This window comes from Roseomonas sp. CCTCC AB2023176, from assembly GCF_042259275.1.
Lineage (GTDB): Bacteria > Pseudomonadota > Alphaproteobacteria > Acetobacterales > Acetobacteraceae > Roseomonas.
This window is the reverse complement of record NZ_CP170086.1, coordinates 947887-1395253: the sequence shown is the minus strand read 5'-3', so window position 1 is coordinate 1395253 and position 447367 is coordinate 947887. Positions and strand designations below refer to the sequence as shown.

The 447367-nt window shown below is 72.1% G+C and carries 417 protein-coding genes, 2 tRNA genes, 20 pseudogenes and 1 riboswitch (2 of these 440 running past the window's edge); of the genes and pseudogenes, 251 read left to right on the top strand and 188 right to left on the bottom strand.

The annotated features are described in order from the left end of the window. On the bottom strand, positions 1 to 239 hold the 5' portion of the coding sequence (locus tag ACE7GA_RS06985; RefSeq protein ID WP_376097579.1) for a gamma-glutamyltransferase family protein. It extends 1546 nt beyond the left edge of the window; 239 of the gene's 1785 nt are visible here — the first part of the coding sequence; its start codon is at positions 237 to 239; its stop codon lies off the left edge, out of view. Positions 240 to 306: 67 nt separating this feature from the next. On the opposite strand from ACE7GA_RS06985, the gene ACE7GA_RS06980 reads away from it, so the two are divergent. Together ACE7GA_RS06980 and ACE7GA_RS06975 are read left to right on the top strand one after the other, a co-directional pair. Continuing rightward, a complete protein-coding gene (locus ACE7GA_RS06980; RefSeq protein ID WP_376097576.1) occupies positions 307 to 1311 on the top strand; it encodes a Bug family tripartite tricarboxylate transporter substrate binding protein in 1005 nt (334 codons plus the stop codon). A gap of 24 nt (positions 1312 to 1335) precedes the next feature. Further along, on the top strand, positions 1336 to 2022 hold the full coding sequence (locus ACE7GA_RS06975) for a DUF2161 family putative PD-(D/E)XK-type phosphodiesterase (RefSeq protein ID WP_376097573.1): 687 nt from the start codon (positions 1336 to 1338) through the stop codon (positions 2020 to 2022). On the opposite strand, the gene ACE7GA_RS06970 is transcribed toward ACE7GA_RS06975, so the two are convergent. Beyond that, positions 1952 to 2872: a LysR substrate-binding domain-containing protein gene (locus tag ACE7GA_RS06970; protein WP_376097570.1), complete on the bottom strand. Its 921-nt coding sequence runs from the start codon at positions 2870 to 2872 to the stop codon at positions 1952 to 1954. The genes ACE7GA_RS06975 and ACE7GA_RS06970 overlap by 71 nt on opposite strands. Before the next feature lie 97 nt (positions 2873 to 2969). Here ACE7GA_RS06970 and ACE7GA_RS06965 point away from each other — a divergent pair, with 97 nt between their 5' ends. Next, the gene (locus tag ACE7GA_RS06965; protein WP_376097567.1) at positions 2970 to 3710 is read left to right on the top strand and encodes a TSUP family transporter; all 741 of its coding nucleotides are present in this window, start codon (positions 2970 to 2972) and stop codon (positions 3708 to 3710) included. Between the two features lie 12 nt (positions 3711 to 3722). Then, positions 3723 to 3953: a hypothetical protein gene (locus ACE7GA_RS06960; protein WP_376097564.1), complete on the top strand. Its 231-nt coding sequence runs from the start codon at positions 3723 to 3725 to the stop codon at positions 3951 to 3953. A 6-nt stretch (positions 3954 to 3959) separates the two neighbouring features. Here ACE7GA_RS06960 and ACE7GA_RS06955 read toward each other — a convergent pair whose 3' ends face one another. Continuing rightward, complete coding sequence (locus ACE7GA_RS06955; RefSeq protein ID WP_376097561.1) at positions 3960 to 5093, bottom strand: OmpA family protein; 1134 nt, start codon at positions 5091 to 5093, stop codon at positions 3960 to 3962. A gap of 140 nt (positions 5094 to 5233) precedes the next feature. Continuing rightward, on the bottom strand, positions 5234 to 6862 hold the full coding sequence (locus tag ACE7GA_RS06950) for a glycoside hydrolase (RefSeq protein WP_376097558.1): 1629 nt from the start codon (positions 6860 to 6862) through the stop codon (positions 5234 to 5236). A 146-nt stretch (positions 6863 to 7008) separates the two neighbouring features. Here ACE7GA_RS06950 and ACE7GA_RS06945 point away from each other — a divergent pair, with 146 nt between their 5' ends. The 3 genes from ACE7GA_RS06945 (at position 7009) to ACE7GA_RS06935 (ending at position 9328) form a co-directional block, all read left to right on the top strand. Further along, complete coding sequence (locus ACE7GA_RS06945) at positions 7009 to 7446, top strand: CoA-binding protein (RefSeq protein ID WP_376097555.1); 438 nt, start codon at positions 7009 to 7011, stop codon at positions 7444 to 7446. A gap of 117 nt (positions 7447 to 7563) precedes the next feature. Then, positions 7564 to 8337 (top strand): DUF2076 domain-containing protein, encoded by a 774-nt coding sequence (locus ACE7GA_RS06940; protein WP_376097552.1) that lies wholly within the window; start codon positions 7564 to 7566, stop codon positions 8335 to 8337. A gap of 124 nt (positions 8338 to 8461) precedes the next feature. Beyond that, the gene (locus ACE7GA_RS06935) at positions 8462 to 9328 is read left to right on the top strand and encodes a LysR family transcriptional regulator (RefSeq protein ID WP_376097549.1); all 867 of its coding nucleotides are present in this window, start codon (positions 8462 to 8464) and stop codon (positions 9326 to 9328) included. A gap of 300 nt (positions 9329 to 9628) precedes the next feature. Here ACE7GA_RS06935 and ybaL read toward each other — a convergent pair whose 3' ends face one another. Continuing rightward, the gene (gene ybaL, locus ACE7GA_RS06930) at positions 9629 to 11323 is read right to left on the bottom strand and encodes a YbaL family putative K(+) efflux transporter (RefSeq protein WP_376097546.1); all 1695 of its coding nucleotides are present in this window, start codon (positions 11321 to 11323) and stop codon (positions 9629 to 9631) included. A gap of 80 nt (positions 11324 to 11403) precedes the next feature. Here ybaL and ACE7GA_RS06925 point away from each other — a divergent pair, with 80 nt between their 5' ends. The 7 genes and pseudogenes from ACE7GA_RS06925 to dnaQ all read left to right on the top strand — a co-directional run bounded on the left by ACE7GA_RS06925 (position 11404) and on the right by dnaQ (position 15780). Then, positions 11404 to 11715, top strand: coding sequence for a helix-turn-helix transcriptional regulator (locus ACE7GA_RS06925; protein WP_376097543.1), 312 nt, complete (start codon positions 11404 to 11406; stop codon positions 11713 to 11715). Positions 11716 to 11722: 7 nt separating this feature from the next. After that, positions 11723 to 12593 (top strand): annotated as a pseudogene (locus ACE7GA_RS06920) (shikimate dehydrogenase). An 85-nt stretch (positions 12594 to 12678) separates the two neighbouring features. After that, the gene (coaE, locus tag ACE7GA_RS06915) at positions 12679 to 13293 is read left to right on the top strand and encodes a dephospho-CoA kinase (RefSeq protein WP_376097540.1); all 615 of its coding nucleotides are present in this window, start codon (positions 12679 to 12681) and stop codon (positions 13291 to 13293) included. A gap of 141 nt (positions 13294 to 13434) precedes the next feature. After that, positions 13435 to 14037, top strand: coding sequence for a hypothetical protein (locus ACE7GA_RS06910; protein ID WP_376097538.1), 603 nt, complete (start codon positions 13435 to 13437; stop codon positions 14035 to 14037). An 83-nt stretch (positions 14038 to 14120) separates the two neighbouring features. After that, the gene (locus ACE7GA_RS06905) at positions 14121 to 14474 is read left to right on the top strand and encodes a DUF1428 domain-containing protein (RefSeq protein WP_376097535.1); all 354 of its coding nucleotides are present in this window, start codon (positions 14121 to 14123) and stop codon (positions 14472 to 14474) included. Between the two features lie 304 nt (positions 14475 to 14778). Further along, on the top strand, positions 14779 to 15054 hold the full coding sequence (locus ACE7GA_RS06900) for a hypothetical protein (protein WP_376097532.1): 276 nt from the start codon (positions 14779 to 14781) through the stop codon (positions 15052 to 15054). Positions 15055 to 15102: 48 nt separating this feature from the next. Next, positions 15103 to 15780: a DNA polymerase III subunit epsilon gene (gene dnaQ, locus ACE7GA_RS06895; RefSeq protein WP_376097529.1), complete on the top strand. Its 678-nt coding sequence runs from the start codon at positions 15103 to 15105 to the stop codon at positions 15778 to 15780. A gap of 90 nt (positions 15781 to 15870) precedes the next feature. On the opposite strand, the gene murJ is transcribed toward dnaQ, so the two are convergent. The 3 genes from murJ to ACE7GA_RS06880 all read right to left on the bottom strand — a co-directional run bounded on the left by murJ (position 15871) and on the right by ACE7GA_RS06880 (position 19465). Continuing rightward, positions 15871 to 17406, bottom strand: coding sequence for a murein biosynthesis integral membrane protein MurJ (murJ, locus tag ACE7GA_RS06890; protein WP_376097527.1), 1536 nt, complete (start codon positions 17404 to 17406; stop codon positions 15871 to 15873). A 280-nt stretch (positions 17407 to 17686) separates the two neighbouring features. Beyond that, positions 17687 to 18694, bottom strand: coding sequence for a tryptophan--tRNA ligase (gene trpS / locus ACE7GA_RS06885; protein WP_376097524.1), 1008 nt, complete (start codon positions 18692 to 18694; stop codon positions 17687 to 17689). Between the two features lie 69 nt (positions 18695 to 18763). Continuing rightward, a complete protein-coding gene (locus ACE7GA_RS06880; protein ID WP_376097521.1) occupies positions 18764 to 19465 on the bottom strand; it encodes a YggS family pyridoxal phosphate-dependent enzyme in 702 nt (233 codons plus the stop codon). 164 nt (positions 19466 to 19629) lie between these two features. Between ACE7GA_RS06880 and ACE7GA_RS06875 the strand changes: the two genes are divergently transcribed. The 3 genes from ACE7GA_RS06875 to ACE7GA_RS06865 all read left to right on the top strand — a co-directional run bounded on the left by ACE7GA_RS06875 (position 19630) and on the right by ACE7GA_RS06865 (position 22239). Next, positions 19630 to 20154, top strand: coding sequence for a thiamine phosphate synthase (locus ACE7GA_RS06875; protein ID WP_376097518.1), 525 nt, complete (start codon positions 19630 to 19632; stop codon positions 20152 to 20154). Positions 20155 to 20282: 128 nt separating this feature from the next. After that, complete coding sequence (locus ACE7GA_RS06870; RefSeq protein WP_376097515.1) at positions 20283 to 21578, top strand: porin; 1296 nt, start codon at positions 20283 to 20285, stop codon at positions 21576 to 21578. Positions 21579 to 21699: 121 nt separating this feature from the next. After that, on the top strand, positions 21700 to 22239 hold the full coding sequence (locus tag ACE7GA_RS06865; protein ID WP_376097512.1) for a DUF3576 domain-containing protein: 540 nt from the start codon (positions 21700 to 21702) through the stop codon (positions 22237 to 22239). Positions 22240 to 22316: 77 nt separating this feature from the next. Here ACE7GA_RS06865 and ACE7GA_RS06860 read toward each other — a convergent pair whose 3' ends face one another. The 7 genes from ACE7GA_RS06860 to ACE7GA_RS06830 all read right to left on the bottom strand — a co-directional run bounded on the left by ACE7GA_RS06860 (position 22317) and on the right by ACE7GA_RS06830 (position 28905). Continuing rightward, on the bottom strand, positions 22317 to 23258 hold the full coding sequence (locus ACE7GA_RS06860; protein ID WP_376097509.1) for a ketopantoate reductase family protein: 942 nt from the start codon (positions 23256 to 23258) through the stop codon (positions 22317 to 22319). A 185-nt stretch (positions 23259 to 23443) separates the two neighbouring features. Next, the gene (gene secB, locus ACE7GA_RS06855; RefSeq protein ID WP_376097506.1) at positions 23444 to 23956 is read right to left on the bottom strand and encodes a protein-export chaperone SecB; all 513 of its coding nucleotides are present in this window, start codon (positions 23954 to 23956) and stop codon (positions 23444 to 23446) included. 329 nt (positions 23957 to 24285) lie between these two features. Next, complete coding sequence (locus ACE7GA_RS06850; protein ID WP_376097503.1) at positions 24286 to 24735, bottom strand: GNAT family N-acetyltransferase; 450 nt, start codon at positions 24733 to 24735, stop codon at positions 24286 to 24288. Continuing rightward, positions 24732 to 26213, bottom strand: coding sequence for a carboxypeptidase M32 (locus tag ACE7GA_RS06845; RefSeq protein ID WP_376097500.1), 1482 nt, complete (start codon positions 26211 to 26213; stop codon positions 24732 to 24734). Before ACE7GA_RS06845 ends, ACE7GA_RS06850 begins: the two co-directional genes overlap by 4 nt. Beyond that, entirely contained in the window at positions 26210 to 26959 is a 750-nt protein-coding gene (locus ACE7GA_RS06840) for an SURF1 family protein (protein ID WP_376097497.1), read from the bottom strand. The genes ACE7GA_RS06845 and ACE7GA_RS06840 overlap by 4 nt, the downstream gene beginning before the upstream one ends. Further along, the gene (locus tag ACE7GA_RS06835; protein ID WP_376097494.1) at positions 26959 to 27816 is read right to left on the bottom strand and encodes a cytochrome c oxidase subunit 3; all 858 of its coding nucleotides are present in this window, start codon (positions 27814 to 27816) and stop codon (positions 26959 to 26961) included. Before ACE7GA_RS06835 ends, ACE7GA_RS06840 begins: the two co-directional genes overlap by 1 nt. Positions 27817 to 27918: 102 nt before the next feature. Then, entirely contained in the window at positions 27919 to 28905 is a 987-nt protein-coding gene (locus tag ACE7GA_RS06830; RefSeq protein ID WP_376097491.1) for an aldo/keto reductase, read from the bottom strand. Positions 28906 to 29020: 115 nt separating this feature from the next. Here ACE7GA_RS06830 and ACE7GA_RS06825 point away from each other — a divergent pair, with 115 nt between their 5' ends. Then, a complete protein-coding gene (locus tag ACE7GA_RS06825; protein WP_376097488.1) occupies positions 29021 to 29905 on the top strand; it encodes a LysR family transcriptional regulator in 885 nt (294 codons plus the stop codon). 21 nt (positions 29906 to 29926) lie between these two features. On the opposite strand, the gene ACE7GA_RS06820 is transcribed toward ACE7GA_RS06825, so the two are convergent. Beyond that, positions 29927 to 30811 (bottom strand): LysR family transcriptional regulator, encoded by an 885-nt coding sequence (locus ACE7GA_RS06820; RefSeq protein WP_376097485.1) that lies wholly within the window; start codon positions 30809 to 30811, stop codon positions 29927 to 29929. A gap of 125 nt (positions 30812 to 30936) precedes the next feature. On the opposite strand from ACE7GA_RS06820, the gene ACE7GA_RS06815 reads away from it, so the two are divergent. Together ACE7GA_RS06815 and ACE7GA_RS06810 are read left to right on the top strand one after the other, a co-directional pair. After that, complete coding sequence (locus ACE7GA_RS06815) at positions 30937 to 32442, top strand: NADH-quinone oxidoreductase subunit L (protein ID WP_376097482.1); 1506 nt, start codon at positions 30937 to 30939, stop codon at positions 32440 to 32442. A gap of 1 nt (position 32443) precedes the next feature. After that, on the top strand, positions 32444 to 34831 hold the full coding sequence (locus ACE7GA_RS06810) for a YbcC family protein (protein ID WP_376097479.1): 2388 nt from the start codon (positions 32444 to 32446) through the stop codon (positions 34829 to 34831). Between the two features lie 61 nt (positions 34832 to 34892). Here the strand turns inward: ACE7GA_RS06810 and ACE7GA_RS06805 are convergent, their stop codons facing one another. Both ACE7GA_RS06805 and ACE7GA_RS06800 read right to left on the bottom strand, forming a co-directional pair. Next, positions 34893 to 37142, bottom strand: coding sequence for an FAD-dependent oxidoreductase (locus ACE7GA_RS06805; protein WP_376097476.1), 2250 nt, complete (start codon positions 37140 to 37142; stop codon positions 34893 to 34895). Next, the gene (locus ACE7GA_RS06800) at positions 37060 to 37764 is read right to left on the bottom strand and encodes a (2Fe-2S)-binding protein (protein WP_376097473.1); all 705 of its coding nucleotides are present in this window, start codon (positions 37762 to 37764) and stop codon (positions 37060 to 37062) included. The genes ACE7GA_RS06805 and ACE7GA_RS06800 overlap by 83 nt, the downstream gene beginning before the upstream one ends. Positions 37765 to 37931: 167 nt before the next feature. On the opposite strand from ACE7GA_RS06800, the gene ACE7GA_RS06795 reads away from it, so the two are divergent. The 4 genes from ACE7GA_RS06795 to hydA are packed head-to-tail and all read left to right on the top strand — an operon-like array spanning position 37932 to position 41809. Further along, positions 37932 to 38843, top strand: a complete 912-nt coding sequence (locus ACE7GA_RS06795) for a dihydrodipicolinate synthase family protein (protein ID WP_376097470.1) — start codon at positions 37932 to 37934, stop codon at positions 38841 to 38843. Between the two features lie 30 nt (positions 38844 to 38873). Further along, positions 38874 to 39713: an ABC transporter substrate-binding protein gene (locus ACE7GA_RS06790; RefSeq protein WP_376097467.1), complete on the top strand. Its 840-nt coding sequence runs from the start codon at positions 38874 to 38876 to the stop codon at positions 39711 to 39713. A gap of 11 nt (positions 39714 to 39724) precedes the next feature. Then, the gene (locus ACE7GA_RS06785; RefSeq protein ID WP_376097464.1) at positions 39725 to 40417 is read left to right on the top strand and encodes an amino acid ABC transporter permease; all 693 of its coding nucleotides are present in this window, start codon (positions 39725 to 39727) and stop codon (positions 40415 to 40417) included. Between the two features lie 12 nt (positions 40418 to 40429). Next, the gene (gene hydA / locus ACE7GA_RS06780; protein WP_376097461.1) at positions 40430 to 41809 is read left to right on the top strand and encodes a dihydropyrimidinase; all 1380 of its coding nucleotides are present in this window, start codon (positions 40430 to 40432) and stop codon (positions 41807 to 41809) included. Between the two features lie 182 nt (positions 41810 to 41991). On the opposite strand, the gene ACE7GA_RS06775 is transcribed toward hydA, so the two are convergent. From ACE7GA_RS06775 to ACE7GA_RS06760, 4 genes and pseudogenes are all read right to left on the bottom strand, one after another. Next, entirely contained in the window at positions 41992 to 42966 is a 975-nt protein-coding gene (locus ACE7GA_RS06775) for a Bug family tripartite tricarboxylate transporter substrate binding protein (protein ID WP_376097458.1), read from the bottom strand. 20 nt (positions 42967 to 42986) lie between these two features. Next, positions 42987 to 44054, bottom strand: a complete 1068-nt coding sequence (locus ACE7GA_RS06770; protein ID WP_376100135.1) for a thiamine pyrophosphate-dependent enzyme — start codon at positions 44052 to 44054, stop codon at positions 42987 to 42989. 347 nt (positions 44055 to 44401) lie between these two features. After that, positions 44402 to 44605 (bottom strand): annotated as a pseudogene (locus tag ACE7GA_RS06765) (thiamine pyrophosphate-binding protein); the annotation flags it as partial. A 71-nt stretch (positions 44606 to 44676) separates the two neighbouring features. Further along, positions 44677 to 45291 (bottom strand): MarR family winged helix-turn-helix transcriptional regulator, encoded by a 615-nt coding sequence (locus ACE7GA_RS06760; RefSeq protein ID WP_376097455.1) that lies wholly within the window; start codon positions 45289 to 45291, stop codon positions 44677 to 44679. Positions 45292 to 45336: 45 nt separating this feature from the next. On the opposite strand from ACE7GA_RS06760, the gene ACE7GA_RS06755 reads away from it, so the two are divergent. The 6 genes from ACE7GA_RS06755 (at position 45337) to ACE7GA_RS06730 (ending at position 51265) form a co-directional block, all read left to right on the top strand. After that, positions 45337 to 46896 (top strand): ABC transporter substrate-binding protein, encoded by a 1560-nt coding sequence (locus ACE7GA_RS06755; RefSeq protein ID WP_376097452.1) that lies wholly within the window; start codon positions 45337 to 45339, stop codon positions 46894 to 46896. Position 46897: 1 nt separating this feature from the next. After that, positions 46898 to 47908, top strand: coding sequence for an ABC transporter permease (locus ACE7GA_RS06750; RefSeq protein ID WP_376097449.1), 1011 nt, complete (start codon positions 46898 to 46900; stop codon positions 47906 to 47908). Further along, positions 47905 to 48192 carry a hypothetical protein gene (locus tag ACE7GA_RS06745; RefSeq protein WP_376097446.1) on the top strand — a complete coding sequence of 96 codons (288 nt, stop codon included), beginning with the start codon at positions 47905 to 47907 and terminating at the stop codon, positions 48190 to 48192. The genes ACE7GA_RS06750 and ACE7GA_RS06745 overlap by 4 nt, the downstream gene beginning before the upstream one ends. Beyond that, on the top strand, positions 48189 to 48770 hold the full coding sequence (locus ACE7GA_RS06740; RefSeq protein WP_376097443.1) for an ABC transporter permease: 582 nt from the start codon (positions 48189 to 48191) through the stop codon (positions 48768 to 48770). Before ACE7GA_RS06745 ends, ACE7GA_RS06740 begins: the two co-directional genes overlap by 4 nt. Positions 48771 to 48884: 114 nt before the next feature. Further along, entirely contained in the window at positions 48885 to 49283 is a 399-nt protein-coding gene (locus ACE7GA_RS06735) for a VOC family protein (RefSeq protein WP_376097440.1), read from the top strand. 2 nt (positions 49284 to 49285) lie between these two features. After that, positions 49286 to 51265 carry an SUMF1/EgtB/PvdO family nonheme iron enzyme gene (locus ACE7GA_RS06730; protein ID WP_376097437.1) on the top strand — a complete coding sequence of 660 codons (1980 nt, stop codon included), beginning with the start codon at positions 49286 to 49288 and terminating at the stop codon, positions 51263 to 51265. A gap of 7 nt (positions 51266 to 51272) precedes the next feature. On the opposite strand, the gene ACE7GA_RS06725 is transcribed toward ACE7GA_RS06730, so the two are convergent. The 3 genes from ACE7GA_RS06725 to ACE7GA_RS06715 all read right to left on the bottom strand — a co-directional run bounded on the left by ACE7GA_RS06725 (position 51273) and on the right by ACE7GA_RS06715 (position 53609). Continuing rightward, entirely contained in the window at positions 51273 to 52223 is a 951-nt protein-coding gene (locus tag ACE7GA_RS06725) for an alpha/beta hydrolase (RefSeq protein ID WP_376097434.1), read from the bottom strand. 166 nt (positions 52224 to 52389) lie between these two features. Beyond that, positions 52390 to 52650 (bottom strand): hypothetical protein, encoded by a 261-nt coding sequence (locus ACE7GA_RS06720; protein ID WP_376097431.1) that lies wholly within the window; start codon positions 52648 to 52650, stop codon positions 52390 to 52392. Continuing rightward, positions 52647 to 53609: a tripartite tricarboxylate transporter substrate binding protein gene (locus tag ACE7GA_RS06715; protein ID WP_376097428.1), complete on the bottom strand. Its 963-nt coding sequence runs from the start codon at positions 53607 to 53609 to the stop codon at positions 52647 to 52649. Before ACE7GA_RS06715 ends, ACE7GA_RS06720 begins: the two co-directional genes overlap by 4 nt. A 195-nt stretch (positions 53610 to 53804) precedes the next feature. Here ACE7GA_RS06715 and ACE7GA_RS06710 point away from each other — a divergent pair, with 195 nt between their 5' ends. Together ACE7GA_RS06710 and ACE7GA_RS06705 are read left to right on the top strand one after the other, a co-directional pair. After that, positions 53805 to 55322 (top strand): acyl--CoA ligase, encoded by a 1518-nt coding sequence (locus ACE7GA_RS06710; RefSeq protein ID WP_376097425.1) that lies wholly within the window; start codon positions 53805 to 53807, stop codon positions 55320 to 55322. 16 nt (positions 55323 to 55338) lie between these two features. Continuing rightward, positions 55339 to 56322 (top strand): 2-dehydropantoate 2-reductase, encoded by a 984-nt coding sequence (locus tag ACE7GA_RS06705; RefSeq protein ID WP_376097422.1) that lies wholly within the window; start codon positions 55339 to 55341, stop codon positions 56320 to 56322. Between the two features lie 125 nt (positions 56323 to 56447). Here the strand turns inward: ACE7GA_RS06705 and ACE7GA_RS06700 are convergent, their stop codons facing one another. From ACE7GA_RS06700 to ACE7GA_RS06685, 4 genes are all read right to left on the bottom strand, one after another. Continuing rightward, positions 56448 to 57434 (bottom strand): tripartite tricarboxylate transporter substrate binding protein, encoded by a 987-nt coding sequence (locus tag ACE7GA_RS06700; protein ID WP_376097419.1) that lies wholly within the window; start codon positions 57432 to 57434, stop codon positions 56448 to 56450. A gap of 107 nt (positions 57435 to 57541) precedes the next feature. Next, positions 57542 to 58288 (bottom strand): sensor histidine kinase, encoded by a 747-nt coding sequence (locus tag ACE7GA_RS06695; RefSeq protein ID WP_376097416.1) that lies wholly within the window; start codon positions 58286 to 58288, stop codon positions 57542 to 57544. After that, entirely contained in the window at positions 58231 to 58914 is a 684-nt protein-coding gene (locus ACE7GA_RS06690; RefSeq protein ID WP_376097413.1) for a hypothetical protein, read from the bottom strand. The genes ACE7GA_RS06695 and ACE7GA_RS06690 overlap by 58 nt, the downstream gene beginning before the upstream one ends. 24 nt (positions 58915 to 58938) lie before the next feature. Continuing rightward, positions 58939 to 60117: a penicillin-binding protein activator gene (locus ACE7GA_RS06685; protein WP_376097410.1), complete on the bottom strand. Its 1179-nt coding sequence runs from the start codon at positions 60115 to 60117 to the stop codon at positions 58939 to 58941. Positions 60118 to 60185: 68 nt separating this feature from the next. On the opposite strand from ACE7GA_RS06685, the pseudogene rsmI reads away from it, so the two are divergent. The 3 genes and pseudogenes from rsmI to ACE7GA_RS06670 all read left to right on the top strand — a co-directional run bounded on the left by rsmI (position 60186) and on the right by ACE7GA_RS06670 (position 62759). Continuing rightward, a pseudogene (gene rsmI / locus ACE7GA_RS06680) lies at positions 60186 to 60990 on the top strand (16S rRNA (cytidine(1402)-2'-O)-methyltransferase). Positions 60991 to 61033: 43 nt separating this feature from the next. Continuing rightward, positions 61034 to 61579: a Uma2 family endonuclease gene (locus tag ACE7GA_RS06675; protein WP_376097407.1), complete on the top strand. Its 546-nt coding sequence runs from the start codon at positions 61034 to 61036 to the stop codon at positions 61577 to 61579. 43 nt (positions 61580 to 61622) lie between these two features. Continuing rightward, the gene (locus ACE7GA_RS06670) at positions 61623 to 62759 is read left to right on the top strand and encodes a hypothetical protein (protein WP_376097404.1); all 1137 of its coding nucleotides are present in this window, start codon (positions 61623 to 61625) and stop codon (positions 62757 to 62759) included. A 25-nt stretch (positions 62760 to 62784) separates the two neighbouring features. Here ACE7GA_RS06670 and ACE7GA_RS06665 read toward each other — a convergent pair whose 3' ends face one another. The 3 genes from ACE7GA_RS06665 to ACE7GA_RS06655 form a co-directional block, all read right to left on the bottom strand. Then, positions 62785 to 63567: a GGDEF domain-containing protein gene (locus ACE7GA_RS06665; protein WP_376097401.1), complete on the bottom strand. Its 783-nt coding sequence runs from the start codon at positions 63565 to 63567 to the stop codon at positions 62785 to 62787. Between the two features lie 17 nt (positions 63568 to 63584). Then, the gene (locus ACE7GA_RS06660; RefSeq protein ID WP_376097398.1) at positions 63585 to 63803 is read right to left on the bottom strand and encodes a hypothetical protein; all 219 of its coding nucleotides are present in this window, start codon (positions 63801 to 63803) and stop codon (positions 63585 to 63587) included. Between the two features lie 92 nt (positions 63804 to 63895). Beyond that, positions 63896 to 64876: a Bug family tripartite tricarboxylate transporter substrate binding protein gene (locus ACE7GA_RS06655; RefSeq protein WP_376097395.1), complete on the bottom strand. Its 981-nt coding sequence runs from the start codon at positions 64874 to 64876 to the stop codon at positions 63896 to 63898. Between the two features lie 97 nt (positions 64877 to 64973). On the opposite strand from ACE7GA_RS06655, the gene ACE7GA_RS06650 reads away from it, so the two are divergent. From ACE7GA_RS06650 to ACE7GA_RS06635, 4 genes and pseudogenes are all read left to right on the top strand, one after another. Next, positions 64974 to 65099, top strand: coding sequence for a hypothetical protein (locus ACE7GA_RS06650; RefSeq protein WP_376097392.1), 126 nt, complete (start codon positions 64974 to 64976; stop codon positions 65097 to 65099). Between the two features lie 250 nt (positions 65100 to 65349). Beyond that, positions 65350 to 66030: an NAD/NADP octopine/nopaline dehydrogenase family protein gene (locus tag ACE7GA_RS06645; protein WP_376097389.1), complete on the top strand. Its 681-nt coding sequence runs from the start codon at positions 65350 to 65352 to the stop codon at positions 66028 to 66030. A 58-nt stretch (positions 66031 to 66088) separates the two neighbouring features. Beyond that, a pseudogene (locus ACE7GA_RS06640) lies at positions 66089 to 66496 on the top strand (D-glycerate dehydrogenase); the annotation flags it as partial. 53 nt (positions 66497 to 66549) lie between these two features. Then, the gene (locus ACE7GA_RS06635) at positions 66550 to 67038 is read left to right on the top strand and encodes an NAD(P)-dependent oxidoreductase (protein WP_376097387.1); all 489 of its coding nucleotides are present in this window, start codon (positions 66550 to 66552) and stop codon (positions 67036 to 67038) included. A gap of 139 nt (positions 67039 to 67177) precedes the next feature. Here the strand turns inward: ACE7GA_RS06635 and ACE7GA_RS06630 are convergent, their stop codons facing one another. After that, complete coding sequence (locus tag ACE7GA_RS06630) at positions 67178 to 68131, bottom strand: Bug family tripartite tricarboxylate transporter substrate binding protein (protein WP_376097384.1); 954 nt, start codon at positions 68129 to 68131, stop codon at positions 67178 to 67180. A 101-nt stretch (positions 68132 to 68232) separates the two neighbouring features. Here ACE7GA_RS06630 and ACE7GA_RS06625 point away from each other — a divergent pair, with 101 nt between their 5' ends. The 4 genes from ACE7GA_RS06625 (at position 68233) to ACE7GA_RS06610 (ending at position 70811) form a co-directional block, all read left to right on the top strand. After that, positions 68233 to 69018 (top strand): enoyl-CoA hydratase, encoded by a 786-nt coding sequence (locus ACE7GA_RS06625; RefSeq protein WP_376097381.1) that lies wholly within the window; start codon positions 68233 to 68235, stop codon positions 69016 to 69018. A 97-nt stretch (positions 69019 to 69115) separates the two neighbouring features. Then, positions 69116 to 69619 (top strand): DUF3597 domain-containing protein, encoded by a 504-nt coding sequence (locus ACE7GA_RS06620; protein ID WP_376097378.1) that lies wholly within the window; start codon positions 69116 to 69118, stop codon positions 69617 to 69619. Between the two features lie 124 nt (positions 69620 to 69743). After that, positions 69744 to 70391 (top strand): TetR/AcrR family transcriptional regulator, encoded by a 648-nt coding sequence (locus ACE7GA_RS06615; RefSeq protein WP_376097375.1) that lies wholly within the window; start codon positions 69744 to 69746, stop codon positions 70389 to 70391. 105 nt (positions 70392 to 70496) lie between these two features. Beyond that, positions 70497 to 70811, top strand: coding sequence for a hypothetical protein (locus ACE7GA_RS06610; RefSeq protein WP_376097372.1), 315 nt, complete (start codon positions 70497 to 70499; stop codon positions 70809 to 70811). Positions 70812 to 70873: 62 nt separating this feature from the next. On the opposite strand, the pseudogene ACE7GA_RS06605 reads toward ACE7GA_RS06610, so the two are convergent. Further along, positions 70874 to 72219 (bottom strand): annotated as a pseudogene (locus tag ACE7GA_RS06605) (FAD-dependent monooxygenase). 165 nt (positions 72220 to 72384) lie between these two features. Here ACE7GA_RS06605 and ACE7GA_RS06600 point away from each other — a divergent pair. Next, a complete protein-coding gene (locus tag ACE7GA_RS06600) occupies positions 72385 to 72723 on the top strand; it encodes a P-II family nitrogen regulator (protein WP_376097369.1) in 339 nt (112 codons plus the stop codon). Positions 72724 to 72881: 158 nt separating this feature from the next. After that, on the top strand, positions 72882 to 74198 hold the full coding sequence (locus ACE7GA_RS06595) for an ammonium transporter (protein WP_376100133.1): 1317 nt from the start codon (positions 72882 to 72884) through the stop codon (positions 74196 to 74198). A gap of 73 nt (positions 74199 to 74271) precedes the next feature. Here ACE7GA_RS06595 and ACE7GA_RS06590 read toward each other — a convergent pair whose 3' ends face one another. Both ACE7GA_RS06590 and ACE7GA_RS06585 read right to left on the bottom strand, forming a co-directional pair. Next, the gene (locus ACE7GA_RS06590) at positions 74272 to 74880 is read right to left on the bottom strand and encodes a heme-binding protein (protein ID WP_376097366.1); all 609 of its coding nucleotides are present in this window, start codon (positions 74878 to 74880) and stop codon (positions 74272 to 74274) included. A 108-nt stretch (positions 74881 to 74988) separates the two neighbouring features. Continuing rightward, on the bottom strand, positions 74989 to 76155 hold the full coding sequence (locus ACE7GA_RS06585) for an acyl-CoA dehydrogenase family protein (RefSeq protein ID WP_376097363.1): 1167 nt from the start codon (positions 76153 to 76155) through the stop codon (positions 74989 to 74991). Positions 76156 to 76277: 122 nt separating this feature from the next. On the opposite strand from ACE7GA_RS06585, the gene ACE7GA_RS06580 reads away from it, so the two are divergent. Further along, the gene (locus ACE7GA_RS06580; RefSeq protein ID WP_376100131.1) at positions 76278 to 76508 is read left to right on the top strand and encodes a BrnT family toxin; all 231 of its coding nucleotides are present in this window, start codon (positions 76278 to 76280) and stop codon (positions 76506 to 76508) included. Positions 76509 to 76519: 11 nt separating this feature from the next. Further along, the gene (locus tag ACE7GA_RS06575) at positions 76520 to 76840 is read left to right on the top strand and encodes a BrnA antitoxin family protein (protein WP_376097360.1); all 321 of its coding nucleotides are present in this window, start codon (positions 76520 to 76522) and stop codon (positions 76838 to 76840) included. A gap of 2 nt (positions 76841 to 76842) precedes the next feature. Here ACE7GA_RS06575 and ACE7GA_RS06570 read toward each other — a convergent pair. The 4 genes and pseudogenes from ACE7GA_RS06570 to ACE7GA_RS06555 form a co-directional block, all read right to left on the bottom strand. Then, positions 76843 to 78100, bottom strand: a pseudogene (locus tag ACE7GA_RS06570) (RsmB/NOP family class I SAM-dependent RNA methyltransferase). Positions 78101 to 78659: 559 nt separating this feature from the next. Then, positions 78660 to 78881, bottom strand: a complete 222-nt coding sequence (locus ACE7GA_RS06565; protein ID WP_376097357.1) for a hypothetical protein — start codon at positions 78879 to 78881, stop codon at positions 78660 to 78662. A 211-nt stretch (positions 78882 to 79092) separates the two neighbouring features. After that, complete coding sequence (locus tag ACE7GA_RS06560; RefSeq protein ID WP_376097354.1) at positions 79093 to 79341, bottom strand: hypothetical protein; 249 nt, start codon at positions 79339 to 79341, stop codon at positions 79093 to 79095. Positions 79342 to 79432: 91 nt separating this feature from the next. Then, on the bottom strand, positions 79433 to 80764 hold the full coding sequence (locus tag ACE7GA_RS06555; RefSeq protein ID WP_376097351.1) for an NAD(P)/FAD-dependent oxidoreductase: 1332 nt from the start codon (positions 80762 to 80764) through the stop codon (positions 79433 to 79435). Positions 80765 to 80893: 129 nt separating this feature from the next. Between ACE7GA_RS06555 and ACE7GA_RS06550 the strand changes: the two genes are divergently transcribed. Next, positions 80894 to 81844 carry a hypothetical protein gene (locus ACE7GA_RS06550; RefSeq protein ID WP_376097348.1) on the top strand — a complete coding sequence of 317 codons (951 nt, stop codon included), beginning with the start codon at positions 80894 to 80896 and terminating at the stop codon, positions 81842 to 81844. Between the two features lie 47 nt (positions 81845 to 81891). On the opposite strand, the gene ACE7GA_RS06545 is transcribed toward ACE7GA_RS06550, so the two are convergent. The 8 genes from ACE7GA_RS06545 to ACE7GA_RS06510 form a co-directional block, all read right to left on the bottom strand. Then, on the bottom strand, positions 81892 to 83400 hold the full coding sequence (locus ACE7GA_RS06545; protein WP_376097345.1) for a L,D-transpeptidase family protein: 1509 nt from the start codon (positions 83398 to 83400) through the stop codon (positions 81892 to 81894). A gap of 826 nt (positions 83401 to 84226) precedes the next feature. Then, a complete protein-coding gene (locus ACE7GA_RS06540) occupies positions 84227 to 84739 on the bottom strand; it encodes a hypothetical protein (protein ID WP_376097342.1) in 513 nt (170 codons plus the stop codon). A 300-nt stretch (positions 84740 to 85039) separates the two neighbouring features. Then, positions 85040 to 85480, bottom strand: a complete 441-nt coding sequence (locus ACE7GA_RS06535; RefSeq protein WP_376097339.1) for a tellurite resistance TerB family protein — start codon at positions 85478 to 85480, stop codon at positions 85040 to 85042. A gap of 35 nt (positions 85481 to 85515) precedes the next feature. After that, the gene (locus ACE7GA_RS06530; RefSeq protein ID WP_376097336.1) at positions 85516 to 88374 is read right to left on the bottom strand and encodes an ATP-dependent DNA helicase; all 2859 of its coding nucleotides are present in this window, start codon (positions 88372 to 88374) and stop codon (positions 85516 to 85518) included. Between the two features lie 275 nt (positions 88375 to 88649). After that, on the bottom strand, positions 88650 to 88781 hold the full coding sequence (locus ACE7GA_RS06525; RefSeq protein ID WP_376097332.1) for a hypothetical protein: 132 nt from the start codon (positions 88779 to 88781) through the stop codon (positions 88650 to 88652). Next, the gene (locus ACE7GA_RS06520; RefSeq protein ID WP_376097329.1) at positions 88756 to 89529 is read right to left on the bottom strand and encodes an SDR family oxidoreductase; all 774 of its coding nucleotides are present in this window, start codon (positions 89527 to 89529) and stop codon (positions 88756 to 88758) included. Before ACE7GA_RS06520 ends, ACE7GA_RS06525 begins: the two co-directional genes overlap by 26 nt. Next, entirely contained in the window at positions 89463 to 89774 is a 312-nt protein-coding gene (locus tag ACE7GA_RS06515) for an SDR family NAD(P)-dependent oxidoreductase (protein WP_376097326.1), read from the bottom strand. Before ACE7GA_RS06515 ends, ACE7GA_RS06520 begins: the two co-directional genes overlap by 67 nt. A gap of 32 nt (positions 89775 to 89806) precedes the next feature. Then, positions 89807 to 90766, bottom strand: coding sequence for a Bug family tripartite tricarboxylate transporter substrate binding protein (locus ACE7GA_RS06510; RefSeq protein WP_376097323.1), 960 nt, complete (start codon positions 90764 to 90766; stop codon positions 89807 to 89809). A 107-nt stretch (positions 90767 to 90873) separates the two neighbouring features. Here ACE7GA_RS06510 and ACE7GA_RS06505 point away from each other — a divergent pair, with 107 nt between their 5' ends. The 4 genes from ACE7GA_RS06505 to ACE7GA_RS06490 are packed head-to-tail and all read left to right on the top strand — an operon-like array spanning position 90874 to position 96054. Then, positions 90874 to 92550: a tripartite tricarboxylate transporter substrate-binding protein gene (locus ACE7GA_RS06505; protein ID WP_376097320.1), complete on the top strand. Its 1677-nt coding sequence runs from the start codon at positions 90874 to 90876 to the stop codon at positions 92548 to 92550. Next, on the top strand, positions 92547 to 93746 hold the full coding sequence (locus ACE7GA_RS06500; RefSeq protein ID WP_376097317.1) for a CaiB/BaiF CoA transferase family protein: 1200 nt from the start codon (positions 92547 to 92549) through the stop codon (positions 93744 to 93746). Before ACE7GA_RS06505 ends, ACE7GA_RS06500 begins: the two co-directional genes overlap by 4 nt. Continuing rightward, positions 93743 to 94480: an enoyl-CoA hydratase/isomerase family protein gene (locus ACE7GA_RS06495; RefSeq protein WP_376097314.1), complete on the top strand. Its 738-nt coding sequence runs from the start codon at positions 93743 to 93745 to the stop codon at positions 94478 to 94480. The genes ACE7GA_RS06500 and ACE7GA_RS06495 overlap by 4 nt, the downstream gene beginning before the upstream one ends. Next, the gene (locus ACE7GA_RS06490; RefSeq protein ID WP_376097311.1) at positions 94477 to 96054 is read left to right on the top strand and encodes an AMP-binding protein; all 1578 of its coding nucleotides are present in this window, start codon (positions 94477 to 94479) and stop codon (positions 96052 to 96054) included. Before ACE7GA_RS06495 ends, ACE7GA_RS06490 begins: the two co-directional genes overlap by 4 nt. A gap of 10 nt (positions 96055 to 96064) precedes the next feature. Here the strand turns inward: ACE7GA_RS06490 and ACE7GA_RS06485 are convergent, their stop codons facing one another. Continuing rightward, a complete protein-coding gene (locus tag ACE7GA_RS06485; RefSeq protein WP_376097308.1) occupies positions 96065 to 96514 on the bottom strand; it encodes an SgcJ/EcaC family oxidoreductase in 450 nt (149 codons plus the stop codon). A 148-nt stretch (positions 96515 to 96662) separates the two neighbouring features. Here ACE7GA_RS06485 and ACE7GA_RS06480 point away from each other — a divergent pair, with 148 nt between their 5' ends. From ACE7GA_RS06480 to ACE7GA_RS06465, 4 genes are all read left to right on the top strand, one after another. Continuing rightward, positions 96663 to 98297, top strand: a complete 1635-nt coding sequence (locus tag ACE7GA_RS06480) for an FAD-dependent oxidoreductase (protein WP_376097305.1) — start codon at positions 96663 to 96665, stop codon at positions 98295 to 98297. Next, entirely contained in the window at positions 98294 to 98476 is a 183-nt protein-coding gene (locus ACE7GA_RS06475) for a DUF2783 domain-containing protein (RefSeq protein WP_376097302.1), read from the top strand. Before ACE7GA_RS06480 ends, ACE7GA_RS06475 begins: the two co-directional genes overlap by 4 nt. Positions 98477 to 98511: 35 nt before the next feature. Beyond that, positions 98512 to 99678, top strand: coding sequence for an acyl-CoA dehydrogenase family protein (locus ACE7GA_RS06470; protein ID WP_376097299.1), 1167 nt, complete (start codon positions 98512 to 98514; stop codon positions 99676 to 99678). Positions 99679 to 99744: 66 nt separating this feature from the next. Then, positions 99745 to 100212: a BLUF domain-containing protein gene (locus ACE7GA_RS06465; protein ID WP_376097296.1), complete on the top strand. Its 468-nt coding sequence runs from the start codon at positions 99745 to 99747 to the stop codon at positions 100210 to 100212. 112 nt (positions 100213 to 100324) lie between these two features. Here ACE7GA_RS06465 and ACE7GA_RS06460 read toward each other — a convergent pair whose 3' ends face one another. The 3 genes from ACE7GA_RS06460 to ACE7GA_RS06450 are packed head-to-tail and all read right to left on the bottom strand — an operon-like array spanning position 100325 to position 102049. Beyond that, positions 100325 to 100747 (bottom strand): GNAT family N-acetyltransferase, encoded by a 423-nt coding sequence (locus ACE7GA_RS06460; protein WP_376097293.1) that lies wholly within the window; start codon positions 100745 to 100747, stop codon positions 100325 to 100327. A 31-nt stretch (positions 100748 to 100778) separates the two neighbouring features. Then, a complete protein-coding gene (locus tag ACE7GA_RS06455) occupies positions 100779 to 101243 on the bottom strand; it encodes a DUF427 domain-containing protein (protein WP_376097290.1) in 465 nt (154 codons plus the stop codon). Continuing rightward, positions 101240 to 102049: an SDR family NAD(P)-dependent oxidoreductase gene (locus ACE7GA_RS06450; protein WP_376097287.1), complete on the bottom strand. Its 810-nt coding sequence runs from the start codon at positions 102047 to 102049 to the stop codon at positions 101240 to 101242. The genes ACE7GA_RS06455 and ACE7GA_RS06450 overlap by 4 nt, the downstream gene beginning before the upstream one ends. Positions 102050 to 102151: 102 nt before the next feature. Between ACE7GA_RS06450 and ACE7GA_RS06445 the strand changes: the two genes are divergently transcribed. From ACE7GA_RS06445 to ACE7GA_RS06435, 3 genes are all read left to right on the top strand, one after another. After that, positions 102152 to 103276, top strand: coding sequence for a CaiB/BaiF CoA transferase family protein (locus ACE7GA_RS06445; RefSeq protein ID WP_376097285.1), 1125 nt, complete (start codon positions 102152 to 102154; stop codon positions 103274 to 103276). Positions 103277 to 103350: 74 nt separating this feature from the next. Next, positions 103351 to 104328 (top strand): Bug family tripartite tricarboxylate transporter substrate binding protein, encoded by a 978-nt coding sequence (locus ACE7GA_RS06440; protein WP_376097282.1) that lies wholly within the window; start codon positions 103351 to 103353, stop codon positions 104326 to 104328. A 193-nt stretch (positions 104329 to 104521) separates the two neighbouring features. Next, a complete protein-coding gene (locus ACE7GA_RS06435) occupies positions 104522 to 105514 on the top strand; it encodes a tripartite tricarboxylate transporter substrate-binding protein (RefSeq protein ID WP_376097279.1) in 993 nt (330 codons plus the stop codon). A 237-nt stretch (positions 105515 to 105751) separates the two neighbouring features. On the opposite strand, the gene ACE7GA_RS06430 is transcribed toward ACE7GA_RS06435, so the two are convergent. The 9 genes and pseudogenes from ACE7GA_RS06430 to ACE7GA_RS06390 all read right to left on the bottom strand — a co-directional run bounded on the left by ACE7GA_RS06430 (position 105752) and on the right by ACE7GA_RS06390 (position 115173). Next, positions 105752 to 107047, bottom strand: a complete 1296-nt coding sequence (locus ACE7GA_RS06430) for a TRAP transporter large permease (protein WP_376097276.1) — start codon at positions 107045 to 107047, stop codon at positions 105752 to 105754. Continuing rightward, on the bottom strand, positions 107044 to 107565 hold the full coding sequence (locus ACE7GA_RS06425) for a TRAP transporter small permease (RefSeq protein ID WP_376097273.1): 522 nt from the start codon (positions 107563 to 107565) through the stop codon (positions 107044 to 107046). Before ACE7GA_RS06425 ends, ACE7GA_RS06430 begins: the two co-directional genes overlap by 4 nt. A 44-nt stretch (positions 107566 to 107609) precedes the next feature. Further along, on the bottom strand, positions 107610 to 108659 hold the full coding sequence (gene dctP / locus ACE7GA_RS06420; RefSeq protein ID WP_376097270.1) for a TRAP transporter substrate-binding protein DctP: 1050 nt from the start codon (positions 108657 to 108659) through the stop codon (positions 107610 to 107612). Positions 108660 to 108759: 100 nt separating this feature from the next. Continuing rightward, positions 108760 to 109501 (bottom strand): annotated as a pseudogene (locus ACE7GA_RS06415) (ABC transporter ATP-binding protein). 19 nt (positions 109502 to 109520) lie between these two features. After that, positions 109521 to 110411 carry an ABC transporter ATP-binding protein gene (locus tag ACE7GA_RS06410; RefSeq protein ID WP_376097267.1) on the bottom strand — a complete coding sequence of 297 codons (891 nt, stop codon included), beginning with the start codon at positions 110409 to 110411 and terminating at the stop codon, positions 109521 to 109523. Then, the gene (locus ACE7GA_RS06405; RefSeq protein WP_376100129.1) at positions 110408 to 111331 is read right to left on the bottom strand and encodes an ABC transporter permease; all 924 of its coding nucleotides are present in this window, start codon (positions 111329 to 111331) and stop codon (positions 110408 to 110410) included. The genes ACE7GA_RS06410 and ACE7GA_RS06405 overlap by 4 nt, the downstream gene beginning before the upstream one ends. Positions 111332 to 111435: 104 nt before the next feature. Beyond that, positions 111436 to 112449: an ABC transporter permease gene (locus ACE7GA_RS06400; RefSeq protein WP_376097264.1), complete on the bottom strand. Its 1014-nt coding sequence runs from the start codon at positions 112447 to 112449 to the stop codon at positions 111436 to 111438. 10 nt (positions 112450 to 112459) lie between these two features. After that, positions 112460 to 114061 carry an ABC transporter substrate-binding protein gene (locus ACE7GA_RS06395; RefSeq protein ID WP_376097261.1) on the bottom strand — a complete coding sequence of 534 codons (1602 nt, stop codon included), beginning with the start codon at positions 114059 to 114061 and terminating at the stop codon, positions 112460 to 112462. 80 nt (positions 114062 to 114141) lie between these two features. Then, positions 114142 to 115173, bottom strand: a complete 1032-nt coding sequence (locus tag ACE7GA_RS06390) for an amidohydrolase family protein (RefSeq protein ID WP_376097258.1) — start codon at positions 115171 to 115173, stop codon at positions 114142 to 114144. Positions 115174 to 115295: 122 nt separating this feature from the next. Between ACE7GA_RS06390 and ACE7GA_RS06385 the strand changes: the two genes are divergently transcribed. Both ACE7GA_RS06385 and ACE7GA_RS06380 read left to right on the top strand, forming a co-directional pair. Further along, positions 115296 to 115964, top strand: a complete 669-nt coding sequence (locus ACE7GA_RS06385) for a phosphoribosyltransferase (protein ID WP_376097255.1) — start codon at positions 115296 to 115298, stop codon at positions 115962 to 115964. 148 nt (positions 115965 to 116112) lie between these two features. Next, positions 116113 to 116844 (top strand): DUF1194 domain-containing protein, encoded by a 732-nt coding sequence (locus tag ACE7GA_RS06380; protein ID WP_376097252.1) that lies wholly within the window; start codon positions 116113 to 116115, stop codon positions 116842 to 116844. 126 nt (positions 116845 to 116970) lie between these two features. Here ACE7GA_RS06380 and ACE7GA_RS06375 read toward each other — a convergent pair whose 3' ends face one another. Next, on the bottom strand, positions 116971 to 117423 hold the full coding sequence (locus tag ACE7GA_RS06375; RefSeq protein ID WP_376097249.1) for a DUF3775 domain-containing protein: 453 nt from the start codon (positions 117421 to 117423) through the stop codon (positions 116971 to 116973). 144 nt (positions 117424 to 117567) lie between these two features. Here ACE7GA_RS06375 and ACE7GA_RS06370 point away from each other — a divergent pair, with 144 nt between their 5' ends. After that, positions 117568 to 117984, top strand: coding sequence for a hypothetical protein (locus ACE7GA_RS06370; RefSeq protein ID WP_376097246.1), 417 nt, complete (start codon positions 117568 to 117570; stop codon positions 117982 to 117984). 88 nt (positions 117985 to 118072) lie between these two features. Here the strand turns inward: ACE7GA_RS06370 and ACE7GA_RS06365 are convergent, their stop codons facing one another. The 5 genes from ACE7GA_RS06365 to ACE7GA_RS06345 form a co-directional block, all read right to left on the bottom strand. Continuing rightward, the gene (locus ACE7GA_RS06365; protein ID WP_376097243.1) at positions 118073 to 118900 is read right to left on the bottom strand and encodes an aldo/keto reductase; all 828 of its coding nucleotides are present in this window, start codon (positions 118898 to 118900) and stop codon (positions 118073 to 118075) included. A gap of 12 nt (positions 118901 to 118912) precedes the next feature. Beyond that, positions 118913 to 119953, bottom strand: a complete 1041-nt coding sequence (locus ACE7GA_RS06360; RefSeq protein ID WP_376097240.1) for a WD40 repeat domain-containing protein — start codon at positions 119951 to 119953, stop codon at positions 118913 to 118915. 4 nt (positions 119954 to 119957) lie between these two features. Next, entirely contained in the window at positions 119958 to 120962 is a 1005-nt protein-coding gene (locus tag ACE7GA_RS06355; RefSeq protein ID WP_376097237.1) for a CobW family GTP-binding protein, read from the bottom strand. 206 nt (positions 120963 to 121168) lie between these two features. Then, entirely contained in the window at positions 121169 to 121456 is a 288-nt protein-coding gene (locus tag ACE7GA_RS06350; RefSeq protein ID WP_376097234.1) for a hypothetical protein, read from the bottom strand. Positions 121457 to 121585: 129 nt separating this feature from the next. Then, positions 121586 to 122914 carry an aspartate aminotransferase family protein gene (locus tag ACE7GA_RS06345; protein ID WP_376097231.1) on the bottom strand — a complete coding sequence of 443 codons (1329 nt, stop codon included), beginning with the start codon at positions 122912 to 122914 and terminating at the stop codon, positions 121586 to 121588. Positions 122915 to 123083: 169 nt separating this feature from the next. Here ACE7GA_RS06345 and ACE7GA_RS06340 point away from each other — a divergent pair, with 169 nt between their 5' ends. The 5 genes from ACE7GA_RS06340 (at position 123084) to ACE7GA_RS06320 (ending at position 129960) form a co-directional block, all read left to right on the top strand. Further along, positions 123084 to 124283 carry a glycoside hydrolase family 108 protein gene (locus ACE7GA_RS06340; RefSeq protein ID WP_376097228.1) on the top strand — a complete coding sequence of 400 codons (1200 nt, stop codon included), beginning with the start codon at positions 123084 to 123086 and terminating at the stop codon, positions 124281 to 124283. 42 nt (positions 124284 to 124325) lie between these two features. After that, positions 124326 to 124402: transfer RNA gene (locus ACE7GA_RS06335), tRNA-Arg, on the top strand. A gap of 755 nt (positions 124403 to 125157) precedes the next feature. Continuing rightward, entirely contained in the window at positions 125158 to 125805 is a 648-nt protein-coding gene (locus ACE7GA_RS06330) for a hypothetical protein (RefSeq protein ID WP_376097225.1), read from the top strand. Further along, entirely contained in the window at positions 125805 to 126860 is a 1056-nt protein-coding gene (locus ACE7GA_RS06325) for an XRE family transcriptional regulator (RefSeq protein ID WP_376097222.1), read from the top strand. The genes ACE7GA_RS06330 and ACE7GA_RS06325 overlap by 1 nt, the downstream gene beginning before the upstream one ends. Before the next feature lie 121 nt (positions 126861 to 126981). Beyond that, positions 126982 to 129960: a class I SAM-dependent DNA methyltransferase gene (locus ACE7GA_RS06320; RefSeq protein WP_376097219.1), complete on the top strand. Its 2979-nt coding sequence runs from the start codon at positions 126982 to 126984 to the stop codon at positions 129958 to 129960. 26 nt (positions 129961 to 129986) lie between these two features. Here ACE7GA_RS06320 and ACE7GA_RS06315 read toward each other — a convergent pair whose 3' ends face one another. From ACE7GA_RS06315 to ACE7GA_RS06300, 4 genes are all read right to left on the bottom strand, one after another. Next, positions 129987 to 130940, bottom strand: coding sequence for a hypothetical protein (locus ACE7GA_RS06315; RefSeq protein ID WP_376097216.1), 954 nt, complete (start codon positions 130938 to 130940; stop codon positions 129987 to 129989). A 204-nt stretch (positions 130941 to 131144) separates the two neighbouring features. Next, complete coding sequence (locus ACE7GA_RS06310) at positions 131145 to 132620, bottom strand: RNA-directed DNA polymerase (RefSeq protein WP_376097213.1); 1476 nt, start codon at positions 132618 to 132620, stop codon at positions 131145 to 131147. A 40-nt stretch (positions 132621 to 132660) separates the two neighbouring features. Continuing rightward, a complete protein-coding gene (locus ACE7GA_RS06305; protein ID WP_376097210.1) occupies positions 132661 to 132870 on the bottom strand; it encodes a helix-turn-helix transcriptional regulator in 210 nt (69 codons plus the stop codon). Between the two features lie 239 nt (positions 132871 to 133109). Further along, entirely contained in the window at positions 133110 to 134366 is a 1257-nt protein-coding gene (locus ACE7GA_RS06300) for a tyrosine-type recombinase/integrase (RefSeq protein WP_376097207.1), read from the bottom strand. A 664-nt stretch (positions 134367 to 135030) separates the two neighbouring features. On the opposite strand from ACE7GA_RS06300, the gene ACE7GA_RS06295 reads away from it, so the two are divergent. From ACE7GA_RS06295 to ACE7GA_RS06265, 7 genes are all read left to right on the top strand, one after another. Further along, a complete protein-coding gene (locus ACE7GA_RS06295; protein WP_376100127.1) occupies positions 135031 to 136281 on the top strand; it encodes a glycosyl hydrolase family 8 in 1251 nt (416 codons plus the stop codon). 158 nt (positions 136282 to 136439) lie between these two features. Continuing rightward, a complete protein-coding gene (locus ACE7GA_RS06290) occupies positions 136440 to 137873 on the top strand; it encodes an ATP-binding protein (protein WP_376097204.1) in 1434 nt (477 codons plus the stop codon). Between the two features lie 187 nt (positions 137874 to 138060). Next, complete coding sequence (locus ACE7GA_RS06285) at positions 138061 to 138522, top strand: response regulator (RefSeq protein WP_376097201.1); 462 nt, start codon at positions 138061 to 138063, stop codon at positions 138520 to 138522. Positions 138523 to 138752: 230 nt separating this feature from the next. Continuing rightward, the gene (locus ACE7GA_RS06280) at positions 138753 to 139358 is read left to right on the top strand and encodes an HD-GYP domain-containing protein (RefSeq protein ID WP_376097198.1); all 606 of its coding nucleotides are present in this window, start codon (positions 138753 to 138755) and stop codon (positions 139356 to 139358) included. A 9-nt stretch (positions 139359 to 139367) separates the two neighbouring features. Beyond that, positions 139368 to 140324: a GGDEF domain-containing protein gene (locus tag ACE7GA_RS06275; RefSeq protein ID WP_376097195.1), complete on the top strand. Its 957-nt coding sequence runs from the start codon at positions 139368 to 139370 to the stop codon at positions 140322 to 140324. Positions 140325 to 140368: 44 nt separating this feature from the next. After that, positions 140369 to 141160, top strand: a complete 792-nt coding sequence (locus tag ACE7GA_RS06270) for a response regulator transcription factor (protein WP_376097192.1) — start codon at positions 140369 to 140371, stop codon at positions 141158 to 141160. A gap of 415 nt (positions 141161 to 141575) precedes the next feature. Then, positions 141576 to 144368: a PAS domain S-box protein gene (locus ACE7GA_RS06265; RefSeq protein WP_376097189.1), complete on the top strand. Its 2793-nt coding sequence runs from the start codon at positions 141576 to 141578 to the stop codon at positions 144366 to 144368. Between the two features lie 21 nt (positions 144369 to 144389). On the opposite strand, the gene ACE7GA_RS06260 is transcribed toward ACE7GA_RS06265, so the two are convergent. Both ACE7GA_RS06260 and ACE7GA_RS06255 read right to left on the bottom strand, forming a co-directional pair. Then, positions 144390 to 147251, bottom strand: coding sequence for a PAS domain S-box protein (locus ACE7GA_RS06260; protein WP_376097186.1), 2862 nt, complete (start codon positions 147249 to 147251; stop codon positions 144390 to 144392). A gap of 635 nt (positions 147252 to 147886) precedes the next feature. Next, entirely contained in the window at positions 147887 to 148045 is a 159-nt protein-coding gene (locus ACE7GA_RS06255) for a hypothetical protein (RefSeq protein ID WP_376097183.1), read from the bottom strand. A 313-nt stretch (positions 148046 to 148358) separates the two neighbouring features. Between ACE7GA_RS06255 and ACE7GA_RS06250 the strand changes: the two genes are divergently transcribed. Next, positions 148359 to 148787, top strand: coding sequence for an OsmC family protein (locus ACE7GA_RS06250; protein WP_376097180.1), 429 nt, complete (start codon positions 148359 to 148361; stop codon positions 148785 to 148787). Between the two features lie 152 nt (positions 148788 to 148939). Further along, on the top strand, positions 148940 to 150235 hold the full coding sequence (locus ACE7GA_RS06245) for an SGNH/GDSL hydrolase family protein (protein WP_376097177.1): 1296 nt from the start codon (positions 148940 to 148942) through the stop codon (positions 150233 to 150235). 176 nt (positions 150236 to 150411) lie between these two features. Here the strand turns inward: ACE7GA_RS06245 and ACE7GA_RS06240 are convergent, their stop codons facing one another. From ACE7GA_RS06240 to ACE7GA_RS06200, 9 genes are all read right to left on the bottom strand, one after another. Further along, on the bottom strand, positions 150412 to 150936 hold the full coding sequence (locus ACE7GA_RS06240; RefSeq protein ID WP_376097174.1) for a tetratricopeptide repeat protein: 525 nt from the start codon (positions 150934 to 150936) through the stop codon (positions 150412 to 150414). Next, entirely contained in the window at positions 150888 to 151214 is a 327-nt protein-coding gene (gene ccmI, locus ACE7GA_RS06235; RefSeq protein ID WP_376097171.1) for a c-type cytochrome biogenesis protein CcmI, read from the bottom strand. Before ccmI ends, ACE7GA_RS06240 begins: the two co-directional genes overlap by 49 nt. Further along, a complete protein-coding gene (locus ACE7GA_RS06230; protein ID WP_376097168.1) occupies positions 151211 to 151684 on the bottom strand; it encodes a cytochrome c-type biogenesis protein in 474 nt (157 codons plus the stop codon). Before ACE7GA_RS06230 ends, ccmI begins: the two co-directional genes overlap by 4 nt. Continuing rightward, a complete protein-coding gene (locus ACE7GA_RS06225; RefSeq protein WP_376097165.1) occupies positions 151681 to 152376 on the bottom strand; it encodes a DsbE family thiol:disulfide interchange protein in 696 nt (231 codons plus the stop codon). The genes ACE7GA_RS06230 and ACE7GA_RS06225 overlap by 4 nt, the downstream gene beginning before the upstream one ends. Beyond that, entirely contained in the window at positions 152373 to 154328 is a 1956-nt protein-coding gene (locus tag ACE7GA_RS06220) for a heme lyase CcmF/NrfE family subunit (RefSeq protein ID WP_376097162.1), read from the bottom strand. The genes ACE7GA_RS06225 and ACE7GA_RS06220 overlap by 4 nt, the downstream gene beginning before the upstream one ends. 13 nt (positions 154329 to 154341) lie before the next feature. Beyond that, the gene (ccmE, locus tag ACE7GA_RS06215; RefSeq protein WP_376100125.1) at positions 154342 to 154926 is read right to left on the bottom strand and encodes a cytochrome c maturation protein CcmE; all 585 of its coding nucleotides are present in this window, start codon (positions 154924 to 154926) and stop codon (positions 154342 to 154344) included. Positions 154927 to 154952: 26 nt separating this feature from the next. Then, positions 154953 to 155087 carry a heme exporter protein CcmD gene (ccmD, locus tag ACE7GA_RS06210; RefSeq protein ID WP_376097159.1) on the bottom strand — a complete coding sequence of 45 codons (135 nt, stop codon included), beginning with the start codon at positions 155085 to 155087 and terminating at the stop codon, positions 154953 to 154955. Further along, entirely contained in the window at positions 155084 to 155887 is an 804-nt protein-coding gene (locus ACE7GA_RS06205) for a heme ABC transporter permease (RefSeq protein WP_376100123.1), read from the bottom strand. Before ACE7GA_RS06205 ends, ccmD begins: the two co-directional genes overlap by 4 nt. Before the next feature lie 85 nt (positions 155888 to 155972). Then, entirely contained in the window at positions 155973 to 156356 is a 384-nt protein-coding gene (locus tag ACE7GA_RS06200) for a c-type cytochrome (RefSeq protein ID WP_376097156.1), read from the bottom strand. A gap of 181 nt (positions 156357 to 156537) precedes the next feature. Between ACE7GA_RS06200 and ACE7GA_RS06195 the strand changes: the two genes are divergently transcribed. Both ACE7GA_RS06195 and ACE7GA_RS06190 read left to right on the top strand, forming a co-directional pair. After that, entirely contained in the window at positions 156538 to 157062 is a 525-nt protein-coding gene (locus ACE7GA_RS06195) for a TspO/MBR family protein (RefSeq protein WP_376097153.1), read from the top strand. 2 nt (positions 157063 to 157064) lie between these two features. Then, on the top strand, positions 157065 to 157322 hold the full coding sequence (locus tag ACE7GA_RS06190; RefSeq protein ID WP_376097150.1) for a hypothetical protein: 258 nt from the start codon (positions 157065 to 157067) through the stop codon (positions 157320 to 157322). Between the two features lie 183 nt (positions 157323 to 157505). Here ACE7GA_RS06190 and hemC read toward each other — a convergent pair whose 3' ends face one another. Genes hemC through ACE7GA_RS06160 form a run of 6 tightly spaced genes read right to left on the bottom strand, consistent with a single transcriptional unit; the run spans position 157506 to position 164289 of the window. Beyond that, positions 157506 to 158555, bottom strand: a complete 1050-nt coding sequence (gene hemC / locus ACE7GA_RS06185; protein ID WP_376097147.1) for a hydroxymethylbilane synthase — start codon at positions 158553 to 158555, stop codon at positions 157506 to 157508. Beyond that, positions 158552 to 159739 (bottom strand): geranylgeranyl diphosphate reductase, encoded by a 1188-nt coding sequence (locus ACE7GA_RS06180; protein WP_376097144.1) that lies wholly within the window; start codon positions 159737 to 159739, stop codon positions 158552 to 158554. The genes hemC and ACE7GA_RS06180 overlap by 4 nt, the downstream gene beginning before the upstream one ends. Positions 159740 to 159752: 13 nt before the next feature. Next, complete coding sequence (locus tag ACE7GA_RS06175) at positions 159753 to 161057, bottom strand: BCD family MFS transporter (protein WP_376097141.1); 1305 nt, start codon at positions 161055 to 161057, stop codon at positions 159753 to 159755. After that, on the bottom strand, positions 161054 to 161965 hold the full coding sequence (gene chlG / locus ACE7GA_RS06170) for a chlorophyll synthase ChlG (RefSeq protein ID WP_376097138.1): 912 nt from the start codon (positions 161963 to 161965) through the stop codon (positions 161054 to 161056). The genes ACE7GA_RS06175 and chlG overlap by 4 nt, the downstream gene beginning before the upstream one ends. 5 nt (positions 161966 to 161970) lie before the next feature. After that, complete coding sequence (gene ppsR, locus ACE7GA_RS06165) at positions 161971 to 163362, bottom strand: transcriptional regulator PpsR (protein ID WP_376097135.1); 1392 nt, start codon at positions 163360 to 163362, stop codon at positions 161971 to 161973. Between the two features lie 57 nt (positions 163363 to 163419). Beyond that, positions 163420 to 164289: a B12-binding domain-containing protein gene (locus ACE7GA_RS06160; RefSeq protein WP_376097132.1), complete on the bottom strand. Its 870-nt coding sequence runs from the start codon at positions 164287 to 164289 to the stop codon at positions 163420 to 163422. A 259-nt stretch (positions 164290 to 164548) separates the two neighbouring features. On the opposite strand from ACE7GA_RS06160, the gene bchF reads away from it, so the two are divergent. The 23 genes and pseudogenes from bchF to ACE7GA_RS06045 all read left to right on the top strand — a co-directional run bounded on the left by bchF (position 164549) and on the right by ACE7GA_RS06045 (position 188419). Further along, positions 164549 to 165097, top strand: coding sequence for a 2-vinyl bacteriochlorophyllide hydratase (gene bchF / locus ACE7GA_RS06155; protein WP_376097129.1), 549 nt, complete (start codon positions 164549 to 164551; stop codon positions 165095 to 165097). Continuing rightward, on the top strand, positions 165094 to 166374 hold the full coding sequence (locus tag ACE7GA_RS06150; protein WP_376097126.1) for a ferredoxin:protochlorophyllide reductase (ATP-dependent) subunit N: 1281 nt from the start codon (positions 165094 to 165096) through the stop codon (positions 166372 to 166374). Before bchF ends, ACE7GA_RS06150 begins: the two co-directional genes overlap by 4 nt. A 1-nt stretch (position 166375) precedes the next feature. Next, positions 166376 to 167916 (top strand): annotated as a pseudogene (bchB, locus tag ACE7GA_RS06145) (ferredoxin:protochlorophyllide reductase (ATP-dependent) subunit B). After that, complete coding sequence (locus ACE7GA_RS06140) at positions 167906 to 171484, top strand: magnesium chelatase subunit H (RefSeq protein ID WP_376097123.1); 3579 nt, start codon at positions 167906 to 167908, stop codon at positions 171482 to 171484. Before bchB ends, ACE7GA_RS06140 begins: the two are co-directional and overlap by 11 nt. An 89-nt stretch (positions 171485 to 171573) precedes the next feature. Next, positions 171574 to 172410 carry a ferredoxin:protochlorophyllide reductase (ATP-dependent) iron-sulfur ATP-binding protein gene (bchL, locus tag ACE7GA_RS06135; protein ID WP_376100121.1) on the top strand — a complete coding sequence of 279 codons (837 nt, stop codon included), beginning with the start codon at positions 171574 to 171576 and terminating at the stop codon, positions 172408 to 172410. After that, on the top strand, positions 172410 to 173108 hold the full coding sequence (gene bchM / locus ACE7GA_RS06130) for a magnesium protoporphyrin IX methyltransferase (RefSeq protein ID WP_376097120.1): 699 nt from the start codon (positions 172410 to 172412) through the stop codon (positions 173106 to 173108). The genes bchL and bchM overlap by 1 nt, the downstream gene beginning before the upstream one ends. Continuing rightward, the gene (locus ACE7GA_RS06125) at positions 173105 to 174493 is read left to right on the top strand and encodes a BCD family MFS transporter (protein WP_376097117.1); all 1389 of its coding nucleotides are present in this window, start codon (positions 173105 to 173107) and stop codon (positions 174491 to 174493) included. The genes bchM and ACE7GA_RS06125 overlap by 4 nt, the downstream gene beginning before the upstream one ends. 15 nt (positions 174494 to 174508) lie before the next feature. Then, the gene (gene puhA, locus ACE7GA_RS06120) at positions 174509 to 175384 is read left to right on the top strand and encodes a photosynthetic reaction center subunit H (protein WP_376097114.1); all 876 of its coding nucleotides are present in this window, start codon (positions 174509 to 174511) and stop codon (positions 175382 to 175384) included. Then, positions 175381 to 176082: a photosynthetic complex putative assembly protein PuhB gene (gene puhB, locus ACE7GA_RS06115; protein ID WP_376097111.1), complete on the top strand. Its 702-nt coding sequence runs from the start codon at positions 175381 to 175383 to the stop codon at positions 176080 to 176082. The genes puhA and puhB overlap by 4 nt, the downstream gene beginning before the upstream one ends. An 8-nt stretch (positions 176083 to 176090) precedes the next feature. Continuing rightward, positions 176091 to 176528 (top strand): photosynthetic complex assembly protein PuhC, encoded by a 438-nt coding sequence (puhC, locus tag ACE7GA_RS06110; protein WP_376097108.1) that lies wholly within the window; start codon positions 176091 to 176093, stop codon positions 176526 to 176528. Position 176529: 1 nt separating this feature from the next. Next, the gene (locus ACE7GA_RS06105) at positions 176530 to 176868 is read left to right on the top strand and encodes a hypothetical protein (RefSeq protein ID WP_376097105.1); all 339 of its coding nucleotides are present in this window, start codon (positions 176530 to 176532) and stop codon (positions 176866 to 176868) included. Further along, positions 176865 to 177938, top strand: a complete 1074-nt coding sequence (gene acsF / locus ACE7GA_RS06100) for a magnesium-protoporphyrin IX monomethyl ester (oxidative) cyclase (protein ID WP_376097102.1) — start codon at positions 176865 to 176867, stop codon at positions 177936 to 177938. The genes ACE7GA_RS06105 and acsF overlap by 4 nt, the downstream gene beginning before the upstream one ends. 3 nt (positions 177939 to 177941) lie before the next feature. After that, on the top strand, positions 177942 to 178982 hold the full coding sequence (gene puhE, locus ACE7GA_RS06095) for a putative photosynthetic complex assembly protein PuhE (RefSeq protein ID WP_376097099.1): 1041 nt from the start codon (positions 177942 to 177944) through the stop codon (positions 178980 to 178982). A 29-nt stretch (positions 178983 to 179011) separates the two neighbouring features. Continuing rightward, complete coding sequence (gene hemA, locus ACE7GA_RS06090; protein WP_376097096.1) at positions 179012 to 180220, top strand: 5-aminolevulinate synthase; 1209 nt, start codon at positions 179012 to 179014, stop codon at positions 180218 to 180220. A 5-nt stretch (positions 180221 to 180225) separates the two neighbouring features. Next, positions 180226 to 181313, top strand: a pseudogene (gene bchI / locus ACE7GA_RS06085) (magnesium chelatase ATPase subunit I). Next, positions 181310 to 182056: pseudogene (gene bchD / locus ACE7GA_RS06080) on the top strand (magnesium chelatase ATPase subunit D); the annotation flags it as partial. The pseudogenes bchI and bchD, both read left to right, overlap by 4 nt. A 398-nt stretch (positions 182057 to 182454) precedes the next feature. Then, complete coding sequence (locus ACE7GA_RS06075) at positions 182455 to 183051, top strand: VWA domain-containing protein (RefSeq protein ID WP_376097093.1); 597 nt, start codon at positions 182455 to 182457, stop codon at positions 183049 to 183051. After that, positions 183048 to 183932, top strand: coding sequence for an alpha/beta fold hydrolase BchO (bchO, locus tag ACE7GA_RS06070; RefSeq protein ID WP_376097090.1), 885 nt, complete (start codon positions 183048 to 183050; stop codon positions 183930 to 183932). Before ACE7GA_RS06075 ends, bchO begins: the two co-directional genes overlap by 4 nt. Then, complete coding sequence (locus tag ACE7GA_RS06065; protein ID WP_376097087.1) at positions 183919 to 185232, top strand: DUF3422 family protein; 1314 nt, start codon at positions 183919 to 183921, stop codon at positions 185230 to 185232. Before bchO ends, ACE7GA_RS06065 begins: the two co-directional genes overlap by 14 nt. Continuing rightward, positions 185233 to 186762 carry a phytoene desaturase family protein gene (gene crtI, locus ACE7GA_RS06060; RefSeq protein ID WP_376097084.1) on the top strand — a complete coding sequence of 510 codons (1530 nt, stop codon included), beginning with the start codon at positions 185233 to 185235 and terminating at the stop codon, positions 186760 to 186762. Next, positions 186743 to 187822 (top strand): phytoene/squalene synthase family protein, encoded by a 1080-nt coding sequence (locus ACE7GA_RS06055; protein WP_376097081.1) that lies wholly within the window; start codon positions 186743 to 186745, stop codon positions 187820 to 187822. The genes crtI and ACE7GA_RS06055 overlap by 20 nt, the downstream gene beginning before the upstream one ends. A gap of 17 nt (positions 187823 to 187839) precedes the next feature. Continuing rightward, positions 187840 to 188169 (top strand): hypothetical protein, encoded by a 330-nt coding sequence (locus ACE7GA_RS06050; protein WP_376097078.1) that lies wholly within the window; start codon positions 187840 to 187842, stop codon positions 188167 to 188169. Between the two features lie 73 nt (positions 188170 to 188242). Beyond that, on the top strand, positions 188243 to 188419 hold the full coding sequence (locus ACE7GA_RS06045; RefSeq protein ID WP_376097075.1) for a hypothetical protein: 177 nt from the start codon (positions 188243 to 188245) through the stop codon (positions 188417 to 188419). Positions 188420 to 188515: 96 nt separating this feature from the next. On the opposite strand, the gene ACE7GA_RS06040 is transcribed toward ACE7GA_RS06045, so the two are convergent. Next, positions 188516 to 189301: a DUF2189 domain-containing protein gene (locus tag ACE7GA_RS06040; protein ID WP_376097072.1), complete on the bottom strand. Its 786-nt coding sequence runs from the start codon at positions 189299 to 189301 to the stop codon at positions 188516 to 188518. A 170-nt stretch (positions 189302 to 189471) separates the two neighbouring features. Here ACE7GA_RS06040 and ACE7GA_RS06035 point away from each other — a divergent pair, with 170 nt between their 5' ends. Then, positions 189472 to 189600, top strand: a complete 129-nt coding sequence (locus ACE7GA_RS06035) for a hypothetical protein (RefSeq protein WP_376097069.1) — start codon at positions 189472 to 189474, stop codon at positions 189598 to 189600. Positions 189601 to 189607: 7 nt separating this feature from the next. Here ACE7GA_RS06035 and ACE7GA_RS06030 read toward each other — a convergent pair whose 3' ends face one another. Further along, positions 189608 to 190585, bottom strand: coding sequence for a carotenoid 1,2-hydratase (locus ACE7GA_RS06030; protein WP_376097066.1), 978 nt, complete (start codon positions 190583 to 190585; stop codon positions 189608 to 189610). Further along, entirely contained in the window at positions 190585 to 192075 is a 1491-nt protein-coding gene (gene crtD / locus ACE7GA_RS06025; RefSeq protein ID WP_376097063.1) for a 1-hydroxycarotenoid 3,4-desaturase CrtD, read from the bottom strand. The genes ACE7GA_RS06030 and crtD overlap by 1 nt, the downstream gene beginning before the upstream one ends. 91 nt (positions 192076 to 192166) lie before the next feature. Here crtD and ACE7GA_RS06020 point away from each other — a divergent pair, with 91 nt between their 5' ends. The 13 genes and pseudogenes from ACE7GA_RS06020 (at position 192167) to ACE7GA_RS05960 (ending at position 204739) form a co-directional block, all read left to right on the top strand. Next, positions 192167 to 193036: a polyprenyl synthetase family protein gene (locus tag ACE7GA_RS06020; protein WP_376097060.1), complete on the top strand. Its 870-nt coding sequence runs from the start codon at positions 192167 to 192169 to the stop codon at positions 193034 to 193036. A gap of 2 nt (positions 193037 to 193038) precedes the next feature. Further along, positions 193039 to 194187 carry a methyltransferase gene (locus ACE7GA_RS06015; RefSeq protein ID WP_376097057.1) on the top strand — a complete coding sequence of 383 codons (1149 nt, stop codon included), beginning with the start codon at positions 193039 to 193041 and terminating at the stop codon, positions 194185 to 194187. Between the two features lie 81 nt (positions 194188 to 194268). Further along, the gene (gene bchC, locus ACE7GA_RS06010; RefSeq protein ID WP_376097054.1) at positions 194269 to 195195 is read left to right on the top strand and encodes a chlorophyll synthesis pathway protein BchC; all 927 of its coding nucleotides are present in this window, start codon (positions 194269 to 194271) and stop codon (positions 195193 to 195195) included. Continuing rightward, a complete protein-coding gene (locus tag ACE7GA_RS06005) occupies positions 195192 to 196205 on the top strand; it encodes a chlorophyllide a reductase iron protein subunit X (protein WP_376097052.1) in 1014 nt (337 codons plus the stop codon). Before bchC ends, ACE7GA_RS06005 begins: the two co-directional genes overlap by 4 nt. Positions 196206 to 196207: 2 nt before the next feature. Further along, a complete protein-coding gene (bchY, locus tag ACE7GA_RS06000; RefSeq protein ID WP_376097049.1) occupies positions 196208 to 197707 on the top strand; it encodes a chlorophyllide a reductase subunit Y in 1500 nt (499 codons plus the stop codon). Next, on the top strand, positions 197707 to 199155 hold the full coding sequence (bchZ, locus tag ACE7GA_RS05995; protein WP_376097046.1) for a chlorophyllide a reductase subunit Z: 1449 nt from the start codon (positions 197707 to 197709) through the stop codon (positions 199153 to 199155). Before bchY ends, bchZ begins: the two co-directional genes overlap by 1 nt. Positions 199156 to 199314: 159 nt before the next feature. Next, positions 199315 to 199512 (top strand): light-harvesting antenna LH1, beta subunit, encoded by a 198-nt coding sequence (gene pufB, locus ACE7GA_RS05990; RefSeq protein ID WP_376097043.1) that lies wholly within the window; start codon positions 199315 to 199317, stop codon positions 199510 to 199512. Positions 199513 to 199525: 13 nt separating this feature from the next. Beyond that, on the top strand, positions 199526 to 199723 hold the full coding sequence (gene pufA, locus ACE7GA_RS05985) for a light-harvesting antenna LH1, alpha subunit (protein WP_376097040.1): 198 nt from the start codon (positions 199526 to 199528) through the stop codon (positions 199721 to 199723). A 148-nt stretch (positions 199724 to 199871) separates the two neighbouring features. Then, positions 199872 to 200702, top strand: coding sequence for a photosynthetic reaction center subunit L (gene pufL, locus ACE7GA_RS05980; protein WP_376097037.1), 831 nt, complete (start codon positions 199872 to 199874; stop codon positions 200700 to 200702). A 16-nt stretch (positions 200703 to 200718) separates the two neighbouring features. Then, positions 200719 to 201696 carry a photosynthetic reaction center subunit M gene (pufM, locus tag ACE7GA_RS05975; protein ID WP_376097034.1) on the top strand — a complete coding sequence of 326 codons (978 nt, stop codon included), beginning with the start codon at positions 200719 to 200721 and terminating at the stop codon, positions 201694 to 201696. After that, positions 201696 to 202763, top strand: coding sequence for a photosynthetic reaction center cytochrome PufC (gene pufC, locus ACE7GA_RS05970; protein ID WP_376097031.1), 1068 nt, complete (start codon positions 201696 to 201698; stop codon positions 202761 to 202763). The genes pufM and pufC overlap by 1 nt, the downstream gene beginning before the upstream one ends. Before the next feature lie 100 nt (positions 202764 to 202863). Beyond that, a complete protein-coding gene (hemE, locus tag ACE7GA_RS05965; RefSeq protein ID WP_376100119.1) occupies positions 202864 to 203928 on the top strand; it encodes a uroporphyrinogen decarboxylase in 1065 nt (354 codons plus the stop codon). A 50-nt stretch (positions 203929 to 203978) separates the two neighbouring features. Beyond that, positions 203979 to 204739 (top strand): annotated as a pseudogene (locus tag ACE7GA_RS05960) (SDR family NAD(P)-dependent oxidoreductase). Positions 204740 to 204746: 7 nt separating this feature from the next. Here ACE7GA_RS05960 and ACE7GA_RS05955 read toward each other — a convergent pair. Then, positions 204747 to 206576, bottom strand: a complete 1830-nt coding sequence (locus ACE7GA_RS05955; RefSeq protein WP_376100117.1) for a glycoside hydrolase family 15 protein — start codon at positions 206574 to 206576, stop codon at positions 204747 to 204749. Positions 206577 to 206966: 390 nt separating this feature from the next. Between ACE7GA_RS05955 and ACE7GA_RS05950 the strand changes: the two genes are divergently transcribed. The 14 genes from ACE7GA_RS05950 (at position 206967) to ACE7GA_RS05885 (ending at position 220033) form a co-directional block, all read left to right on the top strand. Then, the gene (locus ACE7GA_RS05950) at positions 206967 to 207272 is read left to right on the top strand and encodes an RrF2 family transcriptional regulator (RefSeq protein WP_376097028.1); all 306 of its coding nucleotides are present in this window, start codon (positions 206967 to 206969) and stop codon (positions 207270 to 207272) included. 59 nt (positions 207273 to 207331) lie between these two features. Further along, entirely contained in the window at positions 207332 to 207466 is a 135-nt protein-coding gene (locus tag ACE7GA_RS05945) for a hypothetical protein (protein ID WP_376097026.1), read from the top strand. A gap of 58 nt (positions 207467 to 207524) precedes the next feature. Further along, positions 207525 to 208697: a sulfate ABC transporter substrate-binding protein gene (locus ACE7GA_RS05940; RefSeq protein WP_376097023.1), complete on the top strand. Its 1173-nt coding sequence runs from the start codon at positions 207525 to 207527 to the stop codon at positions 208695 to 208697. Continuing rightward, on the top strand, positions 208698 to 209555 hold the full coding sequence (gene cysT, locus ACE7GA_RS05935) for a sulfate ABC transporter permease subunit CysT (RefSeq protein WP_376097020.1): 858 nt from the start codon (positions 208698 to 208700) through the stop codon (positions 209553 to 209555). It abuts the gene before it with no gap. Next, positions 209552 to 210406 carry a sulfate ABC transporter permease subunit CysW gene (gene cysW, locus ACE7GA_RS05930; RefSeq protein ID WP_376097017.1) on the top strand — a complete coding sequence of 285 codons (855 nt, stop codon included), beginning with the start codon at positions 209552 to 209554 and terminating at the stop codon, positions 210404 to 210406. The genes cysT and cysW overlap by 4 nt, the downstream gene beginning before the upstream one ends. Continuing rightward, positions 210403 to 211512 carry a sulfate/molybdate ABC transporter ATP-binding protein gene (locus ACE7GA_RS05925; RefSeq protein ID WP_376097014.1) on the top strand — a complete coding sequence of 370 codons (1110 nt, stop codon included), beginning with the start codon at positions 210403 to 210405 and terminating at the stop codon, positions 211510 to 211512. The genes cysW and ACE7GA_RS05925 overlap by 4 nt, the downstream gene beginning before the upstream one ends. A 255-nt stretch (positions 211513 to 211767) precedes the next feature. Then, positions 211768 to 212682 (top strand): sulfate adenylyltransferase subunit CysD, encoded by a 915-nt coding sequence (cysD, locus tag ACE7GA_RS05920; RefSeq protein WP_376097011.1) that lies wholly within the window; start codon positions 211768 to 211770, stop codon positions 212680 to 212682. Further along, positions 212682 to 214586, top strand: a complete 1905-nt coding sequence (gene cysN, locus ACE7GA_RS05915; protein ID WP_376097008.1) for a sulfate adenylyltransferase subunit CysN — start codon at positions 212682 to 212684, stop codon at positions 214584 to 214586. Before cysD ends, cysN begins: the two co-directional genes overlap by 1 nt. 39 nt (positions 214587 to 214625) lie before the next feature. Further along, entirely contained in the window at positions 214626 to 215390 is a 765-nt protein-coding gene (locus ACE7GA_RS05910) for a GDSL-type esterase/lipase family protein (protein WP_376097005.1), read from the top strand. Between the two features lie 80 nt (positions 215391 to 215470). Further along, on the top strand, positions 215471 to 216124 hold the full coding sequence (locus tag ACE7GA_RS05905) for a class I SAM-dependent methyltransferase (protein ID WP_376097002.1): 654 nt from the start codon (positions 215471 to 215473) through the stop codon (positions 216122 to 216124). A 153-nt stretch (positions 216125 to 216277) separates the two neighbouring features. After that, complete coding sequence (locus tag ACE7GA_RS05900; protein WP_376096999.1) at positions 216278 to 216637, top strand: hypothetical protein; 360 nt, start codon at positions 216278 to 216280, stop codon at positions 216635 to 216637. 54 nt (positions 216638 to 216691) lie between these two features. Then, the gene (locus ACE7GA_RS05895) at positions 216692 to 218425 is read left to right on the top strand and encodes an HAD-IIIC family phosphatase (RefSeq protein ID WP_376096996.1); all 1734 of its coding nucleotides are present in this window, start codon (positions 216692 to 216694) and stop codon (positions 218423 to 218425) included. A 101-nt stretch (positions 218426 to 218526) separates the two neighbouring features. Beyond that, positions 218527 to 218796, top strand: a complete 270-nt coding sequence (locus ACE7GA_RS05890; RefSeq protein ID WP_376096993.1) for a hypothetical protein — start codon at positions 218527 to 218529, stop codon at positions 218794 to 218796. Positions 218797 to 218941: 145 nt separating this feature from the next. Then, positions 218942 to 220033, top strand: a complete 1092-nt coding sequence (locus tag ACE7GA_RS05885) for a class I SAM-dependent methyltransferase (RefSeq protein ID WP_376096990.1) — start codon at positions 218942 to 218944, stop codon at positions 220031 to 220033. A 32-nt stretch (positions 220034 to 220065) separates the two neighbouring features. Here the strand turns inward: ACE7GA_RS05885 and ACE7GA_RS05880 are convergent, their stop codons facing one another. Both ACE7GA_RS05880 and ACE7GA_RS05875 read right to left on the bottom strand, forming a co-directional pair. Then, the gene (locus ACE7GA_RS05880) at positions 220066 to 221403 is read right to left on the bottom strand and encodes a hypothetical protein (protein ID WP_376096987.1); all 1338 of its coding nucleotides are present in this window, start codon (positions 221401 to 221403) and stop codon (positions 220066 to 220068) included. Positions 221404 to 221464: 61 nt separating this feature from the next. Further along, complete coding sequence (locus ACE7GA_RS05875; protein WP_376096984.1) at positions 221465 to 222610, bottom strand: hypothetical protein; 1146 nt, start codon at positions 222608 to 222610, stop codon at positions 221465 to 221467. A gap of 118 nt (positions 222611 to 222728) precedes the next feature. Here ACE7GA_RS05875 and ACE7GA_RS05870 point away from each other — a divergent pair, with 118 nt between their 5' ends. The 5 genes and pseudogenes from ACE7GA_RS05870 to cysQ all read left to right on the top strand — a co-directional run bounded on the left by ACE7GA_RS05870 (position 222729) and on the right by cysQ (position 232318). Next, entirely contained in the window at positions 222729 to 223532 is an 804-nt protein-coding gene (locus ACE7GA_RS05870) for a hypothetical protein (RefSeq protein ID WP_376096981.1), read from the top strand. A gap of 484 nt (positions 223533 to 224016) precedes the next feature. Continuing rightward, positions 224017 to 227646, top strand: a complete 3630-nt coding sequence (locus ACE7GA_RS05865; protein WP_376096978.1) for a glycosyltransferase — start codon at positions 224017 to 224019, stop codon at positions 227644 to 227646. Between the two features lie 39 nt (positions 227647 to 227685). Continuing rightward, on the top strand, positions 227686 to 228618 hold the full coding sequence (locus ACE7GA_RS05860; protein WP_376096975.1) for a sulfotransferase domain-containing protein: 933 nt from the start codon (positions 227686 to 227688) through the stop codon (positions 228616 to 228618). A 778-nt stretch (positions 228619 to 229396) separates the two neighbouring features. Beyond that, positions 229397 to 231523 (top strand): glycosyltransferase, encoded by a 2127-nt coding sequence (locus tag ACE7GA_RS05855; protein ID WP_376096972.1) that lies wholly within the window; start codon positions 229397 to 229399, stop codon positions 231521 to 231523. A gap of 73 nt (positions 231524 to 231596) precedes the next feature. Beyond that, a pseudogene (gene cysQ / locus ACE7GA_RS05850) lies at positions 231597 to 232318 on the top strand (3'(2'),5'-bisphosphate nucleotidase CysQ). A gap of 46 nt (positions 232319 to 232364) precedes the next feature. Here the strand turns inward: cysQ and ACE7GA_RS05845 are convergent. Both ACE7GA_RS05845 and ACE7GA_RS05840 read right to left on the bottom strand, forming a co-directional pair. After that, positions 232365 to 233129 carry a class II aldolase/adducin family protein gene (locus ACE7GA_RS05845; RefSeq protein ID WP_376096969.1) on the bottom strand — a complete coding sequence of 255 codons (765 nt, stop codon included), beginning with the start codon at positions 233127 to 233129 and terminating at the stop codon, positions 232365 to 232367. Between the two features lie 52 nt (positions 233130 to 233181). Then, entirely contained in the window at positions 233182 to 234180 is a 999-nt protein-coding gene (locus ACE7GA_RS05840) for a succinylglutamate desuccinylase/aspartoacylase family protein (protein WP_376096966.1), read from the bottom strand. A gap of 86 nt (positions 234181 to 234266) precedes the next feature. Here ACE7GA_RS05840 and ACE7GA_RS05835 point away from each other — a divergent pair, with 86 nt between their 5' ends. From ACE7GA_RS05835 to ACE7GA_RS05800, 8 genes are all read left to right on the top strand, one after another. Then, the gene (locus tag ACE7GA_RS05835; RefSeq protein WP_376096963.1) at positions 234267 to 235823 is read left to right on the top strand and encodes an ABC transporter substrate-binding protein; all 1557 of its coding nucleotides are present in this window, start codon (positions 234267 to 234269) and stop codon (positions 235821 to 235823) included. A gap of 4 nt (positions 235824 to 235827) precedes the next feature. Next, positions 235828 to 236778: an ABC transporter permease gene (locus ACE7GA_RS05830; protein ID WP_376096960.1), complete on the top strand. Its 951-nt coding sequence runs from the start codon at positions 235828 to 235830 to the stop codon at positions 236776 to 236778. Next, positions 236765 to 237661 carry an ABC transporter permease gene (locus tag ACE7GA_RS05825; RefSeq protein ID WP_376096957.1) on the top strand — a complete coding sequence of 299 codons (897 nt, stop codon included), beginning with the start codon at positions 236765 to 236767 and terminating at the stop codon, positions 237659 to 237661. The genes ACE7GA_RS05830 and ACE7GA_RS05825 overlap by 14 nt, the downstream gene beginning before the upstream one ends. Positions 237662 to 237671: 10 nt before the next feature. Beyond that, positions 237672 to 238631: an ABC transporter ATP-binding protein gene (locus ACE7GA_RS05820; RefSeq protein ID WP_376096954.1), complete on the top strand. Its 960-nt coding sequence runs from the start codon at positions 237672 to 237674 to the stop codon at positions 238629 to 238631. Beyond that, on the top strand, positions 238628 to 239587 hold the full coding sequence (locus tag ACE7GA_RS05815) for an ABC transporter ATP-binding protein (protein WP_376096951.1): 960 nt from the start codon (positions 238628 to 238630) through the stop codon (positions 239585 to 239587). Before ACE7GA_RS05820 ends, ACE7GA_RS05815 begins: the two co-directional genes overlap by 4 nt. 230 nt (positions 239588 to 239817) lie before the next feature. Further along, the gene (locus ACE7GA_RS05810) at positions 239818 to 241419 is read left to right on the top strand and encodes an NAD(P)/FAD-dependent oxidoreductase (protein WP_376096948.1); all 1602 of its coding nucleotides are present in this window, start codon (positions 239818 to 239820) and stop codon (positions 241417 to 241419) included. Continuing rightward, entirely contained in the window at positions 241416 to 241877 is a 462-nt protein-coding gene (locus ACE7GA_RS05805; protein ID WP_376096945.1) for a c-type cytochrome, read from the top strand. Before ACE7GA_RS05810 ends, ACE7GA_RS05805 begins: the two co-directional genes overlap by 4 nt. Continuing rightward, on the top strand, positions 241874 to 242359 hold the full coding sequence (locus ACE7GA_RS05800) for a RidA family protein (RefSeq protein WP_376096942.1): 486 nt from the start codon (positions 241874 to 241876) through the stop codon (positions 242357 to 242359). Before ACE7GA_RS05805 ends, ACE7GA_RS05800 begins: the two co-directional genes overlap by 4 nt. Positions 242360 to 242371: 12 nt before the next feature. Here ACE7GA_RS05800 and iolG read toward each other — a convergent pair whose 3' ends face one another. Next, positions 242372 to 243367, bottom strand: a complete 996-nt coding sequence (iolG, locus tag ACE7GA_RS05795) for an inositol 2-dehydrogenase (protein ID WP_376096939.1) — start codon at positions 243365 to 243367, stop codon at positions 242372 to 242374. A 152-nt stretch (positions 243368 to 243519) separates the two neighbouring features. Here iolG and iolD point away from each other — a divergent pair, with 152 nt between their 5' ends. Both iolD and iolE read left to right on the top strand, forming a co-directional pair. Continuing rightward, positions 243520 to 245331: a 3D-(3,5/4)-trihydroxycyclohexane-1,2-dione acylhydrolase (decyclizing) gene (gene iolD / locus ACE7GA_RS05790; protein WP_376096936.1), complete on the top strand. Its 1812-nt coding sequence runs from the start codon at positions 243520 to 243522 to the stop codon at positions 245329 to 245331. Beyond that, positions 245328 to 246212 (top strand): myo-inosose-2 dehydratase, encoded by an 885-nt coding sequence (gene iolE / locus ACE7GA_RS05785; protein WP_376096933.1) that lies wholly within the window; start codon positions 245328 to 245330, stop codon positions 246210 to 246212. Before iolD ends, iolE begins: the two co-directional genes overlap by 4 nt. Positions 246213 to 246600: 388 nt before the next feature. On the opposite strand, the gene ACE7GA_RS05780 is transcribed toward iolE, so the two are convergent. The 4 genes from ACE7GA_RS05780 to ACE7GA_RS05765 are packed head-to-tail and all read right to left on the bottom strand — an operon-like array spanning position 246601 to position 252097. Further along, positions 246601 to 248142, bottom strand: coding sequence for an acyl CoA:acetate/3-ketoacid CoA transferase (locus ACE7GA_RS05780; RefSeq protein ID WP_376096930.1), 1542 nt, complete (start codon positions 248140 to 248142; stop codon positions 246601 to 246603). A gap of 12 nt (positions 248143 to 248154) precedes the next feature. Then, positions 248155 to 250203 carry a dipeptide ABC transporter ATP-binding protein gene (locus ACE7GA_RS05775; RefSeq protein WP_376096927.1) on the bottom strand — a complete coding sequence of 683 codons (2049 nt, stop codon included), beginning with the start codon at positions 250201 to 250203 and terminating at the stop codon, positions 248155 to 248157. Further along, a complete protein-coding gene (locus ACE7GA_RS05770; protein WP_376096924.1) occupies positions 250203 to 251090 on the bottom strand; it encodes an ABC transporter permease in 888 nt (295 codons plus the stop codon). The genes ACE7GA_RS05775 and ACE7GA_RS05770 overlap by 1 nt, the downstream gene beginning before the upstream one ends. Beyond that, positions 251087 to 252097, bottom strand: coding sequence for an ABC transporter permease (locus tag ACE7GA_RS05765; RefSeq protein WP_376096921.1), 1011 nt, complete (start codon positions 252095 to 252097; stop codon positions 251087 to 251089). Before ACE7GA_RS05765 ends, ACE7GA_RS05770 begins: the two co-directional genes overlap by 4 nt. Positions 252098 to 252204: 107 nt before the next feature. On the opposite strand from ACE7GA_RS05765, the gene ACE7GA_RS05760 reads away from it, so the two are divergent. Beyond that, entirely contained in the window at positions 252205 to 252972 is a 768-nt protein-coding gene (locus tag ACE7GA_RS05760; protein WP_376096918.1) for an enoyl-CoA hydratase/isomerase family protein, read from the top strand. Then, positions 252969 to 253961 carry an NAD(P)-dependent oxidoreductase gene (locus tag ACE7GA_RS05755; protein ID WP_376096915.1) on the top strand — a complete coding sequence of 331 codons (993 nt, stop codon included), beginning with the start codon at positions 252969 to 252971 and terminating at the stop codon, positions 253959 to 253961. Before ACE7GA_RS05760 ends, ACE7GA_RS05755 begins: the two co-directional genes overlap by 4 nt. Positions 253962 to 254013: 52 nt before the next feature. Here ACE7GA_RS05755 and ACE7GA_RS05750 read toward each other — a convergent pair whose 3' ends face one another. The 4 genes from ACE7GA_RS05750 to ACE7GA_RS05735 form a co-directional block, all read right to left on the bottom strand. Beyond that, positions 254014 to 255630: an ABC transporter substrate-binding protein gene (locus ACE7GA_RS05750; protein ID WP_376096912.1), complete on the bottom strand. Its 1617-nt coding sequence runs from the start codon at positions 255628 to 255630 to the stop codon at positions 254014 to 254016. Between the two features lie 98 nt (positions 255631 to 255728). Then, positions 255729 to 256190, bottom strand: coding sequence for a MaoC family dehydratase (locus ACE7GA_RS05745; protein WP_376096909.1), 462 nt, complete (start codon positions 256188 to 256190; stop codon positions 255729 to 255731). Continuing rightward, on the bottom strand, positions 256190 to 256960 hold the full coding sequence (locus tag ACE7GA_RS05740) for a 3-ketoacyl-ACP reductase (RefSeq protein ID WP_376096906.1): 771 nt from the start codon (positions 256958 to 256960) through the stop codon (positions 256190 to 256192). Before ACE7GA_RS05740 ends, ACE7GA_RS05745 begins: the two co-directional genes overlap by 1 nt. A gap of 11 nt (positions 256961 to 256971) precedes the next feature. Next, positions 256972 to 258111, bottom strand: coding sequence for an acyl-CoA dehydrogenase family protein (locus ACE7GA_RS05735; RefSeq protein ID WP_376096903.1), 1140 nt, complete (start codon positions 258109 to 258111; stop codon positions 256972 to 256974). Between the two features lie 373 nt (positions 258112 to 258484). On the opposite strand from ACE7GA_RS05735, the gene ACE7GA_RS05730 reads away from it, so the two are divergent. The 11 genes and pseudogenes from ACE7GA_RS05730 (at position 258485) to ACE7GA_RS05680 (ending at position 271592) form a co-directional block, all read left to right on the top strand. Next, positions 258485 to 260653 carry a thiamine pyrophosphate-dependent enzyme gene (locus ACE7GA_RS05730; RefSeq protein ID WP_376096900.1) on the top strand — a complete coding sequence of 723 codons (2169 nt, stop codon included), beginning with the start codon at positions 258485 to 258487 and terminating at the stop codon, positions 260651 to 260653. Then, a complete protein-coding gene (locus ACE7GA_RS05725) occupies positions 260650 to 262185 on the top strand; it encodes an indolepyruvate oxidoreductase subunit beta family protein (protein ID WP_376096897.1) in 1536 nt (511 codons plus the stop codon). Before ACE7GA_RS05730 ends, ACE7GA_RS05725 begins: the two co-directional genes overlap by 4 nt. Positions 262186 to 262223: 38 nt before the next feature. Then, a complete protein-coding gene (gene dctP / locus ACE7GA_RS05720; RefSeq protein WP_376096894.1) occupies positions 262224 to 263192 on the top strand; it encodes a TRAP transporter substrate-binding protein DctP in 969 nt (322 codons plus the stop codon). Continuing rightward, positions 263192 to 263701 carry a TRAP transporter small permease gene (locus ACE7GA_RS05715; RefSeq protein WP_376096891.1) on the top strand — a complete coding sequence of 170 codons (510 nt, stop codon included), beginning with the start codon at positions 263192 to 263194 and terminating at the stop codon, positions 263699 to 263701. The genes dctP (ACE7GA_RS05720) and ACE7GA_RS05715 overlap by 1 nt, the downstream gene beginning before the upstream one ends. A gap of 1 nt (position 263702) precedes the next feature. Beyond that, positions 263703 to 265010, top strand: a complete 1308-nt coding sequence (locus ACE7GA_RS05710) for a TRAP transporter large permease subunit (RefSeq protein WP_376096888.1) — start codon at positions 263703 to 263705, stop codon at positions 265008 to 265010. A gap of 6 nt (positions 265011 to 265016) precedes the next feature. Continuing rightward, entirely contained in the window at positions 265017 to 265469 is a 453-nt protein-coding gene (locus ACE7GA_RS05705; protein WP_376096885.1) for a MarR family winged helix-turn-helix transcriptional regulator, read from the top strand. Positions 265470 to 265599: 130 nt separating this feature from the next. Continuing rightward, positions 265600 to 266940 (top strand): aromatic ring-hydroxylating dioxygenase subunit alpha, encoded by a 1341-nt coding sequence (locus tag ACE7GA_RS05700; protein ID WP_376096882.1) that lies wholly within the window; start codon positions 265600 to 265602, stop codon positions 266938 to 266940. Then, positions 266937 to 267419, top strand: coding sequence for an aromatic-ring-hydroxylating dioxygenase subunit beta (locus ACE7GA_RS05695; RefSeq protein WP_376096879.1), 483 nt, complete (start codon positions 266937 to 266939; stop codon positions 267417 to 267419). Before ACE7GA_RS05700 ends, ACE7GA_RS05695 begins: the two co-directional genes overlap by 4 nt. After that, the gene (locus tag ACE7GA_RS05690) at positions 267416 to 269761 is read left to right on the top strand and encodes a xanthine dehydrogenase family protein molybdopterin-binding subunit (RefSeq protein ID WP_376096876.1); all 2346 of its coding nucleotides are present in this window, start codon (positions 267416 to 267418) and stop codon (positions 269759 to 269761) included. Before ACE7GA_RS05695 ends, ACE7GA_RS05690 begins: the two co-directional genes overlap by 4 nt. After that, positions 269758 to 270896, top strand: a pseudogene (locus tag ACE7GA_RS05685) (Bug family tripartite tricarboxylate transporter substrate binding protein). Before ACE7GA_RS05690 ends, ACE7GA_RS05685 begins: the two are co-directional and overlap by 4 nt. A gap of 288 nt (positions 270897 to 271184) precedes the next feature. Next, positions 271185 to 271592, top strand: a complete 408-nt coding sequence (locus ACE7GA_RS05680; RefSeq protein WP_376096873.1) for a hypothetical protein — start codon at positions 271185 to 271187, stop codon at positions 271590 to 271592. Between the two features lie 39 nt (positions 271593 to 271631). Here the strand turns inward: ACE7GA_RS05680 and ACE7GA_RS05675 are convergent, their stop codons facing one another. The 11 genes and pseudogenes from ACE7GA_RS05675 to ACE7GA_RS05625 all read right to left on the bottom strand — a co-directional run bounded on the left by ACE7GA_RS05675 (position 271632) and on the right by ACE7GA_RS05625 (position 279977). Then, on the bottom strand, positions 271632 to 272297 hold the full coding sequence (locus ACE7GA_RS05675) for a haloacid dehalogenase type II (RefSeq protein WP_376100115.1): 666 nt from the start codon (positions 272295 to 272297) through the stop codon (positions 271632 to 271634). Positions 272298 to 272361: 64 nt separating this feature from the next. After that, complete coding sequence (locus ACE7GA_RS05670) at positions 272362 to 273336, bottom strand: ABC transporter substrate-binding protein (protein WP_376096870.1); 975 nt, start codon at positions 273334 to 273336, stop codon at positions 272362 to 272364. 92 nt (positions 273337 to 273428) lie between these two features. Next, positions 273429 to 274418: a Bug family tripartite tricarboxylate transporter substrate binding protein gene (locus ACE7GA_RS05665; protein WP_376096867.1), complete on the bottom strand. Its 990-nt coding sequence runs from the start codon at positions 274416 to 274418 to the stop codon at positions 273429 to 273431. A gap of 92 nt (positions 274419 to 274510) precedes the next feature. Continuing rightward, positions 274511 to 276376 (bottom strand): thiamine pyrophosphate-binding protein, encoded by a 1866-nt coding sequence (locus tag ACE7GA_RS05660; RefSeq protein WP_376096864.1) that lies wholly within the window; start codon positions 276374 to 276376, stop codon positions 274511 to 274513. Positions 276377 to 276492: 116 nt separating this feature from the next. After that, a complete protein-coding gene (locus ACE7GA_RS05655; RefSeq protein ID WP_376096861.1) occupies positions 276493 to 276876 on the bottom strand; it encodes a DUF4123 domain-containing protein in 384 nt (127 codons plus the stop codon). 29 nt (positions 276877 to 276905) lie between these two features. Beyond that, positions 276906 to 276986: pseudogene (locus tag ACE7GA_RS05650) on the bottom strand (hypothetical protein); the annotation flags it as partial. Between the two features lie 29 nt (positions 276987 to 277015). Further along, complete coding sequence (locus tag ACE7GA_RS05645; protein ID WP_376100113.1) at positions 277016 to 277351, bottom strand: PAAR domain-containing protein; 336 nt, start codon at positions 277349 to 277351, stop codon at positions 277016 to 277018. Between the two features lie 142 nt (positions 277352 to 277493). Further along, entirely contained in the window at positions 277494 to 278210 is a 717-nt protein-coding gene (locus ACE7GA_RS05640) for a hypothetical protein (RefSeq protein WP_376096858.1), read from the bottom strand. Positions 278211 to 278226: 16 nt separating this feature from the next. After that, positions 278227 to 278628, bottom strand: a complete 402-nt coding sequence (locus ACE7GA_RS05635) for a hypothetical protein (RefSeq protein ID WP_376096855.1) — start codon at positions 278626 to 278628, stop codon at positions 278227 to 278229. A gap of 15 nt (positions 278629 to 278643) precedes the next feature. Next, entirely contained in the window at positions 278644 to 278784 is a 141-nt protein-coding gene (locus ACE7GA_RS05630) for a hypothetical protein (protein WP_376096852.1), read from the bottom strand. Between the two features lie 254 nt (positions 278785 to 279038). After that, positions 279039 to 279977 (bottom strand): IS1 family transposase, encoded by a 939-nt coding sequence (locus ACE7GA_RS05625; protein WP_376096849.1) that lies wholly within the window; start codon positions 279975 to 279977, stop codon positions 279039 to 279041. Positions 279978 to 280421: 444 nt separating this feature from the next. Here ACE7GA_RS05625 and ACE7GA_RS05620 point away from each other — a divergent pair, with 444 nt between their 5' ends. Then, the gene (locus ACE7GA_RS05620) at positions 280422 to 281252 is read left to right on the top strand and encodes a hypothetical protein (RefSeq protein ID WP_376096846.1); all 831 of its coding nucleotides are present in this window, start codon (positions 280422 to 280424) and stop codon (positions 281250 to 281252) included. On the opposite strand, the gene ACE7GA_RS05615 is transcribed toward ACE7GA_RS05620, so the two are convergent. The 5 genes and pseudogenes from ACE7GA_RS05615 to purM all read right to left on the bottom strand — a co-directional run bounded on the left by ACE7GA_RS05615 (position 281249) and on the right by purM (position 283879). Continuing rightward, the gene (locus ACE7GA_RS05615) at positions 281249 to 281485 is read right to left on the bottom strand and encodes a hypothetical protein (RefSeq protein ID WP_376096843.1); all 237 of its coding nucleotides are present in this window, start codon (positions 281483 to 281485) and stop codon (positions 281249 to 281251) included. The two genes, ACE7GA_RS05620 and ACE7GA_RS05615, sit on opposite strands and share 4 nt — an antisense overlap. Beyond that, the gene (locus ACE7GA_RS05610) at positions 281485 to 281703 is read right to left on the bottom strand and encodes a hypothetical protein (protein ID WP_376096840.1); all 219 of its coding nucleotides are present in this window, start codon (positions 281701 to 281703) and stop codon (positions 281485 to 281487) included. The genes ACE7GA_RS05615 and ACE7GA_RS05610 overlap by 1 nt, the downstream gene beginning before the upstream one ends. 114 nt (positions 281704 to 281817) lie before the next feature. Then, complete coding sequence (locus tag ACE7GA_RS05605) at positions 281818 to 281976, bottom strand: preprotein translocase subunit SecE (protein ID WP_376096837.1); 159 nt, start codon at positions 281974 to 281976, stop codon at positions 281818 to 281820. Positions 281977 to 282072: 96 nt separating this feature from the next. Beyond that, positions 282073 to 282720: a phosphoribosylglycinamide formyltransferase gene (gene purN / locus ACE7GA_RS05600; protein ID WP_376096834.1), complete on the bottom strand. Its 648-nt coding sequence runs from the start codon at positions 282718 to 282720 to the stop codon at positions 282073 to 282075. An 8-nt stretch (positions 282721 to 282728) separates the two neighbouring features. Continuing rightward, positions 282729 to 283879 (bottom strand): annotated as a pseudogene (gene purM, locus ACE7GA_RS05595) (phosphoribosylformylglycinamidine cyclo-ligase). A 101-nt stretch (positions 283880 to 283980) separates the two neighbouring features. On the opposite strand from purM, the gene ACE7GA_RS05590 reads away from it, so the two are divergent. The 9 genes and pseudogenes from ACE7GA_RS05590 to ACE7GA_RS05550 all read left to right on the top strand — a co-directional run bounded on the left by ACE7GA_RS05590 (position 283981) and on the right by ACE7GA_RS05550 (position 297242). Further along, on the top strand, positions 283981 to 285297 hold the full coding sequence (locus ACE7GA_RS05590; RefSeq protein WP_376096831.1) for a CDP-alcohol phosphatidyltransferase family protein: 1317 nt from the start codon (positions 283981 to 283983) through the stop codon (positions 285295 to 285297). Positions 285298 to 285302: 5 nt separating this feature from the next. Then, the gene (locus ACE7GA_RS05585) at positions 285303 to 286475 is read left to right on the top strand and encodes an AI-2E family transporter (RefSeq protein ID WP_376096828.1); all 1173 of its coding nucleotides are present in this window, start codon (positions 285303 to 285305) and stop codon (positions 286473 to 286475) included. Positions 286476 to 286540: 65 nt separating this feature from the next. Continuing rightward, positions 286541 to 287308: a chromosomal replication initiator DnaA gene (locus tag ACE7GA_RS05580; RefSeq protein WP_376096825.1), complete on the top strand. Its 768-nt coding sequence runs from the start codon at positions 286541 to 286543 to the stop codon at positions 287306 to 287308. A 19-nt stretch (positions 287309 to 287327) separates the two neighbouring features. Beyond that, positions 287328 to 289553 (top strand): RNA degradosome polyphosphate kinase, encoded by a 2226-nt coding sequence (locus ACE7GA_RS05575; protein ID WP_376096822.1) that lies wholly within the window; start codon positions 287328 to 287330, stop codon positions 289551 to 289553. A 77-nt stretch (positions 289554 to 289630) separates the two neighbouring features. Beyond that, a pseudogene (locus ACE7GA_RS05570) lies at positions 289631 to 291093 on the top strand (Ppx/GppA family phosphatase). Positions 291094 to 291265: 172 nt separating this feature from the next. Beyond that, positions 291266 to 293161 (top strand): ATP-binding protein, encoded by a 1896-nt coding sequence (locus tag ACE7GA_RS05565; protein ID WP_376096819.1) that lies wholly within the window; start codon positions 291266 to 291268, stop codon positions 293159 to 293161. After that, the gene (locus tag ACE7GA_RS05560; protein WP_376096815.1) at positions 293151 to 295412 is read left to right on the top strand and encodes a PAS domain-containing protein; all 2262 of its coding nucleotides are present in this window, start codon (positions 293151 to 293153) and stop codon (positions 295410 to 295412) included. The genes ACE7GA_RS05565 and ACE7GA_RS05560 overlap by 11 nt, the downstream gene beginning before the upstream one ends. Continuing rightward, positions 295325 to 296314, top strand: a complete 990-nt coding sequence (locus tag ACE7GA_RS05555) for an ATP-binding protein (RefSeq protein ID WP_376096812.1) — start codon at positions 295325 to 295327, stop codon at positions 296312 to 296314. The genes ACE7GA_RS05560 and ACE7GA_RS05555 overlap by 88 nt, the downstream gene beginning before the upstream one ends. A gap of 49 nt (positions 296315 to 296363) precedes the next feature. Further along, positions 296364 to 297242 (top strand): SMP-30/gluconolactonase/LRE family protein, encoded by an 879-nt coding sequence (locus ACE7GA_RS05550; RefSeq protein WP_376096809.1) that lies wholly within the window; start codon positions 296364 to 296366, stop codon positions 297240 to 297242. 119 nt (positions 297243 to 297361) lie between these two features. On the opposite strand, the gene ACE7GA_RS05545 is transcribed toward ACE7GA_RS05550, so the two are convergent. After that, the gene (locus ACE7GA_RS05545) at positions 297362 to 298993 is read right to left on the bottom strand and encodes a hypothetical protein (RefSeq protein ID WP_376096806.1); all 1632 of its coding nucleotides are present in this window, start codon (positions 298991 to 298993) and stop codon (positions 297362 to 297364) included. Positions 298994 to 299455: 462 nt separating this feature from the next. Here ACE7GA_RS05545 and ACE7GA_RS05540 point away from each other — a divergent pair, with 462 nt between their 5' ends. From ACE7GA_RS05540 to ACE7GA_RS05485, 12 genes and pseudogenes are all read left to right on the top strand, one after another. Beyond that, positions 299456 to 300667: a glycosyltransferase gene (locus ACE7GA_RS05540; protein ID WP_376096803.1), complete on the top strand. Its 1212-nt coding sequence runs from the start codon at positions 299456 to 299458 to the stop codon at positions 300665 to 300667. A 2-nt stretch (positions 300668 to 300669) separates the two neighbouring features. Further along, entirely contained in the window at positions 300670 to 301824 is a 1155-nt protein-coding gene (glf, locus tag ACE7GA_RS05535) for a UDP-galactopyranose mutase (RefSeq protein ID WP_376096800.1), read from the top strand. Between the two features lie 4 nt (positions 301825 to 301828). Next, positions 301829 to 303112, top strand: coding sequence for a beta-glucosidase (locus tag ACE7GA_RS05530; protein ID WP_376096797.1), 1284 nt, complete (start codon positions 301829 to 301831; stop codon positions 303110 to 303112). Between the two features lie 23 nt (positions 303113 to 303135). Beyond that, positions 303136 to 304260: a UDP-glucose 4-epimerase GalE gene (gene galE, locus ACE7GA_RS05525; protein WP_376096794.1), complete on the top strand. Its 1125-nt coding sequence runs from the start codon at positions 303136 to 303138 to the stop codon at positions 304258 to 304260. Between the two features lie 1170 nt (positions 304261 to 305430). Next, a complete protein-coding gene (locus ACE7GA_RS05520; RefSeq protein ID WP_376096791.1) occupies positions 305431 to 305646 on the top strand; it encodes a hypothetical protein in 216 nt (71 codons plus the stop codon). Further along, positions 305643 to 305942 (top strand): annotated as a pseudogene (locus ACE7GA_RS05515) (DpnI domain-containing protein); the annotation flags it as partial. The gene ACE7GA_RS05520 and the pseudogene ACE7GA_RS05515, both read left to right, overlap by 4 nt. A 47-nt stretch (positions 305943 to 305989) precedes the next feature. Further along, positions 305990 to 306310 (top strand): hypothetical protein, encoded by a 321-nt coding sequence (locus ACE7GA_RS05510; RefSeq protein ID WP_376096788.1) that lies wholly within the window; start codon positions 305990 to 305992, stop codon positions 306308 to 306310. Positions 306311 to 306360: 50 nt separating this feature from the next. Further along, positions 306361 to 306999, top strand: a complete 639-nt coding sequence (locus ACE7GA_RS05505) for a transposase (RefSeq protein WP_376096786.1) — start codon at positions 306361 to 306363, stop codon at positions 306997 to 306999. A gap of 389 nt (positions 307000 to 307388) precedes the next feature. Beyond that, positions 307389 to 308327, top strand: coding sequence for a tetratricopeptide repeat protein (locus ACE7GA_RS05500; protein WP_376096783.1), 939 nt, complete (start codon positions 307389 to 307391; stop codon positions 308325 to 308327). Positions 308328 to 308540: 213 nt separating this feature from the next. Further along, a complete protein-coding gene (locus tag ACE7GA_RS05495; RefSeq protein WP_376096780.1) occupies positions 308541 to 309200 on the top strand; it encodes an LON peptidase substrate-binding domain-containing protein in 660 nt (219 codons plus the stop codon). A gap of 10 nt (positions 309201 to 309210) precedes the next feature. Further along, positions 309211 to 309411, top strand: coding sequence for a Trm112 family protein (locus ACE7GA_RS05490; protein WP_376096777.1), 201 nt, complete (start codon positions 309211 to 309213; stop codon positions 309409 to 309411). Continuing rightward, a complete protein-coding gene (locus ACE7GA_RS05485) occupies positions 309404 to 309775 on the top strand; it encodes a gamma-butyrobetaine hydroxylase-like domain-containing protein (protein WP_376096774.1) in 372 nt (123 codons plus the stop codon). Before ACE7GA_RS05490 ends, ACE7GA_RS05485 begins: the two co-directional genes overlap by 8 nt. A gap of 168 nt (positions 309776 to 309943) precedes the next feature. Here the strand turns inward: ACE7GA_RS05485 and ACE7GA_RS05480 are convergent, their stop codons facing one another. The 4 genes from ACE7GA_RS05480 to ACE7GA_RS05465 form a co-directional block, all read right to left on the bottom strand. Then, complete coding sequence (locus ACE7GA_RS05480; protein WP_376096771.1) at positions 309944 to 310744, bottom strand: alpha/beta hydrolase; 801 nt, start codon at positions 310742 to 310744, stop codon at positions 309944 to 309946. Next, complete coding sequence (locus ACE7GA_RS05475; protein WP_376096768.1) at positions 310741 to 312468, bottom strand: cation:proton antiporter; 1728 nt, start codon at positions 312466 to 312468, stop codon at positions 310741 to 310743. The genes ACE7GA_RS05480 and ACE7GA_RS05475 overlap by 4 nt, the downstream gene beginning before the upstream one ends. A 234-nt stretch (positions 312469 to 312702) precedes the next feature. Next, positions 312703 to 314295 (bottom strand): ABC transporter substrate-binding protein, encoded by a 1593-nt coding sequence (locus ACE7GA_RS05470; protein WP_376096765.1) that lies wholly within the window; start codon positions 314293 to 314295, stop codon positions 312703 to 312705. Between the two features lie 17 nt (positions 314296 to 314312). Next, positions 314313 to 315791 (bottom strand): M81 family metallopeptidase, encoded by a 1479-nt coding sequence (locus ACE7GA_RS05465; protein WP_376096762.1) that lies wholly within the window; start codon positions 315789 to 315791, stop codon positions 314313 to 314315. Between the two features lie 125 nt (positions 315792 to 315916). Here ACE7GA_RS05465 and ACE7GA_RS05460 point away from each other — a divergent pair, with 125 nt between their 5' ends. Further along, the gene (locus tag ACE7GA_RS05460) at positions 315917 to 316894 is read left to right on the top strand and encodes a TRAP transporter substrate-binding protein (RefSeq protein WP_376096759.1); all 978 of its coding nucleotides are present in this window, start codon (positions 315917 to 315919) and stop codon (positions 316892 to 316894) included. Positions 316895 to 316982: 88 nt separating this feature from the next. On the opposite strand, the gene ACE7GA_RS05455 is transcribed toward ACE7GA_RS05460, so the two are convergent. The 4 genes from ACE7GA_RS05455 to ACE7GA_RS05440 all read right to left on the bottom strand — a co-directional run bounded on the left by ACE7GA_RS05455 (position 316983) and on the right by ACE7GA_RS05440 (position 322034). Next, entirely contained in the window at positions 316983 to 317888 is a 906-nt protein-coding gene (locus ACE7GA_RS05455; RefSeq protein WP_376096756.1) for an EamA family transporter, read from the bottom strand. 71 nt (positions 317889 to 317959) lie between these two features. Further along, positions 317960 to 319390: an amidohydrolase family protein gene (locus tag ACE7GA_RS05450; RefSeq protein ID WP_376096753.1), complete on the bottom strand. Its 1431-nt coding sequence runs from the start codon at positions 319388 to 319390 to the stop codon at positions 317960 to 317962. A gap of 2 nt (positions 319391 to 319392) precedes the next feature. Next, on the bottom strand, positions 319393 to 320970 hold the full coding sequence (locus tag ACE7GA_RS05445; protein ID WP_376096750.1) for an ABC transporter substrate-binding protein: 1578 nt from the start codon (positions 320968 to 320970) through the stop codon (positions 319393 to 319395). Between the two features lie 77 nt (positions 320971 to 321047). Then, positions 321048 to 322034, bottom strand: coding sequence for a Bug family tripartite tricarboxylate transporter substrate binding protein (locus tag ACE7GA_RS05440; protein WP_376096747.1), 987 nt, complete (start codon positions 322032 to 322034; stop codon positions 321048 to 321050). 123 nt (positions 322035 to 322157) lie between these two features. Here ACE7GA_RS05440 and ACE7GA_RS05435 point away from each other — a divergent pair, with 123 nt between their 5' ends. The 6 genes from ACE7GA_RS05435 to ACE7GA_RS05410 all read left to right on the top strand — a co-directional run bounded on the left by ACE7GA_RS05435 (position 322158) and on the right by ACE7GA_RS05410 (position 326180). Next, positions 322158 to 323135 (top strand): Bug family tripartite tricarboxylate transporter substrate binding protein, encoded by a 978-nt coding sequence (locus ACE7GA_RS05435; protein WP_376096744.1) that lies wholly within the window; start codon positions 322158 to 322160, stop codon positions 323133 to 323135. Beyond that, positions 323132 to 323872 (top strand): Bug family tripartite tricarboxylate transporter substrate binding protein, encoded by a 741-nt coding sequence (locus ACE7GA_RS05430; RefSeq protein ID WP_376096741.1) that lies wholly within the window; start codon positions 323132 to 323134, stop codon positions 323870 to 323872. Before ACE7GA_RS05435 ends, ACE7GA_RS05430 begins: the two co-directional genes overlap by 4 nt. Next, positions 323797 to 324081, top strand: a complete 285-nt coding sequence (locus tag ACE7GA_RS05425; RefSeq protein WP_376096738.1) for a tripartite tricarboxylate transporter substrate-binding protein — start codon at positions 323797 to 323799, stop codon at positions 324079 to 324081. Before ACE7GA_RS05430 ends, ACE7GA_RS05425 begins: the two co-directional genes overlap by 76 nt. A 53-nt stretch (positions 324082 to 324134) precedes the next feature. Next, positions 324135 to 325016: a DMT family transporter gene (locus tag ACE7GA_RS05420; RefSeq protein ID WP_376096735.1), complete on the top strand. Its 882-nt coding sequence runs from the start codon at positions 324135 to 324137 to the stop codon at positions 325014 to 325016. A gap of 242 nt (positions 325017 to 325258) precedes the next feature. After that, positions 325259 to 325624 (top strand): hypothetical protein, encoded by a 366-nt coding sequence (locus tag ACE7GA_RS05415; RefSeq protein ID WP_376096732.1) that lies wholly within the window; start codon positions 325259 to 325261, stop codon positions 325622 to 325624. Positions 325625 to 325952: 328 nt separating this feature from the next. After that, on the top strand, positions 325953 to 326180 hold the full coding sequence (locus ACE7GA_RS05410) for a hypothetical protein (RefSeq protein WP_376096729.1): 228 nt from the start codon (positions 325953 to 325955) through the stop codon (positions 326178 to 326180). 180 nt (positions 326181 to 326360) lie between these two features. On the opposite strand, the gene ACE7GA_RS05405 is transcribed toward ACE7GA_RS05410, so the two are convergent. Then, positions 326361 to 327443, bottom strand: coding sequence for an extracellular solute-binding protein (locus tag ACE7GA_RS05405; protein ID WP_376096726.1), 1083 nt, complete (start codon positions 327441 to 327443; stop codon positions 326361 to 326363). After that, positions 327440 to 328255, bottom strand: a complete 816-nt coding sequence (locus tag ACE7GA_RS05400) for a hypothetical protein (RefSeq protein WP_376096723.1) — start codon at positions 328253 to 328255, stop codon at positions 327440 to 327442. The genes ACE7GA_RS05405 and ACE7GA_RS05400 overlap by 4 nt, the downstream gene beginning before the upstream one ends. Here ACE7GA_RS05400 and ACE7GA_RS05395 point away from each other — a divergent pair. The 4 genes from ACE7GA_RS05395 to ACE7GA_RS05380 all read left to right on the top strand — a co-directional run bounded on the left by ACE7GA_RS05395 (position 328235) and on the right by ACE7GA_RS05380 (position 333356). Continuing rightward, complete coding sequence (locus ACE7GA_RS05395; protein ID WP_376096720.1) at positions 328235 to 329263, top strand: isopenicillin N synthase family dioxygenase; 1029 nt, start codon at positions 328235 to 328237, stop codon at positions 329261 to 329263. The two genes, ACE7GA_RS05400 and ACE7GA_RS05395, sit on opposite strands and share 21 nt — an antisense overlap. Positions 329264 to 329394: 131 nt before the next feature. Beyond that, positions 329395 to 330825 (top strand): c-type cytochrome, encoded by a 1431-nt coding sequence (locus tag ACE7GA_RS05390; RefSeq protein WP_376096717.1) that lies wholly within the window; start codon positions 329395 to 329397, stop codon positions 330823 to 330825. 13 nt (positions 330826 to 330838) lie between these two features. Further along, the gene (locus ACE7GA_RS05385; RefSeq protein WP_376096714.1) at positions 330839 to 331585 is read left to right on the top strand and encodes a gluconate 2-dehydrogenase subunit 3 family protein; all 747 of its coding nucleotides are present in this window, start codon (positions 330839 to 330841) and stop codon (positions 331583 to 331585) included. 10 nt (positions 331586 to 331595) lie between these two features. Next, entirely contained in the window at positions 331596 to 333356 is a 1761-nt protein-coding gene (locus ACE7GA_RS05380) for a GMC family oxidoreductase (RefSeq protein WP_376096711.1), read from the top strand. Here ACE7GA_RS05380 and ACE7GA_RS05375 read toward each other — a convergent pair whose 3' ends face one another. Next, positions 333357 to 333974: a TetR/AcrR family transcriptional regulator gene (locus ACE7GA_RS05375; protein WP_376096708.1), complete on the bottom strand. Its 618-nt coding sequence runs from the start codon at positions 333972 to 333974 to the stop codon at positions 333357 to 333359. It abuts the gene before it with no gap. Between the two features lie 229 nt (positions 333975 to 334203). Here ACE7GA_RS05375 and ACE7GA_RS05370 point away from each other — a divergent pair, with 229 nt between their 5' ends. Together ACE7GA_RS05370 and ACE7GA_RS05365 are read left to right on the top strand one after the other, a co-directional pair. Further along, on the top strand, positions 334204 to 335532 hold the full coding sequence (locus ACE7GA_RS05370; protein WP_376096705.1) for a tetratricopeptide repeat protein: 1329 nt from the start codon (positions 334204 to 334206) through the stop codon (positions 335530 to 335532). Positions 335533 to 335678: 146 nt separating this feature from the next. Next, positions 335679 to 335963, top strand: a complete 285-nt coding sequence (locus ACE7GA_RS05365) for a hypothetical protein (RefSeq protein WP_376096702.1) — start codon at positions 335679 to 335681, stop codon at positions 335961 to 335963. 54 nt (positions 335964 to 336017) lie between these two features. Here ACE7GA_RS05365 and ndk read toward each other — a convergent pair whose 3' ends face one another. Next, the gene (gene ndk, locus ACE7GA_RS05360) at positions 336018 to 336440 is read right to left on the bottom strand and encodes a nucleoside-diphosphate kinase (RefSeq protein WP_376096699.1); all 423 of its coding nucleotides are present in this window, start codon (positions 336438 to 336440) and stop codon (positions 336018 to 336020) included. Positions 336441 to 336545: 105 nt separating this feature from the next. Between ndk and ACE7GA_RS05355 the strand changes: the two genes are divergently transcribed. After that, the gene (locus ACE7GA_RS05355) at positions 336546 to 336887 is read left to right on the top strand and encodes a hypothetical protein (protein WP_376096696.1); all 342 of its coding nucleotides are present in this window, start codon (positions 336546 to 336548) and stop codon (positions 336885 to 336887) included. 144 nt (positions 336888 to 337031) lie between these two features. Here the strand turns inward: ACE7GA_RS05355 and nhaA are convergent, their stop codons facing one another. After that, entirely contained in the window at positions 337032 to 338231 is a 1200-nt protein-coding gene (gene nhaA / locus ACE7GA_RS05350) for a Na+/H+ antiporter NhaA (RefSeq protein ID WP_376096693.1), read from the bottom strand. Between the two features lie 99 nt (positions 338232 to 338330). Here nhaA and ACE7GA_RS05345 point away from each other — a divergent pair, with 99 nt between their 5' ends. After that, on the top strand, positions 338331 to 340205 hold the full coding sequence (locus ACE7GA_RS05345; RefSeq protein WP_376096690.1) for an ABC-F family ATP-binding cassette domain-containing protein: 1875 nt from the start codon (positions 338331 to 338333) through the stop codon (positions 340203 to 340205). A 3-nt stretch (positions 340206 to 340208) separates the two neighbouring features. Here ACE7GA_RS05345 and ACE7GA_RS05340 read toward each other — a convergent pair whose 3' ends face one another. Next, positions 340209 to 341438 carry a glycosyltransferase gene (locus ACE7GA_RS05340; RefSeq protein WP_376096687.1) on the bottom strand — a complete coding sequence of 410 codons (1230 nt, stop codon included), beginning with the start codon at positions 341436 to 341438 and terminating at the stop codon, positions 340209 to 340211. A 238-nt stretch (positions 341439 to 341676) separates the two neighbouring features. Between ACE7GA_RS05340 and ctaD the strand changes: the two genes are divergently transcribed. The 5 genes from ctaD to ACE7GA_RS05315 all read left to right on the top strand — a co-directional run bounded on the left by ctaD (position 341677) and on the right by ACE7GA_RS05315 (position 346795). Further along, a complete protein-coding gene (gene ctaD / locus ACE7GA_RS05335) occupies positions 341677 to 343275 on the top strand; it encodes a cytochrome c oxidase subunit I (RefSeq protein ID WP_376096684.1) in 1599 nt (532 codons plus the stop codon). 15 nt (positions 343276 to 343290) lie between these two features. Further along, positions 343291 to 343536: a DUF6894 family protein gene (locus ACE7GA_RS05330; RefSeq protein WP_376096681.1), complete on the top strand. Its 246-nt coding sequence runs from the start codon at positions 343291 to 343293 to the stop codon at positions 343534 to 343536. A 111-nt stretch (positions 343537 to 343647) separates the two neighbouring features. Further along, positions 343648 to 344091, top strand: a complete 444-nt coding sequence (locus ACE7GA_RS05325; protein WP_376096678.1) for a nuclear transport factor 2 family protein — start codon at positions 343648 to 343650, stop codon at positions 344089 to 344091. Between the two features lie 50 nt (positions 344092 to 344141). After that, complete coding sequence (locus ACE7GA_RS05320) at positions 344142 to 345839, top strand: IlvD/Edd family dehydratase (RefSeq protein WP_376096675.1); 1698 nt, start codon at positions 344142 to 344144, stop codon at positions 345837 to 345839. Between the two features lie 2 nt (positions 345840 to 345841). Then, complete coding sequence (locus tag ACE7GA_RS05315; protein ID WP_376096672.1) at positions 345842 to 346795, top strand: D-2-hydroxyacid dehydrogenase family protein; 954 nt, start codon at positions 345842 to 345844, stop codon at positions 346793 to 346795. On the opposite strand, the gene ACE7GA_RS05310 is transcribed toward ACE7GA_RS05315, so the two are convergent. Both ACE7GA_RS05310 and ACE7GA_RS05305 read right to left on the bottom strand, forming a co-directional pair. Beyond that, entirely contained in the window at positions 346792 to 347265 is a 474-nt protein-coding gene (locus tag ACE7GA_RS05310; RefSeq protein WP_376100111.1) for an RrF2 family transcriptional regulator, read from the bottom strand. The genes ACE7GA_RS05315 and ACE7GA_RS05310 overlap by 4 nt on opposite strands. Positions 347266 to 347507: 242 nt before the next feature. Next, positions 347508 to 347699 carry a hypothetical protein gene (locus ACE7GA_RS05305; RefSeq protein ID WP_376096669.1) on the bottom strand — a complete coding sequence of 64 codons (192 nt, stop codon included), beginning with the start codon at positions 347697 to 347699 and terminating at the stop codon, positions 347508 to 347510. 430 nt (positions 347700 to 348129) lie between these two features. Between ACE7GA_RS05305 and cysK the strand changes: the two genes are divergently transcribed. From cysK to ACE7GA_RS05290, 3 genes are all read left to right on the top strand, one after another. Continuing rightward, positions 348130 to 349143, top strand: coding sequence for a cysteine synthase A (gene cysK, locus ACE7GA_RS05300; RefSeq protein WP_376096666.1), 1014 nt, complete (start codon positions 348130 to 348132; stop codon positions 349141 to 349143). A 25-nt stretch (positions 349144 to 349168) separates the two neighbouring features. Then, positions 349169 to 349423 (top strand): hypothetical protein, encoded by a 255-nt coding sequence (locus ACE7GA_RS05295; RefSeq protein ID WP_376096663.1) that lies wholly within the window; start codon positions 349169 to 349171, stop codon positions 349421 to 349423. Positions 349424 to 349618: 195 nt separating this feature from the next. Beyond that, a complete protein-coding gene (locus ACE7GA_RS05290; protein ID WP_376096660.1) occupies positions 349619 to 350476 on the top strand; it encodes an urea carboxylase-associated family protein in 858 nt (285 codons plus the stop codon). 95 nt (positions 350477 to 350571) lie between these two features. Here the strand turns inward: ACE7GA_RS05290 and ACE7GA_RS05285 are convergent, their stop codons facing one another. The 5 genes from ACE7GA_RS05285 to ACE7GA_RS05265 all read right to left on the bottom strand — a co-directional run bounded on the left by ACE7GA_RS05285 (position 350572) and on the right by ACE7GA_RS05265 (position 355454). Beyond that, positions 350572 to 352290 (bottom strand): FAD-dependent oxidoreductase, encoded by a 1719-nt coding sequence (locus ACE7GA_RS05285; RefSeq protein WP_376096657.1) that lies wholly within the window; start codon positions 352288 to 352290, stop codon positions 350572 to 350574. Between the two features lie 210 nt (positions 352291 to 352500). After that, on the bottom strand, positions 352501 to 353505 hold the full coding sequence (locus ACE7GA_RS05280; RefSeq protein WP_376096654.1) for a RimK family alpha-L-glutamate ligase: 1005 nt from the start codon (positions 353503 to 353505) through the stop codon (positions 352501 to 352503). 119 nt (positions 353506 to 353624) lie between these two features. After that, positions 353625 to 353930 (bottom strand): AzlD family protein, encoded by a 306-nt coding sequence (locus ACE7GA_RS05275; RefSeq protein WP_376096651.1) that lies wholly within the window; start codon positions 353928 to 353930, stop codon positions 353625 to 353627. Continuing rightward, positions 353927 to 354652: an AzlC family ABC transporter permease gene (locus tag ACE7GA_RS05270; protein ID WP_376096648.1), complete on the bottom strand. Its 726-nt coding sequence runs from the start codon at positions 354650 to 354652 to the stop codon at positions 353927 to 353929. Before ACE7GA_RS05270 ends, ACE7GA_RS05275 begins: the two co-directional genes overlap by 4 nt. Positions 354653 to 354797: 145 nt before the next feature. Next, positions 354798 to 355454 (bottom strand): RecX family transcriptional regulator, encoded by a 657-nt coding sequence (locus ACE7GA_RS05265; protein ID WP_376096645.1) that lies wholly within the window; start codon positions 355452 to 355454, stop codon positions 354798 to 354800. A gap of 100 nt (positions 355455 to 355554) precedes the next feature. On the opposite strand from ACE7GA_RS05265, the gene ACE7GA_RS05260 reads away from it, so the two are divergent. The 10 genes from ACE7GA_RS05260 to ACE7GA_RS05215 all read left to right on the top strand — a co-directional run bounded on the left by ACE7GA_RS05260 (position 355555) and on the right by ACE7GA_RS05215 (position 364444). Then, the gene (locus ACE7GA_RS05260; RefSeq protein ID WP_376096642.1) at positions 355555 to 356871 is read left to right on the top strand and encodes a PRC-barrel domain-containing protein; all 1317 of its coding nucleotides are present in this window, start codon (positions 355555 to 355557) and stop codon (positions 356869 to 356871) included. A 148-nt stretch (positions 356872 to 357019) separates the two neighbouring features. Beyond that, positions 357020 to 357355, top strand: a complete 336-nt coding sequence (locus tag ACE7GA_RS05255; protein WP_376096639.1) for a hypothetical protein — start codon at positions 357020 to 357022, stop codon at positions 357353 to 357355. A gap of 242 nt (positions 357356 to 357597) precedes the next feature. Then, positions 357598 to 357876 (top strand): hypothetical protein, encoded by a 279-nt coding sequence (locus tag ACE7GA_RS05250; protein ID WP_376096636.1) that lies wholly within the window; start codon positions 357598 to 357600, stop codon positions 357874 to 357876. Between the two features lie 173 nt (positions 357877 to 358049). Continuing rightward, entirely contained in the window at positions 358050 to 359255 is a 1206-nt protein-coding gene (locus ACE7GA_RS05245) for an aspartate aminotransferase family protein (protein ID WP_376096633.1), read from the top strand. Then, positions 359252 to 360214, top strand: a complete 963-nt coding sequence (gene argF, locus ACE7GA_RS05240) for an ornithine carbamoyltransferase (protein WP_376096630.1) — start codon at positions 359252 to 359254, stop codon at positions 360212 to 360214. Before ACE7GA_RS05245 ends, argF begins: the two co-directional genes overlap by 4 nt. Before the next feature lie 71 nt (positions 360215 to 360285). Next, positions 360286 to 361536, top strand: coding sequence for an Hsp70 family protein (locus ACE7GA_RS05235; protein WP_376100109.1), 1251 nt, complete (start codon positions 360286 to 360288; stop codon positions 361534 to 361536). A 39-nt stretch (positions 361537 to 361575) separates the two neighbouring features. Then, entirely contained in the window at positions 361576 to 362532 is a 957-nt protein-coding gene (locus tag ACE7GA_RS05230) for an Hsp33 family molecular chaperone HslO (protein ID WP_376100107.1), read from the top strand. Positions 362533 to 362671: 139 nt separating this feature from the next. Then, entirely contained in the window at positions 362672 to 363232 is a 561-nt protein-coding gene (locus ACE7GA_RS05225) for a hypothetical protein (RefSeq protein ID WP_376096627.1), read from the top strand. Between the two features lie 47 nt (positions 363233 to 363279). Then, complete coding sequence (locus ACE7GA_RS05220) at positions 363280 to 363669, top strand: RidA family protein (protein WP_376096624.1); 390 nt, start codon at positions 363280 to 363282, stop codon at positions 363667 to 363669. Between the two features lie 397 nt (positions 363670 to 364066). Then, entirely contained in the window at positions 364067 to 364444 is a 378-nt protein-coding gene (locus ACE7GA_RS05215; protein WP_376096621.1) for a hypothetical protein, read from the top strand. Positions 364445 to 364490: 46 nt separating this feature from the next. On the opposite strand, the gene folE is transcribed toward ACE7GA_RS05215, so the two are convergent. The 5 genes from folE to ACE7GA_RS05190 form a co-directional block, all read right to left on the bottom strand. Further along, positions 364491 to 365105: a GTP cyclohydrolase I FolE gene (gene folE, locus ACE7GA_RS05210; protein WP_376100105.1), complete on the bottom strand. Its 615-nt coding sequence runs from the start codon at positions 365103 to 365105 to the stop codon at positions 364491 to 364493. Between the two features lie 289 nt (positions 365106 to 365394). After that, positions 365395 to 365817: a Co2+/Mg2+ efflux protein ApaG gene (gene apaG, locus ACE7GA_RS05205; protein WP_376096618.1), complete on the bottom strand. Its 423-nt coding sequence runs from the start codon at positions 365815 to 365817 to the stop codon at positions 365395 to 365397. After that, complete coding sequence (locus tag ACE7GA_RS05200) at positions 365814 to 366428, bottom strand: LysE family translocator (RefSeq protein WP_376096615.1); 615 nt, start codon at positions 366426 to 366428, stop codon at positions 365814 to 365816. Before ACE7GA_RS05200 ends, apaG begins: the two co-directional genes overlap by 4 nt. Positions 366429 to 366435: 7 nt before the next feature. Continuing rightward, entirely contained in the window at positions 366436 to 367656 is a 1221-nt protein-coding gene (metZ, locus tag ACE7GA_RS05195; protein ID WP_376096613.1) for an O-succinylhomoserine sulfhydrylase, read from the bottom strand. A gap of 50 nt (positions 367657 to 367706) precedes the next feature. Then, a riboswitch (SAM riboswitch) is annotated at positions 367707 to 367784 on the bottom strand. Positions 367785 to 367840: 56 nt separating this feature from the next. After that, the gene (locus ACE7GA_RS05190; protein ID WP_376096610.1) at positions 367841 to 368044 is read right to left on the bottom strand and encodes a hypothetical protein; all 204 of its coding nucleotides are present in this window, start codon (positions 368042 to 368044) and stop codon (positions 367841 to 367843) included. Between the two features lie 112 nt (positions 368045 to 368156). Between ACE7GA_RS05190 and ACE7GA_RS05185 the strand changes: the two genes are divergently transcribed. Further along, positions 368157 to 368231: transfer RNA gene (locus tag ACE7GA_RS05185), tRNA-Gly, on the top strand. A gap of 271 nt (positions 368232 to 368502) precedes the next feature. Next, complete coding sequence (locus ACE7GA_RS05180; RefSeq protein ID WP_376096607.1) at positions 368503 to 368757, top strand: hypothetical protein; 255 nt, start codon at positions 368503 to 368505, stop codon at positions 368755 to 368757. A 39-nt stretch (positions 368758 to 368796) separates the two neighbouring features. Here the strand turns inward: ACE7GA_RS05180 and ACE7GA_RS05175 are convergent, their stop codons facing one another. The 6 genes from ACE7GA_RS05175 to ACE7GA_RS05150 form a co-directional block, all read right to left on the bottom strand. Continuing rightward, positions 368797 to 369300, bottom strand: coding sequence for a hypothetical protein (locus ACE7GA_RS05175; protein ID WP_376096604.1), 504 nt, complete (start codon positions 369298 to 369300; stop codon positions 368797 to 368799). Between the two features lie 203 nt (positions 369301 to 369503). Beyond that, on the bottom strand, positions 369504 to 370598 hold the full coding sequence (locus ACE7GA_RS05170) for an HWE histidine kinase domain-containing protein (RefSeq protein ID WP_376096601.1): 1095 nt from the start codon (positions 370596 to 370598) through the stop codon (positions 369504 to 369506). Between the two features lie 1107 nt (positions 370599 to 371705). Beyond that, complete coding sequence (locus ACE7GA_RS05165; RefSeq protein ID WP_376096598.1) at positions 371706 to 372584, bottom strand: MBL fold metallo-hydrolase; 879 nt, start codon at positions 372582 to 372584, stop codon at positions 371706 to 371708. A 129-nt stretch (positions 372585 to 372713) separates the two neighbouring features. After that, the gene (locus ACE7GA_RS05160; protein WP_376096595.1) at positions 372714 to 373133 is read right to left on the bottom strand and encodes a hypothetical protein; all 420 of its coding nucleotides are present in this window, start codon (positions 373131 to 373133) and stop codon (positions 372714 to 372716) included. 124 nt (positions 373134 to 373257) lie between these two features. After that, positions 373258 to 373863 (bottom strand): flavin reductase family protein, encoded by a 606-nt coding sequence (locus tag ACE7GA_RS05155; protein WP_376096592.1) that lies wholly within the window; start codon positions 373861 to 373863, stop codon positions 373258 to 373260. A 33-nt stretch (positions 373864 to 373896) separates the two neighbouring features. After that, positions 373897 to 375915: an AsmA family protein gene (locus ACE7GA_RS05150; RefSeq protein ID WP_376096589.1), complete on the bottom strand. Its 2019-nt coding sequence runs from the start codon at positions 375913 to 375915 to the stop codon at positions 373897 to 373899. 95 nt (positions 375916 to 376010) lie between these two features. Between ACE7GA_RS05150 and ACE7GA_RS05145 the strand changes: the two genes are divergently transcribed. The 3 genes from ACE7GA_RS05145 (at position 376011) to ACE7GA_RS05135 (ending at position 378812) form a co-directional block, all read left to right on the top strand. Then, complete coding sequence (locus ACE7GA_RS05145; protein WP_376096586.1) at positions 376011 to 376910, top strand: YihY/virulence factor BrkB family protein; 900 nt, start codon at positions 376011 to 376013, stop codon at positions 376908 to 376910. A gap of 75 nt (positions 376911 to 376985) precedes the next feature. Beyond that, the gene (locus ACE7GA_RS05140) at positions 376986 to 377963 is read left to right on the top strand and encodes a DUF808 domain-containing protein (RefSeq protein ID WP_376096583.1); all 978 of its coding nucleotides are present in this window, start codon (positions 376986 to 376988) and stop codon (positions 377961 to 377963) included. A gap of 69 nt (positions 377964 to 378032) precedes the next feature. Beyond that, on the top strand, positions 378033 to 378812 hold the full coding sequence (locus ACE7GA_RS05135) for an SDR family oxidoreductase (RefSeq protein ID WP_376096580.1): 780 nt from the start codon (positions 378033 to 378035) through the stop codon (positions 378810 to 378812). 15 nt (positions 378813 to 378827) lie between these two features. Here ACE7GA_RS05135 and ACE7GA_RS05130 read toward each other — a convergent pair whose 3' ends face one another. From ACE7GA_RS05130 to ACE7GA_RS05110, 5 genes are all read right to left on the bottom strand, one after another. After that, positions 378828 to 380054: an ABC transporter substrate-binding protein gene (locus ACE7GA_RS05130; RefSeq protein WP_376096577.1), complete on the bottom strand. Its 1227-nt coding sequence runs from the start codon at positions 380052 to 380054 to the stop codon at positions 378828 to 378830. 91 nt (positions 380055 to 380145) lie between these two features. Continuing rightward, positions 380146 to 380436 (bottom strand): PaaI family thioesterase, encoded by a 291-nt coding sequence (locus tag ACE7GA_RS05125; RefSeq protein ID WP_376096574.1) that lies wholly within the window; start codon positions 380434 to 380436, stop codon positions 380146 to 380148. After that, positions 380433 to 380567: a hypothetical protein gene (locus ACE7GA_RS05120; RefSeq protein ID WP_376096571.1), complete on the bottom strand. Its 135-nt coding sequence runs from the start codon at positions 380565 to 380567 to the stop codon at positions 380433 to 380435. Before ACE7GA_RS05120 ends, ACE7GA_RS05125 begins: the two co-directional genes overlap by 4 nt. Positions 380568 to 380572: 5 nt before the next feature. Then, the gene (locus ACE7GA_RS05115; protein ID WP_376096568.1) at positions 380573 to 381499 is read right to left on the bottom strand and encodes an alpha/beta fold hydrolase; all 927 of its coding nucleotides are present in this window, start codon (positions 381497 to 381499) and stop codon (positions 380573 to 380575) included. A gap of 159 nt (positions 381500 to 381658) precedes the next feature. Further along, complete coding sequence (locus tag ACE7GA_RS05110; RefSeq protein WP_376096565.1) at positions 381659 to 383851, bottom strand: protein-disulfide reductase DsbD family protein; 2193 nt, start codon at positions 383849 to 383851, stop codon at positions 381659 to 381661. Between the two features lie 16 nt (positions 383852 to 383867). On the opposite strand from ACE7GA_RS05110, the gene ACE7GA_RS05105 reads away from it, so the two are divergent. Further along, positions 383868 to 384116: a hypothetical protein gene (locus ACE7GA_RS05105; protein WP_376096562.1), complete on the top strand. Its 249-nt coding sequence runs from the start codon at positions 383868 to 383870 to the stop codon at positions 384114 to 384116. A 6-nt stretch (positions 384117 to 384122) separates the two neighbouring features. On the opposite strand, the gene ACE7GA_RS05100 is transcribed toward ACE7GA_RS05105, so the two are convergent. Further along, on the bottom strand, positions 384123 to 385070 hold the full coding sequence (locus ACE7GA_RS05100; RefSeq protein WP_376096559.1) for an aldo/keto reductase: 948 nt from the start codon (positions 385068 to 385070) through the stop codon (positions 384123 to 384125). A gap of 321 nt (positions 385071 to 385391) precedes the next feature. On the opposite strand from ACE7GA_RS05100, the gene ACE7GA_RS05095 reads away from it, so the two are divergent. Then, positions 385392 to 386651, top strand: coding sequence for an MFS transporter (locus ACE7GA_RS05095; RefSeq protein WP_376096555.1), 1260 nt, complete (start codon positions 385392 to 385394; stop codon positions 386649 to 386651). Between the two features lie 30 nt (positions 386652 to 386681). Here the strand turns inward: ACE7GA_RS05095 and ACE7GA_RS05090 are convergent, their stop codons facing one another. The 3 genes from ACE7GA_RS05090 to ACE7GA_RS05080 all read right to left on the bottom strand — a co-directional run bounded on the left by ACE7GA_RS05090 (position 386682) and on the right by ACE7GA_RS05080 (position 389353). Beyond that, positions 386682 to 387185, bottom strand: coding sequence for a response regulator (locus ACE7GA_RS05090; RefSeq protein ID WP_376096552.1), 504 nt, complete (start codon positions 387183 to 387185; stop codon positions 386682 to 386684). 343 nt (positions 387186 to 387528) lie between these two features. Beyond that, positions 387529 to 388233 (bottom strand): PEP-CTERM sorting domain-containing protein, encoded by a 705-nt coding sequence (locus tag ACE7GA_RS05085; protein WP_376096549.1) that lies wholly within the window; start codon positions 388231 to 388233, stop codon positions 387529 to 387531. A 373-nt stretch (positions 388234 to 388606) separates the two neighbouring features. Further along, positions 388607 to 389353, bottom strand: coding sequence for a phosphoadenylyl-sulfate reductase (locus ACE7GA_RS05080; protein ID WP_376096546.1), 747 nt, complete (start codon positions 389351 to 389353; stop codon positions 388607 to 388609). A 140-nt stretch (positions 389354 to 389493) separates the two neighbouring features. On the opposite strand from ACE7GA_RS05080, the gene ACE7GA_RS05075 reads away from it, so the two are divergent. The 4 genes from ACE7GA_RS05075 (at position 389494) to ACE7GA_RS05060 (ending at position 393998) form a co-directional block, all read left to right on the top strand. Then, entirely contained in the window at positions 389494 to 390651 is a 1158-nt protein-coding gene (locus ACE7GA_RS05075; protein ID WP_376096543.1) for a helicase-related protein, read from the top strand. After that, positions 390549 to 391985: an ATP-dependent helicase C-terminal domain-containing protein gene (locus ACE7GA_RS05070; protein WP_376096541.1), complete on the top strand. Its 1437-nt coding sequence runs from the start codon at positions 390549 to 390551 to the stop codon at positions 391983 to 391985. The genes ACE7GA_RS05075 and ACE7GA_RS05070 overlap by 103 nt, the downstream gene beginning before the upstream one ends. Before the next feature lie 136 nt (positions 391986 to 392121). Then, a complete protein-coding gene (locus tag ACE7GA_RS05065; RefSeq protein WP_376096538.1) occupies positions 392122 to 393228 on the top strand; it encodes a S1C family serine protease in 1107 nt (368 codons plus the stop codon). Between the two features lie 98 nt (positions 393229 to 393326). Beyond that, on the top strand, positions 393327 to 393998 hold the full coding sequence (locus ACE7GA_RS05060) for a lysozyme inhibitor LprI family protein (protein ID WP_376096535.1): 672 nt from the start codon (positions 393327 to 393329) through the stop codon (positions 393996 to 393998). Between the two features lie 32 nt (positions 393999 to 394030). On the opposite strand, the gene ACE7GA_RS05055 is transcribed toward ACE7GA_RS05060, so the two are convergent. Further along, entirely contained in the window at positions 394031 to 394651 is a 621-nt protein-coding gene (locus ACE7GA_RS05055; RefSeq protein ID WP_376096532.1) for a M35 family metallo-endopeptidase, read from the bottom strand. Positions 394652 to 394797: 146 nt separating this feature from the next. Here ACE7GA_RS05055 and ACE7GA_RS05050 point away from each other — a divergent pair, with 146 nt between their 5' ends. Beyond that, on the top strand, positions 394798 to 395961 hold the full coding sequence (locus ACE7GA_RS05050) for a hypothetical protein (protein WP_376096529.1): 1164 nt from the start codon (positions 394798 to 394800) through the stop codon (positions 395959 to 395961). A gap of 143 nt (positions 395962 to 396104) precedes the next feature. Beyond that, on the top strand, positions 396105 to 396875 hold the full coding sequence (locus tag ACE7GA_RS05045) for an endonuclease/exonuclease/phosphatase family protein (RefSeq protein WP_376096526.1): 771 nt from the start codon (positions 396105 to 396107) through the stop codon (positions 396873 to 396875). 217 nt (positions 396876 to 397092) lie between these two features. On the opposite strand, the gene ACE7GA_RS05040 is transcribed toward ACE7GA_RS05045, so the two are convergent. Next, entirely contained in the window at positions 397093 to 398487 is a 1395-nt protein-coding gene (locus ACE7GA_RS05040) for a phospholipase D family protein (RefSeq protein WP_376096523.1), read from the bottom strand. Positions 398488 to 398590: 103 nt separating this feature from the next. Continuing rightward, positions 398591 to 400252 (bottom strand): tannase/feruloyl esterase family alpha/beta hydrolase, encoded by a 1662-nt coding sequence (locus ACE7GA_RS05035; protein WP_376096520.1) that lies wholly within the window; start codon positions 400250 to 400252, stop codon positions 398591 to 398593. A 120-nt stretch (positions 400253 to 400372) separates the two neighbouring features. Here ACE7GA_RS05035 and ACE7GA_RS05030 point away from each other — a divergent pair, with 120 nt between their 5' ends. From ACE7GA_RS05030 to ACE7GA_RS05020, 3 genes are all read left to right on the top strand, one after another. Beyond that, on the top strand, positions 400373 to 401059 hold the full coding sequence (locus ACE7GA_RS05030) for a winged helix-turn-helix domain-containing protein (RefSeq protein WP_376096517.1): 687 nt from the start codon (positions 400373 to 400375) through the stop codon (positions 401057 to 401059). Next, complete coding sequence (locus ACE7GA_RS05025) at positions 401040 to 402521, top strand: ATP-binding protein (RefSeq protein WP_376096514.1); 1482 nt, start codon at positions 401040 to 401042, stop codon at positions 402519 to 402521. Before ACE7GA_RS05030 ends, ACE7GA_RS05025 begins: the two co-directional genes overlap by 20 nt. Before the next feature lie 153 nt (positions 402522 to 402674). Then, positions 402675 to 403829 (top strand): YbfB/YjiJ family MFS transporter, encoded by a 1155-nt coding sequence (locus tag ACE7GA_RS05020; RefSeq protein ID WP_376096511.1) that lies wholly within the window; start codon positions 402675 to 402677, stop codon positions 403827 to 403829. Positions 403830 to 404153: 324 nt separating this feature from the next. On the opposite strand, the gene ACE7GA_RS05015 is transcribed toward ACE7GA_RS05020, so the two are convergent. Then, positions 404154 to 404774 (bottom strand): LysE family translocator, encoded by a 621-nt coding sequence (locus ACE7GA_RS05015; RefSeq protein ID WP_376096508.1) that lies wholly within the window; start codon positions 404772 to 404774, stop codon positions 404154 to 404156. A 133-nt stretch (positions 404775 to 404907) separates the two neighbouring features. Here ACE7GA_RS05015 and ACE7GA_RS05010 point away from each other — a divergent pair, with 133 nt between their 5' ends. Further along, positions 404908 to 405378 carry an Lrp/AsnC family transcriptional regulator gene (locus ACE7GA_RS05010; protein WP_376096505.1) on the top strand — a complete coding sequence of 157 codons (471 nt, stop codon included), beginning with the start codon at positions 404908 to 404910 and terminating at the stop codon, positions 405376 to 405378. Between the two features lie 16 nt (positions 405379 to 405394). Here the strand turns inward: ACE7GA_RS05010 and ACE7GA_RS05005 are convergent, their stop codons facing one another. The 7 genes and pseudogenes from ACE7GA_RS05005 to ACE7GA_RS04975 form a co-directional block, all read right to left on the bottom strand. Then, positions 405395 to 406054, bottom strand: coding sequence for an HAD hydrolase-like protein (locus ACE7GA_RS05005; protein ID WP_376096502.1), 660 nt, complete (start codon positions 406052 to 406054; stop codon positions 405395 to 405397). Next, positions 406051 to 407039 (bottom strand): annotated as a pseudogene (lpxK, locus tag ACE7GA_RS05000) (tetraacyldisaccharide 4'-kinase). Before lpxK ends, ACE7GA_RS05005 begins: the two are co-directional and overlap by 4 nt. Before the next feature lie 46 nt (positions 407040 to 407085). After that, complete coding sequence (locus tag ACE7GA_RS04995; protein ID WP_376100103.1) at positions 407086 to 408375, bottom strand: 3-deoxy-D-manno-octulosonic acid transferase; 1290 nt, start codon at positions 408373 to 408375, stop codon at positions 407086 to 407088. Between the two features lie 470 nt (positions 408376 to 408845). Beyond that, a pseudogene (locus tag ACE7GA_RS04990) lies at positions 408846 to 409004 on the bottom strand (DUF374 domain-containing protein); the annotation flags it as partial. A gap of 390 nt (positions 409005 to 409394) precedes the next feature. Then, entirely contained in the window at positions 409395 to 409787 is a 393-nt protein-coding gene (locus ACE7GA_RS04985) for a hypothetical protein (RefSeq protein ID WP_376096499.1), read from the bottom strand. Continuing rightward, on the bottom strand, positions 409676 to 410542 hold the full coding sequence (locus ACE7GA_RS04980) for a hypothetical protein (RefSeq protein ID WP_376096496.1): 867 nt from the start codon (positions 410540 to 410542) through the stop codon (positions 409676 to 409678). Before ACE7GA_RS04980 ends, ACE7GA_RS04985 begins: the two co-directional genes overlap by 112 nt. 465 nt (positions 410543 to 411007) lie before the next feature. Further along, positions 411008 to 412335: pseudogene (locus ACE7GA_RS04975) on the bottom strand (cytochrome P450). 144 nt (positions 412336 to 412479) lie between these two features. Here ACE7GA_RS04975 and ACE7GA_RS04970 point away from each other — a divergent pair. Beyond that, positions 412480 to 413490, top strand: coding sequence for an alpha/beta fold hydrolase (locus ACE7GA_RS04970; protein ID WP_376096493.1), 1011 nt, complete (start codon positions 412480 to 412482; stop codon positions 413488 to 413490). An 80-nt stretch (positions 413491 to 413570) separates the two neighbouring features. Next, positions 413571 to 415103 (top strand): UxaA family hydrolase, encoded by a 1533-nt coding sequence (locus ACE7GA_RS04965; RefSeq protein WP_376096490.1) that lies wholly within the window; start codon positions 413571 to 413573, stop codon positions 415101 to 415103. Positions 415104 to 415115: 12 nt separating this feature from the next. Here the strand turns inward: ACE7GA_RS04965 and ACE7GA_RS04960 are convergent, their stop codons facing one another. Together ACE7GA_RS04960 and ACE7GA_RS04955 are read right to left on the bottom strand one after the other, a co-directional pair. After that, entirely contained in the window at positions 415116 to 416864 is a 1749-nt protein-coding gene (locus tag ACE7GA_RS04960) for an ATP-dependent endonuclease (protein ID WP_376096487.1), read from the bottom strand. Between the two features lie 175 nt (positions 416865 to 417039). Next, on the bottom strand, positions 417040 to 417384 hold the full coding sequence (locus ACE7GA_RS04955) for a hypothetical protein (protein WP_376096485.1): 345 nt from the start codon (positions 417382 to 417384) through the stop codon (positions 417040 to 417042). A gap of 133 nt (positions 417385 to 417517) precedes the next feature. Between ACE7GA_RS04955 and ACE7GA_RS04950 the strand changes: the two genes are divergently transcribed. The 3 genes from ACE7GA_RS04950 (at position 417518) to ACE7GA_RS04940 (ending at position 420556) form a co-directional block, all read left to right on the top strand. Continuing rightward, positions 417518 to 418522, top strand: a complete 1005-nt coding sequence (locus ACE7GA_RS04950; protein WP_376096482.1) for a Bug family tripartite tricarboxylate transporter substrate binding protein — start codon at positions 417518 to 417520, stop codon at positions 418520 to 418522. 80 nt (positions 418523 to 418602) lie between these two features. Beyond that, entirely contained in the window at positions 418603 to 419223 is a 621-nt protein-coding gene (locus tag ACE7GA_RS04945) for a hypothetical protein (RefSeq protein WP_376096479.1), read from the top strand. 376 nt (positions 419224 to 419599) lie between these two features. Next, positions 419600 to 420556 carry an SDR family oxidoreductase gene (locus ACE7GA_RS04940; protein ID WP_376096476.1) on the top strand — a complete coding sequence of 319 codons (957 nt, stop codon included), beginning with the start codon at positions 419600 to 419602 and terminating at the stop codon, positions 420554 to 420556. A gap of 9 nt (positions 420557 to 420565) precedes the next feature. Here ACE7GA_RS04940 and ACE7GA_RS04935 read toward each other — a convergent pair whose 3' ends face one another. Continuing rightward, complete coding sequence (locus tag ACE7GA_RS04935; RefSeq protein WP_376096473.1) at positions 420566 to 421441, bottom strand: LysR family transcriptional regulator; 876 nt, start codon at positions 421439 to 421441, stop codon at positions 420566 to 420568. Positions 421442 to 421533: 92 nt separating this feature from the next. On the opposite strand from ACE7GA_RS04935, the gene ACE7GA_RS04930 reads away from it, so the two are divergent. The 3 genes from ACE7GA_RS04930 to ACE7GA_RS04920 all read left to right on the top strand — a co-directional run bounded on the left by ACE7GA_RS04930 (position 421534) and on the right by ACE7GA_RS04920 (position 423622). After that, positions 421534 to 422517, top strand: coding sequence for an NAD-dependent epimerase/dehydratase family protein (locus ACE7GA_RS04930; RefSeq protein ID WP_376096470.1), 984 nt, complete (start codon positions 421534 to 421536; stop codon positions 422515 to 422517). A 64-nt stretch (positions 422518 to 422581) separates the two neighbouring features. Then, positions 422582 to 422977, top strand: coding sequence for an oxalurate catabolism protein HpxZ (gene hpxZ, locus ACE7GA_RS04925; protein WP_376096467.1), 396 nt, complete (start codon positions 422582 to 422584; stop codon positions 422975 to 422977). A 144-nt stretch (positions 422978 to 423121) separates the two neighbouring features. Continuing rightward, the gene (locus ACE7GA_RS04920) at positions 423122 to 423622 is read left to right on the top strand and encodes a GreA/GreB family elongation factor (RefSeq protein ID WP_376096464.1); all 501 of its coding nucleotides are present in this window, start codon (positions 423122 to 423124) and stop codon (positions 423620 to 423622) included. 6 nt (positions 423623 to 423628) lie between these two features. Here ACE7GA_RS04920 and ACE7GA_RS04915 read toward each other — a convergent pair whose 3' ends face one another. Both ACE7GA_RS04915 and ACE7GA_RS04910 read right to left on the bottom strand, forming a co-directional pair. After that, a complete protein-coding gene (locus tag ACE7GA_RS04915) occupies positions 423629 to 424057 on the bottom strand; it encodes a hotdog fold thioesterase (RefSeq protein ID WP_376096461.1) in 429 nt (142 codons plus the stop codon). Positions 424058 to 424066: 9 nt separating this feature from the next. Further along, the gene (locus ACE7GA_RS04910) at positions 424067 to 425479 is read right to left on the bottom strand and encodes an MATE family efflux transporter (protein ID WP_376096458.1); all 1413 of its coding nucleotides are present in this window, start codon (positions 425477 to 425479) and stop codon (positions 424067 to 424069) included. A gap of 182 nt (positions 425480 to 425661) precedes the next feature. Here ACE7GA_RS04910 and ACE7GA_RS04905 point away from each other — a divergent pair, with 182 nt between their 5' ends. Continuing rightward, positions 425662 to 426693, top strand: a complete 1032-nt coding sequence (locus ACE7GA_RS04905; RefSeq protein ID WP_376096455.1) for an alpha/beta hydrolase — start codon at positions 425662 to 425664, stop codon at positions 426691 to 426693. 3 nt (positions 426694 to 426696) lie between these two features. Here the strand turns inward: ACE7GA_RS04905 and ACE7GA_RS04900 are convergent, their stop codons facing one another. Together ACE7GA_RS04900 and ACE7GA_RS04895 are read right to left on the bottom strand one after the other, a co-directional pair. Next, positions 426697 to 427026 carry an MmcQ/YjbR family DNA-binding protein gene (locus tag ACE7GA_RS04900; RefSeq protein ID WP_376096452.1) on the bottom strand — a complete coding sequence of 110 codons (330 nt, stop codon included), beginning with the start codon at positions 427024 to 427026 and terminating at the stop codon, positions 426697 to 426699. A gap of 313 nt (positions 427027 to 427339) precedes the next feature. Next, positions 427340 to 427795: a hypothetical protein gene (locus ACE7GA_RS04895; protein ID WP_376096449.1), complete on the bottom strand. Its 456-nt coding sequence runs from the start codon at positions 427793 to 427795 to the stop codon at positions 427340 to 427342. A gap of 487 nt (positions 427796 to 428282) precedes the next feature. On the opposite strand from ACE7GA_RS04895, the gene ACE7GA_RS04890 reads away from it, so the two are divergent. The 7 genes from ACE7GA_RS04890 (at position 428283) to ACE7GA_RS04860 (ending at position 434104) form a co-directional block, all read left to right on the top strand. Further along, on the top strand, positions 428283 to 428678 hold the full coding sequence (locus ACE7GA_RS04890; protein ID WP_376096446.1) for a hypothetical protein: 396 nt from the start codon (positions 428283 to 428285) through the stop codon (positions 428676 to 428678). A gap of 67 nt (positions 428679 to 428745) precedes the next feature. Further along, complete coding sequence (locus ACE7GA_RS04885) at positions 428746 to 429720, top strand: Bug family tripartite tricarboxylate transporter substrate binding protein (RefSeq protein ID WP_376096443.1); 975 nt, start codon at positions 428746 to 428748, stop codon at positions 429718 to 429720. Positions 429721 to 429788: 68 nt separating this feature from the next. Continuing rightward, positions 429789 to 431567, top strand: a complete 1779-nt coding sequence (locus tag ACE7GA_RS04880) for an IlvD/Edd family dehydratase (protein ID WP_376096440.1) — start codon at positions 429789 to 429791, stop codon at positions 431565 to 431567. Between the two features lie 9 nt (positions 431568 to 431576). After that, the gene (locus tag ACE7GA_RS04875; protein WP_376096437.1) at positions 431577 to 432323 is read left to right on the top strand and encodes an SDR family oxidoreductase; all 747 of its coding nucleotides are present in this window, start codon (positions 431577 to 431579) and stop codon (positions 432321 to 432323) included. 14 nt (positions 432324 to 432337) lie between these two features. After that, a complete protein-coding gene (locus ACE7GA_RS04870) occupies positions 432338 to 432733 on the top strand; it encodes a hypothetical protein (protein WP_376096434.1) in 396 nt (131 codons plus the stop codon). Beyond that, complete coding sequence (locus ACE7GA_RS04865; protein ID WP_376096431.1) at positions 432730 to 433584, top strand: fumarylacetoacetate hydrolase family protein; 855 nt, start codon at positions 432730 to 432732, stop codon at positions 433582 to 433584. The genes ACE7GA_RS04870 and ACE7GA_RS04865 overlap by 4 nt, the downstream gene beginning before the upstream one ends. A gap of 13 nt (positions 433585 to 433597) precedes the next feature. Then, positions 433598 to 434104 carry a hypothetical protein gene (locus ACE7GA_RS04860; protein WP_376096428.1) on the top strand — a complete coding sequence of 169 codons (507 nt, stop codon included), beginning with the start codon at positions 433598 to 433600 and terminating at the stop codon, positions 434102 to 434104. Positions 434105 to 434149: 45 nt separating this feature from the next. On the opposite strand, the gene ACE7GA_RS04855 is transcribed toward ACE7GA_RS04860, so the two are convergent. Continuing rightward, the gene (locus tag ACE7GA_RS04855) at positions 434150 to 434410 is read right to left on the bottom strand and encodes a hypothetical protein (RefSeq protein WP_376096425.1); all 261 of its coding nucleotides are present in this window, start codon (positions 434408 to 434410) and stop codon (positions 434150 to 434152) included. 114 nt (positions 434411 to 434524) lie between these two features. Between ACE7GA_RS04855 and moaB the strand changes: the two genes are divergently transcribed. Next, positions 434525 to 435064: a molybdenum cofactor biosynthesis protein B gene (gene moaB / locus ACE7GA_RS04850; protein WP_376096422.1), complete on the top strand. Its 540-nt coding sequence runs from the start codon at positions 434525 to 434527 to the stop codon at positions 435062 to 435064. A gap of 4 nt (positions 435065 to 435068) precedes the next feature. On the opposite strand, the gene ACE7GA_RS04845 is transcribed toward moaB, so the two are convergent. Continuing rightward, positions 435069 to 437216: an HWE histidine kinase domain-containing protein gene (locus tag ACE7GA_RS04845; RefSeq protein ID WP_376096419.1), complete on the bottom strand. Its 2148-nt coding sequence runs from the start codon at positions 437214 to 437216 to the stop codon at positions 435069 to 435071. A 319-nt stretch (positions 437217 to 437535) separates the two neighbouring features. Between ACE7GA_RS04845 and ACE7GA_RS04840 the strand changes: the two genes are divergently transcribed. Then, positions 437536 to 438075, top strand: a complete 540-nt coding sequence (locus ACE7GA_RS04840; protein WP_376096416.1) for a cupin domain-containing protein — start codon at positions 437536 to 437538, stop codon at positions 438073 to 438075. Here ACE7GA_RS04840 and ACE7GA_RS04835 read toward each other — a convergent pair. Both ACE7GA_RS04835 and ACE7GA_RS04830 read right to left on the bottom strand, forming a co-directional pair. Then, complete coding sequence (locus ACE7GA_RS04835) at positions 438066 to 438386, bottom strand: chorismate mutase (RefSeq protein ID WP_376096413.1); 321 nt, start codon at positions 438384 to 438386, stop codon at positions 438066 to 438068. The genes ACE7GA_RS04840 and ACE7GA_RS04835 overlap by 10 nt on opposite strands. Beyond that, positions 438379 to 439368 carry a Bug family tripartite tricarboxylate transporter substrate binding protein gene (locus ACE7GA_RS04830; protein WP_376096410.1) on the bottom strand — a complete coding sequence of 330 codons (990 nt, stop codon included), beginning with the start codon at positions 439366 to 439368 and terminating at the stop codon, positions 438379 to 438381. The genes ACE7GA_RS04835 and ACE7GA_RS04830 overlap by 8 nt, the downstream gene beginning before the upstream one ends. A gap of 199 nt (positions 439369 to 439567) precedes the next feature. Between ACE7GA_RS04830 and ACE7GA_RS04825 the strand changes: the two genes are divergently transcribed. Next, on the top strand, positions 439568 to 440995 hold the full coding sequence (locus ACE7GA_RS04825; protein ID WP_376096407.1) for a hypothetical protein: 1428 nt from the start codon (positions 439568 to 439570) through the stop codon (positions 440993 to 440995). Positions 440996 to 441243: 248 nt separating this feature from the next. Here ACE7GA_RS04825 and ACE7GA_RS04820 read toward each other — a convergent pair whose 3' ends face one another. Continuing rightward, entirely contained in the window at positions 441244 to 442479 is a 1236-nt protein-coding gene (locus tag ACE7GA_RS04820) for a glycosyltransferase (RefSeq protein ID WP_376096403.1), read from the bottom strand. 281 nt (positions 442480 to 442760) lie between these two features. Here ACE7GA_RS04820 and ACE7GA_RS04815 point away from each other — a divergent pair, with 281 nt between their 5' ends. Then, on the top strand, positions 442761 to 443174 hold the full coding sequence (locus ACE7GA_RS04815; protein ID WP_376096400.1) for a response regulator: 414 nt from the start codon (positions 442761 to 442763) through the stop codon (positions 443172 to 443174). A 48-nt stretch (positions 443175 to 443222) separates the two neighbouring features. On the opposite strand, the gene ACE7GA_RS04810 is transcribed toward ACE7GA_RS04815, so the two are convergent. After that, positions 443223 to 444455, bottom strand: coding sequence for an MFS transporter (locus ACE7GA_RS04810; RefSeq protein ID WP_376096397.1), 1233 nt, complete (start codon positions 444453 to 444455; stop codon positions 443223 to 443225). A gap of 46 nt (positions 444456 to 444501) precedes the next feature. Continuing rightward, entirely contained in the window at positions 444502 to 446022 is a 1521-nt protein-coding gene (gene rfaE1, locus ACE7GA_RS04805) for a D-glycero-beta-D-manno-heptose-7-phosphate kinase (RefSeq protein ID WP_376096394.1), read from the bottom strand. Between the two features lie 121 nt (positions 446023 to 446143). Between rfaE1 and ACE7GA_RS04800 the strand changes: the two genes are divergently transcribed. Continuing rightward, positions 446144 to 446977: a hypothetical protein gene (locus tag ACE7GA_RS04800; protein ID WP_376096391.1), complete on the top strand. Its 834-nt coding sequence runs from the start codon at positions 446144 to 446146 to the stop codon at positions 446975 to 446977. Next, a protein-coding gene (locus ACE7GA_RS04795) for a hypothetical protein (protein ID WP_376096388.1) crosses the window boundary here: on the top strand, positions 446974 to 447367 show its 5' portion. 764 nt of this gene lie beyond the right edge of the window; 394 of the gene's 1158 nt are visible here — the first part of the coding sequence; its start codon is at positions 446974 to 446976; the stop codon falls past the right edge of the window. The genes ACE7GA_RS04800 and ACE7GA_RS04795 overlap by 4 nt, the downstream gene beginning before the upstream one ends.

Below are 447367 nucleotides of genomic sequence, written 5' to 3'. Positions count from 1 at the left end.
TGGCCGCAGATCACCAGCGGGTCCTTGTTGTGCGGCTTCAGGATGATCGGCACCTCGCCGCCGGGGCCGTTCAGGTGCGGCTCCATGATCTGCAGCGTGAAGCCGGCGGCGCAGGCCGCGTCGAAGGCGTTGCCACCGCGCTCGAGCACGGACATGCCGACGGCGGTCGCGATCCAGTGGGTCGTCGCGATGGCCCCGAAGGTGCCGCGGATCTCGGGGCGGGTGGTGAAGGCTTGCATGGCACCTGTCGCGTTGGCGTGGCGGCCAGTAGAACCGGCGGCGACGCCACCGCAAGGGGACCCGCCTGTGTTAACCGATCCTGGGCCGATCCGGCGCCGAGCCGCCCTCGCGGCCCCGCTCCTCGCTGCGCCCCTGCTGCACGCACCGGCCGCGCCGGCACAGTCGGGCTATCCCGCCCGGCCCGTCACGATCATCGTTCCTTGGGCGGCCGGCGGCACCACCGATATCCTTGGACGCATCCTCGCCGAACCGCTCCGCGCCGCGCTCGGCCAGCCCGTGGTGGTCGAGAACCGCTCGGGCGCCTCAGGCAACATCGGCTCCCTCGCCGTCGCGCGCGCGGTGGCGGACGGGCACACACTGCTCTTCGGTTCCATGTCCACGCACGCGATGAACGAGGCGCTGATCCGGAACATGCCCTTCGGGTCGGGCGACGCGGACTTCACCCCGATCGCGCTGCTCGGTTACGCGCTAAACACCGTCGTCGTGCACCCCTCGGTACCCGCGAACACGGTCGCGCAGTTCGTGGCCTACGCCCGCGCCAACCCGGGACGCGTCTCCTACGCCTCGGCCGGCGCGGGCTCCACGAACCACATCTGCGCGGCGATGCTCGCGCGGATGGCGGGGCTGGACATGGTCCACGTGCCCTATCGCGGCGGCGCGCCCGCTGTGCTCGACACCGTCGGGGGCCAGACGCAACTCCTCGTCTCCGCGGGGACGCAGACGCTGGAACACGTGCGCGCGGGACGGCTGAAGCTGATCGCCGTGACGGAAGGCCAGCGCTCCGCCCTGCTGCCCGACGTCGCGACCGTCGCCGAGACCATCCCGGGCTACGAGATGACGGTGTGGTACGGCGCGCTCGGTCCGCGCGGCATGGACCCGACGCTCGTGGCGCGGCTCAACGCGGAGATCAACCGCGCCCTCACCACGCCTGCCATCAAGGACCGGCTGGCCGGCATCGGCGTCGAGGCCGCGGCGATGACGCCCGAGGCCTTCGCGACGATCCTGCGCGACGACGCGCGGAAATGGCCGGGCATCATCCGCGAGATCGGCATCACGCCTGGCGATGCCTGACGCCGCGCGGCGACGCTGCGGGCGATGAGCCGCCGCACGCCGGAGGTCGCGCTCTACGCTGCCGTGAAGGCGCACCTCCACGCGCTGGGCTACGAGGCGAAGGGCGAGGTCTGCGGCTGCGACATCGTCGCGGTCCGCGAGGGTGAAAAGCCCTTCCTCGTCATCACGGAACTCAAGGCCGCCTTCACCCTCGACCTCGTGCTCCAGGGCGTGGATAGGCTGCGCGCGGCGGACGAGGTGTGGCTCGCTGTCCGCATGACGCGCCGCGGCCGGGACCAGGATTCCCGCGCGCACCGGCTTTGCCGGCTGCTGGGCTTCGGCCTGCTCGCCGTGACGCCGTCCACCGGACATGTCGAGGTCCTGGCTGAGCCCGCGCCCTACAAGCCCCGTCCGGACCGGCGCCGGCGGGACCTGATCCTGCGCGAACACGCGCGACGCCGCGGTGATCCCACGCCGGGCGGCAGCACGCGGGTGCCGGTGATGACGGCCTATCGCCAGACCGCGCTCGACCTCGTCGCCGCGCTGCGCGACGGGCCGCGCCGGCCGCGCGACCTGACGCATCTTGCCCCGGACGCCCGCGCCATCCTGTACCGCAACGTCTACGGGTGGTTCGAGAGCGCCGGGCGTGGGGTGTACCGCCTCACCGCGCTCGGCGAGCGCGCGGCCGACGCGGCGGTGACGGCTCCGCTGCCGCCCGCGCCGCGGTCGTGATCCAGTCGCGGAAGGCGCGGAAGGCCGGTTCCGTGGCTCGCCGCTCGCGGAACACCAGGAACCACGCGCCCTTCGGCACGGTCAGCGTGAAGGGCGCAACGAGACGCCCGTCCCGCAGGTCGTCGTCCACGTAGGGCCGCAAGCCCAGCGCGACGCCCAGCCCATCCGCCGCGGCCTGCTGCGCCTGGCCGTAATAGGGGAGGACCGGCCCGCCTGCGCGGACCGGTGCTTCACCGGCCGCGTTCCACCATCGGGGCCAGTCGTCCTCCGCATGCGCGACGCGCAGGAGGGTCTCGCCCCGCAGGTCCGCGGGGCTGCGGAGCCGGGCGGCGAGCGACGGCGCGCAGACCGGCGTCAGGTCGGCCCTGAACAGCGCCTCGCCCGGCAGCCCGGGCGGGTGGTCCGTGCCGAGGCGGATGCCGCAGGTCCAGTCCTCGGCGAAGGGGACCGCTGCGCCGCCGGTCGCGATGCGGACCTCGACCTCCGGCGCCACGCGGCCGAACTCGGCAAGGCGGGGGATCAGCCAGCGCACCGCGAAGGTCGGACCGACGCCCACCGTCAGGACGCGGCTGGACGTGCCGGCGATCCCCTCCGTCAGCGCGGCGATGCCGTCCAGCAGGGGCGTCAGCCCCGCGCCGTATCGGGCGCCGGCATCGGTCAGCATCAGCCGGTTCGCGGTGCGTTCGAAGAGCGCGACTCCCAGACGCGCCTCCAGCAACTGCACGAGCCGCGACACCGCGGCGGGCGACACGTTCATCTCCTTCGCCGCCGCCGCAAAGCCGCCCGTGCGCGCCGCTGCCTCGAAGGCGCGGAGGCCGTTCAGCGGCGGCAGGCGTCGGCCCGGTCCCATCGTCGCCAGCATCAGGAATCCTGGCGCTGACCGCAAGGTAATCCCGTTTGCACACCGCTACGGCGACGCGCATCACAGGCGCAGAGGTACCCCGCCGATGTCGCCCGCCCTGATCGCAGCCCTGCTTCTGGTCATGGTGGCAACCGCGCTCCTCTCCGGCATCTTCGGCATGGCGGGCGGCCTGGTCCTCGTCGGCGTGCTGCTGACCCTTCTCCCGGTGCCGGACGCGATGCTGCTGCACGGGGTGACGCAGGCCGCGTCCAATGGCTGGCGCGCGCTGCTCTGGCGGGGGCATATCCGTCTCCGCCCCATCCTCGGCTTCGTCGCGGGCTGCGCGCTGGCGATGCTGGTGTGGAGCCTTTGGCGCTACGTCCCCGACAAGCCCGTCGCGCTCCTCATGCTGGGCATCACGCCCTTCCTCGTCCGTGCATTCCCGCCGAGATGGAAGCCCGACTCCGAAAGGCCTGCGCAGGGCGTCGCCTACGGCGGTGCCTGCATGAGCCTGATGCTGCTGACCGGCGTCTCAGGCCCGCTGATGGACACGTTCTTCCTGGGCGGAAAGCTCGATCGGCGGGAGATCGTGGCCACGAAGGCGGCCTGCCAGCTCTTCTGCCACGCCGCGAAGCTGCTCTACATCGGCGCGCTGGTGGAGGATGCGGGCACGCTCGATCCCCTGCTGGCGGTTCTCGCGGTCGTGGCTTCGATGCTCGGAACCACGCTGGCCCGGCCGATCCTGGAACGCCTGTCGGACGGGCAGTACCGCGCCTGGACCTGGCGCATCATCACGGTGATCGCGACCTACTACGTCGCGCACGGAACCTGGCTGCTGCTGACCTGACGGAGACGGACGATGCCCGAAGCACCCGAGCCGCTGCTGCTGGACCTGCTGGAGACGCTTCGCGCGGGGCCCCGTCCCTACGCGGAAACGCAGGAAGCCTGGCGAACCTCCTGCCCCCGGCTTCCGGTGTGGGAGGATGCGCTGGACTCCCGCCTGATCGCGCGGCGCGCGGTGGCGGGCGAACCCGCCACCGTCGCCCTCACCGCCGACGGCGAGCGCTTCCTCGGCGCCCGCCGCGGCTGACCCGCCTTACCGCAGCACGATCTCGACGCGGCGGTTCTGCGGCTCCCGCACGCCGTCGGCGGTCGGGACCAGCGGCTGGCTTTCGCCGAAGGCCTGGACCGAAATCGCGCCGCGCGGCACGCCGTTGCGGACGAGTTCGGACGCGACGACCTCCGCCCGGCGCTGCGAAAGGCGCTGGTTGTACTGCGGCGTGCCGGAACGGTCGGCGTGGCCCGCGACCTCGATCCGCGTCACCTGCGCCGTGCGCGCCGCGTTCGCTGCTTCCGCCACGATCTGCCGCGCGCGGTCCGACAGGTCCGCCCGGTCCCAGTCGAAGAAGACGAGGTAGGTGCGCGCGACGTTCTGCTGCACGGCCGGTGCGGCCGGGGGCGGCGCCGCGACGGCCGGGCGCGGCTGGTTGAAGGCGTAGCGCAGGCCGACGAGGACGGAGTTGTTGTAGTTCGACGACCGCGCGCCGCTGCGCCGGACGGTGAAGCCGCCCGCGAACGTTTCCGTATCCGCCCCGCGCTCCGCCGTGCCTAGGAAGCGGTACTCGGCCGTGAGCGTCAGGCCGGGGACGCCGGCGAAGGTCAGCGGCACGCCGATGCCTGCGATCGCCTGGTAGGCGAAGCGCACGTCGCTGTCGGTGCTGCGGATGCGCCCGCCCGTGAAGTTCGCGCCGACATCCTCGAAGTCCCGCCAGATCGCGCCGACGCCGGCGCCGATATAGGGCTGGATGTAGGACGGGACGGGAATGCCGAAGGTCGCGAAGTCGAAGTCGTAGAAGACGTTGGCCATCGCGCCGTAGGAGCGTGACCGGCCCGTCGCGTTCAGCCCGGCGGCACCGATGTTGCGGACCTTGTCCACGTCGTTCTGGCGGTAGTTGCCCTCGATCTCCGCGCGCAGGCCGTTGCCGAAGCCGTAGCCGATGCTCGCGAGGCCGACGAAGCCGAGCTCGTACTGGACCTTGGCGTTGCCGCCGTTCACGGGGAAGCCGGCGGCCCGCAATTCCTCCGTGAGCGGGCCGGCGTTGCCGAGGCGGTTGGGCTGCAGCCAGTTCGCGCCGAAGCCGCCGGCAATGTAGAGGCCGGTCACCGGCTGAGCCTGCGCGGCGGCCGGCAACAGGAGGGCAGAGGCGAGGAGAAGGGGTCGCAGGTTCATGGGCGCCGTTCCTTTCGGGGATGCCGCGAACGCGTCGCGTGACATCCCCGCAGGACTCCGTTCGCGGCCTCCCCGGCACCTTCACAGGTTAAGCGACGCGCGCGGGGCCCTGGCCCGTGTCGCCGGGGGCACACTTCACGTTAAGCGCGTCGCGGGCGCGGAGACAGGATGCGGAACAGCAACGGAAGCGCCAGCCCGATCGCGCAGGCGGTCCACCCCAGGGCCTGCGTGTTGTGCACGCCTTCGCGCCAGGCGCTGCCGAGCGCCGCAAGGACCAGCGTGATGCCGACGAGCCATTCCGCCCAACCCCCGCCGCCGCGCGGCTGATCCCGCAGCAGGGCGCGCGCGATCACCGCAACCAGCGGCACGGCAAACGTGGGGAAGGGGAAGTCGCGGTAGCGCGAGTCGAAGAGCAGCAGCAGTTGCAGCACCGCGGCGGTCCAGAGGAAGACGAACAGCAGGTCCTCGAAGGCGAAGGCGCGCCAGTCCCGCCACCGGAAGCGGCCGAGGAAGAGTCCCCGCAGGTTCGCCGTGGCCTCCGCGCCGTTGCGCGACGGCTCGACGGGACCACCGGAGAGCACCATCCCCGCGCGGCGCAGCAGCAGCGCGGCAAGCAGCGCCTGGCCGACGACGTTCACAGTGCCGGCCGCCGCTTGATGTTCGTCGAAGGCGTAGGGGAAGGTGCCGCACCAGGCGAAGGCCAGCGCGTTCCCCAGCGCGACGGAGAGCGCGGCGAGCGCGGCCCGCGACGCCGCGGGGAAGGCTAGCGACGTCGCGACGAAGAACGCGCCGGAGAGCAAGAACGCCGCACCTGCATAGGCCCACCAATGCGGGTTCTCCCGCACCGGGCCGGAGAGGGAAAACTTCGGCTCCCGCTCCGCGGTCCAGAGGCCCCAGGCCGCGCCGACCGTGCCCTCGTTCTTGTATTTCCAGACCTGGTCGAAGGCCTCGATCAGGTTATAGTCGAAGCCTTCTTCCCGCGCGAGGCGCGCGAAGTCGCGGAGGAACACCGCCTGCTCCACGCGCGAGGGCACGGCGGCTTCCCGCCAGCGGCCCATGGAGGGCCATCCGATCTCCCCGATCGCGATGGGCTTGTCCGGGAACATCGCGCGAATCTGCCGGAATACGTCGCGCACATGGGCCATGGCGCGGTCCACGCCGAGCGGCTCGTCCTCCCAGTACGGCAGGATATGAATGGTCACGACGTCCACGTGGCGGGCCAGTTCCGGGTACTGCGCCCAGAACTCCCAGACATCGGCATAGGTCACGGGCTGGCGCACCGCGGCCTTCACGCGGTCGATCTGCCGCGCCAGTTCCTCCACCGGCAGGTCGCGGCGCAGCAGGACCTCGTTGCCCACAACGACACGCTCCACGACATCCGGGAAGCGGTTCGCCGTCTCGATCAGGCGCGCGATCTCCCGGTCGTTCTGCCGCAGGTCGCGGCCCAGCCAAGCGCCCTTCCAGACGCGCAGGCCATGGCGGCCCGCGATCTCCGCGACCTCGTAATTGCCCTCGATGCTGGCGTAGGTCCGGATGGCGCGGACGCGGGGGGCGATGAGGCGAACGTCTTCCTCCACCTGCGCCGCGGTCGGGAAGATGTCGCGCAGCGGCGACTGGCCCGGGCGGAAGGGCGCGAAGGAGACGGAGTTGAAGCGCTCCGACATCATCGGCACGTCGCCCGCCTGCTCGCGGTTCGGGAACCACCAGATCAGGAGGGTCGCGAGGACGCCGAGGACAAGCGCGATCACGGCATTGCGAGGCAGGACCATGGTCCCGGGGTGTAGCCGCGCCGGGAACGGCGGCGAAGCCCCCGCCTCCCCGTGGCGTGCCCCCCGTGGCGTGCGCCCCGCGGCGTGGCGCTTGGGGCGGCGCCGGCGCGGCCCCACATCGAGCGGCGGACCCGGGGGATCTGCCCATGCCGACCGACGGCCTCACCGACGATCAGGTCCGCGAGGTGCTGCTGAAGGCCCGCCGCATCGCCGTCGTCGGCGCCTCCGACAAGCCGAACCGTCCGTCGCACGGGGTGTTCCGCTTCCTCCTCGACCGCGGTTACTCGGCGATCCCCGTCAACCCGGCCTTGGACGGCCGGACCGTCCACGGGATGGCCTCCGTCCCCAGCCTCGAGGAGGCCGGTCCCCTCGACCTCGTGGACGTCTTCCGTCGGTCGGAGGACGTAGGGCCCGTGGTGGACGAGGCGATCCGCCTGAAGGCGAAGGCCATCTGGCTCCAACTCGGCATCTGGAACCACGAGGCTGCAGGCCGGGCGCGCGCCGCCGGCATCCCGATCGTGATGGACCGCTGTCCCGTCATCGAGTGGCCGAGACTCGGCCTGCCGCCGCGGATTCCTGCCTGACGGCTAGATTACAGACTTGAAAGGTTTGCCCGCCTGCGCCACCTCTCCGCGCGCCGGCGGCCCCCTTCAACAGGCCGCCCGAGAGCCTTCGAACGGCCCCACAGGAGCCAGGACGAGATGACCGACGAGGAACGCCAGATCATCACCCGCTACGTCGAGCGGGTGTCAGGCGTGGGACAGGCCGCCCCGGCCTCCACGGGGCCCTGGGGCGCCCGCAGCGTCCCGAGCACCCAGCCCAACGCCAACCTGCCCCCGGTGGACCCGGAGGCGGACCGGCTGATCAGTGACCTGTTCAGCCGCTACCCCGAGGCGCGGTACCGCCTGACCCAGACCGCCTTCGTGCAGGAAGCGGCGCTGGTCCAGGCGCAGAACCGCATCCAGGAACTGGAGTGGCAGCTGGAGAACACGCAGCGCCAGGCCCAGGCCAACCAGGGGTCCCGCGGTGGGCTCTTCGGCGGCATGTTCGGCGGCGGACGCCCGCAGCAGGTGCCGATGACGCCGCCGCCGCAGCCGGTTCCCTACCCGCAGGGCATGAACCCCGGGATGATGCAGCAGGGCGGGGGCGGTGGCTTCCTCCGCACCGCCGCGATGACGGCGGCGGGCGTGGCCGGCGGCCTGGTGCTCGGCAACGTGCTGATGAACGCCTTCTCCGGCGGCGGCGCGGCGCATGCGGCCACGAACACGGCGGGCGGCTCCTTCGGCGAGGAGGCGGTGAACACCCCGGGCGCCTCGCCCTGGACCAATCCGGGCGGGCAGGATGCGGCGCCGGTTTCCGATCAGTCGGGCTGGGGCGGGCAGGATGCCTCCCCGGTGGCAGACAACTCGGGCGACTGGGGTGGCAACGACGCCGCGGCCTATGACGACGCCGGCGGCTTCGACGACGAGGTCTGATCCCTCACCGGGGCGTCCCGCGACCGCGGGGCGCCCCTTTCTGATGATGGTCTCTCATCGACGGGCGACCTGAACCCTGGCGCCGCTCATTGACCGTAGCGGGGGCGAGCGCCACCGTCCGGCTATGCGCGTGCCTGACCTGGACCTCGACCTCCTCCGCGCCTTCGTGGCGGTGGCCGAGCGCGGCGGCTTCACCGCGGCGACGGCGGCGCTCGGGCTGACGCAGTCCGCCATCTCCCTCAAGATCCGGCGGCTCGAGGACCTTCTGGGACAGCGTGTGCTCGACCGGACCTCCCGGAGCGTGGCCTTGACGCCGCAGGGCGAGACGCTGTTGGCCTATGCCCGCCGGATGCTCGCGTTGAACGAGGAGGCGGTGCGGCGAATGGTGGCGCCGCCGGTCACGGGCCGCCTTCGCCTGGGCGTCGCCGATCACTTCGTGCCGCGGTCGCTCACCCCGCTGCTCGCCCGCTTCGCCCGCGAGTATCCGGGCATCCGGCTGGAGGTGGAGGTCGGTCGTTCCCACGACCTCCGCCGCGCGCGGGACGAAGGCGCGCTCGACCTCGTCCTCGGCAAGCGCCGGGATGGAGAAACGGAAGGCACCGTCCTCTGGACCGAGCCGGTCGTCTGGGCCTCCGCGCCAGGCTGGTCCGTGCCGGAAGGGCGGCCGGTCCCGCTCGCCATGCTCCCGCAGGGCTGCATGTTCCGGGATCGCGCCCTGACGGCGCTCGCCCGTGCCGGGATCGCTTTCGAGGTGACCTACACCTCCCCCTCGCTGCTTGGCGTCGCCGCGGCGGCACAGGCGGGTCTGGGCGCGACGGTCATGGGGGCCTCCGGCCTGCCGGACGGCCTCGTGCCGCTCGCGGGCCTGCCACCGCTCGGCCACGCGGAGATGACCGTGTTCGGCGACTTGGCCCGCCAGGCGCACCTCGCGGGTCCGTTGGTCGCGGCGATCCGCGACACGGTCCGGGCCGCACCGCCGCTTGCGGCGTGATCGGGTGATGCCGGTTGGGTGCTGATCCTGCTGGCGCTGCGCAGGTGTCTTCCGGGAGGCTCTGCCTCCCAGATCCTCCACCCGGGGGTGACCGCACCCCCCGGACCCCGCGGACTGTTTAACGTCCCTGGCTGATGCACCCCATTTCGGGGGTCCATCAGCCAGGGACATCCAGAACCGATCGCGGGTCCAGGAAGCGCGTTCGCTCCCTGGTGGGTGGGGTCCGGGGAGGGCGAAGCCTTCCCCGTGGCCATCCGCGCAGCACCACCAGCGTCGGCGCCGAACCGACATCACACCGAATCAGGCCACCGGCTGGTCGGCCCGCCGGGCGCGCTCGATCATCCGCTCCGCGACCTCGCGCTCCGCCTGGATCGTCAGCGTCGCGCCGAGCGTCTCCAGGTGGCGTGCCGCCTCCTCGGAATGCGCGCGGGCGAGGATCTCCAGGCCAGAGTTGAGCGCGCGGGCCTGTTCGACGACCTGCCCGGCCTCGAAGGCCTCGGGCACCGTGACGAAGAGGCGCCGGGCCGCCGGCAGGTTCGCGAGCGCCAGGACGTCGGCGGCCGCGGCGTTGCCGACGACGGCTTCCGCTCCGTCCCGTCGTGCGGCGGTCGCCGTGTCCTCGGCGTCCTCGATGACGAAGACCGGCCGCCCCGCGCGCATCAGGCCCGCGCCGACGACGGAGCCGACCCTTCCGTAGCCCACGAGCACGTCGTGGCCGGTCAGGGTCGTCGGCTGGGCTTCCTCGACCTCCGGCTGCGCCGGTGGCGGGACGGGTGGAGGGGAGGGCGCGGGTGCCGGCGGGGGCGCGGGGACCGCGACGCGCCGCCGCTCCACGAAGTTGAAGAGGAAGGGGTTGATGAGGATCGAGAGGATCGCGCCGGCGAGGACGAGGTCGCGCCCGGCTTCCGGTAGCATCCCCAGCGTGATGCCGAGGCCAACGAGGATGAAGGAGAACTCGCCGATCTGCGCGAGGCTTGCCGAAACGGTCAGTGCGACCCCCGGCGGGTGGCCGAAGGCGCGCACGATTGCGTAGGCCACGACCGACTTGCCGACGATGATGATGAGGACGGTCGCCAGCACCGCCCCCGGCCGTTCCAGCAGCACGGCGGGGTTCAGCAGCATCCCGACGGAGACGAAGAAGAGCACGGCGAAGGCGTCGCGGAGCGGCATCGCCTCCTCCGTCGCGCGCTGCGACAGCTTCGTCTCGCCGAGGACCATGCCCGCGAAGAAGGCGCCGAGCGCGAAGGAGGCGTCGAAGAGCTTATAGGCCCCGAAGGCGATGCCGAGTGCGGTGGCATAGACGGAAAGGCGGAACAGTTCCCGCGACCCGGTATGGGCGGCGTAGTGCATGAGCCAGGGGATGACCCGCCGCCCGGCGACGAGCATGACCGCGACGAAGGCCGCGACCTTCAGCAGCGTCCAGCCGAGGGTGAGGAGCATCCCCGTGCCCGACGGCCCATCGGCGGCGCGGGCCGCGGCGAGCGCGGGCAGCAGGACGAGGGCGACGATCATCGCGAGGTCCTCGACGATGAGCCATCCCACGGCGATGCGCCCGCGCTCCGTGTCGATGATCCGGCGTTCCTGCAGCGCGCGCACCAGCACGACGGTGGAGGCGACCGAGAGCGCGAGGCCGAAGACGAGCGCCGCCGCGAGGTCCCAGCCCAGCGCGAGGGCGAGGCCGCCGCCCATCACCGTGGCCGCTGCGATCTGACCCAGTGCCCCGGGCACGGCGATCCGCGCGACGGAGACGAGGTCCTTCAGCGAGAAGTGGAGTCCCACCCCGAACATCAGGAGGATGATCCCGATCTCCGCGAGTTCGGTCGCCAGCGCCGCATCTGCCACGAAGCCCGGGGTGAAGGGCCCGACCGCGACGCCCGCCAGCAGGTAGCCGACGAGCGGCTGGATCCGCAGCCGATGGGCGACGAGGCCGAAGAGGAAGGCGAGGCCGAGCCCCGCGGCGATCATGGCGATGAGCGGGGTCGGGTGTCCGGGCAAGGGCTCCGTTCCTCGGGGATGCGGGACAGGTAGGCTCCCGACAGGGTAATTTTCAAGCAAAAAGACGAAGATTGCGCGAGATGCGTACCGACGTTATCTCGGTCGCCGTGCCCCTGACTCCCGGACAATGCAGAGCTGCGCGCGCCCTCCTCGACTGGACGCAGGACGAGCTGGCGCGCCGTGCCGAGGTCAGCCGCGGCACCATCCAAGGCTTCGAGGGGGGACAACACGCCCTGCACCGGTCGAGCGCTGCGGCGATGCGCCGGGCACTTGAGGTCGGGGGCGCCCTTCTCCTCGACGCCGACGCGGATGGCGGACCGGGGGTGCGCCTCGCGCCGGGGGTCGGGGGCCATGGGGCACCGCCGGGACAAGCGCCGCAGCCCCTGCCATGATGCGGCCATGCGCACGCTGAGCGGCCAAGCCGCCCTTGCCGGCATCCTCGGCTGGCCCGTCTCCCATTCCCGCTCCCCCGGCTGCACGGGTACTGGCTGGAGAGGCATGGGCTGGACGGCGCCTACGTCCCCCTGCCAGTGGCGCCGGAGCGCTTCGCGGGTGCGGTGCGGGCGCTCGCGGATCTCGGCTTCCGCGGCGCCAACGTCACGATCCCGCACAAGGAAGCCGCCTTCGCCGTCTGCGACGAGGTGGAGCCCGCGGCGCGGCGGATCGGTGCGGTGAACACGCTCATCTTCCGCGACGGGCGCATCGAGGGCTGGAATACCGACGCCTTCGGCTTCCTGGAAAGCCTGCGCGACGGCGCGCCCGGCTTCGACCCGGCTGCCGGCCCTGCGGTGCTGCTCGGCGCGGGCGGCGGGGCGCGGGCGGTTGCGGTGGCGCTGCTGGATGCGGGCTGCCCGCGCGTCATGCTGGTGAACCGCACGGCCGCGCGGGGGAAGCGCTGGCGCGCGACCTTTCGGCGCACGGCTTCGCGGGGCGGCTGGAGGTGGCGGACCACCCGCCGCTGCGCGACGCCGCGCTGCTCGTGAACACGACGAGCCTCGGCATGGCCGGGCACGGCGCGCTGGAGGTGGACCTGCGCCCGCTTCCGCCACACGCCGTGGTGGCGGACATCGTCTACGTCCCGCTCGAGACGCCGCTGCTGGCGGCCGCCCGGGCGCGCGGGCTGCGCGGCGTGGACGGGCTGGGGATGCTGCTGCACCAGGCCCGCCGCGGCTTCACCGCCTGGTTCGGCGTGGACCCCGCGGTGGACGCGGCGCTGCGCGACCACGTCGCGGCGGACATCCCGCGAAACGCGGCGAAGGCCGCGGCGTGACCCGCCCCACGGCGTCCGGAACGCCAGGGCAGGGCCGCGGCCACCCGCCATTCGCGGTGACGCGGACGGACGCGGCGCGCGGCGCGTGAAGGTGCTCGGCCTCACCGGCGGGATCGGGATGGGGAAGTCCACGGCCGCCGCGACCTTCCGCCGGCTGCGCGTCCCCGTCTTCGACGCCGACGCGGCCGTGCATCGCCTGCAAGGACCCGGCGGCGCCGCGGTCCGGCCCATCGCCGCTGCCTTCCCCGGAACCACGCGCGACACGCCCCGCGGCCCCGCGGTGGACCGGGAGGCGCTGCGCCGCGCAGTGCTCGGCGACGACGCTGCCGACCGGGCCGCGCTCCGGCAGTTGGAGGCGATCGTCCATCCCCTGGTCCGTCGGGAGGAGCGGCGGTTCCTCGCGGCGGCCCGGCGGCGCGGGGAACGGCTCGCCGTCCTCGACATCCCCCTGCTGTTCGAGACGGGCGGAGAGCGCCGCGTGGACGAGGTCGTGGTCGTCTCTGCCCCGGCTGCGGTGCAGCGGGCCCGCGTCCTGCGCCGTCGCGGGATGACGGAGGAACGCCTCGCCGCGATCCTGGCCCGGCAGGTGCCGGATGCGCTGCGCCGGCGCCGCGCCGACCACCTCGTTCTCAGCGGGCTGTCCCGGCATCAAGCCGTGCGCACCGTCCGCCGGATCGTGTCGCGCCTGCGCGCGGGCTGAGACGTCGGTCGGGCGACGTTCCGATGCACTGACGTAACTTCAGCGGCGCTTCATGCACGGCGGCGCGATTTCACCGGGATTTCGGGATTTGCGGCGACGGGAATCGGCAGGATCGCTCCGCCAACCCAGCGGAGGCCCCCCGTGGTGCATCCCGTCGCTGCTCGCCGATCCCTCCACCCTCCCCGGCGGATCGCGACCCCGGCCTTTGTCGCGGCGGGCCTGGCCGGCCTGGCGTTGCTGGCCCTCGACGCGGTGCCGCCCGTGCCGGCGCCGGCCCGGAACGTCGTCGTCCTCGTCGCGGACAGCCTGACCCCTCCGGCCCGGATCTCGCTCTTCGAGAGCGCGCTGCGGACCCGCGGCTTCACCGTCATCCCCGTGGTGGCCCCGTCCGAGCGGCTTGCCTCGGCAGGTGCGGCCGCCCTGTCCCGCTTCGGCGACCTCGCGCCCGCCGCGGTCGGCCTTGGCGAGGCGGGGGCCGGGACCGTCGGCGGCTTCGACGCCGGCGTCGTGCGCGCGAGGGCCGTCGTCACAGCTGGATGCCGCCGCGCCGTGAACGACGGCCCGTTCCTGGCTGTGGCGACAGGGCCGGCCGTGCGTTGCCCGGCGACGTCCGGGGTGGAGCAGGTCGGCCTTCCCCAGCCCGGCATCGCGGCAGCCGGGGCGCGGAGTGACGGAATGACGGCCCGCCGCGCGGCGGAGGCCGTCGCGGACTGGCTAGCCCTTCGGGTCGGCCCGAGCGGGTGAGCTGCCGGGTCTGAGAGCCGGTCCGCATCGGGCTTGCGGCCGCCTGTCGGGGCGGCGACGCTTCTTGGTGAAGGAGCGCCGCCATGGCCTACGTGGATGGGTTCGTCGTCGCCGTGCCGCGGGCGAACCTGGATGCCTACAGGGAACTCGCCCGGTCGGCCGGCGAGGTCTGGATGGAGCACGGAGCGCTGTCCTACGTCGAATGCGTCGGCGACGACGTCCCCTACGGCACCCTGACATCCTTCCCCCGCGCGGTGCAGGCGAAGGAGGACGAGGTCGTGGTGTTTTCCTGGATCACCTACGAGTCCCGCGCGCGCCGGGACCAGGTGAACGCGAAGGTCATGGCCGACCCGAGGCTCCGAGGGCAGATGGAGAACACGCCCTTCGACGGGAAGCGCATGATCTACGGCGGCTTCGAGGTGATGTTGCAACTGTAGCCGCGAGCGCTCGCGCCACCGCCCGCCGTGACCATGTGCCCCGGGCGAACGACGTTCGTCGTGTTGCCGCGGTTGGCGGTGAGCGTGGGCGATCTCCTGCGCCGCTCCCAGGCCGTCCTTCAGATCGGTTGACGGCGTGGTGCCTCGCGCAGGGCACCAAGTGCGTCCGGTCATCCGTCATCGGCGGTCTTTCCGAGTTCCTCCGGCGGATCGCGGGCAAGTCTCGGCCTGCCATCGCCGCGCCTTCGGGACGCCAAGCTTCGGCGCGCCCTAGCGTCGGGCCTCGACGAACGGAGATCGCGCCATGTCCGACGCCCTGCTTCGCCATGCGTTCGAATGTCCCCTTCCGAACGTTCCGGTGCGCCATCGCTTTGCCGGCGCCGACGGGGGACCGCCGCGCGGCCTGGCGCCGCGCGCCCCGCCGCCGCCGGAGCGGCCCGAGCGCGCGGGCTGGTGGCTCTGTGCCGCGCCGCCGCTGGCCGGCCTGCTGATGTTCGCCGCGGTCGCGCTGGTGCAGCCGGGGGAGGAAGCGCCGCCGACCTGGACCGTGATGCCGGCGGACATCGCCCTCATGGCCTGATCGGCGCGGGGTCGCGCGGGCCGGGCCGATCCGGTGTATCCTGCGGCGATGTCCCGCGCCCTCATCCTCGATACCGAGACGACCGGCCTCGACCCCGCCACCGGCGACCGCGTGCTGGAAGTGGCGGCGATCGAGGTCGTGAACTTCCTGCCGACCGGCCGGCACTTCCATCGGCTGATCAATCCCGAACGCGACGTGCCGCCGGAATCCAGCCGCGTGCACGGCTTCACCTGGGACATGCTGCGGGACAAGCCGGTCTTCGCGGAGATCCTGCCGGGTCTCGTCGAGTTCCTCGGCGATGACCCGATCGTCGCGCATAACGCGCCCTTCGACTTCGGCTTCCTTGACGCGGAGTTCGACCGCGCCGGCGCGCCGCGGCTGGACCGCGCGCGGATGGTGGATACGCTGGCGATCGCGAAGAAGCGCTTCCCCGGCCTGCCGAACTCGCTCGATGCGCTGTGCCGGCGCTTCGCAATCGACCTGTCGGAGCGGACGACGCACAACGCGCTGCTCGACGTGCGGCTGCTGGCGGGGGTCTATCTCGAACTCATGGGCGGGAAGCAGCCGGGGCTGCTGCTGGCCCGGGCCGGGTCTGGGCCGCGTGGGGCGGGCGAGGCGGCGCCGGTAGCCTGGACGCCACGTCCCATCGTGCCGACGCCGGAGGAGATGGAGCGGCACGCGGCTTTCGTGGCGAAGCTGAAGGACCCGGTCTGGGACACGCTGTAGCGGTAGCCGGGGGCCTGGCAGGTGATCCGCGCGACCGGCCGGTGCGCGTGCGCCGCGACACCGCCCCGCGACGGCCGGTGATCCGTCGGTTCAGCGTCGCCGGCGTAGGGCCCGCAACTCGCCGAGACGCAGGCCGCCGAGCAGGTGTGCCGCGCCGAAATAGGTGGTGAGGCCCACGCCGACATAGAGGGCGAGCGTCGCCAGCCGCACCGCGTGGTCCGCCGGCGCGCCGATCGCCAGGCGCAGGGCGAGCAGCGCCGCCGTCATGATCGCCGCCGCCAGCACGAGGCGCGGCACCCGCTGCCGGATCCGGCGATCCGGCAACCACAGCCCCCGCCGCCACAGCAGCCACGCCAGCAGCCCCGCATTCGCCCAGGCCGAGAGCGACGTGGAGAGCGCGATGCCGACGTGCTGCAGGAACGGGGTCAGCGACAGGTTCAGGGCGAGGTTCATCGCAACGGCCAGCAGCCCGATCTTCACGGGCGTCGCCGTGTCGCCGCGCGCGAAAAAGCCGGGCACGAAGCTCTTCACCAGCACGAAGGCCGGCAGGCCGATCGCGTAGGCGACGAGGGCCGCGGAACTGGCGACCGTTGCCTCGGGACCGAAGGCGCCGCGTTCGAACAGCGCGGCGATGATCGGCCAGGCCAGGGCGGCCTGCGCCGCTGCCGCCGGCAGGGACAGCGCCAGTGACAACTCCACCGCCCGGTTCATCGTCCGGTGCGCCGAGAGTGGCAGCCCGCCGCGCAACTGCTTCACAAGCAGCGGCAGCATCGCGGTCCCGATCGCCGCGCCGATGACGCCAAGCGGCAATTGCCCGATCCGGTCGGCGTAATAGAGGTAGGACACCGCCCCCGCCGGCAGCAGCGACGCGATGATCACGTCCACCGCCAAGTTCAACTGTGTCACTCCCGCGCCGATCAGGCCGGGCACCATCTTCCGCAGGACCTGCCGCACCTCCGGCGCCAGCGACGGCCGCGCCACGATCCGCAGCGGCATCCCGGCCCGCGCCGCCGCGAACCACACCAGTGCGAACTGCGCGACGCCCGAGGCCGTCACTCCCCAGGCGAGCGCATGCCCTGGCGTGCTGACGAAGGGCGACAGCGCGAAGAGCGCGCCCATGGACAGCAGGTTGAACAGCACCGGCGCCCCCGCCGCCGCCGCGAAGCGGTCCAGCCCGTTCAGCACGCCGGACACCAGCGCCGTCAGGCAGATGAACAGCAGGTAGGGAAAGGTGATCCGCGTCATCTCGATGGCCAGCGAGAACCGCAGCGCCTCGTCCACGAAGCCCGGCGCCAGCACCCGCATGACCTGCGGCATGAACAGGATCGCCAGCACCGTCAGCACCGACAGCCACAGGGTCATGAGCGTTGCCATCCGCTCCGCCAGCGCCCGCGCGGCCGCCTGGCCCTGCACCGTCAGCGTCGCCGCGAAGGCCGGCACGAAGGCCGCGTTGAACGCCCCCTCCCCGAACAACCGCCGGAACAGGTTCGGCAACTTCAGCGCGACGAAGAACGCATCGGCGACCGGCCCCGCCCCGAGATATGCCGCGATCAGCATGTCGCGCAGGAACCCCAACACCCGCGACGCGAGCGTCCAGACCCCGACCGTGAGCACACCGCGAATCATCGGCTTCTGTCGTCTTCGGCGAGGTTGCGCCGGATAGCCCTGGGAGAAGGCTCTGCCTTCTCCCAGACCCTCGTCCGCCAGGGGACTAGTCCCCTGGACCCCACTTTATTGAACGTCCTCGATCGGACGGTGGTCTCAACGCGCGCTTGCGCCGCGTGGAGACCACTGTCCGATCGAGGGCATCCCACAAATAGATCGAGGTCCAGGAGGCGAGCCTCCTGGTGGGTGGCGGGTCCGGGAGGAGGACAAAGCCCTTCTCCCGGGGCCACTGGTGCGACCCTCACCGAGGCGGCAGGAAGCCGACGATTTCGTGGGCGCGGTCCACGATGGGGTCGGCGATCGCGCGCGCGCGGTCGGCGCCGCGGCGGAGGAGGGCGTCCACCGCGCCGGGATCGGCGAGGAGGCGGCGCATGTCCGATGCGATGGGCGAGAGGTGGGCGACGAGGGCGTCGGCGAGGGCGGATTTGAACGTGCCGAAGCCCTGGCCGCCGTGGTCGCGGAGGATGGCGTCGGGCGTGGTGTCGGTGATGGCCGCGAGGATGCCGACGAGGTTGCGCGCCTCCGGTCGCCCCTCCAGCCCCGCGGCTTCGCTCGGCAGCGGTTCCGGGTCCGTCTTCGCGCGGCGGATCTTGAGGGAGATGGTATCGGCGTCGTCGGTCAGGTTGATGCGTGACTGGTCCGAGGGATCGGACTTCGACATCTTCTTCGTGCCGTCGCGCAGCGACATCACGCGGGCCGCCACGCCCATGATATGCGGCTCGATGGTCGGGAAGAAGTCCGTGGCGTAGTCGTGGTTGAACTTCTGGGCGATGTCGTTCGCGAGTTCGAGGTGTTGCCGCTGGTCGTCACCCACGGGCACGCGGGAGGCGTGGTAGGCCAGGATGTCGGCGGCCATGAGGTTCGGATAGACGTAGAGGCCGGCGGACGAGGCCTCCTGGTTCTTCCCGGCCTTGTCCTTGAACTGCGTCATGCGGTTGAGCCAGCCGAGGCGGGCGACGCAGTTGAAGATCCAGGCCAGCCGCGCGTGCGCGTGCACGTGCGATTGCAGGAAGAGGATGCAGCGCTCGGGGTCCAGGCCGCAGGCGAGCAGGGCGGCCGCCATCTCGCGGGACTGCGCGGTGAGTTCCTTCGGGTCCTGCCAGACCGTGATCGCGTGCAGGTCCACGACGCAGTAGATCGTGTCGTACTGGTCCTGCATCGGCACCCAGTTGCGGATCGCGCCGAGATAGTTGCCGAGGGTCGGCACGCCGGAAGGCTGGATGCCGGAGAACACGCGCTGCTTGGCCATGGGGTCCCTTGATCCGGCGGACTGATGGAGGGTCCGCGGCGCGGGGTGTCCCGCCGGGTCGCGGTCAGGTCAAGCCGGGGATGGGCGCGTCCCGAAGAGGGCGGTGCCGACGCGGACATGCGTGGCACCTTCCTCGATCGCCGCTTCGAAGTCGCCGCTCATGCCCATGGACAGGGTCGGCAGGCCGTGACGCGCGGCGAGGCCTGCGAGCCAGGCGAAATGCGGCCGCGGGTCGCCCTCGGCCGGCGGGATGCACATGAGGCCGGAGACCGCGAGGCCGTGCTCCTCCCGGCAGGCGCGGAGGAAGTCGGCGGCCTCCGCGCGCGGGACGCCCGCCTTCTGCGGCTCGTCCCCTACGTTGACCTGGACGAGGAGGGCGGGCGACCGGCCCTCCCTACCGATCGCATCCGCGAGGGCCGCGGCGAGCTTCGGCCGGTCCAGGCTCTCGATCACTTCGGCGATCCGGACGGCGTCGCGGGCCTTGTTGGTCTGGAGGCCGCCGATGAGGTGCAGTCGGATCTCGGGCCGCACCGTACGGGCGGCGGCGAACTTGGCCGCTGCTTCCTGCACGCGGTTCTCCCCGAAGGTCGTCTGGCCCGCCGCGGCGACGGCGAGGACGGCTTCGGCCGGGTGGGTCTTGGACACCGCGACGAGAGTGACCGAGGAGGGGTCACGGCCCGCGCGCTGGCAGGCCCGGGCGATCCGGTCCTTGATGCGGGCGAGGTTGCCGGCCAAGCCATCGGCAGAGGGCGCGTCGGGGGTGTCGGGCATGCTGCGGGGACCATGCAGGGGGCGTCCGGCCCCTCAAGCCCGCGGGGTCCGGTGGCGCGGCGCAACGCGGGGCGGCCGGTGCCCCCCGCCTCTGGCTGCTATCCGACCCGGGGCGCCTGCCGGATCCCCGGTCCGCGGCATCGCGCCTGCCGCGCGGCAGCGCGGTGGTCGCGCGGGACCTGGCTCCCGGCCTCCTGCGGCGGCTCGCGGCTCTGTGCCGGCGGAGACGGCTTCGGCTGCTGATCTCGGGCGACGGCCGCACGGCGCTTCGCCTCGGCGCGGGCCTCCACCTGCCGGACCGGCGGCCGGTGCGCCACCTCCTTCCCTTCCTCCTGGCGCGCCGCCCTGGAACTCTGCTCTCCGCCGCGGCGCATGGTCGGCGTGGGATGTCCCGGGCGTGGTCCTGCGGCGCCGACGCCATCCTCCTGTCGCCGGTCTTCCCGACGGCGAGCCACCCCGGTGCCCGCGGGCTCGGGCCCCTGCGCTGGGCCGCCCTCGCCCGCAGGGCGGGCCTGCCGGCGATTGCGCTCGGGGGGATGGACCCGCTCCGTGCTAGGCGCCTGCCGCCTATTGCGGCGGGCTGGGCGGCCATCGACGGCTTGGCATGTGTCGACCGCGCCACAGTGTCTCGCGGATGTCGCGCCCGGGCCGCGCGGGCGATGGACGACGCGACGCGGCCAAACGCATAGTCCGCCCGGGCTCGATCGCCACCGGCACCGCTTCACCCGCGGCGGCCATGGCGGTGACCCCGCCGAGGGGGCGGGCGGGTCGCGACAAGCGCCGGGAACGTCCCGGTCCGTCAGGAGGATTTGAAGGGATGCGCAAGCTTCTTATGGGTAGCACGGCCGTCGCCGCCGCTGCCCTGTTCGCGCCCGGTGGCGCCTTGGCCCAGGGTGCGGACCCGTTCCAGCCCGCCGGCCCGCCGATGGTGTCGCACCGTCTGCTCGAGGTGCGCGTCGGCGGTTATTTCCGTGGCTACTACGGCTACGCGAGCCAGAGCTCGCAGACGGAGCGTGACGCGGCCGGCACGACCCGGATCGGCAACTCGGACTTCCTGCAGGAGACCGAGATCCACATCGTCGCCAACGGCAAGGCTGCCAACGGCCTTCGCTACGGCGCCGCGATCGAGCTGCAGAACGACTCGATCAACCAGACGCTGACCGTCGCGGGTTCGACCGGCTCCGCCGCGTCCAAGAACACGATCGACATCGACGAGGCGTGGGGCTTCATCGCCGGCCCGTTCGGCCAGCTCCGCTTCGGTGACGAAGACAACGTGTACGGCCTGATGGCGCAGGGTCACATCACGAACTTCGCCTCCGGCGGCGTGGACGGTGACTTCTACGACGTCCTCGTCGGCGCGGCCCGTCCGAACTTCAACATGACCTCGGACGCCGGCGACAACACCAAGCTCATCTACATGTCGCCGCAGTTCTTCGGCTTCGACGCGGGCGTGTCCTTCGCGTTCAACACTGGTGAAGCCGACCGTGAGGGCTGCGTCGCCGCCAGCACGGCCTGCGACCGTCTCTCCGCCACGACCGGCGCCAACTTCCGCCGCCGCAACGAGATCACGGCGATGCTCCGCTGGCGCGGCAGCTTCGGCGGTGTCGGCCTCGGTGCCCACGTCGGCTACTTCGGCGCGGACCCGATCAAGAACTCGACGGGCGTCTCGCCGGAGCGGATCAACATCCTGCTCGGCGGTGTTCAGGCGACCGCGTTCGGCCTGACCGTCGGTGGTCACGTGACCTACGGCGCGGCGCGCGAGAACTTCTTCACGCCGCGCCTGCCGGACCGGATCGGCGCGCGTCAGGATGACCGCAACCTGCTCTCCATCGCGGTCGGCGCGTCCTACACGATCGACGCGATCACCGTCGGCGCGCAGTACGTGAACGCCCGCTCCGCCGGCAACCAGACGATCACCACGGGCGCCCGCCGCGAGCAGGGCCTGAACGTCGGCGCGACCTACCGTATCGCCCCGGGCATCGAGGCGATCGCCGAGTACACCTACGTCCTCCGCAAGGAGAGCGGCTTCGACTTCATCAGCGGTGGGACCGGTGCGCTGAACAACCGCATCCGCGCCGACGTGGTGCTGGCGGGCTTCCGCTTCGCCTTCTGATCCGATCGGGACCGGGCGACCGGCTCCGACCTCGACCGACGAGGGGTGGCAGGGAAACCTGCCACCCTTCTTTTTTGCGCCCCCTTGCATGGAGCGGTCTGCGGGATTTACCTCCGCCCCCATGCGCAAACTCCTCGCCGCCTCTGCCCTCCTGCTCCCGATCGCGCTCGTCGCCTGCGGGCAGGGCCGAATCGTCGAGAATTCGGAGTACCGGGACGACAGCGGCCGCAATCGCGTCCAGGGCCGGCTCTCTGGCAACCAGGACGGCCTCCTGATCCTCGGAACCGACCGGAGCGGGCGGGGCCGCAACGATGGGAACCCCGGCGACTCCGGGGGGGCGCTCGGCGTCAACGCCTATCTCTGGCGTGCCACGCTCGACACCCTGTCCTTCATGCCGCTCTCCTCGGCCGATCCCTTCGGTGGCGTGATCATCACCGACTGGTACGCACCGCCGGCCGCCCCGGGTGAGCGGTTCCGCGCCACGGCCTACATCCTCGGCCGGCAGCTGCGGTCGGACGGCGTCCGCGTCTCCGTCTTCCGGCAGGAACTGCGCGGCGGCGTCTGGGTGGACGCACCGATCGCCCAGGCCACCGCCACGGACCTCGAGGACAAGGTCCTGGCCCGCGCGCGGGAGTTGCGGAGCGCCTCCGCCTCGCTCTGACCTCGGGCTCCCTCTCGGGCCGAAAGGGGCCACCCGCTCAGCACCAACCCGTTCCTTCGAACGCGGTCCAAGCGGACCTACCTCGCCCCGTCCGGCCACCCGCCCACGCGCGGTGACAGGATGGCGCGGACCGCCGCGTTGCAGGGCGTCGGGATGCCCTGGCGCTCGCCCAGGCCCGCCACGGTCCCGGAAAGCCATGGCATTTCCAGGGGCCGCCCCGCCTCCAGGTCGTGATGGAGCGACGACGTCATCGCGGGCGAGACCGCGTCGGCCCGGGCCATCGCGGCGTCCACCTCTCCCGCCGGCAGGGCAATTCCCCCTGCGCGCCCGACGGCGCCTGCCTCCTCCATCAGGCCGCGCAGGAAGGCCCTCGCGCGCGGGTCGTCCCGGATCGGGCCGATGGGCAACCGCATCGTCGCCGTGGCCCCGGAGAGCCCGACGAGGAAGACGAACTTCTGCCACATCGCGACACCGATGTCCGGCGGGACGGCGGCGTCCACCCCGGCGGCACGGGCGGCCTCGGCCAGGGCCCCCGCGCGCCCGGACCGCCTGCCGTCATGCTCGCCGACGAGCAGACGCGCCATCGGCCCGGTCTGGGCGATGACGCCGGGCCGGGCGACGTGGCTCGCGACGTAGGCGACGCCGCCCAGCACGGGTGCCGGCCCGAAGGCCTCGCGCAGCGCGTCGTCCTTCGTCACTCCGTTCTGGAGGGAGACGATGGCGGCGCCGCCCTCCACCAGCGGCCGCGCCGCGCGGGTCGCTGCCTCCGTGTCACCGAGCTTCACGCCGAGCAGGACGATATCGGCCGGGCCGAGCTCGGCGGGATCTTCCGCCACCACGGGATTCGGAACGTGCAGGGTGGGGCGGCCGCCATCGCGCTCGATCGTCAGGCCGTGGTCCCGCATGGCCCGGAGGTGCGCGCCGCGGGCCACGAAGGCGACACTCGCCGTGCCGGCGGCGGCGATCAGCCCACCATAGAAGCCGCCGACCCCGCCCGACCCCAGCGCCACGATCCGCATCGCCGATCCCTCCCGCCCTCCGTCAAGGCGGGGGCAAGGGGAAGGGTAGGCCGCGGGACGGTCGCGCGCACCCGCCCCGCGGCACCTCGCCCGCCGAGGCACGGCGCCCGGTGCGGCGGTGCCGGTCCGGGCCGGAGGGACGCCCTTCCGCCGGGCGGGATCGCAGGCCCCGCCCTGGGCCCCCGTCAGGCCAGCATCGTCCCCTGGGGCGCGCCCTGCTCGCTGCGGCGGCTCTGCCAGAGGGCCACGAAGTCGATCGGGGTCAGCAGCACGGGCATGAAGCCGCCGTCCCGCGTCACGTCGGAGAGGATGTTGCGGGCGAAGGGGAAGAGCAGGCGCGGGCACTCCACGAGCAGGATCGGCTCGACGAGTTCGTTCGCGACGTTGACGGTGAAGATGCCGCCATAGGCCAGTTCGGCGATGAAGGCGGTGGTGTCGCCCAACTTCGCGTCGCAGCGGATCTGCAGCACGACCTCGAATAGGTTGCCGTCCTGCTGGAGTGGGCGAGCCTGGACGTCGAGCGCGATGTCGATCCGCGGCTGTTCCCGAAGCTGCGTATAGATCTCCGGCGCGCCGGGGACCTCGAAGGAGAGGTCCTTCACGTATTGCGCGTTGACGACGAGGGGCGGGACGTCCCCGCCGGCGCCGTTCGGGGCGCCGCCGGGCGGCATGTTGGCGGGCGGGGGCAGGTCGGACATGCGGCGGGCCTTCGTGGTCTGGCGTGGGTTCGGGAGGGCGCGGGCCCGTAGCACGGGGCGGGGCGGCTGTCAGGGCGGGCCGGGGCACGGGGTCTCGCCCGTATTGCGCTGGTTGCCTTGGAGGGAGGGCGCCTCCCTCCAAACCTCCCACCCACCAGGAGGCTCGCCTCCTGGATCTGACCCTGTTGGAGATGCCCTTGCTGATGGGGTCCAGGGGACAAGTCCCCTGGCGGATGGAGGTCCGGAGGAAGGCAGCGCCTTCCTTCGGGGCCACGAGCGCGACACCAGCAAGTCTCCGAGCCCAGCGCCGGCCGCCCCCGCGCCCTGTCTCAGCGCAGCGGGCGCCGGACCTCGAAGAAGGTTTTGCCGGTGCGGATCATGCCGACAGATTCGTAGAACTCGATCACGCCCGGGCTCCGCGCGCCCGTCGCGAGCATGACCTTGTAGCAGCCCGCGGCGTCGGCGCGGCGGATCGCCTCCTCCACGACGGCGCGGCCGAGGCCGCGGCGGCGGTGGTCGGCATGGGTGACGACGTTCTCGATCAGCGCGTAGGGCCGGGCGAGGCGCATGACGTTCGGGACGATCACGAGGGTGCAGGACGCCGCGATGCGCCCCGCGTCTTCGGCGACGAGGACGGTCGCGAGGTCGGAACCGATGAGGGCGTCCCAGGCCTGCGTGGCCGCCGCGGGATCGGGCGGCGGGTCCTCGTCGTTCAGGTGGCGGTAGAGGGCGAGCATCGCGTCGAGGTCGGCCGCGACCGCGGGGCGGACGAGGGTCACGTCAGGTATCGCGACGTCAGGTGCGCGGTGAAGTGCGTGGGGTTCAGCGGCTCCCCCGTCGCGGCGGTCAGCAGGTCCTGGAAGCCGAGGAGGGAGCCGCGCCCGTGAACCGCGATTCGGAGCCATGAGACGAGGGGCGAGAGGTCGCCTTGCGCGAGGGCATCGTCCAGGCCGTTCACGGCGCGTCGGGCGGCGGACATGAGTTGCGCGGCGCCCATGGCGCCGAGGGTGTAGGACGGGAAGTAGCCGAAGGCACCGTCGTACCAGTGGATGTCCTGAAGGCAGCCCCGCGCGTCATCGGGCGGGGTGATTCCGAGGAGGGCGCGCAGCCCGTCGTTCCAGGCGCCCGGCAGATCGGCGACCGAGAGGTCGCCGGCGATCAGCGCACGTTCCAGCCGGAAGCGCAGGATGACGTGGGCCGGGTAGGTCATCTCGTCCGCGTCCACCCGGATGAAGCCGCGCCCGACGCGGCGCCAGAGGCGGGCGAGGTTGTCCGGCGCATAGGGCGCGGGGTCGCCGCCGAAGGCGCCGTGCAGCAAGGGGCCGAGGGCGGACAGAAAAGCGTCGGACCGGCACGCCTGCATCTCGACGATGAGGGACTGGGATTCGTGCGCGCCCATGCCCGCAGCCTCGCCGACGGGCTGGCGGGCATAGGCTTCGGGCAGGCCGCGTTCGTAGAGGGCGTGCCCCGTCTCGTGCAGCACGCCGAGGAGGGCCTGGGCGAAGTTGGATTCGTCGTAGCGGGTGGTGATGCGGACGTCGGTCGGCGTGCCGCCGCAGAAGGGGTGGGTGCTCTCGTCCAGGCGGGAGTGGTCGGCGTCCAGCCCGGCGCGGGCGGAGAGGGTCCGGCAGAGGTCCTTCTGGACAGCGGCGGGGAAGGGGCCCCGCGGCGGGACGGGGGCGGGCTTCGCAGCCTGGATGGCCTCGGCGCGCGGAAGGGCGTCGGTCAGCCAGGATTCGTAGGCGGCGAAGATCGGCTCCACGTCGGCGGCGGCGATGCCGGGCTGGAAGCCGTCCATCAGCGCGTCGTAGGGCGAGAGGCCGAGTGCGGCGGAGAGCGCGGCGGCGGTTTCACGCTGGAGACGCACGACCTCCTCCAGCGCCGGGCGCACGGCGGCGAAGTCGGCGGCTTGGCGCGCGGCGCGCCAGGTCTTCTCGCAGGCCGAGTTGGCGCGGGCGGTGGCTTCCACGAGGGCGCCGGGGAGGGCGGTCGCGCGGGCATGGGCACGGTGCATGAGGGCGAGGTTGCGCTCGTCCCAGGCGCCTACGACCGTCGCGTCGGCCAGGTCGGTCGCGACGGTGGCGTCCACGAGGAGGGAATGGGACAGGCCCGCGAGGACGGCGAGCTGTTCGCCGCGCGCGGCGCCGCCCCCGGGTGGCATCACCGCCGCGGCGTCCCAATGGAGCATGGCAGCGGCTTCGCCGAGCGTCGCGATGCGGGCGAAGCGGGCCTTCAGGCGGGTGTAGGCGGGGTTCATGCGGGGTCCTTGCCGCGCCGCTGCGCGGCGATCCAGAAGCCGAGCACCCCGACCAGCGCGGCGGCGAGGCCGTACCAAGTGATCGCGTAGCCCAGGTGGCTGTTGCGCGGCCGTGGCAGGTTGCGGGCGGGGTCGGGCAGGGCGCCGGTCGGCGCGTCGGGCTGGCGGAGCGCGACGAGGAGATAGGGCTCGACCTCGGGCAGGCCGATCCCGGCGCCGATGGCGCGGGGGTCGGCGGTGTAGAATCGGCGGCCAGCGGTATCGTCGCGGGCGGCGAAGGAGTCGCGCGGCTCCGGCGGGGAGACGAAGCCGATGACCCGGACCTCGCCCTCCGGATGCGTGACGGAAGCGGCGGGGCGCTCCACCGGGACCCAGCCGCGGTCCACGAGGATGGGCCGGCGGCCCGCGGCCATCAGGGGCGTGACCAGGCGGCCGCCGAGGGTGGCGCCGCGCACCTCCAGGCCCAGCAGCGCTTCGCGGTCATGCAGGAAGCGGCCGGTGACCTCGACCTTGGAGAAATCGGAGGGGCTTTCCGTCAGGGCGCGGGGCGGGCCGGCCTCGGCCGCCGCGATATCGGCAAGCAGCGCGGTCTTCCAGTGCAGGCGCTGGACCTGCCAGGTACCGAGGCCGAGCAGGATGACGAAGACGGGGATGGCCGCGAGGACCGCGGGCCAGATCCGCCGTCCCTTCCCTGTCGGGGGAGCGCGGCGCGGCCCGCCGGGGGCCGCGCCGGGCAGGACGGCCATCAGTGGTGCGCGATCTCGCCCGCGCCGAAGACGTAGATGCAGACGAACAGGAACAGCCACACCACGTCCACGAAATGCCAGTACCAAGCGGCTGCCTCGAAGCCGAAGTGGCGGCGCGGGGTGAAGTCACCGCGCATCGCGCGGAACAGGCAGACCGCGAGGAAGATCGTGCCGACGATCACGTGGAAGCCGTGGAAGCCGGTCGCGAGGAAGAAGGTCGAGGGGTAGATCCCGCCGCCCGAGAACTTGAACGGCGCTTCGGCGTACTCGAAGGCCTGGAAGCCGGTGAAGGAGAGGCCGAGGAGGACGGTCAGGGACAGACCCTGGATCAGGCCCTTCCGGTCGCCCTCGAGGAGCGCGTGATGCGCCCAGGTGACCGTGCAGCCCGAGAGCAGCAGGATCATCGTGTTCAGGAAAGGCAGGCCGAAGGGGTCGAACGTCAGGATGCCGTGCGGCGGCCAGATCCGGGTCGTGGCACCCGCCACGTGCTCCGGGTACAGCGCGAAGTGGAAGTAGGCCCAGAAGAAGGCGACGAAGAACATCACCTCCGACGCGATGAACAGCGACATGCCGTAGCGCAGGCCGATCCGCACGATCGGCGTGTGAACGCCGGGCTGCTTCGATTCCCGGATGACGTCGCGCCACCAGAAGAACATCGTCGCGAGCACGCCGAGAAGCCCGACGCCGAAGATCCACTGGATGCCGTAATGCGCCCACATGACGATGCCGAAGAGCATCGCGCCGGCCGAGAAGGCGGCGACCAGCGGCCAGGGGGACGGGTCCACCAGGTGGTAGGGGTGCTTGTGCGGCGGGGCGGGCTCGACCGCGTCGGCGGTGGTGGTGACCGGGTTGGCCATCGCGCGTCCTGGAACAGTAGGGGCCGCGCGGGTGGGGCCCGCACGGCGCGTTGCGGCGCATCAATCCTCTAAACGCGTGGGGCGATCAAGGGTGCGCACCGGTCATCGGTTCATCAGCCGTTCCATCACGGCGGCGGGATAGCGGGTGCCGGCGACCGCGTCCGGGTCCGCTGCGGCTTCGAGGCGGGCGAGGGCGGCCTCGGGGAGGGTAAGGGAAGCGGCGGCGGCGTTCTCCGCGACCCGCGCGGCGCTGCGGGTGCCGGGGATGGGGACGACGCCCTGCCGGACGAGCCAGGCCAGCGCGACCTGCGCCGGCGTGGCGCCGAGGTCCCGGGCGATCTCCGCGACCCGCGCCGCGAGGGCGGCGTTGCGCGCCAGCGAGTCCGATGCGAAGCGGGGCAGGTGGCGGCGGAAGTCGTCCGGGGCGAGGTCGGCGTCCGAGCGCACGGCGCCCGACAGCAGGCCGCGCGAGAGGGGCGAGTAGGCGACGAAGGTCGTCCCGACGTCCCGGCATGCTTCGACGACGGGCGCCTGGTCGCGGGAGAAGAGGGAGTACTCGCTCTGCACCGCGGCGATGGGGTGGATGGCATCGGCGCGGCGGAGGGTGGCGGCGGAGACCTCGGACAGGCCGAGGGCGCGGACCTTCCCGGCGCGGACGAGGTCCGCCATGGCGAGGACCGTCTCCTCCATCGGCGTCGCCGGGTCCAGACGGTGGGCGTAGTAGAGGTCGATCACCTCGACCCCAAGGCGCCGGAGGGAGGCATCGCAGGCCGCGCGGCAATGGGCGGCGGTGGTGTTCAGCGGGCGCGCCATTGGATCGTTCGGGTCGCGGATGAAGCCGAACTTCGTGGCGATGACCACCTTGTCCCGGCGGCCGCGGGAGAAGCGGCCGACCAGTTCCTCGTTCGCGCCGTCGCCGTACATGTCGGCGGTGTCGAGGAAGGTCATGCCGAGTTCCAGCGCCCGGTCGAAGGCGGCGCGGTTCGCGTCCCCGTCGGTCGGGCCGTAGAACTCGCTCATGCCCATGCAGCCGAGGCCGATGGCGGAGACCGTCAGGCCGGAGCGGCCAAGGGGAACGGTGGGGAGCATGGCGGGGCCTCCGTGGGGGTGGTCGGGCCGGGACATGCGGTGCGCCAATCGTTCGGAGAAGGCGTGGGCTGCTGCTTGGCCCGATGAATGCCGTTCACTTATCCTGCGGCGATGGATGACGCGGACCACCGCCCCCTCGCGGCCCTGGCGGCCGTGGCGCGGCACCGTTCTTCCGCCGCGCGCCGCGGCTGCGCTGGAGGTGACGCCCTCGGCGATCAGCCACGCGATCCGCGGGCTGGAGGAGCGGGTCGGGGGCCGGCTGGTGAACCGCACGACGCGCAGCGTGGCGCTGACGGAGGCGGGGGCACGGCTGCTCGCGCGCGCCGGTCCCGCGCTGGAGGCGATCGGGGCGGCGTTGGCCGAGGCCGGCGGGGACGGGGCGGTGCGCGGGACGGTTCGCCTGAACGTGCCGCAGATCGGCGCGGCCCTGGTGGTCGCGCCGGCGATCGCGCGTCTGGCCGAGGTGCATCCGGGGCTGCACCTCGACGTCGCGGTCGAGGACGGGACGACGGACATCGTGGCGCGCGGGTTCGACGCGGGGATCCGTCTCGGCGAGCGGCTGGAAGCCGACATGATTGCGGTGCCGGTCAGCGGGCCCATGCGGATGGCGGCCGCGGCATCGCCGGACTACCTGGCGCGGCGCGGGGTGCCGGAGCATCCGCGCGACCTCGCGGGCCATGCGTGCCTGCGTTACCGCTATGCCGCCTCCAGCGCCGTGTACCGCTGGGAGTTCGAGCGGGACGGGGCCGCGCTGGAGGTCTCGGTCGAGGGGCCGCTGACGACCTCGCACCCCGAGTTGATGGTGAACGCGGCGCTGCAGGGCGGCGGCATCGCCTTCACGGTGGAGGCCTACATGGCGCCGCACCTGGAATCCGGGCGGCTGGTGCGGGTGCTGGAACCGTGGTGCCCGCCCTTCCCCGGGTTGTTCCTGTACTACCCCTCGGCCCGCGGCATGTCGGCGCCGCTGCGGGCGGTGGTGGAGACGCTGCGGCGGCGGTGAGGCGTGGTGTCGCCGCGCGCTTCATCCGGCGCTGACGGCCGGTCGCGCCAGGAGTTCGGCGAGGAGCGGGTTGGGAAAGCGGCGACGCTGGGTGATCGCGTAGAAGCCCTCGCGCAGCGCTTCGACCTCCGCTCGTTCCTCCAGCACGCCCTGGCGCAGTTCGTCCTGCACGACGATCGGGGGGACGAGGGTGACGCCGTTCCCCTCCCGCGCGAGGAGGCGGAGCATTGCCATGTCGTCCACCTCCGCCGCGAGGATCGGGCGGATTCCCGCCTGGTCCATCAGCAGGTCAAAGCCCTGGCGGATGCTGCTCTCCCGGCCCGGCAGCAGTACGGGGGTCGTGCGGAGGTCGTCGGGGAAGCGGAGGCGGCCATAGCCGGGGCGGCCGACGAGGCTGACCTTCTGCTCCGCGAGAAGCGCGACGACGCGGTCCGACGCCGCGTCGTGCGCGACGGGGGTGTTGGACAGGACCGCGTCGAGCGACAGGCCGTCGAGTTGCACGAGGAGTTCGCGCAGGGTTCCGCTGCGGAGGATCAGCTCGACGTCCGAGCGCGCCGCGAGGGGTCGCAGGAGTTCCAACTGGAAGTTGCGGGAGAGGGTGGCGACGGCGCCGATGCGGAGGGGGCGACGCTGCTCCGGGCGCTGGCCGCGGAGAGTGTCCAGCAGTTCTCCCCCGGTGCGGAAGATGGTCTCGGCGTGGTCGAATGCGATGCGGCCGGCTTCGGTCAGTTCCATGCGCTTGCCGCGGCGCTCGAAGAGCGGCTGGCCGAGTTCCGCCTCCAGGGCACGCAACTGGGTGGAGAGGGCGGATTGGGCGATGTGCAGCGCCTCCGCGGCGCGCGTCAGGCCGCCCTCGCGGGCGATCGTCCAGAAGTGGCGGAGGTGGTGATAGTTCAGGGCGGGCATCGCCTTCTTTCTGTCAAAGCGAACGATCCCATTCAATCTTTGTATTTCACGGATGGTTTGGCTGCCGGTACTGCCCCTCCCGATCCCGTGACGGAGTCCGGCCCTTGCGCACCCTGCTACCCTGGTTGGCGGCCCTCGGGCCCCTGCTGCTGCTCATCCCCGGGCTGGTGCCCGCGGCGGCGGCCGATCGCGCGCCGGAGATGATGCGCCGCGTGACGTTGGGGGCCGCGGCGGGCGCGGCGGGTCTGGCGGTGGTGGTCGCGCTGGGGCTGGTCTTCGGCGGGGCAGTGCCGGGCGCGGTCGTGCACCTCGACGCGGTGTCGGGGACGATGCTGCTGCTGGTCGCGGGCGTGGGCGGGGTCGTGGTGGATTATTCCCGCCGCTACCTCGACGGCGATCCGGGGCAGGGGCGGTTCATGAAGTGGCTGGCGCTGACGCTGGCCGCAGTGCTCGTCCTGGTGATCGCGGGGAACCTGATCTTGCTGGCCGCGGCCTGGATCGCGACGAGCCTCGGGCTGCACCAACTGCTCGTCTTCTACCCGGACCGGCCCGCGGCGGTGCTGGCGGCGCGGAAGAAGTTCGTCGCCGCGCGGATCGCGGATGGATGCCTCGTCCTCGCGGTGCTGCTTGCGTGGCGGACCTTCGGCAGCCTCTCGATCCCCGACGTGCTCGCCGCGGCGCGGGCGACGGCGGAGCCGGGATTCGGCGTCCACGCCATCGCCGTGCTGCTGGCCTTCGCGGCGATGCTGAAATCCGCGCAGTTCCCGGCCCATGGCTGGCTGCCCGAGGTAATGGAGACGCCGACGCCGGTCTCCGCGCTGCTGCATGCGGGCATCATCAATGCGGGCGGCTTCCTGCTGGTGCGGATGGGCGACGTGGTCGCGCTCTCGGCCGGGGCGCTGGACTTCCTGCTGCTGGTCGGCGCGGTGACGGCGGTCTTCGGCGCGGCGGTCATGCTGACCCAGGCCAGCGTGAAGGTGAACCTGGCCTGGTCCACCGTCGCGCAGATGGGCTTCATGGTGATGCAGGTCGGGTTGGGCGCCTTCGCCGCGGCGCTGCTGCACATCGTCGCGCACTCCCTCTACAAGGCGCACGCCTTCCTGACGGCGGGCGGCGTCGCGGCGGGGCGGCGTCCCGACCGGCTGCCGCCGCTGCCCCTGCGCGTGCTGCTGCCGTCGTTGTCGGCCGCGGTGCTGCTGGTGCTGCTGGCCGGGATGGTGCTGGGGCTGCCGGCGACGCAGGCGCCAGGGCCGGCGGTGCTGGGCTCGGTCCTCGCGATGGCGCTGGTTCCCACGCTGTCCACTGGCGTTGCCTCGCGCGCCGGGGCCTTCTCTGCGCAGGCCATGGCGATCGTGGGGGCGGTCGCGCTTGGGTACTTCGCGCTGCAGGCCGGGGCGGCGTGGCTGCTCGGCGGCGCGGTGCCGGACCATACGGTGGCACGGTCCGCGCTGACGCCGGTGATCTGCGTCGTCACGGTGCTCGCCTTCGCGACGCTGCTGGTGCTGAACGTGGCGCGGCGCGCGATGCCACCGGGGCCGCTCCTCGGCGCGCTCTACGTCCACCTGCTCAATGGCTTCTACGTCAACACGCTCGCGAACCGGCTGCTGCGGCGGCCGGAAGGGGTCCGGTGACATGCCCGACATCTCGCTCTCCCTCCCCGTCGTGACGCTGGAGGACCGGGTGCGCCGGGCCTGCGCCCGGGTGGCGCCGCTCTGGCCGCTGCGCGACTTCGTGGCGGTAAACCCCTTCCTCGGGCTGGCGGAACAGGATTTCGCCCAGGCCGCGGCGACGCTGCGGTGGGTGGCGGGGAAGGACCTCCTCCCGTCCCGCGCGCATTTCGCGGAAGCCGTGGCGGATGGGCGGGTGGCGCCACGCGACTTCGCGGCCGCGGGCGCCGACCCTTCGGTGCTCGACGCGCCGCGGCCGGCGCCGGAGGCGGCGCCCGCCGCGCTGACCGTCGCCGACGTGCTGGACGCGACGCTCGGCACGGCCTGGGCGCGCTTCGCGACGGACGAGATTTCCAAGTGGGCCGCGGATTGGGCCGACGAGGGGCAGGCGGCATGGCCGATGCCCTGGCGTCACCTTCCCTTCTACGCCGCCTGGCGCGCGGCCATCCGGCACGACCTCGCGCCGGAGGTCGCGGGCCTGCGTGGGTTCCGGGCGGCCGTCGCGTCGCTGCCGGAGGAGCCGGTGGAGAGCATCGCCGCGTCCCTGCGGATCATCGGGCTGCCGCAGGCGGAGGCGGACGACTATCTGCACCGCGCGCTGCTGTCCGTCGCGGGATGGGCGGGGATGCTGCGGCAGCGGGGCTGGGCGAGCGAACTCGCGGGCGGCACGGATGACGGGGTGCTGAACATCCTGGCCGTGCGGCTGGCCTGGGACGCCGCGCTGTTCGTGCTGCATGAGGACGCGCGGTTCCGGGAAGCCTGGGCGGCGCGGCTGGCGGCGGCGCCGGCGGCCTCGCCGGACCTGACGCCGGACCTCGCGCTGCTCGAGGCGAGCGAGGTAGCCTTCCGGCGGCGGGTCATCGGGCGCTTCGCGGCGGAGGATGCGCCGCGGGCGCGGCCGCTGGCGCAGGCCGTGTTCTGCATCGACGTTCGGTCTGAGGTCTACCGGCGCGCGCTGGAAGCCGTGGCGCCGGAGGTCGAGACGCTCGGTTTTGCTGGCTTCTTCGGCTTCTCCCTGGACTACGTGCGCTTCGGGGAGGCGACGGGTGTCGCGCAGTGCCCGGTTCTGCTGAGCCCGGCGGTGACGATCTGCGAGGGCGTCGCGGGCGCCTCGCCGGCGGAGGAAGCGGCGGCCCTGTCCACCCTGCGGGTACGGCGGCGGATCGCCGACCTCTGGACGGCGTTCCGGACCTCCGCCGTCTCCTGCTTCGCCTATGTCGAAACGGCGGGGTTGGCCTCGGTCGTGGGCCTCGCGCGCGGCGTGCTGCGGCGGCCGGAACCGGAGGGCGACGTGCTGGCGCGTCTGGCGCCCGAGGTCGCGCCGCGGCCCTGGCGCGGCCGCAACGCGGGTCTGCCGACGCTCGCGCGGATCGAGGCGGCGGAGACCGTGCTGCGCGCCATGTCGCTCACGCGGGACTTCGGGGGCCTGGTCCTGCTGGTGGGCCACGGCGCGACGACGGTGAACAACCCGCATGCCGCCGGCCTGGATTGCGGCGCCTGCGGCGGCCACACCGGCGAGAGCAATGCACGCGTCGCGGCGGGCGTGCTGAACGACCCGCTGGTGCGGGAGGCGCTGGTGGACCGGGGCATCGCGATCCCGGCGGACACCTGGTTCCTCGCGGGGCTGCACGACACCGTCACCGACGAGGTGCGGCTGTTCGACGCGGATCGCGTGCCGCCGTCGCAGGCCGATGCGCTCGCGACGCTGCAGGAGAAGCTGGCGGCCGCCGGCCGGCGTGCGCGGCATGAACGGGCTCCGTCGCTCGGCCTGTCCATCGCCGATCCGGTCACGACCGACACGCGGCGGCGGACGGCAGACTGGTCGGAGGTGCGGCCGGAATGGGCGTTGGCGAACAACGCGGCCTTCGTCGCGGCGCCACGCTGGCGGACGGCCGGGATGGACCTCGGCGGGCGGTCCTTCCTGCACTCCTACGACTGGCGGGCGGATCGCGGCTTCGGGGTGCTGGAGCTGATCATGACCGCGCCGATGGTCGTCGCGAACTGGATCAACCTGCAGTACTACGGCTCGACCGTGGACAACGACGCCTGGGGCAGCGGCAACAAGACGCTGCATAATGTCGTCGGGTTGACCGGCGTGCTGGAAGGCCAGGGCGGTGATTTGCGTGCCGGGCTGCCGATGCAGTCCGTGCACGACGGCAAGCGCTTTGTGCACGAACCCCTGCGGCTTTCCGTCTTCATCGAGGCGCCGGAGGCGGAGATGGACCGGATCCTCGCGAAGCATGCCGGCGTCCGGCAACTGGTCGAGAACGGCTGGCTGCACCTGCTCTCGATCCGGGATGACGGGTCCTTCGCGAGGCGGCGCGCGGCGGGCGAGTGGGCGGCAGAGGGGTAGTCCCGCCCGGACCGGACCGTCGCGGTCCGGTCCGCTCGCGCCGGGCTTTCGTGATCGACGGTCAGCCGAGCGCGAAGGCCGCGGGCGGTGCCTCGCGGCCCATGACCGACTCCGCGATCATGCGGCCGACGAGCGGGCCGAGCGTCCAGCCGTTGCTGGTGACGGCGTGGAACAGGCCGGGCGCGCCAGGTGTCCCGGACACGACGGGGCCGTGGTCCAGCAGGATGTTCGGCGCGGACCAGGCGCGCAGGACGTGGAAGGCGGAAAGGGCGGGCAGCGCCTCGCCCGCGATGTGCAGGTTGCCCTCCAGCGACCAGCGGAGGAGGCGCGCGGCGCCGTCCTCGTCCAGCCGCCCGGGCCAGCCGCCGCCGATCAGCAGGTGGCCGGTATCGGCCTGCTTCAGGGACAGGTGGCGGCGGGCCCACTGCAACAGCGGGCGCAGGACGGTCGGGCCGGCTTCGGTAACGGCGACGCTTTGCACGATGAGGCGCATGGGGAGCGTCACGCCCGCGAGGGACGCGACGCGCATGGCGTGGGGTCCCGCGGCGTTGATGACGCGGCCCGCGCGGAAGGTGCCGGCGGCGGTGGTGATGCACCAGGATCTGCCGTCTCGCGCCAGGCCGGCGACCTCGAGGCCGGGGGCGAAGCGGGCGCCGGCCTCACGCGTCAGGCGCAGGAGGGCGGCGGTGCCGCGCAGCGGGTCCATCTGCCCTTCCTGCGGGCAGAAGGAGGCCCCGGGGAAACGGCGGTCCAGGTTCGGCGCGATGCGGTCCAGGTCGGTGCGGTTGATCGCGTGGACCTCGATGCCGCGGGCCCGTTCGTAGGCGGCCTTGCGGTCGAGCCAGGCGAGGGTCTCCACGTCCTCCGCGAGGATCAGGCCTCCTTCCGTCCGGATGGCGAGGGACTCGCCGGCGTCGCGCGCGATCTCCCGCCACAGCGCCACGGCGGGCGGGCCGAGGGCGGCGGCGGGGGCCAGGGGACCTGGGTCGCCCGTCTCGTCGAAGTCGTAGGCGAGCAGCTGGACATGGAGCGAGCCGGCATTGGTCGTGCTGGCGCCGAGGCCGGGCTCCCCGCGATCCGCGACGAGCACGTCCACGCCGTTCTGGGCCAGATGCCGGGCGGCGGAGAGTCCGACCACGCCGCCGCCGATGACGAGAACGTCGCAGTCCGGCGGGACCGCCGCGGACGGCGCGGTCGTCCAGGCGGGCATAGGGGGCTGAGGGACGCCGTGGTGATGGCCGCGGGACGGCGCATCCCGCATCAATGCGGCTGCGGGGACGGGGCGGACGGGCGCGCGCGGGGCGGCGAAGGCGGATTCGGCCTCGGGCGGGCCGAGCAGGGCGTGCAGGGTGGAGGCGCAGAACCGCCCCCCGCATCGGCCCATCCCGGCGCGGGTGGTGCGCTTGGCGGCGGAGAGGGAGGTCCCGGGCGGGAGGGCGCGGAGGGTGGCGACGGTCACCTCCTCGCAGCGGCAGGCGATGGCGTGATCGGGCGGCGGAGGCAGCGGCGGCGCGGCGAAGAGGCGCCAGAGGGCGCGCTGGAAAGCCTCGGCGCGGCGCAGGGCGTGGCGGGCGGCGGGATCGTCAACTTCGTGGCCCAGGTCGCGCGCGGCCGCGAGGCCGGCGAGACGGCCGCGGGCCAGGGCGACACGGGCGCCGCCGATCGCCGCGCCGTCTCCGATCGCGAAGACACCGGAGACGCTCGTGCGGCCCTCCTCGTCCGTCGCCGTCTCCAGCGCGCCGCAGGAGCCGACCCAATGCGCGGCGCCGAGGGCGCGGGCAAGGCCGGTTTCGGGCGCGAAGCCGTGGTTGAGGGCGAGGGCGCCGGCCTCGATCCGGCGATCGCCATGCGAGGTCGCGATGCGAAGGGCTTCGAAGCGATCCGTCCCGTCCGCCGCGATCAGGCGGGCGCCCCAGATCACGGGAACGCCGGCCCGGCGCAGCGCGAGCAGGTAGCGCGTGCCGTCCCAGGCAAGGTCGGGGGCCGTGATGCCCATCCGCAACGCGTCCCGCCAGCCGCGGGGCGCGGGGCGCGGCGCAGTCTCGACCACGGCCGCGACCTCGACCCCGCCCGCGACCAGTTCCACGGCGAGTTGCAGGTTCAGCGGCCCGTTGCCGGCGATCACGACGCGGCGGGCCGGCGCGACCCGGCCGGCGCGGGCGAGGGTCTGCATCGCACCGGTGGTCATTACGCCCGGGAGGGTCCAGCCGGGGATCGGGACCGGCCGTTCATGCGCACCGGGGGCGAGGATGAGGCGGCGCGGGCGGATGGCGAGGCTGCGGTCGCCGTCGGTGACGGCGATCTCGGCCACGTGGCCGGGGTCGGGTGCAGGGGGATGGCGCCGTGGATCTCGCCGGGCGGGAAGGCCCCCAGGCCACGGCGCCGTGCAGGATCGTGACGCCGGCGGCCAGGGCGCGGGTGCGGAGGGTGTCGCCCTGACGGTGCTGGCGGTCAGGCCGCGGTAGGTGGTGCGCCGGCGCGGGCTTGAGGTATTGGCCGCCGGCCTCGGCGCGTTCGTCGAGCAGCAGGGTGTCGCACCCCGCTTCGGCGGCGGCGATGGCCGCCGCGAGGCCCGCCGGGCCGGCGCCGACGACGAGGAGGTCCGGGGTCAGCACCGCCCCGTCGCGCGGTGTGCCGGCGAGGGGAGCCGGACGGTCCGGCACGGCGCCGGTCACGAGCATGCCCGGCTTTGCCTTCGTCATGCAGGCGCGCTGGCCCATGCGCCCATCCACCGTGACAAGGCAGTCCCAGCATGCCCCCATGCCGCAATGCAGCCCGCGCGGCGCGCCGGAGGCCGTGTGGCGGAAGGCCAGGATCCCTGCGGCGGAAAGGGCGGCCGCGACCGTCTCGCCGGGCAGCGCTGCGATCGGGTCGCCATCGAAGGTGATGGTGAAGGGGGCGCCGCGCGGCGTCGCGCCGCGGGTCAGGCGCATGCGTCACCGCGAGTCGCGGCGTGCTGCATCTGCGCGCGGCGTGTCGTGGTCGGCTTGCGGTGGTGCGTCACTTGCATTCCAATCCCGATCATAGGCGCGGATGGCCCGGCGGCGCAGCCCGGGGGCCTGCAAGCGCGCGTTGCAGTCTGCGCGAAGGATGGGGCGACATGGCGGGCGAGCCGTTCCGGGGCTGCTACACGGTCCTCATCACGCCGTTCACGCCCGATGGCGCGGCGGTGGATCTGCCGGCGCTGCGACGGTTGGTGGAGTTCCAGATCGCGGAGGGCGTGCGCGGGCTGATCCCGCTCGGCTCCACCGGCGAGTTCCTGTCGGTGTCGCGGGAGGAACGCGCGGCGATCGTGGACTGCGTCGTCGAGACCTCGGCGGGCCGCGTGCCCGTGCTGGTCGGCACGGGCGCGGAGGACACGCGCGAGGCCGTCGCGCTGTCGCGCGAGGCGGAGGCGCGGGGCGCGGACGGCGTCATGGTCATCCCGCCCTTCTATTCCGTGCCGACCGCGGAGGAGTTGCAGGTGCACTACGACCGCATCGCCTCGGCCATCGGCATCCCCATCATGGTCTACAACAATCCGGCGACGGCGAACGTGGACCTGACGCCCGCGATCCTGTCCGACCTCTCGCGCATCCCGAACTGCCGCTACGTGAAGGAGAGCACGCTGGAAGTAACGCGCGTTCGCGACATCATCGCGGCCTGTGGCGACCGGATGGAGGTCTTCGCGGGGGTGCTGGGTTATGAATCGGCCTGGCTCGGCGCGATCGGGTGGGTGGCGGTCTGCAGCAACGTCGCGCCGCGGCTTTCGTCCGAGATGTTCGGGGCAGCGGCCTTCGAGGCGGACCGGGACAAGGCGCTGGCGCTGTACAAGCGGTTGGCGCCGCTGCTGCCCTGGGTGGGTGGGCCGCGGTACGTGTCCGGCACGAAGGCGGCGTTCCGGCTGATCGGCATGGATATGGGAGCGCCGCGCCCGCCGCGGCTGCCGCTGCCGGCGCGCGACCTGCCGGCGCTGGCGGCCGTGCTGCGCGGCATGGGGATGGACGTCGCGGCGCCGATCGCCGCGGAGTGAACGCCAACACACGACCATGAAGACAGGGGGATGCTGACGATGTTCCGACGGATCGCGCTCGCCGCCATGCTGGCGGGTTTCGCCGCGCCTGTCCTGGCGCAAGGGACAGCCCAAAACTGCACGCCGCGCGTCGCGGATGCCGAGCTGGTGAAGCCGCGCACGCTGGTGATGTCCACCAACCCCACCCTGCCGCCGCTGCAATTCGTGGACAGCGGCGGACAGCTGCAGGGCATGCGCATCGAATTGGGGAACGAGATCGCGCGGCGCCTCTGCCTGACGCCCGAATACATCCGCATCGAGTTCTCGGCCATGGTCCCGGGCCTCGCGGCGCGGCGCTGGGACATGATCAACACGGGGATCTTCTACACGGAGGAGCGCGCCCGCCTCATGCAGATGATCCGCTACGAGAACAACGCCGTCGCCCTTTCCGCGGCGCGCGGCAACCCACTGAACATCCGGGAGGAGAAGGACCTCGCGGGACGCACGATCGGTGTGGAACTCGGCGGGTTCGAGGAGCGCTCGCTGCGCGCAATGAGCGAACGGATCGTCGCGGGCGGCGGGCGCGCGATCAACGTCCGCACCTTCGACAACTTCGCGGTGGCCTTCCAGGCGCTTCGGGCGGGCCAGGTGGAGGGCACCGTCTCGATCGACGCGGTGGCGGCGGAATATGACCGCCGCGGCGACTTCCCGCGCGTGCTGCACGGGATCAACGCGACGCCGGCGGCGCTCGCCTTCCGATCCCGTGCCCTGGCGAACGAGGTGTCGAAGGTCTTGACGGAAATGACGGGCGACGGCAGCCTGAAGGCGCTCTTCGACCGCTATGGCGTGGATATCGCGCCGGGGGATTTTGTCGTCGCCGGTCCCGGCTGACCTGATCCCCCGTGCAGGTCTGGAACTGGCAGGGGTTCTTCGACTACCTGCTCAACCCGTTCCTGCTGCACGGGGCCATCACCACGCTGTGGCTGACGGTCGTCTCGCTCTCGGCAGGGCTCGTGCTGGGGACGGGGCTCGCCCTCATGCGGCTGTCCGGCAATCGGACGCTCTCGGGCATGGCGGCGTTCTACTGCTGGGTGTTCCGCGGGACGCCGCTGCTGGTGCAACTGCTGATCATCTATACCGGGTTGCCGCTGTTCGGCCCGCGGCTGTCGGTGGTGGAAGCGGCGCTGCTGGGCCTTTCGCTGAACGAGGCGGCCTACCTGTCCGAAATCGTGCGCGCCGGCATCGGCGCCGTGCCGCGCGGCCAACGGGAGGCTGCGCTGGCGCTGGGATTGCGGCGTTCCGCGGCGTTCCGGCTGGTGACGTGGCCGCAGGCGCTACGGATCATCATCCCGCCGCTCGGCAATTCCGTGAACGGGCTGCTGAAGACGACCTCCGTCTGCTCCGTCATCTCGATGGAGGAGTTGCTGCGGCGCACGCAGATCCTGATCCAGGAGCGCTTCCTGGTGCTGGAACTGTTCACGGTGGCCGCGATCTACTACCTCGCGATGACGACGGCCTGGGACCTGGTGCAGCGGCGGCTCGAGGCGCGCTATGGCCGGGGCGATGCGCGTGAGGCGCTGGCGGACCGGCGGTGAGGGGGATGGGCGATGTCGGAGTTTGAACTCGTCGTTCGCGGCGGCACCGCCGTCATCGGCGATGCGCTGGTGCGGGCCGATATCGGCGTCGCCGGCGGTCGGATCGCCGCCATCGCCGGCCGGATCACCGACGCGGCGCAGGTGATCGAAGCGGATGGGCTGCTCGTGCTACCGGGCGGCGTGGACACGCATTGCCACATCGAGGAGCCGCAGCCCGACGGCTCCATCCATGAGGAGACCTGGGTCACGGCGTCGGCCTCCGCATTCGCAGGGGGAACGACGACGGTCGTCGCGCATACGCCGCAGTTCAAGGGTGGCGGAATCCTGGACCAGCACCGCGCAGGTCGCGCACGGGCGGCGCAGGGCATGCTGGACTACGGCTTCCACCAGATCATCGCCGACCCGTCCGACGCGGCGTTGGCAGAGTTGCCGGCCCTGGTCGCGGACGGTGTCGGCAGCCTGAAGGCCTTCCTGACCTACGACACGCTGCATCTGTCGGATGGCGATTTCCTGAAGGTCCTCGCCGCGGCGAAGCGGCACGGGCTGATGGTGCACGTGCATTGCGAGAATCACGACGCGATCCAGGCCGCGGTCGCGGCCCTCATCGCAGCGGGCCACGTCGAGCCGAAGTACCACGCCGTCTCCCGACCGCCGGTGGTGGAGCGGGAGGCGACCTACCGCGCGATCGCACTGGCGGAGTTCGTGGGGCAGCCGATCCAGATCTTCCACGTCTCCTGCGCCGAGGTCGCGGAGGTGATCGCTGAGGCACGCGCGCGCGGCGTCGCCGTCTCGGCCGAGACCTGCCCACAATACTTCACGTTGACCGCGTCCGACATGGATCGGCCCGACTTCGAGGGGGCGAAGTTCATGTGCTCCCCCGCGCCGCGCGACGCGGCGGAGCATGAGCGGGTCTGGGCGACGATCCGGCGCGGCGTGCTGGACGTCGTCACATCGGACCATTGTGGGTTCTCCTTCAACGGCGACCACGGCAAGGCGAAGAACGGGCGCGACGCGTCGTTCGACCTGATTCCGAACGGGATCCCCGGGTTGGCGGCCCGGGCGCCGCTGACCTTTTCCGAAGGCGTGTCGAAAGGTCGGATCGACGTACCGACCTTCGCGCGGCTCATCGCGACGAACCCGGCGAAAATCGCGCGCCTCTACCCGCGGAAGGGAACGATTGCGGTCGGCAGCGACGCCGACCTCGCGCTCTGGGACCCGAACCGTCAGGTGACGATCACCAATTCCCTGATGCAGCACGCCATCGACTACACGCCCTACGAAGGCATCCCCGTCATCGGCTGGCCCGTCACGACGATCCGCCGCGGCGAGGTGGTGATGCGCGACGGAGCGATCCTGGCTGCGCCGGGGTCCGGGGCCTGGCTGGCGCGGTAACGCGCGCTGCCTTGGGGGTAGGGCCTTGCCCTCCCTCCAAACCGCTTACCCGCCAGGAGGCTCACCTCCTGGACCTCGATCGAGGGCGCTCATTAGAGTGGTCGCCAGGGGACGAATTCCCTGGCTGACGGAGGTCGGGAGGAAGGCAGCGCCTTCCTCCGGCGCCTCCGGCGCAACCCCGATCAGTCGGCCCTGATCCCCGCGCGCCGGATCACCGGTTCGAGCGTCTCTTTCTCCCGCGCGATGGCGCGGGCGAAGTCATCGGGGGTGCCCCCGCCGAGGACGGCGCCGATTTCGGTCAGGCGGCCGCCAATCGTGGGGTCGCGCAGGGCTTCGGTGACGGCCTCGGCGATGCGGCGGCAGATGTCGGGGGAGGTACCTGCGGGAGCGGCCATGCCGAAGGCAGTGCCGAAGACGAAGTTGGGCATGCCGGCCTCCGCCATCGTGGGCACGTCGGGGAGTTGGGCGAGGCGCTGGGTGGAAGGCGTGGCGAGGGGCCGGACGGAGCGGCCGCGGATCTGCGCCAGGATGTTCGGAACGTTGTCGATGACGAAGTCGATGTTGCCGGCGACAAGATCCGTCACGGCGGGGGCGGCGCCGCGATAGGGCACGTGCTGGATGTTCGTGCCCGTCGCCTCCTTGAACAGTTCCAGCGCGAAGTGGAGGGAGGAGCCGGAGCCGGCCGACCCGGCGGTCAACTGGCCCGGCCGCGCCTTCGCCTCGGCGATGAGGGCGGCGACGCTCTGCCAGGGGCGCGCATTGGCGCAGCAGAGGACCTTCGGCGTGGTCGCGAGCAGCACGATCGGCGCGAAGGCCGTGTTCGTGTCGTAGGGCATGGAGGGATAGATGTACTGGTTCACCGCGAGCGGGCCGAGCGAGCCGGCCATGATGGTGTAGCCGTCGGGCGGGGCCTTCGCGACGACGTCCGCTCCGATGTTGCCGCCGGCGCCGCCGCGGTTCTCCACGACGAAGGGGTGGCCGAACTTCGTGGTCAATGATTGGGAGACGGAGCGGGCCAGCAGGTCCACCAATCCACCCGGCGGAAAGGGGACGACGATGCGGACGGGCTTGGCGGGCCACTCGCCCTGAGCGAGGGCTGGCGCCGCGGGAAGCAGCGCGCCGGCGATCAGCGCGCCGCGGCGGGTGATGCTGTTCATGGTTGCCTCCTCCCCTTCGGTCAGCGCTCGCCGGGCGTTGGCCGCGGCGTCCTGACGGTGCGCGCCGGGACCTGCGCGTCGGGCATGGCGATCGTTTCTTCCTGCTTGCCATAGAGAGTGGGGATGGCGGGATCCACCGCGATCTCCACGAGCGTGGGGCCATCGGCGGACAGCGCATCGCGCAGGGCGGCGTCGAGGTCATGCGGATCGGTCACGCGGAGGCCGGGGCAGCCCATGCTTCGGGCCATCTCCACGAAGTCCACGCCGGCGATGTCGATGCCCGGCACGTCCCTGACCTGCAGCACGCGGCTGAAGGACCGCATGGCGCCGTAGCCGCTGTTGTTCAGCACGATGACCGCGAGCGGCAGGCGGTGCTGCACCGCGGTCCAGAGCGCCTGCGGCGAGTAGAGGAAGGAGCCGTCGCCGATGAGGCAGGCGACGCGGGTGCCGGGCTTCGCCATCGCGACGCCGACGGCCGCCGGGAGCGAGTAGCCGAGGCCGCCGCTGGCCATGGTGTAGAACCCGCCCCAGCGCGTGATGGGCAGGTGGGCGTGCATGGCCGGGCGGTGGGAGGGCGCTTCCTCGACGAGGATGGCGTCAGCCGGAAGTGCGGCGCGGAGGCGGGATAGGGCGTAGCCGGCAGGGATGGGGCTCGCGGGCTTCGGCGGTGCGGGTTGCGTGCGGGGTTTGGGCAGCACCAGGCCACGATGCGGGATGCGCGGCGCCAGGGCGGGCAGGGCGTGGCGGAGCACGCCGAGCACCGTCATGCCGACGGGGGCAGAGGCGGCAGTCTCGCGGTCCGCCGTCAGGTGGATGATCGGCACGCCGCCGCGGAACAACGCGCATTCCCCCGCGACGTGGAAGGTGAAGACCGGCGCGCCGACGACGAGGATGAGGTCGTACGGCGCCAGCGCGTCGGACACCGCTTCGGGCGCAGCAGCCATGTGGCCGGCGTGGAGCGGGTGATCCTCGGGGAAGGCAAGGCGGGAGGCGAAGGGCGCGGTCCAGACCGGGGCGCCGATGCGTTCGGCGAAGGCGACGAGTTCGGGGCCGGCGCCTTCGGCATCCGCTTCGGCGCCGGAGACGATGACGGGGCGTTGGGAGGCGGCGATGGGCGCGCGGCCTCCTCGATCGCCGCGGGGTCGGGAGCCATGTCCGCGTGCTGCGCGCGCGCCTGGACGGGCCGGCAGCGCGCGGACCAGTCGTCGGACGGGATCGAGACGAAAGTCGGGCCGAAGGGCCGCTGCATCGCGACGCGGTGGGCCTGCGCGATGGCGGCAGGCACGTCCTCGGCGCGCGCGGGTTCGACGGAGAACTTGACGTAGGGCTTGGGGAAGTTCGCCGCCTCGGTTGCGCCAAGGAAAGGCAGGTTCGGCAGCAGCGATCGCGCCTGCTGCCCCGCCGTGACCACCAGCGGCGCCTGATTCTTGTAGGCGGTGAAGAGGTTGCCGAGCGCGTGCCCGACGCCGGCGGCGGAATGCAGGTTGACGAAGGCGGCACTCCCCGTCGCACGAGCATAGCCGTCCGCCATGCCGATGACCGAGGCTTCCTGTAGGCCCAGCACGTAGGTGAAGTTCTCGGGCCAGCGGTCGAGGAAGCCCAGTTCGGTCGAGCCGGGATTGCCGAAGACCGTCGTCATCCCGAGGTCGCGTAGGAGCTGGAGCGTGGCCTGCCGGACCGTCGTCAGGCCCGTGTTGATGCTGCCGTCCATCAGGCGGTTCCTTCGTCGGGATTGGCTTCGAGGCCGGAGATGAGGCGCCGCAGCGCGGCGAGGAAGGCCGGGCGGTTCTGCGGGCCGACGAGTTCGTCGAGACGCCGGTCATGCGCCTCCGCATGCGCGCGGAGGTCGCGCAGCACGGCTTCCCCTTCCGCCGTCAGCGTCACGGCATAGGACCGACGGTCGGCGCCGCGCTCGCGCCGGATGAGGCCGCGGCGTTCGAGGTCGGCGGTGGCGGGCGTCAGGGTGGACTTGTCGCGGCCCGCGGCGGCGCTGAGGGCGCTCTGCGACAGGCCGGGGTTTTCGCCGATCAGGGTGAGAAGGGCGTAGCGCCCGGGTCGCAGCTCCGCGTGGCCCGTGCGGCGGGCAAAGGCGGCGAAGGAGGCTTCCTGCGCGAGGCGCAACCGGAAGCCGATCGTGTCGGCCAGCGGACCCAGGCGCAGGCCGCCGGACGCGACGAGCTTGGGGCCCATCGTCCCAGCCTCGTCCCGCTGCAGACCGCGGCTTGGCCTCGGCACGTCATCCTCCCTCGTCACCTCGGATAGTAGGATATCCAACCATTCCGACGCAAGCGCGGTGGCCCGGCCCTTCGCTTGCTTGACCGCCATCGGGTGGCGCCTATCGTCTCGCGCCGCGGAACGGAGATCGGCGGGATGCACATCGGACGGCGTCAGGCAGCGGCCTTGCTCACGCTTGCGGCGGTTCCGCGCGGGGCGACGGCGCAGGGACGGCAATCCGGCATCCTCGTAGTGGCCGTGCCGTCGGACCCGGTGGGGCTGGAGCCCGGAACGAACCGCGCGGAGCCGATCGGCAGCGAAATCATCCTCAACGTCTTCGACACCCTCGTCGCCTGGCGCGCGCCGGAGTTCCGCACGCTCGAGGGACGCCTGGCGCAGTCGTGGACCGTGTCGCCGGACGGGCGCGACTTTACCTTCGTGCTGCGGCCCAACGTGAAGTTCCACGACGGCACGCCCTGCGACGCCGCGGCCGTGAAGTTCTCGGTCGAGCGGACGAAGCAGACCAATTCCTACATGCAGTCCTCCTTCGGCCTGATCCGGGAGGTCGTGGCGACGGGGCCGCTCGAAGTCCGCATCTCCCTGACCGAGCCGATGCCCGTTTTCCTGTCGCTGCTGGCGCAGCCCCAGGCCGCCATCGTCTCGCCGGCGGGCGTGCAGCGGCACGGACAGGCTTTCGCGACGAACCCGGTGGGCACCGGCGCCTTCCGCTTCCGCGGCTACACGCCGGACACGACGGTGATGCTGGAGGCGAACCCCGACTACTTCCGCGGCGCGCCGAAACTGCAGCGCATTGTCTACCGCGTGATCCCCGATGCCTCGACGCGCCGGCTGGAACTGGAACGCGGCGGCGTGGACGTGATCCAGCAGGCCGGGCAATTGGCGGCGGTGCCGACGGAGGACGTGCGGGCCTTCCGCGCCAACCCGAACGTGGACGTGATCGAGGTGCCGAGCCAGATCATCCGGCAGTTGGAATTCAACAACCGCAAGACCTCCGGCCCGATCTCGGATGTGCGGGTGCGCCGCGCCATCACGCAGGCGATCGACTACGATGGAATCGTCAACGGCGTGCTCGGCGGCACGGCGGACCGGGTCTATGCGCCGCTCACCTCCAATTCCTGGGGCTTCGATGAAGCGTTGAAGGACATGGCGCCGAAGCACGACCCCGCCGGGGCCCGCGCGCTGCTGGCGGAAGCCGGCCACGCACCGGGATCGCTGCGCTTCGCCATCCCGACCTTCCAGGGCCCGCTCTGGGGCGGGGTCGCGACCTTCATCCAGGCCAACCTCGCGGCCGTCGGCATCGAGGCGACGGTGCGGCAGATGGAGTTCCCGGCGCTGCGCGCGCTGCACGTGTCCGGCGACTGGGACATGCTGCTGGATGGCCGCCAGCCCTGGTACAACGACCCCGACGCGCACATCACCATCGGCTACCTGTCCCGCCTGGCCGAGACGGCGATGACCTTCCGCATGCCGGTGAACGAGGACCTCGACCGGCTGATCCTCCAGGCCCAGACGACGGTGGACTTCGACCGGCGCCGCGACCTCTACGTCCAGGTGCAGAAGCAATTGATGGAGCGGGTGCCGGCGGCCTACCTGTTCTCGCCCAAGCTCATCGTGTTCAAGCGGAAGAACGTACAGGGACTCGTGGTGAACTCCGCGCCACCGCTCAACGAATACTGGGGCGTGTCGAAGGAGTAACGTGGCCCGCTTCCTCGCCAACCGGCTGGTCGCCTTCCTGCCGGTGCTGCTGCTGGTGCTGCTCGTCGTCTTCGCGGTGTCACGCCTCATCCCGGGCGATCCGGCGGTGACGCTGCTCGGCCCCGGCGCGACGCAGGGGCAGATCGACGCGCTGCGGGCGCAGTTGCACCTGGACGAGCCGGCCTGGCGGCAGTTCTTCTCCTACCTCGGCGGGGTGCTGCGGGGGGACCTCGGAAGCTCGCTCAAGACCGGGGCGCCGGTGCTGACGGAGATCGCGGGGCGGCTGCCCGCGACGATCGAGCTTGCGGTGCTCGCCGCGATCCTGTCGGTGGCTGTCGGCGTGCCGGTCGGCGTGCTGTCCGCCGTGCGGGCCAATACGGCGGTGGACCACGCGGTCCGCTTGGTGTCGCTGACCGGGGTCTCCACGCCGGCCTTCCTGCTGGCCCTGGTGCTCCAGATCGTCTTCGGGATCGTTCTGGGATGGCTGCCGATCTCCGGGCGGACCAGCCCCTACTACTTCGCGGATGCGGTGACAGGATCGGCGGTGCTGGACGCACTGCTGGCGCGGGACTGGGAGTCCGCCTGGGACGCCGCGTCGCACCTGATCCTGCCGGTGCTCGTCCTCGCGGCCTTCCTGGCGGCGACGCTGTCCCGCTTCGTGCGGGATTCGATGCTGGAGGCCATGCGGGAGGACTACGTTCGCACCGCCCGCGCGAAGGGCCTGCCGGAGCGGTCCGTCATATTCACCCACGCGCTGCGCAACGCGCTGCTGCCGGCGGTCACCGTGCTCGGCCTCAAATTCGCGGAACTCCTGGGCGGCGCGATCCTGACGGAGACGGTCTTCGCCTGGCCCGGCGTCGGCCGCTACATGTTCGATGCGATCCGCAACCGCGACTATCCCGTCGTGCAGGGGGCGACGCTCGTTTTCGCGTTGCTGTTCATGCTCGTCACGCTCCTCGTGGACGTGGTCCAGGGCTGGCTGGATCCCCGCATTCGGGGACGGCTGGGGTGACGGACATCGGGCGCTTCCTTGCGCGCAACCGCCTCGCGGCGGTCGGGGCGGCGACCCTGGCGCTGATGCTGCTGGCGGTCGTGCTGGCACCGCTGGTCGCGCCTTCGCCGATCGCCGTGGACGTGGCGAACCGGCTGGCGCCGCCGGGCTCGGCGCATCCGCTCGGCACGGATCCGCTGGGACGGGACGTGCTGGCACGGGTGCTCCACGGGGGCGGGCTACCCTGGTCATCGGCGTCGCCGTGGTCGCTGCGGCCTTCGCCGTCGGGGTGGTCGCGGGGATGACGGCCGGGCTCCTCGGTGGTCTCGCGGATGCGCTGATCATGCGTTTCGCCGACGCGCTGCTGGCCTTCCCGGGGCTGGTGCTGGCGATCGCCTTGGCCGCGGCGCTCGGGCCGGGGCTGGGAAACGCGATGCTGGCCGTTGCCATCACCCTCGCACCGCAATTCGCGCGCCTTGCCCGGGCGCAGGCCCTGTCCATCTCGACCCGGCCCTTCGTGGAGGCGGCCGTCGCCGCGGGGACACCGCCCGCGAAGATCCTGTCGCGGCACGTGCTGCCGAACGGGATCGGGGCGCTGCTGGTGCAGGCCTCGCTCGCGGTGGGGTCGGCGATCCTACAGACGGCGGCGCTCGGCTTCCTGGGGCTCGGGGCCCAGCCGCCGCTGCCGGAATGGGGGCGGATGTCGCGGCGGGCCTGCCACTGGTGCGCGACGCGCCCTGGGTGGCCCTGGCACCGGGTGGCGCGATCCTGCTGGCGGCGCTGTCGTTCAACCTGCTGGGGGACTCGCTCGCCGACTGGTTCGACCCCCGGCGGCGCATGGCGGCCTGAGCGTGCGGGTCATGTCCCATCGGTGGGGTACTGATCGGCCGCCGGTCAAGCCGCGGATCGCAGCACCTGCCACGCCCACCGACGCCGGCCGTCACCGGGGCGGCGCAACGCAACCGCCGCCCCGCGCGGCCCGACGCATGGAACACGCATGACCCAGACGATGCCCGCGAAGGACTACGCGATCACCTTCTTCTACTACGACGACATCCAGCGCGTCGTGCCGTTCTACGAAGGGACGCTCGGCTTCGAACTGGTGCTGGATCAGGGTCTCGCGCGCATCTACCGGATCGCGCCGAACTCCTATTTCGGCATCGTGGACGGCAACCGCGGGCACCTGCGGCACCAGCCGACATCGGCCGTCCTGCTGACGATCGTGGCGGAGGACGTGGCGGGCTGGCACGCGCGGCTCAAGGCGGCGGGCGTGCCGAGCCTCGGCGAGATGCAGCGCGGAACCTATTGCGAGCACTTCTTCTTCGAAGACCCGGCCGGCTACGCGATCGAGGTGCAGCGCTTCCACGACCCGGCCATCGCCGCGTTGTTCCGCTGACGATGTGGGGCGATGCGGCACGATCCGTCGCCGCGGAGACGTTTTCGCGCCTGCGGGGCCTGCCCCTCGCGGCGCTGCCCCGCGCCGGAGGATCGCCCGTCGTCACGATCGAGGAGGCGTACCAGCCGCTCCTGACCGACTGGACGGACGAGGACGCGGCGGCGAAGGGCCTTCGCCGCGGCGTGACTCAACGCCCGCCGCCGGTGCACCACACCGCGCTGGAACGCGCGGCGGCGGAACCGGTGCTGCTGCTGACGGGAGAGGCGGGAAGCGGCCGGACGACCTTCTGCCGCGACCTCGCGCTCCATCTGGCGGGGGAGGTGCTGGGCGAGCGGGGCTACGGCCTCGCACAACGGCGCCGCGCCGTCCCGCGTGGCCCGGACGGGACGGTGCGGGAGGAAGCCTGGACCGGCCCCGTGCCGCTGCCGCTGCTGCTGGAGGACGGCGGTACGCTGGACGCGCGCCTCGCCGTCGCCGGGCCGCAGGCGGAGGGGCTGCTGCGCGCTGCACGGGCCGGCGCGCTACCGCATCCGCTGCTGCTGATCCTCGACGCCGCCGATCGGTTGGGGGACGACTGGGCCCAGTCGCTGCTCCACCTGCGTGCGCCCGGACTGCGGCTGCTGGCGACGGCCGATCGGGACGCGGTGCCCGGCCTGCCCGGCTTCCGGCGGCACGCCGTGCTGCCCCTGCTGCGGGCGCAGCGGGCCGCGTTTCTCGAAGCCTGCGCGGCGCGCCTGGGTCCGCTGCCAGCCCTGGGCGATCCCGCCAGCCTGCCGGGCGTGCTCGCCTTGCAGGTCGCCGTCGGGGGCGACACGGCCGGGGACGTCGCGGCGCGCTTCTCGGCCGCGCTGGAAGCGGCGACGGACTTCCCCGACGCGCTGCGTCCCGCCACCGGTCGCATGATGCGCCCGCACCTGCTCGCGCGGTCGCTGGAAGGACTGGCGCCGGCCCTCACGGTGGAGCGCGCCGCGGGGCGGGAGGGGGCCGCGGCGCTCCGCCTGCTGGCGGAAGCGCGGCCGGATCAGGCAGCGGGGATCGCCGAGGCGCTGCTAGCCCTCTCGTCGGACGACGCGATCCTGCTGGCGGCGGACCTGCTCCGCCTCGGGCCCGCGCCGGACGCGTCGCGGGCGCGGGTGGCGCAAGGGCTGGTCCGCATCATCGGCGCCGATGGGCTGACACCGGCGCGGCGTGCCCTGGCCGGACGTCACCTCGCCGCGCTGGGCGACCCGCGGGACCTGGAGGCCCTGGTCGCAATCCCGGCCGGCCCCTTCACGATGGGCTCCGCGTCGCCGCCGAACAGCGCGCCGCCGCACGCGGTGAACCTCCCGGCCTACCGGATCGGACGATATCCCGTGACGAACCGGCTCTACGCCCGCTTCGCCGATGAGACGGGGCGACCCTGGCCCACGGCGAATGGCCGCGACCCCGAACGGGCCAACCACCCCGTCACCGACGTGACCTGGCGGGACGCGCGGGCCTGCTGCGACTGGCTCACCCCCCTGCGGCGCCTGGAGGAACGGATCGGTGCTGACGAAGTCGTCCGCCTGCCGACCGAGGCGGAGTGGGAATGCGCGGCCCGCGGCGCCGCGGCCCGCTACCCAGCCGCGTCGGTCTATGGCTATGAGGGCCCGTGGCAGCCGCACCGTGCGAACGACGAGGCGGCGGGGCTGAACGAGCCAGTGGCCGTCGGCCTGTTCCCCGCGGGACGGTCGCCGGAGGGCTGCGACGACCTCTGCGGGAACGTGTGGGAATGGTGTTCCAGCCTCTGGGGCGGGGAGATGGCGGTCCCCGCCTTCGCCTACCCCTACGACGCAGCGGATGGGCGCGAGGATCCGGACGCCGCCCCGGCGGTGCGGCGCATCCTGCGCGGCGGCTGCTTCTCCTCCGCCACCGACAAGGCCACCGCCACCTACCGCGGCGCGCTGGAACCGGACGGGTTCTGGCGCGGCAACGGCTTTCGCATCGTCGTCGCGCCGGCTTGAGGCGGCGCTAAAGCGTCCGGCGCAGCCATGCCCCGGCCTTCGCGACGGCGTCCCGCGCCGGCGCCACGTGGTCCAGCGCCCGGAGGAAGCCGTGCACCGTGCCGGGGAAGAGCTCCTCCTCCACCGCCACGCCGGCCTCCCGCAGGCGTCCCGCCATCGCGCGACTCTCGTCCCGCAGCACGTCGAGTTCGGCGATGTGCAGCAGGCAGGGTGGCAGCCCTCGCAGGTCGGCGCGGATCGGCGCGCAGTACGGCGACAGGCGGTCGGCCAGGTCCGGCGCGTAGGCGTCCCAGTAGAACCGCATCTTCTCGAGTGTCAGCCCGTAGCCGTCCGCGAATTCGGCGTAGGAGGGTGTTGCCATCGTGTCGTCGAAGACGCCGTAGTTCAGCAGAAGCCCGCGGAGCGCCAGGGACGGGTCGGATTGCCGCAGCAGCAGCGCCGTGCCGAGGGCGAGGTTGCCGCCGGCTGAATCGCCACCGAGCGCGATCCGCGTCCCGTCCAGGCCCCATTCCCCGCCGTGCCGCGCGATCCAGCGGACGACGCCCGCGATCTCCTCCGGCGCCTGGGGGAAGGTCGCTTCGGGGGACAGCGCATAGTCCACGCCGAGCACGGCGCAGCCCGCCCCCTTCGCGTAGGCGCGCATGAGCGTGTCGTGCGTGTCCACGTTGCTCCAGACCCAGCCGCCTCCATGGGCGTAGATCAGGACGGGGAGCAGCGCGTCCGTCGTCGGCCGGTGCACGCGGCAGAAAACGCGTCGGCCGCGGGAGAGAACCCAGCGGTCCGCGCTCTCGGCCATGCGAGGTTCCGGGGTGAACAGGGTCATGTTCAGCGCGTCGTTGGCCGCACGGCCCGGGTCCATCGGGCGGGCGAGTACGGCGGGCGGGAAGGCCGCAGCCCGCTCCTCCATAATGCGGCCGAAGGCGGCCATCTCGGGGTGCAGGCGGGGATCTGCGGGCACGCGGCGGTTCCTCTGGGCGGAACCAGTGAAGGCCGGGCGGTGCCGTGGCTCAAGCCCTCGGCGACGCCTGATGCGCCGGCGTGGACGCGCCGGCCGCCGGCTGCCCCGTCGGGCAGCCCACCGGCGCGACGTGCGGCGGCGACGGTCGCGCCCGTCGCGGGCCTGCTCAGGAGTTCTGCGTCACGCCGACGGACGTGTCCGCGCGATCCGCGCCGCGCCGCGACGCCACGCCCAGCAGGACGAAGGCCAGCGCCGCGATCCACAGGAAGGACCGTGCGATCTCCGCGTGCTCCGCCAGGCCGGCCACCGCCAGCACGCCGTCGCTCGCCGCGAAGGCAAGCGCGGCGAGCGCGAGGAGGACGCCGAAGCCCACGATGCCCGCGGGCTCGGCCATGCGCGCCAGCAGGTTGGACGAGGCCCTGATCACGTGTTTATCCAGGGCGCGCGCCGCCAGAGTTCGGTGTAGCGGGCCTGGCTGGCGCGCATCCGCGCCTCCCAGATCGGACCCGGTTCGACGGTCGGCTCGATGAATTGCGCTTCGAAGGTGCGGACCGTCGCGGGGTCCTGCGCCGTCTCGGTCATCGCGTCGCGCAGACGCTCGACGATGCGTGACGGGGTCGCGGAGGGAACGACGAGGCCACGCTCCGAATACATCTCGAAGTCGATGCCGAGGCTCTTGAAGGTCGGGGTCTCCGGCGCGAATCGGCTGCGCTCGGCGCCGCCATGGGCCATGAAGCGGACGCCGCGGGGCTCCGGCATCACCTCGCCGATCGAGACGCAGTTGACCTGCACCTGATTGGCCAGCAGCGCGGTACGCTGCACCGGCGCGCCGTTGTAGTGCACCAGCGTGAAGCGCGCGCCCGTGATCGAGGAGATGAGCGCCATCATCAGGTGGTCATCGGTGCCGATGCCGGAGGTGGAGACGACGATCTCCTCCGGCGCGGCCAGCGCGCGGCGGATCAGGTCGGGCACATCCTTGATCGGGCTGTCGGCGCGCACCATCAGCCCGGTCGGGTCGGTCATGATGTTGCCGAGGAAGGCGAAGCTGTCGAGGTTGTACTGCGCGCGGCGCTCGACCGGGATCGTCACGAAGGACGGCATGTTCGTCAGGCCAAGCACGTGGCCGTCGGGGCGGGCGCGCGCGACGTAGGACAGCGCGACCTCGCTGGAAGCGCCCGGCTTGTTCACCACCGTGATCGGTTGGCCGAGCCGCTGCTCCAGGTGCCGGGCGAAGAGGCGGGCGACGATGTCCGTGCCGCCACCCGGCGCGAAGCCCACGACGAGCTCGACGGGGCGGTCGGGCCTCCAGTTCGAGGCGAGGGCTGGCCGGGCGAGCGGGGCGGCCAGCAGGGATCCCAGGATGGCGCGGCGCGGCAGTCGGGTCATCGGGGTCTCCAAGGTGAGGACCCCGCTTTAACGACGTGTCGCTGCCGGGTTGAATGGGCGCCGGGGGCCTCGCCTCCGAAACCTGTGAAGGGTTTGACTGGTGGGGCCGTAAATCTGTGAAGCCTTCACGGGACGGCGCTGCTTCCGCCCTGCCGGCAACCCGGATAGCCTTTCCGTGACGATCGGGAGGAATGCATGGCCGCGGTCCGGACCATGGGCGAATTGCTGGCAGTGGGCGCCGCCGCGGCTAAGGCGATCCGCGCGACGGAGGGACGGCCGGCGCTGACCTACGGCGCACTGCGTGCCCTCGCCGCGCGGACGATCGAGTCGCTCAATGCCCGGGGCATCGGCCGCGGCGACCGCGTGGGCATCGTGATCCCCAATGGGCCGGAAATGGCGACGGCCTTCGTCGCGGTCGCCTGCGCCGCGACGACGGCGCCGCTGAACCCCGCCTACCGGCAGGAGGAGTTCGAGTTTTACCTCGACGACCTCAAGGCCCGCGCGCTGATCGTGCTGCGCGGCGACGCGACGCCGGTGCGCGCGGCAGCCGAGAAGCTTGGCGTGCCGATCCTGGAACTGGTGCCCGGCGAGGCAGCCGGCGACTTCACGCTGGAAGGCGGCACGCCGGCACAGGCAGCGCGCCCGGGTGCGGCGGGTGAGGATGACGTGGCCCTCGTTCTCCATACCTCCGGCACGACGGCGCGGCCGAAGATCGTGCCGCTGACGCATGGCAACGTCACGGCCTCCGCGCGCCACATCGGCGCCGCGCTTTCGCTCTCGGCGGACGACACCTGCCTCAACATCATGCCGCTGTTCCACATCCACGGGCTGATCGCGGCGACGCTGTCCTCCCTCGGCGCGGGCGGGGCGGTGTGCTGCACCCCGGGCTTCGACGCGCTGCGCTTCTTCCGCTGGATGGACGAGGAACGGCCGACCTGGTTCACCGCCGTACCCACGATGCACCAGGCCATCCTCTCGCGTGCCGAGCGGAACCGGGAGGTCATCGGCCGCGTGCCGCTGCGCTTCCTCCGCTCCTCCTCGGCATCCCTGCCCGGGCCGGTGATGCAGCAGCTGGAAGCCGTCTTCGGCGTGCCGCTCGTCGAGAGCTACGGGATGACCGAGGCCTCGCACCAGATGTGCTCCAATCCGCTCGCCGGTCCGCGCAAGCCCGGCCTCGTCGGCCTGCCCGCGGGGCCGGAGGTCGCGATCATGGGCGATGACGGTACGATCCTGCCGAAGGGCGCGATCGGCGAGGTCGTGATCCGCGGCCCGAACGTCACGAAGGGCTACGACTCCAACCCCGACGCGAACGCCAAGGCCTTCACCAACGGCTGGTTCCGCACCGGCGACCAGGGGACCTTCGACGAGGACGGGTTCCTCATGCTGACCGGGCGGCTGAAGGAACTGATCAACCGTGGCGGCGAGAAGGTCTCGCCGCTGGAGGTCGACGGCATCCTCTCCGCCCACCCGGCCGTCGCGCAGGCGCTGACCTTCGCCATCCCCCACGCGAAGCTCGGCGAGGAGGTCGGCGCTGCCATCGTGCTGCGCGAAGGTCACGATCTGACGGAACGCGAGTTGCGTGACTTCGCCGCAGGCCACCTCGCCGACTTCAAGGTGCCGAGGAAGGTCGTGTTCCTGCCGGAGATCCCCAAGGGCGCGACGGGCAAGCTGATGCGGATCGGCCTCGCCGAGAAACTCGGCCTCTCGCTCTGACGCCGGGGAGTCCCACGTGAAGATTTGCATCTTCGGCGCCGGCGCGATCGGCGGGCTGATGGCTGCGCGCCTCGCCGCGAAGGGCGACGCGGAGGTCACGGTGATCGCGCGCGGGCCGCACCTCGCGGCCATGCAGGCCAACGGCATCCTGCTGCGGAGCGAGGGCGAGGAGCTGCGCGCCCATCCCCGCTGCGTCGCGACGGCGGAGGAAGCGGGGCCGCAGGATTACGTCCTCATCACGTTGAAGGCGCATTCGCTGCCCTCCGCCGCCCCGGGCATGCGGCCGCTGCTGGGGCCGGACACCGCCATCGTCTCCGCCGTGAACGGCGTGCCCTGGTGGTACTTCCACAAGCTCACCGGACCCTTCGAGGAATCGCGCGTGCGCAGCGTGGACCCCGACGGCTCGGTCTGGGAGAACCTGCATCCCTCCCGCGTCATCGGCTGCATCATCTACCCAGCCGCCGAGGTCGCGGAGCCCGGCGTCATCGAGCACACCTACGGCGACCGCTTCACTCTCGGCGAGCCGGATGGCAGCCGCAGCGCGCGCACCTCCGCCTTCTCGGAGGCTTTGATCGCCGCGGGCTTCAAGGCGCCAGTCCGCCCCCGCATCCGCGACGAGATCTGGGTGAAGCTCTGGGGCAACCTGGCCTTCAACCCGATCTCCGCGCTGACCGGCGCGACGCTCGACGTCATCACCGCCGAACCGGGCCAGCGCGGCGTCGCGCGCGCCATGATGGTGGAGGCGCAGTCGGTCGCCGAGAAGCTCGGCGTCCGCTTCGCGATCGACGTGGACAAGCGCATCGCCGGCGCGGCGGAGGTCGGCGCGCACAAGACCTCCATGCTCCAGGACCTGGAGAGGGGTCGGCCGATGGAGATCGACGCCCTTCTCGGCGCCGTGGTGGAACTGGCGGAGATGGTGGATGTCCCCGTCCCGGCCTGCCGCACCGTCCTGGCCCTGGTGCGCGCGAGGGCGCGGACCGCGGGCTGCTACGACGGCTGAACCACCGGCCCGCTTGCCGCGGGAGGCGCAGGCCGCGGGGCGGCCGCCGGATCTACCGGTCGCGGGCACGACGGCGCCCTCGTCGCCCGTGGCAGCCCCGACCGGGATTGCGCACCGCGCTCCGTTCAGTCCGTTCCCTTGATCCCCAGCGCGGAGACCAGCGCGACGTAGCGCTCCTGCTCCTGCCGCATGAAGGCCGCGAGGTCCTCCGGCGTGCCCGCGGCGGGTTCGGCGCCCATGACGGCCAGCCGCTCGCGCAGCTCGTCCGTCGCCAGGATCGCCTGCGCCGCCGCGTTCAGCGCCGCGACGGCCGCGGGCCGCATCGCCGCGGGGCCGAGCAGGCAGCCCCAGGACGTCGCGCCGTAGCCGGCGAACCCGCCTTCGGCCACCGTTGGCAGGTCCGGCAAAAGCCGCGACCGCTCGGGCCCCGCGAGCGCGATCATCCGCAGGCTGCCGGACTGCACGTGCGGCAGCACGGCGGCGTAGGCGTCGAACATCATCTGCGTCCGCCCGGCCAGCAGGTCCGCATGCGCCGCCGTGGATCCGCGATAGGGCACGTGCTCCATCTCCACCCCCGCGCGGCGCAGCAGGTCCGCCGCGAAGATGTGCGGGTTGGACCCGTTGCCGGACGAAGCGAAGGCCGTGCGGCCGCCCTGCGCGCGCGCCCAGGCCAGGAAGTCCGGCAGCGTCCGCGCCGGGACCGAGGACGGGACGACCATCACCAGCTGTACGTCCGCCGTCTTCACGATCGGCGCGAAATCCCCGATCGGGTCGTAGGGCAGGGTCGGGAACAGGGCCTTGTTGACCACGTGCGAGGACGCGACGAGCGCGATCGTGTGCCCGTCCGGCGGTGCCTTCGCCACGGCGTCGGTGCCGATGATGCCGGAGGCGCCGGGCCGGTTCTCGACCACGCCCGGCTGTCCCAGCCGCGCCCGCAGCCGCTCCGCGATCAGGCGCGCCGTGATGTCGGAGGCGCCGCCCGCGGTATAGGGCACGATGATCCGGATCGGGCGGTCCGGCGCCCAGCCGCCCTGTGCGGCCGCCGTCCCGGCGCGGGCGGTGGTGGCGAGGACAGGGGCCGCGGCGAGCGCCACGCGTCGTCGGATCATCATCGTTCGTTCCCTCTGCCGCGAAGGCTAGCCCCGGCGCGGCCCCGCCGGAACCGTTCGTTGGCCCGCCCGGCCCATCCGGCGACCGGCTCGTTCCCGGTCAAGCCCGCCTATTGATCCGGCGCGCGGCCGGGCAGCCAGACCCGGAAGGTCGTCCCGATCCCCGGCTCGCTCTCGATCAGCAGCTGCCCGCGGTGATGGTTCACGATGTGCTTCACGATGGCCAGGCCCAGCCCCGTGCCGCCGACGCTGCGAGACCGGCCCTTGTCCACGCGGTAGAAGCGCTCCGTCAGGCGGGGGATGTGCTCCCGCGCGATCCCCGGCCCGTCATCCGCGACGCGCAGGAGCACGCCCGGCGGCAGCCCGCCCTCCGACCCGCGGAGCACGCGTACGGAGAGGATGATCTGCCCGCCCTCCCGCCCGTGCCGCACCGCGTTCTCCAGCAGGTTGCGCAGCACCTGCGACAGTTGCTCCGGCTCGGACGGCGCGGCGACGGCGGGTTCCAGTTCCAGGGAGACCTGCGCCTTCCGGGCCTGCAGGATTGGCGCGAGGGCCTCCGCCTCGGCTTCCGCGAGCAGATCCAGGCGCGCCGACTGCTCCGGCGCCCGGTGCTCGTTCATCTCGATGCGCGACAGGCCGAGCAGGTCGTCGATCAGCCGCCGCATCCGCTCCGCCTGCTCCGCGACGATCCCGAGGAAGCGGGTGCGAGCGTCCGAATCGTCGACCGCCGGCCCGCGCAGCGTCTCGACGAAGCCGATGATGGAGGAGAGCGGGGTCCGCAATTCGTGCGACGCGTTCGTCACGAAGTCCGCCCGCATCCGCTCCGCCGCGCGGGCCTGCGTGCGATCCGCCAGCACGACGAGGAGCCGCCCCCATCGGCCAGCGGCGGATCCATGGGGATCACCTGCGCCGAGAGGTCGCGCGGCACCGGCACCGGCAGCACGACGTCGGCATAGGCCGGGGCGCCGCGCTCCAGCGCCGTATCCACCGCCCCTGCGATCGAGGGGTGCCGCAGGAAGGCCGCGGTGTCGTCGCGCTCGCCCGACCCGAAGACGCGGCGCGCCGCGGCATTCGCGCGCAGCGGGGACCGGTCCGCGCCGAGCACCAGCAGCGGATCGGGCAAGGCCTCCACGATCGCGGTGTCGGCGCGGCGGAGACGGTTCACCAGCGCTTCCCGCTCCGCCAGGCCGCGCGCCAGGCGGTTGGCCTGCTCGGCGACCGCGCGCGCCGCGGGGAGGAGGACCGGGCGCGGCGGGCCGGGCGGATGGCCGTCCGCCGCCCGCCGCAGGTCGGCCGTCAGCGCCGCGAGCGTCGAGAGCCAGACCCAGGCGAGGCTGCCCGCCGCGACGAGGGTGACCGAGAAGGCGGCCACGGCGTCCGCGGCCGGCAAGGCGGTGCCGATCCCCAGCGCGAGGATGGCGACGAGGGGGACGCCGCCGATCAGCAGCGTTCCCCGCGCCCATTGCCACAGGCCTACGCGCACGCCCCCTCCCCCGCGGCGCGGCGTTCAGGTCCCGGCGGCCCCCGGCAGGATGGCGGCTTCGACGGGACGCGGCTCGGCGCCCGGCTCGACGGCGTAGATGGCGAGCGCCCGCTGGACCTCCCCGTTCGGCAGGAGCCGCAGGCCGCCATCGGCGCCCGGCACGCCTTCGCCCACCGGCAGGCGCAGCGGCGCGGAAGGACCGCCGGACGCCGCGCGCGCCGCGATGATCGCGGCGTCGTAGGCCGTCGCGGCGAGGCGCGGCGGGCGCTCCCCGAAGGCGGCCTGGTAGCGGCCCTCGAAGCCCGATCGCGCGCCGGGGTCGGGACCGGGGAAGATGGCGCCGGCAAGCGCGGCCTCCGTCCCGATGGACGGGTCCGCGGCCCAGAGGGCGCTCCCCGCGAACCGCGTGGCGGGCGCGCGAAGCCCGGCGGCGGCGAGGGCCGAGGCCAGCTCCCGCGCTCGGGCGCCATTGCTCTCGCCGATGATGACGAGGCCGAGGCCCTCCCCGCCCTGGGAAGCCACCTGCGACGCGGCGGCCGCCCGAGGCGAGCCGGCCGGGTAGGTCACGATCACCGGCGGATCGAGGCCAGCCTCCGGCGCCGCCGTCCGCAGGGCGCTGGCCAGCCGCTGCCCGAAGGCGTCCTCCGGCGCCGCGAGGGCGATCCGCCGCACCCCCGCGTTGCGGGCAGCCAGCACGAGACGCCGCACCTGCTGTGCCGGCGTGACGCCGAGGACCCAGGTGCCGTTGCCCGCGAGCTGCCCGTCATTCGTGAAGGCGAGGACGGGCACCCGGCCCCCGCGCGCCTGGGCCGAGACAGCCGTTGCCTCCGCCGCCGTCAGCGGGCCGACGATGATCCGGGCGCCGTCGGCCAGCGCGATCCGCGCCGCCTCCGACGCGATGCCGGGCGACCCGCCGGTGTCGCGCGGGACGAACTCCACCCCCGGCGTGCCCGCATCGAAAAGGGCGAGGGTCGCGGCGTTCAGCATCGCCTGCCCCAGCGGCGCCTGTGGCCCGGTGAGCGGCAGCAGCAGCCCGACCCGCGCCCGCGGCGGCTCCACGAAGCCCGGCGCGCCGAAGGACGCGACGGGACGGGCGGGTTGCGGCGCGCAGGCGGCGAGACCAAGGAGGACGAGAACCGCGGGGAGGAGCCGGCGTGCCAGGCGACGTGGAAGAGGCTGGGCCGGCTGATCGGGACAACGCACGGGGGGACGACTCCTCTGCGGCGGCGGTCGCCCCGGGCTTATGGCTGGTGGCGACGCCCATCGGCAACATGGGCGACCTGCCGCCCCGCGCGGTCGTGACCCTCCGCGCCGCCGAAACGGTGCTCTGCGAGGACACGCGCGTGACCGCGAAGCTCCTCCAGCGGCACGGGATCGGCTCGCCGATGCGCGCGCTGCACGACCACAATGAAGCGGAGGAGACGCCCCGCGTGCTCGACCGCCTGCGCGGCGGGGCGCGGCTGGCGCTCGTCTCGGATGCCGGCACGCCGCTCGTGAGCGACCCCGGCTATCGTCTGGTCCGCGCGGCCGTGGCGGAAGGGCTGCCGGTTTCCGCCATCCCCGGCCCGAACGCGGCGGTCATGGCGCTGACGCTGTCCGGCCTGCCGCCGCAGCCCTTCCTGTTCCTCGGCTTCCTCCCCCGCGGGAAGCGGCGCGCGCGGCCGAACTGGCCCGGCTCCGCGCGGCGGAGCGGGCGGGACTCTCCGCGACCCTGTTGTTTTTCGAGGCGCCGCACCGGCTGGCCGAATGCCTGGCCGCCCTGGCCGAGGCTTTCGGCGCCCGCCCGGCGGCCGTGGCCCGCGAACTGACGAAGCGGTTCGAGGAGGTGCGGCGCGGCACCCTGCCCGACCTCGCCGCGCACTACGCTTCCCACGAGGCGCGGGGGAGATCGCGATCGTCGTGGGCCCGCCGGCCGATGAAGAACCGGCCGGGGACGACGAGGTCACCGCCCGCCTCCGTGCCGCTCTCGGGGCGGGCCAGTCGCTCCGCGACGCGGCCGCCATGGTTGCGGCCGCGACGGGCCTGCCGCGGCGGCAGGTCTATGCGCGGGCGCTGGAGATGGGCGGGGAGGGTTGATCGTCCTGACCCCGGCGGGACGCCGCGCGATACGGGAACCACCATGAGTGCCGCCTTCGACATGCGTCCGCCGATGACGCCGGTGGAGTTCCTGGAATGGGAACTCCACCAGGAGGTCCGCCACGAATCGGACGGGATCCAGCCCTTCGCGATGACCGCCGGGACCTTCGCGCACACGGAGATCGCGAGCCGGCTTTTCCTGGCGCTCGCGATCGGCCTGCGGGGCGCGCGCTGCACTGTGATCCGGACCGACCTCCAGGTCCGGACCGCGCGCCGGGAACGCGTCCGCTACCCCGACATCGTCGTGGCCTGCAGCTCCATCCCCCGCACGTCGCGCGAGGTCTCCGACCCCGTCCTCATCGTCGAGGTCCGGTCCGAATCGACGACCGGCATCGAGCGCGGCGTGAAGCGCGCCGAATACGCCGAACTTCCCTCCCTCCGCCGCGACGTCATCCTGTCGCAGGACGAACCGCTCGCCGCGGTCTGCGAGCGCGAGACCGGCTTCGCCGAGGGCCTCGTCCGCGACGCGCTGGACCTGCCGGAGTTCCGGCTCTCCGTCCCCCTCGCGGACCTCCACGCTGCCCTCTGACCGGTTGGACGGCCTTGGCGGGGCGCGCTAACCCGTGCCGGCCGTGACCGCGATCCACACCACCCCCGCGCCCGTGCCGCTCGACGTGCCGGTGATCGTCTTCGCCTTCGACCGGCCGGACTACCTGTCCCGCGTCCTCGCGTCGCTGCGGAACCAGCGCGGCGTCGCGCTGGACGGAAGCCGGGTCTTCCTGCTGCAGGACGGCGCGGTCTCCCCGCTCTCCGGCCTGCGCTACGCCGAGGACGAGGCTATCACTGCCTCCGTCGCGACCTTCCGGGAACACTTCCCGCGCGGCCAGGTCGCGCAGGCCCGCGGCAACCTCGGCATCGCCCGCAACATCCACCGCGGCGAGGCGCTGGCCTTCGAATCCCTCGACTCCGACTGCGCCTACTTCTTCGAGGACGACCTCGAAGCCGGGCCCGACTACCTCCGCATTATGAACCGGCTGCGCGACGCGGCCCGCGCCGACCCGCGGATCGGCTACTTCGCGGCCTATGGCGACCACCAGGCCTCGCCGCCGCGCACCCGCGCGCAGCTCGTGCCGCTGCAGCACCACTGGGGCTTCGGGCTGATGCGCGAACCCTGGCGTCGCCTGCGGGACTGGATGGCGCCCTACGACGCCATCCTCGACCGCTCCGACTACCGCGCGCGCCACGACTTCGCGGTCTATCGCTGGATGTCGGGCCTGGACGTCGCCATCAACTTCTCCTCGCAGGATGCGGTGAAGTCGGTCGGCTGCGCGGCCCTTGGCATCGCCCGCGTGATGACGGACATCTGCTTCGGGCGCTACATCGGCGCACGCGGACAAAGCTTCAATCCCGGCCGCTTTGAGGAGATGGGATTCGACACGATGCTGTGGCGCGAGGGCCCCGAATACGACCTCGACCCCGAGGTGACCGAGGACGTGACGGAGGTCATCCAGGACCGCCGTGCCGGCTACGAACGCTACCGCCGCACGAAGTTCGACGCTTTCCTCGAGGACTACGCGGCGCGGCATTTCGACGACGACGCGCCCGTGACGGACGAGGCGCTGGACTGGCTGTTCCGCCTGGTCCTCGGTCGCGCCCCGGACGAGGAGAGGCGGCAGCAGGTGGTCGGCCGGCAGAGCGTGCGCGAGTTGCGGTCCATCCTGCTCGGCAGCCGGGAGTTCCGCGGCCGGAACCCGACCGAGGGACGCTGACGCCCCCGGTCACGCCGGCGGAGGTTCAGCTGGCCCAGGCGAGCTCCGCGTGTTCCTCCGCGCAGACGCGGTCCCGCCCCAGCTGCTTCGCGCGGTAGAGTGCCCGGTCCGCCCGTTCCACGAGCGCCGCCGCCGTGTCGCCGCCGCGGCAGGACGCGACCCCGATCGAGACGGAGATCGCGCCGAGGTCCGGCCCGGCACGGCGGACCGACATCCGCTGCGCCGCGATCGCCGCGCGGATCTGCTCCGCGACCGTCTCCGCCTCGTGGCGGCCGGCGCCGATGAGGATGACGCCGAACTCCTCCCCGCCGTAGCGGGCCGCGACGTCCCGGCCCTTCACGTTCTGCGTCAGGACCTTGCCCACCAGCCGCAGCACGAGGTCACCCGCGGGGTGACCGTAGGTGTCGTTGAACCGCTTGAAGTGATCGATGTCGAGCATGAGGAGCGACGCCGGCGTGCCGCCGCCCCGCGCTGCCGCGACGGCACGCTTGAGGATCGCGTCGAAGCCGCGGCGATTGACGAGGCCCGTGAGCGCGTCCTCCCGCACCTCGGTCCGCATGTCGGCCAGCCGCGCCTGCAGCCGCGCGACCCGCCCGGCGGAGGCGGCCAGCTTCTCCTCCAGGCACCGGTTCCGCTCCACCGCCGTCGCCGTGGCCGCCGACAGCGTCTCGACGGCCCGCAGCAGGGACTGGGCGGACTCGTCCTGCCGGATCGCGGCGCCCCAGATGGCGAGGGTCTCGGCATAGAGCCCCATGCCGTGCCGACCGTCGGCGAGGTCCATCCCGATCGCGCCCGCGGCTTCCAGCACCTCGGTCGCCCCGTCGTTCAGCGCAGCGGCGCGCTCGCCGGCTTCCCCGCCGGCTCGGGTCCCGCCGCGGCCGTCATGCCGGTGCCTGGCACCGCCGGGCCGACGTTGCCGGACAGGCAGCGCGCGAACCAGCCCGCGTAGTTCTGCGGCGTCGGCGCGACGCCCCGGCGCATCATCTCCGACCAGGCCGCATCGGCCGCCGCCCGTGTCCGCGATGCCTCGTCGCAGCCTGCCATCGCGCCTTCCCCATCCGAGAGCCCGTCGCCACGGACAGGATGGCGCACCCGCGATGAAGAGAGCCTTACCGAAACCCGACCTGCCGTCCGGGTCATTCCAGGCGGATGGCGGCGCCGCGCACCAGCGCGGCGTGCCGCTCGATTTCCTCCCGCAGGAAGGTCGCCAGCCGCTCCGGCGGGCCGCCATAGGTCTCGAGTCCCGCCTGCTCCAGCTTCGCCTTCGCCTCCGGGTCGGCCAGGATCTCGTTCGACAGCGCGTTGACGCGCGCGATCACCGCCGGATCCGTCCCTTTCGGCGCCAGCACCCCGAACCAGGTGCCGAAGACGAGGCCGGGCATGCCGACCTCCGCCGTCGTCGGCACGTCGGGCAACTGCGGCGCGCGCCGGTCCGACAGGACGGCAATCGGCACCACGCTCCCCGCCCGCACCTGCGGCGCCGCCCCCGTGATGAGGTTGAACATCACCTGGATCCGTCCGGAGAGCAGGTCCGTCACCGCGGCCGCCGGCGCCGTGTAGGGCACGTGCGTCATCTGCGTGCGCGTGAGGCTCTTGTAGAGCTCACCCGCCAGGTGCATCGAAGACCCGTTCCCCGTGGAGCCGAAGTTGATCGCGCCGGGGTTCGCGCGGGCGAAGCGGGTGAAGGCCTCCATGTCGCGTGGCCCGAGATCCCTGTTCACGACGAGGATGTTCGGCACGTTCCCGACGAGGATGATCGGGTCGAAGTCGCGCACGGGATCGAAGGGCAGGTCGGGATAGAGCGCCGGGTTCGTCGCGAGCGTCCCCGCCCAGGACCAGAGCAGCGTATAGCCGTCCGGCGCCGAACGCGCCGCCGCCGCAGCGCCGATGTTGCCGTTCGCGCCGCCGCGGTTGTCCACGAGCACGCGTTGTCCCACGCGCTTCTCCATCTCCTGCGCGTAGATGCGGGCGACGGTGTCGGCGGTGCCCGCGCCGCCCGGCGCCGGGACGATGATCCGGACCGGCTTGCCGGGCCAGCCGCCCGCCGGCTGCGCCTGCGCGAGGGCGGGCGCCGAGAGGGCCAGGGGCAGCGAGAGGGCTGTGCGGCGGGCGATCATCGCGCGGTCTCCGTTCCGTTGCCGCCAGCCTAGCCGCCCCCGTCGCGCCGCGCACCCCCGGCGGCTACACGACCCCTCGAAGCCACGAGGAAGCCCGATGCGCGTCACCATCCTCGGCGCCGGAGCCGTCGGCCCGGCCGCCGCTGTCCTCGCCGCCTCGCGCGGGCATGACGTCACGCTCTGGTCGCCCTCCGGCGCCGGGACGGCGGGCCTCGTGGATTGATCGAGGCGGAGGGCGCGCTCACCGGTCGTTTTCCCCTGCGCATCGCGCGCGACCTGCCCGACGCCCTCGCGGCCGCTGACGCGGCGCTCCTGGCCGTGCCGGCCTACGCCTTCCCCGCTCTGCTGCCCGCCATCGCGGAGGTCCTGCCGCGTGCCGTGCCCGTCCTGATCGCGCCCGCCGCCTCGCTCGCCCCGCTCGCGCTGGATGCGGCGCTGGCCCGGCACGGGGGGACCGGGCACCGGTCGGCGCGATGCAGACGACGCCCGTCACGGCGCGGCGGCCGGCGCCGGGGCGCGTCCGCGTCGCGGCCATCCGCGCGGCCGTCGACATGGCCGCCGTCCCGTCTGCCGCTGCGCCGCAACTCGGCACCGTCGCGACGGACCTCTTCGGCCACGCCTCGCCGGTCCTGCCGAACGCGCTGGCGGCCGCGCTGTCCAACGCCAACCCGATCATCCATGCAGCGCTGGCCCTGACCAACGCGACGCGGATCGAGCGCGGCGAGCCCTGGCCGCAATACGAGGTGATGACCGAGGCGACCTGCCGCCTGATGGAGCGGATGGCGGAGGAACGCGACGCGCTCGCCGCGGCCTTCGCCATCCCCGTGCTGCCGCTGGCCGAATCACTGCATCGTGCCAACGGCGTGCCGGTCGGGCCGCTGCACGCCATGGCCGCGGCGATCGCCGCCTCCCGCAGCGCCGTGCTCGGCCCCGCCGGGATGGACACGCGCTACGTCAGGGAGGACGTGCCCTACGGCCTTGCCGTCTATCTCCGCCTGGCCGAGGCACGCGGCCTGCCGATGCCGGTCACGGCGGCCGTGACGACCGCGCTCGGCGCGCTCTGGGGCGCCGACCTCCGCGCCAACCCGCTGCTCGACGCGCTGGACCTGTCGCGGCTGGACGACGACCTCCGCGACGGGATCGGCCGGGCCTGACTCGACGACCGCATGGCCCGGCGGCAGAACCCCCGGCCATTCCCCAGGAGCCCCGCCCATGGCCCCCCGCCTCCTCGTCGCCCGGCGCGTGACCGACAACATCGCGCAACGCGCACGCAACGAGTTCGACGCGCTCTACCCCGGCGACGACCTCGACGCGGACGAAGCGCTCGCGCTCGTCGCCCAGCACGGCATTCCCGCCATCCTCTCCGGCCACAAGGTCGCGATCACCGCCGCCCACGCGGCCGCCTTCCCGTCCTGCCTCCGCATCGTCGCGAACCCGAGTGCCGGGGTGGACCACATGGACGTCGCGGCGACGAAAGCCGCGGGCGTCGTCGTGACGAACGCGCCGGACGCGCTGACCGACTGCACGGCGGACTTCGCGATGTTCCTCCTCCTCGGCGCCTGCCGGCGGGGGACCGAATACGCCGCGGTAATGCGGGAGGGGTGGCGGCGCGTGATCGGCTTTCCCGACATGCTCGGCCTGAAGGTCGGGGGCGGACGCTCGGCATCGTCGGCATGGGCCGCATCGGCCGTGCCCTCGCCCATCGCGCCCGGGCCTTCGGCCTGCGTGTCCTGTACCACAACCGCTCGCGCCTGGCCCCCGGGCTGGAGGCCGGCGCCGAATACCACGCCGACCTGCGCGCGATGCTGCCGCGCTGCGACATCCTGTCCCTCCACCTTCCCGGCGGCGGCGGCGTGCTGATGACGCGGGAACTGTTCGGCCTGCTGCCGCGCGGCGCGGTCTTCGTGAACACCGCGCGCGGTTCGCTCGTGGACGAGGACGCGCTGCACGAGGCGCTCACCTCCGGCCACGTCGCCGCCGCCGGCCTCGACGTCTTCGCGCGGGAGCCGGATTACGACCTGCGCTTCCGCGACCTGCCGAACGTCTTCGCGACGCCGCACATGGGCAGCGCGACCGAGGGCACGCGGGACGCGATGGGCTTCCAGGCGCTGGACAACGTGGCGGCCGTCCTGGCAGGCCGCCCGGCGCCGGACGCTTTGTGAGGGCGGTCCGCGTCGGTCCTGCCGTGTCGTTCTGGTGCCCCCGGGAGGCTCTGCCTCCCGGACCCTCCGCCGGGGTGCCAACGGGCACCCCGGGGCCACCAGCACCACACCCGCAGAACCGGATCACCGACCGGCGCCGCTATTCCAGCTGGATGTTCAGCGGCGCGGCCACCCGGGTCCAGCGCTCCAGGTCCTCCCGCAGCATCGCGCCGAAGGCGACCCCGTCTGCCCCATTCGGCGTGACGCCGAGCGTGTTGAAACGCGACCGGACGAGGTCGCTCCGCAGCGCCTCCGAAAACGCTGCGGCGACCCGCGCGACGACCGCGGGTGGCGTGCCGGCTGGGGCTGAGAGGCCCGTCCAGATGCTCGCCTCGAAGTCCGGCACCCCGCCCTCGATCAGCGTCGGCACCTCCGGCGTCGCCGGGAAGCGCGCGCGGGAGGTGACGCCCAGCACCTTGAACTGCGCGCCGTTCGCCGACAGCACGGAGGGGACGGAGACGAACATCGTCGCGATCCGCCCGGCCGCCAGGTCGTTGAAGGCCGCGGCCGCGCCGCGATAGGGCACGTGCTCGACGTTCAGGCGCGCCCGCGCCTTCAGGTCCTCCATGATGAGGTGCGTGTTCGTCCCGATGCCGGTGGAGGCGTACGGCAGCGCGTCCCGGGCTTCCCGGGCCATCCGGATCAGCGCCGCCGTGTCCGCGACGCCGAGGTTCGGCGCGGCCAGCAACGCGACGGGGCTGTCGGACAGCCACAGCACCGGCGTGAAGTCCGCGATCGGGTCGTAGGGCAGGCGGCGGCCGACGGCCTTGGCGATCGTCAACTGTCCCGCCGTCGCCAGCAGCAGCGTCGTCCCGTCCGGGGCCGCGCGCGCCACGGCCTCGGCCCCCAGCACCCCGCCGGCGCCCGCGCGGTTCTCCACCACCACGTTCGCCCCGAGCAGCGGCCCCGCCGCCTGCGCCAGCAGCCGCCCCAGCACGTCCTGCGACCCGCCCGGAGCGAAGGGCACGACGAGCCGTACCGCCGCCCCCTGGGCCAGGGCGGGCCCGATCGCCATGGCCGCCCCGGCCGCTAGCACCCCACGTCGTGTCGTCATCACATCGTCTCCGTCCGGCGCGCAGCGTAGCGGCCGCCGCGCCCCACCCGCCACCCCGCGCCGCCCTGGCGCGGTTCGCCCGGACGTGATGAATGGCGCCCATGTCAGACGCCGAACTCCTCCACGACACCCGCGACGGCATCGCCTTCACGACGCTGAACCGCCCGCAGGCGATGAACGCCTTCACCTTCGCCATGTACGAAGGCCTCGCCGAGAAGGCCGCCGAGATCGGCGCCGACCCCGCCATCCGCGCCTGGGTTATCACCGGCGCCGGCGACCGCGCCTTCGCCGCGGGCACCGACATCGGCCAGTTCCGCGCCTTCACCACCGCGCAGCACGCCTTGGACTACGAGGCGCGGATCGAGCGCTGCCTCGCGGCCATCGAGGACTGCACGAAGCCGACCATCGCCGCGATCCACGGCGCCTGCACCGGCGGCGGCGCCGGCGTCGCCGGCGTCTGCGACCTCCGCATCGGCTCGGCCGCGATGCGCTTCGGCGTGCCGATCGCGCGCACGCTCGGCAACACGCTCTCCCGCGGCAACTACGCGCGCTTCGCCGCCCTGCTCGGCCCCGCGCGACTGAAGGAACTGATCTTCACCGCACGGCTCGTCGAGGGAGAGGAGGCGCTGCGCCTTGGCCTCGTCACCGAACTCCTGCCCGACCAGGCCGCTCTGCTCGAACGTGCGGAGGCCCTGGCGCGCCTCGTCGCGGGCCACGCGCCACTCACGCTGCGGGCCGCGAAGGTCACGATCAAGCGCCTGCGGGAAGCCGCGACGGCGCATGTCGAGGCCGACGACATGGTCGCGCTGACCTACACCAGCGCCGACTTCAAGGAGGGCGTCGAGGCCTTCCTCGCCCGCCGCAAGCCGGCTTGGCAGGGCCGCTGAATCGCTGAGCCGGCGCCATAGCCGAAGGTCGCGCGACCCGCCCCAACTCGCGACGCTCCAGATCGTTCTTCCCCCGCACACCTTTGGGAGAACCGCCGTGAGCCTCTTCGGTCGCATCGCCAACCGCATCTTCGGCCGCGCCTCCTACCAGGATGCCTCGGCCACCCCGACCCCCGCCGGTGCCCCGCCCGCCACCGGATCCGTCATGGGCGGCGGCGCCATGGGCGGGGCCAGCACGGCTTCCGGCTCCGGCGCCGGCGACGCGAGCCGGCCGGCCATGGCGAACCCCGACCCGCAGCCCGCCGCCGTTGCCTCCGAGACGACGATCATCCGCCCGAGCCAGCCCGTGGACGTCGAGGCCGTGCTGAACGGCATCGCGTCCCAGAATCCGCAGAAGCTGAACTGGCGCACCTCCATCGTGGACCTGATGAAGCTGCTCGACCTCGACAGCAGCCTGGAGTCCCGGAAGGAGCTGGCGACGGAGCTCGGCTACACCGGGCCGAAGGACGGCAGCGCGGAGATGAACACCTGGCTGCACCGCCAGGTCATGACGAAGCTGGCGGAAAACGGCGGCCGCGTGCCGGACTCGCTACGGGCCTGACCGGGCGGCGCGGCGCGGGGGGGGGCGGCGGCCGGCGCTCGCCCGCCAGGCCGTTTCGGCATAAAACTATTGCTGACACTTCCTGTCCGGAATTCCTATATCAGGATCAGGAGGTGACCACCCCATGCCCCGCCCCGCCGCCGCCCCGCCCGAGGAGATGCAGGCGCGCATCCTGAAGGCCGCCGAAAGCCAGCTCCGCCGCTACGGTCCGGACAAGCTGACGGTCACGGACATCGCGCGGGAGTGCGGCATGTCCCACCCGAACCTCTACCGGTTCTATTCCTGCAAGAACGCCATTCTGAGCGCGGTGACGGGGCGTTGGCTCGGCGCGGTCCAGGAGGAGTTGCGGGCGGTGGCTGACCGGCCCGGCACGGCCGGCGAGCGGCTGGAAGCCTTCGCGATCGCCTACCACCGCATCAAGCTCAGCAAGGTCGCCGACGATCCGGAGATGTTCCGGCTCTACCACGACCTCGTGCAGTCGGCGCAGGACGTGCTGAAGGGCCACATGGCCGCGGTCTGCGGAATCGTCGCCTCGATCATCGAGGACGGCGTGCGCGACGGCGAGTTCCCCGCCGGGATGCCCGTGGCCACGATGACGCGGATCATCCGCGACGCGGCGATGGGGTTCCACCACGCGAACCTTGTGCGGGAGGTCGCGGCGGCCGGACAGGCGGAGGAGCGGCTGGGGAACATCATCCGCATGCTGGTGGATGGCTTCCGCGCCCGCGCGGTGCGGGAGCGGGCCGACGAGTCCGCGCTCACGCCCGATTGATACAGGATACAGATTCGCGATCTTGTCAGTAATCGAGATCGGCGTATCTTCTGGCCATCGAAGACGCCCGATGGTCGGACGCCACTCGAGATACGAAGTCCTCCGATGTCCAACTTCTTCCGCCGCTCCAACCTCCTCCGCGCCGCCGTTCTGGCCCTCGGTGCCGCCGCCGCCCTCCCCGCCCTGGCGCGTACCGACACCTTCGCCGCGGACAGCCGCGGCCGCGCGGTGCCGCAGTTCGTGCTGGGGACCTATGCCGGGCCGGACTACGACAGCCCGGTGGCGCAGACCGCGCCGGGCGGGTTCAGCCGCCTGCAGGGCCTCGACGGGGCCGTTGCCAGCCGTCTCCCGACCCGCGCCCAAGCCAACCCGGCGATCGACGCCTACGGTGCGGCGGTGAGCTTCGGCGGCGCGAACTGAACCACGCCAGTCCCCGGCGGGGCGCCCCGGGCACCCCGCCGGGGAACCCGCCCGCGCACGGATCAGCCCGCGAGCAGCAACCCCCGGCCTTCCAGCAGGCCGGACCCCGCGCCGCCGAAGCCCATGGCCCGGCGCGCAAACCACCCCTTCACCCCGGGCATCCGGTCCACCGCCGCGATCCCAAGCCGCCGGGCCATCCGCACCGGCGCGAGGTCGTTCCCGAACAGCCGCTCCAGCGCATGGGTCGCGCCGAGCATCAGCAGCGAATCCGGCCGCCGGTCCGCCTGGTAGGCCGCGAGCACCGCGGCACCCCCGACGTCGCCCCGGGCGTTGAAGGCTTCGACCACCCGTTCCGCCAGCACCGCGACGTCGCGGAAACCGACGTTCAGGCCCTGTCCCGCGATGGGGTGGATGCCGTGTGCCGCGTCGCCGACCAGCGCGAACCGCGTGTCCGTGAAGCGCATCGCCTGCAGTGCCGACAGCGGATACGACCAGCGCCGCCCGATGACGCGGACGCGCCCAAGGTGGTCGCCCATCCGCCGCCCGATCTCCCGCGCCAGCGCCGCGTCGTCCATCGCCAGGAAGCGCTGCGCCAGCGACGTCCGCTCCGACCACACGAAGGCCGAGGCATGCGGCAGGCCGTCGGCGGCCGCCCGCATCCGGTCGTCCAGCAGCGTGCCTTCGCCCGGCATCGCGGCACCGTCCAGTTTTGCCAGGGCCAGTTCCGCCGGCGCCAGTTCCGCCAGGGGCAGTTGCGCGAAGGGCCCGTTCGGCAGGAAGGCCTCAAGCGCCACCCCGCCATGCGGCCGCTCATGCGCGACGGATCCGACCAGGCCGACCTGCCGGTAGTCCAGCCGCGCCACGCCGATGCCGGCCTCCTCCCGCAGTGCGGAGTTCCGGCCTTCCGCCCCGACGACCAGCCGCGCCCGCACCGTCCGCCCGTCCGCGAGGCGTGCCTCGGTGCCGCTCACCGTCCGGGTCACCGCGCCCGTCATCGGCGCGATGACCGTCGCGGCGGGCAGGTCGGCCAGGCGCCGGTTCAGGGCGACGCGGAGCGACCGCGCCTCGACCATCCACCCGAAGGCTTCCTCGCCCGCCTCCGCCGCATCGAAGTGGAGGGAGAGCGGGGAAGCCCCTTCCCCCGGCCGGCCATCCGCCACCCGGATGGCGCGGATCGCCCCGGGGGGGAGGGCAGCGCGTCCCAGACGCCCGCGGCCTCCAGAAGGTTCCGGCTCGTCCGCGCGATCGCGTAGGCCCGGCCGTCGAAGGCCGGCAGTTCCATCGGCGGAAGCGGCTGCCGGTCCAGCGCCACCACCGGAACGCCCGCCGCCCCGAGCGTCGCGGCGAGCGTCGCGCCCACGGGCCCGGCCCCGACGATCAGGACCTCCGTCTCCAGCACATCACCCACGCCGGTCACCCCTCGTCCTGCCCTGTCGGATCCGTTCTGCCCATCATTTGGGCAGTCGCGCCGCCCGCGCTACCGCCACGACCGTCACGGCCCTGGCACGTCCCTCGCTAGGCCCTGTCCGACTCAGCCGGGCAAGGGGGCCAGCGGCAGCATGAGGGGTTCACGATGAAACTGGTCATGGCGGTCATCAAGCCGTTCAAGCTGGACGAGGTGAGAGATGCCCTCACCCCGCTCGGCGTCCAGGGCCTGACGGTCACCGAGGTGAAGGGCTTCGGGCGCCAGAAGGGCCAGACCGAGATATACCGCGGCGCGGAGTACCACGTCTCCTTCCTCCCCAAGCTGAAGATCGAGGTCGCGGTTCCCTCCGAGCTGGTGGACGCGGTGGTCGAGGCGATCGCGAACACCGCGCGCACCGGCAAGATCGGGGACGGCAAGGTCTTCGTCCTCGACCTCGAGCGCGCCCTGCGGATCCGCACGGGCGAGACCGACACGGCCGCGCTCTGACCCGGCGCGCCGACATGCACCTGACGACGCCGCGGACCGCGGCACTTCGTACGACGCCGCTCACCGCGGCACGACAGACGACGCCGCTCACCGCGGCGATGGGGGATGACAAGGTGACGACGAACGTGAAATGGGGCCGCTGGCTGACGCTGGCGGCGATGGGGGGCCTGCTGCTCGCCGGCCCCGCGCTCGCGCAGGACGCGCCGGCCGCGGCAGCGGATCCGAAGGTGGATACGGGCGACACGGCCTGGATGCTCGCCTCGACCGCCCTGGTCCTGATGATGACGATCCCGGGCCTCGCGCTCTTCTACGCCGGCATGGTGCGCAAGAAGAACGTGCTGGCGACGATGATGCAGTCCTTCGCCATCGCGGCCATCGCATCGGTGGTCTGGATGGTCGCGGGCTACTCGCTCGCCTTCGGCGAGGGCGGACCCTACATCGGCGACCTGTCGAAGGTGCTACTCCGCACCCTCGCGGAGGGCTGGGACAAGCCCTTCACCCTCGGCACGGGCGACGCCGCGGTCGCGACGACGATCCCCGAGAGCGTCTTCGTGATGTTCCAGATGACCTTCGCGATCATCACGCCCGCGCTCATCACCGGCGCCTTCGCGGAGCGGATGAAGTTCTCGGCGATGGCGCTCTTCACCATCCTCTGGTCGCTGCTGGTCTACTCGCCGATCGCGCACTGGGTCTGGCACCCGAACGGCTGGATCTTCGCCCTCGGCGCGCTGGACTTCGCGGGCGGCACGGTCGTGCACATCAATGCGGGCGTCGCGGGCCTGGTCTGTGCCATCGTCCTCGGCAAGCGCGTCGGCCTGGGCAACGACAACATGTCGCCGTTCAACCTGGCGCTCGCGGTGATCGGCGCCTCGATGCTCTGGGTCGGCTGGTTCGGCTTCAACGCGGGCTCGGCCGTCGGCGCCGCGGGCCGCGCGGGCATGGCGATGCTGGTGACTCAGCTCGCCGCGGCTGCGGCGACGCTGGCGTGGCTATTCGCGGAGTGGGTGACGAAGGGCAAGCCCTCCGTCCTCGGTGCGATTTCCGGCGCCGTCGCGGGGCTCGTCGCGATCACGCCGGCGGCGGGCTTCGTGCTGCCGGTGCCCTCCATCATCATCGGCGTGGTGGCGGGACTCTCCGGCTTCTGGGGTGCGACGGCGCTGAAGCACTGGTGCGGCTACGACGACAGCCTCGATGCCTTCGGCGTGCACGGCATCTGCGGCATCGTCGGCGCGATCCTGACGGGCTGGTTCGCCTACGGCCCGCTTTCCGCGACGACCGCAACGCCGGAAGGCTCGGTCGGCGGCGTGGAGCAGCTGATCAAGCAGCTCTACGCGACCGGCGCCGTCTTCCTCTTCACGGCCGTCGCGACCTTCATCCTGCTGAAGGTCGTGGACGTGATCATCGGCCTGCGCGTGACCGAGGAGGAAGAGCGCGAGGGCCTCGACGTCTCCCTGCACGGGGAGCGGCTGGGCTGACCATCGCGCCCGCCTGACCTGTCCGATTGGCCCCGGCGGAGTGATCCGCCGGGGTTTTTCGTGGCGAAGCGGCTCAGCCCGCCTCGGCCACGCGCTCGACTTCCAGGGCGACCTCGTTGCGCCGGAGCGGCGGCAGGCACCAAGGCGGGTCGTAGAACCAGCCGATGCGGGGCCCCGTCACGCGCCAGCCCGCCAGCCGCAGGGCGTCCCGCAGCGCTCCCTCCTCCATCGACAGCCGGTCCTTCCCCGCCGTGCCGGAGAAGCGGCGTACGCCGAGCACCTGCACCGGCGCCTGGACGAGGGTGACGCCTGGCTCGGTCGGCTCCGGAGGTTGCTGCATTTCGTCGGGCAGGAAGAAGCGCATGGTCCAGCCATCATCCGCCGCCTTCCGTTCGACCGGGGCGGTCATGCGGATGCGCTGCCCGCCCGCCCGTTCCACCGGCGCGGTCATCGGGATCGTCGCCCCGCCGGCATTCGCGCCCTGGATCGTGCGGAACAGCTTGCCGAAGGCCTCCTCCGTGTCGGGGGCGTCCATCCGGACCTCGTAGGCCCAGCGCACGGGATAGCGCCGGATCTCCATGGCGTCGCCGATCCGCTTTAGTACCTCATGCCGTGGCTCCGGCTCCGTCCGCGCCCCGAAGGCTCCGGCAACGCCGTTGAGGATGTCGCTGAGGGTCACCATGCGCCGGCCCTGGGCCGGCGGCGCGACGGCGACAAATCGCAATCGCGCGAGGGTGCGATGGGCCGCGAGGCGCCGGGCTTGCCGGCGGCCGGTCCGGCGCCACGCCGTTCAATAGGATTTGGGCAGGCCAAGGACCCGCTCCGCGATGTGGGAGAGGATGAGTTCCGCGCTGACGGGGACGAGGCGGGGGATCATGACTTCGCGGAAGTAGCGCTCCACGTGGTACTCCGCGGCGTAGCCGAAGCCGCCGAGGGTCATGACGGCGCGCTGGCAGGCTTCGAAGCCGGCCTCGGCAGCCAGGTACTTCGCGGCATTGGCCTGCGCGCCGCAGTCGAGACCCGAATCGTAGCGCCACGCGGCGTTCATCACCATCAGCCGTGCGGCTTCCAGTTGCGTCCAGGCCGCGGCGAGGGGGTGCTGGATCGCCTGGTTCTGGCCGATGGGGCGGCCGAAGACGACGCGTTCCTTCGCGTAGGTGGTCGCGCGGTCCAGCGCGACGAGGCCGAGGCCGACGGCTTCGGCGGCGATGAGGATTCGCTCCGGGTTCATGCCGTGAAGGATGTATTCGAAGCCGCGGCCTTCCTCGCCGATGCGGTCGTCCTCCGGGATCTCCAGGCCATCGAGGAAGAGCTGGTTCGAGTCGACGCAGTGGCGGCCCATCTTCTCGATGAGCCGGGCCTCGACGCGCGTGCGATCCAGGTTCGTGTAGAACAGGGACAGGCCGTGGGTGCGCTTCGTCACCTGTTCCAACGGCGTGGTGCGGGCGAGCAGCAGGATTTTCTCCGCGACCTGCGCGGTGCTGGTCCAGACCTTTTGGCCATGGATCACGTAGAGATCACCGCGGCGCTCGGCGCGCGCCTTTATCTGTGTGGTGTCGAGGCCGGCATCGGGTTCGGTGACGGCGAAGCACGCCTTCTCGCGGCCTGCGATGAGGGGCGGGAGCATGCGGCGCTTCTGCGCCTCCGTCCCGAAGACGACGACGGGCTGCAGGCCGAAGACGTTGATGTGCACCGCGGATGCGCCGGACATGCCGGCGCCGGATTGCGCGACGGCCTGCATCATCACCGCGGCCTCGGTCACACCGAGGCCGGCGCCGCCGTACTCCTCGGGCATGCAGATGCCGAGCCAGCCGCCCTCGGCCATGGCGGCGTGGAACTCGTGGGGGAAGCGGGCGTCGCGGTCGCGGGCGAGCCAGTATTCGTCGGGGAAGCGGGCGCAGATGCGGTCGACGGCCTCGCGCACGCTTGCGGCCTCAGGTGACTCGGCGAATTCCATCGGTGCTCGCTTCCCCCGCGGCACATGAAAGCGGTGCCGTCCGTCACGGACAACCCGGCCTTCCGGGGCGGGGCTTGCGTAACTACAATTCGGCAGTGCCTGTCCGTCACCTTCGATGACCGATTGGTCGTGGGACCCGGGGGAAGGCGGAGGCGAACCGGCGGAAGCACCACGTCAGTTTCGAACTGGCCAGGCGCATCTTCGACGATCCGCTGACCCTGAGCCGTCCGGACGGGCACCCGGATGGTGATCGGTGGCAGTCCCTCGGGCGACCGAGCGCCGGGAGCGAGGTCGTCCTGCTCGTCGTGCATACCGAAGCGCATCATTTCCGCCCGCAAGGCGACCGCGCATGAAAGGAGGGCTTATGAAGAAGGCGAGTTCTGACCTGCTGCAACCCGACTTGGCCGCGGAACTCGACGCCCTCGCGGCGATGCCGGACGCGCTGGTGGACACGCGCGACGCGCCGGAAGTCCGGGATTGGTCCGGGGCGGAGCGTGGCCGCTTCTATCGCCCGGCAAAGCGGCAGATCACGCTGCGCCTCGATGCGGACGTGGTGGACTTCTTCGAGAAGGAAGGTCCGGGCTACCAGACCCGCCTGAACGCCGCGCTGCGCGAATACGTCGCGGCGTACCGGTGGCAGGAGCTGCGAGCCCTGGCGCGGAAGCCGTTCCGCGGCCGCGGCTAACATCAGCGCGCCGCCACGGCGCGGCAGACGAAGAAGCCGTCCATGCCGCCGCGCTCGGGCCAGAGGTCGGGGCGGGTGCGGAGGGCGCCGTCCCGCAGGGCGTGTTCCAGGCCGGGGACTTCGTCGGGGCGGATGGCGTCGCGGCGCAGGCCGAGGGCGTCGAGGCGCGCGACGTGGGCCTCGCCTTCCTCGGGCTGGAGGGAGCAGACGGCGAAGACCAGCCGGCCGCCGGGGCGCAGCAGGGAGGTGGCGGCGCGCAGCAGGTTGGCCTGGGTCTGCGCGAGGCCGGCGACGTCGCGGGCCCGCTTGAGGTGTTGCACGTCGGGGTGGCGGCGGATCGTGCCGGTCGCGGTGCAGGGGGCGTCGACCAGCACGGCGTCATAGGCACCGGCGCGGGTCGCGGGCCATTCCAGCGCGTCGGCGACGATCACCTCGGCGTCGAGGTGGAGGCGGGTCAGGTTCTCGCTCAGGCGTTCGGCGCGGCGCGGTTCCTTTTCGACGGCGGTGACGGTCGCGCCGGTCGCGGCCAGTTGCGCGGTCTTGCCGCCGGGGGCGGCGCAGAGGTCGGCGACGCGCTCGCCGGGACGCGCCGCGAGGAGGCGGGCGGGGAGGCTTGCCGCGGCGTCCTGCGCCCAGATCGTGCCCTCGGCGAAGCCGGGCAGGTCGGTGATGCGGGTGCCGGCGGGGAGGCGGGCGGTGCCGCCGGGCAGGATCTCCGCGCCGTCCGGTGCGGAGGCGCCGGGCTTGAGGGAGAGGTCCAGCGGGGCGGTCAACAGGTGCGCGCGGGCGATGTCCCGCACCGCCGGGCCGTAGGCGGCGTGCCAGGCGGACCAGAGCCAGGGGGGTGTCGAGGCGCGGCCCGTCCAGGGCCTCCAGCGCCGCGGGGCCCTCCGCTGCAACCTTGCGGAGGACCGCATTTACCAGCCCCGCCAGGGGCTTCGGCGCGACGGCGACGGCGCCGGAGACCGCGGCGTGGGCGGGGGTGCCGAGGACCAGGAGTTCGGCGGCGCCGATCCTCAGGGCCTGCCGCGCGGGAGGCGGGGGCTCGCGGCGCAGGTAGGGTTCCAGCACCGCGTCGAGGCTGCCGATCCGGCGCAGCACGGCAGCTGCGATGCGGTGGGCGGCGGAGCGGTCCCGCGCCTCGAGGCGGGCGGGGAGAGCATCCAGCGCTTCCTCCAGCGTGCGGCGACGTTCCAGCACGGCGGAGAGGAGGGAGAGGGCGGCGGCGCGGGTGGCGGTGCCAGGGAGGGGCGGCGTCATGGCCGGGCTATGCCACGGGCCGCGGCGCGCGTCCGGGGGCGGCTGCCGCGGCGCGGGGTTGGAAGGGGATGCGCAGATCTCGGACAAAAAGTGCCTGCGGGGGGGCAGGAGCGTTGCAGGCGGCGGCCCTGGCGGGGCGCAGAGGGACGGCGCGGGGTCTTGGGGCAGTCCCGGGTTGGGTTCCGGCCGGCATGGCGGGCTTCGGACAAAAGGCGGGGCAGTCGGGGTGGAGGTGGACCATTCCGATCCCGCCAGGATGCGAGGGGTTCGGACAAAAGCCTTCCGCAGGTTGGGTGCGGGGCCGTCGAAGGATCCGCGCGACCCGGAGCAATGCGAGCATGATGGCGAGGGCCGGAAGCCGGCCACCAGGGATGGAATGCGCGGCCCGGCTTGGCGGCGCGGGCAAGCGGCGAAGGCTCCGGGCGCGATTCGCCCGGTGTTCTGCGGAAGGACCGGTCAGGGCCGGCGTGGGACGGTATGCGCGCACGCCGGCACCGTATCCTAGACTTTATTCCTTATGCAAGGAATGAATGGTGGTATCTCGTCGGCCCTCCGGGAGTCACATCACCGCGGGGGGCGCGCCACCGGGGACGGATGGCGGGATGATCTCCGGGCCTGGCGTCGCCGGGCCGGTGGGGTCCGGGATCACGGGCATCTCCGGCCCTGCGGGCGGCTGGATGTCAGGGCCGGGGGTCGGCATCTCGGGGCCGCCTCCACCGGGGGTGATCTCGGGGCCGCGTTCGGGCGGCGGCATCTCGGGGATGGCGGGCTGGTCGGACATGGTGGCCTCCTTGACCCCGGGACAACGCGCGGCGGGGCGCCGCGTCACCGGCATCCGGGGCTGCCATGCCCGCCCGCTGCCGATGCGACGGGAGGCGGCATGGACGACCCGGCAGGTCGGTGTCGTTCGAGGTCGCCGGGGCCGCGTCCACCGATGGAGCTGCGTGGCGGGGTCGGACCGCCGGCGCCTCCGCGCCGCTCCTTGCTCGCCGCTACTTGTTCGTCCGGCCCCGGTGGTCGGGGTCCACGCCGCCGGCGCGGTGGCCGCTCTGGTCGGCATCGTTCATCACGTCGCCTTCGTCCGTGCTGTCGCCGTTCAGGACCTTCGGATCCGTGCCGCGGCCGAAGATGCCCTTCGAGGAGCCGATGCCCGGGTTGCGGTCGAGGTCGGAGGGCGGGCGGGGGATGCCTTCGCCGAGCCCATCCTCCTGACCCGTGTGCTGGGGATGCTTGTTCGTCACGTGCCGTTCCTCCTGTCGGGAGGCGGGGTAACGGCGCGCGGTGGCCGGAGTTCGTGGCAGGGCCTGCAACGGTCCAGCCACCACCGGGGCGTCATTCCGCGGGTGCGGGAACCGCCATCGGGCCGGGGCGGGATTCCGGCATGTCGGGCCCCCAGCCCCGGCGGTGCATCCAGGACAGCACGTGGTACACCGCCTTGAAGGACAGGATCGGCAGGATCGCGCGCGGGTCGCCGAAGCGTCCGCCCGCCAGGTTGCCGGCGAGCATGTTGATGATGCCGTCGCGCATCCACAGAGTGTTCTTCGGCGCCATGAACAGGCTGCGCATCACCGGGTCATTGATGCGGTAGATCAGCCAGCCGATGCGGTCCATCGCGCGCGCCAGTTCGAGGTTCGTGGCGCGGCACATCGCCTCCCCCCGCACGGGATCGTCGAGCCACCCGTCGGCGGCCTTGGCGCCGAGTTCGCCGGCGGTCATCGCCATCAGCACGCCCGTCGAGAACATCGGGTCCACGAAGCCGAAGGCGTCGCCGATCATGAGGTAGCCTTCGCCCGTGCCGGAGGCCGCGCGGTAGGAGTAGTTCGCGGTGGAGTAGATCTCGCCCACGATCTCGGCGCCACGGACGCGGGCGGAGACGCTGGGGGAGGACGCAACGCGGTCGAGGAACGTGTCGCGGGCGCTGCCCTTGCGGTGCTTCCAGGCCGACTGGTTGCCGACGAAGCCGATGGACATGACGTCGCCGGGCAGCGGGATGAGCCAGAACCAGCCATCCTCGGCGAGGTGGATGGAGATGTAGCCGTCCAGCTCGCCCTCGCGCCGCTCGACGCCGCGCCAGTGGGCGTACATCGCCGCGGTGTTGTTGTACTTGTTCGAATTCTTCGTCGTGACCTTGTTCGCGAGGAAGGTGTCGCGGCCCGAGGCGTCGAGGACGAAGCGGGGGCGGAGCGTGATCTCCCCGCCGTCCTTCGTCTTGGCGACGACCTCGGGGCGTTCGCCGCGGCGGGCGAAGCCCTCGGCGGGGAAACGGATCTCGGCGACGCGGGTCTCCTCGTGCGTCTCGGCGCCGAGGCGGGCGGCGTTGCGGAACAGCGCCTCGTCGAACTCCGAGCGGCGGACCTGCCAGGCATGGGTGCGGGCCTGGTTCAGCGCGTGGCGGAACGGGAACGCGCAGGAGCGTCCCGTGCGGTCCGAGACGAACTCGGCGCCGGGCTTGTGCACGCCGATGCCGCGCACGGTGTCGAGGACGCCGAGGCGCTCGAGGATATCGAGGTTCCGGGGCAGCAACGATTCCCCGATGTGGAAGCGGGGGTGCGCCTCCTTCTCGAACAGCACGACCGAGCGGCCTGCCTTCGCGAGGAAGGAGGCGGCGGTGGAGCCGGAGGGGCCGCCGCCGATCACGACGACGTCGGGGGTTGGGTTCGTCATGGGGCGGAAGGAAGCAAAGCGGCGCGGCGCGGGTCAAGCAGGTCGTGGTGAAGACGTGTCACCGAAACGACCGTTGATCCGGGGACGGCGATGGGCAGGATCGGGGACACACGTCATCGTGAGGCTCCGATGCTGCGAATCCTGCCCCTTCTGCTGCTGCTCGCCTGGCCCGCCATGGCGCAGCGCTTCGAGTTCGTCGCGCTGGGCGACATGCCCTACAACGTGCCGGCGGACCACCCGCGCTATGACCGCCTGATCGACCGGATCAACGCGGTGAACCCGGTCTTCTCCATCCATGTCGGCGACACGAAGGCGGGCTCCACGCCCTGCACGGACGAGATGATCCTGCGGTCGAAGGAGCATTTCGACCGCTTCGCCGGCGCGGTGGTCTACACTGTCGGCGACAACGAATGGACGGATTGCCACCGTCGTCCGGCGGGCGGCTTCGACCCGCTGGAGCGGCTGGCCTTCGTGCGGCGGATCCACTTCGCCGAGGCACGGTCGCTGGGGCAGCGCCCCATCGCGGTGGAGCGGCAGGCCGACCTCATGCCGGCGCACGCGACCTACGTCGAGAACGCGCGCTGGCTGCACAACGGCGTGCGCTTCGTCTCCGTCCACATCGTCGGCAGCAACAACAACTTCGAGCCCCGCGCCGGCGCGCCGGAGGAGTTCATGGCGCGCAACGCCGCGAACCTGGCCTGGATCGCGGAGGGCTTCGCCCAGGCGGAGCGGGAGGGTGCGCTCGGCCTCGTCTTCGCCTTCCAGGCGGACATGTGGCAGGAGCGGACGCCGCGGGACGACCTGTCCTCCGGCTTCGCGGACACGGTGCGGGCCCTGACGGAGGGCGCCGTGCGGTTCGGGCGCCCGGTGCTGATGATCCACGGCGACAGCCACGTGCTGACGATCGACCAGCCGCTGCGCGACCGCGGCCGCGCGACGATCGAGAACGCGACGCGGCTGATGGTGATGGGCGCGTCGGAGGTGCACGCCGTGCGCGTGACGGTGGACCCCGCCGAGCCCGGCCTGTTCAGCTTCACGCCGCTGCGGGTGCCGGAGAACGCGGCGCGCCCGCGGATGTAGGTCCCGATGCATGCGCCTTGAGGCGCCGGCGCTCCGCCGCCGCAGTCTCAGGCGGTCAGTGAGCGCCGCCGTGGCGTGACGGGACGCGCCGGGGCGCGGCGGTTCGCGGGTTGGCCCCGCGCGGCGGGCGGGGGCCCGGCGCGGGGCGGATCGGCGGCAGGGTTCGCGCGGGTCCGCTGCCAGAGCCGGGCGTCGCGCCCGTAGAAGTCCGGGCGGAACCGGAGGGTGCCGTCTGGGTCCGCGAAAGCGGTCTCGTAGACCAGGAAGACCGGCACCGGGTGCGGCAGGGCGAGGCGGGTGGTCTCGCCCGTCGTGATCCCGCGGTCGATGGCCTCGACCGGTTCCTCCATCAGCAGGGCGGCGAGGTCGCGGGGGTTCTCCACGCGGATGCAGCCATGGCTCAGTCGCCGGTCGTCGCGGGCGAAGACGTGCCGGCCCGGGGTGTCGTGCAGGTAGACGTCGAAGCGGTTGGGCATGTCGAGCATGAGGTAGCCGAGGCCGGCATCGGGGCCTGCGCGCTGCTCGACCTCTCCGTCGTCGCGGAGGACCATGTTGTTGCGAGCGAGGTAGTCGGGGTCGCGGCGGATCCTCGGCAGCAGTTCGGCGTCCACGATGTCCTTCGGGACGACCCAGGGAGGGTTGAGGAAGATCCCCTCGATCTCCGTGCGGAACTCGGGGCTCTGGTCGCGCTCGGCGTCGGCGCCGACGACGACACGCGCGGAGAAGACCGGGCGGTCCGCGCGGTAGAGGACGACGCGCTGGTCCGCCACGTTCACCCAGACGCGGTCGGGTGGCAGCGCGCGCGGAAGCCAGCGCTGGCGTTCCAGGTTGGCCTCGAGCATGCGCCGGCGGTCGGCGGCGGCCCGGCCGGCGGGCGCGGGGCCCGGGGTCCCTTCCGCCAGGGCCCGGCGCAGCGCGGCGTAGGACGGCGTAGCCGGCGCGAGCGACTCGAGCACCGCGGCGGGGTCCGGGCTGCCGATCGCGGCATCGAGGGCGGCGGCGACGTCCACCCGATCCGGCGTCAGCGCCTCGGCGGGGCGGCGGCGGTCGGCCGGGACGACGCCGTGTGCCAGCGCATCGGCGTAGGAGAGGACGGCATCCGACAGCAGCCATTCGCGGTCGGGCGGCGCCAGTTCCGCGGCGCGCCGCAGGGCCGCGGCGTGGAAGAGTTCGGGGTCCAGGCCGTGGGCCTCGGCGCGCAGGACGGCGGCGACGAGTGCCTCCGCCGCGTCCCCGCGGTCTGGCCAGACCGGCTGGAAGCGGTGCCGCGCGTAGAAACGCCGCAGGAGGGCGACGTTCAGCCGCTCGCCGGCGGCCGTGTCGGGGATGCTCTCCTGCGGCGGGTCGGGCTCGGGCGGCGGTCCGGGTTGGGGTCGCCGCACGGCGAAGGCGGGCGGGTCGGCGGGCGCGATCGTGCCGCAGGCCGTGAGGCCGAGCGTCGCGAGGAGCGCGGCGGGGCCGCCGGCCAGGGCGGCCCGCCGCGTGACCCCGGCCGGGGTCGCGACGCTCCGCTGACCCGGTGCCCGGACCGTGGTGAAGGTGAAGCCGAGAGCCATGCCAGACCTTTTCCGACCCGCGCACGAAACTGTTGGGTGGACGACGCTCGGATTGTTGCGTTTCAATTCCGAGGCGCCCACTGAGTCGCGCAAGGGAGAAGCAGATGCTCGAGATTTCCGGAAGCCTGGTCCGCCGCGTCGTTCCCGTGGCGGTTGTCGCGCTTTCAACGATGGTGCTCAGCGCCTGCGCCCAGGACCCGCCGCCGGCCCCGGCCCCGGCCCCCATGGTGGCGCCCGCGCCGGCCCCGGCGCCGGCTCCTGCCCCCGTCCGGGTGCCGCGCGCCCGCGGGTAGTTCGGCGCGCTGCGCGGCGTGCCGTAACCGGCCCGGGTGCGTGTCTCCGGGCCGCACGCGGCTTCGAGCGGTTACGGCGGCGCCACGCAGTGACGCATAGACGTGGCGCCGGGCGGATCGCGTCCGCCCGGTGACGCGGTTGCCGGCGGAGCCGGACCGGCCGCGGGAGCATTGGCCCTGCCGTGCCCGTCCGTCCGGGGGTCGTCACGAACGGCGCGCCTCGAAGGTTGGGCGTCGATCGACGGACGTGCGAGCGGTTGGCTCGCCGGCAGCCCCGCACGGACCGGGTTTTCCTTCGGGGTCACACGCGGCCCGGTGACGGCAGACCCGGCCCGGCGCGGCGCCTTCGCGGCATCGGTTGGGTCAGCGCGGCTTTCGGAGCGGCGAGGTGAGGTCCGGCCGGCGCGGCGACGGCCGACGAGGGCGGCGCCGACCGTTGCGGGCCGCCCGCCGGGGGCCGCCCGTGGGGGGCGACGGTACGTCGCCCGGGCAGCGGACGCGCCCGGGATGCGCGCCGCTGCGGGAGGCGGGTCCTATTCCTCCCAGACGCGGGTGGCGGAAACCTTGCGGAGGATGCCCTTCGCGCGCTCCGACTGGTCCGCGTTCATCGGCGTGACGACGACGATCAGTCCGGCGTGGTCGGTCTGCGCCTCGCCCTGCGTGCCGGCGGAGCGCGCGGCGCCCTCGCTCAGCGCGCCGGCGCCGGCACCGGCGGCGACGCCGGCCGCGACGGCCGGCAGGGCCGCGCCGCCCGTGGCGACCACCGCGCCGGCGGCCGCGAAGGCCGCGGCGACGCCGGCGGTGCTGGTACGGAGGATGCGGATGTTGCGCTCCTCGTCATCGCGCAGGGGCTCGTCGGTCTCCTTCGGGATCACCGTCTCCTCGCGCGCGGTGGCGCGGGGCTGCGCGTCGGCGTGCTGGACGGCGAGCTGGGCGCGGGGGATCGCCTCGCCCTCGAGGTAGGAGAGGGCCTCGTCGGCCTCCGCCTGGGTGCGGAAGGACGCGTGGACCCGCGGGTAGTGGGTGGGTTGGGGGGTCTCGGGCATCGGCGTCACTCCGTTCTGTCGGGGGGAGCAACGCCGGCCGCGGGGGACCGTTGCGGGCCGCTCGTGGTCCAGGTGGCGCAGGCGCGCGCGGCCCTGGGGAGGCGCCGCCTCCCAAGACCCCTCGGCCGGGGTGCCGACGGGCACCCCGAACCCCGCGAGATGTTGGACGTCCGGGCTTCCGACGGGGACGTCGGAAACGGATCGCGGGTCCGGGGAGAGCGTCCGCTCTCTGGTGGCAGGGGTGGGAGGAGGTCCGGGGGACGGCAAGGCCTCACCCGGGGCCAATGGCGAGACCCCCGTTCAGATCACCTGAAACCGCGCCCGCGCCGCGCGCTCGATGGCGCCCGCGACGAGACGGTCGATGTCGAGCGCGATGCGGAAGTCCTGGAGGAAGCGGAGTTCCTCCTGGCTGAGCTCTCCGTCGGCCGCGCCGACCTCGCAGGCCAGGAGGTAGGCGGTCTCGCGCAGGCGCGGGGGCAGGGCCTCCCGGATCATCTCGGCCGCGTGGTCGAGGCCGTCGGGGGTTTCGAGGAGGCCGAGGACGGTTTCGGTCACCGTCCCGATCTCCGCCGCGTGGAAGTTGGCGAAGGCGGGAAGCTCGCGCACGAGGCGGGACATCATGCCGAGCTCGGCGTCTGACATGCTGCGATCGCAGACGCCCATGAGCACCATGGAGCAGACCAGCGCTTCCTGGGCCGAGAAGCGGGCGATGGGGTCGGACCCGGAGGGGAGCATGTCCATGGCGGTCGCAGGGTTTGCCGCCCCGGGCCGGCGGGTCAACGAGTTTCGCGATCACCTTGGATGGAGGGAGGGGCCGGCGCGGCTTGCGACAGGAAGTCGCGGGTGAGGCGGACGGCGTCCCGGAGGCCGACGCGGCGGGTTTCGACCCCCTGCGGCAGGCCGGCGAGGAGGCGGGTGGGGGCGCGGGCGTCGAGGGTCACGAAGACGCCGCGGTCGTCGGCGCGGCGGATCAGGCGGCCGAAGGCCTGGCGCAGGCGGTGGCGGGCGATGGCGTCGTCATAGGCCTTGGGACGACCGTGGGAGAGGTGGAGGCGGCGTTCTCGGTGCAGGATGGTCGGGCGCGGCCAGGGCATGCGGTCATAGACCAACAGGCGGAGGGAGCGTCCGGGGACGTCCACGCCGTCCCGCAGCGCGTCGGTGCCGAGGAGACAGGAGTCTTCCTCCGCCCGGAAGACGTCCACGAGGGTGGCGTTGTCCATCGCGTCCACGTGCTGGGCGTAGAGGGGGAGGCCGGCGGCCTCCAGGCCCGGGGCCATGCGGGCATGCGCGTCGCGGAGGCGACGGATCGCGGTGAAGAGGCCGAGGGCGCCGCCGTGGCTGGCCTTGAACAGGGCTTCCATCGCGGCCGCCGTCTGGTTGGCGTCGCGGGCGACGTCCGTCACCACGAGGGCCATGGTCTGCCCCGCGTAGTCGAATGGGGAGGGGACGGCGGCGCGGATCGCGGGGCGTGGGAGGTGCGCGGCGCCGGTGCGGGCTTCGGCTTCGACCCAGGCGGATTCCGGGTCGTCCTCCCCAGTGTCTCGGAGGGTGGCGGAGGTGACGACGAGCCCGTGGGCGGGCGCGGCGACGGCGGCGGCGAAGGGCTCGGTGGGGTCGAGGTGATGGCGGTGGAAGGCGGCGTCGGCAACCGCGCCGCCGCGGCGGGTCAGGGCGAGCCAGTCCACGTGGGGGCGGCGCTGTCCCGGTTCCGTCGGCGGGGCGCCCAGGGCGGAGAGCATGGCGCGCCAGGCGGCGAGGGGGCGTAGCGCCCGGCGGTCCACGACGCGGCGGGCCGTGTCCAGGCGGATGCGGTCGCCGAGTTCGAGTTCGGCGTCGGGGTCTTCCAGCAGGTTGGTGATGTGTTCGTTCAGGGCCTTCAGCGGGGTCTCGATGCGACGCAGGGCTTCCTCGAGCGCGGCGCCGGCTTCCGCCACGCCGGGGGCGAGGGGGTGGAGGTCGCATTCCGCGTCGTAGCCGGGATCGGAGTCTTCGCTGCGGGCCGTGACCTGGGCGGCGATGGTGCGGAGGAAGGCCTCCGCGCGGTTGGTCGCGGCGGGGACGCCGGGGAGGGGCCTGCCCTCCTCGTCCTCATGCTCCTCCGGTTCAGCGGGGTCGCCGAGGCGGCTGTTCCAGCCGGGGCCAGGGAGGGCGCCGGCGTGGCGCAGGGCTTCCTCGACCAGCGGCATCAGGGCGGGGTGATCGCCCGTCACCTCCTCCAGCCGGCGGCGGAGGCCGCGGGCGCGGCCGCGGGAGCCCTCCGCGCCGAGGAGCCAGCGGCGGAGTTCGGCCATCTCGCCGCCGCTGATCTCGGCGGAGAAGGCGGAATCGGCGGCGTCGAAGATGTGGTGGCCTTCGTCGAAGACGTAGCGGAGGGCGGGGCGGTCCTCGCCGCCGCCCAATGCCGCTTGCACCATCACCAGGGCGTGGTTGGCGATGACGAGGCGCGCGGTGCGGGCGCGGCGGATCGTGTGTTCCACGACGCATTTGCGCCAATGCGGGCAGGCCGCGTGGATGCATTCGCCGCGGCGGTCCGTCAGGCCGGCGACGTGGCCCCAAGGGAAGAGTTCGGCGATCCAGCCTGGGAAGTCGCCGCCCTGCATGTCGCCGTCGCGCGTGGCGAGTGCCCAGCGGGCGACCAAGGCCAGCGCCAGTTGTCGCGACGGGAGGGCGCCGGAGACCGCTTCCTCATACGAGAGCAAGCAGAGGTAGTTCTCGCGGCCCTTGCGGATGACGACGTGGCGGCGGCGCTCCTCCGGGTCCGGGAACAGTCGCACCAGTTCCTGGTCGATCTGGCGCTGGAGGTTGCGGGTGTAGGTGCTGATCCAGACGGGCGCGCCGTTGCGCTCGGCCCAGAGGGAGGCCGGGGCGATGTAGCCCAGTGTCTTGCCGGTGCCCGTGCCGGCTTCGGCCAGGACGAGGGCGGGCTCGCCTTCCACCTCGCGCGGTGCGAAGGCGAGGGCGGCGGCGGAGGCGTAGTCGGCCTGGGCGGGACGCTGCTCCGCGCCCTCGCCGAGGATGTCGGCCAGGCGGCGCCGGGCATCGCTGGGCGATACCGTGAAGGAGGAGGCGGGTGGCTGCTGCGCCGTCTCCTCCCATTCGGGGAGGCGGCGCCAGACCTTCAGGGGTTCGTTGGAGGGCTTGGCGTCGGACTGGCCCAGTGCTGCCAGGACGCTCTGCGCCCAGGGCCAGCCCATGCCCTTGCCGAGATGGGCGGCGAGGATCGCGGCGTCGCGGTTGGGCATGCTGGTCCGCGACCCCGAGAGACGGCGCAGGATGGCGGTGGCGATGTCGGGGAGCAGAATCGCCGCGGCCTCGTCGTCGCGCGGCGGGTCGAGGTCGAGCGCGAGGGCCAGGCCGCGGGGCGTGGGTGCCGCGAGTTGGGCGGGCAGGGCGTAGGCGAAGAGTTCCAGCAGGTCGAAGGACGCCGCGAAGGGCGGCAGGCCGATGCGGCGCGCGGTTGCCGGCGCATGGACGAGCATCGGCGGCGGCAGGTGGTCGAGGCGCCGCGACAGGTCGCGGGTGGACAGCGTCTCGATCTCGCCGTCGGGGGTGAGGAGCGTGCCGCGGCCGATGCCGGCGACCAGGGCCGGCGCCTCGGGCAGCAGCAGGCGCGGGGCGGCGACCGGCGGGGGCATCGGGGGGTGTCTAGCCCGGCGCGGCGGGCGGGGCGACCCGGGGTGTTCGCGTTTCGGGCCCTTTCCGACGGGGCGGTCGTGCGGGGAGCGGGATGCCTGCGTGGGGGGACGGCGGTTCCGGGCTGACCGGCGATGCCGGCCACGCGTCACCGTCCGGACGGTGACGCGCGTTGAGAACCCTCTGCCTCCCACGTCGGCGGGAGGCCGCTGCGAAGCGGGGCGGCGATGGTGCCGAGGACATCAGCACCCCGGGGAGGGGCGCTGAAGGGCTTGGCCTACCAGCCGTAGATCGCGCCGGTGCGGAGCCGCGGCAGTTCCTGCGCTGGCGGCAGGCCGATGTCGGAGCGTAGGTGGTTCGGCAGGTCCGCGACGGCCGCCGCATCACCGCGGGCGGAGCGCGTCCACAAGGCGCCGAGTGCGGCGAAGAGGCCGTCGCGGGCGGGCCGCGGGGTGGCGGAGAGGGCGGGCAGGGCCGCGATCGTGGTGCTCATGGCGTCGTTCTCGTCGTGATGGCCGCCCGTTGAGCCGGGCGCGCCGTGTGTGACGCGGGGTGTACGGGCGCGACGTCACGGTTCGATCGCGCGCAGCAGCGCGGCGGGTCGCATCGGTCGCGTGAAGTTGCGTGCGGCGCGCGGCAGGGCTGCGCGGCGCGGTGCGGTCGGTCGTCGCGTGGTGTCGCGACCGGTCGCGCGACCTACCTTCGTAGATCATCTTTCTCGTCATGCCGCCGTCGGACACGAACTCGGCGCCGGTGACGAAGCCGCTCTCGGGGCCGAGGAGCCAGGCGGCGAGGGCGGCGATGTCCTCGGGGCGGCCGACGCGGCCAGCGGGGTGCTGTTCGTGGTCGCGGCGGGAGGGTTCGTCCCCCGTCACGTTGATCCAACCGGGGGAGATGACGTTCGTGCGGATCTCGGGGCCGAGGGAGATGGCGAGCGCGTGGGTGAGCGCGACGAGGCCGCCCTTCGAGGCGGCGTAGGATTCGGTGTCCGGTTCGGACTGGTGGGCGCGGGTGGAGGCGATGGCGACGATTGAGCCGTGCGCGGCGCGCAGCAGGTCCTCCGCCGCACGGGCCAGGAGGTAGGTGGAGGTCAGGTTCGTCGCGATGACGCGGGACCAGTCCTCCAGCGCCAGGTCGCGCAGGGGCTTGCGGACCATGATGCCGGCATTGGCGACGAGGCCGTCCAGGCGGCCTTCGCGGCGCGTATGCCGGCGATCAGCGTGCGGACGGCGGATTCGTCGGCGGTGTCGGCGGCGGCGTGGCGGCCGTTCGGGACGGGTTCGGCGTCCTTCAGGTCGGCCGTGACGACGTGCCAGCCATCGGCGGAGAGGCGCCGCGCGATGGCGCGGCCGATGCCGTGGGCGCCGCCGGTCACCAGTGCCACGCGCTTGCCGTCGCTCATCCTCGTCGTCCCCCGATGCGGGCGCCGAACGCTCAATCCGGGCGGATGTTGCTCGTCGTGATCAGGTCGCGGAACAGAGGGACCTCCCGGCGCAGGCGGTCGGCGAGCGGGGCGGGGCCGTCGAGGAGGAGGGCGACGCCGGATTCCTCCATGCGGCGGGCGAGCGGGGTGCCGTGGGCGAGGGGGGCGACTTCCTCGGCCAGGCGCGCCACCACCTCCTCCGGCGTGCCGCGGGGGGCGAAGAGGGCGTACCAGATGGTGATGCCGAACCCCGGCGCGGCCTCGGCGACTGCGGGCACGTCGGGGAGCTGCGGGATGCGGCGCGGCGTCGTGACGCAGAGGGCGCGGAGGCGGCCGTCCCGGAGATGCGGCATGGCCTCGACCATGCCGACGACGAGCGTGTCCGTGTCGCCGGCGTAGAGGGCGTTCGTGGCGGGGGCCATGCCACGGTAGGGCACGTGCAGCAGCGGGATGTTCGCGCGGGCGCGGAGGAGTTCGCCGGCGAGGTGCGTCGTGCTGCCGTTGCCGGAGGAGCCGTAGGACAGGGCTTCGGGGCGGTCGCGGGACTTCGTGACGAGGTCGGCGAGGTCGCGCAGGTGATGGTCGGGCCGGACGAGCAGGGCGAGCGGCGCGTCGGTCGCGAGGGTGACGGGGACCACGTCGCGAAAGGGGTCGTAGCCCGGGTTCTGCATGAGCGAGGGCAGGATCGCGATCGAGGAGGTGGTGAAGAGCAGCGTGTGGCCGTCATTGGCGGCGACCGCGGCCTGCACGCCGAGCGCGCCGCCGGCGCCGGGGCGGGGCTCGACGATGAAGGGCTGGCCGAGGCGGTGCGTCAGGTGTTCGGCGATGAAGCGTGCGGGGACCTCGGTCGGGCCGCCGGCGGCGAAGGGGACGATGATGCGCACGGGGCGGCTGGGCCAGCGGGGCTGGGCGATCGCGGGCGTCGCGAGCAGGGGGCGGCCAGCAGGCTTCGCCGCGCGGTCAGCATGCATTTCCTCCGTTGGCGTGGACGGTCGCATCAATGGTTGACCTGATCAACTGATTGACGGGCCTTCCGCGCGATGGTGAAGAACGGGGCGGGACGGGCGGGGGGTCTGCCATGCGGCGGCGCGCGGTGTTCGGGCTGGCGGGGCTGGCCGTGGCGGGCGGCGCGACGGCGCAGGGGCGGCCGGCGCGGCTGATCGTGCCTTTCGCGGCGGGCGGGCCGGCGGACATATTCGGGCGGATCTTCGCGGAAGCGTTCTCCGCGTCGCTCGGCGCGCCGGTGGTGATCGAGAACCGTGCCGGTGCGGGCGGCGTGATCGGGACGGAAGTCGCGGCGCGTGCGGCGCCGGACGGCACGACCTTCGGCTTCACCGGGCCGGGCGCACTGTCGGTGGCGCCGGCGATGCCGGGGGCGATGCCCTTCGACATCTGGCGGGACCTCGCGCACCTGACGGTGGTCGTGAAGGTGCCGGAGGTGCTGGCAGTAAACGCGCGCGGGCCGCACCGGGACGTGGCGGCGCTGGTGGCCGCGGCAAAGGCGGCGCCGGGGGCGCTGAACTTCGGCTCAGCCGGGGTGGGATCGCTGACGCACCTGGCGGGCGCTCTCTTCGCGAGCGAGGCGGGGATCGAGGTGACGCACGTCCCCTACCGCGGCGCGGCGCCGGCGGCGACGGACCTGCTGGCCGGGCGGATCGAGTACATCGTGGCCGACGTGCCGGTACTGAAGCCGCACATCGATTCCGGCGCGATGCGGGCGCTGGCGGTCACCACGGCGTACCGCGTGCCGCTGCTGCCGGACGTGCCGACGACGGCAGCTCGGCATGCCCCGTGTGATCTCCGACAACTGGTATGGTTTGGCGGTGCCCGCGACGACACCGGCGCCGATGGCCGAGCGGTTCCACGCCGCGGCGGTCGCGGCGTTGCGGAGCGAGGCGCTGGTGCGCGCCTTCGCGGCGCAGGCCGGGGAGGCCTCGCCCATGTCGCGGGAGGAGTACCTGGCCTTCCTGCGGGCCGAGGCGGGGAAATGGGCGCCGGTGGTACGGCGCGCGGGCGTCAGCGCGCTATGATCCGGACGGAGATGCGGGGACGGGTCCGGCTTTTGGTGCTCGACCGCGCGGCGAAGCGGAACGCGCTGGATCGCGCGATGACCGAGGCGCTGATCGCCGGGCTGCGCGAGGCGGGTGAGGATCCGGCCGTCGCGGCGGTGGTGATCCGCGCGGAGGGCGCGTTGTTCTGCGCCGGCGGGGACCTCGAGGAAATGCGGCCGATCCGCGGTGACGCCGCGCTCTACGATGCGCGCGTCGCGCTGACAGAGGCGATGCTGCGGGCGCCCGGCGAGTGTGCGAGACCGGTGGTCGCGGCGGTGCAGGGGACCGCGGTCGGGACCGGGGCGGTGCTGGCGCTGGGCTGCGACATGGTCGTGGCAGCGGAGGACGCGTGCTTCGCTTTTCCCGAGGCGCAGCACGGCATCTTCCCCTCCATCCTGCCGCCGATCTTGTCGCCGCACCTGCCGCGGAAGCGGGCCTTCGAGGTGATGGCGACGGGCGGGACGGTGCCGGCGGAGGAGGCGCTGCGCTGGGGCATGGTGAACCGCGTCGTACCGCCCGCGGCGCTGGTCGGCGAGGCGGTCGCGTTGGCCGAGGCCGCGGCGACGCTGCCGCCCGCGGCGATTGCCGCGCTGAAGCGGGTGCTGGCGCGGGCGCCGCAAGCCGTGGCGGCCGCTCAGGACGCGGCGCGGGCCGAGCGCGTGGCCCTGGGCCCGGGGCGCCCGCTGCCGGAGCGTGCGGAATGAGGCCGCTGGAGGGGATCACCATCCTCGACCTGTCGCGGGTGCTGGCCTGCCCCTTCGCGAGCATGATCCTGGCGGAACTGGGCGCCGAGGTGATCAAGGTGGAGCAGCCGGGCACGGGGGACGAAACGCGGTCCTTCGAGCCTTTCGCGAAGGGTGAGGGCGGCGAGGAGGTCAGCGCCTACTACATGGCCTGCAACCGTTCGAAGCGGTCGGTCACCGTGAACATGCGGCACGACGCCGGGCGTGAGGTGATCCGCGGGCTGGCGCGGCAGGCCGACGTGCTGGTGGAGAACTTCCCGGCGGGCACGCTCAAGCGGCGCGGGCTGGATTATGCGTCCCTGCAGGCGGAATGCCCGCGGCTGGTCTACGTGTCCTGCACCGGCTTCGGGCAGGACGGGCCCTATGCGCGGCGGAAGGGCTACGACACCGTCTTCCAGGCGATGGGCGGGCTGATGTCGCTGACCGGCGAGCGCGGCGGCGGGCCGGTGAAGCCGGGGCTGCCGGTGGCGGACCTGACCTCCGGCTTGTGGGTCGCCATCGCCATCCTGTCGGCGCTGCACGGCCGCGAACGCACGGGGCAGGGGGGATACGTGGACGTGTCCATGTTCGACGCGCAGGTGGCGCTGCTGACGATCGCGGCGGCGCGATACTTTGCGCTGGAGGAGGTGCCGCCGCGGCTGGGGACGGAGCATCCGGGGCGCGTGCCGTCGGCATCCTTCCGCTGCACGGACGGGAAGTACCTGCACATCACCTGTTCCGACCAGCACTGGGTGCCGTTGTGCGCGGCGCTCGGCCTGGACGGGATGCAGGACGATCCGGGGCTGGCCGGGAATGCCGGGCGTCTCGCGCGGCGCGAGGAGGTGATGGCGGCGATCGGCGGGGCCATGGCGCGGCTGACGCGGGCCGAGGCCTTTGCGCTGCTGGACGCGGCGGACGTTCCGGCCGGGCCGGTGCTGAACTTGGACGAGGTGTTGTCGGACGAGCAGGTGCGGGTGCGGGGGATGGTGCGGGAATTCGCGCATCCGGTCCTCGGGTCGTTTCCGGCATTGCCGGTACCGCTGCGCTTCCAGGGCTGGGAGGGACCGCGGATCGAGCGGCCGCCCCTGCTGGGCGAGCATACGGAGGAGGTGCTTCGCGACATGCTGGGGATGGCCGCGGCGCGGATCGCCGAATTGCGGGCGGCGGGGGCTATATGACCGATCCGGTCCGCTACGCAGCGGAGGACGGCGTCGCGACCGTCACGCTGGCACGGCCGCAGGCACGGAACGCGTTGAACATGGCGATGTGCTTGGCACTTCTGGACGCGACGCGCCGGGCGGTGGCGGAGGGCGCCCGCGTCGTCGTCCTGCGGGCGGAGGGGCCGGTCTTCTGTGCGGGTGCCGACCTGAAGGAACGCCAGGGCATGACCGAGAACGACGTGCGGGCGAGGCGCCTGCGTGCCTTCGCGGCCTATGACGCGATCGAACGGTTGCCGATGCCCGCCATCGCCGTGGTGGAAGGCCCCGCGGTGGGTTCGGGCTGCGAGATCGCAGGGGCCTGCGACCTCGTCGTCGCGACGCCGGCCGCGTCCTTCCGTACGCCGGAGGCGCTGTGGGGGACGGTGGGGGCGACGCAGCGGCTGCCGCGCATCCTGGGCAAGCGGCTGGCGAAGGACATGATGTTCACCGGGCGCACCCTGTCCGCCGAGGAGGCGCGGGAGGCGGGTCTGGTGACGCGCGTCGTCGCGCCGGAGGCTCTGGAAGAGACGGTGGCGGCAATGGTCGCGACCATCGTCAAGGCGCCGCCACACGCGATGGCCGTCGCGAAGCGCTGCGTGGATGAAGGGCTGGAGCGCGATCCCCGCGGCGCGCTGGCAACGGAAATCCTGGCCATCGAGGAAATTCTGGCAGGCGATTGGCGCGCGGGCGTGGCGGGGTTCGGCAAGCCGTGAGCGACTGGGTTCCGCGCACGCTGAGTGACTTCCTGGGCGACGCCGTCGTTGCGCGCGGTGCGGAGGAAGCGCTCGTCACCCCGACGGCACGGCTGACCCATGCGGAGGTTTCCGAGGCGGCGCACCGGGTCGCACGTGCCTTGCTGGCCATCGGGGTTCGGCGCGGGGACTTCGTCGGGCTGCTGATGGGCAATGACGAGAGATGGGTCGCGTCCTTCTACGGCGCGGCGCTGATCGGGGCGGTCACGGTGCCGCTCAACACGCGCTGGAAGCCGCCGGAGATGGCCTTCGCGCTGCGTCAGGCCGGGTGCGTGGCGCTGCTGGCGGCGGGGCGGTTCCTGAAGCTCGACTTCGCCGCGATGTTGCGGGAAGCGGAGCCGGCGCTCGATCGCGCGCTGCCCGGGAAGGCGCTGCCGACGCTGCGGCACGTCGTGCTGACGGGCGAGGACGTGCCGAGCGGCGCGATGACGTGGGACGAATTCCTGCGTGACGGGGAGGGCGTGGATGTCGCGCCGGCCCGGGCCGCCGTGCGGGACGACGACACGCTGCTGATCCAGTTCACCTCAGGCACGACCTCCTTCCCCAAGGGCGTCATCCTGACGCACCACAACATGCTGCGGGACGCGCATGCCGTGTCGCTCCGCATGGGGGTCCACCCTGACGACCGCTACTTCAACTGCCGGCCCTTCTTCCACGTGGCGGGGACGACGCTGTCGCTTCTGGTGGCCCTCGTCACGCCCTGCTGCCTCGTCACGCTGCCGACCTTCGAGGCCGGAGAAGCGCTGGCGATGATGGAGGCGGAGCGATGCACGCTGACCTCCGGCAACGACTCCCTGTTCCAGATGATGCTGGCGCATCCTGACCTCCCGCAGCGGCGCCTGCACCTGCGCGGCGGCTGGGCGGCGGCTGGGCCGGCGACGATGCGGCGGATCATGGCGGAAACGGGCGCGCGCCATGTCTGCGTGGCCTACGGGCTCTCAGAGGCCTCCCCGAACGTCGTGCTGAGCGACTGGCGCGATCCGGCGGAACTCCGGATCGAAGGGCTGGCGAAGCCGCACCCCGGCGTCGAGGTTCGCATCGCCGAGGACGGGGAAATCCAGGTCCGTGGCTGGAACGTCATGCGTGGCTACCTGAACAACCCCGAGGCGACGGCCGGCGCCTTCACGGCGGATGGCTGGCTGCGGACGGGCGACCTCGGGACGCTGACGGACGACGGGCGGCTGCGCATGGTCGGGCGCCTGAAGGACGTGATCCGCGTGGGGGGCGAGAACATGGCGCCGGCGGAAGTCGAGGAAGTGCTGCTGGGCCATCCCGACGTGGAAATGGCGCAGGTGGTCGGCATTCCCGATGGACGGCTGGGGGAGGTGCCGGTGGCCTTCTGCACCGTCCGCGCCGGCGCTGCGGCGGATGAGGCGGCGCTGCTGGATTGGCTACGGCCCAAGGTCGCGAACTTCCGGATGCCGCGGCACCTGCGGATCGTGCCGGACTTCGAGCCGATCGGGATGACCGCCAGCGGGAAGGTGCAGAAGGCGAAGCTGCGGGAGCACGCGCGGGGGCTGTTCGCCGCCCCCTGATCCTGCGTGGTCAGCCGCCCGGCAGCCGCGAGGAGTGGTGATCCACGATGCGCCACGTGCCATCGGGGAGCCGCGTCATGGCCATGCTGAACCGCGACGGCTCCAGCTGCTCGGCGCCACCGGGCTGGACGCGGACGAAGGTGTAGTGGCCCGATGCGACGGCGAAGCCGGGGCTGACCTCGCGGACCGCATGCTCCCCGAAGCGCACGGCGATGGCGGACGCACCAGGGCGGACGCGCCCGAAATAGGTCGCCATGGCGTCCCGCCCCACTGTCTGCTCCCGGCTCACGCTGCCCCAGAGCCGTGCGTCCTCGGCGTAGAGCGCCGCGGCGCGCGGACCTTCGTTCGTGGCGTAGGCGGCCGCCCACGCCTCCAGGACGCGGGCCGGCGTGGTCGGCGGTTCCTGCGCGCCGGCCAGGCCGGGGATGAGGAGGAGGACCAGCAGGGCGAGGCGAAGCATGCGGGCGGCTCCTGGCAGAGACGGAACGATCGGGAATACGGGGGCTGCGCGTCAAGGTCAGGCCGGACGCTTCATATCGTATCATATGAGACGGACTAGCGGGATTGGCGGGCAGGGCTTAGATCGCGTTCAGGGAGATCCCGTACCCATGTCCCATGGCGTCACCCAGGCCGCCGCCTACGATCTGCCGGTCTTCCCCTGGCAACGCGCGCCGGAGCAGGACGGCGCGAAGGCGCGGCACCCCGTCATCGTCGTCGGTGGCGGGCTGTCCGGCCTGACCTGCGCGACGGATCTGGCGCTGCGCGGCGTGCCGGTGGTGCTGCTGGACGAGGACGACACGGTCGGCGTCCGCGGCGCCTCGTCGCGGGGTATCTGCTACGCGGAACGTTCGCTCGACATCATGGATCGCTTCGGGGTGTACGACCGCGTGCGGGCCAAGGGGGTCACCTGGTCCGTCGGGCGTGTCCTGGACGAGGCGGGGGAGGTGTACCGCTTCGACCTGGCGCAGGAGCGCCTGTCGAAACAGCCGCCCTTCATCAACTGCCAGCAATTCTACATCGAATGGTTCCTGGCCGAGCGGCTGATGGAGCAGCCGAATGCGGAGGTTCGCTGGCGGCATCGCGTCACCGGCGTCACGCCGCGCGCCGACCATGTGTCGTTGACCGTGGAGACGCCGGAGGGATCCTACGCCACCGAGGCGTCGTGGCTGGTGGACGCGACGGGGATCGCGAGCCCGATCCGGGATGCCCTGGGCGTCCGCGCGGCATCCGCACGCCACGAGGATCGCTGGATCATCCTCGACGTGCGTTTCAGCAAGGACTTCCCGAGGGAGCGCTGGACCTGGGCGCGCGCCGCCTTCAACGACGGTCGGGCGGTCTGGCAGCATCCGATGGCGGACGGGGTCTGGCGCATCGACTACCAGTTGGGGCCCGAAACGCCGGTCGAGGAGATCACGTCGGAGGAGGGAATCGCGCGGCGCCTGCGTGCGCATCTCGGCGAGGACGTGGGCGTGGAGATCGTCTGGGTCGGTCCCTGGGGCTACCGCACGCATCTTCTGGACAGCTTCCGCGCGGGTCGCACCTTCTTCATCGGCGACGCCGCGCATGTCTTCAACCCGTTCGGCGCGCGCGGCGGCAACTCCGGCATCCAGGATGCGGAGAACCTGTCCTGGAAGCTCGCGGCGGTGCTGGAAGGGGCGGCGCCGGAATCACTGCTCGACACCTATGATGCGGAGCGACGCGCGGCGGCGGCGCATAACATTAGGACGACCGCGCGGAGCATCCGCTTCCTCGCGCCGCGGTCGCCTTTCGAGCACGCGCTGCGCGACGCCGTGATGGGACTGGCACGCCGGCACGATTTCGCGCGGCGGATCGTGGACATGGGCCGGATGTCGGTGGCCTACGACTACGCGGACAGCCCCCTGACCAGTTCAGGGAGTGGTTCGGCCTTTCCGAACGCGGCGATCACCCTGCCGGACGGGACGGAGGGTGCCGTGAGCGACCTGCTGCGCGGCCCAGGCGCGAAGGGACTGGTCATTGGGGGGCCCGGGGCCGTGATGCCTGGCGGCGTCTCGCCCCGGGTGCGGGTTGTGTCGGTGGACCCGGTTTCGGGCCTGCCGCGGATCGCGGGGCCGGCGCTGGAACAGCTGGTCGGGGAGGGGGAGGTGCTGGTCATCCGCCCGGACCAGCACGTCGCGGCGCGGCTGCGTCGGCCCGATGCCGGGGCGGTCCGTGCCGCCGTCGCGCGCGCCTTCGGCGAGGACGTCATGGCGGAGGCCGCGTGAGGACCGACCCGAACATCCCCGACCCCGACGCGACGTACGCGGCGATCCTCGAAGCGAACGAGGGCTTGAGCGAGGCGGAAAGCCTGCGCTTCGCCCTGCGCCTGGCGCTGATCCTGGCGAACCAGGTTGGGGACCAGGCCGTGCTGATGCAGGCGATCCAGGCCGCGAAGGCCGGCTGACGCCGCGGCGGCCGCGGGTGTAGGGGTGGGACGCCATGGACCACGTCTCCCTCACCCAGCCCCATGCCGAGATTCGTGCGGAGGTGGCGAAGCTTTGCGCCCGGTTCCCGGGAGAATACTGGCGGAAGCTGGACGAGGCACGCGCCTACCCGACCGAATTCGTGCAGGCGCTGACGGAGGGCGGCTGGCTCGGCGCGCTGATCCCGGAGGAGCACGGGGGGGCTGGGCTGACGCTCTCGGCCGCCGCGGCGATCCTGGAGGAGATCCACCTCCAGGGCTGCAATGCCGGCGCGGTGCACGCGCAGATGTACATCATGGGGACGATCCTCCGGCATGGCAGCCCGGAGCAGAAGAGGCGCTGGTTGCCCGGGATCGCGAACGGCGAATTGCGGCTGCAGGCCTTCGGCGTGACGGAGCCGACATCCGGCACCGACACGACGGCGCTGCGCACGACGGCCCGGCGGGAAGTCGACCACTACGTCGTCAACGGCCAGAAGATCTGGACCTCCCGCGCCGAGCATTCGGACCTCATGCTGCTGCTGGCGCGCACGACGCCGCGGGACCAGGTGGCGAAGAAGACCGATGGTCTCTCCACGCTCGTCGTGGACATGCGGGCGGCGCTGGGCAACGGCCTTACCATCCGCCCGATCCGCACGATGATGAACCACAATTCCTGCGAGGTCTTCTTCGACAACATGCGCGTGCCCGCCGACAACCTGGTGGGCCAGGAAGGGCGTGGCTTCCGCTACGTGCTGGACGGGATGAACGCGGAGCGGCTGCTCATCGCCTCCGAATGCATCGGGGACGCCAAGTGGTTCATCCGGAAGGCCGTGGACTACGCGAAGGAACGGGTCGTCTTCGGCCGGCCGATCGGGCAGAACCAGGGCGTGCAGTTCCCGATCGCCAAGGCCTACGCGCAGATGCGTGCGGCGGAGGCGATCGTGCAGCGCGGCCTCGCGCGCTTCGACGCCGGCGAGGTTCCGGGGGAAGAGGCGAACATCGGCAAGATGCTCGCGGCCGACGCGTCCTGGGCCGCCGCGGAGGCCTGCGTACAGACCCATGGCGGCTTCGGCTTCGCCGAGGAATACGACATCGAGCGGAAGTTCCGGGAGACGCGGCTGTACCAGGTGGCGCCCATCTCGACCAACCTCGTGCTGTCCTACATCGGGGAGCACGTGCTGGGCATGCCGCGATCCTACTGACGGGCGCGGTTGACTCGGTGGATCGTGCGGCGCGACGGTCCGGCCCTGCCTGGGGGAGGCGTGCCGATGAGTGTATCCGGAGAGATCACCCCCGACGGCGAGGCCGCTGCCGAGAGGATCTACCAACTCGCCTATCTCAGTACGAACCGGATGCGTGGCGATCCGGAGGAGCCTCTGCTCCTGGCCGGACTGCTCATTCAGTCGCGCCGGAACAACGTGCGGGACGGAATAACCGGAGCGTTGGTGCTGAGCGGGTCCGTCATCGCGCAGGTTCTGGAGGGCCCGCGCGAGAAGGTCGAGGCGCTGTTCGAGCGTATCAGGTGGGATGACCGCCACGGACAGATCATGATCATCGAACAAGGGTTCGTCCCCGAACGCGCCTTCGCGGAGTGGGACATGGCCTGTGTTCCGGTCGGCCCCGACCAGGAAGCGGTCATCCGCGCGCTGGACCTGCCGACGACGGTGCCACGCCCGCCGGGCGCGGCCGGGCGCGCAGCGTCGGCGGTGCTCGATTACCTCGTGCACGCGCAGTAGCGCCGGCCGGGCGGGATCGGCAAAGGGCGGGATTGCCTGCCCCATCGTGCCGACAGGCGTTGTCGCGGATCCGTGCGCGGCGTCGCTTTCCTCAGGAACGAGTGTCGACAGCTCACGCCTGTCGCTTGCGCAGCGGGCGCGTCATGGCCTCCCCGCTGCGGGCGAAGCCGATCGCCTCGAGGAAACGGGGATCGGCTGCCGTGGCCTCCATGGCGTCGCAGCCGGCCTGGCGCGCCGCCTGCGACGCGGCCTTCACCAGCAGGCGGCCGATCCCCGCGCCCCGTTCCGCTTCCTCCACGACCAGCGCGGTCAGGCGCGCGACCGGGCGGCCGAACAGGGGCGATGGTCCCCAGGACAGGGCAACGAAGCCGATGACGGTACCTGCCCAGTTCGTCGCGACCAGGGCGGCGGCGGGACCACCCGCCACGCCTTCCAGCCGCAGGGTCGCCTCGCGCGGCGTGACGGGCTCTCCGAGGATGGAGAGCAGGGCGGCGATTTCCGTGGCATCCGCGGGTTGGGCTCCGCGGATGTCCACGCCGGCCCTTACGCCGGACATGGGCCGCCGCTCACCAGCCCTCGGTGCCCGGGGCGCCCTTGATGGGGCCGGTGATGTCCGGGGTGATCCAGCCGCCGTAGAAGCCGCCGGGCTGCGGGGTCACGCGGTCCTCTCCGACCCAGCAGGCATCCATCGGGCCGGCGTAGAGGGCGACGTGGCCGGCGATCTCGGCGAAGGCGGGCGACGGATCGGGGTAGGACCAGGCGACACGGCGGGCGACCGTGCCGTTGGCGGTCACGTCGAAGTACCGGGCGCGACCCTTCCATTCGCAGAAGGAGGAGCCGGTCGCGGGGACCAGGGCTCCCGCCGCGAAGGAGGCTTCGGGCAGGTAGTAGGTCGGGGGGTGGAAGGTCTCGAGCACGCGCCACGCCTCGACCGTGTCGGCGATCGTGGTGCCGGCGAGGACGACCCGGATGCGCTTCGGCGTGCGTTCCAGGCGTGGCGGACGGGGGTAGTCGCGGACGTTTTCGGTCACAGGTGCTCGGTGGTTTCCTGGGCGGGGCCGCGGCGCGGGACGAAGCGGCCGATCGCCTCGGCGATGCCGTAGCGGACGAGGGCCGGGACGGCCAGCACGGACCCGCTGACCGGGCCGAGGGTAAGGGTGCGCTGGCGACCGAGCGCGCGCAGGGCGGATTGGGCCACGTCGGATGGGTGCTGCGCGCCTGGCAGGTTTGGCCCGAAGCCCGACCGCTTCGCGAAGCGCGTGCGGGTCGCGGTGGGGCAGAGGGCGAGGATGTCCACCGGCTCGGACGCCAGTTCCGCGCCGAGGGCTTCGGTGAGGGAGAGGTCGAAGGCCTTCGTCGCCGCGTAGGTCGCGAGACGCGGCACGGGGAAGAAGGCGACGTCGGAGGAGGTGACGATGGCCCCCGCGCGCGACCCGTTGGCCCGCGCGCGGTCCAGCATCGCCGGCAGCAGGCGGCGGAGCAGGACGAGCGGCGCAAGCGCGTTCAGCGCCAGCGTCTCGCGCAGCGCATGCTCGTCCTGCGCCAGGAGGTCGCCGTAGGGGCCGGTGCCCGCGTTCAGTATGATGAGGTCGGGCGCGAAGGTCCCGGCCGCGGCGGAGAGGGCGTCGAGGCCCGCTTCCGTCGTCAGGTCGGCGGGAATGACCTGCGCGGAGCCACCCTGGCCCGTGAGGTCCTGTCGAAGCAGGTCCAGCTTGCCCGCATCCCGACCGGTGAGCAGCAGGGCGGTGCCGGGGTTCAGGGCGCGGGCGAAGGATTCGCCGATGCCGCTGGTGGCGCCCGTCACGAGCGCTCGGGCATAGGTGCGGGCGGGGGACATCATCTCCCGCATCTGTGGCGCGAGGGGGCTGGCGCAACCGGCCCGGCCTGTCCGCCCGGCCGCTGCGCGCTAAACAGGGCGCGATCACGAAGGGGGAACGGGATGCCGGGCGCGCTGGAGGGGCTGCTGGTCGTCGCGATGGAACAGGCCGTCGCCGCGCCGACCTGCACGGTGAAACTGGCCGATGCCGGCGCGCGCGTGATCAAGGTCGAGCGGGCGGAGGGCGACTTCGCCCGGGGCTATGACGGCTTCGCGCGCGGGCTTTCCTCCTACTTCGTCTGGCTGAACCGGGGGAAGGAGAGCGTCGTCCTCGACATTAAGGACGACATGGACCGGGCGCTGCTGCATCGAATGATCGGGCAGGCCGACGTCTTCGTGCAGAACCTGGCGCCAGGGGCGGCGGCCCGCGCGGGGTTCGGCAGTGCCGACCTGCGAATGCAGAACCCCCGGCTGATCACCGTGGACATCTCGGGCTATGGCGAGACCGGCGAATACGCGGGCATGAAGGCCTACGACCTGCTGGTGCAGGCGGAGAGCGGGCTGGCCTCCATCACCGGGCACCCGGCCGGCCCCGGCCGCGTCGGGGTGTCCGTCTGCGACATCGCCTGCGGCATGGCCGCGCACGCGGCGGTGCTGGAAGCGTTGATCGAGCGAGGGCGGACGGGGGAAGGGCGGGCCATCGCCGTCTCCCTCTTCGACGGGATGGCGGACTGGATGAACGTGCCGCTTCTGACCTTCGAGGGGTCGGGCCGCGCGCCGAAGCGGGTCGGGCTGGCGCATCCTTCCATCTGCCCCTACGGCGCGTTCGAGACCTCGGACGGGTCGCTCGTGCTGATCTCGATCCAGAACGAGCGGGAATGGGTTTCCTTCTGTGCCCGGTTCATGGGGGAGGCGGACCTGCCCTCGCGCGAGGGCTACCGCAGCAACAACGAACGCGTGGCGAACCGTGCCGCGGTGGACGCGCATGTCGCTGCCCGCTTCGCCGGCTTGACGCGGGCGGACGCGGCGACGGCCCTGACTGCCGCAGGGACGGCATATGGCTTCGTCAACGGGGTCGAAGAGCTCGCCCGGCACCCCGCGCTCCGGCGGATGGAGGTCGCGACGCCGAACGGGCCGATCTCGATCGCCGCGCCGGCGGCGCGCGTCGCGGGGCTGGAGCCGGCGTTCGGGCCGGTGCCGGGGCTGGGGCAGGACACCGACGCCATCCGGGCCGAGTTCGCAGCGTAGGAGGCACCGCGGCACGCGGATTGCAGAACCGCCATGTGCCGTCTGCATCTGCCATCCGGACCGGGAGCCGCCCCATGTTGAACCGCCGCCACCTTCTCGGCCTCGCCGCCGCCGGCATCGCCGCGCCCGCGGTGGTGCGGGCTCAGGCGCCCTGGCCGAACCGCTCGATCCGGCTGGTCGCCCAGTTCCCGCCCGGTGGGCTCGTGGACACCGTCGCCCGGCTGCTAGTGCCTCAGATGGCGCAGGCGCTCGGGCAAAGCGTGGTGGTCGAGAACCGTGCGGGCGCCGGCGGGGTGATCGGCACCGACGTCGTCGCGAAGGCGGCGCCGGATGGCTACACGCTGCTCGTCTCGCATGCCTCGGTCCATGTCTACGGCGCGGCGACGCGGCCGTCCCTGCCCTTCGACCCGGTGACCGACTTCACCCACATGGTGCAGCTGGTCGAGGCGCCGAACATCATCCTCGTCCGCGCGAATTCGCCGTTCCGGACGCTCGACGACCTGGTCTCCGCGGCGCGGACGCGGCCCGTGCGGTTCGGGTCCTCGGGCATCGGCTCGGCGCCGCATCTGCTCGGCGCGATGCTGTCGGCCGAGGCACGGGCGCCGAACCTCGACCACGTGCCCTATGCCGGATCGGCGCCGGCGATGCAGGACGTGATGGCCGGGAACATCGAATGCATGGTGGACCCGATCACGACGAACACGCAGCAGATGCGCGACGGGTCCCTGCGCGCGCTGGCCGTGTCCTCCCCGCAGCGGCTCGCGATGTTCCCCAACGTACCGACCTTCGCGGAGCTGGGTTTCCCGAAGCTGACGTCGTCCCAGTGGCTCGGCCTCTCCGCGCCGAAGGGGCTCCCGCAGCCGATCGTGGAGCGGCTGACGGCCATCGTGCCGCCGATCCTGGCGCGGCCGGAACTGGCGGCGCGCTTCACGGACTTGCAGACCATGCCGCGCAACCCGCCGCCGACGGGGGAAGCGTTCGTTGCGATCATGCGGCAGGAGATCGCGGACTGGACGGCGGTGGCGCGGCAGTTCTCGATCGTGGTGAGCTGACGTGCTGGGCTGAAGCGGGGCCGCGCGCCGGCGCGATGCAGCGGGGTTCGGCGTCGGCGCGCCATCATGCCGACGGTCCGGTTACGGCTGCTGCGGGGCCGGAACGTTGCGGGGCGCGCGGGCCGGTCCAAGATGCCGAGGCGACAGCCGTTCGATCCCATCCACGCGACCGAAGCCGAGGAGCCGTTCCCCCATGCGCATCCCCCTGCCGCGCCGCATTGCGCTGCTCGCCCCCTCCTCCCTCGTGTTCGGAACAGGGCGGGCGCGGGCGCAGCCCCGTTCCGTCGTGGAACGGACGGCGCGGGTGGTCGTGGGCTACCCGCCGGGCGGGCCGACCGACACGGTCGCGCGGCTCGTCGCGGAGCGGCTTCGGGGCACCTACGCGCCGACGGTCGTCGTGGAGAACCGGCCAGGCGCCGCGGGGCGCCTCGGCGTCGAGGCAGTGAAGGCGGCGGCGCCGGACGGCACGACGTTGCTGTTCACGCCGGCCACCGTGATGACAATCTTCCCGCACGTCTACCCGCGCACGACGCGCTACGACGCGCTGGCAGATTTCGCGCCGGTCAGCCCGGTCTGCGCCTCCCCCTATGCCTTCGCGGTGCGGTCCGACCACCCGGCACGAGACCTCGCGGCCTTCGCGGCCTGGGCGAAGGCGCAGCGGGATCCCGCGCCCTTCGGCTCGCCCGCGGCGGGGGCCGGGCCGCACTTCGTCGGGGTGAAGCTGGCCCGCGCGCTCGGGATCGAGCTGACGCACGTCCCCTACCGCGGCACGGCGCCGCTGCTTCAGGACCTGCTCGCGGGGCAGGTGCCCGCGATGGCGCTGCAGGTGGGAGACGTGGCGGAGCTGCACCGGGCGGGGCAGGCGCGGATCCTCGGCGTGACCGCGGAGGCGCGGCTGCCCGCGCTGCCCGATGTGCCGAGCTTCGCCGAACTCGGCCACCCCGACATGACGGGCGAGGAGTGGTTCGGCGTGCTGCTGCCGGCGCGCGCGCCAGCACCGGTGGTCGAGGGACTGCACATGGCGATCGCCGCGGCGACCGCGACGCCGGAGCTGCGGGAGGCGTTGGGGCGCCAGCAGTTCCGTGTCTTCACGCGGGCGCCGGCAGAGTTCGCGGCACAGATCCGGGCGGAGCGCGAAGCCTGGGCGCCGGTGGTGCAGGCTTCCGGCTTCAACGCGGAGGAGTAAGGGCGGGCCGGTGTTGCACCCGTGTCTCCGGGACGCTGTGCCGCCCGGATCCCCGCGCGCACGCGAGCGTTCGCGCATTGACGGGGGCTGAAGGCAACCCCCGGACACCGCGATCCGCTCGGATGTCCGAGCCCGAAACATCCCAAGGGGTCGCGGTCCAGGGGCGCGTTCGCCCTTGGTGGGCGGGGTCCGGAGAGGCCAAAGCCCTCCTAGGCAGCCACGCGCGCCACGCGCGCCCTACAGCGCCCCCGTCAGCCGCGGCAGGAACAGCGCGATCTCCGGCACGAAGGTCACCAGCAGCATCGCACCTGTCATCGCGGCCACGAACCAGATGACCCAGGGAACGGTCGATTCCATCGAACAGTTGGCGACCCGGCAGGTGACCATGAGGTTCACGGCCATCGGCGGCGTGAAGGCGCCGATCGCGACGTTCATCGTCAGGATGATGCCGAACCAGGTCAGGTCCCAGCCGAAGGTCGCGGCGATCGGCAGCAGCACGGGCAGGAAGACGAGGAAGATTGAGATCGCGTCGATCAGCATCCCCGCGATCAGCACGATGACGGTGATGATGAGCAGCATGACCGTGGGGTCGCGCGTCAGGCCGATGAGCGAGTTCGCCAGCGCGTCGAAGGCGCCGAGCGTGCTGCCGGCATGGGCGAAGATCGTGGCCAGCGCCACGATGATGAGGACGACGGCCGAGATCTCCGCGCTGTCGCGCAGCAGGGCGTAGACGTCGATCAGCCGTAGCGACCGATAGACGAAGAACCCGACGAAGAGGCCGTAGAAGACGGCGACGACCGCCGCTTCGGTCGGGGTGAAGGCGCCGGTGCGGAGGCCGCCGAGGATGACGACCGGCGCCGCGAGGCCCCAGACCGCGCCCTTGAAGGCCTGCCAGAGCGGGATTCGCTTCTCGCCGGGGGCGGGCAGGCCGAAGTCGCCGCGGCGGGCGAGCCAGATGGCGGGCAGCAGGAGCGAGATGCCCGCGAGGAGGCCGGGGATCAGTCCGCCGATGAACAGCGCGGGCACCGAGACGCCGGGGACGAGCACGGAATAGACGATGAAGGGGATGGAGGGCGGGATGAGCACCGCCGTGGACCCCGCCGAGGCGACGAGGGAGGCGACGTAGGGCCGGGGATAGCCCTGCCGCAACATGGCCGGCAGCATCACCGCCGAGACGGCGGCCGCGTCCGCCGCGCCGGAGCCGCTGATCCCGCCGAGCACCATGCAGACGAGCACGGCGACGATCGCAAGCCCACCGCGGCGCGGCCCGACGAGGGCGGAGGCGAAGTCCACGAGCCGCTGCGCGACGCCCGAGCGTTCGAAGACCATCCCCGCGAGGACGAACATCGGCAGGGCCAGCAGCGGGTACTTCGCGATGCCCGTCCAGACGTTCGTGGGAAGGGCCATGACGCCCAGCCCCTCGATCCCGATGACGACGATGCCGGCAACGCCGAGGGCCACCCCGATCGGCGCGCCGAGGAAGAGCAGCCCGAAGAAGGAGCCGAGGAGGAGGATCGAGCCTTCGGCGATCATGCGGGGCGTCCCGCGCGCAGCACCCGCACCAGCCGCCCGAGCAGCCGCAGGCAGGCGACCACCGAGAGGACGGGCATCCAGACCGTGTAGAACCAGTTCGGGACGCCGAGGCCGGAGGAGAGGACCTCGAAGCGGTATTCGTCCCAGGTGTACATCGCGCCGAGCACGGCGAGCCCGCCGAAGAGCGCGACGGTGACGAGGATGAGGAAGACCTCGATCGCCCGCGCCGTCCGGACCGGCAGGCGTTCCGTGAAGAAGGTCATGCGGATGTGCCGGTCCGCGCCGAAGGCCGCGGCCGTGCCGAGGAAGGTCATCACGACCATGATCGCGACCGAATATTCCTCGGTGAAGGCGAAGGACACGTCGGTGAAGTAGCGGACGACGACGTTGGCGAAGGTGATCACCGCCAGCACGCCCATGGCGAGCGCGGCCAGCGCGCCCTCGATCGTCACGGGGATGCGCGGCGGCGCTTCCCCCAGCTTCAGGCCGGGGGACTGGATGTCGGCGTGCTCGGTCATGCGTCGGTCCGGGTGGGGGCGGGTCCGGCCCGTCCCCTGATGTGTCAGGCGGTGCGGGAGATCGCGCTCTCGGCCTTGCGGACGAGCTCGGCGCCGACGGTGCCCGCCCACTTGTCGAAGACGGGGCGCGTGGCCTGCGCGAAGGCGCGCTTCTCGGCCGGTGAGAGGTCAACGACCTCCACGCCGCGGCGCCCCAGTTCCTCGAGCGAGGAGCGGTCGGCGTCCACCACGCCCAGGCCCTTGCGTGCCGCGGCGATCCCGGCCCGCGCGGCTTCCCGCGCGCTTTCGACGACGATCTCGCGGTCCCGCGGCTCGAAGGTGGACATGACCTGCCGGCCGATCGTCACGATCCCCGCATCGGCGCAGTAGTTCCAGATCGTCAGGTGCTTCTGCGCCAGGCTGTCCATGCGGAAGCCGAGGAAGAGGTTGATCGGGTTCTCCTGCCCGTCCACCGCGCCGGTGGAGAGCGCGGGCTGGAGGTCCGCGAAGGACATCTGCACGGGGTTGGCGCCGAGGCCCGTGTAGATCTCCGAGAAGATGGCGCCGGCGGCGAAGCGGATCTTGAGGCCGCGGAGGTCGGCCGGCGTGCGGATGGGGCGCTTGGAGTTGGAGATCTCCCGGAAGCCGTTCTCGCCCCAGGCCAGCGGCTCGACGTCCCGCTGGCCGAGTACTCGGAACAGGTCCGCCCCGACTTCCCCGCCCACCAGCGCGTCGAAGGCCGCGTGGTTCGGCATGAGGAAGGGCAGGGAGAAGATGTTCATCTCCCGCACCTGCGGGGAGATGTTGATGGTCGAGAAGACCGCGCCGTCGATCACGCCCTGGCGGATCGCCAGCAGTTCCCGCGTCTGGTCGCCGCCGACGAGGGAGGAGCCGGGATAGACCTTGAAGTTCAGCCGTCCTTCCGAGCGCTGGTTCACGAGGTCCGCCCAGGCGAAGGCGGCTTCGGACAACGCGATGGGCCGGTTGCCGACGACGCTGATCTTGTATTCCGGCTTGTACCGGCCCCCGCCCTGACCTTGGGCCCGAAGCGACGGTGCGGCGAGGGGGGAGGCGGCGAGGGTCGCGGCCCCCGCGAGGAGCGAGCGGCGGTTCATCGGTGTTTCCCTCCGGTGGGATGGGCGCGTCGCGCCTTCGTGTTGGCCGGAGAGTGCGGCCCTGCGCGCGGCGGGGCAAGGGCGAAGCGATCGGCGCGGGCTACGCCGCCTCCAGGTCCTGCGAGAGCCGGATCAGCTCCTTCGTATGGGGATGGACCGCGCGGTCCTCCCGCAGCGCGGCCTCGTCCAGCTCCTCCACGATCCGGCCGCCCTGCATGACCGCGAGCCGGCCGCAGAGATGCGCGACGACCGCGAGGTTGTGGGAGACGAGGATGCAGGTCAGCCCCCGCGCGGCCCGGAGGTCGGAGAGGAGGTTCAGCACCTCCGCCTGCACGGAGACGTCGAGGGCCGAGGTCGGTTCGTCCAGCAGCAGCACGCGGGGATCGGCGATGAGCGCGCGGGCGGGCGATGGCGACGCGCTGGCGCTGGCCACCGGAGAGCTGGTGCGGGTAGCGGAAGCGGGCGGCGCGGGGCAGCGCCACTTCCTCCAGCGCGCGGACGATCCGCCGGTCCGCGTCCGGCACGCCGTGGACGGCGAGCGGTTCCGACAGGATGCGGTCCACGGTCTGCCGCGGGTGCAGCGAGCCGTAGGGATCCTGGAACACCATCTGCACGGTGCGGAAGAAAGCTCGATCCCGGCGCGGGCCGAGCGGGCGGTTGTCCACCGCCAGGCGGCCCGTCCAGTCCGTCACCAGCCCGGCGATGGCGCGCAGCACGGTGGACTTGCCGCTGCCGGATTCACCGACGAGGCCGTAGGTCCCGCCTTCTGCGACACGGAAGGTCACGCCCCGCACGGCGTGCGTGTTGCCGAAGCGGACGTCGAGGTTCTCGACCTCGATCATCGGTAGGTCGCCGGCGTGGTCATCGCGGCGACAACCATTCGGCGTCGCGGCGCAGCGTCGGCAGCTTCACCTGCTTCCGTGTCAGGCTGGGCAGGCATTCCAGCAGGCCGCGCGTGTAGCCGTGGGTGGCGCGGCGCAGGTCGCGCGCCGGCAGTTCCTCCATCACCTGGCCCGCATACATCACGGCGACGCGGTCGCAGAAGCGGGACACCAGCGGCAGGTCGTGGGAGATGAGCATCAGCGCCATCCCCCGCCGGTCCACCAGCGCCTCGATCAGCCGCAGGATCTCCGCCTGCACCGTGGCATCGAGGGCGGAGGTCGGTTCGTCGGCGATCAGCAGGTCTGGCTCGGGCGCCAGCATCATCGCGATCATCACGCGCTGGCCCATGCCGCCGGAGAGTTCGTGCGGGTAGGCGTCCAGCACGCGGCGGGGATCGCGGATCTGCACGTCCTCGAGCAGCGAGAGCGCCTTGTCCCGCGCCTCGCGCCGGCCGAGGCGGGTGTGGGCGCGCAGGGCCTCCGAAATCTGGTCGCCGGCGGTCATGACGGGGTTCAGGGAGTATTTCGGGTCCTGCAGGATCAGCCCGATCCGGCCGCCCCGCAGGGCCCGCATCTTCCGTTCCGACGCGGTCAGGATGTCTGTCCTGTCGAAGCGCAGCGCCTCGGCCTGGACGACGGCGGAGGGCGGCAGCAGGCGCATCAAGGCGCGGCCCGTGACGGACTTCCCCGACCCGCTCTCCCCGACGATGCCGAGCTTCTCCCGCGCCAGGGTGAAGGTGACGCCGCGCACGGCGTGGGTGACGCCGGTTGCGGAGGGGAAGTCCACGCGGAGGTTGCGGACCTCGACCAACGGCCGCTGGCCCGCGACGCCGGGCTGCGGGCCCAACAGCAGGGATGGTTCGTCGCTCACCGCTGCTTCGGGTCCAGCACGTCGCGCAGCCCATCGCCCAGCAGGTTGAAGGCGAGCGACGCCGTGAAGATCGCGATGCCCGGCATGAGGGCAACCCACCACTGCTCCAGGATGAAGCGCCGGGCCGTCGCGATCATCGTGCCCCATTCCGGCAGCGGCGGCTGTGCGCCGAGGCCGAGGAAGCCCAAGCCGGCCGCCGTCAGGATGATGGAGGACATGTCCAGCGTGACCCGCACGACGAGGGAGGGCAGGCACATCGGCAGCACGTGGCGCAGCACGATGCGCGGGCCGGAGGCACCGGTCATCCGCGCGGCCGCCACGTAATCGGTACGGCGGACGGTCAGCGTCTCGGCGCGCGCCAGCCGGGCGTAGGGCGGCCAGGCGGTAAGGGCGATGGCGATGACCGCGCTCTCGACCCCCGGCTTCATGGCGGCGACGAAGGCGAGCGCGAGGATCAGGCGGGGGAAGGCGAGGAAGACGTCGGTGACGCGCATCAGCAGCCGGTCCGCCCAGCCGCCGGCATAGCCCGCGACGCAGCCGACGATCAGCCCGACCGGCGCGACCAGCAGGACGACGGCGATGACCATCCCCAGCGTGATCCGGCCGCCGTAGAGCAGGCGCGACCAGACGTCACGCCCCAGCTCATCCGTGCCGAGGAGGTGCCCGCCGCCCGGCGGCGCGAGGCGGCGCGTCAGGTCCTGGAAGCCGGGGTCGTGCGTCGCCAGCAGCGGCGCGGCGAGGGTCAGCACCAGCATCGTCAGCACGACGATCAGCCCGACCATGGCCAGCGGGTTCCGCCGGAAGGCAAGCCATGCCTGATAGCGGCGCCCCCAGGCGGCCTGGGACCGCGAGGCCGGGGCGTCCGTCAGCAGCCAGGCGCGGGTGAAGCGGGCGGCCCCGGCCTCGGGCACCGGCGGCATACCGGGCGCAGGGTTCAGCGCGACGGGTTCCAGCGCGGCCGTTGCGGTTGCCGCGTCGGCGATGACGCCGCCGTGGGAGGCGCCGGGTTCGGCCTGCACGCCGCTCATTTCGTCCGCGGGTCCATGAGGCGGTAGAGCAGGTCGGCCAGCAGGTTGAGAACCACGTAGATCAGCCCGACAACCAGCGTCGCGCCGAGCACCGCGTTCATGTCGGCATTCAGCAGGGACACGGTGAGATACTGGCCGAGGCCGGGCCAGGAGAAGATCGTCTCCGTCAGCACCGCGCCCTCCAGCAGGCCGGCATAGGTCAGGAACAGCACGGTCACGAGCGGTACGAGCGTGTTGCGGAAGGCATGGCGCCAGACGATGCGGGCGGTGGACAGGCCCTTGGCCCGCGCCGTGGTGACGTATTCGCTGCGCAGTTCCGCCAGCATGAAGGCCCGCGTCATGCGGGCGATGTAGGCGAGGGAGAAGAAGGCCAGCACGCCCGCCGGTTGAGCCAGGTGCGCGACCGCGTTCCAGAAGGCGCCGATGTCGCCGGCCAGGAGAGCGTCCACGGTCAGCACGCCGGTCCGGACATCCACCATGTCCTGGTACACGATCCCCTGCCGCCCCGGCCCAGGCAGCCACCCGAGCCAGGCGTAGAAGATCAGCAGCGACACCAGCGCGAGCACGAAGACCGGCAGCGAGTGCCCGGCGAGGCAAAAGACGCGGACCGCCTGATCCACCCAGGTTCCCTGGCGCACCGCGGCCAGCACGCCGAGCGCGATGCCCAGCACCGCGGAGATGATGATGGCGTAGGTCGCCAGTTCGAAGGTCGCGGGGAAGAAGCGCAGGATGTCCTGCCCGACCGTGTTGGACGTCATGACGGAACGGCCGAAATCGCCGGACAGCGTCTGGGTGAGGTAGCGCCAGAACTGCTCGATCAGCGGCCGGTCCAGGCCGAGTTCCAGCCGCGCCCGCTCCACCACGTCCTGCGGCGCGCGGTCGCCGACGATCGCCAGCACCGGGTCGATCGGCACCACCCGCCCGATGAGGAAGGTGACGATCAGCAGCCCGAAGAGGGTGATGGGGACGCTGGCGGCGGTGGCCGCCAGCGCCTTCAGGCGGTTGTGCAAGAAGCGGTGCTCAGGCCTTGCGGATGCCCACGTAGCCCGTGCGGTCGCTCATCGGTCCCATGTCGAGGCCGGTGACGTTGGCGCGCGTCGCGGAGACCTCGATTTCCTGCATCATGATGATGAAGGGCGAGACCTGCTGGTGCTCCCGCTGCAGCGCGAGGTAGGTCGCGACGCGCGCGGCCTGGTCCGTTTCCTTCACCGCGGCAATGGTGCGGGCCGTCAGTTCGGGGATGTCCCAGGACGCGCGCCAAGCCAGCGTCCGGTTCCGGGCATTGTCCCCGTTGTCCGGGTTCATCGAGAAGGTCTCGGCGTTGGAATGCGGGTCGAAGTAGTCGGAGCCCCAGCGGACGATCGCGATCTCGTGCTGGCGCGCGCGGGTCTTGGTGATGACCTGCCGCATCTCGCCGGGCACCATGCGGCAGCGGATGCCGACCTGGGCCAACTGCTGCTGCACGGCCTGCGCGATGTCGCTGATCGGGGCGCCGGTCGAGTAGTCGAAAGCTACCTCGAAACCCTGGGCCAGCCCGGCGCGGGCGAGAAGCGCCTTGGCTTCCTCCTGCCGCGCGGCGAAGGGGTGTTCGGTCAGCGCGCCCGGAAGCCCTTCCGGCAGGAAGGCCTGGTGCACGGCGTAGAGCGAGGGGACGATGTTGCGCTGGATGCCCTCGTAGTCGATCGCCAGCTTGATCGCCTGCCGGACCTCGGGCCGCGCGAGGAACTGGTTGCGCTGCGACAGGGACAGGTACAGCAGCGACGCCTTGCGCTTGTCCATCACGCGGTAGCGGTTGTCGTTCGCCAATTGCCGCAGCTGGTCATTCGCGAGGTTGCGCGCGATGTCCACGTCCCCACGCTGCAGGCCGAGCAGCTGCGCCGAGGAATCGGCCATGTGCCGGATGATGATGCGCCGCGTCGCCGGCGCGGGCTGCGCGTTCGGGTTGGCCTCCAGCGTCACCGCCTCGCTCGCGCGCCAGGACACGATCCGGTAGGGGCCAGCGCCGGCGGAGTTCTGCTTCAGCCAGCCATTGCCGTAGTCGTCGCCCGCGGCGCGGGCCTGCACGACGGCTTTCTCGACAACCGAGCCGACGGCGGCGGAGAGGCAATAGTAGAGGAAGGACGGTGCAGTGGCCTCGGAAGCGGTCAGGACCAGCGTGCGCGGGTCCGTCGCCCGGATCCGCTCGGCCATGTTCTCCTTCGTGAAGCCGAACTGGTTGATGATGAAGGCCGGCGACTTGTTCAGCGCGACGACGCGCTGGAAGGACCAGGCCACGTCCTCCGCCGTTACCGTCGCGCCGGACGCGAACTTGACGCCGTCCTTCAGCCGGAAGGTGAAGACGGTGTTGCCGTTCGAGGCTTCCCACGACTCCGCGAGGTCGCCGACCAGCCGGCCCGGGTCCTCGTTCGGCGTGGTCACGAGCTTGCGGTAGACGTTCCCGACGATTTCCGTGCCCGAGTATTCGAAGGCCTCGGCGGGGTCGAGCGAGGTGATGTCGTCGATCTGCTTCGCCATGACGACGACGCCGGGCGGTGTCTGGGCATAGGCGCCCCGGATCAGCGCATCCCAGGGCGTCACGGCGGCGGCGGCGCCTGCCAGGATCAGGTTTCGGCGGCTGGTCATCTCGGGTCTCCGGACGTCTGTCGGGGGTCCCCTAAGGTGCAACGCCCCGCGCCGCAATGCCAAGCGCCGGATGGGCGCCCTCAGGCAGAGAGGCGGGGGAGGAGGGCCCGGGCATTGTCCCGCTCGATCGCCCGCATCTCCGCCGCGTCGAAGCCGCAGCCCGCCAGGTTCTCCACGTGCTCGGTGCTGGTCCTGTAGGGGTAATCCGTGCCGAAGACGATCTGGGAGACCGGGACGAGCCGCCGCAGCCCGTCCATCGCCGCGGGGTTGGAGGCCTGGGCCGTGTCGTAGTGGTACCGCCGCAGGATCGGCCGCACCCCGTCCAGGAAGTGCGGCGCCACGGACGGCACCCGCGCCTGGAACTCGAAGCGCTCGATCAGGAAAGGCATGGTCCCGCCCGCATGGCTGAAGATCAGCCGGACGTCCGGGAAGCGCTGCGCGAAGCCGCCGAAGACCCAGGAGGCGATGGTGCGCGTCGTGTCCGTCCCGAACTCGATCATCGGGTCGGGGACCAGGGCGCCCATCAGGTTCGTGCAGCAAGCCGCCGAGTTGGGGTGGGTGTAGACGACGGCGCGGCGGCCGTTCAGCTCCTCGAAGACCGGGGCGAAGGACGGGTCGCCGAGCCACTTGCCGCCGTAGCTCGTGAACATCGCGACGCCGTCGGCGCGCAGCGTGTCCAGCGCGTATTCGATCTCGCGCAGCGTGCCCTCCACGTCCGGCATGGGCAGGGCGGCGAAGGAGCCGAAGCGGCGCCCGTGGTCGCGGACCAGGCCCGCCGCGTAGTCGTTGCTGGCGCGCGCCAGGTCGCGTGCCTCCGTCGCGTCACCGAACCAGAAGCCGGGGGAGGTGACGGACAGGATGGCGGTCTCCGTCCCCGCGCGGTCCATGTCCTCCACCGTCTTCTCGATCGTCCAACCGGCCTGGGGCGGGGCGATGGTGGCGTGACGCGCGGCGCGGGCGACGTAACCCGGCGGGGTGAGGTGATGGTGCACGTCCACCCGGTACGGGCTGGGCCGACCGGGCGCCCCCTGCGCCAGGGCATGCCCGCAGGCCAGTGCGGAGAGGCCGCCGAGGAAGGCGCGGCGGGAACAGGCGCAGCCGACGACACCCATGGGCGGACCTCCGTGCCGCTGTCCCGGTGCGGCGGATCGGCTGGAGTCCAGCACGCGCGCGACGCCGGCCGCAACGCCGCCCGCGCCTGGACGGCCCTTGGCCTGCGTGCCAAGCCGCATGGATGGAATATTGGCAGGACTTCGAGGAAGAGGGCGCCCCGCCGCCCCATGCCGACGATGCGCCGGTTCCGATGCCCGATGGCAGCGCCCTGCGCCTGCCGCTGCGCGACTACGGCGACGTCGCCGTCGCCGGCTTCATCGCCAACCAGGCCTCCTTTCCCGTCATTCGACGCATCACGGGTTGGATGACGGAGGCCGCGCGGCTGCTCGGGGCCGAGGTCCTGGTCGGCCTGCCCACGCTGGGGCACGTCCTCGCGCCGGCGGTCGCCGAGGCGTTGGGACATCCGAACTGGGTCGCGGCGGGCTATTCGCGCAAACGCTGGTACGACGATGCCCTTTCGGCGCCCGTCGCCTCCTCCACGACGCCCGGGGAGCGGCGGCTCTACCTCGATCCCCGCACGCTGGACCGGCTGCGCGGGCGGCGCGTGCTGCTGGTGGACGACGTGATCAGCACCGGCTCCTCCGCCCGCGCCGGGCTGGCGCTGCTGGCCGCGGCGGGGGTGCGTCCCGTCGCGCTGCTCGTCGCCATGGCGCAGGGCGACCGGTGGTGCGACCCCTGGCCGGCGGACATCCCCGTCGCTGCCGCCTTCGCCACGCCCCTGTTCCGACGGGTGGAAGGCGGCTGGGAGCCGGAGGCGGCGACGCGCCCTCCCGTCCTGCTCCCCCGCTGAATCCGCGGGCACGAGGCGCCGCAGCCGCGCAAGAATTCGTCATGTGGCGGCGCGCCGGCCCTTGCGACGCATCCGTGCCCCCCGATTCTCGTTGCGGAGGGTTGTCCGCCCTTGCTTCCCTGGCGGGCCCCGGATGGAGGACGTGCCGATGCGCCGTCGTTCGCTCCTCGCGGCCAGCGGCGCCGCCCTTCTCCCCGCAATCGGCGGCATACCGCCCGCGCGCGCCGCGGAGGAGGCGGTGGACCTCCTCCTCGTGCTGGCCGTGGACGTGTCCCGTTCGATCGACGAGGACGAGGCGCGCCTGCAACGCCAGGGCTACAAGGAGGCGATGAGCGACCCGCGGATCGTCGACGCGATCCGGGCCGGCATGATCGGCTCCATCGCCGTCTGCTACATCGAATGGGCGGGCTGGGACTACCAGCGCGTCGTCCTGCCCTGGACGCGGATCGGCAGCAAGCAGGAGGCGGAAGGCTGGTCGGAGGCGCTGTCCAACGCGCCGCGCGTCTCGCTCTCCTGGACCTCCATCTCCGGCGGGCTGGAGGCGGCGCGGCGCGCCTTCGCGGACTCGCCCTTCGAGGGCACGCGGAAGGTCGTGGACGTCTCGGGCGACGGCGTGAACAACTCGGGGCCGCCCGTCGAGGGCATCCGCGACCAGCTCGTCGCGGAGGGCGTCACGATCAACGGCCTGCCGATCCTGAACGACCGTCCGGGCTGGGGGCGGATGCCGCTGGTGCCGCTGGATGAATACTACCGGCAGGCCGTCGCGGGCGGGGAGGGTTCCTTCGTCATCGCGGCAGAGGATTTTGATGCCTTCGGCAGCGCGGTGCGCCGGAAGCTGGTGCGCGAGATCGCGGCGCTGCCGGGGCCTCCGATCGGCTGACGCCGCGAGGTTCGCGTCGCCGGGCGGTCCGCCCGATCGCGTGGCCTTCGCGGCGCGCCTGCCGCCGCGTGAGCAGGACACGGGCGGGACCGGGTGCGTCGCGCCGGCTGGACGCGGCGCCGCGCGTCAGCGCTCGATCTCCTCCACGACAATGCCGAAAGCCGCCAGCCCCTCGGAGAGCAGGTCGCCGAGCATTTCCATGCCCATGAGGTAGTCGGCCGTGCCGCCGCCCTCGTTCCGCTCATGCGCGAGGCGCAGCGCCTCCTTCCACTCGTCCGGCTCGTAGTCGCCGCGGCCGACCCAGGTCAGCGCGATGAGGGAGGCCTGCTCGTCCTCGTTCAGCTCGGTGATGAGCTCCCCGAGGTTCTCGCCCGTGACGTTCTGCTCGTTCGCGTCCTCGACGAAAGGCTCCTGGTCGTCGCTCGCCGTCTCCGGGTCGTCCAGCCCCTCCGCGGCGCGCGCGGCATCGATGATGTTGGCGACGGCCTGGAGGGAGATGCCGAGGTCCACCTCGTCATCGTCGGCGGGGTTCACGCCGGGCAGTCCGCCTTCGGCATTGTCTCGGGGGCTGTCGGACATGGTGGTGCTTCCGGTGACGCTTTGAGTGTCGTGACGCCGGCCCAACGCGGCAACCCCGCAATTGGCTTCGCGTTGGTTTTGCAGGTGGCGGCGCAGGAATGCCCGCCAAAGGACTGAGAAACCCACAAATCCGGAGATCCGCGGATGAGGAAGGCGCTCACGCTCGCGATTTTGGGAAGCGCGCTGGCCGTGGCCTCCGGGGCGCGGGCGCAGACGGCCCCGGCCTTCGTCGCCGCGACGGCCTGCGAGGCGGCCGCGCCGCTGCGGACGGATGCCCTTGCGACGCGCCGCGCCGTGAGCGCGCAGGTGAGCGCGAGGGGCGCGCACCTGGCCCCACCCGCCGCGGAGGCGCGGCCGGGCGAGCGAGTCGGGGCGGAGCGTCGCGCGGCGACAGGGCGACACGTTCTGCGCCCGTCGCCGCGCCGTGGTGCGCCGCCGCGCGCTGCCACCGGCGCGGAGCTGCCCGCGGCCGGCGAGGTGACGGAGGAGTCGCCCACGCTTCGACCCGCCGTCCACTTCTGCGTCACCCCGCCGGGCGCCTCGCGTCTCTGGACCACCTGATCGCGGCCGTGGCGCCGCGGCCTGCGACCCAGGCGATCAGCCGCTCATCGTTCCAGCGCTCATCGTTCCAGCGTTAATCGTTCCAGCGTTAATCGTTCCAGTCTGGCGCGAAGGCCGGGCTGACGGTCCGTCGATCCTTCGGGAGCGCGTCGAGGGCGGCGACGTCCGCATCGGTCAGCCGCCCAGCGAGGTCGAGCGCTTCCAGGTTCTCGCGCTGGCCCTGCGCGCGCCCGGATTTCGGGATGGCGCAGACGCCGTCCTGCCGCAGGAGCCAGGCGAGCGCCACCTGTGCGGGCGAGGCGCCGAGGCGGTCGGAGATCCCCCTCAGCGCCGCATCGCCCGTCAGCCCGCCTTTTGCCAGCGGCGAGTAGGCCGTCACGACGACGCCCGCCGGACGCGCGACGGAGAGCAGCCGGTCCTGCGACAGCGTCACGTGGTACTCCACCTGATCCGCGGCGATCGGGATGCCGGTCGCCAGCGCCCGCCGCAGCATCCCTGCGGGAAAGTTCGCGACGCCGATGGCGCGCGTCAGGCCGTCCTCCTTCAGCCGGTTCAGCGCGCCGAGGCTGGCGTCCATGTCCATGTCGGGCGCGGGCCAGTGGATGAGGTAGAGGTCCAGCGCATCGAGGCCGAGGAGCGAGAGCGAGGTCTCGCAGGCCCGGCGCATGCCGTCCGGCGAAATGTTGGTGTGCCAGACCTTGCTCGTGACGAAGACCTGATCGCGGGGCAGCCCGGAGGCACGGAGCCCCGCGCCGACCTCCGCCTCGTTCCCGTACATCTCCGCCGTGTCCAGGGCGCGATAGCCGAGGGAGAGGGCGGATTCGACGGCCGCCTGGCACTCTGCGCCGCGCAACTGCCAGGTGCCGAAGCCGAGCTTCGGAATCCGCAGCCGCGGCGTCTCGATCACACGATCCATGGGTGGTTCCCCTTACGATTTCGCCAGGTTCAGCAACGCGGCGAAGCCCGTTTCAGTGCCGAAGGCCAGGTGCGTGCCCGTCGGGCTCCAGGCGAGCGCGGAGACGGAGCCGCGCCCGGGCGCCGCGACCGGGACGACCTTGCCGGACGCGATCTCGGCCATCAGCACCATTCCGTCCGCGAAGCCCGCCGCCACCACCTCGTGCTGCGGGTGACAGGCGACGCGGGTGCAGATCACGCCGTCGCCGCCGGCGATCTCGGTCGGCGCCTTGCCCATGGGACCACCGCCGAAGAAGGGCCAGAGGACGATGGCATCGGCGCCCGCGGTCGCGAGCCAGCGGCCCTTGCCGGTGAAGGACAGCGAATGCGTCTTCCCCGGGTAGCCGGACATCCGCATGTGCTGCGCGTCCGAGAAGCGCCAGCCGTGCAGCGAGTTCTCCTGCATCGCCGTCACGACGTGGTCGTTGTCCGGCGAGACGGTGATGACGTGGTGGCTGCCCTTCCACTCGTAGCGCTTGGGCGTGCCGTCCTTCGCCGCGACGAACCAACCGGAAACGCCGTTGTAGTGCGAGGCGAAGAGGCGTTTGCCCTTCGGATCGAAGGCGACGCCGCCGACGGTCGAGCCATGCGGCCCGAAGGTACGGGTGGCCTCGCCCTTGGCGTCGAGCAGGTGTACGTTCTTCCCGACCGCGACGGCGCGGAGGCCGGACGGGTGGGTGGCGACGTGCTCCACCCATTTCATCATGCCGTAGGAGGCGAGCTGCGTCGCCGAGCCGTCCAGTGCGATCCGGACCAGCCGCCCGTCATCCCCGCCGGACAGAAGGCCCGTGGCGATGTCCGGCACGACGGTCAGGCCGGCGCCATCATGCGCCTCCACGCGCCGCCAGTCTGCCGCATGGTCGGCGGGATCGGTCAGGTGGACCGTCCCGTCCGACAGGCCGAAGCCTGCGACCTTCCCGTCCCGCGCGAAGGCGACCCCGACGATCCAGGCCCCGAGGTCGCGCCCCGTGCCCCGCTGCTCCAGCAGGAAATCCGCGTCCGTCGTGTCCGACACGCGGTCAGTCCGCCCCGTGGTCGGCGACGCAGGATTCGAAGCCACGGCGCAGCTTCGGGCGGTTCAGGTCGCGGCCGATGAAGACGATGCGCGACTTGCGGGAGTCGTTGCGCCGGGGCGGCAGGTGATCGCCGTCGGCAATCATGTGCACGGCCTGGAAGGCGAAGGGCCGCTCGTCGCCCTTGTAGTGCAGGATACCCTTGGTCCGCAGCAGGTCCTGGCCCTTGGTGGCCAACAGCTCGCTGATCCAGGCGTTGAACTTCTCAGGGTCCAGCGGCTTCTCGACCTCGAAGGAGACGGACTGCACCTGCGTGTCGTGGGTGTGGTTGTCCTCGCCGGAGAGGAACTCCGGCTCCCGGTCCAGGATGCGGTCGAGGCGGAAGGAGTCGCGGCCCAGCACGGTCTCCAGCGGGACGTCCGACTTGGTGGCCCGCACGATCTCGACGGTCGGGTTGATCGCGCGGATGCGCCGCTCGACCTCGACGGCCTGCTCCTCCGTCACCAGGTCCATCTTGTTGAGGACGATGAGGTCGGCGAAGGCCACCTGCTCCTCGGCCTCGGTGCTGTCCTTCAAGCGCTCCAGCAGGTGCTTGGCGTCCACGACGGTGACGATGGAATCGAGCCGCGTCGCGCGCTTCACGTCCTCGTCCACGAAGAAGGTCTGCGCCACGGGGGCGGGGTCGGCGAGGCCCGTCGTCTCGACGATGATGCCGTCGAACTTGTCGCGCCGCTTCATCAGCCCGCCGAGGATGCGGATCAGGTCGCCGCGGACGGTGCAGCAGATGCAGCCATTGTTCATCTCGAAGACTTCCTCGTCCGCGTCGATGACGAGGTCCTGGTCCACGCCGATTTCCCCGAACTCGTTGATCACCACCGCGAACTTGCGGCCGTGATTCTCGGTGAGGATGCGGTTCAGCAGCGTCGTCTTGCCCGCACCGAGGTAGCCTGTGAGGACGGTGACGGGCGTGGTCGTGGTTTCGCCCTGGGGGGGCACGGTCGTGGCGGACATGGTTGGGGTCCTGCGAAGGGTGGGCTGTGTCGGTCCTACCAAATGGCCCGGTCGGCGCAGGATTGGAACACCCTGCCGGACGGGACACTCCCCAGTCCGGCCGGGCGCCGTGGCCGGGACGCGGCGAACCAACGGTTCCCGGGGGTGCCCGGCGAGAACGGTGGAAGCGATGGGCGCGGTCCGGCCCGGTCACGGCCGGGCGGGTCTCAGACGGGTATCGAAGCGGTGGGGAGCGCTCCGAACACGGTCGTCGGATCGGAGAGCACGACGCGCTCCTCCGGGCCGAGCTCCAGCCAGTTCGGGACCTCCTGCAACGAGGCCCACATGCGCCGCACGCCGGCCGGCCATGCGTCCATGCCGAGCGGGACGTGGTTCTGGGAGGCGTCCACGGTCGTCCCGAGGGACAGCTTTCGACTGTCATTTTCCCGCGGCTTGAAGGCGGCGATCGAACCGCCGTCGAGGAAGAGCGCCGGGTACGCCTCTCCCGCCGTCATCGCCGCGCCGACATATTGATCTCCGGTCCTCTTCCGCGCGGCAACGACGTGGTCAGGGTATCCCTGCAGGACGCCCTCCACTGCGCCGCGCTCAGGCGCGCTGCCTGAAGTGGCAGAACCGGGTGAGGGTCAATGGACCGCGCGGATCGCCTCGCCCACGGTCTCGATGATCCGGTCTACGTGCGGCTTCTCGATGATCAGCGGCGGGGAAAGGGCGATGATGTCGCCGGTCACGCGGATCAGCACGCCCTGATCGAAGCAGCGGCGGAAGACGTCCATCGCGCGGGCGCCTGGCTTGCTCTCGCGCGGCTGCAGTTCGATGCCGGCGATCAGGCCGATGTTGCGGATGTCGATGACGCCGTCCGTGGCGCGCAGCGAATGGGCGGCGTCGCCCCAGTAGCCCTCGATGGCCTTGGCGCGGCCCGGCAGGTCCTCGGCCCGATGCAGCGCGAGCGTCGCGATGGAGGCCGCCGCCGCGAGCGGGTGGCCGGAATAGGTGTAGCCGTGGAACAGCTCGATCCCCGCCGGCGAGCCGTCCACGATGGCGTCGTAGATCTCGTTCCTGGTCGCGACGGCGCCCATCGGCACGGCGGCGTTCGTCAGGCCCTTGGCCATCGTCATGATGTCCGGCGTCACGCCCAGGCGTTCGGCGCCGAAATCCGTGCCGAGGCGGCCGAAGCCGGTGATGACCTCGTCGAAGATCAGCAGGATGCCGTGGCGGTCGCAGATCGCGCGCAGGCGTTCCAGGTAGCCCTTGGGCGGGACGAGCACGCCGGTGGAGCCCGCCACCGGTTCCACCATCACCGCCGCGATGGTATCAGCGCCGTGCAGCGCGACGAGGTTCTCCAGCACGTCGGCCAGTTCCGCCCCGTGCTCCGGCATGCCATGGCTGAAGGCGTTCTTCGCGGGCATGTGCGTGTGCGGCAGGTGGTCCACGTAGGGCAGCATGGCGCCGAACTGCTTGCGGTTGCCGCCGATGCCGCCGACCGACATGCCGCCGAAGCCGACGCCGTGGTAGCCGCGCTCCCGCCCCACCAGGCGCACGCGTGAGGATTGGCCGCGTGCCTTGTGGTAGGCCAGCGCGATCTTCAGCGCGGTATCCGCGCTCTCGCTGCCGGAGTTGGTGAAGAACACGCGGTCCAGGCCCGCCGGCGTCATCTCGGCGACGCGCGCCGCGGCCTCGAAGGCGATGGGATGGCCCAACTGGAAGGTCGGCGCGAAGTCCATGATCGCCGCCTGCTTCTGGATCGCCTCGGTGATCTCGCGCCGGCCGTGGCCGGCGTTGCAGCACCACAGGCCCGCGGTGCCGTCCAGGATCTCCCGCCCCTCCGGCGTGTAGTAGTGCATGCCCTCCGCGCGCGCGAGGAGGCGCGGGTTCGACTTGAAATAGCGGTTGTCGGAATAGGGCATCCAGAACGCGTCGAGGTCGTTCGGGCGCGGCACGCTCATCTCGTTCATCGGGGCATCTCGTTCATCGGGGCATCTCGTTCATCGGGCGGGGCGGGCGAGGGGAACACAGCATCGCGCGGGCAGGGGCAGCGCGACAAGCAGTGCGATGACGGTTTTCCTTGACTTTCATCCCAGATAAGGAATAAAGACACAGAGCACAGCCGGAGACCCCCCGCCCATGGCCCTGCCCCTGATCGCCCTTGCCGCCACCCTCGCCCCCGAACTGATCCGCCTCATCGCGGGAGACCGCGCCGGACGGGTCGCCGACGCCGTCTCCGGCGCGGTGCAGGAGGTCGCGGGCACCGCCGACCCCGCCGCCGCCCGCGCGGCCCTGGCCGATCCCGCCCGCGCCGACGCGCTGCGGGTGCGCCTGGCCGAAATCGCCCTCGACGCTGCGCGCGCCGCCGATGCCGCCGAGGCTGCGCGCCAGGCGAACCAGTTGGACACGCTGCGCGCCGGGATCGCCGACGTCGCCGCTGCCCGCGGCGGGATGGTGGAACTGGCCCGCATCGGCAGCGGCCTCGCCTGGGGGCCGGCCACCATCTCCACCCTCGTCGTCATCGGCTTCTTCGCGGTGCTCGTCCTGCTCGTGACGCTGGACGGCAACGGCGGGGCGCGCTTCGACCCGCAGGTCGCCTCCGTCGTGAACGTCACGGTCGGCGCGCTCGGCGCGGCCTTCGCGGCGGTGGTGAACTTCTGGATCGGCTCGTCCCAGGGATCGCGCGAGAAGGACGCGATCGTCGGGCGGCTGCGGGACGCGCGCGACGCCGCGATCGCCGCGCCGCGGGCGGAGGCGCCGGTCGTCTCCCTCGCAGCGCTGCGCCCGTCCGCGCCCGCGGCGGAGGACCGGTTCGACCGTTGCCTCACCGTCGTGCTGGCGGAAGAAGGCGGCTTCGTGAACGACCCGCGCGACCCCGGCGGCGCCACGAACATGGGCATCACCCGCGCCACCCTTTCCGCCTTCCGCGACGCCGAGGCCAGCGTGGAGGACGTGCGCGACCTGACCCGCGCCGAGGCGCGCGAGATCTACCGGAGCCGCTACTGGACCCCGCTGCGCTGCGAGGCCCTGCCGCCGGGCGTCGACCTGTCCGTCTTCGACTTCGGGGTGAATGCCGGCCCCGGCCGCGCCGCGCGCCTGGTGCAGCGGGCCGCTGGCGTGACGCCCGACGGCTCGATCGGCCCGATCACGCTGGCCGCCATCGCCGCGCGCCGCCCGGAGGACCTGATCGCCCGCTTCGCCGAGGGCCGGATGGAGCACTACCGGTCCCTGTCGACCTTCGCGACCTTCGGCCGCGGCTGGACCAACCGGACGGAGACGGTCCGCCGCGAAGCGACTGCCATGGCAACGAGCCCCGTCCCGCTGGCCCGCGCTGCGTGAGGGGTTCCCCTGCCGCGCCGGAGGGGCTACACGGCGCGGCAGGGACCCGTAGCTCAGCTGGATAGAGCGCTGCCCTCCGAAGGCAGAGGTCGCACGTTCGAATCGTGTCGGGTCCGCCAATTTTTTCAGTGTCTTATCCGACGTGTGCGCCTGGGGTGCACAACGCCTAGGTCGCACGTAGGTAGCAGACGGCCAATGTGGTCGCCGGGCTGTGCCCTGTGTGAAGCCGCCGCTCCGGGAAGGTAGCGCTCCGGCGTTTCCGGCTCACCCGGGCAGTGCCTCAATCTAAAGTCCGGCCCTCATCGGGCGCCAAATCGCACGCCGGCCCTGCTGCCGCTATGCTCAGCGTTGAGCATGGGGGCGGCGATGACTACGCATCATCGGGAACCAGTCGTGTGCGAATGCGGCCACCGTGGTGTGGTGCACTGGTCTGAGAACGACCAGCCGTTCAGTTCTCAATGGGAGCAGTATCGCATCTCGGGGTTTGAGGGGCATGGCTTCGGCATTGATGGCTGGACCACGCTTGAGAAGGCGTTGGAACGGATGATGCCGAAGTGCCCTCAGTGCGGCGCGGTAGGAAAGGTCAGGTATATCGAGGGGCCTAACGGGGAGCGAGCCCTGCCGACCTGATCGGCAACGCCGTCTTCGTGATGAGGATCGCGAGAGGGAGCGGATGGTGTACGCGCTACCCCGCGCGCAAATGATGAGGTGGCCGCTGCGCTCTGCCGGCAGGGTGGTCGGGCGTGGGCGAATGCGACGACGTGGGAGCAACGAGCGGAGGTTGCACGGACGACGGCGCCAGAGCGACGAACGCGTGCTTGACTTGTCCCAGATTTCCCCCCTCAAATGAGGGCGAAATTTGGGACAGGGCCTGATGAGCGCGAAGCTGATCCTCACTGAGCGTGAGGATATCGACCCTTTCCTGACGAACATGGGTCTGAGCCACGATGGTCTCGTGGAAGTGGTGCGCTTTGCAGAGGCACAGCGCGCTCTGTGCACCAGCAATGACGTTCGAGGCTTCAACCTCATTACGGTGCACGACAAGGCGGCTCGGGGGCTGCGGGAGGTCTTCTGCGGCGAGGATTGGGAGAAGGACGAGACTGATAATCAGGCCGGCATTCGGAATCCGAAACTCAAGCTTAGGGTGATCCCCTGCAATTTCGACGAGAATGCCGGCAACCTCGACGCGCGCCCGACCAACCGCGTGCTGAAGGGCCACGCCACGCGCCGCAAAGTGAGATGCAACCGAACCGGCTGGTTGCCGAATCTGCCAATGCCCACCCCAATGCCGGGAAAGAGCGATTTCACCACTTGGGTCCTCGGTATTTTTGCTGAAGACCAAAAGCCTCTCGCTGCCGAACTTTCGCTCCCATTAGGATTCAATGGAGGTCGCTATTTCGACTTTGTAAATCGTATTATCCTAGATCTGCGGGGCGACCCGATGACCGGAAGCCAGCGTCGGCAGCCGGACCGTGGTGGCCCTGTCGAAGATATCGATATTGAAATCAAGCGGAAGGTGTGATGCTCAACCCTGAGCGAATAGACTTTGTTCGGAGGCGACTTGGCTTGACTAAGATTGGCTTGGCGAGTAGCCTTGAGGTGGATCGGAAAGTTCTCCAACGTTTTGAGACTGGAAAAGCCGATCTGCCGGCTGCGTGCGTAAGGCGTCTGTGCGATCTCTCGGGCTACCCAGTGGAGTTCTTTTACAAGGGCACGCCGGTTTATCCAAATCCAGCCGGGGTCAGCTTCCGCTCCCTCAAGTCGCTCACTGCCGCGTCGCGGGATGCGGCAATGGCGGCGGGCGCGCTTGCGTTCGAGTTTGATGATTGGATTAGCGCTAAGTACGATCTACCCATCCACTCTCTAGTGCAAGTGGAGAGCAGTACACCGGCTGCTGCTGCGCTGTACCTGAGAGCGAAATGGGGGATCGGTGAGCGCCCGATTGGAAATATGATCAACCTGCTGGAGGCGCATGGAGTCCGGGTATTTTCTCTGGCCGAAGAGACGAGACACCTGGACGCATATTCATTGTGGCGGGATGATAAGCCTTATATATTCCTAAATACACTCAAGACTACAGAACGCAGCCGCATGGATGCCGCACACGAACTCGGGCATTTGGTGATGCACCGTCATACCGGATCGTCTCACATCAACGCTGAGGATGAAGCGCAAGCATTCGCTTCCGCTTTCATGATGCCGCCCAATGACCTGAAGGCAGAATTTCAGTGGGTTCGATCATTGAACGAGCTAATTGAGAAAAAGAGGCGATGGGGAGTTTCGGTGGCTGCTCTCAATTACGCCGTGCATAAAATCGGTAGGATTTCTGATTGGAACTACCGTGGTAATTACATGGCTTTAGCAAAAGCTGGCCGCGAGAACGAGCCTAATCCAATGCCGCCTGAAACTTCTCAAGTCTGGACCAAAATTCTAACGGATCTCTGGCGGCAGGGTATCACCCTTTCGCGCGTCGCGAAGTTGCTGTCGGTTCCGGAGAAGGAGTTGAACGACCTTCTATTCGGTATAGCCAGCGCAGTAGGAGGCAAGTCGGCGCCCGGTGCCCTGCGTGTTGTATAGAAGCACGCGCTGCTCTTCGCCGAGTGTTGGTGCCCCCGTGCTGAAGAATATCCAGCCCGAGGCACTGCCCTAACCCCCCCGTCTTGTCGCGGCTTGCGCAAGGCCCGCATGATCGGCACTGATGGACCCCGGGACCTTCGTGGAGACATGGCGGGCGAACACCCGCCCTGAAGCGGCTGGCGCCAAGGCTCACTTCTCCGACCTGTGCGACCTCCTCCGCGTGCCGAAGCCGCAGACCGATGCCACCGGTAGCGGCTACGCCTTTGAGAAACTGGTTGCAAAAGCCGATGGCCGGCCCGGCTTTGCGGACGTGTGGAAGCGCGAGTGCTTCGGGTGGGAGTATAAAAGCCGCGGTGGCGACCTCGACGCTGCCCATGCCCAACTCCTCCGCTACGCCGGCAATCTCGGGAACCCGCCCCTGCTGGTGGTATCTGACATGGCGCGGATCATCGTTCGGACGGCGTGGACGAATGAGGTCACGGAGGCCCACGCCTTTGACCTGGATGACCTCTACAAGCCCGACGTGCGGGCGCGGCTGCGGGAGATGTGGACACCCCCGCCGCTGGCCTGGAAGCCGGCGCAGACCCGTCAGGCGCTGACAGAAGAGGCGGCGGGCCGGTTCGCGGAACTCGCCCATCGGCTGCGCCTCCGCGGGCACGATCCGGCGGAGGTGGCGCATTTCATGGTCCGCCTCGCCTTCTGCTTCTTCGCGCACGACACGGGGCTTCTTGATCGCGACCTCCTCCCGAAACTCCTCCAGCGCGGGTGCGCGGCGCCGGACCGCTTCGCGGCGCTGGCGGGGCGGCTGTTCGCGGCGATGGGCCAGCGCGGGGGCGAACTCGACTTCACGGCCGTCCCCTGGTTCAACGGTGGCCTCTTCGACGATGCGCGCGCCCTGCCGCTGGCCGCGGGCGACGCGGCGATGCTGTCGGACCTTACGGACCTCCGCTGGCGTGACATGGACCCCGCCATCATGGGCACGCTGTTTGAGCGCGGACTGGACCCGGAGAAGCGCGGGCAACTCGGGGCGCACTACACGGACCGGGCGACGATAGAACGCATCATGGACCCGGTGGTGCGCCGTCCGCTGGCGGCGGAGTGGGAAGCGGCCAAGGCGCGGATCACGGCGTTGATGGAGGAGCGGCGGGCACTGCGGGCGGAGGCCGGCGCGGGCGGCGCGGAGGCGCTGGCCGAACTCGCGGGGCTGACGGGCACGGCGCTGGCCGCTAAGCGCAAGGTGCTGGCCCGCGAGGCCGACAGGCGGAGGAAGCGCGCGGAGGCCGCGGCAGAGGAGGCGGGCGCGATCTTTGCGGCACACCTCGCGCGGCTTCGGGACTTCCGGGTGTTGGACGCGGCGTGCGGGGGCGGGAACTTCCTCTATGTCGCCCTACAGACCTTGAAGGACTTGGAAGGGCGTGTCCTCGCGGAGGGGGCGGCACTCGGGCTTCCGCCGCGCTTCCCGGAGGTCGGACCGGAGGCGGTGTTAGGGATCGAGTTGAACCCATACGCCGCGGAACTCGCCCGAGTGTCCGTGTGGATCGGGCACATCCAATGGGCGCTGCGGAACGGCTACCCGGCGCCATCCGACCCGGTGTTGCGGACCCTCGATACGATCGAATGCCGTGACGCGATTCTCGCAGCGGATACGGACGGGCGACCGATGCCGGCAGCGTGGCCGCGTGCGGACGCGATTCTTGGGAATCCACCCTTCATCGGGGGCAAGATGCTCCGCCGCCAACTCGGGGACCCCTTCGTTGACCGACTCTTCGCGGCCTATGCGGGACGGGTGCCGGCGGAGGCTGATCTTGTCTGCTACTGGTTCGACAAGGCGCGGGAGGCGGTGGCCGCGGGAGGGACGGCGCGGGTCGGGCTGGTGTCCACCAACTCCATCCGGGGCGGGGCCAACCGCGAGGTGTTGGACCGCTTCACCCGCGCGGCCCCGATCACGGAAGCATGGTCGGATGAGCCGTGGGTCCTCGACGGCGCGGCGGTGCGAGTCTCCATTGTGTGCGCTGCGCGTGAGGCGGAAGGGACACCCCGCCTCGACGGGCGGGAGGTGCCGGCGATCTTCGCGGACCTCACCGCGGGCGGCGTGGACCTGACACGGGCCTCGCGCCTCACGGCCAACGCGGGCGTGTGTTTCATGGGGACGACCAAGGTTGGTCCCTTCGACGTGTCGGCAGAGGTCGCGCGGACGTGGTTGCGGGAGCCGCCCAACGCGAACGGGCGGCCGAACGCGGACGTGGTGCGGCCATGGCGGAACGGGTTGCACATCCTCCGCCGCGCCGATGACGCATGGGTGGTGGACTTCGGGGCGACGATGAGCGAGGCGGAGGCGGCGTTCTACGCGCTGCCTTTTGCCCATGTCGCCCTCACGGTGAAGCCGACCCGGAAGCCGGACAACCGCGACCGTGCGCTGGTAGCGTGGTGGCGCCACGGGCGACCCCGGCCGGACATGCGCACCGCACTGCGGGACCTCTCCCGCTACATCGTGACCCCCGCCGTCGCGAAGCACCGCATCTTCGCGTGGTTGGACGCGCGCGTAGTGCCTGATCACCAACTGCTCGTCTTCGCGCGAGACGATGACGCCACCTTCGGCATCCTGCACAGCCGCTTTCACGAAGCATGGGCGATCCGAATGGGATCGTGGATGGGGGCCGGCAACGATCCCCGCTACACCCCCACCACCACCTTTGAGACGTTCCCCTTCCCGGACGGGCTAACGCCGGACGTGCCCGCCGCGACCTCCACCGGCGACCCACGCGCGCGCCGGATCGCGGAGGCCGCCCGGACGCTAGTAGAGGCGCGCGACCGATGGCTGAACCCGGAAGGCATGGTCGAACGGGTGGCGGAGGTGGTGCCGGGCTTCCCGGACCGCATCGTGCCCCGCTCCCTCGCCGCGGCGACCACTCTCCGAAAGCGCACCCTCACGGCCCTCTACAACGCCCGCGGCACGCCAGAGGGGGCATGGTTGGACGCGCTGCATCGCGACCTCGACGCAGCCGTTGCCGAAGCCTACGGCTGGCCGACCGACCTCTCGACTGAGGACGCTCTTGCCCGGCTTCTCGCGCTCAATCAGGCGCGTGTCCGGGCCTCATAGCGGCTTGGGATGGCATCAGGCGGAGGCTATCGGGCGGGTGCAGCAAACCGCTGGGCGACCAATACTGCGGCCTTCGCCTGCGCATCCTCGCGCGTCATCAGCCCGGTCCTCACCAACTCCTCCAGGGAGGCGAGGACGGTGTCAGTAGCGGGCACCGTCCGTCCGCTGCCCGGCGCTGGCGCGGGTGCCACTGGCGTTGCGTCCTCTGTTACGACCGTCGTGGTGGCGGCCACGTCCACCACCGGGGGCCGCATGGCGGCACTCACTCGCACATGCCAATCCCGTGCCGCCTCCAAGGCCCGGCGGAGTTTGCGATCCTGCGCGCGCTTGGAGTCGGAAAAGAGTAGGCCGTCGTTGCGGCTATACAGGGCGATGGTGAGGCGCGGAGTGGACACAGCAGCGGTGTGAACGACGAACATCACCTTGCGGGTCTTCTCCTTCGCTGTCCGACTTGCGGTGGCCGCGCCGACCAAGGCGCCGACAGGTCCGGCTACAACGGCCCCGACGGCGGCACGGCCCAAGGTTCCCGTGACCGACGCCCGTGATACCGTCTCGCCATCCTGCAATATCTCTGCCCCGGTGATCTGATCGAAGCCGATGGTCACGGCGGACGCGAACGGGGTCGTTCGAAAGGTGAGGGTCCGGGCGTCACTGTCGATTTTCAGGGAGCCGGTCCAGCCCGAACCCACCAAGCGATACACGGGGGTAGGCTTGTTCCGCTTCACCGACGGCGTGGGACTGGGGACGGAGGCTCGCGCGGCCATCTCCGGCGTCCTGCCGATGGCGACAGGTTGACGAGCGATCGTTTGCGGAATGGGAGGGCTTATTGCGGGAAGCGCGGATGACGCCGTTCCATCAGGGCTACCGTTTCCACGAATGGCCCTGACAACGCCGCGAATCGCGAGGAAGACGAGGGTAAGGGGCAGAACGATGACGACCACTGCCACGCCCGCGAGAATAAGACCGTCCTGAACTGTCACGTCCCACCGACCTCTGAACCAAATCGCAAGCGTAAGGGTCCATGCATCGGGCACCTCACGTCAAGGACGGCCACGTCAACGCGCTCACTCTGAACCCGGGTGCAAACACCCCCCCCGGGTCTGGAAAATACAAAGTCGGGGCTGCATCGCCGGTACACCTCAGAGGCGAATCACGTCATGTGGATTCAGGGACAGTTTTGCACCTCAAGGCGGATGTGCCGGACTGAGCTGGCGCACATCGGTCAAACGCAGTACACGGCATGCCCAACGCTCTTCTTCCGGGCACGCGAGGAAGCCGCTGGCCGGTATCATGCTACGTTCCCAGCGGGCGCCGTCCCATTCCTCTGCTACCTGCTTCGCGAAGGCCGACCGGCCACGCCACGCTGGGAACCGGACGAGAAACGCGCGCAGGGTGGCGATGAGGCGATCGTCGGCCGCTTCATAACAGGCAGTCAGACGGCACAGCTTGGAAAGCCTGTCGTCTGCACGGGTGAGGGCACGGGCAGATGGTCCGACCTGCACCTTGCCGCGCTGCATGTCGAAGCGGGCACCACAGAATTCGAAGAACCTGTCAGGGCGGCCACGGAGCGGAAGAAAGCCTTTACCCTTATTTCTCGTTTGGAAGGCACCGGGGAGCCGTCCAGCGGTGAGGCTGGCTTCCAAGGCCGTCACCCCGCGCGTCAGGGCTTTTTGGTCCTGAGCGAGGATGAGTATGTCGTCGCAGTAGGCGAAGACCCGCACATCATCCGGAACCGCGTCGAAGACCGGCGCGAGGAGGATGTTGGCGAGGATGCCCGATGCGGCTGAGCCTTGCGGTAGTCCACGAGTGGTGCGGTCCATCATAGACCTCTGGAGAGAGATGAAGACCTGTTCCTCCTCCGGAAATACGTCCTGGCCCTGTCCCCGGGCCTCGCTTGGACCTCCTTTCCTGTCGTGGTTGAACCTCGCGCTGAGTCCGGTGGCGGAGTGCGCGATCAGGCGACGCGGAAGCCTGAGCAGCGGCAACGCTGCCTCCGCGTCGAATGAGCCGAAGCAGTCAGCAATGTCGAAGATCGCGAAGTGCCGGAAGCCGCTGTCCAGGGCGCCCGCGATGTGGCGCCACATCTCGGCTAGTCCCCGGCCCTTGGTCGCGAACTGCGCTGGGTGGATCTGATGCTGCAACCCCGCGCACCACGCCACGATCCGTTGGCGGGTCCGGTGTTCAAAGCCGTATCGGACGACAGGGCGCGAGGTCTCTGCCGTCAGGGATCGCCAGCGGCCATCGTCCGTCACGGTCTCAGCCGCACCCTTTGGCAGGATCAGCAGGGTTGCCGGCTCCCGTGAGGCTTCTTCCGGTCTGAGATTCCACGCTAGCCGCACGACGGCGGCCGGGTGTGCCGGACCGTGCAGCGTCTCACCGCGCTGCTTCTGCCTGCTCCTGTGGCGGCGCGCCGCTTCGTCCGCCTTCACCAACCGCAAGAGGAAGGTACGATGAGCGGACGCGATCAGGTGACGGGCCCTCCGCGTCCCCGCATGCCGCCGGGCGTAGGTTTCGGCTGCGGCCACCTCCTCCCGCGCCACCGCCAGTAACCGGCCGTAGGGCGCCCCCGCCGCCATGGCGGTAGGTGCATCCATGACCTGCGAGGCCAGCGCAGCGATGTGCCGGTCGCGTCTCGCGTTCGGCTTGCACAAGAGCGTCATGAGATCACCAGCGGCAGCGGGGAAATGAAACCGGGTTCAATCAGGCCGGTCGGTGGAGATACCCGGCCGTGCAGTGATGAACGTTCTCCGCGATGAAGGCCGCGAGGTCACTGCGGCGATAGCGGACGTTCGCGCCGATCTTGACGAACTTCGGTCCGTCCGCCCTCTCGACGCGCCACTTGTTGAGTGTGGCCTTGGCGAGGCCGAGAAAGTCCGCCGCTTCAGCGGTGCTCAAAAGGTCATCCTGCATGACCGTCCTCCTGTCCAGAGACGCCAGTGAGTGAACCGTCGTTGACGGGTCGCCTATAGCAGTCTTCACGTTGTCGGCCGCGAATGTTCCGTCAATGAGCACTTGGCGGAGAACGGTAAAACGCGAGCGAAATAAATCCAACGCCGTCCCTCTTCAGATAATTGGGATGCATCACCACGGCGCTTACTGCAACTTGTTGCGCGAAGACTTGGACGGGTCTGGCGCTTCTGCACCCGGGTTCACTTTGTGGTCGCCCCCTCCATGCGGCGGAGAATTTCGCCCGCGATGCAGTTCGCCGCTTCGATCAGGACTGCGTCGGCCGCGTGGATGTAGCGTGACGTGATGCTGTGGCCCTTGTGCCCGATGATTGCGCCGATCGTCGTGTCAGACCTGCCCGTGTCAGCCGCGAGGGAGGCAAAGGAGTGGCGCAGAACGTGCGGGGTTACGTCCGCAGGCACGCCCCCGAGCTTGCAGATGCGTTCCCACATGGACGAGAATCCAGACATCAGTCCCGTTCCACGCGTGGGCGGGAAGAAGAGACTCGACGTGGTAGTCGGCATGGACGCCAGCACGTCGCAAGCAGCTTTGGAGAGCGGGCGCACAGACGCCCCCGATTTCGTGTCGGGCAGCCGCGCAGTTTGCCGCGCCAAATCCACGTCCTCGCGTCGCAGGGCCAACGCCTCGCCCTTCCGCCAGCCCGTCAGCAATAGGAATCGCGCCGCGCCGATGGCCGCTGGCGGGACACCCGCGGCCGTGGCCTTCGCGAACGCCTCCCCAAGGGCGACATACTCGGCGTCAGAGAGGCGGCGCTGGCGCTGGCCGTCGCGGAAGCGGGTGATGCCCTGGACGGGGTTGTCCGACCTGAGACCCTGTTTTTGCGCGTAGGTGAAGAGGGCACCCAAGAGGCCCACCGTCCGAGTTGCCGCGCCCTTCCCGCCCCGGACGTTGGACAGGCCGCGCTTCTTCTCTGTCTTCTCTCGCTTAGCGGTTTTGCCGCCGGCCACCGCGTGCATGAACTGCTCCACGTCCCGCGCCGTGACAGACGTGACCTTCAGGTGCCCTAGGAGGGGCCGGATATGGCCGTTGATCCGGCTCCGGTCGGTGGCGACGGTGCTGACCTTCTTCGCGGCACCCCCTCGCGTCAGCAACCTCCCATCCTCCACGTCCGCCAAGTAGCGGTCGCAAAGGTCCGCCACGGTTGGGGACTGTCGCAACTCTCGCTTCTCCGCAGCCGGGTCCTCCCCGTTCCGGACACGCCGCAGGGTCTCCAGCGCGACCTTCCGTGCCGTCTCCACCGTGAGGTCAGGCCCGTGTTTTCCGATGGTGTGGCGGCGCTCCCGCCCGTCCGGTAGCCGATACTTCACCGTGAAAGACCGAACGGCACTGAGTTGCCGCCGGGCGCCGAAGCCCCGGACCTCCGCGTCCCACACCTCGCTGTTCGGGAGGAGGGCGTCCACGACCTTCTTCGTCAGACGCTGCTTTACCTTCTCGGTCATTCTGGCCCACTCCCCTCACTAGGTAGCGCCTAGGTAGCACGAACGGGCCATCGGGAGGTAGTCAGATCGCACCCGGTCCAACTTCTTACCGAAGGATTTCAATGGTCTTTCTGCTCTGAGCACACTCTAGGAAACCACATCGAACACTTACGTTAGCCCTCCGAAGGCAGAGGTCGCACGTTCGAATCGTGTCGGGTCCGCCAATTCCCTCCGACCATCCGGGTTCGCGGCGGCAGTCATCGCCGGCGCGATCCGATGGCCGTACCGCCGGCCCGGCGCCGCAGGGTCCCGCGCCAGTCGGAAGCGGCGAGGCGGCCAAGCCGCCTTTTCCGGCGTTGCCGGTTTAACCGTCCCGCAACATCCCATCCACGCGGACCCGACGGAACGCGATTCCCCGCCGGGAACATCGTCCCGGACCGTCACGTTCGTCCGCGTTTGTAGGGCCCGCGACGCACGCGCGTGAACAACGCCGCCATCCGTCATCGTCGCGCGCCGTAACGCCGCCGGCACGCGTCCGGACGTCTTCAGTCCGGACATCTCTCGACATGTGCTCGTTGGCGACGCCAACCGCCCTCCGCCTACTCGAACACGCAGATCGGGCGGTGTGGGGACAGTCGAGGAGGACACCCACCGCCCCGTCCCGTCTGGGAGAGGTCTGGTGCGTATGGAACACGGCGATACGAGTGACCTCGACGGCAGCCCGGCGCCGCATCCCGAGGATGCGGGCGCTGCGCGCGCCACGGGCCTGGGACGTCGGCGCTTCGCGGCGGCGCTGCTCGCCGCGGCGACGCTGCGGCCGACCGTGACGAACTCGACGCGGATCGAGGCCGACCCGCGCGTCGATCCGCGCGCGGACTTCGCCGGCCGGGAGGTGGTGCCCTCCTTCCGCGGGCCACGGCCGGAAGGCTGGGCGGAGGAGTTCCGCGCGGAATGGAGCGCCTACGCGCAGCGCTACGTCATGCCGGACGGTCGCGTCGTGGACACCGCGAACCGCGGCATCTCGCATTCGGAAGGTCAGGGCTCGGCCCTGCTCTTCGCGGCGGAAGCGAACGACCTGCCGTCCTTCGAACGCATCCTCGGCTGGACGATGCGCAACCTGCGCCGCCGTTCCGACAACCTTCTCGCGTGGCGGTTCCAGCCCGGCCTGTCCACGCCGGTGACCGATACGAACAACGCGACCGACGGCGACATCCTCATGGCCTGGGCGCTGCAGCGCGGGGCCGAGCGCTTCGGCCGGCCCGACTTCGCGGAGCAGGCCGAACGGATCGCGCGCGACATCCTCTCGGTCTGCACGCGGCGGGTCGCCTCGCGCCTCGTCCTGCTTCCCGGCGCCCAGGGCTTCGAGCGTCACGACCACGTGGTGCTCAACCCGTCCTACTACATCTTCCCGGCGCTGCTCGATTTTGCGGCGCTGGTCCCCGGTCCCGCCTGGCGGCAGCTGGTGGAGGACGGGCTGCACCTGACGTGCCGCGAAGGCGTCTTCGGCCGCTGGAACCTGCCCGCCGACTGGATCGAGGTGTCGCGCGATCCCGGCCGGCCCGTCAGGCTCTTCGCCGACCGGCCGCCGCGCTTCTCCTGGGACGCGGTCCGGGTGCCGCTCAATCTTGCCTGGGGGCGCCAGTCCAGCGAACCCGCGCTCCGCGCCTGCGCGGGGTTCTGGACCGATCCGGGCCATGGCGGGAGGCTGCCGGCCTGGGTGGACCTGCGGGAGGACCGCCTGGCCCCCTATCCGGGCCATGCCGGCATCCAGGCCGTGGCGGCGCTGGCCGGCGCGGCCCGGCAGCCCGCGGCCGCGCGCCGCCTGCCCGGCGTGCGGGACTCGACCGACTACTACGGCGCGTCCCTCGTCCTGATGGCACGCATCGCCCGGGTGGAGGCGCAGCGGGAGGAGGGCGCCGACATCAGGCAGTCCTGACCCGAGGGCGGTGATCGGCCCGGACCGGCCTTGCCGCAGACGTTTCCTGACATTTGCTGACCTTTCCTGAAGGCTGCCGGCGATCGTGCCGAGGCATGTTCCGGCCGCGAATAGAGGAGAGGGACATGCTCGACTCCACCTCGGGAGGTCCCGCGCGGATGCCAGGACGCGGAACCGGCTGCACCGGGTCGTACCGTCTCGATCGTTGCTGCCGGTTCGAGGAGGTGGACGCGGATGCCGCCGCTCTCCTGGGAGTGGGCGCGGGCGAGCTGATCGGCCGGGCCATGTGGGACTGCTTCCCCGCGCTGAAGGGCGGGGAGCTGCAGCAGCGCTTCCTCGGCGTCCTCAACGGGACGGGGAGCCAGGTCTTCCTCTATCGCTTCGCGCCGCGGACCGAGTGGTATGCCGTCGTGGCTGACCCGGTCGGTCCGCCATCCCTCCCCGTGGCCGGTATCGCCGTGCGCTTCGCCGAGGTGACCGACCGGGTCGCCGACCACGTCCGTGCCGAGCGTCTCGATGCCGCCGCCAGGGCGACGAGCCAGTTGGCGCACGCGTTCAACAACAGCCTGACGGTCCTCGTCGGCAACGCCGAGTACCTGGAGGAGGAACTCGCCGGTCGGCCGGAGCTCGCGGAGACCGCGCGGCTCATGGTCGATGCGGGGGAACGGACCGCGGCCCTGACGCGGCGGGTGCTGCTCATGAACCGTCACCCGCGGCACGCCGAGGCGGAGGCGGATGCGGCGCGGGTCCTGGAACGCGTGGCTGCGCGCCTGCGCGCGACGGCCGACGGCCGCCGGATCGAAACCGCCATCCAGGCCGGACTGCCGCCGGTGCTGGTCGAGGCCGAGGATCTCGAGGTCGCGCTGGACGAGCTTGCGGCCAACGCGATCCGTGCGCTTCCGGGCCCCGGCACGATCCGCCTCGCGGCGGAGGCCGCCCCGTCGGGTCACGAACTCCACCTGACGGTCAGCGACACCGGCATCGGGATGGATCAGGGCCAGCTCCGGCACTGCCTCGAGCCCTTCGTGACGTCGGACCGTGAACGCTGGGGCGCGGGCCTCGGCCTGCCCGCCGTGCACGGCTTCGCCACGGCCGTCGGCGGCGCGCTGCGGATCGAGAGCGCGCCCGGGCGCGGCACGCAGGTCCAGCTCGCCCTGCCCAGCCGGCCCCGTGCCGCGGCGGCGTCGGCCGGGCTTCCCCGTCCGCCGGAGGGTGCGGAGGTCCTGCTCGTGGACGATGATCCGACGACCCGCGCCAGCATCTCGCGGATGCTGTCGTCCCTGGGTTGGCCGGTCGCGGGGGCGGCCTCGGCTGCGGAAGCGTTGTCCATGCTCCGCGGCGGATCGCAACCGACGATCCTGCTCTCGGACGTCGTCCTCCCCGGCGGTCTCAGCGGCACGGCGCTCGTCGAGGAGGTCCGCCGGATCCGCCCGGGCCTCCCGGCGCTGCTCATGTCGGGCTATGCCGCCCATGCACCCGAGGCGGATCGGGTCGCGGGGACGGTGCGGTTGCTGGCGAAGCCCTTCAGGAAGGCCGAACTCCAGCGGGCGCTGCTGGAGGCGCACGGCGCGGGCCCGCCGGCCACGACCTGACCGGGGCGTGACGTGGGCCTTACCGGGGCGTGAACGGCCCGCGGTTTGCGTCGGGCACGACGAATGCAACTCCTCGGCGCTAGACCGGGCCCGCGTCAGCCTGCCTATAAGCCGGCGACGGCGTGGTAGCCCGTCTCATGTCGTGATCAGGGGCCCACGGGCGATGGTGTACGCGGTCATCGATACGATGTCGGAAAGGATCGGGGCTGCCGCGGCGGGTCAGGGTGGCTCGGGATCGGAGCCCTCCGGCGGCGAAGGGCCGCAGGACGCCGTCGGGTCGTCCGGGGTGCGCGTGCTCGTCGTCGAGGACGATGCGTCGGTGCGCGACCACGCGGTCCGACTTGTCCGCAACCTCGGCTACACCGTCCGCGAGGCGGCGGACGGGCACGAGGCGCTGCGCCTGCTGATCGAGGACCCGCGCTGCGACATCCTGTTCAGCGACGTGGTCATGCCCGGGATGAGCGGCGGCCAGCTGGCCCAGGCCGCCAAGCTGATGCTGCCGCGCCTCGCGGTGGTCTTCGTCACCGGCCATCACGCCGACCCGCTCGTCGAGCAGCTGCGCCGGGAGGGGGCAGCGGCGGTGCTGCCGAAGCCCTATCGGCGCCAGGCCGTCGCGTCCGCGCTGCAGCGGGCCCTGGAGCGCCGCTGAGCGCAGCCGGCGCGGCCGGCTTGTCGCGCTTCGTGCGGAACCGTCCCGATTGTCCGATGGCGACTGACACTTTCTGACGAGTCCGGGCATGCGCCGACGCGGCCTGCGGCGCATGAATCATCGCACGACATCGATCTCCTTTGTCGTGCGGAGATGTGAACATGCTGGATTTCCTCGCTGGTCCGGGCGGGACGCCGGCCGCGCGGGTCAGCGTTCCGGATGTTCGCGGGATGCCCGGCCCGTTCGCGCATCCGCCGCGGTGCACCGCGGCGAACGCGTTGCTGGATCAGCTGCGCCGCCACCACCGCCCGACGGCGGACCACTGCGTGCGGGTGGCGCATGTGCTGATGAGCGTCTGGGCGAGCGAGCCCCGCACCGTCGGCGATCCTGAGCCGCTGCTCATCGGCGGGGCGATGCACGACATCGGCAAGCTCTTCGTCCCGGTCACGACGCTGGACTCCGAGCACGCCCTGTCCGCGACCGAGCGGGAGATGATCCGGATGCATCCTTATGCAGGGGCGGAGGTGCTCCGCAGCCTCGGCTTTCCGCCGGTCATCGTCGCCGCTGCGCGCGACCACCACGAGCGCTGGAACGGGGGCGGCTATCCCCGGGGATGCAACGGGGAGGAGGTGCACCCCATCGCGCGCCTGACGGCCGTCGCGGACGCCTACGTCGCCATGGTGGAGCCGGGACGGCGCTACCGCGCGCCGCTCTCGCACGAGGCGGCGCTCGCGGAAATCCGGTCGTGTCGCGGAACCCAGTTCGACCCGCAGGCCGCGGACAGGCTGCTGCACGCGCTGTCCGACCGTTCCTGCATCCCCGTCGTCCTCGCCTGAGAGGCCATCATGGAAGCATCCCTGCAGACCATCGCCGCGCCGGCGGGCGCCGCGCCAGCAAATGGAACCGGGGGTGGGCCCGGGGGTGGGAGCGTCGCGTTCCGCGACATGGCCGAACACTGCGTCGACCTCGTCATGGTGACCGAGGCCGATGTCGGCGACGACGGTCCCCGGATCCGCTACGTGAACCCGGCCTTCACCCGGCTGACGGGCTGGCGGGCGGACGAGGTCGTTGGTCGACCCGTGCAGCTGATCGAGGGGCCGGCGACCGATCGCGAGGCCCTGCGCGCCGCCTATGCGTCGCTGCGGCGCGGTGAATCGGCCACGGTGCGGCTGCTCAACTACGGCAAGGGCGGCACGGCGTTCTGGACGGACTGGCGGGCATCCCCCTTGTCGGATGGCCCCGGCCGGACGGAGGGCCTCGTGTTCCTCGGACGCGACCTGACGAGCGACCAGCGGCTGTCGGTCGAGCTGGAACAGATGATCCAGCGCGACCCGCTGACCGGCCTGCTGAACCGGCGCGAGTTCCTGCGGCGTTCCGCCCTGGCGTTCGAGACGCGCGCCCCAGGCCGCTTCTGCTGCGCGGTGCTGCAGATCGACGGCATCGCAGACCTCCTCGGGGCGCGCGGCGGGCTTCCGCGCGATGCCGTCCTGATCGGCATCGCCGACCTCCTGTCGGACAACACGCGGCGCAAGGACCCGCTCGGTCGCTTCGAGGAGTCCGCCTTCGCCCTCTGCCTGCCCGCCCAGACGCCGGGCGAGGCGCTCGGGATGACCGAGAGGCTTCGTGCCGTGGTGTCGGCGCAACCGGTCTCGACACCGGGCGGTCCGGTCCGGGTCACCTGCAGCATCGGCCTTGCCAGCGCCCGCGCGTCGGACACGGCGGCCGACGTGCTCGATCGGGCGGCCGAGGCACGGCGGCTGGCCAGCGAGCGGGGTGGGAACAGCGTGGAACTGATCCGATAAGCGTTGAGAAATCTCCCGGGGATGGCAAAGTCTCATTCTAGAGCGTGGTCGTCGCCTTGATGCAGGACGTTGTGGCCGTTACGTCCCGTTGGCTGGCCGGGAGAAGTACGGGGTTGTCCGAAACGCAACCGATCCTCGTGCTCGAGGACGACAGCAGCGTCGCCGCGACGATCGGGAATGCGCTGACACGCGACGGCTGGCAGGTCCAGATCGCCTCGACCCTCGCGGAAGCGCGCGAGTCCTTCCGCGCGGGCGAACCGAGGATCATCGTCGTCGATCTCGGCCTGCCGGACGGAAACGGCATCACTTTCGTGCGAGAGGTCGCAGGGCGCCCGGGCCTCGGCATCATCGTCGTGAGTGGACGTGGCGACGAGGTGGACCGGGTCGTGGGCCTGGAGGTCGGCGCCGACGACTACCTTACCAAGCCGTTTTCCCTGCGGGAGATGGTGGCGCGCGTCAGGGCCCTGAGCCGACGGCTCGACCAGGCCCCGCCGGCTGCGTCGACAGACGCCGCCCGCGACGCGACGGGCCGCGTCGGCCGGCAACTGGCGAACCTCCGGGTCGAGACCGTCCGGCAACGCGTCGTCGCGGAGGACGGGACGGAAACACGCCTGACCGGGGGGGAGGCGGGCCTGCTCGCGCTCCTGCTCGAAACCGGCGACCACGAGGCCGACCGCGACACGATTTCACTCAAGGTCCTGGGACGGCGGCTCCTTCCGGAGCAGCGGGGCGTGGACCAGCTGGCCTCCAATCTCCGGCAGAAGCTCTCCACGGCGTCGGGTGGCGCGGTCACGATCAGCGCGGTCCGCGGGAAGGGGTATCGCCTGGTGTGGTAGGGCGTCGGCGCGCGACACCGTCCGGCTGCGCGCAAACGCCCCGTCTTCGACCAACCCCCGTCTTCGAAACGATCCGGCGTCTCGCCGCGGTACCCACGTGTCGTGCGCACGGGACTTACGCCGACACCGGCCCGTCGCGCGATGTGCGACGCGCGTGTCTTGTGCTTCATCATCGTCGCAAACACTTCTCACCCCGCGGCGCGGCGGGCATCGTGCGACCCTGCAGGCCGGCATCGGCGCTAGCAGGCTTCTGAGAAACCGGTGGCTTGGGATGAGCGAGCGGTTCTTCGTGCAGGAAGGGACGGGCTGCCGCCACGATGTGTGTTCACTATGGCAAGGCGCGAACGAAAGCGTCGCGGAAGGACACCGCCCGGCCGATCCGGCCGGTTGTTTGGTAGCCCGCTGAAGAATTCCCATGCAGGAACCGCCACCCCACCAACGACAGCTCGAAGCGTTGGACCTGGTCCGGACGATCGCGCGGGCGCGTCGCAGACTGGACGAGTTGTGGGCCGGTCAGGGACACGTACCATCCGCCCCCGACGCCGATCCGACTCCGAATGCTGCAGGCGCGCCGGGTGCGCCACATTCCCTCTCGACGGTGCTGGGCCTCTTCCAGTCGACCTCGGCCGGGATGATCTGGCTCGGACCGGATTGGACGATCAGCGAGGTGAACCCGGCCTTCTGCTCGATGCTCGGTTTCCGCCGCGACGACTTCCTCGGCCTGGACTTCCGGACGCTCGACGAGGACTGGGGCGATCCGGACTGGGCGCCCCTCGTCAGCGCCTCGGCGGAGCGGACGGGAGAGCCGGCCCGCACGGTTCGCCTGCTGCGCGACCGGCATGGCGTTCCCCGGGCGCTCCGCCTGACGATCACGCCCCATATCCAGGCCGATGGTCCGGTGGCCGGATACAGCGTCACGGCCCTGCATGACGAACGCGCCGGCATCGACGAGGGCCGGGCGACGATCGAGGGCCGCGAGCTGGAGCGGGCGGCGAGCCGGATGGCGCGGCTCGGCGGCTGGCGGCTCCACCTGACCGACGGTCACGTGAGATGGAGCGACGAGGCCAGGGTCGTCCTCGGCCTCGGCGACCGCGCGATCTCCTCGTTCCGGGGAACGCTGGCGCTCCTCCGGCCCGCCTGGCGCGCGCGGGTGCGGGCGGCAGTGCGCATCAGCATCCGCCGCGGCACCTCCTTCGACCTCGAGCTGCCCGTGGTCTCGGCCGAAGGCTGGTCCCGCTGGATCCGGATCGTCGGCGAGGCGGAACGCGATGCGTCCGGCAAGGTCGTCTCGGTCGTCGGATCCCTCCAGAACATCTCCGAGCGCAAGGCGGCCGAGGACGCGAACAGGCGGCTGGCCGAGCGTCTGGCCGCCCGCGTCGGCAGCCTGCCGCAAGGCTTCATGACGCTCGACGGGCGCCTCACCGTCGCCTACGCCAACGAGAAGGCCCTGACCCTTCTCGGCGTCACGGCGCAGGGCCTGCTGGGCCGCGCGATCTCCGAGCAGCGGGACTTCGCGGCATCGGAACCCCTCGGGCGCATGCTCCGCACCGCGGTTGCGGAGCGCCGCGTCGTCGGGACGGAGCAGGAGATCTGCCGGTCCGGCCTCTGCGTGGAGGCGCATGCCTTCCCGGCGGAGGAGGGCCTGACCATCACGCTCCGCGACATCTCCGACGAGCGTGCGCAGCGGGAGCGGCTGCGCCTGCTCGAATCGAGCATCGCCCACCTGACGGAGGGCGTGCTGATCACGCAGGCGACGCCGATCGACGCGCCGGGGCCACGGATCGTCTTCGTGAACCCGGCCATGGAACGCATCACGGGCTACGCGCCGGAGGAGATGCTCGGCGCGACCCCGCGGATCCTGCAAGGGGCCGGAACGCAGCGCGGCACGCTCGACCGGATCCGCGACGCGATCGGCCTGGGCCAGCCGATCCAGGCGGAGCTGCTCAACTACGCCAAGGACGGGCGCGAGTACTGGGTGGAGCTGAACCTCACGCCCGTCGCGGATGACGAGGGCCGGGTCACCCATTTCGCGGCGATCCAGCGGGACATCACGGAACGGCTGCTCGCGCAGAAGCGCATCGCCGAGCAGGCCGCACTCCTCAACCTCGTCCGGGACGGCATCGTCGTGCGGACCATGCAGGGGCAGGTCGTCTACGCGAACCGCAGCGCGGAGAGCCTCTACGGCTGGAGCCTCGCGGAGCTTCGCGAGGGCGATCCCGCCCCCCTGGTGGAGCGCGTCTATGAGGACCGGGGCCACTACGACGACGCCGTCAGGGCTGTCATGCGGGACGGCCGCTGGAGCGGGCGCCTGCGCCAGCGACGCCGCGACGGGACGCCCATCACGGTGGATTCGAGCTGGTCCCTCGTCCGCGACATGGACGGCGTGCCGAACGCAATCCTCATCGTGAACACGGACGTCACCGAACGCCTCGCCATGGAGGAGCGGCTGCGCACCGGCCAGAAGCTTGAGGCGATCGGCCAGTTGACGGCCGGTGTGGCGCACGACTTCAACAACCTCCTCTCCGTGATCCTCGGCAATGCGGAATACCTGACGGACGTCGTGGCGCCGGACGGCGAGGAGCACCGCGCGACGAGGATGATCCTCGACGCGGCCGAGCGCGGGGCCACCCTGACCAGTCGCCTGCTCGCCTTCTCACGCCAGCAGACGCTGGACCCGCAGGTCGTGGACATCGGGCAGCTCGTGCAGGACCTCGCGGCGATGCTGTCCCGCACGCTCGGCAGCGGGATCAACCTGTCCGTCCGGTGCGGGCCCGGGCCGCATCGCGTCGCGATCGACCGGTCCCAGCTCGAGGCGGCCCTCCTCAACCTGGCCATCAACGCCCGCGACGCGATGCCGGAGGGTGGGCGGCTGACCTTCGACGTCTCGGGCGCCGTCCTGGGCGAGGATGACCTGGGGCCATCGGCGCCGGGCCGCTACGTCGAGATCGCCACGTCGGATACGGGCTGCGGCATGGCGCCGGAGGTCCTGGCGCGTGCCTTCGAGCCCTTCTTCACGACGAAGGACGTCGGCAAGGGCAGCGGGCTCGGGCTGAGCATGGTGTACGGCTTCGTCACGCAGTCCGGCGGCCACGTGTCCATCGACTCCGCGCCGGGATGCGGGACGACGGTGCGCCTTTACCTCAGGGCGATGGACGCCGACGCCACGTCGCCCGGCAGCCACGCGGCGGGGACGTCCGGGGCCGCCTGACCGCTTGGCGCGCGGCCGCCGCTACCGCGGGGTCCCGTCCGGCGAAAGGGCGTCCCGCAGGGCGCGCGCGAGCAGCGACCGCCGGTAGGGTTTGCGGATGGTGGGCCAGGTCACCGCGTCCTCGTCCACCTTGATGCGGCCGGCACCGCCGTGGCCGGTGGTGAGGAGGATCGGGAAGCCGGGACGGCGTTGCGCCACCTCGGCCGCGAGCTCGTATCCCGACATGCCGCCGGGCATGGCGACGTCCGTCATGAGCAGGTCGAATGCCCAGAGCCGCTGTTCCAGGAGCGCCAGCGCCGAGCGCGCGTCGCCGGCCGAGGTCACCTCGTAGTGCAGCGATCGCAGCCGGGCCTCGACCTGTGCGCGGACCAGCGGGTCGTCCTCGACGAGGAGGACGTGCTCGCCGCTCCCGCGGGGCTCTGCCGACTTGACCGGCTCGCTCGGTTCCGGCGCCCGGGCCACGGCGGGGAGGAGGAGGCGGACCTTCGTTCCCTCCCCCGGCTCGCTGTCGATCTCCACGCTGCCGCCGGACTGGGAGGCGAAACCGTAGACCATGCTGAGCCCGAGGCCGGTCCCGCGCCCGATGTCCTTCGTCGTGAAGAACGGCTCGCACGCGCGCGCCAGGACGTCGTGCGACATGCCCTGGCCGGTGTCCACGACGGAGACCACGACGTATTCGCCGCCGGCCAGGTCGGGCCGGGTATCCAACCGGACCAGGTCCACGCCGATGCGGATGCGCCCGCCGTCGGGCATCGCGTCGCGCGCGTTGACGACGAGGTTCAGGACGGCGGTCTCCAGCTGGAGCGGATCGACGCGGGTGATCGCCGCATGGGCCGCCCGGCCGGTCCGCATCTCGAAGGTGATGAGCTCCCCCGCGGCACGCCGCAGCAGGCCGAGCATCTGGTCCAGCATCTCCGCCACGACCACGTCGCGCGGCGCCAGCGGCTGCTGGCGGGCGAAGGCGAGAAGCTGCTTCGTCAGCTCCGCGCCGCGCTCACCTGCCGTGAGGATGGTCTGGGCCGGCTCGCGCAGGGAACTGTCAGGGTCGGTGCTGTCGAGGATTTCCTCCGCGCCGCCTATGACGGCGGTCAGCAGGTTGTTGAAGTCGTGCGCCACGCCCCCGGTCAGCTGGCCCAGGGCGTCCAGCCGCTCGGTCTGGCGCAGCCGGTCCTGCAGGGCCTCGCGCTCCTGCGCCAGTTGCATCAGCGCGGCCGTCCTCTCCTCGACGAGGTGCTCCAGGTCCTTCTTGTCCCGGGCGAGGACCATCGCGGCGTGCCGCTGCTCCGTGACGTCCACCGTCGTGCCGATGATCCGAGCGGGGCAGCCCTGGGCGCGCTCGACGTGCCAGCTCGCGAGCGCGTGGCGCACCACTTCCCCGGCGGAGTTCAGGATCCGGAACTCCAGCCCCTCGACCGACGTCACGGAACCGTCGCGGGACTTCGCGGAGAGGGATGCGATCCGCTCCCGGTCCTCGGGATGGATGGCCTCGACGATACGCTCGCGGGTGATGGGGCTCCCCGGTTCGAAGCCGTAGATCTCGTACATCCGCTCGTTCCAGCGGACCTCGTTCGAGGCGGTGTCCAGGTCGAAGGTGCCGATCCGCCCAGCCTGCAGGGCGAGGCGGAGGCGTTTCTCGCTCTGCTCGATGGCTTCCGCGCCGCGCCGCTGGACCGTCACGTCGATCACGGTGCCGATGCTCCGCAAGGGCCCATCGGCGCCGAACTCCACCTTCCAGCGGTTCGAGACACGTCGTTCCGTCCCGTCGAGGCGTACGATGCGGTACTCCATTTCGCGTGGAATGGTCAGGCCGCTGCTGCGGGAAGATTCCATCGCCTGCAGGACACGGGCGCGATCCTCGGGGTGGATCCGTGCCGCGATCAGCTCGGGCGTCACGGTCGCCTCGCCGACATCCCAGAGCGCCCGCATCCGGGCGTCCCAGGAATACACGGCGGCCGGGATATCCACCTCGAAGGTCGCGATCTGTCCGGCATCGAGCGCCATCCGGTAGCGCTCCTCGCTGCGCCGCACGGCCTCCATGGCGCTGTTCTGGTCCGTCACGTCGATCCAGGCGCCATACACGGCCGGACGGCGGTCCAGCTCGACCCGGACGTTGTGCACCAGGACTTCCCGGACCTCGCCGTCCTTGCAGCGCTGGGAGACGCTCAGTTCGTAGCGCGTTCCCGGGGGATCGGCGGCGACGGCACGTCCGCGTTCCAGAAGCTCGTCGCGGGTCCGGCCGTGATGGACGTCGTCCAGGTGAAGCCGCGTGAACTCCTCCGGCGTGTAGCCGAGCTGTTCGGCGGCGCGCCGGTTGGCGGCGGTGATCCGGAGCGTCTGCGGGTCGAGCGTGACGAGGCCGACCGGCACGGTTTCGAAGAGCGCGCGAAGGCGCGCCTCGCTCTCCCGCAGGGCCGCCTCGGCGTGCTTGCGTTCGGTGATGTCCTGGACGATCCGGATTTCCCGGATGGGCGAGCCGCCGGCGTCGCGCGCGGTGGAGACGGCGATTTCGGCCCATGCCGTCGATCCGTCCTCACGCAGGAAGCGCCTCTCGATCCGGTAGCTCTCGATCTCGCCCGCCATGAGTTTGCGGTGGAGCTCGAGGTCGTCGGCGAGGTCGCCGGGATGCGCGAGGTCGCCGATGGCGAGGCCGCCGAGCAGCTCGGTGGCGTGGTAGCCGGTGAGGCGGCAATACGCCTCGTTGACGTGGAGGATCCTGCTCGTGGACGGGTCGATTTCGCAGATCCCGACGGGCGCGTGGTCGTAGACGGCCCGCAGGCGGGCTTCCGTGTCCGAATGCAGGGCCGGCGCCACGGGGTGCGCCTCGGCAGGATGTCCGCGGGACAACCGGGGAGACGCGGCGCCGAGCTTCTGGATCAGGACCATGGCGTCAATCTCGCTGGAGGCCGCCCGGCCCCGAAGCCTGCCGGCGAAGCTCGATCACTTTTCTGTCAGATCTAGTCGGTTTTGAGAAGGGCCATCTGGGCCGGGCTGTTCCGCCGGCAGGTGGCGCCTGGGGAGCGCGGGACGGCTCCCCTTGGGCACCGTTGCGGCCGACGATCGGGGGAAGCCGGCAACCCGGGAATGGCGGGCGGTGAGCGAGACCGGGGGGCGGTTCCGGCCGCCGGCCCCGGCGCGCCCGGGTCCCGCCGAACGGCGAAGACGAAGCGGAGGCTCCGCGCGTTCCGCCCCGCCGGTCATGAACGAGCACGGGCCGGTGTCGTCACGTGCCGGCGAAAGCGCCGTTCCGGCTCGGAACTGACCTCACTGGCGGGTGGGGGTCAGGCTTCCGTTCCGGCGCTTCCCAAGCGCGCTATGCGCGGCCAGGACGGGCTGCTCCCGCACGGGTCGGGCGTGGGGCGGAGCACCGCGACGGCCTGGCCCGGCATCGCCGTCGCCCGGCGCGTCCGATCGCTGCCGCGGGGTCGTCGCTTCGAGCGCCTTCCGGCCGACTGGAGTCCGGCGCCGTGCTCCGGCATCCCCTCCGGAGGGCAGACCGGACGTCCCCGCGCGAAATCGCCCTAGCTGGCGCCGGCTTCGTCGAGCTCGTCCGCCTGCGCCATCAGGAGAGCGGCGAGAGCACCGAGGAGGTCGGCGGGTGCCTCGGGCATCCGTTCGGCCTCCACCGGGTTCGCGGCCGCCCTGGCCGGTGCATCGCGGCGGCTCGAGACGCTGCTCATGGGTCGAGTTCGATCCCGGTCTGACGATGCGTGATGATTAGCCGACGTGACCGTCGCCGCCGCGTCTGGACCTGTCGGTTTTCGTACGCGCGTCGTACGACCCGGCGAGGCGACGAAGGGCTTGGCGAAGGCGCGGTCGCGCATCGCCCGGACCACGGGCGCTGGATGACCGCCGCAGGCCCGCACCCTGCGAACGGCCCGCCACCGGCCGGGAACGCGTCGGCGGATGACACCGGGGACGTGGCCCTGGCTGGCGCCGGGGGCGCGGCGGAATCGCACCGGCGTCGCGGTCCGTTCGTGCTACGCCCTGGCCATGACCGAGAAAGACGGCCGGCTTCACATGAAGCCCGGCGCCCGTGTCGTGGCGGAATCGGATGGCCCGCCCCATGCCGTGCGGCTGCGTTCCGCGCGGCACCACCTCGTCTCCGACGAACCGAAGGCGCTGGGCGGCGACGATGCGGGGCCACCGCCCTTCGCGCTGCTGCTGGCGGGCCTCGCCTCCTGCACGGCGATCACGCTCCGCATGTACGCCCATCGGAAGGAATGGCCGCTGGAGGGGGTCGGCGTGGATCTGCGCTACGAGGAGACAGACGGCGCCGTCGGCATCCACCGCGAGTTGTCGCTCCGCGGCCCGCTGGACGAGGCGCAACGCGCGCGCCTGGCGGACATCGCCGAGCGTACGCCGGTGACGCTGGCGCTGCGCGCCGGGACGCCGGTCCGGACGACGCTGAAGCCGGGGTGACGGGGTCGCGTCGGGTCTCCGCCCCCGTCCGCGGTTCCGACCGGGGTGGGCGCCGGACAAGCCTTGATGCAGGACGGGCGACCGGCTCCCCTGCCCCGAATAGCCTCCTCGGCCCTAAGCTCGCCGTCCGACCTTACCTGGCATCGGACCGCATGACCCGTCGTGTCCTCATCTCGAACCGCGCCGACGCCTCGAACACCCACTGCTCCTCCGGCTCAGCGATGCAGTTCACCTACCGTACGCCATACCGCGCGCTGATCGCGGCCTCCTCCCTCAACCTCCTGTTCGCGAACAAGCAGTTCCTCAACACGACCGGAGAGAGCGACCCGGTGAACTCCGTGACCGTGCGCGCCTCCGTAGAATTGGGCGACGGCTCCCTCTGGCCCGTGACCTTCGGGGGGGCGCGCGAGAGGATGATGGCACCCGGCGAGACGATCGCGTCCGACGCCATTGCCATCTCTATCGCACAGGGCGCCCTCTTCTTCGTCCGCAGCCGCCCGCTTGTGGACACGCTCGGCGAGAGGTGGCGCATCGGCGGCGCCGCGCTCACAGGCGGCTATCTCGGCGGCGCCGCGAAGTCGGGGGCCGACTACACGGACGCGATGGACCACACCGCGTTCAGGACGGCAGGCGTCCTCCCGTTCGGCCCCGTGGCGATCCTCGGCGTCCCCGCGTCGCCCGGCCCCGTCACCGGGATCATCCTCGGCGACAGCACCAGCTACGGCTCCGGTGACACCGGCACGGAGCACGGCGACCTCGGGTTTCTCGCGCGCATGCTGTCCGGGGCCGGCATCCCGCACCTCCGTCTCGGTGCCCCCGGCCTTGCCGTCCCGCATCTCCTCGGCGCTGGCCCGGCCGACAGGCCCGCCAGGACGGGCTACCATCGCGCCCTCATCGAACGGGTGCGCCCGACGCACGCCTTTCTGTCGATCGGGAACAACGACATCCACGGCGGCGGTGCGACCCTCGTCGGGACGCAGGCGAACCTGCTCCGCTACTTCGACTTCCTCGCCGACCTGGACCTGAAGCTCGTTGCCAGCACCGTCACGCCCCGAACCGCGGGTAGCTGGACCACCGTCGAAGGGCAAACGAGGCGGCCCGCGACCGTCAACGCGCGGCGTCGCGCCCTCAACGATTGGCTCCGGAGCCGCCCGCACCGCGCCATCACCGACGTGCTCGACGTGGCGGCCATCGCGGAGGAGCCGAGCGACCCTGACCTCTGGCGCGTGGACGGCGGTGCCTGGACGAAGGACGGGACGCACATGAACTCCCTCGGCCACTCCACCGTCGCCCGCGCGCTCGGCCGGCAGGCGGCCCAGGTGGCGGGCTTCGTGCCTTCGAGCGGTCACCCCGATGCCGCGGTCTTCACCACCGTCGCCATCGCCTCCACCAGCCCCCGCCCGGGGGCAGGCCCAAGCCACGACGGGATGCCGAATTCATGCTCCTAGAGCGTGATCGCGTCCCGTTGGATCGGGGGGTGGTTACGGCGCGCGGGGCGATCTGGTTCACGCTGCGGGCGGGGTTGAAGGCCAGCACGGATGCCACGACCCCTCTCGTCCGACCTGCGCGAACGCGCGGTGGCGCTGGTGCAGGCGGGGCGGAGTTGTCGCGAGGCGGATCTGCTTCAGGGCAGCGCTTCCATGCGGCGCCGGACCATCACGCCCCAGGGCGCGCCCTCCGGCGCCTCGGCGAGGAGCGCGGTCCAGGCGGCGCGGGCGCGGTCGGGGCGCCCGGCCTGGGCCTCGGCGAGGCCGGAGAGGAAGCGCAGGCCGACATGGTCAGGCGACTGCGGCAGGGCCTCGGCGAGCCAGGCGACTGCGGCGTCCACCTGCCCGGCCTCCAGCAGCACCTGCGCGCGCTGGGAGGCGAGTTCGGCGTCGAAGCCCGCGCGCAACGCGTTCGTGTAGGCCTGGGCGGCCTCGGCCAGGTTGCCGCGGCTGCGCTCGGCATTGCCGAGGAGGGTCCAGCCCTCCTTCGCCGCGGGCGAGGTCGGCACGGCCAGCGAGAGGCGCTCGCGCAGCGTGGCCAGCAGGGCGTCCTCCTGCGCGCCGCTCTGCTGACGTTCGGCGAAGCTGGCCGACGGCATGCCCGGGAAGCCGTTCAGCAGGTACACGGCCAGCGCGAGCGCGGGGATGAAGACCAGCGCCATGCCCAGCACGCCACGGCCGCCGGTCGCGGCGGGGGCGCGGCGACAGGCGCGGCGGCAGGGACGGCAAGGGCGCGGCGCTGGACTTCGAGCAGGGCGGCGGCATGCGCGGCCTCGTCCAGGCGGCCGGCGGCGCGTTCGCGGTCCAGTTCCTCGCGCTGCGCGCGATAGAGGGCGCGGTCGGCCTCCGCGCGCTCACGCAGGCGCGGCTGGCGCAGCATGGACCAGGCAAGCGGGGCGAGCACCACCAGTGCCAGCGCCCCGAAGGCGACGAGGATCATGCGGCCGGGCGGTCCTCGAGCGTCGCCAGGCGGGCGCGTTCTTCCGGCGAGAGGGGCGCGGCGGGCTGCGGCGCGCCGCGCCGGCGGGAGAGCAGGATGGCGACGATGCCGCCACCGAGCGCCAGGAAGGGCGTGGCCCAGAGCGCGATCGTCGCCGCGTTCACGGGCGGGCGCAGCAGGACGAAGTCGCCGTAGCGGGCGTGGACGAATTCGCGCACGGCGTCGCTGGGTTCGCCGGCTGCCACCTTCTCCCGCACGATGCGGCGGAGGTCACGGGCGAGGTCGGCGTCGCTGTCCTCGATGGACTGGTTCTGGCAGACGAGGCAGCGGAGTTCGCGGCCGATTTCCCGCGCGCGTTCTTCCTGCGCGGGGTCGCGGAGCTGTTCCCGCGGGTCGCCGACGGCGGCGCCGGCGGGCGGGGCGAGGGCCGGCGCGGCGAGCGCCAGCAGCAGGACGAGCGCGCGGATCACGCGTGGCGCCGGAGCAGCGGGTTCAGCTCGGCCTCGACCGTATCGGGCATGATCGGGCCGGCCCAGCGCCAGCGGACGATGCCGTCCTTGTCGAGGAGGTAGGTCTCCGGCACGCCGTAGACGCCCCATTCGATCCCCGTGCGGCCGGCATCGGCGGAGATGGCGGTGAAGGGGTTGCCGTGGCGGGTGAGGAAGCCGGACGCGGCCTCCGGCCGGTCCTTGTGGTTCACGCCGTAGATCGGGACGTTGCGGCGCTGGAGCGCCATGAGCTGCGGGTGTTCCTGCACGCAGGGCACGCACCATGAGGCCCAGAAGTTCACGAGGATGGGGCGGCCGGGCGCCGCCAGCGTTTCGGCGGAGATCGGCGGCAGGTTGAGGCCCTCGACGGGCGGCAGCGGGGTCTGCGGCGCCTTGCGGCCGATGAGGACGGAGGGGACGCCACGCGGGTTGTAGGACCCGTCCTCCATGCCGCGGAGCATCGCCCAGAAGGCGGCGCCGCCCGCCACCGCGACGGCCAGCGGGGCGAGGACGATGAGGGGGCGCCGGCCCGAGGCGCGGGTGGGCGCGCCGGGAGCCGTCGCGACGATCGGCGCGGTCACCGCGGCGTTGGGCTGCGGGGCGTCGGTCCGTGTGCCCGCCGCGGAGGGCACGGCGGCGGCGCCCCGCGGGCGGGCATCCTTCGTCGCGCTCATGCCGGCACCGCCTTCGTGCGGACCGGCGCGCCGACGCGGAGGCGCCGGTCGGAGAGGGACAGGCCGCCACCGAGCGCCATGATGCCAGCGCCGAACCAGATCCAGGGCGCGAGCGGGTTGTGGTGGATGCGGAGGACGACCGCCCCGTCGCGCTCCTCGCCGAGGACGGCGTAGAGGTCGCGCACCGCGTTGGTGTGGATCGCGGCCTCGGTCGTGGCGGTGCGGTTGACGGGGAAGTTGCGCTTCTCCGGCCGCAGGACGGTCACGGGCGAGCCGTCATGGGTCACGACGACCGTCGCGCGGCGGGCCGTGAAGTTGGGGCCCTGCACGTCCTCCACCCGCTCCAGCTGCCAGGTGTAGCCGGCCAGGGTGGTGGACTCGCCGGGGCGCAGTTCGGCGAGCTTGTCGGTGGCCAGCCCCATGCCCGCGAGGCCGAGGAGAGTGACGCCCATGCCGGCATGGGCCACGGCGCCGCCCCAGGCGGAGCGCGGCAGGCCGATCAGGCGCGACCAGGCCGCGGCCGGGCGGCGGAAGAGCGCGATGCGGTCCGCGACGTCGGTGAGGGCGCCGAGGATGAGCCAGAGCGCCGCACCGAAGCCGAGCGCCGGCCCGATCCGCACGCCCGCGAGGGCAAGGCAGAGCAGGAAGGCGGCCAGGGCGCCAAGCGCTGCCCACCAGAGCCGCATCAGCGCCGGCGCCAGCGAGGCGCGCTTCCAGGGCATGACGCTGCCGACCGCCATGGCCGCAAGAAGCGGCGCGGCAAGCGGGAGGATCGCTGCCTCGAAGAAGGGCGGGCCGACGGAAATCTTCGACTTCAGGATGAGGTCCGCGAACATCGGGTAGAGGGTGCCGACGAGCACCACCGCCGCGATGGAGCAGAGCAGCAGGTTGTTCAGGACCAGCGCGCCTTCCCGGGAGACCGGCGCGAAGGCGCCGACGGGCCGCATGGCCGGCGCGCGCCAGGCGAAGAGGGCGAAGGCGCCGCCGATGTAGATGCCCAGCAGCGCGAGGATGAAGACGCCGCGCGACGGATCGTTGGCGAAGGCGTGCACGGAGTTCAGCACGCCGGAGCGGACGAGGAAGGTGCCGAGGAGGGACAGCGCGAAGGCGAGGAGCGCCAGGAACACGGTCCAGGTCTTCAGCGCCTCCCGCTTCTCCACGACGATGGCGGAGTGCAGCAGGGCGGCGCCTGCGAGCCAGGGCATGAGGGAGGCGTTCTCGACCGGGTCCCAGAACCAGTAGCCGCCCCAGCCCAGCTCGTAATAGGCCCACCAGGATCCCAGCGCGATGCCGAGGGTGAGGAAGGACCAGGAGGCCAGCGCCCAGGGTCGGACCCAGCGGCCCCAGGCCGCATCCACGCGGCCTTCCAGTAGCGCGGCGACGGCGAAGGCGAAGGTCACGGCCGTCCCGACATAGCCGAGGTAGAGCAGCGGCGGATGGAAGGCGAGGCCGGGGTCCTGCAGGACGGGGTTCAGCCCCTGCCCGTCGGGCGGCGGCGGCCAGACCCGGTCGAAGGGGTTGGAGGTCGCGAGGATGAAGGCCAGGAACCCCGCAGCGATCAGGCCGAGCACGGCCAGCACGCGTGCGCGGAGCGCCGTCGGCAGGTCCCGCCCGAAGGAGGCGACGGCGGCGGCACAGAGGGCGAGGATGGAGACCCAGAGGATCATGGAGCCCTCATGCGAGGCCCAGGTGCCCGTGATCTTGTAGAGCAGCGGCTTCGCCGAATGGCTGTTCTGCACGACGTTCTCGACCGTCGTGTCGTTCGTGACGAAGGACACGACGAGGCAGCCGAAGGCCGCGAGGATCGAGAGCAGCACGCCGAAGGAGACGGGGGCGGTGGCTGACATCGCGCGCGCGTGGCGCGCCGCGGCGCCCCAGAGGCCGAGGGCCGCCAGGGCGAGGGAGAGGGAGAGCGCGAGGGCGAGCGCGAAGTGGCCGAGTTCGGGGATCATGGCATCCGCGGGATCAGGTGCCCGGGCGTTGGGTCGCCGGCGGCCCGGAAGGTGAAGAGATGGCCCCGGCCGCCGCAGGCGACAGGGTGTTCCCCGTCGCCGCAGGCGACAGCGTGTTCCAGGAGGAGGCCGGCGGGGCCGCGCCCTGGGCGGGGTTCCAGTGGCCGGAGCGCTTCAGCGCGTCCTGCACTTCCGGCGGCATGTAGGTCTCGTCGTGGCGGGCCAGGACCTCGGCGGCGGCGAAGGTGCCGTCGGGGGTGAGGCGGCCGAGGGTCACGACGCCCTGGCCCTCCCGGAACAGGTCGGGGAGGACGCCGCGGTAGGTCACGGCGACGGCGTGGGGGCCGTCGGTGACGCGGAAGCGGACCTCGGCGCCGTTGCGCTGGACGCTCCCGGGCTCGACCAGGCCGCCGAGGCGGAAGGGGCGGGCGTCGTGCGGCGGGGCCGCCGCGATGTCGGAGGGGGAGCGGAAGAAGACGAGGTTGTCCTGGAAGGCCGACAGGGCCAGCGCGACCGCGCCGCCGAGGCCGAGGCCGCAAAGGACGAGCGTCCAGATCCGCCGGCGGCGGCGGGCGCCGGCAAGGCCGGTGCCCTTCACGGGCCGGGCCGGGGTGGCGGTGGTGCTCAACGCGGACGCTCCAGTTCCCGCAGGCGTCGCGAGGCGCCGCGGTGGCGCAGCAGGGCGCCGAGGATCAGGGCGGTGAAGCCGAGCGCCGTCGCGCCCCAGGCCGCGCTGACGAAGATCAGGTGCGGTGTCATGCGGGGAGCGCCTCGGGACGGCGGGCCTCGCCGCGATCGGCGTCGCGGGCGCGGACCAGTTCCAGGGTGCGGATCCGCTTCTCCATAACGGCCGCGCGGGTGCGGGCCAGGACGATGGTGGCGAAAAGGAGGGAAAAGCCGACCGCATTCGCGAGCAGCGGCAGGAGGATGTCGATGTGCATGCCCGGCGCGGCCAGGCGGGTGACGGAAGCGGGCTGGTGCAGCGTGTTCCACCAGTCCACGGAGAACTTCACGATCGGCAGGTTTACGACGCCGACCAGCGCCAGGATGGCGCCGGCGCGGGCGCCCCGCTCCTCATCCTCGAAGGCGCGGGTGAGGGCGGCGTGTCCGACCCACAGGAAGAAGAGGACGAGGACGGAGGTCAGCCGTGCGTCCCAGACCCACCAGGTCCCCCACATCGGCCGGCCCCAGAGGGAGCCGGAGAGGAGGCAGAGGGCGGTGACGGTGGCGCCCACCGGGGAGAGTTCCCGCGCCGCGAGGTCGGCGAGCGGGTGCCGCCAGATCAGGGCGATGGCCGAGGTGACGGCAAGGCCGGCATAGCCCGCCATGGCCAGCCAAGCCATGGGCACGTGGACGTAGAGGATCCGAACCGTCTCCCCCTGCTGCCAGTCGGGCGGGGAGAGGAGGAGGGCCCAGGCGATGGAGGGCAGCAGGACCAGGGCCGAGGCGCCCCAGAGCCAGGGCAGCAGCCGCCCCGTGGCGCGCAGGAAGCGGCCGGGGTTGGCAAAGCGATGCCACAGGGAGACCGATTGCTGGGCGTTTGCCGCGGGCGCGTCCATGAACGTCATGTAGTGCAACCTGCCCCAGACCGGAACGGCGCGCACGCGACGAAAGGTTGCCGCGCGCCGCCCGGGGGCGCCGGGATCAGGTGCCCGGCGAGTTGGCCTTGAGGTAGGCGATCACGTCGTTCAGCTGCTGCTCGTTCCGCAGGCCGGGGAAGGACATGGAGCCCTGTGGGGCCACCGCCTTGGGGTTGGTCAGGTAGGCGCGCAGGTTCTCCTCGGTCCAGGTGTGACCGCCCTGGCCCAGCTGCTGCATGTTCTGGGAGTAGCGGAAGCCCTCGATCGAGGCAGCGCGGCGACCCACGACGTTGTGCAGGTTCGGGCCGACCATGTTGCGGGCCTGCGCGTTCGGGACGGCGTGGCAGGCACGGCACTGGGCGAAGACACGCTCGCCGGCCGCGGCATCCTGCGCGTGGGCCCCGGCCCAGGGCAGGGCGGAGAGGGTCGCGACGGTGAAGGCGGCCAAGGACGCTCGAAGCATGGACGATATTCCCTTTCTCATTCCAGGCGACAGATACGGTAGCGCAGAAACCGCGCCGCATCGTGGCGCGGTTCGGGCGAAACCGGAACCGGCCCGGCACCTGCCGGCGTTCAGATGGCTCGAACGTCGGCGGGGACAACTCGGCTGCGTGTTGAGAATTTGTTAGGTGTTGGACAGGCGAGGGCAGATGGCGGACGGGGTTGCGGTTCGGCGCGGGAAGGACTGGCGGCCGATCTGGGCCGCCGCCGGGTGGGCCGTGGTGGTCGCCATGGGTGGCGGCCTGCTGACGGAGATCGGGCCCTGGTATCGGGGCTTGATCAAGCCGTCCTGGCAACCGCCGGACTGGCTCTTCGGGCCGGCCTGGACGCTGATCTTCGCCCTGTCGGCGTCGGCGGGTATCCGGGCCTGGGAAGCGTCGCGCGACCTGGCGGATCGCCGGGCCGTCGTAATCGCCTTCGTGGCCAACGGGGTCCTGAACGTCCTGTGGAGCCTGCTGTTCTTCAAGCTGCACCGGCCGGACTGGGCGTTGATCGAGGTGGTGCCGCTCTGGCTGTCCATCGCGGCGCTGGCCTGGATCTGCTGGCGGCGGTCGCGGCTGGCGGGGTGGCTGCTGGTGCCCTACCTCGCCTGGGTGGGCTTCGCGGCGTACCTGAACCTGACGATCGTCCGGCTGAACGGGCCTTTCGGCTGAGCATGGAGACCTTCTTCTCCAGCGGTCGGGTCGCGGACCTGCTGCTTGCCGTGCTGGCGGCGGAGGCGGCCTGGATCGCCTGGCGCCGGCGCACCGGGCGCAGCGCGCCGGAGGGGGTGGTGCCGTTCCTGCTGGCAGGGGCCGCCTTCGCCCTGGCGCTGCGGTTCGCACTGACGGGGGGCTGGTGGGGGTGGGTCGGGCTATGCCTGGCGGCGTCGGGCGTGGCGCATGTGTGGGATCTGGCCCGGCGCTGGCGGTGACTTCCGGGAGGGCTTTGCCCGCCCGCACCAACCCATCAGGGGCGAACGCGCCCCTGAACCGCGATCTTTTTTTCACGTCTCTGTTTGGACGGACCGAACTTCGGGGGTCCACCCAGACAGGGCCGTAGACAGCCCGCGGGGTCCGGGGAGGCAGAGCCTCCCCGGGGTCACAAGCGCCGACGCTCAGCCCAGCACGTCCGCCGGCGCGTCGCGCCACAGGCTCTCGCCCAGTTCGCGTCCGAGCTCGGCGGCTTCGGACGGCGCGCCGGTGATGGAGCGACGGAGGAGGAAGGAGCCGTCGGCGCGGGCGATCATCCCCTCCATGTGCAGCCGGCCGTCGGGCAGGCGCCGGGCATGGGCGCCGATCGGGGTGTGGCAGGTGCCGTCGAGGGTGCCGAGAAGGGCGCGTTCGGCATCTGCGGCGATCCGGCTCTCGTGATGCTCCACCGCGGCGAGGAGCTGGCGGAGATCCGCGTCGTCCTCCCGGCAGGTGATGCCGACGATTCCCTGGCACGCGGCAGGGAGCATGGCATGGGTTTCGATCACCACGTCGGCCGCGGCTTCCATCCCCAAGCGCTTCAGGCCGGCGAGGGCGAGGAGGGTGGCGTCGTAGCGGCCCTCGGCGAGGCGCATCAGGCGGGTCTGGACGTTGCCGCGGATGGGCTCGACCCGCAGGTCGGGGCGGGCAGCCAGGAGCTGCGCGCCGCGGCGGACGGATGCGGTGCCGACCAGGGCGCCGTGGGGCAGGCAGGCCCAAGGGTCGGCCGCGTCGTTTCCGATCGCGTCGCGCACCTGGCCGAGGATGAGGGCGTCGCGGTTGTCCTCGCGCTCCAGGACGCAGGCGAGGACGATGCCGGGCGGCATCTCCGTCTCCAGGTCCTTCAGCGAGTGGACGGCGAAGTCGATCCGGCCGTCGAGCAGGGCTTCGTGGATCTCCTTCGCGAAGAGGCCCTTGCCGCCGATTTCGGCGAGCGGGCGGTCGAGCACGCGGTCGCCGGTGGTGGCGATGACGCATTCGTGGAAGGCGTCGTGCGTGCGGACGCCGGCGCAGAAGCGGCTGACGCACGACATGAAGTGCCGCGCCTGCCAGAGCGCGAGCGGCGAGCCCCGCGTGCCGACGCGGAGCGGCAGGGCCCGCGCGTGCGGCGGGACCATCCGGCCGTCATCGGGAAGATCGAGGAGGGCCGGTTCGTCGGCGACGGCGAAGCGGATGAGTTCGTCGAGGGTGGTCATGCGCGTGCCAAGCCCAGGAGGTGGGCCATGTCCTTGAAGAAGATCTTCACGTGGGCCAGGGGGTCTCGCCGGACCAGTTTCTTGTTCATGTAGGATTCCCAGGTCAGGCGCTGCACGTCGGGGTCGGCGCACATCTTCACGAAGCGCTCCCGCGTCCAGTCGTTGCGGTACCAGAAGCGCTGCATGATCCCGAGGATCCAGAAGACCCGGCCGTGGTCCTTCATGAAGCGCTTGCGGGCTGTGGCGAGGGCGCGGACGTCGCCGGTGGCAAGCAGGGCTTCGACGGCATCGGCAGCGAGGCGGCCGCCGAGCATCGCGTAGTAGATGCCCTCACCCGAAGCGGGCGCGACCACGCCGGAGGAATCGCCGGCGAGGACAACGTCCCGGCCATTGTCCCAACGACGGTGAGGACGCAGCGGGATGGGGGCGCCTTCGCGGCGGATTGTCTCGGCGCGGTCGAGGCCGGTTTCGCGGCGGAGCGCACCGACGGCATCACGTAGGGCGAAGCCTTTCCTGGCCGAGCCCGTGCCGATGCTCGCCGTGTCGCCATGCGGAAAAATCCAGGCGTAGAAGTCCGGGGAGAGGCGGCCGTCGTAGCGGACGTCGCAGCGCTTCGCATTCCAGTCCTTCGCGTCCTCAGGCACGCGAATGATCTCGTGGTAGGCGAAGACGAACGGCGTCTTGCGCGTCTCGGGGACGCAGGACTTGCCGACGGCGGAGTTGGCGCCGTCCGCGCCGATCACCGTTCGGGCGCGGAGGCGGTGGGTGTCGCCGCCCGCGTCGCGATACTCGACGACGGCGGTGCCGTCGGGGTCGCGGGAGACGCGGTCGAAGGTACCGGTGCGGCGCTCGGCGCCGTGCGACGCCGCGCGGTCGCGCAGCCATTCGTCGAAGACGTCGCGGTCCACCATGCCGACATAGCCGTTGCCCTGGATCGGCATCTCCACCTCCTTGCCGGAGGGGGCGACGATGCGGGCGTTGTTCACGCGCGCGACGACCAGGTGGTCCGGGATATCGAAGTCGCGGATGGCGCGCGGCGGGATCGCGCCGCCGCAGGGCTTGATGCGGCCTGCGCGGTCGAGCAGGAGGACGTTCCGGCCGTGACAGGCAAGGTCGTCCGCGGCCGTGGCGCCCGCTGGGCCGCCGCCGACCACGACGGCATCGTAGGTGTAGGTGTCGGACATCGTCGTCCTCCCCTCAATCGCCCGAAGCGGCGAATGCGTGTGACGGCGGCGCGACGGCGCGGCGCCCGATGCCCAGCGCGAGTGCGGCGGACAAGATGAAGAGGGCGGCGTCGCCGGCGAAGGCGATGCCGTAGGCGGCGGGGGCGGAGCCGAGAGCCCAACGCGCCACGTCCACCGCGACCGTGCCGACGATCCCGCCGAGGCCGAAGGCGATGGCCTGCGCCGCGCCCCAGAGGCCGAGGCGCACGCCTTCCCGCCCGCCACGGCCTTCGCCGGCGAGCGCCATCATCGCGGCGATGGCGGAGGCGGCGAAGACGCCGTTGGCGAGGCCGAGCGCGAAGCAGGCGGCCTGGAGCGGGAAGGCATGCGGTGCGGCGGCGCCGACGGTCAGCGAGGCCGCGCCCAGGGCTGCGGCAATGCAGCCGCCGATGGTGATCCCGCGCGGGCGGCCGAGGCCGGTGGCGCCGAGCAGGGCCACGAGGATCATGCCGGCGAGGACGCCGCCGTGCTGGAGGGAGGAGAGGCGCGTCGTCTCGCCGAGGGTCAGGCCGAAGACGGCGCCGGCGAAGGGCTCCAGCAGCAGGTCCTGGGCGGAATAGGCGAGCATCGAGGCGAAGACGAAGAGGGTGAAGCGACGCGCGTCGGGATCGGCCCAGGCCTCTCGGAGGGCGGCGCGGAAGTCGGGCTTCACCGCGGCCGGCGCGGCTGCTGCCGGGCGCGCGGGCTCCATGCCCCAGACCGCTACGGTCGCGAGGAGGAGGGCGGCGAGGGAGACGCCGGCGGAGACGGCGACCAAGCGCGCGGGGGTGAACGGGTCGAGGAGCGCCCCGGCTGCGGCGGTGGTCACGACGAAGCCGGCGATCATCATGATCCAGACGACGGAGGCCGCGGCGGGGCGACGCGCCGGCGCGGTGCGAGTCGCGAGGAGGGCGAGCAGCGACGTGCCCGCGGCGCCGACGCCGAGGCCGATCGCGACGAAGGCGAGGAGCGCTGCAACGATGCCGGCGGCGAGGTGGTCGGCCATCAGCGCGGTCGCGGCCGCGGCGCCCACCCCGCCGGCCGCGAGCAGCGCCATGCCCCCGAGGATCCAGGGCGTGCGGCGTCCCCCGACGTCGGATCCGTGGCCCATGCGCGGGCGCATCATCTGCACGGCGTAGTGCAGGCCGACCAAAAGGCCGGGCAGCGTCGCGGGGAGCGCAAGCTCGATGACCATGACGCGGTTGATGGCGGAGGTCGTGAGCACGACGACGGCGCCGAGCGCGGTCTGGACGAGGCCGAGGCGGAGGATGCCGGGCCAGGAGAGCGGGGCGGGGTTCACGCGCCGATCCCCGCGCGGATGGCGGTGGCCGTGACCATCATGCCCGTGACGAAGAGTAGGACGCCCGTGCCGTTGTACCAGGGCGCCAGGCCGCGGGGGTCCCGCAGCAGCCGCGCCATGAGGGCGACCTGTCCCGCGAGAAGCACGGCGACGACGGCGGCGTGCCAGGGCGCGCCCCAGGCGAGGAGCAGTGCGGCGACGACTGCCTGCGGCACCGCCATGAACACGCAGGCAACGCGGCCCGCGCGCTCCGGGCCCAGCAGGACAGGGAGGGAGCCGATGCCGAAGCGGCGGTCGCCCTCGACCGACTTGAAGTCGTTCAGCGTCATGATGCCGTGGGCGCCGAGGGAGTAGAGGGCGGCGGCGGCGAAGGTGGCCGTGGAGGGCGTGCCGCCCGCCATGACCGCGGCGGCAGTGATCCAGGGCAGGCCTTCGTAGCAGGCGCCGCAGGCCAGGTTGCCCCACCAGCCATTCGCCTTGAGACGGATCGGCGGCGCGGAATAGGCCCAGGCGAACGCAATGGCGACGACCGCGGCGGCGAAGCCCCAGGGGCCGAGCGGCAGCGCGACGAGGAGCGACAGGAGCGTCCAGGCGACCGCGACGTAGAGGCCCCAGCGGCCGGGCATGCGGCCGGAGGGGATGGGACGATGCGGTTCGTTCACCGCGTCCACGTGGCGGTCGAACCAGTCGTTCACCGCCTGGCTCATGCCGCAGACCATCGGGCCGGCGAGGAGCAGGCCAAGGAGCGCCATCGGCCAGCGGTCCGCGAGCGGCGCGCCGGAGGAGACGACGCCGCAGGCGAACGCGAAGACCGGCGGGAACCAGGTCACGGGCTTGAGGAGTTCGAGCACCGCCGAGGCTTCGGGGAAGCGCCGCGTCGGGGTGGGGAGGGTCGCGGCGCCGGACATGGCCATTACTCCGCCTCGTTGCCGCCGAGGCCGTAGCGGCGGAGCTTCACGTAGAGACTCTGGCGCGAGAGTCCGAGCATCTCGGCGGCCGAGGCGCGGTTGTCGTCGGTCAGTTGCAGCGCGGCTTCGATGGCGAGTCGTTCGATGACGTCGGTCGTCTCGCGCACGAGTTCCTTCAGGGGCACGCGTCCGACGAGCTCGGTGAGCTGCTCGACGGGACGGGCGAGGTGCGCGCCGGGAGAGGTCTTGGGGGCGGGGCGAGCGCCCACGTCGCGGATGCAGAAGCCGTAGCCCGCGCCGTCATCGCCGAGCGGGGCGGCGGAGACCTCGGCCTCGACGTTCGTGCCGTGCTCGCCGCGCATCGTCGTGGCGAAGAGGTGGACGGAGCCGCGGGTGCGGAGGGTGGCGAGGAGGACTTCGAACTCCAGGCCCGGGCCGAGCCAGCGTTCGAGGGATTCTCCGACGGCCTGCGACTCCGCCTCCAGTTGGGCGAGGTCGAGGAAGGCGGGATTCGCGGCGAGGATGGTGCCGTCGGCATCTGTCGAGACGAGGGCGTCGGGCGAGGATTGTGCGGCGCGGAGCAGGCCGGGCGGGGGCGGTGCGGCTGCCGGTACGCCGTCCGCCACGCGAAGGCGCAGCAGGAGGAGCGGCGCGCGGTCCTGGCGGAAGGGCGCGGCGGCGAGGAGAAGCGTGTCGCCGGACGGGGTAAGGGCCTGGATCTCGGTCGCACGGCCGGCGAAGCGGACCTCCGCGAGGTTCGTCGCGACGCGTTGGCCGACGGCGGAGTCGAAGGCATCGAGGAGCGAGCGGCCGGCGAGCGGGCCACCGCCGAGCAGCGCTTCCGCCGCGGGGTTGGCTTCCTGCACGAGATGCGTCGCGGCATCGAGGATGAGGGCGCCTTCGGCTGACATCTGGAACAGCAGGCGGTAGCGCGACTCGGCGTGGCGGAGGCGGACGTAGTCGCGCTCCATCGATTGCTGCGCGTCCACGAGGCGCTGGTGCAGGGCGGCGACCGCGCGCTGGTCGCGGCCGATCGCGACGATGCGGTCGGATTTCGGCAGGGCAACGGTACCGTAGAGGACGGGTACGCTCGCGTCCGCCTGCCCCGGGTGGTTGACCTGCCGCCAGCGCGCGACGCCCGCGGGCTTCGCCTCGCGCACGAGCGACTCGACCTTTGGGCGGCTGTCCAGCGCGACGGTCTCGGCCCAGGCGCGCCCGGCCCAGCCCGAGGCGCCGCCGAGGTCTTCGGTCAGGGCTTCGTTGCTGATGGCGAGGTCGAGGACCATGCCGTCGCGATCCAGGATGAGGACGATGTCAGCCGCCGCCGCGAGGAGGAGCCCGACCGCCTTGGCGTCCAGTCCCTCGAGCGACCGTGCGGCCGACTTGAACGGTTTCACGAGAGACGGTGTTCCTTGGCTGAGACGCGTGCTCCGCTAGCAAAACTCAAATGCCCTTCAGTGCGCGAAATCGAGAAGTTGCAGGAGGCGTTCGGCCTGCCGGACGGCATGCCGTGCATCGTGGGCCACGGCGTCCGCGCCAAGGCGCAGCGCGCGGCGCGGTGCCTTCGCGAAGACCTGGCCGCCGACCATGACGCCGACGGGCTGCGCGGCGGCGCGGCGGACGGCGGAGACGAGCGTGGCGAGCGGTTCCAGGTCCTCGATGCAGCCGCAGGAGAGGCCGATGATCCGCGCGGGGTCGTGGCGCACGCGCTTCGCGAGTTCCGCCGAGGTGCCGCTGGGCTCGTTCGAGACCTCCCAGCCCGCGAGGCGGAGGAAGCCCGCGACGATATCGGTGCCGAAGGAATGATTCTCACCCGGCATGACGGTGATCAGCGCGCGCCGCGTGCCGCCGCGCACCTGGTCGGCGCGCGATTCGAAGAGCGGCGATAGGCCGCGGAGGATGCGCTGGAGCCGCCAGATGCCGAGCGTGACGTCGGTATAGGAACAGTCGTCCTCCACCCACATGGTGCCGAGCCGGCGGGCGGCGGGGGCCATGAGGTCCAGGGCCACGTGCTCCAGCGTCGCGCCGCGGCCGCGGACGGCTTCGACCGCTTCCTCGGCAGCGGGCCCGTCATCGGCGAGAAGGGCGGTCGCAAGCGCCGCGACGTCCGTGCCATCCACCGGCGGGCGACGCGCCTCCTCGGCGGTCGGCGCGTTGCGATGCACGAGGAGAAGGCGGGGGATGATCTCCTCCGCGATCGTGCGGGAGAGCACGGCGCGAGGCGAGTTCAGGCGGGCGGGAACGGCCCGGGGCACACGCGCGCCCCGCGTTTCGCCCAAATTCCCCAGGTCCACCGCGACCGGCCCCATCGGCTTGGTCACCATATCTGTTTCTTCCCCGACCCTAGGGCGGGCGGAACAAGAGTGTCAACTTGGAATGACGTAAACCTCGATTGACACTCGGCCTTCCTCCCCCCTATCGTTCCCCCAGGTGCGCGGCATGGAACGACGCACCTCCGAGGAACGGCATGCGGCTCAGTCGGATATGCGATGCGACCGGAGACTGCCCCGACGGAACAGGCCGGTCCGCCCGTTCGACTGCGCCGGTCGAAGCCGGCGCTTCCAGGAAGGGGCTTGTCAAGCGATGCGCGACAGCGGGCTGATCAATCGTGTCCTGGAACCATTCGACTGCTGTCCGTGGACGGCGGGTTCCGGGCGTGCGGCCATCCAGCATCGGCGCGCCGCGCCGATCTACAGCGTGGAGGAGCGGCGGCGGCGTGACGAGACGGGCTGGACGCTGGTGCAGGGCATCCTCGCGCCGGTGCAGTTCTTCGTCTTCCTCGTCAGCCTCGGGCTGGTCGTACGGACGTTGCTGACGGGGGAAGGTCTCGCGGTCGCGACGGCGTCCGTCGTGCTGAAGACCTTCGTGCTCTACACGATCATGGTTACCGGCGCGATCTGGGAGAAGGTGGTCTTCGGCCGCTACCTCTTCGCCGCCGCGTTCTTCTGGGAAGATGTCTTCTCCATGCTCGTCATCGGGCTGCACACGGTCTACGTCGCGGCCGTGCTGTTCGGCTGGGGTGACGGGCGGTCGCAGCTGTTGCTGGCGCTCGCGGCCTACGTGGCCTACGCGATCAACGCGGCACAGTTCCTCATGAAGCTGCGCGTGGCGCGGCTGCAGGCGGCAGGATGAACGCCATCTCGCCCGCGCCGAGGGTGGAGGCCGCAGGCTGCACCGCGGCGCCGGTGCTGCGGGAACGCGGGCAGCGCGAGGTCTTCTGCGGGCTGACCGGCATCGTCTGGCTGCACCGCAAGATCCAGGATGCCTTCTTCCTCGTCGTGGGAAGCCGGACCTGTGCGCACCTGCTGCAGGCCGCGGCGGGGGTGATGATCTTTGCCGAGCCGCGTTTCGCGACGGCGATCATCGAGGAGCGGGACCTCGCCGGCCTCGCCGACGCGAACGAGGAACTGGACCGGGTCGTGTCGCGGCTGCTGGAGCGACGCCCTGACATCAAGCTGCTCTTCCTCGTCGGGTCCTGCCCGTCGGAGGTGATCAAGTTGGACCTGTCGCGGGCAGCGCAGCGGCTGTCGCGGCGCGTGCGGCCGGACGTGGTCGTGCTGAACTATTCGGGCAGCGGGATCGAAACGACGTTCACGCAGGGCGAGGACGCCTGCCTCGCCGCGCTGGTGCCGGAGATGGCCGCGAGCGACTCGCGGTCGCTTCTGGTCGTCGGGGCGCTGGCGGAGGTCGTGGAGGACCAGTTTCGGCGCCTCTTCGCCGCCATGGGGATCGGTCCCGTACACTTCCTGCCGCCACGGCGCGCGCGGGAACTGCCACCGGTCGGGCCGGGGACGCGGATGCTATTGGCGCAGCCCTTCCTCGGCGACACGGCTCGCGCGCTGACCGACCGCGGCGCGCGCCGGCTGGCGGCTCCCTTCCCCTTGGGTGCGGAGGGCACGACGGCGTGGCTGCAGGCCGCCGCGCGCGAGTGGGGTGTGACCGAGGCGACGTTCCGCGCCGCGACGCAAGCGGGCGAGGAGCGCGCGCGGCGCGCCGTCGCCGCGCATCGCGAGCGCCTGGCCGGGCGGAGCGTCTTCTTCTTCCCCGATTCTCAGCTGGAAGTGCCGCTGGCGCGGTTCCTGTCGCGCGAGGTGGGAATGGAACTGGACGAAGTCGGGTCCCCCTACATCCATCGCGAGCACCTGGCCGAGGAGCTGGCCTGGCTGCCGGCCGGCACGGCGCTGAGCGAGGGCGGACATGTGGATCGGCAACTCGATCGCTGCCGCGCCGTGCGGCCGGACCTAACGGTGTGTGGGCTCGGGCTGGCGAATCCGCTCGAGGCGGAGGGGCTGGCGACGAAATGGTCCATCGAACTCGTCTTCACGCCGATCCAGGGATACGAGCAGGCGGGCGACCTCGCCGGCCTGTTCTCCCGACCGCTCGCGCGCCGCGCGCGGCTGGAGGTGTAGGGTGAAGCTCGCGGTCTGGACCTATGAGGGGCCGCCGCATGTCGGGGCCATGCGGATCGCAACGGCGATGCGCGGGCTGCACTACGTGCTGCACGCGCCGCAGGGCGACACCTATGCCGACCTGCTGTTCACGATGATCGAGCGGCGGGACCGCCGGCCGCCGGTGACATATACGACCTTCCAGGCGCGGGACCTTGGTTCCGACACCGCGCAACTCTTCCAGGACGCGGCGCGCGAGGCGTATGAGCGGTTCCGCCCCGAGGCGCTGCTCGTCGGCGCGTCCTGCACGGCCGAACTGATCCAGGACGATCCGGGCGGGCTGGCCCGCGCGATGGGATTGCCGGTGCCGGTCGTCGCGGTGGAACTGCCGTCCTACCAAAAGAAGGAGAACTGGGGGCGGCGGAGACCTTCTACCAGTTGGTTCGCGCCTTCGCGGGGCCGCATGCGCCGGCGCCGGGGACCGTGCGGGCGCCGCGCGGCGATCGTGCGCCGCGCTGCAACATCCTCGGGCCCTGTGCGCTGGGCTTCCGGCACCGCGATGACGTGCGGGAGATCCGGGGGCTGCTGGCGCGGCTGGGCGTCGAGGTGAACGTCACGGCGCCGGAGGGTGCGACCCCCGACGACCTTTCGCGGCTCGGGGACGCCGACTTCAACGTCGTGCTCTATCCGGAGATCGCGGGGCAGGCGGCGTCTTGGCTCTCCCGCACCTTCGGGCAGCCCGCGACGAAGACCGTGCCGATCGGCGTGGGGGCGACGCGGGATTTCATCGCGGAGGTGGCGGCGCTCGCGGGCGTGGATGCCGCGCCGGTGCTGGCGGCCGAGTCGTCTCGGTTGCCCTGGTACTCGCGGTCCGTGGACTCGACCTATCTGACGGGCAAGCGGGTCTTCATCTTCGGCGACGCGACCCACGTCCTCGCCGCCGCGCGGGTCGCGACGGAGGAGCTGGGCTTCGAGGTCGTCGGCCTCGGCACCTATTCCCGGGAGTTCGCGCGGGACGTGCGCGACGCGGCGGCGCGGCTCGGCGTCGAGGCGCTGATCACGGACGACTATCTCGACGTGGAGGAGCGCGTCGCGGAGCTGCGGCCGGAACTCGTCCTCGGCACTCAGATGGAGCGGCACGTTGCGAAGAAGCACGGCATCCCCTGCGCCGTGATCTCCGCCCCCGTGCACGTGCAGGACTTCCCCGCGCGGTTCTCGCCGGTGATGGGGTTCGAAGGCGCGAACGTCCTGTTCGACACCTGGGTGCATCCGCTGATGATGGGGCTCGAGGAGCACCTCATCGCGATGTTCCGGGAGGATCCGGAGTTCTCGGATACCGCGCCATCCCACCTGGGGCATGCGGCCGCGGAGCCGGTTGCCGAGGTCGTGGCGACGACGACGGATGTCATGTGGCATCCGGAGGCTGAGCGGGAGCTCAAGAGGATCCCGTTCTTCGTTCGGGGGAAGGCGCGGCGAAACACCGAATCCTTCGCCCGGGAAAGGGGCATCGCGACCGTGACTGTCGAGGCTCTCTATGACGCGAAGGCGCATTATGCGCGATAGCGTCCGCATCACCGTCGTCACGATGGACAGCCACCTGGCCGGCGCCGCCGCGGCGGCCGAGGCGGCGCTGCGGCGCGACGTCCCCGGCCTCCGGCTGGCCGTGCACGCGGCGGATGAATGGGGGAGCGACCCCACGGCGCTGGCCGCTTGCCATGCCGACATCGCGAGGGCGGACATCGTCGTCACGACGATGCTGTTCCTGGAGGACCATATCCGGCCCGTGCTGCCGGCGCTGGCGGCGCGGCGGGACGACTGCGCGGCGATGCTGTGCATGCTCAGCGCGGGGGAGGTCATGCGCCTCACCCGGCTCGGGCGCTTCGACATGTCGGCGGAGGCGCGCGGCCCGCTGGCGCTCCTGAAGCGGCTGCGGGGCGGTAAGGGCAAGTCGGGGGCCCCGTCGTCCGGACAGGCGCAGATGCGGGTGCTGCGGGAACTGCCGAAGCTGCTGCGCTTCATCCCCGGCACGGCGCAGGACGTGCGGGCGTATTTCCTGGCTCTCCAGTACTGGCTGGCGGGGTCCGAGGAGAATCTGGGAAGCCTGCTGCGGTTGCTCGTCGGGCGCTATGCGCCGCGTGCGGTGCCCGGCGGGACGCTGAAGGCGCCGGCACCGATCCAGTATCCGGACGTCGGGCTCTACCACCCCCAGGCGCGTGGGCGGATCGTGGAGCGGCTGGAGGAGTTGCCGACCGGGACCGGGAGTGCAGGCACGGTTGGCCTGTTGCTGATGCGGTCCTACGCGCTGGCGGGGAACGCCGCGCATTACGACGGTGTGATCGCGGCGCTGGAAGCGCGGGGGCTGCGGGCCATCCCGGCCTTCGCGAGCGGGCTGGACCAGCGGCCGGCGATCGAGCGGTACTTCAAGCGGGACGGCGTCGCGTCGGTGGATGCGATGCTGTCACTGACAGGGTTCTCGCTCGTCGGCGGTCCTGCCTACAACGATGCGCGGGCGGCCGAGGAGATCCTAGCGGATCTCGACGTTCCCTACCTCGCGGCGCATCCGCTCGAATTCCAGACGATCGAGCAGTGGGAGGCCGATGCGCGCGGCCTGACGCCGGTCGAGGCGACGATGATGGTCGCCATCCCCGAGCTCGACGGGGCGACGGGGCCGATGACCTTCGGCGGCCGTTCGTCCGCCGCCCCGGGCGAGGCGCGGCGCGACATGGCGTCGCACCCCGAGCGCGCGACGATGCTGGCAGCGCGGGTGGCGAAGATGGTCGCGTTGCGTCGGTCGGCCCGCGCGGAGCGGCGGGTCGCGGTGGTCCTCTTCAACTTCCCGCCGAATGCGGGGAGCGTCGGGACGGCGGCGTACCTTTCGGTCTTCGCGTCGCTGCACAACACGCTGCGGGCGATGCGCGACGGCGGCTACGACGTGGACGTCCCGCCGACGGTGGACGCGCTGCGCGCGGCGGTGCTGGAAGGCAATGCTTCGCGCCACGGCACCGTCGCGAACGTCGCGGCGCGCATCCCGGCCGACGACCACGTGCGGCGGGAGCCCCACCTGGCGGAGATCGAGCGGCAATGGGGCGCGGCCCCGGGGCGCCACAACAGCGACGGGCGCAACCTGCTAATCCTCGGCGCGCAGTTCGGGAATGTCTTCGTCGGGGTGCAGCCGGCCTTCGGGTATGAGGGAGACCCGATGCGGCTGCTGTTCGAGAGGGGCTTCGCGCCGACGCACGCCTTCTCCTCCTTCTATCGCTGGATCCGGGAAGACTTCGCCGCCCATGCCGTGCTGCATTTCGGCACGCACGGGGCGCTGGAGTTCATGCCGGGGAAGCAGGCCGGGTTGTCCGGGGCGTGCTGGCCGGACCGGCTGATCGGCGACCTGCCCAACCTCTACCTCTACGCGTCCAACAACCCGTCCGAAGGCGCCCTGGCCAAGCGGCGGGCGTATGCGACGCTCGTCAGCCACCTGACGCCGCCGGTGGCGCAGGCCGGGCTGTACCGTGGGCTGCTCGACCTGAAGGCGTCGCTGGGCCGGTTGCGGGCGCTGGACCCGGCGGACGCGGCAGGGCGCCTGGACTTGGCGGCGCTGGTGCAGGCGCAGGCGGCGGCGGTGGACCTGGTTCCGGCCGAGCCGGAATGGGCCGCGGACACCGTGGACCGGGAAGTCGTCTCGCTCGGGGCGGCGCTGCTGGAGCTGGAATACGCGCTGATCCCGCACGGCCTGCACATCGTTGGCAGTCCTCCGGGGCCCGAGGCGCGGGCGGCGACGCTCGATGCGGCGGGGATTACCGACCCCGACCGGCGGGCGACGCTGGATGCGCTACTGGCCGAGGACCACGAGACACCGGCAATCCTGCGGGCGCTCGATGCACGCTTCGTGCGGCCGGCGCCGGGCGGCGACCTGCTTCGGACGCCGGAGGTACTGCCGACCGGCCGTAACCTGCATGGCTTCGATCCCTTCCGGCTGCCGAGCGCCTTCGCGGTGCAGGACGGGGCACGGCAGGCCGACCGGTTGCTGGCGCGGCATGTCGCGGAGCGCGGGGCGATGCCGGAGACGGTGGCGATCGTCCTTTGGGGAACGGACAACCTGAAGACCGAGGGCGGGCCTATCGCCCAGGCGCTGTGGCTGATGGGCGCGGCGCCGCGGCACGACTCCTACGGCCGGCTGTCCGGCGCGCGTCTGATCCCGCTGGCGGAGCTGGGGCGGCCGCGCGTGGACGTGGTGATAACCCTGTCCGGCATCTTCCGCGACCTGCTGCCGCTGCAGACGAAGCTGCTGGCGGAGGCCGCGCTGCTGGCCGCCGGTGCCGACGAGCCGCCCGAGATGAACCGGATCCGCGCCCATGCCCTGGCTTTCCAGGCCGCGCATGGCGGGACGCTGGAAGAGGCGGCGCTGCGGGTCTTCGGCAACGCCGAAGGGGCCTACGGCGCCAACGTCAACCAACTGCTCGAAGCAGGGGCGTGGGAGAGCGAGGACGAGCTGGCCGACACCTACCTGCGCCGCAAGGGCTTTGCCTATGGCGTGGACGGGAAGTCGGCGCGGCATGACGCGGTGCTGGCGCACGCGCTGTCGGGGGTGGACGCGACCTACCAGAACCTCGATTCGGTCGAGCTCGGCGTGACGACGATCGACCACTACTTCGACACGCTCGGCGGGATCTCCCGCGCGGTGCGTCGGGCCCGTGGGCAGGACGCGGACATCTACATCGGCGACCAGACGCGCGGCGAAGGCAGCGTGCGGACGCTGTCCGAGCAGGTCGCGATCGAGAGCCGGACGCGCACGCTCAACCCGAAGTGGTACGAGGCGATGCTGTCCCATGGCGCCGAAGGCGTGCGCCAGATCGAGAGCCAGGTGACGAACACGATGGGCTGGTCGGCGACGACGGGTTCCGTCGCGCCCTGGGTATACCAGCACGCCGCGCAGACCTTCATGCTGGACCCGGAGATGCGGGAACGGCTCGCGGCGCTGAACCCCGCCGCATCCGCCCGCATCGCGAACCGCCTCATCGAGGCGCATGAGCGCCGGTACTGGCAGCCCGCACCGGACGTGCTGGAGCGGCTGCGACAGGCCGGCGAAGAACTCGAAGACCGCCTCGAAGGCATTGGCGCAGGAGTAGCGGCATGAGTGAAGCGCCGACGATCGAGCGACACAACTACATCCGGGGTGCCATCCCCCGCGGGCGGGAGGATGGCGAGGGCAGCGTGCAGGTCCAGATGGACCCGAGCCTGAAGATCGGCGGGGCCAAGGTCTTCGCCGTCTACGGGAAGGGCGGGATCGGGAAGAGCACGACGTCGTCGAACCTGTCGGTCGCCTTCTCCAAGCTCGGGAAGCGCGTGCTGCAGATCGGGTGCGACCCGAAGCATGACAGCACCTTTACGCTGACGAAGAGCCTCATCCCCACCGTCATCGACGTGCTGGAGACCGTGGAGTTCCATTCGGAGGAGCTGCGAACCGAGGATTTCGTCTTCCCGGGCTACAACGGCGTGATGTGCGTCGAGGCTGGCGGGCCGCCTGCGGGGACGGGCTGCGGCGGCTACGTCGTGGGGCAGACGGTGAAGCTGCTGAAGGAGCACCACCTGCTGGAGGAGACGGACGTCGTCGTCTTCGACGTGCTTGGCGACGTGGTCTGCGGCGGCTTCGCGGCGCCCCTGCAGCATGCGGAGCGGGCGCTGATCGTCACGGCGAACGACTTCGACAGCATCTTCGCGATGAACCGGATCGTTGCGGCGATCAAGGCGAAGTCGAAGAACTACCCGGTGCGGGTTGGCGGCGTCATCGTGAACCGCAGCGCGGGGCACGATCAGGTGGACAAGTTCAACGACCGAGTCGGGCTCGAATCGGTCGCGCACTTCCCGGACCTCGACGACATCCGGCGGTCCCGCCTCAAGAAGGCGACGCTGTTCGAGATGGATGAGACGCCGGCGCTGGCCGCGGTGAAGGCGGAATACATGCGTCTCGCGGCCGCGCTCTGGGCGGGCGAGACCATGAAGGACCGGCTTCCGGTTCCGCTCAAGGATCGTGAAATCTTCGACCTGCTGGGGTTCGACTGATGGACGGCGCGACCTACACGCAGAAACGGGGACAGCTCCTCGACTACTTCGACCGCACGGCGGTGCAGGCCTGGACGCGCCTGACCTCCGACGCGCCGGTCGGGCGAATCCGCGCGACGGTACGGGCGGGGCGGGACGCGATGCGGGCGCAGCTGCTGTCGCTGCTGCCGGACGATCTGCGCGGCGCGCGCGTTCTGGATGCGGGCTGCGGAACTGGGGCGCTGGCGCTGGAAGCGGCACGGCGCGGCGCGGAGGTGGTGGCGATCGACCTTTCGCCGACCCTCGTCGGGCTCGCGCGGCAACGCGCGGCGGGAGAGGACGGCGCGGATCGCGTCACCTTTCGCGTCGGCGACATGCTCTCGCCCTCCCTTGGCACTTTCGATCACGCCGTCGCGATGGACAGCCTGATCCACTACCGGCCGGACGACGTGGCGCGCGCCCTCGGGGCACTGGCGCCGCGGGTACGGTCCTCCATCGCCTTCACCTTCGCGCCCTGGACGCCGGCGCTCGGCGCGATGCACGCGGTCGGCCGGCTCTTCCCCAGGTCCGATCGCGCGCCGGCGGTGGAGCCGGTGCGGGACGCGGCGTTGCGGCACCGGCTGGCGTCGGAGCCGGCGCTCGCGGGCTGGCGAGCCGGTGGCGGCGGGCGGATCAGCACGGGCTTCTACATCTCCCAGGCCCTGGAGCTGCGGCGGTGAACGTCGCGCGCGCCTGGACGCGGCTGGGTCCGAACCTCCTGCCCTTCGCCGATGCGGCGACGGATGAACTGCCGCTCGGGCGACTGCTCCGGCTCTCGCTGTTCCAGGTCTCGGTCGGGATGTCGGCGGTGCTGCTCATCGGCACGCTGAACCGGGTGATGATCGTGGAGCTTGGCGTCGCGGCCTGGCTCGTCGCGGCGATGGTCGCGTTGCCGCTGATCTTCGCACCGCTGCGGGCGCTGATCGGGTTCCGGTCGGACAACCACCGCTCCGCGCTGGGATGGCGGCGTGTGCCCTACATCTGGATGGGCACGCTCGTGCATTTCGGCGGCCTCGCCATTATGCCCTTCGCGCTGCTGATCTTGTCCGGCGACACGAACGGGCCGGCCTGGGTCGGTCCGGTAGCTGCGGCGCTCGCCTTCCTGATGGTGGGCGCGGGCCTGCACACGGTGCAGACGGTCGGCCTGGCGCTGGCTGCCGACCTGGCGCCGCCCGCAGCCCTGCCACGGGTCGTCGCGCTGCTGTCGGTGATGCTGCTGCTCGGCATGGTCGTCGCGGCCGTCGGCTTCGGGGCGGTGCTGCACGACTTCTCGCAGCTGAAGCTGATCCAGGTGATCCAGGGCGCGGCGGTGCTGACCATCATCCTGAACATCACCGCACTCTGGCGGCAGGAACCGCGGATGCCCGGACGTCGCGGGCGGGCCGACCTCCCGGGCTTCCGGGAATCCTGGCGCGCGCTGCGGACGCAGGGGCCCTGGACGCGGCGGCTCGTCGCGACCGGGCTGGGGACCGCGGCCTTCTCCATGCAGGACATCCTGCTCGAGCCCTATGGCGGCGAGATCCTCGGCCTGTCGGTGTCCTCCACGACCTTGCTGACGGCGCTCGTCGCGGCGTCGGGCATCGCGGGCTTCGTGCTGGCGGCGCGGCTGATGGGACGCGGCGTGGACACGACGCGGGTGGCGGCCGGCGGGTTGCTGGCGGGGATCGCGGCCTTCACCGCGGTCACGCTCGCGGCGCCCGCTGCCTCTGCGGCGGTCTTCGCGCTGGGCGTCGCGCTGATCGGGTTCGGCGCCGGCCTCTTCGCCCACGCGACGCTCACCGGCTGCATGCAGGTCGCGCCGCCCGGCCAGATCGGGCTCGCGCTCGGCGCCTGGGGCGCGGTGCAGGCCACGGCGGCGGGATGCGCCATCGGCCTCGGCGGCGCGATCCGCGACATGCTCATGCATCCCGCCCTCGACGGCAGCCTCGGCGAGGCGCTGACGGGACCCGCCGTTCCCTACGGCGCCGTCTACCTCCTCGAGATCGCCTTGCTCTTCGTCACCCTCGCGGCCCTCGGTCCCCTCGCGCAGCGCGCGCCGGGACCGGTGGTGATCCGCAACGCCTGAGACCGGAGGATCGCCATGCCGACCGCTGCCTTCACGAGTACCTTCGACGTCGCGGAGCTGACGCTCTACGCCTTCTTCCTGTTCTTCGCGGGACTGGTCTACTACCTACGCCGCGAAGACAAACGGGACGGCTACCCGCTCGTCTCCGACCGCAGCGACCGCATCAAGGTCCAGGGCTGGCCGCCCATCCCCGCGCCGAAGCCCTTCGTCCTGCCGCATGTCGGCCCGGAGATCGTGCCGCGGCGTGAGCGTGACCTGACCGGCCTGATGGTGCCCGGCGCCGCGTGGCCCGGCGCCCCGATGGAGCCGCTCGGAGACCCGATGCAGGACGGCGTCGGCGTCGCCTCCTACGCCGAGCGCAAGGACGAGCCGGACCTGACCTTCGACACGAACGAGCCGAAGATCGTCCCGCTGCGTGCCGCGCCCGGCTATTACCTGGCGACGGAAGATCCGGACCCGCGCGGCTTCGACGTCGTGACCACGGACGGCGTCGTCGCGGGCTTCGTGAACGAGGCCTGGATCGACCGGTCCGAGACCTTCGTCCGCTACCTCGAGGTGACGGTGCCGCGGCCGAAGGACTGGCCGATCGCGCCGCTCGACGCCAACCCGACGGCGCCGCTGCCGCAGGCGGTCGGCGACGACCATCCCGTGCCGATCGAGGAAGCGATGCAGACCGGAACGCGCCGCGTGCTCGTCCCGATGCTGCTGTGCCGCATCGACGGGGGCCAGCGGCGCGTCCGGATCGCCTCGGTCCTGTCGCACCAGCTCGCTGCGGCGCCGGCCATCCGGCATCGCGACGAGATCACGCTGAAGGAAGAGGACCGGATCGCCGGCTACTTCGCCGGCGGCCACATCTACGCAACCCCGGACCGCATGGGACCGCTGCTATGAATGCTGTCGTCCATCCCCGCCTCGACACCACCAACCCGCTGTCGCGCAAGGCGCCGATCCGCGAGCACGAGGGGGAGCCGGTCCGCGGTCTCCCCGAGCGCCTGCCCGCCGGCGAGACCATCCTGTGGCAGGGGGCGCCGGAGGCCGGCCGCCTGGCGCGGCGCGCCTTCCACCTGCGGGGGATCGCGATCTACTTCCTCGTCCTCGCGGCATGGCGCGGCGTCGTGCTGTGGCCGGAAGGGGCCGCGGCGGCGGCGACGGGCGTCGCCCTGATGCTCGCGCTCGGCGCCGTGCCGATCGCAATCCTCGCGCTCCTCGCGCGGCTCTCGGCACGGACGACGCTCTACACCGTGACGGACCAGCGGCTGGTCATGCGGGTCGGCATCGCCCTGCCGCTGACGATCCACATCCCCTTCTCGGCGATCGGCAGCGCCTCGGCGCGCGTCGAGGCGGATGGGTCGGGCGACGTGGTGCTGAGCGTGATGGCGCCGCACCGCGCGTCCTACGTCGCGCTCTGGCCGCACGCGCGGCCCTGGCGGTTCGGGCGGCCGGAGCCGATGCTGCGCTGCATCCCCGACGCGGCCACGGTGGCCGGCCTGCTGTCCCGCGCCCTCGCGGCGCAGGCGGAGCAGCCGGTGCCCGCGATGCCGGTGTCCGATGCCGCGCCGGCCGGCGCGCGGCAGCCCGTGACGGCCTGAGGCGCGCCATGGCCCTCGCTCCGCGCATTCCGCTCATCGGCCTCGCAGGCCTGATGGTATTCTCGGTCGTGGCGGCCGGGGCCTCGCGCCTGTGGGGCCATGCGGACGAGGTGTCGAATGCCGCGCCCGTCCACTCCCGAGACCTTCGGTTCGATGATCGCAGCGACGGTGCCGTGACCGTTCGCGACTCGGCCGGGACCGTCGTTGCCGTTCTCCTCCCCGGCGACGACGGCTTTATTCGCGGCACTTTGCGGGGCCTAGCCCGTGACCGGCGCCGCATGGAAGCCAACCTTGACACTCCTTTTCGTCTAACGGACTGGACAGACGGGCGCATTACGTTGGAGGATCGCTCCACGGGCCGTCACCTGGAGCTTCGCGCCTTCGGCGCGACGAACGCCGCCGCCTTCGGGCGGCTGCTGACGGCCCAGGTGGAGGAGAGCCGCTGACATGGACGACACCGGCCCCGGCAATCACGGCCCCGGACTGCTTTGGCGAGCCTTCGGCTCCCGCTCGTTCGACGTGCCCTGCACGATCGAGATCGAGCGGACGGCCGACAGCCTGCACGCGCATGCCATCCCGGAAGGGGTCGAGCTGCGACCCGGCGACCGGGTAATGGTGCACGGGGCGCCGGACAACGTTCCCTTCGGGACCGTCGTGACCCTTCCGGGCCGCGCCACGGTGCACCGCGCGGCCTGGGCGGAGCGGACCTGGACGACCGCCGTGGCCCTCTTCGAACTGACCGAACTTTATCATTGCGGCTTCGAGCCGAAGGGGGCGCTGGCATGAACGCCGTTTCTCCGGCCGTCCGGGCCGACCTGAACGCCAGCACGAAGCTCGCGGCCACCGACACGGTGCTGGCCCCACGCTTCTACACGACCGACTTCGCTGCCCTGGACCGCATCGACGTGTCCTCCATCCGCGCCGAATGGGACGCGCTGATGGAGGAATTCCGGCGCGACCCGAACCGGGGGCACTTCCGGCGCACGGCAGCCTTCGACGACTTCCGGCTGGCCGACCTGCCGGAGGACCTGCAGACGGAGGTCCTCGATTTCCTCATCTCCTCCGTCACGGCGGAGTTCTCGGGCTGCGTGCTCTACGCCGAGATCCGGAAGCGGGTGAAGAACCCGGACATGCGCGCCCTGTTCGGCTACATGAGCCGGGACGAGGCACGGCACGCCGGCTTCATCAACGACGCGTTGAAGGACCTGGGCGTCGGCGTCGACCTGTCCTTCCTGACGAAGGCGAAGAAGTATCATTACTTCACGCCGAAGTTCATCTTCTACGCCACCTACTTGTCGGAGAAGATCGGCTACGCGCGCTACATCACGATCTTCCGCCAGTTCGAGCGGCATCCGGAGCTGCGCTTCCACCCAATCTTCAACTGGTTCCAGGAGTGGTGCAACGACGAGTTCCGCCACGGCGAGGCCTTCGCCCTGCTGATGCGCGCGAACCCGCACCTCGTCTCCGGGCGGAACAAGTACTGGGCGCGGTTCTTCCAGCTGGCGGTCTTCGCGACGATGTATGTGCGCGACCACGGCCGCCCTGCCTTCCACCGGGCCCTGGGAATGACGCCGGGCGAGTACGACCTGCAGGTGTTCCGGATCACCGAGGAGATCTGCCGGCAGATCTTCCCGGACACGCTCGACGTGGAACACCCGCGCTTCATGGCTGACCTGGAGCGGCTGCGGCTGATCAGCGAGCGGATGTCGGCTGCGAAGGCGCGGGGCGGCATCATCGGGACGGCCCGGCGTATCGGGCACGGCGCCATGGCGGCCGCGACCTTCGCGAGGCTCTACTTCCGGACGCCGCGGCGCGGGACGCTGCGGGACGACGTGCGCCTGGCGCCGGCCTGGTAGCGAATGGTCGAGCACCTCCTCCCGGCCGTCGTGGCGATCTTCCTGTGGTGGTTCGCGACGGGACTGATCCTGTACCTCGACGGCATGCGGCGGGAGACCTTTGCCTATTCCCTCGGCGCGGCGACGCTGCTGCTGGGAGCCGCCGTGTTCGGGCTGCATGCGACAAGCGACCTGGCGACACCGCACGGGGCGGTGGTGGGGTTCCTCGGCGGCCTCGCGATCTGGGGCTGGCTGGAACTGGCCTTCCTGACGGGCTTCGTCACGGGGCCGGAACGGAGCGCCTGCCCGCCCGGCCTGCGTGGCTGGGGACGGTTCGTGCGGGCCACGCGGACGCTGCTGCATCATGAGCTCGCGATCCTGTCGGCCCTGCTCTGGACGGCAAACCTGACCTGGGACGGGCCGAACCGGATCGGCCTCTGGACGGTGCTGCTCCTCTTCGGGATGCGGCTCTCGTCCAAGCTCAACCTGTTCCTTGGCGTGCGGAACTCGAACGCCGAGTTCCTGCCGGATCACCTTCGTTACCTCGGCACCTATTTCGGGAAGGCGCGTGGCAATCCGCTCCTGCCGTTCTCGCTGGCCGGTTCCGTGGCCGTCGCGGGGCTGCTGCTGTGGACGGCCTTCGCCCCCGGCGCGGATTCCTTTACGGCGGTGGGCTTCACGCTGCTGGGCACGCTGGCGGCCCTCGGGGCGCTGGAACATGCCCTGATGCTGCTGCCGCTTCCGGCCACGCTGCTGTGGGGCTGGGGCTTCCGGTCCCGGGGGTTCAGCGCCGAGTTGGGGCAGTGCGACCCCGGCGGGCTGGAGCGCCTGCTGCAGGCCGTGGCGCGCGGGACCTATGGCCGGGTGGACCGCCTGCAGGGTGTGGTGCTGGTCGGCGAGGGCTGGGTCCGGTTCGACGTGGCCGCGGGCCAGCCAAGCCTGTCCCCGGCCGCGGGCCAGGACGGTCCGGGGCGGGTGACCGCGACGGGTCGGGTGGACGGGTCGCGCCTGCGCGCGGCCTTCGAGGCCTGTTCGGCCACGAGAATGAGACGATATCCGGCGTGAACCGCCGGACGAGGGAGAGGGGTTGGGCGATGGACTATCAGGGGTTCTTCCGCCGCCAGATCGACGGGCTGCACCGGGAAGGTCGGTATCGTGTCTTCGCCGACCTGGAGCGTAAGGCAGGGGCTTTCCCGCGGGCGGCGCATCACGGCCAGGGGCCGGGCGAGGTCACGGTCTGGTGTTCCAACGACTACCTCGGCATGGGGCAGCACCCCGTGGTGCTGGACGCCGTGCATGAGGCGCTGGACCGGTGCGGCGCCGGGGCGGGCGGCACGCGCAACATCGGGGGCACGAACCACTACCACGTGCTGCTGGAGCGCGAGCTGGCAGCCCTGCACGGCACCGAGGCGGCGCTGCTGTTCAACTCCGGCTTCATGTCGAACTGGGCGAGCCTCTCGACGCTCGCCGGGCGGATGCCGGGCTGCGTCGTGTTGTCGGACGCGCTGAACCACGCCTCGATGATCGAGGGTATCCGGCAGAGCCGGGCGGAGCGCCGGATCTGGGCGCATAACGACGTGGAGAACCTGGCGAAGCAATTGGCCGACCTCGATCCGGACCGGCCGAAGCTCATCGCCTTCGAATCCGTCTATTCCATGGATGGCGACATCGCGCCGATCAAGGAAATCTGCGACGTCGCCGACCAGTACGGCGCGATGACCTACCTCGATGAGGTGCACGCGGTCGGCCTCTATGGCCCCACGGGCGCCGGCATCGCCGAGCGCGAGGGTCTTGCGCACCGGCTGACCGTCATCGAGGGAACGCTGGCCAAGGCCTTCGGGACGATGGGCGGCTACATCGCCGGCTCCGCCGCGATGTGCGACTTCGTCCGTTCCTTCGCCACGGGCTTCATCTTCACGACGTCCCTGCCGCCGCACGTCGCGGCAGGCGCACTGGCCTCCATCCGCCACCTGCGCGGCAGCAACGCCGAGCGGCAGCGCATGCATGAGCGGGTGGCGACGGTGCGCCGGCGGCTCGACGCGATGGGCGTACCGCACCTGCCGAACCCCAGCCACATCGTGCCGGTGATGGTCGGCGACCCCGTCGCCTGCAAGCGCATCAGCGATGTGCTGCTGGAGGATTGGGGCATCTACGTCCAGCCCATCAACTACCCGACCGTCCCGCGCGGGACGGAGCGGCTTCGGATCACGCCCTCCCCCGCCCATACCGACGCGGATATCGACCACCTGATGAATGCGCTGGGCACGATCTGGGGCGCGCTCGACCTGAAGCGCGCGGCCTGAGCGCCATGGATGGTTTCGGCACCCCGCCCGCGGTCGTGCGGCCTCGCCGGCCGCGCGCGGCGGCGCCGGTGGCGCGCGCGGCACGGCCGGTCTTCTCCTTCTCGGCGCTCGTCGGGCAGGATGAGATGCGGGACGCGTTGCTGCTGGCGGCAGTGGACCCGGCGATCGGGGGCGTCCTCGTCCTCGGCGACCGGGGGACGGGCAAATCCACGGCGGTGCGGGCGCTGGCGGCACTGCTGCCGCCGATGCACGTCGTCGCGGGCTGTCCCTACAACTGCGATCCGGCGAAGCCCGCGGCCTTCTGTGATTCCTGCCGGCGCGGGTCCCGCCGTACGGCGGAGGTGCCGGTCCCCGTGGTGGACCTGCCGCTCGGCGCGACCGAGGACCGCGTGGCCGGCGCGCTCGACATCGAGCGGGCGCTGACCGAGGGCGTGAAGGCTTTCGAGCCGGGGCTTCTCGCCCGTGCGCATCGCGGCTTCCTCTACGTCGACGAAGTGAACCTGCTGGAGGACCACCTCGTGGACCTTCTGCTGGACGTCGCGGCTTCCGGCGAGAACGTGGTGGAGCGCGAGGGGATCTCCCTTCGCCATCCCGCGCGTTTTGTGCTGGTCGGGAGCGGCAATCCGGAGGAAGGCGACCTGCGGCCGCAGTTGCTGGACCGGTTCGGGCTCGCGGTGGAAGTGCGCACGCCGACGGACCTGACCGCGCGTGTCGAGGTCGTGCGACGGCGCGATGCGTTCGAACGCGATCCGGCCGCCTTCGTCGCGGCCTGGGCGGGGAAGAAGCGGCGCTTCGGGCGCGCATCCTCGCGGGGCGGCGCGCGGCTGCCCGAGGTGACAGTGCCCGACGCGGCGCTGGCCGATGCGGCGCGGCTCTGCATCGCGCTCGGCACGGACGGGCTGCGGGGGAACTCACCCTGATGCGCGCGGCGCGTGCACTCGCGGCTTATGAGGGCGACGCGGAGGTCGGGACGGCGCACCTGCGTCGCATGGCGGCACCGGCGCTGCGCCACCGCCTGCGCCGCGACCCGCTGGACGAGGCGGTCGCGACGACCCGCGTGGACCGCGCCGTCACCGAGGTCCTCGGGGGATGAGCCGGCACGCCGCCGTGGACGCCCCGGCGGCGGAAGCAGACGATGCGGTGCTCGCCGCCTGCCTCATGGCGCTGGATCCGGCGGCACTGGGCGGGGTGCGCCTTCGCGCGCGTCCCGGGCCCGTGCGGGATGCCTGGCTGGCGCTGCTGCGTGACCTGACGCCGGAGGTGCCCATCCGCCGCCTGCCCGTGAACGCACCGGACAGCCGGGTGCTTGGCGGGCTCGACATCGCGGCCACGCTGCGGGCCGGGCGGCCCGTGGTGGAACGGGGCGTGCTGGCGGCCGCGCATGGCGGGGTGGTCGTCCTGCCCATGGCGGAACGCCTCCCGCCCGGCATGGCCGCGCGGCTGGCCGCGGTGCTCGATGCGGGGGAGGTCGCGCTGGAACGCGACGGCCTCACGCAGCGGATGCCGGCGCGGCTGGGACTGGTCGCGCTGGACGAGGGCCTGGACGACGAGGCGCCGCCCCCGATCCTGACCGAGCGCCTGGCGCTGCACCTCGATCTCGACGCGGTGCGGTCGTTGCCGGACGCGCCCTATGACGCGACCCGGATCGCCGTGTCCCGCGCGCGCCTCGCGCGGGTGGAGGCGGATGGGGAGGTCGCGCGGGCGCTCTGCGCCGCGGCCGCCTCGCTCGGGATCGGGTCGCTGCGGCCGCCCATCCTGGCGTTGCGGGTCGCCCGCGCGCTCGCGGCGCTGGCGGGACGGGATTCCGTGGCGGCCAGCGACGCTGGCACGGCCGCGCGGCTCGTGCTCGGACCGCGCGCGCGGGTGCTGCCCTCCCCACCCGAAGGGGAGCCGCCGCCTCCGCCAGAAGAGTCTTCCGATCCGCGCGATGGCGGGGAGGAGGAGAACGCGCCCTCCACGCTGGACGAGGTGGTGCTGGCCGCGGCCCAGGCCGCGATCCCGGCCGGGTTGCTGCAGGCGCTCCAGGCCGGGCCGCTCCGGGGGCCTCCACGGCCGGGCGCAGCGGCGCGGCGCGGCGCTCGGCCCGGCGCGGACAGCCGATCGGTGCGGCGCCGGGGGAGCCTCGGCCGGGGGTACGGATCAGCCTCGTCGAGACCTTGCGCGCTGCGGCGCCCTGGCAGGCCCTGCGCGCGCCGTCGCGGTCCGGTGCGCGCCTGTCCCTGCGGCGGGAGGATGTGCGCGTCCTCCGCTTCCGCGAGCGGACGGAGACGACGGCGATCTTCGCGGTGGACGCCTCTGGCTCCTCGGCCCTGCACCGGCTGGCCGAGGCGAAGGGCGCGATCGAGCTGCTGCTGGCCGATTGCTACGCGCGACGCGACCGCGTGGCGGTCGTGGCCTTCCGCGGTGCCGCGGCGGCACTGCTGCTGCCGCCGACCTCTTCCCTCACTCGGGCGAAGCGGTCGCTCGCCGGTCTGCCGGGGGGTGGTGCGACGCCGCTGGCGGCGGGGCTGGACGCGGCGTTGACGATCGCGGAGGGCGAACGCCGCGCCGGGCGCACGCCGCTGCTGGTCGTTCTGACGGATGGTCGCGCGAACATCGCGCGCGATGGCAGCGCGGACCGTTCCAAGGCCGCCTCGGACGCGGAGGCCTCGGCGAAGCGCCTGCGTGCGACGGGAATCGGCGCGCTGCTCGTGGATACGGCCCCGCGGCCGCAGCCCGCGGCATCTCGCCTCGCGGCGGCGATGGGGGCGCGCTACGTGCCGCTGCCGCATGCCGGCGCGGCGTCGCTGTCCCGCACGGTGCGGGAGGCGCGGCCGGCCGCCGGCCGATGAGCGCGCAGCCGTCCTGGGAGCGCGAGGGCCGCGACTGGCCGAACCGGGAGCACAGCCGCTTCGTCCAGGCCGCCGGGCTGCGCTGGCACGTGCAGGTGATGGGGCAGGGGCCGGTCCTGCTGCTGGTGCACGGCACCGCGGCTGCCACGCATTCCTGGCGCGGTCTGGCACCGATCCTGGCGCGGGACTTCACCGTCGTCGCGCCGGACATGCCGGGGCACGGCTTCACATCGGTGGCGCCGACGCGGATGCTCTCGCTGCCCGGCATGGCCGCGGCGCTGCGGGCGCTGCTGGAAGCCGGACGGTGGCAGCCGCAGGTCGCGGTGGGCCATTCGGCGGGCGCGGCGACGTTGCTGCGACTGGCGCTGGACGGCGCGATCCATCCCGACGCGATCGTCTCGATCAACGGGGCGCTCATGCCGATCGGGCGGGAGGCGTCCGACTTCTTCTCCGGCGCTGCGCGGCTGCTGGCGGGCATTCCCTTCGTGCCCCGGCTCTTCGCCTGGGGTGCGGCCAATTCGGGCGTCGCGGCGCGGCTGCTGCGCGATACCGGCTCGCGCCTGGATGAGCGGGGCGTCGAGTACTACGCGCGGCTGCTGCGCCATTCGGGCCACGTCGCCGCGGCGCTCGGCATGATGGCGCACTGGGACCTGCGGCCGCTGCTGCTGGACCTGCCGCGGCTCCGGCCGGCCCTGCTGCTCGTCGTCGGCGCGCGGGACCGCGCGGTCCCGCCGGCCGATGCAGGGCGGGTGAAGGCCATCCTGCCCTCGGCCGGCATCGTTACGGTGCCCGAGACCGGGCACCTGACGCATGAGGAGCGGCCGGAGGAGGTTGCGCGCATCATCCTGGACGCCGCTGAGGGACACCGTGCCGCCGCCTGACATCGCCCTGCCGCCGCAGCACCCGCAGCGCCGCGTGCTGAACGACGAGGCGCATGCGCGGCCCTCGGCGCCGCTCTCGGCGCCGCTCGATATCTCCTACGTCGCCATCATGGGTGACGCGGAGGCGCGGGCGGGGTCGCTGGCGGCCGTGCGGGATCTCGCGGAACGCGCGGGGATCGCGCCGCCGCCGGAGGGGGTGGATGCCTTCGCCCTGGACTTCGGCACCTTCTGGCTTCGCTGGGAACGGCATACGGAGTTCACGCGCTTCGCCATCTCCGTGCCGGCGGACCCGGACGGGGATCCCTTCGCACGGCCGGCGATCCTGGCCTTGCCCGAAGGCTGGCTCTCCGCACTCCCGGGACAGTTGCTGGTCGCGATCCACCTGGCGCTACGCGAGGGCGACGGGGAGGGAATCGGCGCCGTCGCGGCCACGCGCGTGATGGGCGGGGCGGAACCGGTGGGCGCGATGCTGCTGGAAGGCCGCGGCACCGCCTTCACCGACTTCCGCATCGGGCCCGACGGCTTCACGCGCATGGTGCTGCTGAACCACGCGATGACGGCGACGCAGGCCGGCCGTACCGCGCAGCGCCTGCTGGAGATCGAGAGCTACCGGATGCTGGCGCTGCTGGCCTTCCCCATCGCGCGTTCGCTCACGCCCTTCCTGACGCAGCACGAGATGGAGCTGGCCGCGATCGCCGACGGCATGGCCCCCGCGCGATCCGATGACGAGGCGGCGCTGCTGGGGCGCCTGACACGGCTGGCCGCTGCGGTCGAGGCGGAGGAGGCGGCGCATCTCAACCGCTTCTCGGCCTCTTCGGCCTATTACGACCTGGTGCGGCGCCGCATCGCGGAGCTGCGCGAGGTGCGCATCGAAGGGCTGGCCAACTTCGCGGAATTCGTGGAACGACGGCTGGCACCGGCCATGGCGACCTGCACGGCGGTCGCGGCGCGGCACGACGCGCTGTCCCGGCGCGTGGCGCGGGCGACCCAATTGCTCTCGACGCGCGTGGAACTGACGCGGGAATCACAGGTCCTGGCGGTGCTGGCCTCGATGGACCGGCGGGCGAACATGCAGCTACGCCTGCAGCAGACCGTCGAGGGGCTCTCGACCGCGGCGATCACGTATTACGTCGTCGGGCTGATCGGCGGGCTCGCCAATGGTCTCGGCACCGCGCGGTGGGGGGTCTCGCCAGGGCTCGTCACCGCCTTCTCCATTCCCGTCGTCGCCCTCCTCGTCTGGCTCGGGCTGCGACGCGTGCGCCGTCGGGTCGAGGAGACGCGTCCCCATGCGGAGGTCTAGATGGACGCGTTGAACGACCGGCTCGCGGCACCCGCGCTGCATGCGGGCCGGCCCCATGCGGTGATCATCGGTGCGGGCTTCGGGGGACTGGCGGCCGCGGTGCGCCTGGGCGCGCGCGGGTACCGCGTGACGGTGCTGGACCGGCTGGATACGCCGGGCGGGCGGGCGCGGACGCACCGGCAGGACGGGTTCACCTTCGACGCCGGGCCGACCATCGTGACGGCGCCGTTCCTGATGGAGGACCTCTGGGCGCTGCGCGGCCGGCGGCTGTCGGACGACGTCGATCTGCGCCCGCTTTCGCCCTATTACCGCATCCGGTTCGACGACGGCACGACCTTCGATTATTCGGGCGACCGCGAGGCGATGCGGGAACAGGTCGCACGCTTCTCCCCCGGCGACGTGGCGGGCTTCGAGCGCTTCATGACGCTGTCCGAGGAGACTTGCCGCATCGGCTTCGAGCAATTGGGCCACCTGCCCTTTGGCCGCGTCTCCGATATGCTGCGCGTGCTGCCGGGGCTGTTGCGGCTCGGTGCCTGGCGCAGCGTCTACGCCACCGCGGCGCGGTTCATGCGGGATGAGCGGCTGCGGACCGTCTTCTCCTTCCATCCCCTGCTGATCGGCGGCAACCCCTTCACGGCATCCGGCATCTACGCGCTGATCCCTGCGCTTGAGCAGCGCTGGGGCGTGCACTGGCCGATGGGCGGGATGGGACGGCTCGTCGAGGGGCTCGCCGATCTCGTCGAGGATGGCGGCGGCGCTCTGCGCCTCGGTGCCGATGTCGCGGGCATCACCACGCGCGACGGCCGGGCGACGGGGGTGCGGTTGGCCTCGGGCGAGCCGATCGCGGCGGATATCGTCGTCTCCAACGCCGACGCGGCCTGGACCTACCGCCACCTCCTGCCGGATGGCGCGGAGCGGATGTGGTCGCATCGCCGCCTCGATCGCGCGCGTCAGTCCATGGGGCTGTTCGTCTGGTACTTCGGCACGCGGCGCCGCTACGAGGATGTCGGGCACCACACGATCCTGCTGGGCCCGCGCTACCGTGGGCTGCTGGACGACATCTTCCGGCGGAAGCATCTGGCGGAGGATTTCAGCCTCTACCTGCACCGGCCTACGGCGACCGATCCGTCCATGGCGCCGCCGGGACACGACGCCTTCTACGTCCTGGCGCCGGTGCCGAACCTGTCGGGCGACACGGACTGGACGCATCATGCCGAGGCCTTCCGGCAGGCCGTCGCGCGACGCCTTTCCGACACCGTGCTTCCGGGCTTCGAGGCGGAGATCGTCACGTCCCGCATCGTGACGCCGCTCGACTTCCGCGACGGGCTGCTGGCGACGCAGGGATCCGGCTTCGGCCTGGAGCCCGTCCTGTGGCAGAGCGCGTGGTTCCGGCCTCACAACGCCTCCTCCGGCGTGAAGGGCCTGTACCTCGTCGGCGCGGGCACGCATCCCGGGGCGGGCGTGCCGGGTGTCATCTCCTCTGCCCGCGTCCTCGACACGGTGGTGCCGCATGCCTCAGCCCTGGTTTGACGACCTGTCCTGGCGCGGGGCCGCAGCGGCGCGCGCCGACCTGGCGGCCTGCCGCGCGCTGCTGCGGCACGGGTCGAAATCCTTCCACGCGGCGTCGCTGCTGCTGCCGGAGCGGGTGCGGATGCCGGCCTCCGCGCTCTACGCCTTCTGCCGCGTGGCGGACGATGCGGTGGACCTGACGACGGATCGCGCCGCCGGACTGGCACGGACGCGGGACCGGCTGGATCGCGCCTATGCCGGGGCGCCGCTGCCCCATCCGGTGGACCGGGCCTTCGCCCGCACCGTCGCGCGCCACTCCATCCCGCGCGCCCTGCCGGAGGCGCTGATCGAGGGCCTGGCCTGGGATGCGCAGGGGCGACGCTACGAGACGCTTTCGGACCTGCTGGGCTACGCGGCACGCGTGGCGGGTTCGGTCGGCGCGATGATGTCGTTGCTGATGGACGCGCGGGATGCCGACGCGATGGCGCGGGCCTGCGACCTCGGCGCCGCCATGCAGTTGACGAACATCGCCCGAGACGTGGGGGAGGATGCGGCGGCGGGTCGGCTCTACCTGCCGCTCGCCTGGCTGCGGGAGGCCGGGCTCGACCCGGAGGCCTGGCTTCGCGCGCCGGTCGCGAGTGCGCCGCTGCGGGGCGTCGTGCGACGCCTCCTCGACGAGGCGGGCCGGCTCTACGACCGCGGGCTATGCGGCCTCGCGGCGCTCCCACCGGATTGCCGGCCTGCCATCGCCGCGGCCGGCGCGATCTATGCGGAGATCGGTCGGCACATCGCCGCCGCGGGATACGACAGCGTTGCGACCCGTGCCGTGGTGACGGCGCGGACGAAGCTCCGGCTCGCGGCCGGGAGCCTCACGGCGGTGGCCGCGCGCCAGCGGCCGGCCCTGGCCGATCCGCCACTCCCGGAGCTTCGCTACCTCGTCGAGGTTGCAACCGTTTCGCGCGCCCCCATGATCCCTGCGAGAGCGAGCGGCGTGCCGTGGTGGGAACTGCGTGCACGGCTGCTGTGGTCGCTCGAAATCCTCGCGCGGCGACGTAGCGACGTGCGCGGCGCGGTGACCTGACGGATCGGGAGGCTGATATGGTACGTCACGTCCTCGGAGCGGTCTGCCTCGTGGCGGCTGCCTACCTGCTCTGGTCGGCCATGGCGCGACGCCGGCTGGCGCAGCAGCAGGCCGCGGCGGGGATACAGCCGCCGCCGTTGCATCCGTCGCTCACGCTCATGGCGGATCTGGGGCCTTCGCTCATCATCGCCGGGCTGGTCATCGCGGGCGGGCAGACCGTCGTCGCGTTCCTGCTGACCGATGGCGGCGGCGTCTTCTCGCAGTTCGATCTCGCTGGCTTCGTCGCGCTGCTTGTCGCCTACGGCGTCTGGGTGAAAATGAAGGGACGATACCGGGTCGCAACCTAGGTTACAGGACGGCAACCCTCGCGCGGTGGTCGCGTTCCCGGACCTTGACACTCATGGTCGGGGAGTGCGTCCCATGGACTACGTGAATTCCATCATCCCGTGGCAGTTCGGGATGACGTTCCTTGCCGTCATCGGCGTTCTGATCTGGTATCTTAAGCGGGCCCGCGATAGCCGGGCGGCCCGCGGAGAGCAGGGCCACGTCAGCCATCCGCCGCCGGACCAGAACACGCCGCAGAACCGTACGCCCTGATCCGCCCACGGCCTGTCGGCAGAACCCTCTACAGCGAGGATTGCCGGCAGGATGTGAAGCCATAATACACCCGGCGGCGTGGCCGCCGGGCTCCCCTCAGCCCAGCGTCCGCCGGTAGAGGTGCCACGTCGAGTGGCCGAGAACCGGGATGACGATCGCCAGCCCCACGAGCACCGGCAGCGACCCGAGGACGAGCAATCCGGCCACGATCAGGCCCCACACCGCCATCGGCACCGGGTTGGTGGCGACGGCGCGGATGGAGGTGCGGATGGCGGCGACGGTGCCGACGTCGCGTTCCAGCAACAGGGGAAGCGACACGACGCTGACGGCCAGCGCGGCGACCGCGAATACAAAGCCGACGACGTTGCCGATGAGGATGAGGCGGTAGCCCTCCGGCGTTCCCGTCGCGACCCGCCAGAGGTCGCCGAGGGAGGCCGGGTGATCCGCGCCGATCGTCGAGCGGAAGATCCATTCCGCCGCGAGCAGCCAGGCGGCGAGAAGCAACAGCAGGACGAGCCCCACACCGATGATGGAGCCGAGGCCGGCCGAGCGGAACACGTCCATGCCGTTCCAGACGCTCACGGGCAGCCCCTGTTCCCGTCGCCGGCTCATCTCGTAGATACCGAGGGCGGCGATGGGACCGACGAGCGCGAAGCCCGCGACAAGCGGCCAGACGATCGTCAGCAGATCGCGGCCCGCCGTGACGTAGCCCAGGGCGAGGCCGACGACAGGATAGATCAGCGCGAGAAAGAAGAGCTGCGTCGGCGTCTCCAGGAAGTCACGCCATCCCTGGGCGAGGGAGGCGGTGACGTCCGCGATGGTGATCCGCCGCACCTGTGGTTCGGCTGCGTGGAACGAAGCATGGGACGCGAGATCGGACATGCCGCGGACTCCTTCGGCCGGCGCTCCGGCACGCCGCGGCGACATCGCCGCGGTGGCCCCAGGGACGCGCCCAACGCAGGGCCGCCGAAGGGACCTGACTTGCGGAACCTAGCGTCGGGGCCACACCCTGGGCAGGGAAATCACACAAGCGTGTTCCGGGAGGGTATCGGGTGGAGAATGCCGGGCTGATCGAGATGACCCTCGTGTTCCTCCTCGCGATCGGCTTGGGGCTGCGGGAGTTGTGGTCGCTGCGCCGCGACAGGCGCCGTGCGGAGCGCGAGGATCGCGCGCCGCGTTGAACGCCGATCAGCGGAACGCGCGGGGGACGCGGAAGGGCAGCATGGCCTGGACGACCGGCATGGCGAAGCGGTCCAGGAGAAGGCTCTCATGCACCGCGACGCGCTGTACGCCCTGCAGCCGCGTCGAGAGGACGGAGCGAGAATAGAAGGGCGTGTCCTCCAGCGTCTTCGTGACGCTTGCCTCACCGCCTTCGGCGCGCGTGCGGCGGGGGACGCGCCAGATGCGCGTCGACGGCAGGGCGGTACGGGGCGGGGCGGGGGCGTCGCGGACGTCGCCGTCGCGGGGTGCCAGCAGCGAGAGGCCCTGCGTCGTGCCGTCGCGCCGCGTCGCCTCGTAGAGGATCGCGGTGCCATCGGCGCCGGGGGCGCGGCACCAGTCCCATTCGACGAAGTCGCGTTCCAGCGGTGCGTCGCCGTCGTTCGTGTCGAGGTAGGCGGCGCCGGACCATCGGAGGCCCGGGCTGTCCATCGCGACTTCCGCCCGTGCGACGGGGGCGATGGGGCGCCAGCGGTGGCGCCCCGCGGAGTCCAGCGCGAAGCCGCGCGTGTTCACCGCCGTCGGGATCACGCAGATCGTACCGCGCAGGCGCGAGGGGATGGGGGCCGTCACCTCCTCGATCCGGATGGTCAGCGCGGTGCCGTCCCATTCCAGGCTGCTCGGGCCGATGGACAGGTGCGTGGCGTCACGGCGAACGGAGGAGCGGGGGCGGTCGGTCAGCGACCAGCGCCGCGGCGCGCCGTAGAGCGAGACGTTGACGGCCGCGTGGTTCAGCGGGTCCGTCGGCCCGCGTCGCCGCGCGAGGGCGTACCAGGGCGAGAAGACGGAGCCGAGGAAGGCAATGATCGTGATCCCGCGCGCGCCGTCGTCGCTCAGCGCGTCCACGTACCACCAAACGTAGCCGTCCTGCGCGACGTCGGGGTCGAAGCGCGGGCCACCGTTCAGGCCGAGGCCGTTGCGCGTCGTGGGAAGTGTGCCGCCGTCCATCAGCCCGCTCTCCGCATGCGTGTTCCGAGATCCGCGACGATGCTCTCGGCGGCCAGGCGGCCGGACATGGCGGCCATCGGCACGCCCGCGCCGGGATGCGCGCCGCCGCCCGCGAGGTAGAGGCCGGGAATTGCCGTGCGCGCGCCGGGTCGCGCAAAACTGGCCGCCCAGCCATGGGGAGGAGCGCCGTAGAGGGCGCCGCCCGTACCGGGGAAGCGGCCTTCCCATTCGCGCGGCGTCGTGACGACGCTGTCCACGGGCGTCAGCCGCAGGCCGCACCGTTCCATCAGGCCGAAGGCGGCGTCGCGGCAGGCGGCGAGGGAGGCCTCGTCGGAACCGTCGCGGTCACCGTTCGGCGGTGCGTTGACGAGGACCAGCAGGCGTTCCGGGCCAGCCGCTCCATCGCCGGAATCGTCCCGGTCCTGCGCGCAGACGTAGACGGTGGGGTCGGTGGGAAGCGTGCCGCGGTCCAGCAGGTCCCGGAACTCCGCGGCGTAGTCGCCGGAGAAGAAGACGGTGTGGCGGGAGAGCGGGAAACCCCGCGCTTCCGCCACCATCGCCCAGGTCACGGCGGAGAGCGAGCGCGCGGCCTGACGGGGGACGGCGCGCGCGGCGTCCCGGCCCAGGAGCCCGCCGGCGAGCGCACCGGAGTCGCCGTTGGAGATGACGACGTCCGCTGCGATTTCCTCCCCGCCCAGGAGCCTGACGCCGGCGGCGCGGCCCCGACGGACGAGGATTTCTTCCGCATGCGCGCCGTAGCGGAAGGACGCGCCGTGGCGCGACGCGATCGCGGCCAGCGCGGTGGCGACGCGGTGCATCCCGCCTTCGACGAGCCAGACGCCGTCCTGCTCGACATGGGCGACGAGCATGAGGGTCGCGGGCGCGAGGAACGGCGAGGCACCGCAATAGGTCGCGTAGCGGCCGAAGAGCTGCCGCAGGCGGGGATCGCGGAAATGCGTGCCCAGCGCATTCCAGAGTGTCGTGAAGGGTGAGATGCGCCAGAGGTCCAGCATCCCGAAGGGTCCCGCCGACATCGCGAGCGACATGGGCGTGGGCCTGGGCGAGCGAAGGAACGGGCCTTCCAGCGTGCGGTAGATAAGGCGTGCGCGGTCCAGGAAGTCGCGGAAGCCCCGCGCCTCGGCCGCGCCGGCGAAGGTACCGATCTCGGCTTCGGAGCGCGCGGGATCCGCGAAGAGGTCGAGCCGTTCGTCCGCGCTCCAGGCGTGGCGGGCGAGGATGTCGGCCCGGCGGGTGGTGACCTCCGCGTCGAGCGCGGTGCCGAGGGCGTCGAAGAGTTCCTCGAAAACCCAGCGCATCGTGAAGACGGTCGGGCCGGCATCGAGACGACGGCCGGCGACCGCTTCTTCCCGCATCTTTCCGCCTGGCGACTCGGCGCGCTCCAGCACCGTCACGTCCAGGCCACGCGCGGCGAGCAGGGCGGCCGCGGCCAGACCGCCAATTCCCGCGCCGATGACGGCGACCCCTGTCACTCAGCGGCGATCCTCATTGACCTGAGTGTCAGTATAGGTTGACAATCGGATACGACAACCGCTCTAGACGGGGTCGCAGGGAGGCACCGCCATGGACGCCATCAACCCGATCGAACGTAGCCTCGCCGCGACCGTCGGCCTTGCTTCCAGCCCCGGAAGCCCGCCGCGACTCGCGGAGGCGATGCACTACGCTGTCTTCCCCGGCGGGGCGCGCGTGCGTCCGCGGCTGTGCCTCGCCGTCGCCTTGGCGATCGGCGGCGCGCCCGCGGGCGTCGCGGAGGCCGCTGCCTCCGCCATCGAACTGCTGCACTGCGCTTCCCTCGTCCATGACGACCTGCCCTGCTTCGACGACGCGGAGACGCGGCGCGGCAAGCCTTCCGTCCATCGCGCCTACGGGGAGCCGCTGGCGGTGCTGGTCGGCGATGCCCTGATCGTGATGGCCTATCAGGCGCTTGCGCGGGGTGCCGCGACCGCGCCGGACCGGCTGGTGACGCTGCTCGAGGTGCTGAACGGCGCGGCGGGCGTGCCCTTCGGCATCGCCGCGGGACAAGCCTGGGAATGCGAGCCCGACCCGGACGTCTCGGTCTACGAGCAGCAGAAGACAGGTTCGCTCTTCGCCGCAGCTTCCGTCGCGGGCGCCGCCGCGGCCGGGGTGCCACACGAGGAATGGCGCCGCTTCGGCGCCGCGCTGGGCGAGGCCTATCAGGTGGCTGACGATCTACGGGACGCGCTGTCGAACGAGGCGGAACTGGGCAAGCCTGTCGGTCGCGATGTCGCGCTCGGCCGGCCCAACGCGGTGCGCTCCTTCGGCGTGCCCGGTGCGATCGCGCGGCTGGAAGCCATGGCGCGGGAGGCGGCCGATGCCGTTCCAGCCTGCGCCGGGGCGGACCAACTGCGCGCGCTGGTCGGGCTGGAGGTCAAGCGCCTGATGCCCGCGCGACAATCGCGCGTGGTGGCCTGACCATGCCGCCTGCGGAGCTGGCCGGGGCGGGTCCCGTCTCGTCGCTCCGCGAGCGCGTGCTGGCGCTGCGAGACCGGCTGGTGCCGGACCCGCGCTTCCGCCGCTGGGCCGCGCGTTTTCCGCCGACGCGGATCCTGGCGCGGCGGCGGGCCGCGGCGCTCTTCGATCTCTGCGCGGGCTTCGTCTACTCGCAGGCGCTGCTGGCGCTCGTCCGGCTACGGGTTTTCGACCTGCTGCGCGATTCGCCGCTGACGGCGGCGGAGGTTGCGGCGCGGCGCGACCTGCCGGTGGCCTCGGTCGAACGGCTGCTCTCCGCCGGCGTCGCGCTCCGGCTCCTGGACCGACGCAGCGGCGGACGGTTCGGCCTCGGCCCGCTCGGCGCGGCGATGCCGGGGAATGCGGGGCTGGAGGCGATGATCGAGCACCACGCCGTCCTCTACGCCGACCTGGCTGATCCCGTGGCGGTGCTACGCGGCGGGGAAACCGGCCTGTCCCGCTACTGGGCTTACGCCCGCGCCGAGTCGCCCGGCGCGCTGCGGGCGGAGGACGTCGCCGAGTACTCCGCGCTGATGGCTGCGTCGCAAGCCATGATCGCCGAGGAAGTGCTCGACGCGTATCGCGACCTGCGCGGGCACCGACGCCTGATGGATGTCGGCGGCGGGGAGGGCGCCTTCCTGGCCGCCGCCGCGGCACGCGTGCCCTCGCTGCGCGTCACGCTGTTCGACCTGCCGTCCGTCGCCGCCCGCGCCGCGGCGCGCTTCGCACGGGACGGGCTTTCGGACCGGGCCGAGACCGTTGGCGGCGACTTCCGCACCGATGCGTTGCCCGGCGGCGCCGACCTAATCTCGCTCGTCCGCGTGCTGCACGACCATGACGACGATGCCGCTCACGGGCTGCTGCGCGCCGCCCACGCGGCCCTGCCGCCAGGGGGCCGGCTGCTGCTGGCCGAACCGATGGCGGGCACCGCGGGCGCGGAGGCGATGGGGGACGCGTATTTCGGCCTCTACCTTTTGGCGATGCGGTCCGGGCGGCCGCGGGACGAAGGCGAGCTGCGGCGCTTCCTGGAGGAGGCGGGCTTCGCGCGCGTTCGTGCCTTGCCGACGCGGGTGCCGCTGCTGGTGCGGGCCCTCGTCGCTGATCGGACGATCTGAGTGTCAATAAGAGTTGACACTTCAAGCCGTCCTGTTAACCTGACAAATACGCCGGAACAAGGGAGGGCGAGGAGCGTGACGATGGACACGGTTGCCGTCCTGCTGCACCGACCGGAGCACCTCGCGCTCCAGCGTCTCGACCTCGCCGAACCCGGCGATGCCGACGTGACCGTCGATGTGCGCTGGAGCGGGATCAGCACCGGCACCGAGCGTCTGCTCTGGACCGGCGCGATGCCGGACTTCCCCGGCATGGGTTACCCGCTGGTGCCTGGGTACGAGTCGGTTGGTCGCGTCACGCGGGCCGGCCGCGACTCCGGGCGCCGTCTCGGGGAAACGGTCTTCGTCGGCGGCGCGCGCTGCTTCCCGGTGCGCAGCCTGTTCGGCAGCACCGCCGCGCGACTGACGGCGCCGGGTGCGCGTGTCGTGCCGGTGCCGGAGAGCCTCGGTGAGCAAGCGATCCTGCTCGCGCTGGCCGCGACCGCGCGGCACGCCATCGCTGACGGAATGCCGGACCTGATCGTCGGCCACGGTGTGCTCGGCCGCCTCGCGGCGCGGCTGGCCGTGGCGGCAGGCAGCGCGCCGACGGTGTGGGAGCGTAACGCCGGCCGTGCCGCAGGCGCGCTTGGCTACGACGTCCTGACGCCCGAAGCCGACCCGCGCCGGGACTACGGCCGGATCCTCGACGTCAGTGGCGATCCGGACCTGCTGGACGCGCTGATCGCGCGGCTGCGGCCGGGCGGCGAGGTCGTGCTCGCGGGCTTCTACGCGAAGCCGCTGACTTTCTCCTTCCCGCCCGCCTTCATGCGGGAAGCGCGGCTGCGCGTCGCCGCGGAGTGGCAGCCGGCCGACATGGCCGCGGTCACCGCGCTCGTCGCCGAAGGGCGGCTCGACCTCGACGGCCTCGTCACGCACCGGCGCGACGCGGCGCAGGCGCCCGATGCGTATCGCGTCGCCTTCACCGACTCCGACTGCCTCAAGATGGTCCTGGACTGGAGCAACGTCGCATGAATGCACACGTGGGTTCCGCCAGTGCTGCCCCGCCGAACATGACGGAGGCGCTGCGCGCGGAGGCGGCGATCGAGCCCGACGCGCCGATCATCGGTGAGGTCAAGAAGCAGACGCAGATCATCGCGATCTACGGCAAGGGCGGCATCGGCAAGTCCTTCACCCTCGCGAACCTGTCCTACATGATGGCGCAGCAGGGCAAGCGCGTCCTGCTGATCGGCTGCGATCCGAAGAGCGACACGACGTCGCTGCTGTTCGGTGGCAAGGCCTGCCCCACGATCATCGAGACCTCCTCCCGCAAGAAGGCCGCGGGTGAGGCGGTGAAGATCGGCGACGTCTGCTTCAAGCGCGACGGCGTCTTCGCGATGGAGCTCGGCGGGCCCGAAGTCGGCCGCGGCTGCGGCGGGCGCGGCATCATCCACGGCTTCGAGCTGCTGGAGAAGCTGGGCTTCCATTCCTGGGACTTCGACTACGTCCTGCTGGACTTCCTCGGCGACGTGGTCTGCGGCGGGTTCGGCCTGCCGATCGCACGGGACATGTGCCAGAAGGTCATCGTCGTCGGATCGAACGACCTGCAGTCGCTCTACGTCGCGAACAACGTCTGCTCGGCCGTCGAGTACTTCCGCAAGCTCGGCGGCAATGTCGGCGTCGCCGGCCTGGTCGTGAACAAGGATGACGGCACCGGGGAGGCACAGGCCTTCGCGGAAGCTGCGGGCATCCCGATCCTCGCCGCCATCCCCGCGAACGAGGATATCCGCCGCAAGTCCGCGAACTACGAGATCGTCGGCAAGCCCGGCAGTCCCTGGGCCTCGGTCTTCGAGGAGCTGGCGGAACAGGTCGCCATCGCCCCGCCGCTCCGCCCGACGCCGCTGACGCACGACGGGCTTCTCGGCCTGTTCAAGGGCGAGGCGGTCGGGCGCGGCGTGGTGCTCGACCCCGCGACGATGGAGGACATGTGCGGCACGGAAGCCGTCACGAAGCCCTCCCTCGAAGTGGTGTACGAGGGGGCCTGAGCGTGGACGCGCTGCCCCCGACCGGAGCGGATGGCGGTTGCCATGGCGGTCGCGAGACCCTGCAGGCCGCGGCGCGTGCCGCCGGCAAGTCGGTGCAGATGGACCGGCTGATGGCCGACTACCCGCGCGGGCCACATGATCAGCCGCAATCCATGTGCCCGGCCTTCGGGTCGCTGCGCGTCGGTTTGCGGATGCGGCGGGTCGCGACGATCCTCTCGGGCTCGGCATGCTGCGTGTACGGGCTGACCTTCACGTCCCACTTCTATGGCGCGCGCCGGAGCGTCGGCTACGTTCCCTTCAATTCCGAGACCCTCGTCACCGGCAAGCTCTTCGAGGACATCCGAGAGGCCGTGTTGGCCATCGCGAAGCCGGACGAGATCGACGCGGTCGTGGTCATCAACCTCTGCGTCCCCACGGCGTCCGGCGTACCGCTCGAATTGCTGCCGAAGACGGTGGACGGGGTGCGGATCATAGGCATCGACGTGCCGGGCTTCGGCGTGCCGACCCATGCCGAAGCGAAAGATGTCCTCGCCGGCGCCATGCTGCGGACTGCGCGGAACGAGGCGGAAGCCGGCCCGGTCGCGCGGCCACGTGGCGAGGTGCCGGGCCTGCCGACCATCGCGCCGATCGGTGAGCTCTTCCCCGGCGACCCGCCGGGGCTGAGCGCCTTGCTCGCCCCCATGGGTCTCGCGCTCGCGCCGCAGACGCCGGCCCGGGAATGGCGTGACCTCTACGGAGCGCTCGATAGCGTCGCCGTCGCAGCCCTGCATCCGTTCTACACGGCCTCGGTCCGCGAATTCCGTGCGGCGGGGCGACCGGTCGTGGGCTCCGGCCCCGTCGGCGTGGACGGCACGGCCGCCTGGCTCGACGCCATCGGCCGCGCCGCGAACGTGCCGGCCGACGCAGTCGCGACGGCGAAGCAGCGCTTCCTGCCGGTGATCGCGGACGCCCTTTCGGCGAATCCCATCCGGGCACGCGTCACGGTGTCGGGCTACGAGGGATCGGAGCTGCTCGTTGCGCGCCTGCTGGTCGAGGCCGGGGCGGAAGTGCCCTATGTCGGCACGGCGTGCCCGCGCACCGAATGGTCGGATCCCGACCGGGATTGGCTCGAGGCCCGCGGCGTGCACGTGCAGTACCGCGCGTCGCTCGAGCAGGACATGGCGGCGATGCGGGACGTGAAGCCCGACCTCGCCCTCGGTACCACGCCCCTTGTCCAGGCCGCGAAGGAAGCGGGGATCCCCGCCCTGTACTTCACCAACATGGTCTCCGCGCGGCCGCTCTTCGGCCCTGCCGGCGCCGGTTCGATGGCAGGGATCGTCGCGGCCCAGACCCGCGGCGCGGAACGCTTCTCCCGCATGGTGTCATTCTTCAATGGCGTCGGGACGAAGGAAGGTGCGGGCTATGGCTGGCAGACGCCGCCAAAGGACCCGCCAGGCTTCCGCGACCGTATGAAGCGCGCGCGCGAGCTCCGCGCCAAGGCCGAGGAGGCGACGGGAAACTGATGCTCGTCCTCGACCACGACAGGGCCGGCGGCTATTGGGGCGCGGTCTACGTCTTTACCGCCGTGCGTGGCCTGCGCACGGTGATCGACGGGCCGGTGGGCTGCGAGAACCTGCCGGTCACGGCGGTCCTGCACTACACCGACGCACTGCCGCCGCATGAGCTGCCGGTGGTCGTCACGGGACTGGACGAGGACTCGCTCTCCAAGAACGGCACGGAAGCGCAGATGACCCGCGCGAACGCGACGGGTGACGCAGACCTGCCTGCCGTGGTGGTAACGGGCAGCATCGCCGAGATGATCGGCGGCGGCGTGACGCCGCGCGGCAGCAACCTGTTGCGCTTCGTCCCCCGCACGATCGACGAGGACCAGTGGCAGTGCGCGGACCGCGCGATGAACTGGGTCTGGACCGAGTTCGGCGCGAAGAAGAAGCCGAAGGCGCGCAAGCCGCGGCCGGAGGGGGCCAAGCCGAAGGTCAACATCATCGGCCCGATCTACGGCACCTTCAACATGCCGTCCGACCTCGCGGAGATCCGCCGGATCGTCGAGGGCATCGGCTGCGAGGTGAACCTCACCTTCCCTCTGGGTTCACACCTTGAGGATGTGCCCCGGCTGGCCGAGGCCGAGGCCAACGTCTGCCTCTACCGCGAATTCGGCCGGAAGCTTTGCGAGGAATTGGGGGTCCCTTACCTCCAGGCCCCGATGGGCGTCTTCGCCACCACGAATTTCCTCCGCGCACTCGGCGAGATCGTCGGCGTTGACCCGGAACCCTTTATCGAGCGCGAGAAGCACACGACCCTGAAGCCGCTCTGGGACCTCTGGCGGTCGGTGACGCAGGACTTCTTCGCTTCCGCGCCCTTCGCCGTCGTCGCCACAGACACCTACGTTCGGGGCCTCAAGCGGTTCCTTGAGGACGAGATGGGCATTCCCTGCGCCTTCTCCGCGGCGCGGAAGCCCGGCGAGAAGACCGACAACGCAGCCGTAAGGGAAGCGGTGCGGACGAAGCCGGCCCTCGTCCTCTTCGGCTCGTACAACGAGCGGATGTACGCCGCCGAGGTGAAGTCGCGGGCGACCTACATCCCCGCGTCCTTCCCCGGCGCGATCATCCGGCGCCACACCGGCACGCCCTTCATGGGCTACGGCGGCGCGACCTACGTGATGCAGGAATACTGCAACGGTCTGTTCGACGCGCTTTTCCACATCCTGCCGCTCGGCACGGAACTGGATCGCGTGGACCCGACGCCCGCGCGCACGAGCGAGGCGGAGCGCTGGGACGCGGACGCCGTCGCCTTGTTGGACGCCCGCGTCGAGCGTGAGCCCTTCCTGATCCGCATCTCGGCCGCCAAGCGCTGGCGCGAGCGCGTCGAGGCCGAAGCACGCCGCGACGGCGAATCCCGCATCACGGCCGAGCGCGTCGCGAGGCTGTTCGAAACCGTGGAGGCGCTCGCGTGAGGCGCTCCACCCATCCTTCGCCCGGGTTCGCCCGGGCCCACCGTCGTCCGGGGCAGCCACGCCACGGCGATCCTGGCCGCGCAGGACCAGCGCGGCACCCGCGGGCGCGAGCCCGCGATAGAAAGGGTAGCCTGAATGGCTGATGTAGATAGGAGGGACGTGTCGGTATCCGGTTTGACGGAGCCGGAGGCGAGGGAGTTCCACAGCGTTTTCGTGACGAGCTTCCTCCTCTTCACCGTCATCGCCGCGGTGGCGCACTTCCTCGTCTGGCAATGGCGGCCCTGGCTGCCTGGCCCGAACGGATACACCACTTCGATGATCGACGGTCTGCAGACCGTCGTGTCGATGCTGACCTGAGGGGGCCCGGAACATGTGGCGCGTTTGGCTGCTTTTCGATCCCCGTCGTACGCTGGTCGCCCTCGCGACCTTCCTGCTGACGCTGGCGTTGCTGATCCACTTCATCCTGCTCAGCACCGACCGGTTCAACTGGCTGGAAGGCCCGCGTCGCGCGGCGTCGCCGGTCTCGCAGATGTCCCCGGTGCCCGCACCGGCGACACCGGCCCGATAGGCCTGGCTCCGGAAGCCGGCTTGCCGCGGAAGCGGTGGGTCGGACCTTCCGGGACGGCCGCCCGACGACGGACGGGGCCCCCGGCCCTGCCCGTCGTCCTTACCGCCGCCGCGCGGAGATCGCGGTGCCTTTTCGGGAGGGCTCGCCCATGGCGATGCTGAGTTACGAACGGAAGTACCGGGTCCGCGGGGGCACGCTGATCGGCGGCGACCTGTTCGACTTCTGGGTGGGCCCCTTCTTCGTCGGCTTCTTCGGCGTCACGACGCTGTTCTTCACGGTGCTGGGCACCGGGCTGATCCTCTACGGCGCCGCGCTGCAGGGCACCTTCAATATCTGGCTCATCAACATCGCGCCGCCCGACCTGTCCTACGGATTGGCCCTCGCGCCGATCAAGGAGGGCGGGCTGTGGCAGATCATCACGGTCTGCGCGATCGGGGCCTTCGCCTCCTGGGCGCTGCGGCAGGCCGAGATCTCGCGGAAGCTCGGCATGGGGCTGCACATCCCCGTCGCCTTCTCCTTCGCCATCCTCGCCTACGTCACGCTGGTGGTCGTCCGGCCCGTGCTGATGGGCGCATGGGGCCACGGCTTCCCCTACGGGATCTGGAGCCACCTCGATTGGGTCTCGAACGTCGGGTACCAGTACCTGCACTTCCACTACAATCCGGCACACATGATCGCCATCACGTTCTTCTTCGGAACGACGCTGATGCTCTCGCTGCACGCCTCGCTCGTCCTCGCCGCGCTGAACCCGCGCAAGGGTGAGCCGGTGAAGACGGCGGAACACGAGAACACGCTGTATCGCGACATCATCGGCTACTCGATCGGCACGCTCGGCATCCACCGGCTCGGCCTCTTCGCCGCGCTCTCGGCGGGGTTCTGGAGCGCGGTCTGCATCGTCATCAGCGGCCCCTTCTGGACCCATGGCTGGCCGGAATGGTGGGGCTGGTGGCTGAACCTGCCGATCTGGCGCAACGGCTGAGAAGGGGGACACGGAAATGGCTGAGTATCAGAACCTCTTCACCCGGGTGCAGGTCCGCGGACCTGCCTACCAGGGCGTGCCGCTGGCCCGGACCGACGGTCCGCGCAACGGACGGCCGAACTTCTCCCACCTGCTGGGCAAGATCGGCGACGCGCAGGTCGGCCCGATCTACCTCGGCTGGACTGGCCTGATTTCCCTGATCTGCGGCTTCGCGGCCTTCGAGATCATCGGGCTGAACATGTGGGCCTCGGTGGGCTGGGATCCCGTCCAGTTCATCCGGCTGCTTCCGTGGCTCGCGCTGGAGCCTCCGGCACCCGCCTACGGCTTGCGCATCCCGCCGCTGGCGGAAGGCGGCTGGTGGCTGCTGGCCGGCTTCTTCCTGACCGTGTCGGTCATCATGTGGAACATCCGGATTTACCGGCGGTCCCGCCAGCTCGGCCTCGGCACCCACACCGCCTGGGCCTTCGCGGCGGCGATTTGGCTCTACCTCGTGCTCGGCTTCATCCGGCCGCTGCTGATGGGCTCCTGGGGCGAGGCGGTGCCCTTCGGCATCTTCCCGCACCTCGACTGGACCGCGGCCTTCTCGCTCCGCTACGGGAACCTCTTCTACAACCCGTTCCACGGGCTCTCGATCGCCTTCCTCTACGGCGCGACACTCCTCTTCGCGATGCACGGCGCGACCATCCTGGCCTCCGGGCGCTTCGGGTCGGAGCGTGAGGTGGAGCAGGTGATCGACCGCGGCACGGCGCATGAGCGCTGCGCGATCTTCTGGCGCTGGACGATGGGCTTCAACGCGACCTTCGAGTCCATCCACCGCTGGGCCTGGTGGTTCGCGGTCCTCTGCCCCATCACCGGCGGCATCGGCATCCTGCTGACCGGCACGGTGGTGGACAACTGGTACCTCTGGGCGATCAAGCAGGGCTACGCCCCGTCCTATCCCATCTACATGCCGCAGATCATGGATCCGGCAGCCGCCGCGGGAGCCATCCGCTAATGCCCCGGTACACCTTCCTCGGGATCGGCGTGGGCCTCGCGGCCCTCGTCGCCCTCGCCATCGTCCTGCTGACCTTCGAGAGGCCACCGGTCCTCTCGGTGCAGCAGGGCTACCGCGGCACGGGCATGGCGATCGTCTACAACCCGCGTCTCGTCGAGGCGCAGGCCGCGCGCAACGTCCTGCCCGAAACCCTTGAAGCACAGGACGACGAAGGTCCCCGCGCCTCCGAGATCTATCAGAACGTCCAGGTCCTCGGGAATCTCAGCGCCGGCCAGTTCGGCCGGATCATGCAGGCGATGGTCCAGTGGGTCGCGCCGGAGGAGACGACGCCGGGTGGTGGCTGCAACTACTGCCACAATCCCAACAACTTCGCGGACGACTACCCCTACACGAAGGTTGTGGCGCGGCGGATGCTGCAGATGACGCAGCAGATCAACGCGCAGCATGCGAATCACGTGGGGCAGACAGGCGTCACCTGCTACACCTGCCACCGCGGCAACCCGGTGCCGGCGTACAACTGGTCCACGCCGGCGCCGAACCAGCGCTTCGGGAACTTCGCGGCGGTGGACACTGGGCAGAACCGGCCGTCCGCGGCCGCCGGCCTTGCCTCGCTGCCGCTCGATCCGTTCACGCCCTTCCTGCTGAACGACGCACCGATCCGGGTGAACAGCGATACCGACCTGCGCTCGGGCAACCGCGCCTCGATCAAGCAGACGGAGTGGACCTACTCGCTGATGACCCACTACGCCGAGGCGCTGGGCGTCGGGTGCACGCACTGCCACAACTCCCGCCAGTTCAGTTCTTGGGCGGAGAGCACGCCCCAACGCGTCACGGCCTGGTATGCCCAGGGCATGCTGCGGGACGTCAACCGGAACTACATCGAGAACCTGCGACCCGTCTTCCCGGCGAACCGCCTGGGCCCGGCCGGCGAGCCGCTGATGGCGAACTGCGCGACCTGCCACCAGGGGGCGTACAAGCCGCTCTACGGCGCCTCGATGCTGCGGGACTACCAGGAGCTGAACCGGGTGGTGCAGGGCCCCACCGAAGTCCGGCGGCTCGAGCAGTAGCGTGGCGCGATCGCGCGGGAGAGGTTAGGGGATGAACGCTTTGAACCGCCCCCTCCCGCGCGACGCCGAAGGCCGCGTCGCGGCCTCCGAAAGCAAGACGATGAGCACTGACAAGCCGTTTCTGCGGGCCCTGGCGGGCGAGGCTGTATGGCCTCCGCCCGCCTGGCTCATGCGGCAGGCCGGCCGCTACCTGCCGGAATACCGTGCGACGAAGGAAAGCGCCGGCGGGTTCCTGGAACTCTGCCTCAATCCCGAACTCTCGGCCGAGGTGACCTTCCAGCCGTTGCGCCGCTTCGCGCTGGACGCGGCGATCCTCTTCACCGACCTGCCGATGCTGCCCTGGGCGATGGGTCAGGGGCTGCGCTACGGGCAGGGCGGCGCGGAGGGTGTCGGGCCCATCCTCGATCCCGTGCGCGACGCCGCGGCGCTGGCCCGGCTTAACGCCGCCGAGGCAGGCCGCCGCGCGGCGCCGGTGACGGAGACGGTGCGGCGCATCCGCGCTGGCCTCGCCGCGAACCATCCTTCCGTCGCGCTGATCGGCTTCGCCGGCGCGCCCTGGACGACAGCCTGCTACATGGTGGACGGCCGCGGCGGCAGCGGCTTCGCGGAGACTCGGCGGGTTGCCGCCGAGGACCCGGCCTTCCTCGAAGCTGTCGTCGCGACGCTGCTGGACGGCGCCGAATCATACCTCCTCGCGCAGGCCGAGGCCGGTGCCGAGGCGCTGATGCTGTTCGAATCCTGGGCGGGTCTCCTGGCGGATGATCCGGCGGCCTTCGAGCGCTGGATCACGCGCCCGACCGCGAACCTCGTCGGCCGTCTGCGGAAGCGGCTGGGCGCGGGGTTCCCGATCCTCGGTTTCCCGCGGCTGGCCGGTCCCGACAACATCGTGGCGTATGCGCGGGACACGGGCGTGGATGGCCTCGGCCTCGACGAGACGCTCGACCCCGCCTGGGCGGCGAAGGCCTTGCCGGACACGGTGACGCTGCAGGGCAATCTCGACTCCCGCACTCTCGTCGCGGGCGGCGCTGCGCTGGACGCTGCGACCGACCACATCCTAGGCGCGATGCGCGGCCGGCCCTTCGTGTTCAACCTGGGACACGGCATCACGCCCGAAACGCCGCCGGAGAACGTGGCGCGCCTGACGGATCGCATCCGCCGGGGTTGAGGGGTCCCCCGCCGGCGGGCATGGTCCGCCCGCGTCCGGCAGGGGATCGCATGGAACTGAACGGCATCGCGGCGGTGGTCACGGGCGGCGCCTCGGGTCTCGGCGCCGCAACGGCAGCGATGCTGGCGCGCGGCGGCGCGAAGGTCGCCATCCTCGACATGGACGAGGCGCGCGGTATGGCTCATGCCGGCGCAGTCGGCGGCCGCTTCATCCGGACGAACGTGACGGAGGAGGCGGGCGTCGCCGCCTCATTGATCAGGCCGAGGCCGCCCACGGCGTCGCGCGGGTGCTGGTGAACTGCGCGGGCATCGCGCCGGCTGCCCGAACCGTGGGGCGGGAGGGCAACGCGCATTCCCTTGACCTCTACCGCCGCGTGATCGAGGTGAACCTCATCGGCACCTTCAACGTCCTGTCGCAATTCGCCGCGCGCCTGTCGAAGGCCGATCCGATCGCGGGCGAGCGCGGCGTGATCGTCAACACCGCCTCCATCGCGCGGTCCGACGGGCAGGTGGGCCAGGCCGCCTATGCGTCGTCCAAGGCCGGCGTGGTCGGGCTGACGCTGCCCGTCGCGCGCGACCTCGCGCCGCTGATGATCCGCGTCGTGACGATCGAGCCGGGGCTGTTCCTCACGCCGATGCTCGAAGGTCTGCCGCAGGACGTGCAGGACTCACTCGGCAGGCAGGTGCCCTTCCCGAGCCGTCTCGGCCGGCCGGAGGAGTATGCGCGGCTCGTCGCGAGCATCGTCGCCAACCCCATGCTGAACGGCTCCTCCATCCGCCTCGACGGCGCGCTGCGGATGGCGCCGAAGTAGCGGCGCGTCAGGGCCGCCAGAGTGCGCCCTTCCCGCCGGACAGCTCGCGATCCAGGAAGACGGCGGCGCTGATCAGGGCGAGGTGGGTCAGCGCCTGCGGCATGTTGCCGAGCGGTGCGCCGTCCGGCGCAAATTCCTCCGCGAAGAGGCCGAGCGGGGTGGCAAGGGACAGCGCGCCTTCGAAGACGTCCTGCGCCCGGTCAAGCCGCCCCGCGCGAGCCAGGCATTCGGCGTACCAGAAGGAACACGCGGCGAAGGCGCCCTCCGGCCCGCGCAGCCCGTCGTCGCGGCGGTAGCGCCAGACCAGCGGCCCGTCGGTCAGGTCCCGCGTCACGGCGTCGAGCGTCGCGAGCCAGCGCGGGTCCTTCGCCGAGACAAAGCGGACCAGGGGCATGAGCAGCATGGACCCGTCCACGTCGTCCCCGCCGCGGAAGGAGACGAAGTGGCCGCGATCGGCGTCCCAGAACTCCTCCCAGACGCTTTCCCGGATCCGGTCACGCTCTTCCGCCCAGCGCGGGATCGGCGCGGGCAGGGATCGCTTGACGGCCAGCCGCACCGCGCGGTCCAGCGCCACCCAGCACATGACGCGGGAATGCAGCCAATGGCGCCGTGGCCCGCGCACCTCCCAGATGCCCGCATCCGGCTCGCGCCAATGGGCGCAGACGTATTCGACGGTGTGCGTCGCGTTGGCCCAGCCGTCATGGGAGATCGCGTCGCCGTACTTGTTCGCGAGGTAGGCGGCGTCGAGGAGTTCGCCGTAGATGTCGAGCTGGACCTGGTCCTGCGCCGCATTGCCGATCCGCACCGGCCCCGCACCGAGGTGGCCGGAGAGGTGGGCCAGCGCCTCCTCCGCCGGCGGCGCCGCGCCGTCCGGCGCGTACATGATGCGCATGGACCCATCGCTGTCCGTCCGGTCGGCGCGGGCGTGGATCCACCGCATGAAGGCGTTCGCTTCCTCCGCATAGCCGAGCCGCATGAGGGCGTAGACGGCGAAGGAGGCGTCGCGGATCCAGGTCGCGCGGTAGTCCCAGTTCCGCTCGCCGCCCGGCCTTTCCGGCAGCCCGAAGGTCGCGGCCGCGAGGAGCGAGCCGTGCGCGCGCGACGTCAGCAGCTTCAGCGCGAGGGCCGAGCGCGTGACAGCCTCCCTCCAGCGACCTCGATAGGTCGAGTGCCGCGCCCAGCGCTGCCATGCTGCGATCGTGGCCGCGGCCAGCGCCGGCGCGGCGTCCGCCGGGCACGCCGGCGCAGCCTCGTCGGACAGGATGAAGGCGGCGGGCGCGTCACCCGATCGGACGACGAAGTCGGCCGTCGCGTCGCCCCCGGTGGCCTGGAGCGGGACGGTCGCGGTCAGCCGCAGCATCAGGCCGCCGCCTGCGAAGGTGACGCCGTCCGGCCCCGCCCTCGCGCGGGGCACCGCCCGCGCGTAGTCGGGCCGCGGAGTGCAGCGGGTGGTCATGCGGACCTCGCCGCGCGTCGCGCGGACAAGGCGGACGAGGCGCGGCGGTGCGCCGGGTTCGTCGAAGGGCAGGAAGTCCAGGACCTCCGCCGAGCCCTCGGCCAGGGTCCAGCGTGTCACCAGGACGTTCGTCTCGGGGTGGTAGCGCTGCTGGCCGGTGAGCGGCGAGCCTTGCAGCCTTGACTCCTCGATCCCTGCCCCCCCGATCCCTGGGCCCTCGGCAGCCGGCCGGAGGTGCCAGGCACCCCCCTGCGCCGGGTCGAGGAGCGCCGCGAAGATCGTCGGCCCGTCGAAGCGGGGCCAGCATAGGAAGTCCACCGCCCCCGTGTCGGCGACCAGCGCCGCCGTCGCCATGTCACCGATCACGCCATGCGCGGCGATGGCGGGATCGGTAGGCGCGCCGGCGGAGCGCGCCGGCCCTGCCTCGGGCCGCCCCCCGGGTCAGGCGACGGCCCCGGGCGTGATGTCGGCACGGCGTTCCCGCGCGCGATCCCATCGGGGCCCCGATGGGCGTCCGGGCCCCGCTGCCCCGTCCTGGCGTCCTGCGACATCCGCGTCGGAACCGCGGCTGGCCCGGTCCGTTGCCGCGGCGCACCGCGTGACACGGCAGCGTGAGAGGCGCGGCCTGCCCCGGGAATCCGTGACGACGAGGCGCTGGGACCCGCACCGACCCGGGCTGACCCGGCATCCCACGCCTGCTATGGGAACCGGCCGTCGCGCCGCCGCCACCCCGGCCCCATCCTGAAGTCCCGGCGGCCGCAGGATCGAGACGTGCTGACCCAGAAGGCGAAATACGGCCTGCGCGCGCTGGAGGTCCTGGCCACAGAGGCCGCGAGCCTCCCCGGCAAGCCACGCCCCTGCACGACCATGACGATCGGCGAGGTCGCCGAGCGGGCCTGCGTCCCGCACAAGTTCCTCGAGGCGATCCTGCTGGAGCTCCGGCGCCACGGCTTCGTCGAGAGCCGGCGCGGCAAGTCCGGCGGCTATTCGCTCGCCCGCCCGGCGGATCGGATCGGGGTGGGCGACGTGATCCGGGCGCTCGACGGTCCGCTCGCGCCGATTCCTGCGCCAGCCTGACGGCCTACCGGCCCTGCGCGGACTGCGCCGACCCCGCGACCTGCGCCATCCAGCACCTGATGCGGAGGGTCCGCGACGCCACCGCCGCGATCCTCGACGGGACGACCCTCGCGACCCTCGCGGCGGCCGAGCAGTCCGGCGAGTTCCGGCGGATGGTCGAGGAGCCGACCATCCTCGAACTCACGAAAACGTGATATCCTACCAACTTTGTAGGAGTTATCGTCGCGCCAGGACGCCATTGAGGAGGGTGCCTTGAGCGACACCGAACCGCGTCAGTCCCCGCGCATGCCGCCGCCGCCGGCCCTCCTGGAGAACGAACCGGGCCGGAGCGACCTGTCTATCATCGCACGCCTCCTGGCCACCGGTATTCCCGAGGAGGCGCCGAACCCGCCCCCGGCGCGGACGGGCGAGGTGACCCGCCGGGTCCTGCTGGGAACGGCTCTGGCCGGGGCGCTCGGGTCGGAGGCCCGGGCCCAGTCCGCAGGGACGCTCACGCTCCTCAACGTCTCCTACGACCCGACCCGGGAGTTCTACCGGGACTACAACACGGCCTTCGCTGCCCGCTGGACCCGGGAGAACGGGGGACAGCAGGTCCGGGTCAACACGTCGCATGGCGGGTCCGGCCGCCAGGCGCGCGCCGTCATCGACGGGCTGCAGGCCGACGTGGTCACCCTCGCCCTCGCCTACGACGTGGACGAGATCGCCTCCCGCGGCCTCATCGCGACCGACTGGATGGGGCGGCTGCCGAACAACTCCGCCCCCTACACCAGCACGATCGTCTTCCTCGTCCGCAAGGGGAACCCGAAGGGTCTCCGCGACTGGGGCCAGCTCTTCCAGCCGGGGATCAGCGTCATCACGCCGAACCCGAAGACCTCCGGCGGGGCGCGCTGGAACCACCTCGCGGCCTTCGCCTGGGCGAAGCGGCAGCCCGGCGGCTCCGAGGCGACCGCGGAGGCGGCTCTGACGCAACTCTACCGCAACGTGCCGGTGCTCGACACCGGCGCGCGGGGCTCGACGACGACCTTCGCGCAGCGGGGCCTCGGCGACGTGCTGCTGGCCTGGGAGAACGAGGCGCACCTCGCGATCCAGGAGTTCGGGGCGGACAAGTTCGACATCGTCTACCCCTCCGTCTCCGTGCTGGCCGAGCCGTCGGTGGCGGTCGTGGACCGGCTGGCGGATCGCCGCGGCACGCGTCCGGCGGCGGAGGCCTATCTCCGCGGCCTCTACACGGCGGAGGGCCAGGCCCTCGCGGCGAAGCACTTCTACCGCCCGCGGGATCCGGCGATCCTCGCCGCGAACGCCGCGCGCTTCCCCGCCATGCAACTGGTCACGGTGGACGAGGAGTTCGGCGGCTGGGCCCGCGCGCAGGCGACGCATTTCAACGATGGCGGGCTGTTCGACCGCATCTACCGTCCCGCGCGCTGAATGAGCGCGAGCCTCGCGCTGCCGGCGCCGCTCACCCGGTCCCGTGCGGCGGGGCTGCCGGGCCGTGGCCTGACGCTCGGCGTCACGCTCGTCTGGCTCGGCGCCATCGTCGTCCTGCCGCTGACGGCGCTGACCATCCGGCCCTGGGAACTCGGGCTCGGAGGGTTCTGGCGCTCCGTCACGGACGAACGCGTCCTCGCATCGCTCTACCTCTCCTTCGGGGCGGCGTTGCTGGCATCGCTGATCAACCTGCCGCTGGGGCTCGCGATGGCCTGGGCGATCGTGCGGCTGCGCTTTCCCGGGCGGGCGATCCTCGACGCCGCCGTGGACCTGCCCTTCGCCCTGCCGACGGCGGTCGCGGGCATCGCGCTCGCCGCGATCTTCGCGCCCAACGGCTGGCTTGGCGCGCCGCTGATCGCGCTGTTCGGCTGGAAGACGGCCTTCACGCCGACGGGCGTCGTGATCGCGCTGGCCTTCGTCGGGCTGCCCTTCATCGTCCGGACCGTCGAACCCGTCCTGCGCGACATGTCGCGCGACGCGGAGGAGGCGGCCGCCACGCTTGGCGCCACCCGGGGGCAGACCCTGCTGCGCGTGGTCCTGCCCGCGCTCCTGCCGGCCCTGCTGACGGGCTTCGCCCTGGCCTTCGCGCGGGCGGTCGGGGAATACGGCTCCGTCATCTTCATCGCCGGCAACCTGCCGATGGTGAGCGAGATCGCGCCGCTGCTGATCGTCATCCGGCTCGAACAGTTCGACTATGCGGGGGCCGCGGCGATCGGGCTCGCGATGATGCTGCTCTCCTTCGTCATCCTCCTCGCGCTCAACCTGCTCGGGCGCCTGCTGCGGCGGGGAAGCCGATGACCGACCGTTCCGTCCCCTTCGTCCCCGCGACGGAGGATGCGCCGTGGCTGCGCTGGCTCGTCGCCGGCCTGGCCGTCGCGACCGCCGTCGTTCTCCTGCTTCTGCCACTCGTCGCGGTCTTCGCCGAGGCGCTGCGCCGCGGCCTGCAGGTCGCGTGGGACGCGATCCGGGAGCCCGACTCCCTCGCCGCCATCCGGCTGACCCTCATCGTCGCCGCGATCACCGTGCCCGTGAACCTGGCGGGCGGCGTTGCGGCGGCCTGGGCGGTAACGAAGCTCGACTTCCCGGGCAAGCGATTCCTCGTCACCCTGATCGAACTGCCCTTCTCTGTCTCCCCTGTGATCGTCGGCCTGTCCTTCGTCCTGATGTTCGGCGCGAGCGGCTGGCTCGGCCCCTGGCTCTCCGCGCGCGACATCCAGATCATCTTCGCCCTGCCCGGCCTCGTCGTGGCGACGATGTTCGTGACCTTCCCCTTCGTCGCGCGCACCCTCATTCCCCTGATGCAGGAGCAGGGGCGGGAGGAGGAGGAGGCCGCGGCGACCCTCGGCGCCTCCGGCCTGCAGACCTTCCTGCGCGTGACGCTGCCGAACGTGAAATGGGCGCTGCTCGCCGGCGTCCTGCTCTGCAACGCCCGGGCGATGGGCGAGTTTGGTGCGGTATCCGTCGTCTCGGGTCACGTCCGGGGGGAGACGAACACGATGCCGCTGCACGTCGAGATCCTCTACAACGAATACCAGTTCGCGGGTGCCTTCGCGGTCGCTGCCCTCCTCGCCCTCCTCGGCCTCGTGACGCTTGCGGCGAAGGCGCTTCTTGAACGATGGTCGGGCATCCGCCCCGGAGGCCACGCATGACAGCCGCCGTCGAGATCAGGGACGTCGCCCGGAACTTCGGCAGCGCCATGGCCCTGCGCGGCGTTTCGCTCGACATCGCGCCGGGCGAGTTCGTGGCGCTCCTCGGGCCGTCCGGCTCCGGCAAGACGACCCTGCTCCGGATCCTGGCGGGGCTGGAGGGGATGGATTCCGGCACGGTCCGGGTCGGCGGGCGCGACATGATCGGCGTCCCGGCGCGCGAGCGGGGGGTCGGCGTGGTGTTCCAGCACTACGCCCTGTTCCGCCACATGACCGTCTTCGAGAACGTCGCCTTCGGGTTGCGCGTGCGTCCGCGCACCTCCCGCCCCACCAGGACCGAGGTGACGGAGCGCGTCCGGGAACTGCTGCGCCTCGTGCAGATCCCCGAGCTGGAGCGGCGGCTGCCGGGCCAGATCTCCGGCGGCCAGCGGCAGCGAGTGGCGCTCGCCCGGGCGCTCGCGATCGATCCGCAGATGCTCCTGCTCGACGAGCCCTTCGGCGCGCTGGATGCCCTCGTGCGCAAGGACGTGCGGCGCTGGCTGCGGGGGCTGCACGACCGCCTCGGCCTGACGACGGTGCTCGTCACGCATGACCAGGAGGAGGCGATGGAACTGGCCGACCGGATCGCTGTCATGGGGGCCGGCCGGATCGTCCAGTGCGATGAGCCTGCGGCGCTGCTGCGTGACCCCGCCACGGCCTTCGTCGCCGGCTTCATCGGCGGCGCGACCGGCCTGCCCTGCACCGTGTCCGGCGGCGTTGCGCGCTTCGGCGCGATGCCGATCGCGCCGGTGCGGCTGGCCCTTCCGGATGGGGAGGCGACCGTCTTCGTACGCGCGCCCGACGTGCTGGCGACGGCCGATGCCGGGCCGCAGGGCTTCGCCACCATCCGCGCGGTGCGACACGACGTGGCGGGGCCGCCGCAGGTCGTCGCCGATCTCGGCAGCCTCATGCTGGAAGCCACGGCGGCCGCAGCCTTCGCGCCCGTGCGGGGCATGGCTTGCCACCTCGTGCTGGCGGGCGGCTTCGCCTTCACGCCCGACGGTCACCGCGCCCTGGTCGCCGCCGCAGCCCCGGCCGAGGTCCGCCGCGCCCCCGCCTACACCGACTGACCCTGCCCGTCCCGCCGGGCATCGCCGCGTGGGCCGACGTCCGGCCCTGCCTTGGCACCGACCCGCGCACGCGATCGCCGAAGCGAAGCGGCGGCCCGACGGATCCGCTCGCACCATCCAGCCTGTACCGACCGAGCCGCTGCCCGGAACCGCGTCGCCAACGTGTTTGACAGCGAACGGCGTTCGGGAAATACGCTCTCGGATGCGTGAACGGCTGGCCTGTCGTCGTGGCGGGTCACGAAGCTGGAGACCCCCATGTCACCGCCCCGCAGCCTCAGCCCGCACCTGAAGCGGCTGGAAGCCGAGGCCATCGGGATCATCCGCGAGACCGCTGCCTCCTTCCGCAATCCCGTCCTCCTCTACTCCATCGGCAAGGACAGTTCGGTCGTCCTGCACTGCGCGATGAAGGCCTTCGCGCCGGGACGCATACCCTTTCCGCTGCTGCACATCGCCACCGGCTGGGACTTCCGCGCGATGCTGGAGTTCCGAGACCGCCGCGCGGCGGAACTCGGCGCCAACCTGATCGTGCACACCAATCCGGACGGTGTCGCCCGCGGGATCGGGCCGCTGTCGCACGGCTCGCAGGTCCACATGGACGTCATGGGGACGCAGGCGCTGAAGCAGGCGCTGGACCAGTACGGCTTCGACGCTGCCCTCGGCGGCGCACGCCGCGACGAGGAGAAGGCGCGCGCAAAGGAGCGCGTCTTCTCCCACCGCGCGCCCGGCCATGTCTGGGAACCGCGCGGGCAGCGCCCGGAACTCTGGGGCCTCTACAACACCCGCATCGCGCCGGGCGAGACGATGCGCGTCTTCCCGCTCTCCAACTGGACCGAGTTCGACATCTGGGACTACATCGCGGCGGAGGACGTGCCGGTCGTGCCCCTCTACTTCGCGGCGGAGCGACCCTGCCTGCGCCGCAGCGGCGCGATCATCATGCGCGACGACGACCGCATGCCGCTGAACCCCGGCGAGCAGATCGAGATGATGTGGGTCCGCTTCCGTACCATGGGCGACTGGCCGCTGACGGGCGCGCATGAGAGCCGGGCGGAGACGCTGGACGAGGTGCTGGACGAACTCCGCCTGTCCCGCGTCTCCGAGCGCCACGGCCGCCTGATCGACAACGACCAGGAGGCCTCGATGGAACGCAAGAAGCGCGAGGGGTACTTCTGATGAACGCACCCGGCGACGCCGCCACGCTCGCCGTGCCCCGCCCGGCCACCGCGTCGCACACCCTGTCGCGAGGGCTGCTACGGATCCTCACCTGCGGCTCGGTGGACGACGGCAAGTCCACGCTGATCGGCCGGCTGCTCTACGACAGCCAGATGATCATGGAGGACACGCTCGCCACGATCACGAAGGACAGCCGCAAGCACGGCACGGTCGGCGAGGATGTGGACCTCGCGCTGCTGGTGGACGGGCTTGAGGCGGAGCGGGAGCAGGGCATCACGATCGACGTGGCCTACCGCTTCTTCACGACGCCGAAGCGATCCTTCATCGTCGCGGACTGCCCGGGGCACGAGCAGTACACGCGGAACATGGCGACGGGGGCCTCCAATTCGGAGACCGCGATCATCCTCGTGGATTCGCGCAAGGGCCTGCTGACGCAGACGCGGCGTCACTCCACCATCTGCTCGCTGCTCGGCATCCGCCACGTCGTGCTGGCGGTGAACAAGTTCGACCTGGTGAACTTCGACCAGGCGGTCTTCGAGCGGATCGTCGGGGAATACGCGACCTTCGCGGCGAGCCTCGGGTTCCGGACGATGGTGCCGATCCCGCTCTCCGCGCGGTTCGGGGACAACGTCACGGCGCGCTCGGGCAATACGCCGTGGTACCGCGGCCCCTGCCTGCTGGAACACCTGGAAAGCCTGGTGGTCGAGGAGGAGACGGCGGCCGCCCCCTTCCGTTTCCCTGTACAATGGGTGAACCGGCCGAACCTCGACTTCCGGGGCTTCTCCGGCAACGTCGCCAGCGGCTCGATCGCCAGGGGCGATGCCGTGGTCGTCGCGGCCTCCGGCGTCGGCACCACCGTGGCCCGTATCCTCGGGCCGAACGGTGACCAGGACTACGCCACGGCCGGGGATGCCGTGACCATCTGCCTCGCGGACGAGGTGGACGTGGCGCGCGGCGACGTGCTCGCCCCCGCGGCGCAGCGGCCGGCGGTCGCGGACCAGTTCGCGGCGCACATCCTGTGGATGGACGACGAGCCGATGCTGCCCGGGCGCCAGTACCTCATGCGCCTTGGCAACAGCTGGACCTCGGCCTCGGTCACGTTGATCAAGCACCGCGTGGACGTCACGACGGGCGAGCACGCGGCGGCCACGAAGCTCGGCATGAACGAGATCGGCTTCTGCAACCTCGCGGCGTCCCGCCCCGTCGCCCTCGACCCCTACGAGGAGAATCGCCTCACCGGCGCGTTCATCCTCGTGGACCGGTACACGAACCGGACAGCCGGCTGCGGCATGATTGCCTTCCCGCTGCGGCGCGCCACGAACGTCCATACCGAGCGCTTCCTCGTGGACCGCAGCGCCCGGGCGGCGGCGCTCGGGCAGAAGCCGCTGGTGCTGTGGTTCACCGGCCTCTCCGGCTCGGGCAAGTCGACGGTCGCGAAGATCGTGGAGCAGGAACTGGTCCGCCTGGGCCGGCACACCTACGCGCTCGACGGCGACAACCTGCGCCATGGGCTGAACAAGGACCTCGGCTTCACCGATGCCGATCGCGTGGAGAACATCCGCCGCGTCGGCGAGGTGGCGCGGCTGATGGTGGATGCGGGGCTGATCGTGCTTTGCTCCTTCATCTCACCCTTCCGGGCGGAGCGCGCGATGGTGCGGGAGATGCTGGGCCCCGGCGAGTTCTTCGAGATCTTCGTGGACACGCCGATTGAGGAGTGCATCCGGCGCGATCCGAAGGGGCTCTATGCCCGCGCGCTGGCCGGGCAGATCGCCAACTTCACGGGTGTCAGCTCGCCCTACGAACCCCCGGAGGCGGCGGAACTGGTCCTGTCCGGCGGGGGCGCGACGCCGGAGGATCTGTCGCGGCGCGTGCTGGACTACCTGGACCGGCTGCAGGCCGGGTAAGTCCCTCGGATGTGGTTTCGCCCGATGATCGCGTCGTCCTTGACCTTGGTCCTTGCCACGGTTCTGACCGCCGCCGTGCCCGCGGCAGCCGACGAAACCTGCCCCTCCGCCGCCTTGCGGGCGACAACGCAGCCGACGACACGGCCGGGCCATGCGCGGCATTTCGCCGCCCGCTATACCGCACTGGAACGAAGCCTGGCGTCGGGTCGCTACGACGTCCTCATGCTCGGGGACTCGCACGTGCAGCTCTGGCCTCAAGCCGAGGCAGAGCGGGCATTCGGCAGCACGCGCATCCTGAATGCCGGCATATCCGGAGACAGGACCGGGTCTCTGATCCACCGCCTCGAATCGCGCCGCACGACGATCAATGCCGACGGCCGACGGCTCGAGACGGGGGTGAGCGGCTGGGAGAACCAACGGCCGAGGTTGGTGTTCCTCCTGGTAGGTGGGAACGATGCGTTGCGGGGGGAGCCAGCCTGCGCCGTCGTCGCCGGCGTGGAGGCCGTGATCCAACGCATCCGGGCCTTGTATCCCGATGCTCGCCTCCTTGTATCAGGCCTGCTGCCCCGAGGACCACGGCTGGATGCCTTTCCTGCCGCGGCGGATGTGAACCGTCTCCTGCGCGTCGTGATCGACCGGCAGGCGCCGCGAGTGCGGTTCGTCGATCTCGGCGCGTCCCTGGGCTGTCCTGCGGAAGCACCGTGCGACCTGCTTCGGCCGCCGAACCACGGACACATGACGGCGGAGGGTTACCGGCGTGTGTCGGAAACGCTGCGAGCGGCCGTCAGTGACGTCGTGCCGTGATGTTGGAATCCTCACCGTCCGGTATGTCACCGTGCGATCACGAGTTGACGACAGTCGACGTTCAATCAGGAGGTGACTCCATGAGCCAAGCAAGCGCTCCACCCGGAAGGCTGCCTAGAGAGCCCCGGCCTGACCCACGCGCCGTCGCGAGGCAGGACACGCAGGCCTACATCGAGGAGTTCATGACGTCGGCACGGCGCTTCCCGGGCCGTCCGCGGGTCCTTGCGGACGCGCTGCAGAACGTCACGATTGACGGCCTTTTCCTCGAGTTCGGCGTGGCTGCCGGCACGTCCATCCGATTTCTCGCGGCTCGGACGGACAAGCGCGTCTATGGCTTCGACTCGTTCCAGGGTCTGCCCGAGGACTGGCTTCCCGGGGCGCCTAAAGGGCAGTTCCGACAAGAAGCCCTGCCCGAGGTGCCCGAGAACGTGGAGCTTGTCGTGGGGCTGTTCGACCAGACCCTGCCGCGCTTCCTCGCGTCGCATCCCGGGCCGATCGCCTTCCTGCATGTCGATTGCGACCTGTACTCATCGACCCGGACGATTTTCGAGCTGTGTAGCGAACGCATTGTCCCGGGCACCGTCATTGTTTTCGACGAATACTTCAACTACCCGAATTGGCGCGAACATGAGTTCAAGGCATTCCAGGAATTCGTGGAGGCTCGTCGGCGCCGCTATGAGTATCTCGCGATGGCACCGGACCGCTTCCAGGTTTCCGTCCTGATCCGGGATTGAAGGATGGTTCGGCTTCGGGCGGCGCAATCCGTGAAAGTGTTTCCGCTAACCCCGTTTTGCCGTTGACGATCCCGCCGAGTTCGTCGTTGCGCCGGTTCGGAACCTGCGCCATGATCGCGGGCGCGTGAACGGGTTGCGGGCCCGGGAGACCTCATGATCTTTCGTCGCCGGAATACGGCTCTACAGCTGATTCGTGAGGCTGCGTCTGGCGGTCGGGACGTGGTGGTGGCCCGCGTCCCCGCCGACGCTACGGAACTGCCCCCGGAGATCGCGGAGCGCCTGACGGAGGAGGAGCAGGTCGCCTTCGCTCATTATGCCGTCGTGTCGGCTGACGTCACGGCGGCGCGCCGGCGCGTCGAGGCGCACTCCCTCGCCGAGCACGCATCCGCTGCCGTCGAGTATTACACCACGTGTGAGGATGGCGCCGAGCGTGCGGTCTTGCGTGCCGGTTTGACAGAAGCACTCGCGATCCTGCGTCGTGCGCTTCGGACAGAGGCGGAGCAGACGACCTGAGTGGAGGCCGCGATGGGCAGGGCGTCTGCGTGCCCTCGCTGAAGGAAGGTTGCCATGCCTGAACCCGTGCGACTGGTGATCTGGGACCTGGACGAGACGTTCTGGAGCGGCACGCTGACCGAAGGCGGTATCCGCTACAATCAGGCTGCCCACGACACCGTCATCGAACTGTCGAAGCGCGGCATCATCTCCTCAATCTGCTCCAAGAATGACTTTGCTCCGGTCGAAGCTCTCCTCCGGGAGCGTGGGATCTGGGAGTACTTCGTCTTCCCGAGCGTGAACTGGGAGCCGAAAGGCCCCCGGATCGCCGCATTGATCGAGGCCATCCAGCTGCGGCCCGAAACCGTACTGTTCGTGGACGACAATCACCTGAATCTCAAGGAGGCGCAGCACTTCGTTCCTGGGCTGCAGGTCGCGGCCGAGACCTTCGTGCCCGACATGCTCGCCAGCCCGCTCATGAAGGGCAAGGACGATAGGGCGCTCACGCGCCTGAACCAGTACAAGCTGCTTGAGAAGCGCAAGGCCGACGAGGTCGCCGCGGCTGCGGAGCAGGGCGGCAGCAACATCGCCTTCCTCCGCTCCTGCAACGTGTACATCCGCGTCGAGCGGAACATCGAGAAGCATATCGATCGCGCCATCGAGCTGATCAATCGCACGAACCAGCTGAACTTTACCAAGTTGCGCCTGCCCGAGGATCCTGACGCGGCGAGGGCCGAGCTCCGGCATCAGCTGGAGCACCACATGGTTCAAGCCGGGCTCATCGAGGTGTCGGACAAGTATGGCAACTATGGTTATTGCGGCTTCTATATGCTGCGATCCTCGCCGGACGGAAACCGCCTCGTCCACTTCTGCTTTTCCTGCCGCATCCTGAACATGGGCGTCGAAGGCTGGACCTACCAGCGCCTTGGGCAACCGGACCTCGCGGTCCGCGGGGCCGTTCTCTCCGACCCTGTCAACGCTGCGCCGGTCGACTGGATCACGCTCGTTGAAGGAAGCGAAACGTCGGCAGCGCAGCCGTCGTCCGCCGCCAGGTTCACCACGGTGGCGGCTCGCGGGGGGTGCGTGCTCATGCCCTTGATGCATTATTTCGGCATGTCGTCGCCCCGCATCGTCGGCGAATTCAACATCATCCGCGACGGGATCACGGTGCGGCTGGACCACACCCTTCCCTTCCGACACGCGCTGGAAGGCATTCCCCAGTCGGCGATCGAGACATTCAAGCTCCTGGGTTACCGCGAAGAGGATTTCCGGACCGACTTCTTCGCCCATGCGGGCGAACGACCGATCTACGTCTTCAGCAACTGGGCCGACCTCGGCGCTGCCCTGTTCCGCCACAAGGCGACGGGGGTTGTCATCCCATTCAAGCTGCCGCCGCGCGGAAAGCTTCAGACGAAAACGATGCGTCACGCGGCCTTCTACCTCAAGGAACTGTTCGAGCCGGCGCCGCCCTACGGCGAAGAGGAAGTGAAGGAGAACTTGCGCGCCATCTTCTCGCGCGTGCCGCCGCAGGGCCGCCTCTTCGCGCTCCTGGCCGTGGAGCGGCACACGAACGCATCAAATATCGAGCGGGTCGTGCCTGCCCGCGTCAGGCTGAACCGGTGGACGACAGAGGTCGCGCGGGAGTTCCCGAACGTCACGACCCTGCGGATGGAGGATTTCATCCAGCAAGCGTCCGACGTGAAGGAGGATCCGGGCTTCGGACACTTCGACCGGATGGTCTACCTCCGGGTCTATCAGGATATTGTCGCCCGGATGGCCGATCCCGGATCGCCGAAGGCCGTGGCCTAGCGGGCATGATGGCCGTTCGGACCTGAACAGGAAGAATGAGCCGCGCCCAGGCGGTCATGGATGACTAGTGTTGTTCCCATCAGGATGTCGTGGAGAAGCCCATGCCGGCCAGCAACAAGACCAGCCCTGCAGACGTTCGGGAGCGAAGCAACTACCTCTCGCAGCGCGCGAGGGTCCTCCAGGCCGAGCTAAAGGATCTGCGCGAGGAGAAGCGCCAGATCACCGAGGCGTTGCGGTCCTTGGCGGACAAGGTGAGCCCGGAGGCGAAGGTCATGAAGCAGCGGAGGATCTACGTGTCCGTGCGGCCCGTGGAAGCCAAGGCTGAGCTGGACGCCGTCGTTGCCGAGCGCCGTAAGTTGGCGAGAACGTAGAGGCAGGGCACCTGATCACGCGCCGCACGGAGCGGGTTCGGCTGGGCACGGGCGCCGTGCCCTCGCCGAGAAAGCTTCGTGACGTGCACTCGCAGGCCAGCCCGGTGGAACGCCTCCGTCGGTGTTGTTCAACAAGGAATTTTCCATGTCTGAGGCCATCGTGGCGAGCGACGAGGATGGGGAGTCGAACGAGCTCTCATCCACCCACGCCCTGCCGCCTTGCCCGGACGACGTGCCTGCGGAGCATGTAGCCCTCTGGCACGTCCTGATGCGCGTCTTCGGCCGCACGCCCCACCCGAATGAGGTGGCGCTGTGGGGCCGCAAGCTGGACCGCGGCCTCAAGGCGACGGCCTTCCTCGAACAGCTCGTCGCGAGCCGCCGCTTCGTCGAAACCAAGTTCGTCCGGACGAAGAACCCCCCCGGGCACTTCTTCTCGCCCGTCGTGGACCCCGACGAGGTGCGCGACTACGTGGGGCGCGAGCGGCTCGCCGGTCCCGACGATCTCGCCGGCATCGCCTTCCCTCTCCACGAGATGGAGGCGTTCTGGACCGGCAACCGCGACTTCATCGCCGCGACACCCTTCACGCAGGAGCGCAGCCCGGAGAACCGCTACTTTTACGGTGGCGGCCCCTACAACTACGGCGACGCGATCACGCTCCGCATGATGATCGGGCATTTCCGGCCGCGCAGGGTCATCGAGATCGGGTCCGGCTTCTCCTCCGCCTGCATGCTCGATGCGGCCGACCACGCCGGGCTGGAACACTTCCACCTCACCTGCATCGAGCCCTATCCGAAGCGCCTCCGCTCCGTGCTCCGGGACACCGACTGGCAGGGGCGGGTGACGCTGCACGAGCGCGGCGTCCAGGGCATGCCGCTCGACGACTTCGCGGCCCTGGAAGCGGGCGACATCCTCTTCATCGACAGCACCCACGTGATGAAGACCGGCAGCGACGTGCACTACGAACTCTTCCACATCCTGCCCGTCCTGAAGGCCGGCGTCGTCGTGCACATCCACGACTGCCGCTTCCCGCTCGAATACTCGGATATCCAGATCTTCCAGAAGAACTACAGCTGGAACGAAGCCTACGCCGTGCGGGCGCTGCTGATGTACAGCACGCGGTTCAAGGTGATCTTCTCCGGCAGCCTCTTCGCGCGGGAGCGTGAGAGCATGATCCGCGAGGTCATCCCGACCTATCTCCGGAACCCGGGCAGCGCCCTCTGGCTCCAGGTCAGGTAGGCAGTCCCAGGGGCGGATCCGTCCCCGGCCGGTCACCCGGCGGGCGTCACCGTGCGCTCTGGCCGACCATCCTCGCCAGCGGCGCGGGGCATGTGACGCCCGGCGCTGCGCGCGGCATGGGCCGCCTGCCGCAACAGGCGCTCCGCGCCCCGGTCGTCGCCGACCGCGACCCCGAGGGCCGCGAGGGTCTTCGCGGCCGCGCCCGCCTCCAGCGACCACACCGGGACGGGCGCATGGACGATCAGGCGCCTGAACGCCCGGGCCGCACCAGGGATGGACGCGGATGCACGGCCGGAGAGCAGCGCCGCCCTGGCCAGGGCCGCTTCATGCGGGCTCAACGCGCTCGCTGCGGCCGGCGGCGAAGCCTCCTCCGCCGACACGGCCGGCCAGGCCGCGCGCGGCGGGGGCGGACCGTCCAGCCGGAACACGGCGGCCTCCACCTCGACGGACGGCTCCGTGTCCACGCCGCCTTCCTCCTCCGCCCGCAGCGCGAAGCACCGTCCGATGACCGCAGGGGCGAGCGATGTGACGACGTGAACGATCGTCCGTTCACCGGGATCCGACACGAAGGCCCGGCTGGGTGAATCGCGCCGCTCCTCTGTCCCCGAGGAGATGACGAGGTCGCCAAGGCAAGCCGCACCGTTCATCGCGATACCGAGGAGGGCGGCCTCCCCGCCCGGGTCGAAGGACGCGGCCGACCGGGGCGTCACGCGCAGGTACCGCTTCGAGACGAGCGAGGTCGAGCGCTCCACCCACTCGCCCTCGGGCGCGCCCGCCGCCGGCACCACGCGGTAGGGAGTGGCCGGGAGAGGCGCGGAGGCATCGCCCGGCACCGCCTGGATCGCCGCAGCGAGGCGCTCCGCCACGATCAGCCGGAGCGGCCAGGCGATGTGCTGCGGGTCATCGAGGACCAGCTCGGATGGGAACCGGTGGTCCCTGACGAGGACCTCAGCCAGCGATACTGCGTCGAGGACCGGGATGCCGCGGTCCCGGCAGAAGGCCAGCCGCCGCGCGCGAAGCGCCGGCGCGACGCCCGCCGCGTTGGATTGCGGGAGCAGAAGAACGATGACGCCGCGACGGCCCGCGAGCAGCCAGTCGAGCGACTCGAACAGCATTCCCTCGAGGATCTCGTCCATGGCGGGGTCCGCGGCGCGCGCCGCATCGTTGACGAGCGTGTCGACGACGACGTGGCTCACTCCGTCGAGGCAGGTCTCGGCGAGGACGTAGGGCAGCAGGACGCTCGGCGTCGCGCCGACGCCGGCGACGCGCAGGTCGAGGTCCGGGCGCAGTGCGCGCAACAGCGACGGATAGCCGTCCCGCCGCACGGTGTTCGACGTGCCGATGATGAGGCAGGCTGCGGACACGGGCACTCCGGCGGGCACGACGTGGCCGGACGGGTATGGGGGATGCGCCGGGCGCCGTGAAGGCGGGTCAGCCGTCGCCGGCGCGCAAGGCCGCGTCGGCTGCCGCGACCTCCGCGGGAAATTGCAGGACGTCGGGCGCCCAGACTTCCAGGTAGGACGCCCCGGTCTCGACGCCCCGCCGCAGGATGGCGCCGAAGCCGCCCGTATCGCAGGCCGCGGGTGCCGCGTTGCGGGCGGCGTTGCAGCCCGCGCCCTCCAGCCCGCGGAAGGCGTTGCTCTGCCAGCCGATCACCGTCCCGCCCGCGCGCGCCGCGAGGACCGTGTCGGCCAGCGGGCCGGCCGCGGTCAGCCCGTTCCACTGCACGGCGAAGCGCCCGCCGAAGCGCCGTCGGCCCTCCGCGATCAGCCGCGGCTTGACGGGCGGGTCGCGCGTGGGGGCGCCGGCATCGTCCACCGGCGGCACGTCGTTCCGCTCCAGCACGTCGAGGGCGAGCAGCGTCCCGGGAAACCGTTCGGCGATTCCGGCCGCCATGCGCGTCCAGGCCTCCACGACGCGGGCGGGACGATAACCCTCGGCGAGCCACGCGGCAGTCTCGTCCGTGCGCCCGCAGACGTCGTCGCGCAGGCCGGTGCCGGCGGGCATGCGGAACTCCTCGGTGAACTGGTTCACGCCGGTCAGCTTGACGATGCGCACGGCCTCCAGCCCGCCGGGCGTCGCGCGCACGCGCTCGGCAAGCGCCGACCAGAGGTCGAGGAAGGCGGCCTGGTAGCCCGAGTCCCATGGCACGCCGACCTGCACGGGAAGGCAGCTGCGGTTCGCCCCGCCCCGGCCCAACGCGAAACGCAGGGTGCGCACCCCGCGTTCCGGCAGCCATGCCGGCGCATAGGCACCTGCGATGACCGACAGGGATACCCGCTTCCCCGCGGCCACCGCCCGGCCGAGCTCCCGGTCCAGCAGGCGGAAGTCGTAGGCCCCGGGCCGCGGCGCGACGGCCGACCAGACGAGGCGGACATAGACGCCGGAGACGGCCTCCGCCGCATAGACCGCGTCGGGGAAGGACCGGCGCTCGTCGAACAGGGGCGGCGGGGCGGCGTAGATCCCACGGAAGCCCGGCGCAGCCGGCCGCGCGGCCACGCGGCGGGTGGCCAGCGCCGCGGCGAGGCCACCGAGCAGGGCTCTCCGGGTCGGCGGCTGCATGGAACGGCCCGTCATGCCTGCGATCCCTCCAGCCCTGCCCTGGGGCGCCGCTGGGGCTTGCCCGGTCGTGCCACGCTGTCACACAACGGATCGATCCCGGCGCTTCCCGGTCCCCTCGGAGAATATCGCGCGCATGCCCGACCTCGCCACCCTCACCTTCGCCGGGGTGCCCTTCGAGGTCAGGATCGACCCGGCCCGGCCGGCCTACTTCCTGTACGGGATCCGAAAGTCCGGATCGTCGATCATGAACGCGATGGTCACGTCGCTCGCGAGGATGAACGACGTGCACTACGTGGACGTCGCGGGCCGGTTGTTCGAGAAGGGGGTGGGCGTCGGCACCTGGCAGAAGGATCCGGGGCTCGGCGACCTGATCCGCGGCGGGAACGTCTATGGCGGCTTCCGCAACGCCCCGCTCGGCATCAAGGACCATCCGGTCGCGCGCGCGAGCCGCTCCGTCCTCCTCGTCCGCGATCCGCGCGACGCGCTCGTCAGCGAATACTTCTCCAACGCCTACTCGCATTCCATCCCGCCTGAAGGCGAGGCACGCGACCAGATGCTGCAGCAGCGGGCGGACGCGCTGCGCGCCTCGATCGCCGAATACGTGCTCCGGATGGCGCCGAACTTCCGGAACACGCTACGCGAATACATCCCGTTCCTGCAGCACCCGCATCTCCGCCTCTACCAGTACGAGCGCGCGATCCTGGACAAGCGGTGGTTCCTGCGCGACCTCTGCGATCACTACGGTTGGAGCGTGAGCGACACGCAGCTCGGCCATATCCTCGGCTGGGCCGACGTCATGCCGGAGGAGGAGAACCCGACGCAGTTCGTCCGCAAGGTCCGGCCGGGCGACCACCTGGACAAGCTGGATCCGGCGACGATCGCCCGCCTGAACGAAATCCTCGGCGATGGGCTTCGACTTCTCCGTTACGACGCCTAGCAGGCTGCCGAAGAACGGGTGGCTGAGGAGGGGCGAGCGTTTTTTCGTGCAGGGAAAGGCGGGCCGCCGCCACGATGCGGAGGCGTCGTGGCAAGGCACGGACGAAAGCTGCGCTGAAGGACGCCTCCCAACCGACCCGTCCCGTTTTCAGCAGCCTCCCAGACCGTCTTCCACCTGACCATCGTCGGGCACAGCGCTTCTCCATTCTTCCTTGGCAGGTCTTCCTTGGCGGGTCTTCCTTGGCGGGCCGATTGACCGGTCCGAGCGATTCCGTCCTGCGCGCATCTGCCCCGCCGGCTCGCCGGACCGTCGCACTCAACCCTTCACAGGCCCGTGTGCGTCGAGTAGACGAAACGAAGTATCCTCGCAGTCCGAACATCCGTTCCATGAGCAGCCCTATGGCGTCGTCTGGACGGGGTGAGCCCTGTCCCGGGAAATCCGGAAGCAAGGCGGGCCGGCCGAACGCCGGGGCGGCCGGCATGGCATGAGCGAGGCCATCGCGCCCTACATCGCGGCCGGCGCGCGCTATGCCGGAGCGGTGGATTCGGTCGATCCGGAATGCGGCCTGCGCGGATGGGTCCTCGACCTGGACAGCCCCGGCGCGACCATCGTCCTCGAGGTCTACTGGCGGACCCGCCGTCTCGCCGAGGCCTATTGCATGCTGGACCGGCCGGACCTCGCCGCGACAGCCGGCCGTCTGCCGCAATGCGGCTTCCTCATCGGCTGGAGCCGCTTCGACGCCCTGGCGCTGGCCGAGGCGGCCCGCCTGGACCCGTCGTCGGAGATCGAGGTGGTCGTATCCGGCACCGATGCCCGGGTGCCCGTGGTCTGCGGCGCGATCCAGGTCGGCCGCCTGCACCGCCTCGTCGTGGCGTCGCCCGCGGGCGACCTGCAGGGCCAGTTCCGCGACGTGAACGACTTCCGGGAGATCGCGAATTCCGGCCTCTTCGACGAGGCCGACTACGTCGCGCGCCACGCGCACCGCTTCGACCCGGCGATGCCGCCGCTGCTGGACTATATCCGGCGCGGGGAGCGGTCCGGGGCGCGCCCGAACCTCCTCTTCGACCCCGTGACCTACGCGGGCGAGGCCCAGCTGGGCGGCCCGTCCGGCGCCCTTCTGCACTACATCCGGGCCCGTGGCCTGGCGGGTATCCGGCCGAGCTTCCATTTCGACGATCGCTGGTACGCCCGCCGGCACGGCACCGAGCCCGGCGCGATGGCCCTCGCCCACTACCTCGCCCACCGGGACGAGGCCGCGCCGAACCCGTGGTTCGACCGGGCTTACTACGCGTCGGTCAGCGGCCAGGATCCCCATTCCGACCTCTACGCGCACTTCGTCGAGGTCGGGCTGCCCGCGGGGCTCATGCCCTCGGCGGGCTTCGCGGACGCGCATGCCGGGGGCGGCGGCGCGACGCTGCCCGCCGCCGCGAGGCACTACTTCGAGGTGCTGGTCGCTGAAGCCGGTCCCCCTCCCGCCCGGCCCGATCCGGCCGCGCGTGCCCCGGCGACCACCGTGAAGGTCGAGGCGGTCGCCGCCCGGCCGCTGACCGCCCCACCGCTGCCCGCCCCGCCGCTGCCCACCGCGCCGCTGCCCGCCCCCGCTTTCCCTCCGGCCGCGGCGGCCGCGATGCCGCCGGCGCGCCCCGCCGGGGGCACGATCCCGATGGTGCCGCGCCCCGCCCCACGCCCGGATCTGCCCGACGTCGCGGCGCTCGGCTACGCCGGGACGGAGGCTGCATTGCGCGCCCTCGCGCCCGAGGCGCAGTCGGAACTCGCTGCCCTCGCCGAGCGGATCCTTCGCGACGATTCCGTTCGCGACGATCCCGTTCGCGACGATGCGGGCGGCGGCGATGCGCGGGCCCAGGCCGGCCTGACCCTCGCGATCCTGCGCGGGATGAACGGGGACCGCGTCGGCGCGGCGCGTGCGGCCGAGACGTTCCTCGGCGCCACCTTCGAGGCGTCCGAGGCGATCCGTCAGGAGGTCCTGTCCCGCCTCGCCGTCGCCAATCACGCCCTGTTCGAAGCAGGCCAGCGCGACGACGCCGGGACGATCTACCGTCTCCTGCGGGACCGCGGTGCGCGCGACTACCTGACCACGCTCCGGCTGGTCGAACGGGCGGTGGACCGGCGTGAGATCGCCGCGGCGGCCGACTGGGTCGTCGACCTCGAGGCGGATCACGCGGAGCAGATGAGCGTCAGGGGGTGGCTGGCCGTCAGCCGGTACTACCAGCTCGCCGGCAGCCCGGCGCGCGCCGCGGCGGTGCTTCGCCGGATCCCGACGCGACCGGAGACCGACCTCGCCGTCGAGGGCGTCATCATCAACCGGTTGGTGGAGAACGACGACGCGCCGGAGGCGGCGCGCCGCCTCCTGATGGCCTCGGAAGCGGATCGGGCGGAACTCGTCGCTCCTCGCTTCCGCCTGGCCATCCGTACCGGTGACGAGAACGCCGCGATCGCCCTCCTGGACGGGCCGGAGGAGGAGCGCCTTCCGAACTGGCTGCTCGTCGAAGCCATGTTCCACCTGACCGCGCCCGGTCGCCTGCCGCTGCCCGTCGCCGGCCGGCTGCAGTCCGGCGTGTACCGCGTCCTCTGCATGCGAGGCCTGACGGAGCATGGAGTGGTGCAGGCGCGGATCCATTTTTTATTGCATGGGAAGCGGTGGGCGGAGTTGGGGGAGTTGTTTGCGGCGCTGGAGGGGAGCGAGGTTGGGGGGAGCCGGGAGACGCTGATGCGGCGTCTTGAGTACTACTGCTACGCGGACAATCCGGAGGGTGCGGAGCGGCTGTACCGGGAGCATTTCGCGGGGACGGCGCTGGACCGGTGGGAGAGCGTGACGGTGCTGCGCTTGCTGGGCGAGACGGGGCGGTGGGAGGAGGCGGGGCGTGTGCTGCTCGCGCATGTGGGGCGTGGGCACGGGTTCGGGTCGGCGGGTCACCTGGCGATGCGGGTGGTGCGGCGGGCCGGGCTGCACGGGGAGGTGCTGGAGGCGGCTGGGGAGGGGCGGGAGGCGGAGCTCGAGGCGTTCCTGCGGCTGGTGGAGGAGGACCTTGCGGTGGTGCGCTCGGCGCGGGCGCTGACGGATGCGCGCTCGGGGCGGGGGGGTCCTGGACGTGGCGAGTTGGGCAGTGGCGAGTTGGGCAGTGGCGAGTTGGGACGTGGCGAGTTGGGGCGTGGCGGGTTGGGGCGTGGCGAGCCGGGGCGAGGGTGGCGGAGCGGGTTCGTGCTCGGGAGTGCCGGGGCGGGGGAGGAGGGGGACCTGTGCACCTATGTCTGCACGAACCGGCGCTACTTCCTCTCGATGCTGACCTTCCTCTGCTCGTTCCTCGGCCAGTCGCCGCAGGTGGGGGGGCGTGTGTTCGCCTTCCTGGACCGCGACGTGCCGCGGCACTGGTGGGGTGCGGTGGCGATGGTCGCGGCCCGCTTCGGGCGGGCGGTGGAGGTGGTGGGCGAGGCGGAGTTCGTGCCGCAGGAGGTGGAGCACCGGGAGGCGTACGGGTTCTTCGCGGGCGGGGGTGCGCTGTCGCGTGCCGCCTACTTCCGGCTGTATGCGGCGCGCTGGCTGCGGGAGCGCGGGGCGTTCCGGCGGGTGGCCTACATCGACACGGACACGATCTGCCGGGGCGACCTGTCGGGGATGTTCGAGCTGGAGATGGGACGCGGGCTGATCGCGGCGGCGCTGGAGGACCACTCGCCCGACGTGGTGGCGGCAGCGGCGCGCAACGGGCTGGACGCGGGGTCCTACTTCAACTCGGGGGTGCTGCTGCTGCGCTTCGACCACCCGGGCCTGGCGGAGGGGGTGGAGGAGGCGATCCGGGTGTCGGAGAGGGAGCCCGAGCGGCTGGTGTTCCACGACCAGTGCGCGCTCAACATCGCCTTCGGGGGGCGGGCGGCGGCGCTGCCCGGCCGCTACAACTTCTTCCTCCGCCCGGGGCGCGAGCGGAACGGGCACCTCGAGGACGGGCTGCTGCTCCACTTCCTCGACCGCCCCAAGCCCTGGGACATCGTCTTCGACCGACCCTGGCGCGAGGAGTGGCGCGTCTGGGCCCTCGTCCTCGGCTCCATCCTCCCCCAAACCCTCTACATCGACATCTTCGCCAGCGCGAACCGCGACTGACGATCCCAGCCATCCTGAGAGAGCCGAGGAAGCCCTCCCATGTCCACGACCATTCGCACCAAGCGCCGCGCCGGCCCGGCGGATGTCGCCGCCGAGCCGCCTCCGCCGCAGGCCGCCGCGCCCTCGAACGTCCTGCCGCCGGAGGCGCCGACGCGCGAGGTCACGATCGCGGTCGGCGAGGGCAGGCTGACCTTCAGGGTCGCGGCGGTGGCCGAGGACCAGGCGCCGCCGACCTTCTCGCTCGGCGTCCGCAAGTCCGGCAGCACGATGCTGCACAAGATCGTCGGCTACCTCGCGCGCCGGAGCGCGATCAACGTCGTGGACGTACCGGGCACGTTCTTCCGAAACGGCTTCACGGTCGCCGACTGGAACAAGTCCGACCTCACGACCGTGCTGGCGCCGGGCAACGTCTATCTCGGGTTCCGGTCCTTCCCGACGAATTTGACGGCAGACCCGACGTTCCGGGACGCGAAGAAAATCTTCATGTTCCGCGATCCGCGCGATGCGCTCGTCTCGCAATACTTCTCGGACGCCTATTCGCATTCGCTGCCGTCGCGCGAGACGTCGACCGGCGCGAAGGCCGCGGAAGCCTTCGAGAAGAAGCGTGCCGAGGCCCTGGCCACCGACGTCGAGACCTACGTCGTGAAGCATGCGCGCGGCCTGGACAACACCCTCCTCGCCTTCGCGCCGATGCTGAACGACCCGAACTGCCTCATGCTGCGCTATGAGGAATACGTCTTCCAGAAGAAGCGCCTGATCCACAAGATCCTCGCGCATTTCGACTGGTCCTGCCCGCCGCCGCAGGTGGAAGCCCTGCTCCGCCAGATCGACGAGGTGCCGGAGAGCGAGGACAAGCAGCGCTTCGTCCGGCGCGTGATCCCGGGCGACCACCGCAACAAGCTGGGCCCGCCGGCGATCCGGCGCCTGAACAACATCCTCCGTGAATCCATGCGGATGTACGATTACTACTGACCGATGGGTGGCGCGGGCGCCGGGCGTGACGGCCGGCGCCAAAAGCCGGTCTCCGGCACGGTGCGCCCGGCGACGGCGGATGAACCCGGTCGCGCCGGCGCGGACCGCGCGGCAGCGTCCTATGCGGATCGGTGAACACGGGGCGATGACGCGGCAAACCCATAGTGGCCTGCCCGGCCATGACGACGCCCCGGCGAAGCCGGACGCAGCGCCGCAACCCCACCGTCCGCACCGGGCCCCGGTCTCGATGCTCGATCGATGACCGCCGAGACCGCGCCGCCCTACATCTCCGACCAACGCTTCGCTGGGGCGGTGGAGGCGCTGGACGCGCGGGCCGGCCTGAGTGGGTGGGCGCTCGATGCCGCCGCGCCCGGCACGGCCGTCCTGCTCGAGCTCCGTGTGGGCCAGCACCGTCTCGGCGCGGTGCGGACTTCGCTGGACCGTCCGGACGTGGACGCGGTGGCCGGGCGCAGCACCCGCTGCGGGTTCCGCATCGGCCTGGAGGCGCTGGACGCGACGGCGCTGGCCGCCGCCGCCGCGGAGGATGGGGCGGAGCCGCTCGAGGTCGTGATCCTGGGCGAGGCGGTCCGCCTCCCCTGGCTCTGCGGCCTCCCCGGCGTCGCGGATCTCGCCCAGGCCGTCACGCGGGCTGGCGACCTGCCGGGCGAGGACGGCGGCACCGGCGACGTGCCGCGTGGAGGGCCGGCCGATCGGCCGGGTAGCCCGGCTGCGCCGCCCCCACCGCCGCGCGCTGCCGGGAGCGAGGCGGTTCGGAACGTTGATCCGCGCGGCCGGGTCGGGGCGCCCGCGGCGCCGTCACCGCCGCGCGCCGTCCCCCCGCGCCGTCCCTCCCCGCGCCGGCAGGGTCGCCGCCGATCCGGTCCCGGCCCTGCGCGGCCTCGCGGCGGCCCTCTCGGCCGGCGACCTCGCCCTGGCATCGTCCCATGCCGAGGCGCTGGGCGGATCGGGCATGGCGCGCCGCGATCCGGACGCCGCGCTTGCCCTGAGCCGCTACCATCACGCGGCGGGCGACGGGGAGCGGTCGGCGGCCGTCTTGCTCGAACTGCCGACCTTCCCCGCGATCCCCGCAGGCGCGGAAGCCGCGGTTCTGCACCGGCTGATCGAGGAGGACGCAGCCGATGCGGCCGCCGAGCGGCTGAACGCCATGCCGCGCCCCCTGCCGCCCGATCTCTACGGGCCACGCGTGCGGCTCGCGGCGCGGCGCTCGGACATCCCGGCGCTCTTCCAACTCCTGGACGATCCTGCGGCCGCGCACCTCCCGAACTGGCAGCTGATCGAAGCGACGTTCCGCCTCGTCATCCCGGATCGGATCCCCGTCGGTCAACGCGGCCAGGTGATGGCGCGGCTCGAGCAACTCCTCGAAGCCCGGGGCCTGACGGAGCATGGAGTGGTGCAGGCGCGGATCCATTTTTTATTGCATGGGAAGCGGTGGGCGGAGTTGGGGGAGTTGTTTGCGGCGCTGGAGGGGAGCGAGGTTGGGGGGAGCCGGGAGACGCTGATGCGGCGTCTTGAGTACTACTGCTACGCGGACAATCCGGAGGGTGCGGAGCGGCTGTACCGGGAGCATTTCGCGGGGACGGCGCTGGACCGGTGGGAGAGCGTGACGGTGCTGCGCTTGCTGGGCGAGACGGGGCGGTGGGAGGAGGCGGGGCGTGTGCTGCTCGCGCATGTGGGGCGTGGGCACGGGTTCGGGTCGGCGGGTCACCTGGCGATGCGGGTGGTGCGGCGGGCCGGGCTGCACGGGGAGGTGCTGGAGGCGGCTGGGGAGGGGCGGGAGGCGGAGCTCGAGGCGTTCCTGCGGCTGGTGGAGGAGGACCTTGCGGTGGTGCGCTCGGCGCGGGCGCTGACGGATGCGCGCTCGGGGCGGGGGGGTCCTGGACGTGGCGAGTTGGGCAGTGGCGAGTTGGGCAGTGGCGAGTTGGGACGTGGCGAGTTGGGGCGTGGCGGGTTGGGGCGTGGCGAGCCGGGGCGAGGGTGGCGGAGCGGGTTCGTGCTCGGGAGTGCCGGGGCGGGGGAGGAGGGGGACCTGTGCACCTATGTCTGCACGAACCGGCGCTACTTCCTCTCGATGCTGACCTTCCTCTGCTCGTTCCTCGGCCAGTCGCCGCAGGTGGGGGGGCGTGTGTTCGCCTTCCTGGACCGCGACGTGCCGCGGCACTGGTGGGGTGCGGTGGCGATGGTCGCGGCCCGCTTCGGGCGGGCGGTGGAGGTGGTGGGCGAGGCGGAGTTCGTGCCGCAGGAGGTGGAGCACCGGGAGGCGTACGGGTTCTTCGCGGGCGGGGGTGCGCTGTCGCGTGCCGCCTACTTCCGGCTGTATGCGGCGCGCTGGCTGCGGGAGCGCGGGGCGTTCCGGCGGGTGGCCTACATCGACACGGACACGATCTGCCGGGGCGACCTGTCGGGGATGTTCGAGCTGGAGATGGGACGCGGGCTGATCGCGGCGGCGCTGGAGGACCACTCGCCCGACGTGGTGGCGGCAGCGGCGCGCAACGGGCTGGACGCGGGGTCCTACTTCAACTCGGGGGTGCTGCTGCTGCGCTTCGACCACCCGGGCCTGGCGGAGGGGGTGGAGGAGGCGATCCGGGTGTCGGAGAGGGAGCCCGAGCGGCTGGTGTTCCACGACCAGTGCGCGCTCAACATCGCCTTCGGGGGGCGGGCGGCGGCGCTGCCCGGCCGCTACAACTTCTTCCTCCGCCCGGGGCGCGAGCGGAACGGGCACCTCGAGGACGGGCTGCTGCTCCACTTCCTCGACCGCCCCAAGCCCTGGGACATCGTCTTCGACCGACCCTGGCGCGAGGAGTGGCGCGTCTGGGCCCTCGTCCTCGGCTCCATCCTCCCCCAAACCCTCTACATCGACATCTTCGCCAGCGCGAACGACGAGTGAGTCGCACCTGACCGACCTCCGCCACCTTCTCGACAGCCTCACCTCCGCGGCGGTGGAGGCCGGGCGCCGTATCATGGAGGTGCGCGCGCGGGGATACGCGACGACCGCGAAGGCCGATGCCTCGCCGCTGACCGAAGCCGACCTCGCGGCGGAGGAGGTGATCGCGCGCCGGCTCGCCGAATGGTGCCCCGGCCTGCACGTGGTGTCGGAGGAGGCGGTGCAGCATCCACCGCCGCCCGGCGCGCCCTTCCTGCTGGTGGACCCGCTGGACGGGACGAAGGAGTTCGTCGGCCGGAGCGGCGAGTTCACCGTGAACATCGCGCTGATCGAGGACGACGCGCCGGTCTGCGGCGTCGTCGTCGCGCCGGCGCTCGGGCGGCTCTGGGCCGGGGCGCGGGGGATCGGCGCGATGGCCGGGGCGATGCCGGAGGACGGGCCGGTCTCCCTCGACGTGCTTCACGCCATCCGCGCCCGCGCCCGGCCGGCCTCGTACCCCGTGGCGGTCGCCAGCCGCTCGCACCTCGATCCGGAGACCGCTGCCTTCCTCGACCGCATCGAGGCGGGGAGCGCCGCTCGATCGGCTCCTCCCTCAAGTTCTGCCTGCTGGCCGAGGGGCAGGCGGACGTCTACCCGCGGTTCGGCCCGACGATGGAATGGGACACGGCCGCCGGCCACGCCGTCCTGGCCGCCGCAGGCGGGCGCGTGCAGACGCCGGAAGGCTTGCCGTTCCGCTACCGCAAGGCCGAAGCGGGTTTCCGCAACGGCTCCTTCGTCGCCTGGGGGGCGGGCGGATAGGCCCTGGCGTCCTGCGCGGCCTCTGCGACCGGGGGGACGCCGCGGCCTACTCCGCGTAGTCCGGCTCCTCCCGGTCCAGCACGCGCCGCCAGGCGTTCAGGTGCAGCCGCGCGTCGATCTTCTCGCCCCACGGCCCCTGCCAGCGCCGACGCAGCCGGTCCGGCAGCGTATGCATCGGCTGGCCCGTGGACATCGCGGTCATCTGGTACATCGCCGTGCGTTCCGCGATGAAGCATTCGTCGAAGGCGTCGTGGACGGTCGGGCCCACCACAGTCACGCCGTGGCCGCGCATGACCATCACCGACCTGTCGCCGAGGCAGCGCGCGATGCGGTCGCCTTCCCCGTCGTGGTGCACGGGTTCGTCGCCCTCGTGGTCGTAGACGATGCGGTCGTTCAGCAGCAGGTTGTTGTGGTGGGACAGGTGCAGTTCCGCGTCCCGCAGCAGCGACAGCGCGGTCAGCCAGCGCGGGTGCACGTGGATCACGCAGGTCGCGCTGGGGTTCTGCAGGTGGATGCGCGCGTGGATGTGGAAGGCGACCTTGCGGAGTTCGCCGGCGCCTTGCAGCACGCGGCCGTCGAGGTCGCAGACGATCAGGTCGCTCGCGCGCAGTTCCTGGAACAGGTAGCCGCGCGGGTTGATGAGGAAGCGCGGCGGACCGTCGCCCGGCAGCATCAGCGAATTGTGGTTGCCGATCTGCTCGTTCCACCCTTCCCGCGCCGCCACGCGGAAGACCGCGGCCATGTCCCGCCGCAGCTCCCACTCCAAGCCCTCGGCCGCGCTGTCGCTCAGCGCCTCGATCACGGCTGCCATCGTTCCGCTCCCTGACAGGGGCGGAGAGCGTGGCACGGCCGCCGCGGGGCGGCTACAGGTCCCGCGCGATCACGGCGACGGGATCACCCGCCCGGACGCGGCCAGCGAAGCGCGCGCACCACAGCAGCCCGTCCGCGGCGTAGTTCAACGGGATCGCGTGGCGATCCGGATCTTCGGTCAGGTGCAGGCGCCCGGCTGGGGCTCCCTTCGCGACCATGGCCCCGAGCGGATCGGCAGCTTCCCAGATCCCGTCATGCGGCGCGAAGACGTAGTGCGCGAGGTCCGGGATCGTCATGCGGCGGGAAGGACCATAGGGCCCGACCTGCGGCGTCCCCGTCAGCACCCCGGCATGCCGCAGCACGTTCCGCGCGCCCCGCTGCGTAATCACGAGGTTCTCCGGGTTCAGCCGCCCGCCGCCGCCCAGTTCCGACGACAGGGCCACGATCCCCCGCCGCTCCGCCTGGGCGAGCAGGGTCGGGCCGGCATTGACCTCGACCAGCACCATGGTGATCGGCGCCCCGAAGGCGTCGGCCATGTCCAGGGTGCGCCGCATCATCTCCGGATCGTCCAGCGCGTGGCCGCACGCCGAGGGCAGGATGTCCATCCCCGTCCCGCCGGAATGCAGGTCCATCTGGAAATCGCACATCGGCAGCAGGACGCTGTCCACGTAATGCGCGAGCACCTGCCCGAAGGTGCCGAAGGGATCGCCGGGGAAGCAGCGGTTGAAGTCCTTCCCGTCGATCGGGGACAGCCGCTTCCCCGCCGCGCAGGCCGGGTAATGCATCGCGGGAAGCAGGATCACGCGCCCCGTCACATCCCCGGGTTGCAGCGTCCGCGCGAGGTCGAGCAGCGTGACCTGTCCTTCGTATTCGTCACCGTGGTTACCAGCGGTGAGCAGGATCGTCGGCCCCTCGCCATTGGCGACCACGACGATCGGGATGAGTTCGGTCCCCCAACCCGAGTCATCACGGGATCGCGGAACGCGAAGCCGCCCGACCTGCCGGCCCGGCTTCGAAAAATCAACGTCCGTCGAGACCGGGCTGGCCGCCATTTCCGCATTTCCTCCGCACGCGGCGCGTTGCTGCGCGCCGCGAACGAAGGCTAGCATCCCCCGAAGGAACCGGGAGAGGGCGGACGATGCTGACGCGACGCGACTTCGGCCTGGCGGCGACCGGGCTGGTGACGACCGGCCTGGCAACGCTCCACCTGGCACGCCCCGCGCTGGCGCAACGCGCCGGCGGCGACATCGTCATGGCGCAGCAGGCGCAGCCGCCGACCCTCGACGCGCAGGTGACGACGGCCCAGGCCAGCCGCAACATCACGCTCCACGTCACGGAGACCCTCTTCGCCCGCGACGAGGCCGGCAACCCGAAGCCCGACCTGGCGGAGGGCGTGGACATCAGCAATGACGGCCTGACCTACCGCTTCGCGCTACGGGAAGCGAAGTTCCACAACGGCCGCGCCATGACCTCCGCCGACGTCAAGGCCAGCCTGGAACGCTACGGCCGCGTCGGCGGCTCTGCCTTCATCATGCAGCCGGTCGAGACGATCGAGACACCGGACCCGCGCACCGTCGTCGTGCGGATGAAGTCGCCCTCGCCCGGCTTCATCGCCGGTATCTCCTCCCCCCGCGCCCCCTGCGCGATCATCCCGGCGGAGGAGGCGGGGAAGGAAGCCAACCGCGCCGACCCGATCGGCACTGGCCCCTACCGCTTCGTGGAGTTCCGCCCGGACAGCCATGTCCGACTGACCCGCTTCGGCGACTACGTCCAGAACCGCGCCTACCAGGGGATGGACGGCTTCGCCGGCCGCAAGGTGCCGAACGTCGAGAACATCCTGATCCGCTTCGTTCCGGAGGGGGGCGCCCGCACCGCCGGCCTGCAGGCGGGCGAAATGCACATCCTCGAGGCCATCGCCGTCCCCGCGGCGCAGCGGCTTCGGAGCGACCGCAGCCTCGTCATGCACGAGATGATGCCCTGGTCCTTCCAGACGCTCATGCTGAACCACGCGGCGGCGCCGATGGACAACCCGGTCTTCCGCCGCGCCATGCAGGCCGCGCTGGATCTGGAGGAGGTCATGGCGATCTCCACCGACGGCCTCTACCGCATGACCCATGGCTGGCAGCATCCCGGGACGAACTTCTTCGCCGGTGACATCGGCAAGGAGCTCTACAACCTCAACAACAAGGACCGGGCGCGGGCCTTGCTGCGCGAGGCGAACTACCGCAACGAGGAGATCGTCCTTCTCGGCGATTCGTCCTTCAAGAACCACCAGGACACCATCGTCACGGCCGCCGAGCAGCTGAAGTCGGTCGGCATCAACGTCCGCACCGTCATCACCGACTGGCCCACTGCTTTCTCCCAGCGCACGCAGCGCACGGGCTGGCATGCCTGGGCGCTGATGCTCGGCATCGAGCCCTACGAGGGCCCCTACGGCGTGGTCGGCTTCTTCTCGGGACAGGCGCCGGTGCAGCATGTCCGCGACCCGGTCATCGAGGACTGCCAGGCCCGCCTGACCGGCGCCACGTCCGAAGAGGCGGGCAGGCGGGCCGTCGCGGATTTCCAGCGCCGGATGTACCAGCAGGCCATCGCCATCAAGTGCGGCGACGTCGGCATCGTCCAGGCGACGCGCGCGAACGTGCGGGACTACAAGCCCTACCGCATTCCCCGCATGTGGGGAGTTGCGCTGGGCTGATCCGGTGGCGCGCTACGCGGCCGGGCGCCTGCTGACCGCGCTGCCCGTCCTCCTCCTGGTCTCGCTGCTGTCCTTCGCGATCGTCTGGATCGTGCCGGGCGACGTGGCGGCGGAAATGGCGGGACCCACCGCCACCGCCGCCGAACTGGCACGGCTGCGGGAACGCCTCGGCCTAGACAAGCCGCTGCTGGACCAGTTGATCGGCTGGTATGCGGCGCTGGCTCGGGGCGACCTCGGCGAGAGCATCCTCCTCCGGCAGGGCGTCGGCGCCGCCATCGTCGAGCGCCTGCCCGTCACCCTGTCTCTGACCGTCCTTGCGCTGGTCATCGCGCTCGTGGTCGGCACCGCCCTCGGCATCGTCGCTGCCGTCCGGGCCGGGGGCGTCGCGGATAGGGCGGCCATGGGGACGGCCCTCATCGGTTTCTCCGTGCCGGATTTCTGGCTCGGCCTCGTCCTCGTCTACGTCTTCGCCGTGCAACTGGCCTGGCTGCCGACCGGCGGGTTCACGCCGTTCACGCAGGACCCGCTGGCCTGGCTGCGGTCCATGGCGCTGCCCGCCGCGACGCTGGCCTTGTCCCAGATCGGCCTCTTCGCCCGCATGACCCGCGCGGCCATGCTGGAGGTGCTGCGCCAGGACTACGTCCGCACCGCCCGTGCCAAGGGCATGCCGGGCTGGATCGTCGTGGGCAAGCACGCCTTCCGCAACGCGCTGATCCCCATCGTCACCGTTGCGGGCATCGCCCTCGGCGTCCTCCTCGGCGGCGCGGTGGTCGTGGAACAGGTCTTCTCCCTTCCCGGCGTCGGCCGCCTGATCGTCGGCGCCATCCAGCGGCGCGACTACCCGGTCATCCAGGGCGGATTGCTGCTGACCGCCACGATCTTCGTCCTCGTCAACCTCGCCGTGGACCTGCTCTACGCGACGCTGGACCCGCGGCTCCGCCATGGCCGCGGTTAGCACCATTCTGCGCCTGCCCCGCCGCCGCGCCGCGCCGCCGAGCGCGCCGCCCGGCGCCTTCCGCCGCCTCCTCGCCCACCCTTCCTTCCGCTGGGGCTTCTTCCTCTTCGCCCTCGTCGCGGTCGCCGGCCTGCTGGCCGTCTGGATCGCGCCCTACGACCCGCTCCGGAACAACTTCCGCGCGCGCTTCCAGGCCCCGAATGCGACCCACTGGTTCGGCACGGACCGCTTCGGCCGCGACATCCTCTCCCGCGTCCTCCACGGCGCCGGCGTCTCGCTGCGCATCGGCCTGGCGGTCGCCCTCTCCACCGCCCTGATCGGCGGCGCCATCGGTGCCGTCGCCGGCTTCGTCTCCCGCGCCGACGGACCGTTGATGCGCCTGATGGACGCGCTGATGGCCTTCCCCGCCGTCCTGCTCGCCATCGCCCTTGCCGCCGCCCTCGGCCCCTCGGAACTGAACGTCGTCCTCGCCCTCACCGTCGCCTACGCCCCGCGCACCGCCCGCGTCATGCGCGCCGGCGTGCTGGTCGTGCGGGAATTCCCCTACGTCGAGGGCGCGCGAGCCATCGGCGCCTCCGCAACCCGCGTCCTGCTGCGCCACGTCCTGCCCAATGCCCTGGCGCCGCTCGTCGTGCAGCAGACCTACGTCTTCGCCCTCGCGATCCTCGCGGAAGCGGTGTTGTCCTTCCTCGGCGTCGGCCCGCCGCCGCCGACCCCGACCCTCGGCGGCATCATTTCCGAAGGTCGCGACTACATCCAGGAAGCGCCCTGGATCTCCGTCGTGCCGGGCATCGCCATCGCGCTTACGGTGCTCGGCCTGAACCTAATGGGCGACGGCCTGCGCGACGCCCTGGACCCGCGCCTGCGCCAAGCCGTGCGATGATGTCCGTGCGATGACCGCGCCGCTCCTCACCGTCCAGAACCTCTCCATCGCCTTCGGTCCGCTGCGCGTGCTGGAGGACGTGTCCTTCACGCTGAACGCCGGCGAGGTCCTCGGCGTCGTCGGCGAATCCGGCAGCGGCAAGTCCATGACGGCGCTCGCCATCATGGGCCTCCTCCCGCCCGGCGGCCGGGTCACGGCCGGGCGCGCGACGCTGGAGGGCACCGTCGTCACACAACTGCCGGAACGCGACCTGCAGCGCCTCCGCGGCTCCCGGATGGCGATGATCTTCCAGGAGCCGATGACCTCCCTGAACCCCGTCCTCACCGTCGGGGAACAGATCGCCGAGGTTCTCCGCCGTCACCGCGGCCTCGACCGCCGCGCCGCGCACCGGGAAGCCGCGTCCCTGCTGAGCCTCGTCGAGATCCCCAACGCCACGCGCCGCGTGGACGACTACCCGCACCAGCTTTCCGGCGGCCAGCGCCAGCGCGCGATGATCGCGATCGCACTCGCCTGCAGACCGCGCCTCCTCATCGCCGACGAACCGACCACCGCGCTCGACGCCACGGTCCAGGCCGGCATCCTCGACCTCCTTCGCGGCCTCCGCGCGGAGTTCGGGATGAGCGTCCTCCTCATCACCCACGACCTCGGCGTCGTCGCTGATTTCGCCGATCGCGTCGTCGTCCTCTACGCCGGGCGCGTCGCGGAAACCGGCACCGCCGCGAACCTGCTCTCGCACCCCGCGCACCCCTATACGCGCGCCCTCCTCGCCGCGATCCCGCGCCTGGACGGGCCGGTCGCCGACCTGCCCGCCATCCCCGGCACCGTGCCCCCGCCCTGGGCCATGCCCGCCGGCTGCCGCTTCGCCCCTCGCTGCGCCGAGGCCCGGCCTGCCTGCTCTGCCGCCCCCCCGCCGCTCCTGCCTTCCGGGGACGGCACGGCCGCCTGCATCCTGCTGGAGGAGGTAGCGTGACGCCGCTTCTCCTCCAGGCGACTGGCCTTCGAAAATCCTTCGGCCCCGTCCGCGCCGTGGACGGCGTCTCCCTCACCCTCGTTCCCGGCGAGACGATCGGCCTGGTCGGTGAGTCCGGCTGCGGCAAGTCCACCGTCGCCCGGCTCCTCCTGCGCCTGATCGAACCCGACGGCGGTCACCTGTCCTTTCTCAACGAGGACGTCCTTGCCGCGAACCCGTCGCGCCTGCGCGCGCTCCGCCGCAGCATGGGCATCGTCTTCCAGGACCCCTTCGGCAGCCTGAACCCGCGCATGAGCGTCGCATCCCTCCTCGCCGAGCCCCTGGTCGTCCACGGCATCGGCGACCGCGCCTCCCGCGCCACGCGGGTACGGGAACTGCTGAACCTCGTCGGCCTGCTGCCCGACCACGCCGACCGCTATCCGCATGAATTCTCCGGCGGCCAGCGCCAGCGAATCGCGATCGCCCGCGCCCTCGCCACCAACCCCGCCTTCCTCGTCTGCGACGAGCCGACGAGTGCCCTCGACGTCTCGATCCAGGCACAAGTGCTGAACCTGCTGCGCGACCTGCAGGCGCGCCTCGGCCTCGCCATGGTCTTCGTCAGCCACAACCTCGCGGCGGTGCGCAACGTCGCCCCGCGCGTCGCCGTGATGTATCTCGGCCGCATCGTGGAGGAGGCGCCGCGCGACGCCCTGTTCCGCGCCCCACAGCACCCTTACACGCAGGCCCTGCTCTCCGCCGTCGCGGAACCCGGCGCCCCGGCCCGCCGCCGCATCGTCCTGCGCGGCGATGTCCCCAGCCCGGCCGACCCGCCGAGCGGCTGCCGGTTCCGGACACGCTGCCCCCGCGCTCGACCCCGCTGCGCGGAGGAGGAACCGACCCTGGCCGAGACGGTACCGCGCCATGCCGTCGCCTGCCTCTACCCCGGTGCGCTCACGCCTGCGGAACTTGCGGCATAGCCTCCCGCGCTTCGCGTCAGGGCGTGCACGCCATGCCCGCGCGGCGTCTTCCTGAGCGCGCGATCGCGCCGCGAGACGACCGCACCGACCTCGCGAGACCGTGTGCTGTCTTTCCCGCCGCGCAGGGTTTGAGCCCTGGTGCGCCACGGTTCATGCTGCCGCGGCGACATGACACCTCCCCCCAAGACGCCCCGAAGCGCAGCCGCACGTCCCGCCGTCAGGAGCCCGCGATGACCGACGCCCCGACCGACCCTCCCCCGCAGACCCGCCGCGACCTGCTCGCCCGGATCGGTCTCGCCGCTGGCGGCGCGGCGATGTACCAGGCGATGACCGCGCTCGGCGCCTCCGCCGAATCGACCTATACCGGCCCGATCCGCCTCGAAGGCGATGCCCGGAACGCGTCCGTCCTCGTCCTGGGTGCCGGCGTCGCCGGCCTCGTCGCCGCGATCGAACTGCGCAAGGCCGGTTACCGCGTGCAGGTGCTGGAATACCGGGAGAAAGCCGGCGGCCGCGCCTGGACGCTCCGCGGCGGCGACCGCTTCACCGAACTCGGCGGCGCGACGCAGGAGGTTCGCTTCGACGAGGGCCAGTACTTCAACCCGGGCCCCTGGCGCATTCCCTACAACCACCGCGGCATCCTGGACTACGCGCACCGCCTCAACGTGCCGCTGGAACCTTTCATCCAGGTCAACCACAACGCGCTGGTCCATGGCCGCAACGCCTTCGGCGGCCGCCCGAAGCGCTACCGCGAGATCATGGCGGACTATCACGGCGGCGTCGCCGAACTGCTCGCCAAGTCCACGCAGCAGGGGAAGTTGGACGGCCTGATCACGAAGGAAGACGGGGAGATCCTGATCGAATCCCTCCGCTCCTTCGGTGCCCTCGACCGCAACCTCGCCTACGCGAAGAACCTCCAGAGCTCTGACCGCCGCGGCTTCGAGAAGGACCCTGGCGGCGGCCTCTCCGCCCGCCCCGTGCCGTCCGAGCCGATGTCGCTGAAGGACGTGCTGTCCTCCCGCGCTTGGGCCTACCTCGCGAGCGGCGCGCTCACCGAGTTCCAGATGACGATGTTCCAGCCCGTCGGCGGCATGGACCAGATCGCGCTCGCCATGGCGCGGGAGGTGCAGGACGCCATCCGCTACAACACGAAGGTCGTCGGCATCCAGCAGGACGACCGCGGCGTCACCGTCGCCTACGAGGATACGGGCACGCCAGGGCAGGTGCAGCAGGCCCGCGCCGATTGGTGCGTCTGCACCCTGCCGCTGTCCATCCTGTCACAGCTCGAGGTGAACGTCAGCGCGCCGATGGCCAACGCCATCCAGGCTGTGCCCTACGCCGCCTCGGTGAAGGTCGGCCTGCAGATGAAGCGCCGCTTCTGGGAACAGGACGAGGCGATCTACGCCGGCATCTCCTACACCGACCTGCCGATCCGCATGATCCAGTACCCCGCCCATGGCTACGGCTCCCGCGGCAAGGGCGTGGTGCTCGGCGCCTACGCCTTCGGCCCCTATGCCTACGAGTTCACTGCCCTGGCGCCGGAGGAACGCGTCCGCCGTGCCGTCGAATGGGGTAGCCAACTCCACCCGCAATACAAGGACGAGTTCGAGACCGGCGTCGGCGTCGGCTGGCACCGCGTTCCCTGGTCGCTCGGCTGCAATGGCATCTGGACGGAGGCGACGCGGCGCGACCACTACGACAACCTCTGCGCGCTCGATAACCGCATCATCCTCGCGGGCGAGCACGCCTCCTACATCCCCGCCTGGCAGGAGGGCTCGGTGACCTCTGCCATCGATGCCGTCTCCCGCCTCCATCGCCGCGTGGTGTCCGCATGAAACGCCTCTCCCTCCTCGCTGCGTTCCTCGCGCTACCCGCCATCGCGCAGCAGCCGCAGACTCAGCAGCAGCCCGCCCAGGCCGGCGCGCCCGCCAACGCGCAGCAGCGCAACGACGGCGCGGCCTCCGACAGCCATGGCTTCGTCTCCGCGACGCGCTTCGGCCAGCGGGACGGCGCCTCGCTCTACGCCGCGACCTGCGCCGGCTGCCACATGCCGGACGGCCGCGGCGCCGCCGGCGCTGGCCGCTACCCCGCGCTCGCCGGCAACGAGAAACTGGAAAACGCGGCCTATCCGACCTCCATCGTGCTCAACGGCCTGCGCGGCATGCCGGGCTTCGCGACGCAGATGGACGACGCGCAGGTCGCGGCCGTCGTGAACTACGTCCGCACCAACCTCGGGAACCGCTACACGGCGGACCCCGCGACCCCCGACAGCGTGAAGGCGTTCCGCCAGTGATCCGTCCGCTTGCCCTGGCCCTCTCGCTCCTCGCGCTGCCCGCTGCGGCGCAGGACGTGATCCGGCACCGTACCCCCGGTTCCAACTTCCCCATCGCCATGGCGGTGGAGGTCCCCGCCGGCCGGACCCAGGTCCTCGTCAGCGGCATGGTGCCGCCCGTGGTGAACCGGGAGGCCGCCGCGAACTCGATTGCCGCCTTCGGCGACACGCGCATGCAGACGAAGGGCGTGCTCGACCGCATCGAGGCCGCCCTGCGCTCCATCGGCCTCGGCCTGGGCGACGTCGTCCGGATGCAGGTCTTCCTCGTCGGCGACCCCGACAAGGGCGGGCGGCTCGACTTCGAGGGCTTCATGGCCGCCTACGTCGAGCGCTACGGCACGCCGCAGCAGCCCAACCTGCCCGCGCGATCCGTCATGCAGGTCGCGGGCCTCGTGAATCCCGGCTGGCTCGTCGAGATAGAGGTGACGGCCGTTCGTCCCTGACCCCAGCCCCGATCAGACGCGGACGGGCAACCCGGTGCGCGCCGACTCCGTCGCCGCATCGGCCAGCAGCAGCGCGCGCAGCCCGTCCTCGCCCGTCGGTGCGGCGGGCGTCCCGTCCAGCACCGCCGCGATGAAGGCGTCCAGCTCCGCCTGATAGGCCGCGGCATATCGCTCCAGGAAGAACGGTAGGGCGGTATCGGTGCGGAACCCGCCGCTCCCCGCCGCCTCCACCGTCGTCGCCGTCGCATTTCCCGCGCGCAGCAGTCCGACCGACCCGTGCAGCTCGATCCGCTGGTCGTAGCCGTAGGTCGCGCGCCGCGAGTTCCCGATCTGGCAGATCGCGCCGCTCGCCGTCTTCAGCGTGATCGCGGCGGTGTCGTAGTCGCCCGCGCGGCCGATCTCCGGATCCACGAGCGACGATCCCACCGCATAGACCTTCGTCGGCTCCTCGCGCAGCAGGAAGCGCGCCATGTCCAGGTCGTGGATCGCCATGTCCCGGAAGATGCCGCCAGACTGCGCCGCATAGGTAGCCGGGGGAGGGGAGGGATCCCGCGACGTGATCGTCAGCATCTCCAGCGTCCCGATCTCCCCTTGCTCCAGCCGCCGTCGCAGCGACGCGAAGGACGGGTCGAAGCGTCGGTTGAACCCGACCATCAGCGGCACCCCGGCACGTCGCACGACCTCCAGGCAGTCGCGCACCCGCGTCGCGTCCAAATCCACCGGCTTCTCGCAGAACACGGCCTGGCCCGCCGTCGCGGCGCGCTCGATGTAGCCGGCATGGGTCGGCGTCGGCGAGCAGATCAGGACCGCCTTCGCACCGAACGCATCGTCGAGGGAGATGACCTCCGACCCGAGCGCCTGCGCGACGCCGGCAGCGGCGCGTGCATCAGGGTCCGTCACGCCGACGAGCCGCGCCCGCGGATGCAGCGCGACGTTGCGCGCGTGGATGCGGCCGATCCGACCGGCCCCGATGACCGCGATGTCGAGCAACGCGCCGCTCCCCTTCATCCTCGCACCAACCCGGCACCGGGCCATGGCGAATTGACACACGCCTAACCCGGCCCAACAGTCGCGTCGAGTGAACCGCCGCGCGACACGCAACGATGCGGGGGGAGGAGCGCCATGGCGTCACGCGCATACCACGCCGGCGACGCACGCCGTTGACCACGATCCGCCTCACCGCAGCGCAGGCCCTGGCCCGCTACCTCGCCGCGCAGCGCAACGCGGAGGGTCAGCCGCTCTTTGCCGGCGTCTGGGCCATCTTCGGCCACGGCAACGTTGCCGCCCTCGGCGAGGCGCTGCACGCCGTCCGCGACCGGCTGCCCACCTTCCGCGCGCACAACGAACAGGCGATGGCTCATGCCGCCATCGCCTTCGCCAAGGCCATAAACCGCCGCCGCATGATGGCCTGCACGACCTCGATCGGGCCGGGCGCCACGAACATGGTCACCGCCGCCGCCGTCGCGCACGTCAACCGCCTGCCCGTCCTGCTGCTTCCTGGAGACGTCTTCGCCGATCGCCGCCCCGACCCCGTCCTGCAGCAGATCGAGGACTTCCACGACGCGACGGTGAGCGCCAACGACTGCTTCCGCCCGGTCTCCCGCTACTTCGACCGCATCACCCGCGCGGAGCAGATGCTCGTGGCACTCCCCCGTGCGATGGCCGTGCTGACCGACCCCGCTTCCTGCGGCCCGGCGACCTTGGCCCTCTGCCAGGACGTGCAGGCCGAGGCGTTCGATTGGCCCGAGGCATTTTTCGCGGGCCGCCGCTGGGCCACGCGCCGGCCGCGCCCCGATGCGAGTGAGCTCGACGCCGCAGCCCGGCTCCTCCGCGATGCGCGACGCCCCCTGATCGTCGCAGGCGGCGGCGTTCACTACGCCGAGGCGCAGGGCGCCCTCGGCCGCCTCGCCGAAGAACACGGTATTCCCGTCACGGAAACGCAGGCCGGTAAGTCGTCCCTGGAGCACGCGCATCCGCTGAACCTCGGCGCCATCGGCGTGACCGGCACCGCCGCCGCCAATGCGCTGGCGGAGGAGGCCGACGTCATCCTCGCCGTCGGAACGCGCCTGCAGGATTTCACGACCGGCTCGCGCGCCCTTCTCCGCGGCCGGACCATCAGCCTGAACGTGCAGCCCTTCGATGCCGGGAAGCACGGCGCATTGCCGCTCGTCTCCGACGCGCGGGAGGGGCTCGAAGCCCTGACCCACGCCCTCGCCGGCCATACGGCGCCGCCAAACTGGACCCGCCGCGCGCGGGACGCGCGCGAGGCCTGGATCGCCACGGCCGCAACCTACACCGCCCCCACCGACGCGCGCCCGAGCGACGCCCAGGTCATCGGCGCCGTCCAGCGGGCGAGCGACGCACGCACGATCGTCGTCGGCGCTGCCGGCGGCCTCCCCGGCGAGCTCCACAAGCTCTGGCAGGCCGGCGACCCCGGCTCCTATCACCTGGAATACGGCTACTCCTGCATGGGCTATGAGATCCCCGGCGGCCTCGGCGTGAAGATGGCCCGCCCCGACGCGCAGGTCGTCGTGATGGTCGGCGACGGCTCCTACCTCATGATGAACTCGGAGATCGCGACCTCCGTCGCCATGGGCTGCCCGCTCACGATCGTCCTCGTGGACAACCGGGGCTTCGGCTGCATCAACCGCCTCCAGGCCGCGACGGGCGGAGCGCCCTTCAACAACCTTCTTCCCGACATCCATCCACCCGTGGACTTCCGCGCCCACGCGGGATCCCTCGGCGCCATCGCCGAGCGTGCCGCCACGCTGCGCGACCTGGAAGACGCCGTCCGCCGTGCGCGCACCGCGGACCGCACGACCGTCATCGTCGTCGAGACCGACCCCGCCCTCTCCACCGAGGCGGGCGGACACTGGTGGGACGTCGGCATCCCCGAGGTGTCGGACCGGCAGCCCGTGCGCGACGCCCGCGCCCGATACGAAGCTGCCCGGACGAAACAGACCCTCGCATGATCCGCCTCGGCACCAACCCCATCGCCTGGTCGAACGATGACCTGCGTACCCTCGGCGGCGACACGCCGCTGGAGACCTGCCTGCGCGAGGCGAAGCAGGCCGGCTTCGAGGGCATCGAGCTCGGCCACAAGTTTCCCCGTACCGCACCCGAACTGCGCGCCGTGCTCGACGTCCACGGCCTCGCCCTCGTCTCCGGCTGGTACTCGGCGGAACTCCTGGCCCGCGACGCGCGCGCCGAAATCGAGGCCATCCGCGACCATCTCGCCCTCCTTCGCGACGGAGGCGCGAAGGTCCTGATCTTCGCCGAGACCTCCAACGCCATTCACGGCCATCGGTCCGCGCCTCTCGCGCGTCGCCCATGCCTCGAAGCAGGGGATTGGAAGCGGTTCGGCGCGCGCATGACGGACGTCGCGACTCACGTCGCCGAGCACGGCCTGACCCTCGCCTACCACCACCACATGGGCACGGTCGTGGAATCCGCCGACGACATCGGGCGCCTGATGGACAGCACCGGCGACGCCGTCCACCTGTTGCTCGACACGGGTCACGCGACCTTCGGCGGCGCCGACCCCGTGGCGCTCGCCCGCGCCTATCGCCCGCGCATCGCGCATGTCCATGCGAAGGATGTCCGCCCCGACGTCATGGCGCGGGTTCACGCCGATGGCCTCTCCTTCCTCGACGCCGTGGTCGAGGGTGTGTTCACCGTCCCCGGCGACGGCTGCGTGGACTTCGCCGCGGTGCTTCGTGAACTCCCCGGCTACGACGGTTGGCTCGTCATCGAGGCCGAGCAGGACCCCGCCAAGGCAAACCCGCTGCGCTACGCCTCGATCGGGCGCGAGAACCTGGTCCGCTTCGCACAGGAGGCCGGCCTGCTGCCGTGATCGGCTTCGGGAGGGGCGTTCCTGCCGCCGCGAGGGGCGCGCGGATGGGTTCCGCATCTGGCGGCGCGAAAGCTGGAACCGCGCTCGGCACAGGCAATGGCGGATGCAACACCGAAGCCTTTGTCGGCGAAAGCGGTTCTTCAGTCGCTCCCGGACCTCCGCCGGACGACTGAGCATCGATCCGCACGTATTGGGAGATGAGGCGCGGGCGATCCGGCCATCCGTGAGGGCACGGCGGCTCCGTCCAGGCACCGCGGCCTCATGCGACCGTCGGAATGTGGTCCACGACGCCCTGTGCGGCGCAAAGCGCGGCTTCGATTGCCGGAATAGTCCACCCGGCGCTGGCCCTTGCCACCGCCTGAGGCCGGACCGGGCACTCGGGCATGGTTCAAGTCGCTGCCATCGCGAACCGCGACGCCGTCGCCCGCCCCGGCCGGTACGGAAGCACAAGCTGCATCGGTCCTTCGCGGAACAGCCGTTCGTCCATCCGCCGCAAGGCGGGCGACACGCGGGGCCGGAATCCCATCACGCCGATGACGTCTGCGTCCAGGTCCGCTCCGGGCGCGACCTCCACGACCTCCGGTCCCTCTGCGCCGAGCCGGAACACCGCCCGCTCCGTCACGTAGAGCACCGTTTGCCCCCTTTCCCGCGCGTAGCGGCCGGAGAACGTCACCTGCTCCACCCGCTGCACCGCCTTGGGTGCCGCGCCCGCCGTCAGCGTGCCGCCGAAGATGCAGGTCGACGCGCCCTGCGAGATGTTGATGAACCCGCCGGGCCCCACGATCCGCCCGCCGAAGCGGGATACGTTCACGTTTCCCTCCGCGTCGAACTCCGCGAAGGACAGGAAGGCCAGGTCCAGCCCGCCGCCGTCGTAGAAGTCGAACTGGTAGGGCTGGTCGATCTGCGCGTCCGGCGAGAAGGCCGCGCCCGCTTCGTTCCCGCTCGCGGGCGCCCCGCCGATATTCCCCTGCTCGTTCGTCAGGCAGATCCGCCGCAGGACCCCCTCTTCCGCCGCGACGTTGGCGATTCCGGTCGAGATCCCCGATCCGAGGTTGCAGATCGCGCCCTCGAACAACTCCATCGCCCCGCGCCGCGCCACCACGCGCCGGGGCCCGGCAGGCAGCCGCGGCACGTCCTCCAGTGCCACGCGCACATGCCCGGAATAGGCTGGCGAATCCTGCGTCTCGAAGGTTTGCCACTGGTCCGGATCCACCACGACGGCGTCCACCAGGATGCCCGGAACCTTCACCATCTTCGGATGGACGGACCCGCGCGGAACGATGCGCTTCACCTGCGCCACGACGATCCCGCCGCAGCGCCGCGCCGCCTGCGCGATGCTCGTCATCTCCAGCGTGACGGCCTCGTGCTCCATCGTCACGTTGCCGTCCTCGTCCGCGGCAGAGCCGCGCACGAAGGCCACGTCCACCGGGAAGGGCTTGTAGAACAGCATCTCTTCGCCCCGGAACGACACGACCTCAACCAAGTTCTCGGTGGCACGACGGCTCTGCCGCCCACCTTCCAGCCGCGGATCCACGAAAGTGTGCAGCCCCGTCTTCGTCAACAACCCCGGCCGGCCCGCCGCCATCTCCCGCATCAACTGGGACATGGCGCCCTGCGGCAGGGTGTAGGCCTCGATCTCCTCGTCCAGCGCGAGGCGCGCGATCCCCGGCGAGTTCACGAAAGTCCCGGAGACCACGCGCTTCAGCAGCCCCATCCGCGCCAAGTGCCCTGCCCCGCGCGTCTTCCCGTCTCCCAGGCCCACCGGATGCACCGCCGTGATCCCCCGCGGAGCGCCGCTCGCCTCGAAGCGCTCCCCGACCGCGCGCAGCAGTAGATCCGGCACCGCGTGCCCGCCGCCCGAGCCGCCGATCAGCAGCGTGTCGCCGTCACGCAGCAGCCCCGCGGCCTCGGACGCGCTGATGACGCGCATGGCTTGCCTCCCTTACGCCCGCCCCGGCACGGTGAACGACCCCGGGAAGTGGCAGGCCACGTGCCGTCCCGGCGCCATCTCCGCCAGTGGCGGCGTCTCCTCGCAGCGCGGCTGCGCCAAGGGGCAGCGCGTCCGGAAAGCGCATCCCACCGGCAGATTCAGCGTCGAAGGCGGCTCCCCGCCGAGCACCACGCGCTCCCGCCCCGGTTCCGGCACCGCGCTCGTCAGCGCGACGGTGTAGGGATGCAGCGGCCGCGCGAACAACTCCCGCGCCGGCCCCTCCTCCACGATCCGCCCGAGATACATCACCGCCACGCGGTCGCAGAAAGCCCGCACGACCGCCAAGTCATGCGCGATGAACAGGTAGGACAGCCCCAGCCGTTCCCGCAGGTCCAGCATGAGGTTCAGCACCTGCGCCTGCACGTTCACGTCCAGCGCCGAGACCGGTTCGTCGGCCACGACCAGCGCCGGCTCCAGCGCCAGGGCCCGCGCGATGGACACGCGCTGCCGCTGCCCGCCGGAGAACTCGTGCGGGAAGCGCGCCGCCCATCCCGGCTTCAGCCCTACCGTCGCCATCAGGTCCAGCACGCGCCGGTCCGCTTCCCGACGCGACGCGACGCGCCCATGCGCCATCAGCGGTTCCGCCAGGGTGTCCGCCACGCGCATCCTCGGGTTGAGCGACGCGTAGGGATCCTGGAACACCATCTGGATCCGCGGCCGTATCGGCCGCATCTCCGCCGCCGTCGCCGCGGTGATGTCGCGCCCCTCGAAGCGGATCGTCCCTGCCGTCGGCGCGTGCAGACGCGTCACGAGGCGCGCGAGGGTGGACTTCCCGCAGCCGCTCTCCCCCACGATCCCCAGGCTCTCCCCGCGCGCGAGGCGCAGGTCCACGCCGTTCACCGCGTGCACGACGGCGCGCGGTCCGAAGAAGCCCTGCCGCGCCCCGGGGAAGTGCTTCACCAGCCCCTCGGCCTCGAGAAGCGGCGGCGCGTCACGGTCCACCACCGTCGCCGCCACCGTCGCGGCCACGGGCGGCGGTGGCAGCGACCGCCCATCCGCCGTCACCCAGCACCGGGCACGCCGCCCCGGCGCCACCTCCATCAACGGCGGATGCTCCACGTCGCACTTCGCGATCTTGAAGGGACAGCGTGGCGAGAAGCGGCATCCCGGCGGCGGATTCAGCGCATCGGGCGGCGCCCCCTCGATGCTCGTCATCCGCGCGCCCGCCGGCGAATCCAGCCGTGGCACCGCGTTCACCAGTGCCCAGGCGTAGGGATGCCGCGGATCCTCCAGGACCGCCCGCGTCTCCGCCTCCTCGACCACCTCCCCCCCATACATCACTGCGACGCGCCGGCAGACCGTCCCGATCACGCCGAGGTCGTGGGAGATGAGGATGACCGCCGTCCCGAACTCCTCGTTCAGCCCACGGAGCAGGTCGAGGATCTGCGCCTGGATCGTCACGTCCAGCGCCGTCGTCGGCTCATCGGCGATGAGCAGCGCCGGGTCGTTCGCGACGCCGATCGCGAGCATCACGCGCTGCCGCATCCCGCCGGAGAACTGGTGCGGGAAGGACGCCGCCGCCCGTTCCGGCGCCGACACGCCCATGCGCCGCAGCAGGTCCACCGCCCGCCGCCGCGCCGCCGGCGGCGTCTGCCGCCCGTGCGACACCATGTGCTCGCTCACCTGGCGCAGGATGCGGATGACGGGGTTCAGCCCGGTCATCGGATCCTGGAACACCATCGCGGCCTGGTCGCCGCGCCAGTCCCGCAACTCCGACGCGCGCATCGTCAGCACGTCGCGCCCCTGGAAGCGCACGGCCCCGCCGATGATCCGCGCCGGTTCCTCCAACAGGCGCATGAGGGACAGCGCCGTCACGCTCTTGCCGCTGCCACTCTCCCCGACGATGCCGAGCGTCTCGCCCGGCCCGACGGAGAAGGACACCCCGTCCACCGCCCGCACCGCGCCCGCATCCGTCAGGAAGACGGTGCGGAGGTCCTCGACCTCCAGCACGGGCAGGTCCGCCCGCGCCGCCGCATCTCGCGCCGGCAAGGTCCCGTCCATCACCGGTTCCGGCCCTTCGGGTCGAGCCAGTCGCGCAGCCCGTCCCCGCAGAAGTTGAACCCCACCACCACCGTCAGGATGGCCAGCCCGGGGAAGGCCGCGACCCACCACTGCTCCACCAGTTCCCGCCCTTCCGCGACCATGGACCCCCATTCCGGCGTCGGCGGCACGACGCCGAGGCCGAGGAAGGACAGTCCGGCGAAGGTCAGGATCGCATTCCCCAAATCCAGCGTGATCAGCACGGCGAGCGGACCCAGCGTATTCGGCAGGATGTGCCGTCCCAGGATGCGGGATGGCTTCAGCCCGACCACCGTCGCGGCCTCCACGTATTCCTGGCTGCGCTGCACCAGCGTCAGCGCCCGCGCCAGCCGCGCGAATTTCGGCCACCACACCACGAGCATGGCGATGATCGTGTTCGTCGTCCCGATCCCCAGCGCCGCGGCGATCGCCAGCGCCAGGATGATCGGCGGGAAGCACAGCACGAGGTCGGTGAAGCGCATCAGCGCCTCGTCCACGAAGCCCCGCGCCCAGGCTGCGACCAACCCCACCGTGACCCCCACGGCCGCCCCCAGCAGCACCACCGTGAAGCCCGCCGTCAGCGACAGCCGGGCGCCGTGCAGGAGCCGCGAGAACACGTCGCGCCCCAGCACGTCCGTCCCGAGCCAATGCGAGGCGGACGGTGCCGCGAGCCGGTTCGTGATGTCCTGCGTCTCCGGCGCATAGGGCGCGATCACCGGCGCCAGCAGCGCGACGAGGATCCAGGCAACCACCACGGCCCCGCCGACCCAGGCCGGCCCGTAACGCCTGAGACGCCGCACCCAGCGCGGCCGCGCCCGCGGCATGACCACGGGCGCCGGTTGCAGGACCGCGCTGGAGACGTCGCTCATCGGCGCACCCGCGGATCGAGCGCCGCGTAGGACAGGTCCACCAGCAGGTTCACCAGCAGGTAGGTCGCGGAGACGACGAGCGTGATCCCCATGATCGCCGGGAAGTCGAGCGCCGCCGCGCTGCGGAAGGTGTAGCGGCCCAGGCCCGGCCAGGCGAAGACCGTCTCCGTCATCACGGCACCCGCGAGCAGGTTCGCGTAGGCCAACCCACCGAGCGTCACCACGGGCACCAGCGCGTTCGGCAGCGCGTGCCGCAGAACGATCACGCGTTCCCGCAACCCCTTGGCCCTCGACACCCGCACGTAATCCTGCCCCAGGCTGTCGAGCATCGCGGCCCGCGTCGTGCGTGTGATCAGCCCGATCGTCGCCGCCGCCAGCACGACCGAGGGCAGCACGAGGTGCGCCGCCGCGTCCCAAAAGGTCTCCCAATCACCCGCGACCACGCTGTCGATCAGCAGCAACCCCGTCCCGCCTTCCGGCGGGAATGCGATGGGGTCTAGACGCCCCGGCCCCGGCGCCCATTCCAGCCATCCGTAGAAGATTGCCAGGACGATGAAGGCCAGCCAGAAGGTCGGGGCGGACACGCCGAGCAGCGACACGGCCCGCGCGAGCGAGTCCACCGGCCCGTCCCGCCACACCGCCGCCGCGATGCCGAGCGGGATGCCCACCACGAGGGTGAGCAGGAAGGACACGGTTGCCAGTTCGATCGTGGCCGGCGCGTACTGCACGATGTCGTCCAGCACCGGCCGCCGCGTCGCGATGGAGATGCCGAGGTCCCCGCGCACCAGGCCCTGCAGGAAGACCCAATACCGTTCCCACAACGGCAGATCGAGGCCCCACTTCGCCCGCCACTCCGCCACCGTCACGGGATTGCTCGCCGCGATGTCGCCGAGCTGCGCCAGCACCGGATCGCCCGGCACGAAGGCCGAGATGAGGAACACGACGAGACTCGCCAGCACCGCCATGGCGACGGCCGCCAGAAGTCGCGTGGCGATGTATCGCGGCACGCGGACGACCCTCCTCCGGCGGACAGGGGTAACCAGCCGGTTGCGCGCAGTCTGCCCCCGGGCCGATGATGGCTTCAAGACAGGGGAGGGGGCCGATGTCCCAGGTGATGGAAGGACGCGTCCGCCTCGCGGTCGCGGACGGTGTGGCCGAGCTCGTCCTTGACAGGCCGGCCAAGCACAACGCCGTGACCCCCGCGATGGCGCGCAGCATCGCGGACCACGCCCGCGCACTCGATGCAGACGACGCCGTCCGTGCCATCCTCCTGCGCGGAGAAGGCGACCGCGCCTTCTGCGCCGGCAGCGACCTCAATGCGCTGGCCGCCTATCCCTCCGCCTGGCATTTCCGCAACCGCATCGAATACGCCGCCGCCATCCGCGGCATCCGCAAGCCCGTCGTCGCGGCCTTGCAGGGCTGGACCCTCGGCGGCGGCGCCGAACTCGCCCTCTCCGCCGACCTGCGCGTGGCGGCCGACACGACCCGCATCGGCTTCCCCGAGGTTCAGCGCGGCTGGGTCGGTGGCGGTGGCGCCTCGCAACTCCTCCCGCGGCTTATCGGCGCGGGGCGCGCCGCGAAGCTCCTGATGCTCGGTGATCCCATCGACGCCGGGGAAGCCCAGCGCCTCGGCCTCGTCGAGGAGGTGGTGCCCGATTCCATGCTCATCCCCCGCGCCCGCGAACTCGCCGCCCGCCTCGCCGCCCTCTCCCCCATCGCCGTGCAATCCGTGAAGGCCGCGATGCGCATGGCCATGGAAGCCCCGCTCTCCGCCGGCCTGACCTATGAGAACGAGATGAACGTCCTCTGCTTCTCCGCCGGCGACCACCTGGAAGGCATCCGGGCCTTCAACGAGAAGCGCAGCGCGGAGTTCGCGCGATGACCCGCCTGCGCGTCTTCCTCTCCCACGGCGAGGAAACCTTCCCCGGCTACTTCGGCGACCGCGCCCTCTCGGCCTTGCAGCAGCATGCCGACGTCGTCCGCAACACCACGGGACGCGACCTCCGCGACGAGGAACTGGCCGAAGCGGCGCGCGGCTGCCACGCCATCATCGCCTACCGCGGCTCCCCCGGAACGGCCGCGACCTTCGCCAACGCCCCCGACCTCATCGCCTTCCACCGCTGCGCCGTGGACATCAGCACCGTGGATGTCGCCGCCGCATCCTCCCACGGCATCCTCGTCACCCGCGCCACGCCCGGCTTCATCGACTCCGTCGCCGAACTCGGCATCGCGATGATCGTGGACCTCGCCCGCGGCATCACGCGCAGCGCCGAGGCCTATCACCGCGGCGACATCCCGCCGCCCCGCACCGGCATGCAACTCTCCGCCTCATCCCTCGGCATCATCGGCTACGGCCGCATCGCCCGTCGCCTTGCACACATCGCACGCGCCTGCGGCATGACGGTCCGGGCCTACGACCCCTACACCCCCGTCGAGGACGAGGGCGTCACCGCCGCCGGCTTCCGCGAGGCCCTCTCCGCCGACTTCGTCGTCTGCCTCGCCATTTCCTCCCCAGAAACCGCGAACCTGATGGACGCCGCGGCCTTCTCCGCCATGCGCAAGGGCGCCTTCTTCCTGAACCTCTCCCGCGGCGAACTCGTGGACGAGGCCGCGCTGGAAGCCGCGCTCGACTCCGGCCACCTCGCCGGCGCCGCGATGGACGTGGGGCGCGCCCCGGACCAGATGCCCACCCCCCGCCTGGCCTCCCGCCCCGACGTCATCGCCACGCCCCACCTCGCCGGCCTCACGCCCCAGGCCGCCGAGCACCAGGCCATGGACACGGTCGCCCAGGTCGCTGACCTCGCCGCAGGACGCGTGCCGGAGCATGCGGTGAACCTGGAGCAGGCACACCGGCTTTCGCGGTTGCGCTGAGCGGCCCCGGAGGAAGGTCTTTGCCCTCCCTCCGGGGCCACCAGCACAGAGGCTAGGCCGGTGTCGCCTTCCCCAGGTCCAGCTGCCACCCGGCGGCCGTCAGCGGGAACTCCTTCACCGCGTTCCGTACCGCGATCTGGTAGATCGGCTGGAACAGGATGAAGTGGTGCGCGACGTCCAGCACGCCGCGCTGCCATTCGACCCACAACTGCGCCGCGCGTTCCAGGTCCTGTTCCTCGGATGCGCGCTTCACGAGGTCGGTCATCGCCGGCGGCACCGTCCACCCCACGCGCCGCGCAACGCGCTCCACGACGGCGCTGGCCCAGAGGTCGTTCGAAACTGCTGGTGGGTTCCAGAAGGTCAGCAGGCCGCCCTTCATCTGCCCCGTCGTGTAGACGGTGCGCAGGTTCACCTGGTCCATCGGATTCAGCCGCACGCGGATGCCGATGCGGGCGAGGTCCGACTGCAACTTCTGCCCGAGCACCTGGTAGGAGATGCCCGCGACCGCCGCTTGCCCGTAGGCGATCTCCATCTCGAACCCGTCCGCAAGGCCCGCCGATTGCAGCAACTGCCGAGCCTTGTTCAGGTCCTGCCTGTAGCCGATCTCCCGCGCGATCTGTTCCGTGCTGCCGTTGACGCCGATCGGCAGGAAATGCGCGGGCCGCATGGCCACGCCGCCCAGAAGGCTGTTGACGATGCCGTCATAGTCGATGGCATGGCCGATCGCCTGCCGCGCTTCCTTCTTCGCCAGCGCCGGGTTCGCAGCGGGATTCTCGGTCACGGCCATGTACACGAAGTCCAGGCTCGGCAGCCGGTCCAGCCGGACATTCGCCTCGCTCCGCAGCGTCGCCAGTTGCTCCGGGATCAGGTTGAAGGCCGCTGCAATGTCGCCGCGCCGCACCGCCAGCAACTGCGCCGCGGAATCCGACAGGTGCCGGATCACCACGCGCTGGAACGCCGGCTGCCCGCGCCAGTGGTTGGGATTGCGCTCCAGCAGGATCTGCCCGTTCCGCTCCCAGCGGATCAGGCGGTACGGCCCCGTCCCCGCCGAGTTCCCGTTCAGCCAGTCCGTCGCCTTGTCCGCATCCTTCGCCTCGATCCCCTGCACGCCGCCATGCTGCGTCAACACCGCCTTCTCCAGCACCGAGCATCCGGGGTTGCAGAGGATCGGCAGGATCGGCGCGTTCGGCGCGTTCATGATGAAGTCCACCGTGTTCGCGTCCACGATCTCCACGCGGTCCACGGCCTTGATGTACTGCTGCGTCTGCTCCTTCATGTTGATGAGGCGGTCGAAGGAGAACTTCACGTCCTCCGCCGTCATCGTCGCGCCCGAGGCGAAGCGTACGCCCTGCCGCAGCGTGAACCGCCACCCATCGCCGCCCGGCCGCCGCGCCCAGGCGGTCGCCAGGGACGGCTTCGGGTTGACCAGGTCGTCCTTGTCCAGCGTCAGCAGCGAATCGTAGCAGGCCGCAAGCGTCATCGGCGGCGTGTACTGGGCCTGCCGCACCGGATCGAAGGTGATGCTGTCGCTGATGTCCACCCCGATCACCAGGGTGCCGCTGCGCGCGGCCTGCGCCAGGGCCTGCCCGCCGGGCAAGGTCGGCAGCACCGCCGCCGAGGCGCCGAGAAGCCGCCCCAGGTCGCGCCGGGTGATGTTCACGATCGTCATGCCGTCTCCTCCCGCCCGGCCTTGGGGCCGGTTCGTTGCGGGGGGACGCTACGCTGCGTCCACCCTGCCGGGAAAGCGGCGGTTTTCCACCCTTCCCATCACGCGGGACGCGCCAGGGCCTTGCGATGCACCATCATGTCGTTCTCGCCGCGTTGCACCGTCTCTCCCCGCCCGTTCCGCAGGTCGAAGGCGACGGTCACGATCCCGCGGTCCGCCCGGCTCGTCTCCCGCTTCGATACCACCCGGATCGCCGCGGAGATCCGGTCGCCGGCGAAGATCGGTCCCGCGAAGGTCCAGCGCCAGTTCAGCGACACCACCGCCGCCACGCGCACCCGCGCCCGGTTCTTTAACCCGTCCGCCAGCGCCAGCCCGAGCAGCCCATGCGCCACCTTCGCCGGATACCCGAGCGACCGTGCGTAATCATCATCCACGTGCAGGTCGTAGAAATCCCCCGAAAGTCCCGCAAAGGCCAGGATATGGGCGTCCGTCACGGTGATCCCGCCCGTCTCCCACTCCATCCCCACCGCGATGTCGTCCCAGTGCAGGCGGTCATCTTCCATCACAGCCGCCCGATATGCAGTCCGCCATCCACGTGGAACGCATCCCCCGTCGAGAACGGCAACTCGCCGGACGCCAGCAGCGCGACCGTCCGCCCCACATCCTCCGCCTCCCCCCAGCGCCGCACTGGCGACAGCCCGCTCGCGATCCGCTGCTCATAGGCCGCGGCGACCGGCGCCGTCATGTCCGTCCTGATCACTCCGGGACGGACCTCGTGCACCGCGATCCCGTGCTCCGCCAGCCGCAGCGCGAAGACCCGCGCAACCATCGTCACCGCCGCCTTCGACGCCGCGTATTCCCCCCGCTCCGGCGAGGCCAGCACCGCATTGGCAGAGGACACGAACACGATGCTGCGCGTCCCCCGCGGCGGCGCCCCATCCGCCACCATCCGCCGCGCCACGGCCTGCGACAGGAAGAACCCGCCCCGCACGTTCACCCCGAAGGCCCGGTCCCAGGATTCCGGCGAGACCTCCAACAAGTCTCCCCGCCGCATGGCCCCGACCCCCGCATTGTTCACGAGGCACTCCAGACCCCCCAAGGCATCCCAGGCCGACTCCACCAGCCCCGGATGTGCCGAGAGGTCCGACACGTCCGTCGCGAAGAACGCGAAGCGCCCGCCTGACTCCTCCACCGCGCGGCGCGTCTCCTCCGCCCCGTCGTCGCCGATGTCCGCCCCGACCACATCGAAGCCCCGCCCCGCCAGCGCCGCGCAAGCCGCCCGCCCGATCCCGCGCCGTGCACCCGTCACCAGTGCAACCGGACGCGCGCTCATGCCGGCATCGGTCATGACAACAACGCTCGGGCCATGATCATCCGCTGCACCTGGTTCGTCCCCTCGTAGATCTGCGTGATCTTCGCGTCGCGATACAGCCGCTCCACCCGCACGCCGCGGATGTACCCGGACCCGCCATGCACCTGCACCGCATCCGCCGTCCGCGCCACCGCGGCATCCGAGGCAAAGCACTTCGCCATGCTCGCCTCCAGCGTCGCCCGCATGCCGGAATCCAATACCCGCGCAGCGTGGTGCACCATCAGCCGCGCCGCGTGCAGGTCCTTCGCCGTGTCCGCGATCATCCACTGCACCGCCTGGAACTCGGCTATGGCCTTGCCGAACTGCCGCCGTCCCTTCGCATAGGCGACCGAATCCTCCAGCGCCGCCTGCAGGATGCCCACCGCCAGCGCCGCGATCCCGATCCGCCCCTTGTCGAGCACGGACATCATCAGGTGGAAGCCGCGCCCCTCCGGCCCCAGCAGCGCGTCCCCTGGCAGCCGCACCCCCTCGAAGCGCAGCCCGCCCACGGGCGACGCCCGCTGCCCCATCTTGTGTTCCTTGCGTTCCCGCACGACGCCCGGCCGCTCCAGATCCACCAGCAGGATGGACATCCCCCGATGCCCCGAAGCGGGATCGGTCCGCGCCAGCACCGCCGCGAAATCCGCGACCGGCGCGTTGTGGATCCACAGTTTCGCGCCATCCAGGACCCAGCCATCGCCGTCCCGCCGCGCTGTCGTCCTCAGCCCCGCCAAGTCCGACCCCGCCTCCGCCTCGGTCAGCGCGTAGGCCGGCCGCCGCTCGGCCCGCAGCATCGGCCGCAGGTAAGCCTCGCGCTGCGAAACATTCCCATGGTCCGACAGCAACGTCCCCAACAGCTCCACCAGCCCGACCTGATCCGCGACGGACGCGTATCCGCGCGACAACTCCTCCATAACCAGCGCGTAGGACAGCGCATCGGCGCCGGCACCGCCGAACTCCTCCGGCACCGTGATCCCGAACAGCCCCGCCGCAGCCAGCGCCCGGTAGAGCTCCGCCGGATACCGCTCGCTCTCGTCGAGCTCCGCCGCGACCGGCGCCACTTCCGCATCCGAGAAACGTCGCGCCGCGTCGCGCAGCGCGACATGCACGTCGGACAGCCCGACCTCGCCCATCCCGTTTCCCCCGCCCGTCTCGCAGCGTCGCGCCGGCCGGGAAGGGGGTCAACCCGCCAGGCCTTCGATCGGTGTCGCGGTCTCGCGCAAGTCCCGGCAGTCCCTTCGGATCGGGCCCCGCCCGGGGCGCCCCGGAGCCGGGAGTTTTGCCGCCGGCCCCGGCCGGGTGACGCGACCGCCCGCGGATCAGGCGCGTCGGCTGCTGCGCGATGCCGTCCTGCCTTCCGAGCGGGCTGGCTGGCCAAGGCCTGGATCGGCGCGAGGGTGGCGCGCCGCACGTCCCTCTCCAGTCACCCCCGCCCGACAACGGGCTTGCATCCGGTCCCATGAATATGCAACCGGTTATATCCGAGGCGAAAGGGAGCAGTGGCCGATGGAGCGTTCCTTCGCGAAGGAAGTCGCCCTGCTGCGCAAGGGCGCCGGCGAGGTCGTGGAGACCGAGGGCATCCTTGCGATCGCCAAGGCCCTGCTGCAATCCGGCGTCTCCTACGTCACGGGCTACCAGGGCGCCCCCGTCTCCCACCTGATGGACGTCTTCGCCGACGCGAAGCCGCTTCTAGACGAGCTCGGCGTCCACTACGCGCCCGCCGCCAACGAGGCCGGCGCCGCCTCCATGCTCGCCGCCTCCATCAACTACCCCGTGCGCGGCGCCGCGGTCTGGAAGTCCACCGTCGGCACGAACGTCGCCTCCGACGCCCTGTCCAACTTGGCCTCCGCCGGCGTGAAGGGCGGCGTCGTCATGGTGGTCGGCGAGGATTACGGGGAGGGTGCCTCGATCATCCAGGAACGCACCCATGCCTTCTGCACCAAATCTTCCATGTGGCTCCTCGATCCGCGCCCCGACCACCCGCGCCTCGTGGACCTCATCGAGAAGGCCTTCCAGCTCTCGGAAGTCTCGAACACCCCCGTCATGGCGGAAGTCCGCATCCGCGCCTGCCACCTGCGCGGTCGCTTCACGGCGAAGGACAACATCCAGCCCGCAATTTCCACGAAGGACCCGCTGACGCGCCCCGACTTCGACTACGGCCGCATCTGCCTTCCCCCCAGCACCTACCTGCAGGAGCAGGACAAGGTGAACCGCCGCTTCCCCGCGGCCCGCGCCTTCATCCGCGACCACGCGCTGAACGACCACCTGCCCGGCGACCTCGACGAGGTCGGCATCATCGTCCAGGGCGGCCACACCAACACGCTGCTTCGCGCCCTCTCGCGCCTCGACCTCGCCGACGCCTTCGGCAACACCCGGATCCCCGTCCTCGCCCTCAACGTCTGCTACCCGCTGGTGCCTGAGGAGGTGACCGCCTTCTGCGCCGGCAAGCGCGCCGTCCTGATCGTCGAGGAAGGCAACCCCGCCTACATCGAGGAATCCATCGCCGCCGCGCTGCGTGAGGCCGACCTGAACACGAAGGTCATCGGCAAGAAGGTCCTCCCCCTCGCCGGCGAATACACGAACGAGACCGTCCTGCGCGGTCTCGCCAGGTTCCTCGAAGGCACGTCCCCGCGCGGCGTGGACACCACCGCCGTCGCGCGCATCGTCGCCGCGGCGGAGCAGCCCGCCGAACGCTCCCGCCAGCTGATCGGCGCGCCGCTCCCGCAGCGCCCGCCCGGCTTCTGCACCGGCTGCCCGGAACGCCCCGTCTTCGCCGCGATGAAACTCGTCCAGAAGCAGGTCGGGGAGGTCCACGTCGCCGCCGATATCGGCTGCCATTCCTTCGCGACGCTGCCGCCCTTCAACATGGGCAGCTCCATCCTCGGCTACGGCCTCGGCCTGTCCTCGGCCGCCGCCGTCAGCGGCCTCTTCGGGGACAAGCGGACCATCACGGTGATGGGCGACGGTGGCTTCTGGCACAACGGCCTGTCCACCGGCGTCACCGCGGCCCTCCAGAACAAGACCGACGGCGTCCTCGTCGTCATGGACAACGGCTACACCAGCGCCACGGGACAGCAGCACATCCTGTCCACGAAGGCTGGCCCCGCCGACCGTCCCCACCTGTCCATCGAGGACGCGCTGCGCGCCCTTGGCGTCACCTGGATCAAGACCCAGGGCACCTACCGCGTGAAGGACATGGTGCGCACGCTGCACTCCGCGCTGACGACGAAGCAGCCCGGCCTCAAGGTCATTATCGCGCAGCAGGAATGCCAGCTCGCCCGCCAGCGCCGGATCAAGCCGATGATCGCGCGCGACCTGAAGGCGGGGAAGCGCGTGATCCGCACCCGCTACGGCGTGGACGCCATGACGTGCACCGGCGACCACTCCTGCATCCGCCTCTCCGGCTGCCCGTCCCTCACGATCAAGGAGAATCCCGACCCGCTGCGCCGCGACCCCGTCGCGCACGTCAACCAGGACTGCGTGGGCTGCGGCCTCTGCGGTGAGGTCGCGGACGCCGCGCAGCTCTGCCCTTCCTTCTATCGCGCCGACATCATCCAGAACCCGAGGCCGCGCGACCTCTGGCTCGCGCGCATCCGGAACGCCGTCATCACCCGCCTGCAAGCCTGGGCCGAACGTCGGCGGCCCGCGACCGCTGCCATGGTCCCCGCCGAATGACGACGCGCCCCATCTCGATCCTCATCTCCGCCATGGGCGGCGAGGGCGGCGGCGTCCTCACCGACTGGATCGTCTCGGCGGCCCAGCGCGCCGACCTCCCGGTGCAGGGCACCTCCATTCCCGGCGTAGCCCAGCGCACCGGCGCCACGACCTATTACGTCGAGGTCTGGCCCGAAACGCACACGTCCCTGGCGGGGCGGACCCCGGTCTTCGCCCTCGGTCCGGGCCCGGGTGACGTGGACGTCGTCATCGCCACCGAACTCGTCGAAGCGGGCCGCTGCTGTGAGCGCGGCTTCGTCTCACCCGACCGCACCACCCTCATCGCCGCGACCCGCCGCGTCTTCGCGACCTCCGAGAAGTCCGCGATGTCCGACGGCCGCTTCGACGCCGAACGCGTGATGCGCACGATCCGCGAGATGCCGCGCCGCGCCGTCCTCTTCGACCCGGAACGCCTACCCCCCGCCGCCCGCAACACGTCCCTCAACGCCCTGTCCCTCGGCGTCCTCGCCGCCAGCCTCACGCTCCCCATCCCGCACGACGCCTACCGCGACGCCATCCGCGCCGGCGTCGCGCCGGAGGCCAATCTCCGCGGCTTCGAGGCCGGCCTGGCCCTCGCCGACGCCCCGCCCCCCGCCGCGAACGAGGACGCGCCGCCCCCCGCACGCGGCCTCCCGGCCATGCTCCGCGACGCCGCCCTCACCCTCCCGCCCGAGGTCCTCGCCGTTGCGGAAATAGCGCTCCCCCGCCTCGCCGATTTTCAGTCGGAAGCCTACGCCGCCCTCTACCTCGACCGCCTGAAGTCCGTCCTGGCGGCCGACCCCGCGCGATCCATGACAGGGGGCGGCATCCACCGCCTCTCCGCCGAGGTCGCCCGCCACCTCGCCCTCTGGATGGCCTATGAGGACGTGGTGCGCGTCGCCCAACTGAAGTCGAGCCGCGAACGCTTCGCCGAGGTCCGCGCCGAAGTCCGCGCCAAGCCCGGCGAACCCGTCCGCATCACCGAATTCCTGAAGCCCGGCGCCGACGAGATCGCCGCCCTCCTCCCGCCGTCTCTCGGCCGCCGCCTCCGCGCCTGGGGCGAGCGCCGCGAAGCCCGCGGCGCCCAGAACGCGTCCCTCCGCCTCCCCAGCACGACGATCACCGGCTTTCTCACGATGTTCGCGCTGGCCCGCCTTCGCCGCTTCCGCCCGCTCGGGCTCCGCTACACCGAGGAGCAGGAGGCTATCGAATCCTGGCTCGCCCGCATCCGCAGCACGGCCAAGTCCGGCGACCATGCCCTCGCCGTCGAAATCACCGCCTGCGCCACGCTGCTCAAGGGCTACGGCGAGACGCAGCGCCGTGGCCGCGCCGGCTTCGCGATGGTCATGTCCGTCGCCGACGCGCAGACCTCCGGCGACCCGACCGCCGCCGGCCGCGTCGCCCGCGCCCGCGAAGCCGCGCTGGCCGATCCGGAGCACAAGACGCTCCGCGCCACCCTCGACGCCATCGCCGCGGAAGCGCAACGCCCCGCCTTGGCGCAGGCCGCCGAATAGCCGACGATCACGACGATCCCGGGAGGGGAAGAGAGACGATGATCCACCGCCGCCTGATCCTCGGCGCCGCGCTCACGGCACCCGCGCTGCGCAGCGCGACCGCGCAGGAAGCCACCCTCCGCGCCGTCTCCGCCTTCCAGGAAGGCACCGCCTTCGCCCGCCCCTTCGAAACCTTCATCGCCCGCGTGAACGAGGAAGGCCGCGGCAAGATCCGCATCAACTTCATCGGCGGCCCCCGCGCCATGCCGCCTTTCGAGGTCGGCAACGCCCTCCGCAACGGCGTGATCGACATGGCGAACTCCACCGCAGCCTTCTACGAAAACCTCATGCCGGAAGGCGCCGCGACGAAGCTCGCGACGAAGGATTGGGCGGAGGTCCGCGCCAACGGCGGCTTCGCCCTCCTTGCCCGCCTGCATGCGGAGAAGGTGAACGCCCACTACCTCGGCCGCCACGGCGACAAGATGCCGTTCCACCTCTATCTCACGCGGGAGATCGGCGCCCCCGACCTTCGCGGCCTCACCATCCGCACCTCCCCCGTCTATCGCGCCTTCTTCACCGCCCTCGGCGCCAACCTCGTCAACACCGCCCCGGGCGAGGTCTTCACCGCCCTCGAACGCGGCGTCGTCCAGGGCTACGGCTGGCCCGCGCAGGGCATCTTCGACCTCGGCTGGCATGAGCGCACGCGCTTCCGCGTGGATCCCTCCTTCTACCGCGTCGAGGTCAACGTCCTCGTCAACAACGCCCGCTGGGCCCGCCTGAACGACGAGCAGCGCGCCATCCTGACCCGCGCCGCGGAGGAGATGGAGGCCGGCGAGGCCGAACGCTCCCGCACAGCTATCGAGGCCGACTACGCCCGCATGCGCGAGGCCAACATCCGCGTCATCGAGTTCACCGGCGAGAACCGCGACCGCTGGCTGAAGGTCGCGCAGGACGCTGGCTGGGACGAACTGGCCCGCAACGCCCCGCAGCACGCGGCCGAACTCCGCCGTCTCCTTTCCGGCACCTGATGGCCCGGGCCTGGACGACCCTTCTCGCAATCCCCGCCGCGGCCGCCGGCGCGATCACCCTCGGCATGATCCTCCTCGTCACGGCCTCCGTGCTGCTGCGAACCGTGACGGGTGCCGAAATCCCCGGCGCGGTCGAACTGACCGAGATCGGCCTCTACCTCTCGGCGGTCCTCGCCGCGCCCTGGCTGCTGAACCAGGGCCAGCACATTCGGGCCGACCTCCTGGCCTCGGCCCTGCCTCGCCCCGCCGCGCGCCTCCTCGAAATGGCCTGCGACATGCTCGGCCTGGTCGTCTGCGCCATCCTCGCCCTCTATGCCTGGCGCGTCGCCGCTGAATCCGCTGCCCTCGGCTCGCTCATCCGCCGCACCGTCACCTACCCCGAATGGTGGCTCGCGGCGCCGCTCCCCGCCGTCTTCGGCCTGCTCGCCCTCGAATTCGCCGCCCGCATCGCCCGCCTCCTCGCGAACCCCGAAGCCGGCGCGCGCGACGAAGCCCGCTCGATCGCCTGACATGGATTGGGAACTCGCTGCCCTCCTGATGCTCGGCGGCGTCACCGCCCTCATCCTCATCGGCCCGCCCGTCGCCTTTTGCTTCCTCGCCATCAACCTCGTCGGCGCCTGGCTTTTCCTCGGCGGCGAGTTCGGGCTGCAGCAGCTGATCCGCAACGGCATCTCGTCGCTGACAAACTTCTCCCTGACGCCCGTCCCCTTCTTCATCCTGATGGGCGAGATCCTCTTCCGCTCCGGCCTCGCCGCCCGCGCCATCGCCGCGGTGGACCGCGTCATCACCGCGGTACCCGGCCGCCTCGCCGTCGTCGCGATCGTCGCCGGCACGATCTTCTCGGCCATCTCCGGCAGCACCATCGCCACCACCGCGATGCTCGGTGGCCTGCTGCTGCCGCAGATGCTCGCGCGCGGCTATCACCCGCGCATGGCCATGGGCCCCATCATGGCCGTCGGCGGCATCGACATGCTCGTCCCGCCCTCTGCGCTCGCGGTGCTGCTTGGGTCGCTGGCGCAGATCTCCATCTCCGGCCTGCTGGTCGGCGGCATCGTCCCTGGGCTCGTGATGGCCGTGCTCTTCCTCGGCTGGATCGTCTTCCGGGCGAGCATGGACCCGTCCCTCGCCCCCCGCGACGACGGCCCGCAAGAGCCCTTCTCCTTCAAGCCGCTGCTGATCCACGTCCTACCGCTCGTCGCCATCTTCGCCGCGGTCGTCGGCGCGATGGTCGGCGGCGTCGCGACGCCGACCGAGGCCGGGGCCGTCGGCGCCTTCGCCACCCTCGTCGTCGCTTTCCTCTACCGTTCCCTCTCGATGAAGGCCCTCGTCGAAGCGCTCGGCGGCACCGTCGCGGTGTCCGGCTCCGTCCTCTTCATCCTGCTGGGCGCCGTCACCTTCTCCCAGGTCCTCACCTTTTCCGGCGCCGGTGATGGCATCGTGCAGATCCTCCGCGCGGCCGATCTCGGGCCCGTCGGCATGGTCCTTCTGATGATGGGTGTCCTGCTCGTCCTCGGCTGCTTCCTCGATCAGGTCAGCATCATGATGATGACGCTGCCCTTCTTCGTCCCCGTCGCGACGGCGCTGAACCTCGACATGGTCTGGTTCGGCGTCCTCTTTCTCATCTGCATGCAGATCGGCCTGCTCACCCCGCCCTTCGGCCTGCTGCTGTTCGTGATGAAGTCCGCCGCCCCGCCGGACACCCCGATGCGGGAGGTCTACATGGCAGCCGCCCCCTACGTCGCCTTCTCCACCCTCGTCCTGCTCCTCGTCTTCCTCTTCCCGCCCCTCGCCACCTGGCTCCCGCGCTGGCTCGGATAGCCCACCATGCCCGCACTCGACTCCATCACGCCGGGAACGGCGGAGCCCGACCTCCTCCCCTTCAGCCTCAACCGCCTGATGGCCGCCTGGAATGCCCGCCTCGCCGCGCGGCTCGAGGAACGCGGCGTCACCTTCCCCCAATGGCGCGTCCTGATGGTCGCCTCCCGCGCGGAGGGCGCGCTGACGATCGTCGAACTCGCCGAGCGCACCCTCGTCCCGCACTCCACCCTCTCCCGCCAGGTCGCGGCGATGGAGCGCGCCGGCCTCGTCCGCCGCGAACCGTCCGAGGACGACGCTCGCGCCGTCCGTGTCGTGCTGACGCCGACCGGCCGCGCCCGCTACCGCGAAATCCTCCCCCTCGCCCTCGACGAGACGGAGCAAGGCCTGTCACCGTTGACCGAGCCGGAACGGAAGACCCTCGCCCGCCTCGTCGCCCGCCTCTCCGACGCGACGCCATGACCCGCCGCGGCCACGTCACCGCGATTCCCGCACCCTACGATGCCACTTCGCTCGACGCCCGCGCCGCCGAACCGATATAACCACCTGCAAGCATCCCCGGCCGCCATCCGCGGCGAAGGAGGACCCGTCCATGGACATGCTGCCCCCCCGCGGCCCCGGCTCCGCCATGAACCCCGATCGCCTGATCGAACCCGGCCGCATCCACCGCTCGGTCTACGTGGACCCCGACCTCTTCGAGGCGGAGATGCGCCTCCTCTGGGGCCGCGCCTGGCTCTACCTCTGCCACGAGAGCCAGGTCGCGAAGCCCGGCGCCTTCTTCACGACGACCATGGGCCGCGAGCCCGTCATCGTGACCCGCGCCGCCGACGGCCAGATCCACGTCGTCTTCAACCGCTGCACCCACCGCGGCGCCAAGCTGGCGACGGACGAGAGCGGCACCGCCAAGCGCTTCGTCTGCTGCTACCACGGCTGGGCCTTCGACCTGGACGGCCGCCTGGCCGACGTCCCGCTGCCCGAAGGCTATGGCGGCAAGTCGCCGACCGAGGATCGCTCCCTCGACCTCGCCCGCGTACCCCGCGTCGCGAACTACCGCGGCTTCATCTTCGCCAGCCTCGCCGCCGAAGGCCCGTCGCTGGAAGAATGGCTGGGCCCCATCGCCACTTCCTTCGACGACATGGTGGACCGCGCCCCCGGCGGCATCCTCGAAGTCGCCGGCGGCGTTTCCCGCCACGCCTATGACGGCAACTGGAAACTCGTCATCGAGAACCACAACGACACGCTGCACCCCCGCTTCGTCCACGCCTCGTCGGTCGCCGCGGCACGCGACCAGTCCGACGACGTCCACAGCGACGGCGCCGGCGAGGTCCAGATCAAGCAGATGCGCCAGAACGGCGCCCCCGCCCATGTCTGGGAATCGCTCGGCATCTGGACCAGCGAGTGGGGCCATTCCTTCATGGGCGACTACCACACCGACGCCCGCATGGCCGCCCGCTCCGAGGAAGACGAGGTGGAACAGGCCTACCGCAAGGCCCTGGAAGACACGCACAGCCCTGAGCGCACGCAGGAGATCCTGTCCGTGACGCGCTTCAACACCTGCGTCTACCCCAACCTCTCCTTCATGAGCCGCTTCCGCCAACTCCGCGTCATCCACCCGATCAGCGTCGACCGGACCGTCGTCGTCACCTACACCTTCCGCATGCCCGGCGCGCCGGATCGCATGTTCCGCGACAGCATCGCCTTCGCGAACGTCGTGAACGGCGTCGGCTCCCTCGTCCTCACCGACGACCTCGAGACCTACGCCCGCGTGCAGGACGGGCTGACGAGCCAGGGCGGCGATTGGGTGGACGTGAACCGCGGCATCGGCGGCGACCACAGCGAGGCCAACGGCACCCTGCGCGGCCAGACCGGTACGTCGGAAATCCACCTCCGCGCTCAGATGAACGCCTGGCGCCGCTGGATGAACGCCGCATGAGCGCCACGCTCGAACGTCCGTCCCTCCACGCGCTGACGGCGCTGGTGATCCGGGAAACCGAACTCCTCGACACCTGGCGCCTCGACGACTGGCTCGCCCTCTACGCCCCGGTCTGCGCCTATTGGGTCCCTTCGCAATGGGACCAGCGGGACCCGCACGCCACGATCAGCCACATCTACGACGACCGCCGCCTGCTGGAGACGCGCGTGCGCCGCTTCAAGCACGCCATGTTCCACGCGCAGAAGCCCCCGTCACGCACCCTCCGCTTCACCGCGAACCACCGCGCGGGCGAAGGTCCCGACACCCTCCTCTGCCACTACGAAGTGGCCGAGTTCCGCAACCTGCGCCACCGCCGCTACGTCGCGCGCGCGACCTACGACTTCGCGCCGGAACGGGATGGCGGCCTCCTCATCGCCCGCAAGCGCCTCGACCTCCTCGATTGCGACGCGGTCCAGGATGGGATCAGCATCATCCTGTGAACGCCATCACCGACACCGGGCTCCTCAACCCCTGGCGCATCGGCGCCTCCCCCCGCCGCGTGGAGGATCAACGCCTCCTCCGTGGCCTCGGCCGCTATACGGAGGACGTCGTCCCCGCCGACGCCCTGCACGCCGTCTTCCTCCGCTCCCCCCACGGCGCGGCACGCGTCAACGGCGTGGACACGACGGAAGCCCGCGCGATGCGCGGTGTCGCCGCGATCTTCACCGGCGCCGACACCGCGCATTACGCGTCGCTCCCCTGCGTCGTCCCCCGCAACCTCCCCGACGGCTCCCCCATGCCACGCCCGCCCTATCGCGCGCTGGCGACCGATGCCGTCCACCACGTCGGCGACCCCGTCGCCGTCGTGATCGCCACGACCGCCCAGCAGGCCCGCGACGCCGCCGAAGCCATCGTCGTGGACTACGACCCGCTCCCCGCCGTCACCGACCCCGCGGAAGCCCTGGCCCCCGGCGCCCCGGAGGTCTGGCCCGGCCTCGCCCCCGGCAACCTTCTCTTCGAGTTCAAGGTCGGCGACGGGGCCGCCACCGCCGCCGCCATCTCGCGCGCCGCGCACGTCGTCACCGCCGACCTCCGGGTCTCCCGCGTCACCGGCACGCCGATGGAACCCCGCGCCGCCGTCGCCACCTGGGACGCCTCCGACGAACGCTGGACGCTGCGCACGGGCTGCCAGGGCCCGCACACCCTGCGGATGCACCTCGCGAACGTCATGGGCGTGCCGGAACACGCGATCCGCGTCATCTCCCCCGACATGGGCGGCGCCTTCGGCCTGCGCTCCCAACCCACGCAGGAACACGTCGCGCTCCTCCACGCCTCGCGCGCCCTGAACCGCCCGGTCCGCTGGACCGCCGACCGCACGGAAGCCATCCTCACCGACCCCCACGCCCGCGACACGCACAACCGCGTCGAACTCGCCCTCGACGAGGACGGCATCTTCCTCGCCCTCCGCGTCACGTCGAGTGCCAATATCGGCGCCTACCTCGCGATGATGGGCACCCACAGCAGCACCAACAATCTCGGCGGCCTCGCCGGCACCTACCGCACGCCGCATATCGCGGTGACGGTCCGCGGCGCCCTCACCAACACCCAGCCGAACGCCCCCTACCGTGGCGCCGGGCGGCCGGAGGCGACGTACATGATCGAACGGATCATCGACATCGCCGCGTCCCGCCTCGGCATGGACCGCATCGAACTCCGCCGCAGGAACCTCATCCCGTCCGGCGCCATGCCCTTCCGCACCGGCCTGGTCTTCACCTATGACAGCGGCGACTTCTCCCTCGGCATGCAACTCGCGCTGGATGCCGCGGACATCGCCAACTTCCCCCAGCGCCGCGCGCAGAGCGTCGCGAAGGGCCGCCTGCGCGGCCTCGGCATCGCCAACGCCATCGAGATCAGCGCGGGCCCCCAGGGCGCCCCCATGGAAGAAGCCGCCGAACTGCGCTTCCACCCCGACGGCAGCGCCACCCTCCTCCTCGGCACACACAACCACGGCCAGGGCCACGAGACGGCGTTCCGCCAGATCCTCGCAGACCGCCTGGGCGTCCGCTCCGACCGCGTCCGCATCCTCAACGGCGATACCGACGCGATCACCCACGGCCGTGGCACCTTCGGCTCCCGCAGCATCGTCGCCGGCGGCGCCGCCGTGTCCCAGGTCATAGAGCGCGTCATCGAACGCGCGAAGCGCCTCGCCGCCCACGCCCTCGAAGCCGACGCCGCTGACATCGAGTTCGCGAAGGGCCGCCTCACCATCGCCGGCACCGACCGCGGCATGTCGCTGGAAGACGTCGCCCGCCTCTCCTACGCCCCCAACCGCCCGAAATCCGAGGACGCCGGCCTCTCCGCCTCGGCCTCCGTCCCACCCGGCGACGCCACCTTCCCGAACGGCTGCCACGTCTGCGAGGTCGAGGTGGATCCCGAGACCGGCCACGTCACCGTGGACCGCTACGTCGTCGCGGACGATGTCGGCACCGTCGTCAACCCGCTGCTCCTGAAAGGGCAGATCCACGGCGGCGTCGCCCAGGGCCTCGGCCAAGTGCTGCTGGAGGAAGCGAAGTTCGACGAATCCGGCCAGCTCCTCGCCGCCTCCTTCATGGACTACGCGCTCCCCCGCGCCGCCGACCTCCCGCCCATGAAGGTCATCTCCAACCCCCAGCCGACCGCCACCAACCCCCTCGGCGCCAAGGGCGCGGGCGAGGCCGGGACCGTCGGCGCGCTTCCCTGCATCACCGCCGCCGTCTGCGACGCGCTCGGCGTCGAACACGTGGACATCCCCCTGACCCCCGAACGCGTCTGGAACGCGCTGCAAGCGAAGAGGACGCCATGACCCCGCGCCGCCCCCTCCGAGCCACGATGACCGGGGCAGGGGAGGGGAGCGGGACGCTTCCGCACGCCGACCCGCCGCGCCTTCCGCCGTACGCAGCGGCGCGTCAGCCCGCGAGCCACGCCCCGGCGCCGTGCGACAACCCGCCGTTCACCACGCCGCGCCGCATCCTCCTCGCCGCCACCCTCGCGACCACCACGGCCCTCGCCGCCTCGCGTCCCGCCCGGGCGCAGCAACCCGCGCCCGCCTTCCCCACCCGCCAGGTCCGCATCCTCGTCCCCTTTACGCCCGGCGGCTCACCCGACGTCCTCGCCCGCCTCGTCGCCGACGAAACGACGCGCCGCTGGCCCATCGGCGCCGTCGCCGAGGCCCGCCCCGGCGCCGCCGGCAACATCGCCGCCGAGGCCGTCGCCCGCGCCGCCCCGGACGGCCACACCCTCCTGCTGATGTCGAACAACATCGTCGCCGTGAACCCGCACGTCGCGCGCATGTCCTTCGACCCGCTGACCGACCTGGTCCCCGTCGCCCTCCTCGCCCGCTCCCCCTCGTCATCGCCGTCGGCCCGGACGTCCCGGCCCGCAGCCTCGCCGACCTGATCGCGCTGGCCCGCGCCCGCCCGCGGGAGGTCACCTACGCCTCCGCCGGCAACGGCTCCCCGCACCACCTCGCCATGGCGCTGTTGGCGCACGTGACGGGCATCGAGATGACCCACGTCCCCTACCGCGGCACGACGCCGGGCCTGCTCGACGTCGCCGCGGGCCGCGTGATGGCCACCGCCACCCCCTACGGCACCGCCCTCCCCCTGATCCGCGAGGGCCGCATCCGCCCCCTCGCCGCCGCCGGCGCGAAGCCGCTCGCCGGCCTGCCTGAGGTCCCGCTCGCGAGCGCCACGGTGCCCGGCTACGAGTGCGACACCTGGCTCGGCCTCGCCGCCCCGCGCGGCACGCCGCAGCCCATCCTTTCCGAACTCGAAACCCTCGCCCTGGCGACCATGGCCCTGCCCCGCACCCGCGAAACCCTGGAGCGGCAGGGGATCGAGGCCGACCCGCTCGCCGCCCCCGCCTTCGCCACGCTCTGGCGGAACGACCACGCGCGCTGGGGCACCGTCATCCGCGCCGCCGGCATCCGGGACGAGTGATCCGGGGCCACCCGCCCGACATCAACGGAACCGAACCCCGACCAAAGCTCCCCGGCATCGCTACCCGATCCCTGCCGAGGCCGCCTTCACGACAGACCCCGCTTACACGCCCCATCCGCTTCGCTCTGGCGCGCCGGCCGGACCCCTCGCATGCGTGGCCCGTCCTACCCGCATGCCGTGACACAATCTTGCCCCGCACTCGCATAATCTCGCCGCAGCACCGCTGGATATGCTCCCCGCGCCGCGGACCTTCGATCCGACGAAGGAAGACGCGCGCGGAGAACTACCATGACGCCGCGACAATGTCGGGCCGCCCGACGACTGCTCGGTTGGTCGCGCCTTCGCCTGGCGGCCTTCGCCGGGCTGCGGGACACCTGCGTCGTCGAGTTCGAGGAGGAGCAGCGCATGCTCTCCCCCGATCAGATCGCCGCCCTCCGCGCGGTGCTGGAAGCGGAGGGCATCGAAATCGGCGAGCAGGGGAAGAACGACATCGGCGTCCATTGCCGCTGCCCGCGGGACACCGCCCTCGAGCGCGCCCGCTATCTCCGGCACAAGGCGAAGGAAGCACGCGCCGCCGCCTGCAGGGCATCCCCGCGCCGCGACACGGCGCGCCTGCTGGACACGGCGGCGGAGATGGAGGCGCAGGCCGCCGGCCTCGAAGCCGCGCACGGCGTCCACCCCGCGCGCCAGGCCTGAACGCCGCCCCGGCCTCCCCAGGGCGGCCCCGCGCCCGCGTCAGACCCCGAAGCGGCCCGCCAGCGCCACGAAGTCCTCCGCGACCACGTCCCAGTCCGCCTCGGCCCGCAGGTCCTTCGCCTGCCCCGGCCCGTGCTCCATCGGCCGCGCGACGAAGGCCGTCCGCAGCCCGCACCGCCGCGCCGCCGCGAGGTCGTCGTTGTGGGCCGCGACGAGGCAGATCTCCCCCGGCGCCATCCCCAGGATCTCCGCCGTCCGCAGGTAGGCCTCGGGCATCGGCTTGTAGGCCCGCGCCACCTCCGCCCCGAGGATCGCGTCCCAGGGCAGCCCCGCGCGCTTCGCCATGTCCAGCAACAGCGACACGTTCCCGTTCGACAGCGGCGCGATCACGTGGTGCCGCTTGAGCCGCACCAGGCCCTCCACCGCATCGGGCCAGGGGTCCAGCCGGTGCCAGGCGAGGTTCAGCGCATCGAGTTCAGCCGCCGGTACGCCCGCGGCCTCCACGCCGACCTCCGCCAGCGTCCCTTCCAGGTTCTCCCGATGCAGCACGTCCAGACGCGTGAAGGGCCGGCGCCCGCTCCGCACCTCCTCCATCGCCGGCTGGTAGCGCCGCCGCCAGGCATCCGCGAAGGCGCCGGGATCAACCCCTTCGCTCCGTGCCGCGCGAGAAAGGGTGCGGCCTCCCGCGCCACACCGCCCCGCCAGTCCACGACGGTCCCGAACACGTCGAAAACCAGTGCGCGGACGCCGCCGATCGCGGCCGTCGTGCTCATCCCGCGAAGTCGTTCGTGAACAGGTCCGTAACCGGCGCCGGATTCCGCAGGATCTCGTTCTCCACGTAGAAGCCTTGCACCCGCCCCAGCCGATCCGCGTCGAACCGCCCGAGCGCGGTGCCGGCCGGCACCGGGTACACGTCGGTCGCGTAGCGGCGGATGATCCGCTCGAACACCGCCTCGCGCCCCGCATGCTGCGGGATGTGCGCGACATAGTCCCGCGCTGCCGCGGCCGGGTCCTCCATGCAGTCCTGCACCGCGCGCAGCACGGCCCGCACGAAGCCCCGCACGACCTCCGGCCGCCGCTGGATCGTCGTGTCCGAGGCCATCACCGCCTGCGCCATCGCAGGGAAGAAGGTGTCGATCGGAGTGACGTTCACCGCGACGCCCGCTTCCTGGATCGCGTCGATCCATTCCGGCACGCCCATGATCGCGTCCAGCGCGCCGGAGATCATCAGCTGCGTCATCCCCGCATTGCCGACCGCCTGCACGTTCACGTCGTTGCGCCGCATGCGATGGAAGGCGAGCACGCCGAGCAGCGCGTAGAACCCCGTGTCCTGGAACCCGATCACGCCGATCCGCTTGCCGCGCAACCCCGGCACGTCCGCGACGTTCGCGTCCCGCCGCACCGCCAGCTGGTAGATCGGCCGCCCGCCCAGCAACGCGACGCCCCGCACCGGCACCCCGTTCGGCCGGACAAGCATCGGCGTTTCCCCGACCGCGCCGCCGAGCGGCACGTTGCCCGCGCCGACCTGCGTCGCGACGTTGGCCCCGCCCTGCCCCGTCTGGAACGTCACCGCCAGCCCCTCGCGCGCGTAGTAGCCGCGCTTCGCCGCCAACTGGTGCGGCGCGAAGGCCGGCAGGAAGGCCGGCGCGGGCAGCAGGTAGTTCACTGCCTCCTGCGCCGATCCGCGCCGGATGGCCGGCACCGCCAGTGCCGTTCCCAGCAGCACACGCCGACCGATGTTCATCCCTGCCCCCATCCGTTCCGCGGAAGCGAAAAGGCTAGACCAGTTCTGCCGCCGCCGGAAACCGGCCCACTCCGGTCCCGGTCGGCGCGCGGTCACTCGATCCGGATGTTCCTCTCCCGCAGAACCCGCGGCCACAGCGCCAGCTCCGCCTCGAACACGCGGGCGAAGGAATCCGCGGTGTTCTCCGGAACCGTCGCTCCCGCCTCCTCCAGCCGCGCCCGGAACGCCGCCTCGCCCATCGCCGCCGCGAGCGCCCCCTGCATCGCGGCCTTGGCCACCGCGCCGGTCCCGCGCGGCAGCATCAGCCCGAACCAGGTACCCTGCGCGAAATCCACGCCGGCCTCCCGCGCGGTCGGCACGTCGCGCAGCGCGGGCGTCCGGACCTCCGCGCCCACCGCGAGCGCGCGGACGGCTCCGCTGCGCACCTGTCCCGCAACGGTCGGGAAGACCGGCAGCATCAGGTGGATCTGCCCGGCGATCATGTCGGTCACCGCCTGCGCCATGCCCCGGTACGGCACGTGCGACAGCCGCATCCCCGTCACCTCCATCAGCAATTCGGTCTGGAGGTGCGTCACGGACCCGATGCCGTTCGTGCCGTAGAACAGCGCCTCCGGCCGCTGCTTCGCGAACTCGACGAAGCCCCGCAGGTCCCGTGCGGGTGACCCGGCGCCCACCAGGACGATCGGCGCGAAGCCCGCCAGCAGCCACAGGGGCTCCAGATCCGTCCGCGCGTCGAAGCCGAGCTCCCGCCCCGCCGCCGCACCGATCGGAAGGGAATTGTCCATCATGAGCAACGTCGCCCCGTCCGGCGCGGCGCGCGCGCCGGCGAGCCAGCCGACCGCCCCCGACCCGCCCGTCCGGTTCTCGACGACGAAGGACAGCCCCGTCACGTCCCCCAGCCGCGCCGCCAGCAGCCGCGCGAGGAAATCCGCCGTCCCGCCCGCCGCCAACGGCACGATGATCCGCACCGGCTTGTCCGAGGGCCAGGCCACGCGGCCCTGCGCCCACGCGTCACGGGCCGCGAGGGCCGGTGCCGCAAGGACGCCCAGCGCCGCGCGCCGCCCGACGGTCGCACCTGTCATCTCGTTCCCTCCTGCTCCCCCGGCGGTGCTTCGCCGCCAGGATGACCCGTCACCGTGACGCCAGGCGCCCACCCCCGCCAGAGGCTCGGGCGTCAGCCCTTCCCGTGGCCCTCCCGCGTCAGCGCGCTCGCCATCGCCGGCGCGTATCCCGGTGCGACGCGCGCATCCACGAGAACCGTCTCCCCCGCCTCCACCCGCGCCACCGCGTCGCGCAGCGCCGCGTCCAGCGCGGCCTCGTCCCCGACCGGCCCGATCCCGTGAACGCCCAGCCCGCGCGCCAGCACGGCAAAGTCCGGATCGGGATCGGAGATCGCCTGCCCCACCCACTTGTTCTCCACCGGCCGCCCGCGTTCCCGCGCCACGCGCTCCTGGTGCACCTCGTCGTTGAAGAAGGACCGGTTGTTCGACACGATGACGAGGAGCGGCACGCGGTAATGCGCCGCCGTCCAGAGCGCCGAGAGCCCCATCAGCGTATCCCCGTCGCCGAGCACCGCGACCGGCAGCCGCCCGCTCCCCCGCAGCCCGAGCGCCGCGCCGACCGCCATTCCCGGCCCGCTCCCGATCCCGCCGCCGCCATCCTGCCCGAGGTAATCGAGCGGGTGCCGGAAGGCCCAGAGCCCGCCATCCCACCCCAGCGGCACGCGGATGAGGGTCACGTCCCGCCCCGCCGTGACCCGCTTCAGCGACGCCGCGATCCCCGTGATCGTCAGCAGCCCGTCGGACACCGCCGGCACCGCCGCGTCGCGCGCCGCCGCGGGCGCCCCGCCCTCGCCGCCCAGGCCCATCGCCGCGCACAACGCGTCCACCACCGCGTCCGGCCCGCAATCGAAGGACAGGTCCGCCGGCGGCAGTGCCCCGTGGTCGAAGGACCACCCGTTGTGCAGCCGCTGATCCTGCGAGGCGAGGATCACCCGCGGCCCGCCGACCTCCGCCCCCGCCGCGCGCAGCGTGCCGCCGAGGTCCACCGGATCGAGCGCCAGCACGACCTCCGCCTCCCGCAGCGCCGCCGCCAGCTCCGCCGAGGCGAAGGTCCCAGGCGCGCCGACATGCAGCGCGTGGTCCGTCGGAAAGCAGGCCGGCAGTTTCAGGTCCGTCCCGACGCGCGCCCCGATCGCCTCGGCCAACCGCACCCGCGCGGCCCAGGACGCCCCATCCCGCCCGACGCGCCCCACCAGCATCACGACCCGCGACGCCCCGCGCAGCATCCCCGCCGCACGCTCCACCAGCGCCGCATCCGGCACGCCCGCCGAGGGAGGCGCGTAGCGCGCCATGTCCGGCGCCGCGGGCATCTCCGGGATCGGCGCCTCCTGCAACCCCGCATCGAGGTTCACATAGACCGGCCCGCACGGCGCGGATCGCGCGATCTGCCAGGCCCGCAGCAGCCCCTCCCGCGCCGCCCCCACGCTCGCCGGCTGCGCGTCCCACTTCACGTAGGGCCGCACCAGCGCCCCCTGGTCCTGCACCGAATGGATCCAGTCGATCCACGGCCGCCGCCGCGCCGCATCCACAGGCCCCGTCGCGCCGAGCACGAGCACGGGCGCCCGGTCGCACCAGGCGTTGAAGATCGCCATGGTCCCGTGCATCAGCCCGACATTGGAATGCAGCGCCGCCGCCATCGGCCGCCCGCAGGCCTTCCAGTAGCCATGCGCGACGGCGACCGCGTGCTCCTCGTGCAGGCAGACCAGCATCTGAGGCGCGGTGTTGCCGAGCCGGTTCACGAGGCTGTCGTGCAGCCCGCGATACGACGCGCCGGGGTTCAGCGCGACGAACGGGATCTCCATGGCCCGCAGCACGTCGGCGATCGCGTCGCTCCCCCAGGCCCGGTTGTCACCCGGCGCCGAAGGCACCGGCCGGTCCATCGCTTCCGCCCCCGTCGCCCCGTCACCCGTCGCCCCGTCACCCGTCGCCCCGTCACCTGTCGCCCCGTCACCCGTCGCCCCGACTTCGTCGCGTGGCATCGCGATTCCTCCCTCTTCGCCCGCAGCATCGCACCGGCGGAAGGGCAGGGGAGGTGCCGCCGCTCCGACGGCGAGCCCGTCCGCCCGGCCGGACCGATGCGCGCGCGGCCTGGCCGTCACGCCCCCGTAAGCCGGCGATGCTCCTCCGCCGCATCGCCGGCTTGCGGGGACGTGACGGCGAGGCGCCCCGCTTCCAGCCGATAGGACCTCATGGGATGGCCGCTCTCCGATTCGATGAAGAAGCGCTCGATCGGTCCGAAGACGCGGCCGAGCTGCCTGGCGTCCGCCAGCGGAAGGAAGGTCCGCAGCACGCGCGGGTCGTAGAAGCGGAAGTACACGACCCGCCCGTCGGGCAACTGGGCGCGCAGCAGCTTCTTCAGGTGCCGCCGGAAGGCCGGCATGTCCGCCCGCGCGGCGGCGACGATCCCCCAGGCCTGCCCCAGGCCGGCCGAGCGCCACCAGTCCAGGAACCCGTCCCCCGCCGCACCGGCACCACCCACGGCGCGTTCGCCGCGAGCGACGGGTCGAGCGGATCGTCGAAGAGGCAGCGCGCCGCCGGCGCGAGGGCCCGGATGGCGGGCACGAGCCGTTCGTCCCGCGCCGCATCCATGATGTCGTAGAGGACCGGCGCATCCTGCATCAGGCCGCGCAGATCTCGCAGAACGGCGCGCCGTTCCGTGACGCCGATGCCAGCGCGGCCGCCTGCCGGCCGCCGCCGGCGCCGCTGTCGTCGCCGATCAGGACGGTGGGCAGCCCAAGCACGATGACCCCGCCATGCACCGTGCTGTCGCCGATCCGGGCCGCCGGCATCCCGCCGATGATGACGGACCGGCAGCCCGTCAGGATCGCGTCCGGCGGGCCGACGCAGACGCACATGTCGGAGATGCGGGCGGAGGGCAGGCTTCCGATCAGGACCGTGGGCGCGCAGGGGCCGGAGATCGGCCCGCCGACATGGGGAACGAGGCCGGTGAAAATCGGGCAGACGTGAAGGTCGGTGAGGCGCGGCCGGCTTACCGGGCATCCCCGCCGCCCCTCACCCGGCCGCTCTGCGCCGGGGCACCCGGCGCTCGGCCCCCGGCGCCCCGGGCGGCCCGGCCCGTCGCGTCAGGCACGGCGATCAGGCACGGCGAAGGGTCTGTTCGCCGGCTTCCGCGGGATGCAGGGCGTCGGAGTGGTCCCAGACCAGGTGGACGGCGATCGCGAAGAACGGGTCCTCGCCCGCCAGCCTGTCCGCCCGCGACACGGCCTGGGCCAGGTCGGCCTCGCAGGACGGGGCGAGCAGCCCCGTCCTGCGGTCCATCCTGTCGGCGAACCACGCGATCTCGTCGGGCGGCATTCCCCGGTGGTCGAAGCCCGACAGGAACGAGATGTACCCGCCCGTCGCGACGTCGAAGCCGAGCAGCGGCCAGATCGCGGGAACCTCGGGCGGGCGCGTCGTCGTCTCGAACAGGACCTCGAGCATCTCCTCCCGGGGGAGGTCCCTGCCGGACGGGCGCGTGTCCACCCACGCATAGGCGAGAGCCGCGTCCTGCCATGCCTCCGTCCCGGGGTAATGCGCCATCATGTCCATCACATCGTCCCAGACGAGGAACAGGCTGAAGCCCACATTCGCCGAAGGGTTCACGATGACCCGATCGGTGGGCGGAGAACCGCGGCGCTCCCAGACCTCGCGGTGCAGGAACACCGACGGGTTCACGTACTTGTCGAAGGTGGCCAGCGGCCCGTCATGCGCGAGCGGACCGCGGGGAAACAGCGCCGGGCGCGGCGCCAGGGGCCGGCGCACGTCGAAGCCGAACAGCCGCCGCGGGTGGATGGGGGATGCGCGTCCGCTCACCTTGGCCAGCCTCCCCTCACTTCATGGGATGACCGGGCATGCCGCCCGGCGGCAGGCATTCCACGTCCGGCGTGGCCTTGTTCCAGAAGCATGCGCAGGTCCGTGGGTTCTGGTTCATCTGCACGAGATGGGCGTGGTCACCGGGGCAGGGATGGTGCGGCACGCTCGGCGGCACCCGGTCGATCCGCTCCACGCGGATGGTTCCGGTCGGCGGGGAGCAGGCGGGGCAGCGCCGGGCCGGACAGTCCTCGACCGTCGCGGGCCGCGTCCGCTCGGCCTCCCGCTCCGCGGTTCGTTCCTCGACGGCCCTGACGGCCGTGTGGATCCCGAGGGCGGCGAGGGCCGCACTCCCTACGAACACCACCGCTTCCCCGGCCGCGACGACCGCGGGCCAGACGAGGGGAAGGGCGACGGCCATTCACAGCGCCTTCATTCACAAGCCGTTCAGGCGCGTGATCAGCATCGGCATCTTCTGCTCGCCCGTCAGGTCGATCCGCCGCAGGAAGGCCTGCACGGGCGGACGCACGTCGAAGTCCGGCAGGAGCGTGAGGTGGAATGCGAGGAACCGCTCCATCGCCTGCGGCGTCGCCAGCGCATAGGCCGACCCGGTAGTGTCTCACTTTGAAATCCGGGCTGGCCAATCGGTCACGGCGTCGCTGCCTTCGTCATAGAGGTAAAGGGTCAGGGGCACGTCAAAGGATGATGCCCAGATGACCGCGTCGGCGACGGAGAGGCTATTGCGCCCTGCAAACCCTGGCTCACGGTAATCGGGCTCAGCCTGATCCGCCCCGAAAGCGTTGTCGTGCCACGTCGCTTCGATGATGGCGTCTATCCTCTTCCAGCGGTGAGGATTGGTCCGCCGATCAACGATGTTGAGGATGATACCGCCTTCGCCTGACGCGGCTTGTAGGGACCACGCTTGGCCGGGGGAGCCTCCCGCGCGTCCAGCAGCGCCACCACGTCCTCCATGGACCACAGCCGATCCGTGACGCCAGCCGCCATCGCGGGCGTGCAGCGGAGCGTCTTGTGGATGCGGACGAAGTTGTACCAGCAGGTGTAGAGCGCGACCATGTGCGCGTGCGGCAGGCCCTTCTTGCTGAACCCGTTCGTCAGCCGCGTGAACCGCCGCATGTGCATCCGCATCGTGAGGTTCTGACGCTCGACGTAGGACGTGCTGACATGCTTCGCGTCGGGGCGGCGCTCGATGCGGATCTTGTGGGTCACGGTGCAGTCGGCCGGGGAGTAGCGGCCCTTCGCGCCGTCCGGTGCGTCGCCATAGACCTTCACGAGCATGGCGTAACCCACGTCGGCGCCGAAGGCGCCTTCAACAGCCGTCAGGTACGCCTTGTGGCCGTCCGTGGTGAGCTGCACCCGGTTGGCGAGGCGGTCCGCCACGTCGTCCATGAACGCTGCCGCGTAGCCTGCGTCGCGCCCGCTGATGAGGTAGGAGATGATCAGCTTGGAGTCCGCATCCAGCGCGGTCCACGTCCACACGTCGCCAGCCTCCTCCGGCGCGGCCTTGGCGGTCGCGACGTTCTTCGCCTTCGCGTAGCAGAAGGACCAGATTTCGTCGCACTGGACGCGCTTGGCGTTCACGCCGCGCACCGTCTCGTCGTGGTGCGCCATGCACGCCTCGCCCGCGTCCACGAGGAGCTTGCTCACCGTGTTGATGCTCACGTCTGCCATGCGGGAGACAGACCGCATGGAGGCACCCTCGCAAAGCATCGTCAGGATCGCGGCGCGCTTCGCAGGCGGGAGCTTGTTCATGCCCGGCATGACATGAACTTTCATGCTTAGCGTCAAGCAAAAAAGATCGCCTTGAGGGGGGATTCAACCATCCTCAAGACGTGCTATCTCTCGCGGCGGGGCGGGGGAGATCCCAACTCCCACACCCGGGGTACGAGCCCCGGACCCTGTGCCATCGGCCGCCCCGCACTGAAGCGCCTACCAAGACCCGCCACGTTCCTTGCTAGGGGATCGCGTGGCGGGTCTTCTCGTCTTGGCCCCCAGCGCCGGTGGGCATGGGCGTAGGGGCCGTCACCCTCCTCATCTCGAATCTCCGTTCCTGGCCAACGCAACCTACAGCGAGCGGCATCGCTATGTCTCCCCTTCACATCAGTCACATCTTTGTGATGTTTCGATGTGGCTACTTCTGTGGGCGACGTAGTATGTCAGAACGGTCGCGGAGCAGATGGCAGGCGGGAGGCATAAATGAGTGATGTGGCAGAGGGTGGTTCGGCTAAGCATCGGAGCCCGCCGTTCCCCTACATAGGTCTCCAGCGGGCAATCGAGCGCGCCGGGCAAATGTTTGCCGTGGAGCGCGATCACCCTGCGCTCGTCGGTGTCGTCGCTAAGGCCTGGGGCTACTCGGCGAACAGCAGTGGCGCGATCCAGACCGCCGCCGCCCTGAAGCACTTCGGGTTGGTAGAGGACGAAGGTAGTGGAGAAAAGCGGAAGATCCGGCTGACGAAGCTCGGGTTGCGTCTTGTTCTGGATAAGCGGCCGGATAGCCCGGAACGCCAAGACGCTCTCAAATCAGCTGCCCTGATGCCGAAGATCCACCGAGAGCTTTGGGACAAGTATCGTGGTGCTCCTCCCTCAACGGACACGCTGAAATCGCTGCTAACCTTCGAGCGGCGACTGGCGGGTCTGGCGTCGTTCAGCGATCAGTCGGCTAACGAGCTTATCGAGGAGTACATCGGAACGCTTACCTTCGCCGGCCTCATGGGAACCCCTGAACAGCCAATCGATGACCCTTTTGGGCTGGATTTGCCTGGTGACATGAACACGGAACTGCGTGAGAATCGTGCACTTGTACCGGTTCAACAAGCGCCAGCGCCCGCCGTTCTGCCGGCCGCTCCGCAACGGGGGGTTCCACTCATGGAAGCCGAGCGCATCGTGTTCACCGAGGAGGGAGGGCCTAACCAGTACGTGAAACTGGTTGCAAGCGGCCCACTGGACGAAAGCCTTCTCGACGCGATCAGCAATTACGTAGAGCGACAGAAGCGGCGGCTTGAGCAGATGAAAGACATGTTGAACTAGCGCTCGCTCCAACGTTTCACCGCCGCCTTCCGCGCGACCTCCGCCCGCTGCTCCGGCGTCATTGCGTCCGCCCGCGCCCGGCCGCCCTTTCGGCCGAGCGTGGCGGCCGCTTCGTCCTTCGCGGGCGGGGGCGGCACGTCCTCCGGCTCCTCCCCCGTCGCGATCCGCATAACGCGGACGGCGTTACCGATCACGTCTGCGGGACGCTTCTGGCCCTGTGGTCCTTTGGGCATCAGAGCCAACCTTTCCGCAGGCCGTCGTCAATCAGCCTCTCGCCGTAGCGTTCAGCGTCCATCCCGTACTGGTTGCTCCGGCGCGGCACCTTCCCGTCCCGCTCAGCCCGGGCGTACTCCTTCCCAAGCTCGGCTTTGTGCTTCTCAATCAGCCGCCGCACGGCATCGCGGATGAAATCGCGCTGGCCTTGCGGCGACTGAAGATCGTCGTCTGCCATGCGATCCTCCCTGCTTGCCGCCAAGCATAGGGACGATCGGCCACGGGTGCGATGGGGTGCCCGGTCAGGCCCCAACTTCAAACTGAGACACTACCCGACCCCGCCGCGACTGGCCTACCCGAACAGCACCTTCAGCGCGATCAGCAGCACTGCGATGATCGCGATCGCCCAGGTCGCGGTGCGGGTGAAGGTGTTCCAGCCGGCCTGACGCTCCGGCAGGATGTCCTGGGACGTCACGGTGGCGAGCTCGTACTGGTCGCTGTGGTCGGCCACGTCGGGGTCCCGCGCTGTGGAAGTCGCGCCAGCGTGTAAGTGCCGCGGATCGCCGGGACAAGGGGTTGGCAAGGGGGGGCAGAGGGGTGGCCAGGGTCAGGGCAGCGGGTTGGCGAGCGCCCCCGACGCCGCGCCGACGGCCCCCGACAGCCGAACCGCACCGCCCACCAGCACCGCCTCCCCTCGCGCCAGCCAGGCGAGGCAGGCGGGCAGCAACCGGTGCTCCTGCTCCAGCACCCGGGCCGCGAGCGTCGCCGCGTCGTCCCCCGGCAGCACGGGCACGGCCGCCTGCGCGATCGCCGGCCCCTCGTCCACGCCGGGGCTGACGAAGTGTACGGTGCAGCCATGCAGCCGCACCCCTGCCGCGAGCGCACGGGCATGGGTGTCCAGCCCGGGGAAGGCGGGCAGCAGGCTGGGATGGATGTTGATCATCCGCCCTTGCCACTCCCGCACGAAGGGTTGCGTCAGCACGCGCATGAAGCCCGCGAGCACCAGCAGCCGCACCCGGTGCGCCGACAGCGCCGCCCCGACCTCCGCCTCGAAGGCGGCGCGGTCGCGGCCGAAGCGGCGGCTGTCCACCACGGCCGTCGGAATGCCGGCCTCCCGCGCCCGCTCGAGCCCCGCCGCCTCGCCGCGGTTCGAAAGCACCAGCGCCATCTCCGCCGGGTAGTCCGGCGCCGCCGCGGCCGCGATGAGCGCGCCGAGGTTGCTGCCCCGGCCGGAGATCAGGACGGCGGTCCGCACGCGCCCCGTCACGGCCACGCCGCGCCGAGGCCGCCCACCCGCACCGCCGCCTCACCCACGCCCGCCCCATCCTCGCCGGCCCGATCTTCACCGGCCCGATCTTCACCGGCCCGATCTTCACCGGCCTCGATCCGGCCGATGCGGTGCACGGCCTCGCCATGCTCCCTCAGAAGGGCGGTCGCGGCCGCCGCATCCGCCTCAGCGACGACGAGGGCCATGCCGATGCCGCAGTTGAAGACCCGCAGCATCTCCTCCGCCGCCACGCCGCCGCGCTGCGCCAGCCAGCCGAAGACGGGCGGCACCGGCCAGGATCGGCCATCCAGCACCGCGACCATCCCCGCCGGCAGGACGCGCGGCAGGTTGCCCGGCAGCCCGCCACCCGTGATATGCGCCGCCGCCTTCAGCAGCCCTGCGCGGTGCAGCGCGAGCACCGGCTTCACGTAGATCCGCGTCGGCTCCAGCAGCGCCTCGCCCAGCGAGCGCCCCGAAGCGAAGGGCGCTGGATCCCCCAGCCCGGTATTCCCGTCCGCGACGATCCGCCGCACCAGCGAATACCCGTTGGAATGCACCCCCGACGACGCGAGCCCGAGCACCACGTCGCCAGGTCCCACATCGCCCCGCGGCAGCAGCGCCCCCGCTCCGCCGCCCCGACCGAGAAGCCCGCAAGGTCGTAATCCCCGCGCGCATACATCCCCGGCATCTCCGCCGTCTCGCCACCCACCAGCGCGCAGCCCGCCTGCCGGCAACCCTCCGCGATGCCGGAAACGACCTCCGCCGCCTGCGCCACGTCCAGCGCGCCCGTCGCGAAGTAGTCGAGGAAGAACAGCGGCTCCGCCCCCTGCACGACGAGGTCGTTCACGCACATCGCGACGAGGTCCACGCCGACCGTCCCGTGCCGCCCCGCCTCGATCGCCAGGCGCAACTTGGTCCCCACGCCGTCGGTGGAGGACACCAGCACCGGGTCCGTGAAGCCCGCCGCGCGAAGGTCGAACAGCGCGCCGAACCCGCCCAGCCCGCCCATCGTCCCCGCGCGGTCGGTCGAACGCGCCAGCGGCTTGATGCGGTCCACCAGCGCGTCGCCCGCCTCGATGTCCACGCCCGCATCCTTGTACGTCAGGGCGTTGGAGGTCAGGGCGTCGCGGTCGGTCGGTCTGGTCATGGCGGCCCTTGATCGGGTAAGGCTTCGGCGGCCCGGATCGGTGCCCCGGCCCGGTCCCCGGCACCGGGCGCCGATCCGCGGGTTCTGGATGCGGAGCGGCGATGCGGGGTGTGGTCTCGGCGGCAAAGCATCATGTCCGGCGCCGCTCCGCAATCGGGGCGGTCCTGGCGGCCCTGCTGTTCGCCGTCCCGGCCATTGCCCAGGAAGCCCTGGTTCAGCGCGGCGTGCCCGCCGAAGCCACCGCCGAGAACGCCGTCATCGCCCGCGAACGCGCCATCGCCAACGCCCAGCGCATCGCCTTCGACCGCATGGCGGAACAGCTCGGCATCACCTCCCGCCCGGGAAACGTCGAATCCCTCGTGGATAGCCTGATCGTCGAGGAGGAACGGACGACGCTGAACGGCTATTCCGGCCGCTACACCGTCCGCTTCAACGCCCGCCGCGTGGCCAACCTCGGCGGCCGCCCGCCGGGAGGGGAGGGGACCCCGCCCGGCGGCGAGGCCACCGCCGCCGCACCGCCCCCGGCCGGGTCCCTCCCGGCCACTGCCTACCTCGACGCCGGGACGAACTTCCGCTCGCTGCAGGAATGGGTCGCCCTCCGCCGGCGCCTGCTGTCGCAGCCCGCGGTCGCCAGCGTGGACATCCTCGCGATCTCGGTGGACGGGGCGCGGCTGCGCATCGGCCTGCGGTCCCCCCGAACCTCGCCGCGGCCGAACTCGCGCGGGGCGGCATCGCCCTGGCCCCGGTCGCGCCGGCGCCGCTCCCCGCGGGCATGCCGCGCCCCTCCACGCCACCCCCGGGCTGGCGCGTCGGCCTTGCCGGAGGCGCCTGACAACGCCCCGCCCCCCGATGGCCGCGCGGGCGCGTCCCGCGCGGAGGGCGGGCTGTTCACCGTCCCCAACGTCATCACCCTGCTGCGGCTCTGCGCCGTGCCGGTGACCGTCTGGCTCGTCATCCAGCGCCGCCTGGACCTCGCCTTCCTCCTCTTCGTCGGCGCCGGCGTGTCGGACGCCATCGACGGCTGGTGGGCCCGCGTCCGCAACGCCCGCTCCTTCCTCGGCGCCGTGCTGGATCCCGTGGCGGACAAGGCGCTGCTCGTCTCCATGTACGTCGCCCTCGCGATCATCGGCGTGCTGCCGGACTGGCTCGCCATCCTCGTCGTCTTCCGGGACCTGCTGATCGTCGGCGGCGTGCTGGTGCTGGCCCTGATGGGCACGGCGCCGGCGATCCGCCCGCTCTTCGTCTCGAAGGTCAACACCTTCGCCCAGATCGCGCTCGCCGGCCTCGCCCTGCTGCTCGAAGGCTTCGCCCTCCCCGCCGGCTGGCTCCTGCCGGCGCTCGTCTGGATCGTCGCCGGCACGACCATCGCCTCCGGCGCCGCCTATGTCCGCGCCGCCGCGCGCGGCACGGCGGGCTGAACGTCATGCGCGACGGCCCGACCAACCTGCCCGCCCCGCCGCGCCCGCCGATGCGGCCCGCCCTGCCGCCCTCCGCCGTCACCGCGTCCCCCGGCGCGCGGACCGCGACGCGGGGCCAGAGGCTCGCCCTCGTCCTCGGCGTGCTCGGCACGCTGTTCTTCCTGCTGTGGTTCTTCTCGGCGATCCTCACGCCCTTCGTGCTGGCGGTCGCGATCGCCTACTTCGTCGATCCGCTGGCGACGCGGATGTCGCGCATCGCGATCCCGCGCGGCCTTGCCTCCGGCCTCCTCGTCACGGCGCTGCTGGCCTTCGCGCTGCTCGCCGTCGTCCTCCTCTACCCCCTCATCATCGCGCAGATCGGCGTGCTGCTCACGCGACTGCCGGCCTACGTCGCGCGGATCGGGGCGACCCTCGCGGACGCGCTCGCCGCGGCCGAGGAGGCGATCGCCCCGCTGGAACTCGACCCCCGCCTGAAGGACCTCGCGGTCAGCCAGGTCGGCTCCATCGTCGTCTGGCTCGGCAGCTCCGCCACGCGGCTGCTCGGCGGCGGCTACGCCATCTTCAACGTCTTCACCTTCGTCATCGTGACGCCGATCGTCGCCTTCTACCTCCTGCGCGACTGGCCGCGGATGATCGCGCGCGTCGAATCCTGGCTGCCCCGCCGCAACGCCGCCGTCCTTCGCCAGCTCGCCTTCGATACGGACCGCGTGCTCTCCGCCTGGCTGCGCGGACAGCTCCTCTGCTGCGCGCTGCTGGCGGTGTACTACGCGCTCGCCCTCTCCGCGGTCGGCCTCGAACTCGGACTGCTGATCGGGATGCTCGCGGGCATGCTGACCTTCGTGCCCTATGTCGGTTCCTTCACCGGCATGGCGACGGCGGTCCTCGTCGCCATGGGCCAGTTCGGCACCTGGCGCGGCGTCGCGACGGTCTTCGGCGTCTTCCTCGTCGGCCAGATCGTCGAGGGCTACATCATCTACCCCCGCCTCCTCGGCAACCGCGTCGAACTGCACGCGGTCTGGGTGATCTTCGCCCTCTTCGCCGGCGGCGTCGCCTTCGGCTTCCTCGGCGTGCTGCTGGCCGTGCCGATCGCGGCGGCCATCGGCGTGCTCGCGCGCTACTGGCTGCGGCGCTACCTCGAGAGCCCGCTCTACCTCGACCCGCCGCGGACGGGATCCTGAACCGCATCGCGCCGACACCATCGCGCGATTCGCGCGACTCGGGCGCGCGCGCTACCCTCCGCCCCGTGACGCCCCGCCCCGTGACACCGGACCATCAGACCCCGATCGCGCGCCAACTCCCCCTCCCGCTCGCGGTGCGGCCGGAGCCCCTGGCGGACCCCATCCCCGACCCCTCCAACGCCGTCGTCCGCACCTGGCTCGCTGACCCCCTCTCCTGGCCCTTCGGCCGCCTCGCGATCCACGGGCCGGAGGGCTGCGGCAAGTCCGCCTACCTCGCCCAGGCCGCGCGGCGGCTGGAACTCCGCATCCTCCGCGGCGCCGAACTCCGCGGCCTGCCCCCCGCCGGCCCGACCGCGCTCGACGACGCCGATCTGGTCCCGGACGAGGCCGCGCTGTTCCACCTGATCAACGCTTGCGCGGAAGGCGGGCACCTCCTGCTTCTCGTCGGCCGCGCCGCGCCCTCCCGCTGGCCGGTGCGCCTGCCCGACCTCGCCTCCCGCCTCCGCGCCACCTCCACCGCCGAGGTCGAGCAGCCCTCCGAATCCCTCCTCCGCGCCCTCCTGACCCGCCAGTTCTCCGCCCGCCAACTCCGCATCGAGCCGGCGCTCGTGTACTGGCTCCTCGCCCGCCTGCCGCGGGAGGCCGCGGTCCTGTCCGAGGTCGCCGCCCGCCTCGACCGCGCCGCCATGGCGGACGGCCGCGCCATCACCCGAGCCCTGGCCCGCGCCACCCTCGCCGACCTGCTGGAACCGCATGCGGAGGATCATTCCGCCGATGACGATTCGGTGGCACGCCGTCCCCCGCCGCCCCCGGTGATGGGCACGCTGCTGTAGTCCGGGCTAGGTTCCGCCCATGGACACGAACCCGCCCCCGGCCGAGGCCCCCTCGCAGGTGACGGTCGCGCCCGCCGCACCGGCCGCGACGTCGCCCATCCCCCTTGACGACCCGGGCCGCTTCATCAATCGCGAGTTGTCCTGGCTCGCCTTCAACGAGCGCGTGCTGGACGAGGCCGCGAACGAGCGCCACCCGCTTCTCGAACGCCTCCGCTTCGTCGCGATCTCCGCCTCCAACCTCGATGAGTTCTACTCCGTCCGCGTCGCCGGCCTCGTCGGCCAGGAACGCGCGGGGATCGCCGCCATCTCGCCCGACGGGCTGACGCCGACGCAGCAACTCGCCGCCATCCACGAACGCGCCGGGCGCCTCCTGATCCGTCAGCAGCAGGCCTGGGCCTCCCTTCGCGTCGCACTGGCCGAGGTCGGGATCGTCGTCGCCGATCCCGCCGCGCTGTCCGAAGGGGACCGCGAATGGCTCGCCGCCTGGTTCATGGACCGCGTCTTCCCCGTCCTGACGCCACTCGCGGTGGACCCGGCGCACCCCTTCCCCTTCATCGCCAACCTCGCCCTCTGCCTCGTCATGAAGTTGGTGCGGGAGGAAGACGGCGGCACGATGCGCGCCCTGCTGCCGCTCCCGCCGCAGGTGGACCGCTTCATCCGCCTGCCGACCGAACCCGGCGGCCCCGCGCGCTTCCTGCTGCTGGAGGACCTGATCCTCCTCAACCTCCAGCGCCTCTTCCCCGGCTTCATCCTCGCGGAACGCGGCCTGTTCCGCCTGATCCGCGACACCGACGTGGAGTTCGAGGAAGAGGCGGAGGACCTCGTCCGTTCCTACGAGACCGCGCTGAAGCGCCGCCGCCGCGGCCGGGCCATCCGCCTCTCCGTGACCGGCGACACCCCCGCCGACATGGCGGAATTCGTCGCGGAGGAACTCGACGCCCCGCGAGCCGAGATGTTCCAGGTCGAAGGCCTGCTCGGCCTCTCCGACCTCACGCAACTCATCCTCGACGACCGGCCCGACCTGCTGTTCAAGCCCTACACGCCGCGCTTCCCCGAACGCGTCGTGGATTTCGGCGGCGACTGCTTCGCGGCGATCCGCGCGAAGGACATCGTCGTCCACCACCCCTACGAATCCTTCGACGTCGTCGTGCAGTTCCTCCGCCAGGCCGCGGCGGACCCCGCCGTCGTCTCGATCAAGCAGACGCTCTACCGCACCTCCCGCGACAGCCCGATCGCCCGCGCGCTGATCGAGGCGTCGGAGGCCGGCAAGTCCGTCACCGGCATCGTGGAACTCAAGGCGCGCTTCGACGAGGAACGCAACATCGCCCTCGCGCGCGAACTGGAAGCCGCGGGCGTGCAGGTCGTCTACGGCTTCGTGGACCTCAAGACCCATGCGAAGGTCTCGCTTGTCACACGCCGCGAGGCCAGCGGCCTGCGCTCCTACGCGCATTTCGGTACGGGCAACTACCACCCGGTCACCGCGCGCATTTACACCGACATCTCCTTCTTCACGACCGATCCGGGGCTGACGCGCGACGCGGCCCGCCTGTTCAACTACATGACGGGCTACGCGCGGCCCGAGACGATGGAATCCCTCGCCTTCTCCCCCCTCACCATCCGCCCCGCCATGATGGCTCTCATCGAGGCGGAGATCGCCAATGCCCGCGAAGGCCGCCCCGCCGGCATCTGGCTCAAGATGAACTCCCTCGTGGACGAGAACCTGATCGACGCCCTCTACCGCGCCAGCGACGCCGGCGTGCGCGTGGACTGCATCGTCCGCGGCATCTGCTGCCTCCGCCCCGGCGTTCCGGGCATGAGCGAGAACATCCGCGTGAAGTCCATCGTCGGGCGCTTCCTCGAACACTCCCGCATCTATGTCTTCGGCAACGGCCATCGGCTGCCGTCCCGCCGCGCCCGCGTCTTCATCTCCTCGGCCGACTGGATGGCGCGCAACATGGACATGCGGGTCGAAACGATGGTCCCCGTCGAGAACCCGACCGTCCACGCCCAGATCCTCGACCAGATCATGGTCGTGAACCTGAAGGACAACGTGCAGTCCTGGGAACTGCAACCCGACGGGGTCTACCGGCGTGTGAACACCGCGAAGGAACCCCTCTCGGCCCACGAGTACTTCATGACCAACCCCTCCCTCTCCGGCCGCGGCTCCGCGCTGCACCGTCCCAGCCAGGAAGCGGCCCGCATCGCCCCGCGCCGGCGGGCCATGGCGCCGCGTCGCCAGGACTGACCGCCCTGCCCTTGGACGCCCAGCCGCCCCTCCCCGGCGTCGTCGCCCCGCCGGCGCCGTCCCCGGACCAGCCGGGACTGCCGCGTTCCGGCGTCGTGGACCTCGGCTCCAACTCCGTCCGCCTCGTGATCTTCGAGGGCTGCTGCCGCAACCCCGTCCCGATCTTCAACGAGAAGGCGGTGCTCGGCCTCGGCCGCGGCCTCCAGGTCACGGGCCGGCTGAACGAGGAGGCGGTGGACGCCGCCCTCACCATCCTCGGCCGTTACCACGCCATCGCCCGCGCCATGGGCGCCGCGCCGCTCGAGATCCTCGCGACCGCCGCGATGCGCGACGCCTCCAACGGCTCCGCCTTTGCCGACGCCGTCCGCGCCCGCATGCCCGGCGTCCCCCTCCGCATCCTGACGGGCGCCGAGGAAGCCCGCATGTCCGCCGATGGTCTCCTCCTCGGCGTCCCCGGCGCCGACGGCATCCTCGGCGACCTCGGCGGCGGTTCCCTGGAGGTCGTCGAACTCGATGCGGGCCGCGTCGGCGAGGTGGACAGCCTTCCCCTCGGCACCATCCGCCTCGCCGACCGCTCCGGCGGCGACCTCACCCGGGCCCGCGCCGTCGCGGAGGCCGACCTCTCCGCCCTCCCCTGGCTCAACCGCGCGCGGGAACGCGACCTCTACCTCGTCGGCGGAGCCTGGCGCGCGCTCGCCCGCATCCACATGGCCCAGACCGGCTACCCCCTGTCCATCGTCCATCACTACGTCCTGCGGCGGGAGGAAGCGCGCGACCTCTGCGCCGTCGTGATCGCCGCGCAGAAGCCGGAGCGCCTGCCCGGCGCCCCGCTCAAGCGCGCCGCCGACCTCCCCTTCGCGGCCGTCGCCCTGCGCCGCCTCCTCCGCCTCTCCGGCGCCCGCCGCGTGGTCTTCTCCGCGAACGGACTGCGGGAGGGCTGGTACGCCCGCCTCCTCCCCGCCGCCGTCCGGACGGAGGACCCGCTGATGTCCGCCGTCCGCGGGCTCGACCTCCGCTTCGGCCGCGACCCCACCCTCCCGCCGGCGCTCGCCACCTGGACCGCCCCCTCTTCCCCGAGGAGTCCCCGAACGAGGCGGCGCTCCGCGTCGCGGCGTGCTGGGTGTCCGACACCGGCGCCCACGACCACCCGGACTACCGCGCGGAACAGTCCTTCTTCCGCGTGCTCCGCCAGCCCGGCATCGGCCTCGATCACCACTCCCGTGCCTTCCTCGCCCTCGCCGTCGCGCTTCGCTACGAGGCGGCGAACCCCTCGGTCCTCGCCCCCGCCCGCGCCCTGCTCGGCACCGCCGTCCAGGCCCGCGCCGAGGCCCTCGGCGCCGCGCTGCGCCTCGCCTACACCCTCTCCGGCGGCACCCACGCCCTGCTCGCCGGCACCTCCCTCCTCCGCCGCGGCGCGCAACTCGTCCTCCGCCTGGAGGAAGGCCGCGGCGTCTTCGCGGGCGAAAGCGTCCAGCGCCGCCTCGACGCGCTCGCCGAAACCGTCGGCCTGGACGCGATGGTCGAGGTCGCCCGCGCCTGAGGCGTGGCGGCCGGGTGGCGCGGCGGCCGGGTGGCGTGGCGCTTGTGGCCCCGAAGGAAGGCAGGGTCTTCCTCCCGGGACCACCCGCACCACGCCAGCCCGCCACCCAGCCCCGGGGTGACGCCCGGCCATCCCCCGCCATATGCTCCGGCCTGAGGGGGAAAGATTTCACGTGCCGGAACCCAACGCCCGGGTCCGCCGCGCGGCTGCTCGGGACGGGGGACGCGGGCGGCTGTTGCCGGTCCTGGCCGGCCTCGCCCTCCTGCTCGGGGCCGCGGCGGGCTTCGCCTGGTACGCGCTCCGCGGCGCCGACGTCTCCGACCGCCTGCGGGACGCGCTCACCCGGCTCGACACCCTCGCCGCCGTCCCGACCCTCCTCCAGGCCGCGGAGGCCGAGCAGCGCCGCGCCCTCCTGACCGAGGGGGAAAGCGACCTCGCCCCGCAGCGCGCGGCCCTCGACGCCGCGATCCGCCGCTACGCCGACCTGTCCGGCGCCGACCCCTTGCTCGCGCCCGCCATCTCCGTGCTGCGCGACGCCGTCGGCGCCCGCCTCCGCACGCTGGAGGACGTGCTGGCCCGTGCGCGCGCCGGCGACCGGGACGGCGCGCGGGACCTCCTCCGCGTCAACGCCGGTGCCGACCAGATGCGTCGCGTCCGCGACGCCCACGACACGCTGCGGCTGGAGGAGGAGGCGCGCCTCCTCCACGTCGCGGGACGTGCCGATCGCGGCGCGCAGGCCCTCTTCGCCGGCGCGGCGGTGATCCTGCTGCTCATCGGCCTCGGCGCGCTGCTGGCCGCCCGCGACGCCTTCCGGCGCGCCCGCGCGGCGGAGGCAGACCGCGACGCCGCCATCGCTGCCCGCGAACGCCTGATCGGCGAGATGACGGAACGCGAGCGCCTGGAGGACCGCCTGCGCCAGTCGCAGAAGATGGAATCCATCGGCCAACTCACCGGCGGCATCGCGCACGACTTCAACAACATGCTCGCCGTCGTCATCGGCAACCTCCACCTGCTGCGTCGTCGCGCCGCGCGGGGGGAGACGGACCTCGACCGCTTCGTCGCCGGCGCGCTGGACGGAGCGCAGCGCGCCGCGACGCTGACGCACCGCCTCCTCGCCTTCGCGCGCTTGCAGCCGCTCGCCCCGAAACCCGTGGACGCGTACCGCCTTCTCGCCGGCATGGCCGACCTGCTGCGCCGAACCCTCGGCGAGACGATCCGGATCGAGACCCCCCGCACCCCCGGCCTCTGGCCCACCCATGCCGACCCGAGCCAGTTGGAGAACGCGATCCTCAACCTCGCCGTGAACGCCCGCGACGCCATGCCCAACGGCGGCATGCTGACGCTGGAGACGGCGAACGTCACTGTCGCCGACCCCGACACCCCCTGGCATGGCGGCGCCGATCCCGGCGACTACGTCATGATCGCCGTCACCGACACGGGCCAGGGCATGCCGGAGGACGTTGCCGCCCGCGCCTTCGACCCCTTCTTCACGACGAAGGAGGCGGGCCGCGGCACCGGCCTCGGCCTCTCCCAGGTCTATGGCTTCGCGCGCCAGTCCGGCGGGCACGTCACGATCCGGTCGCAGCTCGGCGCCGGCACCACCGTCCGCCTCTTCCTCCCGCGCTTCGCCGCGACGGAGGACGACGCGCTCCCCGATCTCTCCGCTGCCACCGCCGTGCCCCTCGCCGGCCGCAGCGACGAGACGATCCTCGTCGTGGAGGACGAGGACCGCGTGCGCCAGTTCGTCGTCTCCGCGCTCCGCGACCTCGGCTACACCGCCTTCGGCGCCAACGGGCCGAACCAGGCGCTGAAGGTCCTCGACGGGAACCCGGGCATCCGCCTCATGCTGACCGACGTCGTCATGCCCGGCATGAACGGCCGCCGCCTCGCGGAGGAGGCGCGGCGGCGCCGTCCGGACCTCCGCATCCTCTTCGCCTCGGGCTACGCGCCTGCGGAGGTGATGGCCGACGACCTCCCCGGCCCCGGCGCCGCGATCCTCGCCAAGCCCTTCTCCCTCGACGCCCTGGCGCGCAAGGTCCGCGAAGCCCTGGACGCCGATGCGGGCTGACCCTGCGCTCGCCCGCGACGCGCCGGACGCCGCCGGGCATGGACCGGCGGACCCGCCGCGCCCGGTCCAGGGGCCGCGCGGCCCCCGCGGCATCCGCGCCCGCCTCGTCCTCCTCGTGCTCGCCACCCTGCTGCCCGTCCTGCTGTTCACGGGCCTCCTCGCCTGGCGCTTCGCGGCCGGGGAGCGCGGGGCGGTGGAGCGCGACATCCTCCAGCGCGCGACCGCCCTCGCGCGGGAGGTGGACTCGGAAGTGGACAGCGTCGCCGCCGCGCTCCGCGCCGTTGCCGCGTCGGCCGAGTTCCGGGACGCCGACCTCCCGCGCCTGCACGCGCAGCTCGGCGCGGTCTCGCGCCTCCTCGGCGGTCCTATCGCCTACCGCGACACCGACGGTCGCCTGCTCCTCCACTCCGCCCTGCCGCTCGACGCGCCCCTGCCGCCGACGCCGCTGGACGCGGCCTTCCGCGCCATCCCAGCCGATACGGCGGTCTATGTCGGTGACCTCGCGACCAACCCGGTCGGGGGGCAGCCGGTCTGGGGCATCGTCCTGCCCGCGTCGGACGCGGCGGGCCGCCGCCGCTTCCTCGCGATCGGTCTGCACCCCCGCGCCCTCCTCCCCGTGCTGCGTCGCGCGACGCCAGGTCCGGGCTGGACGACCGCGGTCCTGGACCGGAACAACAGGATCGTCATCCGCAGTGCCCGCCCGGACGAGACCATCGGCCAGTTCGTCGCGGGCGTGCGTGAGAGCGCGGGCCTGGTCTGGCGCACGGTCAACCCGGATGCCGTGCCCGTCGTCGCCGCCGGCGCCGCCCTCGCCTCGGGCTGGACGGTCGCCGTCAGCCTGCCTGCCGCGACGGTGGACGCGCCGCTCCGCCGCGCCGCCTATTCCCTCGCCGCCATCGGCCTCGCGACCTTCGCCGCCGCGGCCGGCGCCGCGCTCGTCGTCGGCGGGCGGATCGCGCGGTCTATCGGGAGCCTCGCCGCCGGCGCGGCCGCCCTCGGCGCGGGCCGCCCCATGCCGCCCATCCGGACCGACCTGCGGGAGGTCGCGGAGGTCGCCGAGGCCCTCTCCGACGCCGCCGCCACGGCCACCGCGCGCAGCGCCGCCCTCGCCGACCGCGAGGCCGCGCTGGCCCGGACGCAGCGCCTGGCCCGCGTCGGTGGCTTCGAGATCGAGGTGACGCACGGCCCCGACGGCCCGCGTTTCCAGAACTTCCGCTCGCCCGAGTACCTGCTGCTGCACGGCCTCACGCCCGAAGCCGTCGAGGAGCCGCACCTCGCCTGGGAGCGCCGCATCCACCGCGAGGACCGCGACAGGGTCGCCGCCGAGTTTGCCCGCGCCATCGCGGGCCGGGAGGCGACCTACGCGCAGGAATACCGGATCGTCACGCCCGCCGGCGAGCTCCGCTCGATCTCCGCGCGCGCCGAGATCGAGCGCGACGAGCAGGGGCGGGCGCGCCACATCCGCGGCGTCCACCTCGACGTCACGGAACTGCGGCGCGCCGAGGCCCGGCTGCGCGAGAATGAGATGGCTCTCGCCGCGGCGGAGGAACGGCTGCGCCTTGCGCTGGAAGCCGGCGACCTCGTCGCGTGGGAGGTGGACACGGCCAGCGGCATCGGCACCGCCTCCTCCGGCCATTTCCGCCTCCTCGGCCTTCCCATGCCGCCCGACGGCCATTCCCTCCTGCGCGACTGGGAGAAGGTCGTCCTGCCGGAGGACCGCCCCGTGCAGGACGCCGCCCGCCGCCGCGCGATGGAAGGCGACGGTACCTACCACGCGGAGATCCGCATCCGCCGCCCGGTGGACGGCGCGATCCGCTGGATCTCCTCCGTCGGCCGCCGCGTGCCCGGCACGCGGCGCGTCATCGGCGTCTACGCCGACGCGACGGAACGCAAGGCCGCCGAGGAAACCCTGCGCGCCCGCGTCCGGGACGCGGTCGCAGCCGCGGAAGCCGCCCAGGCCCCTTCGCCCAGGCCCGGAAACTGGAAGCGCTGGGCCACCTTACCGGTGGCGTCGCGCACGACTTCAACAACCTCCTCCAGGTCGTCGCCTCCGGCGTCACGCTGCTGCGCAAGCGCGCGGGAATCGCCGGCGACGCGGGCGCCGCAAGGCTGCTCGACGGGATTGCCGGCGCGGCGGAGCGCGGCGCCTCCCTCGTCGCGCGCATGCTCGCCTTCGCGCGCCGGCAGGAACTGCGGATGGAGGTGGTCGATGCCGCCGCGCTCGTCGCCTCGCTCCGCGAGATGGTGGTGAAGAGCATCGGCCCCGCCGTCCCCGTCCAGTTCGACCTGCCGTCAGGCGAAGCGGCGTGCTGGGTCCGGACGGACCCGAACCAGCTGGAACTCGCCCTCCTCAACCTCTGCGTGAACGCGCGCGACGCCGTGCCGCCCGACCGCTTCCCGGAGGCCCGGATCCGCATCGCCCTGCGCCACGTCCCGGCCCGTTTGCCCGACCTCGCCCCCGAAGGCGGTCTGCCGCCCTCCGTGCGCGACGCCGCTGGGCCTCCCGGACCGGGGAACTGGGTCGTCCTCTCCGTCGCCGACGGCGGCACCGGCATGGATGCCGAGACCCTCGCCCGCGCGACCGAACCCTTCTTCACGACGAAGGAGGTCGGGCGCGGCACCGGCCTCGGCCTCTCCATGGTCCACGGCCTCTGCGAGCAGTCCGGCGGCGCGCTGCGGCTGCGCAGCGCGCCGGGCCGCGGCACGACGGCGGAGATGTGGCTGCCCCGCGCCGCCGCGCCCGCGGCGACGGACGATGCCGGTCCCGCCGCGGCACCGGCCGCGCCGGACCGCCGCCTCTCCGTCCTCGTCGTGGACGATGACCCGCTCGTCCTCGCCAGCACCGTCGCCCTGGTCACGGATCTCGGCCACGAGGCGACGGCGGCGGATTCCGCGGAAGCCGCCCTGCGCGCGCTCCGCGCGGGGGCCGTGCCGGACGTCATCGTGACGGACCACGCCATGCCCGGCGTCACCGGGCTCGACCTCGCCCGCCGCGTCGCGGCCTCGCGCCCCGGGCTGCCGGTGATCCTCGCTTCCGGCTATGCCGACCTGGAGGACGGCGCGGCCGCCGACCTGATCCGGCTCAGCAAGCCCTTCAGCCGCGACGCCCTCGCGCGTTCTCTCGCGGACGCGACGGCCGCCCGGGTCGGCTGAACGCCCCGCGCCCGTTGCCCGCCGGCGCGGCGCGCGCCAGCTTGCCGGGATGTGGCCGCCACCCCCGACCGAACTCCCCGTCCGCCTTCACGCCGCTCTGCCCGACGCGCTGCGCCGCCCCGTGCGTTCCGCCTGGGCCGATGCGAACCGGGGCGGGGCGGCGATCCATTCCTTCCTCGAAGGCCCCTGCCTTGACGCCGCGGGCCGCCTGCACGTCGTGGACATCCCACACGGGCGCGTCCTCCGCGTGGAGGACTGGGCGACCGTCGCGGAATACGGCGGCTGGCCGAATGGCATGGCCCTCGCGCCCGACGGCGCCTTCGTCATTGCCGACTACCGCCGCGGCCTGCTGCGCCTCGACCCCGCGACCGGAACGCCGGTCCCCGTGCTGGAAACCGTGCTGTCGGAGTCCTTCAAGGGCCTGAACGACGTCATCGTCCACCCCGACGGCTCGATCCTCTTCACCGACCAGGGGCAGACCGGCCTGCACGACCCGTCGGGCCGCGTCTGGCGCCTGCACCCCGACGGCCGGCTGGACCGGCTGATCGCCAACGGCCCCAGCCCGAACGGCCTGGCGCTCAACCGCGACGCGACGGCGCTCTACGTCGCGATGACCCGGTCCTGCGAGGTCTGGCGCTTCGTCCTGCGACGCGATGCGGTGGTCGGCAAGGCCAACCTGTTCCACCGCATCCCCGCCGGCACCTCCGGCCCCGATGGTATGGCGGTGGACGCGGCGGACCGCCTCTGGATCGCCAATCCCGGCCACGGCCTGGTCTGGGGCGTGGACCCGCACGGCATCGCGCTGTTCCGGCTGGATTGCACGCCCTGGGGGCGGATGCCGACGAATTGCTGCCTCTCCGCCGACGGGCGGACCCTGATGATCACGGAGAGCGATTCCGGCTCGATCCTCGCCGCGATGCTGCCCTGACCGGTCCGGCAGGGCGGCGCGTGGCCTGCGTTCCGCCGGTGTGGCGCGGGTGGCCCCCGGGGCGGGCTTCACCAGCACCGCACCAGCCGCATCGCGTCAGGACCGACGCGCCCTCCGCGTCACGGCCCTCCGCCCGGCCAGCATCGCGGCGCCCGACCTTCCGGCAGCACGGTCCGCCGCACCGGATCCCGGATCCAGGCCAGCGTCGCAGGCGTGGCGCCCCGGATCAGGTAATGCGCCCAGTCCGTCGAATCGTCGAAGACGGAATCATGCGCCGCCTCCGGCAGCGAGCAGCGGTCGCTCGCCGGCCAGGCCGGCTTGGTGACGAGAAGGCTGCCCTCCATCGCCGCCCCGCCCGCCGCCAGCACGACGCAGCCCAGCAGCGCCACCCGCGCGGCGCGCCGCGCCCGCCCCGCCGCCGGCGCGAGGAGCGCCGCCGCCGAGACCACCGCCAGAACCGCGAGTGGCGCCATGCCCCCGCGCGAGGTCATCTCGTTCCCCGGCCCGAAGACGTAGGCCGGCAGGACCAGCAGCATCGCCGCCGCCCCGGTCAGCACCCAGCCCCGCAGCAGCATGGCCGCCGCGGCCGCCCAGGGCAGCACCTCCACGAGAACGAGCAGCAGCCACCGCCCGAGCGACTCCAGCGGCGGATGCACGATGGGCAGGACGCCGTGTGGCACCTCCGCCGACCCGGCCACCAGGTACAGCACCACCGGCACGGCGACGACGACCGCGAGCCAGTTCGCCGGCGCCGCCAGCGCCCCGCCGATCCCGCGCCACCCCTGCCGCAGCGCCGCCAGCACGATCAGCACCGCCGCCCCGGCCGTCGCGATCGGGCTCCAGAACACCGCCCCCGCGACCGGCACCGCCACGCCCCGCAGGAACGCCGCGCGCGCCCCGTGGCGGAGCACCAGCAGGGCCAGCAGCCAGGCCGGCAAGGCGTGGTTCGGCGCCCAGAGCGTCGCGGTCACGTGCCCCGTGTACTGGAAGAAGCGGTCCCACCATTCCCCGCCGCGCCCCCAGGCGCCGAACAGCCCGGGACCGAAGCGCGCGTCGAGGTAGAGGTTCGGCAGCAGGTCCATCCCGCCGAACAGCACGAAGACCCCCGCGAAGACCGCGAAGGCGCCCTGACCACGTTGGGGTCGGCCCGGCGCGACGTCCCGCGCCAGCACCGCCAGCAGCATGAGCACGAGCGCGAATCCCAGCCCCGCCCAGGCCGTCAGCGCGGCGCGCGCGACCGGCAACCCGGCAACCTGCCCCACCAGCCCCGCCGGTAGGAAGAACCCGAGCGGCGCGCGCAGCAGCCATTCCGTCCCGTCCCCGGCCTGCCGGTAGCCGACCGGCCAGGGGCCGGTGGACAGGTCATGCAGAACCGCATCGCGGATCTGCCAGTCCGCCGTGCTGTAGAGCAGGTGATGCGCCCCCGTCGCCCCGGCCCAGACCAGCCCGAGCGACAGGCACAGCGCCGTCCGGCGCGCCGGTAACGGCCAGGCCGCGTGCCACCCCGGCATCAACGCGAGCGCTGCGACGCCTGCGGCGCCCGCCGGCATCGCCCAGACGCGTGCCCACCCGAAGAGGAACAGCACCGCCGGCAGCAGCAGCACGGCGCCGACGAGGATTGTAAGGCGGTCCGGCGCCGCATGCCCGAGCACGTGGTCGAGGTCGAGGCGCGTCCGCGCCGCGGTGCCAGCATCTCCCCTATCCGTCGCGCGCGATCGCAACGTGGAGAATACGTCCCGATGCGTCAGCATCGCCGGACGCAGCTCGGCCTACGGTTGTCGCCCGGCATCGGACGGCGTCGTGCATCCTCCGACGACGTCACGCAAGCACGCGCGATCGTGAGTCTGCCTTCACCGCAATGTCAGATGCACTCGCGGCCGCGTGCTTCACGCGGACGTGTTGCAGTGCACGCCTCCGCGGCGTCGCAGGCGCCACGATCCTGCCGCAGGTTATTGGCACCTCCTTCTCGGCCCCTCATGGGGCGAGGCATCGTGCAGGAGGCCCGTACACCCGCCCCGACTTGCGCCCCGACTTCCGCCGCGAAGCCGGCGACGTATTCGTCCGATGACGATGCATCGCAACGCAGCATCCGGCGTTTCCGCATCGCAGGCGCGGATCAGGTCTCCGCCCCGCAACTGACACGTCACCCACAGACGGCCGTTCGGCCGTCACCGTCCGCGCCGTCGTTCCGACGCGCCTGCAACCTGCAGGCCGTGAAGCGAAGGCTCGGGCTTGAGACTTTGCACAGGCAACAGCGAAGGAGCGTTCCCATTTCCCCTCAGCCCCTCCTCCTCTGCCTCTCGCACCTTCGCTGGGATTTCGTCTTCCAGCGTCCGCAGCACCTCCTCTCCCGCGCCGCGCGCACCCACCGCGTGCTCTTCGTGGAGGAACCGTGGCGCCTGCCGGCCGCGCCCGACCTGCCCCGCCTGGAGTGCCGCACGACGGAAGAGGGCGTCGAGGTGGTCATCCCGATGCTGCCCGACACGCTGGACGAAGTCGCGGCCGAGGACGCCCAGCGCGCGCTGCTCGACGGCCTGCTCGACGGCCGCCAGCCCGAGGTCCTGTGGTTCTACACGCCGATGGCCTACGCCTTCGCCTCGCACCTGCGCCCGGCGGTCACCGTCTATGACTGCATGGACGAACTCTCCGCCTTCCGCGGCGCCTCCCCGCGCCTGACCTTCCTCGAGCGCCGGATGATGAAGGCGGCCGACCTCGTCTTCACGGGCGGCCGCTCGCTCTACGAGGCGAAGCGCGACCTGCATCCCTCCGTCTACCAGTTCACCTCCGGCGTGGACGTGAAGCACTTCGCCCGCTCCCGCGCGCTCGCGGAGGCCGCCGATCCCGCCGACCAGGCCGCGATCCCGCGCCCCCGCCTCGGCTGGTTCGGCGTCGTGGATGAGCGGATGGACCTCGCCCTCCTCGACGCCGTCGCCGAGCGCCGTCCCGACTGGCAGTTCGTCATGGTCGGCCCGGTTGTGAAGATCGACCTGGCCTCCCTCCCGCGCCGCTCGAACATCCATTGGATCGGCGGCAAGAAGATGCGCGAGCTCCCCTCCTACCTCTCGGGATGGGACGTCGGCTTCGTGCCCTTCGCGATCAACGAGCATACCCGCTACATCTCGCCCACGAAGACGCCGGAATACCTCGCCGCCGGCGTCCCCGTCGTCTGCACGCCGATCACCGACGTCGTCCGCGACTGGGGCGACGAGGGCTACGTCGCCATCGCCCGCAACGCCGACGAGGTGATCGCGGCCTCCGAGGCCTTCATGTCCAGGCCGCGCGACGCCTGGTGGAAGTCCGCGGACGCGCGCCTCGCCAGATGCTCCTGGGATTCGATCTGGTCGTCGATGGACCGGCTGATCCAGGGCGTCGTCCAGGGGGCCGACCGTGGCCCCGCTCCCTCCACGGCCGTCGCGGGGTCCTGACCATGTATGATTGGCTCATCGTCGGCGCCGGGTTCGCCGGCTCGACCCTCGCCGAGCGCATCGCCACCGTCCGCGGCGAGCGTGTCCTCGTCATCGACCGCCGCGACCACGTCGGCGGCAACGCCTACGACGAGCCGGATGCGGCGGGCGTGCTGATGCACCGCTACGGCCCGCACATCTTCCACACCAATTCCGACGCGGTCTTCCAGCACCTGTCGCGCTTCACGAAGTGGCGCGCCTACGAGCACCGCGTCCTCGCGAAACTCGCCGACGGCAAGCTCGTGCCGATGCCGATCAACCGCACGACGCTGAACCGCATGTACGACCTCTCCCTCGTCACCGACGAGGACGCCGAGGCCTTCCTGAACTCCCGCGCCGAACCGGTCGCTGAGATCCGGACCTCCGAGGACGTCGTGGTGTCCCGCGTCGGGCGCCAGCTCTACGAGACCTTCTTCCGCGGCTACACCCGCAAGCAGTGGGGCCTGGACCCGTCGGAGCTCGACAAGTCCGTCACCTCCCGCGTCCCCACGCGCGCGAACAACGACGATCGCTACTTCACCGACACGCACCAGTTCATGCCGCTCGACGGCTACACCGCGATGTTCCGGCGCATGCTCGACCACCCCAACATCACGGTGATGACGAGCACCGACTACGCCGACATCAAGGACAAGGTGTCCTTTCGCCGAATGGTCTGGTCCGGTCCGGTGGACGAGTTCTTCGGCTTCCGCCACGGCAAGCTCCCGTACCGCTCCCTGAAGTTCGAGCACCGGACGCTCGAGCAGGAGTGGTTCCAGCCCTGCGGCACCGTGAACTACCCGCTGGAGGACGTGCCCTACACCCGCATCTCCGAATACAAGTACCTCACGGGCCAGGTGCACCCGAAGACCACGGTCACCTACGAATACCCCTCCGCCGAGGGCGATCCGTACTACCCCGTGCCGCGCGCGGAGAACCAGGACCTCTACAGGAAGTACGAGGCCCTCGCCGACGCGACGCCGGACGTCTGGTTCGTCGGCCGCCTCGCGACCTACCGCTACTACAACATGGACCAGGTCGTGGCCCAGGCGCTGGCCACCTTCAAGCGCATCGAGGCCGCGGTCCCGCCTACCTCCGCGAACGACACGCCGCGCTCCCTGGCCGCGACGGGTGACTGATCCCATGCCCGCGCCGGACCGCTTCCGCCCCTTCCCCACCTTCTTCCTCGGTGGCTTCGAGTGCTCCACGCACCGGCGCCCCGACGGGAAGCGGCTCGACCTCATCGCCTCCACCCGCCACGACACGATGGCGGAGGAAGACTACGCCGCTCTCGCCCGCCACGGCATCCGCGGCGCACGCGACGGCGCGCGATGGCACCTGATCGAGCGCATCCCCGGCCAGTACGATTGGTCCCCCGTCCTCCCCCTCATCCGCGCCGCGAAGAAGGCCGGCGTCCGCGTCGCGTGGGACCTCTGCCACTACGGCCACCCCGCGCACGTGAACCCGATGGAGGACGGCTTCGCCGAAGCCGTCGCCCGCTACGCCGACGCCTTCGTCCGCCTGCTGGCCGAGGAGGAAGGCCAGCCCCCGGCCATCTGCCCCGTGAACGAAATGTCCTTCTGGTCCTGGGCCGGGGGCGAGGTCGCCTACTTCAACCCGGGCGTCCGCCACCGCGGCGGCGAACTGAAGGGCCGCCTCGTCCAGGCCTCCGTCGCCGCCATGCGCGCCGCCCGCGCCGCGGTCCCCGGCACGACGATCCTTTCGGTGGACCCGATCATCAACGTCCTCCCCAAGCATCCGGAGGACACCGACAGCGCCCGCGCCTACCACGACTCGCAGTGGCACGCCTGGCACGGCCTGCTCGGCCAGGCCTGGCCCGAATTCGGCGGCGGCCCCGACGGCTTCGACGTCATGGGCGTCAACTACTACTGGAACAACCAGTGGGAACGCGAAGGCGACGCCGGCAAGACCGTCCTGATGGGCGACCCGCGCCACCGCCCCCTGCGCGAGCTCCTGCACGACGCCTGGAACCGCTTCCACAAGCCCATGATCCTGGCCGAAACCAGCATCGAGGGAACGCCCCGCGCCCCCTGGCTCCGCTACGTCGGCGACGAGATCCGCGCCGCCATGCGCATGGGCATCCCGATCGGCGGCATCTGCCTCTACCCCGTCCTTTCCCACCTCGGCTGGGACAACGACCGCTACTGCCCCAACGGCCTCTTCGAGATGGACATCATAAACGGCCGTCGCCCCGTGGACGCCCCGCTGGCCCGCGAACTCGCCCGCCAGATCGCCCTCTTCGACGCCTTCGACCGCGGCGAACCCGTCCTCGAGGAACCCGATGCCGGCCCCGCCTTCGCCGAGGCCTGGCACCGCTCCGAGGCTGCCCGCCTCTCCGCCGGTGCCGAGGCGGAACGCCTCGAAGCGGCCGAACCGGCACGCGACACCGTGAACGAACGCGCCTGACCGAACCGGATAAGAGCAACAGCATGCCCCGCTATCTCGTTACCGGCGGCGCCGGCTACGTCGGCAGCCACGTCGTCCTCGCCCTGCACCGCCGCGGCGACGAAGTCGTCGTCCTCGACAACCTCCGCCAGGGCCACCGCGCCGCCCTGCCCCAGGGCGTGCCGCTGATCCGCGGCGACATCGGCGACCCCGCAACCCTCGCCCGCGCCTTCGACGGCCCCGCCTATGACGGCGTCCTGCACTTCGCCGCCCTCTCCCTCGTCGGGGAGAGCATGAAGAAGCCGATGCACTACCTCGCCGAGAACCTCTCCAACACCGCCCGCCTCGCCGAGGCCGCGGTGGAAGGCGGCTGCATGCGCTTCGTCCTCTCCTCCACCGCTGCCCTCTTCGGCGAGGCCGGGGACGCCCCGATCCACGAACGCACCCCCTACGGCCCCACCTCCGCCTATGGCGAGAGCAAGGGCATGGCCGAACGCGCCCTCGAATGGGCCGACAAGGTCCACGGCCTGAAGTCCGCCTGCTTGCGCTACTTCAACGCCGCAGGCGCCGACGCCTCCGGCAAGTTCGGCGAAGACCACGACCCCGAGACCCACCTCATCCCCAACGCCATCCGCGCGGCGCTGGGCCAGGGCGCCCCCCTGACCCTTTTCGGCACCGACTACCCCACCCCCGACGGCACCCCGATCCGCGATTACGTCCACGTCACCGACCTCGCCGAGGCGCACCTCCTCGCCCTCGACCACCTCGATGACGCCGGTTCCTGCCGCTTCAACCTCGGCACGGGCCGCGGCGCCTCCGTCCGCGAGGTTCTGGCCGCCGTCGAGCGCATCACGGGCCGCCGCGTCCCCCACAGCATCGGCCCCCGCCGCGCCGGCGACCCCGCCGTCCTCGTCGCGTCCAACAATGCGCTGCGCAAGGCGACGGGCTGGAAGCCGCTCCACTCCGACCTCGACACCGTCGTCGAAACCGCGGCGCGCTGGCACACCAGCCACCCGAACGGCTACGCCGACCGCGCGGAAAAGTCTGCGAAGCCCCGCGTGCCCGCCCGGCCGGCCGCGCAGGCCACCGAGACCACAGTCTTCCGCAACGGCGGCGGCTGGCCCGGCACCGTCGCCAGCCGCCCCCTCATGCGCGACGGCGTGGACTGACCCGACGATGGGGGAGGGCCCGCGCCTCCCCCACACCGCTCACCAGTAGCAACCCCGCTCAATCCGCCAGGCCTCCGGCGGGGTGTCTTCGCGATCGGGGCGCACCCAGGCCTCGTTGATGAAGCCCCGCATCGCCGGATCGTCGTCCCAGCGCCGCCCGCGCACGCCGAACAGCACCTGCGTCGGCCCGCCCATGTGGAACCCGATGCGCCCCGTGCGCTTCGCATGCGCCGCCAGCAGCAGCGAAATCCCCCGGCGCCGACCAGCAGCACGTCGTAGGGCGCGCTCTCCACCTGATCCCGCACGCGCGCCATCCGCGTCCACCAGTCCGGCTCTGCCGGCGGCACCAGCCCCGGCGAGAGCGGCATCCGCACCACACGCAGGTCGAACTCCGGCAACACGTCGGTTCCCGGCCAGATCACTGCCCGCCGCCGGACCTGCCGCTCGATCGTGGACGCGAACGGTGACACCACGACGACCCGCTTCCCCGCCAGGTGCCGCGTCCAGGGATCGGGAAACAGCCACGGATCGAGCGAGCCCAGCGGGATCAGCCGCGCCGAGGGCGCGTGCCGGTTCAGCACGTCCGGCTCCCCCGGGTAGCCCATGACCCCCATCACATCCATCACGCCCGCGGCGTCCACCAATTCCCGGCAGAACCGGTCCAGCGCCGCGTCCGTGTCCGGGAACAGCCCGACATTCAGCCCCAACTGCCCCCGCAGCAGCCGCGGATACGCCTCCCCCCGCTGCCGCGGGCCGAGGAAGAACCCCGCCCCCTCCGCCTCCAGCCCGCCGATCTTGCCCGCGGCGAAGGGCCGCCCCTCCCGGATCGCCGCCCCGATCGCCTCCGACAGCAGCGCCTGCCCCGCCGCCTCCCCCGGCGGCAGCCGCGCCCCGAAGGCACGACGAATCCGGGCGTCCTTCACCTTCTGACGCAGGCGGTCATAGGTCGGGTGGATGAGGTCCCACAGCCAGGGCCGTTCCCGGACGAACTGGGCGAGCGCGCGACGGGCTTCCATGATTCGATGTTGTTACGGCACTTGGCGTCCGGGCGGAACGCCCCGGGCGCAGAGCGGCCCGCCGCGCTCGCCGTCACGGGCGATCGGACACCTCCTCCCATTCATGGGTCCGTTGGTCGAAGATGGGCGGACTGCATCCCGAAGCGAGGAAACGATGCCCCTGATCAACAGGGCCTGCCCGGAATGCGGCAGCGTGGATCGCGTGGTGCGGGACGCCTTCGCGTCGTGGGACGTGGACACCCAATCCTGGGTGCTCGCCTCCGTCGACGACAACCTCTCCTGCAACGCCTGCGGGACGAGCGCCGTCACGCCGGAGGAGATTGAGGCGACGGAGGAAGAGGAGGACGCGGGAGCGGAAGGCGAGACGTGAACTTCGCCTTCGATGCGACGCTTTCGGCCGTTTACACCAGCCGAACGCAGGTCGCGCGCGTCCTGACGGAGGACTGGTTCGAACGATCCATGTACTGCGTCGCTTGCGCGGCGCCGCACCTAGCCATGATGCACTACGGACCGGAGTCCGTGCGGAGCCTCTTCATAATCCCCGCGCCGTTCTTCACCCGCGACATCATCGCCAAGCGCCGCCCGCTCGCGCGGACGGCCCGCCGCGCAGGATGGGTCGGCTGCAACATCCGCTTGGCCGATGTGCCGGCATCCGTCCGGATCGGCGTCGTGGAGAACGGCACGGCCATGCCCGTGAACCACGTTCGTGACGCGTGGCGCCGCGCCGCGCCGCGCCGCTGCGTGCGGGTGACCTCACCGCGCGCACTTGGACCATCGACGTTCTCCGCTGCGTCGAACGGCTCGCGCGCGCCGAGTTCTCGCCCACCGAGGTCTACGGGGCGGTGCCGGACCTCCAGGCCCGCCATCCTCACAACCGCAACGTTCGGCCGAAAATCCGTCAGCAGTTGCAGGTTCTGCGGGACGCGGGCTGGCTGACCTTCCTCGGCAATGGTCGCTACCGCCTCTCACGCCTCGTCGCGACGGGCAACCTGTCGGAGCGCGAGCCGAGGGCACATCGGTTAGGAAAACCTTGACAGAAAGTATATTTTCCTGCTAAGCGCCGCGTTCGACCCGCGGAGGCCCCATGCTCCACTCCCCCACCCACCGCCTCACTCCCCGCCGCCCCTGGATGCCCCTCACCGACGACGAGTGGCTCGCCCTCTGGCCCTACGTCTGGAACCGTTGCCCCCAGGGCCGTCAGGTCGGCGACCTCCGCGCCCGCATGGACGCCATCTTCGAACTCGCCGTGCGCGGCCACGACGTTCCCTGGCGCGACGTCTCCTGCTTCTCCGGCAAGCCGGACACGATCGCCCGCTTCTTCCGCCGCGCCACCCATAACGGCCTCTGGCATCGCCTGCTCGAAGCCCTGACCGACCTGTCCGACTGCCCGGACCACCCGCTGCGCCGCATCGAATACTTCGTCTGCCGCGCCGCACGGCGTGCAGCCCGCCTCGGCGGCCTGCGCCTGATCTTCCTCATCCGCCGCCTCGGGCTGGAGACCGCGCTGAACGCCCCGCCCTGGCTCCTCCCCAACCCCTTCTACGACGCCCTCGTCCGCCGCCTCGGCATCGCCTACGCCCGCGACTGGCGCCCCCGACCGGCCGAGGCTTTGCCCGACTTCCGCGCCCGCACCCGCGACACGATCCGCACCCTCAAGACGCTGCACCGCATGGCCGCCGGCCAGTCCCGCATCCGCCGCTCCGTCCGCCTGTGCTGGCCGTGACCCTCCAACAACCCGGCGCGAGCCTGTCCGCGCCCGGCGCGAGCCTGTCCGCGCCCGGCGCGAGCCTGTCCGCATCCCGCATGCGCCTCTCCGCGCTCCGGGCGATCCCGCCCGCGCCGGGCATGTACCCGGGCGCGCACCGCGCAGGCCGACCGGCGCCGGCCGCCCGCCCGTCCACCGCTGACCGGGTGCCGCAACGCCGCGTCCACCCCGCGGGCACCATCGCGAATCCCACGAAGCCGCCCGCGCGCCGCCACCCTACCCCCGCTCCTTTTGTCCGGAAGGCGCAGACCCGCCCCGCCCGCCCTTCCGGCTTGCTTCCCGCCCCCGACGGCGCATCTATGGCGGAACCGCCGCGTCACACGCGCCCCAGGCTTCCGGAACCCGTCATGGACACCCTGATCGACCCCAACGCCCCCGCCGGCGCCGCACCCGCCGCCGACATCATCAAGGACGGCGACCAGAAGACCTTCATGCAGGACGTGGTCCAGGCGTCCCAGCAGACGCCCGTGCTCGTGGACTTCTGGGCGACCTGGTGCGGCCCCTGCAAGCAGCTGACGCCCACGCTGGAAAAGGTCGTCCGCGCCGCCGGCGGCCGCGTGCGCCTCGTCAAGATCGACATCGACAAGAACCGCGCCCTCGTCCAGCAGCTCGCCCAGATGGGCCTGCCGCTGCAGTCCGTCCCGACGGTCGTGGGCTTCGTCGGCGGCCAGATCGCCGACCTCTTCCAGGGCGCCTTGCCCGAGGGAGAGGTGAAGAAGTTCGTCGAGGCCCTGCTGAAGATGGCCGGCGGTCAGATGCCCTCCGCCGACCTCCTCGCCGAAGCGAAGGCCGCCGCCGAGGAAGGCGACCACCAGGGCGCCCTCGAGCTCTACGGCGCGCTGGCGCAGCAGGAACCCGAGAACGCCGCCGCCTTCGCCGGCGTCGCCCGCTCCCTGATGGAACTCGGGGAGGAGGAACAGGCTGGCCAGGTCCTCGCCTCCGTCCCCGCCAAGATGCGCGACCACGCCGACATCGCCGCCGTCCGCTCCGCCCTCGAACTCGCGGCGGCCGGCCGCGAGGCCCAGGCCAAGTTCGGCGAGTTTCAGTCCCGCATCGCCGCCGACCCGAACGACCACGCCGCCCGCATCGACCTCGCCACCGCCCTGAACGCCGCCAACGAACGGGAACAGGCCGCCGACGCCCTCCTCGAATCCATCCGCCGCGACCGCGCCTGGAACGAGGGCGCGGCCCGCGCCCAGCTCCTCAAGTTCTTCGAGGCCTGGGGCTTCGACGACCCCGCGACGAAGGCCGCCCGCCGCAAACTCTCCGCGCTGCTCTTCTCGTGACGGCCGTCGCGCGCCCCGCCCGTGACGGCCGCGCCCCCCGCCGGCCACGGCGGGCCGTCCCCGCCGCGGCCGGCCGGACCGTGCCCAACCTCACGTCGCGATCGCGCGGGAACACCGCCGCGGGGCGCGACCTGTCCCGGCCCGGTTCCCCGTCCGAACGCGCCGGGACCACGCGGATCACGGCGCGCGGCGCCGCGCAGGGCCGCGCCTGACGTGCCTTTCGATCCGCCCGCCCTGCACGCCCTCCCTCGGGAGATCGGGATCTTCCCGCTCCCCGGCGCCCTGCTGCTCCCCGGCGGCCGCCTGCCGCTGAACGTCTTCGAGCCGCGCTACCTCGCCCTCGTGGAGGACGCCCTGTCCAACGGCCGCCACTTCGGCATGATCCAGCCCGACGCCGCCGCCGGCGCCACGGCCAAGGGCCCCGCCCTCTACCGCGTCGGCTGCCTCGGCCGCCTGTCCTCCTTCGCCGAGACGGAGGACGGGCGTTTCCTCATCACCCTCACCGGCGTCGCCCGCTTCACGGTGGCGCAGGAACTCGACCTCACCCGCGGCCACCGCAACGTCGCCGCCGACTACGCCGAGTTCGCCGCCGACCTCGCCGATCCCGAGGACTCCGGCGTGAACCGCGACAACCTCCTCGCCGCCCTCCGCGCCTATTTCCGCGCCAAGGAGATCGACGCGAACTGGGAGGCGGTGGAACGCATGGACACCGCCGCCCTCGTCACCAACCTCTCGATGGTCTGTCCCTTCGAGGCGCTGGAGAAGCAGGCCCTCCTCGAAGCCCCGGACACCGAGGCCCGTGCCGAGATGCTCGAAGCGCTCCTCCGGATAGACAGCCTCGCCGCGCCCGGCCATGACGCCCGCCCCAGTTGAGACGCCCCCGATGACCGACGAATCGCCCGCCCCCGGCGCCGGGATCGACCCCCGCCTGCTCGAGATCCTCGTCTGCCCCGTCACCAAGGGCCCGCTCCGCTACGACCGCGACGCCGCGGAGCTCGTCAGCGAATCCGCCGGTCTGGCCTACCCCATCCGCGACGGCATCCCGATCATGCTCCCGGACGAGGCCCGGCGCCTGGATGGCTGACCCGGTCGTCCCGACCGAGATCCGCCTCCTCCGCTCGGAGAAGGCGCTGGACGTCGCCTTCTCCGACGGCTTCCGCGCCCGCCTCCCCGCCGAATACCTCCGCGTCGAAAGCCCCTCCGCCGAAGTCCAGGGCCACACGCCGGACCAGAAACAGATCGTCGCGGGCCGCCGCCACGTCGGCATCCTCTCCGTCGAGCCCGTCGGGAACTACGCGGTCCGCCTGACCTTCGACGACCTGCACGACACCGGCCTCTACTCCTGGCCCGTCCTCCACGACCTCGCCCGGAACCACGCCGAACGCTGGGCCGCCTACGAAGTCGCCCTCGCCACCCGCGGCCTCTCGCGTGACCCCCCGGCGCGGTAGCCGGGCGCCCCCAGCACCACCCCCGCGCAAGGCACGGCCGGAACGGTCCCTTTCGCGACATCTGCCAGCATCGCCCGGTGCCATCCCCCCGCACGACGGTCGGGGACGCCTCGACCTCCAGCGGCTGGTGATAGCGTGGGGCGGCAACCGGCCACCGTCACCGCTCGCTCAGCCCGGCACGGTCTCGAGCCAGCGCACGACCCGCTCCGCCGTGGCGGGCCAGCCGACGTCGAGCATCATCAGGTGGCCCGCGCCCTCCAGGAACTCGGCGCCGGCGCCGTGCCAGGCGGCGCAGCGGCGCACCGCGTCGGGCGGGATCAGCCGGTCCTCCGCGGCGCCGAGCACGAGGACGCGGCGGCCGTGGATCCAGCCAGGGACGACCGGCTGGGGCACCTGCGCCTCGATCAGGGCGGCGCGGGACTGCGGTGAGAGGCGCGCGACATGCCGGGCGGCGGCGCGCGGATCCATCCGCGGGCCGAAGAGGGCACGCACGACCCGCGGCGAGGGCACGCCCGCCTCGGTCATCCGGGCGACCTCGGCCCAGAGGGCGGGGTCTGCGAGGGCGAGGCGCGCGTTGGAGAGGAACAGGCCCTCCGGCGGCACGGGCGCCAGGAGGGCTGCGCCGCGGACCATCGGGTGGTCCAGCAGCCGTTGCGCGACGAGGGCGCCGAGCGAGTGGCCGATCAGCACGGAAGGCCGTTCCAGCGCGGCCCGGAGGTCCCGGGCATAGTCCGACAGGCCGTCGTCCCGGCCTTGCACCGGCAGGGCGAGGCCGGGGAAGCCCGCGGCAGCGATGCGCGCGGCGAAGCCGTCGGCCCAGACCCAGGGGCCGGATGCCGCGCCGTGCAGGTAGATCGCCCGCAATCCCGGCGACGCGCCGGGCGGCACAGGGAAGGTCAGCGCGCCCGGGCGGCCGCCAGCCTCCCGTCCGTCGAGCGGCGCGTGGAGCCGCCGGTCCGGTCCGGTCATGCGCCCAGGCCCTCCGTCAGGGCGTCGGCCACGCGGCGGTGGCGCAGCACGTCCACCGTCGCCTGCGCGGTGCTCGCCGCGACGCCCATACGCTGCATGGCGAAGTCGGCGATGCCCAGCGCGACCTCGCGTTCGCCCATGACGACCATGCCGGCGCCGCCCTCCTCGAGCAGCCAGTCCACCTCGGCGTCGTCGTGGGCACGGACCGTGACCTCGATCTCCGGGTTGGCGTGGCGGGCCAGCTCGACGACGCGGCGGGCTTCCCAGGCGCGGGGGACGGCGACGATCAGCAGGCGGGCATGGGCGGGGCCGGCGGCGTGCAGCACCTCCTCCCGCGACGCATCGCCCCAGAGGACGGGGATGGACTGTGCGCGGACGAGTTCGGCGCGGCGGCGGTCCTCCTCGATCACGACGAAGGGCAGGTGGTGGCGGCGGAGCGCCGCGGCGATCAGGGCACCGACGCGGCCGTAGCCAATGAGGATGGCGTGGCCGTCGAGCCGCGGCAACGCGGCGTTGAAGCGCGCCGCGTCCTTCGAGGCTGGCACGGGCGCCGGGCGGATGCGGGCGGCAAGCCAGGCGAAGCCGCGGAAGGAGAGCGGCGTGAGGAGGATGGCGCCGAAACTGCCGAGGAGGATCGGGCCGCGCACCGTGTCAGGCAGCAGGTCCTGGCCGATCGCGAGTTCCATGAGGACGAAGGAGAACTCGCCGATCTGGGCGAGCGCCGCGGCAACGGTCGCCGCGACGGCGGGTGCCACGCCGAGGACGAGGAGAAGGGCGAAGGTCGCGCCGCCCGTCGCGAGAAGGACGGCGAGGAGCGCGGCGAGCGACACCAGCGGCGAAGAGATCATCGCCGCTGGATCCACGAGCATGCCGACGGAGACGAAGAACAGGGCGGCGAAGACGCGCTGGATCGGCAGCGCCTCGGCGGCAGCCTGGTGGCCGAGGTCGCTCTCGCCCAGCACGACGCCGGCGAAGAAGGCACCGAGGGCGAAGGAAGCACCGAAGAGGGTTGCGGAGGCATAGGCCACGCCGAGGGCCACGACGATAACGGCGAGGGTGAAGAGCTCGCGCGAGCCGTTGCGGGCGACGCGGGCGAGGGCCCAGGGCAGCACGCGGCGTCCCACGATGAACATCAGCGCCACGAAGGCGACGAGCTTCACGGCGGCGAGGCCGAGGGTGGCGAGGATGTTGCCGTCCCCCTCGCCCGAGAAGGCGGGGAGGAGGACGAGGCCGAAGACGACGATCAGGTCTTGCACGACGAGCCAGCCGAGGGCGATCCGGCCGGCGGCGCCGGCGAGCTGGCCGCGTTCCTCCAGCGCGCGGGTCGCGACGGCGGTGGAGGCGATAGCGAGGGCCAGGCCGAAGGCGAGGGCGGGGCCGAAGGCGAGGCCGAGGCCGGCCACGCCGAGCCCGGCGCCGATCAGGATGCCGATCGCGACCTGGGCGATGGCGCCGGGGACGGCGACGTGACGTACGGCGAGCAGGTCGCGGGGGCGGAAATGCAGGCCGACGCCGAAGAGGAGGAGGCCGACGCCGACCTCGGCGAGGGTCTGGGTGAAGCCCATGTCTGCCGCGATGCCGGGCGTGTGCGGGCCGACGAGGACGCCCGCGACGAGGTAGCCGATGAGGGGCGGCAGGCGCAGGGCCCGGGCGGCCAGGCCCAGCAGGAAGGCGAGGGCGAGACCGACGACGAGGCCCGCGAGGAAGGGCGGGGCGTGATCCATGTCCTGCCCTTGTCGCAAGGCGGAACGGTCGGCGCCAGGGTTGGCGGGACGCGTGGGCAGGGTCGCCGTGCGTGGGCGGCTTCGGTGTGGCGCGGGGGCGACGTGTTCGACGGGGCGCGGCCGGGGTGTCGTCCGGGCCGGTGGACGGCGGGCGCACTCTCGCCGCCTGTCAAAATGATCCTAGATCAAAGCCGCCGCCCGATGCAAGTCTCATCGGGCAGGGGGACGGCGCGCCTAGCCCTTCCGCAGGCCCCAGACGAAGGGCGCGCCGGCCTGATGCAGGCCGGTCAGGTTCCGACGCAGCGCCGTGGGGATCGTGTACTGGCCGAGCGGTGCGTAGGGGACGGCAGAGAAGGCTTCGGCCTCCATGCGCGCGGCGATGGCCTTCTGAGCGTTCAGGTCCGTCGCGGCCATCCATTCGGTGCGCAGGGCTTCCATGCGTTCGTTCGTCGGCCATCCCGGCCAGGCGGCGCGGCCGTTGCCGCGGAGCGCGAGGTGGGAGGCGGGGCTCATGAACTCCACGCCGACGGCGGTGGTGTGGAAGACGTTCCAGCCGCCCTGTTCCGGCGGGCCGAGATTGGCGCGGCGGGTGAGGACGGAGCCCCAATCCGTCGCGACGAAGTCCACGTTGAAGCCGATGCGCTTCAACAGGTCCTCGGTGACGAGGCCGAGGGCGTGGAGGTAGGCAAGGTCGGTGGGCGAGATCACCGTGACCTTGCGGCCGTCATAGCCGCTTTCCCGCAGCATGGCGCGGGCGCGTTCGAGGTTCGCGGTCATGACGTCGCTGCCCGTTCCCGACGACATGGGCGTGCCGCACGGGAAGAAGGCCTTGCATTCGCGCCAGATCGAGGGATCGCCCACCATCGCCTGCATGTATTCGCCCTGGTTCACGGCGGTCAGCACCGCACGGCGAACACGGACATCGTCGAAGGGCGGGTGGAGGTGGTTGAAGCGCAGCAGGACGACGGCACCGATCGGGTCGTAGGTCGTGACCTGCACGTCGCGGTTGCGGCGGAGGACGGGGAGGAGGTCGCCCTGGGGCTGTTCGTACCAGTCCACCTCGCCGCGCTGGATGGCGGCTGTGGCGGTGCCGGGGTCGGGGATGGTGATCCATTCGACGCGGTCGAAGTTCACGACCTTGCCGCCTGCGGCACCGTCGAGTGATTCGTTGCGGGGAACGTAGCCGTCGTGGCGCGCATAGGCCGCGCGGGAGCCGGGGACCCATTCGTCGCGGAGGAAGCGAAAGGGGCCGGATCCCACGGTCTCGCGGATCTGCGTGGTGGGCGGGGTTTGCGCCACGCGTTCGGGCATGATGAAGGGGACGGGGGAGGACGGCTTGCCGATCGCTTCCAGCAGCAGGGGGAAGGGCTGCTTCAGGCGGAAGCGTAGGGTGCGGTCGTCCACCGCGGAGAGTTCGTCCGTCGCGGCCATGAGCGTCGCGCCGAAGCCGTCGCGCGCGGCCCAGCGGCGGAGGGAGGCGACGCAGTCCGCGGCGCGGACGGGTTCGCCGTCGTGGAACTTCAGCCCTTCGCGCAGGCGGATGGTGTAGGTCCTGCCGTCGTCGGTGATCTCATGCCCCTCGGCCATCTGCGGGCGGGGGCGGAACTCCGCATCCAGCGAGTACAGGGTGTCGTAGACCATGTAGCCGTGGTTGCGGACGACGTAGCCGGTGGTCGCGAAGGGATCGATCGCCGAGAGGTCGGCGTGCGGGATGAAGCGCAGCGTTCGGTTGGCCGACTGAGCCTGGGCCGGCGCGGCGCCGTTGAGCGAGAAGCCGGTCGCGAGCGCCGCCGCGGCGCCCCGGAACACGTCGCGTCGCGCGACCATCGTCGTTTCCTCCGGGTTCAGAAGGTGTTGGTGCCGGCCCAGGGGTCTTCGACCTTGGGCCAGTAGGGGGTCGTCTTCTTGGTGAAGGGGATGTTCTCGTAGTCCGGGGTGATCGCGCCGTTGGGAGTGGCGCAGTAGCGGACTTCCCGCGCGACGGGGGCGAAGCCGGCGTAGAAATGCTGCGTGGATTTCACGACGACGAGGCGCTTGTCGGACAGCGAGCAGCCGAGGCCCGTGAAGGCGTCGGGCCGGAAGGTCTGCTGGCGGATGGAGTTGAGGATGATGTGGATGCCGTCTGCCTCCACGTAGGCGCTCGGCCCCATCTCGGCGCGGCCGCCGGAGAGGCCGCCCTGGGTGTGGTGCGCGTCCAGGCCGCGGACGGTGACCCTGAGGTCCACGGGATCGCCGGACGCCACGCCGCACTTGCCGCCGATGCGGAGGTCGAAGGTGGCGCCGATGCCGGCTTCCAGGCAGATCTGCACGGCAACGGGGTCCCAGTAGCAGCCGGTCGCGACGTCGCGGGCGCCGCGGTCCACCAGGCGGCGAAGGATGGCGGTGTTGTCGGAGGGAGCGCCGCCGCCGGCGTTGTCGGCGACGTCGGCGAGGACGAGGGGCTTGTCGCCGCTGCCCTTCATCGCGGCGTCGATGCCCTCATCCACCGTATCGTGGTGCGTGGCGGTTTCGCGGCGGAGGGTCCAGATTTCCTCGCCGAGGGCGCGGGCCAGGGATTGGGCCTTCGTCATGTCATTGTCGGCGACGACGACGATCTTGCCGCCGACCTCCGGTACGTCGCCCCAGGGGAAACCGTGGCCGAAGGAAACGGAGAGGATGCCGTCCTTGCCTTCCAGGTCCTTCATCTTGCGGACGAAGGACAGCATGGGCTCGACCGTCGTGCGCCACATGCTGACCATGCGGAGGTCGTGATAGGCGATGACCGGCTTCGTCTCGCCGCGGGCGGCGGCGAGGCAGGTCGCGTAGAGTTCGCGCGCGCGTTCCGCGACGTCGGTGTGCGGGTATTCCTTGAAGGTGATGATGACGTTCGCGTTCCTGCGCATCCCCTCCGTCAGGTGGCAGTGCAGGTCGAGTTCGATGCCGATGGTCGCCTCCGGCCCGACGATCTCGCGCACGCGGGCCAGGGTATCGCCCTCGCAGTCGTCGTAGCCATCGGCGACCATGGCGCCGTGCATGAACAGCAGCACGACGTCCACGGGCATGGCGGCGCGGAGGTCCGCCAGCAGCATGTCCCGCAGTTCCTCGTACACGGCGCGGAGCGTGGTGCCGGCGGGCTGGGCGAAGGTGGATATGGATTCGGCGACGTCGTGGCCGTCTGCCTCGCCCATGCGGCGCCATTCGATCAGGGGGATGTTGCCGAGACGGGGCGGATGGCGGCTGCCGTCGTCCCGGAAGAACTCGCGCTCCATGAAGGCGGTGCGGCCGGTGGGAAGGGGGGAGAAGGTGTTGGTCTCCGTGGCGAGGGTGGCCATGAAGAGCTGCACGCCGGTTTCTCCCGCGATCCTGTCGGAAGGGTGGGGGTGGCGTCGCGACGGGGTCAAGCCCGGGGCGGATGACGGCGGGCGGGCCGGGGCGCTAGGCTGCCTTCCATTCACGGAAGGGGTTTCTCATGCGCCGACGCACCGTCCTTGCTGCCCCCGCCACGCTGCTGGCGCCAGCGGTCCGGGCTCAGACAGCGGAGCGATGGGATTTCCCGACGGGCTTCGTGGACGGCAACTTCCACACGCAGACTCTGCGCGCCTTCGCGGAGGACGTGAAGCGGCGGACGGACGGGAAGCTGGAGTTCCGGCTGCACACGAACAACACGCTCCTGGCTTTCTCCGGCATCCGGCGGGCGGTGCAGCAGGGGCAGGTGCCGGCGGGGGAGATCCTGCTCTCCCTCTACGGGAACGAGGACCCGATCATGGAGGCGGATGCGATCCCCTTCCTGGCGGTGGGCTACGACCAGGCCCGGCGGCTGTACGAGGCGCAGAAGCCGTTCCTGGAGCGGCGGTTCCAGCAGATCGGGCTGCGGATGTTGTATTCCGTGCCCTGGCCGGGCCAGGGGATCTACAGCAAGCGGCCGGTGAACGGGCCGGAGGATCTGCGGGGGCTGCGGATCCGGACGCCGACGCCGGCTTCGTCGCGGCTGGCGGAGCTGGTGGGGGCGGTGCCGACGGTGGTGCAGTCCGGCGAGGTGCCGCAGGCCTTCGCGACGAACGTGGTGACGGCGATGATGACGTCGTCGCCGACCGGCGTGGACACGCGGGCCTGGGATTTCGTGCGGATGTTCTACACGACGGATTCCTGGCATCCGCGCAACGCGGTTATCGTCAGCGAAAGGGTGTGGCGGCGGCTGGATGCGCCGACGCAGGCCGCGCTGACCGAGGCCGCGGCGGAGGCGGAGCCGAAGGGCTGGGCCGCGAGCCGCGCAGCGGACGAGGAGGCGAAGCGGCGCATGGCGGCGGAGGGGATGGAGGTGCTGCCCCCGCCGCAGCCGCTGGTGGACGCGCTGAAGGCGGCGGGTGCGCGGCTTTCGCAGGAATGGGCGGCGAAGGCCGGCGAGGGCGGGCAGGCCGTGCTGCGGGCGATGGGGCAGACGGGCTGACGCGGCCTGCCCGGGGCGCAGCGGCCACGATCGCGGCGCCTCGTGGCCGGTCGCGACCGCGCGAAGTGATGTTCGATCCCGCCGGGCGTCAGCGTGCGGCGACGACGAGAAGCACGGAGGCGACGATCGCGAGCGCGCCGGCGACGTCCCGGGGCTTCAAGGGTTCGCGCAGGTACCAGCGGGAGAAGGCGAGGGTGAAGAGGATCTCCGTCTGCCCGACGGCGCGGACCATCGCGACGGGGGCGAGGGCGAAGCCGGTGAACCAGCAGGCGGAGCCGAGGCAGGACAGCAGGCCGACCGGTGCCGCCTGCCGCCAGCCGCGGACGACCTGGGCGACGGAGGCGGGCTCGCGCCACAGCATCCAGGCACCTTGCAACACGGTCTGCATGGCGTTGGTCAGGACGAGGGTGAGGAGGGCGCCGAGGACGGGGTCGGGGCTGCCGAGGTCCTGGTTGGCGGCGCGGATGCAGATGCCGGTCAGGCCGAAGCAGGCGCCGGCGCCGAGGCCGCAGAGGACGGCAGGCTGCGTCGCCGCGGCGAGGAGTGCGCGCGGGGCGCCGCCGCGGCCGGCCAGCGACAGGTAGAGGACCGCCACGAGGCCGAGGGCCAGGCCCAGCCAAGCGAGGGGGGGGAGGTGTTCGCCGAGGAGGAGGATGCCGAAGATCGCGGACTGCATGGCCTCGGTCTTGGAGTAGGCGGTGCCGACGGCGAAGCCGCGCGGGGCGAAGGACATGATGAGCAGGACGGTGCCGATGATCTGGAGGATGCCGCCGGCGGCGCAGAGGAGCGTGATCGTCAGGTCAGGAAGGGGGACGGCGAGGCCGGTCGCCCAGGCGTAGCCGAACAGCATCAGCAGACCCGGCGGGACGCCGTAGAGGTAGCGGACGACGGCCGCGCCGTTCAGCGTGAAGGCGCCGCGGAGGCGCTGCTGCATCGCGGTGCGCCAGCACTGGAACAGGGCGGCGGAAAGGGTGGCGGCGATCCAGAGGGGCATCCTGGCGCGACCCTGCGCCTAGCGCCGGCGCGGGTCGAGCCTGGGTTCGGCTGCCACCAAGACGTGGCGCATCACCGGCGGATGCGGCCCCAGCCCGGGTCCTCGACCGCCATGCTCTCGAGCGCGGCGCGGCGGAGCATCTGGGCGGTCTCGCGTTCCGCGATGCTCGCGATCTCCTTGAAGGAGACGTGGTGCGCCTCGCCTTCGCGCAGAAGCATGCGGCCGCCGATCATCACGTCGCGCACGTCGTGGCCGTTCGCGAAGTACACGATGCGGGACACCGGCATGTTGGCGGGCGCCATATGCGGCGCGGTCAGGTCCACGGTGATGATGTCCGCCAGTTTTCCGGCTTCGAGGCTGCCGATCTCGTGGCCGAGGCCGAGGGCATGCGCGCTGTCGATCGTGCACATCTCCAGCGCCTTGCCGGGCGGCAGCAGCGTCTCGTCCTTGAAACGGCGCTGGTGGTAGCGGATGAACTGGAACATGTGCCGGAACATGTCGGAGGAGCGGTCCGGCGCCGTCGCGTCGCTGCCGAGGAACACGGCGACGCCGCGTTCCATCAGCTCGACCGCAGGACAGACGCCACGGACGCTGGCGATGGCGGAGGGGTTGTGGACGACCTTCGTGCCGGTTTCCTGCAGGGCGATGATGTCGGCCTCGGTCAGGTCGGTGCAGTGGGAGAAGAACACGTCCTCGCCTGTCAGGCCGACGCGGCGTGCCGTCGCGATGCTGCCCTTCCGGTGGCCGTCCTGGTGGAAGATGCAGCCATGGGCGCGGCCGAGTTCGATCGTGGCGCGGGCCTGGCGCTCGGCTTCGCGGACAAGGGCGGGGTCGTCGTCGTGCTCGGCGCGGTGGACGGGGGTGAGGGTCGCGATGCGGATGCCGTCCGCGATGCCCCTCGGGCCGTGCCAGCGCCGGATGACGTCCTGCACCGTGTCCAACTGGCGTTCGAAGGGAATCGGGCGTTCGCGGCCGTCCACGCCGATGTAGGGGCGCGGATGGGGCGGACGCGTGGGGCCGATCGCGACGATGCTTCGGGTGCCGACGGTGCGCACGGCCTCGCAATGCGCGTCGGCGAAGGCGGGGTCGTCGGAACGCATGATGGAATCGCCGCCCCCGAGGAGCGAGACGCCGGTGGTGACGCCGAAGCGCAGGCGTTCGGCCGCAGCCAGCGCGGCCTCCGCGCGCCAGAAGGAGGGTGGGGAGGCCAGGGTGTAGATGACGCGGCAGGCTTCCATCCAGGACGCGCTGTCGCCGTTGGCGAGCGTCTTGACCAGGCCGTGGCCGGCATGGGCGTGGCCGTCGATCAGGCCGGGGAGGACGGCCTTGCCGCGCGTGTCGATGCGTTCCGCGGCATCCGGGTAGGCCGCGGCGACCTCGACGCGGGTGCCGACGAAGAGGATGCGCTCGCCCTCGATGGCGACCGCGCCGTCGGGGATGACCCGGCGGGCGGGGTCCATCGTTATGACGGTCCCGCCTTCCAGGATGATGACGTCGGCCACTCTCAGGGAACCCTTACCAGCCAGAGGCGCATGCGGTTGTCGGGGGATGGCGCCAGTTCGATCCCGCGCCGGGCCGCCCAGACGATGGGCTGCTGGTGCAGGGGGACGTGGGCAACCTCCCGCTTCTCGATCATCAGGGCCTCGCGGATGAGGCGGCGGCGTTCGGGTTCGTTGCCCTCGGCGGCGACGCGGGCGACGAGGGCGTCGAACTCGGCGTTGCTCCAGCGTCCCACGTTCAGGCCGCCGGTGCGGTCGCTGCGGCTGTTCAGCACTTCCGTCAGCGTCGAGTAGGTGTCGGCCAGCGGCAGGCCCGCGTGGCCCAGCATGAAGAACGAGGTGTCCAGGCCGTTGACGCGGCGGGACCAGACATTCGTCGTCTCGGACTGCGGCGTTACGCGGATGCCGACGCGTCCCAGCATGCCGACGATCGCGACGCAGAGGCGCTCGTCATAGACGTATCGGTCGTTCGGACAGGAAAGGGAGACGGCGAAGCCTTCGGGGTAGCCGGCCTCGGTCAGCAGGCGGCGCGCGGCGTCGGGGTCGTAGGGGAAGGTGCGGCGCTGCGCCTCGTCCTCCGCCGCCGGGGCGCCGTTGAGGAAGGGGGAGGCCATGGAACCGGCGATCCAGGCGTTGTTGCGCATGATCGTGCGGCGCAGCGTCTCCACGTCGATCGCCTGGTAGACGGCGCGGCGGACGCGGATGTCCTTGAAGGGGTTGCGGCCCCTGACGTCGGAATACTGCAACTCATCCCGGAAGTGGTCGAAGCCGAGGTAGATTGTGCGGAGTTCGGGACCCTGCACGACCTGGAGGTTCTGGTTGGACTCGATCCGCGGGATGTCCTGGATCGGCAGTTCCACCAGCGCGTCTACGGAGCCGGAGATGAGGGCGGCAGTGCGCGTGGCGGCGGAGCGGATGGGCTGGAAGGTGACCGTCGTCAGGTTGTGCTTCGGGCGGTCCCACCATCCCTCGAAGGCGGTCAGAACGGTCGGGCCGTCCACCTGGCGGGATTGCAGGCGGAAGGGGCCGGTGCCGTTGGCGCTGCGGGCCGCGGCGTTCTCCTCCCGCGCCGTCAGGTTGCTGCTGGCAGCGGCGTTGCTGGCTTCCGACCAGCCCTTGTCCATGACGTAGAACTGGGTCAGCGCGTTCAGCAGGATCGGGAAGGGGCCCCGCGTCTCGATCTCGATCGTGAAGTCGTCCACGGCGCGGATGTCCGCGACGTTCGTCAGGTTGCTGCGGGCGAGCGAGCCCGGCGTGTTCACGCGGGCCCAGGAGAAGACGACGTCCTCGGCGGTCAGGGATTCGCCGTTGTGGAAGCGGACGTTCCGGCGGAGGTGGAAGCGCCAGGTCGTGGGCGACGTCGTCTCCCAACGCTCGGCGAGGGAGGGTTCGAGCTCCAGGCGTTCGTTGTGACGCACCAGCGTCTCGTAGATGTTGCCGAGGAAGGCGTTGGTGAAGGTATTATTGGAAGCATGCGGATCGAGCGTGAGGACGTCGCCCCCGAAGGCCCAGGTGAAGGGTTTTGCCAGCGCGGGTGAGGCAACAAGGGCGGCGACGGCGGTCGCGAGCAGGAGGCGGCGCATGGTGGGGGTCGGGCTCCGGGGCCGGTTCGGAGGCGAAGCGTTGCCGCCACCCGACGCCGCGTCAACCGGCGCCCCGGTCAGCCGACGTCGATCTGGAGGCCTTCGCGGCGGATGACCACCGCCCATTTCGCGGTTTCCGCGCGGACGAAGGCTTCGAAGGTCGGGATGTCGCTCGCGGCGGGGACGCCGCCCATCTGCGCGAAGCGGGCCGCCATGTCGGGCTGGGCGACGAGGGCCTGGATCTCCTCGTTCAGCGCCTCGACAGCGGGGCGGGGAGTCGCGGCGGCCACGAAAATGCCAAACCAGGTCGAGACGTCATAGGCGGAGAGGGACGGGTCGGTCTCGCGGATCGCGGGAAGGTCCGGCAACTGCGGGTTGCGCTCGGCGCTCGTGACGGCGAGCGCGCGGACGCGGCCTTCGCGGATCTGCTGGATCGCCGTCGTCAGGTTGTCGAACATGAAGTGGATGTTGCCGGCGACGAGTTCCATCATCGCGGGGCCCGCGCCGCGAAAGGGGACGTGCGTCGCCTCGGCACCGGCGAGTTGGCAGAACCACACGGCGGAGAGGTGCGGCGACTGGCCGACGCCTGGGGAGCCGTATGCGAGACGGCCCTGGTTCGCCTTCAGGTGTGCCACGAACTCCGCGACGTTGCGCGCGGGGATGGAGGGATGCACCACCAGCACGTTGGGGCCGCGGATCATGTTGGTCACCGGCTGCAACTGCGCCGGCGCGTAGGGCATGTTGCGGAACAGCGAATAGGCGATGGCCTGCGGCCCGATGTTGCCGGACAGGATGGTGTGTCCGTCCGCGGGGGAACGCAGAACGTCCTGCGTGCCGATGATGCCGCCGCCGCCCGACCTGTTCTCGACGACGGCCTGGATGTTCCAGCGCACGCCGAGGTGCTGGGCGAGGATGCGGGCCATGATGTCCGTCGTGCCGCCAGGGGCGGCGGGGACGACGATGCGGATCGGGGCGGTCGGACGCCAGCGGGGCTGGGCTGCGGCGGCGCGGATGAGGAGCGGCGCGGACAGAGCAGCCATGACGGCGCGGCGCGTGGTGCGCATGGATGAGACCTCCCCGTTCGTTTTGCGGCAGCATGACGCGGCGACAGTGCTTCGCCAACCGCGGGGGTGGTCCGGCCGGGGCAGGCGCGGCATCCTGACCGCAGCCAGGGAGGGGACGGACGGATGAGCAGGCGATGGTGGCTCGCCCTGGTCCTCGGGGCGTGCTGGGCCGGTGGCGCCGCGGCCCAAGGCGCAGGGGCGGACTGGCGGCCGGAGCGGCCGGTGCGGCTGATCGTCGGCTACGCGGCCGGCACGGGGCCGGACGTGGTGGGGCGGGTCGTCGCGACGGCGCTCGCCGCGCGGCTGGGGCAGCCGGTCGTCGTCGAGAACCGCGTCGGTGCGGGCGGGACGATCGGGACGGATGCGGTGGCCAAGGCGGCACCGGACGGGACGACGGTGGGGCTGGTCGCCGCGGCGTCCATCGCGGTGAACCCGCACCTGATGGCGCGGCTGCCCTATGACCCGCTGCGCGACCTGACGCCGGTCGCGGGCATCGCGATGGCGACGAGCGGGCTGGTCGTGCATCCCTCGGTGCCTGCGCGCACGCCGGAGGAGTTGCGGGACTGGCTGCGCGCGCAGAACGGGCGCGCGACGTGCAACGGCGCGACGGTCGGGTCGCTGCTGCACATGGCCATGGCGATGGCCGTGCGGGAATGGGGCGTGGACTGCCCGCTGGTGCACGGGCCGGCGGGGCAGCCCTCCGTCACCGACACGATCGCGGGGCGGATGCCCGTGCTGTTCGACAACCTGTCCTCGTCCCGCGGGGCGATCGCGGGCGGGCAGTTGCGGCTGCTGGCCGTGACCTCGGCGACGCGGTCGCCGGCGTTCCCCGACGTGCCTGCGATGGCGGAATCCCTGCCGGGCTTCGAGGCGGTGTCGTGGTTCGGGCTGTTCGGGCCGCGCGGGCTGTCCGATGCGGCCGCGGCGCGGCTGGAGCGGGAGATGGAGGCGGTGCGGTCGGATCCGGAGGTCGTCTCGCGCCTCGCCAACCTCGGCGTCGAGCCATTGCCGGGCGGGCGGGAGGCGCTGGGGCACCGGCTGCGGGAGGAATACGCGCGCTGGGGCCGCGTGATCCGCGAGAACAACATCCGGATGGAATGACGATGCGACTGATCCTCCTCGCGGCGCTGCTGGCGCTGGTCGCGGTTCCCGCCGGCGCGCAGCCGCAGCCGCCGATCCGGCTGATCGTCGGCTTCCCGCCGGGCGGCGGGATCGACCTGCTGACGCGCATCATGGCGGAGGGGCTGTCGGCGCGGCTGGGGCGCACCGTCGTGGTGGAGAACCGGACGGGAGCGGGCGGCAACATCGCGGCGGATGCGGTGGCGAAGGCAGCGCCGGACGGGAACACGCTCGGCGCCGTGCCGGCGGGGCCGCTGGTGATCAACCGGCACATCTACCGCAGCATGCCCTTCGACCCGATGGCGGACCTGACGCCGATCTCGCGCTTCGCGGCGATCCCCGTGGTGTTCATGGCCGCGCCGAATGCGGGGATCACGGACGTCGCGTCGCTGCGGGCGGCGCTGTCCCGGGACGCGCTGCCGTGCGGGACACCGGGCGCGGGGACGACGCAGCACCTGGCGACGGTGCTGCTGATGCGCGCGCTCGGGACGGAATGCACCATCGTGCACTACCGCGGCACGGGCCCGGCGCTGCCGGACCTGCTGAACGGGCGGATCGCGATCTACACCGACACCGTCGTCACCGGCCTGCCGCCGACGCGGGACGGCGCGCGCGGGCGATCGGGATCGCGGCGCCGGCGCGGGTGTCGCTGGCCCCCGACGTGCCGGTCATCGCGGAGAGCGTGCCGGGCTTCGCGGCGGAGACCTGGCTGGCGCTGATGGGCCCGCGCGGGCTGCCGGAACCGGTGGCCGCGCGGCTGGAGGAGGCGATGATCGCCGTCGCCCGCGATCCCGCCATCGCGGCCCGCGTGCGGGAACAGGTGGCGGAGCCGGTGGGCTCCACCCGCGCCGAGCTGGCCGAGACGATCCGGGCGCAGGACGCGGTCTGGGGTCCCGTCGCGCGGGCGGCGAACGTCACGGCGGACTGACCCGCGTGATCCGCGGGGGCGGGCGCATGCCGCGCGTGGCATAGGGGAAGGGCATGTCCCCCGCCCTCACCGGCCTGCTGCTGCAGATGGCCGCGCTTCTCCTCTTCGTGGGGCTGGATTCCATCACGAAGGCGATGACGGCGCACTTCCCGGTGCCGCAGTTGGTCTTCACGCGGTTCCTGTTCCACACGCTGGCGGTGGCGCTGGTGTTGGGGCTGACGATGGGGCGACTGCCCTGGCGGTCGCGGGCGCCGGTGATGCAGACCGTGCGATCGCTCACCCTCGTGGTCGCGAACATCCTGTTCACCATCGCGCTGTCGCGCATCCCGCTGGCGGATGCGGCGGCGGTGTCGTTCGCGGGGCCGGTGCTGACGGTGGCGCTGGCGGCGTGGTGGCTGAAGGAGGTGGTGTCGCTGCGGCGCTGGATCGGCGTGGTGGTGGGCTTCGCCGGCGTGCTCGTCGCGCTGCGGCCGCCCTTCCTGACGGGGGAGGAGGCGCCGGACTGGGCCATCATCCTGCCGCTCGGTACGGCCGCGGTCTTCGCGGTTTACCAGATCCTCACGCGGCGGCTGGCGGGGGTGGACGATCCGCGGACGACGATCCTGCACACGGGGCTCGCGGCCTGCCTCGTGACCTCGCTCGCGCAGCCCTTCGTCTGGGTGCCGCCGAGCGGCGAGCAGTGGGTGATGCTGGCCCTCGCCGGGCTGTTCGGGGCGTCGGGGCATTTCCTGCTGATCCAGGCCTATTCCCGCGCACCGGCCAGCCTGCTGGCGCCGACCTCCTACACGCAGCTCGTCTGGGCGACGCTGTCGTCCTGGCTGTTCTTCGCGGACGATCCGGATGGGTGGACGCTGCTCGGGGCGGGGATCATCGCGGTGGGCGGGGTGATCGTGGCCTGGCCGTCGCGGGCGGCTGGGGTGGCGCAGGGACGGTGACGCGGGCCGGTACCGGTCCTGACGCGATCCCGTTGGCGTGACGCGGGGTCCGGGGAGGGCAAAGCCCGCCCCGTGACCTCCCGCCCAGCACCAACGGCATCCGGCCCTGACCGGCCGCGTCGTCGCCGCGGGGTGCCTGACATTGGCAGACGCGGCGCCCTCCAAACCCGGACCTAACCTTACTCGTCCGGCGCGGGGCGCGCGTTTACCGGTGACGCCGCGCTTCCGCGATGAGACACCCGATGCCCGACGGCCACGTCCTCACGTTTCACGACGGTTCGGAGGCCGATCTCCGGCTGCACGTTCTGGAGATGACGGTGGCGTGCCTCGCCGCCCAGCTTCCGGAGCGCAGCCTGGAGGAGGTCGTCTCCCTCCTCGTCTTCGTCGCCAAGGGCGCGGATTCCGTCGCGGAGGTCCATCCAGAGGTCCGGGGCGCGATCGGCAGCGCGGGCCATCACGCCGCCGCGCTGCTGGACCGCATCGCCAAGGCCCGGCGGGTCGCGCGGCGGCCCGCGGCCGCCTCTCCTGGCGGCGCCCCTGAGGGTGATGCGCCGCAGGGTGATGCCCCGCAGGGTGACGAGGAGGTGTCCCGTGCGCCGGGGTGCTGACGAGCTGCGCCGCGTGTCGCGGCAGATGTTGGGGCAGGCCGAGGCGGCGGGGCGACCGGATGGCGAGTTCCTGGCGGCGATGTCCGGCCTTCTCGCGGTCGCGGCCGATACCGTCGACTCGGCTTGCGCGCGCGGCCTTGCGGAGCTGCGTCGCCCCGCATTGCGGCCCCGGCGTCCGCCTGCGGGGGGCGGTTGTGTTGCCGGGACCTGAAGCTCAGGCGCGACCGGCGCGGGGGATGGAGTTGCGGGAGGCCTCGGTGCGTGCGGCCCCGACGATCCGGAGCGGGGCCATGAATGGTGGGACGGTCAGAGGCAGGAGGATGGAAGCATGACGATGGCGCTCGCGGTACAGGTCGCGTCCCTGCGGGATCTGGCTGCCGCGACCTTCGCCCGTGCGGAGGGCTCGAGGGATCCTGCGGTGCAGGCCGCGCTTCTCCGCGCCGCCGCCCGGTGGCACCGGCTGGCCTCGGACATGCAGGCCGATGCGCGTGAGGACGGGTATGCCGGCCGGCGTTCGGCCGCATCGGCACCCTTTCCTGCCGTATCGGCGGTGTGACCCCGGGGATCCGGCGCCCGACGCCCAAAGGGACCTGGCGCGGCGGGGCGAGGAACCTCGCCATCGTCCGCGCACGCCGGCGACGCGGCGCCGGCTTCCCTCTCGCGGCCGGGCCGGGGTCGGGGGCCGACCTCGGCGGCCTGCGCCCGCAAGGGGCCGCGGCGCCCGTCCCGCGACCGTTCAGCCGGTGATCAGGTCCAGGTACTCGCCCGTCAGGCGGGTCTGGTTCTGCGCCCACCACGCGCCGTCGTAGATGCACTGGACCGACTGGTTCGCGGGGGCCATGGGGTCGTAGCGGCGCCCGGCCTCCGGCACGCGGGCGATGGCCTCGGGGTTCACGGGGGAATTGCCGAGGGCTTCGAAGAGGCCGAGCTGCGCGTCGGGGTCCTGCATGGCGGCGAGGAGGCGCTGCGCGAGAACGCCGCCGGGGGCGCCGCGCGGGACGACGTAGGTGCCGGGCTGCAGGATGCCCTGGACGAAGGTGTGCTTGACGCGGCCGCGCGTCTCTTCCTCCAGCACCTTGGCGCGGGTGTGCCAGATGAGGCCCATGACGGCCTCGCCGGTGCGGAGCAGGTTCTCAGATTCGCTGCCGTTGTTCCAGTAGACGAGGTTGCGGCGGATCTCGCGCAGGCGGGCGAGGGCGACGCGTTCGTCGAGGGGGAAGACCTTGTCGGCCGGGACGCCGGTGGACATGACCGCGGCCTCGAAGACCGTGTGCGGCGCGCGTCGCAGCATGCGGGTGCCGGGGAAGCGGCGGAGGTCCCAGAAGTCGACCCAGCCGCGCGGGCCTTCGGGGAACTTGGCGCTGTCCCAGGCGATGACGGAGGAGAAGGCGTAGGACGCGACGCCGTGTTCCAGCGCGAAGCCGGGGAGCGGGGCCTTGGCGCGGTCCACGATCGTGTAGTCCACGGGGGCCAGGAGGTTGCGGGCGCCGAGCTCGATGGCGCCGGCGGCGTTGCTCTCCGCGACGTCCCAGGTGACGCGGCCGCTTTCGACCATGCCGCGGATTCGGCCGATGCTGGGGCCGGAGGTGTCGGTGCCGAAGCGGGCGCCGGGGTTCAGCCGTTCGAAGGCTGCTCCATACGTGCGCTTCTGCGCGGCGTCGCCGACGCCGCCCCAGTTGGCCATCACGACTTCACGGGATTGGGCGCGGGCGGTGTTGGCGAAGGGCAGGGCGGCGAGGGCACCGAGGGCGGCGCGGCGGGGCAGGGTGCCGCGGCGGATCGCCAGTTGGATGGCGTCCTGGAACTGGTCTTGGCTCACGCGTGGCCTCCTTCGCGCCAGATGTCGCGGGCGATGGTGGCAAGCAAGATCGAGTCCGTGAAGCGGTCGGAGAGTTCTGCCCCGTCCCGGCCGGTCACGGGGAAGTCGGCGGCGGGCGGGCCGAGCTCGGTGACCACCACGGGCTGGCGTCCGGGGTTCCGGGTGGCGAAGGCGTCGAAGAGGGTGCGCCACCAGGCGCGATAGTGGTCGAGCCAGGGGGCGTGCTGCGGGAAGGCGGGGGAGACCTGTGCCTGCTCCGAGGTGGAGAGGCGGAGGTGGACGGCGTCGCTGGCGGCGAGCAGGCGGGCGATCATGGCCAGGTCCGCTTCGGCGAAGGGCGGCTTGATGCCGTGGCCGAGGAGGAGGTGGGAGAGGTCGGCGGTCAAGCGGAGCGACGGCAGGGATTCGAGGAGGCGGGCAAGGCGGAAGCCGTCCTCGGCGAAGCCGCCGCGGTGGGTTTCGAGGTGCAGCGTGACGCCGGCTTCGGCGGCTTCGTCGAGCCAGCGGGCGATGATGGCGTGGGCGGTGGCGTCGTCCGCGCGGAGGAGGGGGATGACGTTCAGCGCGGCGGCGCCGTGGCGGGCGGCGAGGCGCAGCGGTTCGGCCAGGGCGTCGGGGGTGCGCGGGAGGGCGTTGCCGACCCAGCCGAGGCCGTGGCGGGTGAGGGTGGCGGTGGCGTCGGCAACGAAGGCCTCGTCCATGCAGCGCACGGCCGCGCCGCCGAAACGGGCTGCGGCGATGCGGCGTGCGGCTTCGTCCAGGGGCATTCCGTCCATGGACCACAGGGCCTGGTGGACGACGAGTTCGGGCATTTCCCCTCCGGCGGCGGCTTGGCTACCGTCGCAGGCTGGTCACGGGAGCGGAAGATGCGGGACTTCGACGCGGTGCCGGTCGTGGATATCGGGCCCTTCCTCGACGGCAGCGACAAGGACGGGGTGGCGCGGCGGGCGGCGCAGGTCTGCGAGAGCGCGGGGTTCCTCTACCTGTCGGGGCACGGCGTGTCGGAGGCGTTGATCGCGGCGACCGTCGAGCAGGCGAACCGGTTCTTTGACCTGCCGGAGGAGCGGAAGCGGGAGGTCCATATCTCCCGCCAGGGGAATCACCGGGGGTGGCGCGGGTTCGGCGAGGTGAACCTCGATCCGAACGGGCCGAAGGACATCAAGGAGTCCTTCAAGGTCGGGATGGAGCTGCCGGCGGACGATCCGGATTTTCGGCGCGGGGAAAAGATGCTCGGGCCGAATGCCTGGCCGCGCGACCTGCCGGGATTCCGGGAGGCGGTCTATGCGTATTGGGAGGCGGTGCACGGGGTGCAGATGGCGCTGTTCCGTCTCTTCGCGCGGGCGCTGGACCTGCCGGAGGAGCACTTCGCGCCGCTGGTCACGAAGCCGATCGCGCAGTTGAACTTGGTGCACTACCCCGCGCAGCCCGGCGAGGGACGCGCGAGCGGCGTCGGGGCGCATACGGACTACGAGTGCTTCACCATCCTCTGGCAGGATCAGAACGGCGGGCTGGAGGCGCGGAACAAGGCGGGGCAGTGGATTCCCGTGCCGCCGATCCCCGGGACCTTCGTCGTGAACATCGGGGACATGATGGAGCTGTGGACGAACAGGCGCTTCGTTTCCACGCTGCATCGGGCGCGGAACACGAGCGGGCGGCGGCGGCTTTCGTATCCGATGTTCTGCGGGACGAATCCGGATGCGCTGATCGAATGCCTGCCGACCTGCACGGGCCCCGGCAACCCACCCCGGCATGCGCCGGTGATCGCGGGGGAATGGCAGGCGGCGAAGATCGCGGCGGGAGCCAAGCCGGCCGCGGCATGACCAGCCGGTGAATTCGGCGTCGTCACCCCTTCGCGAGGCAGCGACGAAAGCCGGCGGCCGTTAGTCCGCGTTAGCGTGCCCATGGCCGAGCCTGGCTGATAAGCGCGCGATTCCGGCGGAGGCCTCCCGGCATGCCCGAGCGAGCGCGACACATCATTCCGCCTTGGGGACGCATCGTCGCCGGTGGGTTCCTCGGCGTCCTGATCCTGGCGCCGGTCGCGGGGCGGGGGGCGGATCCATCGCCCGGGGTCGCGTGCCTGTCCGACGCGTCGCGCGCGGCGGCGGCCGTACCGCGCGTACCGGAAGCGCAGCGGGGGCGGGTGACGGACCTCGTCTCGGCGGCAGAGGCAGCGGCGCGGGGCGGCGACGCGGCCGCCTGCCGCGCGCGGGCGGACGAGGCGCTGGTCGCGGCGGGGCTGCCGCGCCTCGCGCCGATCCTGCTCTCCACGACGATGGCGGGCGAGAATCGCGGGGCGGCGGAGGGCGTTCCGGCAGCGCCCTCGCCTGGGGCTTCGGCGGGGAGCACGCCGGGGACATCCTCGCCAGCCGCGCAGGCGGCACCGGCGGGGGACGCGCCGGCGCAGAATGCGGGGGCTGCGGCGCCGGGCGGCGAAGCGTCGGCGCGTACGCCGCCGGCCGGGAGCGCGCCAGCGCCGAATGCGGCCGCGGCCGGGCCGGGCGGCGACGCGCCGGCGGGCGGGAATGCACAGGCCGGTGCCCAGCCCGCGCCGGGCGACTGGTTCGTCACAGCGCGCGACCTGCTGGGCAAGCCCGTCGTGCAGTCCGACAACTATGGCAGCGAACTCGGCGTGATCCACGACGCCGTCGTGGATGGCGGGGAGGGTGCGCGCGTCACGCACGTCATCATCCGCCTGCCCGGCGCGCTGGGGACGACGGTGCTGCCGGCGATCACCGGCGCCCGGGACGTGCTGGTGCCCTTCCCGGCGCTGCGCTTCGGCGCGCGGTTCGAACGGGTGCGGCTGGACGCCACGGCCGAGCGATTGCGGGGCGCGCCGGAGTTCCATGACGGCGACGTAGACCGCCTGCGGACGGATGCGGCGTTCCGCCGATCCGTCGCGGAGTTCTTCGGGGTGCAGGACGCGCCGCTGCAGGTCGCCGCGGCGGCCCCGGCACGGCCGGCGCCCCAGGCGGCGCCGGCCGCGAGCCAGGCGCCGCAACCGGCGCCGCAGCAAGGGGGCGCGCGGCCCGCGGCGGCGGCCGCACCGGTGCCTGCCCAGCCGGGACGGGCGGCGAACGCGCAGCATGGCGGGCAGGTCGTGAACCGGGTCTGCACGGCGTGCCACAGCGTGGACGCGTCGCGCGCCGTGCGCGTGGGGCCGCCGCTCTACGGCGTGGCGGGGCGGCAGATCGCGTCCGTCAACGGCTATTCCTATTCCGGCGCGCTGCGCGGGAAGGCGGCGCAGAGCTGGGACGCGTCGCAGCTCGATGCCTTCCTGAAGCAGCCGCGATCCTACGCGCCGGGGACTCGCATGACCTATCCCGGCATCACCAACGACCAGGACCGGGCGGACGTCGTCGCCTTCCTGCAGTCCCTGCGCTGAGGAGCGCCCGCGCATGACCGATGCCCCCAAGCCGCCGGGCGCCTGCTTCAACCGCCGCGGTTTCATCGTGGCGACGGCCGCGACACCGCTCGCGGGCTTCGTGCAACCGGCGGAGGCGCAGCAGCCAACTGCCGCACCGCCCGCCGGGAACCAGCCCGCGCCCGCGACCGCGCCGGAACCCGTGCCGGCCGGCGCGGAGGATGGTGCGAGCATCTTCCTGAACAACCCGGAGACGGACACGCTCCGCGCGCTGGTGGACCGGCTGATCCCCGCGGGGCCGGAGGGGCCGGGCGCGGTGGAGGTTGGCGTCGTCACCTTCATCGACCGGCAGTTGGCCGGTGCCTTCGGCGTCGCGGACAAGTGGTACCTGCGCGGGCCCTTCCCGCAGGGTACGCCGAGCCAGGGCTGGCAATACGCGATCACGCCGGGAATGCTCTACAAACACGCGCTCGGCACGCTCGAGCGCATCGTGCGCGCGGAGCATGGCCGGGGCGTCTCGGAGCTCGACGCGGGCGAGCAGGACGCGCTGCTGCACCGCATGGAGCAGCCGGGCATGGACCTCGGCGGCGTCCCCGCCCCTGTCTTCTTCGAGATGCTGCTGCAGAACACGATGGAAGGCTACTTCGCGGACCCCCTCTACGGCGGGAACCGCGGTGGCGCGACGTGGAAGCATATCGGCTACCCCGGCGCCAACCCGGTGCGCAACGACCTCGTCGGCGCCGCGGCGGCGTTCGACGGCGAACCCGTCTCGATCGGCTGAGGATCGACCCATGGTGGACATGCCGAAGGCCGACGTCGTCATCGTCGGGATGGGGTGGACCGGGTCCATCTGCGCGGCGGAGCTCGCGAAGACCGGGCTGCGCGTCGTGGGGCTGGAGCGCGGCGGGTTCCGCGACACGGCGTCCGACTTCCCCGCGCCGAACGTGCTGGACGAATTGAAGTACGTGCGGCGCGGCGCGCTGTTCCAGGACCTGTCGCGGGACACCATCACCTTCCGCAACAGGCCGGACCAGCAGGCGCTGCCGATGCGGCGGCTGGGTGCCTTCCTGCTAGGCGACGGGCTGGGAGGCGCGGGCGTGCACTGGAACGGGCAGCAGTACCGCTTCCTGCCCTCCGACTTCCAGATGCGGAGCCACAACACGCAGCGCTACGGCGCGGGCGCCATCGCCGACGACATGACGATCCAGGACTGGGGCGTCACGTACGACGACATGGAACCGCATTACGACAAGTTCGAGTACCTCTGCGGCACGTCGGGCAAGGCGGGGAACCTGAACGGGCAGATCCAGGAGGGCGGCAATCCCTTCGAGGCCCCGCGCAAGCGCGAATACCCGACGCCGCCGATGAAGATGAACACGGTGCAGGAGCGCTTCATCCAGGGCGCGCGGTCGCTCGGGCTCAAACCCTTCCCGCAGCCATCTGCGAACCTGTCGCAGGCCTACACGAACCCGGACGGCGCGGAGATGCAGCCCTGCACCTATTGCGGGCATTGCGAGCGCTTCGGCTGCTACAACTGGTCCAAGGCAAGCCCGCTGACGACGACCCTGCCCGTCGCGCTGCGCCAGCCGACCTTCGAGCTCCGCACCGGCGCGCGGGTGCTGCGCGTCGAGCTGACGCCGGACAAGAAGCACGCGACGGGCGTGGTCTACGTGGACGGGCTGGGGCAGGAGGTGCGGCAGCCCGCGGACCTCGTGCTGCTCTGCGCCTTCCAGATTCACAACGTGCGGCTGATGCTGCTTTCGGGCATCGGGACGCCCTATGATCCCGCGACGGGGCAGGGGCAGGTGGGGCGGAACTTCACGTATCAGACCATCGCCAGCACCTATGCCTTCATCCAGCGGGAACGGTTCGACAACTTCGCCGGTGCCGGGGCGCTCGGCGCCGTGGTGGACGAGTACAACGGCGACAATTTCGACCACGGACCGCACGGCTTCATCGGTGGGGGTTACATCACGGGGCAGAACACGGGGCTGCGTCCCATCGAGCAGATCGTGCTGCCGGACGGCGCGCCTCGCTGGGGGCGCGGGTGGAAGGAGGCGGTGAACACCTGGTACGACCGCTTCGTCCCGATCCTCTGCCACGGCGGCAGCACGGCGCGGCGCGGGAACTACGTTTCGCTCGACCCGACCTGGACGGACGACATGGGTCAGCCGCTGGCGCGCGTGACCTTCGACTTCCCGGAGAACGACGAGAAGATGCGCGGCTTCCTCATCGCCCGGGCGCAGGAGATCGTGCGGGCGATGAACCCGGACGCCACGCGCACGACGCGGCCGCCGAACCCGGCGAGCATCGTGCCGTACCAGACGACGCATATCTGCGGCGGCGCAGTGATGGGGACGGACCCGTCCAATTCCGCGGTCAACCGGCGCCTGCAATCCTGGGACGTGCCGAACGTCTTCTCGATCGGGGCGAGCGCGTTTCCGCAGAATGCGGGGTACAACCCGACGAACACGGTGGGTGCGATCACCTACTGGTCGCTCGACGGGGTGCGGAACTACCTTCGCGCGCCGGGGCGGCTAGTGGAGGGCTGATCAGGCGGGCTGGAACAGCAGGCGCACCGTGGCGCGGTAGAGCATGACCTGCCGCGCCAGCACGGAAGGATCCTTCGTGATCTTGGCCAGCGTGATCCCGCCGTCGATGACCGTGGCCAGCATGTCCGCGAGGTCATCGAGGTCGAGCGGCAGGCGGGGCGGGTAGCGTTCGGCGATGCGGTCGAGGCGGGCGCGGTAGCGGGCGCGCCAGGCGAGCATGGACTGGCGGTTTAGTTCGACGACGTCGCGGCTGAACTGCTGTTCCTGGTAGCAGTAGGCGGCGGCGAGGCAGCCGGGGTGGCCGCCCGGCAGGTCGGCCATGACCTCCGCCAGCATCTTCAGGGCGATGAGGAAGCCGTGCAGCGGGTCCTCGTTCAGCTCGTCGGCGCGGCGGAAGATGTCGTCCACGATGGCCGCGTCTTCCTCGAGGTAGCGGTGGAGGAGGGCCTTCGCGAGCTCGTTCTTGTCGCGGAAATGGTAGAAGAAGCCGCTCTTCGAGATACCGGCGGCGGCGATCAGCTCCTCGATGGAGGTCGCGGCGAATGCCTTTTCCAGCACGGAGCGCTGCGCGCAGTCGAGCAGCCGCTCGCGCGCGGAGGTCCGCGGGGGGAGGATCATGCCGTCCATGGGGTGCCTGTACCGCAAGTACAGTCGGGCCGCCGCAGGGGATGTGTCGCATCGGTCGCGTGCGAACCATCTGCGCCGCAAGGCTCTGATTTTTACGTGCTTTAAGAAAACTGCCCGTCCCGTACCACGGGTCGGCTACAACACGAGGCTTCGATCCTGTTCCCTCCGGCACACGCATCGGGGCGCATGGACGCGTATCCCGGCGCCGAGGAGAAACACCATGACACGCGATCGCTGGGGGAACCCCCTTTCCTGCGGCCAGGCCGCGCTTCCGGCCGTCGAGGCCCTGACGCTGAAGATGCTGGCCTTCCAGGTCGATCCCATCGCGGATGCGGACGCCCTCATCGCCGAGCACCCGGACTGCGCGATGGCCTATGCGGTGCGCGCGGGCGCCATCGTCACCGCGCTGGACCCCGCGTTCGGGCCGGAGCTCGAACGCACCATCGCGATGGCGGAGCCGGCCATGCGCCATGCCAATGACCGGGAACGGGGCCACCTGGCCGCGGCCCAGGCCTGGCTGGAAGGAGACCTCCGGCGCGCGACGGAAGGCTGGGGCGCGGTGGCCATGGCCAACCCGCGGGACGCGCTGGCGACGCAGCTCGCGCAGGCCGGGGACTTCTTCCTCGGCCAGTCGCAGATGCTGCGGGACCGCGTGGCGCGCGTGCTGCCGCACTGGACGCAGGGCGTGCCGGACCGCGGCTTCGTGCTGGGCATGCATGCCTTCGGGTTGGAGGAGTGCGGCAACTACGCGGCCGCCGAGGCGGAGGGGCGCGAGGCCCTGGGGCTCAACCCCCAGGATGGCTGGGCAGCACATGCCGTCGCCCACGTCATGGAGATGACGGGGCGGACGGAGGAGGGAATGGCCTTCCTGCGCTCAACGAGTGGCGGCTGGTCCCCCGGCAGCGGCTTCGCGTTCCACAACTGGTGGCACCTCGCGCTCTATCACCTCGAGGCGCGCGACCTGGACGGGGCGATCCGGCTCTACGACGAGACCGTCGCGACGAGCGGGTTCGAGGCGGCGGTGCAGATGGTGGACGGGTCCGGGCTGCTCTGGCGGCTGCACCTGCTGGGGGCGGAGCTCGGCGGGCGGTGGGAGGCGCTGGCGGCACATTGGCGCACGCGGATCGAGGCGCCGGCCGCGTTCAACGACGTCCATGCCATGATGGCCTTCGTCGGCGCCGGCGACCGCGACTCCCAGGCCACGCTGCTGGCGCGGATGGACCGGACGGCGCGGGGCAGTGACGGCAATGCCGCGGTCACGCGGGAGGTCGGGATGCCGATCTGCCGCGGGCTCTCGGCCTTCGGGCGGGGCGCCTTCGGCGTCGCGGCGGCGGAGATCCTGCCGGTGCGCGGCATCGCCGTCCGCATGGGCGGGAGCCACGCGCAGCGCGACATCCTGTCCTGGACGCTCGTCGAGGCCGCGCTGTGCTCCGGCGACGCGCGACTGGCGGAGGCGATGATCGCGGAGCGGCTGGCGGCGAAGCCGGATAGTGCGCTGAACGGGGCCTGGGCGCGGCAGGCCGGAATGACCGGGCAGCTCGCGGCGTGAGCCGGGGCGGGACGGGGCTGCCCCCGTCCCGCCACGATGCGGCGGGGATGCGGCCGACACCGCCCTAAGCCCGCCGCGACGCCGCGCGAAAACCCTCGCACCGGGCCAGGAACAGGGTCTCCAGGCGGTCCCGGGACGAGGTTCAGATGAAGCGTGCAGTCTTCGGGGCGCTGATCGCCGCGGCGGGCGCCCTTTCCGCGATCCCGGCTAAGGCGCAGCCCTACGGGGCGCCTTACGGCTACGGCTACGGCGCGCCCGTCGCCCGGGACTGGCAGGCCGAGGAATGGCAGCGGCGCCAGGAGTGGCGGATGCACCGCCGCGAGTTCTGGCGCCAGCAGCGGGAGATCGAGGCCCGTCGCGCCTACGAGCAGGGGCAGCGGGACGCCTATGCCGGTGGGCGGTACCAGCAGCAGGGCTGGAACCGCTGGTGATCCGGGCGGGCCGGGCGGTTCGCCGCCTGGCCGCGCCGCGGCGTCAGATGGGCTTCAGGCCGTGATCTCGTGGCCCGCGAAGAAGTAGGCGATCTCGGTCGCGGCGTTCTCCGGGCTGTCGGAGCCGTGGACGGAATTCGCCTCGATGCTCTCGGCGAAGAGCTTGCGGATGGTGCCGTCGGCCGCGTTGGCGGGGTTGGTGGCGCCCATGATCTCCCGGTTGCGGGCCACCGCGTTCTCGCCTTCCAGCACCTGCACGACGACGGGGCCGGAGGTCATGAAGGTGACGAGGTCGCGGAAGAAGGGGCGGTCCTTGTGGACGCCGTAGAAGGTCTCGGCCATCGCCGTCGTCATCTGGATGCGCTTCTGGGCGACGACGCGGAGGCCCTTCTCCTCGAAGACGGCGTTGATCTTGCCCGTCAGGTTCCGGCGCGTCGCGTCGGGCTTGAGGATGGAGAAGGTGCGCTCGATGGCCATGGGTCCGTTCCGTTCCGTGTGAAGGCGGGCGCCGGGTAGCCGCCGGGCGGGGGCGGCGCAAGGGGCGGGGGTGCAACCCCGGCGGGAGGCGGGGGTTCCGGGGGCATGAGCCCCGTGATCCGTGCCGCCCTGCTGGGCCTGCTGATGCTGCCCGCCGGCGCGAGGGCGCAGGCGCCGTCGGACGGGGTGCCGGCGCCTGCCCCGGCTGACATACCCGGTCCTGGCAACCCGAGTTTAGGCAACCCCGGTTCGGGCAGCCCCGGTCCTGCCGATGGCGGGCCCGCGGCGTCCGGCCCCGCGGCGATCGCCGTGCCGCGCGGGACGGTGCCGCCGACGACGGCCGACCGAGACATGGTCGTGCCGCCGCCGGGCGACCCGGCGCCGAGCGCGACTCCCCTGGTGACCCCGCCCAACCTCGACGATCCGAACCGGCCCCAGTCGCGCTGACGCTCCGTCCCGTTCGGCGGGCGGGTGGTCCTCCGCACGCCCTCCGCACGCCCTCCGCCGTAATGGCGGCAAGGCCAGCGTCGGGACATGTGGTCCGGCGAGCGGTACGTGCGTCCCGTCGCGGGCGCGCCGCGGTGGCCTTCGCTAGCGGCTGGGCGTCGGTACGGCCTCCGGCTTCGTGCGGAGGAGGACGAGGGTGCCGAGGAGGCCGGAGACGAGCGATCCCGCGAGGATGCCGATCTTCGCCGCGTCCTGCATCGCCGGCGCGCCGGGGAAGGCGAGCAGGGCGATGAAGAGGCTCATCGTGAAGCCGATGCCGCAGAGGAGGGCGGTGCCGAGGAGCTGGCCGGTGGAGGCATGGGCCGGCATGTCGGCCCAGCCAAGGTGGATGGCGATGGTCGCGGTCCCGAAGACGCCGACGAGCTTGCCCAGGAAGAGACCGAGGGCGACGCCGAGCGTCACCTGGCCGGTCAGGACCTCGGCGGGCAGGCCGAGGACGGCGACGCCGGCATTGGCGAAGCCGAAGACCGGGACGATGAGGAAACCCACGGGCAGGTGAAGCGCGTGTTCGAGCCGGTGGAGGGGGGAGTTTGCCGCGGCGTCGGGCGCGGCGGGCGTGGCGCGGATGGGGATGGTGAGGGCAAGGATGACGCCCGCGATGGTCGCGTGGACGCCGGAGCGCAGCACGAGGACCCAGAGCGCCGCGCCGAGCAGGAGGTAGGGCAGCAGGCGGGTCACGCCCGCACGTCCCAGGGCGACGAGGGCGGCCGTGACCGCGGCGGCGCCGGCAAGGTCTGGGAGGGAGAGGTTCGCGGTGTAGAAGAGGGCGATGATCATGACGGCGCCGAGATCGTCGATGATGGCGAGCGCGGCGAGGAAGACGCGGAGCGAGGACGGGACGCGACTGCCGAGCAGGGCGAGAACGCCGAGGGCGAAGGCGATGTCGGTCGCGGCGGGGATGGCCCAGCCCCGGAGGCTGTCCGAGCCAGCGTTGAAGGCGGCGTAGATCAGGGCGGGGACGAGCATCCCGCCAGCCGCGGCGATGCCCGGCAGGATCCGGCGCGGCCAGGTGGAGAGCTGGCCGTCCAGCATCTCTCGTTTGATCTCGAGGCCGACGAGCAGGAAGAACACGGCCATCAGGCCGTCATTGATCCAGTGCTCCACCGAGAGGGGGCCGATGGTGGCGTGTTTCGCCGCTTCGTAGGTCGTGCCGAGGGGTGAATTGGCGACGATCAGGGCGAGGGCGGCGGCGCCCATGAGGACGAGGCCGGCGGAGGATTGGGCTTCCAGGAACCGGCGCAGTGCCGAGGGGGCTCGGGTCCGCGCCGCGGTCGTGCCGTCCATATCGGCCCTCGTCTCGTTGCGACCTCGCTTTAACGTGCCGGCATCCGCCGGGCCAAGGATGCGTGCAAGCAACCAAGCGGGAGGGTAGAAGGCGCCGCCATGACCGTGCTTGCCATCCGTGACCTGACCATCCGCCTGGGCGGGCGCGCGCTGCTGGACGGCGCGAGCCTGCAGCTGGACGTGGGGCGAAAGCTGGGACTGGTCGGTCGGAACGGGGCGGGGAAGTCCACCCTGTTCCGGGTCCTGACGGGCGCGCTGGCGCCGGATGGGGGGGAGTTCCGGATCGCGGCCCGGGCGCGGATGGCGCACGTGGCGCAGGAGCAACCGGGCACGGACGTGTCGCTGCTGGATACCGTGCTGGCGGCGGACACGGAGCGCGCGGCGCTTTTGCGCGAGATGGAGGGCGGCGAGCCCGCCCGGCTGGCGGAGGTGCAGGAGCGGCTGATCGCGATCGGCGCCGATGCGGCGCCGGCGCGGGCCGCGACGATCCTTTCCGGGCTGGGCTTCGACGCGGAAGCGCAGGGGCGGACGGTCGCGGAGTTCTCGGGCGGCTGGCGGATGCGGGTGGCGCTGGCCTGTGCGCTGTCGCTGGAGCCCGACCTGCTGCTGCTGGACGAGCCGACCAACCACCTGGACCTCGAAGCGACGATCTGGCTGGAGGGGTGGCTGCGGCGGTTCCCGGGGGCGGCGATCATCATCTCCCACGACCGGGAGGTGCTGGACCAGTGCGTGGATTCGATTGCGCATCTGGACCGGGGAAAGATCACGACCTACCCCGGCGCCTATTCGGAGTTCGTCCGCATCCGGGCGGAGCGGCAGGCGCAGCAGGTCGCCGAGAACACGCGCATCGCCGCGGAACGGCAGCACATGCAGGCCTTCGTGGACCGGTTCCGGGCGAAGGCCAGCAAGGCGCGGCAGGCGCAGTCCCGGCTGAAGGCGCTGGAGCGGCTGCCGCCGATGGTGGCGGTGGCCGAGGATCACGTCACGCGCTTCGAGTTTCCGGAGCCGCCGGAGGTCGCGCCGCCCATCCTGACGACCTTCAAGGCGAGCGTGGGGTACGGGAACCACGTCGTCCTGCGCGGGCTGGACCTGCGGCTGGACCAGGATGACCGGATCGCGTTGCTGGGGGCCAACGGGAACGGGAAGTCCACGCTGGCCAAGTTGTTCGCCGGGCGGTTGAACGCCCTGCACGGGGAGGTGCGGCGCGCGCCGCGGCTGAAGGTCGGGTATTTCGACCAGCATCAGGCCGAGGCGCTGGACGCCGATGCGACCCCGCTGCTGCACATGCAGCGCGCCATGCCTACCGCGACGGTGACGCAGGCGCGGGCGCAGCTCGCGCGGTTCGGGCTGGACTCGGACCGGGCGACGACGGCGATCCGCGACTGCTCGGGCGGGGAGAAGGCGCGGCTGCTGCTCGCGCTGACGACGCGCGACGCGCCGCAGCTGCTGATCCTCGACGAGCCGACGAACCACCTGGACATCGACGCGCGCGAGGCGATGGTGCGGGCGCTGACGGATTATCGGGGCGCCGTCGTGCTGATCACGCATGATCCGCACATGGTGGAGCTGGCGGCGGACCGGCTTTGGCTGGTGGCGGACGGGACGGTGGCGCCGTTCGACGGGGACCTGGACGACTACCGGAAGTGGCTGTCCGACCGGTCCCGCGCGGCGCGAGCGGAGACGCGGGCGGCCAATCGCGACGAGCCCGCGCGGCCGACGGCGGCGTCGCGCGCGGCGGCACGGGCTGCGCTGGCGCCTATCCGGGAACGCGTGAAGGAGATCGAGGCGCGGCTGGAGAAGTTGCGGGCGGAGGAGGCGCTGCTGGCACGGAAACTCGGCGATCCCGCGACCTACGCGCGGTTCAAGCCGGCGGACATCGCCTGGGCGAACACGCGGCGGGCGGCGATCGCGGGCATCGTCGGGAAACTGGAGGAGGAGTGGCTCGAGTTGTCGGAGCGGTTGGAGGCGGCGTAGCGGTCAGGCTTCCTTCCCCGCCATGATGGCGGCGATGCGGTCCTGGACGCGGTCTAGCCGGTAAAGGGTTTCGGCCTTCGCGCGGGCGGCGGTGCCGAGGTGCTGGCACAGCGCGTCGTCGCGGAAGAGGCGGAGGCAGGCTTCGGCGAAGGCTTCGTCGCCGTCGCGGAGAAGGATTTCGCGGTCCGGCGCGAAGTCCAGGCCCTCGGCGCCGATGCGGGTCGAGACCATGGGCTTCGCGTAGCCGGCGGCTTCGATGAGCTTCACGCGCGTGCCGCCACCCACCGTGAGGGGGCAGGCGATGACGCGGGCGCGGGCGTAGAGCGCGGCGAGGTCGGGGACGAAGCCGGTGAAGGTGACGCCGGGCGGCGGGGAGGCGGCGCCGGGGAGGGATTCGGAGCCGCCGCCGGCGATGAGGAGGGTGGCGTCCGGCATCGCGCTGTGCACGCGCGGCCAGATGCCGCGGACCAGGCGATCGGCGGCCGTGCGGTTCGGCCCGTAGGTGTAGGTGCCGAGGAAGAGGAGCGTCGGTGCGGCCGTGAGGGGTTGCGGCGCGTCGGGCATGGCGACGGCGTTCGGGATGACCTCGATCCGGCCACGGAGGCCGCGGCGGAGGAGGTAGTCCCGGTCGGTCGCGGAGCAGACGAAGGTGGCCTCCGCCGCCGCGGCGGCGCGGCGTTCCGCGGCAAGGATGGCGGGGACGTGGGCCAGGTAGGCGAGGCGCGAGGCGCTGCGCGGCGGGGCGAGCGCCTTGCGGAGGACGACGCGGTGCTCGACGTCGTCGAGGTCGAAGAGGATCCGTGCTGGTGTGCCCCCGGCACGCAACAGGGGCACCATGGCGGCGAGGCGGTGGACGAAGACGAGGTCGGGGCGGCGCGCGAGGGCGGCGGCGACGGCGCGGACCTGGTCGTCCGACCCGTAGTGGTGGAAGACGGGCTGGCGGTGGATGGCGCTGATGCCGGTGGCGTAGTGGTTCCAGCTGTTCTCCTGGCGGCGGTGGACCTCGGCCAGGCCGACGCGGAGGTTCGCGCCGAGATGGGCGGACTGGACGCGGCTGAGGGCGTCGAGGTCGCGGTGTTCCTCCAGGAGGGCGCGGGGGACGAAGTGGAGGGTTTCGATCTCCTCGGCGACGCGGCCGAGGGCGCCCATGAACAGCCCGAAGCGCTTGTATACGCCGTACACGTCGCGCCCCGGGACCGGGGGGGCATGCTGGGAGATGACGAGGGCTTTCATCTTCGATCTCAGGCCGGAGCGAAGGCTTGAGCGCTGACGGGGCGGCGAGGTTGCGGAACGGCGTGTGCCGCGTTCGGGGTGGGATGGCCGGCGCGTGCGGCGTCGGCGTCGTCCGCGCGGGGCGTCAGGCCGCTCTCGCGGCGGCGTGATGCGGGCCGGGGCGCGGCGCTAACCTGCGCGAAGGACGCGACGGCGCGGCGTGCCGGACAAGGGCCCCGCCCTCTCACGGATCAGGACCGTGGCCCTTCAGCGCACGACCGATGCCATCCCCGATGCCCATCGCGATCACGCGCCGCCCTTCCTGGTCCGGTGGCTGTTCAGCACGAACCACAAGGACATCGGGACCCTCTACTTCATCTTCTCCCTGCTGTCCGCGACGCTGGCCGTCGCGGTGTCCGTCCTCATGCGGACGGAGCTGGCGAGCCCGGGGCTGCAGATCTTCGCGGATGGGCAGTCCTGGAATGCGACGGTCTCGATCCACGGGCTGACCATGATCTTCTTCGTCGTCATGCCCGTGCTGATCGGCGGCTTCGGCAACTGGTTCGTGCCGCTGCTGATCGGGGCGCCGGACATGGCCTTCCCGCGGCTGAACAACATCTCCTTCTGGCTCGTCGTACCGGCGGTCTTCATGCTCTACGCGTCCTATTTCACGGGGCCGGCAGGGGCGGGATGGACGCTCTACCCGCCGCTGTCCGACATGGAGCATCAGCCGAACATCGGCATGGATCTCATGCTGTTCTCGCTGCACCTGTCGGGCGTCAGCTCCCTTCTGAGCGCGATGAACTTCATCGCGACGATCTTCAACATGCGGGCGCCGGGGATGAGCCTGCACCGGATGCCGCTCTTCGTCTGGGCGCAGCTGGTGACGGCCTTCATGCTGCTGCTGGCGCTGCCGGTCCTGGCCGGGGCGATCACCATGCTGATTACCGACCGGAACTTCGGCACGGCCTTCTTCCGGCCGGAGGGCGGCGGGGACCCCGTGCTGTTCCAGCACCTCTTCTGGTTCTTCGGGCATCCGGAGGTCTATATCGTGATCCTGCCGGCCTTCGGCATCATCTCCCACGTCATCCCGGTCTTCGCGAACAAGCCGCTCTTCGGCTACCTGGGCATGGTCTATGCGCTCGTGGCGATCGCGGTGGTCGGCTTCGTCGTCTGGGCGCACCACATGTTCACCTCCGGCATCGATGTGGACACGCGGGCCTACTTCGCGGCGGCGACGATGGTCATCGCTGTGCCGACAGGCGTGAAGGTGTTCTCCTGGATCGCGACGATGTGGGGCGGGTCGCTATCCTTCCGCACGCCCATGCTGTTCGCCATGGGCTTCATCTTCGTCTTCGTCATCGGCGGCGTGACCGGCGTGAAGATCGCGAATCCCGGTGTGGATCAGATCCTGCACAACACCTACTACATCGTCGCGCATTTCCATTACGTCATGGCGATGGCGGCGGGCTTCGCGATCTTCGCCGGATTCTACTTCTGGATTCCGAAGATGACGGGGCGGATGTACCCCGAACGCCTGGGCCAGCTGCATTTCTGGTCCTTCTTCATCGGCGTGAACATCGCCTTCTTCCCGATGCACTTCCTCGGCGCGCAGGGGATGCCGCGGCGGTATCCCGACTATCCCGACGCGTTCCATGGCTGGCACATGGTCTCCTCCATCGGGTCCTTCGTGACGGGCGCCTCCTTCCTGCTGTTCCTCGGCATCGTCCTGTTCACGGTGCTGCGCGGCGCGCGTGCGGGAAACAACCCCTGGGGGCCGGCGGCGACGACGCTGGAATGGCAGCTCTCCTCCCCGCCGCCCTTCCACAGCTACGAGGAACTGCCGCGGTTCCGCTGACGCAGGAGAAGCGAGATGCCCCGCTACTACTTCCTTCCCGGCGAGTCCGGCACGGCGCCCAGCGATGCTGAACTCGCGAATCAGGAGGCGGCGCGGAGTGAGGGCCTGCTTCGGCTCGCGGATGAGCTCCGCCGGCAGGCGCATCGGCGGGTCCCGCAGGGGGAATGCACGTTGAAGGTGACGGATGATTCGGGGGTCGTGCTGTTCCACCTGATCTCGGCAATCCGCGACATGCCCGCCGCCCGGCCGCGGCCGCGTTGATCGGCTTCCTGTTCCGTCGGGCCGTGTCCCATCCGCCCCGCGACGCGGGAGACCCGCCTTGCGGTCCGAAGATCGGCGGCGGCAGGATCGCGACCGCTGCCGGAGGCCGTGATGAGCGACGCCGAAATCACCGCGCGGAACGTCGCGCGCGTCCAGGACATCTACGCCCGTTACGCGGCGGGTGACCGCGGCGCGGTCTTCGAGGCCTTGGCGCCGGGGGTGCGGTGGTCCTCGCTCGGCGACGGAGCCCTTCCCTGGGCCGGGCTGCACGAGGGGCCGGCGGGGGTGGAGCGGTATTTCGCGGCGGTCGATGCGGAGGTCGTCGTCACGGGCTACGAGGTTGAGCAGGTCGTGGCGCAGGGCGAATGGATCGCGGTCCTGGCGCGGCTGACCTTCCGGTCGCGCGCAACGGGGACGGAGCATGCCTCGCCCAAGGCCGATTTCCTCCGGATCGTGGACGGGCGGATCAGCGAGTTCCGGGAGTTCTACGACACAGGCCTGACGCACGCGGCCTGTGTCGCGGGGCGGGCGGCGGCGGTCGCCCAGGCCACCTGACGCGCCGCGCCGGGCGGGGCTAGTCTTCCCCCGTTCCGGGGGGCATTCGAATGGCGACGGGTCTGCGCAAGGGTTTGACGAGTTACGGCGATGCGGGCTTTTCCCTGTTCCTGCGGAAGGCCTTCATCAAGGCCGCGGGCTACTCGGACGACGCGCTGGACCGGCCGATCATCGGCATCACCGACACGGCGTCGGACTTCAATCCGTGCCACGGGAACGCGCCGCAACTGATCGAGGCGGTGCGGCGGGGCGTGATGCTCTCGGGCGGGCTGCCGATGGCGTTCCCGACGATCTCCATCCACGAATCCTTCGCGCATCCGACGTCCATGTACCTCCGCAACCTCATGGCGATGGACACGGAGGAACTGGTCCGCGCGCAGCCGATGGATGCGGTCGTTCTGATCGGCGGGTGCGACAAGACCTTGCCCGCGCAGATCATGGGGGCGGTTTCGGCGGGCATTCCGGCGATCGTGCTGCCGGTCGGGCCGATGGTGGTGGGGCACCATCGCGGGGAGGTCCTGGGCGCCTGCACGGATTGCCGGCGGCTCTGGGGACAGCACCGTGCGGGGAGGGTCGATGAGGCGGAGATCGAGACGATCTCCGGGCGGCTCGCGCCGTCCGTCGGAACCTGCATGGTGATGGGCACGGCCAGCACCATGGCCTGCATGATCGAGGCGATGGGGCTGTCGCTTCCGCATTCCGCCGCGATCCCCGCGCCGCATGCCGAGCGGCTGCGTTGCGGGGAGGCGACGGGGCGCGTCGCGGTGGAGATGGCGAGGCGCGGCGGGCCAGCGCCGGCGACGCTGGTGACGGAGGCATCCATCCGCAACGCCATGGTCGTGCTGCAGGCGATCGGCGGGTCCACGAACGGGCTGGTGCACCTGACGGCCGTCGCGGGGCGGGCGGGGCTGCGGCTGGACCTCGAGGCGTTCGATGCGATCGGGCGGGAGGTGCCGGTGCTCGTGGACCTCAAGCCCTCCGGCGATCACTACATGGAACACCTGCACCACGCCGGCGCGGTGCCGCGGCTGCTGCGGGAACTCGCGCCGTTCCTGGACCTGGATGCGCCGACGGTGCTGGGCGGGACCTTGCGCGACTATGCCGATGCCGCGGAGGAGGTACCGGGGCAGACCGTCATCCGCTCGCGCGACAACCCGTTGAAGAGCACGGGCGGGATGGCGGTACTGCGGGGGAACCTGTGCCCGGGCGGCGCGGTGATCAAGCACGCGGCGGCGACGCCGATCCTGCTGCGGCACACGGGGCGGGCGGTCGTGTTCGAGTCCGTGCAGGACATGACGGAGCGGGTGGATGACCCGTCGCTGGACGTGAACGCGGACGACATCCTGGTCCTCCGCAACGCCGGGCCGAAGGGGGCGCCGGGGATGCCGGAGGCGGGGTACCTGCCGATCCCGAGGAAACTGGCGCAGGCCGGGGTGAAGGACATGGTGCGCATCTCCGACGCCCGGATGTCCGGGACGGCCTTCGGGACCATCGTGCTGCACGTGACGCCGGAATCCGCCGTCGGCGGGCCGCTCGCGTTGGTACGTACGGGGGACACGATCGCGCTGGACGTGGAGGCGCGGAGCCTGGAGCTCTTGGTGGACGCGGCCGAACTGGCGCGGCGCGTGTCCGAAGCGCCGCCGCCGGCCGCGGCACCCGCGCGGGGCTACGCGAAGCTGTTCCACGACACGGTGCTGCAGGCCGATCGCGGCTGTGACTTCGACTTCCTGACGAGTGAGGGGCGCTGAGCGTGGAACGGCTGAACCGGATCGCGATCCTGGACGATTACCAGGGGGTCGCGCTGTCGCTGGCGGATTGGGCGTCGCTCGGGGTGCCGGTGGACGTGTTCCGCGACACGGTCACCGACCCCGATGCGCTGGCGGCGCGGCTCCTGCCGTATGGCGCGGTCGTCATCATGCGGGAGCGCACGCCCTTCCCGCGCGCGCTGATCGAGCGGCTGCCGAACCTGCGTCTGCTGGTGACGACGGGGCACCGGAACGCGTCGGTGGATGCGGCCGCGCTGAAGGAACGGGGAGTTACCTTTTGCGGGACGGAGTCGCTGGGGTCGCCGACGGCGGAACTGGCCTGGGGGCTGATCCTTTCTTTGCTGCGACGCATCCCGGACCAGGACCGGGCGCTGCGCGAGGGGCACTGGCAGACGGCCGTCGGGGAAGGTGTCGAAGGGCGCGCCCTCGGGGTCATCGGACTGGGGCGGCTCGGGTCGCGCGTGGCAAGGGTGGCGCGGGCCTTCGACATGCGGGTGCTGGCCTGGAGCCAGAACCTGACGGAGGAGGCCGCGGCGGCCGTTGGCGCGACGCGCGTGGGAAAGGACGTGTTGCTGCGGGACGCCGACGTGGTGACGATCCACCTCGTGCTCTCCGAGCGGTCGCGGCACACGGTAGGGGCGGCGGAACTCGCGCTGATGAAGCGCACCGCGGTGCTGGTGAACACGTCGCGGGCGCCGATCGTGGACACGGCTGCGCTGGCGGCGGCGTTGCGGGAGGGCCGGATCGCGGGGGCGGCGCTCGACGTGTACGACCTGGAACCGCTGCCGGCGGGGGCACCGATCCTGTCCGCGCCGAATACGGTGCTGACGCCGCACCTCGGGTACGTGACGCGGCAGAACTACGCAAGGATGTATGGCGGGGCGGTCGAGGCGATCCGGGGTTGGATGGAGGGGAAGCCGGTCCGGGTGATCGGCTAGATCGCGAAGTTCACCGGCTCCGTCGCCGGGCGGGTCAGGCCGGCGGTCGCGGCGCGCTTCAGGAGGTCGTCGAGGGTAAGGGCTTCCAGGCGCTCGCGCAGCGCGGCGTCAAGGTCGGCCCAGAGGGGAGCGACGACCTTGCCGTGCAGGGGGCCGTCGAAGCCGCCGGCGGGGTCGGGCGGCTCGGCGCCGTCGGCGACGGCGGCCACGACTTCGGAAAGCCGGATGTCGCGGGCGCGGCGGCCCAGGCGGTAGCCGCCGCGGGGACCGCGGACGCTGTCGAGCAGGCCGGCGCGGGAGAGGGCCTGGAAGACGGGTTCGATCCCCCGGCGCGCGGCGCCGAGGCGTTCGGCGACCTCGGCACCGCCGACGACCTGCCCTCCGCGGCCCGCGTGGAAGGCGACGTCCAGCAGCACGGAGACCGCGGTCAGCGCGCGGTCGTGACGCAGAAGCCGTAGAGCACCCGACATGACCGATCCCGTTCCGTCCCGCGGGGAAATACGGTCGTCTGTCGTGAAAATCCAGGGGGTTCGGGCCGGGCGGGTCGGGCCGTCCATCCCGACCCGCCCGGCCTTCCCTCGCGCGCAGGCCGGGTGGGAGGCTTGCCTCAGCGTGCGAGGAACACGGCGAGGGCGACGGTGCCGAGCAACCAGGCGGCGGTCCGCAAGATCCAGTCGCCGCGGCTCATGGCCCGATCCTCATGTTTCGATCCTTACGAAGGCAGGCCGCGTTCGCGCGCCAGGACGAGGCCGGCGACGCGGGCGGCCTCGGCCGGGGTGCGGAAGGGCTGGCCCTGCAGGTCTTCCAGCGCCGGATCGGTCGCGAGGAAGTGCCAGAGCGCGTCCCGGGCGACGGCGACGCCGACGAAGCGGCCGTTGACCTCGATGGGGCGGGAGGCGTGCACCGTCAGGCCCCCGTCGCGCTGGCGAGGACGGCACGCTCGATGTCGAGCGCGCGGGGTGGCGGGACCGGGCGCGGGAAGGCGCGGTCGAGCAATTCGCGCAACGTGGCCGCGGCAATGCGCCCGCCGGCGGGGGCGGGGGCTGTGGCGAGGGCTGAGGGTCGTTGGTCGACATGGTCTGGGTCTCCGGTTCGGTGGGTTTGGGTCGGCGCGCGTCAGCGCCGACAGCGGGACCGGAGGGTGGTGCGGGGTAGGGACGGCTGGGGCACGGGCGCGGCCTCCTTCTCCATCGGGGCATGGAGGATAATGCGCGTTCGGCATCGTGAATCAAGCGGTATATGCAAAAATGACAGTGGATATACGATTCACGCGCTCCGTCACTGCGGTTCGGCTCGACGGGGTGCGATCGGGCGGCCTGTGCTACACTGACAGCATGGCCCGTTCCGCTGCGCGCGCCCGCCCGGCGCCCGAACCCGCGAATTCCCCTGCTGCCCCGGTCACCGCGCCCCGGGGCCGGCTCTACGGCAGCATCCTGGAGGCGGTGGGCGGCACGCCCCTCGTCCGGCTGCCGCGGCTCGAGGCGGCGGAGGGGCTTTCGGCGCGGCTCGCGCTGAAGCTGGAGTTCTTCAACCCGCTGGGCTCGGTGAAGGACCGCATCGGCCTCGCGATGGTCGAGGATGCGGAGCGGCGAGGGCTGATCCGGCCGGGGGAGTCCACGCTGGTCGAGCCGACCTCCGGCAACACGGGCATCGCGCTGGCCTTCGTGGCGGCGGCGAAGGGGTACCGGTTGATCGTCGCCATGCCGGACGGGGCGAGCATCGAGCGGCGGAAGATGATGGCGCTGCTGGGGGCGGAGCTGGAACTGACGCCGGCGCGGCAGGGCATGGCCGGCGCCATCGCGCGGGCCGAGCAGATCGTCGCGAACACGCCGGGCGCCTGGATGCCGCGGCAGTTCGACAACGCCGCCAATCCCGACGTCCACGCCCGCACGACGGCGGAGGAAATCTGGGCCGATACGGGCGGGGAAGTGGACGCGGTCGTCGGCGGCGTCGGGACGGGCGGGACGCTGACGGGGATCGCGCGCGTGCTGAAGGCGCGGCGTCCGGGCATGCGGGTGATCGCGGTGGAGCCGGCGGAGTCCGCGGTGCTGTCGGGCGACGAGCCGGGGCCGCACGACATCCAGGGGATCGGGGCGGGGTTTTGCCCCACCGTCTTCGACCTGTCCGCGATGGATCGGGTCGTCCGCGTGTCGGAACGGGAGAGTCTCGCGGCGGCACGGCGCTGTGCACGGGAGGAGGGGGTGGCGATCGGCATTTCCTCCGGCGCGGTGCTGCACGCGGCGCTGGGGATCGCGCGGGAGTCGGGGATGGAGGGGAAGCTCGTCGTCGGGATCGCCGCGTCCTTTGCCGAGCGCTACCTGTCCACAGAGCTGTTCGCGGGGCTTTGAGCCCGGGCGGATGATACTGGGCGCGGTGCTGCTCCTGATCGCCGCGACGGCCTTGCCGCCGGAGGTCGCGGCCTTCGTCGAGCGGCGCGGGCGTTGCGACCACTTCCGGGGCGAGGATTCCGAGGACGCCGAGCGGCGGGCGGAGATCCGGCATCTGTTGCGGGAAAACTGCGCGGGCACGGATGCCGAGTTGCGCCGGCTGCGGGAGCGCTATCGGGACGGGGCGCCCGCGGAGGCCCTGCGCGGGTTCGAGGACCGCGTGGAGCCGGCGCTGCGTTGAGCGAGGCATCCCGCGCGGAACGTCGTGGCCGCCGGGGATCGGCTGGTCGGGCGGGCCGCGAGGCCGGTTCGCGTCGGTTGCCGCCGGGCGGAACGGGGGTAGGCTGTCGGGCATGGGCGGAATCCAGCCTTGCCGTCGTGCCCGCCCGCTCCGGATCGGGTGCGATCGGGGAGCTGCGGGGAGGAACGGGCAGCGATGACGTCATGGACCGAGCCGCCTGACGCGGTGGCGCGCCGCCGGGTCGCGCCGGTGGTCTGCTATCCGACCGATGCGCTGCCGCGTCCCGACCTGCCGGCCTACCGGGCGGCGCGGGATGGGTGGACGAAGGTCGCTGAGGTCCTGGTGCCGCCGCGGGAGGCGCGGACCTTCGACGTGCCAGCCGGCCACTTCTTCCGGATCGTGTCCGTCGAGGGGTCGCAGGTCGGGGACCTGAACCTGTGGTGCGCGGACGACCTCTCGGAGCGGTTCTTCTCCGGCAAGACGCGGGCGCTGCACGGCACCCACGTGGCGGCGGGCGACAGGCTGTGGTCGAACCTGCCCTACCTGAGGCCGATGGCGACGGTCACGGAGGACACGCTGGGCTGGTACGGCTTCGACGCCCATGGCTGTTCCGTCCACGACGTCATCGGCACGCGCTGCGATCCCTACACGCATCGGCTGCTCTCCGGCGGGGATTACCACCATTGCTGCCATTCCAACCTGACGCGCGCGCTGGCGGCGCGGACGGGGCTGGGGGCAGAGGCCGCGGAGCCGCATGTGCACGACGTGCTGAACGTGTTCATGTGCACGGGCTTCTCGCGGGAAACGGGTGAGTACCTGATGAAGGCCAGCCCGGTGCGGCCGGGCGACTTCATCGAGTTCCTGGCGGAGATCCCGCTGCTCGGCGCGCTGTCGGCCTGTCCGGGGGGCGATTGCGGCGCGGAGCATTCGAGCGACGCGGCGCGCTGCCATCCGCTGCTGGTCGAGGTGTACCGGCCCGCGCGCCCGCCGCTCGGGTGGGCGCCGCCGGCGCGGAACGGGTATGCCGGCGGGCATGGGCTGGCACCGGGCTGACGTCGTGGCGTCGCGTCACCGGGCCTGCCTGGTAGGCGCGGCGATCCGGTAAGGGCTCCTTGCTTCCCCGTCGATCGTGCGGGTGCCGACCGGCGTCACCGACCTGTTGGGGGGGCGCGGTCAGCGGGCCCTATCGCGTCGCGGGGGGATGGTGTCGGCGGCGCGGACGCCGTGACGCGGCCGAGGACGCGGTCCATGACCTTCCGCGCGTCGGCGTCCGCGTCGCCGCGCCACGCCACGATGCCGTCCGGGCGGATGAGGGCGAGGTCGGCCGCGTAGAGGTCGCGGGCCGCGGGAACGTCGAGGACCGCGAGATCGGCGCCGAGGCGCGCGGCGGCCTGCGCGAATGCTTCGCCGGCGTCGCTGCGCGTGCGCAGCAACGTCCAGTCGCGGCCGAAGGCGTCGTAGAGGGAGCGGCCGTCGTCCAGCCACAGATGCGGCGGGCGGCCGCCGGGGCAGGCGGTGGGCACGTAGGTGTTCGCCGCATCGGGCGGCGGCGCGGTGCCGTCGGGGACGATGACCGGCGATCCGTCGTAGCGGCCACCGAAGGTGACGCCGGGGATGTTGAATTCTCGGCGGGCGTGGTCGGCGAGGTATTCGCCGGCGGCGCGGCGCGACGCCTCGCCGGCCTCCGAATCGTCCTCCAGCGCGGGGTCGGGGTGGAAGAGGCCGAGGCTGTCGGCAAAGGCGCGCGCGTAGCCGGTGTTGCGGAGGGCGAGCGGTCGGCGTTCGGCAGCATAGGAGTCGAGGAGAGCGGGGCCGGCCTGGCCGCGCAGGATGGCGTGCAGTTTCCAGCCAAGGTTCACCGCGTCCTCGACGGCGGTGTTGTAGCCGAGGCCGCCGGTCGGCGTGAACAGGTGCGCGGCGTCGCCGCCGAGGAAGACGCGGCCGCGCGACATGCCCTCGGCGACGAGGGCGTGGCCGGCGGTCCAGAAGCCGTGGGAGAGGACCTCGACCTTGAGGTCGCGTCCCATGGCTTCGCGCACGAAGCGACGGGCATCGGCTTCGGTGACGCGGGCCTCGTCCTCGCCGGGCTGGAGTTGGGCGTGGAAGGCGTATTCGCCGCGGCCATCCACGGCGGCGAGCAGGGCGCGCCGCTCGGCGTTGACGGTGACCTTCATCCAGGCCGGCGGGTTGGGGGATGCGGCGTCGAAGCTGCGTGCGCGGAGGTACACGGCGCACATGCGGCCGCCCATGAAGCCGCGGGACGTCCCGGTCTCGCCCGTCCAGCCGAAGCCGAGGGCGGCGCGGACCGCGCTGCGCGCGCCATCGGCGCCCATGAGGTAGGACGCGCGGATCGTGCGGGGCGCGCCGTCAGGGAGCGGCATGGCTTCGGCCGCGATGCCGTCCCCGTCGTCGTGGAAGGACGCCATGCGCCAGGCGTAGCGCAGGGAGACGGTGGTGAAGGTTTCGGCGTGGCGGCGCAGGACGGCCTCGACATACTTCTGAGAGACGCGGTGGGGGAGTTCGGCCGCGCTCCAGTCGCCGGAGAGGGAACGGATCACCTGCGTGGCGTCGCGCGAGGACGGCAGGCGGAAGCGGGCGAGCTCGTGCGTCAGGAAACGCGTGAAGTAGGCGATGTCGGTCGGGTGGTCGGGCGGCAGACCCTGCGCGCGGATCTCGGCGGCGAGGCCAACGCGGCGGAAGTGCTCCATCGTCCGCGCCTGCGTCGCGTTGGCCTGCGGGTTGAAGGCCGTTCCGGGCTTCTCGTCGAGCAGGATGCAGGACACGCCGCGACGGCCCAGTTCGATCGCGAGCATGAGACCGCACGGGCCGCCGCCGGCAATCAGGACTTCGGTGCGCTCGGTTTCCACGGGGCGGTGGTACGCCGGTTCCGCGCGGTGCGAAATGGAGCGGGGCTGCGGTGGTCCGGCGACGTGGTCCCGGAGGAAGGCTCTGCCTTCCTCCGGACCTCCATCCGCCAGCAAGGGTATCCCCCATAGGTTGAGGTCCAGGAGGCTGGCCTCCTGGTGGGTGGTGGGTCCGGGAGGAGGGCAAAGCCCTCTTCCCGGGGGTCACCCGCGCTACGCTGCCGCGCGCCGCGTCCGCGCCAGTTCCGCGCCGAGGAAGGCGGCGATCGCGCCGGGCCCGGAGCGGTCGGTGCCGGCGAGGCCGGCCGCGGCTTCCCCGTCCGGGTTGTAGTTCGTGTTCGTGTTCACGTCGTAGGTCAGGACGCGGCCGTCGGGCGCGCGGATGGATTCAATGCCCGCGACCTCGATCCCGTTGGCTGCGAGGAAGGCTTCGAGCCGCGCGCGCATGCCAGCCTCGATGCCGCCGGGGATGACGCGGAAGCGGGGGCCGGGTGCCGCCTTCGGCGTCTCGCCGACGGGACAGGCGGCGTCGCCGATCGCGGCGGAGGCGGCGGGGACCTCGCAGACATCGGCCGGGCAGAGCTCGAAGCCGCCGGAGGTGTCCACCTCGACGGCGTAGAGGAAGCGGCCACCGACGAACTCGGCGCGGGTGATCACCGGGCGTTCGGCGCGGAGGTAGTCCTGCAGCAGCCAGAGGCCGTCCACCGGCGCCTCGTCGGCGGGGGCCGCGTCGAAATAGGCGGCGAGCGCGTCGGGGTTGGCGAGGAGGCGGACGCCCAGCCCCTTGCCGCCGCGGTTGGGCTTCAGGATGAAGGGCCCGTCGCCGTAGCGGCGGCGGGCCGCGGCGACGACGGCCGCCGGCTCGTCCCGGACGATGACCGTCCCGGGCACGGCGATGCCGGCGGCTTCGAGGGCGGCGTATTGGCGGGCCTTGCTGATCTCGAGGTCGAGCGCGCGCGGGCCGTTCACGATGCGGCGGCCGTGGCGTTCGAGCCAGGCCAGCACGGCCCCGGTGAGTTCCGCGGCGTAGCGGTGGCCGCGGGTGTGCGAGGAGGCGCTCATCCGGTTGTAGAAGACGCCCTCCGGCGGGGGCTGCGAGAGGTCGAAGGCGCCGGAGGAAAGGTCCCACTCCGTCCAGGGCAGGCGGCGCGCCTCGAAGGCGGCGGCCAGCGGCGGCAGCCAGGCCGGGTTCTCGTGCAGGACGTGGATGCTGGACATGGGACCTCCCTCGCGCGGTGGCGACGTGGGGAGGGGGATAAGCACGTACATCGCGCGTGACAATCACGTGCGGGTGAAAAACGATCGTGGATCGTGGGAATAGCTACCCGAATGACGGTCTACCAGCCAAGGTTCCGGAGCAGCGCCATCACCCCGACGCCGGCGAGGATCGAGAAGCCGATGCTGCCCAGCGCCTTCTGCACCACGACGACGGCGACCGCCGCCACCCCTGCCGACACGTCCTGCCGCGAGAGCGCCAGCGCGACGTAGGCCGCGAAGAGCGGGCCGGGCAGGTGGCGGATCATGGCGTCGGCGAAGGGCGGCAGGCGGGCCGCGCGCAGCGCGGCGTAGCCGCCGGCACGGCAGGCATAGGTGACGATCGCCATCACGAGGATGGCCGCGAGGATGTCGGGGCGCAGCGTCATGCCGGCTTCTCCCCCTTCCGCTTCCCGTGCCCCCGCGTGTCGCGCCAGGCGGCGAGGGCGGCGCCGGCCAGCGCGCCGGCGAGGAGCGGGATGGGGGATGGGACGCGCAGCGCCGCGGCGACGAGCGCGACTCCGGCCGCGACGGCCCAGGGCGCCAGATCCCGCCGCACGCCGCGCCAGAGCGGGACGAGGATCGCGACGAAGCCCGCGGTGGCGGCGAAGAAGAGCCAGTGGCCCGGCGGGACGGCGACGGCGTTGCCGAGCGCATGGCCCGCCGCCGTCGCGAGGATCCACGCCGCCCAGGAGACGACGCCGACGCCGAGCATGAAGGCCGCGTCGCGCCCGCCCTGCCGCTGCTCCAGCACGGCGAGCGGCACCGAATGGTCCACGGTGACGAAAAGCGTCGTCCAGAGCCGCCAGCCCCGCAGCCCGTCCATCCAGAAGGAGAGCGCGGCGCCGTAGGGCACCATGCGCACGTTCACGACGAAGGCCGCGACGGCCACGGCGAAGAGGTCGGGCGGGTCCGTCCAGAACTCGAGCGCCAGCAGTTGCGAGGCGCCGGCGAAGACGAGGGCGCTCATGACGGCGAGCTCGGGCTGGGACAGCCCCTTGCCGTCCGCGATGACGCCGACGACGAGGCCGAAGGGGATCAGGCCGAGCATCATGGGAGTGACGCGCCGGGCCCCGCGCCAGAAGCCCGCGCGGGTGAAGGTGACGCGCATGCGGGGAGGATAGGCCGGCGTGGTGGGGTGCGTCCCCCCGGCGCGGAAGCGGGGCGGGTGTGCGGGGGCCGCGTGTCCGGGGTGCCCGTTGGCACCCCGGCGGCGGGGGGCCGGGGAGGCAGCGCCTCCCCGGGGCCACCAGACCCTACCCCCGCCGCACCGCGATCAGCCGCGCCTCCGCCTCCTCCGGCGCCACGTCCAGCGCCGCTTCGGCGACGTCCCGCGGGAACCCGGCGCGGGCCAGGGCGCCCATCGCCTTCAGGCGGGCGGTCCGGCGGGCGTCCGGGTCCTCCGGCGGGTTAGGGTCGAAAGGCCCGGCGCGGCGGCGGCGGAGCGCGGTGAGCGCGGCCGCGACTTCATCCGTTTCGGCGGCTTCCAGGGTTTCCTGGGCGACAGGGCTCCGGACGCCCTTGGTCTGGAGGTGGGCGGCGATGGCGCGCCGCGACCGTCCGGCGCGGGAGAGGCGGCGGGTCCGGGCCGCGGCGAAGGCGGCGTCGTCCACCGCGCCGGCGCCGACCATGCGCTTCGCGACCACTTCGGCGGCCGCGCGGCCGGCGGCGACGAGCGGGGCGAGAACGTCGGCGGCCTGGCCTTCCCGCTCGGCCCGCTGGGCCCAGCGGGCGACACGGCGCTGCAGGACGCGGACGAGGCCTGCCTCGGTCGCGGCGAAGCGGGCAAGGTGGTTCAGCGCGGCCTCGTGCAGCAGCGCCTCGGTCGGGGCGGGGCCGGCGGCGGGGATGCGGCGTTCCCGCTTCGGCGGGCGGGCCTTCCGTCGCCGCGGCGGCGATTCGGTCTCGGACATCACGTGCCATGTGGCACCGGAACATCCGTTCCGCGAGGGCAACCCCCCTTCCGCCGGCCGCGTTTCCCCTGAGCCAGTGTCACGACGGCGAAGGAAGATCATGCGTACAACGCTCCTCGCGACCGCCGCCGCGGTCGCCCTCATCGCGGCGCCCTTTTCCATCGGTGGGGCGATCGCACAGCAGCGCGACGGGACCCCGGGCAACCCGCCCTCCACCGCCACGCAGCGCGCGGCGGACGCGGCCACGGGCAACCGAACGCCCGCGGACGGCACCCCGGGCAACGCGCCGGGCACCGCGGCCGGGCGCGCCGCCGCGGATGCGAACAACCGCGCGGGCGATCCGCTGAACCTGCAGAACCGGCCGGACGGCGCACCGGGCAACCCGCCGGGAACGGCGGCGGGGCGCACGCTGGACCGCGCGGGCAACGCGACGGGCGACGCGAATGCGCGCGCCGGCGATCCGGCGAACACCCGCGGCGCGCCGGATGGGACGCCGGGCAATCCGCCGGGCAATCCGCCGGGCACCGCGGTGTCGCGGACGCTCGATCGGGCGCTCGGCACCAACATCTCGGGCGCCAACCCGCAGAACGGCGACAGCGGCCGCGACGGGACGCCGAGCAACCCGCCGGGCACCGCGATCGGCCGTGCCTTCGAGCGCACGACCCAGGGCAACGAGCAGACCCAGGGCGCGAATTCCAGCTACGACGGCAACCGATCCACGTCGTCCAACACCGCGATCATGGGCTCGACGCAGCCGAACGCGTCGCGCGACATGACGGGCCAGACGCCCGGCGGTCAGACGACGGACCGCGCGAATGGCGGGGCGGTGCGCGACAACTCCAGCACCTCGGACATGGCGCCGCGCGCCGGGACGACGAGCACGCAGCTGCAGAACTCCGCCGCCACCACCTCGCCCGCGAATCCGACGACGGAGGGCCCGCGGACCGCGACGGGGACCGAGCGTTCGCCGGCCATGGGAACCGGCACGACGCCGGGGCAGGACGGGTCCCGCACGGCCGCGCCCGCCGCGGGCAATGCCGGCAGCCAGTCCGCGGCCACGGCGAATCCGCCGGCTGCGGGTGCTGCCGGCGCCGGTGCGGCGACGGCCGGCGCCTCAGCCGCGAATGCCGCGCCGCCCTCCGAGCGGGCGAGCCGGATCATCGGCTCCAACGTGTACAACGAGCGGAACGAGTCCGTCGGGTCGGTGGATGACATCATCCTGGGCGGCGACCATTCGGGGCCGATGGCGGTGGTCTCGGTCGGCGGCTTCCTCGGGATCGGGGCGAAGCTCGTCGCCGTGCCGTTCTCGCAGTTGCGCTGGAACGGCGGGGAGAACCGCTGGGTCATCACCGGTGCGACGCGGGAGAGCCTGACGTCGCTCCCCGCCTACAACTACGACAACAGCCGCCGCGGCTGATCCGCCGCGCGACCATGATGACCCCGGTCCCGCTTCGCGCGGGGCCGGGGTTTTTTGTTGCGGTTCCGCGAAAACCCGGCCGCCGCTCAAGCGTTAGGTCGGCATCCCCTTCGATGGGGGATCGGACGAACAACGAAGGAAGAGACGCATGATCGCGCGTATCGCCACCCTTGCCCTCCTGGCCGGCGGCCTCGCCGCCTGCGGGACCGACCCGCTGAACACGGCCGGCCGCCCCGATGGCGCGCCGGGCAACCCGCCGGGCACCGCCGTGTCCCGCGCGAGCGACCGGGCGGGCGACCCGCTGAACCTGCAGAGCCGTCCGGACGGCACGCCAGGCAACCCGCCGGGCACGGCCGCCACGCGCACCTTCGACCGCGCCGCGGGGACGAACACGTCGGGCGCCTATCCCGGCCAGTCCGACGGCACGCGGGCCAACCCGCCGGGCACGGCGGCCGGGCGCGCGGTCAACAGCGCGATCCGCTGATCGCGGCAAGCATCCCCGAGGCCCGTCCCGCGCAGTGCGCGGGGCGGGCCTTCGCGCATTCCGGGCCGGCTTATGCCGGAAGCGCGGCCGTATCACGGCGCCGGCCGGCGCCGCGACCGCCGTCAGGCGGCGACGCGGGTCCAGGCGGGTTCCGTTGCGCCCATGCCGTAACCGAGAGGCGTTCCTGACGTTCTCTCTCTACCCTCGCGGCGAGGGTTTCTGGAACCGGACGGAGAAGCGCCATGATCAAGCGTATCGCAGCCCTCGTCCTCGTCGCCGGCGGCCTCGCCGCCTGCCAGGATCCGCTGAACACGGCCAACCGGCCCGACGGCACGGCGGGCAACCCGCGGGGCACCGAGTTCTCCCGCGTGAACGATCGCGTCGGCGACCCGCTGAACCTCGACAACCGGCCGGACTGCACCGCGGGCAACCCGCCGGGGACGCTAGTGTCCCGCACGATCGGGACGAACGACAACCACAACTGCCGCTCGCCGGCCGCGGCCCGCGGGGCGACGCGCTGATCGTCTGACCTGACGCGCGAGGGCCTGTCCCGTCCACGGGGCAGTCCTTCGGCATCGCTGGGTCGCGCGGACGGGCGGTGGACGGATTCGCCGGTTTCATGCAGGGTCCCCGGCCACCCGCCCGGCGACGCGATATCCGCCCCGCCCGCGGGACCATCGGAGGGCACCGCGACGTGATCCCCGCCCTGATGCCGAACTACAACCGCGCCGACCTCGCCTTCGAGCGGGGCGAGGGCGCCTGGCTGTGGGACGCCCAGGGCCGACGATTCCTGGATTTCGGCGCGGGCATCGCGACCAGCAGCCTCGGCCACGGCCACCCGCACCTGGTGCAGGCGATCGCGGAGCAGGCGGCGCGGGTGATGCACACCTCCAACCTGTACCGCGTGCCGCAGGCCGAGCGGCTGGCCGCGCGGCTGGTGGAAGCCACGCCCTTCGCGGACACGGTCTATTTCTGCAACTCGGGCGCCGAGGCGAACGAGGGCATGGTCAAGGCCGTGCGGAAGTATCACGCCGCGCACGGCCACCCCGAACGTTTCCGCACCATCTGCTTCGACGGCGCCTTCCACGGCCGCACGCTCGCGATGATCAGCGCGACGGGTAATGCGAAGTACCTCGAGGGCTTCGGCCCGCCGGTCGAGGGCTTCGACCACATCCCCTTCGGCAACATGAACGCCGTGCGCCAGGCGATCACGAAGGAGACAGCCGCGATCCTGATCGAGCCCGTGCAGGGTGAGGGCGGGGTGCGTCCCGCGGACCTGCGCTTCCTGCGGGAACTGCGTGCGGCCTGCGACGAGTTCGGCATCCTGCTGGCCCTCGACGAGGTCCAGACGGGGATGGGGCGTTCGGGCAAGCTCTGGGCCTACCAGTGGGCCGGGATCGAGCCGGACGTCATCTCCTCGGCCAAGGGGATCGGCGGCGGCTTCCCGCTCGGCGCGGTGATCTGCAGCGAGCGCGTGGGCGAGGTGCTGAAGCCCGGCACCCATGGCAGCACCTATGGCGGCAACCCGCTGGCCTGCGCGGCGGGGAATGCCGTGCTCGACGTCATCCTGGCGCCGGGGTTCCTGGAGCGCGTGGACCGCGTGGCCCGGTACTTCTGGCGCGGGCTGCTGGATCTCGCGGCGAAGCATCCGACGGTCGTCTCCGGCGTGCAGGGCGCCGGGCTGCTCTTGGGCATCAAGCTGGTGCCGGAGGTGACGAATTCAGAGCTGCAGGCCGCGGGCGTCGCTGAGGGCATCCTCACGGTCGCGGCGGGGATGAACGTCCTGCGCGTGGCGCCGCCGCTGGTCATCACGGAGGCCGAGGTGGACGAGGCGCTGCGCCTCCTCGACCGCGCGCTGCTGCGCGTCACGCCGAGCCAGGCCAAGGCCGCGGCGAAGTGAGTGCGGCGCTGAAGGAAGTCGAGTTGTCGGGGAAGTCTGGGGGGCGCGCTGCCCCCCGGCACTTCCTGGAACTGTCCGACATCGATTCCGGCAGCCTTCGCCGGATGGTGGACCTCGGCGCGAAGGCCAAGCGCGGCGAGAATTTGGGCCAGCCGCTCGCCGGCAAGACCGTCGCCCTGATCTTCGAGAAGCCGTCCACCCGCACCCGCGTGTCCTTCGAGGTGGGCATCCGGCAATTGGGCGGCCACGTGACGACGCTGACGAGCAAGGACACGCAACTCGGCCGCGGCGAGACGCCGGCCGATACCGCACGCGTCCTGTCCCGCTACGTGGACGCGATCGTGCTGCGCACCGACAAGGTCGCGAAGATCCGGGAACTGGCGGAGCATGCGACGGTGCCCGTCATCAACGGGCTGACCGACGTGTCGCATCCCTGCCAGCTGATGGCCGACGTGATGACCTTCGAGGAGCATCGCGGCCCCATCGCCGGGCAGGTCGTGGCCTGGACTGGTGACGGGAACAACGTCGCGCAGTCCTTCATCCAGGCCGCGGCGCGGTTCAACTTCACGCTCCGCCTGGCGACGCCGCCGGAACTGGCGCCACCCACCGACCTCATCGCCTGGGCGCGGTCGCAGGGGGCGAACGTCGAGCTGACGAATGATCCCTATGCGGCCGTGAAGGATGCGCGCTGCGTGGTGACGGATACCTGGATTTCGATGTCCGACGAGAAGGGCTCGATCCGGACCCGCCACAACCTGCTGGCGCCCTACCAGTTGAACCAGCGGCTGCTGAAGGCGGCGGCGCCGGATGCCGTCGTCATGCACTGCCTTCCCGCCCATCGCGGGGAAGAGATCACCGACGAGGTGATGGACGGGCCGCAGAGCGTCGTCTTCGACGAGGCGGAGAACCGGCTGCACGCGCAGAAGGGCGTGCTGCTCTGGGCGCTCGGGCTGGCCTGATGCGCTGATCCCGGGCTCGCCCGGAATCGTCACTTGCGTCGGAGACGGCGCCGCGCTTGAAGCGCCGCCCCATGCGCCCCGTCATCGGTATCGACTTCGGCACGACGAACAGCGTCGTGGCCGCGCTTCGCGCCGATGGTGCCGTGGACGTTCTGCGGCACGACACGGCGGAGGTCTTCCGCTCCGTCCTCTGCTTCTGGCGGGAGGAGAACGGGGCCGCGCGCCACGCCGCCGGGCCTCGGGCGATCGAGACCTACCTCGACGACCCGCTGGGCAGCAGGCTCATCATGTCCATGAAGAGTTACCTGGCGCAGCCCGGCTTCACGCGGACGCGGATCTTCGGGCGCGACGTGACTCTGGAGGCGCTGATCGCGCTGTTCCTGCGGGAATTGCTGCGGCGCCAGGAGCATGCGGGCGCGCGGGTGGTGGTCGGGCGGCCCGTGCGCTTCGTGGGCGAGGCGCCGGACGACGCGCTGGGCCAGCGCCGGCTGCGCGATGCCTTCGCCGCGGCCGGGCTGCCGGAGGTGGAGGTGGCGCTGGAACCGGCCGCGGCCGGGCACCGCTTCGCGCGGGGGCTGGACCGGCCGGCAGTCGTGCTGGTCGCCGACTTCGGCGGCGGGACCAGCGACTTCTCCGTGCTGCGCTTCGACCCCGGGCCGCCGCGGCGCGTGACGCCGCTGGGGCATGCGGGCGTCGGCGTCGCGGGCGACGCGATGGACTACCGGATCATCGACCGGGTCGTGTCGCCGCTGCTGGGCAAGGGGGATACCTACACGGTCATGGGCGGGGCGCCCCTGCCGGTACCGCCGGCCTGGTACGCGACCTTCGCGCGGTGGCACCAGCTTTCGCTCATGCGCAGCCCGCGCGTGCTGCGCGACATCGCCGACGTCGCGCGCACGACGACACACCCCGAACGACTGCACCACCTGATCCGGCTGGTCGAGGAGGAGGCGGGCTATGCGCTCTACCGCGCGGTGTCCGGGGTGAAGGCGACGTTGTCGTCCGCCGATTCGGCGGTGCTGGAGTTCCGCGCGGCGGGCTTCGAGGTATCGGCCCCCATCGCGCGGGCGGACTTCGAGGCCTGGATCGCTCCGGAACTGGCCCTGATCCGCGGCGCGGCGGAAGCGGCGCTGCGCGATGCCGGGCTGGGCGCCGGGGAGGTGGACCGGGTCTTCCTCACCGGCGGCACCTCCCTCATCCCCGCGGTGCGGCGGATCTTCGAGGAGCGGTTTGGGGCCGACCGCGTCACGGCCGGAGGCGAGTTCGTCTCGGTCGCCGAGGGCCTGGCCTTGATGGAGGAGACGGTTCCGGCCGCGGCCTGACGCGCCGGAACCCTGTCAGCCCGCGGCAGGCCGACCCACATAAGCCGGGTGAACGACGTGACCGAACCCTCCGCCCTGCCGGACTTCCTGAACCATGACCGCCCGCCGGTGCCGGACATCGTGGTGCCGCGCGGCGTGCTGCCCTTCCACCTCGATGGCCGGCCGGTGCGCGGGCGGGTCGTCCGGCTCGGGCCGCTGGCCGATGCGCTGATCGGGCGGCACGACCTGCCGGATGCCGTGGCGTCCCTGCTGGGGCAGGCGCTGGCGCTGACGGCGGGGCTGGCCGCTGCGCTGAAGTTCCGGGGGTCCTTCTCGCTCCGAGCCAAGGGGGACGGGCCGGTCCGCATGCTGCTGGCCGATGCGACGGAAGCCGGCGCGCTGCGGGGCTACGCCCGCGCGGAGGGCACGCCGAAGGGGGACGCGGCGGAACTGCTCGGTCGCGGGCACCTGGCCTTCACCTGCGACCAGGGGCCGGACATGGACCGCTACCAGGGGATCGTCGCCATGGATGGCACGACCCTGTCCGACATGACCGCGCGCTACTTCGAGACGTCGGAGCAGATGAAGGCGACGGTCCGCCTGGCCTGCGCCCGCACGGCCTCCGGCTGGCGCGCGGCCGCGCTGATCCTGGAACGCGTGGCCGGTGCCGGCGGGATCGGGGAGTTGACGGAGGAGGAGCAAGCGGAAGCCTGGCACACGGCGACCGTCCTCGCGGATACCCTGACCGATGCGGAACTGCTGGATGACGGCCTGCCGGCCGAGCGGCTGCTGCACCGGCTGTTCCACGCGGAAGGGCTGGTCGTGGACCTGCCGCGGGCGCTGTCCTACGGCTGCCGGTGTTCGCGCGCGCGGCTGGCGGGCGTCCTGCAGGGCTTCGCGGAATCCGACCTGGACGAGATGGCCGAGGACGGGGCCATCACGATGAACTGCGAGTTCTGCAACGTCGGCTTCCGCTTCGAGCGCGGCGACGTCCGGGGTGGCGCCGGGCACGCCTGACCGGCGCCCAGGGCCGTGCGGGCCTGGACGTGTCCCGAAGGGGCGCGGTACGGCCGTGGTTGCCGCACCTCGACGATCTGATCTAACCCGTTCCGACCGGGGGTCGATCGCCCCGGACCTGACGCCGGGGGACCGTCCGATGCTCGCTCGCCGACCCCTCCTCGGGCTGCTCCCGCTCGCCCTCGCCGCGTGTGCGCGGGATGCGCCGCTGCCGCCGGTGCGGCGTCTCGAGGGCTATGCCTACCTGACGCCGCTGCGGCTGAACGTGGCGGAGGTCGAGATCGTGCCTGCCCCGCCCGGGCCGGCGACGCGGGTCGATCCGCCGGCGCCGCTGGTCCCGGCGGTCGAGGTCACGCGCATGGGGCGCGACCGGCTGTCCGCCTTCGGGACGGCGGGGCGGGCGCGCTTCGTGACGGAGGCGGCGACGCTCCTGCGCGCGGGCGGGCGCATCAACATTCTCATGCGGGCGCAGGTGGAAATCCTGGCGGATGACCGTCGGGTCGCCTTCGCCGTCGCCGAGGTTCGCCGCACCGCGACCGATGGCGGGGCGCGCGCGGCGGAGGTCGAGGTCGTCCGCGCGATGGAGGACCTGAACGTCGAGTTCGAGCTGCAGGTCCGCCGGAACCTGCGGGACTGGCTCGTTCTCGACACGCCGGCGGGCGAGGCCCCGATCCAGCGCGAGGACCTTCCGCGAAGCTGACCCCTGGCGCACACTGAGGCAGGGAAACGTCCGGAGAACCGCGCCGCATGGCCAACCTCACCTTGTCCAATCCGCCGGGCCTGCATGCGCCGGCGTCGCGCTACTCGCATGCCGCGCTGGTCGAAGGGCCGGCGAGGCGCCTGCACGTCAGCGGCCAGGTCGGCGTGAACGCCGACGGCACGATCTCCCCCGATCCGGTGGTGCAGGTGAACCAGGTGCTGGCGAACCTCGACGCGGTGCTGACCGCGCACGGGATGCGGCGGACGAACATCGTGAAGATGACGATCTTCCTCACGGATCGGGCGCTGCTGTCCCTGTGGCGGGAGAAGCGGGATGCCTGGCTCGGGGGCCATGCGGCCGCGGCGACGCTCGTCATCGTCGCGGGGCTGGCGGATCCGCGCTTCCTGGTGGAAGCGGAGCTGGAGGCCGCGGCCTGAGCCGGCTCCTCATCCTCGCCGTCCTGCTGCTGGCGGCGGGGTGTGATTCCGTCGCGCCGGTCGGGCGGGCGCGCATGCCGGGGGATCGAGCGGTGCCGCCGCCTGGCCTCACGGCGCCGCCGGGCCAAGCCGGCATCCCCTGAGGCCCGAGCATCCTGTCCGGCGGCAGGATGACGAGCGACGACGTCGGGGCGGGATGACGTCCGTCGAGGCGGATCCCGGAAAGCCGGCCCCGCGTGCGAGCCTGCGATGGAGCGGAGGCGCCGCAGGCAGTGTCGAGACGACCGCCGCCCGACGAACACAGCATGGCGAGGACGGCCGGGAAGAAGGCGCGGCTTAGGCTCAAGTCAAACCAGCAAGGCCCCTTTTGCGCTTACTGAGCGAAAGGAGACCTGCCATGCAACGATTTGCCGCCGTCCTTGCCCCTCTTGCCCTCGCGGGAGCGCTTTCGGCCTGCGCCGTCGATCCGTATGACAACCAGACCGCCGTAAGCCCATACCAGGGCAGCGGTTATCCGCCGACGGCCTATGCGGCCGGGCCAGGCTATACAGGATACGCGACGACCTACGCGCCGGCTGCTCCGGCCTATGGCAGCGGCTACGCGCCGGCCTACGGGACTCCCGACGTGGCGACCGCGCGCCCCGATCCGACCGGTTATTGCCGCGAGGCCTACGCGCATGCCGCGGACGCGCAGAACCGCGCGGCGTATTCGGGCAGTGCGCTGGACGTTCAGCGGGCTCAGAACACGGCGAACTCCCTCCGCCGCGACTGCTGAGGGTGACCCGCACGGCGCCGGGTGGCCGGCGCCGTGCGGGAGCGCGTCAGCCCTCGAAGTTGGCGCCGCGTCCGTTGATGATGGACAGGAACTCCCGCCGCGTCGCGTGATCGTCGCGGAAGCAGCCGAGCATGGTGCTGGTCACCATGGACACGCCGGGCTTATGCACGCCGCGTGTCGTCATGCACTGGTGCGACGCCTCCATCACCACCGCGACGCCCATCGGCTTGAGCACGTCCTGGATGGCGTTCGCGACCTGGGCCGTCAGCTTCTCCTGGATCTGCAGGCGCTCTGCGAAGGCGTCCACGACGCGCGCGAGCTTGGAGATGCCGACCACGCGGCCATTCGGGATGTAGGCGACATGCGCGCGGCCGATGATCGGCACCATGTGGTGCTCGCAGTGGCTTTCGAGGCGGATGTCGCGGAGGACGACCATCTCGTCGTAGCCGGCGACCTCCTCGAAGGAGCGCTGGAGCAGCTCGACGGGATCGGTGTCGTAGCCGCGGAAGAATTCCTCGTACGACTTCACGACGCGCTTGGGGGTGTCGCGCAGGCCCTCGCGGTCCGGGTCGTCGCCGGCCCAGAGGAGGAGGGTGCGAACAGCCTGCTCGGCCTCGGCGCGGGACGGGCGGCGGTGGCCCGCGGCATCGGCGGGCAGCATGCGGGTCGGGACTGTATCAGGCACGATCGGCCTCCCTCTCTCAGTTCGCCGCGGTGGGCAGTTCGCCGTGTTGGGCGGCGGGGATCGGGTGAAGAACGCACCGGCAAGGGGGGCGGCTGACGGATCAGGCGTCCAGCGTGTCGGGGATCGCGGCGGCAGGTCCCCCCGGCCGCTTCGCGTCAGGCCGGAGGTGGGGGTGCCCCCGCCTTGCGCAATATCGCGAAATGAATTCCGCGTGCAGGCGGATCATCCTGGCATGGGTCGGTTGAGCCCCCGCCCGGCCAGCCGATCAGTTCAGCGTGCGCTTCCCCTGCGGGCTGTCGAGCGAGAAGGCGGGGATCTCCACGTCGAAAGGCTCGCCCGTGGCGGGCGCGACCATGTGGTAGACGCCACGCATGATGCCGGACGACGTGCCGAGCGGCGTGCCGGAGGTGTAGGTGAAGGCCTCGCCGGGATCGAGGACGGGCTGTTCGCCGATCACGCCATCCCCGTGCACGACCTGCGTGCGGGCGAGGCCGTCGGTGATGTGCCAGGTGCGCTTCAGCAGCTGCACGGTGGCGGGGCCGCCGTTGCGGATCTCGATCTGGTAGGCCCAGACCCAGCGTCCCTCCTCCGGCGCCGACTGGTCGGCGAGGTAGAAGGTGCGGACGGTCACGCGCACGCCGCGGGTCGTCGCGACCCAGGGGCCGCCGGCAGGGACGGCAACGCTCATGCCGGGCGACGGCCGAGGAGAGCGGTGGCGAGGCCGGCGCCGATGAGGAGAGAGCCGCCCGCGCGGTTCAGGACGCGGCGGGGGCCGGGACGCTGGATGGCGCCGGAGAGGCGGCCGGCGAGCAGCGCGTAGGCCAGCGCATTGCTGGCGCCGAGCGTGACGAAGGTCGCGACAAGGATCGCGGCCTGCGGCAGGAAGGGCCGGGACGCGTCCAGGAACTGCGGCACGAAGGCGACGAAGAAGGCGATGCCCTTGGGGTTCGTCGCGGTGACGACGAAGGCCTGCCAGCCCGCGCGGCGGGGCGGCAGGGGAGGGGGCGCGCCCTCGACCGGCGCGCGCCACATGCGGAGGCCGAGCCAGACGAGGTAGGCGGCGCCGCACCACTTCAGGACCGTGAAGGCCGTGGCGGACGCGGCGAGGAGCGCGCCGAGGCCGGCGAGGGAGAGGCTCATCGCCACGAAGTCGCCGGCCGCGACGCCGGCGACGAGCGGAAGGGTGGACCGCCGCCCGCCGCCGAGCGACTGACCCAGCACGAGGAGGATCGTCGGTCCCGGGATGACCAGCATCGTCGCGGCGGCCGCGACGAAGGCGAGCCAGAGGGCGGGGTCCATCGTGTCGCTACTCCGCAGCCTGCCGGTGCGCGGGGCGCGCGATCCGGTCGAGCGCCTGCGAAAGATCCTCGATCACGTCGGCCACGTCCTCAAGCCCCACCGAGAGACGGATGGTGCCGTCGGTGATCCCGAGGCGGGCGCGTTCCTCCGCGCCGACCTTCATGTGCGTGGTCGTCGCGGGGTGCGTGACCATGGAGCGGGCGTCGCCGAGGTTGTTGGAAATGTCGACCAGGCGCAGCCCGTCGAGCACCGCGAAGGCGTTCTCCTTCGAGCCCACGTCGAAGGTGACGAGGGTGCCGCCGGCGGTCATCTGGCGGCGGGCCAGGGCTTCCTGCGGGTGGGAGGGGCGGAAGGGGTAGAGGGCGCGGACGACCTCGGGGCGGGCGTCGAGAAAGTCGGCGACGCGCTCCGCATTCGCGCACATGGCGGGCACGCGGAGGTGCAGCGTCTCCAGACCCTTCAGGATCACCCAGGCGTTGAAGGGGGAGATGGACGGGCCGGTGTTGCGGATGAAGGGCTGGAGCACGTCGTTCACCCAGGCCTTCGATCCCAGCACGGCGCCGCCGAGCACGCGGCCCTGGCCGTCGAAGTGCTTCGTCGCGGAATAGACGACGACGTCCGCCCCGAACTCCATCGGGCGCTGGAGGAGCGGGGTCGCGAAGACGTTGTCCACGACGACGACGGCGCCGGCCGCGTGCGCGAGGTCGCAGACCGCGCGGAGGTCCACGATGTCCAGCATCGGGTTCGACGGGGTTTCCAGCAGCACCATTTGCGTCGGCGTACGGAACGCGTCGCGCCACGCGTCGAGGTCGGCCCCGTCCACGAAGACCGTCTCGATCCCGTAGCGCGGCAGCAGGGTGGAGACGATCCAGTGGCAGGACCCGAACAGCGCGCGGGACGCGACGACGCGGTCGCCGGCCTTCAGGTGCGACAGCATCGCGGCGTGGACCGCGGCCATGCCCGAGGCCGTGACGCGGCAGGCCTCCGCGCCTTCCAGCGCGGCGAGCTTGTTCTGCAGCGCTTCGATCGTCGGGTTGCCGAAGCGGGAATACTGGAAGTGCTGCGCCTTGCCGAGGAAGGTGTCCTCGGCCTGCCCCGCGCTCTCGTACATGAAGCCGGAGGTGAGGTGCAGCGCCTCCGACATCTCGTCGAAGGAGGAGCGGTTCTGGCCGCCGCGGACAAGCAGCGTTGCGGGGCGGAGCGGAATATCCGGGAGGGTGCGAGGCATCAGACGGGGTTCCATCACGAGTGGATGGCCCGGCGGGGCAGCCACGGTTCCCCGTGACCACCACGGCCGTTTAGCGCGTTTCTTTAAGCTCGCCGCAAGCTGGCCGACAAATCGCGAGCGCGGCACCCGATGGGCGGGCATCGCATCGTCGTTCTAATCACGGGGACGGGGCCCCGCAACCCGGCTACCGGTCCGTGTTCTTGTGGCCGGGGCGGCCCATGGCGCCGCTCGCGCTCTGCGCGCCCTTATTGGTGTCGAGGTTGCCGCGGCCCGTCGCGCTCTCCTGCGTGGCGCCGGGGCCGGCCTGGGTGCCCGCCGCGTTGCTCTCGCCGCCCTTGCCGGAGCCCTGCTCCTCGGCGCGGCGGTCCTTCTTCGATGCGTCGGTCATGCGTGGCCTCCCTCCATTCGTTAGGTCGGGGGTGAACGCGGCAGGTGGCGGACCGTTCCCGGCCGGCTTGCCCTGGGACACCCGCGTCGCTAGGTTCTGACCGGGTTGGCACGCGGGCGTAGTTCAGAGGTAGAACGTCAGCTTCCCAAGCTGAATGTCGTGGGTTCGATTCCCATCGCCCGCTCCACTCCCGACGACATGATGCGGTCCTGAACGCGCGCTCGGCCGCCCGCCCGCGTCGTCCGGTCTCAACAACCTCCACGTGATCGCGGCGAGGCTTGGCCGCGGGCGAGGTCGGGCCCCGCGCCAAGGCCCCGGCGGGATGGTGAGGCCAGGGAAGCTGCCGTCCCGGTCGACAGCCCTGCCCGTGCGATGGCTATCGCTCCGATAGGCGGCGCCGCATTGCGCGGATGGTGAGCGCGGCGCATGGCTCCTCCGTTCCAAGGAAGGAAACGACCATGCGCGCGTCCCCCATTGCCATCTTCGCCGCGGGCTTCGTCGCGGGTGGCATCGCGTTCGGCGCCGTCGCGGCCCATGCCCGCTTCGTCGTCTTGAACTCGTCCGTCGGCGGAGTCCTGCCGAACTCGGAGGGAAGCCTCTTCTGTGTGACGTCGGGCAGCGTCCTGCGGCCGATCAACGGCGTGACCCGGAACTCCAGTGTCAACGCTCCCGGCGGCGTGGCCTACGGCGTCACGTTCCGCTGCCCGGCCTGACCGGCGCCGGGTTTCGTTCGCGGGCGCACTGCTCGCGCCTCAATCCTGTGGCCGGTCGCTCAGCGCCGGCGCGGCGACTCGCCCGGCGAGCGGCGTGCCCTCGCCCAGGCGGATCGTGCCGTCGGGCTGCGGCACGGCCAGCGGCACCACCCGGACCTGCGCCGTGCCGCCGGTCATGCCGAGCTGCCGCGCCACGGGCGGCGTCACGTCCAGCAGGCGCCCCGCGCTCTCCGCCCCGCCCGGCTGGACGCGGACGAAGGTTGAGCGGCCGTTGCCGAGGTTCACCACGCGGGCCGTCGTGCCCTCCGGCAGCACGCCGCTGACGCCGACGGCCTCGGTCCCGGCCAGGGCGCGGTTCGTGACGATCCGGGCCTCGCCTTCCCGGGCCTGGCCCGAGCGGTCCGCGTTGCCGGCCCGCGGCGCAGGGCGCGGCGCGACCTCGATGACGGACCCGGCGCCCCGATCCCGCTGCGCAGCCGCGATCGAGGCGACCTGCATCGCGCAGACCACCGCGACGACCAGCCCTGCCGTCCCCCGACGCATGATGTCCCCCGCCCCACGCTTCGGCACCCGCCCCGATGAAGGACGTTCCCCCGTATCGTCGCATGAAGCCTACGCCCGCCGGACCGCCGCCTCCAACGCAAGACGGTGTCCATTCCCCGTCGGAACCGAATTTTCGCGGGCGGCGCGGGGACGCCGCGCCAGCGTCAGACGCCTGCGTTCGGCGCCCGGGTCAGGCGCCCGGGTCAGGCGCCCGCGTCAAGCGACGGCCGGGACCGGTGCGGACCCCGGTGCGGGGGATGGCGGGGAAACGGGCGCAGACGCCGCGGCCTCCACCACCGCGCGAGCCGCCGGGACCTCGATGACGCAGCCCATCCCCGCGGCGTTCCAGGCGCGCTCGGCGCGTCCCGCGAGCTGATCGCGGATCGTCGCAAGCAGGACGCGGGACCCGAAGCCTGTCCGCGACGGCGGGACGACGGGGGGCCGCCCGATTCCTCCCAGTGCAGGCGCAGCCGGTCCCCGTCGATCATCCAGCCCAGCCGAACCGTCCCGCCGGGGACTGAGAGGGCGCCGTGCTTCGTGGCGTTCGTCGCGAGCTCGTGCAGCGCCATGGCAAGGGGCTGCACCGCGTTGGCGGCCAGCGTCACCGCCGGGCCGTCCAGGATGATGCGAGAGGCGCCGCCCTCTGGCAGGAAGGGGTCGAGTTCCCCCGCCGCGACCTCCCGCAGGGAGACGCCTTCCCAGCGCCCCTCCGCGAGAAGGGTCTGGGCGCGGGCGAGGGCGCGGACCCGGCCCTCGACGGCGCGGGCGTAGGCGGCGGCGTCATCCTTCGGGGTCAGGCGGAGCGTGGCCTGCACGACGGTCAGCGCGTTCTTCGCGCGGTGGTCCACCTCCCGCATCAGGACGCGCTGGCGATCCTCCGCGTCGTGGCGGGCGGTGACGTCCACGTTCACCCCGACGACGTGGGTGATGCGGCCCATGGCGTCGCGCCGGGCGCGGCCGCGTGCGGCGAGCCAGCGCACCTCCTCCATCCCGTCGGGCGCGCGGCGGAGGATTCGGAATTCCGCCTCCATCACGCCGGTCCGGGTGGCCGCGGTCGCGGCGGCCGCGGCCCTGTCCCGGTCCTCCGGATGGATGACCTCGCGGAAGCGGTCGACGGTGGGTTGGCCGTAGGTCGCGGGGTCGAGGCCGAGCAGGGCGAACTGGCCGTCCGACCAGCGCGCGACGCCCGTCGCGACGTCCCATTCCCAGGCACCGACGCCGCCCGCTTCCTGCGCCAGGCGCAGCCATTCCTCGCTGCCGCGCAGGGCCTCCGTGCGGACCTCCAGCGCGTCGGCCATGGCGTCGAAGCCCGCGGCGAGGCGGCCGAACTCCGCCGCGCCGGGTCATCACGCCGACGCGGGCCGTGGTGTCGCCGCGCCGCCAGCGCTCCATCGCATCGGTCAGCCGGCGCACGACGGGGCGGAGGTAGAGGCGGGAGGCCAGCGCCGCGGCGATCACGGCCGACAGGAGCCCGGCGGCGACCAGGAGGAAGCCGAGACGCGTCGCGCGCTCGATCGGCGCCAGGCCCGCTTCGGTGGAAAGGCCGGCGCTGACGTAGAGGCCTGTCCCGTTCGCGCCCTCCGGCGCGTAGCCGAGGATGCGGCGGGTGCCGTCCTGGCTCGTCACCTCCGTGGCGCCGGGGGCGGTGGCGGTCAGCAGCGGCAGGAAGGGATCGGGGATGCGGGTGCCGACGAAGCGCTCCGGCAGCGGCGCGCGCGCGACGATCACGCCCTCCCGGTCGGCGACGGTGACGGAGCCGCCTGGCGGCAGGCCGCGTTCCTCGAGGCGCGCGGAAAGGCGGCCGGCATCCAGCGCCGCGAGGGCGACGCGCTGCACCGCGCCGGTCGCGTCGACGGCCGGCAGCGCCATCGGCAGGCGCGGGCGCCCGGTGACGCCGCCGGTGCGCAGGCCCCCGATGGCGAAGCGCCGTTCCGTCACCGCTTCCCGGAAATAGGGCAGGTCGCCATAGCCGTCGGCGACGCTGCGCTCCGTCTCCTGCGAGACGCAGGTGACGCGCCCCGACGCGTCGGTGACGACCAGCCGGACGTAATCGGGGAAGCGTTCCTCGAGACGGCCGAGATAGGCGCCGCAGGCCGCCCGGTCGCCGCTGGAGGCGACCGGCGCTTCGAGCACCGCGGCCAGCAGGCCGCGCGTTCCCTCGATCACGCCACCCAGTTCCGAGGAGGCGTAGAGCGCGAGGCGCCGGGCCTCCGCGTGGAGTTCGGCCGTGCGTGCAGTCCGCAGCGACAGTTCGCTCCAGAGTTGAAGGCCCGCTGCCGGAATGACGGCGGCGGTGCAGAGCAGGATGAGCCGGAGGGACAACCCCATCCCGCTACCGAGACCCAGCCGCGCCGCAGATGGCAAGGGTCATCGGGTACACCGTCGGTCACGGACCCGTGAGGACGTCACCGCCAGCCGCAGTCGGGCAGCACGTCGAGCGGCACGGAAAGGCAGCGGACGCCGCCGGCGTTCGGCTCGGGCAGGCGGCCGCCGCGGATGTTCACCTGGAGGGCGAGGAGCATGAGGTCGGGAATCGGCAGGGTGCGGTCCCGTGCCTCCCGCATCGCGACGTAGGCGGCTTCATCGGCGCAGCGGGTGAGGTGGATGTTGGCGGCCCGCTGTTCGGCCACCGTGCTCTCCCAGCACGGCTCGCGTCCGCCCGGGCGGTAGTCGTGCCCGGTGAAAAGGCGCGTCGCGTCGGGCAGGGACAGGACGCGCTGGATCGAGCGCCAGAGCGCCGTCGCGCTGCCGCCGGGGAAGTCGCAGCGCGCGGTGCCGCCATCCGGCATGAACAGCGTGTCGTGGATGAAGGCAGCATCTCCGACGACGTAGGTCACGGAGGCCAGCGTATGGCCGGGCGAGTGGATGACCTCCACGTCGAGGCCGCCGATGCGGAAGCGTTCGCCATCCGCGAAGAGGCGGTCCCAGGCCGAGCCGTCGCAGGGCAGGTCCGGCAGGCCGTAGAGGCGGGACCAGAGGCGCTGCACGTCCACGATCCGCGCACCCATGGCCATCGGTGCACCGGTGCGTTCCTTCAGGGTGGCGGCGGCGGAGAAATGGTCGGCGTGGGGGTGGGTGTCGAGGATCCACTCGATCTGCAGCCCGCGCTCCGCGACGTGGGCGAGGAGTGCGTCGGCGGATCGCGCGGTGACGCAGCCCGCGCGCTGGTCGAAGTCGAGCACGGGGTCGATGATCGCGCAGCGGCGCGTCGCGGGGTCGGAGACGACGTACTGCACGCTTCCCGTGCGCGGATCGTGAAATCCCGCGACCTCCGGCTTCGCCATGTGATCCGTCCCCCTTGGACGAGCGTATCACGTCCGATCGTTACGGGGAGGGGCGAGACGGCCGAATGTCCCGGCCGCGCCGCCGACCGCGGCGGCGCAGCCGGGACATGCTCGCCGTGACGACGGCGGCTACCCGAAGCGCGATTCCGACAGCAGGTCCCGGGCAGCCTCGAGGGCAGCGCGTTGCAGGCGGGGGTTCGGAAGCGTCTGCGCGAGGGCCACGACCTCCGTCGCGAGCGCGGCGCGGCCCCAGTTCGGGCGGGGCCTGTCGTCGTCGCCTCCGATGGGCACGGGGATGTGCGGGCGGCGTGGGCCGATCGAGCCGCAGTCGTCGATCATCCGCTGCGCCACACGGGACAGGGTGCCGTCCGCACCCTCCACGCTCCGCGCGGCCTCGCGGAGGGCAAGTCCGGTGAGCAGGATCGTGGCCAGTGGCCGCCAGGGTTCCGGATGCGGTCCCATGTGCCAGGGCTCCGGGTGGCCGCCCATGTCGGTCACGGTCTGGAGGATGGCCGCGAGGCTTGCCTCGGTGGTGCTGCCGGATTGCATCGTGCTGTTCCCTCTCCCGTCGCTTCGTCGCGCGACGGGGGGAGTATCGGGGCACCCGGTGGCGAGGCGGGGCGAAACTCCCCCGAAAGATCTCCGCAACGGCGCCGATGCCGGCGCCGGCACGTCATGCCCGGTCCGTCGGGCGAGGGGCCGCGAAGACCGAGGTGACCTGCGCGTAGTCGCGGTAGCCGAGGCGCGCGATGGTGCCGGCGGCCACCGCGTCGAAGCGCCCGTCGCGAAGGAAGGCCTCGTCGAGGTGGATCCCGACGACCTCGCCGACCGTCAGGACGTTGCGCGTCGGGCGGCCCGCGGCGTCGGGCAGGTCGAGGCTGACGACGACGCGGCATTCCAGCGCGGCCGGGGAGGCAACGACGCGGGGCGGGCGCACGATCCGGCAGGGCGCGGCTTCGATGCCCGCGGCCTCGAACTCCGACACGCCCGCCGGGTGGTCGCCGGAGGAGGCGTTCATCGCGTCAAACAGCGCGCGGGTTGCAAGGTTGAAGACGAATTCGCCGGTGGCGCGGGCATTGGCGGCGGAGTGCTTCAGGCCTTCGCTTCCGAAGGCGAGCACCGGCGGGTCGTCGCCCACCATGTTGAAGTAGGAATAGGGCGCGAGATTCGCTCGCCCCGACGCGTCGAGGGTGGAAATCCAGCCGATCGGCCGCGGCGCGACGATGGCCTTGATCGGGTCGTGCGGAAGGGGATGGCCAAGGCGGGGTTCGTAGAACACGCGGGGCTCCGGACGGGGAACCCCGCTCCTACCCTAGCGGCGGCCGGTCTGCTGCCCCGGCTGGCCGCCGGATCGTGCGCGGCCGCCGTTGCGGCGAAGGTTCTCGCAGCGGTCGTCCTCCCCGATGCCGAACTGGATCGTGGGAAGCAGGCCGGCGGCGGGCGCCACGAGTGCGCCGAGGGCGCCGGCGATCCCGCCGCGCGCGGCCAGTTCCTCCACGTCCACGCCCACATTCTGGTCACGGAACGTGCCGGTGACGATGATGTCGGTCGGCAGCGCGCCGACGGTGAAGGTCTTGCTTTCGCTGCGCAGGCGAAGGCCCAGCGCCTCGTTGCGCAGGTTCACCGTGGCGTTGCCGAGGATGAGCACGTCCTCCGTGTCCAGCACCAGCGCGCGCGTCGTGACCGTGCCGTTGCCCAGCACGAAGTCACCGACGAAGCACTGGACCTGCGTGCGTCCGGGCAGGCGGATCGTCGAGAGCAGCGCGTTCCCGAGCCGAAGGCCCGAAAGGTCCACGAGCAGCGAGGAGAGGTTCCCACCGGACATTCCGACGGTGAGCGCCCCGTTGCCGTTGCCCGCGATGGCAGCGAAGGAATTTCCCGTGCCCTCGACCCGGCCGCGGCCGGTCAGGCCGCCCGCGCCCTCCACCCCCGCCGCGCCGACGAGGCGGGAGACGTCGAGGTTGCGGAACTGCACCTCGGCGACGGCGTGGAGCGCGTTGCCCTCGCGCGGCTGGAGCGTGATGTTGCCCTCCAGCGTGCCGCGCCCCACGCCGAGCGCGAGCGGGCGCAGGACGAGGTTGCCGTCGCGCAGCTCCATCTCCGCGCGCATGTTGTCGAAGGGAACCCGCCGCCCGACGATGCTGTCGGCGCGGTAGGTCAGGCGGACGTTGGCCGCATCGAGCTTCGGCAGGTTGATCGGGTCGTTCGGCAGGACGCGGGGGTTCGCCTGGTTCCGCGCCTGCTGCTGCCGCTGCTGCGGTGTCTGGCCCGGGGTGTTGCGGCTGCCCGGCTCCTCCCCGATGAAGCCGCCGAGGTCGGCGAGGTCCACGCGGCGGGAGTGGAGTTCGGCGACAACGTCGGGCTTGCCCTGGGTCGGCGTGACGGAGATCGTGCCGGAGAGGTCGGATTGCCCCACGCGGCCCTCGAAGTCGCGGAACCGGATGCGGCCGCCCGCGTAGTCCACCTGGCCCGCGACCTGGAAGGGCGGCGTCTCCGGAAAGGGCACGCCGGACAGCGGCTGCAGCCGCGCCATGTCGGGGCCGCGCAGTTCGGCGCGCACGTTGGCGCCGGCGAGTTCCAGCGGGTTGCTGAGCGTGCCGCGGACCGAGACGCGCGTGTCGCCGTTCGCGAGGTTGATCTCGATCGGCCAGGGCTTCCCGGTGTCCTGCAGGGCCAGCACGGCACCGCCCATCGCTTCGCCGGTGATGCGCTGTCCCGCGTAGGTGCCGTCGGCACGCACGGCGATGCGCGGGTCGGGACCCGCCTCGTCGCGGGTCGCGACGGCCAGGTTGAAGTCGGCCTGCAGGTTGGGGATGCGGACATGCGCGGCGCCGTCGATGACGCGCAGCAGGCCGATCCGGGTGCGGCCCTCGCCGGGTTCCGCGGGGGCGGCGCCCTCGCCCTTCGGGCCCTCGCCGCCGAGGTCGAAGGTGTAGTTGTTCGATCCGTCGTCCCGCGCCAGGGCTTCGACCTGCGGCCGCTCGACCTCGATCGAGGGGATCACGACGCGGCGGTCGCGGACATAGGCCATCACGTCGGCACGGACCGTCAGGCGCGGCGCGCGGGCGAAGGGAGGGTCGTCGGGCCATCCCTCCGGGTTCGCGACGCGGATGCCGAGGGCCGAGACGGTGGTGACGCGTCCCAGGCGGACCTGGAGGTGCTCGATCGTCACCTTCCGTCCCAGCGCGGCGGAGGCCTGGCGTTCGGCGAGCGGGATGAACCAGTCCCAGTCCCAGAAGGCGACGAGGAGCGCGATCGCCAGGATCGGGATGCCGAGCCAGATGGCCCAGCGCGGGACACGTCGCCGTTCCGCCATCACCCGCGCCTCCATCCCGTGACCTCCCTGTAACGCGACGGAGCGTCCCCGGTTCGCAACCGGAAGCGGGGCCGGTCCGTTGCTGGACCGTTCATACGGATGGGTTGCGGATGCTTGGCCGGGCCTGGAACATCATCAAGGACGCCTTCGGCGGCTTCGTGGAGCACGAGGCGATGACGCGTGGCGCCGCGATCGCCTGCTACACGCTGTTCTCGCTCGCGCCGTTGCTCGTCGTCTCCGTCGCGATCGCCGGGTTCTTCTTCGGCGCGAGCAACGTGAACACCCAGTTGATGGGCCAGCTCACCGCCCTCGTTGGGGAGGAAGGCGCCAAGGCCATTCAGGGGATGGTGGAGGCGGGCGGGAAGACGGGAAGCGGGATCGCCGCGGCCGTCGGCATCGCCGTCCTCCTGGTCTCCGCGTCCGGCGTCTTTGCGGAGCTGCAGACCGCGCTGAACGTCATCTGGCGCGCGGAGCAGAAGCCGGTCACGGCGATGAGCCTGGTGAAGGCGCGGGCGCTGTCCATCGGGCTCGTCGCGGCGACGGGGTTCCTCCTCCTCGTCTCGCTCGTGGTCTCGGCGGTGATCGCGGCCTTCGGGAACTGGATGACGGGCTACGCGCCCGGGTTGAGGTGGTTGCTGCAGATCGTCAACCTCCTCGTCTCCTTCCTCCTCGTCGCCGGGCTCTTCGCCGCGATCTACAAGGTGCTGCCGGACCGGATCCTGTCCTGGCGCGACGTGATCGTGGGCGCGCTGGTGACGGCGTTCCTGTTCAACCTCGGCAAGGTGCTCATCGCGCTCTACCTCGCCAATTTCGGCGGGTCCTACGGGACGGCGGGCGCGCTCGTCGTCGTGCTGGTCTGGGTCTACTACTCCGCGCAGGTGTTCCTGCTCGGCGCGGAGTTCACGCGGGCCTGGGCGGCGCGGGAGGGGGACTGGCGCGGGGTGGACCTCTCTGCCCCCGGATCCGCCGCCGGAATGGCCCGGGCGCAGTTGGGGGCCGACGCGCCCTGACGTGAACTTCCGGTAAGGATGTGGTAGGCCGCGCAGCCCGGCGCGGACCGGGCGCGCAGCCCGAAGGAATGCCGCTTGAGCCTTGGCCTCATCGCCCTGCTGGACGACATCGCCGCGCTGGCGAAGGTTGCGGCCGCGTCCCTCGACGACGTTGCGGCCGCAGCGGGCAAGGCCGGTGCGAAGGCGGCGGGGGTCGTCATCGACGATGCGGCGGTGACGCCGCGCTACGTCGTCGGCTTCTCGGCGGACCGGGAACTGCCGATCGTCGGGCGGATCGCGCTGGGGTCGCTGAAGAACAAGCTGCTGTTCCTGCTGCCGGGTGCGCTGCTGCTCGGCACGCTGGCGCCCTGGGCGATCACGCCGCTGCTCATGCTCGGCGGCGCCTATCTCTGCTACGAGGGGGCGGAGAAGGTCTATGAGGCGCTCGTCCCCCATGCCGCCTACGCGCATGAGGAGAAGACCGGCGCCGCGCCGGCCGACCCGCGCGCGCTGGAGGAGGCGAAGGTCCGCTCCGCCATCCAGACGGACTTCATCCTCTCGGCGGAGGTGATGGCGATCGCCCTCGCGACCATCCCGGATTCCGGCTTCGTCGCCCGCGCAGCGGTCCTGGCGGTGGTCGGGATCGGCCTGACGGTCCTGGTCTACGGCGCCGTCGCGCTGATCGTGAAGGCGGACGACGCGGGCGTCGCCCTGGCGCGCAGCGGGTCCGGTGCGCTCCGGGCGCTGGGACGCGGGATCGTGCTGGCCATGCCGCCCTTCCTGAAGGCGCTCTCGATCGTCGGCACCGCGGCGATGCTCTGGGTCGGCGGCGGCATCCTGCTGCACGGGCTGGAGGAATACGGCCTCGGCGGCTTGCCGCACGCGATCCACGACGCGGCGCACGCGATCGGCAAATCGCTCCCGCTCGGCCCCGTGTGGGAATGGCTGGCCAATGCCCTTGCCTCAGGACTGATTGGCCTGGCGGTCGGCGCAGCGTTGATCCCGGTCGTGGGCAAGGTGCTGGCGCCGCTGTTCCGGCGGCTGCGCGGCGGGGCGGCGCGCCCCGCGCACTGACCCCGGGCATTCGCAGGGCCCGCGATCGGGTCCATGCTCCGTACACCGACGAACGAGCGGAGACGCGTCATGCCCGGAGCCTCCACGCCCCTGCCGGTGGACCTGACCGGGTTGCGCGTCGCCATCAGCGCCGGTGCGGGCGGGATCGGGCTCGTCATGGCCGATTGCTTCGCCGGCCGCGGCGCGCGGGTCTTCGTCTGCGACCTGGACGCGGCGGCCCTGGCGGCGTGCCCGCACCCGTCGGTCCGCGCCGACATGGGCGATGCCGTCCAGGCCGAAGGCTTCGTGGACGCGGCCGTCGCGGCCCTCGGCGGGCTCGACGTGCTCGTGAACAACGCGGGCATCGCGGGCCCCACCGCGCGCGTTGAGGACGTGACGCCGGAGGATCTGGACCGCGTGCTGCGGGTGGACGTGGCGTCCATGTTCCATTGCACGCGCCGCGCGCTGCCGGCGCTGCGCGCGGCGGGGGGCGGGTCCATCGTCAACCTCTCCTCCGTCGCGGGGCGCTTCGGCTTCGCGCTGCGCAGCCCCTATTCATCGGCCAAGTGGGGCGTCGTGGGCTTCACGAAGTCGCTGGCGATCGAACTCGGCCCGGAGGGCATCCGGGTCAACGCCATCCTACCCGGAGCCGTCGCGGGGGAGCGCGTGCGGCAGGTCATCGCGGCGAAGGCGGAGGCGAACGGCCTCTCCTTCGAGGAGCAGGAAAGCCGCATCCTCGCGAACTCGCTGCGCACCTATGTCACGCCGCACGACGTCGCGAACATGGCGCTCTACCTCTGTTCCCCGTTCGGGGCGACGATCAGCGGCCAGGCCCTCGCGATCGACGGGGATCAGCAGTACCTGGCTTGAGCCCCGCCGGGGCGTTCAGCTGCGCACAAGCGGGCAGCCTCCTTCCGAGATGGGCCGGAAGGCCTCCTCCGCCGGGATCGTGCGGACGAGCTTGTAGTAGTCCCAGGGGCCGCGGCTCTCGCCGGGCGCCTTCACCTCGAAGAGGTGGACGGGGTGGACCTTCCGGCCGTCCTGGCGGATCGAGCCGGGGCCGAAGACGTCGTCATCCACCGGCATGGCCTTCATGCGGGCGATCGTCTCGGCGCCGCTGGCCTTGGCCTGCGCGGCGCCCATCTCGGCCGCGACCTTCAGGTAATGCAGCACGGCGCCGTAGCAGCCGGCCTGGATCATCGTGGGGCGCTGCTGGCCCGGCATGTCGCGCAGCACGCGGGACGTGAAGGCGCGGCTGCGGTCGTTCAGGTCCCAGTAGAAGGCATCCGTCAGCACCAAGCCCTGCGCCGTCTCCAGGCCGAGCGCGTGCACGTCGGTGATGCCGACGAGCAGGCCCGCGAGCTTCGCGCCGCGGCGGGTGACGCCGAACTCCGCGGCCTGCTTCACCGTGTTGATCGTGTCGCCGCCGGCGTTGGCGAGGCCGATCACCTTCGCGCGGCTGGCGGCGGCCTGGGTGAGGTAGGATGAATAGTCCGTCGTGCTCAGCGGGTGCCGCGCGCCGCCGACCACGCGCCCGCCGGCGCGCCGGACGAACTCCGTCGTGTCGCGCTCGAGCGCGTGGCCGAAGGCGTAGTCGGCGGTGATGAAGAACCAGGTGTCCCCGCCCGCCCGCACCATCGCGTCGCCCGTGCCGTGGGCGAGCATCCAGGTGTCGTAGGTCCAGTGCACCGTGTTCGGGGAACAGGCGGGACCCGTGAGGTCGGAGATCGCGCCGCCCGAGTTCAGGAAAACCTTGTTCTTCTCCCGCACGATCCCGGACACGGCGAGCGCGACGGAGGAGGTCGGGACGTCCACGACCACGTCCACGCCGTCGCGGTCGATCCATTGGCGGACGATCGTGGACCCAACGTCCGGGCGGTTCTGGTGGTCGGCCTGGATGACCTCGACGGCAAGGCCGCGCGCCGCGGCGACCTCCGCCACGGCCTGGCGCACGCAGACGGTGGAGCCGGGGCCGGTCGGGTCGCGGTAGACGCCGGACTGGTCGTTCAGGACGCCGATGCGGATCGTGTTCGCGGGCTGCGCGCGGGCGCCCTGGATGGGCAGTGCGCCGAGCGCGGCGGCGCCGAGCACGGTGCGGCGGTGCAGGGTCATGGTCGCTTGGCCTCCCGACGGTGTTCTTGTCCGGGGATCGTAGGGCTACCCATTGGGCCTTGCTATCAGCAGGTTGCGCCGGGGCCTGCGACTAGCCCGGCGCCGCGACGACCGATTGCTGGCTGGCGGCGCAGAGCGCGCGCGCGCCGTTCCGTTCCGCATGCACGTCCACCCGGACGACGGTGACGCTGCGGCCGCTGCGCAGGACCAGCCCTTCGGCGAGCAGGCGTTCGCCGATGGCGGGGCGCAGGAAGTTGATCTTGTATTCCAGCGACAGCACGTCGGCCGCCGCGGCCATGGCAGTCATCGCCGCGTAGCCGCCGGCTACGTCGGCCAGGGCGCCGATCGCGCCGCCGTGGAAGAAGCCGTGCTGCTGCGTCACGTCTTCCGAGAGGGGAGGGAGAGGACGCAGCGTCCGGCCTCCAGCGCCTCGATCGTGACGCCCAGGCGGCGCATGAGGCCCTGGCGCGCGAAGGAGGCGCGGATCGCCGCCTCCCGCTCCGGTGGCAGCACGGCGGTCAGCGGCGGGCGGACCGGGCGAGGCCGGCGAGTTCGCGGTTGAAGCGTGGCGCGTCTTCCCAGAACGGAGCGTGGCCGATTCCCACGTACAGCGAGAGCCGCGCGCCCGGCACGGTGGCGGCGGTGTAGCGCGCCATCACCGGGGTGATCAGCGCGTCCGCCTCGCCCTGCGTCACGAGGGTGGGCACGTCCACCGCGCGCAGCCCCGCCTCGTACTCCGCGGGGCGGCCGAGGAGCGACAGCCGCACGTGGCGCGGCACCATCGTGTTGAAACCCATCATCGTCTCGAACTCGTCCTGCGTCGGCTGGCGCTCGAAGCAGGCGCGAAGGAACCTCCGGGTGCCGTCCAGCGCCATCCGCAGGTCGGCGTGGCCGTAGCCATTCGGGCCGGTGTGGACGCCCGCGGGCCCGGCGCCGCCCGGTGGGGCGCCGGTGACGGCGTCCACGAAGTTCAGCGCACCGATGCCCGACGTGCCGTGCGCGGCGAGGTAATCGTTCAGGACGCGGCCGCCGTAGGACCAGCCGACGAGGACCGGGCGGCGCAGGTCCAGCGCCGTGATGATGCCCCGAAGGTCCGCCGCCCACATCGCGCCGGGCTTGTAGTGCTCGTCGCCCTCCGGCTTGCCGGAGAGGCCGTGGCCGCGGAAATCCATCGTGACGAGCCGGAACTCGCGGGCGAGCGCGGGATCGGCGATCTGCTTGTCCCAGGACAGGTTGCACTGGCCGAAGCCGTGGACCAGCAGGATGGGGATACCCTCGGGGTTGCCGTATTCGTAGGTCGCGATGGGCGTGCCGCCGCCGCCGGGGACCATCACCTGCCTGTAGGTCAGCGTCGGGGCAGCGCCCTGCGCGACGGCCTTCCCGGCGCGCCCCGCGCCGAGCACGGCCAACGCCCCCGCGGCGAAGATCGCGCGACGTTGCGGCATGGCGTTTCCCCGTTCCGAGAGGTGCAGCATGGCGTCGGCCCGCCGCGCCGCGCAAACGATACGCGCAAACGATACGCGCAAACGATACGCGCAAACGATACCGGCCTCGTCCGCCATCCACCCTGCGCGTGCCGGGCGATGATGCGGGATCGGCAGCGGTCAGCTCCGCGCCGAGGCGGAGGCGAGCGCGTCCAGCACGATCCGCTCCGTCAGGATCTGCGGCAGCACCTGCGGCGCCCCGCCGCCCGCGGGGTAGAGGAGGTATAGCGGCACGCCGTCCCGCGCGTTCGCACGCAGCAGCGCCGACAGGGTCCGGTCGCCGTTCGTCCAGTCGCCGACGAGCGTTGCGACCCCGGCGCGGGAGAAGGCCTCGCGCACCGCCGTCGCGTCCAGCGCGACGCGCTCGTTCACCTTGCAGGTGATGCACCAGGCCGCAGTGACGTTGACGAAGACCGGACGCCCCTCCGCCCGCAGCGCGGCGACGCGTTCCTCCGACCAGGCCTCGGCGTTCGTCGCGGCCTCGGGCGCGCGGGCCGCGGAAAGGCCGGGCAGCAGCGCCAGGGCGCCGAGCACCGCCGCGACCGCCGCCGCGCGCCCGAGCCGCAGCCCACGCCCGGCCGCCTGCGCCTGCCCCAGGATCCAGGCCCCGAAGCCGAGCAGCACCGCGCCGCCCAGCAGCACCAGCACCCCGTCCGGCCCCGCCTGCTGCGTCAGCACCCAGGCCAGCCAGGCCGCCGCCCCGTACATCGGGAAGGCGAGCGCGCCGCGCAGGCGCTCCATCCAGGCCCCCGGCCGCGGCAAGGCGCGGGCGATCCCCGGCGCCACCGCCAGCAGCGCCCAGGGCAGCGCCATCCCGAGGCCAAGCGCCCCGAAGACCGTCAGCGCGCCCGCCGGCGGCATCGCCAGCGCCGCCCCCAGCGCCGTCGCCATGAAGGGCGCCGTGCACGGCGTGGCGACGATCACCGCCAGCGCCCCCGTCGCGAAGGCGCCGAGCGGCCCACCGCGCGACGCCGCGCCTTGTCCCATCCCGACGGGCCCACCGACCGCGAAGACGCCGGACAGGTTCAGCCCCACCGCGAGCATCAGCCAGGCCATCAGCGCCACGAAGACGGGCGAGGTGAACTGGAAGCCCCAGCCCGCGGCCGACCCCGCCGCGCGCAGCCCCACCAGCACGCCCCCGATCGCGAGGAAGGACAGCACCATCCCCGCGACGGTCGCGAGCGCCTCCGCCCGCACCGCCCCGCGTGCGGCGCCGGACAGCCGCGCAAGCCCCGCTGCCTTCATCGCCAGCACCGGGAAGACGCAGGGCATGAGGTTGAGGATCAGCCCGCCCAGCAGCGCCAGCCCCGCCGCGACCGCCAGCGGTGTCCCGCCCGGTGCCGCCGGCATCGGCCCGATGGGCGCCGAGACCGCATAGGCCGACCGCGCCCCGGCCGCGTCGGTGATCGCGACGAGTCCGGACAACGGATCGCCGATCGGCGCCGTCCCGCGCGTCAGGCCGAGCGTCAGCACTCCGTCCCGCACCGCCATCGCCTGTGCCGCCGCGTGGTCCAGCACGCCGGTCGTTGCCGGGAAGAAGAAGGCCTCGCGCACGCCACGCGCCGTGATCCCCTCGCCCGAGACCTCGATCGCGCCGCGCGTGCCCTCGAAGCCGGCGCGGGCCTGGAACACGCCGTCCCGCGGGAGGGCCGCCTCGGCCGCGCGGAACAGGGCGGCGGTGGCCGGGTCGGGCCGGGCTGCGGCCTCGACGGGGATGTCCAGGCGGAACTCGCCCTCCTCGGGGATGCAGACATCGGCGCAGACCAGCCAGTTCGCCCGCGCCTCGACCGTGTAGAGGCGTCCCGGCGTAAGGTCGCGTGGCAGCGCCACGGCCAGGGGCAAGGCGACCTCGCCCTCGTAGCCGTAGGACATCAGGGGCGGCGTCGGGATGCGCTGCGGGACGGGGAAGCGCAGCGGGGCGGCCTCGCCGCCATCGGGGAAGGTCAGTTCCACTTCGGCCGGGGCCCCGGCATCGCCCGGATTGGTCCAGTAGGTATGCCACCGCGGCGCGAGCCGCAGCCGCAGCGCCAGCCGCAGCGTCCCGCCGGGCTCCACCGCCGCGAGGTCCGCCGCCAGCGTGACCCTTGCTCGTTCCGAGGCGACGGCGTCGCTCTCCCCGCCCGCGCCGGCATGGCGAAGGTCAGCGCGGCCAGCAGGGCGAGGAGGAGGCGCATCCGGTCCTCTATAAGGATCGCCCTCGCGGCCGGACAACTCGCGCGGGGCAGGGCGCGGCCGATCGCCGCGATCGGCGACCACCGGTTGCGGCGCCGGCCCGGCCTGCCGCACCGTCTCCCGGCCGGTAGGATCCGGCAAGCAGGAGGAGGACCCCGTGTCCGCACATCGCCGCGGCCTGTTCATGGGATTGATCGCCGGCGCCGGCCTGACGGCCGGCGCCGCCCTGGCGCAGAGGACCTTCTACCCCGCGCCCGACGGTTTCCACGGCCTGCCGGCGGGGCGGACCATCGGCCTCGTCTGCACGGACGGCGCGGGCCAGGCGGTGCAGGGCAGGGTGCCGGTGGGGACGGCGGCGACGAGCCAGCAATTCGGCTTCACCGCCCTGTCCGTGCGCTGCCCGTGACGCGCGTCAGGCCGAGGCTGCGTCCAGGTCCCGCATCTCCTCGGCCGACAGCCGCAGCGACACCGCGCGTGCGAGCGAGGACAACTGCTCCACGCTCGTCGCGGAGGCGATCGGCGCGGTGACGCCGGGCTTCGCGATGAGCCAGGCCAGCGCTACCTCCGCAGGCTTCGCGCCGTGTCGGGCCGAGACGGCGTCGAGCGCGTCGAGCACGCGCATCCCCCTCTCGTCGAAGTAGCCCTTCACGCGGGCTTCGCGCGCCCGCCCGCCCGCATCGGCGGCGCTGCGGTACTTCCCGGTCAGGAACCCCGCCGCGAGGGAGAAGTAGGTGATCACCCCAACCCCCTCCCGCAGGCACAGGTCGCGCAACGGGCCTTCGAAGGATCCGCGCTCCATCAGGTTGTATTCGGGCTGCAGCGTCTCGTAGCGCACGACGCCGGCGCCCTCGGACGCGCGCAGCGCGGCGTCCAGCCCCGTCGCGTCGTAGTTGGAGGCGCCGACGGCGCGAACCTTTCCGGACTTCACCAGCCGGTCGAAGGTCGTCATCGTCTCCTCGATCGGCGTCGCCGCGTCCGGCCAATGCGCCTGGTACAGATCGATCCGGTCCGTCCGCAGCCGCCGCAGCGAGTGCTCCACCGCCGTCTCGATCCAGGCGGCGCGGAGGGTTTTGCCTTCCCCCATGTCGCCGCCGCACTTCGTCAGGATCAGCACGCGCTCCCGCTTGCCCGGGTTGGCCGCAAGCCATTCGCCGATGACCGTCTCGGACTCGCCGCCCGAATGGCCGGGGACCCAGCGCGAATAGACGTCGGCCGTGTCGATCCCGTTCAGGCCCGCATCCACGAAGGCGTCGAGGATGGCGAAGGAGGTCGGCCGGTCCGCGGTCCAGCCGAAGACGTTGCCCCCCAGGACGAGCGGCGCGACCGAGAGGCCCGAACGGCCGAGCGGACGATGTTCCATGGCGATGCTTCCCTGATGCCCGGCCCCGGATGGCCGGCCCCTGCTTGCCGTCCCCGGCCTGGCGGCAGGCCGCGGCGGTCGGCCCGACGCGCCGCTCCGGCCACCCGACGTCGGCCCGGTGACGGGCCGGCGGCCGGACTGTGGTGTCTCCCGCGCATCGCGTCACCCCACGCCGGTCATTCGCCTCGCGTCCGTTCGTCGCCGGCCATTTCCCCCGGCCCGTTTCCCCAGCCCTCCGGCCCTGGACGACGCTTCGGCGCGGACCGCACCATCCGCCCGCGCCCCGAGGGCAGGTTGCCCGCGATCCAGCCCGGAGCCCCCATGCCCCAAGCCCCCTTCCACGGCTGGCGCGTCGTCCGCGCCGCCTTCGTCGTCGCCGTCTTCGGCTGGGGGGTGGGGTTCTACGGGCCGCCGGTCTTCCTGCACGCCGTTCACGAATCGCGCGGCTGGCCGGTGCCGCTGATCTCCGCGGCGATCACCGCGCATTTCCTGTTCGGCGCCTTCGTCACCGCGAACCTCGCGGCGCTGCACCGCCGCTTCGGCCTGGCCGTCGTCACCCGCGCCGCCGCCCTCTCCGCCGCCATCGGCCTCCTCGGCTGGGCGCTGGCGCGGGAGCCCTGGCAGCTCTTCGCCGCGGCGCTTCTGACCGGCGCGGGATGGTCGGCGACGAGCGGGGCGGCGATCAATGCGATCGTCGCGCCCTGGTTCGTCCGGCGCCGCCCCGCCGCCCTCTCCACGGCCTATAACGGCGCGAGCGTTGGCGGCGTCGTGCTCTCGCCGCTCTGGGTCGTACTCATCGCCGGGCTCGGCTTCCCGGGGGCGGCGGCGGTCGTCGGAACCGCCATGGTGCTCGCCCTGTGGTTCCTCACGGCTCGCATCATCGGGCCCGGTCCCGCCGATCTCGGCCAGCATCCGGACGGCGAGGCCGCGCCTGGCCCCGCGCGCCCCGCGCCGGCGTCCCGGCCCGGCGGCAGCCTCTGGCGCAGCCGCGCCTTCGCCACGCTCGCGGTCGCGACCTCGCTCTCGCTCTTCGCGCAGATCGGGCTGATCGCGCACCTCTACTCCCTCCTCGTGCCCGCGCTGGGGGAGCAGGGGGCCGGCTTCGCCGCGGGGCTCGCGACGGCCTGCGCGATCGCGGGGCGCACGGGGCTCGGCTGGCTGCTGCCGGAGGGCGCGGACCGCCGGCGCGCTGGCGCCGCCAATGCCACGGTGCAGGTCGCGGGGTCCCTGGTTCTGCTGGCGGCCGCGGGGGCGAGCGCCCCGCTGCTTCTCCTCGGCGTCGTCCTCTTCGGGCTGGGGCTGGGGAACGCGACGTCCCTGCCGCCGCTGATCGCGCAGCGGGACTTCGCGCTGGCCGACACGGCCCGCGTCGTCGCCCTCGTGACCGCGTGCAGCCAGGCGGCCTATGCCTTCGCGCCGGCCGCCTTCGGGTTGTTGCGGGACCTCGGCCCGGCCCCGATCTTCGTCGCGGCCGCGGCGCTGCAGGCCGCGGCGGCGCTGGTGCTGCTGGCCGGGCGGCCCGCGCCCGCGGCCGCCGGGCTGGATGGCCGGACCCCCGCCGGCCCGTCCCGGGGCGGGTAGGGGGACCTGTGTGGGGGGGCTTATCCTGCATCACATCGGTCCGGGCGATACGGTCAGCCACGGGCCTGACGTCCTCGGTCCCGCGTCCCGGCTCGCCGGACCTCGATGCGGAAGCGTGGCGCGGCTCGTCCCCCGGCCGTAGGGCAGGGCCCGTGGCCCATCGCCTGCCGTGATGAGGTGGGCCAGCGCGGCGAGGAGTCGCACCGGCGCGAAGGGCTTGGCGAGCATCACGGATCGGGGCACGCCCTCCGACACCCAATCCTGCATGACGTCGCCGCTCATGTAGACGACGGGCATGTCGTGGACGAGTTCCCGCGCCCGGCGCGCCACGTCCCACCCGACCAGCGGGCCGGGCAGATGGATGTCGGTCAGGACGGCCCGGAACCGGCCGGGGGCGGCCTGGAGTTCCGCGACGGCCCGCTCGCCCTCCGCCACGGCCCAAGCCGCGAAGCCGCCTTCGGCGAGCACTTCGACCAGGACCTCGCGGACGATGGGCTCGTCCTCGACGAGCAGCACAGGAATCAACGGTTCCACGGCCCAGTTCCCCCGTTCCGCATGATTGGTCACAGGTCTTCGTCACGCGGGTTGCCGTCACGCGGGCCCGTGCACGGGCCCGCGGGCGCGTCTCCGCGGATGCGCCGACACGACGGACGCCGTCCCGGGCCGGATCGAGGCCATGCCGCGCCGTGCCGCCCGCCGCCCCGGTTCTGCGAGGCCGTCCGATCCGGCCGACGACATGCGTGCAGCCATCCCCGCCTTCGCCGCGGCGAGAGTAGCGAAGCCCGCTTGGCACCGCGCCGAGACGTCCAGCTGCAGGAGTGTGGAGGGAGCGACCCCGACGGGCGCCGCTCCCCCCTTTCCGGGTCAGGATTCCCCGTCAGGCCTGGCGGCGCTTGCGCATCACCATGCCGAGGCCGAGCAGGCCGGCGCCGAACAGCATCAGCGAGGCCGGCTCGGGGATCGGCGTCCGGTTGAACGCGACGTTGTCGAACTCGAACGCGAACTGCGAGGAAGTCGCGACCACCCGGTTGAAGTCCAGCGTGGAGTTGATGTTCACGTAGAGCGTGCCGTTGACGCCCCGATCGCCGTTCGGCGAGGCCGTCACGTCCGCGCCGGTGATGGAACCGACCAGGGTGTTGTCGTTGTAGAACGACAGCGAGTTGTAGTCGTCCACCGACCCCCAGAGCAGGCCGAAGTACTTCTGCAGGTCAGGCAGCTTGAGCTCGATCATGGCGCTGGCCATGCTGCCGGTGGAGCCGGTGGTGAGGAAGGTCGTTTCGTCCACCCCGTTCGCCTGGTTAGGTGAGCCGAAACCCATGCCGTTCCCGCCGGAGAGGAAAGGCGCGGCGTAGATGTTGGCCTGCGAGCCCTGGACCGCCGCCGCGTTCGGGGTGAAATTTACCATGACCCCGGAAGGGGTCAGCCCACCGGCGATTCCGAGCGGCAACCCGTCGAAGTTCTCATACGTTACACCGGTGGGAGCACCACCGACCGAGCCGGCGACCACCAGTTCCGCCCGTGCGGCGCTGGTGATGGCGAGGCCGGCGACCATCCCGAGAAGCAGTGACTTCAGCGTCGTCATTGTTAAGTCCTTTCGAGAGCACTTTTACGGTCCGAACCGACTGCCATCGGTTCGGACCGTTTTCCGCATGAATCGTGCCGTAACGATAAGCTGTTGTTGCGCAACGACATTTGTATCGTTCCGCCTCGCAGTCGCACGAAATCTGTTAAAATGGACGACACAACTTCACGTTGTGAGACGCCGTTCGGTGGCTGACGCAATGCAACCGGGGCGGAATTCCGGTGGCGATTTCAACATCGTAGCCCCGGCTCTGGCGCGGCCTTGGGTCGGTCTGTCGCCGCGGGTGAATTGTCAGAAAAGCCGACACGTTCCGGGCCGCGCTGGTCATCGCCCGACCTGACGCCGGCGGGACACGCGGACGTGATCCCGCCTGCTACGGTGCCGATCCCGGCTCAACCGCCGGGGTTCGGGTCGATGCGGGGCGGTGAATCCCGCATTCCACCTTCTCGCGTCCGCGCCAGCGCCCAGCGCGCAGATCCTCGCCCGGCATCACGCGGGACGTGCAGGGCATGCAGCCGATGGAGGGGAAGCCCTGCGCCACCAGCGGGTGCGCGGGCAGGTCCAGCGACCGCAGACGCGCCGCGACCTGCCCCGGCGTCCAGTCGGCAAGCGGGTTGACCTTCACGCGCGGCCCGTCGGCCTCGAACCGCCGCAGCCCGGCGCGCGTCGGGGACTGGTGCCGGCGTCGGCCGTTCAGCACGACGTCGAAGCCCGCCAGCGCCCGCCCGAGCGGCGCGACCTTGCGCAGGCCGCAGCAGGCCTCGGAGTCGACGTACCACAAGGCGCCGTCGGGATCGGCCGCCGCGACCTCCGACGCGTCCGGCGCGATCGTCCTGACGTCGGTCAGGCCGAGGCGCGCGACGAGCGCGTCCCGGTGCGCCAGCGTCTCCCGGAACAGCTGGCCGGTGTCGAGGAACAGCACGGGCATCGCCCGCTCCGCCGCCGCGACCATCGCCAGCAGCACCGCCGAATCCGCCCCGAAGGAGGAGACCAGCGCGATCCGCCCGACGTGGCTCCGACAGAGCGCCGCCACCAGTTCCTCGGCTGGGAGGTGCCCGAAGGCGGCATCGAGGGCTTCGGGCGCGGCGTCGGGGGACGCCAGGGCGCTGTCGAACGGCATCGGATCGTCAAACCATGGCTCGCTGGACGATAAATAACGGTAGAAGAACGTGCGTCCATCGGTTGCACGCAGGAAACCGCGCTGATCTGCCTCCTGCCCACCGCATGACAGGGCGGCCCATCCGGTCCACACGCGCCGGCATGGCTGCCCCGCTGCCCGACCTGCCCGTCGCCGAAGCCCTTCCAGACCTCCTGGCCGCGCTGCGCGCCGGGCCGAACGCCGTGCTCGTCGCCCCGCCCGGCGCCGGGAAGACGACCCTCGTTCCCCTCGCGCTCATGGAGGAGCCCTGGGCGAGCGACGCGAAGATCCTCGTCCTCGAACCCCGCCGCGTCGCCGCGCGCGCGCCGCGCGGCGCATGGCGGACCTGGTGGGGGAGGGGGCCGGGCGGGGCCATCGGCCTTTCCACGCGCCTCGATCGCGCGGTGTCCGGGCGCACGCGGGTCGAGGTCATCACCGAAGGCCTCCTCGTCCGCCGCCTGCAATCCGACCCGGGGCTTGAGGGCGTCGCCGCCGTGCTGTTCGACGAGGCGCATGAGCGGCACCTCGACACCGACCTCGGCCTGGCGCTGTGCCTCGACCTGCAGCGCGCGATCCGGCCCGAGCTGCGCCTCCTCGCGATGTCCGCGACGCTCGATGCGGTGGGCTTCTCGCGACTGCTCGACGCGCCGCTGATCGAATCCGCGGGCCGGGCCTTTTCCGTCGTGGTGGAACACCGCCCGCGCGACCTGAAGGAGCCGGGTGAACTGCCCGACGCCATGGCCGCCGCCATCCGCGCGGCGCTGCGCGAGCATCCCGGCGACGTGCTCGCCTTCCTCCCGGGCTGGGGAGAGATCCGGCGCACCGCCGAACGCCTGGCCGGGGTGGAGGCGGAGGTGCTGCCGCTGCACGGCGAACTCCCGCCCGCCGAGCAGGACCGCGCGCTGTCGCCGTCGCCGCGCCGGAAGGTCGTGCTCGCCACCTCCATCGCCGAGACCTCGCTGACCGTCCCCGGCGTGCGGATCGTCGTGGATGGCGGCTACCGCCGCGCGCCCCGCCTCGACGCCGCGACGGGATTGACGCGGCTGACGACGGTCCGCATCTCCGCGCGGCGGCCGAGCAGCGGGCGGGGCGCGCCGGGCGCACGGAGCCGGGCGTTGCCATCCGCCTCTGGACCGAGGCGCTGCACCGAGGCCTGCCGCTGGCCGATCGTCCGGAGATGCTGGAGGCCGAACTCTCGGGCCTCGCGTTGGACTGCGCGGCCTGGGGCGCCGATCCCCGCACGCTGCCCTTCCTCGATCCGCCGCCCGAGGGAGCGCTGAAGGCGGCGGCCGCGCTGCTGCGCGACCTCGACGCGCTGGACCGGGAGGGGCGGATCACCGCGACGGGCCGCCGCATGGCCCTTCTCGGCACGCATCCGCGCCTGGCCCGCGTGATGGTCGAGGCCGCGAACGAGTTGGAGGCCGCGCTCGCCGCCGACCTCGCCGCGCTGCTGGAGGAACGCGACCCCATCCGGGGATCTTCTGGGGCGCGCGGGACGCGCGACGACGCGCCGTCCGACATCCACATGCGCCTGGACCTGCTGCGCGGCGGCGACCATCCGAACGCCGACCGCGCGACGATCGGCCGCATCCGCCGCACCGCCGACCTGCACCGCCGCCGCCTCGGCGTGCCGGCCCGCACCGTGGCGGAGGGTGACGTCGCCGCGTTGCTGGCCGCCGGCTTCCCCGACCGGATCGCGGCGCGGCGCGGGACGATGGAGGGCGCCTTCCGCCTGGCATCCGGCCAGGGCGCACGCCTTCCGGCGACCGACCCGCTACGCAAGGCGCCGCTGCTGGCCGTCGCCGCGCTGGACCTGCTGGGGACCGAGGCGCGGATCCGCATGGCCGCGCCGCTCGACCGCGCCCTGCTGGAACGCCGCTTTCCCGACCGCCTGATCCGCGAGGACGTGACGGAGTTCGATGGCCGTGCCAACGCCGTCACCGCCCGCCGCCGCCTGCGCTTCGGCCCGCTGGTGCTGGAGGAAGCGCCGCTTCAGCATGCCGACCCCGGACAGGTCGCCTCGGCCCTGGCGCGCGCCGCCGCGGAACGGGGCTTTCGCGACCTCGACTGGACCAAGGCCGCGACGCAGCTCCGTGCCCGCCTGCGCTGGGCGCATCGGACGGGCGGCGACCCCTGGCCGGACCTGTCCGACGCCGCCCTGGCCGCGACGGCCGACGAATGGCTCGCGCCCCACCTGCACGGACTCGCCCGCCTGTCCGACCTGAAGTCGCTCGACCTGACCGCGATCCTGCACGGCCTGGTGCCGTGGGAGGCGCGGCGGCGGCTGGATGCCGAACTCCCCGCCCGCCTCGACCTCCCGGCCGGGCGCTCCGCCATGATCGACTACGACCGGGACGTGCCGGCGCTGGAGGCCCGGGCCCAGCACCTCTACGGCCTGGCGGGGCTGCCCCCGTTGATGGGGGGGCGCATCCCCCTCCAGGTCAGCCTCCTCTCGCCCGCCGGGCGGCCGGTCGCGGTCACGGCCGACCTGCCTGGATTCTGGCGCGGCGCCTGGGCGGATGTGAGGAAGGACATGCGCGGCCGCTATCCGCGGCACGACTGGCCGGAGGACCCTTCCACCGCCGCCGCGCCGCTCGAACGGACGGCGCGCTGACGGTCCGCCATGCCGGGGCGAACCGGCCATCCGGCGCGGCGCTCACGCCTCGGTGGGCGCCGCGCCTTGAAGCCATCGCCCGCCGCCCCCTTATGAGCGCAACGACGCGAATCCAGACGGAACCGAATCCCGGCTCATGCCCCATCTCCTCGACCGCCGTGCCGCCCTGTTCGGCCTCGGCGCGACCACGCTGTTGCCGGCCTGCTCCGCCTCCCCCGCCGGCGCGCAGGTGGTGTCCGGCCGCGGCGCCGGCCTGCCGGACTTCGCCGACCTGGCCGAGCGCGTGCTGCCGGCCGTCGTGAACATCGCCGTGAGCAGCGAACAGCCCGGCGGCCAGGTCCCGCCCGAACTCCGCGGCACGCCCTTCGAACGCTACTTCCGCGAGCGCCGCGGGAACCGGCAGCAGGTCCAGGGCGCGGGATCCGGCTTCGTCATCGACCCCACGGGCTACGTCGTGACGAACAACCACGTCGTCGGGCAGGCGTCGCGCGTCGTGGTCTCGTTGCAGGACGGGACGGAAATTCCCGCGCGCGTCGTCGGGACGGACGAGCTGACCGACCTCGCGCTGCTGAGGATCGAGAGCCGGTCGGCGCTGACGGCGGTGCCCTGGAACTCCGGCTCGGTGCGCGTGGGGCAATGGGTGATGGCCGCGGGCAATCCCTTCGGCCTCGGCGGCACCGTCACGACCGGCATCGTCTCGGCGCGCGGGCGCGACATCGGCACGGGGCCCTTCGACGACTTCATCCAGACCGATGCGGCGATCAATCCCGGCAATTCCGGCGGGCCGTTGTTCAACCTCGCGGGCGAGGTGATCGGCATCAACACGGCGATCTACTCGCCCACCGGCGCCTCCGCCGGCATCGGCTTCGCGACGCCGGCGGAACTCGCCAAGCCCGTCATCGAGGGGCTGCGCCGCGACGGGCGGGTCGAGCGCGGCTGGCTCGGCGTCGCCGTGCAGGACCTGAACCCCGAGGCGCCGCGCGGGCGCCGCGGCGTGCAGATCCAGGGCGTGGAGCGCAACTCCCCCGCCGGCCGCGCGGGGCTGCGCCCCGGCGACGTCGTGACGGCGCTAAACGGGGAGCGGGTGGAGACGTCGCGCAACCTCATCCGCAGCGTCGCGGGCATCGCGCCGGGGCAGAGCGTGCGCCTGACCCTCACGCGCGATGGGCGGCAGCAGGACGTGAACGTGCAGGTGGGGCGCCGCCCGCCGGGGGGCGGGCAGGGGCAGCAGCAGCAGCAATAACCGGGCATCCGGCGCATCGCCTGGCCGACGCGACGGGGACGCCAGCGCCGCGTTGACGAAGCATCCGTCGAGCCGGCGACCCACAGCGAAGGCTACCGATGCGTCCCATCCACCTCGCCGCGCTGCCCGTCCTGCTGTCGTTGGCCGCGCCGCCAGCTTCCGCGCAGCCCTCCTTCGCCTGCCGCCGCGCGAGCACGCCGGTGGAGGAGGCGATCTGCGCCTCGCCCGGCCTCTCCGCCCGGGACTCCGACCTCTCCGCCGCCTTCCGCGCTGCCGCGGGCGTGCCGGGTGTTCCCGAATCGCAGCGCGCCTGGCTAGCCGAACGGAACCGCCGCTGCGGCATCGCGATGCCGAAGGCCGCGCCGGGCGAACGGGAGGCCTGCCTTGTACGCCTCTACGATGACCGCCTTGCCGAACTGCGCCGCCTCGTGCCGGCTGCGGCCGTGGCGCCGGGAACGGACGCGACCTACGGGGGACGGTGGCTGTCCCGCATTCCCGGCATCGTCGGCGAACTGACGCTTCGGCCGCGGCCGGATGGCGGCTGGGACGCGCGGCTCCGCACCGCGCGGGAGAATCCGCCGAACCCGACCTGCGACGTGGACTGGATCGCCCGGCCGATGACGGACGGTTCCCTCGTCGGACGCACGGAGGACGGCACGGGCGTTACGATGCTGCTGCGGCGCGACGGCCCCCTCCTGCGCGTCGCGGCGACGGACCAGGATCAGCACTGCGGCGTGAACGCGACCTTCACCGGCGCCTACGGCCGCTGACGCTCGCGCGGGTCCCCCGCGCCCACGCGGGATCAGTGCGCGCCCGTGAGACCCTTCGCCCGCACCAGCGGCTTGCGGAGGGGCGGCATCGGCGCGCCCTCCACGAAGTACTCCACGTTGTCCGCGTTGCGCATCGCGACCCGCGGCCGCTGCGCCGCCAACTGCATCGCCGCGCCCGGGCCGTAGGCCGCATCCTTCGTCTTCGCGACGAGGTGGCTGACCTCGTGCACCAGGGTCCCGAAGCGCGTGTCCCGGCCCATGCTGGCGTCCGAGTTGAAGAAGCGCGGGCAGACCGTGATCCGCCGTTCGTCCAGCCGCGCGAAGGCGAAGATGCCGCCGTCGCGGCAGGTCCGCGCGGTGCCGCAGCCCGTCGGCGGGCGCTTGCCCGGCCGTAGCCCGGCCAGGACCTGCTTCAGGACCGTGCGCACCTCGGCCCGCGGCGCGGTACCGAACCAGCGCCGCGCCAGGTCCCCGTCGGGTTCCCGCGCCAGGTGCTCCAGCCCCGCCCGGGTCCGTGCCTCCGCCTCGTCATAGGCGGCCTGGACGAGGGGCACCTGGTCCGCCGTGCACCCCGTCAGGTTCGCCGCCCGCGCCGCGCCCATGGGAAGCAGGAGGCCGAGTGCCAGGAAGGTGAGGGCCAGGGTGGGGCGCATCCGCCCATCCTACACCGGATCGTGCCGTCCACGCGGCCGGTAGGAGGACGGCTTCGTCTTGCCTGTGGCGCCGCTTGCGTCCGATGCTGTGGCGGTCAAGGCACCGGGCCGGAAAGGCGTGGCCGCCCCAGGGAAGGAAACACCGGATGCGCCTCACCCCCGTCGCGGGCCTGTTCGCGGCCGCGCTCGCGGCCACGCCTGCCCTCGCGCAGATCGTCGTCTCCGGCAATGACGGGAAGCGTACCCTCATCGGCGGGGTGAACACGCTGCTGCGGGAGGCGCGGCCCGATACCGTCGCGGTGCTCGACCTGAACGGGGCGGAGCCGCGGCTCGTCGCCGAGATCCCGGTGCCGCATTCGGTGGTCGGCCCGCCGCAATCCGTCGCCGTCACGCCGGACGAACGCCTGGCGCTCGCGACCTCCGCCGAACGCCTGGACCCGAACGATCCGTCGAAGACGGTCCCGGACAACCGCCTCTCCGTCATCGACCTCCGCGCGAACCCGCCGCGGGTGGTGCGCACGCTGGAGGTCGGGCTCGGCCCTTCCGGCGTCGGGATCAACCCGGCTGGCACCCTCGCCCTCGTCGCCAACCGCAACGCGGGAACGGTCAGCGTCATCCGGCTGGACGGGATGGAGGCGAGCGTCGTCGGCACCGTCACGATCGGTCCCGCGACGACGGGCACGTCGGCCGCCGTCTTCACCGCCGATGGCCGCCACGCGCTGGTGACGCGCGACAACGACAGCATCGTCTCCGTCCTGCGCGTGGACGGGAATACGGTCACGAAGCTGGACCGCGACATGACGGCGGGCGTGCGGCCCTACGGCGCCTCGCCCTCCCCGCGCGGCGGCTGGGCGGTGGTGGGCAATGTCGGCCGGTCCGCGAACAACACGGGGGACCGCGACACCGTGTCGCTCATCGACCTGTCGCGAGAGCCCTTCCGGGTGGTGGACACGGTCGCCGTGGGCTCGACGACCGAGGGCGTCATGGCCTCCCCCGACGGGCGCCACGCCGTCGCCGTCGTCCATAACGGCAGCAGCCGTCCGAACGACGACCCGCTGCGCGCCCGCGCCGCCATCGTGCTGATCCGGGTCGAGGAGGGGCGGATGCGCGTCGTCGGGGAGGCGCGGATCGGCGACTGGGCGCAGGGCATGGCCTTCTCCCGCAACGGCCGGACCCTCCTCGTCGGCAACATGGCCGACCGCACGATCGGCGTGTACGAGATCGGTGAGGACGGCATCCGCGACACCAACCGGCGGATCGAGCTCTCCTCGGGTCCCGCGGCGCTGGCCACCGGCTTCTGGCCGCGCTGACCGCGCGTCGGGATGGGCCGCCCCATGTCCTTGCGATGTTGAATCCTTACGGCGTGTGATTGGGTACCGGGTGATCCCCGGGCCCAGCCATGCGACGAAAGGGACGTGCACGCCGACGCATGCGGCCCCACCTTGCGGTCCGCATGACGACGATCATCAGCTGGAACCTCCTTCGCCTCACCGGCGCCTCGCTCGGTGACGTGGCCGCCCTGATCCGGCGGGAGCGGCCCGACCTCCTCCTCATGCAGGAAGCGACGGAGGCGATGAACGCCCTCCCCGACCTCGTCGGTGGCTGGTACCGGCGGGAACCCTTGCCGGGCCGCATCCACGGCCTCGCGGCCTGGAGCCCCTCCCCCCTGCCGCCCCCCGCCATCGTCCCGCTGCCCCCCGGCGCGATGTACCGCCGCATCGGGCAGGTGCTGGACCTCGGCGCCTTCGCGGTGGCGAACGTCCACCTCTCCCACGGGCAGTTCCTCAACCGCCGCCAGCTCCGCCGCCTGTCCGAGGCGCTGCCGGAGCGCGCGGCGATCCTCGGCGACTACAACCTCGTCGGTCCGACCCTGCTGCCCGGCTTCCGCGACGTCGGCCCGCGCGAGCCGACCCATGCGGCGGCCGAGGTCGTGCCGCTCCGCCTCGACCGCTGCCTCGTCCGCGGCCTCGCCTGCACCGGCCGCCGCCGCCCTGGGCCGGGAGGCATCGGACCATCGCCCGATCCTCGTCGGGCTGCAGGTCGCGGCGCAGGAGGAACGACGCACCTGGCGCCCGCGCGCCGAGGCCCTGATCGCCGACCTCCGGCGGGCCGCGGCGCGGGGCTGATCCGGTTCGGGGGGCGCGGGGTGGCCCCGGAGGAAGGCGCTGCCTTCCTCCGGACCTCCATCCGCCAGGGGACGCGTCCCCTGCACCCCACTCTGTAAACGCACCCGGTTGGGGGATGGCTCGCACGCGCGCTCGCGCCGCGTGCGAGCCATCCCCCCAACCGGGGGCATCTCCCCAACAGATCGCGGGTCCAGGGGCGCGTTCGCCCCTGGTGGGTGGTGGGTCCGGGAGGAGGGCAACGCCCTCCACCCGGGGCAACAGGCGCCCCCCGAACCGGATCACGACCAACGCCGGCCGGCATGGACCGGCCCGGGCCTACAGGTGCGTCTCGATCGGTAGCCAGCCGAGGATGCGCGCGAGCACGCGCCGCCCGAGGGAGGCGCCGGGCTCGTGCCGCAACTCCCGCTCTCCGTCCTGCCAGACCAGGCCCGGACCCGCGAGACGGACCGACCAGGATCGCGCGGGATCGGTCAGGCGGGCGAACTCCTCGGCCAGCTCCGCCGCGGGCGTGGGGTGCCGCACGAAGGCTCCCATCTCCGTGTTGAGGTAGGCCGAGCGCGGGTCTAGGTTGAAGGAACCGACGAAGACGAGGTCGTCATCCACCACCAGCGCCTTGGTGTGCAGGCTGGCGCTGCCCGAGCCAAGGAGGCTCCCACCCTCCTGCCCCCCTTGCTTGAGCTCGTGCATCGCGATCCCCGCCCGCAGCAACGGCCGCCGGTAGCGCGCGTAGCCGCCATGAACCGCCAGCACGTCGGTCGCCGCGAGGGAGTTCGTCAGCACGGAAACCCGCACCCCCGGCGCGCCAGCCCGGCCAGCCGGCGCGCCCCGCGCCGCCCCGGCACGAAGTAGGGGGAAATGATCAGGACCCGCCGCCGCGCCCTCCATCGCCGCGGCGATGGCGTCGAGCACCCCGGGCAGGCGCCGGCGCAGGCGGCCCTTCTCCGGCGGGTCCGCGACGACGCGGATCGCCCCGTCCGGCACCGCGACGCGCCCAGCGTGCACCAGGTCGTCCAGCGCGGGCAGGGCGGCGAGCCGCTGCCGGTAGCCCGGATCGAGGATGTCGTCCGCCGCCTCGTCCAGCCGCGCGCGCAGGGCGTCCAGCCCGTCGCCGGCTGCCGCCGCGACCTCGGCCAGCGGGCGGACGCGCGTGCTGGCCCAGTAGCGCTCGAAGGCTGCCGCGGCCCCCGCGACGGCCCCGCCTGTCATCACGAGGTCGAGGTCGCGGAAGTTGAACTGGCTCGACGCGTCGAAATACTCGTCGCCGATGTTGCGCCCGCCGCCGATCGCCAGGCTTCCGTCCGCGATCCAGGCCTTGTTGTGCATGCGGTGGTTCAGCCGGTAGCGGGCGACGAGGAACTCCGCGGCCTGGCCGAGCGCGCCGCAGCGGCGCAGGCGGAAGGGGTTGAACAGCCGCACCTCGATCCGCGGATGCGCGTCGAGCGCGGCGAGGCCGCGCTCCGCCTCGCGGACGTAGAGGTCGTCCAGCAGGAGCCGCACGCGCACGCCGCGATCGGCCGCGTGCAGGACCTCCCGCATCAGCGCCCGCCCCGTCGCGTCCTCGTGCCAGGCGTAGTAGAGCAGGTCGAGCGAGGTCGTGGCCGCGCGCGCCGAACGGACTCGTAGCGCGAAAGCCTCGAGGTTCTCCGGCACGAGCGAGATGCCGGACCATCCGGCCCGGAGGCCCGACGCCTCGGGAATCGCCGCGTCCAACGCCATCCTTCTCCGGGTCCCGGAATACGCCTCCCACCTAGAGCATCCCGCCGCGAAGGACGATCACGAGGAGCGGCGGCGCGGGGAGCGCGCCGGGCGCGCCTTACGGCGCGACGCAGGCGAAGCTTTCCGCCGCGTTCACGTCGCCCTGCCCGTCATATCGCGGAAAGGCGGGGTAGCGGCACAGCGGTCGCGTCGCGCGTCCGTCGCGCGTGGCCTGCACCAGCGGTTCCGCCGGCGCCTCCCCGCGTTCGACCCAGGCGTCCAGCGCGCCGAGCAGGTCCACGTAGCCCGGCAGCGCCACGCCCGTCGCGACGTTCGTCGCGACGCCCGTGTGGTTCGCGCCGTGGTGCAGGTAGAAGCGCGCGAAGCCGTCCACCGCGCCGCCGCCCAGGCGCGACCGGAGGCTCTCCCAATACGCGGTGCCCGCGGCCGGCGACTGCGCGTAGTCCGCCGTGTGCTCCTTCAGGATCAGCCGGCCGCCGCGCTGCGCGAAGCGGGACAGGTCGGGGTCCGTCGCGTCCATCGTCGCGGAGAGGCGCCGCGCGGCATCGGCGAAATCCGTCACGCGGAAGCGCGCGGGGTCGTAGGCCGGGTCGCGCGCGAGGAAGTACCGGATCGCGCCGTTGCCGTAGTACCACTGGCGCGACTGCGTCGCCGGATCGGCCGGAAGCGGGAAGCGCGGCGCCTGCGGACCGGTGGTCCAGGCGATCATCCCGTCCGGCTGCGCTTCCCCGCCGATCGGCGCGCCGGGGTATTCCGCCAGCCCGTTCGCGAGCGGCATCCCGTAGGCAAAGGGCGACCGGTGCGTCGCGAGGAACGCGACCTGCGCGACCGTCAGGCAGTCGGAGTTCGAGCCGCCACCGCAGAGCAGCGTGCGCACGTCGAAAGCCCGCGCGCAGGCCGGCTGGTTGGCGATGATCCCGTCCTCCAGCCCGTCCAGCCCGTCGCAGGCGCGCAGCGTCGCGTCGTGCAGCACGCGGACGAGGCCGGGCGGGATCCAGCCGCCGTCGCGCTGCAGTTGCCCGCCGCGCGTGCCGAAGCCCTGCAGCCCGACCCAGTTGATGACAGGGACGGAGGAAACGATGCCGTCGTAGCGGTCGGGGTAGCGCTGCGCGACCATCAGCCCCTCGCGCCCACCTTCCGACGATCCGTAGTAGTAGACGCGGGAGGGCGCGCGGCCCGTCGCCATCCGCAGCACCTCGGCCGCGGCATCGCGCACCTTGGGGTAGGCGGCGTGGGTGAAGTTCTCCAGCGCCTCCTCGTTCAGCGCGAAGGCCTGGATCTCCACGCCGGGCTGGTTGCGGTGCCCGCTGTCCGTGCCGAAGGTCGCGAAGCCGCGGGCCAGAGGGTGCGGGTCGTCCGGGCTGCTCTCCCGCAGCTGCGCCAGGCCCGTGACCAGCACGCCGTTGAACCCGCCGCCGCCGTACTGCACCGCGCGCCCGTTCCAGCCCTCCGACGGGATGTTCAGCTGGAACGCGATCGGCGGTACCGCGGGATCGAGGGGCGCGATGTCGCCGAGCACCTGGCAATAGGCCGGCAGTGCTGCGTTCCCCTGCACCGGGGAAGGCCCGGCCGGCACGGCCCGGGCTTCCGTGACCCGCGCGCCGCCGCTCGGCAGGCCGATCGACGCGGCGGGAATGGCGCGGCCGGCGAGCGACGCGCAATCCGCCTGGGCCTGGGCCTGGGCCTGGGCCGGGGCCTGGGAGGCCGCCGGCAGCGAGGCAGCCGCCAGCAGGGCGGTCACGATCAGGGCCTGGCGCATGGTGTTCCTCCCGCGGCGCGCGGATGGTCCCGCCGGCGCCGAGCCGCCGCAAGCTCCCCGTTTGGCAAGGCGCCGCCGCCGCGCCATACCTGACGCCGAGTGGCGCGGAGGACAGCCCCCTTGCGTATCCTGCTGGTCGAGGACGACCCCGAGGTCGCCCGCTTCGTGAAGAAGGGCCTGACCGAGGCCGGCCACACGGTCGAGCACCGCGACAACGGCCGCGACGGCCTCTTCACCGCGGCGTCCGAGCCCTTCGACATGCTTATCCTCGACCGCATGCTGCCGGGCGGCGTGGACGGGCTGCGGCTGGTGGAAACCCTGCGCGCCCAGGACAACCGCACCCCCGTCCTGTTCCTGACGGCGATGTCGGCGGTGGATGAGCGGGTGCGCGGCCTGAAGGCCGGCGGCGACGACTACCTCACGAAGCCCTTCGCCTTCGCCGAACTGCTGGCCCGCGTGGACGCCCTGGGCCGCCGCCCGGCCTCCGAGGCCCCGGCGACGAAGCTGCGCGTGGCCGACCTGGAACTCGACCTGCTGTCCCGCACCGTGACGCGGTCCGGCAAGCGCGTGGACGTCCAGCCCCGCGAGTTCCGCCTGCTGGAGCACCTGATGCGCCATGCCGGCCAGGTCGTGACCCGCACGATGCTGCTGGAGAAGGTCTGGGACTACCACTTCGACCCGCAGACCAACGTCATCGACGTCCACGTCTCGCGCCTGCGGCAGAAGCTGGACCGCGGCTTCGACAAGCCGCTGATCCACACGGTGCGGAATGCCGGCTACATGATCCGTGCCGACGAGGCCGGGTAACTCGCTCCTGGCGCGCGCCATGGCGCGCGTCGAGCAGGTCCAGCGCCCGACCGGCCCCGCCCGCCCCGGCCCGATCCGCCTCTCGGACAGCGCGGCCTTCCGGATCGCCGTCTTCTTCGCCGTCATGTTCCTCGCGGGCGGCGTCGCCTTCTCGGCGGTTCTGTGGTGGAACACGGCGGGCGCGCTGGACCGCGGCGTGGACGCCGTGATCCGCGCCGACGCGATCGCGCTGACCGAGCGCTTCGACACGGGCGGCCGTCTCGCGGTCGTCGAGGCGATCCGCGACCGCATCGCGAACGACACGGAGAGCCAGACCCTCTACCGCCTGGCGGACCGGGAGGGGCGTCCCCTCGCCGGCAACCTCACCCGCATGCCGGAGGAATTGGACGGCCCGGAGCCCGCAGGACCCGAACTCCGCTGGTTCCGCATGCCCCTGCTGCGGGAAGACGACTGGACCGAGGCGCGGCTCTACCGCGCGGACCTGGCCAACGGCGACGTCCTCGTCGTCGGGCGGGACGTCGAGGAGCGGCTTCGCCTCCGGGCGCTGCTCGCGACCGGCCTCGGCTGGGGCGCGGTCGCCTCGGCGGTGCTGGCGCTCCTCGGGGCGCTGGCGCTGCGCCGCGCACTCGCCTCGCGCCTCCGCCCCGCGACCGAGACGGCGGCGGCGATCGCCGGCGGAGACCTGTCGCAGCGCGTCCCGATGACGGGTCGGGAGGACGAGTTCGACCGCCTCGGCGGCACGCTGAACGCGATGCTCGACCGCATCGCGACGCTGATGACGGGCATCCGCGGCGTCTCCGACGCCATCGCGCACGACCTCCGCACGCCGATCGCGCGGGCCCGCGGGCGGCTCGAGGAGTCGCTCGTGCGCGACGCCGACGCCGAGGCCCTGCGACACGCGGTGGAGCAGGGCATCGCCGACCTCGACGGCATCATCCGCGTCTTCCAGGCCGTGCTGCGCATCGCGGAGGCCGAGGCCGGGGGCCGCCGCGCCTTTGCCCCGCTCGACCTCGTGCCCCTTCTGGAGGATGCGGCGGACCTCTACGGCGCGATCGCCGAGGCCAAGGGCATCGCGCTCCGCACGGACTGGCCGGAGGCGCTGCCGGCAGTGGGCGACCGCGACATGCTGCTGCAGGCCGTCGCGAACCTGCTGGACAACGCGGTGAAGTTCTCGCCGGAGGGCGGGGCGATCACGCTTTCCGCCGCGGTCACCGGCAGCCGCCTGCGGGTGACGGTGGCCGACGAGGGGCCGGGCCTGTCCCCGGCCGACCGCGCCCGGGCGGCCGACCGGTTCTTCCGCGCGGATTCCGCGCGCGCGACGCCGGGCTTCGGCCTCGGCCTCTCGCTCGTCCGCGCGGTGGCCGGGATGCATGACGGGGAGCTGAGCCTTGCCGATGCCCGGCCGGGCGCCGACCCGCCGGGCTTGGCCGCGACCCTGACGCTGCCCGCGGCGAGGGCATGAGCCGGGCCGGGGGCTCGTCCTGGCGCGCGGGCCGCCGCGCCGGGGTGCGCGGAGCGCTCGCCCGGCCGGGGCCCGGGGCAGATCCTGCCCGGACCCGCCCGGCGGGCCTGACGCGGGCGAGGCCCGCCCGGCGCCGGGCCGGAGGCCGCCTGCGTGAGGGATCCGTCCCTGCGCCCCGCCCTCGCCGGCACGATCGCCCTCTGCACGGGGATCGGCCTCGCCCGCTTCGCCTACGTGCCGCTCTTCCCTGCGATGGTCACCGCGGGCTGGGTCGGCGGCGGCGAGGCCGGGCTGCTCGGCGCGGCGAACTTCACCGGGCACCTCGCCGGCGCGCTCACGGCGAACCGCGTCGCGGCACGGCTCGGCACGGCACGCGCTCTCGACGCCGGGGTCGCGCTGGTCCTGCTCGCTTTCCTCGCCTGCGCGCTGCACCTGCTCGATCCCTGGGGCGTGCCCTGGTTCGCGGCCTGGCGGACGCTCGGCGGCTATGCGGGCGGCGTCCTCCTCTCCGTCACCGGACCCGCCGTCCAGGCCGTGACGCCGCCGGAGCGGCGCGGGGCGGCGGGCGGGATCGTCATGGCCGGGGTGGGGGTGGGCGTCGTCCTCGTCTCGCTGACCGTCCCGCCGCTGCTCGCCCTTGGCGGCGTGGCGGGCGCCTGGCTCGGCCTCGGCGCGCTCACGGCAGTGCTCTGGGCCTTCGCGCATCCTGCCTGGCCCGTGCCGCCGCCGGCCCCGCCGCCGATGCCGGGAGCCACGGCGGCGGCGCGGACGCCGCGGGGCATCCTCTGGGCCTATGCCCTGTCCGGCGCGGGCATGACGGCGCCGATGATCTACCTCTCCGACCTCGCGGCGCGGGGGCATGGGCTGGGCGTCGCGTTGGGCGGGATGGTCTGGGGGCTGTTCGGCCTCGGCGTCCTCGCCGGCACCCTGCTGGGCGGGCGCGCGGCGGACCGGCTGGGGGCGTCGCGCACCATGCTCCTCTGGCTTGCCGTCCAGGTGGCGGCGCTGACCTGCACGCTGGTGCCGCATCCCGCGTCCCTGGTGCCCGCCGCGCTCCTGTCCGGCTTCGCGGGGGTGGGGATCACCGCCGTCGCACTCGCGGGCATCCGGGCCGCGGTTGGGGCCGCGACACCGCGGCGCTGGGCCGCCGCGACGGCCCTCTACGGTTTGCTGCAGGTCGGGGTCGGCTACGCCCTCGCGGCGATCTTCGCCGGCACCGGCGGATCCCACGCGGCGGTCTTCGGGGTCGGCCTGGTGCTCTCGGTCGCCGGCCTCGCCGTCGCGGCGCGGGACGTCGCGCGCCGGTAACGCGCGGCCAGGTAAGGTCGTCGCCGGTGCGGGACCGCCCCCGGCCCTCGGCCGGTGCACGGACCAAGGTCCTGCCCCGTTCCGCAGGCCCCCATGGCCGGAGCCCCCCATGGCCGGAGCCCCCCATGGCCGGAGCCCCCCACGGCCGGAGCTCCCCACGGCCGGAGCTCCCACGGGTTGAGCCCCGCCGGGCGCGTCGGGTGGGGGGAGGCGCCGCGGCGTGCCTCCGATGGCGATGTCACGGGCGGAGTTCGACGCCGTCCCGCGCCGGCAGGCGCGCCAGGCGGGATGGATCGGGAGGGCGGCCGGGGGCGGCCGTGCCGGTCAGAACGGCTCCATCGCCAGAGCGAGCTGCAGGCCGAAGCCGATGAGCAGCAGGGCGAAGACCCATCTCTGGACCGTCGCGAGCGCCGCATGCCGCGCGAACCAGCGGCCGATCGCGGCGCCCGCGAGGGCATAGGCCAGGTCGAAGGCGATGCCCATCCCGACGAGGAGCGCGCCGAGCAGCACGAACTGCTCCGCAACGCCGCGCCCCGCTTGGACGAATTGCGGCAGCAGCACGGAGCAGAACAGCAGCGGCTTGGGGTTCAGCAGGTTCGTCAGCAGCCCCCGCCGGAACGCGTCCTTCCCGCCGGCGCCCCTCCCGGGCTCGGGCGCGGGGACGAGGGAGGGCGCGCGCAGCAGAACGACGCCAAGCCAGCCCAGATAGGCTGCCCCGGCGAGGCGCACGCCGTCGGAGGCCGCGGGCGCCGCAGCGAGCAGCGTGCCGAGCCCGAGTGCGGCGAGCGTGACGTGGCTCGCCCGCGACAGGGCGAGGCCCGCGACCATGGCGAGGGCCGCGCGCCGGCCCTCCCGCGATCCGGCCTGGAGCAGGAGCAGCATGTCCGGGCCGGGGAGCAGGTAGGCAAGGATCAGGGCCACGATGAACGCTGGCAGGTCGGTCACGCGAGCCTCCTTCCGGGAGGCGGAAAGGCTAGGCCGCTCAGGTTGGCGGGTGGTTGCGAAGTGTGCTGCATTCACGATGCGGAATGGCACGCCATGCCGCCCCCATGGGGAAACAGGCCATTTCATGCCAGCGATGGACCTGGACGCCATCGACCGCCGGATCCTCGCCGCGCTCCAGCGCGACGGGCGGCTGACGAACGTGCAGCTCGCGGAGGAGGTGGGCCTCTCTCCCTCGCCCTGCCTGCGGCGCGTCCGGCTGCTGGAGGAGGCCGGAATCATCGCCGGCTATCAGGCGAAGCTCGATCGCGGGGCGCTCGGCCTCGGCCTGACCGTCTTCGTCGGGGTGAAGGTGGAGCGGCACCGCGACGAGGCTGCGGCGCGGTTCCGGGATTCGGTGCGGGCCGTGCCGGAGATCGTCTCCTGCCACCTCGTGTCCGGCGAGTCCGACTTCCTGCTCCAGGTCGTCGTACCGGACCTCGCGGGCTACGAGCGGCTGCTGCTCGGCACGCTGCTGCGCCTTCCCGGCGTCAGCGACATCCGTAGCAACTTCGCCATCCAGACAGTGAAGGCGGAAGGGGGACTGCCGCTGGACCACCTGGCCTGACGCGAGAGCCGCGCCCTCAGCCGCGCATCACGCTCCGCACCGCGTCGGGCAGGGCGTCGACGGAGGCCGCCAGCCCGTCGGCGCCGGCGGCCTCCAGTTCCTCCCGCGTGCCGTAGCCCCACAGCGCCCCGATCGCGCGCAGGCCGTTCGCGTGGGCGCCGGCGATGTCGTAGCGGCGGTCGCCCACCATGACGGCGCGGCCGGGCGTGATGCCTTCCCGCGACAGGACATGGGCGATGAGTTCGGGCTTGTGGTCGATCGCGCCGCCGGGCTCCGACCCATAGATGCCGTCGAGCAGCGGTGCGAGGCCGAGGTGCTCCAGGATCATCACCGCGGGCACGCGGCGCTTGGAGGTCGCGACGAAGAGGGCGTGGCCCTCCGCCCGCAGCGCCCCCACCGCTTCGCGCACGCCGGGGTAGAGGACGGAGCCGAGGTAGCCCCGGCGTTCGTAGTAGGTGCGGTAGGCGTCGGCGCCTTCCTTCGAGCGGGTCTCGCCGTAATGGGCGAGGACGAGGCCGATCACGTCGTCCAGCGGCGGGCCGATGGCGAAGGTCAGGTCCACCGCGGGGTCGGGCTCGTGGCCCAGGGCACGGATCGCGGCGTGGTGGCTCTCGACGATCCCGGGGCGGGAATCGATGAGCGTGCCGTCGAGGTCGAGGAGGACTGCGCCTTTCATGCGGGGACCGGGACGCGGCCGGCGAGCGGATCGAGCATCGCTTCCAGGCGCGCCGGCTCCTCCCAGGCGAGGCCGATCGTCACCACCGTCACCCGCGCCCGGAAGGCGGGGGGATGCGGACGAAATCCTTCCGCGTGGTGACGGGGATGGCCCGCAGCCGGTCGGCCTCGGCCATGAGGTCACGCAGGTCGCCGGCGTCGTAGGGGTAGTGGTCGGCGAAGGGCGCGCGGCCCGCGAGGATCGCCCCGGACTCGGTCAGCGTCGCGAAGAACTTGCGGGGGTTGGCGATGCCGCAGAAGGCGAAGACCGCCTGGCCCTTCAGCGCCGCTGCCTCCGGCCCCGGGACGAGGTTGCCGCGGAGGACGGGGAGGTTCGGCGGCAGGTGCGCGAGCGCCCCGACCTCGTCCGCGCCGATCAGGACGGCGGCGTGGGACCGCGCGGCAGCCGCGGCGACAGGTTCCCGCAGCGGGCCCGAGGGGATGACGCGGCCGTTGCCGAAGCCGTAGGTGCCGTCCACCGTGAGGAAGGACAGGTCCTTCTCCAGCGTCGGGTTCTGCAGGCCGTCATCCATGACGAGGGCCTGGGCCCCGGCCGCGATCGCGGCGCGCGCCCCCGCGGCGCGGTCGGCCGCGACCCAGGTGGGGCGGTCCGCCGCGAGGATCAGCGCTTCGTCGCCGACGGCGGTGCTGTCGTGGCGCGCGGGGTCCACGCGGGTCGGGCCCTTCGTGTTCCCGCCGTAGCCGCGGGTGAGGAAGTGCACGGCGACGCCGCGGTTGGCCAGGCGCCGGCCGATGTCCTGCGCCAGCGTCGTCTTGCCCGCGCCGCCGGCGGTTGCGTTGCCGCAGCAGATGACGGGCACCGGCGCGCGCCAGCCGGGCTTCGCCACCCGGCGCGCGGTCGCCCCCGCGTAGATCGCGGCGATCGGCGAGAGCAGCAGGGGCCAGGGCCCCCGTCCGTCCCCGGTCCAGAATTCGGGGGCACGCATCGCGCCGAGGGTGATCCCTTTCCGGCATGAACCGCCGCGGGGCGGTTCATACGTATGGTTGTGTCACCGGGTCGTCGGCCGGCGGCAGCAGCGCCCCGATTGCCGCGGCGAGGCGGGCGGGGAGGTCCCCGTCCCCGGCGGCGATCCGGGCCGCGGCCGCCCGCATCGGGGCGGTGAACGCCGGATCGGTTAGCACGCGCCCCGCCGCATCGGCCAGCCCGGTGGCATCGGCCACCCGGATCGCGCCGCCCGCGGCGAGCAGGCGCTCCGTCACCGCGTCGAAGTTCGCCATGTACGGGCCGAGGAGGATGGGACAGCCGAGGCGCGCCGGCTCCAGCGGGTTCTGGCCGCCGCCGGGCGGGAGGAGCGACTTGCCGACGAGGGCGGCGCCGGCGACGCGGTAGAAGAGGCCGAGCTCGCCCATCGTGTCGGCGAGGTAGAGGGCGGCGTCCGGCCCCGGCGCCTCGCCCGCGGCACGCCGCGCGATACGAAGGCCGGTGGCGGCGAGGTCGCGGGCGAGGTCCGCGCCGCGGTCGGGGTGACGCGGGACGATGACCGTCAGCAGCCCGGGCAGGCGCGCCGCGAGGACGGCATGGGCGGCGGCGACCACCGTCTCCTCCCCCGGATGCGTGCTGGCGGCGAGGAGGACCGGGCGGCCCGCCGTCGCCGCACGCAGCGCGTCCAGGGCCGCCGGGTCCGCGGGCAGCGGGTCGGCCGCGGATTTCAGGTTGCCGGGCGCGGTCACCGCGCGGGCGCCGAGGCCGCGGAGGCGGGCGGCATCGGCCTCCGTCTGCGCGGCGACGACGCGGAAGGTGCCGAGCAGGCGGGCGGCGAGGCCGGGTGCGTAGCGCCACGCGCGTGCCGATCGCTCGGACAGGCGGGCGTTGATCAGCGCCATCGGGATGCCGCGCGCTGCCGTGGCGTCCAGCAGGTTGGGCCAGAGCTCGCTTTCCACGATCACGCCGGCATCGGGGCACCAGCCGTCGAGGAAGCGCGCGACATGGGCCGGCACGTCGTGGGGGATGAAGCGGTGGGCCGTACGCGCGGCCAGCCCCGGTGGCAGGCGGTCGGCGAGGAGGCGCGCGGAGGTCAGCGTTCCCGTCGTGACGAGGAAACGCAGGTCGGGACGATCCGTGGCGAGGGCGGCCATCAGGGGAAGGAGCGACTGGCTTTCCCCCACGCTCGCGCCGTGCAGCCAGAGGAGCGGGCCGGGCGGGCGGTCAGCGCCCTCGCCGCGGCGTTCGTGCAGGCGGACGGGATCTTCCTTCCCAAGCCTGACGCGGCGAGCGAGCCAGAGCGGGAGAAGGGGGAGAGCGCGGTCGCCGCCGCGCGCCAGGCGAAGGCGGGCAGGCGACCGGGCGGGGCGCCGCGACCGTCCCCGTTCGTGCGCGGCGTGGCGACGGTGTCGCCGGGCCCGTCGAAGGTGTCGGCGCGCGGCGCAACGGCGCGCTGTTCGCCGGTGCCCTGCTCCCCGGCGCCGCTCACCCGTGCCAGCCGGCCAGGGCGTCGGCGCGGTCGGCCGCCGCGGTCATGGCGTCGGCGATCGCGGGCAGCGCGGCCTCCGCCCCGTCGGGCGGCACGGGGATGGGTGGCATCACGACCAAGCGCGCCGCGGCCGAAGGGCAGCGGCACGACCATCCGGTCCCAGGACCGCAGCGCGATCCCGCGGGAGGTCGCGGCGGCGCAAGGATAGACGGGCACGCCCGAGCGCGCGGCCAGTTGCACGACGCCGGGTGCCGCGACGCGGCGCGGGCCGCGTGGGCCGTCCGGGGTGACGATGGCCGTGCCCCCGGCCTCCAGCACCCGCACCAGCGCTAGCAGGCCGGGCCCGCCGCCGCGGGAGGTCGAGCCGTGCACGACGTCCAGCGGGAAGCGGCGGACGATGGCGGTGATGAAGCGCCCGTCCCGGTGGCGGGAGATGAGGACGGTGGCGCGGCGACGGTTCAGGTGGGGCACCTGCCGCATGACCTCGATCCAGACGCGCGACATGAGGGGCAGGCGTTCGTGCCAGAAGGCGCCGATGACCGGGCCGGGGGAAGCGCGGAGGGCGGCCAGCGCCTCGTCCGCGTGGAGCGTCCAGCGCGTCGTCCGGTACACGAAGGCGAGGTAGAGGCCGAGCAGCCGGGCGCCCAGTCCGATGACGGCGGGATGCCGGGTCAGCCGGCGCAGCATCGGGGGCGGGCCATGGGCGGCGCCGGGTAGCACGGGCCGCGGCGACGGTCACGCCGGCCCCCTCCCGGGGAACAGGACCGTCAGCCCCCGGCGGAACGCGGTCCGGGGCGGCGCCCGCCCCTGGTGGGGCCGGGAGGGCAGAGCCCTCCCGGGCGTCACCGGCGCGCCGCGGACGCCCTTGCCTCAGCTCGTCGGACCCTCGCCGAGCCGGCGCGACAGGCCCTCGAACTCGCGCCGCAGCGCCTCGCCCTCGAAGGGCACGACGACCGGCGGGCGGAGAGAGAGGACGGCGCCGAAGTCGCGGTCCCCGTCGCGCATCATCCCCGCGACGTCGAAGGCGAGGGTGGCGGTGCGCGCCGTGTTGTCGGCGACACCCTTCGCGGCCCGGGTGCGTTCGAGCGCCGCGGCGAGGCTGCTGCGCTGCTCGAGGAGGTGCCGACGGTAGAGGTCGGTCGCCCGCAGCGTCAGGTCCTGCGCACGCAGGTTGGCGTCGAGCGCCGCGCGCAGCCCGGCGTCGCGGAGCGTGCGGAGGCGGCCCTGCGCGTCGGCGCGGAGGTCCCGCGCCTCCCGGTCCACCGCGGCGAGCCGGGGAGGTAGAGGTTGTCGATGCGCGAAACGACCTCGGCCTGCACGGTCTCCAGCACCGCCAGCAGGGTCGCATGCACGGCGTAGGTGCGGCGCAGCAGGGCCTCGTTGTCGGCGGCACCGGCGACCGAGGCGCGGAGTTCGCCTTCCAGCCGCTCGACATTCGCGTAGGCGGCGAGGAGGGCGACGACGTCGTCGCCATTGGCGGAGACCGCGAGGTTCTCCGCCGCGTCGCGCGAGATCGGGACGCCAAGGGCGGCGAGGCGCCCGACGAAGGCGTCGGTCAGGCGCGCGAGCTCGGCGCCGGCCCGGGTGAGCTGCGCTTCGGCCGTGGTCGCATCGCCCCCGGCGATGCGCGCGGCGGCCGCACGCTCGCGCAGATCGGCGACGCGCGCGCGGGCCTCGGTCATCGCGCGGAACTCACCCATCGCCTCGCTGCCGGCCATGGTCGCGGCGGCGGCGCGGAGGAGGGCCGTGACGCGGTCGCGCGCGGTCGGGTCCTCGGCGGCCTGGGCGTCCATCTGCGCATCGGCGGCGCGGCCGATGGCCGCAAGGGCCTGGGTCCGGTCGGGCTCGCGTTCCGGCGCGCGGGCCGCGGTGCTGCGGCGGTCCGCGGCGAAGGGCGCGACGTCGCCGAGCCGGGCGGCGACGAGGCGCGCGCCGCCCTGCACCTGCTCGACCCAGTCGGGGCGCTGATGTGCGACGAGCGCGGCGAAGGCGACGGCGGCGAGGAGGACGAGGCGCATGGGTGCTTCCGGTTCAGGCGCCGAGCCTAGGACGGCCACCGGCGCCGCTCCACGTTTGCGGTCGCGTATCGGTCGAAGGGCGCCGGAACGTGTCTTCGCCGGCGGATCGGCGGGACTCCACCGGGCTTGCGGCACGTCGCGTCCGCGCGCGGCGGAGGCGAGCATGAGCGGGTCGTCGGAGCCCTGGGTGATCGATGGACTGGGGGCGCTGGCGCTGCTTGCCGCGCCGCCGGACCGGGCGACGCCTGCCTCTGTCTCGCCGAGACGGTGGAGGTCGTACTGTCCACCGCCTCGTTCCTCGGCGTGCTGCGGGCCTGGCACGGGCCGGCGTGCCGACCCGCGGCGAACGGGCGCGTCACCCATTCGCCACGGCGCCTGCGTGCGCGGCCGCCGCGCCGGGGCGGATCGTCCTCGCGGCCTGCGCCTTGGCGACCGCTACCCGCCGGCGGCGCCGCCCCGCGGCCGTCAGGGCCGCGGTGTCACGAGGAAGCGCACGGGGCGGTCGGGCTGGGTCGTGACGAGACCGAGCGGGACGACGCGCTCGCCGCCGAGCGGCTCGATCCGGAAGCGGCGCAGCAGCCGCGCAAGGACGATGACGGCCTCCGTCGTCGCGAAGCGCGCGCCCACGCAGATGCGCGGCCCCGCGCCGAAGGGCAGGTAGGCGAAGCGGTCCACCGGTGCCGCACCCGGCAGGAAGCGCGACGCGTCGAAGGCGTCGGGATCGCGCCAGAGCCGACGGTGGCGGTGCAGGACCCAGGGGGAGACGGAGATGACGGTGCCCGGCGGGACGTCGTGGCCGGCGACGGTGTCCTGGCCCACCGCCTCCCGCACGATGAGGAAGGCGGGGGGTAGAGGCGCAGTGCCTCGTCCAGGTGCGCGCGGATCTTCGGCAGGGCCTCCGCGGCCTCCGCGGCGCCGTCGGGGGAGAGGTCGGCGCCGCGGGCCTCCTCCGCCAACTCCTCCTGCCAGGCCGGCAGGCGCGCGGCGGCGAGGAGCGACCAGAAGAGCGACACGGCGGTCGTCTCATGCCCCGCCAGCAGCAGGGTCGAGACCTCGTCGCGCAGCCTGTCGCGGGTGAAGGCGGCGCCGGTCTCCGGATCGCGCGCCGCGCGCAGCAGGTCCAGCAGGTCGCGCGGCGCGTCGGTATCGGTGGCGGCCTCGCGAGCCGCGAGGATGCGGTCCATGAAGGCGAGCCATTCGCCGCGGAACCGCCGGCGCCCGAGATCCAGCGGGGAAGGCACGGATTCCGGCAGCATGAGGTCGAGCAGGCCGGGCTTTGCGTAGAGCGTCGCGTAGCGCTCCAGCAGCGTCCGCAGCTCCGCGCCGAAGGCCCCGGTTTCCAGCGAGAACATCGTGCGTCCCGCGATCGCGAGCGTCAGGCCCTGGAGAAAGCGCATGATCTCGACGGGCCGCCGCGACGCCGCTTCGAGGTCGGCCTCGTGCGCGTCCGATTCCGCCGCGATGTGGCGGGCCATCACGGGCATGGCGCGAGGGGCGAGGGCCGGCGCGATGGTGCGCCGCGCGACCTTCCAGGACTCGCCCTCCGCGAGGAACAGCCCTTCCCCCAGGATCGGGGCGAGGACGCGCTTCGTGCCGCGGTTGCGCGCGTAGTTCGCCGCATTGGTGACGAGTACGTGCCGGATCGCCGCGGGATCGTTCAGGAAGAGCTGCCGCCGGCCGAGGAACGATCCTGGCAGCACCCACTCCTCATACGCCGCGGGGCCCCAGAGCTCGAGCGGGTTGCGGCGCAGGACGAGGAAGGATTCGAGCTGCGTGCGCACCCGGTCCGGCATCGGCGGGCGGGGCAGGATGGCATCGAGGGGCATGGTGGAGAGGTGGGGTCGCGCCGGCGGTTCGGGAACCGGCTTCCGACGGCCGTTCCGGCATGTCACGCTCGACCGCAACGAACGGGGAGGGGACGGATGTTCCGTTGGCTGATGGCGGCCGCTCTGATGGTCGGCGCGACGCCTGCCTGGGCGCAGGCGCCGATCGAGGTGCGCGAGATCGGCTCGATGCACGTCGGCGGTCGTGTGGCCACCATCGAGGGCCTGCCGGAGCAGGAGATCGTCTTCTCCCCCGGCGCGCCGCCGCTGCGGATCAACCCCAACGGCCAGTTCCAGGTCGAGGCGATGTACGCGCAATACGTCCGCCTGCAGAACCCGCGCGCCCGAGTCCCCCTGCACTTCTGGCACGGCGGCGGCCTGACCGGCGTGACGTGGGAGACGACGCCGGACGGCCGCCCGGGCTGGCAGATGTTCTTCCTGCGCCAGGGCCACGACACCTACGTCTCCGACGCGATGGAGCGCGGGCGGTCCGGCTTCGCCCGGTCCCCCCAGGTCTTCGCGGGCGAACCGGTCTTCCGCACGATGGGCGAGGGCTGGGGCCTGTTCCGCATCGGCGACCCGGCCGGCTGGAACGCCGACCCGGCCCAGCGCCGTGCCTATCCGGATTCCCGCTTCCCCGCCGCGCACTGGAACGACTTCATGCGCCAGGGCGTCCCGCGCTGGGCGACGACGGACCGGCAGGTCCAGGCGGCCTACGACGCCTACGTGCAGCAGGCCTGCCCCTGCGTGATCGTCGTGCATTCGCAGGGCGGGAACTTCGCGATGACCGCCGCCCTCAACGCGCCGGACAAGGTGCGCGCGCTGGTGCTGGTGGAACCGTCGGGCGCGCCGCCGCAGGCGGCCGACGCGGCGCGGCTGCGGGACATCCCCCACCTCTTCGTCTGGGGCGACCACTTTGCGGAGAACGCCTTCTGGGGCCGCGTCCGCGGCAACGTCGAGCGCTGGCAGGGCCAGTTGCGAGCGGCCGGCGTAAGCGTGGACGTGCTGGACCTGCCGGCGGAGGGCATCCGCGGCAACTCCCACATGCTGATGATGGACGACAACTCCGACGAGATCGCGGGGCGCATCCAGCGCTGGATGGAATCGAAGGGCCTGATGCGCTGACCCGCGCGGCGGGCTGAGGGCGGCCAGGGCTACCGGCCCCCTGCCGCCGGGGGCAGGATGGACGGCGGAGGATCACGCCCATGGACGCCGTCACCCAGCCCCCGGTCATTCGCCTGCACCCGGACGACGCGGTCGGCATCGCCCGCATGGCGCTGCCGCCCGGAACCCCCGTCGGCGCCGGCATCGCCGCGCTGCGCCGCGTCCCCGCCGGGCACAAGGTCGCGCTGCGGCCCATCGCGCAGGGCGAGCCCATCCGCCGCTACGGCCAGGTGATCGGCTTCGCGACGCGCGACCTGCCGCCCGGGGAATGGGTGCACGTCGCCGAGTGTTCGATGGGCGAGGTCGCGCTGGACTACGCCTACGGCGTGGACGCGCGGCCGACGGAGTACGTGGCGGCGCCGCGGACGTTTCAGGGCATCCGCCGCGCGGACGGGCGGGTGGCGACGCGGAACTACGTGGGCATCATCACATCCGTGAACTGTTCGGCCCACGTCGCCGAGCTCATCGCCATGGCGTTCCGGCGGAACCCGATCACGGGCGAGGACCCGCTGGCGCCCTGGCCGAACGTGGACGGCATCGTCGCGCTGACCCACAAGACGGGCTGCGGCATGACGATGGGCGAGCCGCTGCGGCTGCTGCGCCGGACCCTCGGCGGCTACGCGCGACACGCCAACTTCTCCCACGTCGTCGCGATCGGGCTGGGCTGCGAGGTGAACGAGCTCGCGCCCATGCTGGAGGAAGGGCGCCTCTCCGGCCGCGTGCGGTCCATGGACATCCAGGAGATGGGCGGCACCCGCAAGACGGTGGAGGCCGGCATCGCCTTCGTGCGGGAGGTGCTGGACGAGGCGAACCGCGTGGCGCGCGAGCCCGTCCCGGCTTCCGAACTCACCGTCGCGCTGCAATGCGGCGGGTCCGACGGGTATTCCGGCATCACCGCCAACCCCGCGCTCGGCGTCGCGTCCGACCTGCTGGTGCGGAACGGCGGGACCGTCATCCTATCGGAGACGCCGGAGACCTACGGTGCCGAGCACCTGCTGACCCGCCGCGCCGTGTCGCGCGAGGTCGGGGAAAAGCTCGTCGGGCTGATGCGGTGGTGGGAGGAATACACGGCGCGGGAGGGGGCGGAGATGAACGCCAACCCGTCCCCCGGCAACAAGGCGGGGGGGCTGACGACGATCCTGGAGAAGTCGCTCGGCGCCATGGCGAAGGCGGGGACGACGAACCTGGTTGACGTGTTCCGCTACGCCGAGCCGGTGAGCGCGCGCGGCTTCGTCTTCATGGACACGCCGGGCTACGACCCCGTGGCGGCGACGGGGCAGGTGGCGGGCGGCGCCAACCTGGTGTGCTTCACGACGGGGCGGGGAAGCGTTTTTGGATGTAAGCCAGCGCCGAGCATCAAGCTGGCGACGAATTCCGCGATGTACGTGCGGATGGAAGACGACATGGACATCAACTGCGGGACGGTGCTGACCGGGGAGGAGTCGCTGGAGGCGTGCGGGGCGCGGGTGTTCGAGACGATGCTGGCGGTTGCGGGTGGGGAGAGGACGAAGAGTGAGGGGTTTGATTTTGGGGGGGCGGAGTTTGCGCCTTGGGTGATTGGGGCGACTATGTGAAAAACCAACAGCTCAATCATTACGGCAGAAATTATCGAGGCTCTTCAATAACGAGCACCAACTTGGATCTAGATCATTTACATCAAGACGATCGATTATCATGGCGCTGGTTAGTGCACGGAAGCCGAGTTCCTGAAGCCTTTCGTTCAATTTGCCCAGGACAGCTTTCCCTGGCGCCATCTCGTACTGCAGCGCGGGTTGAGACCAATCGCGCTCAAACCTCGGCGTAACTGATATCGTAACAGAACTAAAATCCAAGCCGGGGTTAGTCTTTCTCTTGTATTCCAGTTCGCGTGCGAGAATTTGTGAGAACGTCGTGGTTCGGAATTCCTGAAGCACATCACTCAGTAGTTGTGTCACATCATTTAATGTCAGATCTGAACGATCTCCAACGCCTCGGCCAAATAATGCTTTATAGATGGCATTTGGATCCAAAAGGAAATTTTCAATCTCTTTTCTCGGGAGAACATGGCACTCTACTTTGCTCTTCTCAACTTCAAGTTTGAACTGCGCAATCTCATCGGCGCAGCGATAATCACGATCAAAGACACAAACGCTGGCTACGTTGAGATCCAAGATCTCTTTCAAGGCCCAAACAGAGTTGAGCGCCTTCCGCCATTCCGAAAACCCTCCCAGCTTGATGATCGGCGTGTTCTGAGGTTCAGCAAGATTTCCGAAGCCAAGCTTACGCCCAAAACGGCGCAAAAGTCCACCGTCCAGCCCTTCGACAAACAGTACACGTCTCGCTCGGGCGATTCGCGCGAAGTCAGCATTACTCGTAGATCCGAGGTGCCGATATAACTCGTCAAATTCCTTCTCGCTGCTGATACGTTTACCGCTGCGGTACTGGTTACTGATGGAGGTAATCTCGATTCGTTCAGCTTCGTCGATAATCTCAATTGCATGTGTGGCAATGAAGTATTGCCGAAAGCGAGACTTAATAAGTCTCAAGAGGCGGCGCTGAAGATCAGGATGCAGGTACACATCGGGTTCATCAATAACCAGAACTGCGTTCGAGTCACCACGCCTTAAGTGAGTTAGAATCTGCAACCAGACCTGGAAGCCAAATCCTGCCCATTGAACTTCGCGATCATTCTTATTTTCGGTGTAAAACATTCTTAACTCTGGCTCAACGCCGCGCCTTTCAGGCTTTTGGATTGCAATGCCTGGCCATGCAGCTTCCACATCGGCCTTGAACGAACTGAACTCCTCTACTGTTCTCCGATACCAAATATTTCGAAATACTCTACTAGCCAGGCGAGTTGCCGCATTCCGTTGAACTGTTTGGTCTTGAACGTAACGTTCATCAATTTCGAGAGGCGCAAGCGTGGGAACGATTACAAAACTTATCGGAAAAGCATCCCTAAATTTCCTCACATCCCGAGGAAGTGCTTGGCTGGCGTCAAGATAATACCGGACGACCCTGTCTGGGTGAAGGAGCACGACATTTTTAGCCCCATTCGTGTGTTCAAATTCAAGAACAGCGTCGTTCTCAGAATAGTCTAATGTGATGTTGGTGAGCGGACATGGAAGATATTCTTCCGGTATTTCGTATCCGCTGAATACGCCGCGCCCAGGCAAATCAATAAGCTCAGGCTTCTTGCTCCGACTGTATCGAACACACGCATCGAGTATGCGTATTGAATCAAGTATAGAGGACTTGCCGGCATTATTCGGGCCAACTAGAACGTTGCCTGGGCCGACGCGCAGATAAAACGAGCTAAACTTTCGAAAGTTTGTTAATCGAATGCTCTTCAGCACAGTCGTTGTTCCGCGTTAGCCGTTGAGATGGTGCATAGACCGAGAGAGTTGTAGCAAGCAGGTCCGCCTCCGCGTCGAAGTCCCCGCTAGTACCGAGCCACGCAATCGCGCTCGTAGAGGTCAGGAACACCGTCCATGCGGAAAACCTAGTGCGGCGCCCGCAGCGCCGCCACGACTACCGCAACACCCACCCATCCCGCCGCATGCAGTCGCTCACCATCGCCTCCCGCGCCGGCCGGTTCTGGTCGCGCTGCCCGTAGGACGGCTGGCGGTAGTACCCCGCCGTCTCCGTGCACCGCCGCCGGTCGCCCTCGCCCCGGCACTCCCGCCGCGCCGGCACCCATCCCCCCGCATCCGTCTGCACCGTCACCAGCTCCGCCGGCATCTTGGAGTAGGCCGCGGCCTCGCACCGGGCCAGGGCGGCGTCGCGCTGCTGCGGCGTGGCGCCCGGCCGCTCCCACTCCGCGCAGGATGCCACCGCGAACAGCATCGGCAGCATGGCAAGGCGGGCGGCACGCATGGGCGAATCTCCAGGGGTTCGCGGCAAGCCTAACCGCCCGATGACGGCGCGGTGAAGGCATCCGCCGCCCCTTCCCGCCGCCGCGCGACCCGTGCGACGCTCCCCCGCAACGAAAACGGGAGGCGTCCACCCAATGTCCCATCACCCCACCCGCCGCGCGGCCCTCGCCGCCACGGCCGGCGCCGGCGCGGCCCTCGCGACCCCCGGCCTGGTCCGCGCGCAGGCCCCGGCCGCCGGCGCCTACCCCAGCCGCCCGATCACCCTCCTCGTCCCCTTCCCGCCGGGCGGGCAGACGGATTTCGCCGGGCGCATCGTGCAGACGGGGATGCAGCAATCCCTCGGCCAGCCCGTCGTCATCGACAACCGCCCCGGCGCCTCCGGCTTCATCGGGACGGAGGCCGTGATGCGCGGCCGCCCGGACGGCTACACGCTCCTCGTCGGCAATTCCGCGACGATGACGATCTCCCCGCACACGCTGCAGAACGTCACGCTCAACCCGCTGGAGACGGCGCCGATCGGCGTGATGCTGCAATCCGCCCTCGTTCTCGTCGTCCACCCGTCGCTCCCCGTGCGGAACGTCCAGGACCTCGCGGCCTGGATCAAGCAGCAGCCGCGCGGCGCGGATTACGGCGTGTCCTCCGCCGGCGCCCTGACCCACTGCGCGATGGAGCTCTTCCGCCAGAAGATCGGCAACCCGGCGATGGAGATGATCCCCTATCGCGGCTCCGGCCCCGCCATGTCCGACCTCATCACCAACCGCTTCGGGCTGATGTTCGACGCGTCGTCGGTCCTCGCGGCCTTCATCCGCTCGGGCCAGGTGCGGCCGCTGATGGTGACGTCCCCGCAGCGCGTCCCCGCCTTCCCCGACGTGCCCACGGCCGCCGAGGCCGGCATCCCCGACTTCGTCGTCCAGGCCTGGATCGGCCTCTACGCCCACAAGGACACGCCGGCGGACATCCTCACGCGCGCGAACACCGCCCTGAAGGCCGCCCTCACAGACCCCACCGTGCGCGAGCGCATCACCAGCCTCGGCGACGAGCCGGGCGGGGCGGATGCCGCCGAACTCGGCGAACGCACGCGCCGCGAACACGCCCTCTGGTCCCGCGTGGTGCGGGACGCCAACATCAAGGCGGAATGACCCGCCGCGCCGGACCGGCCGGGGTCTAGGATCGGGGGCGGCCGCCGCGCTGCCCCATCCGTCCGGCCGAGGAAAGCCCGATGCCCCGTCCTGCCCGGGCCGCCACCGCGCTGCTCGCCCTTTTCGCGGGCGCGCCGGCCTGCGCCGCCGACCCGGCCGTGGCCCCGCCGCTGGTCCCCCCGCCCTTGGCCCAGGCCGGGCCCGACCGCGTCGCACCCCCCGGCGCCCTCCGCCCTTCCACCAGGCCCGAGGAGCGCGAGCGCCTGCGCCGGTTGCGGGAGGAACGCCGGGCCGAACGCGAAGCCCGCCTCGCCCGCATGACGCCGGAGCAGCGCGCGGCCCGGGAGGCCCGCCGCGCCGAACGCCTTGCCGCCCGCGAGCCCGCCGGCGGTGCCAGCCTCCGCAACCCGCCGGCGCCCCGGCCCCTCCCCGGGGCTGTCCCGACGCTTCCGCCCGCCTCCGGCAGCGCCGGCTTCACCGATACGTCGCCCCGCCCGCCGCAGGACCGCGCCGCGCCCGGCCCCTCCCCGGCAGGGCCGGGCCTGACCCGGGAGGAACGGCTCGCCCTGCGCGAACGCCGGATGGCCGAGCGGGAAGCCCGCCTGGCCGCGATGACGCCGGAGCAGCGCGCGGCCTGGGAAGCCCGCCTCGCCGAGCGTCGCGCCGTGCGCGCAGCCCCCGACGGCCCGACCCCCGAGTAGATCCCCGCGCGACGGCCCCTGGCAGTGCCGCGCCGGGGACCCGGTGCGGCGAGCGCGGCCCGGCCGGCTGCGAAGGCCGGCGCCCGCACCGCCGTCCCGGCAGCCTGCCGGCGCTGGACGGCCCGGTGCCCCTGCCGCGACCCTCCGCCACCGTCCTGGCACGCCGCGCGCGCCAAGGCCCGCTCGTCCCTTCGGGGCGGATTGCCAGGGGGCGCGGGCCGCCGCCACGCGTGACGCCCGGCGGCCCGGAAGCGCGCCGTGGGGGTGCGGACCTGCCTCGGCGTCGGCGGGGTTCCGGCGCATGCCCCAAACCGCGCCGCGGAACCCGCGCCGCCCTCCCGGGTTAAGGCGGGGACCTGTCCCGGACGCCCCCGCCATGCCCGAGATCCGCGGTTCCGTCGTCGTCATCGCCGGCGCTTCGTCCGGCATCGGCCGCGCCGCCGCGCAATGCTTCGCGCGGGACGGTGCGAAACTCGTCCTCGCCGGCCGCCGCTGGGACACGCTGGACGAGGTGGTGCAGGAATGCACCCGCCTCGGCGCGCAGGCCATCGCCGTCCCGACCGATGTCGGCGACGCCGCGGCGGTGAAGGCGCTGGCCGACAAGGGGCTGGAACGCTTCGGCCGGGTGGACGCCTGGATCAGCAACGCCGGCGTCGGCGCCGTCGGCGATTTCGACGACGTGCCGATGGACGCGCATGAACGCGTCGTCCGCACCAACCTCCTTGGCGAGATGCACGGCGCCCACGCGATCCTGCCGGTCTTCAAGCGCCAGGGCGCGGGCGTGCTGATCCACATGATCTCGATCGGCGGCTGGGTGCCGACGCCCTACGCCGCCTCCTACGCCGCGACGAAGTTCGGCCTGCGCGGCTTCTCCGAGGCGCTGCGGGGCGAACTCTCGGGCTGGCCGCGCATCCATGTCTGCGACGTCGTCCCGACGCTGGTGGACACGCCGGGCCTCGCGCATGGCGGCAATTACGTCGGCAAGTCGCTCCGCGCGACGGGACCGATGCTCTCCCCTTCCAGGTCGCGGAGGCCATGGTCTCCCGTCCGCCGGCCGCGGCGGGAGGTGCTGCTCGGCCCCGGCGCGCTCGCCGGCCGCGTCGCACAGGCCTTGGCGCCGGGCCTCGTGCGCGGCGTCGTGGCGCGCGGGATGCGCGCGGCGCTGCGGCGTGCCCGGCCCGTTGCGACCTCCCCCGGCAACCTGTTCCAGCCGCCTGCCGACCACGCGGTCACGGGCGGCCTGCGCACCGGCCCGTCGCTGCCGCGCCTGCCGAAGCCCGCGATGTACGCCGTGGGCGGCATCCTCGGCCTCTGGCTGGCACGGCGGCTCTGAGACGGTCCGTCAGCCGCCCGCAACGTAGCGCGCCAGTTCCTCGGCGAGGTGATCGAACAGCGCGCGCACCCGTCGCGTCCCCCGCAGGTCCTCGTGCATCGCCAGCCACACGGGGATACTCGCCAGCACGGTGCCGGGCAGGACCGGCAGCAGGTCGGGATCTCCCCGACCCGCCGGCACCTGGCAATACCCGATCCCCACCCCCGCCCGCAGCGCCGCGTGCACCGCCAGGTCGTCCGAGGCGAACAGGGCGAAGCGCGGCGCCGCCCCGAGGATCCCGCGCGCCACCCCCTCATGCTCCGGCCGCGCGACGAGCGGATGATCCGCCATGTCCGCCACGGTCCCGGGCAGACCGCGCGCGGCGGCATAGCCACGGCTCGCGAAGAACCCGATCGGCACGTCCCCGATCCGCCGCGCGACGAGCGAGGCCTGCGCCGGACGCACGTTGCGCACGGCAAGATCAGCATCCCGCCGCAGCAAATCCTCTGTCAGGTTGCTGAGGGACAATTCCACCGTCACCCGCGGCTGCGCCGCCGCGAAGCGCGCGAGCATCGGCGGCAGCACGACGCCCCCGAAGAACTCGCTCGCGGCGAGGCGGATCGTGCCCGAAACCCCCTCCGCCTCGCCGGTGGCCGCCCGCCGCAGCGCCGCCGCCGCCGCGCCCATCGCCTCCGCATGGGGCAGGAGCTGCCGCGCGAGGTCCGTCGGCCGCAGCCCGTCCGGCGCGCGGCTGAACAGCGCCTGTCCCAGCGCCGCCTCCAGCGCCGCGACCTGCCGCCCGAGCGTCGGCTGCGTCAGCCGCAGGTCCCGCGCCGCGGCGGAGAGCGACCCGGTCCGCACCACGGCCAGGAAGGCGCGCCAGAGATGCCAGTCCGTCTCATCCATGCAGAACCGTATGGCGATTGAACGCTCTTCTGCAATCCACGCAGACCCTCCCTGGTGCCAGTTTGCCCGTGCCGAGAGCAGAGGAGGCACCGATGAGCGAGACGAAGATGGCGCTGGTGACGGGCGCGACGGGCGGGGTGGGCGGCGAGGTCGCGGAGGCGCTGCTGCGCCACGGCTGGCGGGTCCGCGGACTGGCGCGTGACCCGGCCCGCGCCCGGCGCAACGGCCCCGCCGGCGTCGAATGGGTGGCAGGCGACGCGATGGACCGCGCCGCCGTGACGGCGGCCGCCGAGGGCGCCACGGTCCTGTTCCACGGCGCCAACCCGCCGGGCTACCGGAACTGGCGTGGCCTCGCGATCCCGATGCTGGCCAATGCCATCGCCGCGGCCGAGGCGGCGGGCGCCCGCCTGATCTTTCCCGGCAGCGTCTATCCCTATGGCCCCGATGCCGGCGACGTCGTCGCAGAGGACGCCCCGCACCACCCGCGCACCCGCAAGGGCGCGATCCGGGCGGAGATGGAGGCGATGCTGGCCACCGGTGCGGCACGCAGCCTGATCGTCCGGGCCGGCGACTTCTTCGGCCCCCGCGCCCCGAGCTCCTGGGTGACGAAACTGATGATGCGCGACGGCAAGCCGGTGAAGTCCGTGCAGACGCCGGAGGTCCCGGGCATCGTCCACGCCTGGGCCTACCTCCCCGACCTCGCCGAGACGATCGCCCGCCTGGCGGACCGGGAGGCGTCGCTGGAACCCGCTGCCCGGTTCCACTTCGGCGGCCACGCCCTGCAGGGCCGCGCGATGGCTGAAGCCGTCAGCCGCGTCCTGCCCGGCGCCCCGCCTGTGCGCGCCTTCCCCTGGTGGCAGGTCTACGTCGCCGCGCCCTTCGACACCTTCTGCCGGGAGGTGCTGGAGATGCGTAACCTCTGGACCGACAGCCTCCGGCTGGACAACACGCGCCTTGTCGCGCTGCTGGGCGAGGAGCCGCACACCCCGCTGCCCGTCGCCCTGGAGCGCAGCCGCGCGGCTTTGGACGCCGGTCCGGCGCGGGCGGCGGCGCCGGTTGCGACGGCCCTCGCCTGACGCGCCCCGGTTCCTGACCCGGCGGAGGGTGTATCCTGTCCGCCGAGTCGTCCGGAGGACCCGCGTGGAGATCAACATCCCCGAGGTGGTGGCCGAGGTCACCGCCCGCTTTGCCGAGTACGAACGCGCGCTCGTCGAAAACGACGTGCCCGTGCTGGAGGCCCTGTTTCGCGACAGCCCGCGCACCATCCGCTACGGCGCCGGCGAGAACCTCCATGGCATGGACGCGATCCGGGAGTTCCGCCGCAGCCGCCCCTCCGCCGGCCTCATGCGGACGCTCGAGCGGACGGAGATCACGACCTACGGCCGCGACGTCGCGACGGCCAACACGATGTTCCGGCGCGAGACCGCCCCGGACAAGATCGGGCGGCAGAGCCAGACCTGGGTGCGCTTCCCCGATGGCTGGTTCGTCGTTTCCGCGCATGTGTCCCTCGTGCCCGCGACGGTGCCGACGACGTGACGCCGGCCGAATCCGGACCGTTTGCGACCGCGTCGGAACTTCGGGCCCGCGCTGTCGTCAGGCCGGTGGCGGCCGCTTGCCGCGGGCTCCGCCCTTCCACGGCGACGCGCGGCGGGACGGCGCCTTCCACACCGGGCGGCACGCTTGGCTGACGCCGCGCGCCGGACCGTCCACGTAACCCCCGCCGGCCTGCGCGCCCTGCGCGAGGAGTACGAGCGCCTGCGGACGGAACGGCACCGCGTCGTCGAGGTCGTGTCCTGGGCCGCCGGCAACGGCGACCGCAGCGAGAACGCCGACTACAAGGAGGGCAAGCGCCGCCTGCGCGAGATCGACCGCCGCCTGCGCTACCTCGGCCGGCAGGTCGAGGATTCGGTGGTCGTGAATCCCGCCGCCCAGCCTCGGCGCGACCGCGTCTTCTTCGGCGCGACCGTCACCTACCTGACCGAGGAGGACGAGCGCCGCACCGTCACGATCGTCGGCGTGGACGAGGCGGATGCGACGGCCGGCCGCATCAGCCTGAACTCCCCCATCGCCCGCGCGCTGATGGGCGCGCAGCCCGGCAAGGAGGTCACGGTGCAGCTGCCGGCCGGACCGACGACGGTGCTGGTGGAGGCGATCGCCTATCCCGAAGGGGGTGCGGCGTAGGCCGCGTCACCCCTCGAGCACGGAGCAGGTCAACCGCGACACGCAGGCGAGGCGTCCATCGCTCCGTCGGATCTCGGTCTGCCAGACATGGATCGAACGCCCCTGGTGGATCGGGCGGCATTCCGCCGTCACGCGGTCGCCCTCCGGCACGCTCGCCAGGTGGTTCGCGTTGACCTCGATCCCGACGCAGCGCTGCCCCTCCGGCAGGGTCAGGTAGCAGCCGAGGGATCCCAGCGTTTCCGACAGGACGACGGAGACGCCGCCGTGCAGCAGCCGGAAAGGCTGCACGTGCCGCGCCTCCACCGGCATCTCGGCGCGGAGGAAGTCCGGCCCGATCTCCGTCATGGTGATACCGAGATGCCCGACGGCGGTACCCTCCGCGCGGGCGTTCATCTCGGCGATGTCGGTCGGCTTCCGCCAGATTCGGGTGCTCATGCAAATCCTCTACACGGGAAGTGGCGCCAGGCGACGCGCCGTGACCCCGCCGCGCGCCGAGAGCCGCGCCCAGCGCAGCGTCATGAGGATCGCGACCGCCGTCAGGCCCAGCACCAGCCCCACCCAGACCCCGACCGGCCCGAAGCCCAGCGGGAAGCCCAGCACCCAGCCCACCCCGAAGCCGAGCGGCCAATAGCCGATCGCCGCGATGACCATCGGCGCCCGCGTGTCGTGCAGCCCGCGCAGCGCGCCGGCGCCGACGACCTGCACGCCGTCGCCCAACTGGAACAGCCCGGCCAGGATCAGCAGCGTCGCGCCGAGCGCGGCCGCCTCGGCCGTGCCCGGTGCGGCGGGGTCCAGGAAGACCCGCACCAGCGCGTCGGGCACCAGCAGCATCGTCGCGGCCATGGCCGCCATGAAGGCCGCCGCCAACCCGATCGCCGCCCAGCCCGCGCGCCAGGCCTCCCGCGGCCGCCCCGCGCCGATGGCCAGCCCCACCCGCGCCGTCGCGGCCTGCCCGATGCCGAGCGGGATGGCGAAGGTGGTGCTGGCGATCTGCAGCGCGACGGCGTGCGCGGCGATCGCGGCCTCCCCGAAGCCGCCGATCAGCAGGCCGACCGCGGAGAAAACGCCGATCTCCAGCATCATCGCCGCCGAGATCGGCACGCCGAGGCGAACGAGGTGCAGCAGGCGCGTGCCCTCGAAAAGGTGCAGCCCGCGGAACAGCCCGAAGCGCCGCATCCGCCGGTCGCGCAGGACATAGGCGGCTGCCGCGACCAGCATGAAGGCGTTGGCGAGGACGGAGGCGATCGCCGCGCCCTCCACCCCCATCGGCGGCGTGAACCACCCGAAGACCAGCGCCGCGCCGACGATCCCGTTCAGGGGCAAGGCGAGCATGCCGATGACGAGGGGCGGCGTCGGCCGCTCCATCGCCGCGAAGAAGCCGCGCAACGTGATGAAGGCGCCGAACGGAAACAGCCCCCACAGCATGATCCGCAGGTAGTCCTGCGCGAGCACCGCCAGCACGGCGTCCTGCCGCAGCGCCACCAGCACCGGCGCCGCGTGCCACAGCAGCACCGCGCCTGGAACCGTCCCCAGCGCGACCGCCCAGATGCCCGCGCGGAAGGTGCGGCGCATGTCCTTCACGTGCCCGACCCGCCGCCCGCGTTCCTGCGCCAGCATCGCCGCCGCCGCGAAGGACAGCCCGAAGCACGGCGCCATCGCCGCCCAGAACAGCGTGCCCGCCAGCGCCAGCGCCGCGACCGCCGCCGTGGACACGCGCCCGAGGATCGCCGCGTCCGTCGCGACGAGGCCCATCTGCGTCAGGTTCGTCAGCGCCATGGGCCAGGCCAGGGCGAGGGTCGCGCGGATCTCCGCGCGCCAGGGCGAGCCCGCGGCGCGTGACCCGTATCCGGGTGACATGGTGGTAACCTCCGGCGCCCGGTGTAGCCCGTCCCGCACCCGCGCGGGCACCCCCGAAGCCCGCAATCCAGGGCCGCCGTTCCGGCCTGCGTCTTCACGGATCGCGGCGCAGGCCCGGTGGCGCTCCGCGGGGGAGGCCACTAGGTTCCGCCGCGAAACCCTGCGGCACGGAACCCCCTTCGATGCAGCGACGCTCCCTCCTCGCCGCCCCGGCGCTCCTTCCCCTCGCGGCGGCGCTGCCCGCTGCGGCCCAGCCCGCGGGCGTGGCGTTCGAGGAAGCGCTGGTCCCCGGCGGCTCCCCGGGCGTCGAACTCTACGTCCGCAACAAGCGGCCGGAGGCCGGGCGCCCCGGGCGCCCCGACCGCGTCGTGGTCTGCCTGCACGGGTCGTCCTACCCGTCTTCCACCTCCTATGACCTCTCGCTCGCGGGCGTGTCGTGGATGGATTACATCGCGGGCCGCGGCTTCGATGTCTGGAGCGTGGACCTCCGGGGCTACGGCCGCTCAACCCGCCCGCCCGCGATGGCGCAGCCCGCCGACCGCAACCCGCCCGTCGGCAATGCGGAAGAATCGGCTGCCGACCTCGCCGCCGCCCTGCGTCACATCCGCCGCGTCGCCGGCGTGCAGAAGACCGTGCTGATGGGCTGGTCCTACGGCACGACGCTCGCGGCCCTGCACGCGCAGAACAACCCGGGCGAGGTCGAGCGCATCGTCATGCTCGGCCCGCGCTGGCTGGACCGCGCGACGGAAGGGCAGGGGGATCCGCTCGGCGCCTGGCGCCCCGTCACGCGCGCCGAGGCGCGGCAGCACTGGCTGCGCGAGGTGCCGGACAACAAGCGCCGGGACCTCATCCCCCTCGGCTGGTTCGAGCATTGGGCCGACACGACCTTCGCGACGGACCCCGAGGGTTCGCGGCAGGTGCCATCGGTGCTGCGCGTGCCGACGGGATCCCTGATCCACACGCGCGAAACCTGGTTCTCCGGCCGCCCGGCCTACGACCCCGGGCGGATCACCTGCCCCGTCCTGCTGGTGACCGGCGAATGGGACCGCGACACCCCGACGGCGATGGCGGCGAACCTCTTCCCGCTGCTGACGAACGCACCGGGCAAGCGGCAGGTCGTGCTGGCCGAAGGGACGCACATGATGATGCTGGAACGCAACCGCGGCGCGCTCTTCCAGTCCGTGCAGGTCTTCCTGGAGGAAGCGATCGCCTGACGCCTATCGCCGGCGCGCCTTCGGCTTCGGCAGGGCGTGCCGCCAAGCGGTTTCCAGCGCAGCGCCCAGCTCCGCATCGGTCAGCCGGTCCAGTTGCGCCGTGGTCCAGCCCTGGCGTCCCCAGGCATTGGGAACCGGCGCGAAGGCCTCCGCATGCGTCAGGCACTTCAGCGCCTGCTCGTCCGGCGTGAACTTCAGGTTGGCGGTCACGCCGTCCGCGGCGAGCGTCGCGTAGGTCCGCGCGACCTTGAAGGCCGTGCGATCGAAATGCGGCGCGGCCGCCGTTCCCTCCAGCGCGAGAGCCAGCGCACGGAAGCGTTCGGCGGTGGTCATCGGCGCAGCCTAGACCTGTTTCAGGCCGAATGTCGTCGGCACAACGGATCTGGGGTCAGGACCCGCGAAGGGTTGCTGTGGGGTGCTGGTCATGGCTCACCCCGCCCGTTGGTGGCGGGGGCGGGACGGACGATCTAGGTCGCCATCCCGCTGGACATCACGCCCGGCGATCAGCGCCACCGGATCGAGAACACCTTCGGGCGCCTCAGGGACCGGCGGCGCATGTCCATGCGCTACGACCGCTGCCCGGACCTGTTCGTCTCCGCTTGCTTCCTCGCCGCGGGCACCCTGTTCCGGTCGTGAGCCCCGACCCTCAGGGAAAGACGTTCAGAAAGATTGGCCTCACGACAGCGTCCAGCGCCTTCTCCGCCGTATCGAGACTGGAATGGCCAACCGTTCCAACGGCGACGCGCAGATTGTGAGCTTGCAAGGCCCAGGCACCAGCCGCGCCCGTGTTGTAAGCGTATTGCCTGGGATCAAAAGAGTTGAAGGTGCCGCTCTGCGACAATCTCAGGTGCCCGCCGCTGCTGCTCGTGTCGAACCTGATCGTTTGTCCGACTCCTCTGTGGTGCCCCGCGAGCGTCAGGAAAGTGAAGGACGTCGACGTGACCGCAGTGACCTCCACCGGATCTGGTCCAAGTCCCAGGTTGCCCGGACCGATCGTGTTCATCAGGTCGATCTTGGCACCCACCGTGATGCGCGACGCCGGGACCGGATGCCCAACCTTGAATGGAAATATATCGTTGGGCCGGGAGGTGATGATCGTCATGGCGCTTGCGACGGTAACTGATGCGGAAAGCGGCCCGCAGTCCCAATCGTGACTGTACGTCCCCATGATAGGCGTCCTTTCCTGGCCGGACATCAAGTCCAGCACGTCTCATGTAGCCGCCTCGCGGGCGGCTGACTGAGCGGTCCACCGCGCACAGCGACGGTGGCGATGACTTGCACCGCTGGTCCGCCAAGTGCCGCTCTCTCCGGTCGGCTATGCGACGGATCCGGACCTTCCGTCATGTCTGGCCGTGTCGCATCTGTCTCGCGCGTCGATGGCGAGGGTTTTGCCCCTTCGCCGCGGTCGTCCTGTTCTTGTCGTGAGTCCTGAACCTGGGTCGCCGTTCGAGGAGCAGATTCACCATTCCAAGCGCTTCCGCCTTGCGCAGATCCGCTCGCGCGCCGCGTTGCCCCGCGCGCGACGGACGCGACGCATCCCGCGCCGCCCGCGCCGCGTTGGGCGCGCGCAACAAGGGGAAGGTTTCGGCGTGATCATCTGGAGTGGTTGGGGCATCCTCGCGCCCCTCGTCGCGCTCCTGGCCGGCGTGCCGGTGCTGCTGGCGGGCAACGCGCTGCTCGCCGGCATCGCCGGCGGGCGCTGGCTGGGGCTGAGCCTCGTGCTCGGGCTTCTTGCGGCGGCAGCGGCGGTCTGGTGGGTCGGGAAGCGGCTCAACGACCAGCCGGGTCGCGAGTTGATCGACGCGAGGACCGGCGAGCGCTTGATCCTGCGCCCGTCGCACCGCCTGTTCTTCATCCCGATGCAATGGTGGGCGGTGCCGCTGGCCGCGTTGGCCGCGGTCGCGCTCGTTGCCTCCGTCGTCAACCCGCCCGCGGCACGCCCGGACGGGGCAAAGCCGTCGGCCGCGGACTCCCGGCGCGTCTGACCCGCAGCCGCTCGTTGCGGGGCCGCGCGACCCGCCCTAGCCTCCCCCAGGGCAGGGGAGGCCGGGCATGGTGGTCATCGGGCGCCGGAGCCTTGCCCTCGCGGGCGCCGCGGCGATTGCGGGACGGGACGCCAAGGCGCAGGGTGCGCCGTACCCGTCCCGCACCGTGCGCGTGGTCGTGCCCTATGCCGCCGGCGGCTCTTCGGATGTCGTCGCGCGTCTGGTCGCCGCCCGCCTGCAGCCCTCCCTCGGCCAGGCTTTCGTTGTCGAGAACCGCGCCGGCGCGGGATCCATGCTCGGCACGGAGGCCGTCGCCCGCGCCGCGCCCGACGGCCACACTCTGCTTCTGGCCGACACGCCGCATGGCATCCTGCCTGCCCTGCAGGAACGCATGCCCTACGACGCCATCGCCGACTTCACGCCGGTGACGCTCGTCGCAGCGACGCCGCAGATCCTGTTCGTGCATCCCTCTGTCTCTGCCCGTACGCCGCGGGCCTTCCTGGACGCCGCGAAGGCCCAGCCCGAGCGCTTCGCCTACGCCTCCGCCGGGATCGGCACGTCGTCGCACCTGACGGCCGAACGGCTCCAACTCCTGACCGGCGCGAAACTGACCCACGTGCCGTATCGCGGTGCCGCGCCGGCGTTGACGGACCTCGCGGCGGGCCAGGTCCAGGCCTTCTTCGCGACCATCGCCTCCGGCGCGCAGTTGATCCGGGACGGCCAGATCCGCGCCCTCGGCGTGCTCGCCGAGGAACGCCTCCCCGCCCTGCCCGACGTCCCGACCTTCCGGGAGGACGGGCTCGACCTCGTCGTCGAGTCCTGGTTCGGTCTCCTCGCCCCCGCGAACGTCCCGCCCGGCGTCGTGGACCGGCTGGCCCCGGCGGTACGCGACGCCGTCGCGACCCCTGAGGTGGCGGACCGCTTCCGCGCCCTCGGCATCGCCGCGCGGGCCGAGGGTCCGGACGCCTTCGCGCGCATGCTGCGCGCCGAGACGACACGCTGGCGTGAGGTCGTCCAGGCGACCGGCGTGCGCCTGCAATGACCTGCACGCGACGTTGACATCCCGCGCCGCCCGGGACGACTTTCCCCCGACCTAGCGAGGAAAACGCGATGTCCAACGGTGGGAAGCGCCGCCTGCGAAGCCAGGCGTGGTTCGACGATGCGGAATACCCCGACCTCACGGCGCTCTACACCGAACGCTTTCTGAACTACGGGATGACGCGGGCCGAACTGCAATCGGGCCGTCCCATCATCGGCATCGCACAGACCGGCAGCGACATCGCCCCCTGCAACCGGCACCATATCGAACTCGCGAAGCGCGTCCGCGACGGCATCCGCGACGCTGGCGGCGTGCCCATGGAGTTCCCCGTCCACCCCATCCAGGAAACCGGCAAGCGCCCGACCGCCGCGCTGGATCGCAACCTGCAATACCTGTCGCTCGTGGAGGTCCTGCACGGCTATCCCATCGACGGCGTCGTGCTGACGACGGGCTGCGACAAGACGACGCCCGCCCTGCTCATGGGGTGCGCCACCGTCAACATCCCGGCCATCGTTCTCTCCGGCGGGCCGATGCTCGACGGGCATTTCGGTGGCCGCCTGACGGGCTCCGGCACCATCATCTGGGAAGCCCGTCGCCGGCACGCGGCCGGCGAAATCAACTACGACGAGTTCATGGACCTCGTCGCGTCCTCCGCAACCTCCGTCGGCCACTGCAACACCATGGGCACGGCGCTGTCCATGAACAGCCTGGCGGAAGCGCTGGGCATGTCGCTGACCGGCAACGCCGCGATCCCCGCCGCCTACCGCCAGCGCGGCCAGATGGCGCACCTGACGGGCCAACGCATCGTCGCGATGGTCCATGAGAACCTACGCCCCTCCGACGTCATGACGAAGGCGGCTTTCGAGAACGCGATCCTCGTGGCATCCGCGATCGGCGCATCGTCCAACTGCGTCCCGCACCTCATCGCCATCGCCCGCCACATGGGCGTGGACCTGACGGTGGATGACTGGCAGCGCGTGGGCCACGACATCCCCCTGCTGGTGGATTGCCAGCCCGCCGGCCGCTTCCTCGGCGAGGCCTTCTACCGCGCCGGCGGCGTCCCCGCCGTCATGCGCGAACTGATGGAGGCCGGCGAACTGCGCGGCGGCGTCATGACCGTCACGGGCAAGACGATGGCCGAGAACCTGACGAAGCTTGACGCGCCGGACCGCGAGGTGATCCGCGCCTATGCGGAGCCGATGAAGAAGCACGCGGGCTACGCCGTGCTGACCGGCAACATCTTCGACAACGCGGTAATGAAGGTCAGTGTCATCGACGATGCCTTCCGCGCCCGCTACCTTTCCGACCCCGTCAACGTCTTCGAGGGCAAGGTCGTCGTCTTCGAGGGGCCGGAGGACTATCACCACCGCATCGACGACCCCTCCCTCGGCATCGACGAGCGCACGATCCTGGTGATCCGCAACGTCGGCCCGATCGGCTATCCCGGCGCGCCGGAGGTGGTGAACATGCGCCCGCCCTCCGCGCTGTTGAAGCAGGGCATCGAGTACCTGCCGACGATGGGCGACGGGCGGCAGAGCGGCACATCCGCCTCCCCCTCCATCCTTAATATCTCGCCGGAAGCCGCGATCGGCGGCGGCCTCGCGCTGCTGAAGTCCGGCGACCCGATCCGCCTCGATCTCAACACCCGCCGCGTGGACGTGATGATCCCGGCCGAGGAACTCGAAGCACGCCGCGCGGCGTGGAAGCCGAACATCCCGCCGAGCCAGACGCCGTGGCAGGAGATCCAGCGCAGCATGGTCGGCCAGCTCGGCACCGGCTTCTGCCTGGAACCCGCGACGATGTTCCTCAACATCATCGAGACGCGCGGCGAGCCGCGGCACAACCACTAGGACGATCTGATGACCGGACGCCTCCAGGGCAAGCGCGCCTTCGTCACCGCCGCGGGGCAGGGCATCGGCCGCGCGACGGCGCTGGCCTTCGCGCGGGAAGGTGCGCGCGTCGTCGCGACGGACCTCGACGGCGGGAAGGTCGGCCCCCTCTCGGCCGAGGGGATCGAGGTCCACGCCCTCGACGTGACGGACGACAAGGCCGTCACGTCCGCCGTCGCTGCGGCCGGCCCGCTCGACATCCTCTTCAACTGCGCGGGCTTCGTGCACCAGAACACCGCGATCACGTGCACCGACCAGGACTGGGACTTCGCCTTCACGCTGAACGTGCGGGCGATGTGGAAGGTGACGCAGGCGGCACTTCCCGGGATGCTCGAACGCGGCGGCTCTGTCATCAACATGGCCTCCGCCGCCGGCTCCATCAAAGGCGCGCCGAACCGCTTCGTCTACGGCGCGACGAAGGCCGCGATCATCGGCATGACGAAGTCGGTGGCCGCCGACCACGTGACCAACGGCCTCCGCTGCAACGCGATCTGCCCGGGCACCGTGGACACGCCTTCCCTCGGCGACCGCATCGCCGCCAACGCCGCGCAGGCCGGAAGCGTGGAGGCCGCCCGCACGGCCTTCGTCGCGCGCCAGGCCATGGGCCGCCTCGGCAGCCCGGAGGAGATCGCGGCCCTCGCCGTCTGGCTCGCCTCGGACGAGGCGGCCTTCGTCACGGGCCAGGCGATCGTGATAGACGGGGGCTGGACGCTCTGAGGAGCAGCCCCGGCGTGCTCACCCGCGACACCCTGCTGCTCGGCGCGCCCATGACGATGGGCGCCTTCCTGATCGGCGTCTCGGTCTGGGCCTGCTTCCTGAACCTGACGGACACGATGAGCGCGCAGCCCTGGGTGCTCCGCGTCGCGAGCGTCGCGGGCCCGGCCTCGCTCGGCCTCGGCCTGATCAAGGTTGCTGCGGATCTCGCCAAGGCGCGCGACGTGACCACGCGCCTCGCCGCGGCCCGAATCGAGGCGCGCCTGGACGAGTTGCAGCGCTGCCTGCTTTCGGTCCAGGAAACCGTCGAAGTCCTCGCGGCACGTCAGGCCGCCCCGGACATGGCCCATCCACCCGCCCATCCATTTGCGATGACCGCGCGGCGCGCGGAACCACGAGGAATCGACCGATGAAACTGCTGCGCTACGGACCGCCCGGGGCCGAGAAGCCGGGGATGATGGACGCGAACGGCACCATCCGCTCCCTCGCCGGCATGATCCCCGACCTCACCGGCGACGCCTTCTCCCCCAACACCCTCGCGAAACTCGCCGCCCTCGATGCCTCCACCCTGCCCGAAGTCCCCGCCGGCACCCGCCTCGGCGCACCCACTGCCAACCCGCGCAACTTCATCGCGATCGGCCTGAACTACGCCGACCACGCCGCGGAAACAGGCGCCGCGATCCCGAAGGAACCCATCATCTTCCTCAAGTCGCTCAACACGCTGGGCGGCCCGAACGACGACGTCGTCATCCCCGAGGGAAGCCACAAGACGGACTGGGAGGTCGAGCTCGCCGTCATCATCGGCACCTATGCCAAGAAGGTGCCGGCGAACGCCGCGATGGACCACGTCGCGGGCTATACCATTTGCAACGACGTCTCCGAACGCGAGTGGCAGATCGAGCGCGGCGGCACCTGGGACAAGGGGAAGGGCGCCGACACCTTCGGCCCCCTCGGCCCCTACCTCGTCACGAAGGACGAGATCCCCGACCCGCAGGACCTCGCGATGTTCCTCGACGTGGATGGCCAGCGCATGCAGGACGGTTCCACGCGCACGATGATCTTCGACGTGCGGCAGCTCGTCTCCTACGTCTCCCACTTCATCACGCTGCATCCCGGCGACATCATCACGACCGGCACGCCGCCCGGCGTGGGCATGGGCAAGAAGCCGTCGCCGATCTACCTCAAAGGCGGTGAGACGATGCGCCTCGGCATCGCCGGCCTCGGTGAGCAGGCGCAGCGCGTCGTCTCCGACATGCGGAGCTGAAGGGGCCAGTCCGATGTGGCCCTACGGGGCGGCGCCCGAAATCGCCCTGCTCTGCCCCGTGCCCGCGCTGCACCTGGCCGCCATCCCGCTCGGCGGCCCGGCGCGGCAGGTCGCCGCCTTCGGCACCGATTCAGCCCCGCTCTGGACCTGGGTGACGGAGGACGCGCCGGTCATCCGCCCCGGCGCGCAGGTCTTCATCTTCCCCACCGTCTCCCGCGCGGCGCTGCCCCAGGGATCGCCGGCGGCCGACCTCATGCGCTCCGGCGCCCACACCGCCCGCCGCGCCGGCCGGTTCCGCCGCCTGATCGACGCGACCCCGGATGGGACCCATCCGGACGAAGCCGCGCCATCCGCCCCGATCCTCGCGGGGCAGGGCGACGACACCTGGACGATGTTCTGGGAAGTGGACGAGTTCGTCGAATGCCGCATCCGCCTCGACGCCTTCCGCACCTACGACCGGGGCCGGAAGTTCGCCCCCTCCTTCAAGCTGCACGGGCCGACGCTCGCCCGCATCGGCTGATGCACGCCCGCCGTCCGACGTCGGGGCACTGCCACCCGACGGGGATCAGTGCCCCGGCGCGGACACCGTGACGGTCCGCCGCAGCTCCATCCGCACGGAGGCGCGCGCCAGCAGCCACCCGAGCGCCAGGCAGACCAGGGCCGCCAGGGCCAGCCCGATCAGCGTGTTCATCGCGACCTGCGGCGCGCCGTTCCCCCAGGGGTTGAAGCCCAGCACCCCAGCCAGCAGCAGGTACAGCGCGTAGCCCAGCAGTGCCGCGCCGAGCACGAAGGCGAGGAGGCCGAGGATGTTCACCAGCCTGGACATGCGCGGACTCCCTGCTCGCCAGCCTTGCGACCGTCGCACGCCCGAACCGCCCCGGGAAGCCGTGCGCTCCCTCGGCGGGCGAAACGCCCTATATGGCGCCCCGAGGAGACCGCCATGCCCATCGACGAGAGCCGCACCTTCCTTCCCGTGAACATCGCCGTCCTGACGGTCAGCGACACGCGCGACCTCTCGACCGACCGCTCCGGCGACACGCTGGTCCAGCGCATCGCGGCCGCCGGCCACCGCGTCGCGGCGCGGGAGATCGTGCGGGACGACGCCCCGGCCATCGAGGCCCTGCTGCGCCGCTGGATCGCCGACCCCGCCGTGGACTGCGTCATCACGACGGGCGGCACCGGCATCACGGGCCGCGACGTGACGCCTGAGGCCTTCGACCGCGTGCTGGAGAAGCAGATCCCCGGCTTCGGCGAACTCTTCCGGATGCTGTCCTACGCGAAGATCGGCACCTCCACGATCCAGTCGCGCGCCATCGGCGGCGTCGCGGGCGGCACCTACCTCTTCGCGCTGCCCGGCAGCACTGGGGCCTGCAAGGACGCCTGGGACGATATCCTCGTCCACCAGCTCGATTCGCGCTTCCGCCCGTGCAACCTCGTGGAACTCATGCCGCGCCTGCAGGAACACCTGCGCGCGGCCTGACGCGTCACGACGCGCGGACGAACCCATCCGCCGGCAGCGTGATCCCGCAGACCAGCCCCGTGGGCAGCCAGTCCAGCCGCAGCGCGCCGCCGATCTGGCGCCGCACCGTCGCCTCCAGCACGCCGGAGCCGAAGCCGCGCCGCCCGGGCACGCTCTCGACCGGCGGCCCACCCGTTTCCTCCCACCACAGGGAGAGGTCACCCAGGTCCGGCACCACCGTCCAGGCCACGCGCAGCCGTCCCTCGGGCACGGAAAGCGCCCCGTGCTTCGCCGCGTTCGTCGCGAGTTCATGCAGCGCCATGGAGAGCGGCTGCGCCACGCCCGGCGTCAGCGCGACCGCCGGCCCTTCCAGCAGGATGCGGCCCGGATCGTAGGGCGCCAGCTCCTCCTCCAGGATCGTGCGCAGCCCGGCGCCCGTCCATCCGTCGCGCGCGAGAAGCGTGTGCGTGCGGGCCAGCGCCGCGATCCGCTGCTCGGCCGCCGCGATGTAGGTCGGCACGTCCGGCGCCCGCGTCAGCCGCAGGATGGAGCCGACGATCGCCAGCACGTTCTTCGCGCGGTGGTCCACCTCCCGCGACAGCAGGGTCCGGCGCGCCTCCTCCGCTCCCCGCGCCGCCTCGGATGCCGCGAGCGAAGCGGCGAGACGGTCCACCTCCGCGATCCCCGAAGGCGGCAGGTTCGCCGCGCCCGCGGGCCCCGCGATCGCCAGGCGCTCCAGCGGCGCGGCCAGCCGCCGCGCGCGCCGCAGCGCCAGCGCGATCCCGACGGTGACGAGGACGCCGCCGCCCAGCAGCAGCGGAGCCATCGCCCGCCGCAGCGGGGTCGTGATCGCGGCGTCGGGGATGCCGATCAGCGCGGTCCAGCGAGGCGCCTCCGGCGCCACACGGTCCCAGGCCACGTGCAGCACCTGGCCGTCGCGGGTCGCGGCGTCCCGGATCCAGCCGCCCTCGGCCGCCGGATCGACCAGCTCGGCGCGGAGCCGTTCCGCGAAGGGGTTCACCAGCGGGGTTCCGACGAAGCGCGCCGGCTCCGGATAGCGCGCGACGATGGTCCCCGCCCCGTCGGCCAGGGTCACGACCCAGCCCGCCGGCAACCGCGCCCCGAAGCGGTCGATCGCCTCCGTCCACGGCCCCGCCACCTCCCCGATCGCGACGAGGGCGGCCGGTTCCCCGCGGAGCGAGGCGAGGACCGCGACGTTCACGACGGCGCGGTTCGTCACTGCCCCGCGCACGACGTCCGAGACGACCATCCCGGCGCCCGGCACGGCCTCCAGCGCCCGGAAGGCCGCGGAGGTCGGCGGCCCGGGAAGCGACGGCGAATCCGGCGGCAGCCGGGTGTTCAGGACGTGCCGCCCCGCCGCGTCCACCAGCAGCACGTGCGTGCCGGTTGCCGCCTGCATCCCCGATGCCAGGGCGTGGAAGGCGCGGAGATCCCCTTCCGCCAGGGCCGGGCTGGCCGCGAGCGCCTGCAACCGGCCGCGCTGGAGGGTGAACTCCCGCGCGACGAGGGCCGCGAGGTCGGCCGCCGCACTGGCCGCCTGGTCCTCCAGGCGCGCGCGCTCCGCGACCGCGAGCCGCATCGCGAGCGCCCCGGCGAGCCCCAGCGCCGGCAGCAGCACGCCCAGCACCAGCATCGCCTGCGACCACCGCGCGGTGCGGGCGCGCCAGCGCGGCCAGGCGAGGGAGAGGGTCCCGACGGCGCCTGCGCCGATGGCAACCGCCGTCGGCAGCGACATAGCCCATCGCCGCAGCACCCCGTGCTGGAAGGGATCGAGCCCCGCCGCGTAGCCCAGCAGCGCGAAGGCGGGCGGCAGCGCCGCCGCGAGCGCGAGGCCCGCCGCCGCGGCGCGGCCGCCATGTCCCCGCGCCACGGCCAGCCCGAGCAAGGCGGCGCCGAGCAGGGCGAAGCTCGTCGCCGTGCCGATCGAGATGCGCCCGGGATAGGGGCCGTGCCGCGGCGGCGCCGCGATCACCGCCTCCCCGAACAGCAGCGTGTCCACCCCGAGGTCGCGCCCCGTCGCGTGCTGGAACAGCGCCCCCGCGGCGATGAGGAGGACGCCGAGGGCCGGCAGCGCACCGGCGCGCCGCCCCGCCGCGAGGAACCACAGCGCCGCCCCGGCGAGGATCACCGACACCGCCGTCCAGGGCTGCATCGCCGCGAGGTTCGGCAGCCCCGAGGCGAACTCCCCCGGCCCAGCGCCCAGCCCATCGCTGCCACGACGCCGATGGCCGCCGCCAGGGCCCCGAGCGCGCGGGCCAGCTCCGGCCGCGCCCCCACGGCGTTGCCGGGGGCGGGGCGCGACGTAGCAGTCGTCAGGGCTATGCCGGCCGAGCCGTCCAAGGCGGATGTCCGTTCGTCTGGGCTGCGATCAAAGCATGGTCGGGGCGGGTCTGTCGCCTCGCTGACATTGCGGCCGGGCAACTCCCGCGTCCCGGGCCGCGTTCCGCGCGGGTCACGAACGGGAGGCGAGGATGGCGGACGGCGAAGGCCTGCGGATGGCAGGCCCCGGGGACGCGGTGCCCTTCGAGATCCCCGGCGCGGAGGGCGCGTTCCGCATCCAGATCCTGAACGAGGACCGCGCCCGCGGCGTCGTCACCTCCATCGTCCATCTGCCTGCGGGCGGCCGAATCCCCGCGCATTACCACGACGCGGGGAGCGAGATGCACTACGTCCTGGAAGGCGACCTGATCGAGCGCGGCGAGACGCTCGGCGCCGGTGCCTTCCTCACCCACGCCAAGGGCGTGGTGCACGGCCCGCATGAGAGCCGCGGCGGCGCGAAGGTCCTGACCGTCCAGACCTGGCAGAGCGAGGGCGGCGAGTTCGATTTCCGTCCCGCCGACGAAGGCGCCGCGGCCCGGCAGCCCCCGCGCGGGCCCGCCGCGAACGATCGCGGCCCGACCGCCGACGCCATCGGCCCCGCCGACGATGCCCAGACCCCGCAGGCCGCCCGCGGCGCCGACACGCAGGAGGAGGCCGCGGAGGAACGCGGCAACGCCAAGGGCTATTCCTGACGCGGCGTCCCGGCAGGCGGGTGGAGCCGCCGGTGCTCCTCCGCCTCCGCGGCGATGAAGGCCGCGATCATCGCTCGCCAGGTCGCCTCGACGACCGAGGGGATGGCGCCGTGCTCCGCCGCGAGGCGCAGGACGTTGCGCACCACCTGCTCCAAGCGCTCCGGAGCCGGCACCTCCGCGATGTCCGCCTTGAACCGCGCCGCCGACAGCACGGCCCGCCCCCGCGCCGCGATAAGCGGCATCAGTTCGCGGTCCAGCCGGTCGATCTCCGCCCGCACCTCGGCGAGGGATCGGAACCCCGCCTCAGCCATCCGCCTGGATCCCCAGTCGGGCGATGAGCTCGCCCCATTCCCGCGTCTCGCGCTCCGCCCAATCCCGGAACTCCGCCGCGCTGCCGCCCACCACCTCGAACCCCGCGCGTTCGAGCGTCGCGCGCGTCTCCGGCACGGCCATCCCGCGCCGCGCCTCCCGCTCCAGCGCCTCCCGCGTCGCCGCGGGCATGGCGGCCGGCGCGATCAGCCCGATCCAGGCGAAGGATTCGAGGCCGGGGAAGCCGGCTTCGGCCATCGTCGGGACCGCCGGCGCCTGCGGGATGCGCGACGCCGCGGTGGCGGCCAGCGCCCGCACCTTCCCCTCCCGGATCAGCGGCAGGAAGGCCGCGGCGATGGCGAAGGTCGCGTCCACACGCCCGCCGATCAGGTCCGGTGCAAGCTGCGGGAAGCCGCGGTAGGTGACGTGGGTCAGGTTCCCGCCCCCCTGCTCGCCCAGGGTCCGCGCCTTCAGCATCTCCATCGCCATGTGGCTCGCCGAGCCGTTGCCCGTGCTGCCGTAGGTCAGCGGCTGCCGCCGCGAGAGCTCGACGAAAGCCGCCACGTCCCGCGCCGGCAGGTCGTCCCGCACCACCAGCAGGTTCGCCGCACGCACGAGCAGCGACACCGGCGCGACGTCCCGCGCGGGATCGTAGGGCAGGGCGGGGTAGAGCGCCTTCGCCGTCGTCAGCCCGCTGCTGATCGTCACGCCGATCGTGTGGCCGTCCGTGCTCTTCGCCACCCCGTCCACGCCGATCGTGCCGCCCGCGCCGGGCCTGTTCTCCGCGACGAAGGGCTGCCCGAAGGCGGCCGCGAAATGCGCGGCGGCCGCCCGCGCCGACACGTCCGGCGTGCTCCCCGGCGGGAAGGGCACGACGACGCGCACCGGCCGCGTGAAGGGCGACGGGCCCTGCGCCGAGGCCCCCGGCGCCGGCAGAAGGGCCGGCGCCGCCAGCAGGGCGCGGCGGCTCGTGGCAGCGGGCATGGTCGTTCTCCTCCGCGCGTTCTCCTCCGCGCATTCGGGTCCGCGCATTCGGGCCCGCGTAGCACGGCCGCCGGCGTGGCCGGCAGGCATCGCGATGGCGCCGACGGCACCGCCACGCCCGAACCCGCGCGGGGCCATGTTGCGGGCGTACCGAGTGCCACGCTAGGCGTCTCCGCGACCGTCCCCGCCCGAGGAATCCATGGCCCGTAGCGAACACGTACTCGGCGTCTTCGTCGCCGCCCCCGCCGACCTCGACGAGGAGCGCGCCTTGCTCGAGGGGGTCGTCGCGGAGCTCAACCGGACAACCGGCCGCGACGCCGGGCTGCGCCTCGACCTGCTCGACGGCGACGCCGCCGCAGCCTGCGACATCTTCGTCGGCCTGATCGGGCACCGCTTCGGCCGGCCCGGCCAGCGTGCCGGCTCCGGCTCGCCCGAGGAGTTCGAGGCGGCGCGCGCCCGCGCCGCCGCGGCGCCGGAGGACGTCTCCGCCCTTTTCTGCTTCAAGGACGCGCCGGTGCCGCCGAGCCGGATCGACCCCGCCGAACTCGGCCGCGTGCAGGCGCTCCGCGCCGCGGTCGGCGACGCCGCGGCCCTGACCTTCGCGGAGCCGGAAGGCTTCGCGGACCTCTTCCGCCTCGCCCTGTCGCGGGCGACGGAGACCTGGCGCGCGCGCCTCTCCGACCCGCGCCGCGCCGCCGCGCCGTCGCCCCGCCGGGCACGGGACGAGGCCGCGGCGCACGGCGCCCGCACCGCCGTCGAGGGCGGCTTCCGCGCGGTGGTCCGCACCGTCGTGGAACTGAGCGAGGCCGCCCGGGCCTTCGACGCATCCCTCGCCTCGCGCAGCGCGGAACTGGCGGAACTCGACGCGGACACCGGCGGACGGCCGCCGCAGCAGCGGATGGAGCCGATCGCCGGCCGGCTCGCCTCGGACGTCGCCGCCTTTGCCGAGCGCCTGCGGGCGGGAACCGCGACGAGCCGCGACGGGCTGCGCGCGGGCGTCTCGGCCGCCGCCCGCTTCACCGCGACGGAGGCGGGTGCCCGCGGCGAACCGCCGGTGGCGGAAGCCCTTGCGGCCATCCGGACGGAGGCCGCGGCGGCGGTCGAGGCCCTGGATCGGGCGCTCACGGAGCTGGGCGAGCTGCGGCCTTCCCTCGCCGGTGTCCCCGCCATGTCCGAGGCGGTGACGGCGGAGCGGTTCCGCGCCCTGCGCTCCCTCGATGCCTTCCTCGAGGAGGCCCGGACGGCGGCGGCGACGCTCCGCATGCTCCGGGAGTCGGCCGGCCAGCCCGCAGCCGCCCGGCCGGTCCGCGAGGCTCCCGCCCGGGAGGTCCCGGCGCGGCCCGCGGCGCCGGATGCACAGGCGGCCGCCCGTCCGGTCCGGCCTGCCCCTGCCCCTGCCCCGGCGCCGGCCGCCGTCGCCAGGCCGGCGGCACCCGCCCCTGCGCCCGTCCCCGCGCCCACGCCCGTCCCTACCCCCGCGGCTGTCCCGGCGGCTGTGCCTGCGGCCCCGTCCGCACCGCCCGTGGCTACCGCCGCGGAGGGCACGGCGCCGCTGCCGGCCTTCGCCCCTGCGCCCGGCTCGACGCTCGCGACCCTGCTCGCGGGTGTGGGCCGGTCGCAGACCTGAGGCCGGCTTCTGGTGGCCCGGGCGGGACGAGCGCCGACCTTCGTGGATGCCTTCCAGCAGGGGCGGACCCGCCCTTGGACGGCGGTCCATCTGAGCGTCCCCGGTGCCGGCGCGATTGGTGCCGGCGCGATTGGTGCCGGCGCGATTGGTGCCGGCGCGATTGGTGCCGGCGCGATTGGTGCCGGGGTACCCGAATCGGGCGCTGATCCGGAGCCACCGATGCCGGCGACGGCCGACGTGAGGCGGAACTAGGCGTAGGTCGCCGGCCGCTTCCTCTGCGCCAGCGCGTCGAGCACGGCGAGTTGCCGCGGCAGGCAGACCCGGGCGAGGTCGTAGCGTTCCACCACCGTCTGCCGCGCGCGCTGCCGTATCGGAGCGTAGTCCGCCGGGCGCTCCAGCACCGCGATCAGCCGCTTCGCGAGCGCGGCGTGGTCGAACAGGTCGGTCAGCAGCCCGTTCTTGCCGTCCTGGATCACCTCCTGCACCGGCGGCGTCGTGGAGCCGACGACGAGCGCGCCGATCGCCATGGCTTCCAGCACGCTCCAGGACAGGACGAAGGGCACGGTCAGGTACACGTGCGCCGCGCTGACCCGGAACAGGTCGTGCAGGTCGGGATGCGGGATCCGCCCGAGGAAGAACACGCGCGACGGGTCGAGCGGCCCGACCTCCGCCAGCAACGCCTCCTGCCAGTTGGGATGATCGGGCGGCCGGCGGCCATATCCCGCCTCGTTCCCGCCGACGATCACGACGCGGACCTTCGGCCGCGCCTCCAGCAGGGCCGGCAGCGCCCGCATGAAGGTCGGGAAGCCGCGATAGGGCTCGAGGTTCCGCGCGACGTAGGTCACCACCTCGTCGCCGGGATGCAGCACGGTGCCGTCCGGCAGCACGAAGCGCGCCGCGGGATGGGGCCTGCAGGCCGCGGTGTCCACGCCTTCGTGGACCAGCGACAGCCGCGCCTTGTACCATTCGGGGAAGCGGTCGCGCTGGAACCGCGTCGGCACGATCCCCCAGTCCGAGGCGTGCATCGAGGACAGCAGCGGCCCGTTCATCGCACGCACGCGGATCGCGTCCTGCACGGTCGCGGGCTTCCCCGGCTCGTAGCCCACGTCGGCGCCGACGGCGCTGTAGAAGAACTCGGCGTAGAGCAGCAGCGGCGAGGCGTTGAACACGTCCTTCAGGAAGATCGTGTCGCCCCAGCCGATATGGCTCCAGATCACGTCGGGCGTGAAGCCGCCGCGCCGCAGGTCCAGCGCGATCCGCGCGACTCGGTCGGCCCGCGCGACCGCGGCCTCAAAGGACCGCGCATGGCCCGTCGCGGCGCTCGGCGGGTCCGGGACCTGGTAGCGGTGCAGCGCGACGTTCGGCGGCACGGGATAGTCCCGCGCCCCGATGCCGACGACCTGGACGCCCTTCCGCGCCGCCAGCGCCCGCATGATGTGGAGGGTCTGGCCCGGGAAATTGGGATGGACGAGGAGGACGCGCATCAGCCCGGGCGGCTCGCGCAGCGATTCAGTCCGGGCATTGGTCGGTTCGCATCCTCCCGAGGGGGCCACCGCATCGGGAACACGGCCGGATCGCTTCCGCAAGCTCCCCCGGCGGCGGGCCCGCCCGACCCGGACGGGGCCGGGAACGCCAGGGGGATCGCGCCTTCCTGAGAGAGATGTGAGGAGGGCAGGTCGGTCCGGTGCGGTATCGTCCCGATGTCATCCCCGCCTCTCGATCGGAACTGAGACCGGTGCTTCAGGCGCTGACCCCCTGCCGGCCCGTGACCCCCTGCCCCCACCGGCCGCCTCACCTCCTCATCGCCGAGGACGAGGAGGCGATCGCGCTCCTCCTGCTGGAAGCGATGGAGGAAGCGGGCCTGCGGGCGACGCTCGCCCGCGACGGCCTGGACGCGCTGGACCGCCTGGGCCGGCAGCGCTTCGACCTCCTGCTGACGGATATCCGCATGCCCAGGCTCGGCGGCGTGGACCTCGTCCGGGCTCTCTGGCAGCGGTCATCGCGCATGCCCGTCATCGTCCTGAGCGGCTACATGACGCCGAAGGACGCGACGGACCTCCGCGCCCTCGGGGTGCGGCCGGAGGCCATTCTCTCGAAGCCAACCGGCCTCGCGCAGGTCGTTGAAGCCGTCCTGACGGCACTGCACGCGAGCGACGCGACGCCGCCGGTCAGCGCCTGACATGCCAGGTCGGGCGCGCGGCCCGGAGCGCTGCCCGCCCCGCTCGCCTCAGCGGCCCCGGGGACGGGTGCCGCGGGCATAGGCCAGGCCCACCGCCGCCAGCGCCGCCAGCCCCGCCGCCGCGCTGATCACGACCGCCGTCCCCGACCCGAATGAGGCCGCCAGCACCCCGATCAGAACCTGCCCCATCGGCCCGAAGCCGATGCAGACGGTGATCAGCCCGAGTTGCCGTGACCGCAGTGGCGCCGGCACGCCGGAGAGGACGAGCGTCGTCTGCACGTTGCCGAACAGAGCAAGCCCCAGCCCGCCGAGCACGAGCACGAGGCAGGCCCCCGCATAGCCCGGCATCAGCGGCATCAGCGCCAGCGACAGTACGAAGAGCGCCGAGCCTCCGATCATCAGCCGGATCGGGTTCCAGGGCGGCGTCCAGCGCGCCAGCACCAGCCCGCCGAGGACCGACCCCAGCGGCTCCCCCGCCGCGAGGAATCCAGCCGCGGCATCGGGAACGCCGAAAGTCGTCCGCGCCAGCGGCGCCACGAGAGCGGAGTAGGAGAAGGCGAAGAGGTTCATCGAGGCGGTGACGCCGAGCACCGCCAGCACCGCCGGCTGGCCCCGCGCATAAGCCAGGCTGTCCCGCAGGTCCCGCGCCACGCGCGAGAGGACCAGCGGACGCACCTCCTGCCGGTGCGCGACGCCCGTCACCAGCCAGGCCGCCGCTGCGTAGGAGGCGGCCGAGATCGCGAAGGCCCCCGCAAGCCCCACCCAGGCGTAGAGCCCCGCGCCGATCAGCGGCCCGACCATCCGCGCGAGCGAGTTCGTCAGGCTGTCCCAGGCAATGGCCCGCGGCATCAGCGCGACGCCGGCGGATTCCCCGACCATGCGCCGCCGCGTCGCCATCTCCGTCGCCCAGACCGACCCGCTGACGAAGGCCGCCGCCGCAAGGTGCCAGGGCCGCACGACCCCTGCCGTCGCAAGAAGACAGACTGAGAGCGACGCTGCCGCGCTCAGCCCCATCCCGCTGACCAGGACCCGCCTGCGGTCCACCGCGTCCGACAGCACGCCGGCGAAGGCGCCGAAGCACAGCAGCGGCAGCGAGCGCGCCGCCGCGACGGCAGCGACCGCCAGCCCCGACCCCGTCATGCCGTAGACGAAGAGCCCGGCCGCCAGCAGCTCCAGCCAGCGCATCGTGTTGGCGATGCCGCCCACCGCCCAAAGCCGGCGGAAGGAGGGCGAGCGGAAGGGGTTCGTCGAGACGGCAGCCGCCTCCGGCGCGACGTCCATCGCGGCGACGTGTCTCCCCCGTCCTCCCCGCGCCTGGCGCGCGGGTTCAGCCCCGCATCCGCTCCACGGTCGCGGTCGTCGAATTGCCCGGCAGCAGCTCCGCCAGCCGCACCTGCCCGCCCCATTCCGTCACGAGGTCGCCGCCCACCACCTGGTCCACACGGTAGTCCGCGCCCTTGATCAGCACGTCGGGACGCAGGACCTCGATCAGCGTGACCGGCGTCTCCTCCTCGAACAGCGTGACGAGGTCCACGGTGGCCAGGGACGCCAGCACCGCGGCCCGCGCCGCCTCCGACTGGATGGGACGCGCGGGGCCCTTCAGGCGGCGGACGGAATCGTCGGAGTTCAGCCCGACCACGAGCCGGTCGCACCAGGACCGCGCCTGTTCCAGCAGGTGGACATGACCGGGGTGCAGCAGGTCGAAGCAGCCATTGGTGAAGCCCACGCGCCAGCCGCGCTGCCGCCAGCGCTCCGCCTGCTCCGCGGCCTTCATGCGGGAGACGACCTTCCTGAGAGCGCCGCGCTCCGGCGTCAGGGCTTCGAGGAGATCCGTGTCGCGGGCGACGGCGGTGCCGACCTTGCCCACGACGATCCCGCCCGCAATGTTCGACAGTCGCGCGGCGACCGCCATCGGCAGCCCCGCCGCCAGCCCGGCCGAGACCACGGCGACGACGGTGTCGCCGGCGCCCGAAACATCCGCGACCTCCGCCGCCTCGGCGGGGAAGTGGTGGACGGCATCCCCCTCCAGCAGCGTCATCCCGTCCTCGGATCGCGTGACGAGAACCGCGCCGAAGCCGTGCCGGTCGCGCAGGGCGCGCGCCGCCTCCACCAGCGACGGCTCGCTCTCCACGCTCATCCCCGTCGCCTGCCGCAGCTCGTTCCGGTTCGGCGTGATGAGGTCCGCGCCGGCATAGACCGCGTAGTCGTCTCCCTTCGGATCCACGATCACCCGCCGCCCTGCCGCCTTCGCCGCCGCGATCAGTCGCGACGGCGTGTCCCCGGTCAGCACGCCCTTCCGGTAGTCGGACAGCACCATGACCTTCGTCGCGGCCACCGTGTCCTGCGCGATCCGCACAAGGCGATCCGCCAGCCGCGGATGGATCCCGCGCGCGATCTCGTGGTCCGCGCGGAGCATCTGCTGGCCGCTCGCGATGTAGCGGGTCTTCGTCGTCGTCGCCCGCCCGCCCTGGACCAGCAGCCAGGGCTCGACGCCCGGCTGGCCGCCGATCAGCCCCGTCAGGTCCGACCCCGCCTGGTCGTCGCCCACCACGGACAGGAACGCCACCGCCGCCCCGAGCGCCGTGAGGTTCCGCACGACGTTCCCCGCGCCGCCGGGCATCGCGACCTCCCGGTCCACCGTCAGCACGGGCACCGGGGCTTCGGGCGAAATTCGGTTCACGCGGCCGTACACGTAACGGTCCAGCATCGCGTCGCCGACCACGAGGACGGAGGCCTTGCGCAGCGTTCGCACCGCGTCATGCAGGTCCGCATTCGCGAAACCCGCCGGTGGCCCGAGATCATTCGCACGCGTGTTGGGCCCCGTATGGGCTGGGAGCGGGCCGGTCATCCGCTCCGGCGTAGCAGGCGGTGTCATCGGGTGGCAACCGCGCCGGACGGGCGCCCACCCGACACGCCCGCCTGGAGATGGTGACGATGGCTTAACGATCCCGCGCCCAGGATGCCGTCCGATGTCCGGCACCCAGGCCCTCCTGTTCCGTCCCGGCCCCACCCTCCGGCCCGACGCGCTGCGCGTCGCCCGCGCGCTGCTGGAGGATACGGCGCGGCGCCAGGGCGGCCGCCTCGGCGCCCTGCCCGATGGCGGCCTGCGGCTGGAAGGCGCCGCCGCCGCGCTCGACGCCGCCCGGGACGCGCTGGCCGCCGTCCTGCGCGGCCGCGACGCGACGGTGATGGAGGACCGCCGCGCCACCCCGCGCCCCGCGCCCGCGCCCCGCGACGTGCCGGAGGACCGGATCGCCGCCCTGCCGCTCCGCGCCCTCATCCGCCTCGACCCCGTGCTCAGCTTCGGCCCCGGCTGCGTCCCCAACCGCCTCGCCCTCCGCGCCCTACCGGACGAGGAGGCGATCACGGCGGCCCTGGGCCCCGCCTGGGCCCGCGCGCCTTACCTGGAGCACGCCCGCAACCTCGTCGGCGCCCGGCTGCTGCGGGAAGCCGCCGCCTGGCCCGGTCCGCTCCACCTCTTCGCCGGCGAGTCGCTCCTGCCGGCCCTGCCGCCCGAACACCTGCCGCTGCGCACGCCCCGCGCGCTCGCCGAACCGCCGGGATGCCGCTACGGCGTCGTCGGCCTGCATCCCGCCGCCCCGATCGGCCTGGCCGCGTCCGGCGCGCACGTCCTCTACCTCCCCGGCGAGCCCTCGCCCGCGGCCCTCGCCACCCTCGGCCGCCACCGCATCATCCTCGATGGCGTGGCGGATGCCGACGCCCTGGCCCGGGCGGCCAGGGCCGGGGTCCTCGGCGCCACCGGCCCCGCCGCGGCGAGGGCGCTCGCCGGGCGGATGGCGTGATCGCCGCCTTCCACCAACCCCCGCCACCCCCGCTGACCGGCGCGGAGGGCGGCATCGCCGAACTCGCCGCCCTCATCCGCGCCGCCGTCGCCAGCGGGGCGGAGCGGGAGGTGCTCTGGCTCCGCCTCTCCCGCATGCCGCCGGGCCTCGACCGCCCGCACCACCGCCGCCTGATGCGGGACGCGCTGGACCTTCCCAACCGCGCCCGGCGCGCCCGGGTGTTCCACCTGCCCGGCGGCGACGTGGCCGTCGCGACCGCTCCGGGTGATTCCCTCCACCCCGCCGTCCTCCGCGCCCTCGATGGTGCCATGGACCCCGCGACCGCCGAGGACCTGCTCCGCCTCCGCCGCCTGCCGGAGGAGGCCGCCGCCCTCCTCGCCGCCCTCGAAG

What these genes read in the sequence shown, in the direction of transcription:
- ACE7GA_RS05480 (WP_376096771.1), bottom strand. Translation starts at nt 310,744, where the DNA reads ATGACCGGACCGGACCGGCGGCTCCACGCGCCGCTCGACGGACGGGAG.
- ACE7GA_RS05770 (WP_376096924.1), bottom strand. Translation starts at nt 251,090, where the DNA reads ATGAGCGACGTCTCCAGCGCGGTCCTGCAACCGGCGCCCGTGGTCATG.
- ACE7GA_RS06180 (WP_376097144.1), bottom strand. Translation starts at nt 159,739, where the DNA reads ATGTCCGACACCTACACCTACGATGCCGTCGTGGTCGGCGGCGGCCCA.
- ACE7GA_RS05875 (WP_376096984.1), bottom strand. Translation starts at nt 222,610, where the DNA reads ATGACGGGCCGTTCCATGCAGCCGCCGACCCGGAGAGCCCTGCTCGGT.
- ACE7GA_RS04865 (WP_376096431.1), top strand. Translation starts at nt 432,730, where the DNA reads ATGAAACTGCTGCGCTACGGACCGCCCGGGGCCGAGAAGCCGGGGATG.
- galE (WP_376096794.1), top strand. Translation starts at nt 303,136, where the DNA reads ATGCCCCGCTATCTCGTTACCGGCGGCGCCGGCTACGTCGGCAGCCAC.
- ACE7GA_RS05190 (WP_376096610.1), bottom strand. Translation starts at nt 368,044, where the DNA reads ATGACCGACGCATCGAAGAAGGACCGCCGCGCCGAGGAGCAGGGCTCC.
- ACE7GA_RS04935 (WP_376096473.1), bottom strand. Translation starts at nt 421,441, where the DNA reads ATGGATGAGACGGACTGGCATCTCTGGCGCGCCTTCCTGGCCGTGGTG.
- ACE7GA_RS06945 (WP_376097555.1), top strand. Translation starts at nt 7,009, where the DNA reads ATGCCGACCGACGGCCTCACCGACGATCAGGTCCGCGAGGTGCTGCTG.
- ACE7GA_RS05225 (WP_376096627.1), top strand. Translation starts at nt 362,672, where the DNA reads ATGCTCGCTCGCCGACCCCTCCTCGGGCTGCTCCCGCTCGCCCTCGCC.
- ACE7GA_RS06345 (WP_376097231.1), bottom strand. Translation starts at nt 122,914, where the DNA reads ATGAACGAGATGAGCGTGCCGCGCCCGAACGACCTCGACGCGTTCTGG.
- ACE7GA_RS06225 (WP_376097165.1), bottom strand. Translation starts at nt 152,376, where the DNA reads ATGAGCGCGACGAAGGATGCCCGCCCGCGGGGCGCCGCCGCCGTGCCC.
- ACE7GA_RS05530 (WP_376096797.1), top strand. Translation starts at nt 301,829, where the DNA reads ATGCCCGCGCCGGACCGCTTCCGCCCCTTCCCCACCTTCTTCCTCGGT.
- ACE7GA_RS05310 (WP_376100111.1), bottom strand. Translation starts at nt 347,265, where the DNA reads ATGTCGGGTGCTCTACGGCTTCTGCGTCACGACCGCGCGCTGACCGCG.
- ACE7GA_RS06435 (WP_376097279.1), top strand. Translation starts at nt 104,522, where the DNA reads ATGCGCATCCCCCTGCCGCGCCGCATTGCGCTGCTCGCCCCCTCCTCC.
- ACE7GA_RS04885 (WP_376096443.1), top strand. Translation starts at nt 428,746, where the DNA reads ATGGTGGTCATCGGGCGCCGGAGCCTTGCCCTCGCGGGCGCCGCGGCG.
- ACE7GA_RS04825 (WP_376096407.1), top strand. Translation starts at nt 439,568, where the DNA reads ATGGCCCGTAGCGAACACGTACTCGGCGTCTTCGTCGCCGCCCCCGCC.
- ACE7GA_RS06045 (WP_376097075.1), top strand. Translation starts at nt 188,243, where the DNA reads ATGGACTACGTGAATTCCATCATCCCGTGGCAGTTCGGGATGACGTTC.
- ACE7GA_RS05805 (WP_376096945.1), top strand. Translation starts at nt 241,416, where the DNA reads ATGAAACGCCTCTCCCTCCTCGCTGCGTTCCTCGCGCTACCCGCCATC.
- ACE7GA_RS04970 (WP_376096493.1), top strand. Translation starts at nt 412,480, where the DNA reads ATGGCGGCCGCTCTGATGGTCGGCGCGACGCCTGCCTGGGCGCAGGCG.
- ACE7GA_RS05845 (WP_376096969.1), bottom strand. Translation starts at nt 233,129, where the DNA reads ATGGCAGCCGTGATCGAGGCGCTGAGCGACAGCGCGGCCGAGGGCTTG.
- ACE7GA_RS04965 (WP_376096490.1), top strand. Translation starts at nt 413,571, where the DNA reads ATGGACGCCGTCACCCAGCCCCCGGTCATTCGCCTGCACCCGGACGAC.
- ACE7GA_RS05890 (WP_376096993.1), top strand. Translation starts at nt 218,527, where the DNA reads ATGCCGGCCAGCAACAAGACCAGCCCTGCAGACGTTCGGGAGCGAAGC.
- ACE7GA_RS06160 (WP_376097132.1), bottom strand. Translation starts at nt 164,289, where the DNA reads ATGGTGACCAAGCCGATGGGGCCGGTCGCGGTGGACCTGGGGAATTTG.
- ACE7GA_RS05585 (WP_376096828.1), top strand. Translation starts at nt 285,303, where the DNA reads ATGCGCGACGGCCCGACCAACCTGCCCGCCCCGCCGCGCCCGCCGATG.
- ACE7GA_RS05325 (WP_376096678.1), top strand. Translation starts at nt 343,648, where the DNA reads ATGAGCGACGCCGAAATCACCGCGCGGAACGTCGCGCGCGTCCAGGAC.
- ACE7GA_RS05460 (WP_376096759.1), top strand. Translation starts at nt 315,917, where the DNA reads ATGCGCCGACGCACCGTCCTTGCTGCCCCCGCCACGCTGCTGGCGCCA.
- ACE7GA_RS06860 (WP_376097509.1), bottom strand. Translation starts at nt 23,258, where the DNA reads ATGCGGATCGTGGCGCTGGGGTCGGGCGGGGTCGGCGGCTTCTATGGT.
- ACE7GA_RS05420 (WP_376096735.1), top strand. Translation starts at nt 324,135, where the DNA reads ATGTCCCCCGCCCTCACCGGCCTGCTGCTGCAGATGGCCGCGCTTCTC.
- ACE7GA_RS06040 (WP_376097072.1), bottom strand. Translation starts at nt 189,301, where the DNA reads ATGTCCGATCTCGCGTCCCATGCTTCGTTCCACGCAGCCGAACCACAG.
- ACE7GA_RS05625 (WP_376096849.1), bottom strand. Translation starts at nt 279,977, where the DNA reads ATGAACAAGCTCCCGCCTGCGAAGCGCGCCGCGATCCTGACGATGCTT.
- pufA (WP_376097040.1), top strand. Translation starts at nt 199,526, where the DNA reads ATGTGGCGCGTTTGGCTGCTTTTCGATCCCCGTCGTACGCTGGTCGCC.
- ACE7GA_RS05865 (WP_376096978.1), top strand. Translation starts at nt 224,017, where the DNA reads ATGAGCGAGGCCATCGCGCCCTACATCGCGGCCGGCGCGCGCTATGCC.
- ACE7GA_RS06480 (WP_376097305.1), top strand. Translation starts at nt 96,663, where the DNA reads ATGTCCCATGGCGTCACCCAGGCCGCCGCCTACGATCTGCCGGTCTTC.
- hemA (WP_376097096.1), top strand. Translation starts at nt 179,012, where the DNA reads ATGGACTATCAGGGGTTCTTCCGCCGCCAGATCGACGGGCTGCACCGG.
- ACE7GA_RS05520 (WP_376096791.1), top strand. Translation starts at nt 305,431, where the DNA reads ATGCCCCTGATCAACAGGGCCTGCCCGGAATGCGGCAGCGTGGATCGC.
- ACE7GA_RS05730 (WP_376096900.1), top strand. Translation starts at nt 258,485, where the DNA reads ATGGAGCGTTCCTTCGCGAAGGAAGTCGCCCTGCTGCGCAAGGGCGCC.
- ACE7GA_RS04845 (WP_376096419.1), bottom strand. Translation starts at nt 437,216, where the DNA reads ATGCAGCCCTGGACGGCGGTGTCGGTGATCCTCGCCGGGGCGGCGCTG.
- folE (WP_376100105.1), bottom strand. Translation starts at nt 365,105, where the DNA reads ATGCTGCCCGCCGATGCCGCGGGCCACCGCCGCCCGTCCCGCGCCGAG.
- ACE7GA_RS05900 (WP_376096999.1), top strand. Translation starts at nt 216,278, where the DNA reads ATGATCTTTCGTCGCCGGAATACGGCTCTACAGCTGATTCGTGAGGCT.
- ACE7GA_RS05505 (WP_376096786.1), top strand. Translation starts at nt 306,361, where the DNA reads ATGCTCCACTCCCCCACCCACCGCCTCACTCCCCGCCGCCCCTGGATG.
- ACE7GA_RS06280 (WP_376097198.1), top strand. Translation starts at nt 138,753, where the DNA reads ATGCCCGGCCCGTTCGCGCATCCGCCGCGGTGCACCGCGGCGAACGCG.
- bchC (WP_376097054.1), top strand. Translation starts at nt 194,269, where the DNA reads ATGGACACGGTTGCCGTCCTGCTGCACCGACCGGAGCACCTCGCGCTC.
- ACE7GA_RS06300 (WP_376097207.1), bottom strand. Translation starts at nt 134,366, where the DNA reads ATGACCGAGAAGGTAAAGCAGCGTCTGACGAAGAAGGTCGTGGACGCC.
- ACE7GA_RS06635 (WP_376097387.1), top strand. Translation starts at nt 66,550, where the DNA reads ATGGGCCGCATCGGCCGTGCCCTCGCCCATCGCGCCCGGGCCTTCGGC.
- ACE7GA_RS06880 (WP_376097521.1), bottom strand. Translation starts at nt 19,465, where the DNA reads ATGCCCGACACCCCCGACGCGCCCTCTGCCGATGGCTTGGCCGGCAAC.
- ACE7GA_RS06965 (WP_376097567.1), top strand. Translation starts at nt 2,970, where the DNA reads ATGTCGCCCGCCCTGATCGCAGCCCTGCTTCTGGTCATGGTGGCAACC.
- ACE7GA_RS06050 (WP_376097078.1), top strand. Translation starts at nt 187,840, where the DNA reads ATGGTACGTCACGTCCTCGGAGCGGTCTGCCTCGTGGCGGCTGCCTAC.
- ACE7GA_RS06600 (WP_376097369.1), top strand. Translation starts at nt 72,385, where the DNA reads ATGAAACTGGTCATGGCGGTCATCAAGCCGTTCAAGCTGGACGAGGTG.
- trpS (WP_376097524.1), bottom strand. Translation starts at nt 18,694, where the DNA reads ATGGCCAAGCAGCGCGTGTTCTCCGGCATCCAGCCTTCCGGCGTGCCG.
- ACE7GA_RS06820 (WP_376097485.1), bottom strand. Translation starts at nt 30,811, where the DNA reads ATGCCCGCCCTGAACTATCACCACCTCCGCCACTTCTGGACGATCGCC.
- ACE7GA_RS05835 (WP_376096963.1), top strand. Translation starts at nt 234,267, where the DNA reads ATGCTGACGCGACGCGACTTCGGCCTGGCGGCGACCGGGCTGGTGACG.
- ACE7GA_RS05215 (WP_376096621.1), top strand. Translation starts at nt 364,067, where the DNA reads ATGCAACGATTTGCCGCCGTCCTTGCCCCTCTTGCCCTCGCGGGAGCG.
- ACE7GA_RS05945 (WP_376097026.1), top strand. Translation starts at nt 207,332, where the DNA reads ATGCGGAGGGTCCGCGACGCCACCGCCGCGATCCTCGACGGGACGACC.
- ACE7GA_RS06015 (WP_376097057.1), top strand. Translation starts at nt 193,039, where the DNA reads ATGCCGCCTGCGGAGCTGGCCGGGGCGGGTCCCGTCTCGTCGCTCCGC.
- rfaE1 (WP_376096394.1), bottom strand. Translation starts at nt 446,022, where the DNA reads ATGACCGGCCCGCTCCCAGCCCATACGGGGCCCAACACGCGTGCGAAT.
- ACE7GA_RS06715 (WP_376097428.1), bottom strand. Translation starts at nt 53,609, where the DNA reads ATGACCCGACTGCCGCGCCGCGCCATCCTGGGATCCCTGCTGGCCGCC.
- cysK (WP_376096666.1), top strand. Translation starts at nt 348,130, where the DNA reads ATGGCCCGTTCCGCTGCGCGCGCCCGCCCGGCGCCCGAACCCGCGAAT.
- ACE7GA_RS05365 (WP_376096702.1), top strand. Translation starts at nt 335,679, where the DNA reads ATGAAGCGTGCAGTCTTCGGGGCGCTGATCGCCGCGGCGGGCGCCCTT.
- ACE7GA_RS05820 (WP_376096954.1), top strand. Translation starts at nt 237,672, where the DNA reads ATGACCGCGCCGCTCCTCACCGTCCAGAACCTCTCCATCGCCTTCGGT.
- ACE7GA_RS05170 (WP_376096601.1), bottom strand. Translation starts at nt 370,598, where the DNA reads ATGGCCGACGCGCTGGAGGTCCGCACGGAGGCCCTGCGCGGCAGCGAG.
- ACE7GA_RS04900 (WP_376096452.1), bottom strand. Translation starts at nt 427,026, where the DNA reads ATGACCACCGCCGAACGCTTCCGTGCGCTGGCTCTCGCGCTGGAGGGA.
- ACE7GA_RS05035 (WP_376096520.1), bottom strand. Translation starts at nt 400,252, where the DNA reads ATGCGCCAGGCCCTGATCGTGACCGCCCTGCTGGCGGCTGCCTCGCTG.
- ACE7GA_RS05235 (WP_376100109.1), top strand. Translation starts at nt 360,286, where the DNA reads ATGCGCCCCGTCATCGGTATCGACTTCGGCACGACGAACAGCGTCGTG.
- ACE7GA_RS06495 (WP_376097314.1), top strand. Translation starts at nt 93,743, where the DNA reads ATGACCGATCCGGTCCGCTACGCAGCGGAGGACGGCGTCGCGACCGTC.
- ACE7GA_RS06650 (WP_376097392.1), top strand. Translation starts at nt 64,974, where the DNA reads ATGCGCGTCACCATCCTCGGCGCCGGAGCCGTCGGCCCGGCCGCCGCT.
- ACE7GA_RS06735 (WP_376097440.1), top strand. Translation starts at nt 48,885, where the DNA reads ATGACCCAGACGATGCCCGCGAAGGACTACGCGATCACCTTCTTCTAC.
- hemE (WP_376100119.1), top strand. Translation starts at nt 202,864, where the DNA reads ATGAGCACTGACAAGCCGTTTCTGCGGGCCCTGGCGGGCGAGGCTGTA.
- ACE7GA_RS04800 (WP_376096391.1), top strand. Translation starts at nt 446,144, where the DNA reads ATGTCCGGCACCCAGGCCCTCCTGTTCCGTCCCGGCCCCACCCTCCGG.
- ACE7GA_RS05200 (WP_376096615.1), bottom strand. Translation starts at nt 366,428, where the DNA reads ATGGACCCCGCCCTCTGGCTCGCCTTCGTCGCGGCCGCCGCGACGATG.
- ACE7GA_RS05265 (WP_376096645.1), bottom strand. Translation starts at nt 355,454, where the DNA reads ATGTCCGAGACCGAATCGCCGCCGCGGCGACGGAAGGCCCGCCCGCCG.
- ACE7GA_RS06535 (WP_376097339.1), bottom strand. Translation starts at nt 85,480, where the DNA reads ATGGACATGCTCCCCTCCGGGTCCGACCCCATCGCCCGCTTCTCGGCC.
- ACE7GA_RS06150 (WP_376097126.1), top strand. Translation starts at nt 165,094, where the DNA reads ATGAACGCCATCTCGCCCGCGCCGAGGGTGGAGGCCGCAGGCTGCACC.
- ACE7GA_RS06625 (WP_376097381.1), top strand. Translation starts at nt 68,233, where the DNA reads ATGTCAGACGCCGAACTCCTCCACGACACCCGCGACGGCATCGCCTTC.
- ACE7GA_RS05220 (WP_376096624.1), top strand. Translation starts at nt 363,280, where the DNA reads ATGGCCAACCTCACCTTGTCCAATCCGCCGGGCCTGCATGCGCCGGCG.
- ACE7GA_RS05175 (WP_376096604.1), bottom strand. Translation starts at nt 369,300, where the DNA reads ATGCGTCGGGGGACGGCAGGGCTGGTCGTCGCGGTGGTCTGCGCGATG.
- ACE7GA_RS05925 (WP_376097014.1), top strand. Translation starts at nt 210,403, where the DNA reads ATGACAGCCGCCGTCGAGATCAGGGACGTCGCCCGGAACTTCGGCAGC.
- pufC (WP_376097031.1), top strand. Translation starts at nt 201,696, where the DNA reads ATGCCCCGGTACACCTTCCTCGGGATCGGCGTGGGCCTCGCGGCCCTC.
- ACE7GA_RS06865 (WP_376097512.1), top strand. Translation starts at nt 21,700, where the DNA reads ATGCGCAAACTCCTCGCCGCCTCTGCCCTCCTGCTCCCGATCGCGCTC.
- ACE7GA_RS06350 (WP_376097234.1), bottom strand. Translation starts at nt 121,456, where the DNA reads ATGACGGCGGGAGAGGCGTACCCGGCGCTCTTCCTCGACGGCGGTTCG.
- ACE7GA_RS06440 (WP_376097282.1), top strand. Translation starts at nt 103,351, where the DNA reads ATGTTGAACCGCCGCCACCTTCTCGGCCTCGCCGCCGCCGGCATCGCC.
- ACE7GA_RS06595 (WP_376100133.1), top strand. Translation starts at nt 72,882, where the DNA reads ATGGGGGGCCTGCTGCTCGCCGGCCCCGCGCTCGCGCAGGACGCGCCG.
- ACE7GA_RS04940 (WP_376096476.1), top strand. Translation starts at nt 419,600, where the DNA reads ATGCCCGAGATCCGCGGTTCCGTCGTCGTCATCGCCGGCGCTTCGTCC.
- ACE7GA_RS06645 (WP_376097389.1), top strand. Translation starts at nt 65,350, where the DNA reads ATGCAGACGACGCCCGTCACGGCGCGGCGGCCGGCGCCGGGGCGCGTC.
- ACE7GA_RS05710 (WP_376096888.1), top strand. Translation starts at nt 263,703, where the DNA reads ATGGATTGGGAACTCGCTGCCCTCCTGATGCTCGGCGGCGTCACCGCC.
- ACE7GA_RS05150 (WP_376096589.1), bottom strand. Translation starts at nt 375,915, where the DNA reads ATGGAGGCGCGGGTGATGGCGGAACGGCGACGTGTCCCGCGCTGGGCC.
- bchZ (WP_376097046.1), top strand. Translation starts at nt 197,707, where the DNA reads ATGCTCGTCCTCGACCACGACAGGGCCGGCGGCTATTGGGGCGCGGTC.
- metZ (WP_376096613.1), bottom strand. Translation starts at nt 367,656, where the DNA reads ATGCCTCGCACCCTCCCGGATATTCCGCTCCGCCCCGCAACGCTGCTT.
- ACE7GA_RS04955 (WP_376096485.1), bottom strand. Translation starts at nt 417,384, where the DNA reads ATGCGTGCCGCCCGCCTTGCCATGCTGCCGATGCTGTTCGCGGTGGCA.
- ACE7GA_RS05430 (WP_376096741.1), top strand. Translation starts at nt 323,132, where the DNA reads ATGACGATGCGACTGATCCTCCTCGCGGCGCTGCTGGCGCTGGTCGCG.
- ACE7GA_RS05050 (WP_376096529.1), top strand. Translation starts at nt 394,798, where the DNA reads ATGCGCCTCACCCCCGTCGCGGGCCTGTTCGCGGCCGCGCTCGCGGCC.
- ACE7GA_RS05005 (WP_376096502.1), bottom strand. Translation starts at nt 406,054, where the DNA reads ATGAAAGGCGCAGTCCTCCTCGACCTCGACGGCACGCTCATCGATTCC.
- ACE7GA_RS06630 (WP_376097384.1), bottom strand. Translation starts at nt 68,131, where the DNA reads ATGACGACACGACGTGGGGTGCTAGCGGCCGGGGCGGCCATGGCGATC.
- ACE7GA_RS06030 (WP_376097066.1), bottom strand. Translation starts at nt 190,585, where the DNA reads ATGGACGGCGGCACACTTCCCACGACGCGCAACGGCCTCGGCCTGAAC.
- ACE7GA_RS04875 (WP_376096437.1), top strand. Translation starts at nt 431,577, where the DNA reads ATGACCGGACGCCTCCAGGGCAAGCGCGCCTTCGTCACCGCCGCGGGG.
- ACE7GA_RS06425 (WP_376097273.1), bottom strand. Translation starts at nt 107,565, where the DNA reads ATGACCGAGCACGCCGACATCCAGTCCCCCGGCCTGAAGCTGGGGGAA.
- ACE7GA_RS05620 (WP_376096846.1), top strand. Translation starts at nt 280,422, where the DNA reads ATGAGTGATGTGGCAGAGGGTGGTTCGGCTAAGCATCGGAGCCCGCCG.
- iolE (WP_376096933.1), top strand. Translation starts at nt 245,328, where the DNA reads ATGATCCGCCTCGGCACCAACCCCATCGCCTGGTCGAACGATGACCTG.
- puhC (WP_376097108.1), top strand. Translation starts at nt 176,091, where the DNA reads ATGGCCCTCGCTCCGCGCATTCCGCTCATCGGCCTCGCAGGCCTGATG.
- ACE7GA_RS05575 (WP_376096822.1), top strand. Translation starts at nt 287,328, where the DNA reads ATGGACACGAACCCGCCCCCGGCCGAGGCCCCCTCGCAGGTGACGGTC.
- iolG (WP_376096939.1), bottom strand. Translation starts at nt 243,367, where the DNA reads ATGAAGGGGAGCGGCGCGTTGCTCGACATCGCGGTCATCGGGGCCGGT.
- ACE7GA_RS05870 (WP_376096981.1), top strand. Translation starts at nt 222,729, where the DNA reads ATGCCCGACCTCGCCACCCTCACCTTCGCCGGGGTGCCCTTCGAGGTC.
- cysT (WP_376097020.1), top strand. Translation starts at nt 208,698, where the DNA reads ATGAGCGCGAGCCTCGCGCTGCCGGCGCCGCTCACCCGGTCCCGTGCG.
- ACE7GA_RS05080 (WP_376096546.1), bottom strand. Translation starts at nt 389,353, where the DNA reads ATGCCGTTCGACAGCGCCCTGGCGTCCCCCGACGCCGCGCCCGAAGCC.
- ACE7GA_RS05670 (WP_376096870.1), bottom strand. Translation starts at nt 273,336, where the DNA reads ATGAACATCGGTCGGCGTGTGCTGCTGGGAACGGCACTGGCGGTGCCG.
- ACE7GA_RS05455 (WP_376096756.1), bottom strand. Translation starts at nt 317,888, where the DNA reads ATGCCCCTCTGGATCGCCGCCACCCTTTCCGCCGCCCTGTTCCAGTGC.
- moaB (WP_376096422.1), top strand. Translation starts at nt 434,525, where the DNA reads ATGCCCATCGACGAGAGCCGCACCTTCCTTCCCGTGAACATCGCCGTC.
- ACE7GA_RS06310 (WP_376097213.1), bottom strand. Translation starts at nt 132,620, where the DNA reads ATGACGCTCTTGTGCAAGCCGAACGCGAGACGCGACCGGCACATCGCT.
- ACE7GA_RS06385 (WP_376097255.1), top strand. Translation starts at nt 115,296, where the DNA reads ATGGAATATTGGCAGGACTTCGAGGAAGAGGGCGCCCCGCCGCCCCAT.
- ACE7GA_RS06760 (WP_376097455.1), bottom strand. Translation starts at nt 45,291, where the DNA reads ATGGCGGTCAAGCAAGCGAAGGGCCGGGCCACCGCGCTTGCGTCGGAA.
- ACE7GA_RS05250 (WP_376096636.1), top strand. Translation starts at nt 357,598, where the DNA reads ATGATCAAGCGTATCGCAGCCCTCGTCCTCGTCGCCGGCGGCCTCGCC.
- ACE7GA_RS05660 (WP_376096864.1), bottom strand. Translation starts at nt 276,376, where the DNA reads ATGCCACGCGACGAAGTCGGGGCGACGGGTGACGGGGCGACAGGTGAC.
- ACE7GA_RS06575 (WP_376097360.1), top strand. Translation starts at nt 76,520, where the DNA reads ATGAAGAAGGCGAGTTCTGACCTGCTGCAACCCGACTTGGCCGCGGAA.
- ACE7GA_RS05370 (WP_376096705.1), top strand. Translation starts at nt 334,204, where the DNA reads ATGACACGCGATCGCTGGGGGAACCCCCTTTCCTGCGGCCAGGCCGCG.
- ACE7GA_RS06755 (WP_376097452.1), top strand. Translation starts at nt 45,337, where the DNA reads ATGCACATCGGACGGCGTCAGGCAGCGGCCTTGCTCACGCTTGCGGCG.
- ACE7GA_RS05375 (WP_376096708.1), bottom strand. Translation starts at nt 333,974, where the DNA reads ATGATCCTCCCCCCGCGGACCTCCGCGCGCGAGCGGCTGCTCGACTGC.
- nhaA (WP_376096693.1), bottom strand. Translation starts at nt 338,231, where the DNA reads ATGGACGGCACGACCGCGGCGCGGACCCGAGCCCCCTCGGCACTGCGC.
- ACE7GA_RS05075 (WP_376096543.1), top strand. Translation starts at nt 389,494, where the DNA reads ATGGCTGCCCCGCTGCCCGACCTGCCCGTCGCCGAAGCCCTTCCAGAC.
- ACE7GA_RS06250 (WP_376097180.1), top strand. Translation starts at nt 148,359, where the DNA reads ATGACCGAGAAAGACGGCCGGCTTCACATGAAGCCCGGCGCCCGTGTC.
- ACE7GA_RS04855 (WP_376096425.1), bottom strand. Translation starts at nt 434,410, where the DNA reads ATGTCCAGGCTGGTGAACATCCTCGGCCTCCTCGCCTTCGTGCTCGGC.
- ACE7GA_RS06950 (WP_376097558.1), bottom strand. Translation starts at nt 6,862, where the DNA reads ATGGTCCTGCCTCGCAATGCCGTGATCGCGCTTGTCCTCGGCGTCCTC.
- ACE7GA_RS06830 (WP_376097491.1), bottom strand. Translation starts at nt 28,905, where the DNA reads ATGCTCCCCACCGTTCCCCTTGGCCGCTCCGGCCTGACGGTCTCCGCC.
- ACE7GA_RS05780 (WP_376096930.1), bottom strand. Translation starts at nt 248,142, where the DNA reads ATGCGCGTCATCAGCGCGTCCGAGGCCGCGGGGCTGCTGCGTGACGGC.
- ACE7GA_RS04810 (WP_376096397.1), bottom strand. Translation starts at nt 444,455, where the DNA reads ATGGACGTCGCGCCGGAGGCGGCTGCCGTCTCGACGAACCCCTTCCGC.
- ACE7GA_RS05085 (WP_376096549.1), bottom strand. Translation starts at nt 388,233, where the DNA reads ATGACGACGCTGAAGTCACTGCTTCTCGGGATGGTCGCCGGCCTCGCC.
- ACE7GA_RS06320 (WP_376097219.1), top strand. Translation starts at nt 126,982, where the DNA reads ATGGACCCCGGGACCTTCGTGGAGACATGGCGGGCGAACACCCGCCCT.
- ACE7GA_RS06445 (WP_376097285.1), top strand. Translation starts at nt 102,152, where the DNA reads ATGCCGGGCGCGCTGGAGGGGCTGCTGGTCGTCGCGATGGAACAGGCC.
- ACE7GA_RS06500 (WP_376097317.1), top strand. Translation starts at nt 92,547, where the DNA reads ATGAGGCCGCTGGAGGGGATCACCATCCTCGACCTGTCGCGGGTGCTG.
- ACE7GA_RS05340 (WP_376096687.1), bottom strand. Translation starts at nt 341,438, where the DNA reads ATGAAAGCCCTCGTCATCTCCCAGCATGCCCCCCCGGTCCCGGGGCGC.
- ACE7GA_RS05745 (WP_376096909.1), bottom strand. Translation starts at nt 256,190, where the DNA reads ATGGAAGATGACCGCCTGCACTGGGACGACATCGCGGTGGGGATGGAG.
- ACE7GA_RS06590 (WP_376097366.1), bottom strand. Translation starts at nt 74,880, where the DNA reads ATGGTGACCCTCAGCGACATCCTCAACGGCGTTGCCGGAGCCTTCGGG.
- ACE7GA_RS06795 (WP_376097470.1), top strand. Translation starts at nt 37,932, where the DNA reads ATGGCGGGCGAGCCGTTCCGGGGCTGCTACACGGTCCTCATCACGCCG.
- ACE7GA_RS04930 (WP_376096470.1), top strand. Translation starts at nt 421,534, where the DNA reads ATGAGCGAGACGAAGATGGCGCTGGTGACGGGCGCGACGGGCGGGGTG.
- ACE7GA_RS06255 (WP_376097183.1), bottom strand. Translation starts at nt 148,045, where the DNA reads ATGAGCAGCGTCTCGAGCCGCCGCGATGCACCGGCCAGGGCGGCCGCG.
- ccmI (WP_376097171.1), bottom strand. Translation starts at nt 151,214, where the DNA reads ATGATCCTCGTCGCCTTCGGGGCGCTGGCACTGGTGGTGCTCGCCCCG.
- ACE7GA_RS05695 (WP_376096879.1), top strand. Translation starts at nt 266,937, where the DNA reads ATGAGCGCCACGCTCGAACGTCCGTCCCTCCACGCGCTGACGGCGCTG.
- ACE7GA_RS06275 (WP_376097195.1), top strand. Translation starts at nt 139,368, where the DNA reads ATGGAAGCATCCCTGCAGACCATCGCCGCGCCGGCGGGCGCCGCGCCA.
- ACE7GA_RS06905 (WP_376097535.1), top strand. Translation starts at nt 14,121, where the DNA reads ATGGCCTACGTGGATGGGTTCGTCGTCGCCGTGCCGCGGGCGAACCTG.
- ACE7GA_RS06470 (WP_376097299.1), top strand. Translation starts at nt 98,512, where the DNA reads ATGGACCACGTCTCCCTCACCCAGCCCCATGCCGAGATTCGTGCGGAG.
- ACE7GA_RS06835 (WP_376097494.1), bottom strand. Translation starts at nt 27,816, where the DNA reads ATGGCCAACCCGGTCACCACCACCGCCGACGCGGTCGAGCCCGCCCCG.
- ACE7GA_RS05255 (WP_376096639.1), top strand. Translation starts at nt 357,020, where the DNA reads ATGATCGCGCGTATCGCCACCCTTGCCCTCCTGGCCGGCGGCCTCGCC.
- ACE7GA_RS05380 (WP_376096711.1), top strand. Translation starts at nt 331,596, where the DNA reads ATGGTGGACATGCCGAAGGCCGACGTCGTCATCGTCGGGATGGGGTGG.
- ACE7GA_RS06700 (WP_376097419.1), bottom strand. Translation starts at nt 57,434, where the DNA reads ATGATGATCCGACGACGCGTGGCGCTCGCCGCGGCCCCTGTCCTCGCC.
- ACE7GA_RS05400 (WP_376096723.1), bottom strand. Translation starts at nt 328,255, where the DNA reads ATGCCCGAACTCGTCGTCCACCAGGCCCTGTGGTCCATGGACGGAATG.
- bchF (WP_376097129.1), top strand. Translation starts at nt 164,549, where the DNA reads ATGCGCGACAGCGGGCTGATCAATCGTGTCCTGGAACCATTCGACTGC.
- puhA (WP_376097114.1), top strand. Translation starts at nt 174,509, where the DNA reads ATGCCGACCGCTGCCTTCACGAGTACCTTCGACGTCGCGGAGCTGACG.
- ACE7GA_RS05630 (WP_376096852.1), bottom strand. Translation starts at nt 278,784, where the DNA reads ATGGAGCGGTTCCTCGCATTCCACCTCACGCTCCTGCCGGACTTCGAC.
- ACE7GA_RS06730 (WP_376097437.1), top strand. Translation starts at nt 49,286, where the DNA reads ATGTGGGGCGATGCGGCACGATCCGTCGCCGCGGAGACGTTTTCGCGC.
- ACE7GA_RS06900 (WP_376097532.1), top strand. Translation starts at nt 14,779, where the DNA reads ATGTCCGACGCCCTGCTTCGCCATGCGTTCGAATGTCCCCTTCCGAAC.
- ACE7GA_RS05115 (WP_376096568.1), bottom strand. Translation starts at nt 381,499, where the DNA reads ATGCCGCAACGTCGCGCGATCTTCGCCGCGGGGGCGTTGGCCGTGCTC.
- ACE7GA_RS06355 (WP_376097237.1), bottom strand. Translation starts at nt 120,962, where the DNA reads ATGTCCGCCACGACCGTGCCCCCCCAGGGCGAAACCACGACCACGCCC.
- ACE7GA_RS05180 (WP_376096607.1), top strand. Translation starts at nt 368,503, where the DNA reads ATGCGCGCGTCCCCCATTGCCATCTTCGCCGCGGGCTTCGTCGCGGGT.
- ACE7GA_RS06305 (WP_376097210.1), bottom strand. Translation starts at nt 132,870, where the DNA reads ATGCAGGATGACCTTTTGAGCACCGCTGAAGCGGCGGACTTTCTCGGC.
- dctP (WP_376096894.1), top strand. Translation starts at nt 262,224, where the DNA reads ATGATCCACCGCCGCCTGATCCTCGGCGCCGCGCTCACGGCACCCGCG.
- glf (WP_376096800.1), top strand. Translation starts at nt 300,670, where the DNA reads ATGTATGATTGGCTCATCGTCGGCGCCGGGTTCGCCGGCTCGACCCTC.
- bchM (WP_376097120.1), top strand. Translation starts at nt 172,410, where the DNA reads ATGGACGGCGCGACCTACACGCAGAAACGGGGACAGCTCCTCGACTAC.
- ACE7GA_RS06955 (WP_376097561.1), bottom strand. Translation starts at nt 5,093, where the DNA reads ATGAACCTGCGACCCCTTCTCCTCGCCTCTGCCCTCCTGTTGCCGGCC.
- ACE7GA_RS06430 (WP_376097276.1), bottom strand. Translation starts at nt 107,047, where the DNA reads ATGATCGCCGAAGGCTCGATCCTCCTCCTCGGCTCCTTCTTCGGGCTG.
- ACE7GA_RS06330 (WP_376097225.1), top strand. Translation starts at nt 125,158, where the DNA reads ATGAGCGCGAAGCTGATCCTCACTGAGCGTGAGGATATCGACCCTTTC.
- ACE7GA_RS06825 (WP_376097488.1), top strand. Translation starts at nt 29,021, where the DNA reads ATGACGCGGACCACCGCCCCCTCGCGGCCCTGGCGGCCGTGGCGCGGC.
- chlG (WP_376097138.1), bottom strand. Translation starts at nt 161,965, where the DNA reads ATGTCCGGCGCCGCGACCCTCCCCACCCCGACGCGGCGCTTCCCCGAA.
- ACE7GA_RS05385 (WP_376096714.1), top strand. Translation starts at nt 330,839, where the DNA reads ATGACCGATGCCCCCAAGCCGCCGGGCGCCTGCTTCAACCGCCGCGGT.
- bchO (WP_376097090.1), top strand. Translation starts at nt 183,048, where the DNA reads ATGAGCGCGCAGCCGTCCTGGGAGCGCGAGGGCCGCGACTGGCCGAAC.
- ACE7GA_RS06240 (WP_376097174.1), bottom strand. Translation starts at nt 150,936, where the DNA reads ATGGCGCTGGTCTTCATCCCCGCGCTCGCGCTGGCCGTGTACCTGCTG.
- ACE7GA_RS04980 (WP_376096496.1), bottom strand. Translation starts at nt 410,542, where the DNA reads ATGCGCCTCGTCCTCCTCGCCGCCGTCGCCTTCGCCGCGCTCGTCGCA.
- cysD (WP_376097011.1), top strand. Translation starts at nt 211,768, where the DNA reads ATGTCACCGCCCCGCAGCCTCAGCCCGCACCTGAAGCGGCTGGAAGCC.
- ACE7GA_RS05700 (WP_376096882.1), top strand. Translation starts at nt 265,600, where the DNA reads ATGGACATGCTGCCCCCCCGCGGCCCCGGCTCCGCCATGAACCCCGAT.
- ACE7GA_RS04835 (WP_376096413.1), bottom strand. Translation starts at nt 438,386, where the DNA reads ATGGCTGAGGCGGGGTTCCGATCCCTCGCCGAGGTGCGGGCGGAGATC.
- ACE7GA_RS06790 (WP_376097467.1), top strand. Translation starts at nt 38,874, where the DNA reads ATGCTGACGATGTTCCGACGGATCGCGCTCGCCGCCATGCTGGCGGGT.
- ACE7GA_RS06550 (WP_376097348.1), top strand. Translation starts at nt 80,894, where the DNA reads ATGCTGCGAATCCTGCCCCTTCTGCTGCTGCTCGCCTGGCCCGCCATG.
- ACE7GA_RS05545 (WP_376096806.1), bottom strand. Translation starts at nt 298,993, where the DNA reads ATGCTGACGCATCGGGACGTATTCTCCACGTTGCGATCGCGCGCGACG.
- ACE7GA_RS05705 (WP_376096885.1), top strand. Translation starts at nt 265,017, where the DNA reads ATGCCCGCACTCGACTCCATCACGCCGGGAACGGCGGAGCCCGACCTC.
- ACE7GA_RS05740 (WP_376096906.1), bottom strand. Translation starts at nt 256,960, where the DNA reads ATGAGCGCGCGTCCGGTTGCACTGGTGACGGGTGCACGGCGCGGGATC.
- ACE7GA_RS05280 (WP_376096654.1), bottom strand. Translation starts at nt 353,505, where the DNA reads ATGTCCAGCATCCACGTCCTGCACGAGAACCCGGCCTGGCTGCCGCCG.
- ACE7GA_RS05485 (WP_376096774.1), top strand. Translation starts at nt 309,404, where the DNA reads ATGGCTGACCCGGTCGTCCCGACCGAGATCCGCCTCCTCCGCTCGGAG.
- ACE7GA_RS05885 (WP_376096990.1), top strand. Translation starts at nt 218,942, where the DNA reads ATGTCTGAGGCCATCGTGGCGAGCGACGAGGATGGGGAGTCGAACGAG.
- ACE7GA_RS05045 (WP_376096526.1), top strand. Translation starts at nt 396,105, where the DNA reads ATGACGACGATCATCAGCTGGAACCTCCTTCGCCTCACCGGCGCCTCG.
- ACE7GA_RS06775 (WP_376097458.1), bottom strand. Translation starts at nt 42,966, where the DNA reads ATGAACAGCATCACCCGCCGCGGCGCGCTGATCGCCGGCGCGCTGCTT.
- puhB (WP_376097111.1), top strand. Translation starts at nt 175,381, where the DNA reads ATGAATGCTGTCGTCCATCCCCGCCTCGACACCACCAACCCGCTGTCG.
- ACE7GA_RS06935 (WP_376097549.1), top strand. Translation starts at nt 8,462, where the DNA reads ATGCGCGTGCCTGACCTGGACCTCGACCTCCTCCGCGCCTTCGTGGCG.
- ACE7GA_RS05270 (WP_376096648.1), bottom strand. Translation starts at nt 354,652, where the DNA reads ATGCGCGTCACCTTCACCCGCGCGGGCTTCTGGCGCGGGGCCCGGCGC.
- dnaQ (WP_376097529.1), top strand. Translation starts at nt 15,103, where the DNA reads ATGTCCCGCGCCCTCATCCTCGATACCGAGACGACCGGCCTCGACCCC.
- ACE7GA_RS05290 (WP_376096660.1), top strand. Translation starts at nt 349,619, where the DNA reads ATGACGTCATGGACCGAGCCGCCTGACGCGGTGGCGCGCCGCCGGGTC.
- ACE7GA_RS06540 (WP_376097342.1), bottom strand. Translation starts at nt 84,739, where the DNA reads ATGCCCGAGACCCCCCAACCCACCCACTACCCGCGGGTCCACGCGTCC.
- ACE7GA_RS04880 (WP_376096440.1), top strand. Translation starts at nt 429,789, where the DNA reads ATGTCCAACGGTGGGAAGCGCCGCCTGCGAAGCCAGGCGTGGTTCGAC.
- ACE7GA_RS05725 (WP_376096897.1), top strand. Translation starts at nt 260,650, where the DNA reads ATGACGACGCGCCCCATCTCGATCCTCATCTCCGCCATGGGCGGCGAG.
- ACE7GA_RS05275 (WP_376096651.1), bottom strand. Translation starts at nt 353,930, where the DNA reads ATGACGCTGCGCCCCGACATCCTCGCGGCCATCCTCGTGATGGCGATC.
- ACE7GA_RS05440 (WP_376096747.1), bottom strand. Translation starts at nt 322,034, where the DNA reads ATGCGCACCACGCGCCGCGCCGTCATGGCTGCTCTGTCCGCGCCGCTC.
- ACE7GA_RS06840 (WP_376097497.1), bottom strand. Translation starts at nt 26,959, where the DNA reads ATGGCCGTCCTGCCCGGCGCGGCCCCCGGCGGGCCGCGCCGCGCTCCC.
- ACE7GA_RS04840 (WP_376096416.1), top strand. Translation starts at nt 437,536, where the DNA reads ATGGCGGACGGCGAAGGCCTGCGGATGGCAGGCCCCGGGGACGCGGTG.
- ACE7GA_RS05060 (WP_376096535.1), top strand. Translation starts at nt 393,327, where the DNA reads ATGCGTCCCATCCACCTCGCCGCGCTGCCCGTCCTGCTGTCGTTGGCC.
- crtI (WP_376097084.1), top strand. Translation starts at nt 185,233, where the DNA reads ATGGACGCGTTGAACGACCGGCTCGCGGCACCCGCGCTGCATGCGGGC.
- ACE7GA_RS06740 (WP_376097443.1), top strand. Translation starts at nt 48,189, where the DNA reads ATGACGGCCGGGCTCCTCGGTGGTCTCGCGGATGCGCTGATCATGCGT.
- ACE7GA_RS06325 (WP_376097222.1), top strand. Translation starts at nt 125,805, where the DNA reads ATGCTCAACCCTGAGCGAATAGACTTTGTTCGGAGGCGACTTGGCTTG.
- ACE7GA_RS06565 (WP_376097357.1), bottom strand. Translation starts at nt 78,881, where the DNA reads ATGTCCGACCAGCCCGCCATCCCCGAGATGCCGCCGCCCGAACGCGGC.
- ACE7GA_RS05610 (WP_376096840.1), bottom strand. Translation starts at nt 281,703, where the DNA reads ATGGCAGACGACGATCTTCAGTCGCCGCAAGGCCAGCGCGATTTCATC.
- ACE7GA_RS06610 (WP_376097372.1), top strand. Translation starts at nt 70,497, where the DNA reads ATGTCCAACTTCTTCCGCCGCTCCAACCTCCTCCGCGCCGCCGTTCTG.
- cysW (WP_376097017.1), top strand. Translation starts at nt 209,552, where the DNA reads ATGACCGACCGTTCCGTCCCCTTCGTCCCCGCGACGGAGGATGCGCCG.
- ACE7GA_RS05055 (WP_376096532.1), bottom strand. Translation starts at nt 394,651, where the DNA reads ATGCGCCCCACCCTGGCCCTCACCTTCCTGGCACTCGGCCTCCTGCTT.
- ACE7GA_RS05470 (WP_376096765.1), bottom strand. Translation starts at nt 314,295, where the DNA reads ATGGTCGCGCGACGCGACGTGTTCCGGGGCGCCGCGGCGGCGCTCGCG.
- ACE7GA_RS05095 (WP_376096555.1), top strand. Translation starts at nt 385,392, where the DNA reads ATGCCCCAAGCCCCCTTCCACGGCTGGCGCGTCGTCCGCGCCGCCTTC.
- ACE7GA_RS04905 (WP_376096455.1), top strand. Translation starts at nt 425,662, where the DNA reads ATGCAGCGACGCTCCCTCCTCGCCGCCCCGGCGCTCCTTCCCCTCGCG.
- ACE7GA_RS06390 (WP_376097258.1), bottom strand. Translation starts at nt 115,173, where the DNA reads ATGGGTGTCGTCGGCTGCGCCTGTTCCCGCCGCGCCTTCCTCGGCGGC.
- ACE7GA_RS05490 (WP_376096777.1), top strand. Translation starts at nt 309,211, where the DNA reads ATGACCGACGAATCGCCCGCCCCCGGCGCCGGGATCGACCCCCGCCTG.
- ACE7GA_RS06370 (WP_376097246.1), top strand. Translation starts at nt 117,568, where the DNA reads ATGAGGAAGGCGCTCACGCTCGCGATTTTGGGAAGCGCGCTGGCCGTG.
- ACE7GA_RS06375 (WP_376097249.1), bottom strand. Translation starts at nt 117,423, where the DNA reads ATGTCCGACAGCCCCCGAGACAATGCCGAAGGCGGACTGCCCGGCGTG.
- ACE7GA_RS06220 (WP_376097162.1), bottom strand. Translation starts at nt 154,328, where the DNA reads ATGATCCCCGAACTCGGCCACTTCGCGCTCGCCCTCGCGCTCTCCCTC.
- ACE7GA_RS06545 (WP_376097345.1), bottom strand. Translation starts at nt 83,400, where the DNA reads ATGGCTCTCGGCTTCACCTTCACCACGGTCCGGGCACCGGGTCAGCGG.
- ACE7GA_RS06925 (WP_376097543.1), top strand. Translation starts at nt 11,404, where the DNA reads ATGCGTACCGACGTTATCTCGGTCGCCGTGCCCCTGACTCCCGGACAA.
- ACE7GA_RS06810 (WP_376097479.1), top strand. Translation starts at nt 32,444, where the DNA reads ATGCCCGACATCTCGCTCTCCCTCCCCGTCGTGACGCTGGAGGACCGG.
- ACE7GA_RS05775 (WP_376096927.1), bottom strand. Translation starts at nt 250,203, where the DNA reads ATGGACGGGACCTTGCCGGCGCGAGATGCGGCGGCGCGGGCGGACCTG.
- ACE7GA_RS06655 (WP_376097395.1), bottom strand. Translation starts at nt 64,876, where the DNA reads ATGATCGCCCGCCGCACAGCCCTCTCGCTGCCCCTGGCCCTCTCGGCG.
- ACE7GA_RS06800 (WP_376097473.1), bottom strand. Translation starts at nt 37,764, where the DNA reads ATGCGCCTGACCCGCGGCGCGACGCCGCGCGGCGCCCCCTTCACCATC.
- ACE7GA_RS05715 (WP_376096891.1), top strand. Translation starts at nt 263,192, where the DNA reads ATGGCCCGGGCCTGGACGACCCTTCTCGCAATCCCCGCCGCGGCCGCC.
- ACE7GA_RS05010 (WP_376096505.1), top strand. Translation starts at nt 404,908, where the DNA reads ATGGACCTGGACGCCATCGACCGCCGGATCCTCGCCGCGCTCCAGCGC.
- pufL (WP_376097037.1), top strand. Translation starts at nt 199,872, where the DNA reads ATGGCGATGCTGAGTTACGAACGGAAGTACCGGGTCCGCGGGGGCACG.
- ACE7GA_RS05415 (WP_376096732.1), top strand. Translation starts at nt 325,259, where the DNA reads ATGCCCGACGGCCACGTCCTCACGTTTCACGACGGTTCGGAGGCCGAT.
- ACE7GA_RS06055 (WP_376097081.1), top strand. Translation starts at nt 186,743, where the DNA reads ATGCCTCAGCCCTGGTTTGACGACCTGTCCTGGCGCGGGGCCGCAGCG.
- ACE7GA_RS04895 (WP_376096449.1), bottom strand. Translation starts at nt 427,795, where the DNA reads ATGACGATCATCACCTCCCGGCCCAACGATATATTTCCATTCAAGGTT.
- ACE7GA_RS06260 (WP_376097186.1), bottom strand. Translation starts at nt 147,251, where the DNA reads ATGGTCCTGATCCAGAAGCTCGGCGCCGCGTCTCCCCGGTTGTCCCGC.
- ACE7GA_RS05390 (WP_376096717.1), top strand. Translation starts at nt 329,395, where the DNA reads ATGCCCGAGCGAGCGCGACACATCATTCCGCCTTGGGGACGCATCGTC.
- ACE7GA_RS05665 (WP_376096867.1), bottom strand. Translation starts at nt 274,418, where the DNA reads ATGACAGGTGCGACCGTCGGGCGGCGCGCGGCGCTGGGCGTCCTTGCG.
- apaG (WP_376096618.1), bottom strand. Translation starts at nt 365,817, where the DNA reads ATGAGCGTTGCCGTCCCTGCCGGCGGCCCCTGGGTCGCGACGACCCGC.
- ACE7GA_RS06005 (WP_376097052.1), top strand. Translation starts at nt 195,192, where the DNA reads ATGAATGCACACGTGGGTTCCGCCAGTGCTGCCCCGCCGAACATGACG.
- ACE7GA_RS04820 (WP_376096403.1), bottom strand. Translation starts at nt 442,479, where the DNA reads ATGCGCGTCCTCCTCGTCCATCCCAATTTCCCGGGCCAGACCCTCCAC.
- ACE7GA_RS05905 (WP_376097002.1), top strand. Translation starts at nt 215,471, where the DNA reads ATGAGCCAAGCAAGCGCTCCACCCGGAAGGCTGCCTAGAGAGCCCCGG.
- ACE7GA_RS06530 (WP_376097336.1), bottom strand. Translation starts at nt 88,374, where the DNA reads ATGCCCCCGCCGGTCGCCGCCCCGCGCCTGCTGCTGCCCGAGGCGCCG.
- ACE7GA_RS05070 (WP_376096541.1), top strand. Translation starts at nt 390,549, where the DNA reads ATGCTGGAGGCCGAACTCTCGGGCCTCGCGTTGGACTGCGCGGCCTGG.
- ACE7GA_RS05755 (WP_376096915.1), top strand. Translation starts at nt 252,969, where the DNA reads ATGACCCGCCTGCGCGTCTTCCTCTCCCACGGCGAGGAAACCTTCCCC.
- ndk (WP_376096699.1), bottom strand. Translation starts at nt 336,440, where the DNA reads ATGGCCATCGAGCGCACCTTCTCCATCCTCAAGCCCGACGCGACGCGC.
- ACE7GA_RS06020 (WP_376097060.1), top strand. Translation starts at nt 192,167, where the DNA reads ATGGACGCCATCAACCCGATCGAACGTAGCCTCGCCGCGACCGTCGGC.
- ACE7GA_RS05590 (WP_376096831.1), top strand. Translation starts at nt 283,981, where the DNA reads ATGCGGGGTGTGGTCTCGGCGGCAAAGCATCATGTCCGGCGCCGCTCC.
- ACE7GA_RS05680 (WP_376096873.1), top strand. Translation starts at nt 271,185, where the DNA reads ATGACGCCGCGACAATGTCGGGCCGCCCGACGACTGCTCGGTTGGTCG.
- ACE7GA_RS06290 (WP_376097204.1), top strand. Translation starts at nt 136,440, where the DNA reads ATGCCAGGACGCGGAACCGGCTGCACCGGGTCGTACCGTCTCGATCGT.
- ACE7GA_RS05810 (WP_376096948.1), top strand. Translation starts at nt 239,818, where the DNA reads ATGACCGACGCCCCGACCGACCCTCCCCCGCAGACCCGCCGCGACCTG.
- ACE7GA_RS05130 (WP_376096577.1), bottom strand. Translation starts at nt 380,054, where the DNA reads ATGACCCTGCACCGCCGCACCGTGCTCGGCGCCGCCGCGCTCGGCGCA.
- ACE7GA_RS06970 (WP_376097570.1), bottom strand. Translation starts at nt 2,872, where the DNA reads ATGGGACCGGGCCGACGCCTGCCGCCGCTGAACGGCCTCCGCGCCTTC.
- ACE7GA_RS05260 (WP_376096642.1), top strand. Translation starts at nt 355,555, where the DNA reads ATGCGTACAACGCTCCTCGCGACCGCCGCCGCGGTCGCCCTCATCGCG.
- hydA (WP_376097461.1), top strand. Translation starts at nt 40,430, where the DNA reads ATGTCGGAGTTTGAACTCGTCGTTCGCGGCGGCACCGCCGTCATCGGC.
- cysN (WP_376097008.1), top strand. Translation starts at nt 212,682, where the DNA reads ATGAACGCACCCGGCGACGCCGCCACGCTCGCCGTGCCCCGCCCGGCC.
- ACE7GA_RS06205 (WP_376100123.1), bottom strand. Translation starts at nt 155,887, where the DNA reads ATGGACGCGCCCGCGGCAAACGCCCAGCAATCGGTCTCCCTGTGGCAT.
- ACE7GA_RS06450 (WP_376097287.1), bottom strand. Translation starts at nt 102,049, where the DNA reads ATGTCCCCCGCCCGCACCTATGCCCGAGCGCTCGTGACGGGCGCCACC.
- pufM (WP_376097034.1), top strand. Translation starts at nt 200,719, where the DNA reads ATGGCTGAGTATCAGAACCTCTTCACCCGGGTGCAGGTCCGCGGACCT.
- ACE7GA_RS06245 (WP_376097177.1), top strand. Translation starts at nt 148,940, where the DNA reads ATGACCCGTCGTGTCCTCATCTCGAACCGCGCCGACGCCTCGAACACC.
- ACE7GA_RS06465 (WP_376097296.1), top strand. Translation starts at nt 99,745, where the DNA reads ATGAGTGTATCCGGAGAGATCACCCCCGACGGCGAGGCCGCTGCCGAG.
- ACE7GA_RS06295 (WP_376100127.1), top strand. Translation starts at nt 135,031, where the DNA reads ATGGAACACGGCGATACGAGTGACCTCGACGGCAGCCCGGCGCCGCAT.
- ACE7GA_RS06710 (WP_376097425.1), top strand. Translation starts at nt 53,805, where the DNA reads ATGGCCGCGGTCCGGACCATGGGCGAATTGCTGGCAGTGGGCGCCGCC.
- ACE7GA_RS05165 (WP_376096598.1), bottom strand. Translation starts at nt 372,584, where the DNA reads ATGGCGAAGCCGGAGGTCGCGGGATTTCACGATCCGCGCACGGGAAGC.
- ACE7GA_RS06585 (WP_376097363.1), bottom strand. Translation starts at nt 76,155, where the DNA reads ATGGAATTCGCCGAGTCACCTGAGGCCGCAAGCGTGCGCGAGGCCGTC.
- ACE7GA_RS04830 (WP_376096410.1), bottom strand. Translation starts at nt 439,368, where the DNA reads ATGCCCGCTGCCACGAGCCGCCGCGCCCTGCTGGCGGCGCCGGCCCTT.
- ACE7GA_RS06140 (WP_376097123.1), top strand. Translation starts at nt 167,906, where the DNA reads ATGCGCGATAGCGTCCGCATCACCGTCGTCACGATGGACAGCCACCTG.
- ACE7GA_RS05160 (WP_376096595.1), bottom strand. Translation starts at nt 373,133, where the DNA reads ATGCAATCCGGCAGCACCACCGAGGCAAGCCTCGCGGCCATCCTCCAG.
- ACE7GA_RS06265 (WP_376097189.1), top strand. Translation starts at nt 141,576, where the DNA reads ATGCAGGAACCGCCACCCCACCAACGACAGCTCGAAGCGTTGGACCTG.
- ACE7GA_RS05825 (WP_376096957.1), top strand. Translation starts at nt 236,765, where the DNA reads ATGGCCGCGGTTAGCACCATTCTGCGCCTGCCCCGCCGCCGCGCCGCG.
- ACE7GA_RS05355 (WP_376096696.1), top strand. Translation starts at nt 336,546, where the DNA reads ATGAGCCCCGTGATCCGTGCCGCCCTGCTGGGCCTGCTGATGCTGCCC.
- ACE7GA_RS05330 (WP_376096681.1), top strand. Translation starts at nt 343,291, where the DNA reads ATGCCCCGCTACTACTTCCTTCCCGGCGAGTCCGGCACGGCGCCCAGC.
- ACE7GA_RS05475 (WP_376096768.1), bottom strand. Translation starts at nt 312,468, where the DNA reads ATGGATCACGCCCCGCCCTTCCTCGCGGGCCTCGTCGTCGGTCTCGCC.
- ACE7GA_RS06845 (WP_376097500.1), bottom strand. Translation starts at nt 26,213, where the DNA reads ATGAACCCCGCCTACACCCGCCTGAAGGCCCGCTTCGCCCGCATCGCG.
- ACE7GA_RS06190 (WP_376097150.1), top strand. Translation starts at nt 157,065, where the DNA reads ATGGAGACCTTCTTCTCCAGCGGTCGGGTCGCGGACCTGCTGCTTGCC.
- ACE7GA_RS05750 (WP_376096912.1), bottom strand. Translation starts at nt 255,630, where the DNA reads ATGACGATCGTGAACATCACCCGGCGCGACCTGGGGCGGCTTCTCGGC.
- ACE7GA_RS05615 (WP_376096843.1), bottom strand. Translation starts at nt 281,485, where the DNA reads ATGCCCAAAGGACCACAGGGCCAGAAGCGTCCCGCAGACGTGATCGGT.
- hemC (WP_376097147.1), bottom strand. Translation starts at nt 158,555, where the DNA reads ATGACCACCCTCGACGAACTCATCCGCTTCGCCGTCGCCGACGAACCG.
- ACE7GA_RS06615 (WP_376097375.1), top strand. Translation starts at nt 69,744, where the DNA reads ATGCCCCGCCCCGCCGCCGCCCCGCCCGAGGAGATGCAGGCGCGCATC.
- secB (WP_376097506.1), bottom strand. Translation starts at nt 23,956, where the DNA reads ATGTCCGACCTGCCCCCGCCCGCCAACATGCCGCCCGGCGGCGCCCCG.
- ACE7GA_RS06515 (WP_376097326.1), bottom strand. Translation starts at nt 89,774, where the DNA reads ATGAGCGACGGCAAGCGCGTGGCACTGGTGACCGGCGGCGCCCACGGC.
- ACE7GA_RS06105 (WP_376097105.1), top strand. Translation starts at nt 176,530, where the DNA reads ATGGACGACACCGGCCCCGGCAATCACGGCCCCGGACTGCTTTGGCGA.
- ACE7GA_RS06660 (WP_376097398.1), bottom strand. Translation starts at nt 63,803, where the DNA reads ATGGCAGGCTGCGACGAGGCATCGCGGACACGGGCGGCGGCCGATGCG.
- ACE7GA_RS04950 (WP_376096482.1), top strand. Translation starts at nt 417,518, where the DNA reads ATGTCCCATCACCCCACCCGCCGCGCGGCCCTCGCCGCCACGGCCGGC.
- ACE7GA_RS05065 (WP_376096538.1), top strand. Translation starts at nt 392,122, where the DNA reads ATGCCCCATCTCCTCGACCGCCGTGCCGCCCTGTTCGGCCTCGGCGCG.
- ACE7GA_RS04910 (WP_376096458.1), bottom strand. Translation starts at nt 425,479, where the DNA reads ATGTCACCCGGATACGGGTCACGCGCCGCGGGCTCGCCCTGGCGCGCG.
- ACE7GA_RS05635 (WP_376096855.1), bottom strand. Translation starts at nt 278,628, where the DNA reads ATGGCCGTCGCCCTTCCCCTCGTCTGGCCCGCGGTCGTCGCGGCCGGG.
- ACE7GA_RS06505 (WP_376097320.1), top strand. Translation starts at nt 90,874, where the DNA reads ATGCGGCGGCGCGCGGTGTTCGGGCTGGCGGGGCTGGCCGTGGCGGGC.
- ACE7GA_RS06380 (WP_376097252.1), top strand. Translation starts at nt 116,113, where the DNA reads ATGCGCCGTCGTTCGCTCCTCGCGGCCAGCGGCGCCGCCCTTCTCCCC.
- ACE7GA_RS06365 (WP_376097243.1), bottom strand. Translation starts at nt 118,900, where the DNA reads ATGGATCGTGTGATCGAGACGCCGCGGCTGCGGATTCCGAAGCTCGGC.
- ACE7GA_RS04915 (WP_376096461.1), bottom strand. Translation starts at nt 424,057, where the DNA reads ATGAGCACCCGAATCTGGCGGAAGCCGACCGACATCGCCGAGATGAAC.
- ACE7GA_RS05345 (WP_376096690.1), top strand. Translation starts at nt 338,331, where the DNA reads ATGACCGTGCTTGCCATCCGTGACCTGACCATCCGCCTGGGCGGGCGC.
- ACE7GA_RS05555 (WP_376096812.1), top strand. Translation starts at nt 295,325, where the DNA reads ATGCTCGCCTTCGCGCGCCGGCAGGAACTGCGGATGGAGGTGGTCGAT.
- ACE7GA_RS06285 (WP_376097201.1), top strand. Translation starts at nt 138,061, where the DNA reads ATGTCGGAAAGGATCGGGGCTGCCGCGGCGGGTCAGGGTGGCTCGGGA.
- ACE7GA_RS06510 (WP_376097323.1), bottom strand. Translation starts at nt 90,766, where the DNA reads ATGCATGCTGACCGCGCGGCGAAGCCTGCTGGCCGCCCCCTGCTCGCG.
- ACE7GA_RS06340 (WP_376097228.1), top strand. Translation starts at nt 123,084, where the DNA reads ATGGCCCTGCCCCTGATCGCCCTTGCCGCCACCCTCGCCCCCGAACTG.
- ACE7GA_RS05145 (WP_376096586.1), top strand. Translation starts at nt 376,011, where the DNA reads ATGCTTGGCCGGGCCTGGAACATCATCAAGGACGCCTTCGGCGGCTTC.
- ACE7GA_RS06870 (WP_376097515.1), top strand. Translation starts at nt 20,283, where the DNA reads ATGCGCAAGCTTCTTATGGGTAGCACGGCCGTCGCCGCCGCTGCCCTG.
- ACE7GA_RS06960 (WP_376097564.1), top strand. Translation starts at nt 3,723, where the DNA reads ATGCCCGAAGCACCCGAGCCGCTGCTGCTGGACCTGCTGGAGACGCTT.
- ACE7GA_RS05320 (WP_376096675.1), top strand. Translation starts at nt 344,142, where the DNA reads ATGGCGACGGGTCTGCGCAAGGGTTTGACGAGTTACGGCGATGCGGGC.
- acsF (WP_376097102.1), top strand. Translation starts at nt 176,865, where the DNA reads ATGAACGCCGTTTCTCCGGCCGTCCGGGCCGACCTGAACGCCAGCACG.
- ACE7GA_RS04860 (WP_376096428.1), top strand. Translation starts at nt 433,598, where the DNA reads ATGTGGCCCTACGGGGCGGCGCCCGAAATCGCCCTGCTCTGCCCCGTG.
- ACE7GA_RS05550 (WP_376096809.1), top strand. Translation starts at nt 296,364, where the DNA reads ATGTGGCCGCCACCCCCGACCGAACTCCCCGTCCGCCTTCACGCCGCT.
- ACE7GA_RS06675 (WP_376097407.1), top strand. Translation starts at nt 61,034, where the DNA reads ATGAGTGCCGCCTTCGACATGCGTCCGCCGATGACGCCGGTGGAGTTC.
- murJ (WP_376097527.1), bottom strand. Translation starts at nt 17,406, where the DNA reads ATGATTCGCGGTGTGCTCACGGTCGGGGTCTGGACGCTCGCGTCGCGG.
- ACE7GA_RS05135 (WP_376096580.1), top strand. Translation starts at nt 378,033, where the DNA reads ATGCCCGGAGCCTCCACGCCCCTGCCGGTGGACCTGACCGGGTTGCGC.
- ACE7GA_RS05435 (WP_376096744.1), top strand. Translation starts at nt 322,158, where the DNA reads ATGAGCAGGCGATGGTGGCTCGCCCTGGTCCTCGGGGCGTGCTGGGCC.
- dctP (WP_376097270.1), bottom strand. Translation starts at nt 108,659, where the DNA reads ATGAACCGCCGCTCGCTCCTCGCGGGGGCCGCGACCCTCGCCGCCTCC.
- ACE7GA_RS05860 (WP_376096975.1), top strand. Translation starts at nt 227,686, where the DNA reads ATGTCCACGACCATTCGCACCAAGCGCCGCGCCGGCCCGGCGGATGTC.
- ACE7GA_RS05735 (WP_376096903.1), bottom strand. Translation starts at nt 258,111, where the DNA reads ATGGGCGAGGTCGGGCTGTCCGACGTGCATGTCGCGCTGCGCGACGCG.
- ACE7GA_RS05445 (WP_376096750.1), bottom strand. Translation starts at nt 320,970, where the DNA reads ATGCGCCGCCTCCTGCTCGCGACCGCCGTCGCCGCCCTTGTTGCCTCA.
- ACE7GA_RS05895 (WP_376096996.1), top strand. Translation starts at nt 216,692, where the DNA reads ATGCCTGAACCCGTGCGACTGGTGATCTGGGACCTGGACGAGACGTTC.
- ACE7GA_RS05840 (WP_376096966.1), bottom strand. Translation starts at nt 234,180, where the DNA reads ATGGCGGCCAGCCCGGTCTCGACGGACGTTGATTTTTCGAAGCCGGGC.
- ACE7GA_RS06395 (WP_376097261.1), bottom strand. Translation starts at nt 114,061, where the DNA reads ATGACCAGCCGCCGAAACCTGATCCTGGCAGGCGCCGCCGCCGCCGTG.
- ACE7GA_RS06975 (WP_376097573.1), top strand. Translation starts at nt 1,336, where the DNA reads ATGAGCCGCCGCACGCCGGAGGTCGCGCTCTACGCTGCCGTGAAGGCG.
- ACE7GA_RS06940 (WP_376097552.1), top strand. Translation starts at nt 7,564, where the DNA reads ATGACCGACGAGGAACGCCAGATCATCACCCGCTACGTCGAGCGGGTG.
- ACE7GA_RS05560 (WP_376096815.1), top strand. Translation starts at nt 293,151, where the DNA reads ATGCGGGCTGACCCTGCGCTCGCCCGCGACGCGCCGGACGCCGCCGGG.
- bchL (WP_376100121.1), top strand. Translation starts at nt 171,574, where the DNA reads ATGGACCCGAGCCTGAAGATCGGCGGGGCCAAGGTCTTCGCCGTCTAC.
- ACE7GA_RS05100 (WP_376096559.1), bottom strand. Translation starts at nt 385,070, where the DNA reads ATGGAACATCGTCCGCTCGGCCGTTCGGGCCTCTCGGTCGCGCCGCTC.
- ACE7GA_RS05760 (WP_376096918.1), top strand. Translation starts at nt 252,205, where the DNA reads ATGGAAGGACGCGTCCGCCTCGCGGTCGCGGACGGTGTGGCCGAGCTC.
- ACE7GA_RS06485 (WP_376097308.1), bottom strand. Translation starts at nt 96,514, where the DNA reads ATGCTTCGCCTCGCCCTGCTGGTCCTCCTCCTCATCCCCGGCCTGGCC.
- ccmD (WP_376097159.1), bottom strand. Translation starts at nt 155,087, where the DNA reads ATGACACCGCACCTGATCTTCGTCAGCGCGGCCTGGGGCGCGACGGCG.
- ACE7GA_RS05410 (WP_376096729.1), top strand. Translation starts at nt 325,953, where the DNA reads ATGACGATGGCGCTCGCGGTACAGGTCGCGTCCCTGCGGGATCTGGCT.
- ACE7GA_RS06405 (WP_376100129.1), bottom strand. Translation starts at nt 111,331, where the DNA reads ATGCCGCCGGTGCCCGAGGCCGGGGCCGCCCGCTTCACCCGCGCCTGG.
- ACE7GA_RS06520 (WP_376097329.1), bottom strand. Translation starts at nt 89,529, where the DNA reads ATGGTCCGCAAGCCCCTGCGCGACCTGGCGCTGGAGGACTGGTCCCGC.
- ACE7GA_RS04945 (WP_376096479.1), top strand. Translation starts at nt 418,603, where the DNA reads ATGCCCCGTCCTGCCCGGGCCGCCACCGCGCTGCTCGCCCTTTTCGCG.
- ACE7GA_RS05500 (WP_376096783.1), top strand. Translation starts at nt 307,389, where the DNA reads ATGGACACCCTGATCGACCCCAACGCCCCCGCCGGCGCCGCACCCGCC.
- ACE7GA_RS06555 (WP_376097351.1), bottom strand. Translation starts at nt 80,764, where the DNA reads ATGACGAACCCAACCCCCGACGTCGTCGTGATCGGCGGCGGCCCCTCC.
- puhE (WP_376097099.1), top strand. Translation starts at nt 177,942, where the DNA reads ATGGTCGAGCACCTCCTCCCGGCCGTCGTGGCGATCTTCCTGTGGTGG.